The 446,830-nt window shown below is 60.0% G+C and carries 423 protein-coding genes, 3 tRNA genes, 3 other RNA genes, 2 pseudogenes and 2 riboswitches (1 of these 433 running past the window's edge); of the genes and pseudogenes, 241 read left to right on the top strand and 190 right to left on the bottom strand.

Going from position 1 to position 446,830, the window contains the following annotated elements; genetic code table 11:
• Positions 1-4,131: carbohydrate-binding domain-containing protein (locus tag RIB87_RS15195; protein WP_350148206.1), on the bottom strand; the 4,131-nt coding region annotated here is incomplete at its 3' end.
• A gap of 284 nt (positions 4,132-4,415) precedes the next feature.
• Here RIB87_RS15195 and RIB87_RS15190 point away from each other — a divergent pair.
• Genes RIB87_RS15190 through RIB87_RS15180 form a run of 3 tightly spaced genes read left to right on the top strand, consistent with a single transcriptional unit; the run spans position 4,416 to position 9,746 of the window.
• Positions 4,416-6,260 carry a peptidase domain-containing ABC transporter gene (locus RIB87_RS15190; RefSeq protein WP_350148204.1) on the top strand — a complete coding sequence of 615 codons (1,845 nt, stop codon included), beginning with the start codon at positions 4,416-4,418 and terminating at the stop codon, positions 6,258-6,260.
• Positions 6,257-8,401, top strand: coding sequence for a peptidase domain-containing ABC transporter (locus RIB87_RS15185; RefSeq protein ID WP_350148202.1), 2,145 nt, complete (start codon positions 6,257-6,259; stop codon positions 8,399-8,401). Before RIB87_RS15190 ends, RIB87_RS15185 begins: the two co-directional genes overlap by 4 nt.
• 1 nt (position 8,402) lies before the next feature.
• Complete coding sequence (locus tag RIB87_RS15180; RefSeq protein WP_350148200.1) at positions 8,403-9,746, top strand: HlyD family type I secretion periplasmic adaptor subunit; 1,344 nt, start codon at positions 8,403-8,405, stop codon at positions 9,744-9,746.
• A 79-nt stretch (positions 9,747-9,825) separates the two neighbouring features.
• Here the strand turns inward: RIB87_RS15180 and RIB87_RS15175 are convergent, their stop codons facing one another.
• Complete coding sequence (locus RIB87_RS15175; protein WP_350148198.1) at positions 9,826-10,281, bottom strand: BLUF domain-containing protein; 456 nt, start codon at positions 10,279-10,281, stop codon at positions 9,826-9,828.
• A gap of 235 nt (positions 10,282-10,516) precedes the next feature.
• Here RIB87_RS15175 and RIB87_RS15170 point away from each other — a divergent pair, with 235 nt between their 5' ends.
• Complete coding sequence (locus tag RIB87_RS15170) at positions 10,517-10,843, top strand: hypothetical protein (RefSeq protein ID WP_350148196.1); 327 nt, start codon at positions 10,517-10,519, stop codon at positions 10,841-10,843.
• Between the two features lie 13 nt (positions 10,844-10,856).
• Here the strand turns inward: RIB87_RS15170 and RIB87_RS15165 are convergent, their stop codons facing one another.
• Entirely contained in the window at positions 10,857-11,540 is a 684-nt protein-coding gene (locus RIB87_RS15165) for a nitroreductase (RefSeq protein WP_350148194.1), read from the bottom strand.
• Positions 11,541-11,649: 109 nt separating this feature from the next.
• On the opposite strand from RIB87_RS15165, the gene RIB87_RS15160 reads away from it, so the two are divergent.
• Complete coding sequence (locus tag RIB87_RS15160; protein ID WP_350148192.1) at positions 11,650-12,762, top strand: hypothetical protein; 1,113 nt, start codon at positions 11,650-11,652, stop codon at positions 12,760-12,762.
• On the opposite strand, the gene RIB87_RS15155 is transcribed toward RIB87_RS15160, so the two are convergent.
• The gene (locus RIB87_RS15155; RefSeq protein ID WP_350148189.1) at positions 12,759-14,225 is read right to left on the bottom strand and encodes a tetratricopeptide repeat protein; all 1,467 of its coding nucleotides are present in this window, start codon (positions 14,223-14,225) and stop codon (positions 12,759-12,761) included. The two genes, RIB87_RS15160 and RIB87_RS15155, sit on opposite strands and share 4 nt — an antisense overlap.
• 68 nt (positions 14,226-14,293) lie before the next feature.
• Entirely contained in the window at positions 14,294-15,526 is a 1,233-nt protein-coding gene (locus RIB87_RS15150) for an acyl-CoA dehydrogenase family protein (RefSeq protein WP_350148187.1), read from the bottom strand.
• 92 nt (positions 15,527-15,618) lie between these two features.
• Here RIB87_RS15150 and RIB87_RS15145 point away from each other — a divergent pair, with 92 nt between their 5' ends.
• On the top strand, positions 15,619-15,759 hold the full coding sequence (locus tag RIB87_RS15145; protein WP_350148185.1) for a DUF2256 domain-containing protein: 141 nt from the start codon (positions 15,619-15,621) through the stop codon (positions 15,757-15,759).
• On the opposite strand, the gene RIB87_RS15140 is transcribed toward RIB87_RS15145, so the two are convergent.
• Complete coding sequence (locus tag RIB87_RS15140) at positions 15,756-17,288, bottom strand: cryptochrome/photolyase family protein (protein WP_350148183.1); 1,533 nt, start codon at positions 17,286-17,288, stop codon at positions 15,756-15,758. The genes RIB87_RS15145 and RIB87_RS15140 overlap by 4 nt on opposite strands.
• 9 nt (positions 17,289-17,297) lie before the next feature.
• Positions 17,298-18,026, bottom strand: coding sequence for an SDR family NAD(P)-dependent oxidoreductase (locus RIB87_RS15135; RefSeq protein ID WP_350148181.1), 729 nt, complete (start codon positions 18,024-18,026; stop codon positions 17,298-17,300).
• Between the two features lie 115 nt (positions 18,027-18,141).
• Here RIB87_RS15135 and RIB87_RS15130 point away from each other — a divergent pair, with 115 nt between their 5' ends.
• Positions 18,142-19,491: an MFS transporter gene (locus RIB87_RS15130; protein WP_350148179.1), complete on the top strand. Its 1,350-nt coding sequence runs from the start codon at positions 18,142-18,144 to the stop codon at positions 19,489-19,491.
• Between the two features lie 15 nt (positions 19,492-19,506).
• On the opposite strand, the gene RIB87_RS15125 is transcribed toward RIB87_RS15130, so the two are convergent.
• A complete protein-coding gene (locus RIB87_RS15125) occupies positions 19,507-20,529 on the bottom strand; it encodes an alpha/beta fold hydrolase (RefSeq protein WP_350148177.1) in 1,023 nt (340 codons plus the stop codon).
• A gap of 237 nt (positions 20,530-20,766) precedes the next feature.
• Between RIB87_RS15125 and ykgO the strand changes: the two genes are divergently transcribed.
• The 5 genes from ykgO (at position 20,767) to RIB87_RS15100 (ending at position 24,350) form a co-directional block, all read left to right on the top strand.
• Entirely contained in the window at positions 20,767-20,892 is a 126-nt protein-coding gene (gene ykgO, locus RIB87_RS15120) for a type B 50S ribosomal protein L36 (protein WP_027842262.1), read from the top strand.
• Between the two features lie 29 nt (positions 20,893-20,921).
• The gene (locus RIB87_RS15115; protein ID WP_350148174.1) at positions 20,922-21,548 is read left to right on the top strand and encodes an HAD family hydrolase; all 627 of its coding nucleotides are present in this window, start codon (positions 20,922-20,924) and stop codon (positions 21,546-21,548) included.
• A 68-nt stretch (positions 21,549-21,616) separates the two neighbouring features.
• Positions 21,617-22,672 (top strand): saccharopine dehydrogenase family protein, encoded by a 1,056-nt coding sequence (locus RIB87_RS15110; protein WP_350148172.1) that lies wholly within the window; start codon positions 21,617-21,619, stop codon positions 22,670-22,672.
• Between the two features lie 49 nt (positions 22,673-22,721).
• Positions 22,722-23,309 (top strand): tetratricopeptide repeat protein, encoded by a 588-nt coding sequence (locus RIB87_RS15105; protein ID WP_350148170.1) that lies wholly within the window; start codon positions 22,722-22,724, stop codon positions 23,307-23,309.
• Between the two features lie 48 nt (positions 23,310-23,357).
• On the top strand, positions 23,358-24,350 hold the full coding sequence (locus tag RIB87_RS15100; protein WP_350148168.1) for an alpha/beta fold hydrolase: 993 nt from the start codon (positions 23,358-23,360) through the stop codon (positions 24,348-24,350).
• An 11-nt stretch (positions 24,351-24,361) separates the two neighbouring features.
• Here the strand turns inward: RIB87_RS15100 and pyk are convergent, their stop codons facing one another.
• A complete protein-coding gene (gene pyk, locus RIB87_RS15095; protein ID WP_350148166.1) occupies positions 24,362-25,798 on the bottom strand; it encodes a pyruvate kinase in 1,437 nt (478 codons plus the stop codon).
• A 4-nt stretch (positions 25,799-25,802) separates the two neighbouring features.
• A complete protein-coding gene (locus RIB87_RS15090) occupies positions 25,803-26,312 on the bottom strand; it encodes a DUF1036 domain-containing protein (RefSeq protein WP_350148164.1) in 510 nt (169 codons plus the stop codon).
• 120 nt (positions 26,313-26,432) lie between these two features.
• Between RIB87_RS15090 and RIB87_RS15085 the strand changes: the two genes are divergently transcribed.
• The 4 genes from RIB87_RS15085 (at position 26,433) to RIB87_RS15070 (ending at position 29,057) form a co-directional block, all read left to right on the top strand.
• Complete coding sequence (locus tag RIB87_RS15085) at positions 26,433-27,269, top strand: N-formylglutamate amidohydrolase (RefSeq protein ID WP_350148162.1); 837 nt, start codon at positions 26,433-26,435, stop codon at positions 27,267-27,269.
• Positions 27,266-28,405 (top strand): carboxylate-amine ligase, encoded by a 1,140-nt coding sequence (locus RIB87_RS15080; protein ID WP_350148160.1) that lies wholly within the window; start codon positions 27,266-27,268, stop codon positions 28,403-28,405. The genes RIB87_RS15085 and RIB87_RS15080 overlap by 4 nt, the downstream gene beginning before the upstream one ends.
• A gap of 15 nt (positions 28,406-28,420) precedes the next feature.
• The gene (locus RIB87_RS15075; RefSeq protein WP_350148158.1) at positions 28,421-28,714 is read left to right on the top strand and encodes a DUF1244 domain-containing protein; all 294 of its coding nucleotides are present in this window, start codon (positions 28,421-28,423) and stop codon (positions 28,712-28,714) included.
• A gap of 91 nt (positions 28,715-28,805) precedes the next feature.
• Positions 28,806-29,057 (top strand): DUF2312 domain-containing protein, encoded by a 252-nt coding sequence (locus RIB87_RS15070; RefSeq protein WP_350148156.1) that lies wholly within the window; start codon positions 28,806-28,808, stop codon positions 29,055-29,057.
• Between the two features lie 36 nt (positions 29,058-29,093).
• Here the strand turns inward: RIB87_RS15070 and RIB87_RS15065 are convergent, their stop codons facing one another.
• A complete protein-coding gene (locus RIB87_RS15065; protein ID WP_350148154.1) occupies positions 29,094-30,620 on the bottom strand; it encodes a sigma-54-dependent transcriptional regulator in 1,527 nt (508 codons plus the stop codon).
• Between the two features lie 448 nt (positions 30,621-31,068).
• Here RIB87_RS15065 and RIB87_RS15060 point away from each other — a divergent pair, with 448 nt between their 5' ends.
• The 8 genes from RIB87_RS15060 to RIB87_RS15025 all read left to right on the top strand — a co-directional run bounded on the left by RIB87_RS15060 (position 31,069) and on the right by RIB87_RS15025 (position 39,153).
• Positions 31,069-31,941 (top strand): OmpA family protein, encoded by an 873-nt coding sequence (locus RIB87_RS15060; protein ID WP_350148152.1) that lies wholly within the window; start codon positions 31,069-31,071, stop codon positions 31,939-31,941.
• Positions 31,942-32,114: 173 nt separating this feature from the next.
• Positions 32,115-34,007 (top strand): M3 family oligoendopeptidase, encoded by a 1,893-nt coding sequence (locus tag RIB87_RS15055; RefSeq protein ID WP_350148150.1) that lies wholly within the window; start codon positions 32,115-32,117, stop codon positions 34,005-34,007.
• Between the two features lie 4 nt (positions 34,008-34,011).
• The gene (locus tag RIB87_RS15050) at positions 34,012-35,391 is read left to right on the top strand and encodes an ABC1 kinase family protein (RefSeq protein ID WP_350148148.1); all 1,380 of its coding nucleotides are present in this window, start codon (positions 34,012-34,014) and stop codon (positions 35,389-35,391) included.
• Between the two features lie 52 nt (positions 35,392-35,443).
• Positions 35,444-35,938, top strand: a complete 495-nt coding sequence (locus tag RIB87_RS15045; RefSeq protein WP_350148146.1) for a hotdog domain-containing protein — start codon at positions 35,444-35,446, stop codon at positions 35,936-35,938.
• Between the two features lie 79 nt (positions 35,939-36,017).
• Positions 36,018-36,179, top strand: a complete 162-nt coding sequence (locus tag RIB87_RS15040; RefSeq protein WP_350148144.1) for an aa3-type cytochrome c oxidase subunit IV — start codon at positions 36,018-36,020, stop codon at positions 36,177-36,179.
• A gap of 99 nt (positions 36,180-36,278) precedes the next feature.
• Positions 36,279-37,418, top strand: a complete 1,140-nt coding sequence (locus tag RIB87_RS15035; protein ID WP_350148142.1) for a Re/Si-specific NAD(P)(+) transhydrogenase subunit alpha — start codon at positions 36,279-36,281, stop codon at positions 37,416-37,418.
• Positions 37,334-37,732: an NAD(P) transhydrogenase subunit alpha part 2 gene (locus tag RIB87_RS15030; RefSeq protein WP_502943271.1), complete on the top strand. Its 399-nt coding sequence runs from the start codon at positions 37,334-37,336 to the stop codon at positions 37,730-37,732. The genes RIB87_RS15035 and RIB87_RS15030 overlap by 85 nt, the downstream gene beginning before the upstream one ends.
• A 14-nt stretch (positions 37,733-37,746) precedes the next feature.
• Positions 37,747-39,153, top strand: coding sequence for an NAD(P)(+) transhydrogenase (Re/Si-specific) subunit beta (locus RIB87_RS15025; protein ID WP_350148139.1), 1,407 nt, complete (start codon positions 37,747-37,749; stop codon positions 39,151-39,153).
• Between the two features lie 153 nt (positions 39,154-39,306).
• Here the strand turns inward: RIB87_RS15025 and rpsU are convergent, their stop codons facing one another.
• Entirely contained in the window at positions 39,307-39,540 is a 234-nt protein-coding gene (gene rpsU / locus RIB87_RS15020) for a 30S ribosomal protein S21 (RefSeq protein WP_350148137.1), read from the bottom strand.
• Between the two features lie 276 nt (positions 39,541-39,816).
• On the opposite strand from rpsU, the gene def reads away from it, so the two are divergent.
• A complete protein-coding gene (gene def, locus RIB87_RS15015) occupies positions 39,817-40,428 on the top strand; it encodes a peptide deformylase (RefSeq protein WP_350148135.1) in 612 nt (203 codons plus the stop codon).
• 13 nt (positions 40,429-40,441) lie between these two features.
• The gene (locus tag RIB87_RS15010) at positions 40,442-41,155 is read left to right on the top strand and encodes a COQ9 family protein (protein ID WP_350148133.1); all 714 of its coding nucleotides are present in this window, start codon (positions 40,442-40,444) and stop codon (positions 41,153-41,155) included.
• Positions 41,156-41,166: 11 nt separating this feature from the next.
• Here RIB87_RS15010 and RIB87_RS15005 read toward each other — a convergent pair whose 3' ends face one another.
• Together RIB87_RS15005 and purE are read right to left on the bottom strand one after the other, a co-directional pair.
• Positions 41,167-42,249 carry a 5-(carboxyamino)imidazole ribonucleotide synthase gene (locus tag RIB87_RS15005; protein WP_350148131.1) on the bottom strand — a complete coding sequence of 361 codons (1,083 nt, stop codon included), beginning with the start codon at positions 42,247-42,249 and terminating at the stop codon, positions 41,167-41,169.
• Positions 42,242-42,703: a 5-(carboxyamino)imidazole ribonucleotide mutase gene (gene purE / locus RIB87_RS15000; protein ID WP_350148236.1), complete on the bottom strand. Its 462-nt coding sequence runs from the start codon at positions 42,701-42,703 to the stop codon at positions 42,242-42,244. The genes RIB87_RS15005 and purE overlap by 8 nt, the downstream gene beginning before the upstream one ends.
• A 231-nt stretch (positions 42,704-42,934) precedes the next feature.
• On the opposite strand from purE, the gene RIB87_RS14995 reads away from it, so the two are divergent.
• Entirely contained in the window at positions 42,935-43,744 is an 810-nt protein-coding gene (locus RIB87_RS14995; RefSeq protein ID WP_350148129.1) for a GGDEF domain-containing protein, read from the top strand.
• Positions 43,745-43,757: 13 nt separating this feature from the next.
• On the opposite strand, the gene RIB87_RS14990 is transcribed toward RIB87_RS14995, so the two are convergent.
• The gene (locus RIB87_RS14990) at positions 43,758-43,973 is read right to left on the bottom strand and encodes a YdcH family protein (protein WP_350148127.1); all 216 of its coding nucleotides are present in this window, start codon (positions 43,971-43,973) and stop codon (positions 43,758-43,760) included.
• Between the two features lie 190 nt (positions 43,974-44,163).
• On the opposite strand from RIB87_RS14990, the gene RIB87_RS14985 reads away from it, so the two are divergent.
• The 3 genes from RIB87_RS14985 (at position 44,164) to RIB87_RS14975 (ending at position 46,174) form a co-directional block, all read left to right on the top strand.
• Positions 44,164-44,346 (top strand): YdcH family protein, encoded by a 183-nt coding sequence (locus RIB87_RS14985; RefSeq protein WP_350148125.1) that lies wholly within the window; start codon positions 44,164-44,166, stop codon positions 44,344-44,346.
• Positions 44,347-44,503: 157 nt separating this feature from the next.
• Positions 44,504-45,649 carry an Acg family FMN-binding oxidoreductase gene (locus tag RIB87_RS14980; RefSeq protein ID WP_350148123.1) on the top strand — a complete coding sequence of 382 codons (1,146 nt, stop codon included), beginning with the start codon at positions 44,504-44,506 and terminating at the stop codon, positions 45,647-45,649.
• A gap of 21 nt (positions 45,650-45,670) precedes the next feature.
• The gene (locus RIB87_RS14975) at positions 45,671-46,174 is read left to right on the top strand and encodes a MarR family winged helix-turn-helix transcriptional regulator (protein ID WP_350148120.1); all 504 of its coding nucleotides are present in this window, start codon (positions 45,671-45,673) and stop codon (positions 46,172-46,174) included.
• Here RIB87_RS14975 and RIB87_RS14970 read toward each other — a convergent pair.
• The gene (locus tag RIB87_RS14970; protein ID WP_350148118.1) at positions 46,158-46,913 is read right to left on the bottom strand and encodes a sulfite exporter TauE/SafE family protein; all 756 of its coding nucleotides are present in this window, start codon (positions 46,911-46,913) and stop codon (positions 46,158-46,160) included. The genes RIB87_RS14975 and RIB87_RS14970 overlap by 17 nt on opposite strands.
• 147 nt (positions 46,914-47,060) lie before the next feature.
• Here RIB87_RS14970 and RIB87_RS14965 point away from each other — a divergent pair, with 147 nt between their 5' ends.
• On the top strand, positions 47,061-48,980 hold the full coding sequence (locus tag RIB87_RS14965; RefSeq protein WP_350148116.1) for a propionyl-CoA synthetase: 1,920 nt from the start codon (positions 47,061-47,063) through the stop codon (positions 48,978-48,980).
• Positions 48,980-49,765, top strand: coding sequence for an SDR family NAD(P)-dependent oxidoreductase (locus tag RIB87_RS14960; protein WP_350148114.1), 786 nt, complete (start codon positions 48,980-48,982; stop codon positions 49,763-49,765). Before RIB87_RS14965 ends, RIB87_RS14960 begins: the two co-directional genes overlap by 1 nt.
• 69 nt (positions 49,766-49,834) lie before the next feature.
• On the opposite strand, the gene RIB87_RS14955 is transcribed toward RIB87_RS14960, so the two are convergent.
• The gene (locus RIB87_RS14955; RefSeq protein WP_502943270.1) at positions 49,835-50,617 is read right to left on the bottom strand and encodes a DUF1013 domain-containing protein; all 783 of its coding nucleotides are present in this window, start codon (positions 50,615-50,617) and stop codon (positions 49,835-49,837) included.
• 173 nt (positions 50,618-50,790) lie between these two features.
• Positions 50,791-51,792: an NAD(P)H-quinone oxidoreductase gene (locus RIB87_RS14950; RefSeq protein ID WP_350148110.1), complete on the bottom strand. Its 1,002-nt coding sequence runs from the start codon at positions 51,790-51,792 to the stop codon at positions 50,791-50,793.
• 109 nt (positions 51,793-51,901) lie between these two features.
• On the opposite strand from RIB87_RS14950, the gene RIB87_RS14945 reads away from it, so the two are divergent.
• The gene (locus RIB87_RS14945) at positions 51,902-52,090 is read left to right on the top strand and encodes a DUF1192 domain-containing protein (protein WP_350148108.1); all 189 of its coding nucleotides are present in this window, start codon (positions 51,902-51,904) and stop codon (positions 52,088-52,090) included.
• A 350-nt stretch (positions 52,091-52,440) separates the two neighbouring features.
• On the top strand, positions 52,441-52,983 hold the full coding sequence (rcdA, locus tag RIB87_RS14940; RefSeq protein ID WP_350148106.1) for a protease adaptor protein RcdA: 543 nt from the start codon (positions 52,441-52,443) through the stop codon (positions 52,981-52,983).
• A gap of 188 nt (positions 52,984-53,171) precedes the next feature.
• Here the strand turns inward: rcdA and rpmE are convergent, their stop codons facing one another.
• Entirely contained in the window at positions 53,172-53,390 is a 219-nt protein-coding gene (rpmE, locus tag RIB87_RS14935; protein ID WP_350148104.1) for a 50S ribosomal protein L31, read from the bottom strand.
• 227 nt (positions 53,391-53,617) lie between these two features.
• Here rpmE and RIB87_RS14930 point away from each other — a divergent pair, with 227 nt between their 5' ends.
• The 3 genes from RIB87_RS14930 to RIB87_RS14920 all read left to right on the top strand — a co-directional run bounded on the left by RIB87_RS14930 (position 53,618) and on the right by RIB87_RS14920 (position 57,846).
• Positions 53,618-55,552 (top strand): ABC transporter transmembrane domain-containing protein, encoded by a 1,935-nt coding sequence (locus tag RIB87_RS14930; RefSeq protein WP_350148102.1) that lies wholly within the window; start codon positions 53,618-53,620, stop codon positions 55,550-55,552.
• Positions 55,549-56,676, top strand: a complete 1,128-nt coding sequence (locus tag RIB87_RS14925) for an SMP-30/gluconolactonase/LRE family protein (protein WP_350148099.1) — start codon at positions 55,549-55,551, stop codon at positions 56,674-56,676. Before RIB87_RS14930 ends, RIB87_RS14925 begins: the two co-directional genes overlap by 4 nt.
• 129 nt (positions 56,677-56,805) lie before the next feature.
• Complete coding sequence (locus RIB87_RS14920; protein ID WP_350148097.1) at positions 56,806-57,846, top strand: hypothetical protein; 1,041 nt, start codon at positions 56,806-56,808, stop codon at positions 57,844-57,846.
• 5 nt (positions 57,847-57,851) lie between these two features.
• On the opposite strand, the gene RIB87_RS14915 is transcribed toward RIB87_RS14920, so the two are convergent.
• The 11 genes from RIB87_RS14915 to tkt form a co-directional block, all read right to left on the bottom strand.
• Entirely contained in the window at positions 57,852-58,868 is a 1,017-nt protein-coding gene (locus RIB87_RS14915) for a peptidoglycan -binding protein (protein WP_350148095.1), read from the bottom strand.
• A gap of 3 nt (positions 58,869-58,871) precedes the next feature.
• Entirely contained in the window at positions 58,872-59,852 is a 981-nt protein-coding gene (locus RIB87_RS14910; RefSeq protein ID WP_350148093.1) for a flagellar motor protein MotA, read from the bottom strand.
• A gap of 136 nt (positions 59,853-59,988) precedes the next feature.
• A complete protein-coding gene (locus RIB87_RS14905) occupies positions 59,989-60,903 on the bottom strand; it encodes an OmpA family protein (RefSeq protein WP_350148091.1) in 915 nt (304 codons plus the stop codon).
• Positions 60,904-60,997: 94 nt separating this feature from the next.
• Positions 60,998-61,801 (bottom strand): inositol monophosphatase family protein, encoded by an 804-nt coding sequence (locus RIB87_RS14900; protein WP_350148089.1) that lies wholly within the window; start codon positions 61,799-61,801, stop codon positions 60,998-61,000.
• 14 nt (positions 61,802-61,815) lie between these two features.
• Entirely contained in the window at positions 61,816-62,379 is a 564-nt protein-coding gene (gene efp, locus RIB87_RS14895; protein ID WP_350148234.1) for an elongation factor P, read from the bottom strand.
• Between the two features lie 103 nt (positions 62,380-62,482).
• Entirely contained in the window at positions 62,483-63,592 is a 1,110-nt protein-coding gene (locus RIB87_RS14890) for an SEL1-like repeat protein (RefSeq protein WP_350148087.1), read from the bottom strand.
• Positions 63,585-64,247 carry a thiamine phosphate synthase gene (gene thiE / locus RIB87_RS14885; protein ID WP_350148085.1) on the bottom strand — a complete coding sequence of 221 codons (663 nt, stop codon included), beginning with the start codon at positions 64,245-64,247 and terminating at the stop codon, positions 63,585-63,587. The genes RIB87_RS14890 and thiE overlap by 8 nt, the downstream gene beginning before the upstream one ends.
• 13 nt (positions 64,248-64,260) lie before the next feature.
• On the bottom strand, positions 64,261-65,295 hold the full coding sequence (locus RIB87_RS14880) for a class I fructose-bisphosphate aldolase (RefSeq protein WP_350148083.1): 1,035 nt from the start codon (positions 65,293-65,295) through the stop codon (positions 64,261-64,263).
• 38 nt (positions 65,296-65,333) lie between these two features.
• Positions 65,334-66,560: a phosphoglycerate kinase gene (locus tag RIB87_RS14875; RefSeq protein ID WP_350148081.1), complete on the bottom strand. Its 1,227-nt coding sequence runs from the start codon at positions 66,558-66,560 to the stop codon at positions 65,334-65,336.
• Between the two features lie 32 nt (positions 66,561-66,592).
• The gene (gap, locus tag RIB87_RS14870; protein WP_350148079.1) at positions 66,593-67,603 is read right to left on the bottom strand and encodes a type I glyceraldehyde-3-phosphate dehydrogenase; all 1,011 of its coding nucleotides are present in this window, start codon (positions 67,601-67,603) and stop codon (positions 66,593-66,595) included.
• Between the two features lie 183 nt (positions 67,604-67,786).
• Positions 67,787-69,826, bottom strand: a complete 2,040-nt coding sequence (gene tkt, locus RIB87_RS14865; protein ID WP_502943265.1) for a transketolase — start codon at positions 69,824-69,826, stop codon at positions 67,787-67,789.
• Positions 69,827-70,199: 373 nt separating this feature from the next.
• Between tkt and RIB87_RS14860 the strand changes: the two genes are divergently transcribed.
• The 22 genes from RIB87_RS14860 to RIB87_RS14755 all read left to right on the top strand — a co-directional run bounded on the left by RIB87_RS14860 (position 70,200) and on the right by RIB87_RS14755 (position 89,286).
• Positions 70,200-70,463 (top strand): DUF4164 family protein, encoded by a 264-nt coding sequence (locus RIB87_RS14860; RefSeq protein ID WP_350148076.1) that lies wholly within the window; start codon positions 70,200-70,202, stop codon positions 70,461-70,463.
• A gap of 23 nt (positions 70,464-70,486) precedes the next feature.
• The gene (locus tag RIB87_RS14855; protein ID WP_350148074.1) at positions 70,487-70,846 is read left to right on the top strand and encodes a cell division protein ZapA; all 360 of its coding nucleotides are present in this window, start codon (positions 70,487-70,489) and stop codon (positions 70,844-70,846) included.
• Positions 70,847-70,883: 37 nt separating this feature from the next.
• Positions 70,884-71,041, top strand: a non-coding RNA gene (gene ssrS / locus RIB87_RS14850) — 6S RNA.
• Positions 71,042-71,059: 18 nt separating this feature from the next.
• Positions 71,060-71,659, top strand: coding sequence for a 5-formyltetrahydrofolate cyclo-ligase (locus tag RIB87_RS14845; protein WP_350148072.1), 600 nt, complete (start codon positions 71,060-71,062; stop codon positions 71,657-71,659).
• 7 nt (positions 71,660-71,666) lie between these two features.
• Positions 71,667-72,479, top strand: a complete 813-nt coding sequence (locus RIB87_RS14840; protein WP_350148070.1) for a TIGR00282 family metallophosphoesterase — start codon at positions 71,667-71,669, stop codon at positions 72,477-72,479.
• 74 nt (positions 72,480-72,553) lie between these two features.
• Positions 72,554-73,300, top strand: a complete 747-nt coding sequence (locus tag RIB87_RS14835) for a YebC/PmpR family DNA-binding transcriptional regulator (RefSeq protein ID WP_350148068.1) — start codon at positions 72,554-72,556, stop codon at positions 73,298-73,300.
• Positions 73,301-73,334: 34 nt separating this feature from the next.
• The gene (ruvC, locus tag RIB87_RS14830; RefSeq protein ID WP_350148066.1) at positions 73,335-73,868 is read left to right on the top strand and encodes a crossover junction endodeoxyribonuclease RuvC; all 534 of its coding nucleotides are present in this window, start codon (positions 73,335-73,337) and stop codon (positions 73,866-73,868) included.
• Complete coding sequence (gene ruvA / locus RIB87_RS14825) at positions 73,865-74,488, top strand: Holliday junction branch migration protein RuvA (protein WP_350148064.1); 624 nt, start codon at positions 73,865-73,867, stop codon at positions 74,486-74,488. Before ruvC ends, ruvA begins: the two co-directional genes overlap by 4 nt.
• A gap of 159 nt (positions 74,489-74,647) precedes the next feature.
• Positions 74,648-75,682 carry a Holliday junction branch migration DNA helicase RuvB gene (gene ruvB / locus RIB87_RS14820; protein WP_350148062.1) on the top strand — a complete coding sequence of 345 codons (1,035 nt, stop codon included), beginning with the start codon at positions 74,648-74,650 and terminating at the stop codon, positions 75,680-75,682.
• Complete coding sequence (gene ybgC, locus RIB87_RS14815) at positions 75,675-76,127, top strand: tol-pal system-associated acyl-CoA thioesterase (RefSeq protein WP_350148059.1); 453 nt, start codon at positions 75,675-75,677, stop codon at positions 76,125-76,127. Before ruvB ends, ybgC begins: the two co-directional genes overlap by 8 nt.
• A gap of 190 nt (positions 76,128-76,317) precedes the next feature.
• On the top strand, positions 76,318-77,040 hold the full coding sequence (gene tolQ / locus RIB87_RS14810; protein ID WP_350148057.1) for a protein TolQ: 723 nt from the start codon (positions 76,318-76,320) through the stop codon (positions 77,038-77,040).
• A gap of 2 nt (positions 77,041-77,042) precedes the next feature.
• Positions 77,043-77,543: a protein TolR gene (tolR, locus tag RIB87_RS14805; protein WP_350148055.1), complete on the top strand. Its 501-nt coding sequence runs from the start codon at positions 77,043-77,045 to the stop codon at positions 77,541-77,543.
• A 9-nt stretch (positions 77,544-77,552) separates the two neighbouring features.
• The gene (tolA, locus tag RIB87_RS14800; RefSeq protein WP_350148053.1) at positions 77,553-78,413 is read left to right on the top strand and encodes a cell envelope integrity protein TolA; all 861 of its coding nucleotides are present in this window, start codon (positions 77,553-77,555) and stop codon (positions 78,411-78,413) included.
• A gap of 26 nt (positions 78,414-78,439) precedes the next feature.
• Entirely contained in the window at positions 78,440-79,771 is a 1,332-nt protein-coding gene (gene tolB / locus RIB87_RS14795; protein ID WP_350148051.1) for a Tol-Pal system beta propeller repeat protein TolB, read from the top strand.
• A gap of 296 nt (positions 79,772-80,067) precedes the next feature.
• Positions 80,068-80,604 (top strand): peptidoglycan-associated lipoprotein Pal, encoded by a 537-nt coding sequence (gene pal / locus RIB87_RS14790; RefSeq protein ID WP_350148230.1) that lies wholly within the window; start codon positions 80,068-80,070, stop codon positions 80,602-80,604.
• 148 nt (positions 80,605-80,752) lie between these two features.
• On the top strand, positions 80,753-81,805 hold the full coding sequence (gene ybgF / locus RIB87_RS14785) for a tol-pal system protein YbgF (RefSeq protein ID WP_350148049.1): 1,053 nt from the start codon (positions 80,753-80,755) through the stop codon (positions 81,803-81,805).
• 5 nt (positions 81,806-81,810) lie between these two features.
• Entirely contained in the window at positions 81,811-83,112 is a 1,302-nt protein-coding gene (tilS, locus tag RIB87_RS14780; protein WP_350148047.1) for a tRNA lysidine(34) synthetase TilS, read from the top strand.
• Positions 83,113-83,302: 190 nt separating this feature from the next.
• Positions 83,303-85,231, top strand: coding sequence for an ATP-dependent zinc metalloprotease FtsH (ftsH, locus tag RIB87_RS14775; RefSeq protein WP_350148045.1), 1,929 nt, complete (start codon positions 83,303-83,305; stop codon positions 85,229-85,231).
• Between the two features lie 133 nt (positions 85,232-85,364).
• Positions 85,365-86,177, top strand: a complete 813-nt coding sequence (gene folP, locus RIB87_RS14770; protein ID WP_350148043.1) for a dihydropteroate synthase — start codon at positions 85,365-85,367, stop codon at positions 86,175-86,177.
• A gap of 105 nt (positions 86,178-86,282) precedes the next feature.
• Positions 86,283-87,629: a phosphoglucosamine mutase gene (glmM, locus tag RIB87_RS14765; RefSeq protein WP_350148040.1), complete on the top strand. Its 1,347-nt coding sequence runs from the start codon at positions 86,283-86,285 to the stop codon at positions 87,627-87,629.
• An 8-nt stretch (positions 87,630-87,637) separates the two neighbouring features.
• Positions 87,638-88,450 (top strand): bifunctional hydroxymethylpyrimidine kinase/phosphomethylpyrimidine kinase, encoded by an 813-nt coding sequence (gene thiD / locus RIB87_RS14760; protein WP_350148038.1) that lies wholly within the window; start codon positions 87,638-87,640, stop codon positions 88,448-88,450.
• Between the two features lie 29 nt (positions 88,451-88,479).
• Entirely contained in the window at positions 88,480-89,286 is an 807-nt protein-coding gene (locus tag RIB87_RS14755) for a PhzF family phenazine biosynthesis protein (RefSeq protein WP_350148036.1), read from the top strand.
• On the opposite strand, the gene RIB87_RS14750 is transcribed toward RIB87_RS14755, so the two are convergent.
• From RIB87_RS14750 to RIB87_RS14735, 4 genes are all read right to left on the bottom strand, one after another.
• On the bottom strand, positions 89,283-90,182 hold the full coding sequence (locus RIB87_RS14750) for a DMT family transporter (RefSeq protein ID WP_350148034.1): 900 nt from the start codon (positions 90,180-90,182) through the stop codon (positions 89,283-89,285). The genes RIB87_RS14755 and RIB87_RS14750 overlap by 4 nt on opposite strands.
• A 95-nt stretch (positions 90,183-90,277) precedes the next feature.
• Positions 90,278-91,834, bottom strand: coding sequence for a sulfatase family protein (locus tag RIB87_RS14745; protein ID WP_350148032.1), 1,557 nt, complete (start codon positions 91,832-91,834; stop codon positions 90,278-90,280).
• A 13-nt stretch (positions 91,835-91,847) separates the two neighbouring features.
• Positions 91,848-92,756: an oxidoreductase gene (locus RIB87_RS14740; protein ID WP_350148030.1), complete on the bottom strand. Its 909-nt coding sequence runs from the start codon at positions 92,754-92,756 to the stop codon at positions 91,848-91,850.
• 196 nt (positions 92,757-92,952) lie between these two features.
• Positions 92,953-93,447 carry a DUF892 family protein gene (locus tag RIB87_RS14735; RefSeq protein ID WP_350148028.1) on the bottom strand — a complete coding sequence of 165 codons (495 nt, stop codon included), beginning with the start codon at positions 93,445-93,447 and terminating at the stop codon, positions 92,953-92,955.
• A 207-nt stretch (positions 93,448-93,654) separates the two neighbouring features.
• Here RIB87_RS14735 and RIB87_RS14730 point away from each other — a divergent pair, with 207 nt between their 5' ends.
• Positions 93,655-94,830, top strand: a complete 1,176-nt coding sequence (locus tag RIB87_RS14730) for a phosphoserine transaminase (protein ID WP_350148026.1) — start codon at positions 93,655-93,657, stop codon at positions 94,828-94,830.
• A gap of 12 nt (positions 94,831-94,842) precedes the next feature.
• Here RIB87_RS14730 and RIB87_RS14725 read toward each other — a convergent pair whose 3' ends face one another.
• Positions 94,843-94,989: a hypothetical protein gene (locus RIB87_RS14725; RefSeq protein WP_350148024.1), complete on the bottom strand. Its 147-nt coding sequence runs from the start codon at positions 94,987-94,989 to the stop codon at positions 94,843-94,845.
• A gap of 24 nt (positions 94,990-95,013) precedes the next feature.
• Between RIB87_RS14725 and serA the strand changes: the two genes are divergently transcribed.
• Together serA and RIB87_RS14715 are read left to right on the top strand one after the other, a co-directional pair.
• The gene (gene serA / locus RIB87_RS14720; RefSeq protein ID WP_350148022.1) at positions 95,014-96,591 is read left to right on the top strand and encodes a phosphoglycerate dehydrogenase; all 1,578 of its coding nucleotides are present in this window, start codon (positions 95,014-95,016) and stop codon (positions 96,589-96,591) included.
• Between the two features lie 120 nt (positions 96,592-96,711).
• On the top strand, positions 96,712-98,004 hold the full coding sequence (locus RIB87_RS14715; RefSeq protein WP_350148020.1) for an adenylosuccinate synthase: 1,293 nt from the start codon (positions 96,712-96,714) through the stop codon (positions 98,002-98,004).
• A gap of 124 nt (positions 98,005-98,128) precedes the next feature.
• Here RIB87_RS14715 and RIB87_RS14710 read toward each other — a convergent pair whose 3' ends face one another.
• Positions 98,129-98,413, bottom strand: coding sequence for a GIY-YIG nuclease family protein (locus RIB87_RS14710; protein ID WP_350148018.1), 285 nt, complete (start codon positions 98,411-98,413; stop codon positions 98,129-98,131).
• Positions 98,414-98,512: 99 nt separating this feature from the next.
• Positions 98,513-99,598, bottom strand: coding sequence for an SPASM domain-containing protein (locus tag RIB87_RS14705; RefSeq protein WP_350148016.1), 1,086 nt, complete (start codon positions 99,596-99,598; stop codon positions 98,513-98,515).
• Positions 99,599-99,816: 218 nt separating this feature from the next.
• On the opposite strand from RIB87_RS14705, the gene RIB87_RS14700 reads away from it, so the two are divergent.
• From RIB87_RS14700 to RIB87_RS14670, 7 genes are all read left to right on the top strand, one after another.
• Positions 99,817-100,653: a class I SAM-dependent methyltransferase gene (locus RIB87_RS14700; RefSeq protein ID WP_350148014.1), complete on the top strand. Its 837-nt coding sequence runs from the start codon at positions 99,817-99,819 to the stop codon at positions 100,651-100,653.
• 209 nt (positions 100,654-100,862) lie between these two features.
• Positions 100,863-100,973: riboswitch (TPP riboswitch) on the top strand.
• 80 nt (positions 100,974-101,053) lie between these two features.
• A complete protein-coding gene (locus tag RIB87_RS14695; RefSeq protein WP_350148012.1) occupies positions 101,054-101,446 on the top strand; it encodes a hypothetical protein in 393 nt (130 codons plus the stop codon).
• Between the two features lie 12 nt (positions 101,447-101,458).
• Complete coding sequence (gene thiC / locus RIB87_RS14690; RefSeq protein WP_350148010.1) at positions 101,459-103,339, top strand: phosphomethylpyrimidine synthase ThiC; 1,881 nt, start codon at positions 101,459-101,461, stop codon at positions 103,337-103,339.
• Between the two features lie 6 nt (positions 103,340-103,345).
• Positions 103,346-104,908 carry an RNA-directed DNA polymerase gene (locus tag RIB87_RS14685; RefSeq protein WP_350148008.1) on the top strand — a complete coding sequence of 521 codons (1,563 nt, stop codon included), beginning with the start codon at positions 103,346-103,348 and terminating at the stop codon, positions 104,906-104,908.
• 381 nt (positions 104,909-105,289) lie between these two features.
• Positions 105,290-105,856, top strand: coding sequence for an O-methyltransferase (locus RIB87_RS14680; protein ID WP_350148005.1), 567 nt, complete (start codon positions 105,290-105,292; stop codon positions 105,854-105,856).
• Positions 105,857-105,927: 71 nt separating this feature from the next.
• Positions 105,928-106,581, top strand: coding sequence for a peptide-methionine (S)-S-oxide reductase MsrA (msrA, locus tag RIB87_RS14675; protein ID WP_350148003.1), 654 nt, complete (start codon positions 105,928-105,930; stop codon positions 106,579-106,581).
• Between the two features lie 232 nt (positions 106,582-106,813).
• Positions 106,814-107,560, top strand: coding sequence for a DUF6134 family protein (locus RIB87_RS14670; protein WP_350148001.1), 747 nt, complete (start codon positions 106,814-106,816; stop codon positions 107,558-107,560).
• A gap of 54 nt (positions 107,561-107,614) precedes the next feature.
• On the opposite strand, the gene rpoH is transcribed toward RIB87_RS14670, so the two are convergent.
• Together rpoH and RIB87_RS14660 are read right to left on the bottom strand one after the other, a co-directional pair.
• On the bottom strand, positions 107,615-108,529 hold the full coding sequence (gene rpoH, locus RIB87_RS14665) for an RNA polymerase sigma factor RpoH (protein WP_350147999.1): 915 nt from the start codon (positions 108,527-108,529) through the stop codon (positions 107,615-107,617).
• A 162-nt stretch (positions 108,530-108,691) separates the two neighbouring features.
• A complete protein-coding gene (locus RIB87_RS14660) occupies positions 108,692-109,690 on the bottom strand; it encodes an RluA family pseudouridine synthase (protein ID WP_502943269.1) in 999 nt (332 codons plus the stop codon).
• Positions 109,691-109,802: 112 nt separating this feature from the next.
• On the opposite strand from RIB87_RS14660, the gene RIB87_RS14655 reads away from it, so the two are divergent.
• Entirely contained in the window at positions 109,803-110,213 is a 411-nt protein-coding gene (locus RIB87_RS14655) for a hypothetical protein (protein ID WP_350147995.1), read from the top strand.
• A gap of 9 nt (positions 110,214-110,222) precedes the next feature.
• Here the strand turns inward: RIB87_RS14655 and RIB87_RS14650 are convergent, their stop codons facing one another.
• The gene (locus tag RIB87_RS14650) at positions 110,223-110,978 is read right to left on the bottom strand and encodes a cation:proton antiporter (RefSeq protein ID WP_350147993.1); all 756 of its coding nucleotides are present in this window, start codon (positions 110,976-110,978) and stop codon (positions 110,223-110,225) included.
• Positions 110,979-111,178: 200 nt separating this feature from the next.
• Between RIB87_RS14650 and RIB87_RS14645 the strand changes: the two genes are divergently transcribed.
• Both RIB87_RS14645 and RIB87_RS14640 read left to right on the top strand, forming a co-directional pair.
• Positions 111,179-111,541, top strand: coding sequence for a hypothetical protein (locus RIB87_RS14645; protein ID WP_350147991.1), 363 nt, complete (start codon positions 111,179-111,181; stop codon positions 111,539-111,541).
• Positions 111,542-111,699: 158 nt separating this feature from the next.
• On the top strand, positions 111,700-111,939 hold the full coding sequence (locus RIB87_RS14640; protein ID WP_350147989.1) for a hypothetical protein: 240 nt from the start codon (positions 111,700-111,702) through the stop codon (positions 111,937-111,939).
• A gap of 157 nt (positions 111,940-112,096) precedes the next feature.
• Here the strand turns inward: RIB87_RS14640 and RIB87_RS14635 are convergent, their stop codons facing one another.
• Positions 112,097-112,681, bottom strand: coding sequence for a DUF1134 domain-containing protein (locus RIB87_RS14635; protein ID WP_350147987.1), 585 nt, complete (start codon positions 112,679-112,681; stop codon positions 112,097-112,099).
• A 42-nt stretch (positions 112,682-112,723) separates the two neighbouring features.
• The gene (locus tag RIB87_RS14630; RefSeq protein ID WP_350147985.1) at positions 112,724-113,251 is read right to left on the bottom strand and encodes a Rap1a/Tai family immunity protein; all 528 of its coding nucleotides are present in this window, start codon (positions 113,249-113,251) and stop codon (positions 112,724-112,726) included.
• A 148-nt stretch (positions 113,252-113,399) separates the two neighbouring features.
• Between RIB87_RS14630 and RIB87_RS14625 the strand changes: the two genes are divergently transcribed.
• From RIB87_RS14625 to RIB87_RS14610, 4 genes are all read left to right on the top strand, one after another.
• Complete coding sequence (locus tag RIB87_RS14625; protein ID WP_350147982.1) at positions 113,400-116,015, top strand: intermembrane phospholipid transport protein YdbH family protein; 2,616 nt, start codon at positions 113,400-113,402, stop codon at positions 116,013-116,015.
• Positions 116,016-116,097: 82 nt separating this feature from the next.
• A complete protein-coding gene (locus tag RIB87_RS14620; protein ID WP_350147980.1) occupies positions 116,098-116,331 on the top strand; it encodes a YnbE family lipoprotein in 234 nt (77 codons plus the stop codon).
• A gap of 32 nt (positions 116,332-116,363) precedes the next feature.
• The gene (locus RIB87_RS14615) at positions 116,364-116,747 is read left to right on the top strand and encodes a YdbL family probable chaperone protein (protein ID WP_350147978.1); all 384 of its coding nucleotides are present in this window, start codon (positions 116,364-116,366) and stop codon (positions 116,745-116,747) included.
• 504 nt (positions 116,748-117,251) lie between these two features.
• On the top strand, positions 117,252-118,064 hold the full coding sequence (locus RIB87_RS14610) for a Crp/Fnr family transcriptional regulator (protein WP_350147976.1): 813 nt from the start codon (positions 117,252-117,254) through the stop codon (positions 118,062-118,064).
• A 6-nt stretch (positions 118,065-118,070) separates the two neighbouring features.
• Here the strand turns inward: RIB87_RS14610 and cysQ are convergent, their stop codons facing one another.
• Complete coding sequence (gene cysQ, locus RIB87_RS14605) at positions 118,071-118,868, bottom strand: 3'(2'),5'-bisphosphate nucleotidase CysQ (RefSeq protein ID WP_350147974.1); 798 nt, start codon at positions 118,866-118,868, stop codon at positions 118,071-118,073.
• Positions 118,869-119,012: 144 nt separating this feature from the next.
• On the opposite strand from cysQ, the gene RIB87_RS14600 reads away from it, so the two are divergent.
• The 6 genes from RIB87_RS14600 to RIB87_RS14575 all read left to right on the top strand — a co-directional run bounded on the left by RIB87_RS14600 (position 119,013) and on the right by RIB87_RS14575 (position 125,624).
• Positions 119,013-119,690: a histidine phosphotransferase family protein gene (locus RIB87_RS14600; RefSeq protein ID WP_350147972.1), complete on the top strand. Its 678-nt coding sequence runs from the start codon at positions 119,013-119,015 to the stop codon at positions 119,688-119,690.
• A gap of 165 nt (positions 119,691-119,855) precedes the next feature.
• Positions 119,856-122,585 (top strand): hybrid sensor histidine kinase/response regulator, encoded by a 2,730-nt coding sequence (locus tag RIB87_RS14595; protein ID WP_350147970.1) that lies wholly within the window; start codon positions 119,856-119,858, stop codon positions 122,583-122,585.
• 20 nt (positions 122,586-122,605) lie between these two features.
• The gene (locus tag RIB87_RS14590; protein WP_350147967.1) at positions 122,606-123,064 is read left to right on the top strand and encodes a chemotaxis protein CheW; all 459 of its coding nucleotides are present in this window, start codon (positions 122,606-122,608) and stop codon (positions 123,062-123,064) included.
• Positions 123,065-123,148: 84 nt separating this feature from the next.
• On the top strand, positions 123,149-123,514 hold the full coding sequence (locus tag RIB87_RS14585; protein ID WP_350147965.1) for a response regulator: 366 nt from the start codon (positions 123,149-123,151) through the stop codon (positions 123,512-123,514).
• 5 nt (positions 123,515-123,519) lie between these two features.
• On the top strand, positions 123,520-124,710 hold the full coding sequence (locus RIB87_RS14580; RefSeq protein WP_502943264.1) for a protein-glutamate methylesterase/protein-glutamine glutaminase: 1,191 nt from the start codon (positions 123,520-123,522) through the stop codon (positions 124,708-124,710).
• Complete coding sequence (locus RIB87_RS14575) at positions 124,707-125,624, top strand: CheR family methyltransferase (RefSeq protein WP_350147963.1); 918 nt, start codon at positions 124,707-124,709, stop codon at positions 125,622-125,624. The genes RIB87_RS14580 and RIB87_RS14575 overlap by 4 nt, the downstream gene beginning before the upstream one ends.
• 81 nt (positions 125,625-125,705) lie before the next feature.
• Here RIB87_RS14575 and ctrA read toward each other — a convergent pair whose 3' ends face one another.
• Positions 125,706-126,419 (bottom strand): response regulator transcription factor CtrA, encoded by a 714-nt coding sequence (gene ctrA / locus RIB87_RS14570; protein WP_350147961.1) that lies wholly within the window; start codon positions 126,417-126,419, stop codon positions 125,706-125,708.
• Positions 126,420-126,917: 498 nt separating this feature from the next.
• Between ctrA and fliI the strand changes: the two genes are divergently transcribed.
• Both fliI and fliJ read left to right on the top strand, forming a co-directional pair.
• Positions 126,918-128,282: a flagellar protein export ATPase FliI gene (gene fliI / locus RIB87_RS14565; protein ID WP_350147959.1), complete on the top strand. Its 1,365-nt coding sequence runs from the start codon at positions 126,918-126,920 to the stop codon at positions 128,280-128,282.
• Between the two features lie 10 nt (positions 128,283-128,292).
• Positions 128,293-128,715, top strand: a complete 423-nt coding sequence (gene fliJ / locus RIB87_RS14560) for a flagellar export protein FliJ (RefSeq protein WP_350147957.1) — start codon at positions 128,293-128,295, stop codon at positions 128,713-128,715.
• Positions 128,716-128,858: 143 nt separating this feature from the next.
• Here the strand turns inward: fliJ and RIB87_RS14555 are convergent, their stop codons facing one another.
• The 13 genes from RIB87_RS14555 to RIB87_RS14495 form a co-directional block, all read right to left on the bottom strand.
• Complete coding sequence (locus RIB87_RS14555; RefSeq protein WP_350147955.1) at positions 128,859-129,185, bottom strand: hypothetical protein; 327 nt, start codon at positions 129,183-129,185, stop codon at positions 128,859-128,861.
• A gap of 184 nt (positions 129,186-129,369) precedes the next feature.
• The gene (locus RIB87_RS14550) at positions 129,370-130,179 is read right to left on the bottom strand and encodes a nucleotide-binding protein (protein WP_350147953.1); all 810 of its coding nucleotides are present in this window, start codon (positions 130,177-130,179) and stop codon (positions 129,370-129,372) included.
• Positions 130,176-131,309 carry a flagellar biosynthesis protein FlhF gene (locus tag RIB87_RS14545; RefSeq protein ID WP_350147951.1) on the bottom strand — a complete coding sequence of 378 codons (1,134 nt, stop codon included), beginning with the start codon at positions 131,307-131,309 and terminating at the stop codon, positions 130,176-130,178. The genes RIB87_RS14550 and RIB87_RS14545 overlap by 4 nt, the downstream gene beginning before the upstream one ends.
• A 15-nt stretch (positions 131,310-131,324) precedes the next feature.
• Positions 131,325-133,448, bottom strand: a complete 2,124-nt coding sequence (gene flhA / locus RIB87_RS14540) for a flagellar biosynthesis protein FlhA (RefSeq protein WP_350147949.1) — start codon at positions 133,446-133,448, stop codon at positions 131,325-131,327.
• 59 nt (positions 133,449-133,507) lie between these two features.
• Positions 133,508-134,881: a sigma-54-dependent transcriptional regulator FlbD gene (gene flbD / locus RIB87_RS14535; RefSeq protein ID WP_350147947.1), complete on the bottom strand. Its 1,374-nt coding sequence runs from the start codon at positions 134,879-134,881 to the stop codon at positions 133,508-133,510.
• A 12-nt stretch (positions 134,882-134,893) separates the two neighbouring features.
• A complete protein-coding gene (locus RIB87_RS14530) occupies positions 134,894-135,667 on the bottom strand; it encodes a motility protein A (RefSeq protein ID WP_350147945.1) in 774 nt (257 codons plus the stop codon).
• Positions 135,668-135,694: 27 nt separating this feature from the next.
• On the bottom strand, positions 135,695-136,066 hold the full coding sequence (gene fliN / locus RIB87_RS14525) for a flagellar motor switch protein FliN (protein ID WP_350147943.1): 372 nt from the start codon (positions 136,064-136,066) through the stop codon (positions 135,695-135,697).
• A gap of 39 nt (positions 136,067-136,105) precedes the next feature.
• Positions 136,106-136,795: a FliH/SctL family protein gene (locus RIB87_RS14520; RefSeq protein ID WP_350147941.1), complete on the bottom strand. Its 690-nt coding sequence runs from the start codon at positions 136,793-136,795 to the stop codon at positions 136,106-136,108.
• Positions 136,796-136,828: 33 nt separating this feature from the next.
• Positions 136,829-137,857 (bottom strand): flagellar motor switch protein FliG, encoded by a 1,029-nt coding sequence (gene fliG / locus RIB87_RS14515; protein WP_350147939.1) that lies wholly within the window; start codon positions 137,855-137,857, stop codon positions 136,829-136,831.
• A 26-nt stretch (positions 137,858-137,883) separates the two neighbouring features.
• Positions 137,884-139,620 carry a flagellar basal-body MS-ring/collar protein FliF gene (gene fliF, locus RIB87_RS14510; protein WP_350147937.1) on the bottom strand — a complete coding sequence of 579 codons (1,737 nt, stop codon included), beginning with the start codon at positions 139,618-139,620 and terminating at the stop codon, positions 137,884-137,886.
• Positions 139,621-139,963: 343 nt separating this feature from the next.
• Positions 139,964-140,242 carry a CtrA inhibitor SciP gene (sciP, locus tag RIB87_RS14505; protein WP_350147935.1) on the bottom strand — a complete coding sequence of 93 codons (279 nt, stop codon included), beginning with the start codon at positions 140,240-140,242 and terminating at the stop codon, positions 139,964-139,966.
• A 144-nt stretch (positions 140,243-140,386) separates the two neighbouring features.
• The gene (locus RIB87_RS14500; protein WP_350147933.1) at positions 140,387-141,061 is read right to left on the bottom strand and encodes a flagellar hook assembly protein FlgD; all 675 of its coding nucleotides are present in this window, start codon (positions 141,059-141,061) and stop codon (positions 140,387-140,389) included.
• Positions 141,062-141,089: 28 nt separating this feature from the next.
• Complete coding sequence (locus tag RIB87_RS14495) at positions 141,090-142,697, bottom strand: flagellar hook-length control protein FliK (RefSeq protein ID WP_350147931.1); 1,608 nt, start codon at positions 142,695-142,697, stop codon at positions 141,090-141,092.
• Positions 142,698-142,948: 251 nt separating this feature from the next.
• On the opposite strand from RIB87_RS14495, the gene mnmA reads away from it, so the two are divergent.
• The 4 genes from mnmA to RIB87_RS14475 all read left to right on the top strand — a co-directional run bounded on the left by mnmA (position 142,949) and on the right by RIB87_RS14475 (position 146,374).
• The gene (gene mnmA, locus RIB87_RS14490; RefSeq protein WP_350147929.1) at positions 142,949-144,124 is read left to right on the top strand and encodes a tRNA 2-thiouridine(34) synthase MnmA; all 1,176 of its coding nucleotides are present in this window, start codon (positions 142,949-142,951) and stop codon (positions 144,122-144,124) included.
• Positions 144,125-144,213: 89 nt separating this feature from the next.
• The gene (locus RIB87_RS14485) at positions 144,214-144,876 is read left to right on the top strand and encodes a class I SAM-dependent methyltransferase (RefSeq protein ID WP_350147927.1); all 663 of its coding nucleotides are present in this window, start codon (positions 144,214-144,216) and stop codon (positions 144,874-144,876) included.
• A 118-nt stretch (positions 144,877-144,994) separates the two neighbouring features.
• Positions 144,995-145,071, top strand: a tRNA-Met gene (locus RIB87_RS14480).
• 82 nt (positions 145,072-145,153) lie between these two features.
• Entirely contained in the window at positions 145,154-146,374 is a 1,221-nt protein-coding gene (locus RIB87_RS14475) for an acyl-CoA dehydrogenase family protein (protein ID WP_350147925.1), read from the top strand.
• Between the two features lie 123 nt (positions 146,375-146,497).
• On the opposite strand, the gene RIB87_RS14470 is transcribed toward RIB87_RS14475, so the two are convergent.
• Both RIB87_RS14470 and RIB87_RS14465 read right to left on the bottom strand, forming a co-directional pair.
• On the bottom strand, positions 146,498-147,937 hold the full coding sequence (locus RIB87_RS14470) for an MBL fold metallo-hydrolase RNA specificity domain-containing protein (RefSeq protein WP_350147923.1): 1,440 nt from the start codon (positions 147,935-147,937) through the stop codon (positions 146,498-146,500).
• Entirely contained in the window at positions 147,934-148,788 is an 855-nt protein-coding gene (locus RIB87_RS14465; RefSeq protein ID WP_350147921.1) for an LOG family protein, read from the bottom strand. Before RIB87_RS14465 ends, RIB87_RS14470 begins: the two co-directional genes overlap by 4 nt.
• A 128-nt stretch (positions 148,789-148,916) precedes the next feature.
• Between RIB87_RS14465 and RIB87_RS14460 the strand changes: the two genes are divergently transcribed.
• Complete coding sequence (locus RIB87_RS14460) at positions 148,917-149,876, top strand: sterol desaturase family protein (protein ID WP_350147919.1); 960 nt, start codon at positions 148,917-148,919, stop codon at positions 149,874-149,876.
• Here the strand turns inward: RIB87_RS14460 and RIB87_RS14455 are convergent.
• A complete protein-coding gene (locus tag RIB87_RS14455; protein ID WP_350147917.1) occupies positions 149,873-150,457 on the bottom strand; it encodes a TetR/AcrR family transcriptional regulator in 585 nt (194 codons plus the stop codon). The two genes, RIB87_RS14460 and RIB87_RS14455, sit on opposite strands and share 4 nt — an antisense overlap.
• Positions 150,458-150,570: 113 nt before the next feature.
• On the opposite strand from RIB87_RS14455, the gene RIB87_RS14450 reads away from it, so the two are divergent.
• Positions 150,571-151,476, top strand: a complete 906-nt coding sequence (locus tag RIB87_RS14450) for a sterol desaturase family protein (RefSeq protein ID WP_350147915.1) — start codon at positions 150,571-150,573, stop codon at positions 151,474-151,476.
• Between the two features lie 19 nt (positions 151,477-151,495).
• On the opposite strand, the gene RIB87_RS14445 is transcribed toward RIB87_RS14450, so the two are convergent.
• The 4 genes from RIB87_RS14445 to RIB87_RS14430 all read right to left on the bottom strand — a co-directional run bounded on the left by RIB87_RS14445 (position 151,496) and on the right by RIB87_RS14430 (position 154,807).
• Positions 151,496-152,170 carry a pseudouridine synthase gene (locus RIB87_RS14445; protein WP_350147913.1) on the bottom strand — a complete coding sequence of 225 codons (675 nt, stop codon included), beginning with the start codon at positions 152,168-152,170 and terminating at the stop codon, positions 151,496-151,498.
• 48 nt (positions 152,171-152,218) lie between these two features.
• Positions 152,219-152,692 (bottom strand): PAS domain-containing protein, encoded by a 474-nt coding sequence (locus tag RIB87_RS14440; protein ID WP_350147911.1) that lies wholly within the window; start codon positions 152,690-152,692, stop codon positions 152,219-152,221.
• A 170-nt stretch (positions 152,693-152,862) separates the two neighbouring features.
• Positions 152,863-153,327 carry a flavodoxin family protein gene (locus RIB87_RS14435; protein WP_350147909.1) on the bottom strand — a complete coding sequence of 155 codons (465 nt, stop codon included), beginning with the start codon at positions 153,325-153,327 and terminating at the stop codon, positions 152,863-152,865.
• A 265-nt stretch (positions 153,328-153,592) separates the two neighbouring features.
• On the bottom strand, positions 153,593-154,807 hold the full coding sequence (locus tag RIB87_RS14430; RefSeq protein ID WP_350147907.1) for an acetyl-CoA C-acyltransferase: 1,215 nt from the start codon (positions 154,805-154,807) through the stop codon (positions 153,593-153,595).
• A gap of 117 nt (positions 154,808-154,924) precedes the next feature.
• Here RIB87_RS14430 and RIB87_RS14425 point away from each other — a divergent pair, with 117 nt between their 5' ends.
• Together RIB87_RS14425 and bfr are read left to right on the top strand one after the other, a co-directional pair.
• Entirely contained in the window at positions 154,925-155,845 is a 921-nt protein-coding gene (locus tag RIB87_RS14425) for an alpha/beta fold hydrolase (protein WP_350147905.1), read from the top strand.
• Positions 155,846-155,951: 106 nt separating this feature from the next.
• Positions 155,952-156,437, top strand: coding sequence for a bacterioferritin (gene bfr, locus RIB87_RS14420; RefSeq protein WP_350147903.1), 486 nt, complete (start codon positions 155,952-155,954; stop codon positions 156,435-156,437).
• Positions 156,438-156,551: 114 nt separating this feature from the next.
• On the opposite strand, the gene RIB87_RS14415 is transcribed toward bfr, so the two are convergent.
• The 3 genes from RIB87_RS14415 to RIB87_RS14405 form a co-directional block, all read right to left on the bottom strand.
• On the bottom strand, positions 156,552-156,758 hold the full coding sequence (locus RIB87_RS14415) for a (2Fe-2S)-binding protein (protein ID WP_350147901.1): 207 nt from the start codon (positions 156,756-156,758) through the stop codon (positions 156,552-156,554).
• 271 nt (positions 156,759-157,029) lie between these two features.
• A complete protein-coding gene (locus tag RIB87_RS14410) occupies positions 157,030-157,257 on the bottom strand; it encodes an AMP nucleosidase (protein WP_350147899.1) in 228 nt (75 codons plus the stop codon).
• A 99-nt stretch (positions 157,258-157,356) separates the two neighbouring features.
• Positions 157,357-157,998 carry a TetR/AcrR family transcriptional regulator gene (locus RIB87_RS14405; RefSeq protein ID WP_350147897.1) on the bottom strand — a complete coding sequence of 214 codons (642 nt, stop codon included), beginning with the start codon at positions 157,996-157,998 and terminating at the stop codon, positions 157,357-157,359.
• On the opposite strand from RIB87_RS14405, the gene RIB87_RS14400 reads away from it, so the two are divergent.
• From RIB87_RS14400 to RIB87_RS14390, 3 genes are read left to right on the top strand one after another with little or no spacing between them, the layout of a single operon-like run.
• Entirely contained in the window at positions 157,997-158,239 is a 243-nt protein-coding gene (locus RIB87_RS14400) for a hypothetical protein (RefSeq protein WP_350147895.1), read from the top strand. The two genes, RIB87_RS14405 and RIB87_RS14400, sit on opposite strands and share 2 nt — an antisense overlap.
• Positions 158,232-159,614: a flavin monoamine oxidase family protein gene (locus RIB87_RS14395; RefSeq protein ID WP_350147893.1), complete on the top strand. Its 1,383-nt coding sequence runs from the start codon at positions 158,232-158,234 to the stop codon at positions 159,612-159,614. The genes RIB87_RS14400 and RIB87_RS14395 overlap by 8 nt, the downstream gene beginning before the upstream one ends.
• 2 nt (positions 159,615-159,616) lie before the next feature.
• Positions 159,617-161,065 (top strand): flavin monoamine oxidase family protein, encoded by a 1,449-nt coding sequence (locus RIB87_RS14390; RefSeq protein WP_350147891.1) that lies wholly within the window; start codon positions 159,617-159,619, stop codon positions 161,063-161,065.
• Positions 161,066-161,198: 133 nt separating this feature from the next.
• Here the strand turns inward: RIB87_RS14390 and RIB87_RS14385 are convergent, their stop codons facing one another.
• Positions 161,199-161,720 (bottom strand): hypothetical protein, encoded by a 522-nt coding sequence (locus tag RIB87_RS14385; RefSeq protein ID WP_350147889.1) that lies wholly within the window; start codon positions 161,718-161,720, stop codon positions 161,199-161,201.
• 232 nt (positions 161,721-161,952) lie between these two features.
• Here RIB87_RS14385 and RIB87_RS14380 point away from each other — a divergent pair, with 232 nt between their 5' ends.
• On the top strand, positions 161,953-163,323 hold the full coding sequence (locus RIB87_RS14380) for an MFS transporter (protein WP_350147887.1): 1,371 nt from the start codon (positions 161,953-161,955) through the stop codon (positions 163,321-163,323).
• Positions 163,324-163,441: 118 nt separating this feature from the next.
• Here RIB87_RS14380 and rraA read toward each other — a convergent pair whose 3' ends face one another.
• Positions 163,442-163,936: a ribonuclease E activity regulator RraA gene (gene rraA / locus RIB87_RS14375; RefSeq protein ID WP_350147885.1), complete on the bottom strand. Its 495-nt coding sequence runs from the start codon at positions 163,934-163,936 to the stop codon at positions 163,442-163,444.
• A gap of 187 nt (positions 163,937-164,123) precedes the next feature.
• On the opposite strand from rraA, the gene RIB87_RS14370 reads away from it, so the two are divergent.
• Positions 164,124-165,650 carry a flavin-containing monooxygenase gene (locus RIB87_RS14370; RefSeq protein WP_350147883.1) on the top strand — a complete coding sequence of 509 codons (1,527 nt, stop codon included), beginning with the start codon at positions 164,124-164,126 and terminating at the stop codon, positions 165,648-165,650.
• A 122-nt stretch (positions 165,651-165,772) separates the two neighbouring features.
• Here RIB87_RS14370 and RIB87_RS14365 read toward each other — a convergent pair whose 3' ends face one another.
• Positions 165,773-166,420, bottom strand: a complete 648-nt coding sequence (locus RIB87_RS14365; RefSeq protein ID WP_350147881.1) for a DUF2799 domain-containing protein — start codon at positions 166,418-166,420, stop codon at positions 165,773-165,775.
• A 697-nt stretch (positions 166,421-167,117) separates the two neighbouring features.
• Between RIB87_RS14365 and RIB87_RS14360 the strand changes: the two genes are divergently transcribed.
• Positions 167,118-167,582, top strand: coding sequence for a GFA family protein (locus RIB87_RS14360; protein ID WP_350147879.1), 465 nt, complete (start codon positions 167,118-167,120; stop codon positions 167,580-167,582).
• Positions 167,583-167,592: 10 nt separating this feature from the next.
• Here the strand turns inward: RIB87_RS14360 and RIB87_RS14355 are convergent, their stop codons facing one another.
• The gene (locus RIB87_RS14355) at positions 167,593-168,714 is read right to left on the bottom strand and encodes a serine hydrolase domain-containing protein (RefSeq protein WP_350147877.1); all 1,122 of its coding nucleotides are present in this window, start codon (positions 168,712-168,714) and stop codon (positions 167,593-167,595) included.
• Between the two features lie 130 nt (positions 168,715-168,844).
• On the bottom strand, positions 168,845-170,128 hold the full coding sequence (aceA, locus tag RIB87_RS14350) for an isocitrate lyase (RefSeq protein ID WP_350147875.1): 1,284 nt from the start codon (positions 170,126-170,128) through the stop codon (positions 168,845-168,847).
• A 205-nt stretch (positions 170,129-170,333) separates the two neighbouring features.
• Here aceA and RIB87_RS14345 point away from each other — a divergent pair, with 205 nt between their 5' ends.
• Positions 170,334-171,860: a helix-turn-helix domain-containing protein gene (locus RIB87_RS14345; protein WP_350147873.1), complete on the top strand. Its 1,527-nt coding sequence runs from the start codon at positions 170,334-170,336 to the stop codon at positions 171,858-171,860.
• A gap of 201 nt (positions 171,861-172,061) precedes the next feature.
• On the opposite strand, the gene RIB87_RS14340 is transcribed toward RIB87_RS14345, so the two are convergent.
• The 9 genes from RIB87_RS14340 to RIB87_RS14300 all read right to left on the bottom strand — a co-directional run bounded on the left by RIB87_RS14340 (position 172,062) and on the right by RIB87_RS14300 (position 181,410).
• Positions 172,062-173,201 carry an acyl-CoA dehydrogenase family protein gene (locus tag RIB87_RS14340; protein ID WP_350147871.1) on the bottom strand — a complete coding sequence of 380 codons (1,140 nt, stop codon included), beginning with the start codon at positions 173,199-173,201 and terminating at the stop codon, positions 172,062-172,064.
• 52 nt (positions 173,202-173,253) lie between these two features.
• The gene (locus RIB87_RS14335) at positions 173,254-174,450 is read right to left on the bottom strand and encodes an acyl-CoA dehydrogenase family protein (RefSeq protein ID WP_350147869.1); all 1,197 of its coding nucleotides are present in this window, start codon (positions 174,448-174,450) and stop codon (positions 173,254-173,256) included.
• A 132-nt stretch (positions 174,451-174,582) separates the two neighbouring features.
• Positions 174,583-175,422 carry an EamA family transporter gene (locus RIB87_RS14330; RefSeq protein ID WP_350147867.1) on the bottom strand — a complete coding sequence of 280 codons (840 nt, stop codon included), beginning with the start codon at positions 175,420-175,422 and terminating at the stop codon, positions 174,583-174,585.
• A gap of 64 nt (positions 175,423-175,486) precedes the next feature.
• Complete coding sequence (locus tag RIB87_RS14325; RefSeq protein ID WP_350147865.1) at positions 175,487-176,563, bottom strand: NAD(P)-dependent oxidoreductase; 1,077 nt, start codon at positions 176,561-176,563, stop codon at positions 175,487-175,489.
• On the bottom strand, positions 176,553-178,184 hold the full coding sequence (locus tag RIB87_RS14320) for an acyl-CoA synthetase (RefSeq protein ID WP_350147863.1): 1,632 nt from the start codon (positions 178,182-178,184) through the stop codon (positions 176,553-176,555). The genes RIB87_RS14325 and RIB87_RS14320 overlap by 11 nt, the downstream gene beginning before the upstream one ends.
• A 101-nt stretch (positions 178,185-178,285) precedes the next feature.
• Complete coding sequence (locus tag RIB87_RS14315) at positions 178,286-179,272, bottom strand: trypsin-like serine peptidase (RefSeq protein ID WP_350147861.1); 987 nt, start codon at positions 179,270-179,272, stop codon at positions 178,286-178,288.
• 94 nt (positions 179,273-179,366) lie between these two features.
• On the bottom strand, positions 179,367-179,882 hold the full coding sequence (locus tag RIB87_RS14310; RefSeq protein ID WP_350147859.1) for a hypothetical protein: 516 nt from the start codon (positions 179,880-179,882) through the stop codon (positions 179,367-179,369).
• Entirely contained in the window at positions 179,879-180,526 is a 648-nt protein-coding gene (locus RIB87_RS14305; RefSeq protein ID WP_350147857.1) for a response regulator, read from the bottom strand. The genes RIB87_RS14310 and RIB87_RS14305 overlap by 4 nt, the downstream gene beginning before the upstream one ends.
• A gap of 146 nt (positions 180,527-180,672) precedes the next feature.
• Positions 180,673-181,410: a flagellin family protein gene (locus RIB87_RS14300; RefSeq protein ID WP_350147855.1), complete on the bottom strand. Its 738-nt coding sequence runs from the start codon at positions 181,408-181,410 to the stop codon at positions 180,673-180,675.
• A 114-nt stretch (positions 181,411-181,524) separates the two neighbouring features.
• Here RIB87_RS14300 and RIB87_RS14295 point away from each other — a divergent pair, with 114 nt between their 5' ends.
• Positions 181,525-182,031: an NUDIX domain-containing protein gene (locus tag RIB87_RS14295; protein ID WP_350147853.1), complete on the top strand. Its 507-nt coding sequence runs from the start codon at positions 181,525-181,527 to the stop codon at positions 182,029-182,031.
• Between the two features lie 9 nt (positions 182,032-182,040).
• Here RIB87_RS14295 and RIB87_RS14290 read toward each other — a convergent pair whose 3' ends face one another.
• Complete coding sequence (locus RIB87_RS14290) at positions 182,041-183,483, bottom strand: amidase (protein ID WP_350147851.1); 1,443 nt, start codon at positions 183,481-183,483, stop codon at positions 182,041-182,043.
• 197 nt (positions 183,484-183,680) lie between these two features.
• Between RIB87_RS14290 and RIB87_RS14285 the strand changes: the two genes are divergently transcribed.
• The 3 genes from RIB87_RS14285 (at position 183,681) to RIB87_RS14275 (ending at position 185,897) form a co-directional block, all read left to right on the top strand.
• Positions 183,681-184,664 carry a calcium/sodium antiporter gene (locus tag RIB87_RS14285; RefSeq protein WP_350147849.1) on the top strand — a complete coding sequence of 328 codons (984 nt, stop codon included), beginning with the start codon at positions 183,681-183,683 and terminating at the stop codon, positions 184,662-184,664.
• Positions 184,665-184,962: 298 nt separating this feature from the next.
• Positions 184,963-185,211, top strand: coding sequence for a hypothetical protein (locus RIB87_RS14280; protein ID WP_350147847.1), 249 nt, complete (start codon positions 184,963-184,965; stop codon positions 185,209-185,211).
• Positions 185,212-185,492: 281 nt separating this feature from the next.
• A complete protein-coding gene (locus tag RIB87_RS14275; RefSeq protein ID WP_350147845.1) occupies positions 185,493-185,897 on the top strand; it encodes a hypothetical protein in 405 nt (134 codons plus the stop codon).
• Between the two features lie 84 nt (positions 185,898-185,981).
• Here RIB87_RS14275 and RIB87_RS14270 read toward each other — a convergent pair whose 3' ends face one another.
• Positions 185,982-186,893, bottom strand: a complete 912-nt coding sequence (locus RIB87_RS14270; protein ID WP_350147843.1) for an SDR family NAD(P)-dependent oxidoreductase — start codon at positions 186,891-186,893, stop codon at positions 185,982-185,984.
• 323 nt (positions 186,894-187,216) lie between these two features.
• On the opposite strand from RIB87_RS14270, the gene RIB87_RS14265 reads away from it, so the two are divergent.
• Positions 187,217-187,780 (top strand): GNAT family N-acetyltransferase, encoded by a 564-nt coding sequence (locus tag RIB87_RS14265; RefSeq protein ID WP_350147841.1) that lies wholly within the window; start codon positions 187,217-187,219, stop codon positions 187,778-187,780.
• Between the two features lie 34 nt (positions 187,781-187,814).
• On the opposite strand, the gene RIB87_RS14260 is transcribed toward RIB87_RS14265, so the two are convergent.
• The 4 genes from RIB87_RS14260 to RIB87_RS14245 are packed head-to-tail and all read right to left on the bottom strand — an operon-like array spanning position 187,815 to position 194,710.
• Positions 187,815-189,899 carry a hypothetical protein gene (locus tag RIB87_RS14260; protein ID WP_350148226.1) on the bottom strand — a complete coding sequence of 695 codons (2,085 nt, stop codon included), beginning with the start codon at positions 189,897-189,899 and terminating at the stop codon, positions 187,815-187,817.
• On the bottom strand, positions 189,899-192,724 hold the full coding sequence (locus RIB87_RS14255) for a DUF4159 domain-containing protein (RefSeq protein WP_350147839.1): 2,826 nt from the start codon (positions 192,722-192,724) through the stop codon (positions 189,899-189,901). Before RIB87_RS14255 ends, RIB87_RS14260 begins: the two co-directional genes overlap by 1 nt.
• Positions 192,725-192,731: 7 nt before the next feature.
• Positions 192,732-193,691 carry a DUF58 domain-containing protein gene (locus RIB87_RS14250; RefSeq protein WP_350147837.1) on the bottom strand — a complete coding sequence of 320 codons (960 nt, stop codon included), beginning with the start codon at positions 193,689-193,691 and terminating at the stop codon, positions 192,732-192,734.
• 20 nt (positions 193,692-193,711) lie between these two features.
• On the bottom strand, positions 193,712-194,710 hold the full coding sequence (locus RIB87_RS14245; protein WP_350147835.1) for an AAA family ATPase: 999 nt from the start codon (positions 194,708-194,710) through the stop codon (positions 193,712-193,714).
• Positions 194,711-194,821: 111 nt separating this feature from the next.
• Between RIB87_RS14245 and RIB87_RS14240 the strand changes: the two genes are divergently transcribed.
• The 4 genes from RIB87_RS14240 to RIB87_RS14225 all read left to right on the top strand — a co-directional run bounded on the left by RIB87_RS14240 (position 194,822) and on the right by RIB87_RS14225 (position 197,716).
• On the top strand, positions 194,822-195,442 hold the full coding sequence (locus RIB87_RS14240) for a DUF1285 domain-containing protein (RefSeq protein ID WP_350147833.1): 621 nt from the start codon (positions 194,822-194,824) through the stop codon (positions 195,440-195,442).
• A 9-nt stretch (positions 195,443-195,451) separates the two neighbouring features.
• The gene (locus tag RIB87_RS14235; RefSeq protein ID WP_350147831.1) at positions 195,452-196,090 is read left to right on the top strand and encodes a CoA pyrophosphatase; all 639 of its coding nucleotides are present in this window, start codon (positions 195,452-195,454) and stop codon (positions 196,088-196,090) included.
• Positions 196,091-196,156: 66 nt separating this feature from the next.
• Entirely contained in the window at positions 196,157-196,426 is a 270-nt protein-coding gene (locus RIB87_RS14230; protein ID WP_350147829.1) for a DUF6111 family protein, read from the top strand.
• A gap of 42 nt (positions 196,427-196,468) precedes the next feature.
• Positions 196,469-197,716 (top strand): CCA tRNA nucleotidyltransferase, encoded by a 1,248-nt coding sequence (locus tag RIB87_RS14225; protein WP_350147827.1) that lies wholly within the window; start codon positions 196,469-196,471, stop codon positions 197,714-197,716.
• Here RIB87_RS14225 and RIB87_RS14220 read toward each other — a convergent pair.
• Positions 197,713-198,141 (bottom strand): hypothetical protein, encoded by a 429-nt coding sequence (locus RIB87_RS14220; RefSeq protein WP_350147825.1) that lies wholly within the window; start codon positions 198,139-198,141, stop codon positions 197,713-197,715. The genes RIB87_RS14225 and RIB87_RS14220 overlap by 4 nt on opposite strands.
• Before the next feature lie 478 nt (positions 198,142-198,619).
• Here RIB87_RS14220 and RIB87_RS14215 point away from each other — a divergent pair, with 478 nt between their 5' ends.
• Positions 198,620-198,802 carry a hypothetical protein gene (locus tag RIB87_RS14215; RefSeq protein WP_350147823.1) on the top strand — a complete coding sequence of 61 codons (183 nt, stop codon included), beginning with the start codon at positions 198,620-198,622 and terminating at the stop codon, positions 198,800-198,802.
• Positions 198,803-199,018: 216 nt separating this feature from the next.
• Here the strand turns inward: RIB87_RS14215 and hemF are convergent, their stop codons facing one another.
• Both hemF and RIB87_RS14205 read right to left on the bottom strand, forming a co-directional pair.
• Positions 199,019-199,927, bottom strand: coding sequence for an oxygen-dependent coproporphyrinogen oxidase (gene hemF, locus RIB87_RS14210; RefSeq protein ID WP_502943262.1), 909 nt, complete (start codon positions 199,925-199,927; stop codon positions 199,019-199,021).
• Positions 199,928-199,953: 26 nt separating this feature from the next.
• Complete coding sequence (locus tag RIB87_RS14205; protein WP_350147819.1) at positions 199,954-200,421, bottom strand: tRNA (cytidine(34)-2'-O)-methyltransferase; 468 nt, start codon at positions 200,419-200,421, stop codon at positions 199,954-199,956.
• A gap of 362 nt (positions 200,422-200,783) precedes the next feature.
• Here RIB87_RS14205 and petA point away from each other — a divergent pair, with 362 nt between their 5' ends.
• The 6 genes from petA (at position 200,784) to RIB87_RS14175 (ending at position 205,471) form a co-directional block, all read left to right on the top strand.
• Positions 200,784-201,362: a ubiquinol-cytochrome c reductase iron-sulfur subunit gene (gene petA, locus RIB87_RS14200; RefSeq protein WP_350147817.1), complete on the top strand. Its 579-nt coding sequence runs from the start codon at positions 200,784-200,786 to the stop codon at positions 201,360-201,362.
• Between the two features lie 29 nt (positions 201,363-201,391).
• Positions 201,392-202,714: a cytochrome b gene (locus tag RIB87_RS14195; protein WP_350147815.1), complete on the top strand. Its 1,323-nt coding sequence runs from the start codon at positions 201,392-201,394 to the stop codon at positions 202,712-202,714.
• An 18-nt stretch (positions 202,715-202,732) separates the two neighbouring features.
• Positions 202,733-203,536, top strand: coding sequence for a cytochrome c1 (locus RIB87_RS14190; protein ID WP_350147813.1), 804 nt, complete (start codon positions 202,733-202,735; stop codon positions 203,534-203,536).
• 90 nt (positions 203,537-203,626) lie between these two features.
• Positions 203,627-204,502 carry an S-methyl-5'-thioadenosine phosphorylase gene (locus tag RIB87_RS14185; protein WP_350147811.1) on the top strand — a complete coding sequence of 292 codons (876 nt, stop codon included), beginning with the start codon at positions 203,627-203,629 and terminating at the stop codon, positions 204,500-204,502.
• Positions 204,503-204,526: 24 nt separating this feature from the next.
• On the top strand, positions 204,527-205,054 hold the full coding sequence (locus RIB87_RS14180; RefSeq protein WP_350147809.1) for an adenine phosphoribosyltransferase: 528 nt from the start codon (positions 204,527-204,529) through the stop codon (positions 205,052-205,054).
• Entirely contained in the window at positions 205,055-205,471 is a 417-nt protein-coding gene (locus RIB87_RS14175) for an HIT domain-containing protein (RefSeq protein ID WP_350147806.1), read from the top strand.
• Here RIB87_RS14175 and RIB87_RS14170 read toward each other — a convergent pair.
• The 6 genes from RIB87_RS14170 to RIB87_RS14145 form a co-directional block, all read right to left on the bottom strand.
• Entirely contained in the window at positions 205,457-206,143 is a 687-nt protein-coding gene (locus RIB87_RS14170; RefSeq protein WP_350147804.1) for a dienelactone hydrolase family protein, read from the bottom strand. The genes RIB87_RS14175 and RIB87_RS14170 overlap by 15 nt on opposite strands.
• Before the next feature lie 45 nt (positions 206,144-206,188).
• Positions 206,189-206,671 carry a MaoC family dehydratase gene (locus RIB87_RS14165; protein ID WP_350147802.1) on the bottom strand — a complete coding sequence of 161 codons (483 nt, stop codon included), beginning with the start codon at positions 206,669-206,671 and terminating at the stop codon, positions 206,189-206,191.
• A 3-nt stretch (positions 206,672-206,674) separates the two neighbouring features.
• Entirely contained in the window at positions 206,675-207,148 is a 474-nt protein-coding gene (locus RIB87_RS14160; protein ID WP_350147800.1) for a MaoC family dehydratase, read from the bottom strand.
• 26 nt (positions 207,149-207,174) lie between these two features.
• Positions 207,175-208,272: a redox-regulated ATPase YchF gene (ychF, locus tag RIB87_RS14155; protein ID WP_350147797.1), complete on the bottom strand. Its 1,098-nt coding sequence runs from the start codon at positions 208,270-208,272 to the stop codon at positions 207,175-207,177.
• A complete protein-coding gene (pth, locus tag RIB87_RS14150; protein ID WP_350147795.1) occupies positions 208,272-208,934 on the bottom strand; it encodes an aminoacyl-tRNA hydrolase in 663 nt (220 codons plus the stop codon). The genes ychF and pth overlap by 1 nt, the downstream gene beginning before the upstream one ends.
• An 82-nt stretch (positions 208,935-209,016) precedes the next feature.
• Positions 209,017-209,688, bottom strand: coding sequence for a 50S ribosomal protein L25/general stress protein Ctc (locus tag RIB87_RS14145; protein WP_350147793.1), 672 nt, complete (start codon positions 209,686-209,688; stop codon positions 209,017-209,019).
• 170 nt (positions 209,689-209,858) lie between these two features.
• Here RIB87_RS14145 and RIB87_RS14140 point away from each other — a divergent pair, with 170 nt between their 5' ends.
• Positions 209,859-210,317, top strand: coding sequence for a hypothetical protein (locus RIB87_RS14140; RefSeq protein ID WP_350147791.1), 459 nt, complete (start codon positions 209,859-209,861; stop codon positions 210,315-210,317).
• Between the two features lie 49 nt (positions 210,318-210,366).
• On the opposite strand, the gene RIB87_RS14135 is transcribed toward RIB87_RS14140, so the two are convergent.
• On the bottom strand, positions 210,367-210,807 hold the full coding sequence (locus RIB87_RS14135) for an ABA4-like family protein (protein WP_350147789.1): 441 nt from the start codon (positions 210,805-210,807) through the stop codon (positions 210,367-210,369).
• Positions 210,808-210,892: 85 nt separating this feature from the next.
• On the opposite strand from RIB87_RS14135, the gene RIB87_RS14130 reads away from it, so the two are divergent.
• Complete coding sequence (locus tag RIB87_RS14130; RefSeq protein WP_350147787.1) at positions 210,893-211,339, top strand: MarR family winged helix-turn-helix transcriptional regulator; 447 nt, start codon at positions 210,893-210,895, stop codon at positions 211,337-211,339.
• Between the two features lie 42 nt (positions 211,340-211,381).
• Here RIB87_RS14130 and RIB87_RS14125 read toward each other — a convergent pair whose 3' ends face one another.
• The 5 genes from RIB87_RS14125 to lgt all read right to left on the bottom strand — a co-directional run bounded on the left by RIB87_RS14125 (position 211,382) and on the right by lgt (position 216,279).
• Positions 211,382-212,314 (bottom strand): ribose-phosphate pyrophosphokinase, encoded by a 933-nt coding sequence (locus tag RIB87_RS14125; RefSeq protein ID WP_350147785.1) that lies wholly within the window; start codon positions 212,312-212,314, stop codon positions 211,382-211,384.
• A gap of 106 nt (positions 212,315-212,420) precedes the next feature.
• A complete protein-coding gene (locus tag RIB87_RS14120; protein WP_350147783.1) occupies positions 212,421-213,443 on the bottom strand; it encodes a hypothetical protein in 1,023 nt (340 codons plus the stop codon).
• A 66-nt stretch (positions 213,444-213,509) separates the two neighbouring features.
• Entirely contained in the window at positions 213,510-214,286 is a 777-nt protein-coding gene (gene pgeF, locus RIB87_RS14115; protein ID WP_350147781.1) for a peptidoglycan editing factor PgeF, read from the bottom strand.
• A 5-nt stretch (positions 214,287-214,291) separates the two neighbouring features.
• The gene (locus RIB87_RS14110; RefSeq protein ID WP_350147779.1) at positions 214,292-215,383 is read right to left on the bottom strand and encodes a class I SAM-dependent methyltransferase; all 1,092 of its coding nucleotides are present in this window, start codon (positions 215,381-215,383) and stop codon (positions 214,292-214,294) included.
• Positions 215,384-215,385: 2 nt separating this feature from the next.
• Positions 215,386-216,279 carry a prolipoprotein diacylglyceryl transferase gene (gene lgt / locus RIB87_RS14105; protein ID WP_350147777.1) on the bottom strand — a complete coding sequence of 298 codons (894 nt, stop codon included), beginning with the start codon at positions 216,277-216,279 and terminating at the stop codon, positions 215,386-215,388.
• A 183-nt stretch (positions 216,280-216,462) separates the two neighbouring features.
• Between lgt and RIB87_RS14100 the strand changes: the two genes are divergently transcribed.
• The 4 genes from RIB87_RS14100 (at position 216,463) to RIB87_RS14085 (ending at position 219,088) form a co-directional block, all read left to right on the top strand.
• A complete protein-coding gene (locus RIB87_RS14100; protein ID WP_350147775.1) occupies positions 216,463-216,732 on the top strand; it encodes an accessory factor UbiK family protein in 270 nt (89 codons plus the stop codon).
• Between the two features lie 270 nt (positions 216,733-217,002).
• Entirely contained in the window at positions 217,003-217,503 is a 501-nt protein-coding gene (locus RIB87_RS14095) for a type III secretion system chaperone family protein (protein WP_350147773.1), read from the top strand.
• Between the two features lie 22 nt (positions 217,504-217,525).
• The gene (gene proC, locus RIB87_RS14090; protein WP_350147771.1) at positions 217,526-218,344 is read left to right on the top strand and encodes a pyrroline-5-carboxylate reductase; all 819 of its coding nucleotides are present in this window, start codon (positions 217,526-217,528) and stop codon (positions 218,342-218,344) included.
• Positions 218,345-218,353: 9 nt separating this feature from the next.
• A complete protein-coding gene (locus RIB87_RS14085) occupies positions 218,354-219,088 on the top strand; it encodes a TetR/AcrR family transcriptional regulator (RefSeq protein ID WP_350147769.1) in 735 nt (244 codons plus the stop codon).
• A 12-nt stretch (positions 219,089-219,100) separates the two neighbouring features.
• Here the strand turns inward: RIB87_RS14085 and RIB87_RS14080 are convergent, their stop codons facing one another.
• The 3 genes from RIB87_RS14080 to RIB87_RS14070 all read right to left on the bottom strand — a co-directional run bounded on the left by RIB87_RS14080 (position 219,101) and on the right by RIB87_RS14070 (position 221,801).
• Positions 219,101-220,486, bottom strand: a complete 1,386-nt coding sequence (locus tag RIB87_RS14080; protein WP_350147767.1) for an ATP-binding protein — start codon at positions 220,484-220,486, stop codon at positions 219,101-219,103.
• Between the two features lie 81 nt (positions 220,487-220,567).
• Complete coding sequence (locus RIB87_RS14075) at positions 220,568-221,269, bottom strand: response regulator (RefSeq protein WP_350147765.1); 702 nt, start codon at positions 221,267-221,269, stop codon at positions 220,568-220,570.
• Positions 221,262-221,801, bottom strand: coding sequence for a MarR family winged helix-turn-helix transcriptional regulator (locus RIB87_RS14070; protein ID WP_350147763.1), 540 nt, complete (start codon positions 221,799-221,801; stop codon positions 221,262-221,264). Before RIB87_RS14070 ends, RIB87_RS14075 begins: the two co-directional genes overlap by 8 nt.
• A gap of 216 nt (positions 221,802-222,017) precedes the next feature.
• Here RIB87_RS14070 and RIB87_RS14065 point away from each other — a divergent pair, with 216 nt between their 5' ends.
• On the top strand, positions 222,018-222,911 hold the full coding sequence (locus RIB87_RS14065; protein WP_350147761.1) for a branched-chain amino acid aminotransferase: 894 nt from the start codon (positions 222,018-222,020) through the stop codon (positions 222,909-222,911).
• Here the strand turns inward: RIB87_RS14065 and RIB87_RS14060 are convergent.
• The 7 genes from RIB87_RS14060 to RIB87_RS14030 all read right to left on the bottom strand — a co-directional run bounded on the left by RIB87_RS14060 (position 222,908) and on the right by RIB87_RS14030 (position 228,655).
• Complete coding sequence (locus RIB87_RS14060) at positions 222,908-223,360, bottom strand: molybdenum cofactor biosynthesis protein MoaE (protein ID WP_350147759.1); 453 nt, start codon at positions 223,358-223,360, stop codon at positions 222,908-222,910. The genes RIB87_RS14065 and RIB87_RS14060 overlap by 4 nt on opposite strands.
• Positions 223,361-223,367: 7 nt before the next feature.
• Positions 223,368-223,625 (bottom strand): molybdopterin converting factor subunit 1, encoded by a 258-nt coding sequence (gene moaD, locus RIB87_RS14055; RefSeq protein ID WP_350147757.1) that lies wholly within the window; start codon positions 223,623-223,625, stop codon positions 223,368-223,370.
• The gene (gene pgsA, locus RIB87_RS14050) at positions 223,622-224,224 is read right to left on the bottom strand and encodes a CDP-diacylglycerol--glycerol-3-phosphate 3-phosphatidyltransferase (protein ID WP_350147755.1); all 603 of its coding nucleotides are present in this window, start codon (positions 224,222-224,224) and stop codon (positions 223,622-223,624) included. Before pgsA ends, moaD begins: the two co-directional genes overlap by 4 nt.
• Positions 224,225-224,297: 73 nt before the next feature.
• Entirely contained in the window at positions 224,298-226,199 is a 1,902-nt protein-coding gene (gene uvrC, locus RIB87_RS14045) for an excinuclease ABC subunit UvrC (protein ID WP_350147753.1), read from the bottom strand.
• A gap of 320 nt (positions 226,200-226,519) precedes the next feature.
• Entirely contained in the window at positions 226,520-226,945 is a 426-nt protein-coding gene (gene folB, locus RIB87_RS14040; protein ID WP_350147751.1) for a dihydroneopterin aldolase, read from the bottom strand.
• A 7-nt stretch (positions 226,946-226,952) separates the two neighbouring features.
• A complete protein-coding gene (locus RIB87_RS14035; RefSeq protein ID WP_350147749.1) occupies positions 226,953-227,714 on the bottom strand; it encodes an SDR family oxidoreductase in 762 nt (253 codons plus the stop codon).
• The gene (locus RIB87_RS14030; RefSeq protein ID WP_350147747.1) at positions 227,714-228,655 is read right to left on the bottom strand and encodes a calcium/sodium antiporter; all 942 of its coding nucleotides are present in this window, start codon (positions 228,653-228,655) and stop codon (positions 227,714-227,716) included. Before RIB87_RS14030 ends, RIB87_RS14035 begins: the two co-directional genes overlap by 1 nt.
• A 310-nt stretch (positions 228,656-228,965) precedes the next feature.
• Between RIB87_RS14030 and RIB87_RS14025 the strand changes: the two genes are divergently transcribed.
• From RIB87_RS14025 to RIB87_RS14015, 3 genes are all read left to right on the top strand, one after another.
• Complete coding sequence (locus RIB87_RS14025; protein ID WP_350147744.1) at positions 228,966-230,819, top strand: monovalent cation:proton antiporter-2 (CPA2) family protein; 1,854 nt, start codon at positions 228,966-228,968, stop codon at positions 230,817-230,819.
• Between the two features lie 893 nt (positions 230,820-231,712).
• Positions 231,713-231,913: an AAA family ATPase gene (locus tag RIB87_RS14020; RefSeq protein WP_350147742.1), complete on the top strand. Its 201-nt coding sequence runs from the start codon at positions 231,713-231,715 to the stop codon at positions 231,911-231,913.
• A gap of 30 nt (positions 231,914-231,943) precedes the next feature.
• On the top strand, positions 231,944-232,819 hold the full coding sequence (locus RIB87_RS14015) for an IS1595 family transposase (RefSeq protein WP_350147740.1): 876 nt from the start codon (positions 231,944-231,946) through the stop codon (positions 232,817-232,819).
• Positions 232,820-233,013: 194 nt separating this feature from the next.
• Here RIB87_RS14015 and RIB87_RS14010 read toward each other — a convergent pair whose 3' ends face one another.
• Both RIB87_RS14010 and RIB87_RS14005 read right to left on the bottom strand, forming a co-directional pair.
• Positions 233,014-233,571 carry an ATP-dependent Clp protease proteolytic subunit gene (locus RIB87_RS14010; protein ID WP_350147738.1) on the bottom strand — a complete coding sequence of 186 codons (558 nt, stop codon included), beginning with the start codon at positions 233,569-233,571 and terminating at the stop codon, positions 233,014-233,016.
• Between the two features lie 244 nt (positions 233,572-233,815).
• Positions 233,816-234,622, bottom strand: coding sequence for a hypothetical protein (locus RIB87_RS14005; RefSeq protein ID WP_350147736.1), 807 nt, complete (start codon positions 234,620-234,622; stop codon positions 233,816-233,818).
• Positions 234,623-234,707: 85 nt separating this feature from the next.
• Here RIB87_RS14005 and RIB87_RS14000 point away from each other — a divergent pair, with 85 nt between their 5' ends.
• Positions 234,708-236,366 (top strand): OLD family protein, encoded by a 1,659-nt coding sequence (locus RIB87_RS14000; protein ID WP_350147734.1) that lies wholly within the window; start codon positions 234,708-234,710, stop codon positions 236,364-236,366.
• Positions 236,367-236,754: 388 nt separating this feature from the next.
• Here the strand turns inward: RIB87_RS14000 and uvrB are convergent, their stop codons facing one another.
• The 4 genes from uvrB to RIB87_RS13980 form a co-directional block, all read right to left on the bottom strand.
• The gene (gene uvrB, locus RIB87_RS13995) at positions 236,755-239,130 is read right to left on the bottom strand and encodes an excinuclease ABC subunit UvrB (RefSeq protein WP_350147732.1); all 2,376 of its coding nucleotides are present in this window, start codon (positions 239,128-239,130) and stop codon (positions 236,755-236,757) included.
• 66 nt (positions 239,131-239,196) lie between these two features.
• Positions 239,197-240,399, bottom strand: a complete 1,203-nt coding sequence (locus RIB87_RS13990; RefSeq protein WP_350147730.1) for a mechanosensitive ion channel family protein — start codon at positions 240,397-240,399, stop codon at positions 239,197-239,199.
• A 54-nt stretch (positions 240,400-240,453) separates the two neighbouring features.
• Positions 240,454-240,591, bottom strand: coding sequence for a hypothetical protein (locus RIB87_RS13985; RefSeq protein WP_350147728.1), 138 nt, complete (start codon positions 240,589-240,591; stop codon positions 240,454-240,456).
• A 92-nt stretch (positions 240,592-240,683) separates the two neighbouring features.
• Positions 240,684-240,860: a hypothetical protein gene (locus RIB87_RS13980; RefSeq protein ID WP_350147726.1), complete on the bottom strand. Its 177-nt coding sequence runs from the start codon at positions 240,858-240,860 to the stop codon at positions 240,684-240,686.
• A 276-nt stretch (positions 240,861-241,136) separates the two neighbouring features.
• On the opposite strand from RIB87_RS13980, the gene RIB87_RS13975 reads away from it, so the two are divergent.
• The 5 genes from RIB87_RS13975 to RIB87_RS13955 are packed head-to-tail and all read left to right on the top strand — an operon-like array spanning position 241,137 to position 244,769.
• Positions 241,137-241,442 (top strand): putative quinol monooxygenase, encoded by a 306-nt coding sequence (locus RIB87_RS13975; protein WP_350147723.1) that lies wholly within the window; start codon positions 241,137-241,139, stop codon positions 241,440-241,442.
• 23 nt (positions 241,443-241,465) lie between these two features.
• Positions 241,466-242,347, top strand: coding sequence for an endonuclease/exonuclease/phosphatase family protein (locus RIB87_RS13970; protein ID WP_350147721.1), 882 nt, complete (start codon positions 241,466-241,468; stop codon positions 242,345-242,347).
• Positions 242,348-242,369: 22 nt separating this feature from the next.
• Positions 242,370-243,320: an SMP-30/gluconolactonase/LRE family protein gene (locus tag RIB87_RS13965; protein WP_350147719.1), complete on the top strand. Its 951-nt coding sequence runs from the start codon at positions 242,370-242,372 to the stop codon at positions 243,318-243,320.
• 10 nt (positions 243,321-243,330) lie between these two features.
• Positions 243,331-243,972: a carboxymuconolactone decarboxylase family protein gene (locus RIB87_RS13960; protein WP_350147717.1), complete on the top strand. Its 642-nt coding sequence runs from the start codon at positions 243,331-243,333 to the stop codon at positions 243,970-243,972.
• Positions 243,973-243,983: 11 nt separating this feature from the next.
• Positions 243,984-244,769, top strand: coding sequence for a methyltransferase domain-containing protein (locus RIB87_RS13955; protein WP_350147715.1), 786 nt, complete (start codon positions 243,984-243,986; stop codon positions 244,767-244,769).
• A 156-nt stretch (positions 244,770-244,925) separates the two neighbouring features.
• Here RIB87_RS13955 and RIB87_RS13950 read toward each other — a convergent pair whose 3' ends face one another.
• The 3 genes from RIB87_RS13950 to pdxR form a co-directional block, all read right to left on the bottom strand.
• The gene (locus RIB87_RS13950) at positions 244,926-245,561 is read right to left on the bottom strand and encodes a class GN sortase (protein WP_350147713.1); all 636 of its coding nucleotides are present in this window, start codon (positions 245,559-245,561) and stop codon (positions 244,926-244,928) included.
• Complete coding sequence (locus RIB87_RS13945; RefSeq protein ID WP_350147711.1) at positions 245,558-247,852, bottom strand: marine proteobacterial sortase target protein; 2,295 nt, start codon at positions 247,850-247,852, stop codon at positions 245,558-245,560. Before RIB87_RS13945 ends, RIB87_RS13950 begins: the two co-directional genes overlap by 4 nt.
• A gap of 174 nt (positions 247,853-248,026) precedes the next feature.
• Positions 248,027-249,508 (bottom strand): MocR-like pyridoxine biosynthesis transcription factor PdxR, encoded by a 1,482-nt coding sequence (pdxR, locus tag RIB87_RS13940; RefSeq protein ID WP_350147708.1) that lies wholly within the window; start codon positions 249,506-249,508, stop codon positions 248,027-248,029.
• Between the two features lie 100 nt (positions 249,509-249,608).
• Here pdxR and RIB87_RS13935 point away from each other — a divergent pair, with 100 nt between their 5' ends.
• The 5 genes from RIB87_RS13935 (at position 249,609) to RIB87_RS13915 (ending at position 254,475) form a co-directional block, all read left to right on the top strand.
• A complete protein-coding gene (locus RIB87_RS13935; protein WP_350147706.1) occupies positions 249,609-250,292 on the top strand; it encodes a pyridoxamine 5'-phosphate oxidase family protein in 684 nt (227 codons plus the stop codon).
• A gap of 109 nt (positions 250,293-250,401) precedes the next feature.
• Positions 250,402-251,616: a pyridoxal phosphate-dependent aminotransferase gene (locus tag RIB87_RS13930; protein WP_350147704.1), complete on the top strand. Its 1,215-nt coding sequence runs from the start codon at positions 250,402-250,404 to the stop codon at positions 251,614-251,616.
• Between the two features lie 247 nt (positions 251,617-251,863).
• Complete coding sequence (locus RIB87_RS13925; RefSeq protein WP_350147702.1) at positions 251,864-252,619, top strand: hypothetical protein; 756 nt, start codon at positions 251,864-251,866, stop codon at positions 252,617-252,619.
• A 27-nt stretch (positions 252,620-252,646) separates the two neighbouring features.
• Positions 252,647-253,891 carry a zinc metallochaperone GTPase ZigA gene (zigA, locus tag RIB87_RS13920; RefSeq protein WP_350147700.1) on the top strand — a complete coding sequence of 415 codons (1,245 nt, stop codon included), beginning with the start codon at positions 252,647-252,649 and terminating at the stop codon, positions 253,889-253,891.
• Positions 253,891-254,475, top strand: coding sequence for a DUF1826 domain-containing protein (locus tag RIB87_RS13915; protein ID WP_350147698.1), 585 nt, complete (start codon positions 253,891-253,893; stop codon positions 254,473-254,475). Before zigA ends, RIB87_RS13915 begins: the two co-directional genes overlap by 1 nt.
• A 20-nt stretch (positions 254,476-254,495) precedes the next feature.
• On the opposite strand, the gene RIB87_RS13910 is transcribed toward RIB87_RS13915, so the two are convergent.
• Positions 254,496-255,329, bottom strand: a complete 834-nt coding sequence (locus RIB87_RS13910; protein ID WP_350147696.1) for a M48 family metallopeptidase — start codon at positions 255,327-255,329, stop codon at positions 254,496-254,498.
• Positions 255,330-255,604: 275 nt separating this feature from the next.
• Between RIB87_RS13910 and msrP the strand changes: the two genes are divergently transcribed.
• Positions 255,605-256,606 (top strand): protein-methionine-sulfoxide reductase catalytic subunit MsrP, encoded by a 1,002-nt coding sequence (gene msrP / locus RIB87_RS13905; protein ID WP_350147694.1) that lies wholly within the window; start codon positions 255,605-255,607, stop codon positions 256,604-256,606.
• A 113-nt stretch (positions 256,607-256,719) separates the two neighbouring features.
• Positions 256,720-258,003: a multidrug effflux MFS transporter gene (locus RIB87_RS13900; protein ID WP_350147692.1), complete on the top strand. Its 1,284-nt coding sequence runs from the start codon at positions 256,720-256,722 to the stop codon at positions 258,001-258,003.
• Here RIB87_RS13900 and RIB87_RS13895 read toward each other — a convergent pair.
• Positions 258,000-258,404: a GFA family protein gene (locus RIB87_RS13895; RefSeq protein ID WP_350148224.1), complete on the bottom strand. Its 405-nt coding sequence runs from the start codon at positions 258,402-258,404 to the stop codon at positions 258,000-258,002. The genes RIB87_RS13900 and RIB87_RS13895 overlap by 4 nt on opposite strands.
• 422 nt (positions 258,405-258,826) lie before the next feature.
• Entirely contained in the window at positions 258,827-259,720 is an 894-nt protein-coding gene (locus RIB87_RS13890; RefSeq protein WP_350147689.1) for a LysR family transcriptional regulator, read from the bottom strand.
• Positions 259,721-259,967: 247 nt separating this feature from the next.
• Between RIB87_RS13890 and RIB87_RS13885 the strand changes: the two genes are divergently transcribed.
• A complete protein-coding gene (locus tag RIB87_RS13885; RefSeq protein ID WP_350147687.1) occupies positions 259,968-260,627 on the top strand; it encodes an HAD family hydrolase in 660 nt (219 codons plus the stop codon).
• A 9-nt stretch (positions 260,628-260,636) separates the two neighbouring features.
• Here RIB87_RS13885 and trxB read toward each other — a convergent pair whose 3' ends face one another.
• Both trxB and RIB87_RS13875 read right to left on the bottom strand, forming a co-directional pair.
• A complete protein-coding gene (gene trxB, locus RIB87_RS13880; protein WP_350147684.1) occupies positions 260,637-261,626 on the bottom strand; it encodes a thioredoxin-disulfide reductase in 990 nt (329 codons plus the stop codon).
• Positions 261,627-261,978: 352 nt separating this feature from the next.
• On the bottom strand, positions 261,979-262,941 hold the full coding sequence (locus tag RIB87_RS13875; protein ID WP_350147682.1) for a mitochondrial fission ELM1 family protein: 963 nt from the start codon (positions 262,939-262,941) through the stop codon (positions 261,979-261,981).
• 213 nt (positions 262,942-263,154) lie between these two features.
• On the opposite strand from RIB87_RS13875, the gene RIB87_RS13870 reads away from it, so the two are divergent.
• Complete coding sequence (locus tag RIB87_RS13870; RefSeq protein WP_350147680.1) at positions 263,155-263,646, top strand: Lrp/AsnC family transcriptional regulator; 492 nt, start codon at positions 263,155-263,157, stop codon at positions 263,644-263,646.
• Positions 263,647-263,738: 92 nt separating this feature from the next.
• Here the strand turns inward: RIB87_RS13870 and greA are convergent, their stop codons facing one another.
• Complete coding sequence (gene greA / locus RIB87_RS13865; RefSeq protein ID WP_350147678.1) at positions 263,739-264,212, bottom strand: transcription elongation factor GreA; 474 nt, start codon at positions 264,210-264,212, stop codon at positions 263,739-263,741.
• 313 nt (positions 264,213-264,525) lie between these two features.
• Positions 264,526-267,780: a carbamoyl-phosphate synthase large subunit gene (gene carB, locus RIB87_RS13860; RefSeq protein WP_350147676.1), complete on the bottom strand. Its 3,255-nt coding sequence runs from the start codon at positions 267,778-267,780 to the stop codon at positions 264,526-264,528.
• A 33-nt stretch (positions 267,781-267,813) separates the two neighbouring features.
• Between carB and RIB87_RS13855 the strand changes: the two genes are divergently transcribed.
• A complete protein-coding gene (locus RIB87_RS13855) occupies positions 267,814-268,104 on the top strand; it encodes a putative endonuclease domain-containing protein (protein WP_350147674.1) in 291 nt (96 codons plus the stop codon).
• A gap of 11 nt (positions 268,105-268,115) precedes the next feature.
• Here RIB87_RS13855 and carA read toward each other — a convergent pair whose 3' ends face one another.
• Positions 268,116-269,333, bottom strand: coding sequence for a glutamine-hydrolyzing carbamoyl-phosphate synthase small subunit (gene carA, locus RIB87_RS13850; RefSeq protein WP_350148222.1), 1,218 nt, complete (start codon positions 269,331-269,333; stop codon positions 268,116-268,118).
• A 373-nt stretch (positions 269,334-269,706) separates the two neighbouring features.
• Between carA and RIB87_RS13845 the strand changes: the two genes are divergently transcribed.
• From RIB87_RS13845 to rpoD, 3 genes are all read left to right on the top strand, one after another.
• Positions 269,707-270,156 (top strand): GatB/YqeY domain-containing protein, encoded by a 450-nt coding sequence (locus tag RIB87_RS13845; RefSeq protein ID WP_350147672.1) that lies wholly within the window; start codon positions 269,707-269,709, stop codon positions 270,154-270,156.
• Between the two features lie 54 nt (positions 270,157-270,210).
• Positions 270,211-272,088, top strand: coding sequence for a DNA primase (gene dnaG, locus RIB87_RS13840; RefSeq protein ID WP_350147670.1), 1,878 nt, complete (start codon positions 270,211-270,213; stop codon positions 272,086-272,088).
• Between the two features lie 279 nt (positions 272,089-272,367).
• The gene (gene rpoD, locus RIB87_RS13835) at positions 272,368-274,416 is read left to right on the top strand and encodes an RNA polymerase sigma factor RpoD (RefSeq protein WP_350147668.1); all 2,049 of its coding nucleotides are present in this window, start codon (positions 272,368-272,370) and stop codon (positions 274,414-274,416) included.
• 80 nt (positions 274,417-274,496) lie between these two features.
• Here the strand turns inward: rpoD and RIB87_RS13830 are convergent, their stop codons facing one another.
• From RIB87_RS13830 to RIB87_RS13820, 3 genes are read right to left on the bottom strand one after another with little or no spacing between them, the layout of a single operon-like run.
• Complete coding sequence (locus RIB87_RS13830) at positions 274,497-275,831, bottom strand: magnesium transporter (protein ID WP_350147666.1); 1,335 nt, start codon at positions 275,829-275,831, stop codon at positions 274,497-274,499.
• On the bottom strand, positions 275,828-276,709 hold the full coding sequence (locus RIB87_RS13825) for a magnesium transporter MgtE N-terminal domain-containing protein (protein WP_350147664.1): 882 nt from the start codon (positions 276,707-276,709) through the stop codon (positions 275,828-275,830). Before RIB87_RS13825 ends, RIB87_RS13830 begins: the two co-directional genes overlap by 4 nt.
• Positions 276,706-277,617: a mechanosensitive ion channel family protein gene (locus RIB87_RS13820; RefSeq protein ID WP_350147662.1), complete on the bottom strand. Its 912-nt coding sequence runs from the start codon at positions 277,615-277,617 to the stop codon at positions 276,706-276,708. The genes RIB87_RS13825 and RIB87_RS13820 overlap by 4 nt, the downstream gene beginning before the upstream one ends.
• A gap of 267 nt (positions 277,618-277,884) precedes the next feature.
• Between RIB87_RS13820 and panD the strand changes: the two genes are divergently transcribed.
• Positions 277,885-278,241 (top strand): aspartate 1-decarboxylase, encoded by a 357-nt coding sequence (gene panD, locus RIB87_RS13815; protein ID WP_350147660.1) that lies wholly within the window; start codon positions 277,885-277,887, stop codon positions 278,239-278,241.
• Positions 278,242-278,267: 26 nt separating this feature from the next.
• Positions 278,268-278,741: a hypothetical protein gene (locus tag RIB87_RS13810; RefSeq protein WP_350147658.1), complete on the top strand. Its 474-nt coding sequence runs from the start codon at positions 278,268-278,270 to the stop codon at positions 278,739-278,741.
• A 3-nt stretch (positions 278,742-278,744) separates the two neighbouring features.
• Here the strand turns inward: RIB87_RS13810 and RIB87_RS13805 are convergent, their stop codons facing one another.
• On the bottom strand, positions 278,745-279,491 hold the full coding sequence (locus RIB87_RS13805; protein ID WP_350147656.1) for an SIMPL domain-containing protein: 747 nt from the start codon (positions 279,489-279,491) through the stop codon (positions 278,745-278,747).
• Positions 279,492-279,682: 191 nt separating this feature from the next.
• Between RIB87_RS13805 and RIB87_RS13800 the strand changes: the two genes are divergently transcribed.
• A tRNA-Ile gene (locus tag RIB87_RS13800) sits at positions 279,683-279,759 on the top strand.
• A 25-nt stretch (positions 279,760-279,784) separates the two neighbouring features.
• On the top strand, positions 279,785-280,855 hold the full coding sequence (locus RIB87_RS13795) for a TIGR00341 family protein (RefSeq protein WP_350147654.1): 1,071 nt from the start codon (positions 279,785-279,787) through the stop codon (positions 280,853-280,855).
• On the opposite strand, the gene RIB87_RS13790 is transcribed toward RIB87_RS13795, so the two are convergent.
• Together RIB87_RS13790 and RIB87_RS13785 are read right to left on the bottom strand one after the other, a co-directional pair.
• Positions 280,841-282,163: a tetratricopeptide repeat protein gene (locus RIB87_RS13790; RefSeq protein WP_350147652.1), complete on the bottom strand. Its 1,323-nt coding sequence runs from the start codon at positions 282,161-282,163 to the stop codon at positions 280,841-280,843. The genes RIB87_RS13795 and RIB87_RS13790 overlap by 15 nt on opposite strands.
• 22 nt (positions 282,164-282,185) lie before the next feature.
• Positions 282,186-282,368 carry a PLDc N-terminal domain-containing protein gene (locus tag RIB87_RS13785; RefSeq protein ID WP_350147650.1) on the bottom strand — a complete coding sequence of 61 codons (183 nt, stop codon included), beginning with the start codon at positions 282,366-282,368 and terminating at the stop codon, positions 282,186-282,188.
• Between the two features lie 79 nt (positions 282,369-282,447).
• On the opposite strand from RIB87_RS13785, the gene RIB87_RS13780 reads away from it, so the two are divergent.
• Both RIB87_RS13780 and ettA read left to right on the top strand, forming a co-directional pair.
• Positions 282,448-283,341 (top strand): alpha/beta hydrolase, encoded by an 894-nt coding sequence (locus RIB87_RS13780; protein ID WP_350147648.1) that lies wholly within the window; start codon positions 282,448-282,450, stop codon positions 283,339-283,341.
• 150 nt (positions 283,342-283,491) lie between these two features.
• A complete protein-coding gene (ettA, locus tag RIB87_RS13775; RefSeq protein WP_350147646.1) occupies positions 283,492-285,150 on the top strand; it encodes an energy-dependent translational throttle protein EttA in 1,659 nt (552 codons plus the stop codon).
• 64 nt (positions 285,151-285,214) lie between these two features.
• Here the strand turns inward: ettA and RIB87_RS13770 are convergent, their stop codons facing one another.
• Both RIB87_RS13770 and RIB87_RS13765 read right to left on the bottom strand, forming a co-directional pair.
• Positions 285,215-285,982 carry an MlaC/ttg2D family ABC transporter substrate-binding protein gene (locus RIB87_RS13770; protein ID WP_350147644.1) on the bottom strand — a complete coding sequence of 256 codons (768 nt, stop codon included), beginning with the start codon at positions 285,980-285,982 and terminating at the stop codon, positions 285,215-285,217.
• Positions 285,983-286,138: 156 nt separating this feature from the next.
• Positions 286,139-287,032, bottom strand: a complete 894-nt coding sequence (locus RIB87_RS13765) for an MlaA family lipoprotein (protein ID WP_350147642.1) — start codon at positions 287,030-287,032, stop codon at positions 286,139-286,141.
• A 515-nt stretch (positions 287,033-287,547) separates the two neighbouring features.
• Between RIB87_RS13765 and RIB87_RS13760 the strand changes: the two genes are divergently transcribed.
• Entirely contained in the window at positions 287,548-288,555 is a 1,008-nt protein-coding gene (locus RIB87_RS13760) for an ArsR/SmtB family transcription factor (RefSeq protein ID WP_350147640.1), read from the top strand.
• The gene (gene metF / locus RIB87_RS13755; protein WP_350147638.1) at positions 288,555-289,469 is read left to right on the top strand and encodes a methylenetetrahydrofolate reductase [NAD(P)H]; all 915 of its coding nucleotides are present in this window, start codon (positions 288,555-288,557) and stop codon (positions 289,467-289,469) included. The genes RIB87_RS13760 and metF overlap by 1 nt, the downstream gene beginning before the upstream one ends.
• Positions 289,470-289,765: 296 nt before the next feature.
• Here the strand turns inward: metF and RIB87_RS13750 are convergent, their stop codons facing one another.
• Both RIB87_RS13750 and RIB87_RS13745 read right to left on the bottom strand, forming a co-directional pair.
• The gene (locus RIB87_RS13750; RefSeq protein ID WP_350147636.1) at positions 289,766-290,341 is read right to left on the bottom strand and encodes an EF-hand domain-containing protein; all 576 of its coding nucleotides are present in this window, start codon (positions 290,339-290,341) and stop codon (positions 289,766-289,768) included.
• Between the two features lie 78 nt (positions 290,342-290,419).
• Entirely contained in the window at positions 290,420-294,040 is a 3,621-nt protein-coding gene (locus RIB87_RS13745) for a hydantoinase B/oxoprolinase family protein (RefSeq protein WP_350147634.1), read from the bottom strand.
• Positions 294,041-294,123: 83 nt separating this feature from the next.
• On the opposite strand from RIB87_RS13745, the gene RIB87_RS13740 reads away from it, so the two are divergent.
• From RIB87_RS13740 to RIB87_RS13725, 4 genes are all read left to right on the top strand, one after another.
• Positions 294,124-294,798, top strand: coding sequence for a TerB family tellurite resistance protein (locus RIB87_RS13740; protein WP_350147632.1), 675 nt, complete (start codon positions 294,124-294,126; stop codon positions 294,796-294,798).
• Positions 294,799-294,880: 82 nt separating this feature from the next.
• Positions 294,881-295,774: a DMT family transporter gene (locus RIB87_RS13735; RefSeq protein ID WP_350147630.1), complete on the top strand. Its 894-nt coding sequence runs from the start codon at positions 294,881-294,883 to the stop codon at positions 295,772-295,774.
• A 1-nt stretch (position 295,775) separates the two neighbouring features.
• Positions 295,776-296,654, top strand: coding sequence for a DMT family transporter (locus tag RIB87_RS13730; protein WP_350147628.1), 879 nt, complete (start codon positions 295,776-295,778; stop codon positions 296,652-296,654).
• A 30-nt stretch (positions 296,655-296,684) separates the two neighbouring features.
• Entirely contained in the window at positions 296,685-297,422 is a 738-nt protein-coding gene (locus RIB87_RS13725) for a peptidoglycan recognition protein family protein (protein ID WP_350147626.1), read from the top strand.
• Between the two features lie 12 nt (positions 297,423-297,434).
• Here RIB87_RS13725 and RIB87_RS13720 read toward each other — a convergent pair whose 3' ends face one another.
• Positions 297,435-298,397: a quinone oxidoreductase family protein gene (locus tag RIB87_RS13720; protein ID WP_350147624.1), complete on the bottom strand. Its 963-nt coding sequence runs from the start codon at positions 298,395-298,397 to the stop codon at positions 297,435-297,437.
• A gap of 115 nt (positions 298,398-298,512) precedes the next feature.
• On the opposite strand from RIB87_RS13720, the gene rnpB reads away from it, so the two are divergent.
• The 21 genes and pseudogenes from rnpB (at position 298,513) to ligA (ending at position 324,575) form a co-directional block, all read left to right on the top strand.
• An RNA gene (gene rnpB / locus RIB87_RS13715) (RNase P RNA component class A) lies at positions 298,513-298,897 on the top strand.
• Positions 298,898-299,213: 316 nt separating this feature from the next.
• The gene (locus RIB87_RS13710; protein ID WP_350147622.1) at positions 299,214-299,753 is read left to right on the top strand and encodes a division/cell wall cluster transcriptional repressor MraZ; all 540 of its coding nucleotides are present in this window, start codon (positions 299,214-299,216) and stop codon (positions 299,751-299,753) included.
• On the top strand, positions 299,750-300,811 hold the full coding sequence (gene rsmH / locus RIB87_RS13705) for a 16S rRNA (cytosine(1402)-N(4))-methyltransferase RsmH (RefSeq protein ID WP_350147620.1): 1,062 nt from the start codon (positions 299,750-299,752) through the stop codon (positions 300,809-300,811). Before RIB87_RS13710 ends, rsmH begins: the two co-directional genes overlap by 4 nt.
• Positions 300,808-301,164: a cell division protein FtsL gene (gene ftsL / locus RIB87_RS13700; protein ID WP_350147618.1), complete on the top strand. Its 357-nt coding sequence runs from the start codon at positions 300,808-300,810 to the stop codon at positions 301,162-301,164. The genes rsmH and ftsL overlap by 4 nt, the downstream gene beginning before the upstream one ends.
• Before the next feature lie 9 nt (positions 301,165-301,173).
• Positions 301,174-302,997, top strand: a complete 1,824-nt coding sequence (locus RIB87_RS13695; RefSeq protein WP_350147615.1) for a peptidoglycan D,D-transpeptidase FtsI family protein — start codon at positions 301,174-301,176, stop codon at positions 302,995-302,997.
• A 4-nt stretch (positions 302,998-303,001) separates the two neighbouring features.
• Positions 303,002-304,468 carry a UDP-N-acetylmuramoyl-L-alanyl-D-glutamate--2,6-diaminopimelate ligase gene (locus tag RIB87_RS13690; RefSeq protein ID WP_350147613.1) on the top strand — a complete coding sequence of 489 codons (1,467 nt, stop codon included), beginning with the start codon at positions 303,002-303,004 and terminating at the stop codon, positions 304,466-304,468.
• Between the two features lies 1 nt (position 304,469).
• Positions 304,470-305,918 carry a UDP-N-acetylmuramoylalanyl-D-glutamyl-2,6-diaminopimelate--D-alanyl-D-alanine ligase gene (locus RIB87_RS13685; RefSeq protein ID WP_350147611.1) on the top strand — a complete coding sequence of 483 codons (1,449 nt, stop codon included), beginning with the start codon at positions 304,470-304,472 and terminating at the stop codon, positions 305,916-305,918.
• Positions 305,918-307,006 carry a phospho-N-acetylmuramoyl-pentapeptide-transferase gene (gene mraY, locus RIB87_RS13680; protein ID WP_350147609.1) on the top strand — a complete coding sequence of 363 codons (1,089 nt, stop codon included), beginning with the start codon at positions 305,918-305,920 and terminating at the stop codon, positions 307,004-307,006. Before RIB87_RS13685 ends, mraY begins: the two co-directional genes overlap by 1 nt.
• A 25-nt stretch (positions 307,007-307,031) precedes the next feature.
• Positions 307,032-308,477, top strand: a complete 1,446-nt coding sequence (gene murD, locus RIB87_RS13675; protein WP_350147607.1) for a UDP-N-acetylmuramoyl-L-alanine--D-glutamate ligase — start codon at positions 307,032-307,034, stop codon at positions 308,475-308,477.
• Positions 308,474-309,655 (top strand): putative lipid II flippase FtsW, encoded by a 1,182-nt coding sequence (gene ftsW, locus RIB87_RS13670; RefSeq protein WP_350147604.1) that lies wholly within the window; start codon positions 308,474-308,476, stop codon positions 309,653-309,655. The genes murD and ftsW overlap by 4 nt, the downstream gene beginning before the upstream one ends.
• Positions 309,652-310,758 (top strand): undecaprenyldiphospho-muramoylpentapeptide beta-N-acetylglucosaminyltransferase, encoded by a 1,107-nt coding sequence (murG, locus tag RIB87_RS13665; RefSeq protein WP_350147602.1) that lies wholly within the window; start codon positions 309,652-309,654, stop codon positions 310,756-310,758. The genes ftsW and murG overlap by 4 nt, the downstream gene beginning before the upstream one ends.
• Positions 310,759-310,886: 128 nt before the next feature.
• Positions 310,887-312,242: a UDP-N-acetylmuramate--L-alanine ligase gene (murC, locus tag RIB87_RS13660; protein ID WP_350148220.1), complete on the top strand. Its 1,356-nt coding sequence runs from the start codon at positions 310,887-310,889 to the stop codon at positions 312,240-312,242.
• Positions 312,242-313,180 (top strand): UDP-N-acetylmuramate dehydrogenase, encoded by a 939-nt coding sequence (murB, locus tag RIB87_RS13655; protein WP_350147600.1) that lies wholly within the window; start codon positions 312,242-312,244, stop codon positions 313,178-313,180. Before murC ends, murB begins: the two co-directional genes overlap by 1 nt.
• Positions 313,177-314,097, top strand: a complete 921-nt coding sequence (locus RIB87_RS13650) for a D-alanine--D-alanine ligase (RefSeq protein ID WP_350147597.1) — start codon at positions 313,177-313,179, stop codon at positions 314,095-314,097. Before murB ends, RIB87_RS13650 begins: the two co-directional genes overlap by 4 nt.
• Positions 314,085-315,077, top strand: coding sequence for a cell division protein FtsQ/DivIB (locus RIB87_RS13645; protein ID WP_350147595.1), 993 nt, complete (start codon positions 314,085-314,087; stop codon positions 315,075-315,077). The genes RIB87_RS13650 and RIB87_RS13645 overlap by 13 nt, the downstream gene beginning before the upstream one ends.
• Positions 315,074-316,441, top strand: coding sequence for a cell division protein FtsA (gene ftsA / locus RIB87_RS13640; protein WP_350147593.1), 1,368 nt, complete (start codon positions 315,074-315,076; stop codon positions 316,439-316,441). The genes RIB87_RS13645 and ftsA overlap by 4 nt, the downstream gene beginning before the upstream one ends.
• A gap of 215 nt (positions 316,442-316,656) precedes the next feature.
• A pseudogene (gene ftsZ, locus RIB87_RS15520) lies at positions 316,657-317,620 on the top strand (cell division protein FtsZ); the annotation flags it as partial.
• 1,141 nt (positions 317,621-318,761) lie between these two features.
• The gene (gene lpxC / locus RIB87_RS13630; RefSeq protein WP_350147589.1) at positions 318,762-319,727 is read left to right on the top strand and encodes a UDP-3-O-acyl-N-acetylglucosamine deacetylase; all 966 of its coding nucleotides are present in this window, start codon (positions 318,762-318,764) and stop codon (positions 319,725-319,727) included.
• Between the two features lie 160 nt (positions 319,728-319,887).
• Positions 319,888-320,748, top strand: coding sequence for an outer membrane protein assembly factor BamD (locus RIB87_RS13625; RefSeq protein ID WP_350147587.1), 861 nt, complete (start codon positions 319,888-319,890; stop codon positions 320,746-320,748).
• Between the two features lie 21 nt (positions 320,749-320,769).
• Positions 320,770-322,449 carry a DNA repair protein RecN gene (recN, locus tag RIB87_RS13620; RefSeq protein WP_350147585.1) on the top strand — a complete coding sequence of 560 codons (1,680 nt, stop codon included), beginning with the start codon at positions 320,770-320,772 and terminating at the stop codon, positions 322,447-322,449.
• Complete coding sequence (gene ligA / locus RIB87_RS13615) at positions 322,446-324,575, top strand: NAD-dependent DNA ligase LigA (protein ID WP_350147583.1); 2,130 nt, start codon at positions 322,446-322,448, stop codon at positions 324,573-324,575. Before recN ends, ligA begins: the two co-directional genes overlap by 4 nt.
• Here the strand turns inward: ligA and RIB87_RS13610 are convergent.
• From RIB87_RS13610 to RIB87_RS13585, 6 genes are all read right to left on the bottom strand, one after another.
• Positions 324,572-326,419: an aminopeptidase P family protein gene (locus RIB87_RS13610; protein ID WP_350147580.1), complete on the bottom strand. Its 1,848-nt coding sequence runs from the start codon at positions 326,417-326,419 to the stop codon at positions 324,572-324,574. The two genes, ligA and RIB87_RS13610, sit on opposite strands and share 4 nt — an antisense overlap.
• 41 nt (positions 326,420-326,460) lie before the next feature.
• On the bottom strand, positions 326,461-327,357 hold the full coding sequence (locus tag RIB87_RS13605; protein ID WP_350147577.1) for a 50S ribosomal protein L11 methyltransferase: 897 nt from the start codon (positions 327,355-327,357) through the stop codon (positions 326,461-326,463).
• A 2-nt stretch (positions 327,358-327,359) separates the two neighbouring features.
• Positions 327,360-329,690 (bottom strand): ATP-dependent helicase, encoded by a 2,331-nt coding sequence (locus RIB87_RS13600; protein WP_350147575.1) that lies wholly within the window; start codon positions 329,688-329,690, stop codon positions 327,360-327,362.
• A 43-nt stretch (positions 329,691-329,733) separates the two neighbouring features.
• On the bottom strand, positions 329,734-331,362 hold the full coding sequence (locus RIB87_RS13595; RefSeq protein ID WP_350147573.1) for a chloride channel protein: 1,629 nt from the start codon (positions 331,360-331,362) through the stop codon (positions 329,734-329,736).
• A gap of 72 nt (positions 331,363-331,434) precedes the next feature.
• Positions 331,435-331,953: a pentapeptide repeat-containing protein gene (locus tag RIB87_RS13590; protein ID WP_350147571.1), complete on the bottom strand. Its 519-nt coding sequence runs from the start codon at positions 331,951-331,953 to the stop codon at positions 331,435-331,437.
• Between the two features lie 29 nt (positions 331,954-331,982).
• Positions 331,983-332,480, bottom strand: coding sequence for a thioesterase family protein (locus RIB87_RS13585; RefSeq protein ID WP_350147569.1), 498 nt, complete (start codon positions 332,478-332,480; stop codon positions 331,983-331,985).
• A gap of 195 nt (positions 332,481-332,675) precedes the next feature.
• On the opposite strand from RIB87_RS13585, the gene RIB87_RS13580 reads away from it, so the two are divergent.
• Entirely contained in the window at positions 332,676-334,076 is a 1,401-nt protein-coding gene (locus tag RIB87_RS13580) for an FAD-binding oxidoreductase (RefSeq protein ID WP_350148218.1), read from the top strand.
• Here the strand turns inward: RIB87_RS13580 and RIB87_RS13575 are convergent.
• Complete coding sequence (locus RIB87_RS13575; protein WP_350147567.1) at positions 334,073-334,339, bottom strand: DUF4169 family protein; 267 nt, start codon at positions 334,337-334,339, stop codon at positions 334,073-334,075. The genes RIB87_RS13580 and RIB87_RS13575 overlap by 4 nt on opposite strands.
• A gap of 126 nt (positions 334,340-334,465) precedes the next feature.
• Here RIB87_RS13575 and RIB87_RS13570 point away from each other — a divergent pair, with 126 nt between their 5' ends.
• On the top strand, positions 334,466-337,960 hold the full coding sequence (locus tag RIB87_RS13570) for an AsmA family protein (protein WP_350147565.1): 3,495 nt from the start codon (positions 334,466-334,468) through the stop codon (positions 337,958-337,960).
• A gap of 2 nt (positions 337,961-337,962) precedes the next feature.
• On the opposite strand, the gene RIB87_RS13565 is transcribed toward RIB87_RS13570, so the two are convergent.
• The 5 genes from RIB87_RS13565 to RIB87_RS13545 all read right to left on the bottom strand — a co-directional run bounded on the left by RIB87_RS13565 (position 337,963) and on the right by RIB87_RS13545 (position 341,987).
• Positions 337,963-338,208, bottom strand: coding sequence for a ribbon-helix-helix domain-containing protein (locus tag RIB87_RS13565; RefSeq protein WP_350147563.1), 246 nt, complete (start codon positions 338,206-338,208; stop codon positions 337,963-337,965).
• Between the two features lie 24 nt (positions 338,209-338,232).
• Positions 338,233-339,627 (bottom strand): class II fumarate hydratase, encoded by a 1,395-nt coding sequence (gene fumC, locus RIB87_RS13560; RefSeq protein ID WP_350147561.1) that lies wholly within the window; start codon positions 339,625-339,627, stop codon positions 338,233-338,235.
• A gap of 78 nt (positions 339,628-339,705) precedes the next feature.
• Positions 339,706-340,200, bottom strand: coding sequence for an SspB family protein (locus tag RIB87_RS13555; protein WP_350147559.1), 495 nt, complete (start codon positions 340,198-340,200; stop codon positions 339,706-339,708).
• A 191-nt stretch (positions 340,201-340,391) separates the two neighbouring features.
• Positions 340,392-340,768, bottom strand: a transfer-messenger RNA (tmRNA) gene (gene ssrA, locus RIB87_RS13550).
• Between the two features lie 43 nt (positions 340,769-340,811).
• Positions 340,812-341,987 carry a dipeptidase gene (locus tag RIB87_RS13545; protein ID WP_350147557.1) on the bottom strand — a complete coding sequence of 392 codons (1,176 nt, stop codon included), beginning with the start codon at positions 341,985-341,987 and terminating at the stop codon, positions 340,812-340,814.
• 155 nt (positions 341,988-342,142) lie between these two features.
• Here RIB87_RS13545 and RIB87_RS13540 point away from each other — a divergent pair, with 155 nt between their 5' ends.
• From RIB87_RS13540 to RIB87_RS13525, 4 genes are all read left to right on the top strand, one after another.
• On the top strand, positions 342,143-342,937 hold the full coding sequence (locus RIB87_RS13540; RefSeq protein ID WP_350147555.1) for a thymidylate synthase: 795 nt from the start codon (positions 342,143-342,145) through the stop codon (positions 342,935-342,937).
• 34 nt (positions 342,938-342,971) lie between these two features.
• Complete coding sequence (locus RIB87_RS13535) at positions 342,972-343,487, top strand: dihydrofolate reductase (protein ID WP_350147553.1); 516 nt, start codon at positions 342,972-342,974, stop codon at positions 343,485-343,487.
• Between the two features lie 32 nt (positions 343,488-343,519).
• Positions 343,520-344,437 (top strand): SMP-30/gluconolactonase/LRE family protein, encoded by a 918-nt coding sequence (locus RIB87_RS13530; RefSeq protein WP_350147551.1) that lies wholly within the window; start codon positions 343,520-343,522, stop codon positions 344,435-344,437.
• Positions 344,438-344,573: 136 nt separating this feature from the next.
• On the top strand, positions 344,574-344,924 hold the full coding sequence (locus tag RIB87_RS13525; protein WP_350147549.1) for a hypothetical protein: 351 nt from the start codon (positions 344,574-344,576) through the stop codon (positions 344,922-344,924).
• A 68-nt stretch (positions 344,925-344,992) separates the two neighbouring features.
• Here RIB87_RS13525 and RIB87_RS13520 read toward each other — a convergent pair whose 3' ends face one another.
• Positions 344,993-346,123: an Mrp/NBP35 family ATP-binding protein gene (locus RIB87_RS13520; protein ID WP_350147547.1), complete on the bottom strand. Its 1,131-nt coding sequence runs from the start codon at positions 346,121-346,123 to the stop codon at positions 344,993-344,995.
• Between the two features lie 286 nt (positions 346,124-346,409).
• Between RIB87_RS13520 and hflK the strand changes: the two genes are divergently transcribed.
• From hflK to RIB87_RS13500, 4 genes are all read left to right on the top strand, one after another.
• Complete coding sequence (gene hflK / locus RIB87_RS13515) at positions 346,410-347,552, top strand: FtsH protease activity modulator HflK (RefSeq protein ID WP_350147545.1); 1,143 nt, start codon at positions 346,410-346,412, stop codon at positions 347,550-347,552.
• Positions 347,552-348,661 carry a protease modulator HflC gene (hflC, locus tag RIB87_RS13510; RefSeq protein ID WP_350147543.1) on the top strand — a complete coding sequence of 370 codons (1,110 nt, stop codon included), beginning with the start codon at positions 347,552-347,554 and terminating at the stop codon, positions 348,659-348,661. The genes hflK and hflC overlap by 1 nt, the downstream gene beginning before the upstream one ends.
• 28 nt (positions 348,662-348,689) lie before the next feature.
• A complete protein-coding gene (locus RIB87_RS13505; RefSeq protein WP_350147540.1) occupies positions 348,690-348,875 on the top strand; it encodes a DUF2065 domain-containing protein in 186 nt (61 codons plus the stop codon).
• Between the two features lie 197 nt (positions 348,876-349,072).
• Complete coding sequence (locus RIB87_RS13500) at positions 349,073-350,527, top strand: DegQ family serine endoprotease (protein WP_502943268.1); 1,455 nt, start codon at positions 349,073-349,075, stop codon at positions 350,525-350,527.
• 58 nt (positions 350,528-350,585) lie between these two features.
• Here the strand turns inward: RIB87_RS13500 and serB are convergent, their stop codons facing one another.
• Positions 350,586-351,485, bottom strand: coding sequence for a phosphoserine phosphatase SerB (gene serB, locus RIB87_RS13495; protein ID WP_350147538.1), 900 nt, complete (start codon positions 351,483-351,485; stop codon positions 350,586-350,588).
• Between the two features lie 33 nt (positions 351,486-351,518).
• On the opposite strand from serB, the gene miaA reads away from it, so the two are divergent.
• The 5 genes from miaA (at position 351,519) to RIB87_RS13470 (ending at position 356,787) form a co-directional block, all read left to right on the top strand.
• Complete coding sequence (miaA, locus tag RIB87_RS13490) at positions 351,519-352,466, top strand: tRNA (adenosine(37)-N6)-dimethylallyltransferase MiaA (RefSeq protein WP_350147536.1); 948 nt, start codon at positions 351,519-351,521, stop codon at positions 352,464-352,466.
• Positions 352,467-352,590: 124 nt separating this feature from the next.
• Positions 352,591-354,354 carry an acetolactate synthase 3 large subunit gene (locus RIB87_RS13485; RefSeq protein WP_350147534.1) on the top strand — a complete coding sequence of 588 codons (1,764 nt, stop codon included), beginning with the start codon at positions 352,591-352,593 and terminating at the stop codon, positions 354,352-354,354.
• A 98-nt stretch (positions 354,355-354,452) separates the two neighbouring features.
• Positions 354,453-354,965, top strand: coding sequence for an acetolactate synthase small subunit (gene ilvN / locus RIB87_RS13480; protein WP_350147531.1), 513 nt, complete (start codon positions 354,453-354,455; stop codon positions 354,963-354,965).
• Between the two features lie 60 nt (positions 354,966-355,025).
• Complete coding sequence (ilvC, locus tag RIB87_RS13475) at positions 355,026-356,045, top strand: ketol-acid reductoisomerase (RefSeq protein WP_350147529.1); 1,020 nt, start codon at positions 355,026-355,028, stop codon at positions 356,043-356,045.
• A 52-nt stretch (positions 356,046-356,097) separates the two neighbouring features.
• Positions 356,098-356,787: an aspartate/glutamate racemase family protein gene (locus RIB87_RS13470; protein WP_350147527.1), complete on the top strand. Its 690-nt coding sequence runs from the start codon at positions 356,098-356,100 to the stop codon at positions 356,785-356,787.
• Here the strand turns inward: RIB87_RS13470 and RIB87_RS13465 are convergent.
• Entirely contained in the window at positions 356,771-357,223 is a 453-nt protein-coding gene (locus RIB87_RS13465) for a MerR family transcriptional regulator (protein ID WP_350147525.1), read from the bottom strand. The genes RIB87_RS13470 and RIB87_RS13465 overlap by 17 nt on opposite strands.
• A gap of 104 nt (positions 357,224-357,327) precedes the next feature.
• Here RIB87_RS13465 and RIB87_RS13460 point away from each other — a divergent pair, with 104 nt between their 5' ends.
• Positions 357,328-357,960 carry a cation efflux transmembrane domain-containing protein gene (locus RIB87_RS13460; protein ID WP_350147523.1) on the top strand — a complete coding sequence of 211 codons (633 nt, stop codon included), beginning with the start codon at positions 357,328-357,330 and terminating at the stop codon, positions 357,958-357,960.
• Between the two features lie 118 nt (positions 357,961-358,078).
• On the opposite strand, the gene RIB87_RS13455 is transcribed toward RIB87_RS13460, so the two are convergent.
• Positions 358,079-358,846 (bottom strand): esterase/lipase family protein, encoded by a 768-nt coding sequence (locus RIB87_RS13455; RefSeq protein WP_350147521.1) that lies wholly within the window; start codon positions 358,844-358,846, stop codon positions 358,079-358,081.
• Positions 358,847-358,945: 99 nt separating this feature from the next.
• Here RIB87_RS13455 and RIB87_RS13450 point away from each other — a divergent pair, with 99 nt between their 5' ends.
• From RIB87_RS13450 to rodA, 10 genes are all read left to right on the top strand, one after another.
• Positions 358,946-359,917 (top strand): oxidoreductase, encoded by a 972-nt coding sequence (locus RIB87_RS13450; RefSeq protein WP_350147519.1) that lies wholly within the window; start codon positions 358,946-358,948, stop codon positions 359,915-359,917.
• Positions 359,918-359,948: 31 nt separating this feature from the next.
• The gene (gene purT / locus RIB87_RS13445; RefSeq protein WP_350147517.1) at positions 359,949-361,145 is read left to right on the top strand and encodes a formate-dependent phosphoribosylglycinamide formyltransferase; all 1,197 of its coding nucleotides are present in this window, start codon (positions 359,949-359,951) and stop codon (positions 361,143-361,145) included.
• A gap of 100 nt (positions 361,146-361,245) precedes the next feature.
• On the top strand, positions 361,246-362,253 hold the full coding sequence (locus RIB87_RS13440; protein ID WP_350147515.1) for a LysR family transcriptional regulator: 1,008 nt from the start codon (positions 361,246-361,248) through the stop codon (positions 362,251-362,253).
• Between the two features lie 238 nt (positions 362,254-362,491).
• Positions 362,492-362,626 (top strand): hypothetical protein, encoded by a 135-nt coding sequence (locus RIB87_RS13435; protein WP_350147513.1) that lies wholly within the window; start codon positions 362,492-362,494, stop codon positions 362,624-362,626.
• Positions 362,627-362,752: 126 nt separating this feature from the next.
• Positions 362,753-364,339: a 2-isopropylmalate synthase gene (locus RIB87_RS13430; protein ID WP_350147511.1), complete on the top strand. Its 1,587-nt coding sequence runs from the start codon at positions 362,753-362,755 to the stop codon at positions 364,337-364,339.
• A gap of 129 nt (positions 364,340-364,468) precedes the next feature.
• Complete coding sequence (locus tag RIB87_RS13425; protein WP_502943261.1) at positions 364,469-365,488, top strand: rod shape-determining protein; 1,020 nt, start codon at positions 364,469-364,471, stop codon at positions 365,486-365,488.
• A gap of 159 nt (positions 365,489-365,647) precedes the next feature.
• Entirely contained in the window at positions 365,648-366,694 is a 1,047-nt protein-coding gene (mreC, locus tag RIB87_RS13420; protein WP_350147507.1) for a rod shape-determining protein MreC, read from the top strand.
• 2 nt (positions 366,695-366,696) lie between these two features.
• Positions 366,697-367,206 carry a rod shape-determining protein MreD gene (mreD, locus tag RIB87_RS13415; protein ID WP_350147505.1) on the top strand — a complete coding sequence of 170 codons (510 nt, stop codon included), beginning with the start codon at positions 366,697-366,699 and terminating at the stop codon, positions 367,204-367,206.
• Between the two features lie 10 nt (positions 367,207-367,216).
• Positions 367,217-369,127: a penicillin-binding protein 2 gene (gene mrdA, locus RIB87_RS13410; protein ID WP_350147503.1), complete on the top strand. Its 1,911-nt coding sequence runs from the start codon at positions 367,217-367,219 to the stop codon at positions 369,125-369,127.
• Positions 369,127-370,275, top strand: a complete 1,149-nt coding sequence (gene rodA, locus RIB87_RS13405; RefSeq protein WP_350147501.1) for a rod shape-determining protein RodA — start codon at positions 369,127-369,129, stop codon at positions 370,273-370,275. The genes mrdA and rodA overlap by 1 nt, the downstream gene beginning before the upstream one ends.
• Before the next feature lie 30 nt (positions 370,276-370,305).
• Here the strand turns inward: rodA and RIB87_RS13400 are convergent, their stop codons facing one another.
• The 3 genes from RIB87_RS13400 to RIB87_RS13390 form a co-directional block, all read right to left on the bottom strand.
• Positions 370,306-371,403 carry a hypothetical protein gene (locus tag RIB87_RS13400; protein WP_350147499.1) on the bottom strand — a complete coding sequence of 366 codons (1,098 nt, stop codon included), beginning with the start codon at positions 371,401-371,403 and terminating at the stop codon, positions 370,306-370,308.
• Positions 371,404-371,471: 68 nt separating this feature from the next.
• A complete protein-coding gene (locus RIB87_RS13395) occupies positions 371,472-371,876 on the bottom strand; it encodes a DUF2177 family protein (RefSeq protein WP_350147497.1) in 405 nt (134 codons plus the stop codon).
• Between the two features lie 55 nt (positions 371,877-371,931).
• Complete coding sequence (locus RIB87_RS13390; protein ID WP_350147495.1) at positions 371,932-372,228, bottom strand: DUF7218 family protein; 297 nt, start codon at positions 372,226-372,228, stop codon at positions 371,932-371,934.
• 235 nt (positions 372,229-372,463) lie between these two features.
• Here RIB87_RS13390 and RIB87_RS13385 point away from each other — a divergent pair.
• Positions 372,464-372,539: transfer RNA gene (locus tag RIB87_RS13385), tRNA-Lys, on the top strand.
• Between the two features lie 183 nt (positions 372,540-372,722).
• Here the strand turns inward: RIB87_RS13385 and RIB87_RS13380 are convergent.
• Complete coding sequence (locus RIB87_RS13380) at positions 372,723-373,646, bottom strand: TIGR01777 family oxidoreductase (RefSeq protein WP_350147493.1); 924 nt, start codon at positions 373,644-373,646, stop codon at positions 372,723-372,725.
• Positions 373,647-373,739: 93 nt separating this feature from the next.
• Between RIB87_RS13380 and RIB87_RS13375 the strand changes: the two genes are divergently transcribed.
• Positions 373,740-374,348 carry a TetR/AcrR family transcriptional regulator gene (locus RIB87_RS13375; protein ID WP_350147491.1) on the top strand — a complete coding sequence of 203 codons (609 nt, stop codon included), beginning with the start codon at positions 373,740-373,742 and terminating at the stop codon, positions 374,346-374,348.
• Between the two features lie 84 nt (positions 374,349-374,432).
• The gene (locus tag RIB87_RS13370) at positions 374,433-374,813 is read left to right on the top strand and encodes a DUF4345 family protein (RefSeq protein ID WP_350147488.1); all 381 of its coding nucleotides are present in this window, start codon (positions 374,433-374,435) and stop codon (positions 374,811-374,813) included.
• A 392-nt stretch (positions 374,814-375,205) separates the two neighbouring features.
• On the opposite strand, the gene RIB87_RS13365 is transcribed toward RIB87_RS13370, so the two are convergent.
• From RIB87_RS13365 to RIB87_RS13345, 5 genes are all read right to left on the bottom strand, one after another.
• Positions 375,206-375,847 (bottom strand): recombinase zinc ribbon domain-containing protein, encoded by a 642-nt coding sequence (locus tag RIB87_RS13365; RefSeq protein ID WP_350147486.1) that lies wholly within the window; start codon positions 375,845-375,847, stop codon positions 375,206-375,208.
• 426 nt (positions 375,848-376,273) lie between these two features.
• Positions 376,274-379,516, bottom strand: a complete 3,243-nt coding sequence (locus tag RIB87_RS13360) for an efflux RND transporter permease subunit (RefSeq protein WP_350147484.1) — start codon at positions 379,514-379,516, stop codon at positions 376,274-376,276.
• Positions 379,516-380,667, bottom strand: coding sequence for an efflux RND transporter periplasmic adaptor subunit (locus RIB87_RS13355; RefSeq protein WP_350147482.1), 1,152 nt, complete (start codon positions 380,665-380,667; stop codon positions 379,516-379,518). Before RIB87_RS13355 ends, RIB87_RS13360 begins: the two co-directional genes overlap by 1 nt.
• A 35-nt stretch (positions 380,668-380,702) precedes the next feature.
• The gene (locus RIB87_RS13350; RefSeq protein ID WP_350147480.1) at positions 380,703-382,148 is read right to left on the bottom strand and encodes an efflux transporter outer membrane subunit; all 1,446 of its coding nucleotides are present in this window, start codon (positions 382,146-382,148) and stop codon (positions 380,703-380,705) included.
• Between the two features lie 3 nt (positions 382,149-382,151).
• Positions 382,152-382,643, bottom strand: coding sequence for a GbsR/MarR family transcriptional regulator (locus tag RIB87_RS13345; RefSeq protein WP_350147478.1), 492 nt, complete (start codon positions 382,641-382,643; stop codon positions 382,152-382,154).
• Between the two features lie 349 nt (positions 382,644-382,992).
• Here RIB87_RS13345 and RIB87_RS13340 point away from each other — a divergent pair, with 349 nt between their 5' ends.
• The gene (locus tag RIB87_RS13340; protein WP_350147476.1) at positions 382,993-383,235 is read left to right on the top strand and encodes a type II toxin-antitoxin system ParD family antitoxin; all 243 of its coding nucleotides are present in this window, start codon (positions 382,993-382,995) and stop codon (positions 383,233-383,235) included.
• A 9-nt stretch (positions 383,236-383,244) separates the two neighbouring features.
• On the top strand, positions 383,245-383,538 hold the full coding sequence (locus RIB87_RS13335; protein ID WP_350147474.1) for a type II toxin-antitoxin system RelE/ParE family toxin: 294 nt from the start codon (positions 383,245-383,247) through the stop codon (positions 383,536-383,538).
• 172 nt (positions 383,539-383,710) lie between these two features.
• Here RIB87_RS13335 and RIB87_RS13330 read toward each other — a convergent pair whose 3' ends face one another.
• A complete protein-coding gene (locus tag RIB87_RS13330) occupies positions 383,711-384,001 on the bottom strand; it encodes a hypothetical protein (RefSeq protein WP_350147472.1) in 291 nt (96 codons plus the stop codon).
• A 456-nt stretch (positions 384,002-384,457) separates the two neighbouring features.
• Here RIB87_RS13330 and RIB87_RS13325 point away from each other — a divergent pair, with 456 nt between their 5' ends.
• The 4 genes from RIB87_RS13325 (at position 384,458) to eutC (ending at position 389,472) form a co-directional block, all read left to right on the top strand.
• Complete coding sequence (locus tag RIB87_RS13325) at positions 384,458-386,236, top strand: cation:proton antiporter (RefSeq protein ID WP_350147470.1); 1,779 nt, start codon at positions 384,458-384,460, stop codon at positions 386,234-386,236.
• Positions 386,229-387,269, top strand: a complete 1,041-nt coding sequence (locus tag RIB87_RS13320; protein WP_350147468.1) for a universal stress protein — start codon at positions 386,229-386,231, stop codon at positions 387,267-387,269. Before RIB87_RS13325 ends, RIB87_RS13320 begins: the two co-directional genes overlap by 8 nt.
• 68 nt (positions 387,270-387,337) lie before the next feature.
• Positions 387,338-388,735: an ethanolamine ammonia-lyase subunit EutB gene (locus tag RIB87_RS13315; protein ID WP_350147467.1), complete on the top strand. Its 1,398-nt coding sequence runs from the start codon at positions 387,338-387,340 to the stop codon at positions 388,733-388,735.
• On the top strand, positions 388,732-389,472 hold the full coding sequence (eutC, locus tag RIB87_RS13310; protein ID WP_350147466.1) for an ethanolamine ammonia-lyase subunit EutC: 741 nt from the start codon (positions 388,732-388,734) through the stop codon (positions 389,470-389,472). Before RIB87_RS13315 ends, eutC begins: the two co-directional genes overlap by 4 nt.
• On the opposite strand, the gene RIB87_RS13305 is transcribed toward eutC, so the two are convergent.
• Entirely contained in the window at positions 389,469-390,764 is a 1,296-nt protein-coding gene (locus tag RIB87_RS13305) for a cytochrome P450 (RefSeq protein WP_350147464.1), read from the bottom strand. The two genes, eutC and RIB87_RS13305, sit on opposite strands and share 4 nt — an antisense overlap.
• Before the next feature lie 193 nt (positions 390,765-390,957).
• Positions 390,958-391,168, top strand: a riboswitch (cobalamin riboswitch).
• Positions 391,169-391,336: 168 nt separating this feature from the next.
• Here RIB87_RS13305 and RIB87_RS13300 point away from each other — a divergent pair.
• From RIB87_RS13300 to RIB87_RS13270, 7 genes and pseudogenes are all read left to right on the top strand, one after another.
• Entirely contained in the window at positions 391,337-393,400 is a 2,064-nt protein-coding gene (locus tag RIB87_RS13300; protein WP_350147462.1) for a TonB-dependent receptor, read from the top strand.
• A gap of 40 nt (positions 393,401-393,440) precedes the next feature.
• On the top strand, positions 393,441-394,232 hold the full coding sequence (locus tag RIB87_RS13295; protein ID WP_350147460.1) for an ABC transporter substrate-binding protein: 792 nt from the start codon (positions 393,441-393,443) through the stop codon (positions 394,230-394,232).
• On the top strand, positions 394,229-395,221 hold the full coding sequence (locus tag RIB87_RS13290; RefSeq protein ID WP_350147458.1) for a FecCD family ABC transporter permease: 993 nt from the start codon (positions 394,229-394,231) through the stop codon (positions 395,219-395,221). The genes RIB87_RS13295 and RIB87_RS13290 overlap by 4 nt, the downstream gene beginning before the upstream one ends.
• Positions 395,218-396,006 (top strand): ABC transporter ATP-binding protein, encoded by a 789-nt coding sequence (locus RIB87_RS13285; RefSeq protein ID WP_350147456.1) that lies wholly within the window; start codon positions 395,218-395,220, stop codon positions 396,004-396,006. Before RIB87_RS13290 ends, RIB87_RS13285 begins: the two co-directional genes overlap by 4 nt.
• 13 nt (positions 396,007-396,019) lie before the next feature.
• On the top strand, positions 396,020-396,589 hold the full coding sequence (locus RIB87_RS13280; RefSeq protein ID WP_350147454.1) for a cob(I)yrinic acid a,c-diamide adenosyltransferase: 570 nt from the start codon (positions 396,020-396,022) through the stop codon (positions 396,587-396,589).
• Between the two features lie 90 nt (positions 396,590-396,679).
• A pseudogene (metH, locus tag RIB87_RS13275) lies at positions 396,680-400,428 on the top strand (methionine synthase).
• 9 nt (positions 400,429-400,437) lie between these two features.
• Entirely contained in the window at positions 400,438-401,418 is a 981-nt protein-coding gene (locus RIB87_RS13270; protein WP_350147452.1) for a threonine ammonia-lyase, read from the top strand.
• A 9-nt stretch (positions 401,419-401,427) separates the two neighbouring features.
• On the opposite strand, the gene RIB87_RS13265 is transcribed toward RIB87_RS13270, so the two are convergent.
• Entirely contained in the window at positions 401,428-401,976 is a 549-nt protein-coding gene (locus tag RIB87_RS13265; protein ID WP_350147450.1) for a protein phosphatase CheZ, read from the bottom strand.
• A 78-nt stretch (positions 401,977-402,054) separates the two neighbouring features.
• Here RIB87_RS13265 and RIB87_RS13260 point away from each other — a divergent pair, with 78 nt between their 5' ends.
• Positions 402,055-402,669 carry a class I SAM-dependent methyltransferase gene (locus tag RIB87_RS13260; protein ID WP_350147448.1) on the top strand — a complete coding sequence of 205 codons (615 nt, stop codon included), beginning with the start codon at positions 402,055-402,057 and terminating at the stop codon, positions 402,667-402,669.
• On the opposite strand, the gene RIB87_RS13255 is transcribed toward RIB87_RS13260, so the two are convergent.
• From RIB87_RS13255 to RIB87_RS13210, 10 genes are all read right to left on the bottom strand, one after another.
• Positions 402,622-403,755 carry a glucosidase family protein gene (locus RIB87_RS13255; RefSeq protein WP_350147446.1) on the bottom strand — a complete coding sequence of 378 codons (1,134 nt, stop codon included), beginning with the start codon at positions 403,753-403,755 and terminating at the stop codon, positions 402,622-402,624. The genes RIB87_RS13260 and RIB87_RS13255 overlap by 48 nt on opposite strands.
• On the bottom strand, positions 403,752-404,474 hold the full coding sequence (locus RIB87_RS13250; protein ID WP_350147444.1) for a class I SAM-dependent methyltransferase: 723 nt from the start codon (positions 404,472-404,474) through the stop codon (positions 403,752-403,754). Before RIB87_RS13250 ends, RIB87_RS13255 begins: the two co-directional genes overlap by 4 nt.
• The gene (locus RIB87_RS13245) at positions 404,446-405,783 is read right to left on the bottom strand and encodes a glycosyltransferase family 4 protein (protein WP_350147442.1); all 1,338 of its coding nucleotides are present in this window, start codon (positions 405,781-405,783) and stop codon (positions 404,446-404,448) included. Before RIB87_RS13245 ends, RIB87_RS13250 begins: the two co-directional genes overlap by 29 nt.
• Positions 405,784-405,981: 198 nt before the next feature.
• Positions 405,982-406,359 carry a hypothetical protein gene (locus RIB87_RS13240; protein ID WP_350147440.1) on the bottom strand — a complete coding sequence of 126 codons (378 nt, stop codon included), beginning with the start codon at positions 406,357-406,359 and terminating at the stop codon, positions 405,982-405,984.
• 31 nt (positions 406,360-406,390) lie between these two features.
• The gene (locus tag RIB87_RS13235; RefSeq protein ID WP_350147438.1) at positions 406,391-406,795 is read right to left on the bottom strand and encodes a nuclear transport factor 2 family protein; all 405 of its coding nucleotides are present in this window, start codon (positions 406,793-406,795) and stop codon (positions 406,391-406,393) included.
• Positions 406,792-407,772: an alpha/beta fold hydrolase gene (locus tag RIB87_RS13230; RefSeq protein ID WP_350147436.1), complete on the bottom strand. Its 981-nt coding sequence runs from the start codon at positions 407,770-407,772 to the stop codon at positions 406,792-406,794. The genes RIB87_RS13235 and RIB87_RS13230 overlap by 4 nt, the downstream gene beginning before the upstream one ends.
• Positions 407,773-407,798: 26 nt before the next feature.
• A complete protein-coding gene (locus RIB87_RS13225; protein ID WP_350147434.1) occupies positions 407,799-409,307 on the bottom strand; it encodes an FAD-dependent oxidoreductase in 1,509 nt (502 codons plus the stop codon).
• Positions 409,308-409,555: 248 nt separating this feature from the next.
• Positions 409,556-409,924 (bottom strand): hypothetical protein, encoded by a 369-nt coding sequence (locus tag RIB87_RS13220; protein WP_350147432.1) that lies wholly within the window; start codon positions 409,922-409,924, stop codon positions 409,556-409,558.
• A 697-nt stretch (positions 409,925-410,621) separates the two neighbouring features.
• Complete coding sequence (locus tag RIB87_RS13215) at positions 410,622-412,382, bottom strand: class I adenylate-forming enzyme family protein (protein WP_350147430.1); 1,761 nt, start codon at positions 412,380-412,382, stop codon at positions 410,622-410,624.
• A gap of 123 nt (positions 412,383-412,505) precedes the next feature.
• Positions 412,506-412,877, bottom strand: coding sequence for a DUF423 domain-containing protein (locus tag RIB87_RS13210; RefSeq protein ID WP_350147427.1), 372 nt, complete (start codon positions 412,875-412,877; stop codon positions 412,506-412,508).
• A 100-nt stretch (positions 412,878-412,977) separates the two neighbouring features.
• Between RIB87_RS13210 and RIB87_RS13205 the strand changes: the two genes are divergently transcribed.
• Genes RIB87_RS13205 through RIB87_RS13195 form a run of 3 tightly spaced genes read left to right on the top strand, consistent with a single transcriptional unit; the run spans position 412,978 to position 415,606 of the window.
• Positions 412,978-414,093: an Rv3169 family protein gene (locus RIB87_RS13205; protein WP_350147425.1), complete on the top strand. Its 1,116-nt coding sequence runs from the start codon at positions 412,978-412,980 to the stop codon at positions 414,091-414,093.
• Positions 414,090-415,163 carry a phosphotransferase family protein gene (locus tag RIB87_RS13200; protein WP_350147423.1) on the top strand — a complete coding sequence of 358 codons (1,074 nt, stop codon included), beginning with the start codon at positions 414,090-414,092 and terminating at the stop codon, positions 415,161-415,163. Before RIB87_RS13205 ends, RIB87_RS13200 begins: the two co-directional genes overlap by 4 nt.
• On the top strand, positions 415,163-415,606 hold the full coding sequence (locus tag RIB87_RS13195) for a hypothetical protein (RefSeq protein ID WP_350147421.1): 444 nt from the start codon (positions 415,163-415,165) through the stop codon (positions 415,604-415,606). The genes RIB87_RS13200 and RIB87_RS13195 overlap by 1 nt, the downstream gene beginning before the upstream one ends.
• 319 nt (positions 415,607-415,925) lie before the next feature.
• Here the strand turns inward: RIB87_RS13195 and RIB87_RS13190 are convergent, their stop codons facing one another.
• A complete protein-coding gene (locus RIB87_RS13190; RefSeq protein WP_350147419.1) occupies positions 415,926-417,488 on the bottom strand; it encodes a sulfatase in 1,563 nt (520 codons plus the stop codon).
• Between the two features lie 26 nt (positions 417,489-417,514).
• Between RIB87_RS13190 and RIB87_RS13185 the strand changes: the two genes are divergently transcribed.
• Together RIB87_RS13185 and RIB87_RS13180 are read left to right on the top strand one after the other, a co-directional pair.
• On the top strand, positions 417,515-418,705 hold the full coding sequence (locus RIB87_RS13185; protein ID WP_350147417.1) for an MFS transporter: 1,191 nt from the start codon (positions 417,515-417,517) through the stop codon (positions 418,703-418,705).
• On the top strand, positions 418,698-419,579 hold the full coding sequence (locus RIB87_RS13180; protein ID WP_350147415.1) for a TauD/TfdA dioxygenase family protein: 882 nt from the start codon (positions 418,698-418,700) through the stop codon (positions 419,577-419,579). The genes RIB87_RS13185 and RIB87_RS13180 overlap by 8 nt, the downstream gene beginning before the upstream one ends.
• A gap of 12 nt (positions 419,580-419,591) precedes the next feature.
• Here RIB87_RS13180 and RIB87_RS13175 read toward each other — a convergent pair whose 3' ends face one another.
• Positions 419,592-420,986 carry a dicarboxylate/amino acid:cation symporter gene (locus RIB87_RS13175; RefSeq protein WP_350147412.1) on the bottom strand — a complete coding sequence of 465 codons (1,395 nt, stop codon included), beginning with the start codon at positions 420,984-420,986 and terminating at the stop codon, positions 419,592-419,594.
• 111 nt (positions 420,987-421,097) lie between these two features.
• Between RIB87_RS13175 and RIB87_RS13170 the strand changes: the two genes are divergently transcribed.
• Positions 421,098-422,111 carry a zinc-dependent alcohol dehydrogenase family protein gene (locus RIB87_RS13170; protein ID WP_350147410.1) on the top strand — a complete coding sequence of 338 codons (1,014 nt, stop codon included), beginning with the start codon at positions 421,098-421,100 and terminating at the stop codon, positions 422,109-422,111.
• Positions 422,112-422,127: 16 nt separating this feature from the next.
• On the opposite strand, the gene RIB87_RS13165 is transcribed toward RIB87_RS13170, so the two are convergent.
• Together RIB87_RS13165 and RIB87_RS13160 are read right to left on the bottom strand one after the other, a co-directional pair.
• Entirely contained in the window at positions 422,128-424,467 is a 2,340-nt protein-coding gene (locus tag RIB87_RS13165; RefSeq protein WP_350147408.1) for a CHASE2 domain-containing protein, read from the bottom strand.
• Positions 424,468-424,717: 250 nt separating this feature from the next.
• Entirely contained in the window at positions 424,718-425,188 is a 471-nt protein-coding gene (locus RIB87_RS13160) for a c-type cytochrome (protein ID WP_350147406.1), read from the bottom strand.
• 193 nt (positions 425,189-425,381) lie between these two features.
• Here RIB87_RS13160 and RIB87_RS13155 point away from each other — a divergent pair, with 193 nt between their 5' ends.
• The 4 genes from RIB87_RS13155 to RIB87_RS13140 are packed head-to-tail and all read left to right on the top strand — an operon-like array spanning position 425,382 to position 428,899.
• Positions 425,382-426,536: an ABC transporter permease gene (locus tag RIB87_RS13155; protein ID WP_350147404.1), complete on the top strand. Its 1,155-nt coding sequence runs from the start codon at positions 425,382-425,384 to the stop codon at positions 426,534-426,536.
• Between the two features lie 4 nt (positions 426,537-426,540).
• Positions 426,541-427,332, top strand: a complete 792-nt coding sequence (locus RIB87_RS13150; RefSeq protein ID WP_350147402.1) for an ABC transporter ATP-binding protein — start codon at positions 426,541-426,543, stop codon at positions 427,330-427,332.
• 32 nt (positions 427,333-427,364) lie between these two features.
• Positions 427,365-428,255 carry an MlaD family protein gene (locus RIB87_RS13145; protein WP_350147400.1) on the top strand — a complete coding sequence of 297 codons (891 nt, stop codon included), beginning with the start codon at positions 427,365-427,367 and terminating at the stop codon, positions 428,253-428,255.
• Positions 428,255-428,899 carry an ABC-type transport auxiliary lipoprotein family protein gene (locus tag RIB87_RS13140; RefSeq protein ID WP_350147398.1) on the top strand — a complete coding sequence of 215 codons (645 nt, stop codon included), beginning with the start codon at positions 428,255-428,257 and terminating at the stop codon, positions 428,897-428,899. The genes RIB87_RS13145 and RIB87_RS13140 overlap by 1 nt, the downstream gene beginning before the upstream one ends.
• On the opposite strand, the gene RIB87_RS13135 is transcribed toward RIB87_RS13140, so the two are convergent.
• A complete protein-coding gene (locus RIB87_RS13135; protein WP_350147396.1) occupies positions 428,896-431,028 on the bottom strand; it encodes a coiled-coil domain-containing protein in 2,133 nt (710 codons plus the stop codon). The two genes, RIB87_RS13140 and RIB87_RS13135, sit on opposite strands and share 4 nt — an antisense overlap.
• Before the next feature lie 212 nt (positions 431,029-431,240).
• Between RIB87_RS13135 and RIB87_RS13130 the strand changes: the two genes are divergently transcribed.
• The 9 genes from RIB87_RS13130 (at position 431,241) to RIB87_RS13090 (ending at position 439,776) form a co-directional block, all read left to right on the top strand.
• Positions 431,241-431,951 carry an NnrU family protein gene (locus tag RIB87_RS13130; protein WP_350147394.1) on the top strand — a complete coding sequence of 237 codons (711 nt, stop codon included), beginning with the start codon at positions 431,241-431,243 and terminating at the stop codon, positions 431,949-431,951.
• Positions 431,952-432,065: 114 nt separating this feature from the next.
• On the top strand, positions 432,066-432,467 hold the full coding sequence (locus RIB87_RS13125) for an Hpt domain-containing protein (RefSeq protein ID WP_350147392.1): 402 nt from the start codon (positions 432,066-432,068) through the stop codon (positions 432,465-432,467).
• 253 nt (positions 432,468-432,720) lie between these two features.
• On the top strand, positions 432,721-433,836 hold the full coding sequence (locus tag RIB87_RS13120) for an NAD-dependent epimerase/dehydratase family protein (protein WP_350147390.1): 1,116 nt from the start codon (positions 432,721-432,723) through the stop codon (positions 433,834-433,836).
• A gap of 15 nt (positions 433,837-433,851) precedes the next feature.
• Entirely contained in the window at positions 433,852-435,072 is a 1,221-nt protein-coding gene (locus tag RIB87_RS13115; protein ID WP_350147388.1) for a LegC family aminotransferase, read from the top strand.
• On the top strand, positions 435,065-436,291 hold the full coding sequence (gene neuC, locus RIB87_RS13110; RefSeq protein ID WP_350147385.1) for a UDP-N-acetylglucosamine 2-epimerase: 1,227 nt from the start codon (positions 435,065-435,067) through the stop codon (positions 436,289-436,291). The genes RIB87_RS13115 and neuC overlap by 8 nt, the downstream gene beginning before the upstream one ends.
• Positions 436,288-437,364: an N-acetylneuraminate synthase gene (neuB, locus tag RIB87_RS13105; protein WP_350147383.1), complete on the top strand. Its 1,077-nt coding sequence runs from the start codon at positions 436,288-436,290 to the stop codon at positions 437,362-437,364. The genes neuC and neuB overlap by 4 nt, the downstream gene beginning before the upstream one ends.
• Positions 437,361-438,017, top strand: coding sequence for a NeuD/PglB/VioB family sugar acetyltransferase (locus tag RIB87_RS13100; protein ID WP_350147381.1), 657 nt, complete (start codon positions 437,361-437,363; stop codon positions 438,015-438,017). Before neuB ends, RIB87_RS13100 begins: the two co-directional genes overlap by 4 nt.
• Positions 438,014-439,090: a nucleotidyltransferase family protein gene (locus RIB87_RS13095; RefSeq protein ID WP_350147379.1), complete on the top strand. Its 1,077-nt coding sequence runs from the start codon at positions 438,014-438,016 to the stop codon at positions 439,088-439,090. The genes RIB87_RS13100 and RIB87_RS13095 overlap by 4 nt, the downstream gene beginning before the upstream one ends.
• Entirely contained in the window at positions 439,090-439,776 is a 687-nt protein-coding gene (locus tag RIB87_RS13090; RefSeq protein WP_350147377.1) for an acylneuraminate cytidylyltransferase family protein, read from the top strand. The genes RIB87_RS13095 and RIB87_RS13090 overlap by 1 nt, the downstream gene beginning before the upstream one ends.
• Here RIB87_RS13090 and RIB87_RS13085 read toward each other — a convergent pair.
• The 7 genes from RIB87_RS13085 to RIB87_RS13055 form a co-directional block, all read right to left on the bottom strand.
• The gene (locus RIB87_RS13085) at positions 439,773-440,744 is read right to left on the bottom strand and encodes a polysaccharide deacetylase family protein (protein ID WP_350147375.1); all 972 of its coding nucleotides are present in this window, start codon (positions 440,742-440,744) and stop codon (positions 439,773-439,775) included. The two genes, RIB87_RS13090 and RIB87_RS13085, sit on opposite strands and share 4 nt — an antisense overlap.
• A 3-nt stretch (positions 440,745-440,747) precedes the next feature.
• A complete protein-coding gene (locus tag RIB87_RS13080) occupies positions 440,748-441,440 on the bottom strand; it encodes a class I SAM-dependent methyltransferase (protein WP_350147373.1) in 693 nt (230 codons plus the stop codon).
• Positions 441,441-441,454: 14 nt separating this feature from the next.
• A complete protein-coding gene (locus tag RIB87_RS13075; RefSeq protein ID WP_350147370.1) occupies positions 441,455-442,552 on the bottom strand; it encodes a hypothetical protein in 1,098 nt (365 codons plus the stop codon).
• Positions 442,549-442,947 (bottom strand): VOC family protein, encoded by a 399-nt coding sequence (locus RIB87_RS13070; protein WP_350147368.1) that lies wholly within the window; start codon positions 442,945-442,947, stop codon positions 442,549-442,551. The genes RIB87_RS13075 and RIB87_RS13070 overlap by 4 nt, the downstream gene beginning before the upstream one ends.
• Complete coding sequence (locus RIB87_RS13065; protein WP_350147366.1) at positions 442,944-444,638, bottom strand: HAD-IIIC family phosphatase; 1,695 nt, start codon at positions 444,636-444,638, stop codon at positions 442,944-442,946. The genes RIB87_RS13070 and RIB87_RS13065 overlap by 4 nt, the downstream gene beginning before the upstream one ends.
• A 43-nt stretch (positions 444,639-444,681) precedes the next feature.
• A complete protein-coding gene (locus RIB87_RS13060; RefSeq protein ID WP_350147364.1) occupies positions 444,682-444,972 on the bottom strand; it encodes a hypothetical protein in 291 nt (96 codons plus the stop codon).
• A gap of 94 nt (positions 444,973-445,066) precedes the next feature.
• Complete coding sequence (locus RIB87_RS13055; protein ID WP_350147362.1) at positions 445,067-445,423, bottom strand: chorismate mutase; 357 nt, start codon at positions 445,421-445,423, stop codon at positions 445,067-445,069.
• A 331-nt stretch (positions 445,424-445,754) separates the two neighbouring features.
• Here RIB87_RS13055 and RIB87_RS13050 point away from each other — a divergent pair, with 331 nt between their 5' ends.
• Positions 445,755-446,555 (top strand): ferredoxin--NADP reductase, encoded by an 801-nt coding sequence (locus tag RIB87_RS13050; RefSeq protein ID WP_350147360.1) that lies wholly within the window; start codon positions 445,755-445,757, stop codon positions 446,553-446,555.
• A gap of 29 nt (positions 446,556-446,584) precedes the next feature.
• Positions 446,585-446,830, top strand: the beginning of a protein-coding gene (locus RIB87_RS13045; protein WP_350147358.1) for a hypothetical protein. The gene runs 498 nt beyond the window's last position; only the first 246 of its 744 coding nucleotides appear in the window; it begins with the start codon at positions 446,585-446,587; its stop codon lies off the right edge, out of view.

Genomic DNA, 446,830 nt, shown 5'->3' with positions numbered 1-446,830 from the left:
ATCGTTCTCGGCCACGGTCGTGCCATCAAGGCCAATGTCGGTGGCCACTTCGTTTGCATCGCCAACCGCGATGTCGAAGCTCTCGGTACGTGCAAGGCCGCCCGCATCGGTTGCGGTTACGTCAACGGAGATCGAGTCCGCCGTTTCGTGATCCAGCGCCACGCCGTCCTTGAGTTTGAGCTGGCCGTCCACAACCTCGAAGCGGTCGTCTGACACGGTGTATGTGTGTGTGTCGCCCGCGTCCGGATCAACGACGCTGATGGTGCCGACAACGGCTCCGGCATCGTTTTCCACAACAGGTGTACCGTCGAGCACGATGTCGGTTGGGCCTTCGTTGACGTCGAGCACACTCAGCGTCAGGTTTTCCGTGTGGCTCAGGCCGCCCTGATCCGTCACGGATACATCAATGCTGACGGTGGCAGCGTCCTCGTGATTGAGACTGATGCCGTCCTTGAGTTTGAGTTGGCCGCTCACCACTTCAAACCTGTCATCAGACACTGCATAGGTGTGGCTATCGCCTGCATCAGGGTCCACGACTGACAGCGTGGCAATCACAGCGCCGGCCGCGTTTTCACCAATCTCGAATGGCACAGCGCGCAGCGACACATCGTCGATCAATCCGCCATAGCTGTCGTTGTCGCCCGCAGGCTCACGGAACTCCAGACGATCCGTGTCGCCGGTGCCCACAACCTTGAGGCCTGCATCCTGCCAGCTTGTCTGATCTGTCGAAAAGCTGCCTACTTTCTCGCCGTTCCAGAAAACCTCAACCGTTTCGCTGCGTCCTGTGCGGCTCATGACGCTCATGTCCAGCTCATAGACCTGGCCGGGGTTCGTCGAAATATCCTGGAAAATCGAGTTAACGCCGCGGTCTGAATCAAGCTCGATATACTGATCGCCTTCAGCAGCCGCGCGTCCGAACAGGTTGTCCCAAAGCTCAACATTGCCGTCGGACTGCCAGCCGGGGGTGACTGTTTCGGCGTCGCCCATTGTCCAGCGGCCAGTGGCCAGGGTGCCTTCCTCAAAGCTGCCGTTGACCAGCAGGTTTTCAGTATTCACAACCATGCCGATGTCGTTAGGCGCCTCGTTGACGTCACGCACTGCGATGTCGAAGGTTTCGGTGCGGGCCAGACCGCCTGCGTCAGTTGCGGTTACCTCAATGGAGATAGAGTCGGCTGTTTCATGGTCCAGCGCCACGCCGTCTTTGAGTTTCAGTTGGCCATCAACGACCTCGAAGCGATCGTCGGATACCGCATATGTGTGGGTGTCACCTGCGTCAGGGTCCGTGGTTGTCAGTGTGCCGACGACAGCGCCGGGTGCATTTTCCATGACCATCGGCTGGTCAACCGCAACCGGGTCGCCACCGAATGTCGCACCCTCAAATATGCTTGTTGTATCAAACTGCAGCGTGCCGCCCCACGGCATACGCTCCGCGCCAAGGCTGGAGTCATAAGACCCGCCTGCGCCCTGATAGTTGACGTCACTGCTTTCTGCTTCAATGCGATGACCATCAACCTCAATGTAATCAACAATCAGGTTGCGGTCGCCAACACCTGCGCGATAGGCATCATTGGGGAAACGGACTTCGACAAGACCAAGCCCGCCTTCGGGAACAGGAACGTTGATCGAGACGTTCTGCCAGACCACCTGATCATTATCCACGTCGCCGTTGCCGCCCAGCGTTGTGTATGTGCCATCCGTCTCGGTGTCGCGTGCCCAGCTTACGGTGCCCTCGCCAACAACCTGGCCATCGACAAGAATCTGGTAGTTCGGGTCACCTCTAAAGGCTTCACCACCAAGACGAACTGTCAATTCTGCCGTATCTCCAAAATGCGGCGCGGGCGTCAGGGTGATGTCGTTAGGCGCCTCGTTGACGTCGCTGACTGCAATATCAAAGGTCTCTGTGCGTGCGAGGCCGCCCGCGTCAGTTGCTGTCACATCAACGGAAATTGCCTCTTCGGCTTCGTGATCCAGCGCCACTCCGTCCTTCAGTTTCAACTGGCCATCCACGACCTCGAAACGATCGTCGGATACGGCGTAGGTGTGGGTGTCACCCTCATCCGGGTCAACAACGCTCAGTGTACCAACGACAGCGCCGGGTGCGTTCTCGGCGATGGTTGTGTTGTCCAGCGCAATGTCGGTGACAACTTCATTGATGTCGCCAACCGCTATGTTGAACGTTTCGGTGCGCGACAGCCCGCCGGCATCTGTTGTGGTCACGTCAATGGCAAGTGACGGTTCGGCTTCATGGTCCAGCGCCACGCCATCTTTCAGTTTCAACTGACCATCCACAACCTCGAAGCGATCATCTGACACCGCATAGGTGTGGGTGTCGCCTTCATCGGGGTCGGTTGTCTGCAATGTGCCGACAACGGCACCGGCTTCATTTTCATCAACGCCAAGAGCAGAGTCCTGAAAGCTGGCCGAGAGGACCGCCTCAATGCCATCAGGACCATGATCGTCCGGGTTGATGATCGTGACAGTGTTGGCACCTTCAATCAGATCCGGTGCGGTTATGCTGCCGTTGACCAGTTCCAGTGGCTCCAGCACGCTCGAAGACGGGCTGCGTGTTGCAAAAAACTCGACGCCGTTTTCACTGATAACCGCCTGAATACGCGGGCCGCCATCTTCTGTCGGTACCCATGGGCGCGAGATGGGGGTGCCATCGGCAAACTGCAGGAAACTCTGCGTGCCGGGGTCATAGACATTTGACTGCAACTGGATGGTGTTGCCTGTCAGCGACTGGCCATTGACCACGAGCTCAAACGAATTGTCGATGCGGGCAAAGTCAACGGTGATCGCTGCGCCGGTGTCTGACGGGAGGGTAACAACAGACGTGCCTGCGCCGCCGCCATTGCCCGTGGAGATGTTTTCGTTGGTGACGGCGGCATTCTGTGTGCTGACGACAGTGTCGCCGGTCAGCTCGATGTCAATCGGCGCTTCGTTGATGTCTGCGACGGTGACGGTGAATGTCTCGGTGTAATCCAGGCCACCCGCATCCGTTGTGGTCACGTCGATTGAAACGGTGTCTTCGGCTTCGTGGTCCAGCGCCACGCCGTCCTTGAGTTTCAGCTGACCATCCACGACCTCGAAACGGTCGTCCGATACCGCATAGGTATGGGTGTCGCCGTTGTCCTGGTCGGTTGTGCTCAGCGTGCCGACGGTGGCGCCACTTGCGTTTTCCGCAATGGTTGACCCGTCAAGCGTAATGTCCGTGGCCACTTCGTTGACGTCACGGATTTCGAGCGTCACCGTTTCAAAATAGGTGTTTCCCGCGCTGTCACGCACAACAAGCTGCAGATCAACGGAAGCAAGTGTTTCGTGGTCAAGGTCAGCACCTTCCTTCACCAGCACGGCATTGCCGACAATCTCGAAGAGGTCGGAGCCGCCCGCAATTTCGTAGGTGAAGACTTCTCCTGAGTCAGGATCTATGGCGCTGAGCACCGCCACCACAGTGCCGGGTGCTGCATTTTCCACCACACCTGCATTATCAAGCAGAATGTCCGTTGGCGGACGGTTGATTGTTTCTTCGGTTGGTTCCGGTGTAAGCGACGGATTAGTGCCCGTGCGCTGCGCTGTAGCGTACTGCGCTGTAGCGGGTGCGGGCGTGTTTGTTGTGTCATCGTCGCCGGCAGCAAGGCGGGCGATACGGTCTGTCAGGGCCTGCAGGGTAGAGATGCCGGTGTCGAGGGTGGCATCAAGCGTTGTGTCATTCAGCGAAGCGGATGCGCCGGGTGTGGCGTTCACAGAAGCGGGCGCATCGGAGGCTGACGGTACAAAGCTCTGTTCCGCGCCGTTGCTTGAGGCAGCAATGCCTGACAGGCCCGCGCCAGGCGTGGTGCCGTCAACAGCGCCACTATCAGCAGGCGCGCCGAGGTTCTGCTGATAGGTGCCCGGATCAACCGGCTGGCGTGTGCCTGTATGCAGGTTGGGGTTCGCGGGGTCGCTTTCGCCCTGCAAAATATCAAGACTGCCGTAATCGCGCGCGCGCTCCGCTGCGTCGTCGCGCCCGGGAGCATTGCCGCTGTCGAGCCTGAACGCTTCGCTCGCTGCACCGTCCTTACCGGCACCTGCTGCAGCCTTGTTGGCATCGCTTGGTGTGGGTGTGCCCTGGGGCTCCTGACCGTCGGCCATACTCGAACTCCTGTTCCAACTCTCAGCCGCCCTGATGGTTCTGGGGTGGCGGTAGGCGCGGGCACAACTGTCCCGCAGTGTTGAAACGAGTTTGAACTAAGACCCCTTAAGTCTTGCTTTAAGGACTTGGTAAAGAGGCTGCACCCAGATGTTCGCGCAATGCGTGTATTAACTCCGTTCTTTCAACCTTTTCCCTGCGTTTTTCCGCAAAAATCCGCGATCACTAAAATTGTAATTAACTAAGTCGCAAATCTTCGGGTTTACCAATTCAGGCTTGAGAGTTGGTGGAACCTGGATTTTTCCCTGAAATGCTTGTGGCGACTGCAAAGAACTTGACCGCCGGTGGGCGCGCGCTGGCCAGCAAGTTGGGCTGGCAATCGCAGGCGGATGTTACGTCCGCCAATGGCGTGTCGCCGCCGCAGCTCAGCCGCGCTGTGTGGACTGCTTCTCTCGCAATCAATTTTCTCGCGCTTGGCCTGCCGATGGTCATCTTGCAGGTCTATGACCGCATTCTGCCCAACGAAGCCTTGGGCACGTTTTCGTTGCTGCTTATGGGTTTGGCAGTTGTGCTGGTGCTGGACGCCACGCTGAAGATCGCCCGTGCCCATGTAGTGGGGTGGGCTGCAGCACAATTCGAACACCGCACATCAACAGAGTTTGTCGGGCGGTTCTTGTATGCAAGTCCGTCAGACATTGAGCGCACGCCGCCAGGGGTGCATCTGGACCGATTGCAGGCCATTGATACGCTACGTGAGTTTTATGGTGGGCAGTCGCGGCTTTTGCTGGTGGATCTGCCATTCCTGTTTATTTTCCTTGGGCTGATCTTTGTGATCGGCGGGCTGGTGGTGCTGGTGCCGCTGGCGATGATCGGCGTTCTGGCAGTTGTCTCGCTGGTTGCCGGCAATGCCCTGAAAGAACGGCTGGCCCAGCGCGCCCAACTTGATGACCGGCGCTACAGTTTCATTATTGAAGCACTTGCGGGCATTCAGACCATCAAGAGCATGGCGATGGAACCGCAGATGCAGCGTCGCTACGAGCGGCTGCAGGCCACGGGTGCCGCCTCGGCGTATAAATCCATTGTGCTGGGAAATGCGGTTCAGACCATTGGCGGCATCATTTCCAATATGACAATGATCCTTATCGTGTCCGTTGGTGCGCTGCTGGTCATCGGCGGCAGCATGTCTGTTGGTGGGCTTGCCGCCTGCACGTTGCTGGGCGGCCGTGCGCTGCAACCGCTGCTGCGCGGCATGAGCGTGTGGACACAGATGCAAAGCCTTGATGTGGCGCGTGCGCAGGTGGCCGACCTTCAGGATATGGATCTGGCGCCGGTGCGCGAACCGCAGCGCCTTGAAGACCTTCAGGGGGGAATATCGTTCCGTGATGTCACCTTCAGCTACACGCCGGACGACAAACCGCTGCTGGACAAGTTCAGCCTGATTGTGAAGCCCGGCGAAATGCTGGCGCTTACGGGGCCGGAAGGCGACGGCAAGTCAACGCTGCTGAAACTCATCATGGGTGAGCTTCAGCCACAGGCCGGCCGGGTGATGATTGATGGCCATGATGCGGCGGGTGAGTCGCGTGATGATCTGGCGCTCGACATCGCCTATGTGCCGCCGACGGCGACTCTTTTCAAAGGTACGATCCTTGAGAACCTGACCATGTTCCACGGTGGCGATGCAATTGACCGTGCGCGTGAAGCGGCGCGGATGATAGGCCTTGAAGACGACATTCACCGTTTGCCGCAGGGTTATGACACGCAAGTCAGCCAGGGCATTTCTGATGAATTGCCCGGCGGCATGATGCAGCGGATCATCATTGCCCGCTCGCTGGCGCGCGACGCGAAAGTGCTGCTGTTTGATGAAGCCAATGCGGGCCTTGACCGCAAGGCCGACACGCAGCTCATGGCAGCGATTGAAGAGCTCAAAGGCAAAATTACCATCATCGCCGTCAGCCACCGCCCGTCGCTCATCCGGCAGGCGGACAGGGTCATTACCATTCACAAGGGACGGGCACGGCTCAATCATTCGTTTGCGCCTGCCAAACCTGAGACACCTGTTGTTCCGGATACGCAGCAGCATGAAGAAACGGCACCGGCGGCTGAGGCCGTGCTGGCGGGAGGTGCTGCATGAGTGCGCAGACAGCAACATCAGCACGGCTTGAAGATTATCTGCATGGCGGCGGCCTTTCAGGTTTCCAGCCGACATCTGCCACCGGCGCGTGCCTTGTGCCGCTGCTCAATGCCCTGGGCTGGCGCGGCGAGGCGCGGCATCTGGCGGAGGCATTGCCGCATTTCGCAGACTCGCTTGATCTGTCAGACCTGCGCATGGTTTTGGCAAATCTGCATTACGTGACAGTGCCTGAGCGCACTGTGCTGGCTGATTTGCGCCCTGATCTGCTTCCGTGCCTGTTTGCACAGGACGGCAAGACGGCGGGTCTCGTGCTGGAGCGCGACGGTGACACGCTGACGGTGCTTGATGGTGTTGTCGGCGATGTGGTCAAGGTCAAAGCCGGTCAGACAATCGGCACTGCCTATTACATCCGCAAATCAGATGAGACACTGCGCGAGCAGGAACGCGCCTCGCAGGGCAACTGGCTTGGCAGCGTCATTGGCAAGTTCAAGGGCGTGATCTGGCAGGCGCTGGCGCTGACTTTTGTCATCAATATGTTTGCCGTCATCGTGCCGCTGTTCATCATGGGCGTGTACGACAAGGTGGTGGCCACGCGGTCAGCGGAAACGTTGGCGTATTTTCTGGGTGGTGTGCTGCTTGCCGTGATGGCGGACGGCGCATTGCGGCTGGTGCGCGGCCAAATGCTGGCCTATGTGGGCGCGCGGCTTGATATGCTGATCGGCGCTGCCGCCTTTCAAAAGCTGCTGCATATGCCGGTGAGCATGACCGAGCGGGCACCCATCGGGTCACAGATTGCGCGTCTCAAGCAGTTTGAGACGGTGCGTGAAGTGTTTACCGGGCCATTGGCGGCTGCAGCGCTTGATCTGCCGTTTCTGATTTTCTTTCTGGCGACGATCTTTTTGATCGGCGGTGTCATCGGGTTCGTGCCGGTGGCGCTCATCATCGGCTTCACCATTCTGGGTCTGGTGACATGGCCCATCAGCAAGGCGCGTGTCGCTCGGCTTGGTGAAGCGCGCACGCAGCGGCAGGCGTTTTTGATTGAGGCCATTGAGAATCAGCGCGTTGTGCGACAGTCCGGCAACGGGCTGCACTGGCGCACACGGTTTCGCGAGATGTCAGCAGACAGTGCGGCTGCCCATCATTCAGTGTCGCATCTGGGTGTGGTCGTTCAGACCATCAGCCAATCCATGATGATGGCAGCGGGCGTTGCCACCCTGGCCGTTGGTACGCTGATGGTGATGGAAGGCATGATGACCATCGGCGCGCTGATTGCCACCATGGCGCTGGTGTGGCGCTTGCTGGCACCTATTCAGGCAGCGTTCCTGGGGCTCAACCGTATTGAGCAGGTCAAGCAGTCGCTTGCGCAGGTCAATCAGTTGATGAAGCTTCAGGTAGAGCGCACGCCGGGGCAGCTCACATCATTTTACCGCACCTTCAAGGGCCACATTGCCTTTAGCCGGGTGAGCTTTCGCTACACCCCGCGCGCGGAGCCAGCGCTGGTGGGGGTCGATTTCGTGGCCAGGCCCGGCGAGATGATCGCCATCACCGGGTCAAGTGGGTCCGGCAAATCGACCATCCTCAAAATATGTTCGGCGTTGTACATGCCGCAGGCAGGGGCTGTGAGTATTGACGGCAACGACCTGCGTCAGCTCGACAAGGGCGACCTGCGCCAGTCAATCGGCTATGTGGCGCAACGCACGTCGCTGTTTCACGGCACGCTGGCGCAGAACATGCGGCTGGCGCACCCCACAGCGAGCGTTGATGCCATCAATACCGCATTGGCCGAAGCCGGCCTGTCAGATTTTGTGGCGTCATTGCCTGAAGGGCTTGAGACGCGGATGACCGATCACTTCCAGCGCCGCATGGCTGACGGCATGAAGCAGCGATTTGCGCTGGCACGCGCCTACGTCAAGAACGCGCCGATCTATTTGATGGACGAGCCAGCCAATAATCTGGACGACGAAGGGGATGATTTGCTGCGCGCCAAGCTGGCGCAGCTCAAGGGAAAATCAACAGTCTTAATGGTTACTCAACGCCCGTCCCATATGAAGATGGCAGACCGCGTGGTTGTCATCGATCAGGGCCGGGTGTCGCTTGACGGGCCGCCTGATGAGGTGCTCGCGGAATTGTTTGGGGGCTAACGTGAAACTGGGTCTGCACAAGTTCAAACGCCGCATGTTGGGCACGCCGGACGAAAAACTTTTGGCGTTGCCGCTGGCATTGGAAGAAGGCAAGGCACCACGCGTCGCCAGTCTCATCATGATGGTGGTGAGCGTGTTTGTCGGCCTCGCCGTTGTCTGGGCATCGCTCACGACCGTGCGCGAGCTTGCGGTTGCCGCAGGGCAGGTTGAGCCTGCGGGCTCCGTGCTGACGGTCAAACATCTTGAAGGCGGCATCGTCGGCGATATTCTGGTCAGCAACGGTGAGTTGGTCGAAGCTGGTGAAGCGCTGGTGCAGTTTCAGCCCGCCCTCGCCGGCGCTGATCTTGATCAGGCGCGCGCGCGCGCGGCATCATTGGCGCTAACAGCCCAGCGCCAACAGGCATTTGTCAACGAGACCGACCCGCAATTTGAGATAGATGCAGCATTTCGTCATCTGGCAGATGAGCAGATGGATGCGTGGCGCCAGCAGACAGCATCGCGTGATGAGCAACGCTCTGTTGCCCTTGCGCGCATTGCTCAGCGCGATGCGGAATTGTCGTCCCTTGAGCGGCGCGTCGCAAACCTGCAAACCCAGGTTGATATTCTGACCGAACAACTGGAGATGCGCCGCGGCCTGCTTGAAAAAGGCCTGGTGTCGCGCATTGCCTTTCTTGAAAGCCAGCGCGCTGTCGAGCAGACGCGCGGCGAACTGATTACGACGCAAGGTCGCGTGGCGGAAGTGACGCAGGCCAGGCTGGAAGCTGAACGCAGTCTCGCGGAAACCAATGCGCGCCTTGTGGACGAGGCAACACGGGACCGCGGCCGCGCTCTGGGTGAACTTGAAGAAGTGCGCAACCAGATTGCCAAAGCTGAAGACCGTGTGCGCCGCCTTGCCGTGCGTGCGCCGGTGCGCGGTCTGGTCAAAGGGCTGACTGTCAGCTCTGTTGGCGATGTTGTACGCCCTGGTGATCCGGTCCTTGAGATCGTGCCGCTGGATGATGAGTTGGTGGCGCAGGTTGAGGTGGACCCCAAGGACATTGGCCACGTGCACCTGGGCGCGCGGGCGCATGTGCGCATCACAACGTATGATCCGGCCCGTTTTGGCGTGCTGGAAGGCAGCGTGCAGAAAATATCTGCATCAACGTTTGAAAACGAACGCGGCGAACACTTTTATCATGCGACGATCTCGCTGGATAAAAACTATGTTGGCACTGAACTGGCCAAGCATCTGGTGTTGCCGGGCATGGTCGTGAATGCAGAGATTGTGACCGGCTCCAAGTCCATCGTCCGGTATCTGCTCAAGCCGGTGTTCCGCTCGCTGGACACAGCGTTCTCCGAACGCTAGACAGCGGCCTTTATTCTTCTGCTCAATTAAGGAATGCGAGGGTCGCACGGTGCAGCGCTTCCCAGGCGGCTCATCAGGTTCACGCGAAGCTGAACTCTTTGAACCCTGCCAGGAAGTTGCGCGTGAGAATGGCTATCTCGCGATTGGTGGCATTGTCTGTGCTGCCGTTCTGGGTATCACCGCTGTTGCGGGCAAGGTCGCGCAACGACACGACGAGACTGCGGTGGCCGTTGTTCAGCTTCTCCGGTGCGGCGTGGCCCATGCACCAGTTGCCGAAGGCACGGCCTTCTTCTTCGCGGGTGATAAGGCGAATGAGGCTGTGATGTCTTGGGTCATTGGCCAGCCGCGCGTAGCATGTTTCGACATTGTCGGCGGGGCCTTCAAGCACCTGAAAAAAGTTTCCATCGTGATACATCAGCATCCCGGTCAGCCCGAACGCGAGATTATTACGCCTCGACACGCGGAGAATCTGCGCAACATCAGCTTCGCTGACCCCGCGCGTGGCAGAGCTCAAATAGGCTGTTCGGCAGATCATGAACGTGTTCCTTTGGGATGCCTACCCAGGCGCGTATATTGTCCAAAGCTAACGCATGAAGTGTAAAAATTGGGTTGCGATGCCTCTTTCTGCGTCTGTTGCCCAATAGAGCGCCACCCTCGCCTTGATAAGCCGGAAGCATCATTTCTTAACCACGATCTGTGCCAAAGCGGGACGCGAATTGCCGGGGTGTTATGATGAAGGCTGGTTCGTTCGGCGATTTTGGAGCAAGACGATGCGACGCGGTCTTCAGTCTGTCGGTGTTGTGTTGATTTTGGCGGCCATGAGCGTGGCGCACGCACATGCGGGGGACGCCGGGTCATTAAACGGCACCATGGCCTTGAGCGCGCTGACGGGGGGTGTCGGCAACACGCAGGGCACGCACTGCTGCGGGCAGGGTGGTTTTGTTGTGGTGATCGGTGGCACTGGTCCTGCTGACGCCGATGGCGCTATCGGCCTGCGTCAGGCGCGTGATCGGTCGTTTGGCCAGAGCTTCGGCGGAGCGGTGACAGACCGCAGTTTCCGTTTTCGGGCCAACAGCGTTCAGCGATCCGGTTTCTAGTCACAGTCTTTTGTTACCCGCCGTGAAATGTCACAAAATCTGACACTGTCTCACGCTCGGAGATAAGCGCATTCACCGGTTGCGTATCATCTGCATAGCCCAGCGACATGCCACAGACTATGTACTGCGTGTCAGGAATGTTCAGCAGCGGCTTGGTCACTGTCCAGAAGTTATTCCACGCGCCCTGTGCGCAGGTATCAAGACCGCGGGCGCGCGCCGCGAGCATGATGGTTTGCACCATGATGCCGATATCCACCCAGCTTGAATATTCAAGATCCTTGTCGATGGTGAATATCAGACCGACCGGCGCATCAAAAAACGAGTAGTTACGGCCCCATTGCGCCCAGTTTGCTTGCTTGTCGCCCTTGGGTATTTCAAGCAGGCCATACATTGCCTTGCCCAGTGTTCGCATACGGCTGGTATAGGGTTCCTTGCGCTTGGTGGCGCGGGGAAACTCTGAAAATGCATCCGGCGCGCCGCCTGCTGCGTTATGCTTTTCGCGGTGCTGCAACACGGCATCCACAAGCTTGTTGCGCATCTCACCCATCACCACATGCACATGCCACGGCTGAATGTTGGTGCCGCTCGGCGCACGGCGGGCGATCTCCATGAGGTCATCAAGCACTTCACGCGGGACCGGGTCCGGCTTGAAGGCGCGGATCGAACGGCGGGTGCGGATGGCGTCATCGACATGCATATGAGAGGCTCGCTGCTAACAAAGTAAAAGTGGCTTGATGCGCGGCAGTGTTGGTTGCCCGGCGCTGCGGTGCAAGCTCGTTGGGCTGAATAATTGGGGGAAGCAGCTTATGGCACGAACAGCGTTGCCCAGAAGCCTTGATTATTTCTGGGAAGGTCGGCTTGTCCGCTTTTTGGGAGTGCCGCCCTGGGGTGCTGCCGTAATCGTTACGCTGGTGGTGGCCGCAACCTATTTTGTGCCCGGCTATGGGCTTGGGCTGTTGCCTATCGAACTTGAATTGCGCGACTCAAACATTCCGCTGGACCCTTACAGCTATGCGGCGATCATCACGTCAATGCTTGCAGGGTTCACGGTGTTCGCGCTGCCGTTCGGGCACATCCGGCACCAGGAAAATATCGTGCTGCTTGAACCGGTTATCCCCTCGCTTGACCGTGCGGGTCTGCGCCAGCTTTACGATACTCAAACCCAGGGCAATGCCCGTCGCCGCACGGTCGTTATCGCCATTGGCTGGGGTCTTGGGCTGCTGTTTCCCCTGCTCACGGTGCCCGGTGCATTGACGCTGCTTACAGGGCTCGATGATTTGTGGGAAACAAATCTGCCGCCTGCAGCCTATGTGGCGGCTGGTTGGTTTCTGATTGTTGTTCCGGTGCTGATCTCCAGCCTGGCCAAGGCATCTTACCTCATGGTGTCGGACGTGCGGCAGGTGCTGGCGGATGTCGAGCGGCGGATTGTCGTCGGCCCGCTTGACGCGGATGCTCTGCGTCCGCTTGCCAGTGCCGGGCTGCATACCTCCTTTGTGTGGATGATCGGTGCTGCACTGGGCGGGTTTTTTGTCATCAACGCCAATATCCCGCCTTATGCCATCTGGGTAATGATCGGCGGCATCGCACTGCTTGGCGGGCTGGCGGCGGTTGCCCCGGCACGGGCGGGGCGGCGTATTCTGCGGCGCGCAAAGAGTGCTGCGCTGGCGGATGTGCGGGCAGCGATTGCGCGTCAGCACAGAGACGTGCTTGACCCCGCCAAACCTGATAACGCTGATGACGATACAGGGCTGATGAAGCTCGGTGCGCTGCTGGCCTATGAGCAGCGTCTTGAGACCGCCCGCGAAACGCCGATTGATATGCCGGCCATTGCACAATTTACGCTCTATCTGGCAATCCCCGTTGGCTCCTGGCTGGGCGGTGCATTCGTGGAACGAATGGTGGATGCAGCCCTGGGCTAGGAGGGTGTGTTTTGGGGCATGTCGGTATCTTCCGGGGCGTCAAAGAAATGATCCATCGCCCGTTTGAGTTCCGTACGCCGGTCCTCATCCTTGACCAGTTGGTCAACCAGATCATCGAAGCTGGTGCGCGTCACGTGTGTTGGCAATGACGCGCGCAGGGCTTTAGCAGCCTCGTCCGCCTCAGCGGTGTTTCCCAGCAGTGCGTGGGCAATCAGCAGTGCAATACGGCCCATCATCGTGCCGCGCCGCTCAAGCGCTGTTTTGGCAAACTCCAGCGCGCGCGCAGGTGAACCCAGAATGACGTTGGCGAGGGCAAGGTGAGATTGCCAGTGATAGGCCTGCGGTTCGCGCGGCGACAGGCGCAGGGCGCGTTCAATCAGCGAAATGGCTTCCTGCGTTCGACCTGAATACATCAACGAGACGCCGAGACTGCCCAGTGCCGGTGCATATTCCGGGTTCAGATCAAGTGCTTTTTCATAGGCGCGCTGTGCATCTTCACTGAGGCGGTAGTTGGACAGTGCCGCGCCGACCAAATGGCGGATTGCCGCATCGTTGGGGTCAAGGTCAATGGCGCGTTTGCTGTGATCAAGCGACTTTCGGTGGGTTTCGTGCGTGCGCGCTTCTTCTTCGCTGCCCAGCGGAAATGACAGCGAATAAGCGTGAGCCAGCACCGCGTGAGCCAAGGCAAAATCGGGAGCTTCTTTAATAACGTTCTCAAGCCGGGCAATGACATCCGCAGCAACGTTTTGGTTGGACAGGTCGTTCTGCAGATCAAGCCAGGCTGAGTTGACGCGCGCCCATGTGTCGAGGCCAACAGGGTTATCGCGGGCACGGGCTGCTTCAGCACGGCGCAGCTCAGGCACCAGAGTGGCAACAATTTCTGAGGTCACAACGTCATCGAGATCAAAGATGTCGTCGATGGCCACGTCAAAGCGCTGCGACCATGTGGTGGCGCCGGTGGTGGCATCAATGAGTTGAGCGCTGACCCGCACCCGACCGTCGCGGGGACGCACGGTTCCTTCCAGCACATACCGCACGCCGAGTTCGCGTGCGACATCGCGCACGTCCACGCTGCGGCCCTTGTAGGAGAAGCACGAGTTGCGGGCGATCACGAATAGCTGCCGGTTGGCGGAAAGCCCGGCGATGATTTCCGTCGTCAGCCCATCTGCGGCGGCCTCGTTAGAGGGATCGTTTGATGTGTTTTCAAACGGCAGAACGGCAATCGAGGGCTTGTCGGTAACAGGCCGCGGATTTGTGCCTGCAGTCGCGCTGCTAGGTGATGCGCCGGAGGTGGGTCTGCCAGACGATTGCGCACCGGTTTGCGGATTGTTTTGCGGGCTACGATTCTGCTTCAGCCAGTGGCGCCCCAGCGTTGCGGCAACAGTGCCGATAACAATGAGCGCTGCCACGGCGGACAGGGCCGATTCATAGGTATTCAGCCACTCAACAATTCCGTCGATCATGCAGATGCTCTCGCAAGTGTCTCAGCGCGGTTGTCTCAGTACGGTGCAGGCCGCGCCTTGCCGCGACCCTACAGCCCCAGCACAGCCTTTGCCATGATGTTGCGCTGGATCTCGTTTGACCCGGCATAAATGGAGCCTGCCCGGTCGTTGAGATATTTGGGCACGGCAGTTACCCAGCGCTCAGGGCCAACCGGCGGCAGATTGCCTTCACGCGCAGGCGCTGACGGCACCGGTCCGCCGGGTGCTGTATATTGCGGCTGAAACACCTGGCCGTAGGCACCGGCTGCTTCAATCGCCAGTTCGGTCAGCCGCTGGCTCACTTCAGTGCCGCGCGTCTTGAGCATGGATGATTCAGCGCCGGGAGGGTCTCCGGCAGCCAGCGCTGACAAGATGCGATGTTCTGTGAACTCGAGGGTCGAGATTTCAACTTCGGCATCGGCCAGTTTGGTGGCGAAATCGGCGTCATCAATCAGACGCCGTCCGGTGCCTTCGTTTTCTTCCATCGCCCCGGCACGGATTTTTTGCAGCCGGGCATACAGCCCCGGCGCGTAGGCATTGCCGCGCTCGAACTGAAGCAGGTATTTGGCGACGGTCCAGCCTTTGTGCACCTCGCCCACCACATTTTCCTTGGGCACTTTCACGTTATCGAAAAACACCTGATTCTGGATGTGCTCGCCGGTGAGCATGATGAGCGGATCAACGCTGACGCCGGGCTGGTCCATGTCGATCAGCACAAATGTGATGCCTTCCTGGGGCTTGGTGGAGCCATCGGTGCGCACAAGACAGAAAATGCGGTTGGCGTAGTTGGCGTGAGTGGTCCAGATTTTGGAGCCGGAGCACACAAAGTGATCGCCCTTGTCCTCGGCCTTCATTTGAAGTGAAGCGAGGTCCGAACCTGATCCGGGTTCGGAATATCCCTGACACCAAAAATCATCGCCGGACAAAATGCGCGGCAGATAAAAATCCTTCTGCGCCTGCGTCCCGTGGCCAATGAGCGCCGGGCCGATCATGCCGACACCCATGGGAGACAGCGATGGCGCGCCCGCCTTGGAAAATTCGCTGGCAAAAATATAAAGCCGCATCAAGTCCCAGCCGGTACCGCCATATTCTTTGGGCCACGACGGCACAAGCCAACCTTTGGCGTGGAGAATTTTGTGCCACCGCATGGTCACGTCGTAATCAGCATAGACACTAGTGCCCAGCCGCCCGGCGCGCTTCAGGTCTTCATCCAGATTGTCTTTGAGGAATTGCCGTACGTCGTCACGAAAAGCGTCATGCTCTTTGGTAAGCGCGAGGTCCATAGTGTTTGCTCCTGAATATTTTTCAGGTGCAGTGTAGCGTTGAAATCCTACGGCGTCTTGTCCGCGACGAAGTCTGCGCCAGATCGAGCAATATGAAAAAGAGCGAACTTCCCACCAAAACTTGCGCGACCTGCGGGCGGCCGTTTAGTTGGCGCAAAAAGTGGGCGCGGGTGTGGGATGAGGTTAAGTACTGCTCGCAACGCTGCCGCACTAACAAGAACACGACGCACTAAAGAGCATCGAGGTTGTCCAGCAGGTTTTTGGCGCGCGTGCGGGTTGCCCTGCGTTTGTCGTCGGCCATGCGGTCCAGTGATTTGAGCATCAGGCCCATGCGGGAGTTTTTGGCGAACTGGGTTTTGTGGCGGTCAAGAAAATCCCAGTACAGCGCGTTGAACGGGCAGGCGGTATCGCCGGTCTGCTCATTCACATCATAAGCGCAGTCTTTGCAATGGTCAGACATGCGGTTGATGTATTTGCCACTGGCCGCATAGGGCTTGGAGCCGACAATGCCGCCATCTGCCCACAGCGCCATGCCGTGGGTGTTGGGAAGTTCCACCCATTCGTAGGCATCGGCATACACACGCATGTACCAGTCATTGACATCGTCAGGGGCAAGCCCTGCCAGCAGCGCAAAATTGCCGGTGACCATGAGGCGCTGAATGTGATGGGCATAGGCGTGGTCGCGGGTCTGGCCGATGGCGTGGGCCATGCAGGTCATTTTGGTGTCGCCGGTCCAGTAAAAATCCGGCAACGGACGCTGCGCCTGCAACTGGTTGCGGGTTTTGTAGCGCGGCATCTGGTGCCAGTAGAGGCCGCGCACATATTCGCGCCAGCCGATGATCTGGCGGATGAACCCTTCCACCGCGTTCAACGGGGCGTCGCCTGCGTGATACGCGTTTTGCGCGGCGGCGCATACAGCATAAGCGTCGAGCAGTCCAAGGTTCAGATAGGCCGAGATGACGCTGTGAAACAGGAATGGATCACGGTCGGTCATGGCATCCTGATAGGTGCCGAACTGCGGCAAGGCGTGGATGATGAAACGCCCGAAGGCATGTTCCGCCTGCTCGCGCGTGACGGCAAAGGTGAACGGTTCAAGCGTGCCGAAGTGATCGCCAAATTGCTCTTCAACAAGAGCAAGGACACCCTGCGTAATGTCGTCGGGCGTAAACTGCGAGGGACCGGGAAAATCAAGACCCGGATCAATGGAGCTGCGATTGTCCTTGTCGAAGTTCCATTGGCCGCCTTCGGGTTTGCCCTCATCCGTCATCAGCAGGCCGGTGCTGCGGCGCATCTCGCGGTAGAAATATTCCATCCGCAATTCCTTGCGGCCTTGCGCCCATGTATTGAACGTGTCGAGCGAGGCCAGAAACCTGTCATCCTCGCGTTGTTCTACCTTGACGTTCAGATCATCAGCCCAGGTTTTGATGTCCTGCGCTAACCGGTATTCCCCCGGCTGTGTCACCACCACGGTGTCTGCGGTGTGATGCTGGATGGCGCGTTTCGTCTCGCCTTTAAGGGAGCCGGTATTGTCGGCATCATCAAGCTGCACATAGGCCACGTCAAAACCGTCGCTGCGCAGATCGTTAGCGAAGTGCCGCATGGCCGAAAGCACCAGCGCGATTTTCTTTTTGTGATGCTTCACATAGGTGCACTCGTCCACCACTTCGGCCATGAGAATGACGTCGGTATCCTTGTTGGCGTCGGCCAGTGACGAGATGCCGGGGCTGAGCTGGTCACCGAGGATGAGGCGAAGGGTTGTCACGGCGCCGGGCTAGCCTTTGGTGCGCAAATGACTGCGCCCGCCATCCACGCGCATCACCTGTCCGGTGATCCACGGGGCGTGATCGGATAACAGGAAAGCCGCGAGTGCTGCCGCATCATCGGCCTCCCCCAGACGCGGGATCGGGTGAAGCTTGGCAATGCCCTGCGCCATGGCATCTGACGAGGTAATGGCTGAGGCCATTTTTGTGGTCATCAGGCTGGGGGCAACAATGTTGACGCGGACGTCAGGTGCCAGGTCTGCCGCCAGCGCGCGGCCCAATCCTTCAACGGCACCCTTTGCCGCCGAGACGATGGCGTGATTTGTAAACCCCTGCTCAACGGCAATGGTTGAGAACAGAACCACTGAGCCATTTGCCTGCTTCAGTGCGGGCGCTGCGTGCTGCACGGCCATGGCCGCGGCAATGGCGTTGAGATGAAACGCTTTTGCAAGGTCATCGACGGTGACACGGCGCAGCGGCTTCAGATCAATGGAGCCGACACAAAAGGCGAGGCCGGCCAGACCCTCATCCGTGGCGGCGGCATCAACGATACGTGCAATGTCATCCGTATTGGTGACATCGCCTGCCAGGCTTTGCGCGCCGTGTGTGTTGGCGAGTGTGGCAAGGGCGTCGCTATCGCGGCCTGAGAGGAACAACGGCTGGTCGCGGGCAGCGAGCATTCCCGCCAGAGACGACCCGACGCCGCCGGTGGCACCAAATATCAGCACGGGTTTGGGCATGGGTGGAGTATCCTTTTTCACCATCAGGTATCCGGTCCATTTATTGTTTCATGGACCGGTCGTTACCCGGTGAGCTATGTAGGCATCCCCGTTCGGCAAGGCTTGGTGACGTATAATGTCTCCCGATGACGACCGCCCGACTGGCCAGCTTGGCCCGTCCCTGACGCCTGTCCCGCCTCCCCGCAAGGTCAGGAACGACGCTGCCATTGCGCAGACAACGCCGGAAGAACGCAAACGCGCGTTCGGCATTCTGTTTTTCTGCCTGCTGTGTCTGGGTATGGGGCAGTCGTTGTTTTTTGCCGTGCTGCCGCCGGTGGCGCGTGATCTGGGCCTGACCGAAGTGCAGGTGGGCGCGATCTTCTCTTTGTCTGCGCTGTTGTGGGTGGTCACCAGCCCTTTTTGGGGACGCACCAGTGATGTGTGGGGGCGCAAGTCCATCATGCTCATCGGGCTGTGTGGCTTTGGCACCTCTACCATCGGCTTTGCTGTGTTTATCTGGATGGGCATGGAGGGGATGATCGGGCTGTCGCTGCTGTTTCCGCTGCTGGTGGGCGTGCGGGCGATCTTCGGCGCTTTCGGCTCCGGCACCATGCCCGCCAGTCAGGCCTATGTGGCCGACCGCACGACACGCGCCGAACGCGCCTCCGGCGTTGCCACCATTGGTGCAGCGTTTGGCATGGGCACGGTAATCGGCCCCGGCGTTGCGGCGGCGCTGATTGTGTTCGGGCTGCTGGCACCGTTTTTTGTGGTCGGCACGCTGGCGTTTTTAAGCGCGCTGGCGATCTGGATTTTGCTGCCGGAGCGCACCCGCCCCCGCGAGCGACAGGACAAGAAACACCGGCTCAAAATGCTGGACAAGCGTGTGTGGCCGTTCTTGACGGTGGGCGTGTTGATGGCGATGGGGCAATCCATCGTGGTGCAGGTGTCAGCGTTTTATTTTCAGGACACGCTCAAGCTCAGCGTGGCGGATGCAGCCCAGCTTGTAGGCATCGGCATGATGGCGATGGCCATGTCCACGCTGTTTGCACAACTCGTGCTGATCCAGCGTATGAACCTCTCGGTACAAACCATGCTGCGGGGCGGCACGGTCATCATGATTATTGCGTTCGGGCTGATGATTGCCGGCGGCAATTACGCAACGCTTGTGATGGCACTGGTGGCGTCGGGGCTGGGCTTCGGGCTGTTGCGTCCCGGCCTGTCGGCAGCCGCATCGCTTACCGTAGAGCCGGACGAGCAGGGATCTATCGCGGGCTTCATTGGCTCAACCGCCGCTATCGGCCATGTGCTGAACCCGTTCATCGCGTTGCCGCTGTATCAGATCATGCCGCAGGCACCGTTCATTCTTGCTGCCTGTCTGATGGTGGTCATGGGCATCTTCATCATGCTCCACCCGCTCGTCTCAACAGTGAAGGCGGGCTACGAGGACGAGGACGACCATGACGGCGACATTGTGCCGAAGGGCTAACCGAAAGCCTAAAGGTTAGCCGAGCCGCTCCGCTTCCCAGGCCGTAACCAGGCCCTGAATGGCCATGGTGAAGGCGTGGGGCTGGTCGAGCATCACATGGTGGCGGGCTTCGGGAATGGCGAATACGGGGGTTGTCGGGCCGCCGATTTTTTTGTGGTAGTCCATGACTTCCGCCTGACCGTTCCACGACAAGCCGCCCATCACGGCCGCCTTGCGGCAGGTCATGTCGGCAAAGCGCTCATTCAGGTCATCGCCCAGCACAAGCCCGTAAAAGATTTTCGGGTCGAACTTCCATGTCCAGCCGGTGCCGTCAGCGGTGCGTCCCAGATGATCCGGCTCCGGCGTGGCTTCGCGCAGGCTTTCTTTGGCAATGAAATCAAAAATAAAGCGGTTGGCCAGCGGCTGGTCCGGGGCGAGGCGAAACCGTCCCAAGGCTGTTTCATAGTCCGGGTAGATGCGCGTCGGGCGTGGCGGCGGATTGTCCTTGAACCATTCTTCGTGTTCGCCGGGCGGGCGGACGCCGAAATCCACCTGAATGAACCCGCCCAGTTCGTCGCCATAGGTGGAAGCGGCAATCAGCGATACAAAGCCGCCGAATGAATGACCGACAATGTACCCCGGTGCCATGTTGGCATCGCGCACCACCGAGATGATTTCTTCGGCATAGCTGTCGCGGGTGTAGCGGTCTGGCCGCCAGGCGCTTTCGCCCATGCCGCCCAAATCCATCGAGGCGACCTGAAACCTGTCGGTCAGGTAGGGCGCGATGTGCGCAAACCACTGGGCGTGCGCGCCGTTGCCATGCACAAACACAATGCCGGGCTTGGGGGCTTCATCCGGCTTGGGGGCACCCCACAGCAGATAGTGAATGGCGATGCCACCCACCATTACGTGACGGCTCTCATGGGGGGCGGCCAGCGCGCGGGTGAACCACAGCGGCGGGTCTTTGATTTCCACCAGTGGTTCTTCCAGCGGCGCGTTTTCGGGTGGGCCGTCCTGTTTGCCCTTGTGGGCGTGCCGGGGGCGTTCTTCATAGGTCATGGGGGCGGGAGACTCATTTGGTGACTGGGCGTCATTTTCGTATGCAGCTTTAGCCGATAGGGCGGGCGGCTGACTAGGTACTGTATTGGTGGGGCACATAAGCGGTGCTCGCGGTTGACTTGGGCGCAAGTGCTGCTATTTTCCGCCACCAATTGGCCGGGGCTGTCCCCGGCTTTTTCTTGTTTTTCCCCGGTTTGCCGCATTTTGTCGGCGCCTAGTTACAAGCGATCCGCACCGATGAAAGTCCGTAATTCGCTCAAGTCGCTGGCAAAGCGCGACAAAAACTGCCGTATCGTGCGCCGCAAGGGCCGCCTTTATGTCATCAACAAGGTCAACCCGCGCTTCAAGGCGCGCCAGGGCTGACGCGCGGGCGCCCTCGGGTGAACATTCCCATGTCCGGCCAGCGCGCTCCCACAAAAGTTGTTTTTGATCTCGGTGGCGTTCTGATCGACTGGGATCCCCGGCGGATTTTTCAGCAGTATTTTGCCACCCGTGGCGTCATGGAGGAGTTCATGACGCAGGTGTTCTGGCGTGTGCATCATGAGTGCCACGACACGAATGCGCCGTTTGCTGAAACAATTGCGCCTCACAAGCAGGCCTACCCGGAATATGCCGCCGCGTTTGATGCCATGGCACAGCACTGGCAGCAGGCGCTGATCGGGCCCATTCCTGAGACGGTTGCTGTGCTGAACGATCTGGCCGCACGCGGTGTAACCTTGTATGCGCTGACCAACTGGCCGGCGCAGACATGGCCTCCAACGCATCCAAATCCGGACGACTACGGGTTTCTGGCGCATTTCAAAGACATTGTGGTGTCGGGTCAGGTGCAACTGCGCAAGCCGGATGACGCTATTTATGCGCTCGCCATGCAACAGTTCGGGCTGGCCCCGGGCGAGGCTGTGTTCATTGATGATCTGGCGGTGAACGCTGATGCCGCCACCCGCGCTGGCATGGTGGGGCATCAGTTTCTGTCGGCTGCGCACCTGCGCTCCCGCCTGGTAGGCTTGGGACTGCTATAGGTCTTGTTCTGGCAGGCTCCTGCCATCACGATCACCCGTCTGATAATTCTGAAAAAGGCTCAAAGCATATGTCCGGCACATTCATGATCTATGGCGCAACCGGATATACCGGCAAGCTCACCGCGCGCATGGCGGCGCAAAAAGGTCTCAAGCCTATTCTCGCCGGGCGCAGTGCCGCGAAGCTGCAGGCGGTGGCCGAGCCGCTGGGTCTGGAATGGGCGGCGCTGTCGCTTGACCGGCCCAAGGCACTGGACAAGGCGCTGGCGGATGTGGACGCCGTGCTGCACATCGCCGGGCCGTTTTCGGCAACGTCCAAACCGATGCTGGATGCCTGCCTGCGCACCAAAACCCACTATCTGGACATCACCGGCGAAATTGATGTGTTTGAAGCCTGTGCCGCCCGCGACGCCGAGGCGCGCAAGGCGGGCATCATGGTGCTGCCGGGCGTAGGCTTTGATGTTGTGCCCAGCGACTGTCTGGCAGCGCACATGAAGCGGCGGATGCCCGAAGCACAACGCCTTGAGATGGGCATTGCGGGGATGAGCAATCTGTCGCACGGCACAGCCAAGACCATGGTGGAAAGCATTTCCACCGGCACCCGTGTGCGGCGCGGCGGCGCCATTGTGGCGCTGTCCAAGCCGCCGCGGCGGACGATGGATTTTGGTTCTGGTGAGAGCAAAGCCATCGGCGTTGGCTGGGGCGATGTATCCACCGCCTATCACTCAACCGGCATTCCCGACATCACGGTCTATTTTGAGGCCAGCAAGGATATGGAGCGGATGGCCGGGCTTGGCTCGGCGGCACGCTGGATCATGGGCACGGGGCCGGTTCAGCGATTCCTGAAAAAGCAGGTTGAACGGCTGCCGGAAGGGCCGACAGACGAGCAGCGCGCATCCTCCCACGCCATCCTGATTGGGGAAGCCACCGATGGCGCGGGCAACGTTGTGCGCACGCGGCTGGATACGCCGGAAGGCTATACGCTGACCGCGCATTCCGGGCTGGCGATTGCGCTGCGGGCGGCAAACGGTGATTTTGAGGCCGGGTTCCAGACGCCCTCCAACGCCTATGGCGCAGACCTGATCTTGGATTTCGATGGCGTCACTCGCGCGGATTTGAATGCCTGATGTGGTCTGCGTCCTCGCCAACGGCATGGTCGGGGCCATATAAAGGTCCATGACCTTTTCAGCCGCCTTATCGCCCGCCCGGCTTCTCACCCTGCTGCTTGTTGCGGCAGGCATCGCGCTTGGCGCGTCCGGGGCCTCAGCCCAACAGTCCGATGCAACCCCTGATCTGGATCGGCTGTTTGAGGAACTGGCGCAAGCCGACGATGCGGCGCAGGCCGCCGCCATCGAAGACATGATCTGGCGGGCATGGGCGCGCTCAGGCAGTGATACGGTTGACCTCATCATGGCGCGCGGGCTGGAGGCGCTCAACGCGCAGGACTATGCCGTGGCGCTTGATATGTTTTCCACCGCCATTGAGCTTGATCCCGATTATGCGGAAAGCTGGAACAAGCGCGCGACACTCTATTACGTCATCAATGATTATGACGCGGCCATTGCCGACGTGACGCAGGTGCTGGCCCGCGAGCCGCGCCATTGGGCAGCGCTGATGGGGCTCGCCGTCATGTTTGATGATCTGGACCGAAAGGAACCAGCCCTTGGCGCCTACCGCGCGGCGCTTGAAATCAATCCGCAGCTTGAAGACGCAGCCGAGGCTATAGAGCGCCTGTCGGTTGAGGTTGAAGGCCGCGGCATTTAACGCACACACATTTCACCCGCAATACACGGAAACAACATGGGACGCATCATGGGTTGGGCACTTGGCATCTTCGTTGCGCTGTCGGCGGCGCTTTATGCCTACACACTGTGGTTTGGCGCACGCGTTGAGGCGGCGCATCCCCCGCTTGGCGACTTTGTGGAAGTGGCCGGCGCAAAGCTGCACTACGTTGACCGCGGTGAGGGCGTGCCGGTGGTTCTGGTGCATGGAGCAAGCGGCAATCTGCTCGACTTTGCAACTTCCATCATGGATGAGATTGCCAAAGACCATCGGGTGATTGCGTTTGACCGGCCCGGCCATGGCTGGAGTGAACGGCCTGACATTGATGACGTGCATGACCCTGCCGTGCAGGCGCGGCTCATCAATGAGGCGCTGACCAAGCTAGGTGTTGGCAAGCATGTGCTGCTGGGCCACTCATGGGGCGGTGCAGTGGCCATGGCATATGCGCTGAACCACCCGGATGACTTGCTCGGTGTCATTCCGCTGGCGGGCGCGACTTTTCCGTGGCAGGGCGGCGTTGCGTGGTATCACGGCATTGTTCAAACGCCGGTTGTCGGTGGATATTTCCTCCGGACCCTGATGGTTCCCGCCGGGCAGCAGTTGAGCGGGCCAGGTGTCATCGGCAATTTTTATCCCGATACAGCGCCTGAAAATTATGCGGAAACGATCGGCCTCAATCTGCTGTTTCGGCCCGGTAATTTTCGCAACAACAGCGTGGATGTGAGTAACCTCAAGACCGCGCTGATTGAACAGTCGAAGCGCTATCCTGAAATTAGAGTGCCAACCATCATCATCCATGGCGGCGGCGACAGGTCGGTCGGGTTCACCATCCACTCAGAGCCCCTGCATGCCGCGATTGATGGCTCAGAGCTCATTCGTCTGCGCGGCACGGGGCATATGCCCCATTACGCCAACCCGGATTTTGTGCTGGACGCGATTGCCCGACTGGCACGAGGCGAGACACCACGCGCGGGGCTGACCATTGTGGAAAAAGATCAGGCGTTTGCTGCCAGAAGCAACTAGTCGGCCCGAACCTAGTTTGGGTGATTGGCGGCGCTGTCCGCCACAAAGGCAACGCGTAGCATGTTGGTTGCGCCCGGCGTGCCCAGCGGAACACCGGCCATGATGACAATGCGGTCTCCCACGCGCGCCATGCCTTCGCGGAAGGCAAGGCGTCCGGCACGGTCCACCATGTCATCAAGGTTTGCGGCGTCATCTGTCAGGACGCAGTTGAGGCCCCACACAAGTGATAGCCGCCTGGCGGTAGGCAGGTGAGGCGTCAGCACCATCACCGGCACGCGGCTGCGCTCGCGCGCGGCGCGCAGGCCGGTTGAGCCTGATGTCGTGTAGCAAACAATGGCGGCTGCGTTCAGCGTTTCTGCCACGGTGCGCGCGGCATTGCTGAGGGCATCAGGCCCCGTTGGTTCGGGCTCAGAGCGTTGCGCGTTGATGATCTGCGCATAGTTTGGATCGGTCTCAATCGATTCAGCGATGCGGTTCATCACGGCTACGGCTTCCACCGGGTATTTGCCGGCAGCTGATTCTGCCGACAGCATGACAGCATCTGCGCCTTCAAACACGGCAGTTGCGACGTCTGATACTTCGGCGCGGGTCGGCACCGGATTTTCAATCATGCTTTCAAGCATCTGCGTGGCCACCACCACCGGCTTGCCGGCGCGGCGGGCGGCGCGGGTGAGGCGCTTTTGCAGGCCAGGCACGGTTTCAACAGGGCACTCAACGCCCAGGTCACCGCGCGCCACCATCAATCCATCCGCAATATCCAAAATGGCATCGAGGTCGTCGATGGCTGAAGGCTTTTCCATCTTCGCCATGACGGCGGCACGGCCACGGGCAATTTTCTTGGCTTCCGCCACATCCTGCGCTGACTGCACGAAGGACAGCGCGATCCAGTCCACGTTCAGGTTCAGCGCGGCCTCAAGGTCTGAGCGGTCCTTGGTGGTCAGTGCAGGGATGGGCAGGCGCGCGTCAGGAATGTTGACGCCCTTGCGCGACGTTAGGTGACCGCCCGCCATGACCGTGGTTGTCAGTTTGCTATCTGACACGTCCTCCACCCGCAGGCGGATTTTGCCGTCGTCCAGCAGCAGCGAGTGGCCGGGTTCGGCAACCTCGAAAATCTCCTTGTGCGGTAATGGCGCGCGTTTGTCCGTACCCGGCGCATCGTCCATATCCAGAATGAATGTGGTGCCATTTGTCAGGTCAGCGCCGTCGCCGGCCATTTTGCCGATGCGCAGTTTCGGGCCTTGCAGGTCCACCAGAATGGCAATCGGGCGACCGGTCTGGCGCTCCAGTTCGCGGATCATCTCCACGCGGCGCTTGAGGTCTGCATGGTCTGAGTGGCTCATGTTGAGGCGGAAGGCGTCTGCGCCTGCCTCATGCAGGGCGAGCGCGGCGGCCAGATCGTCGGATGACGGTCCAAGGGTCGCAAGAATGCGGACATTGCGGTGGCGCACGGGGTTACTGCGCCCCGCCCGTCAGTCCGCCGGTGTGTCCGCCAGTGAGAAGGCCCAAGGTCTGCTGGGGGTCGGGCCGACGCGTGGCTTCGGTGAAGCGCACGGTCCAGTCCGGTGATCCGGCGGTGTCCACTTCCATGAAGCCTGCGGTGTGGTGCCCGCGCGCTTCACAGTCCTGACGACCTGAAATGGTGAACTCGCCCGGCGCAACGCACAGTGTGGACTGGCCGGACCAGCCGCCGCCCGCGTCAAAATCAATGGCGAACACATAGTAGTAGCGCGCGTTCAGGTCGCTTTCGATGACCGGGGCACATTGGCGACCATCAAGATGCCACCAGCCTTCCGACACCCATTCATCCTGAGTGAAATAGCCCAGCGCCACGCCGATGCGGCTGGACGACTCATTGCACACATCAAGCCCCGCAGACGCGGTTGCGGGCATTGCCAATAATCCCAACGCTGCAATGGCAACGGTCAGAGTGAGGCGGTGCGTAAGTTTGAAGAGGCGTTTCATGGGTACAGGCTATCACTCCAGACAGAGCATGTCAGTTGCCGGTATGTAATGTTTTTGCGTGCGCAGTGGCTGGGTCGGCTGTCAATCACAGACGGGCTGCGTATAGTCGGCGGTATGTCTTTGACTCCTACTCCCATCGAGTTACCGAGGGCTCCCGGCGACGGAGGGTTTCAGCCCTTTGAGCTTGTTAATGCTGAGTGCGCAGCGACAGCGCCGCTGGTGGTGCTGTGCGACCATGCCTCCAACGCGTTGCCGGACGCCTATGGCACGCTGGGCCTGCCGTCCATTGATCTTGAGCGGCATATCGGCTGGGACATTGGCGCGGCAGACGTAACCCGGCGGCTTGCACACCTGATGGGCGTGCCTGCGGTCCTTTCGGGTTTCTCGCGGTTGCTGATTGACCCCAATCGCGGAGCAGATGATCCCACACTGGTGATGAAACTGTCTGACGGCGCAGTCATCCCCGGCAATCGCCAGGCAGATGCCGCTGAAATCGCGCATCGACGGGCCAACTATTGGCAGCCCTACCAAGATGCAGCCGCGTCGATGATTGAGGCGGCGATGGCGGGCGGGCAGGTGCCGGTCATTGTTTCAATCCACAGTTTTACACCGGTCTGGCGGGGTGCCATGCGGCCCTGGCAGTGCGGCGTTTTATGGGACCGCGATCCCCGGTTACCGCACCTGCTGCTGGCGGGCCTGCGCAGTGATAGTGGGCTGGTGGTGGGAGACAACGAGCCCTATTCGGGTCGGCTGCACGGCGACACGATGTATCGCAACGGCACGTCGCGCGGGCTGGCAAACGCGCTCGTCGAAATCCGGCAGGATCTGATCGATACCCATCATGGTGCGCAAGAATGGGCGGAGCGGCTGGCACAGATTCTGGGAGACGCGATCAAAAAGCATCCGGAACTGGCGATGGTGAAGCATTTTGCATCGTACACGGAGGATGGCGCATGAAACGTCCGGCACTTACCCTTGGGGTTGAGGAAGAGTATCTGCTGGTCAACCGGCAGACGCGCGACCTTGTGTCCGAACCGCCGACCGACCTGATGCCGAAACTGTCGGAGGCAATCGGCGCGCAGGTGTCGCCGGAGTTTCTTAAAAGTCAGGTCGAAATTGGCACTGGTGTGTGTGCAACACCTGCAGATGTGCGAGCCGACCTCGCACGCCTTCGCTCCGCTGTTGCCGAGGTGGCAAACGAATATGGCTATGCACCAATCGCCGCGAGCACTCACCCGTTTGCCAAATGGTCTGAGCAGCACCACACCGAAAAAGCGCGCTACGACCAGATCGCCAGGGATCTGGCGGGCACCGTGCGGCGGCTGCTGATATGCGGTATGCACATTCACGCGGGCATCGAGGATGATGATCTGCGCGTCGATATGATGAATCAGGTCAGCTACTTCCTGCCACATATTCTGGCGCTGTCGGCCTCCTCACCCTACTGGCAGGGCGAAGATACGGGCATGGCATCCTACCGGCTGACGGTTTTTGACGCGTTGCCGCGCACCGGGGTGCCGGATTCGTTTGAGAGTTGGCCGGAATATCAGCGGGTGGTGGAACGGCTGATAGAGGTGGGCGCCATTGAAGACGCCAGCAAAATCTGGTGGGACATTCGCCCCTCGGTGCGCTGGCCAACCCTTGAGGCGCGCGTGGCAGACGTCTGTACACGGATGGATGACGCGGTGGCATTGGCAGCGCTCTATCAGTGTTTGCTGTCGATGCTGTTTACGCTGCGCGAAAAGAACCAGCGCTGGCGGGTCTATCCGCGCATTCTGATTGAGGAAAACCGTTGGCGTGCGCAACGCTATGGCGTGACCGGCGATCTGGCTGATTTTGGTCAGGGAAAAATGATGCCGTTTGGCACGCTGGCGGATGAGCTTGTGGGCCTGCTTCAGGAAGAAGCCCGCCAGCTTGGCTGCACGCAGGAATTGCTGCACGTGGCCACCATTGCGCGGCGCGGCACCAGCGCGCAGGCGCAGCGTGTGGCCTATCGCGCCGCGCGCGACGACGGTGCCAGCCACACGGATGCGCTATGCGCGGTGGTGGATTTCCTCGTCGAAGAAACCATGTATGGCATCAAAGACAGTTAGCCGGGAGAAAACGCGATGACCACCCAAACAGAACTTGAAGCGGCTGCGTTCCGCCGCCTTGTGGCGCATCTGCGCGAGCGCACGGATGTTCAGAACATTGATCTGATGAACCTTGCGGGCTTTTGCCGCAACTGCCTGTCGCGCTGGTATGGCGAGGAAGCCGCTGCGAAGGGTATCGACCTGTCGAAGGATGCCGCCCGCGAAATTGTCTATGGAATGCCGTATGACGACTGGAAGGCAAAGTATCAGACAGACGCATCGGCGGATCAAAAGGCGGCATTTGATACTGCGTCCAAGGACCACGGTTAGGCGCGCAAGATAGGTGGTTGCCGAAACAGCGCGGGGCTGGGTACTGTCCGCGCCCTTCGACCCACACTCATTTCCCAAGAGGCACAGTTTCATGGCGCAGACCGGCGGCGTAGCCCGCGATCAACTCAAATCCATTGTTGAACGCATTGAGCGGCTTGAGGAAGAAAAAGCAGCGCTCGCCGGCGACATCCGCGAGGTATATGCCGAGGCCAAGGGCAACGGCTTCGACGTGAAGGCGCTGCGGCGCGTTGTGCGCGAGCGCAAGCTGGACCGGGCCGAGTTTCAGGAGCAGGAAGCAATCATTGACCTTTACCGCTCAGCGCTTGGCCTGGCTGCGGAGTAGGGTTCTACAGATTTGTAGTCGGTGACGACTGCCGCCCTACGCCCGCACCTCAATGCCCAGGTCACGCACCTTGCGGTACAGCGTTGAGCGACCGATGCCAAGGCGGCGGGCGACTTCCGACATGTGGCCCTCATACTTGTCGATGGCGAGGCGGATCATGTCGGCTTCCATCTCTTCAAGTTTCTTGAGATTGCCGGTTTCATCCAGCACCGAGACATCACCGGGGATTGTTTCGTGCAGCACGGATTGGTCGGGCCGCGTACCAAACTGGGGGGCTGCCGGCTGTGCCATCGCTGGCTGGGCAGTGCCGCCCTGAACAGTTCCGCCCAGAACCGCAGGCTGAATGTCCGGCAGGCGGGGCTTTGGCCGCGCCTGGGCACCGGCGAGGCTGGCAATCTGCGGGAAGTCCTCAAAGGTCAGCATGTCGCCGTCGCACAGAACCACCGCGCGGAACACCGCGTTTTCAAGCTGACGCACATTGCCGGGCCACGCAAAACCTTCCAGCAATGCGCGGGCGTCTGCATCCAGACCGCGAATGGGCTTGCCTTCTTCGGCGGCAAAGCGGGCGGCAAAATGGTCTGTCAGCGGCACAATGTCTTCGCGGCGCTCGCGCAGCGGCGGCACTGATACGGGGAAGACGTTGAGGCGGTAATACAGGTCTTCGCGGAAGATACCGTCCTGCACGGCCTGGATAAGGTCGCGATTGGTGGCCGAGATCAGGCGAATGTCCACTTTGACAGGCTTTTTGGCCCCGACCGGGTCCACTTCGCCTTCCTGCAGGGCGCGCAGCAGCTTTACCTGCATGTCGAGGGGCAGTTCGCCGATCTCGTCCAGAAACAGAGTGCCGCCATGGGCCTCCTGAAACTTGCCTGCGTGTTTGTCGGTCGCGCCGGTAAACGCGCCTTTTTCGTGGCCAAAAAGAATCGATTCGACCAGATTCTCCGGAATCGCACCGCAGTTGACCGTTACAAACGGGCGTCCGGCGCGGTCGCTGGAGCCCTGAATGGCACGGGCGATCATTTCCTTGCCGACGCCCGACTCGCCTTCAATGAGAATCGGAATGTTGGACTGGGCGGCACGCTCGCCGATTTTGCCGACCTTCTGCATGGCCGGGCTTTCGGCAATCAGGTCGCCAAATGTGAGCTGGCCGGTTGAATGTTTCTTGAGGCGCGTAATTTCCTTGCCCAAAGCCTCGAGTTTAAGGGCGTTGGCAATGGAAACCTGCAGCCGTTCCGGGCTTGCGGGCTTAACCACAAAGTCGCGGGCACCTGCCTGCATGGCCTTAACCACCGTATCAATGCCGCCATGGCCGGTGAGCACGATAAAGGGCAGTTCAGGACGGGTCGGGTGGATGCGCTCCATCACCGCCCAGCCGTCGGTCTGGGGCATCACGAGGTCCAGAACCACAAGGTCAACTTCATGGCCGCGCGCGCCTTCGAGAGCGCAAATGGCTTCGTTGCCGCCGTTTGCTGTCATGACGCGGTGTCCGTCGCGCTCCACAACGGCTGAAATCAGCCGCATCTGAGCCGGGTCGTCATCAACAATGAGAATCGTCTTGGCCATGTCGGCTCCCCGAAACGCGCTGCCCTTGCGCGGCAAGGGCATCAAACTGGATGGGCAGCGACCGGAAGGGAGAATCGGCGCGGGTCTGCCGCAACTCGAACCCCAACCCAGACCCTGACGGTGCTGTCCTGAAGCGGCATCATTGACCCAAGTCAGTTAAGGAGGGTTTTAGACAGGGGGTAACAACCGGGCCGGTCTTGGGTTAAGTGTGTTCTGACCCCTGAAAAGGCGGCCTATGGTTAACAAAAACCTGCCGTTTTTCGGGGTGTTGCGTAAACGTGACTCCTGTTGCTCAACGGGCATTCTATTTGGGAAAATGGTTGCCCGGCCCTAGGGGTTTGTGCGATGAACATGGCGGATACGCGGACTAGGTAGTTCCCGGGCGGGTCCCGGCCACCCGTCGTTTTCGGGGGGTGCGAATGCAAATTTCGAATGACTGGAGAGTGGGATGAACACGCTATCCCGGATTATTGCGGTGGGGGCATTTTTTGGTCTTGCAGGCTGCGGCCTGGGGGGGACTTTCCACGTGGAAAGCTTCCTTGATCAGGAAATTGCTGGAGATGATTTCTACTCGTGCCTCGCGGCCGAGTATCAGGATCGTGCGACGTCAGAAGTCTATGTGGACTGTGAATGGCGTCACTCGGTTCTTTTTGCCGAAAAAGGTCGTGCAGCGCTTGCTGGCGGTCCGGTTGCGCCGTTTGATCCGGCCAGCCTTCCTTTCGGTCGTAAGGTTCTCGATTCAGAACTGGGCGAACTTCAGGAGGCCCGTGGCCGCCTGATCGCAGCGCTGGACAATGGCGGTCGTGATGACCGTGGTTGCGCTTGCGCCAAGGCACAGCGGTACTATGACGGCTGGGTCGAGCAGGCCTCTGACAACGAACTTGGTGTTGATGGTTCCTTCTTCGGTGGCGCAGGCGGTCCGGTTCAGCCGGAGCGTGTGGCTTCTGAAAAGGTCGCTTTCTATGAAGCCCTCACCGAGTGCGAAGCTGCTGCAGCAGATCAGGACTTTGTGATCTACTTCGGCTTCGACAAGTTCAACCTCACGTCGGCTGCCATGGCAGTGATCGACGAAGTGGCGAGCTTCACGAAAGAGTTCAACAACCCGACTGTTAACGTTGTGGGTCACACCGATACCTCTGGTTCGGCTGCTTACAACCAGGGTCTGTCTCAGCGCCGCGCCAATGCTGTTGGTAACGCACTGGCAGCACAGGGCGTCACTGTCGGCACTGTTGGTGCCCGCGGTGAGAGCGAGCCTGCTGTACCGACAGGTGACGGCATCCGCGAGCCTCTTAACCGCCGTGCGGTTATCGAGGTCCGCTAGTCGCGGCTCTTGAAGCTCGGCGGGTTTGATCCCGCCGCACAAAAGACAAGAAGGGCCTGGCTTAATCGCCAGGCCCTTTTTCTTTGGTTTTTGCGCGGGCACGGCCAATATCTAGGGGTGTGCCGATAACGTGCCCCTGTCGCCGGTTTCGCGGCGTGTTTGTGAGTTTTCTGATGACTGCCTTTTTACGTCTTCCCCGTCCCGCTCTGCCCGATGGCTCGTTGTCATCTGCTGCGGATACCGATGCCGATTTGCCGACCTGGGATCTCAGCGACCTGTATTCAGCGCAGTCCGCTGACGAAAAAGACGGCGGGTTTGCCGGTCGTGCGGCGGCTCTTGCAGACATAGAAGCTGCACGGGCGCAGGCAGAGGCATTTGCCGCGAGCTATGAGGGCAGGGTCGCAGACAGCCTTTCACATGACGGCGACGTTGAGGCAGGTGCACGCCTGCTGGCGCGCGCGATGGCTGACTACGAAGCGTTGGACGAGCGGATGGGCCGAATTGCATCGTTTGCCGGTCTCATCTATGCGACCGATACCAGCAAACCTGCCTACGCCAAGTTTTATGGTGATGTGCAGGAGAAGCTGACAGCGATCAGCAGTCGTATCCTGTTTTTCACGCTCGATCTCAACAGACTTGAGGACGATGCGCTGGAGGCCGCCTATGGCACCAGCGAAGCACTGGCGCGCTATCGACCGTGGCTTGTTAATGCGCGGGCATGGCGACCGTACCAGTTGAATGATGACCTGGAAAAACTGCTGCTGGAAAAGCGTGTAACGGGTGCGGCCGCCTGGAACCGGCTGTTTGATGAAACCATGGCCGGGCTGCGCTTCGACATCGACGGCAAACCCCTGGCCATTGAGCCCGCGCTCAACCTTCTGGCCGATGCCGACCCTGAGCGGCGCGCCACCGGCGCGCGGGCGCTTGCGACGACCTTTGAAAAATCCATCAGCACGTTCACCCTCATTACAAATACGCTGGCCAAGGACAAGGAAACCGAAGACCGTTGGCGCGGTTACACAGACGTGGCGCAGGCCCGTCACCTGTCCAATCAGGTTGAGCCTGAAGTAGTGAACGCGCTGGCGGCAGCGGTCGAGCAGAAGTTTGCCGACGTGTCGCACCGCTACTATGGCCTCAAGGCGCGGATGCTCGGCGTTGAAACGCTCAACTACTGGGACCGCAACGCGCCATTGCCTGACGCGGATACGTCAAAGCTGAATTGGGATACGGCGCGCGACACGGTGCTGAAGGCCTATCGTGGTTTCTCGCCGGATCTTGCGGCCATCGGCGAAAAGTTTTTCGGCACCGGGTGGATTGATGCGCAGATCAGGCCGGGCAAGGCACCGGGCGCTTTTGCGCACCCCACCGTGCCGAGCGCACACCCGTATTTGCTGCTCAACTATCAAGGCAAGCTGCGCGACGTGATGACCCTTGCCCATGAGTTAGGGCACGGCGTGCATCAGGTGCTTGCCGCACCGCAGGGCCAGTTGTTGTCACAGACCCCCCTGACGCTCGCAGAAACGGCGTCTGTCTTCGGCGAGATGCTGACATTCCGTGCGCTACTGGCGGATGCGCCGGATAAAACCGCACATCGCGCCATGCTGGCCTCAAAAGTCGAGGATATGATCAACACGGTGGTGCGGCAGACGGCGTTTTACATGTTTGAACGCGAGGTGCATCTGTCGCGCCGCGAGGGCGAGCTCACGTCAGACGACATTGGCCGCATCTGGATGGACGTGCAGGCAAAGAGCCTTGGCCCCGCCGTCACGCTGAACGAGGGCTACGAAAATTTCTGGTGTTATATCCCGCACTTCATTCATTCGCCATTCTATGTGTACGCCTATGCATTCGGCGATTGTCTGGTGAACTCGCTGTACCGGGTTTATCAGGATGGGCACCCTGACTTTGCCAGCGCTTATCTCAATATGCTGCGCGCGGGTGGCACGAAACATCACTCCGAATTGCTGGCACCATTCGGGCTGGATGCGCGCGACCCGGCGTTTTGGGCGGGGGGTCTTGCAGTCATCGAAGGCCTGATTGATGAGCTGGAAGGTCTGGTAGCGTAAACCCATGGATGATGACCTTCCTCCAGGTGCCGCCCCGTCAGAAGAAAACCGCCTGTCGGGCCGCGCCAAACGCTACGCCAAAGTCGGCGGCGGTGTGGGCGGCATTGCCGCGCGCATGGCCGGGGCACGTCTGCTGGGCCGCGACATAGACGATGCCGCCATGGCCGCAGAACTGCGCAACGCGCTGGGCGGCATGAAAGGCCCGATCATGAAGGTGGCGCAGATGCTCGCCACCATTCCTGATGCTATTCCCGAAGACTATGCGGTGGAGCTTGCGCAGTTGCAGGCCAACGCCCCGCCCATGGGGTGGCCGTTCGTCAAGCGTCGCATGGCGTCTGAGCTTGGCCGTGACTGGCAAAAGAGGTTTTCATCGTTTGAGCGTGACGCTGCTGCTGCGGCCTCGCTGGGTCAGGTCCACCGGGCAACAACGCTCGACGGGCAGTCGATTGCCTGCAAGCTGCAATACCCCGATATGCAGTCAGCTGTGGAGGCTGACCTCACCCAGCTTGACATGGTGTTTGCCATACAGCGTCGCATTGACGGGGTGATCGATACCCGCCAGATGGCCAGGGAAATTGGCGCGCGTCTGCGTGAGGAACTGGACTACACCCTGGAAGCCCGGCACATCGCGCTGTATCAACAGATGTTGGCCGATGACGCCACGGTTCGCGTGCCCGATGTGGTTGGCGAGCTTTCGACCAAGCGTCTGCTGGCCATGACGTGGCTGGATGGCGCGCCGCTGCTGGCCTCGCGCGATGCGCCGCTTGAAACCCGAAACGCCATTGCTACCGCCATGTTCAGGGCGTGGTGGCACCCGTTCAGCCACTACGGTGTGATTCACGGCGACCCGCATCTTGGCAATTACACGGTGCGTGATGATGATGGAATCAATCTTCTGGATTATGGCTGTATCAGAAAGTTTCCGCCGTCCTTCGTGACCGGCGTTGTGGAGCTGTATCAGGGCCTCAAGACAAATGACCGCGACCGTGTGCGGGCGGCTTACGAAAGCTGGGGCTTCAAGAAGCTCAATGATGAACTGGTGGATGTGCTCAATATCTGGGCGGGCTTCATCTATGGGCCGCTGCTTGATGACCGTGTGCGGACGATTGCCGACGGCATTTCACCGGGGAAATATGGCCGCGAAGAAGCGGCCAGGGTACATGCGGCCCTCAAGAAACACGGGCCGGTGACGCCACCGCGCGAGTTCGTGTTCATGGACCGTGCGGCTATCGGCCTGGGTGGAGTGTTTTTGCATCTTGCTGCGGAACTGAACTTTCATGATCTGTTCAACGCCGAGATTGACGCCTTCGACCACGATGTGTTGGCGGCGCGCCAGCACGCAGCGCTTGAGGCCAACGGGCTGTCGCTGGGCCAGGACGCCTGACTCTGACACCTGGCCCTTTGCAAGCGCACACAATCCGACTATTGATCCCGCCATGTCGAATGAACCCGTGAATGAGCCTGAAGAGGGCGTGCCGGATGGTTTTGTCATCGCCAAATGGCGCGGCGGCTTTGGCAATCAGGTGGGGCCGATCTATCAGCGCTTCAGCGATGACGGCACCTGGGCGCGCGGCTTTTTGGTGGGTGCGCGGCACACCAACGGTTTTGACAACTGCCACGGCGGGATGCTCATGGCATTCGCCGACATGGCATTCGGATCGGCGGTTACCTACGAAATGCATCGCTTCTGGGTCACGGTGAGGCTGGTCACGGATTTTGTATCAGGGGCAAATCTGGGCGAGTTTGTGCAGGGCAATGCAGTGGTTACCGGCCATACAGACGATTTTGTGTCGGTGCGCGGGGCTATCTGGGTGGGGGGCAACCGGCCTGACGGGCCAGACAGCCGCGCCGTCATGACCGGGACCGGGCTGTTCAAGGTGCTTGGCGAACGTCCCGGCACATCGCCACTTCTCGATATGCGACGCAGCTAAGGTCGCTGCTTGCCGTCATGCCGGTCCAGCGCCTATAGTCCGCGTCAACTTTACGACTTTGCCAAGGGAGATGGGGCGCATGTCTGACGCCAAAAACGAAGCGCTTGATGCCGATGCATGGGGCAAGGAAATGGAGGCCGAGGAGCATCTGGGCACTTGGGACGGCTTCGTCGCCGCGACCAAATGGGGCACCATTGCTGTTGTGGCCATCCTCGTGCTGATGGGTATTTTTCTGGTCTAGCCAACGCTGACCCCATCATTGTCGGTCACCCATCGCACACTCACGACATCCAAGGCTCACCAACAAACAGGGCCCATTCTACCAGGGGGCGGAGAACGCATGAAGCTTGCTATCCCAAAGGAGCAACGCGACAACGAAACGCGCGTTGCGGCCTCACCGGAGACGGTGAAAAAACTTACAGCACTTGGCTTTGACGTGGTTGTGGAGGCGGGCGCGGGCCTGGCCTCTTCTGTGTCTGATGCCCAGTTTCAAGAGGCCGGCGCAACCATCGCAGCGGATGCGGCAGCAGCGCTCGGCGATGCCGACATTGTGTTCAAAGTGCGCGGACCGGACGCGGGCGAAATCGCCAAAATGAAGCGCGGTGCCATTCTGGCCGCCATGCTGAACCCGATGCAGAGCAAAGACACGAATGATGCGCTGGCGGCAGCCGGCATCACGTCCTTCGCTATGGAGCTGATGCCGCGTATCACCCGGGCGCAGTCCATGGATGTTTTGTCGTCGCAGTCAAACCTTGCAGGCTACAAGGCGGTGATTGACGCCGCTGAACTGTTCACCCGCGCTTTTCCCATGATGATGACAGCGGCAGGCACTGTTGCGCCCGCGCGCGTATTTGTGATGGGGGCCGGCGTTGCGGGCCTGCAGGCTATCGCCACCGCCAAGCGTCTGGGTGCCATTGTATCCGCCACTGATGTGCGCGCTGCGGCGGCCGAGCAGGTGCAAAGTCTGGGCGGCAAGTTCGTGATGGTGGAGCCGGACGAGGGCGACACCGGCGAAACCGCTGCGGGCTATGCCAAGGAAATGAGCGAGGACTACAAGAAGCGTCAGGCAGCCCTTGTGGCCGAGACCATTGCCAAGCAGGACATTGTGATTACGACAGCGCTCATTCCCGGCCGTCCGGCACCTGTGCTTGTGACCGAGGAAATGGTGCACAGCATGAAGCCGGGGTCGATCATTGTTGATCTTGCGGTCGAAGCAGGCGGCAACTGCCCGCTATCGAAGCCCGGCGAGATTGTTGAGGTCAACGGCGTCAAGATCATGGGGCACCGCAATGTGCCGGGTCGTGTGGCAGATGATGCGTCAGCGCTGTACGCCAAAAACCTGCTCAATTTTATTACGCCGCTCGTTGACAAGGAAACGGGCGCGCTCACCATCGACTGGGAAGACGAAATCATCACCGGCACGCTGATCTCGAAAGATGGCAAGGTGGTGCACCCGGCGCTTACAGGAGGAGCCGCCTGATGGAAGCTGCAATTGATCCCTTCATCTTCCGGCTGGCGATTTTCGTTCTCGCGATTTTCGTTGGCTACTACGTGGTGTGGAGCGTTACGCCCGCACTGCACACGCCTTTGATGTCAGTCACCAATGCGGTGTCGTCGGTGATCATCGTCGGCGCGCTCATCGCGGTGGCAGTGGATGTAACGGCAACCGAAACAGCGGGTTTCTCGCGCTGGCTTGGCATTGCCGGTGTTGTGTTGGCGAGCGTCAATATTTTTGGCGGCTTTCTCGTCACCCAGCGCATGCTTGCCATGTACAAGAAAAAAGAAAAGAAATAGGGGGCTGCTGAAACATGTCTGCCAATCTCGCAGCACTCGCCTATCTCGTTTCGGGCGTGCTTTTCATCATGGCGCTTCGTGGGCTCTCCAGCCCTGAAACGTCCCGTCAGGGCAACCTTTACGGCATGGTCGGCATGGCCATTGCCATTGCCACCACGCTTGTGCGTCAGGACATCTCCAGCAGCGAAGTGTGGATGTATATCATCGGCGCTGTGGTGCTGGGCGGCGGTATTGGCGCGATCATTGCCAACCGCATTGCGATGACCGCTATGCCGCAGCTTGTTGCCGCATTCCACTCTTTGGTGGGTATGGCTGCGGTGCTGGTGGCCTGGGCGGCCTACATGTCGCCTGAGGCATTTGGCATCGGCGTCACCGGCAATATCAAGATTGTCAGCCTGATTGAAATGGGGCTTGGGGTGGCGATCGGCGCCATCACGTTCTCCGGCTCGATCATTGCCTTCGCCAAATTGCAGGGCACCATGTCCGGTGCGCCGATCATTCTGCCTGCGCGCCATCTCATCAACATTGCGCTTGCCGGGGCCATTGTCGGCGGCGTGATCTACGTTTGCCTTGATCCTGCCAACCAGACCGTGGGGGCGTTCGCGTTCATTACCCTGCTGTCGTTCATCATTGGCTTCCTGCTCATCATCCCCATCGGCGGTGCTGACATGCCGGTGGTGGTGTCGATGCTTAACTCGTATTCGGGGTGGGCAGCGGCGGCGTTGGGCTTCACGCTGGAAAACACGGCGCTGATTATTACCGGCGCGCTGGTGGGCTCGTCCGGTGCCATCCTGTCCTACATCATGTGTAAGGGCATGAACCGCTCGTTTATATCGGTGATTCTGGGCGGCTTTGGCGGCGAAACGGCGGCTGCGGGCGGTGCGGTTGAAACCCGGCCCGTCAAGCAGGGCTCAGCAGATGATGCGGCCTTCATCATGAAGAACGCAGGCTCCGTCATCATTGTTCCGGGCTACGGCATGGCAGTGGCGCAGGCCCAACATGCGCTGCGTGAAATGGCGGACGTGCTCAAGGCTGAAGGCGTGGACGTCAAATACGCCATTCACCCGGTGGCGGGCCGTATGCCCGGCCACATGAACGTGCTGCTCGCGGAAGCCAACGTTCCTTATGATGAAGTGTTTGAGCTTGAAGATATCAACTCCGAGTTTGCCCAGGCAGACGTGGCGTTTGTCATCGGCGCAAATGACGTGACCAACCCCTCCGCCAAGACAGACCCGGCCAGCCCGATTTTCGGTATGCCGGTGCTGGATGTGGAAAAGGCGGCCACGGTGCTGTTTATCAAGCGCGGCATGGGGTCAGGCTACGCGGGCGTGGAAAACGAACTGTTCTTCCGCGATAACACCATGATGCTGTTCTCTGACGCCAAGAAGATGGTGGAAGAGATCGTGAAAGGCATGAAGTAAGCCTCACGCGCGTTACGCTGACAAATAAAAGGCCGGAGCGGTTGCTCCGGCCTTTTTTTGTTTTTCCCGCCGATGCGTGGAGAAGGGGCAGGCACCCAACAAAAAACGCCCCCGGAAAACCGGAGGCGTTGATTGTATATGCAGCGCTGAGATCTAGCGCTTGCGGGCCTTCTTGGGTGCTGCAAGGCCACCTTCACGCTGAGCGCGCTTGCGGGCCAGCTTGCGGGCGCGGCGGATGGCTTCTGCCTTCTCGCGGGCGCGCTTTTCAGACGGCTTTTCGTAGTAGTTCCGCAGTTTCATTTCACGGAACACGCCTTCACGCTGAAGTTTTTTCTTCAGCGCACGCAGCGCTTGATCAACATTGTTATCGCGAACCAGAACTTGCACGCACTCAGCTCCCTTCGAGCTAAAAATCTGCCGCAGCGCACCGCCTGTGTGGGCGCAAACCGGCGAAAACAATCAAGGATTTGACGGGACCGGAACCAGCAGCGGCGCATCTCGCAAGGGGATGCAGGCACGCGAACAGATGTTCCGGATATGCCGTCAGTCATTCCAGAGGGGCGGTAAGTACCAAAAACATGAGGGTCTGTCCACCACCCAGCATATACGATGTGCCAAATTGCAGGGCTTTTCGAGAGGCTGTAGCAGGGCCATATATCAGACATGACCATTCGAAAGATCGCCCGTATGGGCCACCCGGTGCTGTTGCGCGCAGCGGAGCCGGTAAAAGAACCAAAATCCGCCGAAATCCGCAGCCTGGTGGCGGATATGGTGGAAACCATGATCGACGCCAATGGCGCAGGCCTTGCCGCACCGCAGGTGCACGAGCCGCTGCGGATTGTGGTGTTTCAGGCACCCCCGGAACGCGGACCCGAAGATATGGAGGCGGACGAGGCGTTTGACCACACAGCGCCGCTGACCGTGCTCATCAACCCCAGAATCGATGTTCTGGACAATGAGCGCGCCTATGGCTGGGAAGGCTGCCTGTCGGTTCCAGGGATGCGTGGTCTGGTTCCCCGGCCGACCCGTATCAAGTATTCAGGTGTTGGTCTGGACGGTGAAGCAATTGAGCGTGAGGCGCGTGGATTCCATGCCCGCGTGGTATGCCATGAGTGTGATCATCTGGATGGCATTCTCTATCCCCAGCGGATGGATGACCTGAAGGACCTGATTTTTGAAACAGAAGTGCGCCACTGGGGACGCGACCAGCCGTCTTCACATCGGGCGCACCAAAAAGAAGACCAGACGGATCTCCCCAAAGAGGAGACCGCATAAGGAGGCGGCAGAGATGACACTGAAATCCGCGCGGACACCCTCCGCAGCGCAACAAAAGGCACGCAAGGCCATGACCGCTGATCAGCACTACGAAAAAACCCGCAAGCAGATACTGGCAGCAGCCCTGCCGGACGTGCCATTCGACGGGTGGACCGGCAAGAGTATGCGCAACGCCGCAAAAAAGGCCGGCATTGAAGCAGGGCTTGCGCGGCTTGCGTTCCCCGGCGGCACCACTGACCTGGTGCTGTATTTTACAGCCGAAGGCGACGGGCGCATGGCGCGCAAGCTGAAACGCTCAGACCTTGACGCAATGAAGGTCCGTGAGCGGATTACATTTGCGGTGCGCACGCGCCTTGAGATTGACGAAAAGAATCGCGAGGCGTTGCGCCGGGCAACCGCTTATCTGGCGCTACCCACGTCAGGCACAGCAGGTGTGCGGGCACTGTATGGCACGGTGGACGCCATCTGGCGCGCGGCAGGTGATACGTCCACGGATTATAATTTTTATACCAAGCGGCTGATATTATCAGGCGTCTATTCAAGCACGCTTGCGGTGTGGTTTGGCGACGACACCGAGGGGTTTGAAAAAACCTGGGAGTTTCTTGATCGCCGCATTGCCGATGTAATGCAGATCGAGAAGGTCAAAGGCCGTGCTGAAAAAATCATATCTTCGCTCCCCTCACCCCTGGGGCTGGTATCAAGGCTGCGCTACCCGCTAGGGCGCTAGTCACGCGCTAGTCACCTGCGCGGCGACAGCCGGGTGACATGGCCCATCTTGCGGCCGGGGCGTGCGTCGCCCTTGCCGTAGAGGTGCAGGCCGTTTCCCGGTATTGCCGCCAGCCGGTGCCAATCATTCACATCGTCACCGATGAGATTGGTCATCTCGGCATCTGAGTGACGGTGAGGTGAACCCAGCGGCCAGCCTGCGACGGCGCGCATGTGCTGTTCAAACTGGCTGATGACACAGGCTTCGATCGTCCAGTGACCAGAGTTGTGTACGCGCGGGGCAAACTCATTGACCACAAGGTCATTGCTGCCCGGCCGCACGAACATCTCGACGCCCATGACGCCCACATAGTCGAGTTCCGCCACCACTTGCTCGGCAAGGGCGCGGGCGCGCGCCTCAACCGACGCCGCGAAGCCTGATGGCACGGCTGAAACTGACAGAATGTGATTGGCGTGCGCGTTGCGGGCCGGGTCGTAGGCAGCAACCGTGCCGTCGGTGGCGCGTGCGACAATGACTGATATTTCAGCCTCGAAATCGACAAAGCCTTCAAGGATGCTCGGCTGCGATGCGACCGCGTTCCATGCAGCCTGCGCGTCGCCGGGCGCATTGATGCGTGCCTGCCCCTTGCCGTCATAGCCAAGGCGGCGGGTTTTCAGAATGGCTGGGCAGCCGATGGTGGCAATCGCCTGTTCAAGGTCTTGCAGGTTTGCAACGTCGGCAAATGGCGCGGTGTCTATTCCAAGGCCGCGCAGGAAGTTTTTTTCTGTCAGGCGATCCTGTGACACACCAAGAGCTTTTGCTCCGGGGCGCACGGGAACATCCTGCGCAAGCAGTGTGGCGGTTGCCATGGGCACGTTTTCAAACTCATACGTCACAACATCCACGGCGGCGGCAAAGGCGGCCAGTGCGTCTTCGTCCTCGTAGCCTGCAAAGGTGGCAGCATCAGCAACCTGTGCTGCCGTGCAATCTGTATCCGGACAATAGATGTGTGTCTTCAGGCCAAGCCGGGCGGCTGCCATCGCGAGCATTCGACCAAGCTGGCCTCCACCCAAAATGCCGATCGTGCTGCCGGGAGCAAGAGGTGTGTCAGGCATCTTCCGGCGTCTCGTCAACGCTCAATGTCTGCGCCGCGCGGTAGGCATCAAGCCGGGCGGCCAGAGCATCATCGGTGGTCGCCAGAATGGCAGCAGCCAGAAGGCCTGCGTTTTTTGCGCCTGCCTTGCCGATGGCCAATGTGCCCACGGGCACACCGCCGGGCATCTGCACGATGGACAGCAGCGAATCCTGGCCCTTGAGAGCGGCACTTTCCACCGGCACACCCAGCACCGGCAGCGGCGTCATGGCGGCGGCCATGCCCGGCAGGTGGGCCGCACCGCCGGCACCGGCAATGATAACACGCAGGCCGCGTGATTTTGCGGAGGTTGCATAGTCATAAAGCCGCTGCGGGGTGCGATGCGCAGACACGACTTTTGCCTCGTACGGCACGCCCAGCGCGTCCAGCGCCTGCGCGGTGTGTGTCATGGTCGGCCAGTCAGACCGGCTGCCCATGATAATGCCAACAAGAGGCGTGTCGCTTGCGCTCACAGCGGGTGCTTTCAAAAAACAAGGCCGGGACGTCCTTTTGAACGAACCCCCGGCGCGCAAAGCAGGGGAGTATAGGCACGGCCCGGCACTTGGCAAGCATTGGAGACATGTCCCGGTGCTGCCACATATTGGGTTAGGCAGGAAAATGTCCTAAATGAATTGTTAACGCTGATGAGATACGAAAAAAGGGCGTAAATGGGCTGGTTTCAGGAAACCAGACCCGGCACAGCAGGTATCGGCAGGGCAGAAGCACCCATGAAAGTTGACGGAACACGGCGGCCCGGAGCCGTCTCGTCGGTGCGGGGCACAACGGGTGCGGCAAAATCTTCTGCCCCGTCAGGTGCCGGGGCAGCAAGTGCGCCGCGGCACATTTCCGATACCGCCTCGATCATGGGCATTCCCGAGGCTGAACTAACGCCCAAAGTGCGTGACGCACTGATGACCCTGATGTCGGAAGTGGATGCACTGCGCCGCGAGCTGACCACCATGAAGGGTCGGCTGGATGCGGTGCAGGAGGAGGCTGACACCGATTCGCTGGTGCCGGTGCTCAACCGGCGGGCGTTCGTGCGCGAACTTTCCCGAATGATCTCGTTTTCGCAGCGCTATAACCAGCCTGCCAGCCTCGTGTTCATTGATCTCAACAATTTCAAACAGGTGAATGACAAATACGGCCATGCCGCTGGCGACGCTGTGCTTGAATATGTGGCGTCAGCGCTGGTGGAGCATGTGCGCGAATCCGACATTGTAGGACGGTTGGGCGGTGACGAGTTTGCTGTCATCCTGGCGCAGGCCACGGAGCGCGATGCAACCGACAAGGCTGAAAGTCTGATGCATCTGATTGCCGACAAACCGCTGGAAATCATGGGTCATCGCATTGCGGTGAGCGTGTCGCCCGGCGCTGTGGCGTTCAAGGCGGGCGAGGATGCGGCAGCCGCGTTGGCGCGCGCGGACGAAGCTATGTATGCCGCCAAACGACGCCGCACCGAAGACGCCCCCAAAGGCTAAGGCCCGTGCCGTGTTAAGCGATAATGTCGGGGACCAACTGGTCTTGCAGAAAGCTGATCTCGTCGCGCAGGGCGAGCTTCATTTTTTTCAGACGGCGGATGCGCAGTGCGTCCGCTGCGCTGGCTGCTTCCAGTGCATCAATGGCGGCATCCATGTCGCGGTGTTGCTGGCGTAGCTGCACAAGCTTTGCGCGGATGGCGGCCGTTTCCTCGTCGTCGTACTGGTCCATGCCGCCCCAAAACTCGATTCCCGCGCCCAACGTTTAAGGCCGTGCGCTGCCGTTGCCTTCTAGCGTGCAGGCGGTGCGGGCTGCAAGCAGTTGTGACGGGCCGGATGGTCGATGACGATTTTGCTTAACAGCGCGGCAAAACCCAGTCAGACTCGGTGGTCCCGAAGACAGCAAATGGGAGGCCCGATATATGTCACTGGCAATGCACCTCACTGAGCTTCACGAGCGGCACCGGTTATTGGAAAAGCAGATCGAGCAGGAAATGCACAGCCCCGCGAGCGACGATCTGACCATTTCCGACCTCAAAAAGCGCAAATTGCGCCTGAAAGAGGAGATAGAGCGGATTTCCGGCGAGCTTGAACACGCCGCCTGACGCGCCTTAGCGTCAGGTCCACAGACATTTTGCGAATATGCCAAGCGCCAGACAGAACGTCTGGCGCTTTTCGCATTGTCGGGCCGACGTGCCGCCGTCCTTGATTTAATTCGATATCATATTATATGATACGATATCGAATTAGAGGGAGGCACTCATGGCCAAATCACGCCGTCAGTTTTTGCGAATCGCAGGCTCATCTGCTGTCATTCTGGCGGCAGGGGCCACGGGCTTTGCCGTTACCCGCACCCCCACAAAGGCGCTGGCACCCTGGCATGAGGCCGGTCATGGCTATTCCGACGCCCGAAAGCGGGCACTGTCCTACGCGATTCTGGCACCCAACCCCCACAACCAGCAGCCCTGGCTGGTGTCGCTTGAGGGCGACGACACGTTCACATTGTCATACGACCTTGAACAGATGCTGCCCGCCACCGATCCGTTCAACCGGCAGATCGTGATCGGTCTGGGGTGCTTTCTGGAACTGATGCGAATGGCCGCTGCCAGCGATGGATACCGCGCTGACGTTGCGCTGTTTCCCCAGGGTGAGCCTGAACCTGTGCTGGACGGTCGGCCTATTGCGCAGGTGACGCTGGTGAAGGATGCAGGCGTTGCTGCCTCACCGCTGTTTGCACAGGTGTTGGCACGGCGCTCCAACAAAGAACCTTATGATACGTCCCGGCCGGTTGCTGCCGCCGACATGCAGGCTATTGCAGGCGTAGCCGGAGCCGATGTGCTGACCGGGGCCATCAGCGATGATGCCATGATTGAAACGCTACGCGATCTCACATGGCGGGCGCATCTCATTGAGGTTGAAACGCCGGCTACCTACATGGAAAGCGTGGATGTGATGCGCTTTGGCAAGGCAGAGATCGAAGCCAACCCGGACGGCATTGATCTGGGCGGGGCATTTCTGGAAACGCTGGGGCTGGCAGGCGTGATGACGCGCGAAACCCTGTCGGACATGACCTCCATAGCCTATGACCAGGGCCTTGATATGTATCGGGGGCTTATGAGTTCAGCCATGGGATATGTGTATCTGGCCACGGCGCGCAACACGCGGCTGGATCAGGTGGCCAGCGGGCGCGACTGGCTGCGCATGAATCTCAAAGCGACCGAACTTGGCATTGCGATGCAGCCGCTCAGCCAGGCATTGCAGGAATATGTTGAGATGGACGCGCTGTATGCAGAAGTGCATGAGGTGCTTGGTCACGCAGACAACCGGCTGCAGATGCTGGCACGTGTGGGGTATGGTCCTGACTTGCCACCAAGTCCACGGTGGCCGATTACGGCAAAAATTGTCTGAGGCGGAAAGGCCGGTGAGCGTATGGATGCAGATCAGCCAGACACGGCGCAATCGCTCAACGACCCGACGCTGTTTGTTTTTTTCAACGAGATTGGCATCATAGATCAGCTTGCGCGGTCAGCTTTTGAGCGTGTGCTGCCCAAAGGGCTGACCGTGCCGCAATTCTCGGTGCTCAATCATTTTGTACGGCTGGGCGGACCCAGGACACCCGCACAACTGGCCAGTGCGTTTCAGGTCAGCCGCGCGACCATGACCAATACGCTCAAGCGTCTTGAGCAGTCTGCGTTGATTGCCGTCGCGCGCGACCCCAATGACGGGCGATCAAAGCAGATCACGATCACACAGCAAGGGCGCGATGCGCGCGAGCAGTCTATTGCCGCGCTGGCCCCGTTGTTAACAGACTTTGCCGAGCGGCTGGATCTGGCTGATGTGGCGAGCATTATTCCCGCATTGCAGACCGTCCGCATCGAGTTGGACAACAGCCGCGACGTGGCTGACAGAATTGCAGCTAGCCAAGCAGACTGACGGCAGCATCATACACTAGTTTCAGGCCCACCAGCGTTACGCCGACATAGCACAGCTTGTAGAACGGCTCTTCGGGGATGAGGTGATGCAGGCGCACGCCCAGCAAGATGCCGATGGGGGCCAACGGCATGAGCACGAGTGCGGTCAGCAGGTTGGTGGTGTCGAACTGGCCAAGGGCGATGTAGGGCGGCACCTTGATGAGATTGACCGCCCAGAAAAAGACGACGCTGGTGCCTACATACAGCGTTTTGTCGAGGCGCTGGGGCAACATGTACACCTGAAAGGGCGGGCCGCCGGCGTGCGCCACAAAACTGGTGAAGCCTGCGATGGCTCCCCAAAAGCCGCCCTTGCGGACTGAGCGCTCCGGTGTGCCTTTGCGTTTTTGCCCGGTCCAGAAGTCAGCGGCAAAGGCCAGGGCGACGAGGCCGACAATCAGCGCCACATGGTCCTCGCGCACGCTTGAGGCGGTCATCCAGCCTATGAAAATGCCGATTGCAGCGGCGGGGATCAGGATTTTGAGGTTCGGCAGGTCAAAGTTGCGGCGGTAGGCCCACAGGCCCACAACGTCCATGACCAGCAGGATCGGCAGCAAAATGGCGGCCGCCTGAATCGGCGAGATGACCAGCGCCATCAGCGGTACACCCAGAATGCCAAAGCCCGCCGCGAACCCACCCTTGGAAATGCCGACAATCAGCACAGCGGGAATGGCAGCGGCATAAAACCAGGGATCTTCAATCATCTGGGGTGTTCCGGGCAGGGTGATGAGGCAGGCTTGCAAGATATGTCCGCACGGTGGGACATTGTGCTTTCGCACTGGCAGGCCGCTATAGGCCAAACCCCCGCAAAGCGCAAAAGATGCGCGGCAGACAGGACACCGGAACACGGCATGAGTGACTACGCGGCAGCCTATGACGACTGGAAGCGCGACCCTGAAGGCTTTTGGGAAAAAGCCGCGCGGGCGCTGGAGTGGGACGCGCCATGGACGCGCGTGCTGGACACGTCGCAGCAGCCAAACGGCATCTGGTTTTCAGGCGCGACATGCAACACGGCGTATAACTGTCTGGACCGTCATGTGGAGGCAGGGCGCGGTGAACAGGCGGCGCTGATCTACGACAGCCCGGTCACGGACACCCAAAAAACCTATTCGTATGCGCAGCTTCTGGATGAGGTGGCGACGCTGGCGGCGGTGCTGGCTGACATGGGGCTTGAGGCGGGCGACCGGGCGATCATCTATATGCCGATGATCCCGCAAGCCGCCATTGCCATGCTGGCCTGCGCGCGGCTTGGTGCTGTGCATTCGGTGGTGTTCGGCGGGTTTGCGGCCCATGAACTTGCCACCCGTATTGATGATGCCAAACCCAAGGTCATTCTGCTGGCATCTTGCGGAATCGAGCCGGGACGGGTGGTGGCCTACAAGCCACTGGTGGACGGCGCTATCGAGCAGGCGGTGCATAAGCCCGACGCGTGTTTGGTGCTGCAACGGCCGATGGAAGAAGCGACGCTTGTTGCAGGGCGCGATCATGACTGGGCAGCGCTGGTGGCCGATGCAAAATCGCAGGGCAAACGCGCTGGCTGTGTGTCGGTTGCAGCCACAGACCCGCTGTACATTCTTTATACATCCGGCACGACCGGGCAGCCCAAGGGTGTGGTGCGCGACAATGGCGGGCACATGGTGGCGCTCACCTGGAGCATGAGCGCGATTTACGGCATGTCGCCGGGGGATGTGTTCTGGGCGGCGTCTGATGTGGGCTGGGTCGTGGGACACTCCTACATTGTGTACGGACCGCTGCTGGCGGGCTGCACAAGCGTTTTGTATGAAGGCAAGCCCGTGGGTACGCCGGACGCGGGCGCGTTCTGGCGGGTCATCAGCGAGCACAAGGTGAAGGCGCTGTTTACCGCGCCCACAGCCTTCCGCGCCATCAAGCAGCAGGATCCTGACGGCGCGCTGATTGCCGACTACGACCTGTCGAACTTCAGGATGCTGTTTCTGGCAGGTGAGAGAGCTGACCCGCCGACGGTGCAATGGGCCGAGCAGAAACTCGGCGTGCCGGTGATCGACCACTGGTGGCAGACGGAAACCGGCTGGTCGATTGCCGCCAACCCTGCCGGGCTGGGGCTGTTGCCGGTCAAGCATGGCTCGCCCACGGTGGCAATGCCGGGCTATGACGTGCGGGTGCTGGATGATGCGGGCCACGAGGTGCCGACGGGCACAACGGGCGCGATCACCATCAAACTGCCGCTGCCGCCTGGCTGCCTGCCGACGCTATGGCAGAACGACGAGCGTTTTCGTGCGGCGTATCTGGAGGAGTTTCCCGGCTATTACAAAACCGCTGATGCGGGGTACACGGATGATGACGGCTATCTGTTCATCATGGCCCGTACCGATGACATCATCAACGTGGCAGGCCACAGGCTATCAACCGGTGGCATGGAGGAAGTGCTGGCAGCGCACCCTGATGTTTCGGAATGTGCTGTCATTGGTGTCGCGGATGACCTGAAGGGGCAGTTGCCTTTGGGGTTTGTGGTGTTGAAGGCGGGGTGCAAAACCGATGCGGCTGACATTGAGCGCGGCTGCGTTGCTCTTGTGCGGCAGGAGATAGGGCCTGTGGCGGCATTCAAGTCGGTGATTGTGGTCAAGCGGTTGCCCAAAACACGCTCCGGTAAAATCCTGCGCGGGACCATGAGCAAAATATGCGACGCTGAGGAGTGGCGAATGCCCGCGACCATTGATGACCCGGCAATTCTGGATGAAATCACGCAGGCCGTGACAGCGCGCGGCTATGCCAAAACAAAGGCTGCTTCATAATGGATCTTGGAGACAAGGTTGCCATCGTCACAGGGGCGGCGCGCGGTATTGGGTATGCGTGCGCCACGCGGTTTGCCAAAGAGGGTGCGCGGGTGATGCTCGCCGACATCGACGAGGTCGCGGGCGCGGAAGCTGCATCGGTCATTCGCGACAGTGGCGGTGACGCGCAGTTTGTCGCGTGTGATGTGTCGGAGCGGCTGGACGTACACAATCTGGTGGCTGCGACGCTGGAGGCGCATGACCGTGTGGATGTGCTCATCAACAATGCTGCCGTTGTGCATGAGGCTGATTTTCTGGACGTCACCGAGGATGATTTTGAGCGCGTGCTGAAAGTGAACCTCACCGGCGCATTCATCACGGCGCAGTCTGTGGCCCGTGAAATGAAACGGCAGTTTGAAGAAGACCATCGCAGCGGCGCGATCATCAACATGTCGTCGGTCAACGCGCAGGTGGCGATCCCCAATCAGGTGCCGTATGTGGTGGCGAAGGGTGGCATCAACCAGCTCACGCGGGTGATGGCGGTGGGGCTTGCGCGCTATGGCATCCGCGTCAACGCGATTGCGCCGGGCTCCATTGCCACGGGTATGCTCAAGTCAGTGAGTGCGGATGCCGCCGGGCGCAAGCGGTTGTTGTCGCGCACGCCCATCGGGCGCGTTGGTGAACCGGATGAAGTGGCGGGTGTTGCGGTTTTTCTCGCGTCAGACGATGCCAGCTACATTACGGGCGAATGCATCCATGCCGACGGCGGCCGCCTGGCCCTCAACCTTACGGTTGAGGGCACTTAGGTGAGCACAGTCAGGTGAGCGAGGTCAGGTGAGCGCAGTCAGATGGGTGGGGCGTAAGTGCCGGTTACGTCAGGACGAGGCGTTTTCGTCGTCTTCGTTTTCGCTCACGGATGAGCCGCCGAGGCTTGAGAACACCGATTCAACGTCCGGGCGGGCGCCGTCGCGGGCATCTTCTTCGGGCTTCGCGTCCTCGCGGGCCAGCACCTGACCAAAATCAGTCGGTGGGGTTTTGCCCGCTGCAGCGTCAGCCAGTGCCTGCGTGGCGGGGGCCAGAGTGCCCATATCTTCCACGGACTTACCGGCTTTTTTGGCTTCGCGCTCACGCTTGCGGGCGGCTTTTTGCACGGCGGCATCAAGTTCCATCTGCGACGACAGGCCGAGTGTGACCGGGTCCACCGGGTTGATGTTGGACATGTTCCAGTGTGATCGGTCGCGGATCGACTGAATGGTGGGCTTGGTGGTGCCCACCAGCTTGCCGATCTGGCCGTCGGTAAGCTCGGGGTGATAGCGCAGCAGCCACGCAATCGCGTCCGGGCGCTCCTGACGGCGCGACAGGGGGGTGTAACGCGGGCCCTTGCGCTTGGTCTTGGGTTCGGGAATGTCGTGCTTGGACTTCGAGATTTGCAACTCGTAGCTGGCGTCTTCCTCACCCTTCCTGATTTCATCACGGCTGATCTGGCCGGCTGTGACCGGGTCCTGGCCCTTGATGCCCATGGCTACGTCGCCATCGGCAATACCTTTCACTTCCAGCGGGTGCAGGCCGCAGAAATTGGCGATCTGGTCGAAGGTCAGCGCGGTGTTGTCCACCAGCCAGACGGCGGTTGCCTTGGGCATAAGAGGTGCGGTCATCAGATCAAATGTCTTTCGTGGTTGGCGCGGATGAGGCGATGTGCGGACCAGCTCGCGAATATGCTAAAGCGCCGCGCCGTATCTTCGCGATACGGCCCCTGTTCATCCAAGTGGTTGAAGGGATTGATGGTGTTATACGCTTCCAGGGGCGCTGATGAAAGGAAAATGAGGCCAGGTCACGGCGTCAGCAGGATTTTGCCCACATGGCCTGAGCTTTCCATCAGTTCATGGGCCTTTGCCGCCTCAGCAAGCGGGAATGTGGCATCCACTACGGGGTTTACCCGGCCTGCCTCCACCAGCGGCCACACATGCATCCGCACTTCGGCGGTGAGCCTCGCTTTTTCGCCGATGTCGCGGGCGCGCAGGGTGGAGCCTCGCAGGGTCAGGCGTTTGAGCATGACGGGAAGCAGATCCACCTCCACCCGCGACCCGGCCATATAGGCAATGTTGACGATGCGGCCCATGCGGGCGGCGGCGTCGATGTTGCGGGCAACATAGTCACCCCCCACCATGTCCAGAATGACATCCGCACCCTTGCCGTCAGTCACATCTTTCACCACCGCGACAAAATCCTCGTCGCGGTAGTTGATGGCGCGGTGCGCGCCCAGGTCCTCGCAGGCTTTGCATTTGGCGGCGCTGCCCGCTGTTGCCAGCACTTTGACACCAAGGGTTGAAGCAAGCTGAATGGCTGTCGTGCCGATGCCTGACGAGCCACCATGGACGAGCAACGTTTCGCCGGGGCGCAACTGGCCGTCCTCAAACACGTTGGTCCACACGGTCATGGTGGTTTCGGGAAGGGCTGCAGCATCTGTCAGCGACACATTGGCAGGTTTTGGCAACACGCTGCCTTCATGCACCACTGCATATTCCGCATAGCCGCCGCCGGCCATCAGCGCGCACACTTCGTCGCCTTCCGCCCACAGCGTAACGCCGGGGCCGATGGCTGCAACGGTGCCGGAGACTTCAAGGCCCGGCAGGTCGGAGGCGCCGGGCGGGGCAGGATAAAACCCCATGCGCTGCACGCAGTCGCCGCGATTGACTCCCGCTGCGGCGACCCTGATGAGCACTTCACCATGGGCCGGGTGCGGAGTCGGGCGCTCAACGGCTTTGAGCACATCGGGTCCGCCGTATTCGGAAATCTCGATCGCCTGCATTTTTGCGGGAAGGGTGGTTGTCATGTGTGGGGCCTTGTCAGGGGGAGGCATGGGGCACAGAATTACGCAAAGTGGCAAGCGCGGCGCATCTGTTCAAGCCGCGTGATGCGACAAGACCATTTGGGGAGCCGCCATGAGTGACGAAGATATTCCGCCACCGCCGATTTTGAGCCTCACCAAAGCGGACATTGAAAATCTTTCGGTGCCGGAGCTTGAAGAACGTGTGGATGCCCTGGCCGCAGAGATTGAGCGGGTGAAAGCGGTGATTGCGCAAAAGCAGGACAGCAAGTCGGCGGCAGAAGCAGTTTTCGGCAATTCCTGAGACAGGACCGGGTGCCCCAGTTCGGCACGCAACAGCGTTAACGCGCGTTAACCATTTGTTAGCACCCGCGCGCGTATTTTGATTGTGCGTAATCCGGTTGACCGGGTTTTGGGGTGGCTGCCGCCATTCCCATTTGACGCCTCCCTGTTGAAACTCAAGAGCCGCGCGCAACCGCGGCTCTTTTTTTATGCGGTTTTTGCCAGTTTGCGGCGGGTGGCGTAGGCTTTCCGCCTGATGTCGGCTCTCGTTGGGGCGGGCTGGCACCGATTTTGTACCCATGACGTCGAATGGCACGCGAAACACCTTCTGTGTGCTGCAATGGGTTCAGAACGGAACAGGTGGGGCTTTTTATGGGCACGGTTGACGGCACATTTGCCGAAATGGAAACGATCGGCAGTGTTCGCACTTTCGCTGAAACAGCGCAGTTCGGGCAGATGTTCAAGGATGGGATGGGGCTGGTTGAAGAGGCTGCGTCTTATCTGGATGGCGATGGTCGTGACCATTCCAAGACATTGAGCCGCAAGGGTGCGCTGGCGTACGCGGCTGAAAGTATGCGTCTGACGACGCGTCTCATGCAGGTGGCGTCGTGGCTGCTGGTGCAGCGCGCGGTTGCCCGCAACGAAATGTCGCTGGATGAAGCGCGCAGCCAGCGCTACCGGCTTGGCGCAAAAGAGCTGTGTTATGCGCGGCCTATCGAAGGTGCTGAAGAGTTGCCTGAAAATCTGGCCGACATGATTTCGCGCTCGCGCAAGCTGTATGCCCGCGTTGATCGCCTCGACAAGATGATGCATGGCGACGCGTCGGAAAGCGAACCCAAGACAGCGGTTGCGCGCCAGCTTTCAAAGATTGAAAGCGTGTTCCGGCAGATGCGGGCAGAAGACCAGGTGCACTAGCTGCTTCACGCTGACTGCGCTTTACGCTGAATGTGCTTCGCGCTGAATGTGCTTCGCGCAACGCTCCGGCGGGGCGGGCAAGTATGCCCGGCGCCCGCTTGGGCGCTTGGGCTTCTTTGCCAATAGAGCATGAAAAAGGCCGGTGTGTTTGCACCGGCCTTTTTGTTTCGTGGTCTGGGCTGAGCGGCCTAGACGAAACCTTTGTATTTGTCCTTGAAGCGCGACAGACGACCACCGCGGTCGAGCAGGCGCTGTTCACCGCCGGTCCATGCCGGGTGCGTGGTGGGGTCGATGTCCAGCGTCAGCCGGTCGCCCTCTTTGCCGTAGGTCGAACGGGTCTGATATTCAGTGCCGTCGGTCATTACCACGGTAATCATGTGGTAGTCCGGGTGGATGTCTGCCTTCATGGCCTCGTTTCTTTCGCTTTGTCTCGTTCACGTTTCCGCGCCGCAGCGCGCCCTTTGCAGGGCACCGGTCGCAGGTGATCCGGAAGTCGCGCGGTATAGCCTCTGCGGGGGGGATTGGCAAGGGCGCAGATACGTTTTAAGGCGGCGCCTGCGGTCTAACGCCGCCTTGCCCGCCACAGCCTGAGAGCCCACCTTGGCGGGGTGGTCGCCGGGGCAGCATCTTTGCTATGACCCGCGTCTGCCATTTGCCTGCAAACACCTCCACAAAGGCTGATTTTTTGAGCGAAACTGCTGCACTACCCGTTTTGGACCCTGATCGCAGGCCGCGTGGCCGCGCGCTGGGGCCACTTGTCAGTCTGCTGCCGCTGGTAACGCAGTATCCGTGGCAATTGCTGGGTGCGCTGGGCGCATTGGTGGCAGCGACGCTGGCCACGCTGGCGGTGCCTATCGGTGTGCGCGGCATGGTGGATGAGGGGTTTTCGGTTGAAAACGCGCAGTCCATCGACCAGCACTTTGCCGTTTTGATGGCGCTTGCTGCGGCCCTCGCTGTGGCCAGTGCCACCCGGTACTATTTCGTCACGCGGCTTGGCGAGCGGGTGACGGCGGACCTGCGCTCAAAGGTATTTGCCAATCTGCTGAGCCTGTCGCCGCAGTTTTATGAAACCGTGCGCACCGGCGAGATTTTGTCACGACTGACGGCGGACACCACGCTGGTTCGGGTTGTGCTCACTTCCAGCATGTCAGTGGCACTGCGCAATTTCTTTTTGTTTTTCGGTGCTGCCTTCATGGCGGTGCTCACCGCGCCGGGGCTGAGCGCAATGGTGCTGTTTGCCCTGCCGGTCATCGCCCTGCCGCTGATCGGTTTTGGTCGTCTTATTCGCGGGCTGTCTCGCACCACGCAGGACAGGCTGGCAGATACGGGGGCGTTTGCGTCCGAAGCGTTGCAGGCCATCAAGGTTGTCCAGTCATTCAACCATGAGCAGCAGGACCGCGCGCGGTATTCGGGCGTTGTGGAACGCGCCTTTGAGGCTGCGCGGCGGCACGTGACGGCGCGCGCCTTCATGACGGCTGTCATCATCACACTCGCCTTCGCCAGCATTGTCGGCGTGCTGTGGATGGGCGCGCAGGCAGTGATTGCCGGTGAGATGAGCGGCGGGATGCTCACCCAGTTCATCATTTATGCGGTGCTGTGCGCGAGCAGCCTTGCCGCCCTTTCGGAAGTGTGGGGCGAGTTTCAGATGGCGGCAGGTGCGGCGGAACGGCTGTCCGAATTACTGACAGCGCGTTCAGACATTGCCGTGCCAACGCACCCGTTGTCTTTGCCCGAACCAGCGCAGGGGCGTGTGACGTTTGATGATGTGTCGTTCCGCTATCCGCTTCGCCCGGAAGCTGCTGCACTTGAGCATGTGTCGCTTGATGTGCGACCAGGGGAAACCGTGGCGCTTGTGGGGCCATCGGGCGCAGGCAAGAGCACGGTGTTTCAGTTGCTGTTGCGGTTTTATGATCCGCAGTCCGGCTCTATCAAGATCGACGGTGTTGACCTCAAGGCGGCGGACCCCGAGGTGTTTCGCAGGCGCATTGCCTTTGTGCCCCAGGAAACCGTGGTGTTTGGCACCAGCGTGCGCGACAACATTGCCTATGGGCGTGCTGATGCAACGGATGCCGACATTCGCGCGGCTGCTGAGGCAGCACATGCGCATGAGTTTATTGCGTCCATGCCGGATGGCTACGACACTGAGCTTGGCGAGCGTGGTGTTACGCTCTCCGGCGGGCAGCGGCAGCGGCTGGTGATTGCCCGGGCGTTGCTGCGCGACGCACCGATTTTGCTGCTGGATGAAGCCACCAGCGCACTTGATGCTGAAAGCGAGGCGCTGGTGCAAAAGGCGCTGGACCGGCTGATGGACGGGCGCACGGTACTGGTGATTGCGCACCGGCTTGCGACAGTCAAAAAGGCGGATCGTATTGTGGTGTTCGACAAGGGCGGTATTGTTGCCCAGGGCACCCACGCAGAACTTGTGACTCAGGGCGGACTGTATGCGCGGCTGGCGCGGTTGCAGTTTGATATGACGGATGCGGACGAAACCGCAAAGACTGCTAAAGCAGAGAATGCGCGCGGCGCACGGCTGCATGTTGTTGAAGGTGGGGCGGGAGAAAAGCCATGAACCGGGGTCTGAAAATCACGCTCATCATCATGGCGGTGGTCATGGTGGTGGCCAGCGCATTTTATGTGCGCACCATGAACCGGATGGGCGAATTCACGTCCATTGCCCGCAAGTTTGACGGCGAGAGCTGCACGCGTGTGCAGGGTGTGCCGGGACCAGAGGATGTAGCAATCGACCGCTCGCGCGGTACGGCCTACATTTCAGCCTATGACCGGCGGCTGGCGATGAGTGATGACCCCGGTGCAGCGGGCGTGCGGGGCGGCATCTATGTCATGGACCTTGATGTTGAGGACGCCAGGCTTTTCATGCGGCCGATCACGCCGAACATGCCTGAGCAGTTTCGCCCACACGGTATTTCGCTGTTTACCGCCGATGATGGGTCGCGCACGCTGATGGTGGTCAATCACCCCGGCGGCGACCGGCACACAGTCGAGATTTTTGATCTGAGTGCGGACGATGTGCTGACGCACCGGCGCACCGTCGAGGATGCGCTTATCGTGTCACCCAACGATGTGGCGGCGGTATCGCCTGACACCTTTTACGTCACCAACGATCATGACCGGCCCGGCATGGACGGGCGCATGATGGCGGCCATTCTTGCCTCACCGATCACGACGGTAGTCTTTCACGACGGTGTGACATCGCGCGTGGTGGTGGATGAGCTGGCCTTGGCCAACGGCATTGCCACCTCGCAGGACATGAGCAAGGTCTATGTGAGTGAGTTGCTGGCGCGGACCCTGCGGATTTATGCGCGCGACCCGCAAAGCAATGCGCTGACGCCGATTGATGTGGCATTTTTGGGAACCGGCGTGGACAACATTGATGTGGCCGAAGACGGGTCGCTGTGGATCGGGGCGCATCCCCAGCTTGCGACCTTTGCCGAACATGCAAGTGATCCGGCCAGTCTCAGTCCCAGTCAGGTCATTGTAGTGCGCCCGTTTGAGGGCGGCGGCGGCGAGGCGTCCACGGCCTATCTGGACCGGGGGGCTGAGCTGTCCGCGTCGTCCGTTGGTGCGACCTACAAGGACATGCTGGTTATTGGCGCTGTGTTTGATCCGGCCGTGCTGGTGTGCCGCATGGGCGACGGTATGACAGCGCCGAGCGCCGCAGCATTGCAGGACTGAACGCTGCGGGCTGCGTGACCGTACGGACCCCATGCTGACAATAGCTGTGCCTTTGTTGTAGGCTCTGCGGCAAAGCCACGCCTGCGGACATATTGTCCGGCGTGTGCCAGAGGTGGGGGGCCTTACATCATGCGTTGGTTTTTTCTGTTGCTGCTTTTGGTTGTGGTCGCGGGTGTGGCGCGGCTTGCCTATGTGATGGTGCCTGCGTCTGGTGTTTTTCTGACGCTTGAGCAGACCCTGGTTGAAAACTGCACACGGGTTGATGTTGCGCCGGGTACGGAAGATGTCACCATCCACCCGCAAACACGCATCGCCTATGTGTCTGCTGCTGATCGGCGTGACCCGATGCAACCTGCAGGGGGCATTTATGCGTTCAGCATTGAGGCAGCACCTACGCCAAGTCTGGTGTCGGCAGATGCGCCGGATGATTTCCGGCCGCATGGCATCAGCCTGTGGACCGGCGATGACGGCGCGCAGCGGTTGTTTGCCATCAACCATCCCAAGGCGGGCGGACATACCGTAGAGATTTTTGATGTGGGTGCCGGCGGCGTGCTGGCTTACGTCAAGACCGTCGCGTTTGATGAAATGTATTCACCCAATGATCTTGTGGCGGTTGGGCCTGAACAGTTTTACGCGTCCAACGACCGCGGGTTTGTCGGCGGCGTTCTGGGCACGCTTGAAGCCTATCTGGCTTTGCCGTTGTCCAATGCTGTGTATTGGGACGGCGAGCAGGGAAGCGTTGTTGCCAGTGGGCTTGCATTTGCCAATGGCGTGAACAAAAGCCCTGATGGCGGCACTATTTACATTGCCCAGTTTCTGGGCCGCAGCGTTGGCGTGTATGACCGCGATATTGAGACGGGTGCGCTCACGCATGTGAACGACCTGCCGCTTGAGACCGGCGTGGACAACATAGAAGTGACGCCTGACGGCACGCTGTATATTGGCGGCAACCCCAGGGTGCTGGATTTTCTGGCCCACGCGGAAGACCCCAATGCCATAGCCGCGTCGCAGGTGGTGCGGCTTGACCCGCAAACCGGCGAAACGCGGGACGTGTTCGTGGCAACTGACGGCACGCTGTCAGGCTCAAGTGTCGGGGCTGTTCTGGACAACACGCTGATTGTCGGCGCCGTGTTTGAAGGCCATGTGCTGGTGTGCCCGCTGGATAGCTAAGCGCGCTAGCGTTCCGTCAGCTTGAACTCGATGCGGCGGTTGCGGCGCAGGTCTTCTGCGGTTGCGCCTGCGGCCAGCGGCTGAAACTCGCCAAAGCCTGCGGCGAGCAGGCGATTGGGCGGCACGCCCTGCGCTGTGAGATAGCGCACCACGGAGATGGCGCGGCCGGCGGACAGGTGCCAGTTGGAGGGAAACTCCGGCGTGGAGATGGGTTGCGAATCCGAGTGTCCGTCAATGCGCAGCACCCAGTTGATATCGTCGGGCACGTCGCCTGCTATTTCGCGGATAGCAGTGGCCATTTTGTCGAGTTCGGTCTGGCCTGCGGGGTTGAGGTCGGCGGAGCCTGATTCAAAAAACACTTCCGATTGGAACACAAAGCGGTCACCGACAATCTGAATGTCGTCGCGGTCGCCAAGTGCTGTGCGCAGGCGGCCAAAAAACTCTGATCGGGCGCGGGCAAGCTCCTGCACTTTTTGCGCAAGCGCCGAGTTGAGGCGGCGACCAAGGTCTGCAATCTGCGCCTGACTGTCCTTGTCCTTTGCCTCGGCAGCTTCAAGGGCTGCTTCAAGGCTGGCAAGCTGCTGGCGCAGCGCGGCCAGTTGCTGGTTGAACAGCTCGACCTGTGCCTGTGCCTCGGCCGTCAGTTGTTCCTGTTCGGTGAGTTGTGTGCGCAGGGCCTGATTTTCCTCGCCGCCGGATTGCGCGTCCGCCAGTAGTCGTGCAAGGCGCGTGCGTTCTTCTTCGGCGTCTGCAAGGGATGCGCTCAGACCGGCCAGCGTGCTTTCAAGGTCTGCGGTGCGCGACTGTTCCAGCGCCAGCAGATCCGTCAACTGGCTGATCTGGGCGCGCATGTTGTCCAGCACCGTGTCTTTGCCGGTGATCGCCTGGCTTAGATAAAACTGCGCCAGCATGAAGATCGACAGCAGAAAGATGATGACCAGCAACAGCGTGGCCATGGCATCCACGAAGCCGGGCCAGTAGTCGGCCTGGCCCTGCCGTATGCGGCGGGAGGCAAGCGCCATGGGTCAGCTCCTGTCGCGGGCTGCGAGTTTGGCAATCTGCTCAAGGACCGGCTTGAGGTCAGCCTGATTGCTGGCCACCTGATTGAGCAACTGGCTCTCCGCGCGTATCTGGTCGGAGAGAATTGTCAGCCGTTCCGTGAGCGCCATGAGCGATGCGGTGGTGGCTGAGCGTTCGCCCGACGAGCCGCCCATGTCGCGGCGCAGATCATCCAGCCGTTTTGCCAGTTCGCTCAGCAACGGATTGTCGGTGTCGGCGGAGGCGTCCAGCCGGGTGACGGTGGAGAGCCATTCTTCAAGTTCGTTGTAAAAGCGGTTTTGCGCCTGACTGGCCTGCAGGTCCAAAAACCCGACAATCAGCGAGCCGCCCAGACCCAGAAGCGACGATGAAAATGCCGTGCCCATGCCCGTCAATGGCGCTTCAAGTCCGGTGCGCAGGTCTTCAAACACATCCTCCCCGGTGCCGCCTGCGGGCGACAGTGTGCGGATGGTGTCGGCGATGGAGGACACGGTTTCAAGCAGGCCCCAGAAGGTGCCCAGAAGGCCGAGGAATATCAGCAGGCCGATCATGTAGCGGGAGATATCGCGGGCTTCATCGAGGCGTGAGGCGATCGAATCAAGGATTGAGCGCATGGCGGGCGGTGATATGGCGACGCGGCCCTTGCGCTCGCCCAGCAACGTGGCCATGGGGGCCAGCAGGCGCGGCGGTGGCGGCAGCGTCAGACCGGGGTCAGCGCGGCGGAACGCATTGACCCAGCGGATTTCAGGGCCAAGCACCAGCACCTGCCGAAATGTGTAAAGCACACCCAGCAGCAGCACGCCTGCAATCAGGCCGTTGAGCACCACGTTGGCAAAGAACGCCTGCGCAAGCTGTGGCCACAGCACCACCAGCACCAGACCCACGATGACCAGAAAGGTGAGCATTCGCGAGATGTGGCGGCTGGGCTGGGTGAGGCTCAGGGTGTCAGTTGTTGCGGCTCGTGCCATCGGGGCGTCTCCTCAGCGCGGGCAGGGGCGGACGGGGCGGGTAGGGCAGAAGGGCAAAATCCTGGCGGCGCAATAGGGCTAAACTGTGGACCTGTGCAGTATGCCAGAACCAGATGAGGACAGGGTTAAGCTGACCCTAGCTGCCGGAATAGGCGACGTCCACGCGGTCCGCGGCACCTGTATCGGTCACGCCGCCCAGTGCGCGCACGTCGATGCGGCGGCTGTCGATGCCAAGGTCAATGAGGTAGGCGCGCACCGCAAGGCCGCGCTTGAGCGACAGGCGGCGGGCATCGCTGGTTTTGTCGCCCGGCGTACCGCCATAGGCCTTGAGCTCGATGCGGCGCGGATCGTAGCGCAGGCTCTCGGCGATGCCATCAAGCTGACCACGTGCGGGGCCAATAATGGCGGCGGCCTCCGGGTCAAAAACGACGCTGAGGATGGCAGGTTCAGGCTCGGCCAGTGTCGGCGCCGCGGGGTCGGTCAGGGCTGCGACCTGCGTTTCGACGGGGTCAGGTTCTGGTGCCGCCGCGGCCTCCTCAATAACCGGCACGGGGACTGGTGCGGGTTGTTGTGCTGGTTCTGCCGCGGGCGCGGGCGCCGGTTCTGCTGGTTCGCGCGGCGGCGGTGGCGCTGCAGCTTCAACGGGCTTGGGCTTGGATGCTGGTTCTGCCTCAACCACAACGGCAGGAACCGGAGCAGGATCACGAGCAGGATCAGTGGCAGGATCAGTGGCAGGCAGTGCGGGCTGTGGGTCCGGTGCGGCGGCAACCGGCGTACTGGTGGCCGGTGGGGTGGGCCGTGGCGTCGGTGCGGGCACGTTGGGGTAGCGCAGTTGCGGCACCTGCCGGGTGGCGGTGCTGGCACCGGGATATTTGAGGATCAGGCGCGGCTCGCTGGATGTTGCCCCTGATCCGGGGCGCAGGCCCAGCGCATCAAGGTTGACTTCCACATCATTGGCCAGCGTCTGGGCGCTCGCCACCGTCGGCAGGCATATGAGGGCTGCGGCGACGGCCAAGGGGGCAACGAATGCCAGTTTGCGATGCTTGGTCATGCCGGGTGCAACGTCCGCGCTTGGGAAAAGTTAACCAGGAAAAAAGACTACAAAAGGGGTTAGCCGCTTGTGCGCTGTACGTAAAGCCTTGGCGCTAGTCAGCGCGGGCAGCTTTTTTCAGCATGTCCTGCAATTGTGGCAGCAAATCCGCGTTGGCAGCAATGACGCCTTTGCCTTCGAGCAGGCGGTCGCCGCCGGACATGTCGGTCACAAAGCCACCTGCTTCGCGCACCATTACAATGCCTGCTGCTACATCCCAGGGCTGAAGCCCGTGTTCCCAATAGCCATCGAAACGCCCTGCGGCGACCCAGGCGAGATCCAGCGAGGCGGCGCCAAAACGGCGGATGCCAGCGACTTGCGGCATGATGTGGCTGAGTTCTTTTGCAAAGGTTTCATGCGGTCCGATGCCCAGAAACGGAATGCCGGTCGCAAACACGGCATCGCTCAGCTTTGAGCGCGCCGCAACGCGCAAACGACGGTCGTTGAGATAGGCACCCTGGCCCTTTTCGGCGACAAACAGATCATCCGTCACCGGATTATAAATAACGCCGTTGACCAGTTGTCCGTCGCGCTCAAGGGCGATGGAAATGGCGAAATGCGGCATCCCGTGCAGGAAGTTGGTGGTGCCGTCGAGGGGGTCAATGATCCAGCGGTGGCTTTTGTCGGGGCCTTCGACGGTGCCGGATTCTTCCATGACAAAACCGTAGCCAGGGCGGGCGGCAGCCAGTTCCTCGTGGATGATTTTTTCTGCTCGCAGGTCGGCGGCGGTTACAAAGTCACCGGGGCCCTTGCGCGATACCTGAAGGTTTTCAACCTCGCCGAAGTCGCGGGCAAGTTTTCGGGCCGCCTTGCGGGCAGCGCCAACCATCACATTGATAACCGGGGACTTGAGAGCCATTGTGTCGGACCAGCCTAGTCAGCGCGCTTGATGTAGGTGATCTCGGTGGTGTCCACCACAATGCGCTCACCAACCGTCACGAAGGGTGGCACCATGGTGCGGACGCCGTTTTCAAGCACGGCGGGCTTGTAGGATGAGGCTGCCGTCTGGCCCTTGATGGTAGGCTCGGTGTCGGTGATTTCGAGTATCACCTGTTCGGGCAGGTTGATGCCGATGGGCTTTTCTTCCCACAGCTCCAGCGTCACGGCCATGCCCTCCTGAAGGAACGCGGCGCGGTCGCCGACGAACTCACGGGCCAGCTCAATCTGCTCGTAGGTTTCGGTGTCCATGAAGGTCAGCATGTCGCCCGATTCAAACAGAAACTGAAAATCCTTGGTGTCCACGCGCACTTTCTCGACGGACTCTGACGAACGAAAGCGCTCGTTGAGCTTGGTGTTGTCGATCAGGTTTTTGAGTTCCACCTGCGCATAGGCCCCACCCTTGCCCGGCTTCACGCTTTGCACTTTTACCGCAGCCCACAGGCCGCCCTTGTGCTCAATGACATTGCCGGGGCGGATTTCGTTTCCGTTGATCTTCATAGGTGTGCGCTTTCGCAGGGTTTGTGTGTGTGCGGAGCCTGACATGCACCAGCCGTGCCCTATACGCAAGGGCCAGACGCAAGGGCAACCGGGCTATGGATAATTATTGGCTGGCGCGTTGCTCAAGCCATGTGGCTGCGCGGGCGTCGCCGAGGCTGCGTTGGTCGGCCTCAAGGAACTTGTCGAAGCGGGCATCAAGTTCGGCGTCTTCAAAGCCTGCGCGGGTAGCCAGCGAATGCCATTTCCAGGCTTCCGCCAGGTCTGCGTCCACGCCACGGCCCATCACATAGAGGCGGGCGAGGCGGTTTTGCGCGATCAGATGGCCCTGCTCGGCGGCTCTTGCGTAGAGATCTGCAGCCTTGGCTGCATCCTGCGGCACGCCAAGGCCCTGATAGGTAAGGTAGGCCAGACCGGCCTGTGCGTCGGCAATGCCTGCTTGCGCGGCGGCCGCAAACCAGCGCGCGGCACTTTCGTTGTCCACCGGCTGGTCCAGGCCCTGTGCTGCGGCAAGGCCCAGATTGTATTGCGCGTCGGGGTGGCCCTGCGCTGCTGCCTGCTCGAACCAGGGTCTGGCGGCGGCGTAGTCCGGCGTGCCGCCTGACAGCAAGCCAGCTGCGTGGAGCGCACCCAGATTGAACTGGGCGATGGGGTTGCCTGCCTGTGCAGCTTCGCGGAACCAGCGTGCGGCTTCAACGCGGTTGGGCACCGTGCCGATGCCTTGTGTGTAGCGCAGGCCGGTTTCGATTTGTGCCGGGACGGAGCCTGCCGTGGCGGCTACCAGATAAAGCCGGGTGGCTTCTGCTGTGCGGGCATCGCTATCTGTCGGGTCCATGCCCGGCGGGGTGAGGGTGCCGTCTGCGGTGACGGCGGCCAGCGCGTAGGCGCCTGACGGGTCACCATTGGAGGCTGCTGCGCGCAACCAGCGCCCGGCCTGTGGCAGATCCACGCCAATGCCGTCACCGCCTTCAAGGTATATCTGACCAAGAAGGGCCTGCGCGGCGGGGTCGCCTGCTTCGGCGGCAGGACGCAAAAAGGCTGCGGCGCGGGACACGTTGTTTTGTTTGATCGCCTCCACCGCCTGCGCCACTTCGGGTGATACGGTTTTGACAGACGGGTCTGTGCCCTGCGCAAATGATGCAGGCACGGCGGCGAATGCGAGGCTTGCAGCAAGTGTAAGGCTGGCAAGACGTGGACGGGTACGAAAACTAGGCATCGGTTTCCAATAGGTTGAGCGGCGTTGCAGCAATCACGTCGTTGAGTGCTGCAACAGCGCCTCCCGGCCCCCCGGCCTTGTCGGGATGCGACCATACGCCGGACGAGACCGCAAGAAAATCCGCGCCCGCCGCCACCAGCGGGGCCGCGTTTTGCGGCGTGATGCCGCCAATGGCAACGCAGGGCACTTCAAACAACCGCTGCCACCATGACAGGATTTCAGGCCGGGCGCGGGTGCTGGCTTGTTTTGTCGTGGTGTCAAAAAACGCGCCAAACGCCACATAGTCCGCGCCCTGTTCACCGGCCTGCATGGCAAGGTGGCGGCTGTCATGGCAGGTGACGCCGATGATCGCGTCCGGCCCCAGCAGCGTGCGGGCGTCGTCATACGACATATCCTGCTGGCCTATATGCACGCCGTCGGCCCCGACCTTGAGGGCAATATCGGGTCGGTCATTGATCAATACCGCCACGTTGTAGTGGTGGGCGATGGGGATGAGGGCGTTGGCGGCCTCGATGATGGTCTGATCGTCCACATCCTTGAGGCGAAGCTGCACGCACGCCACATCGCCGCCTTTGAGGGCTTGCTCGAACACGCGCGAAAACGCCGCCACGTCGTCGAGACGCGGCGGCGTGATGAGATAGACCCGGCAGGGCATGCGGTGCGGTGCTTTAGGCAGCCTCTTGCTCCACCTGATCGGTCCAGTTGCCGGTGGCCGCCAGCGAGTTCATGCGGGCGCGGTGCAGGAACGCCGCCTGACCGGCAGACCAGTTGTTGTTGTCGCCGCCCCATGCCTTTTGCGGCGCAGCCTGCAATGCACGGCCATAGGAGAACGACAGATTCCAGGGCAGGTCGTAGGCTGCGTTCATGGCATTGAGGTGCGCGGTGGCGTCTGTGTCGGACTGGCCGCCGGACAGGAACACGATGCCGGGCACCGCCGATGGCACGCACTCCTTGAGCAGCTTCACGGTCTTTTCCGCGACCTCTGCGACGCTGGCCTGCTTTGTGCATTTCTTGCCGGCAATCGCCATATTGGGCTTCAGCACGGTGCCTTCGAGGTCAACGCCTGCAAAGTAAAGCTGCTGAAACAGCTCCTTGAGCGCCCATTTGGTGACGTTGTAGCAGGTGTCGATGTCGTGATCGCCGTCCATCAGCACTTCGGGTTCAACAATGGGCACAATGCCCTGCTCCTGCGCCAGCGCTGCATAGCGGGCCAGCGCATGGGCGTTGGCGTGAATGCAGTTGTGCGACGGCATGGAACGGTTGCCGCCCTCGCCAATTTCAATGACAGCGCGCCACTTGGAAAAACGGGCACCCAGGTCGTGATATTCGGCAAAGCGCTCACGCAGGCCGTCGAGACCTTCCGTCACTTTTTCACTTGAATTGAGGGCCAGCGGCTTTGCGCCTGCGTCCACCTTGATGCCGGGGATCGAGCCCGCGGCCTTGATGATGTCCACCAGCGGGGTGCCGTCCTGGGCGGTCTGGCGAATGGTTTCGTCAAACAGAATGACACCGGAAATGTACTCGCGCATGGCTTCGTCGGTGCGAAACAGCATTTCGCGGTAATCGCGGCGCGTGGTTTGGGTTGATTCCGTATTGATCGCGTCAAAGCGCTTCTTGATGGTGCCGGAGCTTTCGTCGGCGGCCAGAATGCCTTTGCCGCGTGCGACCATGCGCTGGGCAATGTCGTGAAGTGTTTCGGTCATTTGATATCCCCAATACGAAAAAATCGGTCGAGTATGGTTCAGGCGGCTTTTGCCGTTGTGCCGAGTGCCGCAACGCCGGGCAGGGTTTTTCCTTCAAGCCATTCAAGGAAAGCACCGCCTGCGGTGGACACATAGGAAAAATCGTCGGCAGCGCCTGCGTTGTTGAGAGCGGCAACCGTATCGCCCCCGCCTGCGACGGAATTGAGCTGGCCCATTTTCGTCAGCATCGCCACGTGGCGGGCGGCGGCGTTGGTGCCGTTATCGAACGGCGCAATTTCAAACGCGCCCAGCGGGCCATTCCAGACAACCGTTTTGGCGGCTTCAAAGCGCGCGGCCAGATCAGCGATGGTGTCGGAGCCGACGTCGAGAATCATGTGGCCGTCGGGCACCGCATTGGCAGGCACGGTTTTGCATGGGGCCATGGCCTTGAACTCCCGCGCCACCACAACGTCGCGCGGCAGAAGCACTTCGCAGCCTGCGGCTTTGGCTTTGGCCAGAATGTCGCGCGCGGTGTCGCCAAGGTCGTGCTCGCACAGGGAGGCTTTGACGTCGATGCCTTGTGCCGCCAAAAACGTGTTGGCCATGCCGCCGCCGATGACGAGATAATCCACGCGCTCAACAAGATTACCCAGCAGGTCCAGCTTGGTGGAAATCTTGGCACCGCCGACGATGGCCACCACCGGCTTTTCGGGCTTTGCAAGCGCCCCTTCAAGGGCTGTGAGTTCGGCTTCCATGGCGCGGCCTGCATAGGCGGGCAGGCGGTGGGCAAGAGCTTCCGTCGAGGCATGGGCACGATGTGCGGATGAGAAAGCATCGTTGACGTAGATGTCGCCCAAAGCTGCCAGCGCATCCGCGAAGGCGGCATCGTTTTTGGTTTCGCCCTTGTGGAAGCGGGTGTTTTCCAGCAGCACGATGCTGCCGGGTTTTGCCGAGGCAATCACGGATGATGCAGCGTCACCGATGCAGTCGTCGGCAAACGCAACATCAAGGCCGGTTTCATCAGCCACGGCTTTGGCAACGGGCTTGAGTGAAAACGCGGGATTGCGCTCGCCTTTGGGGCGACCAAAGTGCGACAGCAGGACAACAATGGCCCCCTTGCCGGTCAGCTCGCGGATGGTGGGGACGATGCGCTCAATGCGGGTTGCATCGCCTACCACGCCATCGTTCAGCGGAACGTTCAGGTCAGCGCGCATCAGTACGCGTTTGCCCGACACATCAGCGCCCGCAAAAAGGTCGTCCAGGGTCTTGAACGATTTTTTACTCATCAGGCGCTCCTGTGATTTGTCCTGTGAGGCGATTAGCGCAGCTTTGACATGGCGACGGCTGTGTCAGCCATGCGGTTGGCAAAGCCCCATTCGTTGTCATACCAGGACAGCACGCGCGCCATCTTGCCCTCGATGACCTGGGTCTGGGTCAGGTCAAAGGTGGAGGATGCCGGGGTATGGTTGAAATCCATCGACACCAGCGGGCGGTCGTTGACCGCGAGAATGCCCTTGAGCGGCTTGGTACGTGCAGCCGCCTTCATGGCGTCGTTGATGGCCTCAACGGACAGCGCCTTTTTGGCGGTGAACACAAGATCAATCATCGAGACATTGGGTGTGGGCACGCGCACTGCCGTGCCATCCAGCTTGCCGGCGAGCTTTGGCAGCACAAGGCCAACGGCTTTTGCCGCGCCTGTTGATGTGGGAATGATATTGGCTGCGGCCGCGCGGGCGCGGTGCAGGTCTGAGTGCAGTGTGTCCAGGGTCGGCTGGTCGCCGGTGTAGGCGTGAACCGTGGTCATGTAGCCGCGCTCAATGCCGAATGTGTCGTCCAGCACCTTGGCGACGGGGGCCAGGCAGTTGGTGGTGCACGAGGCGTTGGACACAACCGTATGCGACTTTTTCAGCGCCTCATTGTTGACGCCGTAAACCACCGTAAGGTCTGCGCCTGACGCGGGAGCTGACACCAGCACGCGTTTGGCACCGGCCCTGAGATGGGCGGAGGCTTTTTCCTTCGAGGCAAAGATGCCGGTGCATTCAAGGGCGATGTCAACGCCCAGTTCGCCCCACGGCAGGTCTGCCGGGTTGCGCTCGGCGGTGACTTTGATCTTGTGGCCGTCAACGGTGATCGAGTCTTTGGTGTTGGAGACCTTGGCAGGGAACCGGCCATGCACGGTGTCATATTGCAGCAGGTGCGCATTGGCTTCGGCCGAGCCCAGATCGTTGATGGCCACAACCTGAATGTCCTTGCGGCCGGATTCGATGATGCCGCGCAATGCCAGACGGCCAATGCGTCCAAACCCGTTGATTGCCACTTTCACAGCCATGTCTCATCACCCTTTTGAAATGCGTCTGTCGCCCAAAGCGCCGCGCTGAAAAAGCATGTGCGGCCCGCGTTTGGCGTGGGTATAGCGAAACCTGATTGGGGATGGAAGGCGGCCAAACAGGGAATCCGCCCTGCATTTGTGTGCGGGGTGACTTTTTAAGGCTCAAATACGCAGCAAGTGCACCTAGAGCCGCTCGCGAACTGCCTGTGCCACAGCATCAGACGTAATGCCGAACTGCTCATACAGCGTCTTGTAGGGGCCGCTGGCACCAAAGCCGGTCATGCCGACAAAGCCGCCTTTGATACCAACATATTTGGTCCAGCCCATCTCGACGCCTGCTTCGATGGCAATGCGCACGGTCTTGCGGCGCAGAACGTCGTCGCGATAGCCCTCCGGCTGCTCATCGAACAGTTCCTGGCAGGGCATGGACACAACGCGTGTGGGAATACCCTCTGCCTGCAATGTCTTGCGGGCGGCAATGGCAATGCCGATTTCAGAGCCGGTGGCAATCAACGTGGCCTTTGCCTCGCCGTCGGCGGGCACAAGTTCGTAGCCGCCCCTGGCCGACAGGTTTTCGTCGGTGTGTTTGGTGCGGGCGGTTACAAGGTTCTGACGGGTGAGCGCAATGATGCTGGGGCGGTCGGTGGCCTTGAGGGCCAGTTCCCACGCTTCGGCGGTTTCGATGGCATCCGCCGGGCGGAAGACATTGACGTTGGGCATGGCGCGCAGGGCGGCCAGATGCTCCACCGGCTGGTGGGTGGGTCCGTCTTCGCCCAGACCAATCGAATCATGGCTGAACACGTAAATTGCACGGCGCTGCATCAACGCGGCGAGGCGAATGGACGGACGGCAATAATCAGAGAACACCAAAAACGTGCCGCCATAGGGAATAAGGCCCTTGTGCAGCGCCATGCCGTTCATGGCAGCGGCCATGCCGTGTTCGCGGATGCCGTAATGGATATAGCTGCCGGCAAAATCATCCGCCGTCACAGGTTTTTGTGATTTGGCGCGGGTGTTGTTCGAGCCGGTCAGGTCAGCTGAGCCGCCGACAAGCTCAGGCACGACGTCTGCAAGTGTGTTCAATACGTTTTCAGATGCCTTGCGGGTGGCGACTTCTTTTTTCTCGTCGCTGAACTGGCGTTTGAGTTTGTTGATCTCAGCGTGCAGCGCATTGGGCGGTGAGCCCATCTGGGTGCGTTCAAACTCGGCGCGGGTGGCTTCGGGTGTGTCTTCAAGGCGCTTTTGCCATGCGGCCCTATCCTTGGCGGCCCGCAGGCCTGCCACGCGCCAGCCGTCCAGCACGCTGGCAGGAATCTCGAACGGTGCACTGGTCCAGCCAAGTGCCTTGCGGGTGCCGGCAATTTCGTCGTCGCCCAGCGGTGCGCCGTGCGATCCGGCGGTGCCTTCCTTGGTGGGAGCGCCAAAGCCGATTTTGGTCCGGCAGGCAATCATGGAGGGTTTGTTGGTGGTTTTGGCATGGGCGATGGCTGAGGCAATCGCGGCGGGGTCGTGACCGTCAATGCGGGTTGCGTCCCAGCCCGCCGCTTCAAAGCGGGCAATCTGGTCGCCGGATTCTGACAGATCGAGCGAGCCATCAATGGTGATGCCGTTGTCGTCGAACAGCACAATGAGGCGGGACAACTTCAGGTGACCCGCCAGCGAAATCGCTTCGTGGCTGATCCCTTCCATCAGGTCGCCGTCGGACGCGATCACGTAGGTGTAATGATCCACAAGATCATCGCCGTAGCGGGCATTGAGCATACGTTCAGCCAGCGCCATGCCGACGGAGGATGAAATGCCCTGCCCCAGCGGGCCGGTGGTCATTTCAACGCCCGGTGTATGGTCCACTTCCGGGTGGCCCGGCGTCAGAGAGCCGATCTGACGGAAGTTCCTGATCTGGTCGATGGTCATGTCTTCGTAGCCCAGAAGGTGCAGCAGGGCATATTGCAGCATCGAGCCATGACCGGCGGAGAGCACGAACCGGTCGCGGTCAGCCCAGGTGGGGTCCTGCGGGCAGAACTTCATGAACTTCGTGAACAGCACGGTGGCAACGTCCGCCATGCCCATGGGCATTCCGGGGTGGCCGGAATTGGCGGCCTGCACGGCATCCATGGCCAGCGCGCGGATGGCGTTGGCCATCATGGCGTGCTCTGTGCCTGCGGCGGGGTATGCTGCTGCGGTGTCCGCGTCAGTTGATGCGGCGGCGCTGTTTGCTGGTGTCATGGGTTGGTTGCCTTTAGTGCCGCGTCCGCCCTGTCAGCGGGTGTCGCGGCTGCCTCTTGGTTAAGTAGCTGAAACGCGGTCGTGCGCCGCTCACGGTTGTTATGGCTGGCTCGCGCCGCCGGATATTCATTTGGGCCGATTCGGGGTCGCGGTGTGAGAAAAACCTCCACAACTAAAAAATCCCGGCCTGTCGATTTCGGGCGGGAGAATGACGACGTGCCCTTGCAACGTCAACACGCCCGTGGCACGCGGGTGTAGGCAATTTTGCGGGCGTTGACCGGTGCTTGGTGCGATGCCTACTTTATGTCACGAACCTGTTGCATATTCGCCGCGGCAGTCCGGTCGCCAATCCGAATGAAAGTAATCACACCATATGAGCAAGCTTGAGTCAGCAATGGAGCGGTTTTCAGCCGCGCTCGACCAGCTTGAGGCGGGTATTAACCGGCGCGGCATCAAATCGCAGAATGCCTCAACGGCTGAACGGGAGTTGAGCGCGCTGCGCGATGACAGGTCGCGGCTGGCCAATGAGCTGGACAAGGTGAAAGCCCATGCGCGCCAGCTTGATGAAACGGCGGGCGACGTATCGCAACGGCTGGATGAGGCCATTGCCGGCATACGTGCCGTGCTGGAGCCATAGAAAGGCCGAGTGAAGGAACGCCGATGGCACAGGTCACCGTCAAGATAAACGGACGCACATACACACTCGCCTGTGATGATGGCGAGGAAGAGCATCTGGAAGGGCTGGCCGCTTATCTGGACAAGCATGTGACCAACCTTGCGCAGGGTGTGGGGCAGGTGGGCGACCAGCGGCTGATGCTGATGGCGGGGCTTCTGGTTGCCGATGAACTGTCCGAGGCGTTGGGCGAGGTCAAAACCCTGAAAGATGAGGTTGCTTCGCTCAAGGATGCGCGGGCGGGCGTGGCGTCCAAGAGTCAGGACGCTGAAAATCAGGTGGCTGAAGTGCTGGAAGCGGCCGCCCGCCGCCTTGAAGATATTGCCGGGCGGCTTGAGGCACCCTAGGTTCATCACCATCTGTGCTTGACTACTACGACATATGAAGGGGCTGCCTGGTGCGCCAGGAGCCACACTGCTCGGGGCCTTACGGTCTCCTAGGGAGCTGTCCCTGTCTGGGCTCGAGGGCCCTAACATCACGGCGCCCACCTACATCTGTAGGTTCCCGGGGATTTCTGCTCCAGCGGCCAAGGCGGCTCCGCTTCATCCGGTCTCTTTCACATGACAACGCCCACGCCTTTCGGGGCATCCAAATCAAAGGTGCGCGCGCAGGCTGCGCAGACGCGGCGCAAAGCGGCACTGCGGCTGGGCGATGCGGCTGGCGCGATGATCGCGCAGCGGCTGCTGGCAGGCGTGCCGGTGCGCAATCACGAAACGGTGGCAGGCTATTGGCCGATCCGCAGTGAGGCAGACCCGTTGCCCGCCATGCTGGCGCTGGCGCTGCGGGGGCACACGCTGGCTTTGCCGCAGGTTACGGGTGGTGGTCAGCCGTTGGCCTTTCGCCGGTGGGAGCCTGGCGCGCCGCTGGTGCCGGGTGCCTTTGGCATTCCCGAACCTTCGCTAAGCGCTGCTTTGGTGACACCCACGCTGGTGCTGGTGCCGGGGTTGTTGTTTGACCGCACCGGCGGGCGGCTTGGCTATGGTGGCGGGTTTTATGACCGCACCATTGAGGCGTTACGCATTGGCGCAAATGTGACCGTTGTCGGCATTGGCTATGACGCCCAGCTTGGTGACGCCCTTGACCGGGAACCACATGACGCGCCAATGAACTGGATTGTGACGGAGCGGCGCGTGGTCCGCGCCGCGACCAGGGTTAAGTGAGCAAAACATGCGGTTGTTGTTTTTAGGTGATGTCGTGGGCCGGTCTGGGCGTGACGCTGTTGTGGCGGCGCTGCCTGATCTGCGGGCTGACCTTGATCTGGATTTCGTGGTGGTCAACGGCGAGAACGCCGCAGGCGGCTTTGGCATCACCGAGAAGATCACCACTGAACTGCTGGATGCAGGCGCGGATGTTATTTCCGGCGGCAATCATTCTTGGGATCAGCGTGAGGCGCTGGTGTTCATTGAACGCGAGCACCGTTTGCTGCGGCCTGCCAACTTTCCCGCTGGGACACCGGGGCGCGGTGCCGGGCTGTTTGAAGCGCGTGGCGGGCGACGTGTGCTGCTGGTGAATGTGATGGGGCGAGTGTTCATGGATCCGCTGGATGACCCGTTCGCTGCCGTGGAACGAGAACTGACCGCAGCGCCCATGGGCGATGTGGCGGATGCGGTGATCGTGGATATTCACGCCGAGGCCACGTCTGAAAAAATGGCCATGGGGCATTTTTGCGACGGGCGGGCGTCGCTCGTTGTGGGCACCCACAGCCACATTCCAACAGCAGACGCGCAGGTGCTGCCTGGCGGCACCGCCTACCAGACGGATGCTGGCATGTGCGGCGACTATGACAGCGTGATTGGTATGCAGAAGGAAGAGCCGCTCAACCGGTTTACCCGCAAGATCTCCAGCGGGCGGTTTGCGCCTGCCGAGGGGGAGGCGACGGTCTGTGGCGTGTTCGTGGAAACGGATGACGCGAGCGGGCTGGCAAGCCGCGTCGAGCCGGTACGGCTGGGCGGGCGGCTGAAGCAAAGCATGATCGGCTAGCCATCACCGGGCACAATTCTCTATAAAGCCCGAAATCACCTCGTCGCAGTCGATAATCCGGAGCGCTTGAGCTTATGGCCGGCCACTCACAATTCAAGAATATCATGCACCGCAAGGGTGCACAGGACGCCAAACGCTCGAAGGTATTTGCCAAACTGGCGCGTGAAATAACCGTGGCCGCAAAGCTCGGCCTGCCGGACCCTGCCATGAACCCGCGCCTGCGCGGCGCCATTCAGGCGGCGCGGGCGGAAAACATGCCCAAGGACAATATCGACCGCGCCATCAAGAAGAGCCAGGCGGGCGACGACGATAACTACGAAAATGTCCGCTATGAGGGGTTTGGTCCCGGCGGTATCGGCATCATCGTTGAGGCGCTGACCGACAACCGCAACCGCTCGGCCAGTGAAATCCGCTCGGCGTTTTCAAAAAACGGCGGCAATCTGGGCGAAACAGGCTCGGTGTCGTTCATGTTCGATCAGGTGGGGCGTATCGAATATCCGGCTGATGCGGCCGACGCCGAGGCGATGTTTGAAGCGGCTATTGAGGCGGGGGCTGACGATGTCACGTCTGGCGAAGATGGCCACGAAATAATCACCGCTGCCGACAGCCTCAATGAAGTGGCGACGGCACTGGAAGAAAAGCTGGGCGAACCGCGCAAATCCGCGCTTATCTGGAAGCCGCAGAACCTGATTGAAGTGGACGGCGACGCCGCCTCGACGCTGCTCAAATTGCTGGATGCGCTGGACGACAATGATGATGTCCAGCAAACCTATGCAAACTTCGAGCTATCCGATTCGGTTCTGGAAAGCCTGACGGCCTAGGCGCGTTCATGTGCCGGACCTGAGGGCAGGGCGCATGACACTTTCAACAGCTACCCACACCCGCAGACTGCTGGGGCTCGATCCGGGGCTTACAGCAACCGGCTGGGGCATTGTGGATGTCACAGGCTCGCGGCTGGTGCATGTGGCCAACGGCACGGTCACGTCGAAGGCGTCTCATGCCCTGTCGGACCGTCTGGCCGCTATTCACACGGGGCTCGTTACAATCATCGCTGACCACGCACCGCACGAAGCGGCCATTGAAAGTGTTTTTGTCAGCCGCGACGGGCAGGCGACACTGAAACTGGGTCAGGCGCGCGGTGTTGCCATTCTGGCGGCGGCGCAGGCCGGACTAAGTGTGGCAGAGTATGCCCCCAATCATATCAAGAAATCAGTTGTTGGCGCGGGGCACGCGGACAAGCGGCAGATGCTGGCCATGGTGACAATGCTGCTGCCGACATGTGATCCGCATTCGGAGCATTCGGTGGATGCGCTGGCAGTGGCGATCACCCATGCGCATGGTTCTGCCGGTGCGGCACGCATTGAAGCAGCGCTGGAGGGCGGCGCATGATCGGCAAGCTCAAAGGCGTTGTGGATGAAACCGGCCTCGACTGGGCGCTGATTGATGTGGGCGGCGTCTGCTACCACGCATCATGCTCTGCCAATACGTTGCGGCAGATTGGCGGGCCGGGCGATGCCGCCGTGCTTTTTATTGAAACCTATGTGCGCGAAGACCAGTTGCGGTTGTTTGGTTTTGCAACCGAGGCTGAGCGCGAATGGTTCAGGCTATTGCTCAGTGTACAGAGGGTTGGCGCCAAGGCGGCGCTGGCCATCCTGTCGGTGCTGGATGCAGCAGCGCTTGCCCGCGCGATTGCGTTCAAGGATGCCAAGGCGATTGCGACGGCCCAGGGTGTCGGCCCCAAGGTGGGTGAGCGCATTGTCGCGGAGCTGAAAGACAAGGTGCCTGCGTCGCTTGCTGTGGCTGGTAAGGATACGGATGCAGGCGCTGGCACTGCTCAGTCCGGTGCGGCACCACACAGAGCTGAAGCAGACGCCATCTCGGCGCTGGTCAATCTGGGCTATGCTCAGGCACAGGCGGCGCAGGCGGTATCGCGGGCGGCGGCGAAGTCGGATGATGAGCAAACCGCCGAACAACTTATTCGCGTAGGACTAAAGGAACTGGCCGGGTGAAAAACCAAAGCACAGTCACCCTCCCCTTGAGGGGGAGGGTCCGGCGCGGCAGCGGCGGGGGTGGGGTGACAGCGCTGATGCTTTCTTTGGCGCGACGTCACACCCCCCACCCCCAACCCCTCCCCGCGAGGGGGAGGGGAGTAAAGTCTGGAACGTTCAATGTCTGATCGCGTGGTTCATGCAGATTTCAGCGCAGAAGATGAAGCGGATCAGGGCATCCGGCCAACTGCGCTGGATGCGTTTGTTGGGCAGGTGCGCGCCAAGGAGAATCTGAGCGTCTTCATTCAGGCGGCGCGGTCGCGCAATGAAGCGATGGATCACGTGCTGTTGTCGGGTCCGCCGGGGCTTGGCAAGACCACCATGGCGCAGATCGTATCACGCGAGTTGGGTGTCAATTTCAGGTCCACGTCGGGACCGGTGATTGCGAAGGCGGGTGATCTGGCGGCGCTGCTGACAAACCTTGAGCCGCGCGATGTGCTGTTCATCGATGAAATCCACCGGCTGTCGCCTGCGGTTGAGGAAATACTCTATCCGGCGATGGAAGACTTTGAGCTTGATCTCATCATCGGAGAAGGGCCTGCGGCACGTTCGGTGAAAATTGATCTGGCACCGTTCACACTGGTTGGGGCCACTACGCGATCCGGCCTGCTGACCACGCCACTGCGCGACCGGTTTGGCATTCCGGTACGGCTTGAGTTTTATTCCGACGCAGAGCTTGAACAGATTGTGCAGCGCGCGGCTGTCATTCTGGGTGCGCCGCTTACGGCAGATGGCGCGGGCGAGATCGCCCGGCGGTCGCGCGGCACGCCGCGCGTGGCGGGGCGGCTTTTGCGCCGCGTGCGCGATTTTGCATCTGTGGCCGGGGCGGCGGAAATTGATGCCGGAGTGGCTGACCGGGCGCTGGACCGGCTGGAGGTGGACGGGCGCGGGCTGGACAGTCTGGATCATCGTTATCTGCGCACGATCGCGCTCAAGTTTGGGGGCGGGCCTGTGGGGGTGGAGACCATTGCCGCTGCGCTGTCTGAAGCGCGCGATGCGATTGAGGAAATGATCGAGCCGTATTTGATCCAGCAGGGGTTTGTGCAACGCACGCCGCGCGGGCGGCTGCTGACGGGGGCGTCGTTTGAGCACCTGGGATTGACGATCCCTGCATCGTTTGAAGGCGTGCAGACACGGCTTTTTGAAGATGAGTGACGCGCTTGGACCTGCGGGCACGCTCCACGCTGACGGCACGCATGTGATGCCGCTGCGGGTCTATTACGAAGATACGGATGCGTCGGGCATTGTGTATCACGCCAACTATCTGCGCTTCATTGAGCGCGGGCGCACGGACGTTTTGCGCTGTGCGGGGCTGGATCATCGCCGCATGATGGACGCGGACGATTCGACCGCCTTTGCGGTGCGTCAGATGACGATCAGGTTCATGGCGCCCGCGCGGCTGGATGATGCTTTGGAGGTCCGCACGGTGTTTAGCCAGGTCAAAGGCGCGCGCATTGTGGCATCCCAGTCTGTTTGGCGGGGTGAAACGCAGCTTTTTGCCGCCGACGTGGAAGTGGCAGTGCTGGACGAGAAGGGCCGCGCCCGGCGGATACCGGCATTTGTGCGCGAGGCGCTTGCCCCTTATGTTGGTGCTTCGTAACACCCCTGACGCAACCCCGGTTCCGGCACATCATTTCTCGCGGTCTCCCGCCCATAGTTTCGACACAAAAACACCGATAACAGTCGCGCTGGCAGCAAGCCTGTCATCAAGCGTGTCTATCTGGTGTTTGGCGATTGCCGCAGCTTCCCGCCGGGCTGCCATGCTCTTTAGGACTTAGGACATTTCGACGATGGAGCCTGATCTCATCACCAACGCGGCAGCACATGCAGCCAACACGGATTTTTCGTTGTTCAGTCTGTTCCTGCGCGCCGATATCGTTGTGAAGGCCGTGATGATCGGCCTTATTCTTGCGTCCGTTTGGACGTGGGCGATCATATTTGAAAAGTGGGGCCGGTTCCGCTCGGTCAACAAGAAGGCTGAAAAGTTCGAGCAGGTGTTCTGGTCGGGCCAGTCACTGGAAGACATTTATCAGAACATGGGCCACCGGCCCGACCACCCCATGTCCACGCTGTTTGTGGCGGCCATGCGCGAGTGGCGGCGGTCGGCGGAAATCGGCACACGGGCGATATTTGGTTTGCAGGAGCGCATCGACCGGGTGATGACAGTCTCCATCGCGCGTGAAACAGCACGACTTGAGCGCGGGCTTTTGTTTCTGGCAACGGTGGGTGCAACCGCCCCGTTTATTGGTCTGTTCGGCACGGTGTGGGGCATCATGAATGCGTTTCAGGCCATTGCCGTAACGCGCGATACCAACCTGGCCGTTGTGGCTCCGGGCATTGCCGAAGCGCTGTTTGCCACCGGCCTTGGCCTGCTGGCGGCTATCCCTGCGGTGATTGCCTACAACGCGTTTTCAACGTCGCTTAACCGCTATGCCACCCGGCTGGACGGATTTGCGGATGAGTTTTCAGCAATCCTGTCGCGGCAGATTGATGAAACCCGCGAGGGCAACTAGCCATGGGCGCTGGTTCAATGAAAACCGAAAGCTCCGGAGGCGGCGGGTCGCGTCGTCGCGGGCGGCGCACCCGCGCGCCGATGAGCGAAATCAACGTTACGCCGTTCGTGGATGTGATGCTGGTGCTGCTGATTGTGTTCATGGTGGCAGCCCCGCTGCTGACCGTCGGTGTACCGATTGATCTGCCGGAAACAAGTTCCAAGCCGCTCAAGGGTGACGACGAACCGTTGACCGTGACGGTGAATGCGGACGGGCAGATCTTTTTGCAGGAAACACCCGTCGAGGTGACCGAGCTGTCGGCGCGTCTGCTGGCCATTGCGCAGGGCGGCTACGAAGAGCGCGTGTATGTGCGTGGCGACCGCACAGTTGATTATGGCGCCATCATGAATGTGATGGGCACGTTGTCGGCGGCGGGCTTCAGGCGCATCGGTATGGTGACGGAACAAGGCGGGCCTGATGCCAGCCCGTCAGGTGCTGGCCGCTCACCGGCGAGCGAAAGGTAACTGCCTGATATGCGCGGCGGTGTCCTCTTCTCCGTCCTGCTGCACCTGGCAATCGTTGTGGTTGCCGTGGTGGGCCTTCCCGCGCCGAAACTTGAGCAACTTGAGATAGCCCAGCCGTTGCCGATCGAGATCATCGAGATCGACGAATATACCCGCATCACCCGCGCGCCGGAACCTGAAGCAGAGCCTGCGCCGCCCGCGCCGGAGCCGGAGCCGGAGCCGCAGGAGGCACCTGAGCCTGAGCCCCAGCCCGTGGCCGAGCCGACACCGCCCGCTGACCCAACGCCCCCACCTCCCACACCGGAGCCTGAACCCGCGCCGACACCGGAGCCTGATCCAGAGCCTGAGCCGGAAGAAATTGTGAATGTGGCACCACCCACGCCGCCCGCTCCCAAGGTGCGGCCGACACCCCCGGCGCCGCGTCAGCCTGAGCGTCCGGCGTTTGACCCTGGTCGCATTGCAGCGTTGCTCGACAAGATGCCGGAGGAGCGCAAACCCCAGCCGACACCTGCGCCCAGCCCGCAGGTGCCGGATCAATCGCGGGTTGGCGCACAGACGTCCCTGAGCATTTCGGAAGTTGATGCACTTCGGCAACAGATCAGCGCGTGTTGGTCTCCGCCTGTGGGTGCCACAAATGCGGCGGATTTGATTGTTTCACTCAACATATGGCTAAACCCGGACGGGTCGCTGGCCCGTGCGCCTGAAATTGCGCGTGGCGGGTTTGCGCTCTCATCCTTTCAGCGTGCTGCACAGGATGCGGCATTGCGGGCGGTACGCAGGTGCGCGCCATACCGGATGCCGGTGAACAAATATGCGTCGTGGCGCGAAATCGAAGTCCGGTTTGATCCAAGCCAGATGTTCGGGCGCTAGGGAAACGAAGGTCGGGAGAGATATTTATGTGCCGCAGTAAGACTAAACATCTGTTTGGCTGGCCTTCGCTTGTCGCCGTTCTGGCGATTCTTTTGCCTGCCGTTGCGCAGGCGCAACTGCGCATCGACATTACCCAGGGCACGATTGAGCCGTTACCGCTGGCGGTGACGGATTTTGTCGGCAGCGATGAGGCGGCCGCCCAGACCGGCGACCAGATGGCCGGGGTCATTCGCAAGAATCTTGAGCGCTCCGGTTTGTTCCGTACCCTGAGCGAAGCGGCCTTCATCGAAAAAATCACTGACCCCAATACCGCGCCGCGGTTTGGCGACTGGCGCATTATTGACGCGCAGGCGCTGCTGACGGGCTCCCTCACGCAACAGCCAGACGGGCGATTGCGGGTTGAGTTTCGCCTGTGGGACGTGTTCGCCGAGGAGCAACTGATCGGCCTTCAGTATTTCACCCAGCCGGACAACTGGCGGCGGGTGTCTCACATTATTTCAGATGCCATTTATGAGCGGCTGACGGGTGAGACCGGGTATTTTGATACCCGCGTGGTCTTTGTGTCGGAGACCGGCACCAAGGGTCAGCGTGTCAAGCGGCTGGCGCTGATGGATCAGGACGGGCATAACCCGCGCTTTTTGACCAACGGGTCGTCGCTGGTGCTGACGCCGCGCTTCTCGCCCACCAATCAGGAGATCACGTATCTGTCGTATGCAGGCGGCAGTCCGCGGGTTTATCTGTTCAACATCGAAACCCAGCAGCAGGAAGTGGTTGGTGAGTTTCCGGGCATGACATTCGCGCCGCGGTTTTCGCCGGACGGTGACAAGGTCATCATGAGCCTGCAGCGCGGCGGCAATGCCAATATTTTTCAGCTTGATCTGCGCACCCGCGCCACCCAGCGGCTGACCAATTCTCCGTCGATTGATACCTCGCCCAGCTATGGCCCGGCGGGCCGCGAGATTGCATTTGAGAGTGATCGCGGCGGCACCCAGCAGATTTATGTGATGAACGCCGACGGCTCCGGCGTGCGCCGTATCAGCTTTGGCGAGGGCCGGTACTCAACGCCGGTGTGGTCGCCGCGCGGCGACATGATTGCGTTTACCAAACAATATAAAGGCCGCTTTTTGATTGGGGTCATGCGTCCCGACGGTACCGGCGAGCGCATTTTGACCGAGGGCTATCACAACGAAGGCCCCACATGGGCACCCAACGGTCGGGTTTTGATGTTTTTCCGCGAAACGCCGGGCGAGCGTGGCGGGCCGTCTTTGTGGTCGGTCGATCTGACCGGCTACAACGAACGGCAGGTGCCAACGCCGGGGTTTGGCTCTGATCCCGCGTGGTCTCCCTTGATTCGCTAGGGAGCTTGCGCATAGCATGAACGGCTAAAGGGATCGGGAGAAATGACGCAGCGCCTCCAAGGGCTTAAACAGTACCTTGAGGCATTTGTCATGTTTGGCGGCCAGAATGCGCATAATGTGTGCATTGGCCAGCAACCGGGATCCCGCGCGCGGGGCGACGGGCATATCGAGGTTGAAACGTCCCGCTGGTGGCGGGGTGTTTCAGGGGTGCAACTTTTGAGCGGCCGCATTTGTGGGGTCCGCTTTTGTCAGGAGACTAAATCACTATGACCACAGCATTGGTCCGTTCACGGACAATGACTTCTTTCGGTACGGGGACTTTTTCCGGTACAGGCGGTCGCGCGTTGAAGATGGCGCTCGCCGGCTTTGCGGCTCTTCTGCTGGCTGCATGTAGCTCCGACCCTGAACAGCCGGTGGTGCAGACCACAACACAGCCGACGGCGGCGCCGTCGGGTCCGACACCGGGCACGCAGCAGGATCTTGTGGTCAATGTGGGGGACCGCGTGTTTTTCGACACCGACCAGTCTTCCCTGCGGGCTGACGCACGGGCGACGCTGCAGCGTCAGGCTGCGTGGATGAACCAGTACCCGGATGTGCGCGTGAACCTCGAAGGCCACGCGGATGAGCGCGGTACGCGCGAATACAACCTGGCACTGGGTGCGCGTCGTGCAAACTCCGCCAAGGATTATCTGGTGAGCCTGGGTGTTGCGCCGTCGCGCATCCAGACCATTTCGTTCGGCAAGGAACGCCCCGTGGCGCTTTGCTCTGACGAAAGCTGCTGGGCGCAGAACCGCCGGGCCGTCACCATTGTGACCCAGGGCGCAGGCTCTTAAGCGCTCAGAAGCGTCATACGGCAAATACGAGGAGGGCGCGCATCCCAAACGGGTGTGCGCCCTTTTTGTGTTCTGAGGCGGCAAGCTGTTGCGCAACGCCTCAATTTAGCCAACCTTGTCAGATGATTTGCGGCTTATGAGAACCCCCATGGTCAACATTCGTATTGCCCTGTTCGTGCTGTCAGCCCTTGTGGTTGGCGCTGGTGTTATCGCGCCTGTTGCGGGGACGCCCGCCAGCGCGCAACAGTCGGTAACCGACCCGCGTGCACTGTATGACCGGCTGTTGCGCCTTGAGCGTGATCTGCAGGATGTGCAGCGAAGTGTGTATCAGGGGGGCGCGCCTGCTAACCTTGGCGCTGGGCCTGGCTCTGCGGCTGGGGCTGGCGCTGAGATGGAAGCCACGCAGGCGGCGCGGCTGTCGCTGCGGCTGGACCAGATCGAAGCTTCATTGCGCGACATGACCGGGCAGGTTGAACGGCTGCAGTTCGAGCTGCGGCAGGCCAACCAGAAGCTGGATAATTTTGCCGCCGACACTGACTACCGGCTGCGCGAACTTGAAGGCACCGGGGGCGGTGAACGCCCGACAGCCTCACAGGGTCAGCCTGGGTCTTTAGCCAGTGCGCAAGCAGCCGGGGCCAGTGCGCAAGCAGCCGGAGCAAGTGCGCAAGTGACAGGCGAGCGTCCGCTCTCCGAGGCGCAGCAGGCCACTATCGGCACGCTTGGGTCGATGTCGGCCGGGGTTGCACAGCCTTCGGCACCGGTCCTGACACCGCCGCGCCAGATTGCGTCCGCCGCCACCACGGGCCTTCCCGAAGGGGGGCCGGATGCGGCCTACAGCTACGCCATGAGCTTTTTGCGGCAGGGTGACTATGGGGCCGCCGAAGTTGCATTCTCGCAGTTTCTGGAAAGCTATGGCGACACCAGCCTGGCGGGCAATGCGCAGTACTGGCTGGGCGAGACATACTATGTGCGCGAGCAGTATCAGGATGCAGCGCGCGCATTTCTGGTAGGCTATCAGACCTATGCGTCCAGCCCGAAGGCACCTGACAGTCTGCTGAAGCTCGGCATCACGCTGGCAGCGCTTGGGCAGACGCAGGATGCGTGCCTGACGCTTTCAGAAGTGCCACGCACATTTCCCGGTGCACCGCAAAGCGTCAAGCTGCGTGCCGAACAGGAGCGTGACCGCGCCGGTTGCGTCTAGCGCCGTTGCCTGAGACTGACATTCCCTTTGATGATCTGATGGCGCCGTTCGGGCTGTCGCCCGATGTGCCGCTGGCTGTGGCTGTTTCGGGTGGTCCTGACTCGATGGCGCTGCTGTTGCTCGCGGCTGACGAGGCACGCCGGTCCGGCCGGTCGCTTCATGCCCTGACCGTGGATCACGGGTTGCGGGCTGAGGCCGGCACCGAGGCACTGCAGGTGGGCGGGTGGGCCAGGGCCCTTGGCGTAGCGCACACTGTATTGACCCATTCAGGTGATACCCCGCGCGCCAGTGTGCAGGCGGCAGCGCGCAGCATTCGGTATCGGCTGATGGCGGAGTGGTGCGCCACCCACAACATGGCGGCGCTGCTGGTGGCGCATACCCGCGAAGACCAGGCGGAGACGTTTTTGCTCCGGCTGGCGCGCGGCAGCGGCGTGGATGGCTTGTCGGCGATGGCGGCGGATACGCGCCGCAACGACATGCGCATTTTGCGGCCCCTTCTGGACGTGCCGCGTGATGCGTTGCACGCGGTTCTGGCGACTGCGGGGCAGGCCTATATCACTGATCCGTCCAATGCTGACGCGCGCCATGCCCGTGTGCGGATGCGCGCTCTTGCCCCTGTGCTTGAAGCTGAGGGGCTGACGGCGCAGCGGCTGGCTGACACGGCGGCGCGCATGATGACTGCGCGTGAGGCGCTGGACGGCTGGACCTCAGCGCATCTGGCGCGGGCGGTCACGTTCCACAAGTGCGGTTATGGCACCGCTGATCTTGCCGCGCTGCTGGACGCGCCTGATGAAATCAGGCTGCGGGCAGCGTCCAAACTCATCATGGCGATTACCGGCAATGCCTATCCGCCCCGCCTGCACCACACCAGGGCACTGGTGGTGCGGCTGGGCGATGCCTCTTTCAACGGTGCCACCCTTGGCGGGGCCCGCCTCGTTAGGCGCGGCGACACGCTGATGGTGTTTCGGGAGGCGCGTGCGATCGCCCCTGCGGTCCGCAGGGCGCGTCATTTGCCTTTGCTGTGGGATGGCAGGTTTGAAGTCGGAACTCACGACATGGCACCAAACAAGGCACCGGTGGCTGACGTTACAATCGCGCCGCTTGGTCAGAAGGGTTGGCGATGGATGCGGGATGTGGCACCTGATACGGCCTTGCCTGCCGCTGCTGCGGCCTGCCTGCCGGCGGTGTTTGACGGCGGCACCTTGCTGGAGGTTCCGTCACTTGGCCTGACAGCGGGGGGGGATGTCGCCAGTCTGACCGCCCGCTTTGTCGGGCCGCAGCGCGTGGGGCTGGCAGCGGCGGTTTGACGCCCTGCCATACCCGCGATCACGGCTAAATCACTGGCGGTGAAGGCCTGCTTAAGCATGATTGGAATTGTTCCAGGGACTGGTAATTCTTTCTTGGACGCCTATGTTTCAGTATGCTGACACCTAGCCAGAAAACTGTCGTGTTTCTCCCGTTTTTGGGGCAAATACGCGCGTAAGGACCATTATCCCCGTGAATAATTTCCGCAACTTCGCTCTTTGGGTCATCATAGCGCTGCTGCTGGTGGCGCTGTTCAACCTGTTTCAGGCTCCATCTCAGCAAGGGGCCAGCACCGATATCACCTTCTCTGAACTGCTTGCAGAAGCGGATGCGGGGGCGATCGCGGATGTGACCATTCAGGGCGAAAAGATCACCGGCAATTTCTCGGACGGGCGTGAGTTCGTCACCTATTCCCCACCCAACGCCAACGTGACCGAGCGGTTGTATGAGCGCGGCGTGCAGATTTCAGCGCGCCCCACAAGCTCCGACTCGCCGACGCTGCTGAGCGTGCTGGTGTCGTGGTTCCCGATGCTGCTGCTGATTGCTGTGTGGATTTTCTTCATGCGGCAGATGCAGGGCGGTGGCGGCAAGGCCATGGGCTTTGGCAAATCCAAAGCCAAGCTGCTGACCGAGCGGCATGGTCGCGTGACGTTTGACGATGTCGCGGGCGTGGACGAAGCCAAGGATGACCTGCAGGAAATTGTCGAGTTTCTGCAGGACCCGCAGAAGTTTCAGCGGCTGGGCGGGCGCATTCCCAAGGGTGCGCTTCTCGTTGGTCCTCCGGGCACTGGTAAAACGCTCATTGCGCGTGCTGTGGCGGGCGAGGCCAATGTGCCGTTCTTCACAATTTCGGGTTCTGATTTTGTGGAAATGTTTGTGGGCGTTGGCGCCAGCCGCGTGCGCGACATGTTCGAGCAGGCCAAGAAGAACGCACCGTGCATCATCTTCATTGACGAAATTGACGCTGTGGGTCGCCACCGTGGGGCAGGCCTTGGCGGCGGCAACGATGAGCGCGAGCAGACCCTCAACCAGTTGCTGGTTGAGATGGACGGCTTTGAAGCCAATGAAGGCATCATCCTGATTGCCGCCACCAACCGTCCTGATGTGCTGGACCCGGCGCTGCTGCGTCCGGGCCGTTTTGACCGTCAGGTGGTTGTGCCCAATCCGGACATTGTCGGCCGCGAAAAGATTCTCAAGGTGCATATGCGCAAGGTGCCGCTGGCACCGGACGTCAACCCGCGCACCATTGCCCGCGGCACACCGGGTTTCTCAGGCGCTGACCTCGCCAACCTGGTGAACGAGGCCGCCTTGCTGGCGGCACGCCGTGCCAAGCGGCTGGTCACGATGGGTGAGTTTGAAGACGCCAAGGACAAGGTCATGATGGGTGCCGAGCGGCGCACCATGGTGATGTCGGACGACGAGAAAAAGCTGACGGCCTATCACGAAGGGGGTCATGCGCTGGTGGCGCTCAACGTGCCGTCCACCGACCCGATCCACAAGGCAACCATCATTCCGCGCGGGCGGGCGTTGGGCATGGTCATGCAGTTGCCTGAAGGCGACAAGTTGTCCATGAGCCGCGAGGAAATGATGTCGCGCATGGCGATTTTGATGGGTGGCCGCGTGGCGGAAGAACTTGTGTTTGGTCACAACGCCGTGACGGCGGGCGCAGGTTCTGACATTGAGCAGGCAACGAAGCTTGCTAAAAACATGGTCACGCGCTGGGGCATGTCCGATGCGCTGGGGCCGCTGGCCTTTGGTGAAAACCAGGAAGAAGTGTTTCTGGGTCACTCGGTGGCGCGCAACCAGAATGTGTCTGAGGATACGGCCCGGCAGATTGACGCCGAAGTGGCGCGCCTGGTGAAAAAAGGTCACGAGGAAGCAACGCGCATTCTGACTGAAAAGCGTGATGACCTTGAGATCATCGGTCAGGGCCTGCTTGAGTACGAAACGCTCTCCGGCGACGAAATCAAGGCGCTGCTCAAAGGCACCAAGCCTGAACGCAACACGGATGATGACATGACCCCTGAGCCGGGTGCGACATCATCAGTCCCCTCTGCGGGCCGCAAGCCCACAGGCGATACGGGTAGCGTGCCGCCAGGTGCCGAGCCGCAGGGCACGTAAGCGACGCGCACTATGAACCAGAAGGTCCGGACGCAAATGGCGTCCGGGCCTTTTTTGTTTGCGTGTCATGTCTGACGTGGCATGACAGGCTCTCCCGCTTGACCGAAGAGTTGGTTGGCGGCAAGTGAGTGTCATGATGCACGCACCCACCCTGTTTGGCATTCTCAACATCACGGCGGACTCGTTCTCCGATGGTGGCAAATATCTCGCGCCTGATGACGCGCTGCGCCACGCCCACGCGCTTGTGGCCAACGGGGCGGATGTGGTTGATGTGGGGGCTGCCTCAAGTCATCCGGATGCGGAGGATGTGGGTGCGGCGGGAGAGATTGCACGGCTGGCACGTGTCGTGCCACCGCTTGTGGCGGCGGGTGTGCCACTGTCCGTTGATACCTTTGAGCCTGATGTGCAGCTTTGGGCGCTGGGGCAGGGCGTTGCCTATCTCAATGATATTCAGGGTTTTCCGCATACGGATATTTATCCGGCGCTGGCCAGTGCATCGGCAAAGCTTGTCGTGATGCATGGGGTTCACGGGCGCGGGCGGGCGAGAAGACTCGACGTGCCTGCGGATGAGATATGGCCGCGCATTTTCAGCTTTTTCGATGACCGCATTGCAGCGCTTGAGGCTGCCGGCATCGCACGCGAGCGGCTGGTGCTGGACCCGGGCATGGGGTTTTTTCTGGGTACGGACCCTGAGGTGTCGCTCACGGTTTTACGCGGTGTGGGTCAGCTTGAGGGGCGCTACGGGCTGCCGGTATTGATTTCTGTGTCGCGGAAAAGTTTTTTGCGGGCCATGACCGGGCGCGATGTGGCCAACATTGCACCAGCCACACTGGCGGCTGAGATGTTTGCGGTATCCGCCGGTGCCCGTTATATCCGCACCCATGCGCCGGGTTCCTTGCGGGATGCCCTGGCGGTTTCACGCGCTTTACGGCTATTTTCGCCGTAACACGCTGAAAACAAACGTTAACCTTGTGCTCAACGGGTTTGGGTATAGTGCGCGCCAGATGAGCCGGAACACGATAATCCGGCCGGGGTATGCGGGGGACAGTTCATGTCACGCAAATATTTTGGAACCGACGGCATTCGCGGTCGGGCAAACCTTGAACCGATGACGGCGGCGACCGCGCTCAGGGTGGGCATGGCGGCGGGCCGGGTGTTTACGCGCGGTGACCATCGTCACCGGGTGGTGATCGGCAAGGATACGCGCCTGTCGGGCTACATGATTGAAAACGCGCTGGTGGCGGGCTTTACGTCGGTCGGCATGGATGTGTTCCAATTCGGCCCGTTGCCGACGCCTGCTGTTGCCATGCTCACGCGCTCGCTGCGTGCTGATCTGGGTGTGATGATTTCAGCTTCGCACAACAGTTTTGGCGATAACGGCATCAAGCTGTTTGGCCCGGACGGCTTCAAGCTGTCTGATGAGGTAGAGCATCAGATTGAGCACCACATGGATAACGGGCTGGTGGAAGGCCTCGCGGTGCCCTCAGGTATTGGCCGGGCAAAGCGCATTGACGATGCGCAGGCACGCTACATCGAGTTTGCCAAGCGTACGTTCCCGCGCCACCTGAGCCTTGAGGGCATTCGTATTGTTGTCGATTGCGCCAATGGGGCGGCCTACAAGGTGGCCCCGGCGGCGTTGTGGGAACTGGGCGCTGAAGTGTTTTCCGTCGGCGTTGACCCCAACGGCACCAACATCAATGAAGGCTGCGGGTCCACGTCTGTTGGCATGATGGCCGGCAAAGTGCGTGAGCTGCGCGCCGACATCGGCATTGCGCTGGATGGCGATGCGGACCGTGTGATTATCGTTGATGAACACGGCGAGACCGTGGATGGCGATCAGGTGATGGCGGCCATTGCGCAATCCTGGGCTGACAAGCAGATGCTGCAGGGCGGCGGCATCGTCGCCACGGTGATGAGCAATCTGGGGCTTGAGCGTTATCTGGCGGGCAAGGGCATGACGCTGGCCCGCACGCAGGTGGGCGACCGCTATGTGGTGGAACACATGCGCGCGAATGGGTTTAACCTGGGCGGCGAACAGTCGGGGCACGTGGTCTTGTCTGACTTTGCCACCACGGGCGACGGGCTGATTGCAGCGCTTCAGGTGCTGGCGGTGCTGGCGGAAACCCGCAAGCCACTGAGCGAAATCTGCCATCTGTTTGATCCGCTGCCGCAACTCTTGCGCAATGTGCGGTTCCGCGACGGGGCACCGCTTGAAGATAATCAGGTGATTGACGCTATTGAGACAGGCACTTCCGCGCTGGGCAATCATGGTCGTCTCGTGATCCGCAAATCAGGCACCGAGCCGCTTATTCGCGTGATGGCGGAAGGTGACGACGAGGCGCTGGTGAAGCGCGTGGTCAATGATATTTGCACGGTGATCGAAAGCCGTGCCGGGTGAACGGTGAGATGTCCGCAGGTGGTATCGCCCGTGTGCTGATTATTGCCGGCTCTGATTCCAGCGGCGGCGCGGGCATTCAGGCTGACATCAAAACCGTGACGGCGCTGGGTGGCTATGCGGCCACCGCGGTGACGGCCATCACGGTTCAGGATACCACCGGCGTTCACGGGGTGCATGGTCTTCCCGCTGATCTTGTGCGACGGCAGATGGATGCTGTGATGGCCGACATCGGGGCGGATGCGCTCAAGACCGGCATGTTGCACTCCGCCGAAATCATTGCGGCTGTTGCTGACGCCATCAGTGCTTACGAAGACGTGCCGCCGCTGGTGGTGGACCCGGTGATGGTGGCAACATCCGGCGACCGGCTGCTGGAGCGTGACGCCGAGGCGGCGATGATCGGCAAGCTGCTGCCGCTGGCGTTCATGGCTACCCCCAACATTCACGAAGCCGCCGTGCTGGCCAACATGCCGGTGAAAACGGCGGGTGACATGCGCGAGGCGGCGCAGGCGTTGCTGGCATCCGGCCCGGACTGTGTTCTGGTGACGGGCGGTGATCTGGGCGGCGATGTGGTGGTTGACGTGCTGGCCACGCCGATGGAAATCCGCACTTTTACGAGCCCGCGTATTGCGACGACCTCCACTCATGGCACCGGCTGCACACTGGCGAGTGCCATTGCCACGTTTCTGGCGCAGGGCAGGGATGTGGGCGAGGCGGTGGAAGATGCCCGCGATTATGTGCATATGGCGATGACACATGCGCCGGGTCTGGGCGCAGGTGCCGGGCCGCTGGACCATGGGTGGGTTTTGCGCGACCGGGATTGACGTTTACCGCCCGCATAAGGTCTGCCGCCATGGTGCTTCCGCTTTATCAGGTTGATGCGTTTGCCTCCAAACCGTTTGAGGGCAACCCCGCTGCCGTTGTGCCGCTTGAAGCATGGCTGAGCGACGAGCAGATGCTGGCGATTGCGGCTGAAAACAATCTGGCCGAGACGGCGTTTTTGGTGGCCGAGGGTGACGGCTTTCGTCTGCGCTGGTTTACACCGACAGTCGAGGTGGATTTATGCGGGCACGCAACGCTTGCAACGGCGCATGTGCTGTTCACGCATCTGGCCTTTGCGGGCGACACGATTATTTTCCACACCCGCTCCGGCGAACTGACCGTTGCACGCGGTGAGACGGGTCGGCTGATAATGAACTTTCCTGCTCGTCCGGTGAAGCCGATGGCAGACCCCAAGGTGCTGGGGCCAATACTGGGCGTTGCGCCGCGCATGGTGCTGACCGGTGCCAATATGATTGCGGTGTTTGACAGTGCAGCTGATGTCGCGCGTCTTACGCCAGCCTTTGTACCACTGGCTGAATACCTCAAGCCCCGCAACCAGGTGCTGATTGCAACAGCAGCCGGTGATGATGGCTCCGGCTTTGATTTTGTCACCCGCGTTTTTGCGCCCGCCCACGGCATTGACGAGGACCATGTGACGGGTTCCGCCTATTGCGATGCCACACCGTTCTGGGCGCGTAAGCTGAAGAAAGACACACTTGTTGCGCGGCAGATATCGCCACGCGGCGGCACGGTGTGGTGCGCACTTGAAGGTGATCGTGTTGTTGTTGAGGGAACGTGTGCTGATTATCTCAAAGGCGAGATCGTGATTGCTGATTAGGCGCGCCGTGCCTTTGTTTCGGCAATCAAGATGCCTGCCATGATGAGTACAAGGCCACCCAGTGCCCACAGGCCTGGGCGTTCTGCCAATACGATCATGCCTGCCAGCAATGCTACCGGCGGTACCAGAAAATTGGTCATCGACATGAAGGTGGGGCCTGCTTCCTCGATCAGACGAAAGTAGATGACCGTTGCCAGCCCGCTGGCGAAAATGCCGATGCCCAGTACGCCTGTCACGGCCCACCAGCCGGGAAAGGTTGTGGGTGGCGGCGTCACGCTCCAGGCGAGCGGCAGAACAATGACAAAGGCCAAAGCATTGGTGACGGCGGCGCGCATCCAAATGTCCATGGCCGGGGATTTGCGCGCGATGATGGCATTTGCGGCAAACAGCAGGGCGCCGAGCAGGATGGCGAACTGGGCCAGTATCTCGATCCGGCTGTCTCCGATGGTTAGCAGCACTTCGGGGCCGACAATGAGGGCGACGCCAAGCAGACCGATGGTAAAGCCGAACGAGCGGCGGGGTGTCATACGTTCACCGGCCACAAACACATGCGCCATGGCGAGCGTCATCAGCGGCATGGTGGTGACAAGAATGGACGTAAGGCCGGACTCCACATGCTGCTGCCCCCAGCTTATGGCATAGAACGGCGCGACATTGCCGACGATGGCAAGCGCAATGAGCCACGGCCACAGGCCGCGGGCAATGTGCGTGCTGCGGGTGAAATACAGCGCCAGCGGAATGAGCATGGCTGCGGCCACAAGCTGGCGCAGCACCACCACCCATTCAGGCGCAATGCCATCCAGCGCCATTGCCGTGAATGTATAGCCGGAGGCCCAGCACCCGGTGAGCAGGCACAGGTCCAGCCACGCGCGCGGGCTGCGGACGGGGGCACTCACGGGGCTGCACGCCTATGTGCTTTGTCGGGGCCAGGAGCTTGCATGGACAGCATGTCGCGCGGGCGGGCGGACATGTCAATTTGCGAATATGCAGGTCACGCAGGCGCGATCTGTTTGCGGCGTTCGGCCGGCTCATCCGGCCACTGGTCATGCATCTGCGCCGTCAGGTCTGACCGAATGGCGGCATAGGCCGGGTCATCCCACCTGTTGACGGTTTGAAGGGGGTCGTCCTTGAGGTCGTAAAGTTCGCCTTCGGTACCCTCATAAATTGACCCGGGCAGATAGGCCGTCAGCACGTGATCGCGCGTGGTGATGGTGCGCAGGGACAAAGAGAGTGTGCGTTTTTCCGGATCGCTGGAATTGCGGTGCATACTGTCCCAGCCTGTCAAAACGCTGTCACGGTTTTGCGCTGCAGCTTCGTCGGCGGTGCGCGGCAGGGGGGTGCCTTCCATCCACGTGGGCACCTGCAGTCCGGCGATATCGCAGAAGGTAGGGGCAAGGTCGATGTGGGCCACCGGGTCTGCCAGCGTTTGCGGGGTTACGTCGGCATCTGGTGCCGGACGCCACACGAATGGCAGGCGCATGAGGGCATCCACGTGGAATGCGCCCTTGAACATCAGGCCGAAGTCGCCCTGCAACTCGCCGTGATCGGTGGTGAAGAAAATATCCGTGCGCCCGTCCCAGCCGCGCGCGGCAATACGGTCAAACACGCGGCCGCAGGCGTCATCGATCAGTTCGTTTTCGATGTGGTTCATGGCGTTGATTTCGCGCACCTGGTCGTCGGTCAGGTCGGCAGGGCGGAAGTTTGGTGGGAACTCGAAGTTTGTGCGCAGGGAGCCATCCCACGCGCCTTTCCAGTGGCGCGGTTTGCGCTCCAGAAGCTCTTGGCGTTTTTCAGGCGTTGCGGCATAGAGTTCCGGCAGATCAAGGTCACGCCAGTTGACGCGGCCAATCTCTGATGCCGGTGGATCCCACGGGTGATGGGGGTCAGGGAAACTCATCCAGATGAACCAGTCTTCGTCCGTATCCAGAGTATCAAGAAATGCGATTACCCGGTCCGCCACCCAGTCGGTGTGATACAGCTCGCGGGGCATGTCGTTGTGCCAGCACTGGATGGCTCCGGTATCGCCGCCGCCTGCGTGGTTCTGCTGACCCTGGGGCGTCACCATGGGGTAGAAGCCGCTGATCTTGTCCTTGTGCTGGCCCATCATCAGCTGGTCGTAGTGGAAGTTGCCGGTCATGAAATGGTTGGCAAGTTCCATACGCTCAAAGCCTCTGTGGGGGCCGGTCTCGCCCTTTTTGGCCATGTCGTTTTCATAAAAGCCCGGCGGTGAGAGCCACGGCTCAAAGTGCGCCTTGCCGATGAGGGCCGTGCGGTAGCCCGCATTGCCAAGTTCGCGCGCCACGGAGGGTGCGTCTTCAGGCAGGGGCACGCCGTTCGTCCACACGCCGTGGGTTGCAGGGTATTGACCGGTAACGATGCTGGCGCGCGCGGGCATACAGGTCACACACTGGTTGTGGGCGCGGGCATAGTTGATGCCGGATGTCGCCAGCGCATCGATGTGTGGTGTGCGGGCTACCTTGCCGCCGTTGCAGCCCAGTGCGTCATGGCGCATCTGGTCTGTTGTGATGAGCAGAATGTTGCGGCCCACGGGGTATGCCCTCTTAAGCGGTGCGGGCCTGCAGCGCGAAGCTTTGCCCGGTCAGTTCTTCAGAAATCTCCCACAGCCGCCGCGCCACGCGCTTGTCGTGGGAGCGACCGTTGGACTTTACTTTAACGGGTGCGCCACGCATTTCCATGATGCCGTTTGGCCCCCAATAGCTGCCTGACTCAGCGTCGGGGTCTGTTGCGGCGCGCAGCGTGGGCAGGGCACCGGCTTTCTGGCTTTGCGCAAAAATGGCGTTGGCGATGGTGCCTGCTGTCATGGTGCGCTGCAGGTTGGTGGACGAGTAACCGGGGTGGGCGGCTGTGGCGCGGGTGGTGTGGCCTGCGTCCTTGAGATTGCGATCCAGCTCATAGGTGAAATACAGGTTGGCGATCTTGCTTTGGCCGTAGGCGGGCCACGGCTTGTAGCCCTTCTCCCAGTTGAGATCATCGAAGTTGATGCGCCCGCCGCGATGCGCCTGGCTGGCCACGGACACGACGCGGCCTTCGGGCGAGGCGTTGATCAGATCTATGAGTTGGGCGGTCAGCGCGAAGTGGCCCAGATGGTTGCAGCCGAACTGGAGCTCAAAGCCGTCCTCGGTCTTGCCGTAGGGCGGCACCATGACGCCTGCATTGTTGATGAGGATGTCGAGCGTGCCCTGCTTCTTGCGGTAGGCCTTTGCGAAGGCGGCCACGGATTTGAGGCTGGCCAGGTCAAGCGACCCTGTCTCGACCGTGGCGTTCTTGTGAGCTTTGAGGATTTGCGCCTGCGCCGCTTTGGCTTTGTCAGCATTGCGGCAGGCGAGTGTCACATGCGCGCCTTTGGCGGCCAGCACCTTCGCGGCCTCAAACCCGATGCCGCTGTTTGAGCCGGTGACAATGATGTGTTTTCCCGTTTGATCAGGGACGTTGTTTGCATTCCAGCCCATAATGGCCTCCCGGCTTCAAGTGTCCGCTTGCAGTTAAGCACGCCAAAAACTGACCGCAAGTCATTATTGGGATTTTTAGGGTTGCGTCATTGTGCAGAACGCAAAGCGCCCCATCGTGGCGCAGAACGCAGAACGCAGAACGCAGAGCGCCCGCAGCGGGTGCTGCGGGCGCAAACTGCGTTTGAGGGCGTAGTGCCTATGCGGCCTTCTTGTTGATGCCACCGGTTGCAATGTCTGTCATCGTCCGGTCGCCCTCGTACGTTTCAGCAAGACATTTGTCGATGGTCTTGGCTTCTGCATCCAGATCAAGACGCTTGGCGAAGGCCAGGACGCAGCCGTAGCCTGCAAGTGCGTAGTGCACCATGCGCTGATACTGGGTGATGATGACGGCATCGCGCACGTCGTCATCCGTGAAGGTTGCATCCAACGCGTGCGCGTGGGCCTCCTTCACCAGGCCTTCCATGCCCTTGCAGTATTCACCGTTGGGTGTCTCGCCATGACCGGTGATGATCACGTCAAGGGCCGACATGCCGTTTTCAATGCCGATGACGCCAGCCTCAAGTGCCTTTTGCAGATCTGCGTTGGTGGCTGCGGCAGCGAGTCTTTGTGTCGCAAGCCGCGCCTGCTTGTTGGCGCTGTAGAGATCCTGAAGCTGATCGATATACACGTCTTTCAAATTGGCGAATGCCATTTGAACTCCTTTCGGTTCTTAGTGAGCCGACCTGCATCATGACTCATCTGACGGATGATTCCAAGGTTGCGGCCCTAAGCTATTGAAAAATATATGGTTTCTGAACCATGAAGTGTCATTTGACGTTTGGTGCATAAGCGCCTATCAACGGCGCGGGCCACGCTTCCCCAACGAAGCGCGACCCTCTGCGAGGAGGGAGTAAAAACCATGGCAGACGACACATCTAACCGCGCGACTACTCCGGACAACCGTCCGGCGAACCCCAACTTTTCATCCGGGCCCTGCGCCAAGCGCCCCGGCTGGTCTCTTTCAAAACTTGAAGACGCGTGCCTTGGCCGCTCGCACCGCTCGAAACCGGGCAAGGCGAAGCTGGCGCAGGCGATTGACCTGACGCGCGTCGTACTCGGCATTCCCGACAGCTACCACATCGGCATTGTGCCGGCGTCTGATACGGGCGCTGTTGAAATGGCCATGTGGTCGCTCTTGGGCGAGCGCCCGGTGGACATGCTGGCATGGGAGAGTTTTGGCTCCGGCTGGGTGACGGATGTCATCAAGCAGTTGAAGCTGGACAATGCCCGCAAGATTGAAGCGGACTATGGTGAGCTTCCTGATCTTTCAACGGTGAACCCCGCCCATGACGTGGTGTTTACGTGGAACGGCACAACGTCCGGCGTGCGTGTGCCCAATGCGGACTGGATCGCGGCAGACCGTGAAGGGTTGACCATCTGCGACGCCACGTCTGCGGCCTTTGCGCAGGATCTGGACTGGGCGAAGCTCGATGTTGTCACGTATTCTTGGCAAAAGGTTCTGGGCGGCGAAGCAGCTCATGGGATGCTGATCCTGAGCCCGCGCGCTGTGCAGCGGCTTGAAAGCTATTCGCCACCGTGGCCGATGCCGAAGATTTTCCGCCTCACCAAAGGCGGCAAGCTCATTGACGGTATTTTCAAGGGCGAGACCATCAACACGCCGTCCATGCTGTGCGTCGAGGATTACATCGATGCGCTGCAATGGGCTGACTCGATTGGCCGCCTGCGGGGCCTGATGGCGCGGGCGGATGCAAACCTGGCGGTGCTCACCGAGTGGGTGGAGCGCACGCCGTGGGTGGATTTCCTGTGCAGGGATGTCGCCAACCGTTCCAATACATCCGTATGCCTCACACTTGTTGACCCGGCGCTGGATGCCGAGCAGCAGGCGGTGGTGTCCAAGAAGCTGGCAAGCCTGCTGGATGCGGAAGGGGTGGCATACGACATTGGTGCCTACCGCGATGCGCCAGCCGGGCTTCGTATCTGGGCCGGTGCCACCATTGAGCTGTCCGACATGCAGGCGCTGCTGCCTTGGCTCGACTGGGCCTATGCCCAGGCGACCCGGGCTGAGGCTGCATGACCGCAAATCCGTCTATGTGCTTCCCCGTGGCCTGACCACGGGGTCCAGCGCCACACGCAACGTCATTTCCGTGTTGCTCTGGATGCCGCGATCAGGCGGCGGCAAGGCATGTGAGGGAACAGCTTTCAGCCACCAGCCACCCAAACCAAACTGCGACATTCAGTACTCCTAAGGACGCATCCAATGCCCAAAGTACTTATCTCCGACAAACTGTCTCCCGCCGCTGTGGAGATTTTCAAGAACCGTGGTCTCGACGTTGATTTCAAGCCCGGCCTCGACAAGGACGAACTGCTGTCGATCATCGGCCAGTATGACGGCCTTGCCATTCGCTCCAACACCAAGGTAACGGCAGACGTGCTGGCCAAAGCCGACAACCTCAAGGTTGTGGGCCGTGCGGGCATCGGCGTGGACAATGTGGACATTCCCGCCGCCACCGCCAAAGGCGTCATCGTGATGAACACACCGTTTGGCAACTCGATCACCACGGCGGAACACGCCATTGCCATGATGATGGCGCTGGCGCGTGACATTCCCCAGGCCAATGCATCAACGCACGCCGGCAAGTGGGAAAAGAGCAAATTCATGGGCGTGGAGCTGACGGCCAAGACGCTGGGCGTCATCGGCTGCGGCAATATCGGTTCCATCGTGTGTGACCGGGCGCTGGGTCTGCGGATGAAAGTCATCGGCTTTGACCCGTTCCTGACACCGGAACGCGCAGCCGACATGGGCATCGAAAAAGTCGAGCTGGATGAGTTGTTCAAGCGTGCGGACGTCATCACGCTGCACACGCCGATGACGGATTCAACGCGCGGCATCATCAATGCGGCGGCCTTCGCCAAAATGAAAGACGGCGTGCGCATTGTGAACTGCGCGCGTGGCGGGCTGATAGTGGAAGCCGACCTCAAGGCGGCGCTTGAAAGCGGCAAGGTAGCCGGGGCAGCACTCGACGTGTTTGAGGAAGAACCCGCCAAGGAAAACCCGCTGTTCGGCATGGACAAGCTGATTGCGACGCCGCATCTGGGCGCGTCCACGTCAGAGGCGCAGGAAAATGTGGCGCTGCAGGTGGCCGAGCAGATGGCGGACTATCTGCTGGATGGTGCGATCACCAACGCCATCAACGTGCCGTCAGTGTCTGCGGAAGACGCACAGAAGCTGGGGCCGTGGATCACGCTGTGTGAGCAGCTTGGTCTGTTCGCCGGCCAGTTGACGGAAACCGGCATTCAGGAAATTGCGATTGATTTTGTTGGTGACGCTGCCGAGCTCAACACAAAGCCGTTGGTGAACTCGCTGCTGATGGGGCTGATGAAGCCCATTCTCACTGACGTCAACATGGTGTCGGCGCCAGCCATCGTGAAAGACCGCGGCATCAAGGTGTCGGAGAGCAAGAAGAGCCAGCATGGGGCCTATGAAGGCTACATCATGCTGTCGGTCAAAACCGAACGGCAGACGCGCAGCGTTGGCGGCACGGTGTTTGGCGACGGCAGCCCGCGTATCATTCAGGTCAAGGGCATCGGCATGGAAGCAGCGCTGTCGCATGACATGCTGTATGTCACCAATGACGACAAGCCCGGTTTCATCGGTGCGCTCGGCACGGTGCTGGGGGATGCGGACATCAACATCGCCTCGTTCAACCTGGGCCGGGTCAGCCAGGGCAGTGACGCGATTGCGCTGATCGATGTTGACCAGCCGGTGCCTGCGGATGTTCTGAAAAAAGTCATGGCACTGCCGCACGTGAAGCAGGCCAAGGCGCTGAAGTTCTAGAACGACGCCTTCCTCTCACCCTTTCACGGGGTGGGGGGCGGCGGCGTTGGTATCTGCTTGGGCTTGCGCGCCCACCCGGCTATAGTCCCGCCGCTTCCCGAACATGTGAGGATTCCAAAGATGGCGAATGTAGCAGTCGTCGGCTCCCAGTGGGGTGACGAGGGCAAGGGCAAGATCGTGGACTGGCTGTCCGAGCGCGCCGATGTGGTTGTGCGCTTTCAGGGCGGCCATAATGCAGGCCACACGCTCGTCATTGATGGCAAGGTGTTCAAGCTGTCGCTGCTGCCGTCGGGCATTGTGCGGCCCAACAAGCTGTCGATTCTTGGCAACGGCGTGGTGCTGGACCCGTGGGCGTTTGCCAAAGAGGCGGACCAGATTGCCGGGCAGGGCGTGGCCGTGACGCCGGACAATCTGATGATTGCCGAGAACGCGACACTTATTCTGCCGGTGCATCGTGAACTGGACGAGATGCGCGAAAGCTCCAACTCCGGCACAAAGATCGGCACCACCAAGCGCGGCATCGGTCCGGCCTACGAGGATAAAGTGGCGAGGCGCGGTCTGAGGGTGATTGACCTTGCGGATTTTTCAACCCTCGACGCCAAGGTGGAAAACCTGCTGGTGCATCATAATGCGCTGCGGCGGGGCAACAATCTGGACGAATTGACTGCCGAGCCGATCGTCAGTGCCCTGAAGGAAATCGCGCCGCGCATTCTGCCGTTCGCCAAGCCCGTATGGCTGGTGCTGGACGAGGCCAAGAAGGCAGGCAAGCGCATTTTGTTTGAAGGCGCGCAGGGCACGCTGCTGGACATTGACCACGGCACCTATCCGTTCGTGACCTCCTCCAATACCATTGCCGGACAGGCCGCAGGCGGCGCGGGCGTTGGTCCCGGCGCCATCGGCTATGTGCTGGGCATCACCAAGGCGTACACCACGCGGGTGGGCGAAGGCCCGTTCCCCACCGAGCAGGACAATGCCGTGGGCCAGAAACTGGGTGAACGCGGCCACGAGTTCGGCACGGTCACAGGCCGCAAGCGCCGCTGCGGCTGGTTTGATGCGGTGCTGGTGCGCCAGGCCATCAAGACCGGCGGCATCGAAGGCATTGCACTGACAAAGCTCGATGTTCTGGACGGCTTTGACGAGCTCAAGGTGTGCACCGGCTACCGGCTGGACGGCAAAAAGCTGGACCACCTGCCAGCCGATGCGCCCAGTCAGGCGCGCGTCGAGTGCGAATACGTAACGCTCGATGGCTGGCAAGACAGTACGCAGGGTGCCCGGTCGTGGGCCGACCTGCCGGCACAGGCAATCAAGTATGTGCGGCTGGTCGAAGAGTTGATCGAGGCGCCGGTCGCGCTGCTGTCAACGTCGCCTGAGCGGGAAGACACAATTCTGGTACATGATCCGTTTGCGGATTGATGCAGGCTGAGTGTGTGCTGAGCTGCGAGTAGGCCCCGGATCAAGTCCGGGGCAGCGTGGTTTTCTGGTTGACCGCTACCCCGGACTTGATCCGGGGTCCACTCGCTTTGAACCTTGAAAAAGCTCACACAAGCTCATCAAAAAGATCCTGCCAATCCGGATTTATCTTTTCAATTAGTTCAATCTTCCACGCGCGTTGCCAGTTCTTCAATTGGTGCTCGCGGTAGCGGGCGGAGTCGCGGTCTTCTGTCGCCTCGAAATATACCAGCCGTTTCAACCCGTATTCTTTAGTGAACCCATCAACCAATCCGTTGCGATGTTGGTGTGCACGTTTTGGAAGATCATCGGTCTGGCCGATATACAGCGTGCCGTGCTTGCGGTTGGTCATGATGTAAACGAAAAATGCCATGATCGACGGTATCGTGAGTGGACCCCGGATCAAGTCCGGGGTGGTGGTTGTGTAGTGACCGTATCCCCGGACTTTATCCGGGGTCCACTCGCAGAACAGTTACTCTGCCGCCACCAGCGGCCCTGACACAACGCCGATTGCCCGCAACCGTTCCTGCCTGATGTCCTCGATCACCGGCGCCAGCACTTCCTCGTGGAACTTGTCGCAGCCGATGCACAGGTTGCGGTAGGCGTTGCCTTTGGGGTCTGTGGTCTTCGACTTTTCATAGAACGTCGCCGTGTCCCAGCCATGCGCCAGACCCATGCGCTCCGGGTGGCCCATGTTGATGGCCTCAAACGCCGGGTGGCCGACGAGGCTATCCAGAATGTCGGTCAGTTTTTCCTCGGTGACGTTGCCGATGGGGGCCTTGGTCTTGAGGCAGCAGGGGAAGACGTCGCCCTGCGGATCAATGGACACTTCCGAGCCTGAATATCTGTGGTTCAGGAAGTTGAGGCCGCCGGACCAGGCGTTGCAGAAATTGTCCTTGATGGTGGCGCGGCTGAGGCCGTTTTCCCATGCGCGCCCGCGCGGCCAGATCTTGCCGATCCATTGGTCTTCTGTTGCACCAAAAAACAGATAGGTCGGCCCGTCGTTCTTCTGCCACTCACCAAAACCGCTGCGGGTTGAATGCTCCGCATACCCCGTTTTGGCGAACATCTCGTGCAGTTTTTTTATCAGCGGCTTGCGCTTGTCGCCTTCCATGCCGACGTGAAAATCATCCATGCCGGAAATGGCAATCATCCGAATGCCGCGCTCGCGCAGCTCTTCGAGGATTTTTTCAGTCACCAGATCGCCCGTGGTCTGGATTGAAATGTCAACGCCGCCCTTGTTGCGGTATTTGGCGTTGAGGGCGTCGAGCACCGGATACAGCACCCGCTCACGCACCGGGTCCACCAGCACTTCGCCGCCGGCCATGATGATGCGGCCGCGTTTCTCCGCGTAGCCGGCCGGGCTATCGTCAGGCGACGCCAGGTCCAGATACGTCATCCGGTCGGGCAGATTGGCGATGATCTTCGGGAAGGCCTCTTCCGACTCTCGCACAACCGCTTCCAGCGCATCGCGCACATAGGGGCGAAAGCGCGTTTCGTAGCAGTGGGTGCATTTGCGGTGGCAGGCCCAGTTCAAGACCCAGTAAACCGATTCCATTCACATATCGCCAAGGCTTGTTTGCTTTGATGCGCAGGATGCGTGGGGTTATTGGAGTGCGTCAAATAACAGATTGGTGAGGCTATTTGCCTTCGCAATGGTAGGTTGGTGTTGCTTTGTTGGTATCCTTTATTATCGTCAAATGTGCGACTTCAGCGATATGGTTTAGTTTAATTCTCCGCAACGCACGCCGGTGTCCTGGATGACACGGACAATAAATGAGGATCCAGTTTTTGCCCTATCATGACTTTATAGGCGGCTCTTTAGACAACGCGACCTCCACCCACTACTCGGATCAATGGTCATCAGAGCGAGGCATGGGTAAATTTATGCTGACGACAACGGCCGTCGATTCGACAATGCAGTTTGTATTGGGATGGCGTCGTCTATTTGATGAGATCAGCGGGGAAGCGATGAAGCGCCCCGTGAGCGTATATGATGCCGCTTGCGGGTATGGGGGGATTTTACACGCTCTTGCTGCTCCTTTCGGGAGCGGGAGCGGGAGCGGAAAACTTACCTACGTTGGAGCTGATATTCGGGAAGGGCTACAGGAGATAGAGCTTCCAACTGGTGTAGATGCAGAGTCGATTGTCTTCGCGAGGCACGATATTTCTGAACCATTGCCACTCGATATGCGTTTTGACTATGTCGTTTGTCGCAATGCAATTCACCATACACCCGACCCGCGAAAAACATTTGCGTCCCTGTGCCATGTTTTAAGACCCGGTGGGACCATCGCCATATCTGCCTACAGTAAAAAGGCCATCATGCGGGAAGTGTTGGATGACGCGTTGCGTTCCATGATTACTGAGATGTCTAACGACGAAGCATTAAAGGTTGCAGCCGAGTTTTCCGAACTTGGCAAGGCTCTCAGAGCGATCAAGGAAGAAGTGCATATCCCTCGTGATTTGACGTTTCTCGGCATAGAGGCTGGCAGCCACGACGTGCAAACTTTGATATACAATCATGTCGTCAAGTGTTGGCATAACGAAGCATTTGGCGATGAGAGAAGCGATATTGTGAATTTCGATTGGTATCATCCCCCATATGCTTAACGGTACAGCTTGAATGAGCTGACAGGTTGGTTCGATGAGAATGGGCTAAGCGTCACCCACACTGACTCGCATCCCTCTCAACACTACGTTGAAGGTGTTTTGCGCACTTAAGTTGACGCTATGTTGGGCGGTAGTCTGAATGGCTCGGATTAAGATGACCTACCGGGTGGCTTGACCTTCCGTCGAACCAAAAGAATGTGTAGTTTCATTTGAGTTCCAAGGGGTGTCCCTACTGTTTGTAGGGGCTGAGATGGCTGCAGCTGAACCCTTTGAACCTGATCCGGGTCATGCCGGCGAAGGGACTGGGACGTGGCGTATCTCCAGGACATGACTGCCCTCATGGGCGTCACGCTGCGTTTGGCCTTTCATATGGGCGGGCTGTATGTGAGGAGGCTGCGCGATGTTGTTCTGGCGTATCTGGGCCATTTTACTGGGGTCATCGCTGATGATCGGCGAGCTGATCCGCTCGTGGGGGCAGGGTCGGCATCCGTTGTTTGTGCTGGATGATTTTTTCATCGGCGTGCCGCTGGTGGTGACCGCGCTGCTGCTGGCCTCACCCACACTCAAAACCATGCTGGCAAGGCGCTGCATGTTCTCCGCGTCGTTCGCGGCCGCAGCGGGCATGTTGTACGGATCGTTCTTCGGCAAGCTGGTTGATGCCTCCAACGCGGCTGCGGCCACCACCAACATTGAAATCGGATTTTTGACCGCGCTCATCGGCGCGGCATTTGTGTCATCTCTCATCGGGCTTGTGGGCAGCGTTGTTGCCAAAGACCCGCGTGTGCAAGCGTAAGGACCACGTGTCATGAACATTCACTCCACCCCCAATGCTCCGACTACGGACGATGTGACGACGGGGCCGTTGCCGGCCTCCACCAAAGTGTATGTGTCGCCGGACGGGCACCCGGATGTGCGTGTGCCCCTGCGCGAGATCGAGCTTGAACCAACCGCCATGGAACCACCGGTGCGGGTGTATGACACGTCGGGCGTCTATTCAGACCCTGATGTTGCCATCAACATTGAAGCCGGTCTGCCGCGCACGCGCACGGCGTGGTCGCTGGCGCTGGGCGGTGTGGCTGAATATGATGGCCGCGAGGTGAAACCCGAAGACAACGGCAATGTATCAGAGGGCGCGTTGGCGCGGGCGTTTCCGGTGGTCAACAAGCCACTCAAGGGCGACGGCTCTCAGCCGCTGACGCAGTATCAGTGTGCGAAGGCGGGCATCATCACCAAGGAAATGGAATATGTGGCGCTGCGCGAAAATATCGGCCGCAAGAAGGCGCTGGAAGATGCGGCGCGCGATGTAGCGCAGGGCGAGAGTTTTGGCGCGGACATTCCTGAGTTCATCACGGCTGAGTTCGTGCGCTCGGAGATTGCGCGCGGGCGGGCGATCATTCCCGCCAACATCAACCACCCGGAGCTTGAGCCGATGATTATCGGCCGCAACTTCGCGGTGAAGATCAACGCCAATATCGGCAACTCGGCGGTGACGAGTTCGGTGGCGGAAGAAGTGGACAAGATGGTGTGGTCGATCCGCTGGGGCGCGGACACCGTCATGGACCTGTCCACGGGCCGCAACATTCACAACACCCGCGACTGGATCATCCGCAATGCGCCGGTGCCGATTGGGACCGTGCCCATCTATCAGGCGCTGGAGAAGGTCAACGGTGTGGCCGAAGACCTGACATGGGAGGTCTATCGCGACACACTCATTGAGCAGGCAGAGCAGGGGGTGGATTACTTCACCATTCATGCGGGCGTGCGGCTGGCCTATATCCACCTCACCGCCAAGCGCGTGACCGGCATTGTGTCGCGCGGTGGCTCCATCATGGCCAAGTGGTGCCTGCATCACCACAAGGAGAGCTTTCTCTACGACCATTTCGACGAGATTTGCGACATCATGGCCAAGTACGACGTGTCGTTCTCGCTGGGCGACGGGTTGCGCCCCGGCTCCATTGCGGATGCCAATGACGAGGCGCAGTTTGCCGAGCTTGAAACGCTGGGCGAACTCACACAGATCGCCTGGGCCAAGGGTTGCCAGGTGATGATCGAAGGGCCGGGCCACGTGCCCATGCACAAGATCAAGGTCAACATGGACAAGCAGCTGCGTGAATGCGGCGAGGCGCCATTCTATACGCTTGGCCCGCTCACCACTGACATTGCGCCGGGCTATGACCACATCACGTCGGGCATTGGCGCGGCGATGATCGGCTGGTTCGGGTGTGCGATGCTTTGCTATGTGACGCCGAAGGAACATCTGGGCCTGCCGGACCGTGATGATGTGAAGGAAGGCGTCATCACCTACAAGATTGCCGCTCACGCCGCAGACTTGGCCAAGGGGCACCCCGGTGCGCAGTTGCGCGATGATGCGCTGTCACGGGCCCGCTTCGAGTTCCGCTGGCTGGACCAGTTCAACCTGTCGCTGGACCCTGAACGTGCGCGCGAGTTCCACGACCAGACATTGCCCAAGGAAGCCCACAAGGTGGCGCATTTCTGCTCCATGTGCGGCCCCAAGTTCTGCTCCATGAAAATCAGCCAGGACGTGCGCGACTACGCGGCCGAAAAGGAAGCGGCTGAGGGCATGGAAAAAATGGCTGAAACTTTTCGGAATACCGGCGGCGAGATTTATCAGGATGCGGAGAAACTGGAAGCGGTGAAAGAGTCGAATGAGGCGCTGAAGGGGTAGCAATCATTGTTCTATCTGACAGAGGACGAACTAACTCTAGGAAAACAAGCCGTGCTTTTCCACGGCGTGGGAAGCTTCTTCCCGCCGCCCCCCGAATTGCGGATTGTTGAAGATGATTGGGATGCGGTCGTCGATCACATCCAAAAGTTAGATCTCGACACTTACAAACCGAATCCGGTTCTGAATTCTTACGTTGCTAAAGACTCAAAGGTCATTCGTCCTATTGAGCTCTTGCATATACAGGACGTCCTTATTCTCGTCACCTTGTGTAGATTGCTCAGAGACTCTGTAGTAGCAGCTCGCCTGCCTACTAGTAGCAAAAAGTCTTTCTCTTACCGAGCAGGCTCACGAAGGGAGGCGCTATACGAGACTTCAGGTGCTTTTGAGAAGTACCGAACTCAGACTGCCAAGAGGCTGCGTCTGAAAAAGGCTAGATATGTAGCCACCATAGATATCGCAGACTTTTTCTCGAATGTGTATCAGCATCGGCTTGAAAACAGCCTACAAGCTGCTGCCAAGACCACGCGTGAGGTTGACGCAGTGCGTGTACTTGCGAAACTACTTTCCAACTTCAGCGGTAACAATAGTTATGGCATTCCGACGGGTCCGTACGCTTGTAGAGTGCTTGCGGAAGCGCTCTTGATCGATGTCGATGGTGCACTTGAGCAGAAAGGTGTCGATTTTGTTCGTTGGATGGACGACTTCACAGTGTTCACCAAAACCCACGGCCAAGCGGTGGAGGTCATCCAGTACCTTTCCAAATGGCTTCGCGAACATCATGGTCTAACCCTTAACCTAAAAAAGACGGAGGTGTACGAGAAAGACAAGTTTGTGAATGACGTCTGGAAGACTTATGACGAAGAGCACAAGCACTTTAGAGACTTGGTCCGTCGCATGCAGGCTGAAAGCCTATACGACACGGATGAGGCAGACCCTGACGATGATGGTGATGAAGAAGACGAAGTGACACCGGAGGATGTTGCAAGCGTATTCGACCTAGCATTGCGCATTGAAGATGAGCCGAAATATGGCCTCACCCGGCACATTCTCGAGAGAGTTGTGTTTCGCGAGGACTTCGATTCCGATGTCCGTCGCCAGATCATTGATAAGGCGATTGCCAATGTGGACAGGCTGTTTCCGGTGCTCGATGCGATCTGTAAGGCGCTGGCGCGATCCACAGAATTTACAAAAACTGAGGTCAAAAAGTTCTGCAGCTCCATACTTGCAGACCTTTCAAAGAAGACAATTTTTGTTCCCGGCCACTCACTATTCTGGATTGTCTGGTTGATTGGTGAAGCTGGTCTAACAAAACTTTCCGCAAAACTACTGACAATTTATCAGAGTACTGATGACCTGGTTGTTCGTCGTGAGTGTCTGATCGCGATGTCGAAGGTGTCCAGCCGAGCTGATGTTCTTCATGTGAAAGATAGCTATGACGAGCTTTCCCAGTCTGTTCGCATTGCTCTCGTAATGGCGACTTCGCGAATGGCGAAAGACGAGAGGTCGCACTGGAAGAAATCCAAGGTGATCTCTGATGTGTATGAAAAAGCGGCCTTTAAATTCGATTAGCAAATTCCTGCTTGCGAAAAACTGCAAATCACCTCAGCCTTGTACGTGGTTTTAACGTATTGAAAGGAGGTGATCCAATGTCGAGTGTCACGCAGCGGGGCTACGGGTCCTTGTCGGTAGCGGGTCTAATTGGGGCAACCTTCGAGGTGGTCTGCTAACCGGTCAGTGCTTTTGGCTCTAGGGGTTTTGACCCCGCTGAAGTCACGGGAAAGGGTCGTATCCGGCAGAGCGCCGGTGCGGCCCTTTCTTCTTTTTCGGCGTTTGTTTTTAGGCTGTCACCCCACCCCGGCCCTCCCCATCAAGGGGAGGGGGAAGCAGGGGGCGGCGACACAGCAAAAATTCCCCCTCCCCCTTGTGGGGAGGGTTGGGGTGGGGGTGAGAATGGAAACGGGCTACCCAACGACACTTTCTGAAATTGAAACCCGCGCCACGGCGTTGGACTTCGACATGAACTCCGGCGTTCCTGTCGGGCAGTTGCTGGCATCGCTTGCGGCGGCGAAGCCCGGCGGACAGTTTCTGGAGCTTGGTACCGGGTGCGGGCTGGGGGCGGCTTGGCTGTTGGCGGGTATGGATGCAGAGGCGCGGCTTGTCAGCGTTGATACGGATGAGGCCCCGCAGGCTATCGCCCGTGAGGTGCTGGGCAGCGACGCCCGTGTGTCATTTCTTCTTGAAGATGGCGGGGCGGTGCTGGAGGGCATGGCGCTTGCGTCGCTCGACCTGATTTTTGCCGATGCTTGGCCGGGCAAGTTTTCGCATCTGGATGAGGCGCTGGGGGCGCTTGCACCCGGTGGCATCTATGTGGTGGATGATCTGCTGCCGCAGCCCAACTGGCCCGACGGGCATCAGGCCAATGTGGATGCGTATCTTGCTGATTTGCGGGCGCGTCACGGCTTTGTGTTCACGCAAATGGACTGGGCGACCGGTGTTGTGCTGATGGTGCGGCGCTAGCGGGCTGGTCCGCAGGGGGGCGAGCCCCTACATTAGTCGTAACGATATTTTGCCAGCAGGAGGTACACGCGATGTTTGGGCGCAAAAAGGCTGAGATGGTTGCCGCGGACGCAGCGCTGCCGGGCCGTGATTTTGAGCTTCCCACCGCTGACACCCACTTTGTGAATGGTGCAGCGCTCAAGGGTCCATATGCGCAAGGCTTGCAGCAAGTGCAGTTCGGGCTTGGCTGCTTCTGGGGCGCTGAGCGCAAGTTCTGGGAGCTGGACGGTGTGCATGTCACTGCCGTTGGCTATGCGGGCGGCTATACGCCCAACGCCACCTATGAGGAAGTATGCTCCGGGCAGACCGGGCACACGGAAGTTGTGCTGGTGGTGTTTGACCCGGCCAGGGTCTCGTTTGACACATTGCTGAAAACATTCTGGGAATCCCATGACCCGACGCAGGGTATGCGGCAGGGCGGTGATGTCGGCACGCAGTATCGCTCGGCTATTTATACGTACACGGATGATCAGCTTGAGGCGGCGCAGGCATCAAAGGCGTTATATGAACGCGCCCTTGGAGCACGCGGGTTTGGCGCTGTGACGACGGAGATACGCTCAGCACCGGCGTTTTATTTTGCCGAGGATTATCACCAGCAGTATCTGGCGAAGAACCCCAATGGCTATTGCGGGCTTGGCGGCACGGGCGTGACGTGCCCGATCGGCACGGGTGTGGCGGCTGAGTAGCATCGCCCTTTGGTTGTTGCACTGCGCGGCACACCCCTCATGCCTTTCTGCGGCTTGACCGCGGAATCCAGGGTGGTTTTTGAGGGAAGTGCATTTAGCTCTGGGCCCCGCGGTCAAGCCGCGGGGAAGCACTGAGTGAGGGCCGTCGGTATGGCTTGTGAGGCTGGCCGATCCGGTTTGTGCGCTGGTGCGTAAACAGCCTTGAGTGTCAGCAAATCAAGTGAGGTCAGTGATGCGGCGTGCTGTTCTGGTGGCGATTGCTTCCGCCATGTCGTCTGCGTTCAGTGCGGTGCCCGCGGCGGCGGTATCCATCGGCGATGTGCGTGCGCTTTACGGCGACCGCATGGAGTTCGGGGTTTATCGCAACGGATCGCCTGTCGGGCAGCATTACGTGCAGTTCGAGGCGGCTGATGAGGGCCTGCGCGTCACCACGTCCACAAGTCTTGCGGTGTCAGCCCTGTTCATCACGGTGTACAGGTTTGACTATGAGTCGGATGCTGTGTGGCGCGACGGCGCGTTGATGTCGCTGACAGCGCGGACCAATGACGCAGGCTCGGTTATTGAGATTGATGCTGAGGCGAATAACGGCGTCCTCTTTGTTCGTGGGCCCAATGGCACCGATCAGACGCCGGTAGGCATCTATCCGACCAACCACTGGAATGCCGGTGTCATCGGCGCGACGCAGGTGCTGGATACGTTCACCGGACGTATCGCCGGGGTCGAGCTTGCGCCGCTTGGCGTGGAGCAGGTTGAGACCGCACACGGCACCATCGACGCCACGCGCTACCAGTATTCCGGCGCGATTGACAACGAGGTCTGGTACGACGATCAGGGGCGCTGGGTGAAGATGCAGTTCAGGGGCACGGATGGTTCGACCATCGAACTGCGATGCCGGGCCTGCAAGGGCGTGGATGTGGCGGACGCTGATGTGGCGGGCGCTGATGTGGACACCGCATCACGTCCGGGGGTGCGGAAATAAAAAGGCCGGGCGCTGCAATGCGGACCGGCCTTTTTCGTTTGCTGTGCGGAGTGCTTAGCTCGCGTATTCCTCGGCCCGCTCACGGGTTGCGCGGACTTCGTCCTTGTGGGCGGCCTGCATGGCTTTTTGAAGCTTTTCAAAGGCGCGCACTTCAATCTGGCGGACACGTTCGCGGCTGATGCCGTATTCCTGGCTGAGGTCTTCCAGCGTTGAGGGCTCATCCTTGAGACGGCGCTCGGTGAGGATGTGCATTTCACGCTCGTTGAGGGTCTGCATGGCGGCGCTCAGCATTTCGCGGCGGCGGCCCAGCTCCTGGCTTTCGGAGAGCACTTCCTCGGCGGTTTCGCTGTCGTCCACCAGCCAGTCCTGCCACTCGCCGCCGTCCGCATCAGCGCGCATGGGGGCGTTCAGCGACTGGTCGCCGCCATTGGACATGCGGCGGTTCATGTTGATGACGTCCTGCTCCGGCACGCCCAGCTTGGTCGCAATGGATGTGACGTGCTCAGGGCGCAGATCGCCGTCTTCCAGCGCATCAATTTTGCTTTTGGTTTTGCGCAGGTTGAAGAACAGCTTCTTCTGTGCGGCGGTGGTGCCGATTTTCACCAGGCTCCACGACCGCAAAATGTATTCCTGAATGGCCGCGCGCACCCACCACATGGCGTAGGTGGAAAGCCTGAAGCCTTTTTCAGGGTCAAAGCGCTTGACGGCCTGCATCAGGCCCACATTGCCTTCGGAAATCACTTCGGCAATCGGCAGGCCATAGCCGCGATAGCCCATGGCGATCTTGGCGACCAGACGCAGGTGGCTGGTCACCAGCTTGTGGGCGGCGTCGGGGTCTTCGTGCTCGGCGTAGCGTTTGCCGAGCATGTATTCCTCTTCCGGCTCCAGCATCGGGAACTTGCGGATTTCCTGCAGGTAGCGCGTCAGGCTGCCGTCAGGCGTCAGAGTTGGAATGGATTTGGTCGCCATGTCGAAAACTCCCCTCCGGACCCCGCAAGAATGGGAGCGGGCCCTGATTGAGGCTCAATACCCTAAACATTTTTTGGTTCAATGTTTTACGCAGGGTCGCCCTCAAGCCACCTGAATATAGGGCATTGACCGTGAATCTTGAAGGGGTTGTTCACAGATATTTTATAATGCTTCTAAAGAGGCCAGCAATTCCGCCATATCGGGTGGCAAAGGTGCCTCGAAAACCATCTTTTCTGCGGTTTTTGGGTGCCTGAACCCCAGAAGATATGCATGTAGCGCCTGCCGGTCGAAGCTTTGGGCAACGGATTTGGCGGGTTCGGGCAGGCCATTGGCCATGGTCATGTGGCTGCGGCCGTACACCGGATCGCCGATTACCGGAATGCCTTCCTTGGTGAGATGCACCCTGATCTGGTGCGTGCGTCCGGTCTCAAGACGGCATTCAACCAGCGCGGCAACGGGCTTGCCGCCCGGCTCGAAGCGCTTTTTGACCTCAAGGTGGGTAACAGCTCGCCGCCCGCGATTGGGGCCGGTGCTTTTGTCGGCGGCAGCCTGCGCGACGATGGCCATTTTCTTGCGGTCATTGGGGTGGCGGCCCAGTGGCGCATCAATGGTGAACTTGCGGCGGCGCGGATGCCCCCAAACCAGTGCCCAGTAGGCGCGCTCAAGGGCACCGTCAGCGCCGTGGGAGGCAAATTGCGCGGCCAGTGCCTGATGGGCCGCGTCGTTCTTGGCGGCCACCATCACGCCGGATGTTTCCTTGTCCAGCCGATGCACAATGCCGGGCCGGGCGACGCCGCCGACGCCTGACAGTGAGCCTGCGCAATGATGCAGCAGGGCGTTCACCAGCGTGCCGTCCTCGTTGCCGGCGGCGGGGTGCACCACCATGCCGGCGGGTTTGTTGATGACGATCAGGTCATCGTCTTCATACAGAACATCGAGGTGAATGTTTTGTGGTTGCGGCGTTGCTGCCCTGGCGGGCGGAAGGGTTACATCAAAGGCCGTGCTGGGTTTGATGCGGGCAGAGGCATCGCTGAACGGCGTGCTGCTTTGTGCCGTGTTCGGATCATCAACGAGCCGGACGCATCCCTCGGCGATCAGCGCCTGAAGGCGGGCGCGGGATAAGTCCGGCAACGCAAGAGCCAGCAGCTTGTCCACCCGCATGGCGGGCACGTCGTCAGGCAGGGTCACGCGCAGGGTTGTTGCGTCACCGCTGGCCTCCAGCGTCTCAACGCGATATGGGAAGGCAGGATCAGCGGGCGAAGGATGATCGGTCATGGCGGCTCAACACGAAAACGACGCAACAGGCGGGACGGCAGAAGAGCAGGAAATTGATGCAGCGACCGCGCGCACCCAGCGTGTGTTGCTTGTCACGGTCATTGTGCTCGGCATTCTCCTGATAATCGGCTTTGCCATTGTGGTGGCGACCATTGCCTCACGGATAGCATCTTCGGGTGATGAAGCCCAAGTGTCAGCGCCGGTGCCAGCCTCAGTCGCTGTCACGATGACCGGCGACTTTGAAGTGCCGGTGCCGCAAGGCTATCAGATCCGCTCGGTCACGGGTGATGAGCGGCGGCTTGTCATTCATCTGGGCAACACGAATGGCCTGCCGGAGCGGATCATGGTGGTGAATACCCGCGACGGGCGCGTTGTCAGTTCGCTGGTGCTGACGCCGCTGGTGCCCTAGGCAAACGCGCTAGGCTGATACACCGTTGCGCAGGGCACGGATGCGATCTGACAGGGTGGTTTCGCGCGGCAGGTCCGGCATTGCCGGAGTTTCACGCGCCGCTTGAGCCGGTGCCGGTGTTTCAGCGTCGTCTTGCTCATCCTGCGTTTGGACAACGGCCGGTGCAGACTGCTCTGCGACCGGTTCATGTTGAACCGCTGACGGCGCTTCATGTGTCGGTTCAGGTTCGTATCCGGGTTCAGGCTCATAGTTTGGATCAGGCTCAGGGGCCATTTGGTGGCTGACAGCCTGTGCCGTTGCGGGCTGTTGATCGTCTGGTGCGTGCGAGGGCGCGGCAATCTCGTGGTGGGCGCGGTCAAGCATATCCGCGCGGTCACTCAGGGAGCGCACGCTTTGCGCCAACTCCTGAAACAGCCGCTGGCTTTCGGCAAGCTGGGCGTCGCGGGCGGCAATATCCTGCTCAAGCCGGGCACGGGTTTGTTCGAGGTTGCTGACACGGTTTGAGGCTTCGGCGGAGATGCTTTCGCGCGAGGCTTCCAGTTGTGCAATTTCGGCGCGAAGGGCGCTTTCCCGCTCGGCGATTTTGCCTTCGTAGCGCTTGGAGACGTGTTGGCTGGCCTCCGAGAAGGCCGTCGAGTGCACATCCTGCTGCACCCGCTGGGTGGTGATACGTGCCGCGCGTGACCACAGCAGGGGGGCCAGGGCCAGTGAGATGAGTGCCATTATCAGGACACCCAGCAAAATGAGCATGAATGCTTCAAGCATGCCGTTTCATTAAACCCCAACTTGCCCCGGGATCTGCAGACCGCCTATCAGACAGTCGTACGCGCAGATTTGCCGCCCGGGCCCAAAAAAATGAGCACGTCCCCATGCCCGGACGTTGCCGACCGGGATGCTCTCACAAAGATTGCCAAAAACGCGCGAAACTTGCCACCTTGATGGCAAAACACCGTTAAGCTCACCGCATGAACGATGCGCGCGAGCCACATGATTTGAACACATCCGCCTCTGCCCAGCCGCAAATGGCTGTGGCGCAGAGCGCCCCTTTGGCTGATGTTGAGCCGCTGGACGGGGCGTCATCGGTGATGGGTGACGATGACTGGACACCCGCCTGGTATGAAGATGGCGGGCGTAAAACCGCTTTGGGCGCGTGGGCGGGCACGACTGTGGTTGCCTATGGGGCGATGCAGGTCACCGGATATTTTGCCGACTGGCCCTTCGTTGCGCTGGTTGCCGGGGCACTGGGCTATTTTGCCGTACGCGGCGTTGCGGTGGTGCTGGGTGAGGTGGCGAGGCGCGCTGATGGCAACGGTCGAGATACCGACTGAGTTTCTGCCTGCGTCCGGAGCCTGGTTTCTGAACACACCATGAATATCGCGTGTCGCTGCGAAAAACATATGTTGAGCAGTGAGGCTCGTGCTGCTTGCGCTTGCCTTTCGGCGGTAGCACAGTTGTTTTTTACAGTTTCATGAATGGGGGATTCCACATGATACGCGACATGCATCTTGGTCTGGCTGTTGCCGCCGCTTTCGGGCTGGCAATGGGCGTTTCTTCTTTCCCGACAGCAGCGCTTGCCGAGGACGTCTATTACGAAGAAGAGATTGTTATCGAGGAGACCTACGAGGAGACCTACGAGGAGGTTTACGAAGAAACCTACGAGGAAGAGGTCATCGAAGAGGTCTATGAAGAAGAGACCATCATCGAGGAAACCTACGAAGAGTATTAAGCCGACATCGGCCTGGGCCTTGTAAGTTCTGCTGCGCGTATCCAAACCGGCAGGGTGACACGGGGTCTGAAGATACAAAAAGGGCGCGGCTCCCGGCGGAGCAGCGCCCTTTTTCATTTGGCTGTTTCATTGGCTGTCGGTTATCTGTCCGGCTCGCCTAGAAAGGCAGAATGCGCCGTTCGCGGGTGTAGCTGAGATAACCGACATTTGCACCGGCGCGCAGCCCTGCGCCCGCGCGCATGGGTGCCAGAATGGTGTCACCGGCCTGCTGGTAATTCACACCCACGCCGCCCACCACATAGAGCGAGCCTTCCACACCGGGAAAGCGGCGGTAAATGTCGTCCATGGCGGGCAGGTTATAAACCAGCGTGAACACCTTGGAGGCATTGCCGCCAATGTCCCAGCCGATGGACGGTCCCTGCCAGTACACTTTTTGTACGCGGCCGGGTTTCATGTGCAGGCTGCCGCTGCCATAGCGCAGCCCCACGCCAATGGCACCCGCACCTTCCTCGCCCACGATATAGGCGTTGGGGCGGCCATGGTCTGAAAACACCCGGTCAACCGCGCGGGCCATGTCTTCGGAGACATCACCGAAGAAGCCCTTGGCAGCGTTCAGCACCTCATCGCGGGAGTAGGTGTCGTCGGCGGCTTGCGCAGACGGTACCGCCAGAAATGCAAACGCCAGAAGTGCCAGCCCCATCAGCCTTGCAGCAGGGGTGGTGCTTATGATGCGTGAGACCATTCGAGGTTCCTTTGCGTTTGGGGTTATCAGATGTGCCGGGCGTTATTCCGACGCCGGCAAACCGAACAGGTCTGACGGCGTGGACGGGTCTTCAACCACAGCCGGTGCCTGCGCGGGGGCGGACGGCATGGCCGTGGCGTCGTCGAGCCCATCCGGGCAGGGGAAGCCACGCTCAATGATGGCGGCAATCACCGAGAACGCGGGCGTTGCTTCGATGTCGGGCTGCTCTTTGCGCAGCACGATCAGGCGCTCGGCAATGGCGGAGAGTTTGGGTTGGGCGTCAACGTCAATGCAAAAGCGGCCCTGCGGCATGGCTTCGGGCGGGGCCATCAGCACGTGCAGGGCACCGGCCACATAGCCGACGCAAAAAGCCGCCTGTTCAGGGTCATCGCTGTCGCAATAGGTATCCACCAGTTCCTTGGTTGACACCCATTGGGCGTTGGCGGGTTGAGGCAGGAGGGCTGCGACCGCAAAAAGGAACGCTGCGGCGTACAGGGCCACAGGTGTTGATACGGATGCTGAAAGGCGGGACAACATCGGCGTGTGGCGCGAAGGTGAAAAGCGGTTCATCTTTATTCTCTTCCTGGGTTCTTGTCGTCAGCGTTGGGTATCGTGCCAGCCCGCGCCAGTCCATACGCGACGCATTGGCAGGGTAAATGCCATACTGATGTGACTATATACAGGGTCGGGCATCAATAAGGCAGGCTTGCAGGTTTTCATGAGCACGGCAGACCAGACAGCATCCGACCCATCGCCACGCGGGCCCCGCAGGCGGTGGCTTCGGCTGCTTGCGGTGTTGGTGATCAGTGTCGGCGCGATGATAGCTGCCGCGCTTGCGTTTCTGCCGCAGATTGCCCGGCCTTTGGTGCTTGCCACGGTAGAGCGGCTTGAACTGGGCGACGTGGATTTTGCATCCCTCGATATAGGTTGGCGATCAACATCACTCAGCAAGGTGACGGCAGGGGTTGGGGTTGGGGCTGCTGCCGATCTCACGGTTGAGACCCTGACGCTGACTTACACACCGCTTGATCTGCTGCACGGGCATATCTCGACTGTGAGCGTGGATGGCGGGTTGGTGCGCGGTACCATAACGGACAACCGTCTTGATCTGGGAGTTGTGAGCCAGTGGATCGAACGGTTCAGCCCGACGCCGTCTGATCCGCCGTCTGATGCGTTACCTGCCGGGCCGCCGCCGGTGGAGTCTATTGCTCTGCGCAACAGTCAGGTTGTGCTCGACACACCACGCGGCCCGGTCGAGATGGATGTCAGCGGCGGGGTTTTTCTGGGCACCGGGCAAACCTCCCTGGACCTGCAGATGGCCTTGCGCAGTGCGATGGCTGACCTGGAGGCTGATGTGGCACTGGCCGGGAATGCTGATGGCTGGGCGGGTGATATACGCACCGCCACAGGTGTTGTGCGCACGCCGGACGGCGACATTGATGTGACTGCATCGGGCCGGGCGACACTGGGTGCTGATGACACCAGTGGCGACATGGCGCTGATGTTTGATGGTGCCGTACTGCGCGGTGATGTGCAGATCACTGTCGCGCGCAACGGCGGTGTTTGGAGCGGCACATTTGCAAGTGACACGCTGGCCTCAGCGCATCCCGCGCTGCGCGGCGCGGTCAGTGCGCGGCAGATGCAGGCAACAGCGCAGATGACCCTGGACGGTGCTGTATCAGGCACGGTGACTGCTGATATCACCTATGCCGCAGATGGGCAGGCAGGCGGGCAGGCAGATGGGCAGGCGGGGCTGCCGGTGTCTGCGATCAGCACATCGGTGCCCGTGCGTTTTGACTATCAGCCGGAGCGCGGCGTGCTGGCTGTTCACCTGACTGCCTGTATGCCTGTGTCCGTGACCCCTGCAGCGGGTGCCGGGTGGCAGGTTGGGGATACGCGGCTTTGCGCGGCGGGCGACCGGGCGCTTGTAACGGCGATGGTTGGTGATGCCTCTGCCGGCATTGACGTCGTGTCGCGGTTCACCATGCCGGCCACGAAGCTCGGTGTTGCAGGTCTTGTTGACGGAACCGCACCCGCCATTGACGCGACGGTGACGGGTTCCACCGTGCAGGCCCCGCGCGTTGCGCTGACGCTTCGCGGTGGCGACCTGTTGCTGCGCGAACAAAGCATTGCTGTGTCTGATATTGCCGGGCGGTTGTCTTACGTCGCGGGCCAGACGGGTCAGGTGGCGCGGCTTGATGTCGGGTCGGCCCTGATACGTGATCTTGCAGCCGCGCAACGCTTCGCGCCCGTGACGGCGCGCGCAGATCTGTCGGTTGATGTGCTGGGCGAAGACACGCCGCTTGAAGGCGTGGTGTCAGGCCCGTTCAGTGTCGCCACCCCCAAGGGCGTGCCACTGGCCAGCGGCACGGTGCGGCATGAACTGGCGACCGGCAAGGGCAAGGCTGATTTTGCGACGGGGACGCAGGTGTTTGCTGAAAAAGGCCTGCAACCGCAGGCATTGGCGCCGATGCTGCGTGGTGTCGTGGCGGTGGTCAGCGGCACGGCATCTGCGCAGGGCACGCTCAACTGGACGCGCGCGGGCATTGCGGCATCGTCCGCGCAGGTAACCATGGCGCAACTTGGTTTTCAGGCCCCTGTCGCGCGCTTTGACGGCGTGTCGGGCACGCTGGCGTTTTCAAGTCTGGTGCCGGTGCGTACCGACGGGCCGCAGAAAATCATTCTTGGTGTGATCGATCCGGGCCTTCCCCTTGAGGGGGGTGAGGCCATGGTGGAGGTGCGCGGCGGCGGCGAGGTGGTGATTGAAAACGCCAACTGGCCGTTTGCGGGCGGGCAGCTTGTGCTCACATCGGGTGCGCTTAACACGCAGGAAGATATTCAGTATGCAGAGCTTTCAGCCCTGCAGTTGGACCTGGCACAACTCCTGACGCTGATTGACCTTGAGGGTCTGTCGGGCGCTGGCGTGCTGGAGGGGGCTGTGCCCATCGAGATACGCGATGCCAGCGTTTATGTGGTCAATGCGCAGCTTGCTGCCCAACCGGGAGGCGTCATCCGCTATGTCAGCGCAACGGCGGATGCGGCAGGGCAGGTTGCGGAAGGCGCCAATATCGCGTTTCAGGCACTGGAGAACTTTCAGTTTGAAGTGCTGAGTGTTGATCTGGACGGGCCGGTGGACGGTGATCTGACCGCGCGCATTGTGCTCAAGGGTGCCAATCCTGAGCTGCTTGAGGGCTATCCGGTGCACCTCACCATCACCACACAAGGGGCGTTCATGGATTTGCTGCGCCGTGGTACGGTGGGGTTCCGGGCGCTTGATGTTGTGACCGGCAAGGAAGATCTGGGTGGCATTGACGTTGAGCGGGTGGACCCGTGAAATGCCCATTCATGCAGCGTTCAGCCGTGGTTCGGTTGAATGCGTCACAACAGGATATAGGCAAGATAGATCGGGATCTGCGATGACGACGACAGCTACGGGATTTTCAGGGCGTATGTGGCCCCGGCGTGTGGCAAGCACGGTGCTTGTGTGCGCATGTGCGCTTGGTGCTGTGGCGTGTACGCCGACAATAAAAGTGCAGGCCCCTGACAAACCCATCGAGATCAACCTCAATGTGAAGATCGAACAGGAAATACGCATCAAGGTTGATCGCGAGCTTGACGATCTGTTCGCCAACAACCCGGACCTTTTCTAATGCCGGACATGTCTTTCTCAAGGATCAGGACCATGAGCACCGCACAGGCTTCACCCAGCATTCCCGCCCGACAGCACGGTTTTGGCCGTACTGTGATTATGGGAGTGGCTGCCCTTGTGGCGCTGGTCTTCATGGCGCTTACGCCTGCTTATGCGCTGACGCTGGACGAGGCCAAGGCGCAGGGTTTGATCGGTGAAATGTCCACCGGGTATGTGGGCTATCCGTCGGCCCCTTCCCCAGCGGTTCAGCAGCTTGGGGACGGCGTCAATCTGGGTCGCAAGGCCAGCTACAGTTCCATTGCCGCCCAGCAGGGCACGACCCTGAGCGTGGTTGAGCAGCTTGCCGGGCAGAAGCTCGTCGGTCAGGCGCCCGCCGGCCAGTATGTGAATGCCGGCTCCGGCTGGCAGCGCAAGTAGCGTCCCGGACTGATACAGGTCTGACCCGTTTTTGGGTGGCCTGATGGTCTGAACACGGTCTCGTACAAACACTGCGCGCGTGCGGGTGCACGGCAAGCGCCCTTGGTTTTGCACCGTATTTTCGGCGTTTCTTCCCGTTTGACATTTGATCAGCCTGCCCGGCACGGGCGTTGCAGCTTGCTGTGCTGTTGCAACGCATCGGGACATGGTGGCGATGCAGCGCGAGGGCTTGGAGACAAGCGCCCCTGCTTCTTTGGACAGGCGGTGATGTTTCTTCCTCACACTGAATGTCCGCAGGCGGGCGGCGTTTCCTTGTATGGAATGCCTGCTGGCGGTCAGGCCGGCGCGGCCCCTGAACTGTCGGGGGGCTTATTCGGGGGCTGCAGCCGGCCACATGTTTGGATACTTCCCACACCTGCATAGCTACGTCTGACAGTGCGTCAATTCCCGCGCTTGTGGATGGTGACCCACAGGTTTACCGTTTGATATATATCAAACGAGGCCTTGATCGATATCGCACTGGCGCGGAACCTGGGGGAACAGATGCAGGATTTTGGCGTAAACAACGGCATGATGGACAACAGCACCCATGATGCCCTTTCACCGGCTCTGCCGCGTGACAGCTCCAGCCCGTGCGTCAACTGCGATGTGCGGATGCAGGCCATCTGCGCTGTGCTCAACGATGACGAGCTGGGGGCGCTGGCGAAGCTGACCCATTCTGAGTCCCACGATGTGGGTGAGACGCTTTTTTTTGAAGGCGACAGAGCCGGTGAGTGTTTCATTGTGCAAAAGGGCGCGCTCAAGCTCTACAAGCTGCTGCCGGACGGGCGCCGTCAGATCACCGGGTTTTTGTTCAAGGGTGATTTTCTGGGCCTCAGCCACGGCGAGGAATACATCTACACCGCCGAAGTGCTTGAGCAGGTGGAAACATGTTCGCTCAAGTCTGACCGGATGCAGCACCTGGTTGAGCAGTTTCCCAAACTGTCCAACCGCATGTTGAACCTGGCAACGCTTGAACTGTCGGTGGCGCAGGAACAAATGCTTCTGCTGGGCCGCAAGACGGCGCAGGAGCGTATTGCAACGTTTTTACTTTGGCTCTCCAACCGGGCCGCAGAACGTGGCGAGGACGCCAACCCGGTGCGCGTGCCGATGAGCCGCAGCGACATGGGTGACTATCTGGGCCTCACGGTTGAGACCGTCAGTCGCTCGATCACCAAACTCAAGACGAGCGGCATCATCACCCTGAAGGAAGGCAACCGGGTGCAGATCAATGACCGCGAGTTGCTGGATGCGATTGCCACTGGCGATGGCCACTAATCATACTCAGTAGGCTGACGGGTCGCCCTTGGCGATAAAGTAGGGGTTTGCCAATCCGTCGGCACTTTTGCCATACAGCAACGGCGTGCCATCCAGCCGTGTGACGGTGCCGCCCGCCGCACTCAGCACGGCGTGGCCTGCGGCGGTGTCCCACTCCATGGTGCGGCCATGGCGGGGATAAATGTCAGCGTCGCCGCGCGCGACCACGCAGAACTTCAGCGATGAGCCTGCGGTGACAATGTCGTTGACGTTGTAGTGGTTCAGGAACTCTTCGGTCTTGTGGTCGCGGTGGCTGCGGCTGGCGATGGCGGTGAGGCCTGCGTCCGGCATGGCGCGGGTTGTGATGCGGCGCGGTGTCCCGGCCTTGTCCGGCGCGTGGGCATCCACACGGGTTTCATGTGCGCCCGCGCCGAGTGCCCCTGCATAGAGAAGTGCTTGGGCCGGGGCATAGACCACGCCAGCAGTGGCGACGCCCATTTCAATCAGCGCAATGTTTACGGTGAACTCGCCGTTGCGCTTGATGTATTCGCGGGTGCCGTCCAGCGGGTCCACCAGAAAAAAACGGTCGCCAAACTCAGGAATGTGACCGGCAGCAGCGGCCTCCTCGGAGACAACGGGAATGTCGGGGAAGGACGTTGCAAGGCGCGCCAGAATAATGTCTTCGGCGGCCTGGTCGGCTTGCGTCACCGGTGACTTGTCGTCTTTTTCCGTTACCGCGATGGGGCGCTCATACAACGTCATGATGCGCGCGCCCGCGTCTATCGAAATGGCGGTCAGGGTGTCGAGGAGGGCTGTGTCGGACACGGACAATACTTTCGGCAAATTTTTTGTTGCGGCAGGAGCGTGGCCCTCTTTTGCACGAATGCCCGGTGAAGTGTATCAAAAATTAGCTGAAGTGATTCGGCATGGAGGCCGCAGGATGCGCAAAACAGCGGGAGACGACACGCCATGACCAGTAACGATGTGAAGCCGGATGATCTGGAGTTTGCAGCGCTTTTGTGTTCGCGGGTGTGTCATGACGTCATCAGCCCGGTGGGCGCGATCGTCAACGGCCTTGAAGTGCTGGAGGAAGAAGACGACGACGAGATGCGCGAGCACGCGCTGCTGCTGATCGCCAAGAGCGCGCTTCAGGCGTCTGCCAAGCTGCAGTTTGCGAGGCTGGCATTTGGGGCATCCGGCTCTGCGGGCGCAGAAATTGAAATTGATGATGCGCGCCGCGCCGCTGAAGGTCTGATGGCGGGCGGGCGGATTACGCTGGCGTGGGACGTCAAGCCCGGCGCGCTGCATAAAACCCGCATGAAGCTGCTGATGAACCTGGTGCAGTTTGCAACCGGCGCCATTCCGCGCGGCGGCGAACTGAAAATCATCGTCGAAAACGGCAATGACGGCATGGTACTGGTGGCCACCGGCGACCGGGCACGGGTGCCTGAGCACAGCGACCTGGCCAGCGGTATGTCGCTTGATGCGATGCCTGACAGCCGGGCAGTGCAGCCTTATCTGATTGGTCTGTTGTGCAGGGCGCTGCACGCGTCGCTTGCAGTAAGCCAGCCGATGGAAGACGGCCCGGTGACATTTGCGCTCACCTACGGGCCTGATGCTGAAAACATCACCGGCATGATCGGCTAGACAGCCAGTTTGTGGCGCGTGCGGGGTGTGTTCGCACTTTATGGTTGTGTTCGCACGCTGATTGCACGCAGTTTCATCTGATTTTAAGGATTTGCGCCAAAACTCCGGCAGGATGAAGCGGGACATGAGTGTGGTCCCGCCCGACTTTTGCCGGGGTGGGAACTGATGGACGATCTTCTGCGCGAGTTTCTGACGGAAACTTTTGAAAGCCTGGATGTGGTGGATGTCGAACTGGTGAAGTTCGAGCAGGATCCCAACAACGCGGCCATTCTCTCCAACATTTTTCGGCTTGTGCACACCATCAAGGGCACGTGCGGCTTTTTGGGGCTGCCGCGCCTTGAAGCGTTGGCCCATGCCGCTGAAACGCTGATGGGCAAATACCGCGACGGCGCTGAAGTGACCGGCGACGGGGTGACGCTGATCTTGCACACGCTCGACCGGATCAAAATCATTTTGGGTGAGCTTGAGGCGACCGAAGCTGAGCCGGTAGGTGATGACTCCGATCTGATCGAGCAGCTTGAAGCCTGTTCGCTGGTTGCAGAAGCCGGGCCGACGCAGGCGGATGCCAATGCCGCCGAGGCTCCTGTTGAGGCCCCGATTGAGGCCCCGATTGAGGTTGCGCCGCTTGCGCGTGAATTGAAGCCTGGCGAAGTATCGCTCGAAGATCTGGAGCGCGCCTTTCAGGAGGCCGAAGGACCGGACGATTTTGTGGCGGCTGTTGCCGAGGTCGAAGCGCCTGCGGCACCTGCTCCCAAGCCTGCCTCTACACCTGCTGCTGTTGCCAAATCCGAAGAAGCGGCACCGCGTGAATCGGCTGTGGCCAACCAGTCCATCCGCGTCAACGTGGATACGCTTGAAGAGCTGATGACAATGGTTTCCGAACTGGTGCTGACGCGCAACCAGTTGCTGGAGATGGTGCGGCGGCTGGACGATTCAGAGTTCAAGGTGCCGTTGCAGCGGCTGTCCAATGTCACCGCCGAACTTCAGGAAGCGGTGATGAAAACGCGGATGCAGCCGATCGGGAATGCCTGGCAGAAGCTGCCGCGCATCATCCGTGATCTGTCCAATGACCTTGGCAAGAAGATCGAGCTTAACATGGTGGGAGCCGACACCGAGCTTGACCGCCAGGTGCTGGACCTCATCAAGGATCCGCTCACCCACATGGTGCGCAACTCGGCCGATCACGGGCTGGAAATGCCTGAGGCACGGTTGGCGGCTGGCAAACCTGAAACCGGCACCATCAATCTGCGCGCCTTCCATGAAGGCGGGCACATCATCATTGAGATTTCCGACGACGGCCACGGTCTTAACACCGCGCGCATTCGCGAAAAGGTGATTGAAAACGGGTTGGCGACGGCCGCCGAGCTGGACGAAAAGACCGACCAGCAAATCCACAAATATATTTTTGCCGCCGGGTTCTCCACGGCCGCCGCCGTCACCAATGTGTCGGGTCGCGGTGTGGGCATGGATGTGGTGCGCACCAACATCGAGCTTATCGGCGGGCACATTGATTTGCTGTCGGTGGCGGGCAAAGGCACAACCTTCACCATCAAGATTCCGCTGACCCTGGCCATTGTGTCGTCGCTGATTGTTGAATCGGGTGCCCAGAAATTTGCCATTCCGCAGCTTGCGGTGGTCGAGCTTGTGCGGGCCAAGGCGGACAGTGACGCGCGCATTGAAAAGATCAACGATACGCCGGTGCTGCGCCTGCGCAGCAAGCTGCTGCCGCTGGTTTATCTTGATGAGCTTTTGCTGCTCGACAAGCGCCGCAAGCCGGACGCGGAAGGCAATCTGCCACCGTCAACGGCCCAGCGGCCCGAAGCCTTCGTCATCGTTTCGCAGGTGGGCAGTGCGCAGTTCGGCATTGTGGTGGATACGGTTTTTGATACCGAGGAAATTGTCGTCAAGCCGTCCGGCTCCATGCTGCGCGACATCACCATGTTTTCCGGCAACACCATTCTGGGTGACGGCAGCGTCATCATGATCATTGATCCCAACGGCATTGCCCAGTGCGTCAGCCGCGAGGTGGCGGCCCAGCTTGAGGATGTTGCGGAAACGGACGCGCTTAATCTGGATGGCGAGCAAACGTCGCTGCTTATTTTCCGCGCCGGCGGTGGCGAGCCAAAGGCCGTGCCGCTGTCGCTGGTGACGCGACTTGAAGAAGTGACGATTGATGACATTGAAATGTCTGACCACAAGCCGGTGGTGCAGTATCGCGGCAAGCTGATGCCGCTGCAAAAAGTGTCGCCGGACCAGCAGATGAAAGCGTCTGGCCGCCAACCGATCCTGGTGTTCACCGACGAGGGCCGCTCCATGGGGCTGCTGGTTGACGAAATCGTGGATGTCATCGATGCGCGGCTGGACATGGACATTACGTCTGACACGCCGGGTATGCTGGGCAGCGCCATTGTGCGCGAGAAAGCGACCGAGATTATTGATGTCGGCCATTTTCTGACGCTGGCCTTCGAGGACTGGTTTGCCCGTGCCGACAATGTGCGCGGCGAGGCTGCAAAGGCCAAGCGCGTGCTGCTGGTGGATGACAGCCCGTTCTTCCGCAACATGCTGGCACCGTTGCTGAATGCCGCGGGCTACAAGGTAACCACGGCGCAAGACCCGCATGATGCATTCCGCCTGCGCGATGCGGGCGCGCGCTTTGATGTGATTGTCAGCGACATTGAAATGCCGGGTATGGACGGCTTTGACTTTGCCCAGGCGGTGAAGGGCGATGCGGCATGGGGTGCCACGCCGATTGTCGCCATGTCGTCACGCACCTCGCGCGAGGACATTGCGCGCGGTCATGCGGTGGGCTTTACGGATTATGTGGCCAAAACAGACCGCGACGGCCTGATCGATGTTCTGCGCGCCACGCTTCAAAGTGAAGGGGCAGCAGCATGACCAAGACAACGGATACCTAAGTGGCTCATCTCGACGGCAGCCTGATCGACTACATCACGGTGTATGTGGGCAAACAGTTGTTCGGCATTCCCGTCACTGTGGTGCAGGACGTGTTTGAAGTGCAGGGGCTTACAACTGTGCCGCTATCGGCCGCGGAGGTGCGCGGCGTGCTCAACCTGCGTGGCCGCATCGTGACGGCGATTGATATGCGCATACGGCTGGGACTTGCCGAACCTGCAAGCGATGCCTCGCGCATGGCGGTGGGTATCGAGGAGCGTAGCGAGGCGTATGGCCTGATGGTGGACAGTGTTGGAGAAGTCTTAAGCCTTCGCGCGCAGGATGTGGAACGCAGCCCGGCCAATCTCGACCCGCGCTGGCAGCAGGTCTCCAGTGGTGTTCACCGCCTGGAAAACGACCTGATGGTGGTGCTCGACGTGGCGCGGGCGCTTGATCTGCAGGCGGCATCCGCAGCGGCATAGCTGCGGAAGGAGCCTGCAAACCGTTTGTGAGTTCTCGGCCCGCCCGTTGTTTCGTGCGTGGCCCAGTAAAAGGCAGTGAGACCCATGAAGACATGTCTTGTGGTGGACGACAGCCGTGTCATCCGCAAAGTGGCGCGCCGCATTCTTGAGGAAATGAACTTCAACATCGAGGAAGCCGCCGATGGCGCTGCTGCCCTTGAGGTGTGCGACGCGCGGATGCCCGAAGCGGTGTTGCTGGACTGGAACATGCCGGTGATGAACGGCCTTGAGTTCTTGCTGGCGCTGCGCAAGCGCGACGGCGGGGCCAAACCCGTTGTGGTTTTCTGCTCCACTGAAAACGACATGGAGCATATCAGCGAAGCCATGGGCGCGGGTGCCAACGAATACATCATGAAGCCGTTTGACCGCGACATCATGCAGGCGAAATTTGCTGAAGCGGGGCTTATCTGACGCTGATGGATCACGCGCTCTCACCAGTTTCTGCACAGTCAGCCGCGCACTCCACGGGCGCGCCTGCGGTTGCACGTATGCCTGTGCGGGCAGGTGCTGCACCAGCAGTTCAGGTGATGGTGGTGGACGACAGTGCCGTCATTCGCGGTCTGGTGAAGCGGTGGATCGACGAAACCGACGGGCTTGAGGTTGCGGGCTCATGCTCCAACGGCAGGCAGGCAGTGGAGACGGCGGCGAAGATCAGGCCGCATGTGGTCATTCTGGACATTGAAATGCCGGTTATGGACGGGCTTGAGGCGCTGCCCGGCATACTGGCGGCGTCGCCTGAAACAAAGATCATCATGGCGTCCACGCTGACACTTCGTAACGCGGACATTTCGCTGAAGGCAATGACACTGGGCGCGGCTGACTATGTGCCCAAGCCTGACAGTGCGCGCGGCATTGCCGGGTCTGATGTTTTTAGGCGTGAACTGATCGACAAGGTAAGCGCGCTGGGGCGGGCCGTGCTCAAACGGGCACAGCGGGGGATTGTGCCGCACGCGGCGGCAACAGCAGGCGCGGGCGCGGCCATTGGCAAAGCGGCCATTGAACTTCGCAAACCATCCAGCGTACCGCCGCGCATTCTGGCGGTCGGCTCGTCCACCGGCGGGCCGCAGGCGCTGTTTGCGGTGTTTGAGAAAATCGGGCCGTCGCTTGGTGGCGTGCCGGTTGTGATTACCCAGCACATGCCTGCATCGTTCACAAAGATTCTGGCGGACAAGCTGGGCAGGTTGTCCGGGCTCGTGGCACATGAAGGCATTGACGGCGAACGCCTGATGGCGGGCCACATTTATGTTGCACCCGGCGACTTTCACATGCGCGTTGTGCGTGACGGACCGGGCGTGGCGATTGCGCTTGACCAAAGCGCGCCCGTTCATTTTTGCCGTCCGGCCGTTGACCCGCTGTTTGAAAGCGTGGCGACGGTGTTTGGCGCTGCAAGTCTTGGCGTGGTGCTGACGGGCATGGGGCATGACGGGCGCGACGGCGGCCGCGTGATCGCCGACAAGGGCGGCACGCTGTATGCGCAGGACGAAAATACAAGTGTGGTCTGGGGTATGCCGGGGGCGTGTGCCCAGGCGGGCATATGTGCGGGCGTTTATCCGCTGGATCAGATCAGTTCGGCGATCATTCGCCAGTTTGCCGGGAGAGCCAGATGACGCCGGAAGAGTTTGAGTTTTTGGCGGGCCTGGTGCGCAAGCGCTCCGGCCTGGTGTTGGCCGCCGACAAAACCTATCTGCTGGAAAGCCGGTTGATGCCGGTTGCCCGCAAGGCGGAACTTGGCGGCATTTCAGAGCTGGTGACAGCATTGAAACCCGGCGCGAACGAGAAGCTGGCGGCGGACGTGACCGAAGCCATGACCACCAATGAGTCGTTTTTCTTTCGCGACAAGACGCCGTTCAATCTGTTCACGGATACAATTCTGCCGCACATGCTGAAAACCCGCGCCACCCAGCGGCGTTTGCGCATCTGGAGTGCGGCGGCCTCTACCGGCCAGGAGATTTATTCTCTGGCGATGCTCATCAACGATACGGCTGCTGCGCGCGGCTGGACCTTTGACATGCTGGGTACGGATTTGTCCGGCGAGGTGCTGGAGCGCGCCAGAAAAGGCATGTACTCGCAGTTTGAAGTGCAGCGCGGCCTGCCCATTCAGTTGCTGATGAAATATTTCAAGCAGCACGGTGAGAGCTGGCAGATTGATGCCGCCATCCGCACCATGGTTCGGTTCAAGGAAAACAACCTGCTGGACCCGTTTGTCGGCATGGGCCGGTTCGACATCATCTATTGCCGCAACGTTCTTATTTACTTCGACCAGCCGACCAAAAAACAGGTGCTGGAGCGCATCGCCGAGCTGATGCCCGAAGACGGGTGCTTGCTGCTGGGTGCGGCTGAAACCGTTGTGGGTATTACGGATGCCTTCAAGCCGGTGCCCGGAGCGCGCGGTCTTTATGCCCGCAACCCTGCCTTGCTGGTGGATAGTGTGAAAGCCCCGGCGGCACCGGGTGTGCGGCCAGCTATGACAGCATCGGCCACAACGGTGCCCAACCAGGCACCGGTATTCCGCACTGCCTAGCGGCAACCAATCATCGAACACGAAAAAGGGCGTTGCCGAAGCAACGCCCTTTTTGTTGGAATGATCTGTCCCGATCGTGTGCTAGGCGGTCGCGGCTTCGGCTTCCGTTACTTCTTCTTCCACCGGGTCACGCAGCACATAGCCACGGCCCCACACGGTTTCGATGTAGTGGTCTCCGCCGGTTGCTGCGGCAAGTTTCTTGCGCAGCTTGCAGATGAACACGTCGATGATCTTGAGTTCCGGCTCGTCCATCCCGCCATACAGGTGGTTGAGGAACATTTCCTTGGTGAGCGTTGTGCCCTTGCGCAGCGAGAGCAACTCCAGCATCTGGTATTCCTTGCCGGTGAGGTGCACGCGCTGGTTTTCGACTTCCACAGTCTTGGTGTCGAGGTTCACTGTCAGGCGGCCGGTGCGGATGATCGACTGGCTGTGACCCTTGGAGCGGCGCACCACGGCGTGAATGCGGGCGACCAATTCGTCCTTGTGGAACGGTTTGGTCATGTAGTCGTCAGCGCCAAAGCCAAGGCCGCGGACTTTATTCTCGATGCCGGCCATGCCGGAGAGAATGAGGATCGGTGTGCCGATCTTGCCCAGGCGAAGTGTCTTGAGCACTTCATAGCCCGACATGTCCGGCAGGTTCAGATCCAGCAGAATGATGTCGTAATCATAGAGCTTGCCGAGGTCGATGCCCTCTTCGCCCAGATCGGTGGTGTAGATGTTGAAGCCTTCCGACTTGAGCATGAGTTCAATGCTCTGGGCGGTTGCGCTGTCGTCCTCGATGAGAAGAACCCGCATGTTCTTGCTCCCCCTTCAAAACGGCGGCGGGCTTAACGCCCGCATGTGCCAGATCGGCCCGGCAATCCAAGTGATTCGCCGCAACCCCAGTTAATCCCTGTTTGGAGGCTACGGGCAAATGGTTAACGAACCTTAACGGCGGGGCATTTTTTTAACGTCTATTGCGAAAGCCTTGCGGGGATGCCCGAAAAACGAGGGTTTCTGAGTCATTTCGCCGCAAGTTTTTAAATGGTGATGCGCACGAATTGAACGCTATCCCCCGAAAAAAACACCGCGTCACCCCGGACTTGATCCGGGGTCCAGAGCCACTGCCTCTGCGCCCGTTGCGCTGGATTGCGTGATCAAGCCACGCAAAGACATGCTTGAGGAAATACGTCCCAACGTGATTTTTTATCGTAACCCCTCAATAGGGTTTACCGGGTCTTAAGCGCCTTGCCCCCACACTTAGCGCTTACTCGGCAGGTCTGCTGTCGAAACCTGTTTTGGTCGTGGGGTCCAATGAAGCCGCTGCTTGCAGAAATCGAGCGTCTGTCGCCTGTCGAGCAATATGGCCGCGTAGCTGCTGTGCGCGGGCTGATGGTGGAGCTTGAAGGGCCGCTCACGGCGTTGAGCCTGGGCAGCCGCGTGGTTGTGCCTGGCGCGCGCGATGAATCCGTGCCCTGCGAGGTTGTCGGCTTTCGGGATGACCGTGCGCTGGCGATGCCGTTTGCGGCGATCGAAGGCCTGCGCATGGGCGCACCGGCCCGCTTTGATGGCGCTGACCCGATTGTGCATCCGTCAACTGCATGGCTTGGTCGCGTGGTGAATGCCATGGGCGAGCCGATTGATGGCAAGGGCCCGATTGCAGGGGGGGCGGCTCCCTATTCGTTGCGCGGCAGACCCATCCCGGCGCATGACCGCGCCCGTGTGGGTGAACGTATTGACCTTGGCGTGCGCGCGCTCAATGCGTTTGCCACCACGTGCCGCGGTCAACGCATGGGTATTTTTGCGGGCTCCGGTGTCGGCAAATCCGTGTTGCTCTCTATGCTGGCGCGCTACTCGTCGGCAGATGTGGCGGTGATCGGCCTGATTGGTGAACGTGGCCGCGAGGTTCAGGAGTTCATTGAAGACGATCTGGGCGAGGAAGGTCTTGCCCGCAGCGTGGTGGTTGTGGCGACGTCTGACGAAAGCGCGTTGATGCGACGGCAGGCGGCCTATCTGACCATGACGTTGTCAGAATATTTCCGCGATCATGGCGCGGATGCGCTGTGCCTGATGGACAGCCTCACACGCTTTGCCACAGCCCAGCGCGAGATCGGCCTGTCAGGCGGTGAACCGCCCACCACACGGGGTTATACGCCAACCGTATTTTCAGAACTGCCGCGCCTGCTTGAGCGGGCGGGGCCTGGGCGGGTTGGCTCAGGCTCCATCACCGGGCTGTTCACGGTTCTGGTGGAGGGCGACGACCATAATGAGCCTGTAGCGGATGCCGTGCGCTCAATACTTGACGGTCACATTGTGATGGAGCGCGCCATTGCCGAGCGCGGTCGCTATCCCGCTATCAACGTATTGAAATCCGTGTCGCGGACGATGCCTGACTGTCAGCAGGCGGATGAGTTTGAACTGGTGAAGCGCGCGCGGGCTTTGATGTCGGCGCATACCGACATGGAAGAACTGATCCGCATTGGCGCCTATCGCCACGGGGCGGACGCGACGGTGGATGAAGCCATTCGTCTGACGCCGGCCTTTGAAGCGTTCCTGTCGCAGCAGAAAAATGATCACACACCGCTGGAAGAGGGGTTCCGGCATCTCGCAACCATACTCGGACCGATGGAGGCCCAGGAGGGCGACCAGGGTGCGGGTGACGACCAGCCGATGATTTAGGGGGCAGAAAATGAAATCCCGCACGTCATTGATCCGCGTTCAGCGGTTTCAGGTTCAGGAAATACAGCGCCGGGTCGCTGACCTTGAGCAGATGCTTGACGACTTCCGCCGTGAGGAGGAAGAGCTTGAAAAGCGTGTGCGCTATGAGCAGCAAAAGGCCGGTATTTCGGACGAGGCGCATTACGCCTATCCGACCTATGCCAAATATGCATCCATGCGGCGCGATAATCTGGCGCAAAGCATTTCAGAGCTGTCGCGGCAGGTGGATGCCGAGCGTGACAAGCTGGCGGATGCGTTTGAAGAGCTGAAAAAAGTCGAGCTGGTGGAGGAAACCGCCCGCACCCGCGCCAAGGCTGAAACCCGCCGTCGCGAACAGGCCGAGCTTGATGAAATGGCACTCACCGCGCACAGCCGGGCTGCGGATATTCGCTAGACGTCTGGTCTCTTCCCACACGCCGTCACCCCGGACCTGATCCGCAGTCCGCAGCCATATGCTCCTGTACGGTGTGTCAAAAACGAAAAAGGCCGCATACGGAACCCATCCGTATGCGGCCTTTTTGTGGTCCGTATGCAGCGTCAGCCGCGGATCAACATGCGCTTGAGAATGTAAAACACAGTGATGATGACAATGTAGCCGACAAACAGTGTCGCCACATATTGCCACCAGCTTGCGTCCGCAAGCGGCGGCAGTTTGATTTCGGCACCCTGAACGACAGGCATGACCGTATCGACAATCACGTGAATAAGCGTGGCACCGAAAGCAACAACCAGAATGCGTTTGTATTCACGCAGCACGAAGGCTGCGAGGATACCGATGATGATCCCCTGAATCGCATTTACCTGGTTGAAACCCGCAGCAAAAAAATCCAGCACGGGCTGGGCGTATTGCATTACTTGTTCCATTAAAGACCCCCCTTCAGGTCTGCGTCTTTACGACTGTTCCTCATCATGGCCCGGTTCTTTTGCAACTGTGTGACCGGGTCCAGCGTGAACGTGCGAAAGATTACGCGCATCTGGCCGATTTGCACAGAACTCACGGTGTTGCGGTGCAAAACGAAGTGAACACGCCCGGAAATCTGCGGCTTTTTCAGTGTGCGAGGTCTGAGGCGATTTTTGCAATCGCTGAGCCGGCCGCCGCATTGGGGCTGCGGGTCAGGAGGGGCGTTTGATGGCGGATCGCATCGCGCACGGCGGTATCGCGCGGAATGATGCCTGCAAGCGCTGGTGTCAGGCCGAGAAAATTGCCGCAGGCGCGTGACAGGGTTTCGTAGGTTTTGCGTCCTGCTTCGGTGGTCTGCGCCATGTTCACGACGACGCGGATATCTGTCGAGGCGGCGTCAGCGTTCATGGATGCGACCTTGATGAAGGCATAGGCGTCGGTGATGGACGTGGGTTCGTCGGTGACAACCACCAGCGTTGGCCCTTCGATGGCGGCAAACAGCGTGACGGCAGGGTCAATGCCGGCGGCAAGATCAACGACCACCCGATCATAATGTGCGGCAATGAGCGTGACACCCTGACGGATCTGCGCCAGTTGGGTTTTGGCAAGGGCACCGAGTGTGCCGGAGCCTGAACTGCCTGCAATCACGTCAAACGCGCCACGCGCACGCGTATCGCCGATGCGCGTGATTGCTGCGTCAAACGCCACGTCGCCCGCAATGATGTCGGTGAGATCATGGGCGGGAGCAATGCCGAGCTGAATATCCACATTGGCAAGGCCGAGGTCGCAATCCACCAGCAGCGCCTTTTCGCCTGCGAACGCGAAGCTGTGCGCCAAGGTGGACGAAATCATGGTCTTGCCGACACCGCCCTTGCCGGATGCGACAGTGATGATTTTGCGCGGCCGGGTGATGGTACCGGGCTGGGGGGCACTGATCTGGGTGTCGCTCATGGTCATGCTGGGGTCGGCTCCGTAAACGACGGGGTGTGTTCCGGTGATGATGGGCGGTGCGGCATGAGATGCGGCACGGGTGGACTGGTAGTGGATTTGGCAATCATCATGGTCGCCAGCGTGTGGGGTGTTGCGGCGGCAAGGCCACCGGCGAGATAGGGCTTGATGCCGAACTCGGCAGCCGCAAGGCGGGACGCAGCAAGGGCTGCGAGCACACCGCCCAGTCGCGGTGTCGCGTCGGTGCGGGTGATGATGACGCGGCGGCAGCCAAGGCGGGCAAAAAACTGTGCGGCGTCGGCCATGTCTTCGGTGTCGCCCCCTGCGGCGATGACGCCGACGGGTTCAACCGGCATGGTTGTGCCCGGTGCGCCTGCGGTACGGGCGGCACGGGCCGCCTGCACGAGGCGGGCTGTGTGGTCCAGCTCGGCGCGGTCGTGCAGGTTGGTGGCGGGCGTATCAATGATGCAGGGGCGGCTGCGGCCAAGTTCGGCGCGGGTGTCCAGCATTAAAGCCAGTTCATCCGCGCCGCGCACCGATGCAACATCCTGATTGAGCACATCCGCGTAGGCCTGCGACTGGGCCAGCGCGCCGGAGCGCACAGCGTCGGCGGTTATAAAATCAACCTGCTGGCCCGCCAGCACGGCGCGGGCGGCAAGTTTGGCAGCCGTCACGGTTTTGCCCGCACCCGGTGTGCCGATGAGCATGATGGAGCCTGCGAGTTTATCACCAACGGGCTGAAAGCCGATGGCGATGTCGATGGCGTGGGCCAGTGCGTAGCGTGCGTCGTTGCCCTGATGTGCGGTTGCGGCCCGCACAATGCGGTCATGCAGGGCGTCGGGAACGCGGTGGTCGGCCAGAATGGTGTCAATGTCGCTGATGTCGAAGGTGGCAGCTGCGTCAACCGTTGGTGCGCCGGCGGCCTCGGCCTGCATACGGGCGCGCAGGCGATCTTCAAGTCTTTCGCGGACCGGGTTTGTGTCCGGCGCAGGTGCGCGACGCTCGACGGCGGCCGTGACTTCTACGCCGCCGGACGCCAGTTCCTCGCTCGACACAATAATGGCGGTGTCGCCCATTTCGGCGCGGACAAGCGCCATGGCATCACGCATGGAGGGGGCTTTGAAACGGCGGAGGCGCATGGGCTGTTTGTCCGCCTAGACCTGGGCCAGCGTCTTGAGACGCGCCTGCGGGTGGATTTCGGCCTGGCTCATCACCACGCTTTGCGGCCGCACGCGCTCAACAACCGAGCGCACATAGGGGCGGTTGGCGGGGCTGGTGAGCAGCACCGGCACGTCGCCCCCTGCACCGGCCTGATCGTAGGCGGCACGCAGGGCCTGAATGAACTTCTGCAACTCGCTGGGCGGCATCGCCAGTTGCTTGTCGTCGCCATTGCCAATCAGCGAGTTGGTGAAGGCATCTTCCCACTGCGGTGACAGGGCGATGAGCGGCAGGTAGCCTGCGTAACTCTGGTTGGCGTGACAAATCTGGCGGGCAAGGCGGGTGCGTACATGCTCGACAATCTGCGTCACGCTCTGGGTGTATCCGGTGGCTTCGCCGACGGCTTCCAGAATGGTGGCGAGGTCGCGGATTGATACGCGCTCGGTCAGGAGCTGTTGCAATACGCGCTGGATGGTTGTGACGGACACGCGATCGGGCACCAGGTCGTCCACCAGCTTGTGGTTGTCGCCGCCGATCTCGTCCAGCAGTTTTTGTACTTCTGCGTAGGACAGAAGCTCGGCCATGTTGGCCTTGATGATTTCGGTCAGGTGCGTGGTCAGCACGGTGGCGGGGTCCACAACCGTCAGCCCCCGGAACGAGGCTTCCTCGCGCTGGGTATGATCCACCCATGTGGCGGGCAGGCCAAATGTCGGCTCGGTGGTGTGTTCGCCGGGCAGATCGACAGGGCCGCCCTGGGGGTCCATCACCATCAACTGGTTGGGGTAGAGCGTGCCCGCACCTGCATCCACTTCCTTGACGCGCAACACGTAGGACGTGGACTCAAGCTGCATGTTGTCGAGAATGCGCAGCGACGGCATGACGAAGCCCATGTCCTGCGCAATCTGGCGGCGCAGGGCCTTTACCTGCTCGGTCAGGGTATGTCCTTCGCCGTCGCCTTCCAGCAGCGGCAGCAGGCCAAAGCCAAGCTCAAGGCGCAATTCGTCCATGGCAAGCGCTGTTGAAATGGGTTCTTCAACTTCGGGCACGGCCTGTTCTGCGGCAACGGCAGCGCTGGCCTCGTCGGCGGCCTTTTGTTCGCGGCCTTTGACAAGGAACCAGGCGGCACTGCCGGTAAGGGCTGCGAGCGCCAGAAACGGCACCATGGGAATACCCGGCAGCATGGCCATCACAACCATGACGCCCGACGACATGCCCAGCGCCTGCGGATACCCGGAAAGCTGGCCGAACAGTGCTTCGTCGGCCGCACCGTCCACACCGGCCTTTGACACCAGCAGGCCCGCGGCCATGGACACGATCAGGGCAGGGATCTGGCTGACGAGGCCGTCACCAACGGTGAGCAGCGTGTAGGTGGTGGAGGCGTCCGCGAATGACATATCCATCTGCGCCACGCCAACAATGACGCCGGCGATGACGTTGATGAAGGTAATGAGCAGGCCGGCAATGGCGTCGCCGCGCACAAACTTGGAGGCACCATCCATGGAGCCGTAAAACGCGCTTTCGCTTTCAAGCTCCTTGCGGCGGGCGCGAGCGGTGTCTTCATCGATGAGACCGGCTGACAAATCAGCGTCAATCGCCATTTGCTTGCCGGGCATGGCATCGAGTGAGAAGCGGGCCGCAACTTCGGCGATACGGCCTGACCCCTTGGTGATGACGACGAAGTTCACGATCACCAGAATGGCAAACACGATGATGCCAATGACGAAATTGCCCTGCATCACGAAGTTGCCGAAGGCCTCAATCACAGCGCCTGCCGCGTCCGTGCCTTCGTGGCCGTTAGAGAGAATGAGGCGGGTGGACGCAAGGTTCAGTGCCAGCCGCAGCATGGTGGCGATCAGCAGCACCGTGGGGAACGACGAAAACTCCAGCGGCTTTTTGATGAACAGCGCCGTCATCATCACCAGCACCGAGAAGGTGATGGAGATAGCCAGCGCAAAGTCCAGCATCCATGACGGCATCGGCAGGATGAGGACCACGATGATGGTCAGCACGCCCAGGGCCAGCGCCAGTTCGGAGCGTGCGCCTATGGCTGCGCCGATGCTGCCGAGGCTGAGGCCTGCAAAAAGGCTGCCTGTTGCTGGTGTTTGTGTCGTTTCAGACATGGCGCGGCTGCGCTCCGACTCTTAGGCGGGTTAACGAACGGGTGGTGTTGACCGGCGTCTTATCCGGCTGCGCGAGCTTCGCCGGGGGCTGCAACGGCAACGCCCTGCTGAGTGTAAAGATTGAGCTTGTTCCTCAGGGTACGGATGGAAATACCCAGAATGTTGGCCGCGTGAGTGCGGTTGCCAAGACAATGGTCCAGTGTATTGAGAATGAGGTCGCGCTCCATGTCGGCCACGGTCATGCCCACAAGGTTGCGGCTCACGGTTTCAGCCACCTGGGCCGCGCGCGAAGCCGGGTCGCTTGATGAGCGGGCGATGGTGTCGTCAATGCGCGACCCGTCCGGCAGACGAATGGCTTCGACGTCAATTTCGTCGCCATTGGCCAGCAGCACCGCGCGGTGGAGCGTGTTTTCAAGTTCGCGCACATTGCCCTGCCAGTGCTGGCGGGTGAGGTGGTTTTTGGCATTCTCCGACAACGGCCGGGCGGGCACGCCGTTGGCATCCGCATAGCGCTTCACGAAGTGCTCTGCGAGTTCCAGAATGTCTGCCGGGCGTTCGCGCAGGGCGGGAATGTTGAGGGTCACAACGTTGAGGCGATACAGCAGGTCTTCGCGGAAGGTGCCGTTGCGCACCTCCAAGGCCAGGTCACGGTTGGACGTGGCCAGAATGCGGATATTCACTTTAACGGGCCTGTTGCCGCCTACGCGGTCAATCTCGCGTTCCTGAATGGCGCGCAGCAGTTTGGCCTGCAGGCGCACATCCATTTCGGAAATCTCGTCCAGCAGCAACGTGCCTCCGTCGGCTTCCTCGAACTTGCCGATGCGCCGCGACACGGCACCTGTAAAGGCGCCCTTTTCGTGGCCGAACAGCTCTGACTCCAGAAGGTTTTCGGGGATGGCGGCGCAGTTGACCGAGATAAACGGCTTGTCCTTGCGCAGGGAATGGCGGTGGACGTAGCGGGCCATGATTTCCTTGCCGACGCCCGATTCGCCGGTGATCAGCACGGAGGCTTCGGACGGGGCGATCTGGTCGGCCAGGCGGATGACATTGTTCATCATCGCGTCTTTGTAGATCAGCGCGTGGCTGTCATCGGCAACGGCTTCCAGCACGGCGGCGATGAGTTTGGCGTCGGGCGGCAGGGGCACATACTCTTTGGCACCGGCGCGGATGGCATTGACGGCGGCGCGCGCGTCAGATCCCAGACCACAGGCGACGATGGGCAGGGCAATACGCTCGGCCTGAAGCTGCGCCACCATCCAGCCGATGTCGTTTGAGACTTCGACCATCAAAAGATCCGCGCCCTGGCCGGCGCGCAACGCGGCCATGGCCTGTTCGCCGGTGTCCACCTGGGCCACCTTGGCGCCGGTCTCCATGGCCATTTTGGTGGCGGTGGTGAGCTGGCCGTTGAGGCTGCCGACAATAAGCAAACGCATGAGAACTGCTCCTTAGCGGGAATACTGAACACGCTCTGCCGGTGGCAGCAGGGCGTTGAGGGTGTGTTCGACCTGACGGGGATGATCGTTGCGGCCGATGGCGGCCGCACCGGCGGCATAGATCGCGAGCATGTCGCGCTCGTCGCCGTTGATGCGGTCGAGTTTCGCGGCGAGCGGACCAAGCACCATGGTGCCCAGCACTGCGCCGTAGAAAGTTGTGAGAAGAGCCACGGCCATTGCGGGGCCGATGGCTGACGGGTCGTCCAGCGCTCCCAGCATCTGGACGAGGCCGACAAGGGTGCCGATCAGGCCCATGGCAGGCGCAATGTCAGCGGCGCGGCGCAGCACTTCAGCGCTTTGGGCGCGCCTGTGTGCGGTTGCAAAGCGTTCATCTTCCAGCATCCGCTCCACTTCGGCGACATCCACACCGTCCACCAGCATACCAAGCGCACGGGCGAGAAACGGGTCGCGGCGAAGCTGCGGCAGCAGGCGCTCAACACCCAACATGCCGTCCTTGCGGGTGCGTTCGGCGATTTTAAGCATACGGTCGGCGGCAGATCTGCGGTCGAGGCGCGGGGCGGCAAGCGCGGCCCATGTTTCGCGCGCGGCAATGCCGACCTCTACGGGCGAAAACGAGATCATGGTCACAGCCAGCGTGCCGCCGAGCACAATCAGTGCGGCGCGCATGTCGAGAAATGCCGTTGCATTGCCCTCCATGGTGAGCGCTGCCACCAGCAGGCCGAAGCTGGCGGTAAGGGCGAAAATGGCTGTGAGTGAGGTGCGCATGAGCGTGTGTTCCACTAAACGGGCGGGTTACGCCGCGTTTCCGCCTTTGATGATTTCGGTCATGGTGACGCCCAGGCGTTCATCCACCACCACCACTTCGCCACGGGCGACCAGGCGGTTGTTGACATAGATGTCGATGGCCTCACCCACCTTGCGGTCAAGCTCCACCACGGCACCGCGACCCAGCTTGAGAAGCTGGCTCACTTCCATGTGGGTCTTGCCCAGAATGGCAGACACGTTGACGGGCACATCGAACACCGCCTCAAGATCTGCGGCATAGCGTTCGGGTTCCTCGTCGCCATTGTCGGCGTCGTCGCTGGCGGATGCCTCGGCGGGTACCGGCAGGTCGGCTGCGGGTTCCCTCAGGTCGTCAAGGTGCATCTCGGTTTCGTCGGCCATTGTGGTGTCTCCTTTGTATGCTTGCTGCTTTGGGCCTGGTTACTTGCCCAGCAGGGCAAAAAAATCAGCCTGGTCGGTGCCATCGTCTGATGGGGCGCTCAGGTAAGTGCGGACAATCTCTTCAATGCTTTGGTCAAGCGCAGGCGTGTCGCGGGTAATGGCACCCCTGGCCCATTCAATGCGCACGTCGCCCGGCGCAATGGCTTCGTCAGTGCGCAGGGCAAGCTGGCCTTCGAAGCCCTGATCGCGGGTCATTTCATTGATGCGGTCTTCAAGCATGGTGAGTTGTTCAGGCGTAACCGTCACAACCACGCGTGGTTCGTCGCGCAACAAAGCGAGGGCGTCCGTCACCACGGCCTCGATTTCCGCAACGGGAGCCTGCTTCATAAGGGTCGGCATGAGTTTGCGGGCGATGGTGAGGGCAATGTCGGCGGCCTCGGCGCGCATCTGTGCACGGTCTTCGTGCAGGCTTTGCATCAGCGCGGAAAGCTGCTCGCCCACGCGCTGTGCGCCTGCGGCGATCTGTCGGGAAACTTCAGCTTCTTCGCTGGTGCGGGCCTGGTCCTCGCCCATGCGGAAGGCCTCCGCCTTGAGGGCTTCGACTTCTGCCTCGGTCCATTTGGTTTTCTTGCGTTCGCGGCGGGGCTGAATGACAGCGCCGCGCGAAAATTCGCGGTCAAACTCAAACTTGGCGGCTGCTACGCCTGTGATGATTGCCGGGTGGGACATGATATATGTGCCTGTCGTTCATCCGTAACCGGACTAATAGATAAGCTCGTCCTCCGCGTTGCCGTCCGCCATCATGATCTCGCCCTTGTTGGCAAGGTCCTTGGCGATGTTGACCATCATCATTTGTGCTTCGTCCACATCCTTGAGGCGGACGGGGCCCATCATTTCCATGTCTTCGCGCAGCATCTTGGCGGAGCGCTCCGTCATGTTGGACAGGAACAGATCGCGCAGCGTGTCGGAGGAGCCCTTGAGGCCCAATGCCAGCTTGTCTTTTTCGACGGCGCGCAGAAGCGTCTGCACGGAGCCGGGGTCGAGCTTGGCCAGATCTTCGAAGGTGAACATCAGTGCCTTGATGCGTTCGGCCGCATCGCGGTTGCGTTCCTCAAGGGAGGTCATGAAGCGGTTTTCTGTCTGGCGATCGAAGTTGTTGAAGATTTCAGCCATGGCTTCGTGGCTGTCGCGGCGGTTGGTGCGGGCAAGGTTGGACATGAACTCCTGACGCAGGGTGTGTTCCACCTTGTCGAGAATGTCCTTTTGCACGCTTTCCATACGCAACATACGGTTGACGACTTCCATGGCGAAGTCTTCGGGCAGGGCGCCCAGCACGTTTGCGGCGTGGTCGGCGCGGATTTTGGAAAGCACGACGGCAACCGTCTGCGGGTATTCGTTTTTCAGATAGTTGGCGAGAACCACCTCGTTCACGTTGCCCAGCTTGTCCCACATGGTGCGCCCGGCGGGGCCGCGGATTTCGTCCATCACCAGGTTCACGCGTTCTTCGGGCAGGAAACGCGACAGCAGGCGTTCGGTTGAATCGAACGAGCCGACAAGAGCGCCGGTGGACGACATCTTGGACACGAAATCGAGCAGCAGTTTTTCAACCAGCTCTGAATCAACAGTGCCCAGGTTCGACATGGCTGCCGACAGTTCGCGGATTTCGTCGTCGTCAAACATTTCCCAAAGGTGCGCGCCGTGCTCTTCGCCAAGGGCGAGCAGCATGACGGCTGCTTTTTCGGGGCCGAGCAGCTTGCCGGGATCTGTCTTTGCTTTGGTGCTTACGACCATGGGACTAACTTTCAGCTTTTATCGTCTTAGGCGGTTTCGTGGAGCCAGGTGCGCAGGATGGACAACGACTCTTCGGGATGGTTCTGCACAATCTCGCCGACCTTGCGCACGGAGCTTTCGCGCACCTGGCCTTCAATCTGCGCGATGTCGATCATCGAGCCGCTCTTGTCCTGCATCATCATGGCGGCCTGTTGCTCAGGCGTGGGGGCTGCAAGCGCAATGGGGTTGCCGTCAGGGCCTTTGATGACCGCCTGACCGTCCTTTTCAGCCTGCGCCAGCATCTTTTCCATGCCGGGGCCCGTGAGCTGCGGGGCGCCGCTGGCACCGCCTGTAATTGCGGCGCGTCCGGCCTGCTTCACACCCGCGCCACCGCCGGTCAGCATGTTGATGAGCGGGCGGGCGACCAGGAAAATGCCCAGCAGCGTCACCACAAGCAGCGCGCCGAGTTCGGCAAGGCGCATGGTGTCGAGGCTGGCCATCAGGCCCGTTTGGGCCGCATCATCAACAAGCGGTTCAATGCCGGTGTCGCTGATCGGCAGGTTCACGACTTCCACACGGTCGCCGCGGGTTTCATCAAAACCGATGGCGGAGCGCACAAGGCGACCGATCAGATCAAGTTCCTGTGCCGTGCGCTCTGCGTAAATCTGCGAGCCGTCGGCGGCGGTTTCATAGACACCATCCACCAACACCGCGACGGAGAGGCGCTTGACCGAGCCTGCTTCCACAACTTCCGTGGTGGTGGTGCGGGAAATCTCGTAGTTGACGGTTTCCTCAATGCGCGCGTTGCTTTCGTTAGAGGTGGCATCGTCGCCGTTGCCGCCCTGGCCGATGGCATCCGGCAACTGGTTGCCGACGGTGACGCCTGCCTGACCGGCTGCGTCTCGTTCAACGGCTGAGGAGGACTCTTCAACGGTCTGCGTTGAGCGCACCACCTGGCCTTCGGGGTCGAAGGTTTCAGAGTTGCGGGTGATGCGGTTGAAATCGAGTTCGGCGGCAACCTGGATGCGGGCCCGGTTGGTGCCCACAACGCTGGTCACGATGTCTGCGACCTGGCGGCGCAGGCGGGTTTCATATTCGCGCTGGCGCTCGTCCATGGAGGATGAGCCGCCGACTGCACCATCGGATCCGCCGGCAATCATCGCGCCGGTTTCATCAATGATCGAGACATTGCCGGGCACAAGCCCTTCAACGGCGGAGGCCACAAGAAACTGAATGCCGCGTGCCTGGCTGCGGCCAAGGCCGCCACGGGCACGCACCACGATGGAGGCTGTGGGCTCCTGCCGCTCGCGGCTGAACAGTTCGCGTTCCGGCATGACCAGATGCACGCGGGCTGCCTGAATACTGTCGAGCGCGCGAATGGTGCGGGCAAGCTCGCCTTCAAGAGCGCGCAGATGGTTCATGTTCTGCACGAAACTGGTGGTGCCAAGGGCACTGGCTTCGTCGAAAATCTCGTAACCGACTGAGCCGCCTGAAGGCAGGCCCGCTTCAGCCATGTTCATGCGCAGGCGCAGGGCATCGGCCTTGGGCACCATGATGGTGGTGCCGTCGCCGCGCAATTCAAACGGCACGCCCATGGCCTCGAGCTTGGAGACAATTTCGGCGCTGTCGCTCACAGGCAGGCCGCTATAGAGCAGCGCCATCGAGGGCTGTGACACGCGCATCATGATGAAGGCAAAGAACACGACCAGCGCGATGGTTACACCGCCAAGCGCGAGAAGCCGAGAGGGACCAAGCCCCTTGAAAAACCCCAATGTGCCGTTCACGGCGCACCCCCAAGTCGGGAACTGCGCGATAGGTCCGGCTCATCCTGGGCCTGGTGGATCATCGCGCCGGATAGAAGGACCGGGTCACGTGACACCGCCCGTGTCCTGGGGCGCCTGTTTGTCCGTGTCCGGTGTAATCCAGCTAGGCAAGAATTACCGGCGAGCGCTAAACAACGTCTTAACGCTGAAACAAATCCCGGCAATTTTTGCCCACCGGCGCAAATAAAGTGCGTTCGCCAGAACGAAAAACGCCGCAGAGCACGAATGCTCTGCGGCGCCACGGCGCACAAGTACGCTAGTCGATTGGACTATCTTGGGGGCCGATCCGAATGTGGGCCTCTATCTAGTGTTCGCGGTACTGCTGCACACGCGTTGCGCGCAGGCCCGGCAGGCCGTGACGCTCAATGGAGCGCTGCCAGCTCAAAAACTCTTCGACGGTCAGCGTGTAGCGGTCGCAGGCCTGCTCAAGAGACAGAAGCCCGCCACGCACGGCGGCAACCACCTCAGCCTTGCGGCGGATGACCCAGCGTTTTGTTTCCGGCGGCGGGAGATCGGCAATCGTCAGCGGGCTGCCATCCGGCCCGATTACGTAGCTTACCCGCGATTGATACTGCATGCCCATCTCAAGCACTTCCTGAATACAAACTACGACACGTCCTGTGTGACGCTAAGAGTACGGGCGCGGCGTTTAAGGAAGGGATAAACGCCATGGTGAATGCGCGGTTAAGTTTTGTCCGGCCTGTGTGTCGGTATGGGGCAGGTGTCATCACACGTTGTTTTCAGGATTGCGCACGGTAATGACATCCGACAGTTGAATGCCGGAACCATTGACGGTGAGCACAGGCGTGTTGTTGTCAAACTCGACGGCGGTCACGATGCCGGACTGCTTCATGGTCACGGGCACTTCTTCACCCGACGCATTGGTGGCGATGACGCGAAGATTGTAGGAGCCGTCGCTCAACTGGCGGCCGCCGGCATCCTTGCCATCCCACTGGAAGGTGCCGTTGCCGCTGAGGTTGGACGCCGTATCGGAGTGGACCAGACGACCGGCAATGTCGGTTACAAAGAACTGCACTTCTTCGGCGGCCGCCGACAGCTCGTAGCCCCATTGGGCGTTGCCGTCGGTCAGAATGGCGGTCTGGCTTTCCGCCACCACTTCCTTGCCGATATAGCCAACAGCATCGGTTGCGAAGTTGGCGAAGGTGAGGTTCAGGAGCTGCTCAAGGTTCTTGTTGGTGGCAATGGACTGTTCAACGCCTGAGAACTGCACAAGCTGGTTGGTGAACTCACTGCTGTCGAGCGGCTCCAGCGGGTCCTGATTTTTGAGCTGCGTGGTGAGCAGTGTCAGGAAGGTATCGAAGTCTCCGCTTAGCTTTGAGGACGACGTGGCAGCCGCTCCCTGGGAGGCTTGTGAGGCGGCAATTGCATCAAGTGTGGACATGAGGTGTTCCTGCTGAAATGCGGTTGCGCTAGATGCGGATGTCAACGCCGGTGCCTGAGCCCGCGCGTAATGAATAGATGTGCTGGATGGCGGCAAGGTCGGCAGTCTGGTCGTCCTCGCCGGGTTTGCCGGTTGATGCGTCGTCGGCGCTGTTGCGGTTCATGGCAAAGCCGCCCTCACTGTCGTCGCGCAGGGAATAGCCAAGGCTGCCGCTATCCAGATCAAGGCCTGCATCGCTTAATGCTTTTTCAAGCGCGCGGGCATCGCGCTGGAGCATGTCGAGCGTTTCGGGTTTTTCGACCGTCAGGTGGGCCTGCACGCGGCCTTCGGCGGTCACTTCCATGCGCACGTCGATGCGGCCCAGATTGGCCGGATCAAGACGGATGTCGAAGCGGTTTGTGCCGTTATTGAGATTGCGCGCCATGGTGACGGCAATGTCGCGGGCCGGCGTCTGCGGCTGGGCCGGGGTGCCGGGCTGGGCGGACGCTACCATGATGGCGCGAATGGTTGTGGTGGACTGTTGCGCTGTAGCGTCTGCGGCGACAGGTGTTGAGTTTGCGGGCGCATCAGCGGCCAGCCGCATGTCCTGCGTGCCAGTGCCAGTGCCGGGGCGGGCAAGGGCTGCCTGCATGGCAATTTCAGAGGCGGCAGAGCGCACGGGCTGTGGCAGTACCGGTTTGTCGGCTGCGGGCGGCGCGTCAGCGTCGGCGGTTGTAGATGTGTTAGGGCGTGCCGCATCGGGCTTGGTCGCGCTGCCTGCGTCAGACATGGCGTCTGCTGCTGCGTGGCCAAGACCGCGTTTGCCGTTGGCTGCCGCTGCCTTGGCGGCAAGGGCGGCTTCGGCCTCAACGGGTGCATCAGTGACTTCGACGGCCGCGGCTTTGGTTGCCGTTGCAGCGGCTGCAGCCTGTGCCGTTTCGCCGGTGCCGGTTTTTGGCGTTGCGGCATCAACCGGCGCAGCCGATGGGTTTGCTGCATTCTGCGCCTTTTGTGCGGTTCCAGTCTCAGCGGCGTTGGTGCCATTGGTGTTGGTGTTAGTGGCTTTAGTCTGGCCGATGGATGCGGCGGCAGCCTGTGCCTGCTCACCCGTAGGTGTTGTCTGCGAACCTGCTGCGTGCGTCTCAGCGTTTTCGGCGGCACCGTTTGCAGCCAGACCGGCTGCATCCGTTTCAGCGTCAGATGTGTCCGCTTCGCTGAACTGGGCTTCAGATGTGGCGGCATCAGCCACACTGCTGGTTTCGGTTGAGGCATCCGCCAGGGTGGATGCCGCATCAGCATCATCCGCATCGTCGGCAGCAGTATCTTGTGCCTGTGCGGTTTCATCGCCGGTTGCCTGCTCGGCATCCGCGCCACGGGTGTCATCATCCGCTTTGTCAGCACGCGCAACCTCTTCACGAGCCTCTGCACGGGCATCTTCGGCGCGGGCATCTGCGAGGCGTGCCTCGTCGGCGTTGCGCTGCTCCATACGTTGCTCGTGGGCGCGCTCCTCAGCGCGGGCCTGCTCCATGCGGGTCGTGCGCAATTCTTCGACAAAGCGGGCATCGTCCTGTGCGCTGCGGATGTCGTTTGCCTTGAACGACGTGCCGGTGTCGGCTTTGCGGGCCTGGGCGGCGAGAAGTGTGTCTGTCGTGCTCATTTTGCGGTTTTTGTCCCGTGTTCGGTTTTTCCTGCGATCCCGGCAAAGCAGCGGGGACAGGCACATTGCGTCGGCGTTCTATGAGCAAGGCCGGGGCCAGACGGGCTGAGCGGGAAAAAATGGCTCAAAATGTGGGTTTTTTGCATGCTCCTTCGGGCGGCACTGGCTTGTTTTGCACGCTCTGCCCGGCAAAAAATGCCGGTGACCGGTTGGACTTGCCGGGGCGCGTCACACCGCTATAGTCCCGCGCCATGACCTATGTTGCTGCCCCTGTTGCGCCTGAAATCACCCTGCCGCCGGTTGCCGCCGGCAAGGCCCCTGCGGACACGCGCGTGGTGGTTGCCATGTCGGGCGGTGTTGATAGTTCTGTGGCGGCCGCGCTGTATGCGCAGGCGGGCTATGACGTGGTGGGCATCACGCTGCAGCTTTACGACCACGGCGCTGCCATTAAAAAGAAAGGCGCGTGCTGTGCGGGGCAGGACATTCATGATGCACGCCGGGTGGCGGAGCGTCTGGATGTGCCGCATTACGTGCTGGACTACGAAAGCCGCTTCAAGGATTCGGTGATGACGGATTTTGCCGACGCCTATGCGCGCGGCGAAACGCCCATTCCGTGTGTGCGCTGCAATGAGCGCGTCAAGTTTCGCGACCTGCTGGCGACCGCCCGTGACCTGGGGGCGGATGCGCTGGCCACCGGGCACTATGTGCAGCGGTTTGACGGTGCGCATGGGCCTGAACTGCACCGCGCGGTGGATGCGGGGCGCGACCAGAGCTATTTCATGTTCACCACGACGCCTGAGCAGCTCGATTTTCTGCGGTTTCCGCTGGGCGGCCTGCCGAAGGATGAAACCCGCGCGATTGCACAGCGGCTGGGGCTGGCGGTGGCTGCCAAGCCCGACAGTCAGGACATCTGCTTTGTGCCCGACGGCAAATATGCCGACATTGTTGAACGATTGCGCCCCGAAGCCGCAGAGCCGGGCCACATTGTGCATATGGATGGCCGCGTGCTGGGCGACCACAAGGGCATCATTCGCTATACCATCGGCCAGCGGCGTGGCCTTGGCATCAGCGATACGGATGCGGGCGGTGAAAATGCCGAACCACTTTTTGTGGTGCGTCTGGACCCGGAGCATAAGCGCGTCATTGTCGGGCCGCGTTCGGCGCTCGGCGTCACCCGTGTTGACCTGACAGATGTGAACTGGCTTGGGGATGGGGCGCTTGGCGCGTCTGCAGTGCCGGTCAATGTGAAAGTGCGCTCAACCGGCAAGCTGCTTGCGGCGCGCGTGGCGGTATCTGACACCGGGGCAACCGTGGTGCTGGATCAGCCCGAAGAAGGTGTATCGCCGGGGCAGGCCTGCGTCTTTTATGACCAGCACAATGGGTCACGGGTGCTGGGCGGCGGCTGGATACGTCGCACGGGCAACTGAAAACCTTTTGAGTGCGTGCCGGTTTTGATCTGCCGCAAATAGCAACCGCCCCTCTTTAAATTGCCACGCTTCGCGGTTATCTGACAAAGATGACAGGCAGAACGGACTCCCTCGACGAGAATGCCGTGCGGCGCGCCTATGCGCGCTGGGCACGGTTTTATGATGCGGTTATTGGCCCGGTTACGGATGTGGGGCGCGCGGCTGCCGTGGCCGCTGTCAATTCAGTTGCGCGTCGGCACACGGGCGATGTGCCCCTCAAGGTGATTGAGGTGGGTGTCGGGTCCGGGTTGTCGCTGCCCGGCTATGACCGCCACATGCGCATTACCGGCATTGATCTGTCGGCTGACATGCTGGCATTGGCCCGCAAGCGCGTGGACGACCGGGCGTTGGGCCATGTGGCGGCACTTGAAGAAATGGATGCGGGCGCGCTTACCTATGACACCGCTGTGTTTGATGTGTCGGTTGCGATGTATGTGATGTCGGTCGCGCCGAACCCTGACGCGGTGCTGGATGAACTGGCGCGGGTGACAAAACCCGGCGGCGACGTTGTGATCGTCAATCACTTTGCCAGGTCAGACGGGTGGGTGTTGTGGTTCGAGCGCAAGCTGGAGCGCGTGGCAGCGCTCATTGGCTGGCACCCGGCGTTTGGTCGCGAGCAGGTGTTGAACCACCGTGACCTGGATCTGGTTGAAGAACGCGCGCTGGGCCTGCTGCGCATCTTCACGCTGATGCGGTTCAGGCGGCGCGCTTGACACCGCCCAAGCGGCCCGTCTATATGCCCGTCTCTCCGGCGTTTTTGTCGCGGATTTCCGGCCAAAACCGGTCTTCCATGCTGCCCTTCAAAAAGGGCTGCCGTGCCGGATGCCAAGTGGCGGAGTAGCTCAGCTGGTTAGAGCAGCGGAATCATAATCCGCGTGTCGGGAGTTCAAGTCTCTCCTCCGCTACCATTTCCCCTTGTCTTTTTGTGGTGCACTGGTTCAGTCAGTGGCGTTGCACAAGACATCTGCTCCTTCAGACCTGAGGCCTCCTATGTACACCTACAGCGAAACGTCGCTTGTTCTGCAGGACAAGCTGCGCGCGTTCATGGACGCGCATGTCTATCCCAATGAACACGCCTATGCGCAGGCGCTGGCGGCGGCGCCCAACCGTTTTGCGCCGCTGCCGCTGATGGATGACCTGAAGGCCAAGGCGCGCGCAGAAGGGTTGTGGAACCTGTTTGTGCCGCCGGAGTTTGCTCAGTATTCGGAGCATGGGGGCATCAGCAATTTTGACTATGCGCCGCTTGCGGAAATCATGGGGCGTGTGATCTGGGCACCTGAAGTCTTCAACTGCAATGCGCCGGACACCGGCAACATGGAAGTCTTCATGAAGTATGCAACGTCGGCGCAGCAGGAGACATGGCTGACGCCGCTGCTCGCCGGTGAAATCCGGTCGTCCTACGCGATGACGGAGCCTGACGTTGCCTCAAGTGATGCGACAAACATCCAGTTTTCCATCCAGCGCGAGGGCGACGAGTGGGTGCTCAACGGTCGCAAGTGGTTCATCACCAATGCCATGTATGAGCGGACGAAAATCCTGATCGTCATGGGCAAGTCAGACCCGGACAACGCAAACCGACACAAGCAGCAAACCCAGGTGCTTGTGCCCAAGGATACGCCGGGCATCACACTCATCCGCCCGCTGACGACCCTTGGCTATGACGATGCGCCGCTGGGTCATGCAGAGATTGTGTTTGAAAATGTGCGTGTGCCTGCCGAGAACGTTTTGCTGGGTGAAGGGCGTGGATTTGAAATTGCGCAGGGCCGGCTTGGGCCGGGGCGCATGCATCACTGCATGCGGCTGATCGGTGCCGGCCAGCGCTCGCTGGAGCTGGCGTGCCACCGGGTGCTCAACCGGGAGACGTTTGGCCGACCGTTGGCCAAGCATCAATCGGTGCGTGAGGAGATTGCGAAGTCGTTTTCAGAAATCGAGATGGCACGCCTGCTGGTGCACCGCACGGCGCAATCGATGGACGAAAAAGGCGCGCAGGAAAGCCGCGACTTGATTGCAGCCACCAAGACACAGGTGCCGATCATGATGCAGACGGTGATTGACCGCTGCATGCAGATGCATGGCGCAGGGGGGCTGACCGAAGATTACCCCATGGCCGAGCATTACAACTACGCGCGCTGGTGCCGTCAGGCGGATGGTCCGGACCAGGTGCATCTGATGACCCTTGGCAAGATGGTGATCGAGCGCTTCGGCCTTTGACGGGCGGTGCGTCAGGGTGCAGTGCGTCTGAAAGGAAAATTTCGCCGGTGTCATAGCTCACGCCGGTTGTTTTCATCAGTCGTGCCTCAATGTCCGCATCCCGGCAGTTGCTGCTGACACGCGCTAGGGTGGTGGAAGCACATATTTTTCGTGGCGCTCGGGGAGTTCGACCTGCCACCCAAGCGTGCTGGTAATCTTCTCGGCAAGTGCGGCCGACGCTGTGGGTTCGCCGTGCATGATGAAGGTTGTGGCGGGCGCTTTTTTGAAGCCGCCAAGCCATGACAGCACGGCGGCCTGATCGGCATGGGCGGAAAAGCCGCCCAGCGTGTGGACGCTTGCGCGCACCGTCACATCGTCGCCGAAAATCCGCACCCGGCGCGCCCCATCCACCAGCCGCCGACCCAAAGTGCCTTCTGCCTGAAAGCCGGTGATGATAACGGCGTTGCGCGGCTCTGACAGGCCGTGACGCAGGTGATGCTTGATGCGGCCCGCGGTACACATGCCGCTGGCGGCAATGATAACGGCACCGCTGCGGATGGCGTTGATGGCACGCGATTCATCGACGCTGCCGGTGAAGGTGATGTTGGGCACGCCCGACCCGTTTTTCTGCCAGGCAACAAGGTTGCGGGATTGGGCGTCAAACAGCTCCAGATGCTGCATGGTCAGGCGGGTGACGGCGGTGGCCATGGGCGAATCGACAAAAACATTCAGCCCCGAAAACCGACCCTCACGCGACAGATGGTTGAAGTAATACAGCAGCTCCTGCGTGCGTCCGACGGCGAAGGCGGGGATGATGATGTTGCCGTGCAGATCATGCAGGGTGTGATTGACCACCGACACCAGTTCCTCAATCGTATCGGCAAGGTTCTTGTGCCGGCGGTCGCCATAGGTTGATTCAACGAACAAAACGTCCGCCTGCTCAATGATGGCCGGGTCACACAGAATGGGGCGGTTCGGCTGGCCGAGGTCGCCGGAGAACACCAGCTTGCGTTCGTGTGCGCGCTCGTGCCTGTGTTCTGTGAGCCAGACCTCAATGATGGCGGACCCCAGAATGTGGCCGGCATCGCGCAGTTGAAAGCGCACGGCGTCATGCGCCTGCGTCATGGTTTCGTAGTCAAGCCCGCGCACGTGTTCCAGCACGGCCTCCACGTCCTGCATAGTATAAATCGGCTCGGTGTCGGCGCGCTTTTTTTTCGTGCCGTCGTGATTTTTTTTGGCGCGGCGGTGGCGCATGGCTCGTTCAGCGTCTGATTGCTGAATATGCGCGCTGTCGCGCAGCATGATCTCCAGAAGTTCAGCGGTGGCGTGGCTGGTATAGACGGGGCCACGGAAGCCTGACTTCCACAGCTTGGGCAGCAGTCCGCTATGGTCCATGTGCGCGTGTGTCAGCAGAACAAAATCCACCGTACGCGGATCAAAAGCAAAAGCCGCACGGTTTTTGCCGTCAGCGCCGCGGCCACCCTGAAACATGCCGCAATCAACCAGAAAGCGAACACCCTCCGCATCGATCAGCGTGCATGAGCCGGTGACTTCCTGAGCGGCGCCGGTGAAGGTTACCTTCATTCGTGCGCTCCTGAAGCACCGTCATGCGCGTAAAACGCCGCAATGATGTCCACCGCCTCGCGGGCACTATCGACGATGCTGAACTGCTTTATGTGGTCTGCATCCAGAAAGTCGTCCTCGACCAGAAAGTTGAAATCGACAACGCGGTTCCAGTAGTCCGCGCCGATGAGGATTACCGGAATTGGAGCGATCTTGCGGGTCTGGATCAGCGTCAGCACTTCAAACAGTTCGTCCAGCGTGCCGTAGCCGCCGGGAAACGCCACAAGGGCGCGGGCGCGCAGCAGGAAGTGCATTTTGCGCAGGGCAAAATAGCGGAACTGGAAACACAGCTCGCGGCTGGCATAGGGGTTGGGGTGTTGTTCATGGGGCAAAGTGATGTTGAGGCCGATGCTGGGTGCGCCTGCATCATGCGCGCCCTTGTTGGCGGCTTCCATGATGCCCGGCCCGCCACCTGTGGTGATGACGAAATGATGGCCGTCGCCGTTTTGCAGCTCGCTTGTCACAAGCTTTGAAAACTCTTCCGCCTGCGCATAGTAACGGGCGTAGGTCACCTGTTTGCGGGCGCGGGCGAGGGTTGATGCGGCGTCAGGGGCGTCGGGCGTATCGCGGGCGTGCTGCTGGGCGCGGGCAAGGGCTGCGGCTGCTACATCCGGTGAGGCAATGCGGGCGCTGCCGAACACGGGAATGGTTGAGAGGATGGCCGCCTGGCGCAAATAGAGTTCCGGTTTGAGAAACTCCAGTTGCAGGCGAACGTGGCGCAAATCGTCAGACGCCAGAAAATCCAGGTCGCGTGACGCCAGGTTATAGGCATGGCTCACCGGATGCTGGCCTGGGGTGTCGTCATTTACCATCGGGTGTGTCCCGGATTATGGGCAGGTGTGCTAAGCTGCCACAAGACGCGATTTGCGGGTGCCCGGCAAGTCATGTGCGTGAGGCCGGGCGTTATCCGCAAGCCACGATAAGCAGGAAACTGAGTGTAATGAGTGTGGACCAAAAGACAGGCGCAGCGCCGCGGATGGAAACGCCCGCGATGATGCGGCTGAAGAGTGTTATCACCTGGACATCATGGCCGGCGCTGATGACGCTGTGTATCGCCATTACCGCCTATGGCATGGCCAATGATGCGCCGATTCTGGGCTTCAATGGGGCGTATATTCTGCTGGGTGTGTCGCTGCTGCTGCTTGAGCGCTGGATGACCCATGAACCGCTGTGGCTTGAGAATGACGGGCAGACATTTGCCAACATCGCGCACACGCTGCTGAACAAGGGCTTGGTGCAGGCGGCGGCTGCCGTCACCACATTGTTTGTGGTGGTGCAAGCAGTTGACCCGCAACCCGGTGCGCTGTGGCCGACGGACTGGCCGATGTGGGCGCAGGTCATTCTGGGGCTGGTCATTGCCGAGTTCGGGTTTTACTGGGCGCATCGGCTGGCCCACGAAGTGCCGTGGCTGTGGCCGTTTCATTCGGTGCATCATTCGGTGACGCGGCTGTGGGTCATCAACACCGGGCGGTTTCATTTTGTTGATACGTTCCTGAGCATTGCGCTCAGCCAGCCCTTGTTGTTTCTGGCCGGAGCGCCGGTTGAGATTTTCATGTGGGTGGGGGGCATTACCGCGTTCAGCGGGCTTTTGACGCACACAAACGTCGTAATGAAAAACGGCTATCTGAACTACATCTTCAACACGCCGGAGCTGCACCGCTGGCATCACTCGAAAATTGTCAGCGAGGGCAATTCCAACTATGGCGAAGTGCTGATGATTTATGACGTGCTGTTTGGCACCTGGCTGCTGCCGGATCGGCGGCCGCCTGCTGATATCGGCATCCGTGAGGAAATGCCGGCGGCTTTCAGCGGACAGCTGGCGCAACCGTTCCGTGTGCTCAAGGCCATGCGCCAGGCGAGGGCGGTGGCGATTTCCAGCAGCGACCGGGGCGGCGACTAGGCGTCCGCACGCATCATGTTGTCCACATAGCGATGCACGGCGCGTTTGGCATTTTGCCTGTTGCGCTGTGTCGGGTTGATGGCGGCTGTGAGGCCCAACCCGTCAAGCAGGCCCATCAGCGTGTGCGCATGATGTTCGGCATCGGCATTTGGTGCTACCGCGTTGATGAGCGGTTTCATCGCGCTGATCCATGCTGTGTGACGGGCATCGTTTTCGCGGGCCAGTTGGCGCGTTGAGGCGGCGGCACTCCAAAAGGCGATCCACACCTTGAACTCAAGCAGCCGCGTTGCGTCCAGCGGCAAACCTTCTTCGAGGCATTTCATCAGCTTGTCGCGGGCAGACAGGTCGCTCTTGATGATCTGTGCCGTGCGGTCGCCGGCTGCGTCATTGACGGCGCGCAGGGCTGCAAGCACCAGCGCTTCACGGTCGGCGAAATAGTGAGTGATGCGGCCGGTGGTACAGCCAGCCGCGTCGGCGACCCTGCGCATGGTCACGCCTTCAAGGCCCTGTGTGGCAATCACCTGCCAGCTTGCTTCCACAAGTTCGGCCCGGCGCGCATCATGATCGACGATTTTTGGCATCGGGAAACCTAACCCGAAACGACACTTTACAAAACATCTGTTTTGTAATAGTTTTTGCATAACAAACGTTTTGCATAAAGGTTTGGCCGATTGTCGGTCAGGAGGGAACGGCGATGCTTGAGTTTCTCAACGGGCTTCTGGCAATCCGCGATGTGGACCAGATATGGCTGCTGATCGGCTTTATCGGCATCGAGGTTGGCCTCGTGTGGATTTTGCGCAAGGGCTATTACGCGGCCACCGACACCTTGTGTTCCGTCACGCTGGGGCTGGCCTATGCGGCGTCCATTGCGCTGGCGGCGGCCACGGTACTGGCGATTTTTTACTGGATCCATCAGTTTGCCGTAACCGACATAGACTGGACAGGCAGCGTTGTTGCCATTCTTGGCGCCTATGTGATCGTTGATTTTCTGTTCTACTGGTATCACCGCACCATCCATGAAGTGCGGCTGGGGTGGGCGGCGCACGTCAACCACCACTCAAGCCAGTTCATGAATGCGGGCACGGCCTTGCGCTCTTCGTTTGTAGAAGCATGGATCGAGCCGATTTTTCTTATTCCCGCTGTGCTGCTGGGCATGGACCCGGTGATGGTGATCGCGCTGATTTCGCTCAATCATCTTTATCAATACTGGCTGCATACCCGGCTCATTCCCAAGCTCGGGCCGTTCGAGTGGATCATGAACACGCCGTCGCATCACCGGGTGCATCATGCATCCAACATTCGGTACTGCGACAAGAACTACGCAGGCACGTTCATCATCTGGGACAGGCTGTTTGGAACATTCGAAGTCGAGCGCGAAGATGAGCCGTGCGTGTTCGGCATCCGCCATCAGCTTGAAACGCGCAACCCCATCAAAGTGACATTCCATGAATGGGTGGCGATCTGGCGCGACGTGCGCAAGGCAGGCAGCGTGCGCGCCGCCCTTGGCCATATGTTCATGGCTCCGGGCTGGTCACCCGACGGTGACGGCGAAACGACGCGCGCCATGCAGGCCAAGGCACGTGCGGAGGGGCTGATTTAGGCAATCGGAACGGCAGCCATCAAAATGGCACCGGCGCAAAAAACGTCATGGGTGTGCCGCCGTCCGGGTGGCGCAGGGTCAGGGCCAGGGCATGGAGCTGCAGGCGGTCTGCCATGGCCAGCACGCGATCATCCGCATAGAAATTATCGCCCAGAATTGTGTGACCGAGTTCGCGCATGTGGACGCGCAACTGGTGTGAGCGGCCGGTTTCAGGGCGCAGCATTACGCGGGTGATGCCGTTCTCGCGCGCAAGCACCTGCCAGTGGGTGATCGCCGGGCGGCCTTGCGCCTGATCGACGTGTTGCATGGGGCGGTTGGCGGGGTCTGTGGTCAGCGGCAGGTCAACCGTGCCGCTGTCGCCGGTTACGTGACCCACAACGCGCGCAACATAGAGCTTGGTGACGCGGCGCGATTCAAACTGTCGGCTGATGTGGCGCTGCGCCCGGTGGTGGCGACCCATGACGAAAACGCCGGACGTATCCTTGTCGAGCCGGTGGATGAGTTTCGCGCCTGGCCACTTCTCCTCGGCGCGCGCCACCAGACAGTCTTCCAGGCCGGGGCGGTTGCCTGCAACGCTGAGCAGGCCGCATTGCTTGTTGAGGACGATAAGCGTGTCGTCTGCGTGCAGTACATCGAGCCACGGCTCTTGCGGTGGCGTGTAGTCAAAAGGGCGGGGTGCATTTTCGCGGCTCATCGTCCATGCGTTTAGCCTATGCGGACCGATGCAGCCAGTGCGGCGGCGTCACACGCTGAGGTGCTCACCTTCAAAGAAGAGGCCGCCCAAAATCCAGCGCGTCTTGTCGTCTGAGCCCAACATGGGGACGTGGACGATCTCCATTTCGAGAAACTCCCGGTCAATGCCTTCAAAAATACCGCGCGTGATGCTCAGGCGTTCACCGTTTACAACGGCGCGGTACACGGCGGCGTTGTGCTCCACCTGATCGGATGCATAGGCTTGTGAGATGCAAAGGCCGGTTGCATCCGCGCCAAAGCGGGTCACCAGATGCTGTCCCATCAACCTGAAACGCCAGTCAGTCGCCGGCGCGTTGGCAGGTTCCAGAATGAACATGTTTGGCAGGATGCTTAAAATCTCGCGGGCAGGCATATCGCGGCGCCGGGGCAGAGTGCCGTTTGCCAGTTGGTGTTCGTAATAGGCGAGCAGCAGCTTACCGTCGGGGTGCTCAGGTTTTTGGAAGTGTGTCACATCAATCCGCATGCGCCGGTCCTCCGCGACAATATCGTCGGGAGTGCGAATTGCACCGGGGCGAGATGGGTTTGAACGCGGATTGGGGAGCATGGGGTACTACGCAACTATTAACCGCTTTAAGGTAGCAACCGGTGGTTAACGAAGCGTTCGGCTATGGAAAACAGGAACTTGATGAGGCGCTAGAAAACCCCCGCCTCAAGACCTGCGGCCAGGGTCATGCCCACTTCTTCGGCCTGCGCCACAAACCTATCATCCCAGTCGCCCTTGCAGATCAGCGGGTCTGTTACCTGTTTCCAGCGCAGGCCGGTGAGGATGGTATCGAGCGCGCGCTTTGTGCCGGTGCCGTCGTGACCGGCGCGGATAACGATGGCGCAGGGCAATCCCTGTTTTTCCTCCAGCACGGGATAGTAGGTGCGGTCGAAAAAATCCTTCATGGCACCGGACATATAGGCAAGGTTTTCGGTGGTCATGAGGATGATGCCGTCGGCTGTGCGCACCACGTCAGGGCCGGTGTCGAACGGGGAGCGGGTGTCCACCCTGACGCCCGCAATGTCGGCATGGGTTGCGCCTGCCACAATCGCATCGCGCAATCGCTGCGTATTGGGTGAGGGGGCGTGTGCGACGATGAGCAGGTGTTTTGTCATAAGGGTCTCGTAGCCGCTCTGTTTTCTTTTTCCCGCACAATGATTGCGTCACGCGGCGCAGCTTGGGTTGCGAGCGTCTTAGTGTGGCGCTCCGGGGCCCGCGGTCAAGCCGCGCGGAGGCATGGTTTGTGGAGGGGGTGGGCTGGGTGCTGGTATCCGGTTATGTGCACCTCACCAAAACCACACTTTGCATTTACGCGGCTTGATCGCGGAACCCAGGGGCTACGAGCGCGGCTTTCCCGTCGCGCTGTGGTGATGATCAGTCTTATTCCGCGCGCTCAAAAATGGCCGCTATGCCCTGGCCGATGCCGATGCACATGGAGACCAGCGCGTATTTCTTGTCCCGCGCTTCAAGGGCACGGATGGCGGTGAGGGCAAGGCGGGCACCGGATGCGCCCAGCGGGTGGCCAATGGCGATGGCACCGCCATTGGGGTTTACCCGTGGATCATCAAACGCCACGTCCATTTGTTTGAGGCACCCCAGCACCTGAGCGGCAAAGGCCTCGTTGAGTTCCAGAACGTCCATGTCCTTGAGCGACAGGCCTGCGCGGGCAAGTGCCTTTTTGGAGGCGTCCACCGGGCCAAGACCCATGACGCGCGGTTCAACGCCTGCAATGGCGGCGGACACAAGCCGCGCGCGCGGCGTCAGGCCCATTGCTCGGCCGGTGGTTTCGTTGCCCACCACAAGGGCCGCCGCTCCATCGTTGATGCCCGAAGCGTTGGCCGCCGTGACAACCCCGCTGTCGCCATGAATGGGGCGCAGGCCGGAAATGCCTTCAACGGTTGTGCCGGGGCGCGGACCTTCGTCGGTGTTGCAGATTTCGGGCGGGGCCTTGCGCTTGGTGGCGGGCACTTCAAGGTCCATGATTTCGTCAGTGAAGAAACCATTGGCCAGGGCGGCTTCATATTTTTGGTGGGAGGCGGCGGCGAATGTATCGGACTGTTCGCGGGTGATGCCCAGTCGCTCGGCAATGTTTTCGGCCGTCTGGGGCATGGTGTCGTTGCCGATGCGCTGCAACAGGTCGCGGTTGGGGAAGCGCCAGCCGATGGTTGAATCTTCAAGCTGCTGGCCGCGATCAAACGGGCTGGTGGCTTTGGACATCACCAGCGGCGCACGGCTCATGCTCTCAACGCCACCTGCAATGAACATGTCGCCTTCGCCGCATCTCACCGCGCGGCCCGCATCCATGACGGCGGCAAGGCCTGAACCGCACAGGCGGTTGACGGTGAGGCCGCCGGTTTTTTCAGGCAGGCCCGCAATCAGCGAGGCATTGCGCGCGATGTTGCGGCTGTCTTCGCCTGCCTGGTTGGTATCCCCCAAAATGACGTCTTCCACCGCGTCGCCATCAAGGCCGGTGCGCTTGAGTACGTCGCGGATCGGGGCTGCCGCCAGTTCATCCACCCGCAGGCGCGACATGGCACCGCCGTGGCGGCCAAAGGGGGTGCGGACACCATCGAAGATGACGGGTGTGGCTGACATGGGTGTGCCTCCGGCTGATATGCTTTATTCTGGATCAAAGGCTTAAGCTGCGCGGCGTATCGGTGCAAGGTTCCACCGACCTGACGCCAACAACACAAGCAGGGAAGATTTACAATCATGGACTTTATCCGCACGCCCGACAGTCACTTCGAAAACATGCCGGACTGGCCCTATGCGCCGCATTATCTGGAGTGGGAGGGCTTGCGGGTTCACCATATTGACGAAGGCCCGAAGGGTGCGCCGGTGGCGCTGCTGCTGCATGGCGAACCAACCTGGTGTTATCTGTCGCGCAAAATGATTCAGCCGCTGCTGGACCTGGGGTTTAGGGTTGTCGCGCCTGATCTTGCGGGGTTCGGGCGCTCCGACAAGCCGGTGGATGACAGTTGGTATGTGATCGAGCGCCATTGCGAGCGGCTGCGGCACCTGATCGAAACGCTGGACCTCACGGATATCACGTTGTTTGTGCAGGACTGGGGCGGACCGACGGGGCTGCGGCAGGCGGTGGATATGCCGGAGCGGTTTTCGCGGATCGTCATCATGAATACGTGGTTGCACCACGAAGGCTATGAGTATTCCGACGGCATCAGGTTCTGGCGGGACTCGGCGTGCAATCCGATCTGGCTCAACGCGATGGACGGGTATTTTCCGTGTGGGGGCATTGTGGCGTTGTCAGCGCGGCGGCCTGATGCGGATCGGGCCGCCATCAAGGCAGCCTATGAAGCGCCGTACATGGATGGTGGTGCCAGCCGGGCAGGCGCGCGGCGGTTCCCGTGGTGCATTCCCAACTGGCAATACGAAGAAGGCAACGGCAAGGATCAGGAGCGCTGTTTTGAGGCGCTCAAGACACCTGGAAAGCCGGTGCATGTGATCTTTGGCGATGCAGATGGTGTGTTTACACCGGAATGGGGCAAGCAGTGGGCGTCGCTCATTGAAGGTGCCACCTTCGACACCATCCCCAATGCGGGCCACTTCGTGCAGGAGGATGCTGGCGACGAAGTGATCGGGGTTTTTGCCAGACGTGCCGGCCTGAAACCGTAGGCTTCTTGTGCGAGCGGGGCTGTGTATGTGTCGTTTCTAACGTGCTATTCAGTGCCATTGCGTGTCACGCAGGAAAATGCCGTTAGCGAATAAGGAAAGCATTACGATGAAGGGCGACAAGGTTATCATCGACCACCTCAACAGGATTCTGAAAAACGAACTGACGGCGATCAATCAGTATTTTCTTCATTCGCGGATGCTGGGCGACTGGGGGCTGAGCAAACTCGAAAAGCACGAGTATGACGCCTCCATCGATGAGATGAAGCACGCGGATCAGATCATCAAGCGCATCCTGTTTCTGGAAGGCCTGCCAAACCTGCAGGATCTGGGTCAACTGCGCATCGGTGAAAATGTTGAGGAGGTGCTGGCCGCCGATCTTGCTGTTGAGGCGGAAGCCGTGGTGGACCTCAAGGCCGCGATTGTGGACTGCGAAGCCACGCGCGACTATGTGAGCCGTGATCTGTTTGTGGCCATTCTCGAAAGCGAAGAAGAGCACGTGGACTGGCTGGAAACCCAGCAGGGCCTTATCGAGAAGATGGGCTTGCAGAACTACGTGCAGCTACATACCGAGTCAGTCGGTCCAGAAGGCTAGGCCGCGTTTCGGCGACATCTGTTTGAGATGATGAAGGCGCGTCGCCGGGCACCCGGCGGCGCGTTTTTGTGTGCATGTTTCGCTCAAGCTGGGCGCGCCACGCATACATGGCGGTTAATCCGCAGCGCTCTTGAAAGCGGCGTGCGATGCCGTGCGGGCGGCGTGCACCTGCTCGACAATCCGGTCTGCGGTCTCCAGGCACCCGCCGCAGTTTGGTCCGTTGCCTAAAGCCTCATAGGCCTCGCAGGCGGTGCGTGCGCCGTTGCGGGCGGCTTCGGCGATCTGGCTGTCGCGGTAGGCATTGCAGCTACACACAAACATCGGGCGAGTATCTCCACTAACAATGACAAGACAAAACCAAGGCTTGGATGCGTCTCATTCGCATTTCGTGGATACTATTTACTGCGAGGCATTCGCAATTGCAAGAAATACCTTCACGCATGGTGAACATGTCGCAGGTTTGCCCGCCTTGCCGGGGCAACGGTCACCGGGCAACGGTTATCGGCGAGGTCACCGGGGCAGGGTCACCGGGGCAAGATCAGTGAAAGCGGGTTTGGATTTGTTGGCGGGTGTTGTCGTGACAGCCGGTGCCTTATTCGTCCGCCGATCCTTTGACGAAGGTGGCGGCGTAATACATATCGCCGTCGAACAGAATGTCCGGGTCGCCGAGGCCGTCGGTGACCTGAAACTGGCGCGCGGTGATGCCGCCGTCCAGCCGGTAGCCTTTTTCTGACATATGCCGACGGTGAAACTCCATCGCGGCGGGCGTGAACTCCTTGGCCAGCACGGTGATGCGGTCGGGCAGTTTTTCGTCGGACATCGGGTCAGCAACCTTCTTTGAGAATCCGGTTTAACGTAACGCGAGTATGGAGAAATGCCCGGCCAATGTCGATGGGATGGTGCCGGCTGGTCGCGGGGTTCACGCTTTTTGCAGACCCCTGATCAGCGTCGTTGCCATGTCGTCGGCAAGCGCACCGCTGCGACCCCAGTCCAGCTCCGGGATGGTAATGAGGCTCAAGGCAGTGCCCAGCACGCCGGTAAGCAGCAGATGGCTGATGCGGTCAGCGTCCGTGAGGGCCATGCGCCCGGTATCAATGGCGGCCCGAGCGGCCTTTACCAGAATGGCTGCCGTCTCCAGGCTGACCGGGCTGTGGGCAAAATAGGCGTCGCCGGGGCGCTGCGGGCGGTCTTCGATCAGGAAGATCGCCCGAAAATCGTCGGGACGCTCAAGCCAGAAGGTCATCATGGTGCGGGTCAGTGTCTCAAGCCGCTTTACCGGGTCGCGTCTAGCTTTGGCGGCCCTGGTCATGTCGTCAGCCAGGTCGCGGAAAATCTCCTCCCACAGCACATGCAACACGGCGCGCTTGCTGGGAAAATATGCATACAGCGCAGCGGGCGCACAGCCGGCATCAGTCGCCAGCCTGCGCATCGACACCCCCTCATAGCCGTCAGCGGCAAACAGCCTGCGGGCGCTTGCCATGATGCGGCCACGCATTTCGCGGGTGTCTGCAGTGGAGCGTCTGGGGCGGCCCCGTGTGGCGGGAGATGCGGTGCCGGGCATGGAAAACGGTTTTACCTTGATTAAAATAAACGCGTTCACTAAAATAACACATGTGGCGGGATTGGCAACAGCCGACGCCTATGAGCGGTCGGGTTTGCGCCGCCGGGTTTGCGCCGTCGGGATTTTTATCGTGCGATTGTTTTTGAGACAGGAGACGACAAGCATGAGCGACCACAAGGGGTCCTGTGACGCGGGCGCAATGAGTGAGGGCGCGCATCTTGAAGGTGCGCCCAATGAATGAAGGCGCGCTCGACAAGACAGTTGATGTAGCCGTTGTTGGCGCGGGCATGGCCGGGATCAAGGCGGCGCTTGAGCTTGAGGCGCGGGGGTTTTCAGGCTGTCTGCTTGAAGCGCGCGACCGGGTGGGCGGTCGCCTGAAGCCGGGTCATGTGGCGGGCCACAAAATTGACAAGGGCGGCCAGTGGGTGGGTCCGCAGCAAAAGCTGCTGCTGGCCGAAGCGGCTGCCTATGGGGTTGAAAAATACAATCAGCATACTGCCGGTAGATCGGTGATGCATTTTAACGGCGTGTCGAAGATATCCACCGGCGAGATGCCGCGTCTGCCGCTGGTGTCGCTGCTTGAGTTGCAGCGCGTTGTCTCGCGGCTGGACGCGTTGGCATTCACCTTGCCACCCGACACGCCGTGGACGGCGCGTAACGCTGAGACACTTGATAGCCAGACATTTGAAAGCTGGATCCGCGCCAACGTTTGGACGCACGCGGCGCGGGAGTTTTTGCGCGTTGCCACCCGCTCAGTGTTTTGTTGTGAACCCAAGCATGTGTCGTTGCTGTTCGTGCTCGACTATGTGCGCGGCGGTGAGGGACTGGATGTGTTGCTGGGCGTATCAGGTGGTGCACAGGAAGCAAAGTTTCGCGGCGGCGCGCATCAGATTACCGAAAAAATGGCGCTAAGGCTTGCAGCGCCGATTGTATATGACGCGCCGGTGCGGTCCATCCTGCAGCACGATGATGGCGTGGCAGTAACAACGGATCGCGGCGTCGTGCGCGCGGCACGTGTTGTGGTGGCAACGCCGCCTGCGCTTGCCAGCCGCATAGACTACGCCAATGCGCTGCCTGCGCGGCGCGACCACCTGATGCAGCGTATGCCCATGGGCACGGTCATCAAGGTGCATATTGCCTATGAGACGCCGTTCTGGCGCGACCAGGGTCTGTCGGGGATGGCGGTGAGCGATACGCTGGCGTGCAATGTGCTGTTTGATCAAAGCCCGGAGGATTTGTCGTGCGGTATTCTTGTCGGCTTCTTTGATGCGGATGCGGCGGCCGAGTTTTCCAGCCAGGGTGACAATGCGCGCCGCTCAGCGGTGATCGAGGCGGCCACTGCGTTCTTTGGGGCGCAGGCCGGGGCACCCATAGATTATGTGGATAACGACTGGCTGGCTGAGGAGTGGAGCAGGGGCTGCTATGTGGCACATATGGCGCCGGGGGTATTGACCACATTCGGGTCAGCGCTGCGCGAGGCATGCGGGCGTATTCACTGGGCAGGCACTGAAACCGCAACCCAGTGGCAGGGCTACATGGAAGGTGCGCTGCAATCCGCCATTCGTGTTGCTGAAGAAATTGCCGCGCACCACGATGTGCGTATGGCAGGAGAATAACCATGTGGTTGCCGACACGGCGGCAGGTGTTGGGGCAGGTGTTGGGGCAGGCTACTGCCGCAGCCTCGCTGCTTGCGCCGGGCTTGCGAGGTGCTGCGGCAGCATCCCCCCTGCCTGCCAAAACCGGAGACACCGGGATGCTTGACGTGATTGTTGTGGGGGCTGGTCTTGCGGGACTGACGGCAGCGCGGCGGCTGCGCGACCATGGCCTGTCGGTGCGTGTGCTTGAAGCCCGCTCACAGCCGGGGGGGCGTGTCAGGTCCGCGACGCTTGAAACCGGAACCGTGATTGACGTCGGGGCGCAGTTTATCAGCGATGACCAGACATATATCACCGCGCTTGCAGAGGAGGCAGGAGTTGAAAAACATGCTTCACACATGCCTGGTGACACTCTTTTTACCGGCGAAGACCCCGCCCGACGGGTGGGTGGGGATGCACTGCCGATGTCGTTTTTTGCACAGATATTGACCGGCCTCAGCTATTGGCGGTTCGGGTCCGCGCTGGGCGGGATTGATGGCTCACAGATCGGTGCCCTTGATGCCATGAGTGGTGCGGATTTTATGGCTTCCAAAACAATCGGTACGCAGGCGCAACAGTATCTTGCAGGTCTGTTCAGCGATGGCATGTGCCTGCCGCTGACCGATGTTTCAGCCTACGAGCTTTTTGAGCAAGCCCGCAGCGTGGGTGGACTTGCGGCATATGAAAATGCCGAACAGTGGACCATCAGCAGGGGGTCGGCTGGGCTTGTTGACTATCTGGCGGGCCACATCGGCGATGCGCTGGTGCTGGATACGCCGGTGCGGGCAATTGCTCAGTATAAGGATTATGTGCGCGTTGAAAGCGCCCGTGGTGAGCATGTGGCCCGTCGGGTGGTGCTGGCGGTGCCGCCGCAGCTTTTGCCATCGCTTGCCATTACCCCCGCGCTGCCGGCAGCCCGACAGCAGGCGTTGCAGGGCTTTCGGGAGGGCAGGGTCATCAAGACGGTTGTCGAGTTTGACCGGCCCTGGTGGCGGGAGCAGGGATATTCCGGCACCACGGTTGAGCCCGGCGGTGTATTTTCAGCGGTGGTTGATGGGACGCCGCCGGACATACGTTCAGGCCTCCTGGTGGCTTTCAGCACGAGCGACGGGCGGGATATTCTGGCGGGCGTGGGCAATGAGACTGCCCGGATCGCGCATTTTGTCGGGTGGCTTGCGGATGTGTACGGACATGACATTCCAGCCCCTTTGGGCGGGCGGTCTTTTGACTGGAACGAGGAGCCATATTCACGCGGCGGATATGCCAGCCGTCGTGGCATTGGCGGATGGAGCGGTGCGCCCGATCTTTTTGCGCCATTGGGGCACATCCATTTTGCCGGCACTGAAACCGCCGACGTGTGGCGCTCCTATATGGATGGGGCGGTGCAGTCCGGTGAACGGGCGGCTCATGCCATCGCGGCTGAGTTGGCCTGACCCCGAAGGCCTGCCGGGTGTCATGTCCGGAGCCAGCAGCGCGCGGCAAGGGAAAAGCCAGCAGCGCGCGGCAAGGGAAAAGCCAGCGGCGCGCGGCAAGGGAAAAGCCAGCGGCGGCCAATTGTCCTGAGGCTTACGCGTAGGGGCAGCGGCGTTCAACGTAGAGCTGCGCGCGGCCCATTTCGCGGGCGAGTTTGAGGGCGGCGTCTGCGGCCAGGCGGGCGGTGGCGGGCGGCAGCCAGTTTTCCAGTGCGCGTTCGCCGCCGATTACCGCGTCGTTCTGAAATGCCGCAACGACGCCCAGCAGTGCTTGTTCATCCCGGCCCAGGCGTGATGTGTGGCTGGCAATGTCGAGGTGACGACAGGCCCCGTGGCGGGCCATCAGCATAAGCTCATCAAAGGCCGGTGCTGCATCGCGGCAGCGGGCAAGGGCGAATGCCTGGCCAATCATGTGTGCCGGGTGTGCCGGGTTTGTGGGGTGTGCCGGGCCTGGCGGACTGGTCTGCGCGGTGGCTGCATCCTGCCACCACACGCGTGCCGCCCACACCAGCAGGCGCGGGGCGAAACTCAGGTCTGCCAGATGTTCGCTGACATTTTCAGCCGGCTGCTGTGTGGCGGCGGTTGAGGCGGGTTCGGCATCACTGATATGGCGCATGGGCAAGCCTTGTTGCGAATGGAAAAGGTGCTTTCTAATAACCGTTATTAAGAAGCATTCGCAACAAGAAAGTTTGGGTTTTCAGGTTTCTGACGGTTTTTTGCGTGGGGTATGGGTCGCGGGCGCTGCTAAGGTTGCCCTTCGGGTGGTGCGGGTAATGGCACCTGCCGCAAAAAACACAAGAGCGTTCGGGTGTTTCCTGCGTTCACAAAAACTCAGGGACAAACTGCTCATGCCTAAGACCACCGCCGCATCTCCGTCCGGCCCGCTTTCGGTTTCGGTGCGTGCGGGCTATGGCATCGGCGATTTTGCGGTCAATCTGTTTTTTCAGTCCGCGCTGCTGTTCCTGCTGTTTTTCTATACGGATGTGGCAGGCATTGCGGCGGCCACGGCGGCGTCGATTTTTCTGGTGGCGCGCGTTGTGGATGCGGTGACGGACCCGATCATGGGCGTGATCGCAGACCGCACGCGCACCCGCTGGGGGCGGTTTCGGCCCTGGCTCATTATCGGCGGGCCACTGCTGGCGCTGGCGGGCGTTGCCACTTTCACGGTGCCTGATTTTTCCGACACCGGGCGGGTGATCTATGCCTACGCCACATACATTGCGTTTGGCATTGCCTACACGATTGTGAGCATTCCGTATTCGTCGCTGACGTCGGCGCTGACTGAAAACGCGCATGAGCGTACCGTGCTGTCCACCTACCGGATGGCGTTTGCCATGCTTGGCGGGTTGCTGGTGGCCGCCGCCACGTTGCCACTGGTTGAGATGTTCGGCGGTGGGGCTGCGGGTTTTCAGGGCACGGTTGCCGTCTATGGCGTGCTGGCCTGTGTGTTGCTGGCCATTACGTTTGCCACCACCCGCGAACGCGCGTTTGCGCATGAAGAGGTGCCGGGTCTGTCGCAGACGCTGAGTGCGCTCAAGGCGGGTGGCTGGCCGCTGGCGCTGCTGATCTTTGCATTCTGGATGGGCATGATGGCGTTCACGGTGCGCTCGGCGGCCATCATCTATTACTTCACTTACAATGTGGCGCGCGAAGACCTGGTGCCATTGTTCATGGTCAGCGTTGCGGCCTTCAACTTCATTGGCATTGTGCTGGTGCCTGCGGTGGCCAAACGGTTGGGCAAGCGGCGCACCTATTTGTGGGGGGCGTTTGGTGGCTGCCTCACGGGCATCGCGCTTTATCTGACGCCGTTTGATCAGATTGCGCTGATATTCATCATCTCGTGGCTCGGCTCCATCATGTTTGCTGCGCCCACCGTCATGGGCTGGTCGATGCTGCCGGACGCTGTGGACTACGCCGAGTACCGCAGCCATGTGCGCGCCGACGGGGCGATTTATGCCGCCGCCAGCTTTTTCCAGAAAATGGCTATGGCGGTTGGCGGTGCGGGGGCAGCGCTCATTCTGGCGGCCACCGGCTATGTGCCCAACGTGCCGCAAACGCCTGACGCGCTATGGGGCATCTTGTTCATGGTGGCGCTTGGCCCGGTATTGTTGTTTGTGGCCGGTGCCGTGGCCATGCTGTTTTATCCGCTTACGGATGAAAAGTTCTCGGAGGTGGCTACCGCGCTGGCTGAGCAACGTGCGGCGCGGGGAGATGCGTGATTCACCCCATGCCTGTGCCGGTGCCCCGGACTTGATCCGGGGCCTACTCGCGGTGGCTATGCATGGGCGCTATGAGAGTGGACCCCGGATCAAGTCCGGGGTTGCGGGTGGTGTGTGCTTAAAGCTCTTTGTCTGCCACCACCACGCCGTCGCGGTCGGCGTATAGCCAGTCGCCGGGTTTGATGGTGTGGCCTGCAAACGTCACGGGCACGTCGTAGGTGCCGCCATCTGCCTTGACGGACTTTTTCGGGTGCGTGCCCAGCGCCTTCATGCCGATCTTGAAGGTTTCGATTTCGGCCCAGTCGCGGATGAAGCCATAGACCACAACACCGGCCCAGCCGTTTTTCTCGGCCAGTTCGGCAAGGTTGCCGCCAAACAGGGCGCAACGCTCTGAGCCGCCGCCGTCCACCACCAGCACCTGTCCGTTGCCGGGGCTTTCCACAGCCTGACGCACCTTGGCGTTGTCCTCAAAGCATTTGAGCGTTTTGACCGGGCCGTGAAACGCCTCGACGCCGCCGAAATCCGCGAAAATGGCATCCAGCACGCGCACGGCATCTCCGTGGTCGTCGCTGATGTCGGTGGTTGCCGGGCTTTTGCCAGCGCTTTTGGCCATGGGAGCGCTCCTTGAACGATGAGTGTCGGCGTTTTCTAGCACGACATGTGCGAATGCGGGAACGGGGCTATGCGACAGCCAAAACTGCGTTATCCTAGGGGCACTTACGCAACTGAATATGTTTGCCGACCCGGCCCGTTTCATGAGGCTTCGGGCGGCACCAGGGAAACAGACCGGGGAGAAAATCATGGCAGCGGTTCATGATATGGCGGCCTATCGCAACACGGCAGCGGCCAATGCAGCGCCGATGCATGTGGCGATTATCGGTGCCGGCGTGGCGGGCATCTGTCAGGCCATCAAGCTGCAGGAGGCGGGCATCGCCTTCACGATTTATGAAAAGGCCAATGACATTGGCGGCACCTGGCGCGACAACACCTATCCGGGGTGTTCGTGCGATGTGCCGCTGCACCTGTATCAGTATTCATTCGAGATGAGCGCTGACTGGCGCAACAAGTTTGCCGACCATGCGCAGATCAAGGCGTATCTGGACAAGGTGGTGGCCAAGTACGGTCTGCGCCCGTTCATCAAACTCAACTGCCCGGTGGAACGTGCCTCGTTTGATGAAAAGGCCGGCCTTTGGCGGCTGGTTGTTGGCAGCGGCGAAACCGTGGATGCCAACATTGTGGTGGCAGGCACCGGCCAGCTCAACCGGCCGCAGATGCCTGATATTCCCGGTACGGACGACTTTAAGGGCGATGCATGGCATTCCGCCCGCTGGAACCATGATGTGGACATTACCGGCAAGCGCATCGCGGTGATCGGCAACGGGGCAAGCGCCATTCAGTTTGTGCCGGAGATTGCCAAACGCGCGGGCAACGTCAGCATTTTTCAGCGTTCGGCAAGCTGGGTGCTGCCGCGCCCTGAGCGGGTATTTTATGAGTGGGAGAAGAAACTCTATCGCGCATTCCCGTGGCTGATGTGGGTTCAGCGCAGCCGCATGTGGCTCAACGGCGAGCAGTTGCTGCTGAGTTTTCGCTACATGGGCTGGGCGCTGCGCAAGGGGCACGTCAAAGAAGCTGAAGAGCATGTGCCCGACGCTGAAAAACGCGCCAAGCTGCTGCCGGACTATGACCCCGGCTGCAAGCGGGTGCTTTTTTCCAACGACTGGTGGCCCGCGATGGGCCGCGCCAATGTGCATATCGAGACCACCGGCATTGAGCGGGTGACCGAGAACGGTATTCGCACTGTTGATGGAAATGAACACATGGTTGACGCCATTGTGTATGGCACCGGCTTCGACACCACGCATTTTCTGGGGCCGGTGGATGTCACCGGGCTGGATGGCCGGTCGCTGCGTGACGACTGGAAGGATGGCGCGGACGCGCATCTGGGCATCGGTGTGTCGGGCTATCCCAATTTCTATTTGCTGTACGGGCCAAACACCAATCTTGGCCACAACTCGATCATCTACATGATTGAGTGCCAGACGGCCTATGTGACGCAGATTGCGCAAAAAATGCGTGACGAAAATCTGGCTTATGTGGACGTGAAGCCCGAAGCGCAGGCTGAGTGGGACAGGGGTGTTCAGGCGGACAACGCCGCCTCTGTTTTCGCGTCCGGCTGCACCAGCTGGTACAAGACCGCGGATGGCCGCATCACCAACAACTGGCCCAACTCGACGCTGACCTATTACAGGCGCACGCGCCGAGTGAACTGGGATGACTACGTGGCCGTGGCGCGGGAGGCGGCGGCGGTGTCTGCCGCAGCAGAATAGAGCGTCACCCCGGACTTGATCCGGGGTCCACTCTCGACTGCTGCGGTGTAAAGCGTCCGCGAGTAGGCCCCGGATCAAGTCCGGGGATACGGTGGGGGCGTGATGCCAAGTGTGCCGTTCAGTTAAAAGCCCGGTTCCATCACCACAAACTCAAGCCGGGCTTTGTAGGTGTCCAGCTCGCGTTCGTGGGTGCGCAGGTCTGAGCGGAAGCGGCGCAGGTCGTCGCGGATCCGGCGGCGTTCCGTGCGGTTGTCTTCCAGTTCGATCACAATAGTGTTGCGGCGCTCCGGGGTCGGGTTTTGAAACGCCAGTTCGTTTTCAAGGTCGGCTGAGTATCGCTCCAGGTCTTCGATTGCCCGTTCGGCGCGCACCATGGCGTTGCGGCTTTCGTTTACCGCGCGGCGGCGCTCGAACAGGCCAAAACCTGCGGCGTGATTGTCGTTGAAGATCACCGCCATGTCGGCGGGGCAAATGGGGGCGGGGGCTGTGCCTGCGACGCCCAGGCGAAACGCATTTTCCGGGTCGCAATACACCCGCGCCCCTTCTGAATGGCCCATTTCATACAGTGTTTGATCAGGCGTAATGCCGTGCTCTGTGCAGGCGTCAAAGTGCTGAGCCAGCCGGTCGGGCGTGTGGCCGCTGACGGCGTCCTGATAGCCAAGCTGCTGCCAGTTGGCGGTGGTGCATTGTTCTGCCGTAAGCGTGGCGCAGGCAGAAAGTGCAAATGCGCCAAGCGACACGGCCATGACGGCAAAAAAACAACGGCGCATTTTGTCTATCCACGAATGAGCGGCTTGTGTGTTGAGTGTTGCGCAGGCGTGGGGCCGTCGCAAGCCGCAGGGTTCCGCGGCCTTTTTGCAGCCGGCGATGCAGCAGCGACTCGCTGGTTGCCAGGTTATCCACGGTGCTGCCGCGCGGGCTTAAACTTGTGTCACCTCGCCGCTGAAGGGCAAACCGGGCCGTCCGGTCTTGAGCGGTGAGGGCGGATGCCCGGAAGCGGGCGCTGGATGTCTCCTTGGGAACGTGGAGACGAAGGCGCCAGGCGCGATGTGCAAGTAACGGGTGCGCATCGCATGGGCGGTAGATGGTTCGGCCCCGGTCACGCCCTGAAAAAGCTGGCCCCGTATTCAACCGTGCGGTTCCAAAGTGCGGGATGCGGACGCATGGGGTCGCAGCAAAGCCTGGCACGCAACACGTGCCATGTGCCGCTGGATCGACCATCGCCGAAGCCTGTCCGTGTGTGGAGCGTCTTGTTGCCTGCCACCTGACTGACGTTTGAATTCACGCCTTTCATGCCCGGCGGGCACAAGGCGCTCCCACGCCCCTTCTTTGGGGGCAACGACTGTACCCACCGATGCGGCGTGCTTCGCAAGCGGAGACTTTTTGCTGTGCGGTTCTTACCTGCTACGTAGTTGGTGCAGGTGCGACCAGCCCACAAACTGGACGCGACAAACCGGAGGAACTGCGATGTCAGATTTCAGGCTGGAAGGCGGCTGCCAGTGTGGTGCCGTACGTTATGTGCTCACTGCTCCTCCCATCATGGCCTATGCCTGCCATTGTAAGCAGTGTCAGCGTATCTGCGGGAGCGCGTTTGCTGTTGCCTGCGCCGTTCTGCAGGACACCATGGAGATCACGCGCGGTGAGCTGGCGCGTGTTGACTGGACGGTGGAGAGCGGCGTGCATCGCTATGGAGAGTTCTGCGTTGACTGCGGCACGCGCATTCGCCATGGCAGCGTGCCGGATCAGGGTATCTATTCGCTGCGCGGCGGCACGCTGGACAACAAGGACTGGACGTACCCGGTGGCGCATATCTGGCAAAGCAGCAAGACCGACTGGATCAAGCTGCCCGACGACGCGCTTACCTATGATGGTCAGCCTACGGATTATACGCCCATTATTGTAGCGTACCGTACGCGGATGGGTCTGGAGTGAGCACTGACGCCTAGACGCAGGCGAAGACTGCCGCAACCAGCCCCATGGAGCGCGGGTCGCCGACGACGGCGGCACCCATCCTGTTCATGACGTAGCCGATGGCAATGCCTGCTTCGGGGTCAAGGCAGCCGAACGAACCGCCCCAGCCCGTGTGGCCAAATGCCTGATCGTTGGGGCCGTACATTTCAAAGCCGTTCATGGCCATGCCGGAGCCCCAGCGTACCGGCACACCAAGAATGAGGTCTTCGTTTTGGATGCGGGTGGTGCGCAGGGCGTCCATGGTGGCGCGGCTGATGATGGCTTTGCCGTCGGGCGCGGTTGCGTCGTCCAGCAGGGCATAGAGTTTGGCGAGGGCGGAGGCGCTGCCAAACCCACCGGCGGCGGGCAGTTCGGCGGCGCGCCAGGCGCGGTCGTTGGGGGCCAGTTGGCCGATGGCCGGGTTAGCAAATGTGAGGTTCTGGATTTCGGTGGTGCCGGACAGCGGCTGCATGTCGGTCGCTTCGCTCAGTGGGGCGACGCGCGGTTCTTCGCTTATGGGCAGGCCGATGAAAAAGTCGATGCCGTGGGGCGTGCCCAGTTCGTCGCGCAGGAACTTGCCGATGGTTTTGCCGGTGATGCGCTTCACCAGTTCGGCCGCCAGATAGCCATAGGTAAAGGCGTGGTAGCCGGAGCGCGTTGTCGGCTCCCACAAAGGCTCCTGCGCGGCGAGGCGTTGCGCCATCAGGTCGTGATCGTAGCAGTCTTCGAGGGTGGTGGGTTCGCGCAGGCCCGACAGGCCCGCCTGGTGCGACAGCATCTGCGCAACCGTGATGCCGCCCTTGCCGTGCGCGGCAAACTCCGGCCAGTGGGTTGCAACCGTGTCGTCATAGGAAAGCAGGCCACGATCGACAAGCAGCGCAATGCAGATGGCGGACACGCCCTTGGTGGTGGACCAGACATTGGCCAGCGTGTTGTGCGCCCACGGCGTGGCGCCGGTTTCGTCAGCGTCGCCTGCCCACAGGTCAACCACGGTTTTGCCCTTGTGGATGACACAGAAGGAGGCGCCGATTTCGAGGTCGTTTTGGAAGTTGTCCGCAAACTGGTCGCGGGCGCGCTCAAAGGCGGGCGCGCAGGTGCCGTGGATGGTTGTCATGGAAGGCTCCCCTAAGGTTTTTGATTTCTATTTGTCGCGAAGGCTAGGGGGCCGGGCGGCGAGGGTCAAAAAGAAAAGGCCGCGAGCAGTGCTGCCCGCGGCCTTTGATGGTGGTGTCAGTTCAAGACGCTTACTTCTTGAACTGGGCTGCTTCCGTCGAGTCGCCAAGAGCCGTTGTGGAGCTTTCGCCGCCGCCTGCTGCAATGGAGACCATGTCGAAGTAGCCGGTGCCGACTTCGCGCTGGTGACGGGTAGCTGTGTAGCCATCCTTTTCAGAGGCGAACTCAGCCTGCTGCAGCTCGGAGTAGGCACCCATGCCGCGATCGCGGTAGCCGGATGCGAGCTGGAACATGCCGTGGTTGAGCTGGTGGAAGCCTGCCAGCGTCACGAACTGGTACTTGTAGCCCATGGCCGCGATTTCCTGCTGGAAGGTCTCGATAGTTGCCTTGTCGAGGTTGGCTTCCCAGTTGAAGGAAGGCGAGCAGTTATAGGCCAGAAGCTGGTCGGGATATTCCTTGCGGATGGCTTCGGCGAAGCGGCGCGCATCATCAAGGTTCGGCTTGGAGGTTTCCCACCACAGAAGGTCAGCATACGGAGCAAATGCCAGGCCACGCTTGATGCAGTGGTCAACGCCCATGCCTTCCTTGATGCGGAAGAAGCCTTCAGGTGTACGGCCTGCGTCAAAGTCGATGAACTCGTGATCGCGTTCGTCGATGTCAGACGTAATCAGGTTCGCAGACTCAGCATCCGTGCGGGCCATGATGAGGGTCGGAACGCCCATCACGTCTGCGCCGAGGCGGGCTGCGTTGAGGTTACGCTCGTGCGCCTTTGTCGGGATCAGCACTTTGCCGCCCAGGTGGCCGCACTTCTTTTCAGACGCCAGCTGATCTTCGTAGTGAACGCCCGCAGCGCCTGCTTCAATGTAGGCCTTCATGATTTCAAAGCAGTTGAGCGGGCCGCCGAAGCCTGCTTCCGCGTCTGCGACGATCGGCAGGAACCAGTCGCGCTTTGCACCGCCTTCGGAATGTTCAATCTCGTCAGCGCGCTTGAGCGTGCGGTTGATCTTGCGGGCAAGCTCGGGGCCGGAGTTGGCCGGGTACAGCGACTGGTCCGGGTAAGTTGTGCCGGCGGTGTTGTTGTCTGCGGCAACCTGCCAACCGGACAGGTAAATGGCCTTGAGGCCTGCGCGGGCCATTTGCATGGCCTGGTTGCCGGACAGGGCACCCAGCGAATGCACGCGCTCTTCGGTGTGGATCAGGTCCCACAGCTTGTTGGCACCGCGTGTGGCGAGTGTGTATTCGATCGGGAACGAGCCGCGCAGCTTCTCAACGTCTTCGACGCTGTAGTTGCGCTTGACGTTTTCAAAGCGGCCCTTGGGGGCAGACGGAATGAGGTCGTAGAAGGTCTTGCTCATAAGACGGATCCTTCGTTCTTCTTCGGGTTTTGCACGGGCACGCCCGGCTTTCGGGCAACACCAGCACGGTGTGGATTTCGTGCGCACATAAATGACAAAGGGCGGTCAGGAGTCCACAAGCTGAGGCAAACATTCGGGTGAACGTGTTGACAGATGTGTGGGAGTAGTTTGTAAATCTGTTAAGTTTGTAAAGTATGAGGCCGCTATGGTAACAAAATCCACATCAGACGCCGTATCGGCGCGCCTGGGCGACAAAAAGGCTGGCGAACCCTCACGAAAGCGTCCGCAAAAGGTCTTTGCTGGCCCCCGCGTGCGGCGGATTCGGCGCGAGCAGGGGCTCACTCAGGCGGCGATGGCTGAACAGCTTGGCATTTCGGCGAGCTATCTCAACCTAGTGGAGCGCAATCAGCGGCCTGTAAGCGCGCAGTTGCTGTTAAAGCTGGCGGACGGGTTTGACCTGGATATCCGTGAGCTTTCCGGCGACGACGAGGCGCGTGCATTTGCCGAACTCAACGAGGTTTTTGCCGACCCGCTGTTTCAAAATGCCGGGCTGTCACGGCAGGACGTGCAGGATGTGGCCGCGGCCAGCCCCAGCGTGGCGGATGCCATCACGTCACTTTATCAGGCGTATCGCGAGCAGCTTGCGGGCAAGGGTCTTGGCCTTGGCCCGGTGGCCCCTGCCGACATTATTGCGGATCGCGACAAGAGCGATCATCTGGACCTGATGAAGTTTCCGGTGGAGGAAGTGCGCGACTACATCCATGCCAACCGCAACCATTTTGGTGAGTTGGATGATGCGGCGGAGGCGCTTTACGACTACCGCAACTTTGCGCAGGACGAACTGTATATCGGGTTACGGCGGCACCTCGACGAGGCGCATGGGCTGAGTGTCAAGGTGATGCCGGTTGATGTGCTGGGTGCGACGGTGCGCCGGTATGACCGGCACGGGCGGCGCATCCTGTTGTCCGAGGTTCTGGATGCGCCGGCGCGGACGTTTCAGTTAGCCTATCAGATTGCCTATCTGGAGCAGGCGGACCTGATTGAACGGATGGTCAAGGCGTCGTCGCTCAAGGGTGAGGAGACGCTGCGGCTGGCACGCATCAGCCTTGCCAACTATTTTGCGGCGGCCCTGATCATGCCCTACACGCGGTTTCATTCTGCGGCTGAAGACAGCGGCTATGACATTGAACTGCTGGCCCGGCGCTTTGGCACGTCGTTCGAGCAGACATGCCATCGGCTCACCACGTTGCAGCGCGCGGGGGAGCGGGGCATTCCGTTTTTTCTCATTCGTGTGGACAGCGCCGGCAATGTGTCGAAGCGGTTTGCAGCGGCCGGTTTTCATTTCTCGCGCTATGGCGGCACATGTCCGCGGTGGAACCTGCATGATGCGTTTCGCACGCCGGGCAAGATCATCACGCAGATTGTTCAGTTGCCGGACGATACAACGTATTTCTCCATCGCCCGCACAGTGCGGCGGCCCGGCGCGGGGGTGTTGGCGCCTGAACAGGAACTGGCGGTGGGGCTGGGGTGCGAAATCAGCGAGGCGTCGCGGCTCAAATATGCGCGGGCGTATGATGTGACGGCGGCGGAAGCTGTGACGCCGATAGGCGTGAACTGCCGCCTGTGCGAGCGGCCAGACTGTGCCGAGCGCGCGTTCCCGCCGATCAACCGCAAACTCATTGTGGATGAGCACGCACGCGGGTTGTCGAGCTTTACGTTTCAGAATGTGTGAGGCGATGCGGTGCTTTCTCTACCCGTCCATCTGCCTCCCCGCGGCTTGACCGCGGGGTCCAGTGCCGCGCGGAAAAAGCCTGCGCACATTGCCCTGCCTCCCCGCGGTCAAGCCGCGGGGAGGCAGTGGGGCTTTTGCAGGATCGTGGATTCCTGGATCCTCCGGTTGAGCCGAAGGATGGAAGGCTATCAGGCCTTCGGCCTAATAGCCTTCCAGCTCGGCATAGCGCTGGCTGTGGAAGCTGACATTGCCAAAGGTGGCGTCTGCCACGCGGGCGCGCTTGAGGAAGAAGCCGATTTCGTATTCGTCCGTCACGCCGATGCCGCCATGCATCTGCACGGCTTCTGACGACACTTCGTTGAACACGGCCCCGACGCGCGATTTGGCAAGCGACGCTGCCTGGGCCACGTCGTTGCGGCGCTCGTCAATGGCCTGCAGCGCATCCGCCACGACAGACTTGCACAGCTCAAGCTCGCAGAACATTTTGGCGGCGCGGTGTTTGAGGCCCTGAAACGAGCCGATGACAACGCCGAACTGTTTGCGCTCCTTGAGGTAGTCCAGCGTGCGCTCATAGGCTTCAAGTGCGCCGCCGAGCATCTCAGCAGAGAGGCCGATGCGGGCACGGTCGAGGGCTTCGTCGAGAATGGCAAAGCCGCCATCCACATTGCCGAGCACGTTGTCGTGGCTGACCTTCACGCCGTCGAGCTTCACTTCGGCGGCGTTGCGGCTATCCACCATCGAATGGCGGGTGCGGGTGAGACCTGCAGCATCGCCATCAACAATGAACAGCGTGGTGCCGGTCTTGTCGCCGGGTGTTGAGTGGGTGCGGGCGGCGACAATCAGCTTGCCTGCCACGTGGCCGTCCAGCACGAACGACTTGGTGCCGTTGAGGACATAGCTGTCGCCGTCCTTGCCGGCAGTGGCGGCGATGTTGGCGGGGGCGTGATGCGCGCCTTCATCCATCGCCATGGCCATGACGAGACTGCCATCGGCGATTTTTGGAAGCAGCTCTTTTTTCTGGGCTTCCGAACCGCCAATCAGCAGCGCGGAGGCACACAGCAGCGATGTTGACACAAGCGGTGATGCGGTGAGCGACCGGCCAGCTTCTTCGAGCACGAGGCCAAGACCGCGATAGCCAAAGCCTGCCCCGCCATATTCTTCGGGGATGATGATGCCGGCAAAACCCATTTCGGCCATTTGCGACCACAGCTTGGTGTCATAGCCGTTGGCGTCGTTGCTGTCGCGCAGGCGGCGCAGTTCCGTAACGGGTGATTTTTCAGCAATGAACCCTTTGGCGCTGTCACGCAGGATTTGCTGTTCTTCGTTGAGGACGAAGCTCATGGGGTGCTCCCTTGAAAAATGTGTTCGCGCTTATAAAAACTCCGGGCCCGGACTAATCCGGCAGACCCAGCACGCGTTTGGCAATAATGTTGAGCTGCACTTCAGAGGTGCCGCCTTCAATGGAATTGGCTTTTGACCGCAGCCAGGCGCGGGTGTTGCCGATTTCATCAGCCGAATAGGTGTCGTCCGGCTCCCAGCCGAGCATTTTAGTGCCCATGGTTTCGATCAGCAGCTCATATTTGCGCTTGTTGAGTTCGGTACCAAAGAACTTGAACACCGACGAGGTGGCGCTCACATCGTTGGCGGCCTTGGCTTCCTCCTGCACGCGGCGCATGGTCAGCGCGAAGGCTTTGGAGTCCATGTTGTGCTTGGTGATGTGCTCGCGGACGACAGGGTCTGCAACTTTGCCGTTGTCGTCACCCAGATATTCTTTCGCCGCACCGGCAAGGGTCTGTCCGGTAGCGCCTGACAGCGCACCGCCAAGGCCCATGCCTGAGATCATTGCGCGTTCGTGCTGCAGCAGGCGCTTGGCGATGGTCCAGCCCTTGTTGAGTTCGCCGACCAGTTGATCGGCAGGCACCTTCACGTCGTCAAAGAATGTTTCGCAGAACGGTGAATAGCCGGAAATGAGCTTGATGGGTTTGGTGGATACACCCGGTGAGGCCATGTCGAACAGCAGGAATGAAATACCGTCATGCTTCACGGTCTTGTCGGTGCGCACGAGGCAGAAAATCCAGTCGGCCTTGTCGGCGTAGGAGGTCCACACCTTCTGGCCGTTCACTGTGTAGGTGTCGCCATCCAGCACGGCGCTGGTCTGCAGACCGGCAAGGTCTGAGCCGGCGCCTGGTTCCGAGTAGCCCTGACACCAGCGGATTTCACCGCGCACGATCGGCGGAATGAACTTTTGCTTCTGCTGTTCGGAGGCGAATTCAAGCAGTGCCGGGCCAAGCATCCAGATGCCGAAGGAGTTAAGCGCCGGGCGCGCCTTGATGCGGCGCAGCTCCTGCTGCAGCACCATGTTTTCTTCTTTTGAAAGGCCGCCGCCGCCATAGGCTGCGGGCCATGTGGGGGCGGTCCAGCCTTTTGCACCCATGGCATCCAGCCACTTCTTGGAGTCCGGGTTGGGGTAGGTTGCGTTGCGGCCACCCCACACCACTTCTTCTTCCGGCATGGGGGTGCGCATGGAAGGGGGGCAGTTTTCTTCAAGCCAGGCTTGAACGTCTTTGCGGAAGGCTTCGAGGTCGGCCATGGGGTCTCTCCCGGACTGTTGCAGCGTGTGTCTGATTTTCTGTCAGGGAATATAAAGGGCTGACGCCACAAGGCGAGTCCTGAATCCGCAATCGGTTTTGCCGCCTGGAATGGCTGCGGAGGCCGCCGCGTGCTAGCCGATCACCAGCAATGCGATGCCGAGCGTTACCAGGGCTGCGGCCGCGATACGCCTGCCAGCGAAGGGTTCCTTCAGCAAAATAGCGCCTGCAAGGGCTGCGAATATGGCGCTGGTTTCGCGCGCGGCGGTGACGGTTGCCAGCGGCAGAAGCGTCATTGCCCACAGAACAATCAGATAGGAGAAGGCGCTGCCGAAGCCGAGCAACAGGGCAATCCGCGCGGTGCGGCTTGAAGCATAGGCCACCACATGCCGCCTGCGATAAACAAGGGCGAAGGCTACGAACGGCGCGCAGGACAGCAGTTCAAGCCATGCGGCATAGCCCAGAATGGTGCCTGACGCGCGCACGCCAATGCCGCCAAGCAGGGAGTATGTGGCAATTGAGAGCCCGGTGATGAGGGCGAAACCGATGGCATGCAGGTTCTGGCGGAAGGCACCTGTGCCCGCCACAATGATGCCGATGGCAATGATGATGACGCCCGCAAGACCAAGTGCTGTGGGTGTTTCTGCAATGGTGAGATAGGCCGCAAGGGCCACCAGCAGCGGCGCCGACCCTCTGGCGATGGGGTAAACCTGACTGAGGTCGCCACGATTGTAGGAGGCAATCAGGCAGCCGAAATAGACCATGTGCGCAGCGGCGCTGGCGATGAGATAGGGCCATGCGGCAGCGTCCGGCAGCGGCACAAACGGGATCAGCACCAACGCAAAAATAATGCCGGACACGCGCATGGCGGCCATATCCAGCACGCGATCTGTTCCGGCCTTGAGGGCCGTGTTCCAGGTGGCGTGCATGACGGCGGTCAGCAGCAGGATGAAGATGACTGTTGTGTCGGTCATGGGGCGGCGACGCTACACCGGGCGACCGGGATACCCACTACGTCATTTGCGCAAGGCTGGTGCCCTAGGCTGCAAAACCCGTGCCGCGCACCATCACGCGGTCAGGGGTTTCACCGCGCGCCAGCTTGTCGAGGTTGGCGGCAATGGAGATCATGCGGCGGTAATCGGCGTTGCGCGAATGGGCGGAGCAGTGCGGGGTGACAATGACGTTTCCAAGCTGCGTAAAGGGAAACGCCGAGGGCGAAGGGTCCGCCGGTGTTTCACCGGGTGCAAGGCCGCGTGCCGGGTAGCGATACCAGGTGTCGATGACCGCACCGGCAATCTGTTTTGATTTGAGGGCGTGATAGAACGGCTCCTCCTGTATGACTTCGCCGCGCGCGACATTGATGATAACGGCGCTGCCTTTCATTGTGGCCAGTTCGTCGGCACCGATCATGCCGCGCGTCGACTCATTGAGGTCGCAGGCCAGCACTACGTAGTCGCTTTGTGTCAGAAGCGTGTTGAGGGCATTTGGGTCATCAGCCGTTGCGCCCAGCCAATCCAGTTCAGGCGGGCACGTTGCAGCAGACCGTTTGAGACCCATGGTCCGCATACTGAAGGCTTTGGCGCGTCTGGCGGTTTCCTCACCGATGCCGCCATAGCCGATGATGCCGACGGTCTTGTTCCAGAGTTCGCCGTGGAACGAGCCGGGATCTTTTGATGAACCGGAGAACTGCCAGCTTCCGGAGCGGAAGTCCGGGTCCATGATGCGCAGGCGGATTTCCCATTCCAGCATCGCCCCCAGCGTGTATTCCGCCATGGTGATTTCGTGGCCGCTACAGCCCGCGGCGATTGCCTGCGGTGGCAGCAATTCGGCAGACAACCAGTCTGTGCCGGCAAAGGGGATTTGCAGCATACGCAGCGCGGGGCTGGCTTTCAGACCCTTGAAGAACGCGCCAACGAACAAAGTGTCAACGCCGGGCACGACCACATCAGCGTGCGCCAGCAGGGCTTCAAGCGCCGGTTCGCCGTCCGCGTGGTCCCACGTTTTAATGTCCCAGTCGGTTGTCAGGTGCTGCTCAATGAGGTCGCGGCCCTCACCGGGTTTTGACGATGCCAATGAGCCGGTGAGGGCGAGGACGGGGCGTTGGTTAGCTGGCAATGCCCAGCTCCTGTTTTGCAAAGCTGGTGGCGCCCTTGTAGTCCGCCTTGCCGTTGGGCGCGCGGAACGCGTTTGCCGCCACAAGCACGCGTTTGGGGGCTTTGTAGTGCGCCAGGCTGTTTTTCACGTGGGCAATCAGCGCGGCTTCGTCGGCTGACTGTCCGGTTGCCAGCGTAATGATGCCGGTGATGGCCTGTCCCCATTTTTCATCGGGCAGACCAACCACAAGGGCATCGTCCACCGCCGGGTGGGTCTTGAGGGCTTCTTCCACTTCTTCCGGGTACACTTTTTCGCCGCCGGTGTTGATGCATACGGAGCCGCGGCCCAGCAGCGTGAGCGTGCCGTCTTCTTCCACGGTGCAGAAGTCGCCGGGGATCGAGTAGCGCACACCGTTGATGGTGCGGAAGGTCTTGGCGGTTTTTTCCTCGTCCTTGTAGTAGCCAAGCGGAATGGGCTGGGCGACGGCGATAACGCCTGATTTGCCGGAGCCTGGGGCTACTTCCTCATCGTTTTCGTCAAACACCTTGCAACGTTCGCCGATCTGGAACTTGGCGGTTTTCACTTCGCCGTCGGCGGTGAAAATGGATGAGCCAAAGCCGATGCCTTCGGATGAGCCGAAGCTGTCTGCCAGCATGGCTTGCGGCATGTGTTTTATCATCTCGCGTTTCACTTCGAGCGACCACATGACGCCGGACGAAATGATGCTGATGAGTGATGACAGATCATATGTACCGGGTTTTTCTTCCAGTGCCTTCAGCATGGGTTTGGCGAAGGTGTCGCCAACAATGGCGATCTGTTCGACTTTGTAATCGTTGACGGCCTTCCAGATGGCGTGGGCATCAAGGTGCTCATTGTCCAGCGTCACGATGCAGCCGCCGTTCATCATATTGCCGATGGCGGTGAACAGGCCGGTGCCGTGCATCATCGGGCAGGCGGGAATGAACGGACCTGCGCCGGTGCCGGTTTCCTTGATGGCAGCTTTTATTTCATCCAGCGTCTCAGGCACGGGGCCCAGTGCGCGCAGGGCATACAACTGGGCTTCACGCAGATCGTCGGCAGGCCACATAACGCCTTTGGGCATACCGGTGGTGCCGCCGGTGTACAAAAACAACTGGTCGTCGCCGGAGCGTTCAATGCCAAGCGCCCCGCCATTGCCGATCTGGGTCAGATCTTCGTAGCGCTGCGCAAAATCGTTTGCGGGTGTGCCGGATGTGACCTCAAGGAACGTGCCGACCTTGCCAAGGCGCGGTTTTAGCGCGGCGATGTTGGCGGCAAACTCATCGCCATACACAATTGTTTGGGCGTCGGAATTATCAAAAATGTAGTGCAGCTCGTCGGGCTGGTAGCGGTAGTTGACGTTGACGTGGGTCAGCCGCGCCTTGAAGCAGGCTGCCAGCAGCTCGGCGTATTCGGCGCGGTTGCGCATATAAAACGCCACCTTGTCGCCGGGCTTTGCGCCGCGCTCAATGAGCTGGCGGGCAAGGTTGTTGGTGCGCGCATCAAACTCCGCCCAAGTAGTGATGGCGGGGGTGCCGTCCTTGGCAATGTGAATGAGCGCGGGCTTGTCGCCGGGCAGCACGGGGGCAATGGTGTCGAGGATGTCACCGAAGTTCCAGGCCATGTTGAAGTCTCCCTGATAATCTTTTGGTCTTTTCGGGAGCTACTATAGCGCTGCAATCTGCGGCGTCATCCGTGATTTGCGCAGAGGCTCGCTGCGTTGCCTCAGCAGATTGAGGTTGCCTGCGCTGTGGGCACCAACGCGATTTCGACCGCGAGAGCGAGGATGTCAGACGTGGTGTCAGCGGTGCCGGTACATGAGCCGGGCAGAACAGAAAATGCCATTGTTTCGACATCAGGTGTGCTGATGACCGGCGGCGGTGACGCCGCCAGACGGTCGAGGGTGGCCCTGAACTCGCCATCAAACCGGATGGCTGTGTTGGCGAACATGCGCGGGTGATATTCATCGCCCACCTTGTGGACAATGCCGTTAAGCTCTGTTGCGTTGATGCCAACAATCTGCCGCGTACCCTCGTGGATGAGCACCAGCGGGCCGCCGGACCAGCCGGGAATCATGTCGCAGTTGTGGTTGAACTCGCCATCTGAAAAATAGCCGTGGTGCCAGTGCAGCTTGGGCACCGGCGCACAATTTTCAGAGATCAGCATTTGCGGGCGTTCGCCGTTCTTGCCGACCAGCGCATAGCGCGCACCTTGTTGCTCCAGCGGTTCAAGGTCGTCGCCGGTGATGGTGGCAAGCGGCAATGATCCGTAGGCGTCGGATATGCGGCCCTTCACAACAGCAATCGCCCAGTCATGATGCCAGGCGCGGCCAGGGTTGAGGGTGCCCAGCGCCACATGCACCACGGGCGTTGCATCGGCTTCATGTCCGCCGGGCAAGAAGGCGCAGGTTGTCTGCATCTGATTGTGGCGACCGCTGAATGTGTGGGCGACGGTTGCCACAAGCTCAAAATCCCGGTCGGGTGCGAGGGAGGGGTGAGAGACGATAGTGCCGACCGGCAGACGGGTTGAGTTGGCACACGCAAACTGGCCGACGGCTGAAAAACCGTCCTCCGCCGTCAGCGGACGACGGTCGTCGGTGTCAAAAACGTTGGCGAAAGAGGGGGGCGGAAGAAGTGTCAGCGCGGCAAGCGTGCCGATGGCCAGCGCAACCGCAGCACCTGTCTTGTTCGTCTTGACGCACACCGGGTGCATTTCGACCTCACGACTTTTCCGATGGCGAAGTCTGACACCACCCCGGCTCCTGCGCAATGCGCAATGCGCAAGCATTGCTGCCCCTGACCCATGCTCAGGAGATGTTTTTGAATGATTTGAGCGGTCGGGAGAACTCCTGACGGGTGGCCTCAAGTTCCTTGTTGCGCAGGTCGCGCAGGCTTTCGATCAGATAGGTGCCGATGGTGTCTGCGGCGGTGTCTTCGTTCAGTGCCCGTTTGAGGGAACTGACATGCAGCCAGATGATATTGGCGCGCGGCATCAGGCGCGCCTGTTGCAGTTCTTCAATATAGGCACATAGCGCGTTGGCGATGCCGCCGGGAATAAACAGCCCGACCGTGCCGCACACGCCGCGCAGTTCGTGCGCTGTTTCAAACACGGTCTGTATCTGGTCCGGCGTGATGTCACTCAGGCCGTCTGTGAGGCGGTACAGGTCCTGGGCACGGGCGTGCACATCGGCGGCTACTTCCGGCGCGATGTTCTGAATGGCGGCGTTCGCCTTTTTTTCGAGGGCGGGGGGTATTGTGGATGGCAGATTGCGCCCGAAGAGTCTTTTCAGCCTGCCGTCGGCTTTGAAAAATATCGGCTTCATTGTGTGGCTCCCCAGGTTATGGATGCGTCGTCGTTGGAGGTGCGCAATGTCAGGCCCTGTGCTCTGTTCTGAATAAGGCTGAGGGAACTGCGCTGTTGGGTTTTGGGTTTGCCGTTTGCGTGCGCCTGAGCGCGTGTTGGGGGCCCCACTATCTTGTCGCTTTCGCGTCGGAAGGGGCCTGAATAATTGGCGTTGCTGCGGCGTCGGCGGTTGGGGCCGAAGTAGTTGTTGCTGCGCACGTAGGGCCGCGGTTTGGAAATGACCTGGGTGATGCGCGAATACAGCCCCGCAGGCGTCACCGGCTTAGCCAGATATTCGTTCACCCCCACGTCGCGTGCGCGTTCCACACAGGCGCGGTTGTGATAGCCCGTTACCATGATGATCGGTACCAGTGGGTCCGGACTATCGGCGGCGGTGCGCACCAGATGCACGAAGTCGAAGCCGTCCAGCGGCTGCATGGCCGCGTCGGTGATGATGATGTCGGGCGGAAAGTCGCGCATCAGTTCAAAGGCTTCCGAGCCGTCGGCGGCCATCTGAATCTGTTCAAACTCCATGGCGCGCAGAATGGCGCTGTAGAGATTGCGCATGAACAGGTTGTCCTCGACAACGAGGAGGTGGATGCGCCTGAAATTGAGATCTGCCATAGATGTCGGTCCCCCCTCCGGAGCGACGGGTGTGCTCGTTTTCGGTTGAGAGAGTGTGCCGAGTACACGTTAAAAGTGTATTAGTGGGCGGTATTTTTTCGACTTTTACGGGTTTTCGGTTGTGTGTGGCGCGGGCTTTTGGTTGTTCAGGGCACTGAAAGATCGCGAATACGAGCCGCCAGGAGTGCGGCTTCAACCTCAAACCGGGCGGCAAGTGCCGCCGTCATCTGCATGGCGGCATCCACACTGGCACCAATGGACAGGCGTTCAGCGTGGGTGGCAAAGGCCTGTTCGGGCGGCGGCAGGGCGAGGCCGCGGTCTGTGCATGTCACATTGGCGCCGGTGATGGCGGCGCGCGATCGACCGGTACCGTCGAGGGGAACTTCCAGTATGCCGCCCAGACCGTCCAGCAGGTTGATGCGTCCTGCATAGGCCGTGCTGGCGATGCGGTCTATGTCGTCGCGCAGTTCGTCGTAGCGCTCCGCCAGCAAGGCGCGGGCACCGTTGGGTGTATCGTCATCAGAGGGGGCGACCGGCTGGTGTGAGCCGTCATCTGCACCGGATGCGTCTGACGCGACAGTCACCAGTTCGCGGGCGTCGCGCAGTCGGTTCGAAATCGCGTCAAGCGACAGGACTGCTGCTTCCAGTGTTTCGATTGCGGATATGGCGGCAGCCAGATGCGGAGCCACAGGTCTGCCTTCAGCGATGTTGCCTTTCTCCTTCAACCGGGCCAGCGCCTCGCGGCCTTTGGCCAGCGCACACAGACGCGCAGCCTTGCGCCGCCGATGGGCCGCCCTGGGGTTGGTGATCTCCTGCACGGCTTCAAAAACGGCCTGCGCGAACGCAGGAACAAGAAGGGCCGGTGATTTGCTAATGGCGTTCATGCAAGGCAGGTTACGCGCATCGCTCTAAGGGGCGGCTAAACCGGCGTTTTGCATTCGAACAAATTGTCCGGCTTTTTTGATTTGGTTTTCAGAGCAGGCAGGAGCGTGCGTGCGGTGACATCGGTGTTGGCCCATCCTTTGGTAAAGCCTGTGGCGCACCGGGTTCTGCAATTTGGATACCGCGTGCGGCGGCTTTATTCGGCAGTGTTCAGGCCGGTCACGCTGGGGGTGCGCGCGCTGGTGCTGAATGACGAGGGCCATGTGCTGTTGATCCGCCACACCTATGCGCCGGGGTGGTTCATGCCCGGTGGCGGTGTGGGGCGTGACGAGACGCTGGAAGCAGCAGCCGCGCGCGAGCTGTATGAGGAAGCAGGCATTCGTGTCACCGGCGACCTTACGCTGGTAGGAGCGTATGCCAACTTTTTGCAGCTCAAGTCAGACCATGTGCTGGTGTATGCCGTGAGCGCGTGGGAAGACGCTGGCCCCGCGCCGCATCTGGGTGTCGAGATTGCCGAGATGGGTTTTTTTGCCCCCGATGCGTTGCCCGCAGGCACAACGCCAGGCACGCGGCTGCGGCTTGAGGAGTTTTTCAAGCAGCGCCGTCCGACCACGTACTGGTAGTGTTCGCGTTTAGCTGCCTGCGTGTACGGGCGGGCGTTTGTCAGCCCAGGGCTGTGCCTGCTCAAGCTGACCGGCAAGCTGAAACAATGTCGCTTCATCACCAAACGCGCCGGTAAACATCATGCCGACGGGCAGGCCGGTGTCAGTCCAGTGCAGGGGAACCGACATGGAGGGCTGGCCGGTCATGTTGAACAGGCCCGCGTAGGGCATGTAGCGGGCGTTGATATCGAGATACGCCGCAATGTCATCGCTGTTCATGTTGACGGTGCCAAGTGGCACCGGCGGCAGTGCCAGCGTTGGCGACAGGAGCACGTCATAGGTGTCTGTCATAAAGTCAGCGACCTTGCGGCCGAACTGGTGAATGAGGAGACTGCCGCGCGCGTAGTCGGGCCCTGAGAGGGCGCGGCCGTTTTCAGCGATGGCCCAGGTGATGTGTTCCACGTCCTGCTGCGACACCGGGCGGCCCAGCGCTGCGCTGCGCTGATCCAGCGCCAGCGCCGTGCTGCTGGCAATGAGGCCCACCTGCGCGAGCGCCATTTCGCCTGCATCTATTTGCGGTGCGTCTTCCACCACAGTGTGGCCAAGCTGCTCAAGCAACTTCGCGGTGGCGTCGAGGCCTGCCTGAACATCTGCGTCAGCGCGGTTGCCGTTGGGACCGGTTGCCGTCATGGCAATGCGCAGGGCGCGCGGTGTTGTTGTGACTTCCTGCAGAAAAGGCCGGGCTGGGGCAGGGCAGTGATACGGGTCGCCGGGGGCGGGGCCGCAGGTGGCGTCCAGCAACGCTGCGTTGTCGCGCACGGTACGGCTGACGGCATGGCTGATGGACATGCCGCCCCAGCCTTCGCCCCGGTCCGGCCCCATGGGGGTGCGGGCACGGGTGGGCTTCATGCCGAACAGGCCGCAGGCAGCTGCGGGAATGCGGATTGAGCCACCGCCGTCAGAGGCATTGGCGATGGGCAGCACACCGGCCGCCACAGCGGCGGCCGCACCACCTGATGACCCGCCGGGGGAATGCTCCGTGTTCCACGGGTTTCGGGTGGGGCCAAACAGGCGTGGCTCGGTGGTGCCCGCAAGGCCGAACTCAGGGGTGTTTGTCTTGCCGAAAATCACCATGCCGGCTTTGCGATAGCGCTCGGTCAGGGTCGAATCATGGTCGGCCATGTTGTCCCTGAAGGCGGCAGACCCAAAGGTGGTGATGGTGCCTTTCATCAGCAGATGCAGGTCTTTGAGCAAAAACGGAACGCCCTTGAACGGGCCGTCCGGCAAACCTGCATCAATCGACGCGCGGGCTTCGTCATAGTGCTTGAGGGTGACGGCATTGAGGGTGCCGTTCACGGCTTCCAGCCGGTTGATGGCTTCATCCAGCAGCTCGCCGGGGGTCACATCGCCCTTGGCCACCAGGTGGGCCAGGCCAAGTGCGTCATACTGATCGTAGTCTTTGAAACCTGACATGCTGCGGGCCTTCCCTCAATGGTGATGCTCTTGTTTTCAGGCATCTTAGAATGAGGATGTGGCATGTGTCATATGCCTATGCTATCGCGCCTTATGAAGTTCACGGGCTGCACGGTGCTTTAACGCCCTGAGTGGCATGTTAGTGTGGCGCAATCCGGGGTGTCCGGTGAAACCGCAATGAAGCACGAAAGTCGGCAATGAGTTATCTGTTGGTTCTGGGCGGCCTGGTATTGCTGGCTGGTGGGGGTGAGGCGCTTATTCGCGGTGCTGTGGCGCTGGCGGAGCGGTTGTCCATCTCGCCGGTGTTTGTCGGTCTGACCGTTGTGGCGATCGGCACCTCGACGCCGGAGCTTACGGTGGCCATCAACGCGGCGATGGCCGGCACTCCCGACATTGCCATTGGCAGTGTCATCGGCTCCAACATCTCAAACATTTTGCTGGTGCTCGCGGTAACGGCGCTCATCCAGCCCATCACGTGTGATCCGCGCATGGTGTTCCGCGACGGCATGTTTGTGCTGGCGGTCAGCTTTGCGGTTGCCATGGTGGCGCTCACGGGCATCATTACGGTGACGCAGGGCGTGGCGATGCTGGTGCTGCTGATCCTGTATCTGACCTACAGCTATTGGTCTGAGGTTATACGCAACGCTCCCTCCTCAGAGCGGCGGGTGGCGGAGGTGGCTGAATACAAGGGCATTCCGCCGACGTTTCTTGCCGCCATTCCGGCTATTCTTGTCGGGCTCGTGGGCGTCATTCTGGGGGCGGATTTTCTGGTGCAGGGGGCTTCAGACATCGCGCGCAGTGCCGGTGTGTCTGAGGCGGTGATCGGCCTGTCGCTGGTGGCGGTCGGCACATCCTTGCCGGAGCTTGCCGTATCAGGACTTGCCGCGTTGCGGGGGCAGGCAGGTGTTGCCGTCGGCAATATCATCGGCTCCAACATATCCAATCTGCTGCTTATTCTGGGCGTCACCGCCGCCATGGGCAGCGCGCCGGTGGCCGACCAGATTGCGCGGTATGACGTGTGGGTGATGGTTGCCGCCACGGCCATCATGGTGCCGGTGATGATGAGCGGGCGGCGGATTTCGCGGGCCGAAGGCGCGGCGTTCCTGCTGGCCTATGGGCTGTATATTGCGTCGATCTATACCGGCGTGCCGCAGTGGGTGATGAGCGTTCTGTACACCTGATTTTTCCTGCGGAAGAACGTTCGCAAGCCATGTTACGCCGCAATTTTGCCTTGAATCGGGTAAAATATGACACTTCGGTGAGAGTGATGTGACAATGCTGATCTGCACCGATCCGTGCCGAGCGCGCACGAGCATGAGGGTACCGGACCGCAGGTTTACCTGTCCGGAAAAACCTTCAAGCGTGATAGCGGGGGCTACCTTTTTTTAAATCCGACTTCTGCCTGATTTCTGGCAGCGCGGAATATCGCGGGATCTTTTGGCATGAACTGCCCAAAATCCTGCGCACATGGAGACTGATATGGGTTTTGATCTGAAGAATGCCGCGCTGTCTGGTGCTGCTGTGCTTGCCCTTGGCCTTGCATTTGGTGCGCCCGCTTACGCGGAAGACGCCGTTGTTGAAGAAGTTGTTGCTGAAGAAGTTATGGCTGACGAAACTGTTGCCGAAGAAGCCGCCGTCGAAGACGCTGCTTCTGAAGAAGCAGTTGAGGAAGATGTGACTGTTGAAGAAACAACAGAAGAAGTTGTTGAAGAAGCCGTAGCCGAGTAACTGCGTCTGCGCTTTCGTCGCCTGGCGACAAAGACCCCGCCACGCAAACGCGTGGCGGGGTTTTCTTTTGCCTGATTTACGCCGGTATGTCGCCAGGCAGTATCCCGGCTATCGATCCTTCGGCGGCCTTGACCGTGATTGCATCCACGTCGCTGACTGCCTGAATATCGTCATGATCCTTTGCCATCCAAACTCTGCAGAAAGAGGCTGGCAGGATAATGCTGCTGGCAAAGAGAAAATAATCAGTGGCCCCGTTTGTCCGGTGCCAGAGAGGATTTCAAATGGCTCGATTTGCGACGATTATGTCTGACGCAGCTATGCGCGGGGCGGTGATTGTGACGGCTGCCGTACTTTGTCTGCCCGGGGTTTCCATGGCCGACAGCGGCGCGCAGGACGATAGTCCTGCTCCTTATGTACTGCCGCAGGATGAAGATGCCTTGCGTGCGCTTGAGCAGGCCCAACGGCGCATCGTCAATACGGCGCAGCGCCAATGTACCCAGTCGCTGGGTGGTATCAACCGTAGCGACAACGATCCGTGCATCATCAGCGCCGTCGAGGTGGGCGTTGACGTATCAAACGATCCGGCACTTGCCGCGTTCCACAAGTCCTTGCCCATGTCTGTGCGCTACGATGGAGATCGGCCGCAGGATGTCTGGCGCGCGGGTCTGGTTGAAGACTCTGAATAATGCGTTCGGGACTGCCGCAATGGATTAGGGGCGGCGCTTTTGGCGCCGCCCCTTTGCCGTGACATGCAGTTTTGACTGCTTGGCCTAGATCGGTTCCCAGGTAAACACGCTGCCGGTGTTGCCGAGGTCAAGCATGTCCTGCTTCATGGCGGGGAAGCCATGACTGAGCAGTGTCTCCGGCGACCAGCCTTCAAGGCGGGTCATGCCACGCAGCGGGCGCGGCTGGCTCATCAGGAATATTTCATTGCCGCGGGCGACAAAAATCTGTCCTGACACATCGCTGGGTGCCGACAGGCCGATGGCGAGCTGGGCCACCTGGTCGGCGCGCATGGCGTTTTTCATGCGGTCCACGCGCTGGGCGGAGGCTTCGTCCTTTACCGGGATCGTTGCAATCATCCGGGTCCAGGCGAACGGCGCAATGATGTTGGAGCGCACGTTCTTCATGGCGCCTTCCATCGCGATGATGCGTGACAGCCCGGCGACGCCCATTTTGGCGGCCGCGTAATTGGCCTGACCGATGTTGCCGATGATGCCGCTGGTGGAGGTGAACAGCACATAGGCACCGTCTTCCTGCTCACGGAAGTGATTTATGGATGCGCGGGCCACGTTGTAGGCGCCATTGAGATGCACATTGATGACGGCGTCCCAGTCTTCGTCGTCCATCTTGTGGAACATCTTGTCGCGCAGAATGCCGGCGGGGTTGATGACCACGTTGAGGCCGCCGAACTCGTCCATGGCCTGCTGCACCATGTGATCAGCGCCCTTGCGGTCGCTCACGCTGTCGGAGTTGGCAACGGCTTCGCCGCCCGCAGCCTTGATCTCGTCGGCCACTTCCTGAGCCGGGCTGGCGTCGCCCGCATCGCCACCGGCGACACTGCCACCCAGATCGTTGATGACGACTTTCGCGCCTTCGCGTGCCGCCAGCACGGCGCATTCCTTGCCGATGCCGCGCGCAGCGCCGGTGACCAGAACCACTTTTCCGTCAAGAACACCCATCTGACGATTTCCTCCTGTTGCGTTTGTTGTCGTGGTGACTTTGGCGGGCAAACTAGCCCGATGAGGCGCTTAGGTCCAACAGGCTTTACGTCATGTGGCGCTGCGTGATATTCCAAATTTTCCTGAGATTTGAAGAGGGCGCGAGGCCTGTGTTCACCCTGAGCTGCCAGCGACGACGACCCATGCCGCGCTTTTTCAAGCGCGCAACGGGTCTCGTGCATCCTGCAGCCGCCGCGTAACACCGGCACAGGCGGCCAGCAGGGCAACAGACGCGGATTTCGTTTTGCTTGCCCTTATGCCGGGTGCTCAGGATACTTTGTCTTATGACTTCAACCTCAACTGACGCTGTGCCTTATGTGCTGCGGGCCCAGACGTCGGGCCATGACCATGCCGTTGAAACCCTGCTTGACCTGGCCTTCGGACCGGGGCGGCTGGCAAAGGCCTCTTATCGACTGCGTGAAGGCGTTGAGCCGCTTGATGACCTGTCATTCGTGGCTGAGTACACCACGCCGGGACACGACCATCTGGCGGGCAGCATCCGTTACTGGCCGATTTCAATTGGTCCGAATGCGGATGATGTTATGACCCCTGCGTTGCTGCTTGGGCCGCTGGCGGTGTCGCCTGATCTGCAGGGCAAAGGCGCGGGCATGGCGTTGATGCGTATAAGCCTGGATGCGGCGAAAGCGGCGGGGCATCGGCTGGTCGTGCTTGTGGGCGACCTGCCGTATTACCAGCGCGCGGGCTTCAGCACGGTGCCCATCGGCAGCATTTCCATGCCGCAGCCGTTTGATCCGTCGCGGTTGCTGTGGCGTGAACTTGTGCCGGGTGCTTCCAATGGTGTGGCTGGAGAGATGGTGCGGCCGACGGGTGCAGAGGCTGTGGCCTAGCCGTCGAGTGGCCGGTGCGTCAGCGGCCTGTGCGTCAGCGGCCTTCACGCCGCCATGCCAGCATGAAAGCGCCCAGCGCGAACAGTAATGCGAGTTCGGGGCGGATCAGGGTGTGTTCGCTGACAGCGCGCACGGCATATTCACTTTTGGCATTGAGGCCAATCCAGCTTGCCCCGGATGCGTCGCGTCCAGGGCGGATACGGCGAATGTCGGGTGTGTCGGCGGCTGACATGTAGCGGATGCCACCGCCTGTTTCGTCTGCGAGAGTAGCGACATGTGCGTCTGTCACGCGCACATCGGCAAACTCCTTGGGGTTGAGGGGGCCTGCGGCGGTGATGGTTTTTTTCTCGCCATCGTCCAGCCGATACAGACCCATCTGGTTGATGTCCATGCGCGCTGTGAAGCGGCCGGGGCCATCGGCGGCCAGTTCAAGCTGCTGTGTTGTGCCATCGGGGGCGGTTACGGTGACGGGGGGTGCTTCCTCGGCCATGGTCTGGCGGGTCACCGTCAGTGTGCCGCCCGTTGCTGTGGCCCGTAGTTTTTCTTCTTCAAGGTCCGGCTCTTTCATCAGCCAGTGGGCGAGGCGGCGCAGCATTTCAGCCTGTGGGCCGCCGCCCTCAAAGCCGCGCGTCCAAAGCCAGGCATGGTCCGACAGCAGTTGCGCCACGCGACCTTCGCCCACCCGGTCCAGCACCATCAATGGCCGGTTGCCGGGGCCTTCCATCAATGCGTCGCCTGACGCCTGTTCGGTATCAATCAGGCGGAACCAGCGGCCCCAGTTGGGCGGTGACTGGTCCGCACCGGGCAGCCCGGATGTGACCGGGTGGCGCTGACCCAGCGGCGTCACCGTGGGGTAATAACCCTGCGCAAACACGTCACCCGTGGGTGCTGCGGGCAGCACGCCAGCCAGCGGCGTGCGGAAGATTGAAAACGGCGAGGCAAAGTCAGGCCCCACGGCCATCAAGAGCGCGCCGCCATCGTCCACATAATTGGCGACATTTTGGAGGTAGGCGATGGGCAGCACGCCGCGCCGCCGGTAGCGGTCGAATATCACCAGATCAAACTCTTTGAGTTTGACCGAAAACAGCTCGCGGGTAGGAAAGGCGATCAGCGACAATTCGTTGATCGGTGTGCCGTCCTGTTTTTCGGGCGGGCGCAAAATAGTGAAATGCACCAGATCAACGGCAGGGTCGGCCTTCAGCAGGTTACGCCATGTGCGTTCGCCTGCATGGGGTTCGCCGGACACCAGCAACACCCGCAGCCGATCGCGGATGCCGTTGGCGACTACAACGGCGCGGTTGTTTTCGAGTGTGAGTTCGGCGGGGCCGGGGGCGGCTTCAATCTCAATGACATTTTCGCCGCCGTGTTCAAGCTCAAGGGTAATGCTCTGGGTGCTGCCAGTGGTGACAGAGAGTGTTGGCAGGGCTTCGCCATCAATGCTGACCGTAATGCCTGCAATGGCCACGCTGTCGCCCGCGCCCACATCATCAACGCGCAGCTTGAGGGTCATCTCTTCACCCACAATGGCAAAGCGCGGGGCTTCCTCGATTGTGAGGATGCGGTCTGCTTCGTCGTTGCTGCCGGTGAGCAGCGCATGAAAGGGTGCACCTGAATCAGCGATGGCGCGGGGCGCGCTATCGTGAATCTGCCCGTCGGTAATGGCAATGATGCCGGCCAGCCGTTCCGGCGGCACATCGGCGATGGCATCCTCGATCGCCGAGAAAAGCTGTGTGCCGCCCGCAGTGTCTGATGATGTGCTGCCAAGCGTGTCGGTGATATCGACGATGCGCAGGTCGAGGCCGTTTTCGGCGGTGATCTTTTCGCGCAGGGCGGCGGCAACCGTGTCGGTGAGTTCGGCCCGGTTGTTGAGAGTGTTGGACTGTGACCGGTCAATGGCGATGACGGCCACATCCGTGACCGGGTCTCGTTCCTCGCGCAGCGCGGATGGGTTGAGCAGGGCGACCAGTACGGCGGCACAGGCGGCCAGTCGCCACCATGTGCCAGCACCGCGTCGCCACACACTGAGTGCCGTAAGGGAGATGACCAGCAAAATGCCGACCACCAGAAGCCAGTCGGCGACCAGGGGAGAGAATGTGAGTTGCCAGCCGGACGTGGGCATCACTGGCCGAGCCTTTCAAGCAAGGCAGGTACGTGTACCTGGTCTGCCTTGTAGTTGCCGGTAAGCGCATACATCACGAGGTTGACGCCAAAGCGCCGCGCCATTTCGCGCTGGCGCTCACCGCCGGGCACGGGCTGCGCCATGGGCAGGCCGCGTGCATCAATGGCCCATGCCGCGGCAAAGTCATTGGAGCCGATCAGCAGCGGCGTCACGCCGTCCTGATTGAGCGTGCCGGGACTTGCAATGTCGTCGCCGCGCGCTTCCACCCACAGGTCGCCGCCCGCCCAGCGACCGGGAAACGTGCGCAGCAGATAAAACGCCTTGGTCAGCACATGGCCTTCGCCCACGGGTTCAAGCGGGGGCACATCAAGGTTGCCGAGCAGGGCACGCAGGGCGTCATTGCCAGGCGATGACCCAACAGCACTGACGCGCTGGTGATCCATTGTGTCGAACAAAATAGTGCCGCCGCGCTTCATGTAGGCATCAACGCGGGCCAGCGCCTCGGACGAGAGGGCCTGCTGGGTGGGCAGGATGGGCCAATAGAGCATGGGGTAAAACGCCAGTTCGTCGCGCTCGACATTCACGCCCAGCGGTTCTGCAGGTTCTATGGCGGTGCGGGCGCGCAGCACCTGGCTGAGGCCTGACAGTCCGGCGCGGCTCATTTCGTCCACGGCATTATCGCCGGTCAGCACATAAGCAAGGCGTGTGTCGAGGGTGGCAAGCAGGGCAATGTCGTCGCCGGGCAATTGCTCCTGCGCCATTGCCGTGCTGGTCCATGGCATGAGGGTGCTTGCAAGAAGCATATGGCCAAGAAGAACAGGGCCAAGAAGCACGGCAGCAGTGCCTGGGATGCGCCAGGTCTGTGGCAGCCGGATGCGTCCCGACAGCACGAGGGCAATCAGACCATCAACCACCAACAGGGCCAATGCGAGCATCAGCAACAGTGGCTTGAGCGCGCGTTCGCCGGTGCCTGCATAGGCGCTGGTAGCGTCAGCAAAGGATGTGTCGAGCGGGGCCAATGACTGGCCCGGTGCAATAACATTCAGGGCACGGAAGGCATCTGCTGCGCCATACAGGCCGGGCGGATGCGCGGGCGACGGGCGCAGGTCATCAATCCGTGTCGGCGACACTGGTTGCGCGAGAGCAGGCGGGGCCACAAGGCGACCCGCACCGTCAAGGGCGCGCCACGGAGCGAGCAGCCGCGTCGGGGCCTCGCCGTCTTGCGCGCCGGTGCCACGGCTCAGGTCCAGCAGACGGCGCAGCATCTCCACATAGAGACCGGAGATGGGCAGGTTCGACCAGTCGGTGTCGGCGGAGACATGGAACAGGATGATCCATCCATCGCCGCGTTGGGCGGCCGTCACCAGCGGTGTGCCGTCGGTGAGCCTTGCCCATGTATTTTGCGCCAGCGTACCGGAGGGGTCAGCCAGCACCTGTCGGTTGATTTCAACGTCGGGGGGAATATCGAGACCTGCGAAGGGGCTGGTTTCATCAAACGGGGCCAGTCCCTGCGGTGCCGCCCAGGTGAGTGCACCACCAAGGGCGCGCCCCCCGCCCCGCAATGTGACGGGCATCAGATCATCCGTGTTCGCGGCAAGACGTGGGCCTGCAAAGCGCACCAGCGTGCCGCCGGCCTCCACCCACTCCGCCACGCGCTGGGCGTCATCTCCCACAAGCTGGCCCACGTCAGCGGTGATCAGCATGGACAACGGGCGCGACAGCAGATTTTCAATTTGTGAAGTGTCGTCTGCTTGCAGGTGAGATGTGCGCGCCTCGCGCAGTTCGGCAAACGGGCTGGTGGCGCGGCGCAGGTAATAAAGGTCAGAGAGAAGCGGCTGCGCGTCCTCGCTGCTGCCTCCCGACACAAGCCCGACGGTGCGGCGCTGCCAGCGATCGTCCAGCATGGTGACGGCCCCGGCTGAGGGTTCGCCCGCGATCACCAGTTGTGTGACGGCGTTGCGTAGTTCCAGCGGCATGTCGAGCGTGATGGTTGTTGTGGTTTTGCCGTCTGAAAATGCAAACGGCACTTCGGTCAGAATGCGTCCGGCGTCGCCCATGGCGCGGACCAGCCCCTCGCGGGTGCCTGACGGGGAGGCACGCAAAAGGGTGGCCTCAAATGACTGACCAAGCTGTGAGGGTGGACGCAGGGCAAGGGCGGTTTCGTCAGCGGCGGGGCTGATGACCGTTACGTCGCCGTGGCGGGCAAGCTCTGCGGCAAGGGCGGCATCGCCTGCTCCGGCCAGCCCGTCGGTTAGCCACACCACCTGCCATGCACCCGCGTCACGCAGGGCTGATGCATTGAGCCGTTGTGCGGCTGCCGCATAGTCAACATCAAGCGGGCTGGGGGTGATGGCGGCTGCCAGTGCTGTGGCATCATCTGCGGTCAGAATATCGAGGGTATCGGCGCGTGTGGTTTGGGCGGTTTGCAGCAGTGCCACAGTGCGGCCTGACCGGCGGGCACCAGCCAGCATACTGTCAAGGGTTGCCTGCCGTTGCGCCCAGCGCGGGGCAGCGGCCCAGTTGTCATCGACCACCAGCAATAACGGGCCGGAGCCTTGCGGTTGGGCACTGGGGTTGGTGACCGGTTCTGCGAACGCAAACACCAGCAGGGCGGCAGCGGTGAGCCGCAGGGTGATGAGCCACCAGGGCGTTTGTGCGGGGGTTTCTTCTTCGTCGGTCAGGCCCTTGAGCAGGCGGATTGCGGGAAAGCGTACGCGGTTTGGTGCCGGTGGCGTGACGCGCAGCAACCACCAGATAACCGGCAGGGCGGTGAGGCCAAGAAGGGCCAGCGGAGCGGCAAAGCCGAGTGATCCCAAAGTCAGCATGGCCGCATTACCCCGCGCTCGTTGCGGCTTGCGGAATCGGTGCGCCGGAAAGGGCTGCGTGCAACGCCAGTACGGCGGTTTGGGGTGGGCGGTCGGTGCGGTGGGTGGTGAATGTCCAGCCGAAGCGGCGGGCACCGGCGCGCAGGCTGGCGCGGTGCGCTTCAAGCCTGGCGTGATAGGCGCCACGCACGGTTTCGGTGCGCCCGAAGGTAAGACGCTGATCTTCCTCCACGCCCTCAAACTCCGTGCGGCCTGAAAATGGCAGGTCTTCTTCGGCAGGGTCCAGCACCTGCAACAGGTGTCCGCGTACGCCTGCGGTGGCGTGGCTTTGAATGCGGGCGGCAATGTCGGCGGGGTCTGACAAAAAGTCGCTGACCATCACCGCACGCGAGAAGCGTGGCAGGGCGGCGTCGGGAATGTCGCTTGCGCTGCTCGCGCTGCCTGACCCGTAGTGATGGGCCAGTCGTCGCAATGCTGTGCGCCCGGTCGCAGGCGGCAATGGTTCTCCCAGCGCGCCGATGCGCTCGCCTGCGCGCACAAGAAGTGTGGCGACGGCAAGGGTAATGACGGTGGCGCGGTCCTGTTTGGTGGGGGTGCGTTTGCCTGAGGTGTAGGCCATCGACGCGGACGCATCGCGCCACAGCCACACGGTTTCGGCCGCCTCCCATTCGTGCTCGCGCACATACAGCTTGTCGGAGCGGGCGGACTGCCGCCAGTCCACAAGGTGGGCACTGTCGGTTTGTTCGTAGCGGCGAAACTGCCAGAAGGTTTCACCGGGTCCGGTGCGGCGGCGTCCGTGCATACCGGGCGCAACGGTGGCGGCAATACGCTCGGCTTCCACAAGCAGCGGCGGCAGGGCGTCGGCCAGTTCCTCCGCTTCGCGGCGCTGGGGGGTGCGGCCATAGACCGAGCCGTCGCGGCCTGCCTGCGCCGGGGTCTCGTGATCTGGCCTGGTGTGGCGGGCCATGCGTGGTGTTCCCCCGCCGCCTAGCGGAATGGCCGGCAGAGCCGGTCAATGACGCCGGACACGGTTGTGCCTTCGGCGCGGGCGGCAAATGACAATGCCATGCGGTGGCGCAAGATCGGGTCTGCGAGTTCCACCACATCGTCAACGCTGGGGGCGTAGCGGCCATCCATCAGGGCGCGGGCGCGCACGGCCAGCATCAGCGCCTGGCTGGCGCGCGGACCGGGGCCCCAGGCTACAGTGTTGCGCACTTCTTCAAGCTCGGTTTCTTCGGGGCGGGCGCTGCGCACAAGCTGCAAAATGGCATCCACCACGCTTTCGCCCACCGGCATACGCCTTACAAGACGCTGGGCGGCTTCCACATCGTCGTCGCGCATCACAGCCACGGCGGTGGCTTCCGCGTCGCCGGTTGTTTCCAGCAACATGCGGCGTTCAGCGTCGAGGTCCGGGTAGTTGACGTCGATCTGCATCAGGAAACGGTCAAGCTGGGCTTCGGGCAGGGGGTAGGTGCCTTCCTGCTCCAGCGGGTTTTGGGTGGCGAGCACATGAAACGGGCGCGGCAGTTCATGGCGCTGGCCGGCCACGGTCACGTGCCGCTCCTGCATGGCCTGCAACAAGGCTGACTGGGTGCGCGGGCTGGCGCGGTTGATTTCGTCGGCCATCAGCAACTGGCAAAACACCGGACCCTGAATGAAGCGGAACGCGCGGCGGCCGTTGTCGGCTTCCTCCAGCACTTCGGAGCCCACAATGTCGCCGGGCATCAGGTCGGGTGTGAACTGGATGCGGCGGTCGAACAGGCCCAGCACAATGCCGGTGGTATGGACGAGGCGGGTCTTGGCGAGGCCGGGTACGCCCACCAGCAGGCCGTGGCCGCCTGCCAGAATGGTGATGAGCACCCGCTCAACCACCTGTTCCTGGCCAAACACCAGACGGCCAATGCCTTCTTTTACACGGGCGATCTGCTCGCCGGTGTGTTCAACCGCGCGGATTACATCGTCGTTTGCTTCACTCAGTGAGGTCATGGCCCTACATATACTCTGACAGCGATCTCCGGCGAGCCGGGAACAAGTGGGGACGAGCGTTGTCAAAAACGCCTGTGTTCAGATTATGACCCTAGCCCAAAAGCGAGTGCGATGACCCAGACGAATGACGCCAAAGACGATGAATCCGTTGAAAAAGCCGTGATGGGGCTGAAGGAAGCTGAGTTGGCAGCGCGCGCGGGCCTGCCGCCGGTGGAAAAGTGGCACCCGGAGCGCAAACACACCATTGATATGCGAATCGCCCGCGACGGTTCCTGGCACTATCAGGGGTCTGAAATTACACGGCGCAAGCTGGTGAAACTGTTTGCGTCCATCCTGCGGCGTGAAGACGACGGCTCGTATCATCTGGTGACACCCGCCGAGCAGGCGCAAATCCATGTGGAAGATGTGCCCTTTGTGGTGGTGGCGCTTGAGGCTGCGGGCGATGGCGAGGCACGCACGCTTGCATTCACAACATCTGTTGGTGATGTGGCGGTAGCAGGGCCTGACCATGCCATCCGCTTCGAGATTGATGACAAGACAGGTGAGCCTGCGCCCTATATGCATATACGCGGTGAGGGTAGGCGGGCGCTCGACGCGCGCATCAACCGCGCCGTCTATTATGAACTGGTGGAGCTGGGCGCGGAACACACGGTGGATGGTGAGGCGTGGTTCGGGGTCTGGAGCGGTGGTGTGTTTTTCAGAATGCAGCGCATGTCGGAAGTAACGGGGTAAAGACACGTGGTGCCGTCTTCAGATTTTCGCGCAAAGCTGACTGCGGGCCTTCGGGCCTCAGCGCCGGTGCTGAGCGAGACAGATGCCAGTCTTAACGGCGATTTCCGGCTCAATGATCGCGATGACATTGATGAGAGCAAGGCCATAAAGGAAGCTGCCGTGCTGGTCCCTCTGATTGAGCGGCCTGACGGCATTCATGTGTTGCTGACCGAGCGCGCGGGCGACCTGTCCAGCCATGCGGGGCAGGTGGCGTTTCCCGGCGGGCGCATTGACCCGGAAGATGCGGATGCAGTGGATGCCGCCTTGCGCGAGGCCGAGGAGGAAGTGGGCCTTGATCGCAGCTTTGTGGAGGTGGCGGGTTTTCTGGACCCCTATGAGACAGGCACGCGGTTTCGCGTGGTGCCGGTTGTAGGGTTTGTGACGCCGGGCTTCACACTGACCCTCAACCCTGCCGAAGTGGACGAGGTGTTTGAAGTGCCGCTGGCGTTTTTGATGAACCCGGACAATCACGAACGGCATTCAGCCCGCTGGCAGGGCAAGAAGCGCACGTTTTTTGCCATGCCCTATGATGGGCATTACATCTGGGGCGCAACGGCGGGCATGATTGTCAATTTGTATGAACGCAGTTTTGCCCCTGCATCTGTATGAGACCCTGCATCCGCAAGAGAGTGGTGCGGGCAATCTGCATCAAGAGGTTTAGGTGAGGATTTTTTCATGCTGCGCGTTGTGTTGATACAGCTTGCCTTGTTCGCTACGCCGTTTGTGGTGTGGGCGTTTTACGTTGTCGTGATGAAACGCAAACAACTGTCGTCCGGCGGTGTGTTTCGTGATGCGCCAATTGCGGGGCTGGTGTTGGCGGGTACGGCCCTTGTGGCTGTGGCGCTCATCTATATGGCCGTATTTACCGGCGACCCGGCAGGCGAGGGCACGTATGTTCCGCCGCGCTTTGAAGACGGGCAGATTATTCCGGGCCGCGTTGAATAGCGCGCCTCAATAAAAAAGAACCACGACGGGAGTGACTTCAACATGTCAGCTCAGATTCCCTCTATTGAACATCAGATATGGCTGCGCGAAGACGACACGCAAAATGTGATGGCGGCGCTCAATGCTGGTGACGCGACGGCGCGTTTTGTTGGCGGCTGTGTGCGCAACGCATTGCTGCGGATGGATGTGCACGACGTTGACATTGCCACCAGTGATGACCCGGCTGCCGCAACGGCCAAGCTCGAAGCCGCAGGCTTTAAGGTTGTGCCGGTTGGCATTGACCACGGCACCGTGATGGCCGTGGGCGCAAACCGCTCCTTTGAAGTGACAACGCTGCGGGTGGATGTGGCAACCGATGGCCGCCATGCGGATGTTGCGTTTACCGGCGACTGGCAGGCCGATGCCGAGCGCCGCGACTTCACCATGAACGCGCTGTATGCGGATGCGGATGGCACTGTGCATGATCCGCTGGGCGGCTATGACGACCTCAAGGCGGGGCGGGTGCGGTTTATTGGCGACGCTGCCGCGCGCATTGAAGAAGACTATCTGCGGATTTTGCGTTTCTTCCGGTTTCACGCAGGCTACGGCAAGGGTGATCTGGATGCGGAGGGTCTTGCGGCCTGCGCTGCGGGCCGCCAGGGCCTTGCAAGACTTTCAGCCGAGCGGGTACGTGCTGAACTGATGAAGCTGCTGGGTGCCGACGGCGCAATGCCGGTGCTGCGGGCCATGGCGGCGGCGGGCATTCTGAGCGACGTGCTGCCCGAAGCCGCGCGGCTCGACAGGTTCGAACGCGTTCTCGACATTGAAACGACACAGCTTTTTTCGAGCGACCCGGTGTTGCGCCTTGGTGCCTTGCTGGCGGACGCAGATGCCGCGCACAGCGTTGCAGCGCGCCTGAAATTGTCCAAGTCGGATGCCGCGCGCATCGTCGCCATGCACACCGACACCACAAAAATTGTTTGCTACCTGTCCATGCGCGAGGTGCGCCGGGCGCTCTACAGCATGGGCCTTGAGTTGTTCAAGGACCGGGTAATGCTGGGCTGGGCGGACGATGGCAAGACCACCAACGCCTTCCAGTGGCGCGCGCTGCTGGCAATGGCCGATAGCTGGGACCGTCCTGAACTGCCGCTCACCGGCTCAATGATAAAAGCCGCCGGCGTACCCGAAGGCCCCGACGTGGGCCGGGTGCGCGCCGAGGTGGAGGAATGGTGGATCGACTCCGACTTTACGGAAGATGAGTTTTCCATCATCGAGCGCCTCAAGGCGGTGGTGCAGGCGACGGTGTATTAGGCGCGCCGGGAGCCATATTGCGCGCGTACCCACGGGGCGATTGCAAACCAGATGATGAGCAGCGGAAAAACGGTGCCGCGCGCCATGTCGAAGGCGGCCAGATAGTCGCTCACTGATTGGCCGCGTATGCCCAGTGCAAAAACAGTTTCTATGACAATAAGGACGGCTGCGGCCAGCAGGCCGGTTGCAAGGGGTGCGGGCGAAAGTTTGCGCAGCACGTAGCCTGCGGCAAGCCATGTGACGATTGCCATCACCGGGGCTTCGGCAAGTTGTGCCCATACGGGGCCGATGAGTGGCTTTAGTGCCAGTTCGCGGACAACGCCAAAGATGAACCCTGCGGACCATGCGAGGGCCACATACAGTGCTGCGGCCAGTACTGCGGCCTTAAGGGTTGTTGATGGTCGTGATGTGTTTTTTCGGTCCATGGGTGTGTTCCGTCAGCAGTGCTCAAAAACCGGGCGATGCGTCAATGCGCTGAAATTATAGTCAAAGCCGCAATTTTGTTGCGCTGCACTTTTGGGCATTCTTATCTGTTTGAATAATGCTTGTGCAGTTTGAATGTGAGCAGGACAGAAAGGCCAATAAAAGTTGTCTGTGCTTGCGTTTTTCTGTTGCCAACATGGTTAATCTCTCCAACATAGAAGGTGCGGAATTGTAAAGGTCACCTTTCGAGCCGCCGCATCGGGCATGCGTCAAAAGCTCAAAGCGGCCAGCCGGATTTTTTCGGGGACGCCGATTTGTAGCAACCGTGGCGTGACGTTCAGCGTTCCCAACTGGCAAGGGTTTGCAAGAAGGGCCGATGCAAAAACCGACCGCCATCCAGTTTCGCAATCCAGGCGGACCGTTCATGCGGTTTTTGCGCTGTGTGCGCCGTTTCCGCCCTGCGACTTGGGAGTAAGAACTATGTCTGAGAAAGAAATCTATCGCGGCACAGAAGTGAAAAAGGGCAACAAGGATGTTGAGGCCCACCACGAGTACAAGGAAGGCGAGAAGGTCAACTATCGCGGTTCCTCGTACAAGGCACATCACGAAGATGCCAAGCACGGACGCGACATGAAATATCGCGGCACCGACTACAAGGACTAAGGTCCGACGGTTTAAAAATGTCCGGTATGCTGCGCTGACCTGTCCACACTGATTTTCAAGCAGGACATAAAAACGGCAGCGCGTTCTCCTCGCCGGACTGCGGCTCATCCACCTTCCCCGAAGACGGGATGCAGCCCCATAAAAGGGGACAGTCCGTTACCCCCGGACTGTCCCCTTTGTTTTTTGGGTGTGCTGTCTGCGGTGTGCGGACAGCCGCTACGGCCACTTCACTTCGGGCGGCATGGACGACAGGATTGAGGTTACGTTGCCGCCGGTTTTGAGGCCGAAGGTTGTGCCGCGGTCATACAGCAGGTTGAACTCCACGTAGCGGCCGCGACGGATCAACTGTTCCTCGCGCTCTTCATCCGTCCACGGATCATTCATGCGCTTGCGCACCAGTGCAGGATATGTGTCGCGGAAGGCGCGGCCGACATCCTGGGTGAAGGCAAAGTCTGCATCCCAGTCGCCGGTGTTGTGGCGGTCATAGAATATGCCGCCGATGCCGCGCGGTTCGTCGCGGTGGGGCAGGTAGAAGTATTCGTCGCACCATTTTTTGAAACGCTCGTGATAATCGGCACCGTGCGGGTCGCAGGCTGCTTTCATGGCGGCGTGGAACTCGATCGAGTCCTCAAACTCCTGGGTGCGGTAACGGTTCAGCACGGGGGTCAGGTCTGCGCCACCGCCGAACCATCCCTTGGTGGTGACAACGTGGCGGGTGTTCATGTGGACAGCGGGCACGTGCGGGTTCCACATATGGGCGATCAGCGAAATGCCGCCGGCCCAAAAGCGCGGGTCTTCTTCAGCGCCGGGGATCTGTTTGCGAAACTCCTCGGAGAACTCGCCATAGACCGTTGAGATATGGACGCCGACTTTCTCAAACACGCGGCCTTTCATGACCGACATTTCGCCGCCGCCCTTATCTTCGTTCTTGTCTCCGCGTTGCCAGGGCGTGCGCTCGAAGCGGCCCGCGGGCATGTCGGCGTTGGTGCCGGTCAAGTCGTTTTCCAGCGCTTCAAAGCTTGCGCAGATTTCGTCGCGCAACTGGCGAAACCAGTCGGCGGCGCGGGTCTTGTTGGCTTCGCTTACATAGGTGTCGGCAGTAACGGCGGGATCACTCACAGGCATACTCCGGTTGGCGCAGATATCGCGGTTTATTGTGGGTCGCCGGGAAAGCTCCCGGTCTGACGCAGCGCCTCGGCAAGTACCATGGCGGCGGCGACGGCAACATTGAGCGAGCGCAATTGCGGGTGCGGCATCATGGGAATGACGACACGCAGGTCTGCCGCCTCATGCACATGGTCGGGAACGCCAGCGCTTTCGCGTCCCACCATCAACATATCGGTGGAGTGATATTGCGCGCGGTGATGGGCCACATCGCCTTTGGTGGTCAGCAGAACAATCCGCCCGTCTGCCCTGGTGCTGCAAAACGCCTCGTATGAAGCGTGGACGGTCAGGTCCAGATGGTCGAGATAGTCCATGCCGGCGCGTTTGAACCGCCGGTCTGACAGAGTGAAGCCGCAGGGCTCAATGATATCGACGCCCACGTTCAGGCAGGCGGCAAGGCGCATCATCGTGCCGGTGTTCTGGGGAATATCTGGCTCAAAGAGCGCAAGGCGCATGGAGTGACTCGGTGTTGTTTGGCGCGGGATGGCAAATTAGAGATGGTGGGCGTGCCCACAGCCAATGGCCAGGGCGCGGCGTCACTGCGGGAGCGCATCTGCGCGCCCCGACATATGCTCGATATATCAGTGACTTAGGGGCAAAAGCTTGCGGCATCGTGCCACATAACCCTGCAGGGGTGGACAATTTAGCTTAGCCGGTGGCAAAAGAACGGCGCGGTGCAGGGGCTTTTTCAGGGCCCGTGGGGACTTTCACAGCTCTTTAGACTCAAAGCGCCGTTTTTCGTTGCTGGCCTACCCAGCCGCATGGCCCCATCATGGGGCTTTCGGTGTCAAGACCATAAGTCCGGAGGACACATCCGTTGGCAGACGCGAACACCCAACCCGGCGCAGGCGGCGAAGAGCCGACCCGGCGTGACTTTTTGTATGTGGCCACCGGCTCATTTGCAGCCGTCGGTGCCACATTTGCCGTATGGCCGCTGGTCGCGCAGATGAACCCGGACGCTTCCACCCGCGCATTGGCGTCCACTGAGGTGGACATTTCCAATGTCGTCGAGGGGCAGGGCATTACCATCATGTGGCGTGGCAAGCCGGTGTTCATTCGTCACCGTACCGCTGCCGAGATTGAAGAAGCGCGCGCGGTTCCGGTGGATCAACTGCCGGACCCGCTGGCACGCAACGCCAATATCGCGCCTGATGCGGGTGCCGAAGACATCAACCGCGCGGCATCTGATACCGAAAAGTGGCTGGTGGTTGTGGGTGTGTGTACGCATCTTGGTTGCGTACCGCTGGCCAACCAGGGTGACTTCGGGGGCTGGTTCTGTCCCTGCCACGGCTCGCACTACGATATTGCAGGCCGCATCCGTCGGGGTCCGGCACCGGAGAACCTTCCGGTTCCGCAACTCGAGTTCCTGTCCGATACGCGCATTCGCATCGGTTAATCCGCAAAGCACGCTGACACGAGGCATACATGGCTCACGAATCTACCTATCAGCCGTCAAACGGCTTTGCGCGCTGGATGGACGACCGGCTTCCGCTGATGCGGCTGGCGCATGACTCATTCATCGATTTCCCGACGCCGAAGAACCTGAACTACTGGTACACGTTCGGCGGCATTCTGACGTTTTGCCTTGCGGTACAGATCCTCACCGGCGTGATCCTGGCCATGCACTACACAGCGCATGTGGATATGGCGTTTGCCAGCGTCGAGAAGATCATGCGCGACGTGAATTACGGCTGGCTGTTGCGCTATGTGCACTCCAACGGCGCGTCGATGTTCTTTCTGGCTGTGTATCTGCACATGTTCCGCGGGCTGTATTACGGCTCGTATAAAGCGCCGCGCGAAGTGCTGTGGATTTTGGGCGTCATCATCTATCTGCTGATGATGGCCACCGCCTTCCTTGGCTATCTGCTGCCATGGGGCCAGATGAGCCTGTGGGGTGCCAATGTGATTACCAGCCTGTTCGGCGCTATCCCGCTTGTGGGTGAGGCTTTGCAGACCTGGATTGTGGGTGGCTTTGCAATTGATAACGCAACGCTCAACCGCTTCTATTCACTGCACTACCTGTTCCCGTTCATGATTGCCGGCGTCGTGCTGCTGCACGTCTGGGCGCTGCATGTGCCGGGCAACAACAACCCGACGGGTGTTGAGGTCAAGGACAAGCAGGATACCGTGCCGTTCCACCCGTATTACACAATGAAGGATGCGTTTGCGCTTACGGTGTTCGCCATCCTGTTTGCGTATTTTGTGTTCTACGACCCCAACGTGCTTGGCCACGCGGTCAACTATGTGGAAGCCAACCCGCTGGTGACGCCGTCTCACATTGTGCCTGAGTGGTATCTGCTGCCGTTCTACGCAATCCTGCGCGCCATCACCTTCGACATTGGGCCGATCTCCGCCAAACTGGGTGGCGTAATTGCCATGTTCGGGTCCATCGCGGTGCTGTTCTTCCTGCCCTGGCTGGATACCTCCAAGGTCAAGTCGGCGCGCTATCGGCCGCTGTACAAGCAGTTCTTCTGGATCTTTGTTGTGGTTTGCCTGATTCTGGGCTGGCTCGGCGCGCAGCCTGCTGAAGGCGGCTATGTGCTGGCAGCACAGATTTTGACCGCGTATTACTTCGCGCACTTCCTGGTCATTCTGCCGGTGCTGGGCCTTGTGGAAACGCCAAAGCCCATTCCGGCCAGTATTTCAGACGCGGTGCTGTCGCATAAACCCATCACTGACGACGGGCCGGGCGGCTCTGGTGGCGCAACGCCGGCGGGGGCCACTGCTGCACCCGACCGCAACGCTTAGGTGAAGAGAGGAAACAAGATGCACCATTCTTCATTTAAGAAGTCTGTTCTTGGGATTGTCGGCACACTTGCCATGGCCGGTGGCCTGGCGCTTGCCTCAGTTGCGCCTGCCAACGCGGCGGGTGAATACAAGGCGCCGCGCGATATTTCGTGGAGCTGGGAAGGCCCGTTCGGCACTTTTGATCGTGCAGCCCTCCAGCGCGGCTTTCAGGTGTACAAAGAGGTTTGTTCGGCGTGTCACGGCCTCAAGTTTTTGAAATACCGCAACCTTGGCGATGAGGGTGGTCCGGGTTTTTCCGAAGCTGAAGTGAAAGCGATTGCTGCTCAGTATCAGGTGATGGACGGCCCGAACGAAGACGGCGACATGTTCGAGCGTCCTGCGCAACCCAAAGACACGTTCAAATATCCGTTTGAAAACGAGCAGCTTGGTCGTTTGGCCAACAACGGCGCGTACCCGCCCGACCTCACTTTGATGACCAAGGCGCGCGACGGTGGTGCGGACTACCTGTACTCGTTGCTGGTCGGCTACGAGGATGCGCCTGCTGACATGACCATGCAGCCGGGCATGAACTACAACCCGTACTTCTCCGGCAAGCAGATTGCTATGGCACAACCGATCTATCCGGATTCGGTTTCCTATGCAGATGGCACCGAAGCCACCGTTGAGCAGATGGCCAAGGACGTGACGACGTTCCTGCACTGGGCGGCGGAACCAAAGCTTGAAGCCCGCAAGAGCACCGGCTTTGTGGTCGTACTGTTCCTGGTCATTCTGGCCGGGCTGCTGTACTTCACCCAGCGCAAGATCTGGTCAGACCAGCACTAGCCTCGCTGCGAAGAGACACGTTACACATAAGGCCGTCCGTTCATGCGGGCGGCCTTTTGCATGTGAGGCCGGATAACAGGGGTCAAGTGTATGGATACAGTGTTGGGCATCATCGGCGGGTCAGGTGTGTATGACCATCCGGGCCTCAGGAACGCGCGCTGGACGGTGATTGAAAGCCCGTGGGGTGAGCCCTCTGATGCACTCAACATCGGCGAGCTTGAAGGCCAGCGCGTTGTGTTTTTGCCGCGTCACGGGCGTGGGCATCGGCTGGCACCGTCGGGCATCAACTATCGCGCCAATATTGATGTGATGAAGCGGTCTGGTGTGACCGACATCATTTCAATTTCCGCCTGCGGATCATTCCGTGAAACCCTGCCGCCCGGCGCGTTCGTGCTGGTAGATCAGTTTATTGATCGCACGTTTGCGCGCGAAAAATCGTTCTTTGGCAACGGCCTGGTGGCGCATGTGTCGATGGCGCATCCCGTTGCGTCGCGCCTGCAGGACCACGCGCAGGCCGCCGCTGAGGCGGCGGGCATAAACGTTACACGCGGCGGCACGTATTTGTGCATGGAAGGCCCGCAGTTTTCATCGCTGGCGGAGAGCAACCTGTATCGCCAGTGGGGCTGCGATGTCATCGGTATGACCAACATGCCCGAAGCCAAGCTCGCCCGTGAGGCCGAGATACCCTATGCGACGGTGGCGATGGTCACGGATTTTGATTGCTGGCATCCCGACCACGACGCGGTGGAAGTTACCGACATTCTGGAAGTCATGCACGCCAATGCGGCAAATGCTGTGAACCTCGTCACGCATCTGGCGCGCGATTTTCCGCGCACCCGCGACCTGTGCCCGTCGGGCGTAGATACCACCCTTGATACAGCGCTGATTACTGCACCTGAGGCGCGCGACCCGGCACTTGTGGCCAAACTCGACGCTGTGGCGGGCCGTGTGCTCAACTCCAACTGAACAACGCATCCTGAAGGGCTCCCCATGGACATCAAAGACCTGATCCGTACCATTCCTGACTACCCCAAGCCGGGCATCATGTTTCGTGACATCACGACGTTGTTGAATGATGCGTGCGGCTTTCGCACGACGATTGACCGGCTGGTGCAGTTGCATGTGGTCAACAAGGTGGATGTGGTGGCAGGCATTGAAGCGCGCGGCTTCATTCTGGGTGGGGCCGTCGCGCATCAGCTTGGCAAGCCGTTCGTGCCGATCCGCAAGAAAGGCAAGCTGCCGGGCGAAACCATCGGTGTGGAATATGCGCTTGAATACGGCACCGACACTGTCGAGATGCATATTGATGCCGTCACAAAAGGCCAGCGCGTGCTGGTGGTGGATGATCTGATTGCCACCGGCGGCACGGCGGAAGCTGCGATCAAGCTCATTCGCCAGGCGGGCGGTGAAGTGATTGCGGCCAGCTTCGTGATCGACCTGCCTGAGCTTGGCGGCTGCAGGAAGCTGAATGAGATAGGCGTTGAAACCCAGACCCTGTGTGCCTTTGAAGGTCACTAGGTGAGCGGTTTCATACTTGATCGGCGTCTTGAAGCGGAGACCATCCTTGCGGTGTCGTTGCCGCTCTGCGACGTGCTGCTGCGGGATGACGCGCGCACGCTGTGGGTCATTGCTGTGCCGCGGCGGGCGGGACTTGAAGAAGTGCATGATCTGGGTGCGGAGGATCAGGCACAGCTCATGATCGAAATCGCCCGGATATCAAAAGCGGTGGCGCAGATTGCACAACCGACCAAGGTCAACACCGGCATGCTTGGCAACATTGTACGGCAGCTTCATGTGCATGTCGTGGCACGCACTGAAGGCGATTTTGCATGGCCCGGCCCTGTGTGGGGCGTTGGGGAGCGTGTGGTGATGGAGGCTGATGCGCGCGCCAATATGCTCACGCAGGTGCAGGCAGCGCTGTCAGAAGCCGGCTGACTCAAACAGTTCCAGTGTGCGGTCGCGGGCTTCCAGCGTGGCGTCTTCGTCGTAGTTGGCGCGACGATCAGAATTGAAACCATGGTCGGCATCATAGACATAGACGCGGACTTGCGGGTGCGCGGCCTCGATCTCACGCACCCACTCCATGGGAATGGTTTGGTCGCGTTCGCCGAAATGCAAAATGGTTTCGCATTGGGGCTCTTCTTCCACGTGATCGATGACGTGGCGGCCGTAATAGCCCGCCGCAGACGTCAGCCCCTTGCACCGACATGCGGCGATCCATGCAACGGAGCCGCCATAGCAGTAGCCGGTAATGTGAACGCGCCGGTTGCCGTTGATGCGCAGCCAGTCAATGGCGGCCTGAATGTCGCCTTGTGTGTGGGTGAAGCCTGCTGCATCACGCAGCCTGAGGGAGCGGGCGATGTCCTCGTCTGAGTAGGTTGCTTCAAATCCCGGCTCCTCGCGGTCGTAGAGCGATGGGGCCAGCACCTGATAACCGTCGCGGGCGAAGCCATCACACAGATCGCGGATGTGATCGGTAACGCCGAATATTTCCTGCGCCAGAACAAGGCCACCCTTGCGCTCGCCGGACGGTTTGACGTGATAAGCGGCGATGGTCGCGCCGTCGCTTGCGCTTTTGAGCGTAATCATCTCGCCCTTGTGAGGCATCAAAGTCTCCAACATGGTGCCCGCGACGCCGTGTGGCGGGCCGAGTTAGCCGGGAAGCGGACCGCCGGGGTCACGGCGGGGCATCAGCCCCTGTCCGATGAAATGGAACACCATTTTGCCGCTCTGATTAAAGCCTTCATTCTTGTGGCGCACGATGCCCCATTCGGGCCGTGACTTGAGAGCAACCAGTTCCACGCATTCAGCGGTGTAGGTGATGGTGTCGCCCGCCCGCACCGGGTTTGGCCAGCGCATGTCGAAGAAGCCGGGCGAGGGGCCGCCCTGGGGGCTGTCATCCCCGGCAGCGCGCGGCTGGCCCAAGCGGGTGCCGACCATCAGTTTCATCCAGGTGGCGCTGGTGTGCCAGCCGGACGCGATAAGCCCGCCATAGGGGCCGTCTTTGGCGGCCACAGGATCAACGTGAAAAGGCTGCGGGTCGTATTTTCTGGCGAAGCGGATGATTTCGTCTTCGCTGAAGGTGTAGGAGCCAAGCTCCATGCGGGCACCGATCTTGAAGTCTTCAAACCACATGATCTATGCCTCCGCCTTGTGCGGTGTGCGGCACTCGAACATGGCCCAGCCTTCCATGGTCATTTTGAGGTCGTTGTGCTGGTTGAACATTTCCCAGCCAAAGCGCACCAGACCCATGCCGGGGCGTGATTTCGAGCGGCGGGTCTCGAGGGTGCGGCGTTTCATTGAAAGGATGTCGCCTGCATAGACCGGCTTGCGCCAGCGCACTTCTTCCACGCCCGGCGCGCCCATTGAGGCTGTCTTGTGCAGGTAGCCGTCCCACATGATGCGCATGGCAATTGAGCAGTTGTGCCAGCCCGATGTTGCCAGGCCGCCCAGAAGGGATGTCTTGGCAATTTCCTCGTTGAGATGAAATGGCTGCGGATCAAACTCCGACGCAAACTCGATCATCTCGTCCTTGCGCACTTCATAGGCGCCAAAGGTGGCTTCTTCGCCAACGGGAAAATCTTCCCAGTAAAGTTCAGGCTTGTTTGTCATGTGATCCTAGTTTCCCCGTCGCGTGCCTAGTTTGCAAATCTGAAATGCAGCACGTCGCCGTCCTGGACTATGTATTCCTTGCCCTCAAGGCGCATCTTGCCTGCTTCGCGGGCCGGTGTCTCGCCCCCCAGCGACACGTAGTCGTCGTAGCCGATGGTTTCAGCGCGGATGAAGCCTTTTTCAAAATCCGTATGAATGACGGCCGCTGCCTTGGGCGCGCGTGTGCCTTTGCGGATTGTCCATGCACGAGCTTCCTTGGGGCCTGCGGTAAAATAGGTCACCAGACCCAGCAGCCCGTAGCCCGCCTGAATGAGGCGGTTGAGGCCTGGCTCTTCAAGGCCAAGCGTTTCAAGATATTCAGAGGCCTCTTCGTCATCGAGTTGCGCCAGTTCCGCTTCGATCTTGGCGGAGATGACAACAAATGCTGCGCCTTCGGCTTCAGCCCGTGTTGCAACCTGTTCAGAAAAACTGTTGCCGGTGGCGGCTGAGCCTTCATCCACATTGCAGACATACAGAACGGGCTTTGATGTCAGCAGTTGCAGGCTGCGCCAGTCGGCGCGCTCCTCGTCGGTGATGGCGGCCATGCGGGCGGGCTTGCCGTCGCGCAGCAGCACCAGTGCTTTTTCCATCAGGGCCAGCTGTGCCTTGGCTTCCTTCTCGCCGGATTTTGCTTTTTTCTCCAGCGGCGCCATGCGGCGTTCGAGGCTTTCAAGGTCGGAAAGCATAAGTTCCGTTTCCACAACCTCAGCGTCGTTGAGCGGGTCAATGCGGCCTTCAACGTGGGTGATGTCGTCGTCTTCAAAGCAGCGCAATACATAGGCCACTGCGTCCACTTCGCGGATGTTGGCCAGGAACTGGTTGCCAAGACCCTCGCCCTGGCTGGCGCCTTTGACGAGGCCGGCAATGTCCACGAAGGTGAGCCGGGCGGGGATCACTTCCTTGGAGGTGGCGATGTCGGCGAGCTTCATCAGGCGCGGTTCGGGTACGGCCACTTCGCCCACATTGGGCTCAATGGTGCAAAATGGATAGTTCGCCGCCTGCGCCGCTGCTGTTTTGGTCAGCGCGTTGAAGAGCGTTGATTTGCCTACATTGGGAAGGCCGACAATGCCGCATTTGAAACCCATCAGGCGTTCTCTCCATCATCTTTTGGTTTGGCAGGCTGTTGAGGTTTTTGTCCAAACCCGCTTTCTTGTTTGGTCGGTTTCGTGCCGAAACCCCGGTCCTGCAAATACAGCGCAACCTTGTTCATGAACTCGGAATCGCGCTGCTGCGCAAGATGCACAACTGCATCGCTGACCGCCTCAATCACGGCCTCTACCCAGGGGCGCTCGGCTTTGGCAAAATCCTTGAGCACGTAGCCGGGCACCTTGTTTTTGTCGCCGGGGTGGCCCACGCCCAGCCGCACGCGCATGAAATCCTTGCCGAAATGTGCCGCGATCGAGCGAATGCCGTTATGGCCTGCGGCCCCGCCGCCCGCCTTGACGCGCACTTTCATGGGGGCGAGGTCAATTTCGTCATAGATCACATACACGTCGTTTGGGCCAAGCTTGTAGAAGTTGGCGGCCTGCGACACCGAAATGCCGCTGTCATTCATGTAGGTCTGGGGTTTGAGCAGCAGCACTTTTTCAGTGCCCAGCCGGCCTTCACTTACGGCCCCCTGAAACCCGGCCCGCCAGGGGCCAAAGCCATGGTCGCGGGCAATCGCATCCACGGCCATGAAGCCGATATTATGGCGGTGGTTTTCGTACTTGGGTCCGGGGTTGCCGAGCCCTGCGATGAGCAGCATGTGCGGCGTCCTGGGCGTGGTGGGCATGACGGGCTGCAGACGGTGTTGTTGTCTGCAGCCCGGTCAGACCGTATGGCGACCTTTAGTCGTCGCTTTTCTCTTCGGCGTCGTCACCGCCATCGTCGCCGCCATGTTCCGTTTCAGGATCATCGGGGGCCTCGGGCGCGTCGTCTTCCACCGGTGCCAGCGTGGGTGCTGCAATGGTGGCGATGGTGAAGTCGCGGTCGGTGATGGTGGGCTTGGCACCGTCGGGCAGGGTTACCTCGGAGATGTGAATCGCATCACCGATTTCCTTGCCGGTGAGATCAACCACAATCTCGTCGGGCAGGTTGGTTGCAAGGCAGAGCAGCTCTACTTCGTGGCGCACCACGTTGAGAATGCCCTTGTCTTTCTCGATGCCCGGTGCCTCTTCTTCATTGATGAAGGTCACGGGAATCATCACGTTGATCTTGGCACCCTTGCCAAGACGCAGGAAATCCACGTGGATCACCCAGTCGCGGACCGGGTCAAGCTGCACGTCACGCGCAATCACGCGGGTGGTTTCGCCCGCGACGTCGAGGTCGAGCAGCGTGGACATGAAATGTCCGGTGTCCCACAGCTTGGTCACGTCACGTGACTCAACATTGATGAGAGTTGGTTCTTTCTTGTCGCCGTAAATGACTGCAGGAACTTTGTTCTCACGCCTTGCAGCCCGTGCGGCCCCCTTGCCGGCACGGTCGCGGCGCTCTGCGGTCAACGCCATGGTCTTGGCCATTGGTCGTCTCCTGATAAATGAGCGTCAAAATAAAAGGACGGCGCACGGCCCAAAACGCGGACCAGCCGTCCTCCCCCAATCGCCTCGTCCCCTCCAGGGGTGCGGAAAAGGCTTTGGTGGCGGGGTTTTAGGGGAAAACTGGGGGGTGCGCAAGCGGGGCAGTGGGGGGCATGACCTTGCAGGTAATTTCGTCGGGCGGGCAGTTGGGTCAGGAACGGGCAGACGAACAGATCCTGAGGGTTTCTGCCATGCCTTACGCTATTTCAATTGGGTTTTTGATCCTTGCCGTCCTGCATGCCTCCCCGGCGCTTTTGGCATTGAGACCAGAGCTGATGGCCTCGCTTTACGGCCCTGCTGCAGCCTCAAGCGGGTTGGGCATTTTGCTGCATCACCGGGCAATGATGTTCATGCTGGTGGTGTTGGCCTGTATTGCTGCTGCGTTCATGCCACAGATACGCAGCGCTGGTGTGGTGCTGACCGGCTGGAGCATGATCGGGTTCTTAGTCGCATATTGGCTTGGCGGCAGCCCGGCAGGGGCGTTACATCGCATCGCGCTTGCTGATCTTGCCTGTGTTCCCGTGCTGCTGTTCTTGGTGTGGGCAGTGTTTTTCCGCACTTCGTCAATCTGAGTTGCGTGGCTGAGTCTTGTTTGCCTGAGCGTCGCGTCCTGCGGCGGATTTATGCTGCCGCGTTTTCCGGCTGGCCGCCTTTTCTGGCAACAGCACGAATGGCACAGAAAAGCAGAAACCCTGCCGGTCCAAACATAAACGTTGCCGGGAGACACGGCAGGACCATCCAGAACATGATATTTTCGTCACGGGCCGTTCGGCAGATCCAGGCTCCGACGAACAAATCGAAGGCGAGAAAATGAATCCACCCTGCCATGAGCGCTCCAGGGTTGGTGAAAAGCTGCTTTACCTCGGCAAAACTGCTGAAGCCGCCGCCGTTCTCTGACGGGACAAACAGCAAGAACGCGACGTAGGTGGCGGCCAGTACTAACGGAACAATGAGACCTGCTATCCGGTCCGACCATACGGGAATCAGGGGCGAGATGAGCAGCGTGAGCCAGCCAACCATGGCAAGCAGCCCCACCGCTGAGAACACCATTTCAAAATCCATATCCCAATCCTCCGCGCGATAAACAGGTGGCAGAAAATATGGCGCATAATACTTGCATATGCAAGTATATCGGATACAATTTGCCATGGACACTATTTGCACCATCAATGCGTTGCGACTTCTGCAGTCAGCGGATGAGATAAAAGAGCGGCTGTCTGGCGAGTTCGCGGCTGTGCATGGGTTGTCGGTAAACGAGTTTTTCCTGCTGATGCACCTCAGCCGCGCGCCGGCACACCGTCTTTCCCGCGTGGAGCTTGCCAAGCGGATGCATGTAAGCGCATCCACCGTGACGCGCATGGTAGCTCCGATGGAAAAACTGGGGATGGTCGATCGTGAGGCAGATACGCGGGATGCCCGACTGGCATTCGTCGTGCTCAACCGGACGGGTCGAAAAAAGCTCGCCGAGGCGCAGCAGACCTTTGCCAAGCAGGCTGGATATGTTTTTCAGGATCGCTGGGACGACGCCGAACTGAAACAGTTATCTGAGTTGCTGTATCGCCTGGTTGTGGGTAGCACGAGCAACCTGACCTGAAACCGCACTGCGCCGAATTCGCTGTTTCGTTTGTGTCTGGCGTTAATCAAACAGGCTCGACACCGAGCGTTCTTCGGCGATGCGGTGCATGGCTTCGCCGATCAGGGGGGCGATGCTTACGACGCGGATGTTGTGGCTGACGCGGATCGCTTCGGTGGCCTGGATGGTGTCGGTGATGACCAGGTTCTTGAGCTTGGATGACGACACGCGGGCGACGGCACCGCCTGACAGCACGCCGTGGGTGACGTAGGCCGACACTTCCTTGGCGCCTTTTTCAAGCAGGGCGTTGGCGGCGTTGCACAGGGTGCCCGCGCTATCCACGATGTCGTCCATCAGGATGCAGGAGCGGCCTGAAACATCGCCGATGATGTTCATCACTTCGCTTTCGCCGGCGCGCTCGCGGCGCTTGTCCACGATGGCGAGGTCGGCATCAATGCGCTTGGCCAGCGCGCGGGCGCGGACCACGCCGCCCACATCCGGAGACACCACCATCAGCGGTTCGCCGTTGAGGTTTTCTTTTATGTCCTTGGTGAGCACCGGCAGGGCAAACAGGTTGTCGGTCGGGATATCAAAGAAGCCCTGTATCTGGCCCGCGTGCAGGTCAACCGTCAGCACGCGGTCTGCGCCCGCATTGGTGATGAGGTTGGACACCAACTTGGCAGAGATGGGTGTGCGCGGGCCGGGCTTTCGGTCCTGGCGGGCGTAGCCAAAGTAAGGCACGACGGCTGTGATGCGGCGCGCGCTGGCGCGCTTCAACGCATCAATGCAGATCAGCAGTTCCATCAGGTGGTCGTTGGCGGGGAACGATGTGGACTGGATGACGAACGCATCCTCGCCGCGCACGTTTTCCTGGATTTCCACAAACACTTCCATGTCCGCAAAGCGGCGGACGATGGCCTTCGTGAGCGGCACATTGAGATAGGCGGCGATGGCTTCGCTCAGCGCCCTGTTGGAGTTGCCGGCCAGAAGCTTCATACGGTTCCGCATCCCGCGTGTGTGCGGGCCCCCCTATTAGGCAACAAATCTTGGAATGGAATCCAAGATGACAGTTCAATGACGCCCTGTCAGCGGGCGCGTTGTATCAATTCGCATCCGGCGGTGTAAACCCGCGAAGCTCGTTTAGGGCCGCTGTTGTGGCTCTTGTGTCGCGGTCGGGCGACACCAGCGCATAAACGGCGCGCGCGGCGTCGCTCGCGGCTTCCACGCCGGCTGATTCCCAAGTGGTTTCCAACTCGCCTGCACCAAACATGCGTTCCTGCACGATGGAGCCGACGGGTGCCCCGCCCGCGCGCGTGACATCCCACTGGAGTGTCACCATGTTGCCGCCGGTTGAGGATGGGCGCACCACCATGGAGCCGGTCACCAGCATGATGCCGGGTTCAGGGGCCGCCACCAGATTGGCACCCTTGGTTTGCAGGGCCGCGCGCAGTGCCGGGCCAAGCACGGGGGTGGAGGTGCGCGGTTCGCCTGCGACCTCGCGCAGATGCAGGGTTAGCGGGCCCTCGAGTTTTATCGGGGTGGGTTGCGTTGGCGCATTCGCGGGTGTCGGCGCGGGTGTCTGCGCGGGGGACGTAAGCGCGGCGGTTGTTATGCGGTCTGCATCTGTGGCCGGAAACAACCCTGCCTGGCGCCCGTAAAAGCCCGCAAGCTGGTCAGCTGCTTTCATGGCGACCTGCGACAGTGCGGCATTGCCCGCGGTGCTCCATGCCGCTTCAGGTGTGCGGGTGGGCACAAGCTGGGTATCAATGAAACGGTGATGGCGGATGCCGTCAGCGTCTGTCAGGTCCCAGGCAAACGCGATGACCGTTCCGTCCGCGGTTTGCCGGGCGGAGGCGGTGCCTTCCAGAACATAGTCAAAGCCTGCCGCCTGATTGTCGCGCGCCAGCGGCAGGCCGCGTGCTGCGGCGGCGTTTGTGATGGTTTGCGTCAGCCGCTCGCTGGCTTCAATAGGCACACCGATGACCGGAGCAACCGCAAGGCCGGGGCGGGCAATTTCAAGGGGTGTTGCGTCCATCGGCATTGATGCCTGATCGCCCCACGGCGCGCAGCTTGCTACCGCGATAAGCAGAGCGAAGGCGACGACGGGTTTGGCGGCGTGGATCATTGAATATACGACGAATCAGCTTTGCGGTTATAGGGCGAGTATAGGCGATCCGGGGTGCGCGAGCGCTCAGGCAAGCCGAATGGCCGAAATCTGCCGCCCATAGTCTTTTTCGCCTTTGTGGGTGGTGCGGCGATAGCTGAAAAAGCGGGTGTCGTCGGCGTAGGTGCATTCGGCCAGGCCACAGGGGGCATGAACACCTGCGGCGCGCAGCCGGTGCAGCACATAGCCTTCAAGGTCAAACCGCCAGTGGTTATCGCGGGTGGACGGGATAAAAAACTCTGCGTTGTCGGCGTCGTGGTCCAGCACCTGGGTGCGCACGTCGTCGCCCACTTCATAGTTGCGCTGGCTGATGGCGGGGCCGACAGCCGCCTGAATGTCATCACGGTTGGCACCCAGACTTTCCATCTGCGCAAGGGTTGCTTCCACAATGCCACTGACTGCGCCGCGCCAGCCTGCGTGAGCGGCGCCGATCACGCGGGCTTTGGGGTCTGCAAACAAAACCGGCGCACAATCCGCGGTGAGAATGCCAAGTGCCAGGCCACGTGTTGCGGTGGCCATGCCGTCTGCTTGCGGACGGGCATCGGGTGCAAACGGCGCTGCGACACTGACGGCGGTTGCGGAATGGACCTGATAGAGCGACAGCAGGTTTTCTTCCGCCACGCCCAGAGACACCGCCACGCGCGCGCGGTTTACCTCAACGGCCGTGGGGTCGTCGTTAGAACCGGGGCCGCAGTTGAGACCTTTGTAGATGCCTGTCGAGACGCCGCCGACACGGGTGTAAAAACCGTGCTGAATACCCGGCAGGGCTGCAAGTGGCGGGGCCTTGAGGGGGCGGGTAGGCATGAGACTTAAAATCCTGCTGGAAATCCTGCTGGCATGAGGCCGGGGCTTGTGATTGCCATCACCTTGAAGAGCGTCCCCATTGCGTCGGCTGCGGTCAAGCGTGTTGCTGCGGCGTTGATGGCATCGGCGTTTTGCGCGGATGCGTTTTGGGCCAGCGCTGCGGCACGTTGGGCGATGCCCAGCGCCAACAGAAAATCGCCCTGGGTGGTGGGGCGGTGCACGATGGTTGCTGGCCGGGCTGCGCCTGCCAGAGTCTCAAAATCAACATGGGCGGTGATGTCGGCTTGGCCCGGTGTTTCAAGCACCGGCACGAAGGCACCATTGCGCATTGCCTGAAGTGTGTCGCCCACAGCGCTTTTGGTGTGGCCGTAGTCAATGATGAGAGCGGCGCCGGTGTGTGCGTTGATGCGTTGCGCAAGGCGTTGCGCAATGGCGGCTCCTGCCGGACAGGTTTCAAGAATGCTGCCGGGATCAGCGTTCAGGGCGTCTGGCGGCAGCGCGATGCTGGGCAGCAAAGATGCTCCGGGCACAAACACCAGCCTATTGTTGTGCTCGGCCACACAGCGTTCACGCCAGCCGTCGTCTGTCGCCACAAACTGGCGGATGGGCAGCGCATCAAAAAACTCGTTGGCGATCACGATCAGCGGGCCGTCCGGCAGGGCGTCTATGCTGGTGTGCCAGCTTGGGGGTGCAAAGCCTTTTGCCTGCGCAATGGGGGCAACGGTGCGTTGTTGTGTGTCGCGCAGCACCGGGCTGGTCTCGATCATGGCGATGTGGGTAGCGCCCGCAAAACCCGGCTGCGCTGAGGCTGCGCGCAGGGCATCTGCCATCAGGGTGCCGCGTCCGGGGCCAAGCTCAACAAGGTGGACTGTGTCGGGTCTGCCAAGCTGCGCCCAGATGTCGGCAGCCCACGCGCCGATGAGTTCGCCAAACATCTGGCTGATTTCGGGCGACGTTGTGAAATCCGTGCCCAGCGGGTCGCGGGTTATGTAGTAGCCATGCTGCGGATGGCCGAGCGCCAGTGCCATGAAACGCGACACGGGCATACGCCCTGTCTCGCGAATTTCCTTGGCGATGATGCGCGCCAGTTCCGTCATTGTTATTTTGCAGCGCCCATTTTTGTGGAAGTGCCAAGGGGCGGCTCACTGCGGGCGCGCCAGATGAACCAGATGCCGGCAACGATCATCGGCAGTGACAATGTCATGCCCATGGTCAGCCAGTTGCCCACGAGGTAGCCAAGCTGCGCGTCCGGCTCGCGGAAGTTCTCCGTGAAAAAGCGTGCACAGCCATAGCCGGTGAGGAACACGCCCATGGTGAGGCCGGGGCGGGTAAGGGTCTTGAAGCGATAGACCACCACCAGCATGATGATGAACAACAACAGACCATCAAGCGAGGCCTGATAGAGCTGGCTTGGGTGCCGGGCGATCTGCAACCCGTCGCGCGGAAATACCATGGCCCAGGGCACGTCAGCGGCGCGGCCCCATAGTTCGCCATTGATGAAGTTGGCGAGGCGGCCGAAAAAATAGCCAAGCGGGGCGACTGTGGCGATCAGGTCGCCCAGCGAAAACATGTTGATGCCGCGCGAGCGGGCAAACAGGATTATGGCAACAATAACGCCCGCCAGCCCGCCATGAAACGCCATGCCGCCCTGCCAGACATACAAAATCTCAATCGGGTTCGAGAGGTAATGGGGCAGGTTGTAGAACAGCACAAAGCCAAGCCGGCCGCCCAGAATGATGCCGACTGTCGCCCAGATCAGAAAATCGTCAATATGGTCACGGGTAAGGGGTGCGGTGGGTCTGGCGTGCTTTCGCTTTGAAGCGGCCACCGGGTAGGGGTAGCCCTCCCACAGGGCGGGGGTCGAGACCATGCGCAGCGCCAGCCGCCAGCCGCCTATGATGCCGGCGATGTAGGCCAGTGCGTACCAGCGGATGACCAGCGGGCCGATTTCAAACAGCACCGGGTCAAACTGCGGATAGGTGATCTCGTACATGGGCAATGCCTTTTGGCGGCGGTCGGGGCGGATTTTCAGGTTGCTTACACCGGGTGCTTACATATGTCAGGAAACGGGCAAACGCGAAACACGCGATGGCGTGCGGGCCTTTTGCCTCACTTGCCCCCGCCGGGTGCGCTGCGCGATAGTACCGCTCGCCGCACAGGCGCAGGAGAACAAGCCATGACGCAATACGAAAACCGCCTTCTTGATGACATCGCCAAGCTGATGACCAGTGCTGCGGGTGCCGCACAGGGTATGCGCAGCGAGGTGGAAACGCTGATTCGGGCGCAGGCGGAGCGTATGGTGGCTGACCTTGATCTGGTGCCGCGTGATGAGTTTGACGCCATGAAGGACATGGCGATTGCCGCACGCACCGACGCTGAAGGCCTCAAGGCCCGGCTTGAGGCTCTGGAAGCCAGGCTTGCAAAGCTGGAAAAGTCCGGCTCCTGAGCGTTTCAGCACGTCTTGCTATTTCTGTCAGGCCATTCCTGTCGCGCAAGATTCATGGATCGGGCCTTGCGCCGACTCACGCTGACAGGCACGGTGTGATTTGTGTGTCGCTTTGCTTTGGCCACAATATATGCCGCAAAGGCATATATGTTGGGGTTGCGCGCGACATGCAGATGAGTGTCACCACTACATAGTGGGGGCGGGTGATGCCGGTTGGCTGACCAAGACTGCCAACGGGCATTCGGCCCCCGCCACAAGGGAAGGCCTGCCATGTCTGTATCCGTCGCTGATGCCGCCACCCTGCCTGACAACCCCATTGATGTTCTTGAGACCATTGCGACTGCGCAAAACTGGCCGTTTGACCGGTCTGCTGAGGATGAGTTGTCGCTTGCCGTCACAGGGGCATGGTGCGACTACGATCTGTCATTTACCTGGCGTGATGATCTGCATGGGCTGCATCTGGCCTGCGCGTTTGATCTGAAGATCAACACGGCGAAACTGGGTGATGTTCATGCGCTGCTGGCGCGCATCAACGAGCAGTTGTGGCTTGGCCATTTCGACATCTGGAAAGACGAAGGCGTGGTGCTGTTTCGCCACGGGCTGTTGCTGGGGGCGGGCGATGCGTCACCTGAGCAGTGCGAAATGCTGCTGTCGCTTGCAGTGGAAGCATGTGAGCGCTACTACCCGGCTTTCCAGTTTGTTTTGTGGGCCGGGCAATCGGCTGATGATGCGATGACCGCCTGCATGTTTGAAACACAAGGGACGGCCTGACACACAGGGCTGCGAACATCACATGGCTTCATCTCTCGTGCTGCCCGGTACGCTGGTGCTTTTGGGTGCCGGGAAAATGGGTGGTGCCTTGTTGCGCGGATGGCTTGAGGCGGGGGCGGACGCATCACGCATAGCCGTCATAGACCCCCAGCCGTCTAACGACATGAAAGCACTTGCCGGTGATCACGCGATTGCTCTGCATACGGATGGGTCGGCTCTAAGCGACGTTGCTGTCATGGTGCTTGCGGTCAAGCCGCAGATCATGTCACAGGCGGCAAAAACGCTTGTACCCATTGCACAAGATCGTCCGCTTGTTGTGTCTGTGGCTGCTGGCAAATCTGTTGCAGACCTGACCGCCCTGCTTGGCGATGTGCCTATTGTCCGCGCAATGCCGAATACGCCTGCGTCTGTCGGACGCGGGATCTCTGGTGCTTTTGCCGGGAGTGGTGTTTCGGCAGGTCAGCGGGCCTTGGCCACACAGTTGCTTGAAGCTGTGGGCGAGGTTGTGTGGCTTGACGATGAAGCCCTGATGGATGCGGTCACAGCGCTCTCAGGCAGCGGTCCGGCTTATGTGTTCTGGCTGACAGAATGCATGGCGGCGGCAGGCCGCGAGCTTGGTTTGCCGGATGCGGTGGCGGCAACACTGGCGCGGGCCACGGTGGCGGGTGCAGGTGAGTTGATGCATCAGGCCAGGGACACGCCCTCGACACTGCGTGAAAATGTGACATCGCCCGGCGGCACTACGGCGGCGGCGCTTGATGTGCTGATGGCGGATGACGGTTTGGGCGCATTGTTGAGGAAAGCCATGACGGCAGCGAGAGACCGGGCGCGCGAACTTTAGGCGTGTCACATGTCGCAGGCTGGTTTGTGGAACCTTAAGGCGTCATCGCCTATGGTTGTGCTTATGAATGCATCCAGTGATACCAAACCCCGAACGAAGCTGAAAAAGGGCAGTAAGGCCCGCCAGCGCGCCCGCATGGTTGAGGCAGCGCTTGCGCTTGCGCAATCCAATGGCTGGCGTGACCTGTCGATGGCAGAAATTGCCGCTGCCGCGGGTGTGCCGCTGGTGGAGGCGCTGAAGGTTACGCCGTCCAAGACGGCAATCATCCGTGCGTTTTCGCAGCATATCGACGCTCAGGTTCTCAACGAAATTGATGACGAGGCGAGTGATGAGCCTGCGCGTGACCGGCTCTTTGACGTGCTGATGAGCCGGTATGACGCGCTATGGCCGCACCGTCCGGCGTTGCGCGCCATCCTGCGGGATTTGCCCGGTGACCCCGGCGCGCTTTTGTCGGCGATGTCGCCGGCGCTTGAAAGCGTGCAGTGGATGCTCGAAGCCGCTGATCTGGATACCAGCGGCGTGCGCGGCGCGCTGCGGGTGCGGGCTGTTGCGGTGGTTTATGCTGCCAATCTGCGTGTCTGGCTCAACGAGGAAAGTCAGGACATGACCAAGACCATGGCTGATCTTGACCGGCGGTTGCGCCGTGGTGAGGCGCTGATGGAACAGGCGACCGGCATTTCAGAGAATGTATCCGGCCTGCTGCGCAGTTCGTTTGAGGCGCTGGCTGGCCTGGGCCAGCGTTAGGGACCACGCGTTTCAGATTGGCAACTGAATAAGCGCGCGCAGGCCGCCCAGCGGGCTTTCAAGCAACAGAATGTCACCACCATGGCCGCGCGCCACATCTCGGGCGATGGCAAGGCCAAGGCCTGAGCCGGAGCGGTTCTGGTTGCGCGCCGGGTCCAGCCTGTGGAACGGGCGGAACGCATCTTCCATCTGGTCGGGTGGGATGCCGGGGCCGTCGTCATCGACGGTAATTGTAACCGTTGAACCATGTACCTGGGCTGCAAGCCGCACGTGGGTTGCGTGGCCGGTAGCATTTTCCACCAGGTTGGTGATGCAGCGTTTGAGCGCTGCGGGCCGCACGCGCAGGTCAATCGGGCCATCCATGTCGAGGGCAATATCTGTCCCCTTGCGGGCGGCGTTGACGCGGATGTCTTCGAGGAAGGCCTCAAGGTCAATCATCGAGGCCGCTTCGCCGCCCTGGCCACGGGCAAAGGACAGATACTCATCGAGCAGCCGCTCCATGTCGGTGACGTCCTGACGCAGCTCTTCGATTTCCGGGCTGTCGCCCATCATGGCGAGTTGCAGCTTGAAGCGGGTGAGGGGGGTTTTGAGATCGTGGCTGACGCCTGCCAGCATGGCGGTGCGTTGCTGTATCTGCCGGGCCAGGCGGTCGCGCATGAGGATGAGCGCCTGCGCGGCGCGCCGCACTTCGGTGGCACCGGATGGTTTGAAGTCCGGCATGTCGCGGCCAAGGCCGAAAGCTTCTGCGGCATGGGCCAGCCGCTGGATGGGGCGCACCTGACCACGCAGGAACAGCACCGCCACCAGCAGCAAAATCAGTGACGTGCCGACCATCCATGAAATAAAGATGTGGCTGTTGGTTGCCGACACGCGGCTGCGCAAAAACAGTGCCCGCACAACACCGCCGGTATCCTGAATGCGCACATCGACATATTTTTCATAGGTCACCGTGTCCACCCAGATCGGGCGGTCTATGCGACTGCCGAGTTCGGCGACCAGCGTGTCGTGGAGGATGGGAAACAGGCCGGGATTCACTTCCGGCGGCAGGCGTTCGCCGGGCCAGATAGCAATCTGTATTTCAAGATTGCGGCCGATCATGTCGCTGAAGGCTTCATAGTCGCGCTCGTCGTCAATGCGATCATACAGCGTCATCACGAGGCCCATATCGTTGGCGGCCATATAGGCCAGTCCGCGCGTTACTTTCTCCCAGTGGCGGTCCAAAAACACAAACGCGGCGACTATCTGCAGCAGCAGGATGGGGGCGATCACAATGATGAGCGAGCGAGCGAAGAGGCCGTGCGGCGTCCAGCCCCGCAGCAGACCTGACGGGTCAATCGCGGCCAACATTCTGCGTAAGGGCTTGCGAGCGGGCGGGCGGGGTATGGTGGTGTCGGCCATGACGATTACTCCTGCGCACAACGTCTTGAACAGTCTAGTGCATTGCCTGCCAAATCATAAATCTGTGTCTGGCGGTTGCAGCTAATCGCAAATGAACATGTAGCCCTCGCCCCTGATGGTGCGCAGGTAGCGCGGGTCTTTGGGGTTTGGCTCTATCTTGCGCCGCAGGCGGTTGATCTGCACATCCACCGCGCGGTCCGAAATGTCCGGGTCGCCGCCGGTCAGTTCCTCGCGCGGCAAGGCACGCCCGGCTGCGCGGGCAAACAGCGTCATCAGGTCCGTTTCACGGGTGGTGAGGCGTACCGGTGTGTCGTTGCGGGTCAGGATGCCGCGCTCTATATCAAAAGTAAGATCACCGAACGTCACCTGCTTTTTGGGTTGCGGGCGGGTGTTGGCGCGTTTGAGGATTGTGCGGATGCGCAGCAGCAGTTCGCGGGGCTCAAATGGTTTTGGCAGATAATCATCGGCCCCGGCCTCCAGCCCCTCAATGCGGTTTTCAGCCTCGGTGCGCGCTGTCAGCATCAGCACCGGCACGTCAGAAGTAACACGCAGCCGGGTGGCGAAGGTAACGCCGCTCTCCCCGGGCATCATGACGTCAAGCACGATGAGGTCGAAGGCCAGCCCCTCAAGCCGACTGCGGGCCTGGGCTGCATCCTGCGCCGTCGTCACGCGAAAGCCATTGTCGGCAAGATATTTTTTCAGCAGTTCGCGGATGCGGCGATCGTCATCCACCACAAGCAGATGTGGCGCATCGTCGGCAAGTCGTATTTGCCTGTCAGTCATCGGCGGTGTCGCGGGCGGCATTCAGGTGATCGGTACCGGGATGAAGTTCGTTGCGGCTGGTACGATCCAGCAGGGCGTCCATTACCTGACGCCATGCCGCTACAGCTTCCGGGCCTGCCTGCCTGAAGGCGCGTTGCAACCGCACCCGCTGGGGAGCCTGTAGTCGTTGCCAAAGCGCCTGGCCTTTGTCGGTCAGGTGCAGGTGCCGCTCGCGGCGGTCCTGTGCGCCGGTGCGCTGCTCGACGTGCCCGTCTTCCACAAGCTGGCGCAGCACGCGGGCGAGGCTTTGCTTGGTAATGCGCAGGATCGCCAGAAGGTTCTGCACTGTGATGCCGGGGTTGCGGCCGACAAAGTGCAGCACCCGGTGATGGGCGCGGCCAAACTTCTGGCCTTCCAGAATCGCGTCCGGGTCGCTGACAAAATCCCGATAGGCGAAAAACAGCAGTTCCATGGCCTCGATCAGGTGACCATCCTGCTCCAGCCCGCTGTCGGGTCGCGTGGGGGGTTCATCGGATAAAATTATGTCAGCCATATTGACTTATATGGGTTCGATTGTTACTTGAGGGGCCATTGAAACGACAGGATCATTCTTGCAGCGCAGCATTTGCCCTTTTTTGAGGCGCGAATCGCGTTAAACCGGATCATTCCGTCGTCATACTATGCCCGACCATAGGACATTGCGCCCATGCCGGGTGCTCACAAATACCCGCAAAATATGACGCGGACCCAGACTTGAGGGAGCGGCCCGATGGCCACAATACCTTTTGATGATCGCGATGGCTCCATCTGGATGAATGGCGGGCTGCGTCCGTGGCGTGACGCCAACATTCATGTTCTCAGTCATGCGCTGCACTATGCAAGCTGCGTGTTCGAGGGGGAGCGGGTGTATGCGGGCGAGATTTTCAAACTGCGCGAACACACTGAGCGGCTGATCGAGTCGGCACGTATTCTGGGTTTCAGGATTCCCTACACGGCGGATGAAATTGACGCCGCGTGCAAGGAAACGGTTGCCGCCCAGGGCTTCAAGGACGGGTATGTGCGTCCGGTAGCGTGGCGCGGCAGCGAAATGATGGGGGTCTCGGCGCAGGCCACAAAGATAAATCTGGCGATCGCTGTATGGGAATGGCCGTCTTACTTTGACCCGGAAGAACGCCTCAAGGGCATTCGGCTGGACATGGCGGAGTATCGCCGCCCCGCACCCGACACGGCACCCTGCAAAAGCAAGGCTGCGGGCCTCTACATGATTTGCACTATCTCCAAACATGCGGCCGAAAACAAAGGCTACGCGGACGCAATGATGCTGGACTATCGCGGCTATGTCGCCGAGGCCACCGGCGCAAACATGTTTTTTGTGAAGGACGGCGCACTGCACACGCCAATGCCTGATTGTTTTCTGGATGGCATCACCCGGCGCACGGTCATTGATCTGGCGAAGGCGCGCGGCATCGAGATCATCGAGCGGCATATCAAGCCTGAAGAAATGTCAGACTTTGAGCAGTGCTTTATCACAGGCACCGCTGCGGAAGTGACGCCGGTATCAGAAATTGGTCCGTACACGTTCACACCCGGCGAGATAACCAAAACGCTGATGAACGACTATATGGCGCTGGTGAACCGCACCGGGTCTGTCGCGGCGGCCTAGCTGCGCCAGCGGTTGGCTGCGTCGTCGTCGCGGTCTTTGGCATCCACCCATTGGTCTCCTGACCGTGTGTGTTCCTTCTTCCAGAAGGGGGCGTTGGTCTTGAGAAAATCCATCACGAAGTTGGCGGCGTCAAAAGCCGGTTGGCGGGAAGGTGCGGTGGCGATCACCAGCACAATCGGGTCACCCGGCCTGAGCGTGCCAAAGCGGTGGATTATCTGCATGTCGGTAACCGCAAAGCGCGCGCGGGCGTCAGCCTCAATACGCTCAAGTTCCGCCTGAGCCATGGCGGGATAGTGTTCCAGCGTCATGGCGGACAGTGTGTCGCCACCGGATATGTCGCGGACCTGCCCGACAAACGTCACGCTGGCACCAATGTCCGCACGACCCGTGACATGTGTGTTGAGTTCGGCACCGGCATCAAATGGTTCGCTTTGAATGCGGACAGACATTGTGTGCCTACCCGCCGGTAACGGGCGGGAAAAACGCCACTTCGTCGCCGGGCTTTACGGGTGTCTGCGGTGTTGCCTGAACCTGATTGACGGCGATCCTGATTTTCTGATTGTCAAAGGCTGTGCGCTTTTGCTCGTCGCCTTCCGCGAGGTGAGCCAGCAGTCTGGCGGCTGTATCAACGGCAGGGGGAAGCGTGATGGTCTCCTCCGCAATGCCCACCGCTTCACGCAGCCGCGCAAAATAAAGGACAGTGATGGTGCTCATTTTCCGTCAGCCGCAATGACGTGGCGCATCCCGGCGCGGAAATAATCGTAGCCGGTGTATAGCGTCAGCAGGGCTGCCAGCCACAGGGCGGTGATGCCCACTTCGCTGGTAAACCAGAACAGTTCCCGACCTTCCGGCCCGCACAGCAAAAAGCTGATGGCGGTCATCTGCAGGGCGGTTTTCCATTTGGCGAGTTGTGTGACCGGTACGCTGACCTGAAGTTGCGCCAGATATTCACGCAGGCCCGACACCAGTATTTCACGCGACAAAATGATCACGGCGGCAAACAGGCTGATGCCGGCAATGGTTTCGTCAGCCGCGAGCAGCAACAATGCAGCCGCCACCAGCAGTTTGTCGGCGATCGGGTCCAGCATGGCGCCAAGGCTTGATTGCTGTTGCCATGCGCGGGCGATGTAGCCATCGACGAAATCCGTCACGCTGGCGACCACAAAAATGCCCACCGCAATCCAGCGGCCAATGTCGCCGGAAATAAAAAACGTGGCGACCAGTACCGGCACAAGTGCAATACGCGCATAGGTGAGCTGGTTGGGCAGGTTCCATGCCGGTGAGATCGGACGTGAGGAGTTGGAGCTGGACATGGTTTGATCATATACGACGCGGCGCGGCGCGGGGAGAGCCTATGCGCAACGCTGCTGCCCGAAATGCGCGCCGCTATTTCGCCCCTTCGTGAAAGTGGTCATAGATGGTGCGGGCCACAGCCTTTGAAATGCCGGTAACAGATTCAAGGTCAGAAAGACCGGCAGCAGCCACAGCGCGGGCGGACCCGAAGTGATTGAGCAGCGCCCGCTTGCGCTTGGGGCCGATGGAGGCCACCCCGTCCAGCATGGATTTTCCAATTGCCTTCTTGCGTCGCGCCCGATGGGTGCCAATGGCAAAGCGGTGCGCCTCGTCACGCAGGCGTTGCAGATAATAGAGAACCGGGCTTTTGGCCTCCATCATGAAGGGCGCGCGGCCGGTCATGAAAAACCGTTCGCGCCCCGCATCACGCTCCGGGCCTTTGGCAATGCCAACAAGAGTTACCCGGTCGATGCCGAGCTCGTCGAACACTGATTGGACGACGGAGAGTTGGCCGGCACCACCATCAATGAGCACCAGATCGGGCCAATCGGGATCAGGATCACGCGCCGTATCATCCTGCGCATTGTCTATCGCGGCCTGATCCTTCACCAGCCGGGCAAAGCGGCGGGTCAAAACCTCGCGCATCATGGCGTAATCGTCTCCCGGCTCAGTATCCGGGTTTTTGATATTGAACTTGCGGTACTGGTTTTTGCGAAAACCCTCAGGCCCCGCCACAATCATGCCACCCACCGCGTTGGTGCCGGAGATGTGGCTGTTGTCGTACACCTCAATGCGTTGGGGTGGTGTGTCCATACCAAACGCATCAGCAAGGCCTGCCAGCAGTTTTGTCTGGGTCGATGATTCAGCCATACGGCGGGCCAGTGCCTCGCGTGCGTTGTCGTAGGCGTATTGCACCAGCTCACGCTTCTCGCCACGACGGGGCCTGCCGACGGCGACTTTGCGCCCGCGTTTGATGGTCAGGGCCTGCGCGAGCAGGTCGGCGTTTTCCACGGTTTCGTTGAGCAGCACCAGCCGGGGCGCGGGGCGCTCTTCATAGAACTGCGCCAGAAACCCGTCGAGGATTTCAGCGGTTTCCATGTCCTTGTCATGCTTGGGGAAGTAGGCGCGGTTGCCCCAGTTCTGTCCGGCTCTGAAAAAGAACACCTGTACGCAGGTCTGGCCGCCCTCGCCGTGAATGGCAAAGACGTCTGCCTCCTCGACGGTTTGCGGATTGATGCCCTGATGCGCCTGAATGTGGCTCAGGGCGCGCAAACGGTCGCGGTAGATGGCTGCCTTCTCAAAGTCGAGATCAGCCGATGCCTGTTCCATCTGCTGTGCCATGCGCTCACGGATCTTGCGGCTTTTGCCGGAGAGGAACGCGTCTGCCTCGCCGACGAGGGCTGCGTAGTCGCTCTCGTTGATCTCACCGGTGCACGGGGCTGAGCATCGTTTGATCTGGTACAGCAGACACGGGCGGCTGCGGCCTTCATACACCGTGTCGGAACACGATCGCAGCAAGAATGCCTTTTGCAGGGCATTGAGCGTGCGGTTGACGGCACCGGCGGAGGCGAACGGCCCGAAGTAATCCCCCTTGCGGACGTGTGCGCCGCGGTGCTTGAGGATCTGCGGCACCGGATGGTCGCGGGCGATGAGGATGTAGGGAAATGATTTGTCGTCGCGCAGTTGCACGTTGTAGCGCGGGCGAAGCTGCTTGATGAGATTGGCCTCCAGCAGCAGCGCCTGGGTTTCGCTTTCCGTCACCACAAACTCCATCGCAGTGGTGGAGGCGATCATCCGTGCGATGCGATTGGTATGGCCGAGAAGCCGGGAATAGCTGGTGACGCGTTTCTTGAGGCTGCGCGCCTTGCCCACATACAGCACGTCACCGTCCGCCCCAAACATCCGATAGACGCCCGGCGCGTTGGGCAGCCGGGTCACATAGTCGGCAATCAGGTCAGCGCCGGTGAGCGGGGGGGTGTCGGGGGTGGTCGTCATGGGGTCAATATGTACCTGATAGACAGCCTGCCGGGCAAAAACGGGTTTGCTCTGGGCTAAAAAGGTCACCTGTGCATGTGGATAAGTCTGTTGAAAACCCAGGGGGTGAAAGTTGCGCGCTTTCGCAATGGACAAGCGTGCAGGCGGCACCTCCGGGCGCGTGGTCGCTAACCCTCTGATTTTTAAATGAGAATTGGCGCAAGTGTGGGGTCAACTATGCCTGCGGCCCGGTGCATTTGAGGGGCAGCCGCCTAAAATGCACACCGTGCGCATGTGCAAAACATGCGTACTATTGAGGCAGGGTGAGTATTTGAGCAGGCTCAGGATTGGGGCAGGGGCCGCAGCCGCTCTATCTCAATGCCCACGCTATGAGCTTCGGCAATGGCGTCCAGTTTCTCAATCCGCACCCGGGCGGCGAGCACGCGCTCGTCGGTGAAGCAGTCTTCTGCCACGGCTTCGGCCAGGGTTTCCACCAGTCGCACATGGCCCGCATCCACCAGCGCCTTGATGTTGTTCACCACGCGCTCGTAGCACACCACATTGGCCAGGCTGTCGTTGAGGCTCTCGTCGCCCTCGGTGACGGTCAGGTCCACGTTGACGATGATCGGCTGGGCACGGCCTTCCTCGTGGCGGTGGACGCCGATATGGGCATCAAGACGCAGGTCGCGGACGAACACGTGGCGGGTGAGCCGTGCGGCATCGGCGATACGCAGGGGTGTGACATTTCCAGTCTGCTGCTTGGTCATTCAGCGCTTACTCCTTGCCGGTGGCGTCCGGCGTCTGCCAGGCGAGATGCTGTCCGCCATCCAGAGCCAGCATTTGGCCAGTCAGCGACGGCGTTTCAACAATAAAGCGCACCGTACGCCGGAACTCTGCCATGTCGGGACCGCGTGACAGCGGCACCGCGCGCACCTGTGCTTCAAAATCGTCCGGGTTCTGCCGGTCGTTGCGAAGGGCCGGGCCAGGGCCAATGCCGTTGACGCGGATGTTGGGTGCCAGTGCCTGTGCCAGTGTCTGTGTTACCGTCCACAGCGCCGCCTTTGATGCGGTGTACGACATAAACCGCGGGGTGAGCCGCCATACGCGCTGGTCAATGATGTTTATGATGTTGCCCAAAGCGTCATCGGGAAGCTGTGCGGCAAAGGCCTGCGACAGCAGCAGCGGTGCACGCAGATTGATGGCCATATGCGCGTCGAAACGTTCAGGCGTCACCGTGTGCGCGGTATCTTCTTCAAACAGCGAAGCGTTGTTGATGAGCAGACCCAGCGGGCCAAGGGCCGTTGTTGCCTCGCGTATGAGGCTCTCAAGTGCACCGGCGTCGGTCAGGTCGGCCTGCAGTGCCACAGCCTTGCCGCCCTGTGCCTCAATATCGGCGGCCAGCGCCGCCGCTGCATCTGCTGACGATCCGTAGTGAATGGCAACCGCCCAGCCATCGGCGGCCAATCCTTCAACCAGCGCCCGGCCAATGCGTTTGGCACCGCCGGTCACCAGTGCTGTTTTTGGCGACGGATTCATCAGATCTGAAACACAGCGAACAGATATGCGACATAAAAACCGGTGAAGATGACACCGGCCAGCCGGGTGATGGTGGCGCGCATGAATGCGAACGGCACCACCAGCAGGGCGGCGGCCAGCATCACCCACAGGTCAAAGCGCATGAAGGTTTCGGGCACCGGCAGGTCCACCACCATGGCGGTGATGCCGCCGATGGCCAGAATGTTAAACAGGTTTGAGCCGATGACATTGCCAACGGCCACGTCAGCCTGTCGGCGGAAGGCTGCAACCACCGTTGTGGCAAGTTCAGGCAGTGATGTGCCGATGGAAATGATGGTGAGGCCGATGGCAGCTTCCGAAACGCCGAAGCGACGGGCAATCTCCGTTGCGCCGTCCACAACAAGCTCAGCCCCCAGCGGCAGGCCCGCTAGGCCGATGAGCAGGAAGGCGCAGATGGCCCAGACGCGTTCTGGCAACCCGGTGATCTCGTCCAGGTCGCTGTCAAAATCCGTGTCCGGCGATTTGCGGGCGCGAAGGCCGGAATAGGCGAGGAACGCCAGCACCAGCATGAACAGGATCAACCCGTCCCAGAACACCAGCGTGCCGGTGAGACACAGCCCGACAAACAGCAGGGTGGAGCCGACCATCATGGAGGTGTTGCGGCGGATCGACGCCTGATTGCACACGGTGGGATAAATTATGGCAGGAATGCCAAGCACCATCAGCACGTTGGCAATGTTGGACCCCACAATGTTGCCCAGCGAAATGCCCGGCGCGCCTTCAAGGGCCGCCCTGAGCGACACCATGAGTTCGGGCGCTGAGGTGCCAAACGCCACCACCGTCAGCCCGATGATGAGCGGGTGAACACCAAACCGCCCTGCCAGGGCTACCGCACCGCGCACCAGAAGGTCGCCGCAGAACAGCAGAATGATCAGGCCACCGGCGAGGGCAAGGTACATCATGAACGCAAATGCCGATCCGCCGGATTGGCTGGCTCACAGCCGGTGCGGGCTGCAAGCGTGTGAGGTGTATTGCCGGTCACGGAAAAAATCATCCTGCCCCATCTGCGACCTGACGCGGAGGCAAAGGTGCCCGCGATTTGAGCAGCAAGCTGATGCCGCACATATTTGGCCGGAAATATTTTCTTTTTGTTGCCCGAACATCGCTCCCCGGCGTATCCGCGCTGATATCCTCTGATATATATGGGCTGGGCGCGCGTTGCAAAGACACTCATTAAATCTGCGCTCAGGTGATCGACGGGGCTGAACGAGCGTGGAACCGGATACCATTGTGGAAGTTGCGCGCCAGGCTGCCGAAATGGCGTCCGGCGCCGCCGGTGTGGGGCACGATGACCACGCCGCCGGGCACGCCACGGTTCCCTATATCCGTGAAATCATTGTTTTCCTTGTTGCCAGCGTGCTGGTGGTGCCGCTGTTCAAGTGGTTCAGGGCCAGCCCGGTGCTGGGCTATCTGTTTATCGGCGCGATCATCGGTCCGTTCGGCTTTGCGGTAATCGACGACGTTGAGGGCGTCGCGGCCATGGCCGAGCTGGGCGTGGTGTTTCTGCTGTTCATGATCGGCCTTGAGTTGTCCGTCGAGCGATTGAAAGCCATGCGCACCATGGTGTTCGGCCTTGGCTTTGCGCAGGTTGTTGTGTCGGGCGCTGTGATTGGTGCCGCCGCCCTGTGGTGGGGCAACACGGTGCAGGCGTCGATCATCATCGGGCTGTGTCTGGCGCTGTCGTCCACCGCCGTCATCATGCAGTTGCTGATGGAGCGCGGCGAGTTTTCCTCGCGCATGGGGCGGGCGTCGTTTGCGGTGCTGCTGGCGCAAGACCTTGCCGTGGTGCCGCTGCTGATGCTGGTGACAATCTTTGCCGCCGGCGAAAACGGCCATGTGGCGGAGCTGGTGGGCATGGCGCTGCTGCGGGCTGTTGTCGCGGTGCTGCTCATCATCTTTGTCGGCCGCTGGCTGGTGCGGCATCTCTACCGCATGGTGACATGGACGCAGAGCCCGGAACTGTTCATGGCGCTGACGCTGCTGGCTGTGCTGGGCACGGCGTGGTTCACGGGCGTTGCCGGGCTGTCGATGGCGCTGGGGGCGTTTCTCGCCGGGCTGCTGCTGTCTGAAACCGAGTTCCGCCATCAGGTTGAAACCGACATCGAGCCGTTCAAGGGCCTGCTGCTGGGGCTGTTCTTCATCTCCATCGGCATGAGCATAGATTTTGGCGTGCTGGCGGAAGAATGGTTCAACGTCATCATCGGTGTGACCGGACTGATCATTCTCAAGGCGATCATCCTCATCGGGCTGGCACGGGCGTTCCGCCTGCCGTGGACAACATCGCTGCGCACCGGGCTGTTGCTGTCGGCGGGCGGCGAGTTTGCGTTTGTCGGCGTCACGGCCGCGATGGGTTCGGACATCATTTCCGATCCGATCGGGCAATACATGCTGATTGTCGCCGCCGTCTCCATGGCCACCACGCCGTTTTTGGCAGACCTTGGTGCGTTCCTCAAAAAACGCATCGACGACCGTATCGGCGCTGACCCCATTCAGGCCACCGAAGATGAGGCGCGCGGCCTTGAGGGCCATGTCATCATTGCGGGCTATGGCCGCGTTGGTCAGACCGTGGCGCGGATGCTGGGTGACCTCAAGCACCCCTATATGGCGCTCGACCTCAACGTGCCGCGCACCCGCGAGTGCCGCGCCAAGGGGGAGCCTGTATATTACGGTGATGCCTCCAAGCCCGATGTGCTTGAGCGTATCGGCGCGGACCATGCAGGTGCCGTGGTGGTTACGCTCGACAATTTTGCGGCTGCCTCGCGCGCCGTCGAGGCCATTCGCAACCGGTGGCCGGGCATTCCCATTTTTGTGCGCGCCTGGGATATGACGCATTCGGACGAACTCTTTAAACTTGGCGCCACCGGCGTGGTGCCCGAAACGCTGGAAAGCTCGCTCCAGCTTGCCGGCCAGGTGCTGCAAAGCCTCGGCACGCCTCGTGAAGCTGTGGGCGACATCATCACCCGCATCCGCGAAAAGGATTATGCAGGCCTCGAAGCGCCGGGCTCAGACGACGTCCAGCCCCTGCCGATTGATAAAGACACCCGCGAAAAGGCCGCGGCAGAGTAAGCGTTCCGCTTTCCTCTCCTCCCCCGCATCCCCGGACCTGATCCGGGGTCCACGCGCACCCCCGCGTGCCGCAGCGCTCATTCGCTCACCCCCACCCGGCGCCGCGCGCCGACCTCCCCACAAGGGGGAGGTAAAGTTTTCCGCATCCCCATTGCCACACGTGTCGCCCCCTGATTTTCCCCCCACAGTCCCCCTCCCCTTGATGGGGAGGGCCGGGGTGGGGTGACACCCGTTCACCCGGCACAAACACCAAAAGCCCCGCGCAGACTTTTCCGCGCGAAGGCAGCAGGACGTGCCGGGGCGACAATCCGTATGACGTCGAACAGGACCGCCTTCCGGCACGTCCCGCACGGCATCGCTTCGGCGACCCTGATTTCCCGTCTTCCCTCAAGACGCCTGCGCCGTCATTACGCGCGCGCTGCATCTCCGGTGACCCGGCGTCGTGTGCGCTGGTTTCCGGCCCATGCCGCAGGCAGAACCATCACGCCCCGCAGGTCAGGGCCTTTAACCCGTCACATCCCTGCGGTCACCAGTCACCCACTCAGATCCACCGCCTGGCCGGAGAAGCCCGTTACGCCTCCCTCTCCTCCCCCGCATCCCCGGACTTGATCCGGGGTCCACTCGCATCCGCCGCCGAACGCAAACAACCAGCCCCTTCCAGGCGCCGCCCTCCCGCCCAGAGCCCGGCCGGTCCGGGATGCCCTCAGGCAGAAGGTGCGACAAGGATAAGGGGGGTGTGGGGGAGGGGGGATAAGGTTTTTTGGGAATGTGGAGAGGAGTTGCCGCACTAGGAAAGTGACAACTTCGGAGCCTTTGTATTGACGATTAGCTAGTTCTCCACAATCATAACTGTCGGGATTCCAGCAATGAAATTAAGATGAAGGGTCTAGAAAATGAGGCTCATAAAAGAAATTGAAATTGCTTACTTCCGTTCCCTCTACAAAGAGCGCATTCGCCATGTTGAGGATATGAATATTTTTTTTGGGCGTAACGACTCTGGTAAATCAAATGTTGTCCGTGCTCTGAATCTATTTTTTAATGGAGAGACGAACCCAAATTATAAGGGGTTTATCCCCTTGAAGCAAGTAAGATGAGCACCTATATTGAAGTCATCGGAGGAAACGATGGCTTCTCAACTCACAGTTCGCGACTTCTTCAAACGCTTCCCGGATGACGAGGCTTGCCTCACGCACATCATGCAGGTGCGTTACGGCTTAAAGCATGATTGCAGGGCTTGCGGCGTTGAGGCGACGTTCCACCGTATGAGCAACCGCCGGGCCTATGCGTGCTCCCACTGTGGCGATCACCTGTACCCGACCGCTGGCACCATTTTTGAGAACACGCGGACACCGCTGCAACTCTGGTTCTATGCGATCTACCTGTTTGTAACGACACGCCACGGCGTATCCGGTAAGGAACTGGAGCGGTCGCTTGGCGTGACCTACAAGACGGCTTGGCGCATGGGCCAGCAAATCCGCGATCTCATGACGAAGGCGGATCAGTTCGACATGCTGCAAGGCCATGTGGAACTTGACGAGGCTTATGTTGGCGGTCACCGCCCCGGCAAGCGTGGTCGCGGCGCGGCTGGCAAGACGATTGTGATGGGCCTTAAAGAGCGGAATGGCCGGATCAAGGCTGAAGTGATACCGAACGTTAAAATGCCGACGCTTCGCGGCGTGGTGCTGCGGAATGTTGAGGAAGGCGCTACCGTCTCAACCGATGAACTCATGTCCTACGGCTTACTGGAAGGCGACGGCTATAAGCACGGCGCTGTGAAGCACGGCGCTAAGGAGTGGGCCTATTACGACTACCGGCATGATGCCCTGCACCACACCAACAGCGTCGAGTCGTTCTGGCGTCTGTTTAAGAAGTCGGTTGCCGGTACGCATATCCATGTGTCTCAGAAGTACATGGGCCGGTACCTTGGCGAGTTCACTTTCCGCGCGAACCATCGGGAGATGGAGAACGCGATGTTTGATCTTCTGATAGGGGCTGTTTGATGAGCCGGTCTAAAGCTGCGTCCACTGCTGCCCGGTTTGTTGGGCCTACGCCGCGGGCTTCCTCTTGCTTAACGAAAGCATCCAGTTGGCCGGATTGGATAGCTTGTCTTAACGACAATTTTTGTTTGTTCATTTTCAACACCTATCGGCTATAAAGGGCTAATCGCATGGAGGGTCATGTGGACCGATTGAAATTAAATCTGAATGATCTGGTGCCCCTTTGGGAGCGTGAATTCCTGCACCGCATGAACGAGTCCGAACTTGAGCGCTTCAGACGGCGTGATGTGAACGTCCCTGAAACGTCTGGCTTGCAAGAGGTCGTCGGGGAGCGTCGTGCGCTCGCGCAGGATGTCTTCCGTGCGACTGTCATCAGCCAAAGTCGATTGAAGTGAGTGTTGTAGTCGTTCTGCTGACATGCCTTCGGCAGATGCGTTTATGACTGTCGGGTGGATCATGAACATGGCGTGTTGTGAACAGTATCGTTTTGCCGCGCCACAAAATACGGCAACGGCTATGGAGCACACGCTTCCCATATTGTGAGCGACAACCCGCAACGGCAGCGACTTCATGTGGTTGTAGAGGTAGATGCCGTCCGCGACGAAGCCGCCCATTGAACTGAAACAAAGGTGAACTTCGTCATAGTTGTCATTGTGCGCCTGGTTAAGCGCAGCGGCAATACGGGTTACCCCATTCGGCTCTATGTGGCCGGTGAAGCCAAAGTAGGCCACTTTTGTTCCGGCCAAGTCGGGCATGGTGCCTCCTTATTTCTGGACACGGATTCACGTGTTTGGTAGCAAAGAGGCACCCATCGCAGCTTTTGCCGCAATGGGTGCCGAAGGTTAGCCCTCTAACAAGAGGATGCGATCATAAGGGGATGCGCCCCCGAATGACCGCAGGGGATACCAAAGCATCCGCCTGACCTCCTTCCCGGCATCTTCACTGCCGGGTGTGCCTGCGCCTCGCAGGGTTTGCCGCTTCACCATGAAGCGGCTTGTTTCAAGCGGCGGACGATGGTGAGACATCGTTCGCCGTTTCTTTTGCTTCAATCTCGATCCGGCCCTTTTGTTTGGACATCAGCTTGAAAATGCCTGCCGCTGTGCGGAGCCATTCCGCCTGTTCCTCAATGGTCCAGTCAGCAAATCCGTCTGTGGTTGGGAGTGCATCCAAAAGACCCTCAATAAAGGGATGGTATTTACCGTCTCCGCCGCCGTTTCCACCACCATCGCCCGGGGGAGGAGGTGGCGGTGGTGTTTCGCCACGCGGCTGTTGAGGGGCCACTGCGGGCTTGATGAATCGCCCGCTGGACTGGTCAATAAAATGAGCCCTTTCGGCGGATTTCTGGAAAACCTGCCGAGCCCTCTCTCGCTGCTTTGTAGGCACGCCAAGTTCAACCATCTGGCGCTCTATAGCGGCAGCGGGGGGCAATGCGTACCCGTTGTTTTTCTGGAACATCGCTTCGTAGAGCGGCACATTTAGAAACGCTTCAACGCGAGCCGCACCGGCCCCTTGCTCATCGACCACATTCCGCCCTAGGTCAGTTATCTCGACGGACCCGCGGGATGTTTCAACAAAGCCATATATGCGGGCGGCAGAAACGCGCGAGCGGAATGTGCCTCCGTTGGAGGACATATCTAGCCATCCCGCAAGCTGTGTGGGCTCTGCCGTGCCACCGCCTTTTGCATAGAGGACGGACGCGAGCTCTTCAGCCGCCTCCATATCCGAGTACGGAAACTCTATCTGTGAGCGCTCCCGCTTTTGAGGCGGCGTTGCGGCGATGTCTGCGGTCTCGGTTGTGTCGTCCATATGAAGTCTCCATGCACCCAAGGGTGGGCGGCACGAACACCATACAGGCCTTTGTCTGCGAAGCAACAACTATTTCCGCGTTATCGTGACCGCAGCAACAAGAGCGCTTTGTTCCACTTGCTTCAAGGGGATAAACCCCAATTATAATCTTGATTTTGATGTCGATTTTTCAAATTTGAGGCTAAAGCAATCAGAAAAAAGCGAAGATATAAGAAAGTTTATATACGTGAAGGTTTTTTTTGAGACTCCTCCTTCATATCGGGCGAGCCTTGGAAAAGAGTTTTGGGTTAAGAGGCAGTGGACAGATTTTCGCACTAATAACTTTAATCAAGAAGTTTCCTCAGAACATAGAAAATCAAACAGATATACCTCTATAACTAGAATTTTAAATAGAATAAAATTTACATATATACCGGCTGTCAAAGATAGGCAAATATTCTCAAATCTTCTCAATGATGTATACAAAATACTTGTTGAAGATGAGGGATTTGGAGCTTCTTTGAGTACATTTTCATCTGATATACAGAAAAGAACGGAAGCTCTTTCGGGTTCTCTTTCTAGTTTGTTTAAATTTGATAGTGTAATTGCTGCACCTACAGATTTATCTAATCTTTTTAAATCACTTGATTTTGAAACGGGAAAGGAAAATGATAATTCTAAGTACTCACTAATACTGCAGCGTGGTGATGGGATACAGGCGCGCCATATACCGGAGATACTTAAATTTATTTCCGAGAATGATAGTAACAAATTCCATATTTGGGGATTTGAGGAGCCAGAAAATTCACTAGAGCACAGCGCTGCATCTAAAGAAGCAGCTCGCTTTCTTGTTGCTTCTAAATCTAATGTAATACAGTCATTTCTTACTAGTCATAGCCCATCTTTTTACTCATTGAGTGGAGGTGGTGTTGCAAAATATTTTGTGAAGCAAGTGAGTGATATAGAAGAAAAATCTATATCTAAGATTGGGGAAAAATCTGAAGAAATAGATAGCTTAAGACTTATGGGAGATGATTTTTATCTACCAATAATTTCCAAAGTTGTAGATAGAGTGGAAAAAGAAAGATTTCATTTAAAGGAAGAAAGAGAATTACTACTTGAAAGACTTCGGTTGATAGAAAAACCCATATTTTTTGTAGAAGGTGAGGGGGATGCAAAAATACTCTCTGCTGCGTGGTCTTCGCTCACTAAGGATGTATGTCCATTTAAGTTTGAACCATCTTTGGGTACCCCCAAAATGAAGGCTTTGGCAGCCGAGGGGCTGACTCTTGAAGCACTTGGCAACAACCGAAAAGTTTTTGCACTTGTGGATTATGATGGTGCAGGGCGGACTGTTATGCCGAAAAAGGTCAGCGGGACGGGTTGGCGGAAGCATGTAAATGGGGTGTTCTGGCGCCATCTGGCTCCACCCGATGAATTGATTGCTGCGCTTGATAAAGCTGGTTTACAGCAAGACTATACGTCTTGTGTTTTGGAAGACATGTTTCCGGCATCCTTGAGATTGGAGGCCCAAAATCTCGGTTTTTATAGCTTGGGAGAACTCCGTCCAGACTATTCCAGACCGGAATGCAAGATCATGAGTGCAATTTCCACCATGGACAGTGATCCTGAGACTGGCGTGTATCAATTGAGACCAGAGTCGAAAGACGAATTTAGTGATTGGGTTGAGAAAAGAATGAAGGAGCAACCTGACCTTGCCCAGCCTTTTGCTGACCTCCTGTTTGAGGCTCGAGCCTGCCTGTAGGTCTGGGCAGCGTTGAGACCGGGTTTTGGAAGTTTTGCACTGAAAGCACTGTCCACGCTTTCGCCTCGCGGGTTTTCCGGCAACCTGCCCAATTTGTTTTGGCGACAGATCTGCAATTGCTTATTTGTTCGTCGATCTCAAAGCGTCACGCACTGACACCGCTGTTGAGTCACAGTGGCAAGGATTGCGGCAAGGAGCGAGAGCCGTTAGTCAGATCGCCTTTTGCCGAAGAGGCCCGCGTGCGATTGATTTAAAACCTGCTGACTACCGCTGCCCACGCTTCTGCCGCGGCTTCGGCCTCTCCGGCCCACCCTGTGACCGCCGCAGCTCGTCCTGCCGCACCATCGGGTCGTCGGCGATGGCCAGCTCGTTCGTCGCTCTCGAAGCGTCACCGGCGCTTTGAGCCCCGTCCGCGCTTGGGGCGCGGGCGTGACCGCTCTTCACCCTGCGCTCGCTTCAACTCATCCTGCCGCACCATCGGGTCGTTGGCGATGGCCATCTCTGTTTCCTGAAGCTTTTTCAGCTCATCACGCAGCCTTGCCGCTTCCTCGAATTCGAGGTCGGCGGCGGCGTCTTTCATGCGGCGTTCTAGGTCTTCCATGTGGGCCTTGAGGTTGTGGCCGGCCAGGAGGACGGTCTCGCCATCCTTGCCCGTCGCGCCTTCGACGCGCACATGGTCGCGTTCGTACATGCTGTCGAGCACGTCTGAAATATTGGCTTTCACGCTTTGCGGGGTGATGCCGTGGTCTTTGTTGTATTTCATCTGCTTTTTGCGGCGGCGGTCGGTTTCGGCCAGGGCGCGTTCCAGTGAGCCCGTCATGTTGTCCGCATACAGAATAACCCGGCCGTCCACGTTGCGGGCGGCGCGGCCGATGGTTTGCACCAGCGAGGTCTCTGACCGCAGGAAGCCTTCCTTGTCGGCGTCGAGAATGGCGACCAGGGCGCATTCGGGAATGTCGAGGCCTTCGCGCAGCAAATTGATGCCCACCAGCACATCAAACGTGCCAAGGCGCAGGTCGCGGATGATCTCGATGCGTTCCAGCGTGTCGATGTCCGAGTGCATGTAGCGCACGCGCACGCCCTGCTCGTGCATGTATTCGGTCAGGTCTTCCGCCATGCGCTTGGTCAGCACGGTGACCAGCGAGCGGTAGCCCTGCGCGGCGACGTCCTTCACCTCGGCGATCAAATCTTCCACCTGGGTTTCGACGGGGCGGATTTCCGTCACCGGGTCGATGAGGCCGGTGGGGCGGATCACCTGCTCGGTGAAGACGCCGCCGGTCTGGTCCAGCTCCCATTGCGCCGGGGTGGCGGAGACGAACACCGTCTGCGGCCGCATGGCGTCCCATTCCTCAAAGCGCATGGGGCGGTTGTCAACGCAGGACGGCAGGCGGAAGCCATATTCCGCCAGGGTGGATTTGCGGCGGTAGTCGCCCCTGAACATGCCGCCGATCTGCGGCACGGTCTGGTGGCTTTCATCCACAAACACCAGCGCGTTGTCGGGCACATACTCAAACAAAGTGGGCGGCGGCTCGCCGGGCTTGCGGCCGGTCAGCCAGCGCGAATAGTTCTCGATGCCGGCGCATGAGCCCGTGGCCTGCATCATCTCCAGGTCAAACTGGGTGCGCTGCTCGATGCGCTGTGCTTCCAGCAGCTTGCCCTGGGCTGTGAGTTCCGCCAGCCGGGCCTTGAGCTCGTTCTTGATGCCCTCGATAGCGCGGGTGAGGGTGGGGCGCGGGGTCACGTAGTGGGAGTTGGCATAGACCTTCACGTAATCCAGCTTGGCGGACTTCTGGCCGGTGAGCGGGTCGAACTCGGTGATCTCTTCAATCTCGTCGCCAAACAGCGACACGCGCCATGCGCGGTCTTCATAGTGGGCCGGGAAGATTTCCACCGTGTCGCCGCGTACCCTAAACGTGCCGCGCTGAAACGCCGTGTCGTTGCGCTTGTACTGGATGGCCACGAGGTCGGCGAGGATCTGGTTGCGGTCGATGCGCTGACCTTTCTTGAGGTCGAACGTCATCGACGTATAGGTCTCGACCGAGCCGATGCCGTAGATGCACGACACGGATGCAACGATGATGACGTCGTCGCGCTCCAGCAGCGCGCGGGTGGCCGAGTGGCGCATCCGGTCAATCTGTTCGTTTACGGAGCTTTCCTTCTCGATGAAGGTATCCGTGCGCGGAATATACGCCTCCGGCATGTAGTAGTCGTAGTAGGAGACGAAATACTCGACCGCATTGTCCGGGAAAAAATTCTTGAACTCGCTGTAGAGCTGGGCGGCCAGCGTCTTGTTGTGGGCCAGCACCACGGCGGGGCGCTGGGTCGCCTCAATGACTTTGGCCATGGTGTAGGTCTTGCCGGAGCCGGTGACGCCGAGCAGCACCTGGTCACGCTCATTGTTCTCGACGCCCTCCACCAGTTCCCTGATGGCCTGGGGTTGGTCGCCGGCGGGCTCGTAGTCTGATTGCACCCTGAAACGGACATTGGGCAGCAGCTTTTCGGGCCGGTCAGGCCGGTGCGCCTCAAACGGCACGTCGGGCAGATATTTAAGCCCCGCGCCGGAGCCATCCAGCTTGAACGCCTCCTTGGGGTCCACCTCCGCCGCCGGCACAAACGAGCCACCCGGCGCCTCGGCAAGCCCTGGCCCATGATCCGGCACCTGATCTGCAGGCAGCGGATACGCATCATCCTTCAGCGGAACTTTATTGTCCCGCGTGGCAGATTTAGGCGCGGCCTTGGTGCGTTTTTTGGAGGGACTCGACATGAGAACGAATATGGTACGGCTGCGTTGGGATTGCGAGTCCCTCTTGGGCACCTGAGATTTTCTGGCTTAGCCAGTAGTGCCGTCTGTTTTATCCGACGCGCCGCCAACGCCTTCCACAAACACCGTCTGGGTCGGGTAGGCGAACTCTATGCCTTCGTCCTCAAACTTTTTGTGGATGGCGAGATAGATTTTTTCCTGGATGGCCATGTATTCGTTGTAGTCGGCGCTGGTGACGAACCACACGGTTTCGACCATCAGGGCGAAGTCGCCGAAGCCTGAGAAGTTGGTGCGGTCGAGGCGGGCGCCGTCCTGGGCGTCGATGATTTGCTTTATCATGTCGGGGATAGCGTTCAGCTTGTCGTGGCTGGTCTGATAGACGACGCCGAGTTTGAACACGATGCGGCGTTGCCACATGCGCTTGTAGTTGTGGATGCGGCTGGTCAGCAGGTCGGTGTTCGCAACGATCAACTGTTCGCCGCCCAATGAGCGAATGCGGGTTGTCTTGAGGCCAATCTTCTCGACAGTGCCCATGTGTTCGTCTGACAGGATGATGAAATCGCCGCGCACGAATGGTTTGTCCAGAACGAGGGCGAGGGAGCCGAACAGGTCGCCCAGCACATTTTGCGCGGCAAGGCCGATGGCGATGCCGCCGATGCCAAGGCCCGCCACCAGAGCGGTGACGTTAACGCCCAGATTGTCGAGGATCAGCAGCAGCACCACTGACCAGACAATGATCCGCCCGATCAGGCGGGCAATGGACAGTCCGGTGGTGGCCTGCGGATCATCCTCGCCGTGGCGCGACGCGTAGCGATCAATAAAGCCGTTGAGCAGCACGCCGGCCCACGCGCCCATCTGCATGAAGAATACAACCAGCACGACGATGCGCAGGCCCGGCAGCACACCGTCGGGCAAGGTGAGCGTCGCAGCGCCTGCCAGCACGGCGACAAGCAGCAGATAAAGCGACCAGGTGCGGCCGACGACTTTGGCGGCAATCGCGCGGCGGGAGTGGGGCTGGTCGCCCGTGCGGCGCGACAATATGAACTGCAGGCCGTATTTGGCGCCGACCAGCAAGGCAAAAACGCCAACGCCAATGACGGCGGCAACCAGGTAATCCGCAAGGGTGTTTTGTTCGATGGTGGCGCGCAGGGTGTCGCCCACAGCGCTCAGCCACGCAGCGTCGTCGGGAAGCAGGGCTTCGGCAACGTCGTCAAGTTGGGTGAATTCACTCACGGATGTGCGCAGCCCCAAAGCGGCGGTGTTGTTCCACATGCCATATCGTCTGGTTCAGCGTTGAAGGCAGGGGTCATCAGGTCAGGGCGCGCACTATGGCGTTGGCGTCAAACCGAACACCAGTGCTAGCACAACGACGGCTGCAATGATGGAAATGCCCAGCACGTAGCGGACTTTCTGGCCGGATTTTGCCTGGCGCGCTTCTTCTTTTGTGAGTTTCGGGGCGTTCATGGTTTGCTCCTTCTCAAAATTCGCAACAGGTTATGTACATGTAGCACATTTGCTGCGCTTCAAGGCGAGCCTCGAAAGTCGGGCTGGTGCGGCTAGGTAATTACCAGCAGCGCGATGCCGATGCCGAGCATGGCAATGCCGCCGACGATGTGCATTTTGCACGCGCGGCTTTCAGACTTTTTTGCCGTATGGGAGCCGGAGCCGGACAGGCCTGACGGGCGGGCATCGTTCGCTGATGACGGTGTCTGGCTGGTATCGGCTACACTCACGTTTCACTCTCCTGGCGTCTTTTGTGTGCCATCTGTTTTGCGGTGGCACTTAGCGTATTTGTCGCACACAGTACGTAGGGCATCAATGGCCGTATTCAAGCCGATTCGGGTTTGAAAACGGTAAGTTAGCTGTCCTGAGATAATCTTAAGGTGAACGCTGCGTTAACCTGGCGACCATATGGGTCGCGTCGGGTGCGATCCGGCGCTAGGCTTGCCTTCACACACGGCCCGGCACTTCGACCGCGCCATCACACGGCGATCGCAGGGGGTGGGCAGATGCTTATTGTTGCAGGCACGGCGACGTTTCATTCAGTGGCGGACATGGAAACTGTGCTGGGGGCAGGGCAGGCGATGATTGCAGCCTCGCTCGCAGAAGCGGGCTGTCAGGATTACACCTATGCGCGCGATGTGACCGATGACAAAACCATGCGTATATTCGAGTTGTGGGACGATCAGGCGGCGCTGGATGCACATTTTCAGGAGCCGCATATGGGGGCGTTCAATGCGGCGCTTGGCAAGGTAAAGATCGCGTCGATTTCAGTGAAAATCTATGATGTGTCCGGCGTGCGTGACCTGATTTAGTTGGGGGGGGCAGGCTCCGCATCATGCGTGTTGTCACTTACAACATTCAGTTTTCACGCGGCCGCGATGGCGTGACCGATCTGCGGCGCATTGCCGATACGGTGCGCGAGGCTGACATCATCGGCCTGCAGGAAGTCGAACGCTTCTGGCAGCGCAGCGGTGAGGCGGATCAACCGGCGGAGCTGATGGCTTTGCTGCCGACGTATCACGCGGTGTTCGGCTGCTACTACGATGTGGATGCCAGCAGCGTGGCGCCCGATGGCACGGTTGCCAATCGCCGTCGTCAGTTCGGCAATATGCTGCTCAGCCGGTGGCCCATTCAATGGGTGCGGCAACATCCGTTGCCCAAGACGCATTACCACGACGCGTTCAACATGCATCAGGGCGCGCTGGAGGCGGTGATTGTGCCTGAGGGGCACGCGCCCGTGCGCGTGATCGTGTTGCATCTTGCGTATATCTCAATGGAGAAGGGCGATGCCGAGCGTTGTGCGCAGCTTGACCATGTGCTTGAGGTGCTGAACCGGCGTGAGCACGAAGGGGCCGCGTGGTCCGGGCCAAACGACATTGCCGGGGATGACTGGTCGCAGGGGCTGTCCGCGCCGGACAATCCCGCAAGTGCACTGATCATGGGTGACTTCAATATGGTGCCGGGCTCCGCGCCCTATGTGCGGATGATCACGGCGCAGGCGGGCGACCACACCATCGTAGATAGCTGGAAAGCCGCAGGATACCGCGCACGCGATGGATTTACGTATCCGCTGGATGAGGCTCGCTACGGGCGACCGGGCATCAAGCTCGATTATATTTTTCTGACCGATGATCTGGCGCAAGGCGTTGAGCGCGCGTGGATTGATAATGATGCACCCGGCTCAGACCATCAGCCATACTGGATAGAAATCGCATAACAACAACACGGAGAGTTGAATCATGCCACTGGCAGTGATTGAGACGAGCGCCATGCAGAAGGTCGGTGTAGGGCTGACGCGATGCGAAGATGTGGTGGTGAGCAAGGATGGTCGGGTGTGGGCGTCTGACCAGGCGTCGGCCTGCGCGGAGGTATTGCCCGGTGGCGGCATTCGCGGTGTAGGCAAGGCAGGCGGTGCGCCCAACGGCATCAACATGGATGCGCAAGGTCGTATCATCATCGCCAATTTTGGGGTGTATGAGGGCGAAGCAGGGCCATTGCAGCGGCTGGATGTTGAGACCGGCAAAATAGAAGTGCTGGCGAGCGAAGTGGATGGTGTGACGCTGACCGCGTGCAACTATCCGATTGTGGCGCGTGACGGCACGATTTACTGCACACACTCGACGTCAGCCGAGCAGTGGCCGCAGGCGCTGGACGGGCGCGCCGACGGATTTGTGTTTCGCGTCACGCCGGATGGTGTGGTCGAGAAACTGGCTGATGGTCTGAAGTTCGCCAATGGCTGCTGTCTGGATGAAGACGACGCCTATTTGTATGTGAACCAGACCAGCGGCGGCAACGTGGTGCGCTATCCACTTCTGGCTGACGGGCGGCTTGGGCCGCGCGAGGATTATGGTCCGATGCTGGGCATCATTCCGTCAGGCGAAACCGACCCCGGCAATCTGCCGTCGCCTGAAGACATGGCAAATTGGGCGTACACGGACGGAAACGGTTTTGACGTTGAAGGCAATTTGTGGGTGACACTTCCCGCCGCCAACAAGGTGGTGGCGATCACGCCCAAGCGTGAAGTGTTTACCGTTGCACACGACCTGACGGGCGAAATCATGGATCATCCCACCAACGTTACCTGGGGTGGGGCGGACATGAGGGATGTCTATTTCGGCTCCTTGCGGACAAACTATGTCGTGAAGGCGCGCAGCCCCGTTGCGGGCATGAAACTCATTCACCAGCGATAGGAAAAACGCGATGCCTCGGTTGAAGCAGGCCGGCCGCGAGGCCGGCAACGACTACGCCAACATGATTTTTGATCTGCTGTTTGGTGACCGTGACCCGATCAGGGAACCGGGCACGGCCACCGGCACGCCAGGCAACTGGTGGACGGTGTTCAACATCGTGCCGGATGCCTTTGCGCACACGACGGATGGCTTCCGATTTTACCGCGACGAGGCGCGCGTCATTGATCCAAAGCTGCGCGAACTGGGGCAGACGCGGGCAGGTTATGTGGTGGGGTCGCAGTTCGTTTTTTCGCAACACTGCAAGGCCAGCCGAGATGTGGGTCTGACAGAAGCGCAGATTGAGGCCATTCCGGCGTGGAGCGTGGCGGATTGTTTCAGCCCGATTGAGCGCGCCGTGCTGGCCTATACGGATGCGCTGGTGCTGCAGCGCGGGCGGGTGCCTGACGAGGTTTTTGCCGCGCTCAAGGCGCATCTGTCGGACGAGGAAATCCTCGAGCTTACCTACATCACCTGCACTTACATGATGCACGCCATCATGAGCCGTGCGTTACGGCTTGAATATGATGATGTGGACGACCGCATTGTGGAAATCGCCGCGCCCGAAGGCAGCGACAATGACGTGATGTCGATGGTGGATACAGATAAAGACTAGCGGAGAAACCCATGTCCGACATGATCGAGTTTGACGACCGGGCGGCAAAGGCCGTTGAGGCGATGTATCTGACGCCGGACGTCGTGATGCAGCGCAGCCATGTGATGGCAGCCATGGGCCTGCGGCCTGGTATGCATGCGCTTGATATTGGCGTTGGGCCGGGGCTGCTGGCCTATGACATGGGCAAGGCTGTGACCAAGACCGGCAAGGTGACGGGCATCGATATGTCGCGGCCTATGGTTGAGATGTCGGCCGGGCGCTGCGCTGACATGCCGTGGTGCACGTTTGAGCATGGCGAAGCGGAGCAGATACCGCTGGCGAATGACAGTGTGGATGTGGCGGTGTCAACGCAGGTCTATGAATACGTTTCCGACATGGGCGCGGCACTGCATGAGGCAAAGCGCGTGCTCAAGCCCGGCGGGCGACTTGTGGTGCTGGATACCGATTGGGATTCCATCGTCTGGCACTCGTCCAACCGTGAACGCATGGAGCGCGTGCTGAAAGCATGGGATGCGCATCTTGCGGACCCGCATCTGCCGCGCAAGCTGCCGCACATGCTGGATACCGCAGGCTTTACGGTGACACGGCGCGAACTCATTCCCATGTTCAACCCGGACTGGAACCCGCACAGCTATTCAGCAGGCATCATGAAGGGCATTCAGGGGTTTGTGTCCGGGCGCGACGGCATCAGCGAGGATGAGGCGCGCGCATGGGCGGATGACCTGCGCCAGCTTGGTGAGGACGGGCGCTATTTCTTTTCGCTCAACCGGTATTTGTTTGTGGCGGTGGCAGGTTAGGTAGGGGCACCGGCGGCGGCTGTTGGGGCCGCCGCCGGGCTTTCGCTTTTGGCGCGGTAAGCGGAGCGGGTGTCTGAGGGCGGGTCCCGGTGGGGGCAGCCTTCACCTTGCGAAGGGGATCCGGGAAAGGATCAGGCTGCCTGCCGGTATTGGTCCTCAGCGCTCCATCCGCACCTCCGGCGAAAGCAGTGCGAGGCGGGGCGACTTTGCCTCCGCCTCGGTTTTGGTTGTCATCACCACGTAGCGTAAAGGGCCTGGCGTGCGGGCGTTGAACGGGTAGCAGGTGACAAGCGCCAGTTGCTTGCCCGGTGCTATGGGGTCAATGCCGGACTGGTCCCACGGGACGATTTTTGTGCCGGTCACTTCAAAGGCATGTGTTGAGCCATCTGCATTTGTGACGGTGATTGTCTCGCCCGCCTCCACATGTTCGAGAAACGCAAAATGCGTATCACGGTGCGCAGCAATGATGGAGACGCCGTTGTCGCCGGGGCGAGGTGTTCCCGCCAGGTGTCCCGGGCCCCAAGCCATGGCTTCACCGCTGGCCCCCGCAAGCACGATGGCGCTTTTGCCATGGGCGGGTGCGGAGACTTTTGCAACCGGCCATGTGTCTGCCCAGCTCCATGGCTTGGCGGGTTCGCCCGTCGCAATGGTTTGGGCGAAGGCACGTTCCAGCAACACCTGACCGACCATCGCCTTGGCATCAATGTAGAGACTACCCGCGATGGTGGCTATCCCGCTCAGCAGCAGTGCGCCTGCAGCAAGGCCGATCAGTGTTTTGCGCGTGATCTTCATGCCTCCTCACGGCGATAGAGCACGAGGAGCATGAGACCCATCAACAGCGTTGCCAGTCCCATCATCATCAGCAGCGGACCGGGGGTTGCGCCCTCCGGCAGCGGCACGCCAGCCGCGTTGACGGCAGGGGTGGGCGGTGCAGCGGCAACTTTCAGCACCTGCCATGCAGGGTCAGGGGCCATCATGGCACTGGTGGGCATGGCGGCAGGTGCTGCGCCGAAGACTTTTTCAAAATCCCAGCCGTCGGGCAGATTCACCGGCATGTCGCGGGTCACAAGCTGTTCGCCGTCAGGACGTGACGGGGTGACATCAACAGCCACAAGGCTCGTCAGCCGGCTGACCAGATGGTGGTCGAGGGCAACTTCCAGAATGTCGCGGTCAATCTTCTCCCAGTCGCCACCGGAATACCTGAAGCCTTCAAGGCTTGAGATTTTGCGCCGGGCCCACAGCTTGGAGATGCCGTCGCCTGCCTCAGCCTTGGCCAGAGGCAGGCGCACCAGCCACGGGTCACCTGCGAATGTGCCACCCACTTCCAGCATTTCGCCGGGCTTGGGGGCGCGGGCAAGGCGCGCGGTCATCACAATGGGTTCGCCCTTATAAAGATCAGGCAACGGGTTGGGCCATGCCTCGTTCAGCACGCGCGCGGGCCAGTCCATTTCAAGACCGGTAATGACCGGGGTTTCGAGCTTCTCAAAGAGCTGCGCCATGCGCGGCACAATCTGGTCGGCTGAGCCAATGTGGGTGAAGGCACCCCGACCGACTTCCGCTGCGCGCGTCATGAAGAAAGAGTTGGGGGCAGAGCCGATGCCAACCGTGAACAGGCGCGACCGGCCAAGGCTCTGCGAAATGGTTTCAAACAACTGGACTTCGTTGCCAATGGCGCCATCGGTGAGGAAAATCACCTGACGCAACCGGCTGGTGTCGCCTGGCGTTGCGTCGTTCAGGGAGGCTTGCAGCGGGGCCAGCATTTCCGTGCCGCCGTCAGCTGAAAGGTTGCCCACGAAAGCGCGAGCGATATCGAGGTTTTCCTTGTCGGCGCGTACGGCACCGGCAAATACCTGATCGAACTCATGGTCAAATCGGATGACGTTGAATGTATCATCCGTATCCAGACGATCCAGCGCCATCAGCAGGCTGGCCTTTGCCTGATCCATGGAGGGGCCGGACATGGAGCCGGAATTATCGATCACGAAAATGACTTCGCGCGGGCCTGCGTCTGGCAGTGACGCGCCGGTGGGCGGCGTCAGCATCATCAGCAGGTAGGGTGTTTTGGTGCCGTCTTCGCTGGTGACAGTCTGGGTGAACAGCGCGGCGTTTGGTCCGGTGCCGTCTTTTGGCTGCCATGTAAGTTCAAAGTCCTTGTCAGCGGGCACCTGACCGTTGGGAGCGTCCAGCGATAAGGTGGCGGTCATGTCATCACGATCAAGCGTCACCTTGTGGTGGTGGCTGTTGATGTCGCCAAGCGCAAAACCAGCATCCAGATTGACGGTCAGCGTCACCGGGTTTGTCTTGCCTTGCGTCTCAGGGTTCAGCACCGGCGGCGCAATGCGGTCGCGGTCCGGCACGGGGTCTGTGACAGATGCAAAGCCGGTTGTCTCGCCATTGGGGCCGGTCTGGAAATCAACCATGTGGACGGTGGGGGCGGGCATGTAGCGCGGCGCAACAACCATGGGGAAGCGGATGGCGTATTCGCCCTGATCTACTGTCACGGTCTGCTGATAGGCGATCTGCACGACGATCATTTCGCCGGGGCCTATGTTGGCAACAGAGTTTGTAAACAGGTTGGGGCGCTCCTGTTCAACAAGGGACGCCTTGATGCCGTCTTCCTTGGCGGCTTCGTAAATCTCGCGGGCTTCGCGCTTTTCCTTGATTTGACCTTCAATGAAGCGGTCGCCAATCTGCATCCGCAAGCTGTCAACGGCTGCATCGTCAGGCAAAGGGAACACGTACTTTCCCTCAACCCAACCGTTGGAGGGGTTGAGAAAGCGCTGGGTGACCGTGCCGCGTGCAATGATGCCGGTGATGTCGAGTTGTACATCTGTGGCCACCAGCGGAGCCTGCACGTATTCACCCGGCGTTTGCGTTTCAAACAGCAGCGCGCCTGAATTCATGTCATTGGGGTGGACGACTGCGAGTTTGGGGGCGGGCGCTGTGATGTCCTGCGCGAAGGCATTGATTGCGCCGCCTGTCAGCAAAAGCAGGCCCAGCAAAACCGCAAGGCCGCGCACAACATATGCCGTGCCCTCCCGGTAGTGATTGACCCGTTGGGATACTGCGTATGTCGTCGTCATGTGGTTGTTCCCCTCTCAAGATCCGCAACCGACGGCTTGACCTTGGTGCCGGTCGCGGTGTGAGGAGCAGTAGGCCACCGCAATGGGGCAACATCGCGCGGCCAATGGGGCGAGCGCAGGGGAATTGTAAGGCAAGTTTGTGGCGAGAGCGGCGCGATGGCGTCGAGTTGGCGGCTATGCCGTGTCCAGCAGCGCTGCCATGTGTCTGGCGGCGGGCGTGATATGTCGTTCCTCAACGGCGGCAAAGCCCAGCAGCAGGCCGGGGCGCTGGTTGTTCTTGTTCAGTGTGTAGCGGCTCAATGAGCCTGCAGCGATGCCGTTTTTGGCCAGCATTGCGGCAATGGCGATGTCGTTGCGTTTGCGCCTGAACAAGGCCGGCATCTGCATGCCTGCCTCACGGACCAGTGGTGTGAGGTGTTTGGCGGTGTGATGCTCCAGCGCAGCCAGTACCTTGAGACGGCGGGCGTCATAAAGTTTGCGCATCCGCCGGGCGTGGGCTTCGTAATGGCCGCCATTGAGAAAGTCTGCCAGTGCCAGTTGCGGCAGTCCGGGCGCGGTGTGGCCGGTGTTGCGGATGGCGGTGTTGAACGCTTCTGCATGGGCTTTGGGCGCAATCAGGTAGCCGATGCGCAGGCTTGGGAAAAACGTTTTTGAAAACGTGCCGATATAGACAACCCGCCTGCCGCCTTCCAGCCCCTGCAACGACGACAGCGGGCGGCCCTGATAGCGGTACTCGCTGTCGTAATCGTCCTCGATGATCCATGCGTCGGTGCTGTCGGCTAGGTCGAGCAGGGCGAGGCGGCGAGCGAGCGACATGGTGACGCCCATGGGGAACTGGTGTGAGGGCGTCACGTAGATGAGGCGCGGACGGGTGCGGGTTTTGCGGGCGGCTTCAAGGTCCATCCCTTCGTCATCCACTGGCACCGGCACAAGCGTGGCGCCTGCACCAATGAAGGCCCCGCGCGCGCCGCCATAGCCGGGGTCTTCGACCCAGACTTTGTCGGCAGGGTCGATGAGCAGGCGGGATGCCAGATCAAGCGCTGCCTGCGCTCCTGCCGTGATGATGATTTGCTCAGGGTCGCACACAACCCCGCGCGCCAGCTTGATGTGGGTGGCGATTGCCTGGCGGAGGGTAGGCAGTCCGCCGGAGTGGCGATAGTCGCCAACAGCAGTCATGTTTTTGGCAGCGCGGGCTGCAAGCCGCGTCCATCCGGCAAAGGGAAACGCATCAAACGCCGGGACGCCGGGTTGAAAGGCGTAGCCAAAGCGGCCGGGCGTAGGCGGCACCGGTCGAATGGCAGTAGCAAGCGCTTTACCCCGTTTTGAAAGAGGCGGCGGAGGGAGGTCTGCCGTGTTGGCCGATGCGCCGGTCGCTAAAAAGGCGTCAGGGTCAATCGTGGCCACACGGGTGCCGGAGCCGACGCGGGCTTCCAGATAGCCTTCGGCAATCAACTGGTCATAGGCATCGGCCACGGTATTGCGGCCAAGGGAAAGTTCCGCTGCGAGGCTTCGCGTTGCGGGAAGGCGTGTGCCTGCGGGCGTTTGCCCCGTGGCAATGGCCGTGCGCAGAGCCTGCGCGAGTTGTGTGTGCAGAGGTGTGGCACTGGTGCGGTCAACAGTGAGGCCGGGCAGCGCGGCAGCAAGCGTGGCGGGCATGATGGGGCCTCCTGATTGGCCCCATAGTTTCTGCATAATTGGCGCTATAAGCCAAGCCAATTTTGGCCAATATTTTTTGCCCAACCAACGGAAGAGACCAATGGCCAAAGATCACACGCAACCGGCTACGGCTGAGACGTATCAAAAGACGACGCGTACCAAAGTACGGATTCATCAGCGTGCGGATTATGCCCGCGCGACGGTGCACAACATTCTGGATGCCGGGTATGTGGTGCATCTGGCATTCGTCCATGACGGCGCGCCGGTGGTCATTCCGACATTCTATGTGCGCGATGGTGAAAGCCTGCTGATCCATGGCAGCCGGAAGACGCGGATGTTCAAGGCATTGGCGCAGGGTATGCCGCTATGCGCCAGCGTCACGCATCTGGATGGGCTGGTGCTGGCGCGGTCGTGGTTTCATCACTCGATGAACTACAGGTCTGTGAGCGTGCATGGGCAGGCTGTGGAAGTGACCGGCGATGCTGAGCGGTTGCAGGCGCTAAGGCTTGTCATGGAGCGTATTGCACCGGGACGTGCAGACGGATCGCGTCCGCCCAATGCGCAGGAAATGAAGGCGACCGTGGTGCTGCGCATTCCGCTGGATGAAGCCGTTGCAAAGGTGCGCACAGGTGGCCCCAACGATGACGAGGCTGACCTTGATCTGCCGTATTGGGCAGGCTGTGTGCCGATCGAAACACGGCATATGGCACCCGTAACGTCGCGCACCATGCGCCAGAAAGTCGCTGTTCCTGATGCCATTGTTGCCCTGGCGTCAACCGGTTGAGGAGGTGGGAAAAGGTGTTGGTTTGACGGTTGCGACGGGTCAGTGGCAGCTATACGGTCTGGCTCATTGTTGATTTGTTGAGCCACCTAAAAAGCGGAAAGACCCTCCCATGGCGCTGCCTGAAAACTTCCTGTCCAAGTCTCTCGCCCGTGTTCAGCCTTCGGCCACCATTGCGGTGACGCAGAAGGCGCGTGACCTCAAGGCGCAGGGGCGTGACGTTATCGGGCTTGGGGCCGGCGAGCCGGATTTTGATACGCCGGACAACATCAAGGCGGCCGCGATCGAGGCGATCAACCGGGGGGAGACAAAGTACACCGCCGTTGACGGCATTCCTGAGCTGAAGGAAGCCATTGCTGCCAAGTTCAAGCGTGAAAACGGGCTGGATTATTCGGCGGACGAGTGTTTTGTCGCGCCGGGCGGCAAGCCGATTATCTACAACGCCATGATGGCGACGCTGAACCCCGGCGATGAGGTGGTGATCCCGACACCTTATTGGGTGAGCTATCCTGACATTGTGCTGCTTGCCGGTGGCGAGCCCAAGTTTGCGCCCACCACCATTGAAACCAGTTTCAAGCTGACCCCCGAAGCGCTGGATGCGGCGATCACGCCCAAGACCAAGTGGCTTATCTTCAACTCGCCATCCAACCCGTCGGGCGCGGCCTACTCGCGCGACGAGCTCAAGAAGCTGACGGACGTGCTGATGAAGCACCCGCATGTGTGGGTGCTGACCGACGATATGTATGAGCATCTGGTGTATGACGAGTTTGAGTTCGTGACGCCGGTGCAGGTTGAGCCTACGCTGCGCGACCGCACGTTGACCATGAATGGTGTGTCCAAGGCCTATTCCATGACCGGGTGGCGCATCGGCTATTGCGCTGCGCCCAAAGAGCTTCTGGCGGCGATGCGCAAGTTGCAGTCGCAGTCAACCTCCAACCCGACCAGCATCAGCCAGTGGGCCGCGGTTGAAGCGCTTAATGGCACGCAGGATTTCATTCCGAAGAATGCAGCCGTGTTCAAGGAGCGGCGCGACCTTGTGGTGTCGATGCTGAACCAGGCGACGGGCCTTGAGTGCCCCACGCCTGAAGGCGCGTTTTATGTCTATCCGTCGTGCCGTGGGTTGATTGGCAAAAAAACAGAAGACGGCACCGTCATCGACAGCGACGAAGCCTTTGCAACCGCGCTGTTGGAGCAGGAAGGCGTGGCTGTGGTGCATGGTGAAGCGTTCGGCCTCTCGCCGTTCTTCCGCATTTCATACGCCACATCGACCGAGGCTCTGGAAGAAGCCTGCACGCGCATTCAGCGGTTTTGTGCCAGCCTCAGATAGGCAAATGCGGGATCAGTCTTCTGGTCAAGCCGAAGGGATGATGCCGACTGCACAACCAATATTGATCTGACCCCCAATCAGCGAAGCCGAGGGCGCCGGCCCATTTTGTACTTGCATATGTTATATTATAACATTACGAGTCCGCTTCTTTGGTCGAACAAGCGTACGAAATGAGGGGCAGATGATGAAGATGGGGACGATAAAGCAGATGGCCGCCGGAGCGGTGCTTGCAGGAGGAATGTTGGCTTTGAGTGCTCCGGCTCACGCCAGCGGCGGCATTTTTGAGGTCATTCATCCCGAAGTTGTTGAAGGGGGCTTCGAGTTTGAATCCCTCAACACACTTTTCACGGAAGACCTGCCGGCGGGTGAAGAGCGTTCCGTTCACGAAATTGCGCTTGGTGTTGGCGTCACTGACTGGTGGAAGACAGTGGCTGCATTCGAGATTGCTAATCCGGAAGACGTAACGGCTGAACTCGAAGCCTTCGAGTGGGAAAACATTTTTATTCTCTGGCAGGGTGGTGAGAGCAGCGATGGCCACGATCACGACCACGATCATGACCATCACGGGCATGGCGGTGGTCCTGTTGTTGGCTTCTACGCAGCGCTTGAAGTGCCGAACAAGGACGGCATCGGAAAAGGCGGACTTGCCCTTGGTCCTATCGCCGAGTTTGGCGTGGGGTCGTTTTCGGTCATCGGCAACCTGTTTGTCGAAATACCCTTTGAAGATGGCAAAGATGCCGGGCTTGGCTATGCGTTGAGTGCAAACACACCGATTGCCGAGAGCTGGAAGGCTGGTGTTGAAGCCCACGGTGATATTGAGGAAGCCTTCGGCAATGCCCCTGACCTCAAGGACCAGACGCACTACTTTGGTCCGGCGGTCTATCACGAAGCCGATCTTGGACGCGGCCGTGTTCTGGAAACGCGCTTTACCGTGCTGCCGGGCCTCACAAGCAATGGCAGCCGTGACCTTGCGCTTTCGTTCAACGCAGAGCTCAAGTTCTAGGCAGATAAGACACGGGAGGTGGCCACCATGACTCTTCAGTCCTCACAGGTTGCGTCAGACAGCCGCCTCCCTGTCACCGTTCTTTCGGGGTTTCTCGGTGCGGGCAAGACGACGCTGCTCAACCACATTCTGAACAATCGCGAGAACCGTCGCGTTGCCGTGATTGTAAACGATATGAGCGAGGTAAATATCGATGCTGATCTCGTGCGGGAGGGCGATGCAGGGCTTAGCCGCACCGATGAAACGCTCGTTGAGATGACAAACGGGTGCATTTGCTGCACGTTGCGCGAAGACCTCCTGCTTGAGGTGCGCCGCCTCGCGCAGGAAGGCAGGTTCGATCATCTGGTCATTGAATCGACCGGCATATCCGAGCCGCTTCCGGTTGCCGCCACATTCGATTTTCGCACTGAGGAGGGGGAGAGCCTCTCTGACATGGCGCGTATTGATACGATGGTGACAGTCGTGGATGCAGCGACCCTGCTGAGTAACTACGCATCACAGGACTTCCTGCGCGATCGAGGCGAGTCTTTGGGCGACGATGATACGCGGTCGCTTGTTGATCTGCTGGTTGACCAGATTGAGTTTGCGGACGTGATCCTTCTCAACAAGGCCGACGCTGCAACACCCCAACAGATGGATGCCGCGAGAAAGATTGTCCGTAGTCTTAATCCGGACGCGGATGTTCTGGAAACGATCGAGTCCAGGGCGCCTCTGGACCGGGTGCTTGATACCGGGCGTTTCGATTTTGAAAAAGCTCAGGAACACCCTCTCTGGTTCAAGGAGCTTTTCGGATTTTCAGAGCACGTCCCGGAGACCGAGGAATATGGCATCTCCAGCTTCGTGTATCGGGCCCGTGCGCCTTTCGACCCAACGAAGTTTCATAACTTCATCAATTCGTCCTGGCCCGGCATCATTCGTACCAAAGGGCATTTCTGGCTTGCGACACGGCCTGAATGGGTTGGTGAGCTGTCTCAGGCCGGTGCGCTGGTTCGCACTGAAGCGCTTGGTTTTTGGTGGACGGCCATCCCCAAGGAACGGTGGCCCGATCACCAGGAATGGCGTGATCACCTGTATCAGAATTGGGATGAGCAGTTCGGTGACAGGCGCCAGGAGATTGTCTTCATCGGTACAGAGTTCGACGAGGCGGCCATCCGCGCGCAGCTGGATGCGTGTTTGGTCCCGCTGTCGGGCAATGGGGGATTGGAAATGTCCCAGTGGGCAAAGATGCCGGATCCGTTCCCTGAGTGGCAGCGCGGTGAGGCGGCTGGGTGATGAACACTGCAGCTGCGCATATAGACGCCGCCAGACTGTATGAGACACCATGGATTAGCCTGCCACGGTCAGCGCGAGTTCCATCTCTGGCGGCTGCGTGGCTTGACACGCTTGATCCCATGCATCTGCCTGATGGCCGTTTTGATGCTGCACCCGGCGATATAGAACTTGGCATTACAGCGCTGCTGGCGGTGGCAAAAACGCCGCCGTCTGGCTGGCAGAGCTGGTTTGCAAAAGACTGCGCGGCGATGGCAGACGGTTTTGCGTACCAAATGGGAGCGCTGCGGTTATGCGTCCGGCTTGATCGGATCGACGACAATGGCTGCTGCCGTATTCACGCTGATGTGGCAACCGCGCGGATGGTGTGTACCTATCGCGGACCATCTACCTGCGTTGTGCCGATCGGTCATGTCAGCACGGCAACCGAAAATCCCGATACCTATGACGGCCCGTTCGTTACGCCAGACCGGTTTGAGGCGGCGGTTTTGCCTGGCACGCTGTCAGCGTCGCCCGCGTTGCACCGGTCTCCGCGAATTGAGGGCACAGGACTGGTCAGGCTGTTGTTGGTTGTGTCGCCCCTATAGGGGCTGTGTGCCTGATGGGGCTAATACCCCATCTGCGCAATCTGCTGCCTGAGAGCCGCGATGCGGGTTGTGGGGTCGGGGTGCGTGGACATGAACTCGGGCGGGCGGCGTCCGCCGCCTTCGTTGGCCATTTTCTGCCATAGGGCAACCGACTGGTGCGGGTTGTAGCCGGCCTTGGTCATGTAGTTGAGACCGATTGAATCTGCCTCCAGTTCATGGCTGCGCGAATAGGGCAGCAGCACGCCGAATTGCAGGCCCAGGCCCAGCGCCGAAATAAGCGGGGCACCGTAGCTTACATCTGAGGCTGCTACAGCAACCTGCGCCGCCGTCATGCCCACCTGGCTGGCAATGCCCTGGCTGTAGCGTTCCGCGCCGTGTCGTGCGCGCACATGGCCAACCTCGTGGCCCATGATGGCTGCAAGCTGGGCATCGTTATCCACGAAGTCCATCATGCCGGTGTAAAAGCCCACCTTGCCGCCGGGCAGTACGAAGGCATTTTTGTCGTCGGACTCAAAGGCTTCGTATTCCCAATTCATATTGTTCATGTTGGCGGCAGTGGTGATTTTGCGGCCGACGCCCCGCAGACGGTTTTTGTATTTCGGGTCGCGGGCGATTTTTTCTTTTTTCTTGAGGTCGCTCCATGCGCGCGCTGACAAGGACGCCATCTGGCCATCGCTCACCAGCATCAGCTGGTTGCGTCCCAGTTGCTCGTTGTAGGCGCAGCCGGTGAAGGCCACGATGGACCCGGCAGCCAGGCCGAGCATGATCTCGCGGCGGTTCATGCGGATGGGTCTGACCGAGGTATCCAGCGTTACCACGGGTGATTTGACGGATTGTATGTCTCGCGTCTGCATGATCGGATATCCCCTTACATCAGCTTTTTCGCGGGTGGGCGCACGCTTACCTGACGGAATTATAGCGCGATCGGGCGCGCTGCGCGATTCGAACCGGAAAGGCCTTGTCCATAAATTGCAGGCGGGTAACCCGGGCTCGCATACCACTGACGCAGGTGTGACTTGCTCTTGGGCAGTGGAAGCCCATCATTGATGCAGGCACACCGACTGCTGACCATGCCCCTTTGCCGACCAAGCCAATCTGCCGACCATGCCCATGAAAGGCCACACCATCCATGTTGATAAAGCGCCCCCGTCCCTGGGAAGTGTCCGAGAACCTCGTCACGCCTGAGCATGTGTTCATGAACCGCCGGGCTTTTTTGCGCGGATCGTCGGCCACCATCGCCTGTGCCGCAGCGCTTGGGCTTGCGGGATGCGGCGAGGCTGCTGAAGCGCCGACCGCCGGGCCAAACAGCGAAGCCGCGCTGACGCAAAAGGCGGCAGAGCTTTTCCCTTATCCCAAGAATACATCCATTCCGATTGACAGGCCCCTTACGGATGAAAGCGTGTCGTCCACCTACAACAACTTTTACGAGTTCGGATCGCACAAACGTATTGCCAGTGCCGCAGAAGCGCTGGTGTCGCGGCCGTGGCGTATCGAGATTGCGGGCGAGGTGGATACACCCATCGAGATTGATATTGATGAGCTGATTGCGCAGATGCCGCTTGAAGAGCGCATCTACCGGCTGCGCTGTGTTGAGGCTTGGTCGATGACAGTGCCCTGGTCGGGCTTTCCGCTGGCAGCGCTTGTTGACTTCGCCAAACCCAAATCATCGGCGCGCTATTTGAAGATGCAAACCTTCATGGACCCGGATGTGGCGTCAGGCCAGCGGCAGCGCTGGTACCCGTGGCCCTACACCGAAGGCCTCACCATGGCAGAAGCGCGCAACGAATTGGCGTTCATGGCAACCGGCGTTTATGGCAAGCCCCTTGGTGAGCAGTTTGGGGCGCCCATCAGGCTGGCTGTGCCTTGGAAATACGGCTTCAAGTCCATCAAGTCTGTGGTGCGGTTCGAGTTTACCGGCACCAAGCCGGTGAGTTTCTGGGAAGAGATTGCGCCCAAGGAATATGGCTTTTGGGCAAACGTGAACCCCGAAGTGCCGCATCCGCGCTGGAGCCAGGCAACCGAGGAAGTGCTGGGCACTGGTCGCCGCGTGCCGACACTATTGTTCAACGGGTATGAAGAGCAGGTGGCGTCGATGTACAAGGGTCTGGAAGCGCAAAACCTCTATAGGTGAGCCGCGTCGGTTCGGCTGTGAGAGCCTGCCATGCAGGTTTGGGCTTGCGGTGGCCGCTTTGAAACACGACTGTGTGCGCCGGTTATTTCTGACCGCGCCTCAAGGCCTTCCCCATGTCACTTCCTCCTGCACCTGCTCCCGGTTCAAGCCCCGCGCTCGCGATGCCGCGCTGGGAACTGGTGGCGATGGTGGCAGCGCTGATGGCGCTCAATGCGCTGGCCATTGATGTGTTCATTCCCGCTTTGCAGGAAATTGGCGAAGCGCTGAGCGTTGAGGATGAAAACCGCCGTCAGTTCGTGATCTCGGCCTACATCATGGGCTTTGGCATTGCGCAGCTTTTTTACGGCACGATCTCCGATAGGTTTGGCCGACGCCCGGTGTTGATGTTCGGACTTGGTGTGTATGTGGCCGCGTCTGCGGTGGCGGTCTATTCGCCAAACTTTGAAACCCTGCTGGCAGTGCGGTTCGTGCAGGGCATCGGCACGGCGGCTACCCGCGTCATTGCTGTGTCCGTCGTGCGCGACACCTTTGGCGGGGCGCGCATGGCGTCCGTCATGTCGCTGGTGATGATGGTATTCATGGCGATACCGTTGATTGCACCCAATGTGGGCCAGGTCATCATTTTGTTTGGCAACTGGCAGTCGGTGTTCTGGGTCACCGGCATTCTGGGTGTTGTCATGGCGGTGTGGAGTTACATCCGTCTGCCAGAAACGCTGCACCCTGAATACCGTATGCCGCTGACCTTTGTGCGGGTGTCCGCAGCGTTCAGGGTGGTGGTCACGACGCGGGCCTCTTTCGGGTATGCGTTGTCCACGGCGCTCACATTCGGCGTGCTGTTTGCCTTTATCAATCAGGCGGAACAGTTGTTCACGCAGACATTCAGCCTGGGTGATTATTTTACGCTCGCATTCAGCGGCATTGCGGTTTTCATGGCGGGCACCAGCTTCATGAACTCACGCCTGGTGGAGCGTATGGGTATGCGGCGTCTGTCGCATACAGCGCTGTTGTGCTTCACGGGATTGATTTTACTGGCTCTGGTGTTGTCGCTGGTCATGGGGGCGAGCCTGCCGTTCTGGTTGTTTTGCATCTTGATGGCGACGATCTTTGCCTGCTTCGGCTTCATCGGTACCAACTTCAATGCCCTGGCCATGGACCCGCTGGGCCACGTGGCGGGCACTGCATCCTCCGTACTCGGATTTTTGCAGACCTTCGTGGGTGGTATCATGGGAGCCACCATTGGCTACATGTATGACGGCACAGTGGTGCCGCTGTTTGCGGGCTATTTGATGTTGGCGCTTGGTGCCATTGCCTGCGTGGCCATGGCCGAGGGCGGGCGCTTGTTTGGTGCCGATGATGATCTGTCGGTTGCCCCGCCCGTGCCGCAGGATGCGGACTAGCCTGGCATTTTTTCAAAAGCCGGTATTGCCGGGTCCAGCGCCACCCACGGGGCTTTCTCACTGACATAGACGTTGGAGATGGGGGTGAAGGCACCTGCATTGTCCAGCGTTGCAGCAAACAGGTTGAGCAGTGCTGTGTTTCCGGCAGACTGCGCGTGGACGCGGGTGCCACACAGCGCGCATAGGGCTGTGGTCACGGTATGGCCGCTCTCAGAAGTGCGTGTGAACTCGATGCGGCTGCCCGAGACACTCACACTGTTCAACGGCACGGACAGTGCGGACACATACGGTGCGCCGCTGCCTGCCTGGCATGCGCGGCAGTGGCAGTTGCAACTCCACACTGGCTGTGAGGTGCAGACATACCGCACTGCGCCACATATGCAGCCCCCCTCAAACGGCATTTCGAATGTTTGTCCTGTCATCAAGTACCCTTAGAGCATTTCGAATGCCGGTATCAGAGCCCTACCGTGTGGCGATGAAAAGACTCTTGGAAAAGAAAAAGGCCGGGTTCGCGTTACGCAGCGAACCCGGCCTTGTCCTTAGGCGGCAGGCTTTTAGGGGGGTGCCTTGCCGCCGGCGCGTGCGGGGCCTCAAGGGGAGGAGTGGCCCGGCTCGCAGCCTCGATGCAACGTCTTGGGGAGAGGACGCATCGAAGGAGCGCGGCTCTTGCAAACCGCTGATGGCGCAGAAATAGGCTTTTGCTGCACTGCATTCAAGCATTCTGCCTTCAAACCAACCATGCACTGAGTGCATAGCTTGATTTGGCCTGAATAACCGTCGGTAGGGTATTGAAAATGCTGCGTTTTTCGGCAAATGCGGAGTGCTAGTACGTCCACTCGCGGGCTTTTTCCAACAGGAAGTCGCGCATCACGGTGATCCGTTTGGTATCCCGCAGTTCGGCCGGATAAACAAAATAGGTGTCGAAATGCGGCACTTCCACATCCGGCAGCACCCGCACCACGTCGGGGTGATGGCGAATGATGTAGTCGGGCAGGGAGCCGATGCCAAAGCCTGATTCCACGGCCTTGAGCACGCCATAGATATTGTTGACCCGGAAATACGGCTCGCGCGCACGACCGTCCTGCAGACCTGCCGTCTGCAACCAGTTGACGTCCTGCAGGGCAAGCGGTGCGGCGTCGCCATAGACCACGATGTCGTGATTATCGATGTCGGCCAGCGACTTGGGTTCACCGCCCTTGCGGGCCAGATAATCCCTGGTGGCATACAGATGATAATGCACGCGGAACAACTTGCGCTGCACCAGATCCTGCTGCACCGGCGGGTGGAAGCGCACGGCCACGTCGGCTTCACGCATGGACAGGTCGAGCTCGCGGTCATCCACAATAAGATGCAGGTTGATTTTCGGGTACCTGTCAGTGAACTCCTTGAGGCGCGGCACCAGCCAGTTGGCGCCAAAGCCGACCGTCGTGGTCAGCTTGAGGTCGCCGGATGGTTCGCCCTTGGTTTCACGCAGACGGCTCTCAGTGTCGGCCAGCCGGGTAAACACCTCGCGGGTGGTGCCATACAGCACTTCGCCGGTTTCGGTGAGCAGAAGGCCGCGGGCGTGGCGATGAAACAATGTGAGGCCCAATGACTCCTCAAGGGCCGAGATCTGCCGGCTGACGGCAGACTGGCTCAGGCTGAGCTGCTCACTGGCATGGGTGAAGCTGCCCGCCTCGGCGGCCGCATGAAATATGCGCAGCTTGTCCCAGTCCATCGTCCAACGCCCCCAGACCCTAAGTCTTGTCGTCTGCTTTTCCCGCGGTTCATGCGCGGGTGATGGCTCTATATCCGATGCACAGCGATTCGGCGCAAGGGAAACCGGTGGCATTTATCACAGGCGCATCTATGCACGAAGACGCACGGATGCGCCTGAAATGCTTGGAAACGGCAAGTGACCGCGACCGGGCTGGCGATAATTTACCCAAGCGCTTAAACCGCTGGGCATGATGAACAAACCCGTTTTGACCCCTCCCGACCTGGTGATTTTCGATTGCGATGGCGTGCTCGTTGATAGCGAGACTGTCTCCAACGAACTGCTGGCAATCGCCGTTACCGCGCTCGGCTGGCCCACAACAACAGCCCAGAGCCACCAGCGGTTTCGGGGCCGGTCGATGCGCTCCACAGTTGAAATAATTGAAGCTGAGACCGGTATTTCTGTCCCGGATGGTTGGGCGCTGGAGACGCGGGCGCAGATCAGGCAGGCGGTGATTGAAACGGTGACGGCTATCACCGGCATTCACACGGTGGTTGAACGCGTGTCTGCTGCAGGTGTGTCGCGCTGCGTGGGGTCGTCCAGCCCGCCTGATTATCTGCAACAGGTGCTGGCACGCACCCTGCTGGACCATCATTTCGGGGCGGATGTGTTCAGCGCCACCATGGTGGCAAACGGCAAGCCAGCGCCGGATCTGTTCCTGTTTGCCGCGTCACAGATGGGCCACACGCCTGAACGCGCCGTGGTGATTGAAGACACGGTTCCCGGTGTTGAGGCAGGAATAGCTGCGGGTATGCGGGTCATCGGCTATGCAGGGGACGCGCATACGGATGCAGATGCGCTGGCAACGGCGGGCGCTGTGGTCGTCCGTGATACGGCCGAAGTACCCTTGCTGATCGGGCTTGGGTAGCGGACGAGGTTATTCGGCGGCTACCACCTTTTTGGGGTGCGCGGCTTCAAGACCTGCCAGATATTTTTCAGCCTCAAGTGCTGCCATGCAGCCCATGCCGGCCGCCGTGACAGCCTGCCGGTAGGTTTCGTCTGACACATCGCCGGCCGCATAGACGCCGGGAATATTGGTGGCGGTCGAGTCCGGGGCGGTGATGATGTAGCCCGTGTCTTTCATCTCGACCTGCCCCCTAAATAGCTCGGTCGCAGGCTTATGGCCGATGGCGATGAAAATACCGTCAGCTTCAACCTCTTTGGTGTCACCTGTCCGGGTGTCCTTCAGGCGAATGTGCGTGACGCCCTGCACCCCACCCTTGCCCAGAATCTCGTCCACTTCGTGGTTCCACTCGACGGAGATTTTCTCGTGGTTGAACAGGCGCTCCTGCAGGATGCGTTCGGCGCGCAGTTCGTCGCGCCGGTGCACCAGTGTCACGTGCTCGGCGAAGTTGGTGAGGAACAGGGCTTCTTCCACGGCGGTGTTGCCGCCGCCAACCACCACAACCTTTTTACCGCGGTAGAAAAATCCGTCGCAGGTGGCGCAGGCGGAGACCCCGAAACCCTGAAACTTTTCCTCTGACGGCAGCCCCAGCCACTGGGCCTGGGCGCCGGTGGCGATAATGATGGCGTCCGCCGTATAGACCGTGCCGCCGTCGCCCACGGCCCTGAACGGGCGTGCGGCGAGGTCAACAGACATGATCGTGTCGTCGATCATTTCCGTGCCCACGTGTTTTGCCTGACCTTCCATTTGCTCCATCAGCCAGGGGCCCTGAATGACGTCGGCAAAGCCAGGGTAGTTTTCCACTTCAGTGGTGATGGTGAGTTGGCCACCGGGTTGCAAACCGCGAACCATAACCGGCTCAAGCATGGCGCGTGCTGCATAAATGGCGGCGGTATAGCCCGCAGGGCCAGCGCCGATAATGAGGACTTTTGCATGTTTCGTTGCGGTCTGGGTCTCGGCCATGGGAGCGGACCTTTCGGGGCTGTCAGCGGACGGCAAGGGCGGTTTGCCTACGATTTTGCGAGTCAGGTTTCGAAGCCAGATCATAGCAATTTTGGCCAGTTCTTTCCTAGATGGGCATCCGGACATCAGCTTGCCAGTCACACCTCACAGCACCGTGACAGCAGCCTGTGGATAACTTTGAAATCTGAATCAATAGAATCGCTTGCGGGGGTTTCCTCCAGAGCTGATTTTCCGGTGACGTACACGTATTGTCCGCAAGCGGCAGGTCTGTGTACGGACTTGTGGATAACCTGAAAATCAGAGTCCGGAGAGTCAGTTGGCGGAGGGATTTAATCCGGGTACTGAATCGGCCTCATGCAGGAAGGTCCGGCAGCGCAAAGTGCCTTTCAGCCATCATTGTCCGGAGTCTTTGCGCGGCGCGTTGCGTTTCCGCCAGGGGAGTGTAGGACCAATGCTCGAAGGGCAATGCGAGCCGCCGGGTGATGTGGGCATCCCGCAGCGCTTTGTGAAACTGATCGAACTTTTGTGAGCCACCATCGAGGCCCGCCACATAAACAGGCTTGCCGGTGGCGGCGGCTTCGGCTGCCATGTTGACGCTGTCCTCGGTCACCACAATGGCGTCAGCCAGGGCGTACATGCCCCAGATCGGGCTGTCGCCAACGCCGTCCCACAGCCAGGCATTCAGCCGCCGGGCATGGGCTGTGATGAGGGCATGATTGGCCGCGCCGGTGCGTCGTGAGGTTGTGATTGCGAGCCGCGCATCGTTGGCCGTCTGCATCTGTTCGAGGGTGCTGAACATCGCGTCGATGTTTTGCGCGGTCATTGTGTAGCGACTGCTTGAGCCGCCAATGGCAATGGCTATCAGCGGTGAGCCGAGCGGTGCAAATGTGGGCCGCCATTGCTCTGCGGCCTTCGCCAGCCGCCATGGCAGTGCCAGGTTGGGGGAGCCTGCGATGGGAAATATGTTGGCGGCTTCATCCATGCGGTCATGTTCAGGAGGCACCACGAGGTCGAACAGATGGGCTGGCACGCGGGGATTTTGACATTGCGCCACAAAGGTTCTGCCGCGGGATGCATTCCTGAGATGGATTGCCAGCGGCACTGACTGGCGGCCACAGGCGATCGCCAGGTCTGGCCATGGCCCGTTCAACATTTTCCGGTTTTCGGCTGACAGCGCCGCAGCGATGCCCAACGGTTGGTGCCAAAGCGGCCATGCCCGTTCTGGAAGCCACCGCCACGGCGCTTTGGCCTCCACCCGGAACGCCACCGGGGCAAAACCGGCAGCTTCTGCCAGCGCGATGCATTGATTTTCCATGCCTCGTGCGCCGCTGCTGATTGCCCAGGCGGTGGGGCGGCTGCGGGAGGCAGTATCCGGATTACCGATTTGCGTCGGGGAATGGGACATAATCGTTCGCTGGTGCGCAATTATATTGCGTGAGCGGCCTCGGCTGGGGTAAATACGTGGCACGAGATCGCCGGAGTGGCGCGACTCGCCTCACCCACTCTTCTAGCAGGGGCCGACGCTTTCATGCAGCGTGTAAAACTCGACGCCATTGACCGCAAGATTCTAGACGAGCTTCAGGCTGACGGCCGCATGACCAATGTGGAACTGTCCAAGCGCGTCGGCATCTCGGCACCGCCATGTCTGCGGCGGGTGCGGGCGCTTGAGGAAGCGGGCCTGATTGAAGGCTATCACGCCCAGCTTTCAGAGCGTGATCTGGGCTTTGACGTCACGGTGTTTGCCATGGTGGGTCTGCACAGCCAGGCGGAAGCTGATTTGCGGGCCTTCGAGGAGCGTGTCAATGCGTGGCCGCTGGTGCGCGAGTGCCACATGCTCAACGGCGAGATTGATTTCATTCTGAAATGCGTTGCGCCGGACCTTGCCAGCTTCCAGAGCTTTTTGACCGAAAGCCTCACGCCTGCGCCCAACGTGTCGCATGTGCGTACGTCGCTCACGATCCGCCGTTCAAAATATAAGCCCGGTGTACCCGTGAACATGATGGAGCCGATTGGGGCCTAGCAGCACCGGACCGGACGCCGGACGGTGAGTCTGCCTCGCGGGGTGTTATGTGGCTGTACTTTTCAGTACGGCCAGAGCGGGGCAAGAACCTTCTACTTAAACGTGACCTTCAAAATCTCGTAGCTTTTGCCGCCGCCGGGCGTTGCCACTTCCACACTGTCGCCGGCCTGCTTGCCGATGAGGGCACGGGCGATGGGCGAGGAGATGGAGATCTTGCCGTCCTTCACGTTGGCTTCGTTGTCGCCGACAATCTGGTAGGTCACTTCCTCGTCAGTATCCTCGTCAACGATCTTGACCGTAGCGCCAAACGTCACGTTCTTGCCGGACAGCTTGGACACGTCGATAACCTCGGCACGGGCGATGGCGTCTTCGAGTTCGGCCACGCGTGCTTCGTTGAGGCCCTGTTGCTCTTTGGCAGCGTGGTACTCAGCGTTCTCCGACAGGTCGCCGTGTTTGCGCGCTTCTGAAATTGCCTGAATGATCTGCGGGCGTTCCACAGACTTCAGGTGTTTCAGTTCCTTCTCCATGGCCGCATGTCCCGCGGCGGTCATGGGAACCTTGTCCATAGTGTTCATCCATTCACATATCACTGCGAACCCGCTGCAGGGCGCACCGGCGAATTCCGGTGGCATCTGCGTCAGGTTCAGCGTCCGCCCCCCTTCCCGGAGAGACATGACGCTTCGCACTAGCTTGCGAAAAGACCGCTTGGAGCCGGCCCGTGCGCTGCGCCTGCTTTTGGCTGCGCGCGCCCGGCGGGAGGCCCCAGTGGCCGAAAAAATAAAGACGCCGGAGCTTGGCCCCGGCGAGGGCAGGTACTTCAAGACAAAACGGCGGTCACGTCAATATCTGTGAACGCCCAAATAGTTAACACCGGCGACGTCACTTGGCCGCGGGCATGTAGCTTTGCAGCGACGCCACGTGCAATTCGTCGCCGCGCATGGCGGCAATTGCGCGGGTGGCGGCCAGCGCACCGGAAAGTGTTGTGTAATAGGGCACTTTGTTTTGCAGGGCAGCGCGGCGCAGAGAGGCAGAATCGGTCAGGGCCTGTGCGCCTTCGGTGGTGTTGAACACAAGCTGCACGTCGCCGTTGGTAATGGCGTCCACAATATGCGGGCGGCCTTCCAGCACCTTGTTGACGCGGGTGACGGCCACGCCGTTTTCTTCGAGGAACCGCGCCGTGCCGCCGGTGGCCAGCAGCTTGAACCCCATGTCGCACAGCTCGCGTGCGGGGGACACAATCCGGTCCTTGTCGCTGTCCTTCACCGACACGAATGCCGTGCCACTGGTGGGCACTTTGGTGCCGCCGCCAAGCTGGCTTTTTGCGAACGCGACGCCAAAGCTCTTGTCGAGGCCCATCACTTCGCCGGTGGAACGCATTTCCGGTCCCAGAATGGTGTCCACGCCGGGGAAGCGGGCAAACGGGAATACGGCTTCCTTGACCGCGATATGATCGTATGTGCGCTTGTGCAGGTCAAAACTTGCAAGGCTCTCGCCCGCCATGATGCGCGCGGCAATGCCTGCAATGGGCGCACCCAGCACCTTGGCCACAAACGGTACGGTGCGGCTGGCACGCGGATTTACTTCCAGCACATAGATGTCGCCGTCCTTGACCGCGAACTGCACGTTCATAAGGCCGATGACACCCAGCGCCAGCGCCATGGCAGCGGTCTGCTTTTCAATCTCGGCAATAATTTCCGGCGACAGAGAGAACGGCGGCATGGAGCAGGCACTGTCGCCGGAATGCACACCGGCTTCCTCAATGTGTTCCAGAATGCCTGCAACGAACACGTCCTTGCCATCGCACAAGGCGTCCACATCCACTTCGGTGGCGTCACGAAGGTAACTGTCGATAAGCACGGGGCTTGTGCCTGACACCACCACGGCTTCCTTCATGTAACGCTCAAGGTCTGTAGTGGTGTGGACAATTTCCATGGCGCGTCCGCCCAGCACGTAGGACGGGCGGATCACAACCGGATAGCCGATGGTTTCGGCAATCACGCGCGCTTCTTCAGCCGAACGGGCAATCCCGTTGCGGGGCTGGCGCAGATTGAGGTCGTCCAGCAGCGCCTTGAAGCGGTCGCGGTCTTCGGCAAGGTCAATGGCGTCCGGCGGTGTGCCGAGAATGGGGATGTTGGCATCTTCCAGCGCCTGCGCCAGCTTCAGCGGCGTCTGCCCGCCGAACTGCACAATAACGCCCGCCAGCGTGCCCGCCTGTTGCTCGACGGTGATCAGCTCAATCACGTCTTCGGTGGTCAGCGGCTCGAAATACAGCCGGTCTGACGTGTCATAGTCAGTGGAAACCGTTTCCGGGTTGCAGTTGACCATGATGCTTTCATAGCCCGCGTCTGCCAGCGAGAACGCGGCATGGCAGCAACAATAGTCAAACTCGATACCCTGGCCGATGCGGTTTGGCCCGCCCCCCAGGATGATGGCCTTTTTGGCAGTGGTCGCACCGGCTTCGCATTCAGGCGAGCCGGAGGGGCCGGACACTTCGTAGGTGGAATACATGTATGGCGTCTTGGCGGCAAACTCAGCCGCGCAGGTGTCAACGCGCTTGTAAACAGGCCGCACCCCCATGGCGCGGCGGGTGGCGGACACCTCGGCTTCTGTTTTGCCAGCCAGCTTCGCCAGCCGCGCGTCTGAAAAGCCCTTGCTCTTCAGCATACGGAATGTTTTGTCGGACGTCGGCAGCCCGTGCTCAATCACGCGGGCTTCGGTGTTCACCAGATCGCGGATCTGGTCGAGGAACCACGGGTCAATTTTGCACAGCGAATGGATTTCGTCGTTTGTCAGGCCGTGGCGCATGGCCTGCGCCACCGTCAGCACCCGGTTGGGGGTCGGCTGACCAAGGGCCGCACGCATGGCGTTCTTGTCGTCGCCTTCGCCAAGGCCGGGCACGTCGATTTCGGTCAGACCGTCAAAGTCAGTTTCCAGTGAGCGCAGAGCCTTCTGAAAACTTTCCTGAAACGTGCGGCCAATAGCCATGGCCTCACCGACTGATTTCATGGCGGTGGTCAGGTGCGGTTTGGCGCCGGGGAACTTTTCAAACGCAAAGCGCGGGATTTTTGTGACGACATAATCAATCGTCGGTTCAAACGAGGCAGGCGTTGCGCCGGTAATGTCGTTGTCCAGCTCATCCAGCGTGTAGCCAACCGCCAGCCGCGCCGCCACCTTGGCGATGGGAAAGCCCGTTGCCTTTGAGGCGAGTGCTGACGAGCGCGACACGCGCGGGTTCATCTCGATGACGACAAGGCGGCCGTCCTTGGGGTTCACCGCAAACTGCACGTTGGAGCCGCCCGTCTCCACGCCGATCTCGCGCAGACACGCAATGGAGGCGTTGCGCATGATCTGGAACTCTTTGTCGGTCAGCGTCAGCGCCGGGGCCACGGTAATGCTGTCGCCGGTGTGGATGCCCATCGGGTCGATGTTCTCAATCGAACACACGATGATGGCGTTGTCGTCCTTGTCGCGGACGACCTCCATTTCAAACTCTTTCCAGCCCAGCACGGATTCCTCAATCAGCACTTCGGTGACGGGAGACGCATCCAGCCCGTAGGCCACCATCTGTGTGAACTCTTCCTTGTTGTAGGCAATGCCGCCGCCGGTGCCGCCCATGGTGAAGGACGGGCGGATGATGGTTGGCAGGCCGACCTGCTCCAGTCCCTCAAGGGCTTCTTCCAGCGTGTGGGCAATGTGCGAGCGCGGGCTTTCCAGGCCGATCTTGTCCATTGCCTCGCGGAATAACTGCCGGTCTTCGGCTTTTTCAATGGCCGCCTGGTTGGCGCCGATCAGCTCAATGCCGAGTTCGTCCAGTACGCCGGAGTCTGCCAGCGCCAGCGCTGTGTTGAGCGCGGTCTGGCCGCCCATGGTGGGCAGAATGGCGTCAGGCTTTTCAACGCGCAAAATCTTTTCGACGATGTCCGGCGTGATCGGCTCAATATAGGTGGCGTCGGCAAGCTCCGGGTCCGTCATAATGGTGGCAGGGTTCGAGTTCACCAGAATAATCCGGTAGCCCTCTTCCTTCAGCGCCTTGCAGGCCTGCGTGCCCGAATAATCAAACTCGCACGCCTGACCGATAATGATCGGCCCGGCGCCGATAATCAGGATGCTCTCAATGTCGGTACGTTTGGGCATGGTTTAACGGGCTTTGCGAACTAGATTTGAAATATGACTGACGAACACATACTCGCCCGCCGCATGTTGGCGGACATGTTCAGCTACTACCGCCTTGAGCCGCATTGCTTTGCGGAAGGCGCAGTTGCTGGCTGTGTTGATGCTGACTTCGCCAGCGCCGAACTCCGCCTTGCCATCCTGCTCGACGCCGCCCCCGATGATCCGCGTACAGACAGCCTGATCGACACCGGCTGGCGCGTCCTGTCGCTGTCGGGCGCACAGGTCCGCAACGACCCCGGCTCGATCCGGCAGACCCTGCTCGATACGGCGCAGGCTTTGGCATAGAGGCGAAAGCGTCACTTGCCCTTTGCCTCCGCCATGCGGTCTGCGAAGCGGGCGAACAGGTAGTGGCTGTCTTGGGGGCCAGGGGAGGCTTCGGGGTGGTGCTGGACGGAGAATACACGGCCGCCGAAGGCTTCAAGGCCGGCGTTTGAGCCGTCGAACAGCGAGCGGTGGGTTTCCGTCACGGTGTCGGGCAGGGAGGCTGCGTCCACGGCAAAGCCGTGGTTCATTGACGTGATTTCGACTTTGCCAGTGGTAAAATCTTTTACCGGGTGATTGGCCCCGTGGTGGCCCTGATGCATTTTCCGGGTGGTGCCGCCCAGCGCCCGGCCCAGCAACTGGTGGCCAAGGCAGATGCCGAAAATGGGCTTGCCGCTATCCACCAGTTTCTTGATTTCGGGAAGGGCGTAGTCGGCGGTTGCGGCGGGGTCGCCGGGGCCGTTGGCCAGAAAAATACCGTCCGGGTTCAGTGCCAGAATATCATCGGCGGTTGAGGTGGCGGGCACGACCGTTACCGCGCATCCCTGGTCTGCCAGCAGGCGCAGGATGTTGCGTTTGGCGCCGAAGTCCAGCGCCACAACATGGTGTTTGGCGCTGGCAAGGTGCCCATAGGTTTTGCCCCACACCCAGCTTGTTTCGTCCCAGTCATATTGCTGGGATGTTGTGACCTTGCCCGCCAGTTCCATGCCCTCAAGGCCGGGAAAGCTCCTGGCCTGTTGGGTGAGAGCGGGAATGTCGAATACGCCGTCCGGCGCGTGGGCAATCACGCCGTTGGGCATACCGTTTTCGCGGATCAGATTGGTGAGCGCGCGGGTGTCAAGACCTGATATGCCAATGATGCCGCGCTGCTTGAGCCAGGCGTCCAGATGCTGCGTCGAACGGTAGTTGGCAGGCTCGGTGATGTCGGCCTTGAGAATGCAGCCGATGACGCCAGCTTCGGCATTGTCGTTGGAGGTTTCCATATCCTCGGCATTGGTGCCGACATTGCCGATATGGGGGAACGTGAACGTAATGATCTGCCCCGCGTAGGAGGGGTCTGTCAGCACTTCCTGATAGCCGGTGATGGCAGTGTTGAAACACACTTCGCCCGGCGCTGCCCCCGTTGCGCCCACGCCATGGCCTTCAAACACCGTGCCGTCTGCCAGCACAACGCGGGCCGTCGTTGGGGTGTCTTCGTGTTCCCAGCCTTGGGTGTGCTCGCCGGGCGTGCCCGCGGCCTCGACTCCCCCCATCCCGGTTACGGGCGGGCGGGCGTCGGGTGTGGGCTCAGCCATGAGGAAGGCTCCCTTGAGGGCAAAAAAGGCCGCGAATCTGAATGAAGCGCGCGGCAGTGATAACAGGGTTTTGCGGTTGGGGACTTGAAAAAGGCTCAACTATGCGCAAATTGGCGCGGAAAATAGCGGCGGCACGGCCCCGCGTCAACCCGTGAAATGGGCTGATAAACGTATTAAAAACAATAGCTTAGAATGCCTTGTGGCGCTGCGCCGCTGGGCGGATGCTATTTGCCTTTGAGGGCTTTCATGCCCACATCGTGTTTGCGGTTCCGCTTATGTGACTTTGAGTGGGATCGCGGCTGATGCCTGCAAACAGAAAGACACGGCACCGATGCGCGACACATTCAATGCGGCCATGAAAGATGCTCTCAAGGCAGGCGACAAGCGCCGTCTGGCGACGTTGCGGTTGATTACGGCTGCCGTCAAAGACCGCGACATCAATGCCCGCAGCGAGGGCAAGGATGCGGTGAGCGATGCCGAAATCCTCCAGATCCTCGCCAAGATGATGAAGCAGCGCCGCGAATCAGCGGACATGTACGAAGAGGCCGGACGTCTTGAGCTCGCCACGCAGGAGCGTGAGGAACTGGCCATTATTGAAGGATTCTTGCCCCGCCAGCTTGGCGATGATGCAGTGAATGCCGCCTGCAGGCAGGTCATTGCCGACCTCGGTGCCGAGGGCCTCAAGGACATGGGCAAATGCATGGGCGTACTGAAGGAAAAATATGCGGGCCAGATGGATTTTGCCCAGGCCAGCAAGGCGGTGAAGGACTTGTTGAGCTAGGCGGACCACTCAGCCCCTCGACTCCGCCCGCCTGTCCGCCGCATCATTGCCGCCATGCGCTATTCAGACCAACTGCTGGACGAAATCCGCGCGCGTATCCGCGTGTCGGAGGTGGTTGGGCGCAAGGTGGGGCTCAAGCGCAAGGGGCGTGAGTTTGCCGGGCTGTCGCCGTTCAACAAGGAAAAGACGCCGAGCTTTTTTGTGAACGATGAAAAGCAGTTTTATCACTGCTTTTCGTCGGGCAAGCATGGCGACATTTTTGGCTGGCTGATCGAGACCGAAGGCTTGTCGTTTCCCGAAGCCGTTGAGCGGCTGGCAGGGGAGGCGGGAGTTGAGTTGCCCAAGGCCACACCGCAGGACATGGAACGCGAGCAAAAGCGCGCGGGCCTGATCGACGTCATGGAAATGGCGGATGCGTTTTTCAGGGATCAGCTCAAAGGTGGCCAGGCGGCGCAAGCGCGGGCCTATATTGAGCGTCGCGGGTTAAACGCTGCGACCATAGCCGAGTTCGGCATGGGTTATGCGCCCGCAGACCGGCAGGCCCTTCGCGGGCACCTGCAGGCGCGCAACATTACAGATGCGCAGATGGCGGAAGCCGGGCTGGTCATTCATAGTGAAGGCATTGGCGAGCCCTATGACCGGTTCCGTGATCGCATCATGTTTCCCATTGGTGACGCACGCGGGCGCACTATTGCGTTTGGTGGCCGGGCGCTTTCAGCAGATGTACCTGCAAAGTATCTGAATAGTCCGGACACGCCGCTTTTTCATAAGGGCTCGATTGTTTACAATTTTGCCCGCGCGCGTAAGCCTGCGTTTGATGCGCAGGCGGTGCTGGTGGCCGAAGGCTACATGGATGTTATCGCATTGGCGCAGGCGGGGCTGACCCATGCAGTGGCACCATTGGGCACGGCGCTGACGGAAGATCAGATTTCCCTGTTGTGGCGGCTTGCGCCTGAGCCTGTGTTGTGTTTCGACGGGGATCGCGCCGGGCAGGCGGCGGCATACCGTGCGGCTGAACGGGCGCTGCCGGTGCTCAAGCCCGGCCACTCGGTGCGGTTTGCGTTTTTGCCCGACGGCAAAGACCCGGATGATCTCATCAAGACGCAGGGCGCTGATGCCATGCGGGATGTCATCGCGCAGGCGCGGCCGCTTTATAAAGTGGTGTGGGAAAAGGAAGTGACCGGGCGGCGGATTGATACGCCGGAGCGACGGGCCGAGTTTCAGCGCACCATCCGGGCGCTACCGCGGCAAATCCGCGACGAGGCGGTGCGTGAACATTACGCGCAGATGTTTGAAGAGCAATTGCAGGCATATCTTGGCGGCGCGCAGGGCGCTTTGCGGCGCGGGAACGATCGGGCGGCGGCCCGCAAAAACGGATCTGTCGGCGCCCGGACGCGTCGTTCAGCCTTTGGTGCCACGCCGTCGCTGATGCGTAGTTCGTTGGGGCGCGGCTCTGCGCCTGCCGCCAGCCGGGCGCAGGAACTTTTGGTGCTGACTGTGCTCAATCATCCCTGGCTGGTGGCAGACCATGCGGAGACGCTTGCGGGGATCAGTATTGCAGACCCGTCGCTTGACAGTTTGCTTAATGAAATCATAGATGTAGCGGCGCGAGGGGACCATCACGAGACTGTGCTTGAAAGGGCAGCGCTGCACACCCACTTGGAAACTCACGGGTTGAGCCATGTGGCGCATCGGCTATTGTCTGATACGGCATTGAAAACAGTCACTTTTTCGCGTGGCGATGCGGATCCTGCGGTTGTCGCGGAAGGCTTTGAGGCTACGTTGAAGGAGTGTGCGGCGGGCGGCTATGCAGCCGATCTGGCCCGCGCCGAGGCTGAGTTCGAGGTGGACCCAAGCGAGGAGAACAGCGCGCGACTGCTGGAGATCAAGCGATTGATGCTTCAACAGCAGTCGCACGACAGGGCGGGGTGACCCATTTTAGGGGGCATCCTGCGCGACAGGAGATTTGACGCGGGCACGCGCGATCGACCGGGAGTGGGGCAAAAGCGACCCCAACCGGCACGCTGATTGCTCGCGGTTTGTTGTCGGGGTTGCCAGGTGTTTTGGCGGCGTCGGCATTTTTTGAATTGGGCGCTTGGCCCGGCCTCCTTTCTGGCAGGCCGTGTCGGGCGTTCGGCATAACATGACCTTCCCGGTAGTGGCGGCACTCGGTGCCTCATATCGGGACGCGTTTAGGAGCGGCACGACCCCATGGCGAGCAAAGCGGCGGCAGCAGCAGAAACCGAAACAGAAGCAATGTCAGACGGAGCGGACAGCCCGCTCCTCGATATGTCTGACGCGGCCGTTAAAAAGATGATCAAGGCCGCCAAGGCGCGCGGCGTGGTCACCTATGACGAACTCAATAAAGTGATGCCGTCTGAGGAAGTGTCGTCGGAGCAGATCGAAGATACGCTGTCGATGCTCTCGGAGATGGGCATCACGGTTGTTGAAAACGAAGACACCGAAGACGGCGACGACGACGATGATGACGACGGCGCGCCTGCTGAAACCGGCACTGCTGTTGAGACAACCGCCAAGAAAACAACGGCGGTTGCTGCGGGCACACGCACAACCTCGTCCCTTGAACGTACGGACGACCCGGTGCGGATGTATCTGCGCGAGATGGGCTCTGTGGAGTTGCTGTCGCGCGAAGGCGAAATTGCCATCGCCAAGCGCATCGAGGCTGGCCGCGAGACGATGATTGCGGGCCTGTGCGAAAGCCCGTTGACCTTTCAGGCCATCATCATGTGGCGCGATGAGTTGAACGAGGCAAAGGTTCTGCTGCGCGACATCATCGACCTTGATGCGACTTTTGCAGGGCCGGACGCCAAAAAGACCGTGCCGCCCGGATCGCCTGGCATTCCCGGTGATCCGTCGGCCCCCGGCGCGCCTGCGATCAAGGACAACACGGACGCCCGCAAGCTGGATGAAAACGGCAATGCCACCGTTGCGCCGGACGATGATGATGATGAAGACGAGGACGAAGGGGCCAACCTGTCGCTTGCGGCCATGGAAGCCGAGCTTCGTCCGCAGGTCATGGATATTTTTGACGGCATTGCCAAGGACTACAAGAAACTGCGCCGTTTGCAGGACCAGCTTGTGGAAGCGCGCCTTGCCAACAGTGATCTGTCCACCGCGCAGATCAAGCGGCTGGGCAAGCTGACCGCTGAAATTGTTGAGCAGGTGAAGAGCCTGCAGCTCAACAATGCGCGTATTGAATCTCTGGTTGAGCAGCTTTACGCCATCAACAAGCGTCTGGTGAGCCTTGAAGGCCAGTTGATGCGACTTGCTGAAAGCCATGGTGTGCCGCGCGGTGAGTTCCTCAAGCAGTATTTTGAAAACGAGCTTGATCCCAACTGGTCGCGCCGTGTGGGCCGCCTCAAGGGCAAGGGCTGGAAAGACTTCGTCGGTGAGGAGCGCGACAGCGTCAAGGACATCCGCACGGAAATCCAGGGTCTGGCGCAGGAAACTGGTGTGGAAATCACCGAGTTCCGCCGCATCGTCAACACCGTGCAGAAAGGCGAGCGCGAAGCTGCCATCGCCAAGAAGGAGATGGTGGAAGCCAACCTTCGTTTGGTGATTTCCATCGCCAAGAAATACACCAACCGCGGCCTGCAGTTCCTCGACCTTATTCAGGAAGGCAATATCGGCCTGATGAAGGCGGTGGACAAGTTTGAGTATCGTCGCGGCTATAAGTTCTCGACCTATGCCACGTGGTGGATTCGTCAGGCGATCACGCGCTCGATCGCCGACCAGGCCCGCACCATCCGTATTCCGGTGCACATGATCGAGACGATCAACAAGCTGGTGCGCACGTCGCGCCAGATGCTGCACGAAATCGGCCGTGAGCCGACGCCGGAAGAGCTGGCCGAAAAGCTCTCCATGCCGCTTGAAAAAGTGCGCAAGGTTCTGAAGATCGCCAAAGAGCCAATCTCGCTTGAAACGCCCATCGGCGACGAGGAAGACAGCCATCTGGGTGACTTCATCGAGGACAAGAACGCCGTCCTGCCGATTGACGCAGCGATCCAGTCCAACCTGCGCGAAACCACAACGCGGGTGCTGGCGTCTCTCACACCACGCGAGGAACGCGTGCTGCGTATGCGCTTTGGCATCGGCATGAACACCGACCACACGCTGGAGGAAGTAGGGCAACAGTTCTCAGTGACCCGTGAACGCATCCGCCAGATCGAGGCCAAGGCGCTGCGCAAACTCAAGCACCCAAGCCGGTCGCGGAAACTGCGGTCGTTCCTGGATAACTAGGGCGGGTTTGGTTTCAGATATCAAAAGCCCCGGAGGTGATGGTCACCTCCGGGGCTTTTGCGTTTATGGCGCAGCGGTTTTTACAAAAACGCCATCAGCAGTGTCGCAATCCCCAAAAACGAGAAGAACCCCGCTATGTCCGTCACCGTTGTGAGGATGATGCTGGAGGCGGTGGCAGGGTCCTGACCAAGGCGCGTCAGCACGATGGGCACGACGGCACCGGCGAGGCCTGCCATCACCATTGCCATCACCATTGATGACATGATGACGGCGACAAGGCCCAGTGATCCGCTCCACAGGTAAACGCCAATGCCGCAGGTGGCAGCCACCGCAAGGCCGTTGACGAAACCGGCGACGGCTTCCTTGGTCATCACGCGCTTCCATTGGCGCAGGGAGATTTCGCGCAAGGCGAGGCCGCGCATGGTGACGGCGAGGGCCTGCGCGCCGGTGTTGCCGGATTGGCCTGCGACCACCGGCAGCAGCACGGCGAGAGCTGTGAAGGCGGCGATGGTTTCTTCAAAAATGCCGACAACGGCCGCCGCCATGAAGGCGGTCAGCAGGTTGATCTGTAACCATGGCAGGCGTTTGCGCACGGCAAACAGCGGCGGCGACAAGGCCCGCTCGTCGGCACTGGCGCCCACCATGGTCTGCAGGTCGGCGGTGGCGTCTTCAGCTACGGCCTGCACCAGCTTGTCGTGATACAGCATGCCGATAACGCGACCGTCAAAATCGGTCACCGGCAGGTCGGCGGCGTGGGTTTTATCCACCACGTCAGCCACCTGATCGCGCGGCATCAGGGCATCGACACTGGCAACAACGGGTATGGCAATATCGTGCAGAGGTTCGGACGGGCGCGAGACGGCGAGATCCTGAACCGTGACGCGGGCGGTCAGGCGGTTGGCATCATCCACCAGAAATACACTGCGGGTGGTGCGCAGGCGTTTCTGGCGGATTGTTTCCAGCGCCTGTTCAACAGTGTCGGTCTGGCGGAAGACGGCAAAATGCGTATCCATCATGTGCCCGGCTGAGTCAGTGGGATACGACATTGTGCGTTCAAGGTCGGCGCGAATGTCTTCGTTGAGCCCGGCAAACAGCGCCATGCGGTCATCTTCGGTCAGTTGGCCTGCAATGGTGGCGGCCTCGCCGGGGGGCATTTCGCTGAGCAGGCCATGCTGAACATCAGGCTCAAGCGCCAGCAGCAGATCGGCGGCATGGTGCGGGGTCAGGTAACCAAAGACATGCATCAGAACGTCTGCGTTCTGACCATTGAGGCTGGTCGCGGCCTCGATGGTCTCAAGGGCTTCAAGCTCATGGGCCGCCTCTGCGGGGAAATCCAGCAGATAGCGCTTGGTGAGCTGGCTGATGGCATGGCTTGCGTCATGGCTGGTATGATGGCCTGAATATGTGGTTCTCATTGGCGGCCTCCTGCCACCGGGTCGCGGGTGAGGTGTGGTCGTCCGGGGGATGGTGCGGGTACCGCATCCGGCAACAGTGTTCCGGTCAGGCCTTCCAGGGTTGCGAGATACGCGCCTACGAGCCCTGCAAGCATGGGGTCACTGGTGGCTGATTGTGGCGTTGCGCCGGTGAGGCTTGCCATTGACCGGATCAGGTCGCGGTGGCTGAACCCGCCAATGAGCTCTCCTGAGCGGGCGGTGACGGCCAGCACATCGTGGGTGGCCCAGCGTTTGTCGAGCGCCGCACTGGCAACCGGCAGCGTAGCTGGCAGGGTGGCGGCGGGGGCAAGTTTGAGGTCTGCCACCAGCGTGTCGCGCGGGGCGCGCACCAGATCAAGCAAATGCAGTTCGCCCAGAACGTGGCGATGGTCGTCCACCACATAAATGGCCTGCGGAGCGCGGGCGCGGCTTGTTTTGAGAATATCAAGACATTCCGCCACCTTGCGGGCGCGGGCAAACGCAGGCTGCGACCCGTCGGTCCAGGCACCGACGGAGTTTGGCGCAAGTTGAAGGGCATGGCTTATTTGACGGGCGCGGCTCGCGGGCAGGGCTGACAGCAGGGTTGCGCGCGGGGCAGGCGCTACGAGCCGCAACAAACGTACGGCGTTTTGAAATGGAATGGCGCGCAGGATTGCAGCCGCGTGATCCGTCGTCATATCAGCCAGCGAGGCGGCGGCAACGGACACTGGCATTGCAGCCAAAATGGGTGCGGCGCGGGTTGCGCTCAGGCCATCAAAGAATGTGGTGATGTCGTCGAGGGGCAAACGTTCAAGTACGCGAGCGGCGGCTGTCGGGTGACGGTTTGCAAACTGAAACGCAATGGCGGGATTTACACTCATGCGCCTGTGCTCTTGCTTGTGCTGCTGCCAGTGTTCCTCGTGCCTGACGAGACGGCGCTGTCTGGTTGCTCCTGTATTGGTTTGGGCGGCAGCAGCAATGTGCTGGTGGCGCTGTAACGCTGGCCGGGAATGGTCATGGTTCCGGCATCGGTATCCAGCACCACTGCGGAAGGAGTGAACTCCAGTATTTCCCCTTCGGTGCTGTCCAGCCGCACGGTCTGCCCGGGCACAAACCGGCTTCGCATCTGCTGAATGCCGATGAGATTGGCCACCAGGTCGCGGGCACCAAGGGCGAACGCAACGGCGAAGCTCACCAGCACTGACCCCAGGGCAATGGCCGTGATGATGGTGAGGAAGGTAACGTCAACGCCAATTTGCGCGACACCGATGATGACGCTGGCCGCCAGCACTGTTGCCTGCACTACCACACCCACGAAGCGGGCTTGTGCCAGACCCGCAGCGACAAGCGGTGCGGTTACGGCATCGCGCGCGACACCTGACAGGATGTAACCCACGAGCAGCACCACGCCTGCCGCCAATGCGCGCGGCATGAAGGCAACAATCTGGTCGAGCCAGGCAGAGAGGATGGGCAATGCGGCCGCCTCAGCGGCAGCCGTAATAAAAAGCAGCAGCACGGCCCAAAATCCGATCTGACCAACAATCGTGACCGCCTGGGACGACGGCGACAGTCTGCGGCTGACAGGGGCAGGGGCGATGCGCCCCAGCGCCGAGGCGACAGCACCTGTACCACGCACCAGCACCAGCCGGGTAATGCGCGCGGTCAGCCAGCCGATGAGGAGTAACAGCAAGGCACCCGCGAGCTGCGGTACATAGGCAAAGACTTGCGTGAGTACATCCCGCGTGGCGGTTTCAAGCGCTTCTGCCCAGGCAAATATGCCGTTCTGCATCCGGTATCCTTTGAAGGTCGGCGGTTTGAGAGAGCCTACCGTTGCGCGATTCACGACCTGGCGCAATCTGTGGCCATGCAGGTGCGGGTTGCAAAATATGCACATGGCCGGTGTCGTCAGGAGAGAAGGGACGCCCCGATCACCGGCAATCAAGGCAACGATGATTGCCTCATGGCGGCCAGCGTTTGGCTGGACTTGCAGTCAGGCGGGATGTACAACCCGCAGCGTTATTTCGCATGTGCGAGATAAAACGCCGGGAGTTCCCCCATGCTGCTGACCATGCTTAAGGCCAAACTGCACCGTGCCACGGTAACGGGCGCTGACCTGCACTACGAAGGTTCAATCGCCATCGACCGTGATCTTATGGATATGGCCGGGCTGCTGCCTAACGAGCAGGTGGACATTTACAACATCGACAATGGCGAGCGGTTCACGACCTACATCATTGAAGGCGCGCGGGGCAGCAAGGTGATTGCGCTCAACGGGGCTGCCGCACGCAAGGTATGTGTTGGCGACAAGGTGATTATTGCAGCTTATGCGCAGGTGGAGGCTGAAGAGGCCCGCAACTATTCGCCATCTGTTGTGTTGCTTGGCGACGGCAATGAGGTTCAGACTGCGGCCTGACGTTTGATGTAGCCGGAGGCCGCTTGATGACCCGACTTTGCAGTGTGTTCACTGTTGTTTGCGTGCTGCTGGGCATGTCTTTGGCCGGCGCGGCGGTGGCTGAGGATGTACCGCTTCCCCAGCCTGCCTACGCAGCGGCTTACGCCCCTGAATCAGCTTTTGAATCCTGCCGGGCTGAACGCGCCGCGGAGGCTGTGTCGTGCGCACTTGCTGCCTGCGTCAAAAGCAGCGGTTACCCCGAAGACTGTTATCTGCTGGCTGCCTGCGATGGGGGAGGCTGGGCGGGTGTCATGGGCGTGCTGGTCACCGAAATACACTTCACAACCGTGACCTGTGGCGCGCCCACGCGCGAGGCTCTGTTAGCAGAACTCAAAGCCCGGTGCGCAGGATACCTGCCTTACATGCAGGAGTGCTGGGTGTCCGAGTTGATCCCTCTGAACGACGCTGCTGCCGAGGCGGTTGAAATCAGTTGGACGTCTGAAACGGTTTTGGCTGAGTGACGTTTACTCAAGCTCAATGACGATGTTCACGTTGGCCCGGATTTCTTGTGTGCCGGCAGCGACGGGGACGGATGATCCTGATTCATCCATTGCCATGGAGCGCATCATCATCGGCTGAGGACGGAACGAGCCGTTTTCGCTGATGGTCAAAACCGGACCGAGGTCAGCGCCTGCTGTATTGGCCAGAATGGTGGCGCGGCGAACGGCATCTTCAACGGCGGCGCGACGGGCTTCGTCCATCAGAGGTTGCGGGTTGTCGATGTAAAATGACACGCCGTTGACGTTGTTGGCACCTGATGTGACAACGCTGTCGAGCACAGCGCCGACTTTCGTCAGGTCACGGATGATGACACTCACATTGTTTGATGCGCGATAGCCTGTGATGACGGGGTTATCCTGCGTGCCGTCTGGTTTGCGGGCAGGGCGGGAATAAACAGGGTTCACCGAAAAGCCCGACGTACGGATGTCGTCTTCCACAATGCCCGCAGCTTTGATGGCATCAAACACCCCGTTCATTTTTTCGGTGTTGGCACTCAGTGCCTCTCGCGCGGTTTTGGCTTCTGCCACAACACCGGCGTTTATGCTGGCGGTATCAGGCTTTGCCGAAACACTGCCTTCGCCCTCAACAGTGATAGTGCGTTTTTGCTCAGACGCTGCCTGCGCATTAGCCGCAGGGACCGCAAGGACCAGGACTGCCAGTGCTGCCGACAGGGCGGGAAGGGCAATGAGGCGGTGGCGTGCAGTTGGCATGGTTGAGTATCCTTGATGTTTTTTCCGGCGCGGTCGGGTGCCCGCTGAACTGTGAAAACCACTGTCGTGTCCGATATGGGCAACAATGCGGCTGAAAATTATACACCTCATGACCGTTTCGCGGCCATGCCATGATCTGCTATAGGCGCTGGATGTCCGGCGTGGTCAATTCGACCCCATCCGGCAAGGTGGGGCCGGTAGCTCAGCTGGTTAGAGCGGTCCGCTCATAACGGATTGGTCGCAGGTTCAAGTCCTGCCCGGCCCACCAATTTTCCTCAAGGAGGATTTAACCCGTGGCACTGCAGCTTGTTGAAGTGACTTCTGACCACGGGCATGTGGACACGCTGGTTGCCCTTGGCGAGCAGCAGGGCGCACTTGATGTGTATGCTGATGAGCGTGGCGAGATGGACCGCTGCCTTGTGCGCTTTGTGATTTCCACCAAGCGAGTACAGGGGCTGCTGGATGCCATTCAGGCTGCCATTGGTGCGCAAGAGAACTGGCGGGCAGTTGTGCTGCCGATACAGGCCAGTGTTCCGGGGCCGGGGCCGTCGGTTAAATCGGTCTCAGACGACGAGCCGCGCAAGTTTTCGTTCGGATCGATCACGGTCAGCCGCGAGGCCATTTGGAATGAAATCAACAAGGGCGCGCGGCTTGATCTCAACTTCATCATTTTGTCGGTGCTTTCCACTATTACGGCAGCCATTGGTCTGTTAACGGACAATGTGGCTGTGGTCATCGGTGCCATGGTGATTGCGCCATTGCTTGGGCCAAACCTGGCCTTTGCATTCGGCACGGCACTTGGCGACCGGACGTTGATGGCGCGGGCGTTGGGCACAAATGTGTTGGGCGTTTCTATCGCGCTGGCGCTTTCATACGTGATTGGTGCGTTGTGGACCGGGCCGCTGGATGCGCCCGAACTCACCAGCCGCACGGTTGTGGGCTTTGAGAGTATTGCGCTGGCATTGGCTGCGGGCGCAGCGGCCGTGCTGTCGCTCACCACGGGCCTTTCTGCAACGCTCGTTGGGGTGATGGTGGCTGTGGCGCTGCTCCCGCCTGCCGCCACGCTTGGCATCATGCTGGGGGCGGGGAACTACTATGCAGCGGGCAGTGCAGCGCTGTTGTTGGGCGTCAACATTGTGTGCGTCAATCTGGTGGCGCAGCTGGTGTTTGTGGTGAAGGGCATCGGCCCGCGCACATGGGCACAAAAACGGGCGTCTCGCCCGGCACGCTACATCAACGCAGTGAGTTGGTTTGTACTGCTCGTTGCACTCATGGCGGGCATTTGGTGGGCGCGGCAAAGCGGTGGCGTTGCGCCAGATCAGGGGTTTGAAGCGCCCTCGACGCAGGTGCTATCGGGCGAGTGAACGCGCAGCGCGCAGCCATGCTGTATTAACCGGGCTGCGTGGCTTTTGCGCCAGGCGCTCGTTGGCAAGTGCCTCGGCCACGCTGCGCATGTTGCCGCGCAGTGCTGCGTGCATCAACGTCCAGTCAATGACATCGCGTTGGGCGTGGCTTCCACCAAAGCCATTGGCGATGAAGCGGGAACTGTGCAGGTTTGCGACCGCTGTATCGTAGTCACCGGTCCAAAAGGCCCGAAAGCCCTCTATCAGGGGTGCACCATGGGTCAGCCACCATTGGCCAGCTTCTGTCGCTTCCGTAGAATTGGCGCGGTAGGTGACCAGCAGCGCATCCACATCAGTGATGCGTCCGGCTCCCAGATAGGCCATGGCGGCGTGCAGATCATTGAAGGCATAAAGCTGGCTGTCGGCGTGCGCTTGCCAGCCATCGGCGATTTCAGCCCACCGGTTGCCGGTATCGACCCCCAAAAGCTCAAGCCTCCACAGCAGCGCGGATGCGTCCACCAGATCAACCGCAACGTGGCTTGGTTCACCGCGCACCTTGTCGTCATAGAGGGCGAGTGCCTGATGATGTTGTTCAAGATCGAGGTGAAACAGCGCCCGATGCCACCAGTTGTGGGTCTGGAAGAAGTTTCCGTCGGCCGCCCAATGCGGTTCGCGGGCAATCATCCAGCCGATGCCGTCCTCGGCGCGGCCCTGCATCTCCATGACGTGGGCCACAGCGTGGTGCGCCCAGCAATCTGCCGCATCAAGATGAATGGCGGTGCGCCCGGCATCTTCGGCACGGGTATAGTCGCCCGATTCTTCAAGGCCGAAAGCGTGCATGCCCATCACGAAGGAGCGGCCCGGCATGTCGTCGGGCCAGTGTGGAAGCGCACGGGCCGGGCGGTCACGCAGGTCACGTGCATTGGCTCTGAAAAAGTCAATCAGGTGGCCTGACTGGAGCGCCACAATATCATGAGGCCAGCGCATGGAGTGGTGGTCCAGCGCCACGGCTGCGCGGGTCCAGTTTCCATCCAGCACGTGGGCAATGGCATTGGCGTGACTTGCCTCGCGGTCGTTTAATTTCAGGTGCCGTGCGGTTGCCAGAATGTGCTTGGCAGCAGCGGTTGCCGCGGGCTCTGTTGCTGTTGCAAACATGTGTGCCTTGAAGAGATGCGCCATGGCAAAGTCGGGCGCATCTGCGATGGCTGCTTCAATGCGTGCGATGGGGTCGCCGGCATACCGGTTGAACTCATCGATAGCGGCAACGAACAGGCGGGAAGCCTCAGCTGTTGCGTTGGGGAGGGCATGGCCCTGAGCATCAGTGTGCATTTTGGGGGTATGTTCAGGGGTGTCAGCCGCGCGGCCCGAAAATGAGCCAGGCTAAGAGTCCGATCACCGGCAGGAACAACAGCACGACAATCCAGATGGCTTTGCTCAGCGCACCGGCCCCGGACTGGGCAACTTTGATGATGGCCCACAGAATAATGATGAACCAGATAAGGCCGAAAAGCCCCGTAATTTCCAGGCCGAACATGGCGTGCTCCTTTTGGTTTGCGGGAAGGCCCGCTAGTCTTGTCGCAACAACACCTAACACCACACATGGGGAGAAGGCTATGACAGGCAACCCGGCAGATGCCCGCAGACAGGATATTTCATTCGTCAGCGAGGGGGATGTGTGCCGGGGCTGGCTTTATCTGCCCGACGGGGTTGACCAGCCGCCGCTGGTCATAATGGCGCACGGGTTTTCCGCCGAGCGCACGTTTGGGTTGCCGGCCTTTGCTGAAAGGTTTGCCGCTGAAGGTATGGCGGTTTTGCTGTTTGATTATCGCAATTTTGGTGACAGTGATGGTTCGCCGCGCTTTTTGGTGGATCCGCAGCGGCATGTGGCTGACTGGCGCGCAGCCATCACGTATGCGCGCACACTGCCAAACGTGGATACGACACGCCTTGCCCTTTGGGGGTCGTCGTTCTCCGGCGGGCATGTCATTACCATTGCCGCCGCTGATCCGTCGATCAGTGCCATTGTCGCGCAGGTGCCGTATGTCGGCGGCCTGGAGGTAAAACTGTCGGTACTCAATACGCTCAAAGCAGCGGGCAGCATACTAGCCGACAAGGTGGCGTCGTTGTTTGGCGGGGCAGTAACGGTGCCCATCGTCGGGCCTGCGGGCAGTTTTGCGTGCATGGCCTCCGATGAGGCCATGCAGTTTCTTGATATTGTTGATGAGGCATCGCAGTGGAACAATCAGGTGCCGGCGCGGGCGCTGACAACCCTCGCAGCCTACCAGCCGCGCGATGTGGCGGGGCGGGTGGCATGTCCTGCCCTGGTGCTGGTAGGCGCGCGTGATGAAACCACGCCGCCGGAACTGGCGCGGGAGGCCGCAGCCTTGATGCCGCGGGCCGAAGTGGCGTCATTTGAAGCGGGGCATTTTGAGGTTTATCTGCCGCCCCTGTTTGAGGATGTGGTGGCACGTGAGGCGGCATTCCTGAGGACGCATCTTGCCGCCTGACTTTTTTAGCATGCGGCCTGCGCCATAGGCTTTGCGGCGCTGGCGGGTTTCCGATAGAACTCGGCCCCTGACATTCACCCCCTAATCAACGCGGAGTGTCGGCGTTTGCGCGCATCCGCGCTGTTCGCCGCGCGACGGAGGCAATGGAATATGGCGTCCTATCAGTATGTCTATGTGATGGATGGGCTTTCAAAGACCTATCCCGGCGGCAAGCAGGTGCTCGACAATGTGCGGCTTTCGTTTCTGCCCGGTGCCAAGATCGGCGTTGTGGGTCTGAATGGTGCCGGTAAATCGACGTTGCTGCGCATCATGGCGGGAACTGACAAAGAGTTTCAGGGCGATGCATGGGCGGCGGCCGGGGCAAAGGTTGGCTATCTGCAACAAGAGCCACACCTAAACGAGACCAAAAACGTCCGCGATAATGTGATGGAAGGGGTTGCCGAGCTTACCGCCAAGCTTGAGCGTTACAACGAGCTGGCGATGAACTATTCGGACGAAACCGCCGACGAGATGTCGCGCCTTCAGGATGAAATCGACGCAAAAGACCTGTGGGACCTGGACAGTCAGGTTGAAATGGCGATGGATGCGCTGCGCTGTCCTGAGCCGGACGCCGACGTTACCAAATTGTCGGGTGGTGAGCGCCGTCGGGTGGCGCTGTGCAAGCTGCTGCTGGAAAAGCCGGATCTGTTGCTTCTCGATGAGCCGACCAACCATCTGGATGCTGAATCCGTTGCTTGGCTGGAAAACTATCTCAAGGAGTATGCAGGCACGGTGGTGCTGGTCACTCATGATCGCTATTTCCTCGACAACATCACCGGCTGGATTCTGGAAATCGATCGAGGCAGCGGCATTCCCTATGAAGGCAATTATTCGTCGTGGCTTGAGCAGAAGCAGAAGCGGCTGGCACAGGAAGCCCGTGAGGATGTGGCCCGCCAGCGCACGCTGGCTCGTGAAGTGGAGTGGGTGCGCTCCAGCCCCAAGGCACGTCAGGCCAAGTCCAAAGCACGTATTCAGGCCTATGACGAACTCCTCAACGCGGACAGCCGTGACATGGAGAAGAAAGGGCAGATTGTTATTCCCGCAGGGCCACGGCTTGGCGGCAATGTAATTGAGGCGGACGGGCTGACCAAGGCCTTTGGTGACCGCCTGTTGATTGATGACCTGTCGTTCACACTGCCGCCGGGCGGCATCGTCGGCATCATCGGCCCTAACGGGGCGGGCAAGACTACACTGTTCCGTATGCTGACGGGTCAGGAAACACCAGACGCGGGTTCTCTCAAGATCGGTGACACAGTGGTGATGGGCTATGTGGACCAGAGCCGCGATTCACTGGATGCTGACAAGACCGTTTGGGAAGAAGTGTCAGACGGACTGGACATTGTGAAACTGGGCGAGCGCGAAATGAACTCGCGCGCCTATGTGAGTGCGTTCAACTTCAAGGGCACGGATCAACAGCGCAAGGTGGGGTTGCTGTCAGGCGGGGAGCGCAACCGGGTGCATCTGTCGAAGATGCTCAAGTCCGGGGCCAACCTGCTGTTGCTCGATGAGCCGACCAACGATCTTGATGTGGATACGTTGCGTGCGCTGGAAGATGCACTGGCGAACTTCGCCGGGTGCGCTGTGGTCATCAGCCATGACCGCTGGTTCCTTGACCGTATTGCCACGCACATTCTGGCGTTTGAAGGTGACAGCCATGTGGAATGGTTTGAAGGCAACTACGAGGACTACGAAGAAGACCGCAAACGCCGCCTTGGCGAGAAAGCGGCGGTGCCGACGCGCATCAAGTACAAGCGGTTTGCCCGCGCCTGATGCCGGATGGCCGGCCGGACACAAGCGAGCCGGGACAGAAGCCTTCACAGCCTTTCAGACTTGACTAGCTGGCGTCGTCTGCGTCCTGGGTTACGTCTTCTGTGGCCGTTGTTTGCGGTACTGGTTCGGTTGTCGTGGTTTGTGTGTTCTGCCCAGCCCGGGTACCGGCTTGTTTTCGTAAGTGGTCAAGCAGCGCCTCGAAACTGCCGCCATTGTTGCGGATCTGCGAGGAAAACGCGCCTCGTTGCTCCTGTGCCATCCAGATGCCGGCAACGTTCACGTCAAAAACCCGAAAAGACCCGTCCTTGTCGCGGATGAGCCACCACTCCACACGCAGCGGCTCATTGCCCTCTGCGAAAGTGATCTTGCTGTCGACAATGACCTCGCGGCCTTTGTTGCCTTTTTCCACGCTGTCCAGAACCAAAAACTGCTGATCTGAATAGCCGGTCAGACGGCCCAGATAGACTTTGACAATGAACTCACCCAGCAGGTCGAAGTAAGTTTCCTTTTGCTCCGGCGTAGGCAGGCGCGCGTACTGACCCAGTGCAAACAGACCAACGCGGCGAATGTCGAGCGCGCTCAGCAGCAGGGTGCGGAACTTGTCTTCGGTCTGGGCGGCATCAAGCTCTTTGTCGCTCAGAATGGCGATTGCGGCTTCGCCCAGATCCTTGACGTAAGCCTTGGAGGCATCGTCTGCCTGTGCGTGGGTCACGGACAGGCCAATCATCAGTGCCGCGAGGGCGAAAAGCGATGTCAGCTTGCTGCTAAACAACCGCAGCGCGAGCGCAGTGCTGTCGTGAGCAGTGTGGCGGATAATAGCCGTTGTAGACATGGGAACGCATCCTCACAAAAATCATTAGCCGCATGACAACTAGACATTTGTTATGTGAACCGCTGATGAAGGTACTCGTTTATCGTGAGACCTTGCCAGTGCACATCAAGCGCACATCATTGGCAATACGCCGTGACAAGCACAACTGTTACCCGTTCAAATGCCCGTGTTTTGACCGCTTGCAGGTGACGGCTGTGTCTCGATTGCGTCATTGGCTGGTGTCTCTGCATCAAACTCATAGTCGTAGTCGATGTCGGAGATGTCCGGCAGGCGATTTGGGTCAATGGTGCCGTTAGCAATTTCGTTGTTGCGGCTCTGGCGGTACAGGCTGCGCAGGGCTGCATAATAGTCAACGGATGTGCGTTCGATCTCGTCCAGCGTGCCCAGGTTACGGGCGCGCAGGTCAAGGCCATTAATAGCGAACCGCGCTGTGGGGATGATGCTGTCGCTGTTCCAGAATACATAGGTCAGCGGGTCAAATGCCTGATCGACAACAAAGCCTGCGAGGTCGCGGGGCGGGGCAGGCCCCAGCAGCGGCAGATACACATAGGGGCCTTCGCCGGTGCCCCATACAGCCAGTGTCTGGCCGAAATCTTCGCCGTGGCGCGCATAGCCCCAGTCTGTTGCGGGATCCAGCAGGCCGCCGACGCCGGCTGTGCTGTTGATGCCAAAGCGTGTGATCGTTGTGCCCGCGCGGTCCCATTCTCCCTGCAGCACGTCGTTCACGAGAATTACCGGCGTGCGCAGATTGTCGAGGAAGTGGCGGATGGAATCTTTTGCAACGCGCGGCAATACGGCGTCGTAGCCCTGCGCGGCTGGCTTCAGGATGAGACCGTCAAGCAGTTGGTCATTGACCGCGAAGAAGTAGCGGTTCAGCGGCTCGATGGGATCGTTGGCTTCCTGATATGCGGCAACAGCTGGCTGGTCGCCCGGATCAGGGCGTGTCGCACATGCACCAAGGGTCAGGGCAATTGCCACAACAACAACCAGACTGGTGCCGGACATGCCAGCCTGCGAAATATCTTTGGTGTTTGCCGCTTTCGTATTCACGCCGATCCGCCTCCACAGTGCACGGCATATTTGGACATCCGTGCGTTTCGCGCAATTTTGCCGCAAGCCCGATTACGCAAAGATGTACGCCGCGCCGATTTGCGGGGAAAACCCGTTTTTTTGACGCTGGCGTCGCCACTTCAGGGAAATACAGCGGTCAGGCGCACATGAAGTTGGGGATTGTGCGCCCCGCTGCCTTTCCTGCCGGTCTGCCGTCCGACGTGTGGCAACTCTGGCTTGCAGAAAACTCCTGCGATTCTTTGCTATCACAGCCTTCGCGGCATCGCCATAAACGAAATCGGGAGATGTTTTGCCGTCTTTGATTTGTGGCGCAAATGTCGCGTTCGGTGAGGCCGAAAAGCCTCAGGGCGGGCTTACCGGCTTGTTTTTATGCAGATGCTCGTTTTGGAGGCCAACTTTTGCTCTCTGGCGGAATACTCGATTTGGACATGCACATATCTTTATATTAGGCTGGCCGCTCCGATGGATCACTTTGAGCACCTACGGGAACCATGATGGAATCGCTATTGCAGGTATTGAGGGCGGCGGGGGAAACCACGCGCCTGCGGCTGCTTGCGACGCTTGGGGAAAGCGAATTGTCGGTTTCAGAAATTACTCACGTGCTGCGCCAGAGCCAGCCCAGGGTCAGCCGACATCTCAAACTGCTGACTGATGCGGGCCTCATCACCCGCTTCAGGGAAGGCAGTTGGGTATTTTACCGGCTTGAAACGCGCGGACCTTATGGCGAGCTTGCGCACAAGCTGCTCGAGCTTCTGCCAGCAGATGACCCGGTCGTCATGCGTGACCGCGAGCGGCTTGCAGACGTGCGGGCCGAGCGGGCGCAACAGGCAGCGGAATACTTCAAGGCCAATGCTGCTGAGTGGAGCGAAGTGCGGGCTCTTTATGTGCCTGAGCAGCAGGTGGAGGAAGCTGTCACCTCGATGATGGAAGCTGAGCGCGTACCGGTATTGATCGACCTTGGCACCGGCACCGCGCAGATGCTTGAGCTGTTGTCGGGCATTGCTGAAACCGCCATTGGCTACGACATTAGCCACGACATGCTGAACGTTGCGCGCGCCAACCTTGAGCGCAAGGGGCTGACGCACTGCCATGTGCGCTACGGCGATATTTTGTTGTTGCCGGAGCCTGCTGGTTCGGCAGATGTGGTGGTGATCCACCAGGTGTTGCATTTTCTGGATGATCCGCGCGCGGCGGTCGTTGAAGCCGCACGTTTGCTCAAGCCAGGTGGTCGCTTGCTGATTGTTGATTTCGCGCCCCATGAGGTCGAGTCATTGCGCGAAAGCCACGCCCACCGTCGTCTTGGGTTTCCCCGCACAGAAATGGCTGATTTTGTCAGCGATGCGGGGCTGGATATGTCGGCGGTGCGCGACCTGCCACCCGGGCAAGGCGACAGCGCCCAACTCACAGTTTCGATCTGGCTTGCTGCAAAGCCGCATGACGCACAGCGCAACCGGTCACACCTCAACCAGAAACAAGCCGATGTACAAAAGGAGAGCGTTTGATGGCCACGGGTAATGGCGATACGCAGGCGGGGCCGAAGACCGCAACAGCTTCTGGAATCGAAGTCTCGTTCGAGTTCTTTCCACCCAAAACCGAAAAGATGGAAGAGACGCTGTGGCAGTCGGTCAAAAGGCTGGAGCCGCTGCATCCGCGCTTTGTGTCGGTGACCTATGGCGCAGGCGGGTCAACGCGCGAGCGGACGCACGCAACGGTCAAGCGCATTGTGGACGAGACATCGCTCAAACCGGCAGCGCATCTCACTTGCGTTGAGGCAACCCGCGAGGAGATCGATGATGTCATTCGTGAGTATTGGGAAGCAGGTGTGCGCCACATTGTGGCGCTGCGCGGCGACCCGCCTTCCGGCATCGGTGAAAAATACGTGCCGTTTGACGGCGGATATGCAAATGCAGCCGAGCTTGCGGCTGGCATCTCCAAAATTGCGCCGTTTGAGATATCGGTTGGTTGCTACCCCGAAAAGCACCCTGAGAGCGCCAGCTATGACGCCGACCTTGATCTGCTGAAAGCAAAGATCGACGGCGGAGCCACGCGCGCCATCAGTCAGTTCTTTGTCGAGCCGGATGTGTTCCTGCGGTATGTGGATCGTGCGCGCAGTGCGGGCATCGAGATACCGATCGTGCCGGGCATCATGCCGGTGGGCAATGTGGCGGGCTATCTGCGCATGTCCGAGGCGACAGGAGCAGGCGTGCCGGACTGGTTTCGCGAGCGGTTTGAGGGTCTGGATGATGATCCTGAAACGCGTCGGCTTGTGGCGCTTGCGGTTGCCGCAGAGCAGGTTCAAAAGCTGGCCGACCAGGGAATGCGGCAGTTCCACATCTATACGCTGAACCGCGCGGAAACTGCGGTTGCGTTGTGTCACATACTGGGAGTGCGCCCTAACAAGCCGCTGGCAGCCTGAGGGTAAAAACCCCCAGGGGTGCCCGGCAGCTTGTCGCTGCTCTTGTTGGCGTTTCCTGTGATGGTTTTGAGGTCTAGATCAGTCCGAAAATCACGGCACCCACGAATGCAAAACTTGCACAGGTGAAAAGCCATATCGCTGTTTGGCCGGACGTGGTCTTTGAAGCGCGTGCAGTCATTAGGGCCTCCCGCATCTGCTCCTTGGGGACTCACAGCGTGTCAGCACAGTGTGCGTTTGGGAAGCGGTAATCGTCGCTGCGTTGCACCGTTACTGTGCAGGTGCGAAGGCAGCTTGCGCTATGTTGCCGGGCGTCCACCGCCGGGCCTTCCGCCACCATCAGGCCTCCCACCGCCGGGTGCGCCGCCACCTGCGATACGGCCCGCGCCCTGGCGACCCACGGGCATGTTGAGTTCGGTTAGTAACTCTGTGCGGGACAGGTGTCCGTTATTGTTGCTGTCGAAGCCGGCAAAGACTGTTTGCAAACCTTCGCCCAACTCATTCGGGTCGATAGAAAGTGACCCGTTCGTGTCGAAGCGGGCGAGGCCGGGTACCGGATAGCGCGTGCCTAGCGTGGCTTCTGCCCATATCGAAAACTCAATGCTGCTGATTGTGCCGCTTTTATCGGCATCCATCGCGGCAAACAGGGCGGGTATCGCTGCAGCCAGTTCGTCTGTGTCGGTGGCAAGGTCGTGGTTGGTATCCATGTCCACAAACATCAGTGCTGTGGGTTTGGCTACCAGAGCACCATGCTGCATTTCAGGGTCGCCTGATTGTTGAGGTCCGGCATTTTGCGGGCCCCGCGGGCCTCCGCAGGCGGCCAGAGCCAAAGCGGCGGCAAGTGCCAAAAGGGTGTTGGAGTTGAGTGCCGACATTACCGGTGGTCCCCCGACTTAGTGAATTGAGTGGGATTTAACGCGGGCGCTGGTCCAAATCCGTCGCTGGCTTGGCAGCTAAAGTTTACCGAACCCGCCGCCACCGGGTGTGCTGATAATGATGGTGTCGCCCGCATTCATCGTTGTCTGGTCGCAGGCCGTGAGTTTTTCAGTGTTTCCTGCCGCCCGTTCAACGGCGTTTTCACCTGTCGACCCTGCTTTGCCACCGGACAGCCCAAAGGGCGCGGTCGTTCGGCGTTGCGACAGGATGGAGACGGACATCGGCTCACGAAAAGTGATTTCGCGTATAACGCCGTCGCCGCCGGTGTGTGCGCCTGCACCACCAGAACCTGAGCGGATATCGAACCGGCGCAATATAACGGGGTATCTGCTTTCAAGCACTTCAGGGTCGGTGAGGCGGGAGTTCGTCATGTGCGTTTGTACAGCGCTTGCGCCATTGAAGGTCGCGCCAGCGCCGGAGCCTCCGGCGATCGTTTCGTAATACTGGTAGGTGTCATTGCCAAAGGTGAGGTTGTTCATGGTGCCTTGGGCGGCGGCCATGACGCCCAGTGCACCGAACAAGGCGTCGGTGATGGCCTGACTGGTTTCCACATTGCCTGCCACAACGGCAGCGGGATAGTGCGGCTTAAGGAATGAGCCGTCAGGAATAATCAGGTTGATGGGAGCAAGGCAGCCTGCATTGAGCGGAATGTCATCGTCCACAAGACAGCGGAAGACATACAAAACAGCGGCCCGCGTGACCGCATCAGGCGCATTGAAGTTTGAGGGCAGTTGGGCGCTGGTGCCGGTGAAATCGATGGTCGCGGTGCGCGCCGCCGCGTCAATGTCTATGGCCAGTCTTATGACAGCGCCGTTGTCCATCGTCAGTTCAAACGTGCCCGGTTTGAGCGTTGTGATGACGCGGCGTACGGCCTCTTCGGCGTTGTCCTGAACGTGACGCATATAAGCGTGCACGGCGTCCAGCCCATAAAGTGTGACCATGCGGGCCAGTTCCTGAGCGCCTTTTTCACAGGCGGCAATCTGCGCGCGCAGGTCAGCGATGTTCTGGTCAGGGTTGCGCGCAGGGTGGGTGCCTTCGGTCAGGCGCGCGCGTATGGCGGTGTTGCGAAATGTGCCTGCGTCCACCAGTTTCTCGCCTTCAAACAACACGCCTTCGTCATCCACGCTGCGGGAGTTTGAGGGCATGGACCCGGGGGCAATGCCGCCGATGTCTGCGTGGTGTCCACGGGCGGCTGTGAAGAACAGACGCTGCGTACCCTCATTGTTGAACACGGGTTTGATAACGGTGATATCCGGCAGATGCGTGCCGCCATTGTAGGGGGCGTTGAGCACAAACACGTCGCCGGGGTGCATGTCGGGATGTTGGGTGATGATGCTTTCAACGCTTGCCCCCATAGACCCCAGATGCACGGGGATATGCGGCGCGTTGGCAACCAGATGACCGTCGCTGTCAAAAATCGCACAGGAGAAGTCCAGCCGCTCCTTGATGTTTACCGAGTGGGCGGTTTTCTCCAGCGTGAAACCCATCTGCTCGGCAACCGACATGAACAGGTTGTTGAATACTTCCAGCATCACCGGGTCTGCGGTTGTGCCGATAGCAGTACTGCGGACGCGGGTTTCGGCGCGGGTCAGAATCACGGTGTTGTCGGCGGCAACATCTGCGCGCCAGCCCGGCTCTATGACAATGGTCTGATGTGGCTCAATCAGAATGGCCGGGCCGGTTATGCAGGCACCGGGTTGTGCTTCATCACGCATAACCACCGGCACGTCATGCCATGCGCCTCGCATGAACGCCTTCTTAGTTGTATGCGCGCGGGCCGGATATGCCGCTTGCGCAGATATCGCCGGCGGTGCCTGCGGACGAGGCTCGCTGCCGATGGCTTCCTGGGCTGCGGCTTCCACAATGATGGTCTGGCCGGGCGATGAAAACCCAAACCGCTGGCGGTGTGCTTCGTGGAACGCTGCTTCAATATCAACGGCTGGTCCAAAAGGCACTTCAAGGGCTGTGTCAGTGCCTGCGTACCGGACGTGCACGGTAGGTTCCAGCCGTATGTGGTCCTGGCCCACGCCCTGAGCCAGCACCTCTGCCTTTGCGGCAGCACCAAGGTCATGCAGCAGAGCTGTCAGTGCCTCAAACCCCTGTGCGTCCAGCGGCTGGTTCAGGGCGTGCGCGCGGGTGGCGCGAATATCGGCAAGGCCCATGCCGTAGGCCGACAGCAGGCCCGACATCGGGTGGATCAGGCAGGTGGTCATGCCCAACGCATCGGCCACGAGGCAGGCGTGCTGACCTCCGGCACCGCCAAAGCTCGTCAGGGCATAGCGGGTTACGTCGTAGCCCCGCTGAACCGATATTTTTTTGATCGCCTGCGCCATGTTCTCGATAGCGATCGTCAAAAACCCCTCGGCGATCTGTTCAGGGCTTTGGCCGCCCTTCGTGGCAGCGTTGATTTCGTCAGCGAGGGTACCGAACTTGTGAGCAACCGCATCAGCATCGAGGGGCTGGTCGCCGTTCGGCCCGAAGATTTCGGGAAAATACGCCGGGCTTAGTTTGCCGGTCATCACGTTCGCGTCGGTTACGGTCAGCGGGCCGCCACGCCTGTAGGCGGTGGGGCCGGGGTCAGCACCCGCGCTGTCAGGCCCCACGCGCATTCGGCTGCCATCGAAGGTCAACAAAGAGCCGCCACCTGCGGCCACCGTATGAATGCGCATCATTGGTGCGCGCATACGTACACCTGCCACTTCGGTTTCGTAGGCGCGCTCGAACGTGCCGTCGTAGTGACACACATCCGTTGAGGTGCCACCCATATCGAAGCCGATGATGTTGATATGCCCAGCCATGCGGCTGGTCTCGACCGCACCGACAACACCGCCCGCCGGCCCTGACAGGATGGCATCCTTGCCCTGAAATAGATCGGCATCGGTCAGCCCGCCGGAGGACTGCATGAACATCAGTCGTGTGTTGGTTGTGTCGCGGTCAAGGGCCTGCGCGACGCGGTCAACGTAACGGCGCAGGATCGGCGACAGATAGGCGTCCACCACTGTTGTGTCGCCGCGGCTTACAAACTTCATCAGCGGGCTGGTGGAGTGGCTTGCAGATATTTGGGTAAAGCCAATGTGGCGGGCGATCTGCACAAGGCGCTCTTCGTGCTGTGCATAACGGTAGCCGTGCATGAGGCAGATGGCGACGGCGCGGATGCCGCCTTGAAACACAGCCTGCAGCGCGGTGCGCGCGGCGTTTTCGTCAAGCGGCGTCAGCACCTGGCCTTCGGCAGCGATGCGCTCGGTCACTTCGATGACGTGGCTGTAAAGCAGTTCAGGAAGACTGATGGCCAGCTTGAAGATATCTGGCCGCGCCTGATACCCGATGCGCAGAGCGTCCTTGAAGCCTTGGGTGGTCACAAACAGCGTGGGTTCGCCCTTGCGCTCCAGCAGTGCGTTGGTGGCAACAGTCGTGCCCATCTTGATGGCGCCAATCCTGTCGGCAGGGAGCGCCGTGCCAGGTGCGGTTTTCAGGAACCGCGCGATGGCTTCAAGGGCCGCATCGTCATAGACGCCGGGATTTTCAGACAACAGTTTGGCGGTGTGCAAAACGCCATCGGGGTCGCGTGCCACGACATCCGTGAAGGTGCCGCCACGGTCGATCCAGAAGTCCCACCTGGTGTGTGCGTCGTGTGTCATTGTTTGCCGTGATACCGGATTTGCGGGCGCAGCGACACCGGGTGCTGTTTCGTGCCCGCCCAACACACCCTATAAGATGGGGCATGACACTCTGGGATCGCATCACCGGCACGGCGCAGACTGTGCTCGACACGCTTAAAAGCGCTGTTGGGTCCGGCGAGGGCGGCCCTGGCATCGCCTTCACGATCGCCGTTATAGCGCTGTCGGCCAAAATGGCGAAGGCGGACGGTGTGGTGACGCCTGACGAGGTGGAAGCTTTCTCGCAGGTATTTGCGGTAGACCCGCAAGATGCAGCCCATGTCTCGCGCGTTTTCAACATGGCGCGGCGCGATGTCGCGGGGTTTGACAGCTACGCACGGCAGATTGCCCAGATGTTCGAGGACAATCCAGGTGTGCTCGAGGACCTGATGGACGGGTTGTTTCATATCGCCCGCGCGGACGGTGTGGTGCATGAAGATGAGCTGATATTCCTGCGTGATGTCGCCGGCATTTTCGGCTTTTCAGACTTCGAGTTTGCCCGCATCCGTGCCACCAACACCGGCGAGGCTGTGGTGGACCCTTATCTGGTGCTGGGCGTTACGCCGGATGCGTCTGATGCGGACCTCAAAAGGGCGTATCGCCGGGCGGTTTCGGAAAATCATCCTGACAGGCTGATGGCGCGTGGCGTGCCGCCTGAGTTCGTGGCGCTTGCAAACGACAAGCTGGCCACAATCAATATGGCGTGGGGAGAGTTGAAGAAACTGCGGTCAATTACCTGACGGTTTGTTGCCTGCACACACCAGTGATGCGAAAACTCCGGCTCGCTTTGGCGGGCAACCGCATGGTACAGCGCTTGGCATCATGACCCCGCCGCATCTCGCTCTCATTCTGATCGTCTGTCTTGTCTGGGGCTTCAACTTTGTTGTGGCCAAGGTAGCTGTTGTCGAGATTTCACCGATGATGCTGGCGGGCAGCCGGTTCGCGCTGCTCACGGTGGTGCTGATCCCGTTCCTTAAAGTCGTGCCGGGTCAGATGTGGCGGATAGCAGCGGTGGCCGTCACCATGGGCGGCGCGCATTTTGCGCTGATGTTTGCGGCGCTTGATATTTCAGACAATGTGTCGGTCATCGCCATCGGTGTGCAGCTCAACGTACCGTTCGCGACGCTGCTGTCGGTGTTCGTGCTGCGCGAACAGGTGGGGTGGAGGCGCTGGCTGGGCATGGGCATCGCGTTTGGTGGTGTCATGCTCATCAGCTTCGACCCTGCGGTGTTTACAGCGCTCGAAGGCATGGCGCTGGTCATTATTGCAGCCTTCATGGCAGCGCTTGGCATGATCTTCATGCGGCAGATGGTGGGCGTTGGCGTGTTCACGTTGCAGGCGTGGATCGCAATTTTGTCATGGCCGCCGCTGTTTTTGCTCACCGCCCTTTTTGAACCACACGAGTTTGCCCGCACACTGGATGCAAGCTGGCTGGCGTGGAGTGCCGTTTTGTACACTGCCGCAGGTGCCAGCCTGCTGGGCCATGTGGGGATGTATTACCTGCTGCAACGCTACGAAGTGTCGCTGATCTCGCCGATCACGCTGCTGGCCCCGGTCATCGGCGTGTTCTTCGGCGTCACGTTGTGGGGCGACGAATTGTCGTGGCGCATGATTGTAGGTGGGCTGATGACGCTTGGCGGGGTGCTGGCCATTGCGCTGCGCAAGCCGCCACCTGCTGATCCCAAAGCGCTCGCTGTAAAAGCGGCGGCAGGCTGACATGACCACGCCGCATCTTGCCTTCATGGTTCTCATCAACCTTATCTGGGGGTTTGCGCTTGTCGCGGGCAAGGGCTCGCTTGAGCATTTCCCGCCGTTTCTGTTTATGGCGCTGCGCTTTGGCATGGTGGCGCTGGTGCTGCTGCCGTTCCTTGCCATTCATTGGGGACGGATGCGTGAGGTTTTGCTCATAGCATTGTGTGCCGGCCCCATCGGCTTTGGTTTTTTCTTTGCCGGTCTTGCCATTGCAGATGCCTCTGTTGTGGCAATTGCGGGGCAACTTGGGGTGCCGATCGCGACCATTTTCTCAGTCATGTTTCTGGGCGAAAAAGTGCGCTGGCGGCGCTGGCTTGGCATCACGCTGGCGTTTTTGGGCATCATGGTCATCAGCTTTGATCCGCGGGTGTTCGGCTTCATTGAAGGGCTGATCTTTATTCTGTGTTCGGCCATCGTGGGCTCGTTCGGCACCATCCTGCAGCGGCGACTCAAGGGCGTGGGCACGTTTGAATTGCAGGCGTGGATTGCCGTCGTTGCGTTCCCCTGTTCGCTGCTGGCTACATATTTGTTTGAAGCTGGAGATCCTGTGGCGCTGATGGAAAGCGCCAACTGGATTGAGTGGGGCGGCATTGTATATGTGGCCTTCGCCTCCAGTCTTGTGGGCCATGCGGGCATTTATTGGCTGCTGCAACGCTATGAAGTGTCACAAACCGCTCCCTACACGCTGCTTGCACCGCTGTTTACGGTTATCTTCGGCGTTTGGCTGTTGGGTGATATGCTCACCTGGCGCATGGTGGCCGGTGGTTCCATCACACTTGTTGGCGTGCTGATTATCTCCATGCGCGAAAAAGAGTTCACCGAACGTCTGCCCCGCGGTGCCTGATTATCAACCCTGAGGAAGCCGGATCACGTCATGAATATCGCGGGTCGCTGGTCGCCCAATTTTGATGCCCGCGCCAACAACTGCGCCCCCAACATGGTGGTATTGCATTACACCGGCATGGAGACAGCACAGGCGGCACTTGAGCGATTGCAGGATCCCGAGGCCAAGGTCTCGGCGCACTATCTCATTGATGAAGCAGGCCGCACTTTTGCACTGGTGCCGGAGCCTGAGCGGGCATGGCACGCCGGCGTTGCATGTTGGGGCGGCGAGACGGATGTCAATTCGCTGTCCATTGGCATTGAGCTTGCCAATACCGGCCACGAGTTTGGCTATCCGGATTTTCCCGATGCGCAAATAGCATCGCTTCTTGAGTTGATGGCTGAGATTTTCAGCCGCTGGCCGATCTCGCCCGCGCGCGTGGTTGGGCACTCCGATGTGGCGCCAATGCGCAAATCAGATCCTGGCGAAAAGTTTCCCTGGAAACGCCTGGCCGACGCGGGCTTTGCCATCTGGGTTGAGCCTGCACCGCTGGTCGCGGGGCCGACGCTTGGCCCAGGGGACACGGGTGATGCCGTCAAAGACCTGCAAGCGGCGTTGATGGTTGCGGGGTACGACATTGAGGCTGATGGCGTTTATGACGACAAGACGCGTGCTGCGGTTACCGCGTTCCAGCGCCGCCAGCGACCACAAAGCGTTGACGGGATTGCTGACAGATCAACCCTCCAAACGCTTGTTCGTTTTCTGGCGGCGCTAAAGTCCGTGCGTTGAATACTCGTCCGTTTACGGAATAAGAAGAACACGGCCGAAGGCGTTGCGGTCTTCTATGTGAGCGTGTGCTGCGGCAGCGTCTTTAAGGGCGTATTCGCTGTCAATCACCACTTTAAGCTCACCCTTGGCGACGGCTGCCAGATGACCTGCCACCAGATTGTACATGCGGTCTGTGAAAATCTCGGCACCCTGAAACACGCCGGTAATCGTGCGGTTGCCTTCGCGCAGGGTTGACAGGTCAAACTTGATGAATTCGCGACCTGCGTCGCCCACAGTCGAGACACGTCCGCGGTAGCCCAAGGCATAAATGCTTTGTTGAAGGGTGGGGCCGCCGACCGGGTCCACGACAACATCCACGCCCCTGCCGCCGGTGAGCTTTTTACTCTCTTCCACCAGGTCCTGCTCGACATAGTTGATGCCATGGTCAAGGCCGAACGCCTTGAGGCGCTCCAGCTTGGCCTCACTGGATGCGGTCGCGATCACGGTTGCCCCGGCACGCTTGGCAAGCTGGATGGCGGCAATGCCGACAGCACTTGCGCCGGCCTGAATGAGCGCCGTCTCTCCGGCTTTCAGTCTGCCGAACTCAAACAGACAGTCATCGGCGGTGCCAAACGGGATTGGCACGGCGGCGGCGTGCTTCATGTCCATGCCGGAGGGGATTTTCCAAGCGGTCTGCGGCAGGGTCAGGCGCTGCTCGGCGTGGCTGCCATGGAAGTTGATGCACACCACCTGGTCGCCTGGTGCAAAACCGCTGACATTTTTGCCAACCTCCAACACCACACCGGCAGACTGATAACCGACGATGTGCGGTTCTGCGGCAAGGTCCCCGCGCAGCCGGTTCAGCGTGTCGCCGCCTTCGATGGAAATGACTTTGTTTTCCACAAGAATGCCGTCGTCAAATATCCGGGGGTCAGGCACATCTTCATACTGAAGGACGGAAGGCGGACCGTTTTTGTAATAGACAGCGGCTTTCATGGCGGCGTTTCCCTGTTTTCAATTATCTGCTCGTGCCCAAAGTGGGGGCTTATGTTCAGTCTGCCAAGGCGGCGGCTTGACCAAATGCTGTCTCGTCGGGCTTATATCTTTTGCGTCAGATGGCCGGATGGCCGCTGTCTCCCCTTGGGGAGATGGAGGAAAGTCCGGGCTCCACGGAAGCACGGTGCCGGATAACGTCCGGCGGGGGCGACCTCAGGGAAAGTGCCACAGAAAGCAAACCGCCGTTCTTTTCTGCCTCGGCAGGGCGGGCGGTAAGGGTGAAAGGGTGCGGTAAGAGCGCACCGCGCGGCTGGTAACAGGCGCGGCACGGTAAACCCCACCGGGAGCAAAACCGAATAGGGACGACATATGGCCTGTTTCCGGGCCGTCGTCCGGGTTGGTTGCATGAGGCGTCCGGCAACGGGCGCCCCAGATGAATGGTCATCCATTGCCCTGTCATGGGGTGAGGACAGAACCCGGCTTACAGGCCATCTGGCGCGTATTTACCCCAGAAGTGAAATTGGATCGCAGGGCGTACGCCTGGCGCGCGAGGGGTGGAGTGCTGCTTTGTTCCTGTAACGTTCTTGTTTTGCTTTACGGAGTGTTAAACTCTTTAGATAACAATGCCTTAACACGTTAACACTTTGCGCCCCGTAAGCCGCAGAACGCCTCAAGCAGAGGCTCCAATTCGTTGACGCCCATATAATCCCATGTTATCCCATGATGTCCCGTATTTGGCCGTAGCTTGGCTGCCGGGGCGGGCCGCGCGCCTCTCGCTTTAGGAGGTGTTGCGGGCGGATAGGGGAGTTTTTGCCGGTGCCGGGCGATTTTTCGGGCATTCAGGCAAAATATCAGGGGGCCAAGGCAGTGGCGCTGTTCGTTTCGACCTATGAGAACAAGGTCGATAAAAAGGGCCGGGTTTCGGTGCCTGCGGCATTCCGCAAGGCGCTGGAAGGCGAGGCCTTTGACGGCATCTATTGTTTTTTGTCCCTCAACAAGCCGTGCATTCAAAGCGGCGGGCAGAGCTATATTGAAATGCTGCAGTCGGCGATTGAGCAGGAGTTTGATCCGCTCTCCGACGAGCAGGATGATTTCGCCACTACATTGTTGTCAGGCTCAACGCCGCTGGCGCTGGATGGCGACGGGCGTGTGACGCTGACCAAAAACCTGATCGACCTTGGCAGATTTGGCGACAGCGTGCTGTTTGCCGGCATGGGCGGCTTTTTTGAGATCTGGGAGCCCAAGGCGTTTGCCGCTCACCAAGCGCAGGCGCGCACGCGTACGGCGGCTAAACGCACACTGCTGGTGCGTCCGCGCAAGCCCGCGTCCGCTGCTGGTGAGGGGGCAGGTGAATGACTGACACGTCCGTATCGCCCCAACCGCATACACCGGTGATGCTCGCTGAGGTGCTTGATGCATTGGCGCCGCGTGACCGGGGCATTTATGTGGACGGCACGTTCGGCAATGGCGGCTACACGCGCGGCATTCTGGCTGCAGCGGATGCGCGTGTTGTCGGTATTGATCGTGACCCCAATGCGGTTGCCGCCAGCCAGGCGCTGCAGGATGAAATGCCGGGCCGCGTCATGGTCGTGATGGGATGCTTTGGCAACATGGATACGCTGGTGCCGCCAGCACTTGCTGAGTGGGGCGCGTTGGTGCCGGACGGCATTGCGCTGGATCTGGGTGTGTCCTCAATGCAGCTTGATCAGGCTGAGCGCGGGTTTTCATTCAGGCACGACGGGCCGCTTGACATGCGCATGGATGCAGGCGCGGGCGATGCGCCAAGTGCCGCCGATGTGGTGAACAGCTACGAACCGCGTGATCTTGCGCAGATTTTCAGGGTGCTGGGCGAGGAGCGTCATGCAAAGCGTGTCGCGCAAGCTATTGTGCGCCGCCGCGATGAGACGCCCTTTGTCCGCACCGCTGATCTGGCTGACACGGTGGCGCGTGCCATTGGCGGCAAGCCGCAGCGCATTCACCCGGCAACGCGGGTGTTTCAGGCGCTGCGCATGTATGTGAACGATGAGTTGGGAGAGCTGGCACGCGGGCTGATTGCGGCTGAAAAGCTGCTGGCGGAAGGCGGGCGGCTGGCTGTTGTCTCGTTTCATTCGCTGGAAGACCGCGTTGTGAAGCGGTTTTTTGCATCCCGGTCCGGTGCGGTTTCCAATCCGTCCCGGCATCTACCCGAAGCCCAGTCAGGGCCTGCACCTTCGTTCAGGCTGATTACCCGCAAGGCACGCGAGCCCGGTGAGGTGGAAATCAACACAAATCCGCGCGCTCGTTCTGCCAGGCTGCGCGCTGTTGAACGTACATCAGCACCCGTTCATGCGGTGGACGCCAGTGAGGCGGGCATGGCGGCCCTTGGTCTGCCGCGCATGATGGCCGGAGCATTGGGCGCGGGAGGTGCTGCATGATGCGTATCCTCAATACCGCGGTTGTTCTGGTGACACTCGCCGTGGCGTTCGCGCTCTATCATGTCAAGTACGAGACGCAGGCTGAGCAGCGTGACATTCGCAACCTGACGGCAGAGTTGGCAACCGAGCATGACGCCATTCAGGTCTTGCAGGCCGAGTGGAGTCTGCTCAACCAGCCCGAACGGCTGGAAGGCCTGGTCGAGCGGCACACCGACCTTCAACCGCTCGCCCCGGCGCAAATTGTAACCCTGGCTGACCTTCCCGCACGCCCCAAGGCATTGCCGGGACTTGAGGCTGACCCTTCCCTCGGCGGCTACGCGGGCACGGTTGCCCCAGGCCCCGGTATTCAATAGGGCGCGCGCATGAGCAATTCATCAGGGTACGGAGATTGGGTCACGATTGACATTGACGCGCCGGAGCAGATGCATTCGCGCGGTCATGGTCAGTCATTGCCCGGCTCTGCTGCCGGGGAGGCCACACCTCAAGGGTTTGACGTTGTAGAGCTTGAGTTTACCGGCACCCGTGCGCAGGCCGTTGAAAACGGACGCAACCGCATGGCGATGATGGCGGCATGTTTTCTTGCAGCGTTTTGCATTCTGGGGTTCCGGGTGCTGGAGCTGACGCTCGCAGACGATTTACAAATGCAGGCAGGCGCTGAACCTGTTGCCGCTGCTGACGGTGAGTTGGTTCACGCGGGCCCTGTGCATCGTGTGATGATTACGGATCGCAACGGTGAGGTGCTGGCAACGGATGTGTCGGTGCCGTCGCTCTATGTGGACGCGCGTAAAGTCATCGAGCCCAATGCAACGGCAGACGCACTGCTTTCGGTTCTGCCTGATCTTGATCGCGACCGTTTGATTGCAAGGCTTACGAGCGATCGTGCGTTTCAATGGATTTCCCGCAAGCTTGGGCCGCGTCAGCAGGCGCTGGTTCATGCGCTTGGTCTGCCTGGCATTGGTTTCAAACACGAGCCCCAGCGGGTTTATCCCAAAGGCCATTCAGCGGCCCATGTGCTTGGCTATGTGGACACAGACAACCGCGGCATTGCGGGCATAGAGCGCGGCCTTGATACATTGCTTGCGGGCGATGGTAGTTCACCTGGCAGCGGGCGTCCGGTGCAACTTGCACTCGACATGCGGGTTCAGCACGCGGTTGAGGAAGAGCTTGCGAAGGCCATGGCGACATTCAGCGCACGCAGTGCTGCGGGTGTTGTGCTGGATGTTCATACCGGCGAAGTGCGTGCGCTGGTGTCGCTGCCTGATTATGATCCCAATGCGCCGATGGATGCCGACGACGATGCCCGCTTCAACAGGGCAACGCGTGCGATCTATGAAATGGGTTCCACGTTCAAAGTGTTCACGGCTGCCATTGCCATGGACGCGGGTGTCGCCTCCATGGCGTCGCGCTACGATGCCCGCAAGCCGCTGAAGGTCGGCGGCCATACTATTCATGACTTCCACGCCGAGGATCGTATTCTGACGATGGCGGAAGTTGTCATGCATTCATCCAATATCGGTTCAGCCAGCATGGCGCTTGATATTGGCGTCGAGCGTCATCGCAGCTATCTCGACAGGCTTGGCTTGTTGACGCGGCCGGAGCTTGAATTGCCGGAAGTTGCGCAACCTTTATTGCCGCCGCGGTGGAAAGAAATTGAGACCATGACAATCTCCTTTGGTCATGGTCTGGCGGTGTCTCCGCTTCAGCTTGCAGCGGCCGGTGCGGCGCTTGGCAATGGAGGCTATCGGGTGTCGCCCACTCTGCTGGCTTTGCGTGACCGTGAGCCCGAGCGTACGCAGGTGTTGTCCGGCCAAACTGCGAGTGATGTTCTGGGGTTGATGCGGCGCGTGGTTGGCGAAGGCACTGGCGGGCAGGCTGATGTGCCAGGTTATGACGTGGCGGGTAAAACCGGCACCGCAGAGAAGCCGGGTCGCGGCGGCTACAAAAAAAATAAGCTGATAACGTCGTTTCTGGGGCTGTTCCCGGCGCGCGCGCCGCAGTATCTGGTGCTCGTGCTGCTAGATGAACCCAATGCCACCAAACAGACATATGGCTATGCGACTGCAGGCTGGAACGCGGCCCCCACTGCCGGGCAGGTGATCCGCCGTGTTGCGCCGATACTTGGGGTGCGGCCGGTACCGTCGCAGCTTCCAGGACCGGCGATTGTCGAAGCCGGGCTGGTGAGGTAGCGCGATGGATCTTGCAAATCTACTGGGCGAACGCGTGTCGATCCCGCAAGGTGCGGGCACGCTTGATATTACGGGCCTGACCGAAGATAGCCGCCGGGTTAAGCCGGGCTTTTTGTTCGCCGCCTTTGCCGGCACGCACGATGATGGTGCGCGCTTTATTCCGGATGCGTGCGCGCGCGGGGCAATTGCCATTCTGTGTGCGCCGGGCACGCGACCACCCCAAACGCACCCCAACATTGCTCTGATTACGGACAAGAACCCCCGTCGGCGGTTTGCGCTGGCGGCGGCGAAGTTTTATCACGCCCAGCCGCGCATCGCAGTGGCTGTGACGGGTACCAACGGCAAAACATCTGTGGCCTCGTTCGTGCGCCAGATATGGCAGCGGCTGGATGTGCGTGCAGCTTCTATCGGCACGCTTGGCATCATCACCGAGCACGAAACGCGCGCGCTGGGCCACACAACACCGGATGTCGTGACGCTGCACAGCGCCCTGGGTGATCTTGCGGCGATGGGCATTGATGCGGTTGCGATCGAGACCTCAAGTCATGGCCTGGCGCAGCACCGGGTGGATGGTGTTGAGCTTGCGGCAGCAGCGTTCACCAATATCAGCCGCGATCACATGGATTATCACCCCACATTTGAGGACTACGCCTACGCCAAGATGCGGCTGTTTGGCGAAGTGTTGCCGCCGGGCGGAACGGCAGTGCTTAACGCTGACGCGCCGTTGTCCAAGGAAATTGCCGCGGTGTGCTGGGCGCGTGCGCAAAAGGTATTGTCGGTCGGGTATTCAGGTGAGTTTTTGAAACTTGAAGCGCTTGAGCCATCTGCCCATGGCCAGCGGCTGACGGTGCGCCACGCAGACACAACGCACCAGATTTCACTGCCGCTGGTCGGTGCGTTTCAGGCGTCAAACGCCTTGGTGGCGGCAGGGCTTGTGATCGCCGGTGGGGCTGATGTTCACCGGACGCTGGCAGCGCTTGGCGCTCTGGAGGGCGCTGCGGGGCGTCTTGAAATGATGGGGACGTCTGCATCGGGCGCTGTGGCTTATGTTGATTATGCGCATACGCCGGATGCCCTGGAGACCGCCCTTGCCGCTCTGCGCCCACATACGACCGGGCGGCTGGTGGTTGTATTTGGCTGCGGCGGCGACCGCGATGCGGGCAAGCGTCCGCAAATGGGCGAGATTGCGGTCCGATTGGCGGACAAAGCGATTGTCACGGATGATAATCCGCGTACGGAGGATGCATTTGCCATTCGTGCAGCCATACTGGCCGGTGCGGCGGGTGCGCTGGAAATTGGTGACCGCGCATCGGCGATTCATGCGGGCCTTGAGGGGCTTGGCGCGGGCGACCTGTTGCTTGTCGCGGGAAAGGGCCATGAAACAGGCCAGATTATTGGTGATGAGGTTCACCCGTTTGATGACCGCGCATATGTGAAGGCTGCGCTTAATGATGCAGCGGGGGGTGCTTAGCATGGCCACTCCCATACCTTTGTGGCGGTCTGCCGATGCTGTGGTGGCCATGAATGCTACAGCGACGGGTGCCGCCGACTGGCAGGCGCATGGTGTGTCCATTGATACGCGCACCTTACAGCCGGGCGACATGTTTTTTGCACTTGAGGGAGATGGTGCGGATGGTCACGACTATGTAGCGCAGGCTCTCAAGAAGGGTGCTGCGTGCGTTGTGGTATCGCGTGCGATTGCCGACCTTGCGGATACCTCATCGGTTTTGATGGTTGATAACACGTTGCGTGCTCTTGAGCGGTTGGGCATTGCCGCGCGCGCGCGCAGCGACGCGCGCATCTGTGCCGTGACTGGGTCTGTTGGCAAGACCGGCACCAAGGAAGGACTGCGCCATATTCTCGAAGGGCAGGGCATAACCCATGCATCCGCTGCGTCCTACAACAATCACATTGGCGTACCGCTGACGCTGGCACGAATGCCTGCTGATGCTCAGTTTGGTGTTTTTGAAATAGGCATGAACCACGCAAACGAGATTGCGCCGTTAACGCGCATGGTTCAGCCGGAAGCCGCAATCGTTACCACCGTAGAAGCCGTTCATATCGAGAACTTCAACGCGGTTGAAGATATTGCCGATGCCAAGGGCGAAATATTTGAGGGCCTGCAGGCGGGTGGCACGGCTATTCTCAACCGCGACAATGTGCATTTTGAGCGGTTGAAGGCGCGGGCTGGCCTTTGCGGAGCGGGCAACATTGTGGGCTTTGGGCATAGTGAACTGGCGGATGCCCGCATCGAACGTATGTCGCTTCGGGCAGATGCGTCGTATGTCACCGCGACCATTTGCGGGCATGACATCACCTACAAGCTGGGCGTGCCGGGCGAGCACATCGTGATGAACTCGCTGGCGATGCTGGCCTGTGTCAACGCCCTTGGTGCTGATCTGGCGCTGGCTGGTCTGGCATTGGCAGGTCTGGAGCCGCCCGCAGGTCGGGGCAGCCGAATTGAGATCGCGCTTGGTGGCGGTTCATTCCTGATGATTGATGAAAGCTACAACGCGAACCCCACTTCAATGGCTGCGGTGATGCAGGCGCTGGGCAATACACCGCCCGGCCCGCATGGCAGGCGTATTGCTGTTGTCGGTGACATGCTGGAGCTGGGCGATCATGCCCGCGCGGGACATGCGGGTCTGAAAGAGCCGATCCTTGCAGCAGACGTTGACCTTGTTTTTGCCTGCGGGCCGCTGATGGAAAACCTCTGGGATGCCTTGCCGCAGCGGGTGCGCGGTGCTTATGCCGATACCTCCGCCGAACTTGCCCCGCGTGTTGTGGAAGAAATTGCACCCGGCGATGTGGTGATGGTCAAAGGCTCACTGGGCAGCCGAATGGCCCAGGTTGTGACTGCACTCAAAAACATGGGCACGCCCGTGACTGTCACACCACAAGAAGAACAGGAGCCTGTCTGATGCTTCACTTTCTCTTTGCCGACATGGCCGATCAGGTGTCGCTGTTCAATGTGTTTCGCTACATCACGTTCCGCACCGGCGGCGCGACGCTGACGGCGCTGCTCGTGGCTTTTGTCCTTGGGCCGTCGTTCATTCGCTGGCTCAAGAGAAAGCAGAAAGAAGGTCAGCCCATTCGCGAGGATGGCCCGCAGAGCCACATTGTTGCAAAGGCGGGCACACCCACCATGGGTGGCGGTCTTATTCTGATCTCGATTGTTGTGGCCACGCTGCTGTGGGCTGATCTTACCAACGGCTATGTGTGGGTTGTTCTGGGTGTGACGGTCGGCTTTGGTCTGGTTGGCTTTGCTGATGACTATCGCAAGGTTACACGGGCAAGCCATGACGGCATTTCCGGGCGGATGCGCCTTGGCATCGAGTTTGTGATCGCCTTCATTGCCATCTGGTTCCTGATGCAGTTGTCATCGCCGCAAATGAGCGGTGCTTTAGCTGTGCCTGTGTTCAAGGATGTGCTGCTGCAGCTTGGCCTCTTTTACATTGTGTTCGGCGGGCTGGTGATTGTAGGCGCGTCCAACGCCGTCAACCTGACGGATGGTCTGGATGGGCTGGCGATTGTGCCGGTAATGATTGCGGCAGCGAGCTTCGGGCTGATTGCGTATCTCATCGGCAATGCAGTTTTTGCGGACTATCTGCAGATACATTTCATCCTCGGTACGGGTGAGTTGGCGATTATCTGCGGTGCCATTCTGGGTGCCGGACTTGGGTTCCTGTGGTTCAACGCTCCGCCTGCCATGGTGTTCATGGGGGATACGGGGTCGCTGGCGCTGGGCGGGGCGATCGGGGCTATGGCGGTGGCAACCAAGCACGAACTGGTGCTGGTGATCATCGGCGGGCTGTTTGTTGTCGAGGCGCTGTCGGTCATCGTGCAGGTAGCGTCTTTCAAGCTGACCGGCAAACGCGTGTTCAAGATGGCGCCTATCCATCATCATTTCGAGCAGCTTGGCTGGGCTGAACCCACCATCGTTATCCGGTTTTGGATCATCGCCATCATTCTGGCGATGATTGGTCTGTCCACCCTCAAGCTGCGCTAGCAAAGGCTGCTTTGAAGCACACATCATGATTCCTGTTCCCGGTTTCCAGTCTCAGCGCGTTGCAATGTTCGGCCTTGGCCGTACAGGGCTTGGTGTTGCGCGTGCGCTGGAGGCAGGCGGTGCTGAAGTGCTGGGCTGGGACGATGGGGAAGCGCGCCGCACGGAAGCGGCAAGCGCAGGCGTTGTTCTTCATGATCTGTACAGCGTTGACTGGAGTAGCGTTGCAGCTTTGGTTGTAAGCCCCGGCGTGCCGCTGACGCATCCGGCCCCGCATCCGGTTGTGCTCGCTGCCCAGGCGGCGGGTGTTCCCGTCATGGGCGATATGGAGCTGTTTCAGCGCGCGCTGGATGCATCGGAGACGCGTGCCCGGATGATTGCAATCACGGGCACCAACGGCAAATCCACGACCACGGCGCTGATCGGCCATCTCATTCGGCAGGCCGGGGGGGATGCGCAGGTCGGAGGCAATATCGGCCGCGCTGTTCTTGATCTTGATCCGCCTACGGATCAGACAATCTACGTTATCGAAGTCTCGTCCTATCAACTTGACCTGACTACGAGCTTTCGTCCCGATGTGGCCGTCCTGCTCAACATCACGCCGGACCACTTGGACCGGCATGGTAGCTTTGAAAACTATGTGAAGGTGAAAGACCGCATCTTTGCCAACCAGACGGCGCGGGGCTATGCGGTGTTCGGCATTGACAGCGAACCTGTGGCGCGGCTGTGTACTGCACGATGCGGGCAGCAGGCACAGGCGGGTTCAAGTGAGGGCGGACCCAAGGTTATTCCGGTTTCCACCCGCAAGGCGCTGGGCCGTGGTGTCTATGTGCTGGCGGGCAAAATATATCATTCGCGCTCCAGCCGTGTTGAAGAAGTGGCTGACCTTTCTGGCATCACAACGCTTCAGGGAACACATAACTGGGAAAATGCGGCGGCTGCTTTCGCGGCTGTCCGGGTTATCGGGTTTGACGTTGGGAAGATTGCCAATGGCCTGCAACGCTTTCCGGGCCTCGCACACCGCATGGAGCAGGTGGCGCAAGCCGGTGGCGTTCGGTTTATAAACGACAGCAAGGCAACGAATGCGGATGCAGCCGCGCGCGCTCTTTCCACCTATGACACCATCTACTGGATAGCCGGTGGCGTCGCGAAGGTTGGGGGCATTGAGCCGCTGGCGGAGTATTTTCCCAAAATCGCCAAGGCTTATCTGATAGGCGATGCAGCGGAAGGGTTTGCCCGCACGCTTGAGGGTAATGTGGATGTGGACATGTCCGGCACGCTTGACCATGCGGTTGAGCGTGCAGCCCGCGATGCGACCGCTGCCGGCGGTGGTGTTGTTTTGTTGTCGCCGGCCTGCGCCTCGTTTGATCAGTTCACGGATTTTGAAGCGCGCGGAGATGCCTTCCGGGCGGCCGTGCGTGCTTTGCAAAACATGGACGCCGCATCGCAGCGCGGGGGAGGGGCAGCCGCATGATCACGCTCGCCCGCACTGACCGCAGCGCTGTTGGCCAATGGTGGTGGACGGTAGACCGCTGGACGCTTGGAGCGCTGGTGCTTTTGCTTGGGCTGGGCACGGTTATGTCGCTGGCTGCAAGTCCTGCTGTTGCCACGAGGCTTGGCCTTGACCCGTATCATTTCTTCTATCGCCATCTGGTGTATCTGGGTCCGGCGCTATTGCTGATGTTTGGTGTATCGCTGCTCAGTCCGCGCGGTGTGCGGCGGTTGGCCTGCCTGATGCTGGCGAGCTCATTCGGACTGATGGTGCTGACATTATTTTTTGGGCCTGAAATAAAAGGGGCTACCCGCTGGCTGCATGTCGGGTCGTTGTCGATCCAGCCGTCGGAGTTCGTGAAAGCGGGCTTTGTTGTTGTCTGCGCGTGGATGTTTGCCGAAGGCGGCACCAGAACCTCAGCTATTCCCGGCAACACGATTGCGGCTGCCTTGTGGATGGCGATGGTTGGCGTGCTGATTTTGCAGCCTGATTTTGGTCAGGCGCTGCTGATGACCGGCGCTTGGGTGGCTCTGTTTTTTCTGGCGGGCATTCCCTGGTTCTGGATAGTGCTGCTGGCAGGCCTGTCGGCTGTAGGGGCCTATGGTGCCTATGTCATGATGCCCCATGTGGCCAGTCGTATTGATCGCTTCCTCGACCCCGCATCCGGCGACACCTATCAGGTTGATACAGCACTTGATGCGTTCTCACGCGGCGGCTTTTTGGGTATGGGGCCAGGTGAGGGCACGGTGAAGCGCGTGCTGCCTGATGCGCATACGGACTATATTTATGCGGTTGCCGCAGAAGAGTTCGGCGCGCTGGTCTGTCTGCTTGTGCTGATGATTTTTGGTTTTGTGGTGTTGCGTGCGTTTGCCCGTGTCATGGGTGAGAGCGACAGGTTTGTGCAGCTTGCAGCGTGTGGGCTGGCGGTGCTGTTTGGCATTCAGTCGATCATCAATCTGGGCGTCAATCTCAATCTGCTGCCAGCCAAAGGCATGACGCTGCCATTCATTTCCTACGGCGGCTCATCGTTAATGGCTCTGGCAATAGCCATGGGAATGTTGCTGGCACTGACCCGCAAGAGAGTGAGCGGGCAGGTGGGCTATGCGGTGCGCAAGGCCCCTGTGGTGCGGGTGCCGCTGCTGGCGGGAGAGGTGACATGACCGGTCCCGTTGTCATTGCAGCCGGGGGCACCGGCGGGCACTTGTTTCCGGGCCAGGCGCTGGCGCAGGAGCTTGGGCGTCGTGGCATTCGCGTGGCGGTCATCACGGATGAGCGCGTTGCGGGTGTTGATCTGCGCTTTCCCGACACGGAGGTGTTTGCTGTCCCTTCCGCAACGCCGTCCGGCGGCGGTGTTCTGGGCATGGCCCGTGCCGCCTTACCGATCCTGTTGGGTATTCTGGCCGCGCGCAAAGTGCTGGTGGGGCTGGATGCGCGTCTTGTGGTTGGCTTTGGTGGCTACCCGACATTGCCGCCGCTTGTTGCAGCCTTGCTGCGCAAAATCCCGACTGTTATTCATGAGCAAAATGCCGTGCTGGGGCGCGTCAACCGCTTGATGGCGCCGCGGGTCACGGGCATTGCATCGACGTTTGAAGCGCCGAAATATCTTGCTGCTTCTGATGTGCCGCGCATGACGGTAACCGGCAATCCGGTGCGCGACCAGATTGTTGCTGTCGCGGACCGTCCGTATGTCCCCAGCACTAAAGATGCGCCGTTCAACCTGCTGGTGTTTGGCGGCAGTCAGGGTGCGCGCGTGATGAGCGATGTGGCACCACTTGCACTTGCCCAGCTTCCGCCAGATGCGCGGGCCAGGTTGCGCGTGGTGCAGCAGGCGCGGCCCGAAGATGTGAGTCGGGTCGAGGCGGTTTATCATCAGGCCGGTATCAGTGTCGATGTTGCGCCGTTCTTTGAGGATATGCATGAACGTATTGCAAATGCACACTTGGTTGTCGCGCGGGCGGGAGCATCAACCGTCACCGAGCTTGCCGTTGTCGGACGCCCCGCAATTCTGGTGCCGCTGCCCCACGCGATTGACCAGGATCAGTTGGCGAACGCGCACGTGTTGAGCGAAGCAGGCGGCGGTTGGCTGATACCGCAGCCGGAGTTCACGCCGGATGCCCTCACGGCGAAACTTGTATCGCTGATGGCTGATCCGCAAACACTTGCTGAGGCAGCCGCGGCAGCAAAAAAAGTAGCGCGCCGCGATGCGGCAGCGCGTCTGGCAGACATGGTAGAGGCACTTGCCTTGGAAAGTGACATCGGGTGAGTACGACAGACATCAACGCCCCATATTCCGGCGCCCCAAATCCCGGCGCACCAGATCCCGGTGCAACTGGCAGCGATCTGGCACGGAGCTTCGGCATTATTCATTTTGCCGGTATTGGCGGCATTGGCATGAGCGGAATTGCCGAGGTGATGCACAATCTTGGCTACCGGGTGCAGGGCTCTGATCTTGCAGATAACGCCAACGTCAAACGGCTGCGTGATCTTGGTATTCATGTGTTTATCGGCCAGCGCGCTGAGAACCTTGAAGGCGCTGCGTGCATTGTCATTTCATCGGCGGTGAAGGACGACAACGCCGAAGTGGTAGCTGCCCGCGAGGCCAAGCTGCCGGTTGTGCGGCGGGCGGATATGCTGGCAGAGCTGATGCGGCTTAAAAGCTGCGTCGCCATTGCGGGCACCCACGGTAAAACCACCACAACGTCGCTTGTTTCGGCATTGCTGGATACGGCGGGGTTTGACCCTACCGTCATCAACGGCGGCATCATCAATGCGCACGGCACCAATGCCTATCTGGGGCAGGGTGAGTGGATGGTGGTGGAGGCGGATGAGTCTGACGGCACGTTCATCAAGTTGCCGTCCACGGTGGCGGTCGTGACCAATATCGACCCTGAACATCTCGATCACTATGGGGACTTTGACACGTTGCGCGAGGCGTTTCGGTCTTTTGTGGAGCAGGTGCCGTTTTACGGGTTTGCAGTGTTGTGCATCGACCATCCCGAAGTGCAGGCGCTGCTGGGGCGTGTGCGTGACAGGCGGGTGGTGACCTATGGCACCAGCCCGCAAGCTGACGTGCGTGTTACAAACCTTGATTTTGTCGAGGGACGATCTGTTTTTTCAGTTGAATTGAGCGACCGGGTTAAGGGCGACAGTCGGCGTATTGATGGTTTGGCCCTGCCAATGCCAGGTAAGCACAATGTCCTGAACTCCGCTGCCGCCATTACCGTGGCGCGAGAGATGGGTGTGCCCGATGACAAGATCATTGCCGGGCTGGCGCGGTTTGGCGGTGTCAAGCGGCGCTTTACGCTGACGGGCACGTGGAACGGTGTGTCGATCTATGACGACTACGGCCATCACCCGGTAGAAATATCGGCTGTGCTGGCTGCCGCGCGGTCGGCTGCAAAAGGTCGCATCATCGCCGTTGTGCAACCACATCGCTATACGCGCCTGCGTGACTTATTTGAGGGGTTCTGTTCGTGCTTCAACGATGCGGACCAGGTGCTGGTAGCGGACGTCTATCCGGCCGGGGAGAAGCCTATTGAAGGTTTCTCGGCTTTGTCATTGACACAAGGCCTGATCGATCACGGCCACAAAAATGCCAGTACGCTTTCGTCGCCGGATGACCTTGCGGGTCTCATTGCCGGCACGGCGCAAGATGGCGACATGGTTGTGTTTTTGGGGGCGGGCAACATTACCCAGTGGGCCAACGAACTTCCCGCGCAACTCGACGGGCTTGGGGGACGCGCGTAATGCAGGCTGCGGCCACATCCCCGCTGATCGACCGACTGCCCGTCGTGCGTGGCTCCTACAAGGAGAACGCTGCAATGGCACCGCTTACATGGTTTCGCGTGGGCGGACCAGCAGACGTTTTATTTGTGCCCAGGGATGCGGATGATCTTGCGACTTTTCTCGCAGGCTGCCCGGCGGACGTGCCGGTTTTAGTAGTGGGCGTGGGGTCAAACCTGCTGGTGCGCGACGGTGGTATTGCCGGGGTCGTGATCCGGCTTGGCTCAGGCTTCACAGCAATTGAGCAGGTTGGCGATACACAGATGCGTGCCGGCTGTGCCGTGCCTGACGTCATGCTTTCCAAAGCAGCGCTTGATGCGGGGCTGTCGGGTCTTGAGTTTTATCGCGGCATTCCCGGTGCGCTTGGTGGCGCGCTGCGGATGAATGCGGGTGCATATGGCCGCGAAACGAAAGATGTGTTGGTCGAGGCGCAGGCGGTAACGCGTGCGGGCGACCGCGTGATCCTCAGCAATGCCGATTTCGGATATTCGTATCGTCACAGCAATGTGTCCGATGATCTGATTTTTGTGTCGGCGCTGTTTCAGGCGGGACCCGGTGAGCGGGATGAAATTGAAGCGCGCATGAATGACATCACGTCATCGCGTGAGGATAGCCAGCCGATTAAAAGTCGTACCGGCGGTTCCACCTTCAAGAATCCCGGCGGCACTGATCCTAATGGTCCCAAGGCATGGAAGCTGATTGATGCTGCGGGCTGCCGTGGTCGGGTCCGTGGCGGGGCGCAGGTCTCTGAGCAGCATTGCAATTTTCTGATCAATACCGGCAACGCGACAGCAACAGACCTTGAAGGGTTGGGCGAAGAGGTTCGCGCGCAGGTGAAAATGACAAGCGGCATTGATTTGCAATGGGAAATCAAGCGCGTTGGCCGGGAGGCGGGGGCATGAGCCGGGCTGATACACATGTTGCCGTGCTGATGGGCGGCTGGTCGGCAGAGCGCGAGGTGTCGCTTTCATCGGGCAGAGGGTGTTCGGCCGCTCTGCGTGAAGCAGGGTTTCGCGTTACGGATGTGGATGCGGGCCATGATCTGGCGCAGGTGCTGGCACGGCTCGCCCCTGACGTGGCATTCAATGCACTGCACGGGCCATGGGGCGAAGACGGCTGCGTGCAGGGGCTGCTGGAAGTACTGGGGCTGCCGTACACGCATTCTGGTGTGTTGGCGTCTGCGCTTGCCATTGACAAGCAGCGTGCCAAGCATTTGCTGGCCAACACGGGTATGCCTGTTGCCGAGGGGCGTATTATTTCACGCGAGGAGGCTGCCAGCGGTCACGCGATGACCGTGCCATATGTCATCAAGCCGCTGGATCAGGGCTCGTCCATCGGCGTTTTTATTGTGCGTGAGGGTGACAACCGTCCGCCTGCAGAATTGTCTGATCCCACATGGTCACTTGGTGATGAAATGCTGGTTGAGGCGTTTGTGAAGGGCCGTGAGTTTACCTGCGCCGTGATCGATGACCGCGCGTGGGAGGTTATCGAGATACGGCCGCGCACAGCGTTTTATGACTATGAAGCGAAATATGCCGACGGCGGCTCTGAGCATCTGTTGCCTGCACCGATTGATACCGTGCTGAAACAGCGTATTCAGGAGTTGTCGCTTATGGCACATCGCGGGCTTGGATGCAGGGGCGTGTCGCGCTCGGACTTTATCTTTGACGAAGCGCGGGGTGAGCCGGTGTTTCTGGAAATCAATACACAGCCGGGCATGACGCCCACATCGCTGGTGCCAGAAATTGCCGCGCATGGCGGCATGGCATTCCCGCAGCTTGTGTCATGGATGGTGGAGGACGCGTCATGCCGCCGGTAAAATCAACGCAAAAATCCCGCAGCGACAAGTCAGGCACCCGCAAGGCACCCGCCGGGCGTGCGCGGTCTGCCGCTCCGGCGCGGCGCGACCGTGCCTTCAAGTCGCCAAGTCGGGGGCAAAGAGCGTTTGGCCGCCGCGGGCAGGCACCCACGGGGATTGCCGCGCGTCTGGCAGCTATTTTTAATGCAGGGCGGTTGTTTGCGGTTACAGCACTCGTGTTGCTGGCCGCGACGCTTGGCTATGGGCTTTATGCGGGGGGGCATGTTGCGAACTTTGCAGCCGGTACGGTTACGCAAGCAAAGTCGCTGGCGGCAGGCCTTGGACTGAGGGTGGATGAGGTAACTGTTGAAGGGCGCACGCGCACGCAGGCGAGTGACGTACTGACGGCGCTGGGCGTGACGCGCGGACAGTTTATTTTCGATCTTGATCTTGATGCCGCCCGCGTTCGGCTTGAACGACTGGAATGGGTGGATCGGGCGACAGTCTCGCGCCATCTGCCAAACACTGTGCATGTCCATCTGGTGGAGCGCGCGCCGTTTGCCGTATGGCAACGTGGCGGACGATTGTCGCTGGTGGATCAGTCCGGTGCGCTGATTACAGATCGGAATCTTGAGGCGTTTGCGCATCTGCCCCTGGTGGTTGGCCATGGGGCACATCGCAACGCATCCGCCTTGATGAAAGAGCTTATGGCGCGGCCTGCTCTGGCTGCGCGGGTACAGGCCGCAGTTCGGGTATCTGACCGGCGCTGGAACCTGAAACTGCAAAACGGCATTGAGGTTCGGCTGCCAGCGCGTGGCATTTCGGACTCACTTCAGAAATTGGCGCGTCTGGATACTGAAAATGGCGTACTTTCGCGCAACATCCGGGCCGTAGATCTACGCGTTCCGGGAAGAATCACTATACTGATTGATTCGGATTCAGCAGCGCAAAGGCGCGCTGCATTTCTTGCGCGTTCGGTAGAGGGGGGGCGCGACGCATGAATGTAATCACGCTTCCTGCGAACGTGAAGCCGGGCACAAAACAGCCCGGCAAATTACGCGGCAAATCTCCGGTGCGCAGTTCAGGCCGCATGACGCAAAAGGGCGGCGTTGTTGCAGCGCTCGATATCGGCTCGTCGAAAATCACCTGTTTCATTGCACGTGTGGAAACGGGCGAAGATGCATCATCGGCACCTGCCGTGCGTGTCATCGGCATTGGTCAGAAGATTTCGCGCGGCGTGCGCGCGGGTGCCATCATCGACATGGATCTGGCAGAGGAAGCAATCCGCGCTGCGGTCGATCAGGCTGAACGTATGGCTGGCCTGATGGTGCGTGACGTACTGGTGACAACCTCTGCGGGTGGTCCGCGAAGTCATCGCCTGTCAGTGCGTGTCGCCATCGGTGGGCAGGAAGTAAGCGCAGACGACCTGACGCGCGTTCTCAGGCATGGCCAGTCCCATTGCCTGACCGACGAACAAGCGGTGATGCACGCCATTCCCGTGGGATACACCATTGATGGCAGCCCGCGTATCAACGACCCGATCGGCATGTTTGGTGACCGGCTGGGCGTTGACATGCATGTGGTGTCCGCAGCCCCCGGCCCGCTGCGCAACCTGCTGGTGTGCGTTGAGCGGTGTCATCTGGAACCAGTGGGTGTTGTCTGCGCGCCTTATGCCAGCGGGCTTTCATCGCTGGTGGAAGACGAAATAGATCTGGGTGTTGTCTGCATTGATCTGGGCGGAGGCACGACCTCTATCTCGGCATTTGTTGAGGGCAGCTTGTTGCACGTTGATGTGTTGCCGATCGGCGGCCAGCACGTGACCAACGACATTGCGCGTGGTCTATCGACGCCGCTGGCACACGCTGAACGCATGAAGACACTTTACGGGTCGGCGCTTGCAAGCCCGTCTGACGAGCGCGAGATGATTGACGTGCCGCAGGTGGGTGAGGATGCGGGCGATGCTGCCAATCACATTCCGCGCTCCATGCTGACCGGCATCATTCAGCCGCGCGTTGAAGAGACGCTTGAACTGGTGCGTGACCGGCTGATGGCGTCAGGCATCAGCGGAATGGTGGGGCGGCGCGTTGTGCTGACCGGGGGTGCCAGCCAGTTGACAGGCCTGCGGGACATCGCTGCGCGGGTTCTGGACAAACAGGTACGCCTTGGCCGCCCGTTACGTGTATCGGGACTTGCTGAAGCAACCGGCGGCCCTGCCTTTGCCGCGTGCGCAGGCTTGTTGCTTTATGCGCGCGGACACCAGGCGGAACTTGCCACACCTCAGACACTCGAAGACGACGTTGCCTTTGGCGACGGCAACCATGGCCGCTTCGCACGTATTGGGAGGTGGCTGAAGGAGAACTTTTAGACCGCAAGTATCATGAAAAAAATGCATGAGATCGCACCAACGGCAGGCGGGCGGGCTCAAATGCAGATATGATGATTTTGAAACGAATCACTTGAAGCTGACAAACAGATCAGTAGTGAACTACCTAAAATGGCATCGGGAAAAACCGGGCCAACTCAACAGTGAGGCCGAGCGGAAACAAAAGCGCATTTAGCGCATCCAATGGAGGCCCTCCAATGACGATCAATCTCTCGGTTCCTGAACAGACCGAACTGAAACCACGTATCACTGTCTTTGGCGTCGGCGGCGCCGGAGGTAACGGTGTCAACAACATGATCGAGTCCGGCCTTCAAGGCGTGGACTTTGTTGTTGCCAATACTGACGCGCAGTCGCTGTCGCAGTCGCTGGCGGACCGTCGCATCCAGATGGGTGCTGCGATCACTCAGGGCCTGGGAGCAGGCTCGCGTCCGCAGGTTGGCGAAGCTGCCGCAGAAGAAGCGCTGGATGAAATCACCCAGCATCTGACCGGTTGCCACATGGCGTTCATCACGGCTGGTATGGGCGGCGGCACCGGCACGGGTGGTGCGCCTGTGATTGCGCGGGCAGCGCGTGAGATGGGCATTCTCACGGTCGGCGTTGTCACCAAGCCATTTCAGTTCGAAGGTGCGCGACGTATGCGTATCGCCGACGAAGGCATTGAAGAACTTCAGCGTTACGTGGATACGCTGATTGTCATTCCCAATCAGAACCTTTTCCGTGTCGCCAACGAGAAAACCACGTTTGCTGATGCATTCGGCATGGCGGACGAAGTGCTGCATTCAGGCGTTGCAGGCATCACCGACCTGATGGTGCGCCCCGGCCTTATCAATCTTGACTTTGCTGACGTGCGCACGGTCATGAACGAGATGGGCAAAGCGATGATGGGGACGGGGGAAGCCTCTGGCGAAACCCGCGCCATTGAAGCGGCGGAAGCGGCAATCTCCAATCCATTGCTGGACGAAGTGTCAATGAAGGGCGCGCGCGGCGTGCTCATCAATATCACCGGCGGCAGTGACATGACGCTCTACGAAGTTGACGAAGCGGCCAACCGCATCCGTGAGGAAGTGGACCCGGAAGCCAATATCATTGTGGGCTCTACATTCGATACAGCTCTTGAAGGTTCCATGCGGGTTTCTGTTGTTGCAACGGGCATCGACGCGGAAGCAGCCGCTGAACAGCCGCCGGTGAAGCAGCGTGTGGAAGAACCTGTGCGCGGCTTCCGCCTCAAGAGCCAACCGGAAGTGGATGCGGAAGCAGCCGCTGCGGTGGCACTGCAGCCCAGGCGCACCGAAACACAATCACGCGATGCAGCTTACATGTCATCACTGCCACCGCTTGATGCGAGTATTAACCTTGCCGAATACGAAGCCGAGGTGATTATTCACAAGCCACAGGGTCGGCCTGAAGCGGCATCAGTTGATGCGCAGATGGCTGATAATGTGCAGACGGATGATGACCACACAGTGTCTGAGTCCGCACCACGTGGGGCTGTTGTTTCGCGCGAACGCGGTGCAGCTTATATTGCACCTGAGGCCAAGCGCCTGGCTGCCAAGCCGCGCAAAAAAGCTCCGGGATTTTTTGAGCGGATCACTGGTGGTGCGCTTGGCGGGGGGCGTGATGCGGCATCCGCTGACCGTGGCGCAGCGACGCCACTGCGTTCTGCAGGTGGGACGGCCAGTCGGCAGCCTGCAACTCGCATTGAACCGCGTGTTGCCCAGCGTCCGGTTGAACAGCGTTCTGGCGGGGAACGTCCGGGGATACAGTCCGGCGGTCAGCAGGACGGTCACTATGGCTCTCATCCAATAGATGGAGCACCGCAGCGTGCAGCATCTGGTGGTCACCAGAATGCCGCTCCGGTGCGCGAACTTGCACCGGACCCCGTTGAGGAAGAACAGCTTGAGATTCCTGCTTTCCTGAGGCGTCAGGCTAACTAGGGTCATCCGACAAGGGCCCCGGGGCCTTGTAAACACCCGTTCCGATCAAAGCGGGCCTCGCCGGAGATTGCGGCGAGGCCCGTTTCGTTTCAGGACGCGAAGGGTGTGAATCGGCGCTTGGAGCAATTGACCAAGCACTGCCTGAAACATGTTTAATTTCAACAACATAATTTGTAACACAGCGAAACACCGTGTGATTTGTTGCGCTGCACAGTGGTTGCTACAACCTGCGCGCATAATTGCGCCCGCTATATGCGTGAGGCTGCATGTGCCCGGTTTGGGAACCGGCAAGTCTGTTTTGAGGGGGTAACTGCGTCGTGAGTCTGCAAGACCTGTTTACGCAAGATAAAAAAGCCGCGAAAGCCAGCATGGCCAAGAGCAAACCGCAGCAAACATTGAAGACCAGTATCAGCTGCGCCGGTGTTGGCCTTCATACGGGCTCAATGGTCAATATGACGCTTCATCCCGCTGCCCCCAATACAGGCGTTGTTTTTCGCCGCACTGACCTTGATGCCGCCCAGGGCGGCGGGGTGGATATTCCCGCCCGCGCTGATGCGGTGGGTGATACCCAGCTTGGCACCACCATTTGCGCACCGGGGCCTTTTGCCACCGCAACTGTTTCCACAATTGAGCATGTGATGGCGGCCCTTTCAGGGTGCAGCGTGGATAACGTGATTATTGACGTTGACGCCCCCGAAGTGCCTGTCATGGATGGCTCGTCGGTTCCATTTGTGCGCCTCATCGAGTGCGCCGGTGTTGAGCAGCAGGGCGCTCCGCGCCGTTATATTCGCATTTTGCGTCCCGTCGAGATCGTGAGCGACGAGAAACGCGCGGTGCTTGAGCCGCACGACGGCTTTGCCGTTCATTTCGAGATTGATTTTCCTTCGCCCGCCATCGGTCGTCAGGAAATGACAGTCGAGCTTGGTGAGCCGAGTTTCAAAAAAGACATTGCGGCTGCCCGCACATTCGGTTTCGTCAAAGACGTTGAGATGTTGCGCAGCATGGGCCTTGCCCGTGGCGCCTCGCTTGAAAACACCGTGGCCATTGATGACGATGCTGTGGTGAATGATGACGGGCTGCGCTTCAAGGACGAGTTTGTGCGCCACAAGGTTCTGGACGCAGTTGGCGACCTTTACCTCGCCGGCGCACCGATTATTGGTCGGTATCGCGGTGTGCGGTCTGGTCATGCGCTCAATAATGAACTGGTACGCAAGCTGTTTGCCACGCCGGAAGCCTTTGAGATCACCACACAGGCACCGTCTGTTGAGCTTCGCGGGGCGCGCCGGGCGGGTGGTGCGCCATCGGTAGCAGCGGTTGCGGCAGCGCCAGCCTAGGTTTTTCGTCCATTTTCAGCATTTGTGTGTTTTCGGCAGCATCCACCCGCTATGCATTGCGGGGGGCGGGGCGTCTCGTTTATTGTCTGACCCTGCGCACGGGACTATTGCTGACTCGCTGCGTTGCCACGTCTCAGACAGACCAGCCACCGGAAACACCATGCATTTAGGCTATATCATTGCGCAGCCATTTCACCTCGTGGCACTTAGCGGGCGCCTGGTGCGCGGTTTGGCAGTGGCCGTAGCCTTCGTGCTGGTCGGCTGCTCCGGGGGTGACAGCGATGATCTTGCATATGTGGAGCGACCGGTAAACGAGCTCTACAACGAGGCGCTGGATGAGCTGGAAGACGGCAATTACCGCGCGGCGGCTCCCTTGTTTGATGAGGTGGAGCGCCAGCACCCATATTCCATTTGGGCGCGACGGGCGATTTTGATGGCAGCATTCTCGCACTATCAGGTCAACGAATATGACAGTGCTGTCATCTCTGCGCAGCGCTTTATTGCCTTGCATCCCGGTAACCCCAATGTCGGGTATGCCTATTATCTGGTTGCGCTGTCGTTCTACGAGCAGATTACAGATGTAGCGCGTGACCAACGCACCACGGAGCGTGCGTTGCGGTCGCTTGAAGAAGTGGTGCGGCGTTTTCCTGACAGTGAATATGCGCGCGATGCTCGTTTGAAGGTTGACCTCACCTACGATCATCTGGCCGGCAAGGAAATGCATATCGGCAGGTGGTATCTCAACCGCCAGCAATATGTGGCGGCGGTCAACCGGTTCCGCACGGTCATCGTGAACTATCAGACAACCACACACACGGCTGAAGCCCTGCACCGTCTTTCGGAGGCCTATATGGCGCTGGGTGTTCAGCATGAGGCGCAAACAGCGGCTGCGGTGCTGGGCTATAACTATCCCGGCAGCGACTGGTATCGGTATTCTTATGCGTTGCTTGCAAATGACGGGTTGCAGCCTCTGGAAGATGAAGCCTCGTGGATCAGCCGTGCGTGGAACAGCGTTTTTTAACGCCAAGCGAGAGTACCGGGCATGCTGACGGCGCTTGCCATTCGCGACATCGTTCTGATTGAGAGCCTTGACCTCAAGCTGCACGGAGGGCTGTCTGGCCTGACGGGTGAAACCGGGGCAGGCAAATCGATTTTACTGGATGCGCTGGGGCTTGCCACGGGCGGGCGTGCTGATGCCGGTTTGGTGCGCGGCAAGGCAACACAGGGCACCGCGACGGCCATTTTCGATATTCCAGCCGGCCATGCGGCCCGTACCTTATTGGATGAGGCGGGCATCCAGCATGAGGGCGACCTTATTTTGCGGCGCGTGCAAGGTGCAGACGGTCGCACCCGTGCGTTTGTCAACGACCAGCCTGTTTCCATTGCACTGCTGCGCCAGCTTGGTGACACGCTGGTGGAAGTTCATGGCCAGCACGAAACCCATGGTCTGCTTGACCCTGCCACCCATCGCGGCCTGTTGGATGCGTTTGGCGGGTTTGAGGGCGATGTGCGTGAACTCGTTCGGCTTCATGCAGCCTGGCGCGAGGCGCAGGCAGACCTGAAACGCCTTACCGATGAGATTGCCCGTGCACAGGCTGACGCTGACTATTTGCGTATTGCAGTTGGCGAACTCAATGAACTGGCACCCGAGCCCGGCGAGGACCAGACCCTCGCGCAGGAACGCACGCTGATGATGAGCGCTGAAAAAATTTCCGCTGATCTGAATGAGGCGCTGGAAACGCTGGAAACTGATGGTGGCGTTGAAAGTCGTCTCTCCAGCGCATTACGACGTCTTGATGTACATCGTGAAAACGCAGCCGGACGACTTGATGCCGCAGTATCCGCGCTTGACCGCGCTGTGGTTGAGGCAGCCGAGGCGCGCGATCAGGTCAGCGCGGCGCTTGATACGCTGGAGTTTGATCCCGATCGCCTTGAGTATGTGGAAAAACGTCTGTTTGCCCTGCGTGCGGCAGCCCGCAAGCATAGTTGCAACGTGGACGATCTGCCCCGTATTGCTGCGGCACTTGCCGCACGGTTAGGTGAGATTGATGGTGGTGAGGGTCTGTTGGCGGCGGCCGCGAAAGCGACTGAAAAAGCGCGCGATCTGTATGTCGCCAAAGCCAAAACGTTGTCATCTGCCCGCGCGGCAGCCGCTAAACGCCTCGACAAGGCGGTAGGTGTAGAACTTCCGCCCCTCAAGCTCGACAAGGCGCGGTTTCGCACCGAGATTGATGTATCACCCTTTGACGAAGGCGGGCCGGAGGGCATCGACAAGGTGCGTTTTGAAGTGGCAACCAACCCTGGTGCGCCTTTTGCGCAACTGGCAAAAATCGCATCCGGTGGTGAATTGGCCCGCTTCATGCTGGCACTCAAGGTGTCGCTTGCGGCACGCGGTGGCGCACCGGTGCTGGTATTTGATGAGGTGGACGCCGGTGTTGGCGGCGCTGTAGCACAGGCTGTGGGTGAGCGCTTGGCGGCACTGGCGCAAAGTGTGCAGGTGCTGGTGGTGACGCACAGCCCGCAGGTGGCAGCGCGCGCTGACCATCATTTGAAAATCGAAAAGCGGCTGGTGGGAAAGGCAAAGTCAGACATGCCCGCAACCCATGTAACCATGCTTGATGCGCAACAGCGTCGTGAAGAGATTGCGCGGATGCTCGCCGGGGCCATCGTCACTGACCAGGCTCGTGCCGCCGCTGATCAACTCATCGGGGCAGCCTCGTGAGCAGGGCGAAAGCCACCGGCGACGACTTTTCAGCGGTTGATGTCTGGGACCTGAGCCAGGAGCAGGCAGGTGTTGAACTGGCCCGGCTTGCTGCTGAGATTGCCAAGCATGACGAGGCATATCACCAAAAAGATAGGCCGGTCATAAGCGACGCAGACTATGACCGTCTGCGCAAACGCAACACGCAAATTGAAGTGCGGTTTCCCGAGCTTGTGCGTCCCGACTCTCCGTCAGGCAAAGTGGGGGCAGCGCCATCTGAAAAGTTTGAGAAGGTGCGTCATGCCGTGCCTATGTTGTCGCTCGGCAACGCTTTCAACGATGAAGATGTCGCCGACTTTGTGCAACGGGTTACAAAGTTTCTGGGGCTGGATGCCGACGGCAAGCTGGCTTTTACGGCCGAACCCAAGATCGACGGGCTGTCTGCAAGCCTGCGCTACGAACGCGGCGAGCTGGTGATGGCGGCGACGCGGGGTGACGGGGCCGAAGGGGAAAATGTCACCCGCAATGTGCAGACCATTGCCGATATACCCAGCCGCCTTAAAGGCACAGCGGCACCTGATGTTTTTGAAGTGCGCGGCGAAATCTATATGAGCCACTCAGATTTCGCGGCGCTCAACGAAAAGCAGATGGCGGCGGGGAAGGACGCATTCGCAAATCCACGCAATGCGGCCGCCGGGTCATTGCGGCAACTGGACCCGACTATTACGGCATCACGGCCACTGCGGTTTTTTGCCTATGCGTGGGGCGAGGTGTCGGCGTTGCCTGCCACCACACAGCATGAGGCTGTGTTGGCACTTGGTGGCTATGGTTTTCCCATCAACCCGCTGCTTAAACGCTGCACGAGCGTTGAGGAACTGATCGGGCATTACCATCACATCGAGGAGCAGCGGGCATCACTTGGCTATGACATTGATGGTGTCGTGTACAAGGTTGATGATCTCGACTACCAGCGACGGCTTGGTTTTGTATCGCGCAGCCCGCGCTGGGCCATTGCCCACAAGTTTCCCGCGGAACAGGCGATCACGCTCCTCAGGGATATTGAGATACAGGTCGGGCGCACGGGCGCGCTTACACCAGTAGCAAAGCTTGAACCGGTAACGGTGGGCGGTGTGGTTGTATCCAATGCCACGCTGCACAACGAGGACGAGATAGCACGCAAGGATGTGCGCATCGGTGACACGGTTCTGGTGCAGCGGGCAGGTGATGTCATTCCGCAGGTCGTGCGTGTTCTGACGGAAAAGCGCTCCGGCACCGAAAAAAAGTTTGTGCCGCTGCAAAAATGTCCTGTGTGCGGCAGCCATGCGGTGCGCGACGTGAACGACAAAACCGGCAAGGCAGATGTTGTGCGTCGCTGTACCGGCGGGCTCATGTGCGAGGCGCAGATTGTGCAGCGGCTCAAACATTTTGTGGCACGTAAGGCGCTGGATATAGACGGGCTGGGTGCAAAGCAGGTGGATGCATTTCATGCGCTGGGGTGGCTACATGAGCCTGCCGATATTTTCAGGCTTGCCGAGAAGGCTGATGACCTCAAGGCGATGGAGGGGTGGGGCGATACATCTGTCGCCAACCTTGTGGAAGCGATTGACGCCCGCCGCAGACCCGAACTTGGCCGATTGATCTACGGCCTTGGCATCCGTCACGTGGGTGAAACAACGGGCCGATTGCTGGCGCGCAGCTATGGCAGCTTTGATGCGTTTCAAGATGCCATGATGGCGGCCTGCGAAGGTGATGCAAGTGACGCCTATCGCGAGCTTGTGGCGATCGACGGCATTGGCACAACTGCCGCTGACGCGCTGGTCGAGTTTTTTCGTGAGCCGCACAATCGCGACATTATTTCGGCCTTGCTTGAGCAGGTGACGCTGCAGGATGCTGAGGTAATTGATGCATCCGGCTCCCCGATTGCGGGCAAGACGCTGGTGTTCACCGGCACGCTGGAAAAAATGACGCGCGCTGAGGCCAAGGCGCGAGCAGAGGCGATGGGTGCCAAGGTGGCAGGGTCCATCTCTGCCCGGACGGACCTGTTGATTGCCGGGCCGGGCGCAGGGTCAAAGCTCAAAAAGGCTGAAAGTCTTGGTATCGAGGTGATTGATGAAGACGCCTGGGTGGAGATAGCTGCTTCGGGCTAAAGCGCCCTGGTGGCCTGTTCAAGCCAGGCCTGGTCTTCTGGCGGCAGCAGCGGGGCAAGTTCCGTGAGCACGCGGGCATGATAAGTGTTGAGCCATGCGCGTTCTGTTGCATCCATCAGTGTGGGATCAATCAGTGTACGGTCAATGGGCGCAAGGGTCAGTGTCTCGAATGCCATCATCGGGCGTTCGCCGCCGTCAATATCAGTGGGCGGGGTGACTGCGACAAGGTTCTCAATGCGGATGCCGTAACATCCGGTTTTGTAGAAGCCGGGTTCGTTGGAAATCACCATGCCAGGGTCAAGCGACACATTGTGAGGCAGTTTTGAAATCCGCTGCGGGCCTTCGTGGACCGACAGGTAGCTGCCGACGCCGTGGCCGGTACCGTGATCGAAATCAAGGCCCGCCTGCCACAGGGCATTGCGGGCCAGCACGTCAAGCTGTGACCCGGACGTGCCCTTGGGAAAACGCGCCATGGCAAGGCCAATGTGGCCCTTGAGAACGCGGGTAAAGCGGTCACGGACATCCTTCAGATCGTTGGTTTGGGCAGGTTCACCGATGGCAACGGTGCGGGTGATATCGGTTGTTCCGTCCAGGTACTGCGCGCCTGAATCCACCAAATAAATGTCGCCAGGGCCCAGAGTGCGGTTGGTTGCTTGCGTTACACGGTAATGCACAATTGCGCCGTTGGGGCCTGAACCGGAGATAGTGTCGAACGACAGATCCTTGAGTGCACCCGTTTCGGCACGGAATGCTTCAAGCGCCTGCGCTGCCGAAATCTCGCTTTGGGTGCCACTTGTTGCTTCGCGGGAGAGCCACGCCAGAAAGCGGGTTACAGCAGCGCCATCGCGGCGGTGCGCGGTACGCATCCCTTCGATTTCTATATCGTTCTTGCGGGCCTTGGGCAGCAGGCACGGGTCGTCGCCAGGCTTGATGATTGCACCCGCACTGTCCAGCCGTTGTTTGATCCAGTCTGCGGCGCTTGTAATGTCGAGCCGGATTTCCCTCTTTGCGGCCCCCAACTCGTCCAGCGCCTCCTTCAGGCGGCCGGGCGCATGTAGCGTTACTTTGTTGCCGAGGTGTTTGCGGGTTTCGCTGGATAGCTTGCGCTCATCAATGAACAGTTCCGCGTGGCCTTTGGCGTGCATGAGGGCGAATGCCAGCGGCAGGGGCGTGTGGGATACGTCCTGCCCGCGAATGTTGAACAGCCAGGCGATAGAGTCTGGCTGGGTGAGTATTGCGGCGTCCACGTCATCAGCTTCCAGCTTCTCAGCGATGCGTGCCAGCTTTTCCTCGTGGTCTTCGCCTGCATAGCTGAGCGGATGGGGCACGACTGCGCCAACAGGTATGCCTGGCTGGTTTTCCCAGATGGCATCAACCGGGTTGTCGGTGCACGGAACAAGTTCGGCACCTGCTTTGGTGCAGGCGGTGCGCAGACGGTCAGCGGCAGCCGCCGTGTGAAGCCACGGGTCAAAGCCAAGGCGTGCGCCATGGGTCAGGTTTTCCCCGATCCAGCGGGTGGCGGGTTCATCTACCAGATGTTGCGGCTCAAATACATTCATGTCCACCTGATCGCGGACCTGAAGGGTGTAGCGCCCGTCAATGAAAATCGCGGCTTTGTCTTTCAGCACGATGGCCATGCCGGCCGAGCCGCCAAAGCCGGTGAGCCATTTCAGGCGCTCGGCGCGGGCAGGCACGTATTCGCCCTGATGTTCGTCGGCGCGCGGAATGATGAAGCCGTCCAGCCCGTGGCGTGCCAGTTCGGCGCGCAAAAGAGCCACGCGCGGCGCGCCCACGGTGGGGTCGGGATTGTCTGAAAAAATCTGATAACCGATTGCCTGATCCATACCCTCTATTTAGGGACTCAAACGCTCCTAGCCAAGCAGGTTCAGCGGTGCAGAAGCAGGGTCATCCAATCGCCCAGGGGATATCGGGTGCCGATGACAAATCCCTGCCCGCGATAGGCGGCTTCCACTGCGCGCGACTGATGGCGCAGCAGGCCGGACAGCACAACGCTGCTGCCGAGGCGGGTATTGTGGCGGACGGACGGGGCAAGGTTGATGAGCGGCCCGGCCAGAACATTGGCGAGCACCAGTCCATAGGGCGCGCGCGCACGAATGGACGGGTGGTCAAAGCCGGTCGCAATTACAGCACGCATCAACGGGCCAACCTTGTTGGCGCGCGCGGCTTTATTGGCGAACTCAACTGATGGGGGGTCAATGTCCCCGCCAATGACCGGCCGCCCTGTGGCGCGGGCATAGGCGATGGAGAGAATGCCGGTGCCGCACCCAAGATCGAAAACAGGGCCGGTGATGCCCTGCTTCAGCAGATCATCGAGTGCCATCAGGCAGCCCATGGTGGTGGGGTGCTGGCCGGTGCCAAATGCTTCGCCCGCTTCAATGAGCAGGGAGTGCGTTCCTCCGGCGGCCGGAGCATCATGGCTGCCATGAATATGGAAGCGACCGGCATGGACGGGCTTGAGGTCTTCAAGGCCGCGCTTGACCCAGTCGTCGTGTTGCAGGGGCGCCAGTGCATAGCCGGGGAGATGCCCCAGCGCGTTTTGCAGCGTTGAGTCGATTGCAGCGCGTTGCGGCTCACCGGCAAACAGCAATGTGAGCGAGTTACGATTGCCAAGCTCCTCAAACACGGAGACGGACAGCACATCGGGATGGCTTTCGGCAAACCAGTCCGAGGCCGTGGCGGCATCCTGTGGAGTGAGGTTGATAACGGCCTGCCACAGATTGGGATCGGGTGTGGCGGTGTCATACACGGGTGCGGCAGGCATGGTCAGGGGCGCTCCACAAAACTGGCGATCACTTTTTTAGTACCGGCTTTTTCAAATGCGACTGTGAGCTTGGTACCTTCGATGTCCTGAATGCAGCCATAACCGAACTTTTGATGGAAAATACGTTCGCCGCGTTCAAAGCCTTCCGCGTCCGGTGCGGACGTGGCGATGAGGGTGGCCTGTGCGTCGATCATGGGTGCGCGGCGGGGAGGCGTGGCGTGCTGGCCTGAGCGCGACTGCGCCCGTTGCCAGCCGGGGCTTGAATATTCGCTTGCCGTAAAGCCGCCTTCATCAAAGCGCGACGGGCCGTAGGAATAAGTGTCGCCCTGGCTTTCCACTTCGACGTTTGCTTCGGGCAGTTCATCAATGAAGCGCGACGGCAGCGAGTTTTGCCACAGATTATGAATGCGGCGGTTGGCGGCGAAGGATATTTTCGCACGTTGTTTGGCGCGGGTGATGCCCACATAGGCAAGGCGGCGCTCTTCTTCGAGTCCTGCAAGGCCACTTTCATCAAGGGCGCGCTGGTGGGGAAACAAGCCTTCTTCCCAGCCCGGCAAGAACACAGTTTCGAACTCCAGGCCCTTGGCAGCGTGGAGGGTCATCAGATTGATCTTGTCATCAGCCTCCTGATCTTCGCGGTCCATGACCAGCGACACATGTTCCAGGTAACCTGCCATGTTTTCGAATTGCTCCATGGAGCGGACAAGTTCCTTGAGGTTGTCGAGGCGGCCGGGAGCATCCGCTGATTTGTCGTTCTGCCACATCTCGGTATAGCCGGATTCATCCAAGATCTGTTCGGCAAGCTCCGTATGCGGAAGAGCGGGCAACAGCCGCCGCCACCGCTCAATGTCTTCGACGAATGTTGTAAGGGCGCGGCGTGCCTGTGGCTTGAGTTCTTCTGAGTCAATGAGCGGACGTGCGGCGCGCCACAATGATGTGCCCTGAGCACGGGCAGCCTGATGTAATGTCTGAATCGCCACATTGCCAAGACCGCGCTTTGGCTTGTTGACGATGCGCTCGAATGCCAGATCATCGTCCGGCTGGGCGACAAGGCGGAAATAGGCGTTAGCGTCACGGATTTCGAGGCGCTCATAAAAGCGCGGGCCGCCAATCACGCGGTAGGGCAGGCCTAGATTGATGAAGCGGTCTTCAAACTCGCGCATCTGAAATGATGCGCGGACCAAAATGGCCATTTCGTTGAGCAGGTGGTCTTTGCGCTGAAACTGCTCGATGTCTTCGCCGATGGTGCGGGCTTCTTCCTCACCGTCCCACACGCCGCGCACGGTAAGTTTTTCGCCGTCGTTTGTGTCGGTCCACAGGGTTTTGCCAAGGCGGCCCTGATTAGCGGTGATGAGGCCGGAAGCTGCCTGCAGAATATGCGGGGTCGAGCGGTAGTTTTGTTCCAGACGAATGACCTTGGCACCGGGGAAGTCTTTTTCGAACTTCAGGATGTTGTCCACTTCGGCCCCGCGCCAGCCATAAATCGACTGATCGTCGTCGCCAACACAGCAGATATTTTTGTGGCCGCGCGCAAGCAGCCGCAGCCACAGATACTGGGCAACGTTGGTGTCCTGATATTCGTCCACCAGAATGTAGGCGAAGCGGCGCTGATAATCCTCCAGCACTTCCGGGTTGGACTGGAAGATACGCAGGTTTTCAACCAGCAGGTCGCCGAAATCCACCGCATTGAGGGTTTTGAGGCGGGCCTGATAGGCGGCATACAGCTCGGCGCCCTTGCCGTTGGCAAACGCTGAACCTTCGCCTTTGGGCACCTGGTCGGGGGCAAGGGCGCGGTTCTTCCAGCCGTCAATGAGGCTTGCTAGCTGACGGGCAGGCCAGCGTTTTTCGTCGATATCGGCGGCCTTGATGACCTGCTTCATCAGCCGCACCTGATCGTCCGCGTCCAGAATGGTGAAATCAGACCGCAGGCCGGCAAGCTCTGCATGGCGGCGAAGGATTTTGGCACCCAGCGCGTGGAACGTGCCGAGCCACTGCATACCCTCCACAACGCCGCCAATGAGTGCGCCAATACGCTGCTTCATTTCGCGCGCGGCCTTGTTTGTGAAGGTCACGGCAAGTATCTGACCGGGCCATGCGCGCTTGGTGTTGAGCACGTGGGCGAGGCGGGTGGTGAGTACGCGGGTTTTGCCGGTGCCGGCACCTGCCAGTACCAGAACGGGGCCGTCGAGGGCCTCCACGGCCTCACGCTGCGGGCCGTTCAGGCTTTGCAGATAGGGCGCAGGCGCGGCGGCGGCGGCGGCCCTTTGGGAAATGGACGGGCCGCGCGCTGTTTCCTCTTCAGGAATGTCGCCAAGGTCAAATGGATCGGTCATAAGAATCGGGAACTTAGCATGAACACGTGTGCTGGCGAGCCGTCTATTCGTGTTCTTCGCGGGATGCCTCGACGAGGGCCTGATTGTAGGCCTTGAGCGCATCTGTGTGGCTGACAGTTCCAACAACCTGGCTTTCCTCGGCGGGTTGAACCACCGGCAGGGATGGTGCCGCGGTCTGCGCAAACATGTTGAGGGCGCGCTCCAGCGTATCGTCGGTGAAAAGGCGCTCGTCGTCTGCGTCCAGCTCCTGGAGGGGTGTTGTCTCGTCCGGGGTTACGTTTTGCATGAATGTGCGCACCCTGACGTAGTGCAGTATCTGCCAGCGCGGTCCGCCATATAGCCGCAGGCCACGCCGTTCGAGTTGCCACTGGAAAAAACTCTTGCCCAGCACGCTTTGGGTCAGCGCTGCTGAAACAGAGATGGCCACCATGAGGGCGACGGTCATTTCATAGCCGCCGGTCAACTCGAAGGCGATGAGCAGGGTTGAAAGCGGTGCGCCAAGTACGGCACCTGCGACTGCGCCCATGCCGACGATGGCGTAAACCGCGTGGGTTGAAAATGCCAGATCAGGGACTGCAAGAGATATGAGCAGGCCGAAGGCACCGCCAGTCATGGCACCCAGATAAAGCGCTGGTGAGAACACACCGCCGCCAAAGCGGCTGGCGAGCGTGATGGCTGTTGCAACAATCTTGAGCACAATCAGCGTGAGCAGAAGCATCAGCCCGAACTGACCCTGCAGGGCAGCGTCCGTTGCACCATAGCCCACGCCCATAACCTGCGGAAACCAGATGCCGATCAGACCGACGAGCAAACCGCCAAGCACGGGGCGCAGCCAAAGCGGCATGGTGATGCGGCGTGCCAAATCATCCGTGTACATGGCTGTTGTCATGAATGCGATGGAGACGCCAGCGCAGACAACCCCCAGCAGCGCAAATGCCGGGAAGTCGAACAGGCTGGCAATCATGTAGTCGGGAATGACAAATGTCGGCGATGCACCGATGTGAAAGCGGGCGAGCAGCGCGCCGGTGACGCTTGCAATAACAATCGGGCCGGACGCGCGCAGGGCGTAATGGCCAAGCACGACTTCAAGCGCAAACAGGACGCCCGCTATTGGTGCGTTGAATGAGGCGGCCACGGCAGATGCGGCACCGGCTGCCAGCAGGGTGCGCATATGTGTCGGCCCAAAGCCAAGTCGTGACGCGAGAAACGAACCAAGCGTTGCACCAAGATGGACGGCGGGACCTTCGCGGCCTGCACTTGCGCCGCCGCCCAGCGAGACGATGGCGATGAAGGCGCTACCCAGCCCTTTGCGCAGGGGCATTCGCCCCTGACCCATGGCGCGGGCTTCAATGACATCCGCCACTCCTTCGGCGCGGTTGCCGGGCTGCACATAGGTGATCCAAAGTCCTACAATCAGTCCGGCAGTGGTGGGGCCGGCAACAATCAGCCAGGCGGGCACATCTGCAAGAAAGCGAAACAGATTTTCTTCGGTTTCACCTATCCATAAAAACTGAACGCCGCCGATGGCCAGCCTGAATGCGATGGCGGCATAGCCTGCAATCGCACCAACCACGAGGGCCGCCAGCCAGACACGCGGCACCTGCGAGGTGGTGGCCTGTCTGAAGGTGTTCGCCAGTTTCGTCCGGCGGCGTGGTGTCGACGTGTCGCTCATTCAGCCCGCTTCCCCTGTTCCCTAGGGATAGACTGGTTGAGGCGCGCGGGAAAGGGGCGGTGATGAACCTGGCTATTTACATTGGCCGATGGAGTTTGGTCCGCACACATAGCTGCCGTTGGTCCAGGTGGCTCCTGTGAGATCAGCGTCCAGAATGTCGGTGTTGCCGAGGCGTGCTCCGGTCAGGTCTGCGCCGCGCAGATTGGCTTTGAAAAAACGGGTGCGGCGCAGGTCTGCGTCGGTGAAGTTTGCACCTGCAAGGTTGGCGCGTGTGAAATCGGCTTCGCGCAGGTCGGCGCCAACGAAGCTTGCCTGCTGGGCCTGTGCGCGCATGAACTTGGCGCGGCGGGCATCAACCTCATCAAGGGTTGCTGCAACCAGTGTGGCACGGATGAGCCGTGCCTCGCGCAGTTTAGCGCCGGTCAGGTCCACACGCGCCAGCGGCTTGTCTTCAAGGTAGCAACGGTGCCAGTTGACGCCGGGCAGTGCCGGGCTTTGACAGTCTGCACCAATCTGCTGGGCGGTTGCCGGAGTGGGTGTGGTTGCGAAAACAACCAAAGCTGCGGCGATACTGAATACAAGGTGAATCACGCGGGCGAGGCTCCTGCCTGAGGCGTTGACTATTTGCGGGGGATGCCGATCACACGGCCTACCTGTGGTGCGACGGGCAGCGCATCGTGGGCGTGTTTCATCGCAGCCAGTTCACTGAGGGCCCAATCGGGCATGGGGGCAGAGCGGCGGGTCTCCATGCTTACATGAATGCCGATCTGCTCCATGGTGGCGGCCAGATAATTTTTTTCAGCGTGATACATTTCCATGAACAGGTGAATGCGCTTGGCATCGAAATCAAGCAGTTGGCATGTCACGCGAATGGGGTCATGCAGGGCGAGTTCCTGCGCGTAGGTAACATGAATCTCGGCGGTGAAGACCGATGCCTTCTCGCGCACCACATAGTCTTCGCTGATGCCCACGTCCAAAAACATCGCGTCCACGGCCTTGTCGAACACCAGGTTGTAAAACGCCATGTTCATGTGGCCGTTGTAGTCGATCCAGTCCTCCACCACCTTCATTGGAGGTGCGATGAGGGGGGCTGCATATGTCTTCCTGGTCTGCGCCATGGGCTATTCGCCTTGATTGGTATCACTCAAGTGCTGTCGGTGAGGATCATAAGCATGTTGCGGCCGATCCCAAACTTTTCGGGTGAGGGGAGGCTCATCCTGAAAATGTGCGGTGCGCTGTGAACGTCAAGTGAATGGTGCGGGTGCCGTTTCCGGGGTAATATTTTTTCAGATGTGCAGGGAAGATGCAGCGTGATGCAACGACAGGATACAGATACCAACGCTGTGATGTCACACGTGATTGATGCGCTTTCACCCCATTTTGGCGACCGGCTGGTGACCTCGTGGGCAATGCGCGAGCAGCACGGCCATGATGAAAGCTGGCACGCGGGGGCCGCGCCTGATGCCGTGGTTTTCCCGCACTCCACCGATGAAGTGTCGCTGATTGTTTCTGAGTGCGCGCGCCATAAAGTGGCCGTCATTCCCTTTGGTGCAGGCACCTCGCTTGAGGGGCATGTCGCGGCGGTGCGCGGTGGTGTGACGATTGATATGTCGCAGATGGCAGATGTTGTGCGGGTCAGTGCGGAAGATCTGGATTGCACGGTTCAGGCGGGAATCACGCGCAAAACCCTCAATGCTCATTTGCGCGATACGGGCCTTTTTATGCCGGTTGATCCGGGTGCGGACGCAACCGTTGGCGGTATGGTGTCGACGCGCGCCAGCGGCACCAATGCGGTGCGCTACGGTACAGTCCGCGAAAATGTGCTTGGGCTCACTGTTGTGTTGGCCGATGGCTCGGTGGTGCGTACCGGCGGGCGGGCGCGAAAGTCTGCGTCAGGTTATGATCTGACGCATCTGCTTACCGGGGCCGAAGGCACGCTTGGTGTCATCACCGAAATCACTCTGCGTCTGCATGGCATACCGGAAGAAACGGGTGCTGCGACATGCAGCTTTGCATCCGTTGATGATGCCGTTGCAACCGTCATTCAGACCATCCAGTCAGGCATTCCCGTGGCGCGTATTGAGTTGCTGGACGATGTAATGGTGCGCGCATGTAACGCCTATTCGCAGCTTGGTCTGCCAGAGCAGCCGATGCTGTTTTTGGAGTTTCACGGTTCAGCGGCGGGTGTGCGCGAACAGGCGCAGCGCGTGGCTGACCTGGCACAGGCCAATGGTGGCGGTGATTTTGAATGGGCGACGCGGGCAGAAGACCGCACGCGTCTATGGGAGGCACGGCACAGCGCGTATTACGCGGCACTTGCACTTTCACCTGGCAGAAAAGGCTTTACCACCGACGTGTGTGTGCCTGTGTCGCAGCTTGCCGGTGTTATTAGCCAGACAAGAGCCGATGTGGAGGAGGCACACCTGATTGCACCGCTGGTGGGGCATGTGGGTGATGGCAACTTTCACCTCATTTTGCTGGTTGATCCTGATGACGGTGCAGAGGTTGACACAGCGCAGGCTTTGCATGCGCGGCTGGTGATGCGGGCGTTGGCGGCGGGCGGCACCTGCACGGGCGAACACGGCATTGGCATTGGCAAGAAACATTTTTTGGCTCTTGAGCACGGCGATGCCGTGGACATGATGCGGGCAATCAAGAAGGCGCTTGATCCGGATGGCATCATGAACCCTGGCAAGATGCTGCCGGACGTCTAGGTTTCAGGTTTGTCGGCGTCACCCGCGGTGGTGTTGCGCTTCGCACCATCAACCAGTTTCACAATCCGCTGCGTATCGGCACGGTCAGCCTGCTTTTCTGATTTGGTACGACCGTATCTTGCGCGGTTGGCAGCAGCGTGTGCCGCTTTTTCGGCGCGAGCCTGTTGTTTGCGCAGGTGGCGCGGTTTCGCGGGGGCGCCGGTTCGTGATGGACGGCGTGCGAAAGGGACCACTTTTGACGTTTCGTCATCTTTTTGGGTCATGGCTTTTGGATCATTGTGCAATGTGCCGTAATGTCTGAACATAGCCGAACAGCGCGCAAAAGTTGACGATTCAGCGCTCTCAGCCACCATACGTCACTATTACGCCCGCGGGCAGGGAGCATTACTTTGCGGTCAATCTGGTCCTACGCAGGCCTGGCGCTTGCCCTACTGGTTGCGGCGGCCCTCATCGTGCCCGGCTTTTTGGACTGGAGCCGGTATGCAGGGTTGATTGAAGCGCAGGCGGAAGCTGTGACCGGGCGCGACGTGAACATCGCCGGCGATGTTCGCATTTCACTTCTGCCCACGCCAAAGCTGACGCTTGGCAAACTGACGCTTGCAAATGTGGAAGGCGCCAGTACACCGCACATGCTGGAGATTGCCAGCATGACGGCTGAGCTTTCTTTGGGGTCGCTGTTTCGCGGTGACCTTGAGGTTAGTCGTCTGACGGTTGACGCGCCGCGGTTGCGGCTTGAGGAAACCGCTGAAGGCCGCAGCAACTGGCAGTTTCGCAATGGCAGCACCGGTCAGGAAAACTCCCAGGGCGATACAGTCGCTGATCCATTGCAGGGAATGCCGCCGGTCACTATCGGTGAAATTGAAATCACCAAAGGGTGGATCGGATTTAGCAATCTGGGTTTGGGAACTCATTACACCATAGATGCGATCAATGCGCTTTTGGGTGCTGACGGGCTTGCGGGACCTTACCGCTCAAAGGGCAGCGCGAGCATCGGCGGACACGCGGCATCCTTCACGGCAACGCTCGGGGAAGTTTCGTCCGAGAAAGCCTATCCGGCGAATGTCGCTTTCACATTTGAAAATGCTGAGCTGGCCTTTCGCGGTATCGTAACAGGACGCGGCGGGGATGTTCGTTTTGATGGAGCCATCAGTGCTGCGGCCGCTGCCGATCTCACCCCTGAGCTTGGCGCGTTGACCGCCGGGCAACCGGTGTCGTTGACCGCCGGCCTTGTTGCAGCGCCGGATGGCCTTACGCTGCGAGACATTGAAGCGGAAGCCGGGGCTGTGAAGATGTCCGGCAATGTTGCAGCAACCTCCGGTTCTCAATTTATTGTCACGGCGGCGCTGGCTGTAAATCGTATCGACCTTACTGGCTTTGAGACAGCCGGAATTGCGCTGGATCGTGAAGCGGTGGTGCAGGCGGTCAGCAGCCTGATCGCCGGTGCGCCAAATGGTAGCTACGACCTTGTGGCCGAGCAGGTGCGGCTTCCTGCGACGGGCTTGCCGACGGGGGGCGGGTTTGCGGTGCTTACGGATGTCAATCTGATTACCACTGTGGCAGACGGTGCCGTCTCGGTTACCGCGCTGGATGCAACGCTTGCCGGGGACACACACACCCAGATAACCGGCGCGTTGGCTTTGGGCAATGAAGGGCCCTATTTTTCGGGAGATGTTGCGCTCACCAGCAAAGATCCCAAGGAGTTTGCTGCATGGCTTGGCAGCGGCAGTGTCCCCCCGGTGCTTGGTGCGATGCCGCTTGAAACGCTTGACGGTCGTGGCGGTGTGTTTTTGACACCTGAGCGTCTTGGACTCGACCGGCTGGTGCTGATGATTGATGGCGGTCGTGCGGCCGGGCAGGTTTCAACAACCTTTGACGACCGGCCTAAGGTCAAAGTGTCTTTGGACATGGAGCGTATCGCGCTGGCTGAAGGCGCGATTCCATTTCTGGATACATTCGTGCCGGGACGCTCCACTGATCTGGGGTTTGACGGAGACGTCGTTTTGAACATTGCATCGCTCGATTTGGGAGCGCTGCATGTTGAAGACTTTCGGCTTGATCTCACAGCCCTGGATGACGCGCTGACGGTGCGCGAGTTGTTGTTCAGGAGCGCGCGCGGGGCAAGTGCTACGCTCAAGGGTGCCTCGACCTCTGCGGAAGGTGAGTATCAGGCAACGCTGACAGCTCCCGATGTCGGGTCACTGGAAGGTCTGTTGCCGCTGCCCCAACATTCGCTGGAGGGACTGGCACCCCTTTCCCTGAGTGCCAATGCGGCCTGGCCTTCTTCATCGGGCGAGGAGGCATCACGCGCCCAGACGGTTGCCGTTTCCATGATCGGCCGTATTGATACGGTACGGTTTGAAAGCGAGGCGTTGCTGACGCCTGGTGCAGATGGCATGTCGGACGCCGCCTACAATGGCACGGCTCTGCTGGAGGCAGATGCCTGGCAGGGTATTGTGCAGGCGTTGGCGGCGCTGGCAGGCGTTCGCGGCGAGACACCTGCGAATGATGCGGCGTTTGATGTAGCGCAGGGTGACGTGCCGTCGCTGACACTTGCCGTGCAGGGACAGATGGGTGCACCGGTGGCGGTTGCCGCAGAAGCCGCGCTGACTGTGCTGACCGCCAGTGTTGCGGGTACGCTCGACCTTACCGGCAATGCATTGGCCTATGAATTTGATATCACGGCCGACGCCAGCGACCCGGTCGCGGTGGCACAGGTGGCGGGCTACACGCTTGCAGGCATCGATCATGCACAGGTGCGTGGGGACATTGCCTTTGAAGCAGAAAATTATGCGGTGCAGTCGGCCTCGCTCATGATGAGAGCTGGTAGCAGCAGCATAGATGCTGACGTGTCAGGCACCCTGTTTACAGGTGGTCTCGTGCCTCAGGGTGCGATCTCCGTGGTGTCCCGCGCGCTGGATGCGGGGCTTGTGGCTGGCATTGTACGCGGCGACTTTACAAGCTCAGCACCGCCCGTCGCAGACGATGTCCCGGCTGATGGCATTACAGACAGTTGGAGTACGCAGCTTCTCAAAACTGATTGGCTTACCGGTGCGGCTCTTGACCTTACCTTCTCCGGCGGCGGGGTCGTTGTTGGTGATATCTTGTTTGATCAGGTTGATGCCAAAGGCCGACTTGAAGCAGGCACGCTGACAGTCAGCGATGCAACAGGGCGGGCGTTCGGTGGTCAGGTGCGTGCCTCTGGCACACTTGCGGCACAAGATGGTCTGACGCTGGAAACAAGCATCGCGGCAAACGGCTTTGATCTGGGCGAGGTAAGTGGCGTGCTGGGCTATGCCGGCTTTGCGTCCGGTACCGGCGGGTTCGATCTGTCGTTATCTGGCAAGGGGCTAAGTGCGCTGGCGTTGGTCTCTTCGTTGAAGGGCGAGGGCGGTTTTGAAGCGCGCGATGGTGCATTTGCCGGGATTGATCTGGCTGCCCTGTCGCAAGGTATTGAACTGCTTGAGCGCGTAGAAGACTTTGCCGATCTGGCCGACGCCACGCTTAACCGCGGGACAACGCCGTTCACGTCGCTGCAAGGCCGTCTTGCCATGACGGCAGGTGTTTTGCGGGCACCTGATATTCAGGTGGAAACCACCCATGCAAAAGGCACAACAGCGGCGTTCGCAGATGTGGGGCGGTATGCGCTGGACGTTGAGACGTCGTTTGACCTTTTGGAGCCTGAAGCCGCGCCGCCGGTGCAGATTGTGTTTTCCGGCGATATGTCTGCAATGGATCGCACTGTAAAATCCGCCGATCTTGAGGCGTATGTCGGGCGCATGTTGATCGCGCGGGACATTGATGCTTTGGGCGGCGATAGCGCGGAAGAATTGCGCGTTATTCTTGATCTGCCAAATGCAGCGGACGAGCCAACGGCAACTCCGTGAGGCTATCGGTCGGTCGTGTCACATGCTGTGGCATCCTTGAAGTGCCGCAGAATATGCACACGCACTTCGCTGGAAAGCCCTCGCGGATCTGCGCGGTTGCGGGTTTCGTCAATTTTGCGCACCAACTCATTCACAGAAATCTTCCGTGTACACGCCATTTCCTTGAGCGCTGACCAGAACTCCGGCTCAAGTGTGATGGATGTACGGTGGCCTGCAATGGTCACAGACCGTTTGATGTCGCCGGGCATGGTTTGCTTCCGCGTTACGGTCGTCTAGGCAGACGGTCCGATCATGTTTTCCGGCCGCACCACTTCATCAAACTCGGCTTCGGTGACAAAGCCAAGGCCCACGGCCTCCTCGCGCAGCGTCGTTCCATTCTTGTGGGCGGTCTTGGCGACCTTGGTGGCATTGTCATAGCCGATCTTGGGAGCGAGTGCCGTTACCAGCATAAGTGACCTGTTCATAAGGTCGGTGATGTTGTCGCGGCGCGGCTCGATACCGACCACGCAGTTATCCGTGAAGCTGACGGAGGCATCTGCCAACAGTCGGATGGACTGCAACACCGAATAGGCGATAACGGGCTTATAGACGTTCAGCTCGAAGTGGCCCTGACTGCCGGCAATGGTGGTGGTGGTGTGGTTGCCCATCACCTGCGTGCACACCATGGTCAGCGCTTCACACTGAGTGGGGTTCACTTTGCCGGGCATGATGGACGAACCGGGTTCGTTTTCCGGCAGTGACAGTTCGCCAAGGCCGGAGCGCGGGCCTGAACCCAGGAAGCGAATGTCGTTGGCGATCTTGAACAGGCTCACGGACACAGTGTTGAGCGCACCGGACAGTTCAACCATGGCATCGTGGGTGCCCAGCGCCTCAAACTTGTTGGGAGCAGTTTCAAAAGGCAGTTTGGTGAGTGTCGCCACTTCTTCTGCAAACTTTTCTGCAAAGCCCACCTTGGCGTTAAGGCCGGTGCCAACTGCCGTACCGCCCTGGGCGAGTTGCATGATGGCGGGCAATGACTGTGCGACGCGGCGAATGCTGTTATCGATGGCAGCGACGTAACCCGAAAACTCCTGACCCAGCGTCAGCGGTGTCGCATCCTGGGTATGGGTGCGACCGATCTTGATGATGTCGGCCCATTCCTTTGCCTTTTCGTTGAGTGCATTGCGCAGTTTTTGCAGGGCGGGAATAAGCGTGTGATGGGCTTCCTCGCCTGCTGCAATGTGCATGGCAGTGGGAAATGTGTCATTGGACGACTGGGACCTGTTGACGTGATCGTTGGGGTGCACGGGCTCTTTTGAGCCGATTTCGCCACCAAGCATTTCAATGGCGCGGTTGGCGATCACCTCGTTGGCATTCATGTTGGACTGTGTGCCGGAGCCGGTCTGCCAGACGACCAGCGGGAAATTGTCGTCGAGTTTTCCTTCTGCCACTTCCAGCCCGGCCGCAGCAATTGCGTTGCCGGTTTTTGCGTCGATGTTATCCAGCGCAATGTTGGCGAGAGCTGCGGAGCGTTTGACGATACCCAAAGCGCGGACCAGCGGCTTTGGCATTGTCTCGGTGCCGATCTTGAAGTTGCCCAGAGAGCGTTGGGTCTGCGCGCCCCAGTATTTGTCGGCAGGGACTTCGAGGGGGCCGAAGCTGTCGGTCTCGGTGCGCGTCTTTGTCATGGGCCTGTGCTCGCGTGGCTGATGTTGAGAAACGGCCAGCGGTTTAGCACGGGGCAGGGCCTGATACCAACGCAGATGCTACTTTTTGCGGAATGCATCCAGGCTGACGACTTCACCCGGCGTGTCGTCAGGTTTTTCAATAGCATCAGCCTCGTCAGCCTCAGGGGCGGCAGTGTCCGCTTGGGCCGTTGCGGTGTCAGAGCCGGCCGGGTCGCTTGCGAGGGCTGAAAACTGCAGGCCGAACTGAACGCTGGGGTCGAAGAAGGCCGACACCGCCTTGAACGGTACGACGAGTTCACGCGGCACGCCACCAAAGGCAAGTTTGACGCTGAACTGCTCCGGCGTGATTTCCAGATCCCAGTACTGGTGTTGCAGTACGATGGTCATCTCTTCGGGAAACTCTGCCTTGAGCTGGTCGCTCATGGAAACGCCCGGCGTGTTGGTCCGGAAGGTGATGAAAAAGTGGTGGTCGCCAGGCAGGCCTTCGTCACGCGCAATCACCAGCACATCATGTACAACGCGCCGCAGCGCTTCGCGGGCGAGAACGTCATAGGGAATTGTGTCGCTTGGCACGGGGGCGGGCTCCTGCAGGGTTGCTGGATGCAATGAACGTCTTTATCGCCAATACGGGTGGCTCCGTCAAAGTGTGGTCGGGGTCAAAGTGTGGTCGGGGTTCAGTCACCCGTTCATTCTCATCCCGATCAAGTCAGGCATGACGTGTATTTGAGTGCGGGAGGACATGTAGGGGAGGGCGGAATGGATAAAGTGAGGGCTTCTGTTGCCAGGTGCCCTCGGACCCCGCTCAACGGCGCGAACCGTTAAGACTTAATTTGAAGCGGTCGCACTGCGTTAAGCAGCGAGACGAGCTTCCGCATAGTTGTCGTTTGCAACTACTAAGATGGCCCGATAACGGCGGAACCATGCCGAGCAAAAGCACTGCCTTTACGCCCTCGTCGATCCTAGTTCGCCCCCACAGAAGCCCGCCGTTTGCATAGGGTGCAAATCACGGCGGGTTTGTGGTGGAGGCGCCGGGTACTGCCCCCGGGTCCGATAGGTTTATTTCGCAGACCATTTATCGCCATAGCCAAGTGCGACTTGGCACACCCCCAATATAGGCACATAGGAGGGTTTATTAAAGGTGGATGATGCCTGGTATTTAGGCCTCAGGCATTGCCCAGTCAGTCTCAGGCGTCGCCGGGTGGCAGATTGGCGCGCAAAAACCGGATCAGATTGCCGCCCATGACTTTGGCGATTGTGGGTTCGTCCAGCCCCGCGTCAAGCAACGCATCGGTGATGACCACCAGCTTTGATGTATCGAATGCCACCTGCGTGGCCCCGTCATAGTCCGAGCCAAGGGCCACATGGTCTGCCCCCAGCAGATTGACGGCATAGACGATGCTGGCGGCAATGCCCGCCGGGCTGATGTCGCAGATCGCTCCTTCCCAGTAGCCAATTCCGATAAGGCCGCCTTGCGCGGCGATGCGTTGCATCAGGGGGTCTGACAGGTTGCGCACGCTGTCGCACGCGCCGCGCACGCCGGTGTGCGACACCACTATGGGGCGTGTTGCCATATCCAGCACGTCAGCCACAGCGTTGGGGGAGGAGTGGGCAACATCAACGATGATATTGCGCGCTTGTGCTGCCGCCACCACCTCACGGCCAAACGTAGTCAGGCCTTCGCCAGTGACACCGTGCAGCGAGCCGCCAAGTTCGTTGTCGAAGAAATGATGCAGGCCAATCATGCGGTAGCCCGCTTCATACAGCGCATCTATGTTGGCGATACGGCCTTCCAGCGGATGGCCACCTTCGGTGGCAAGCAATCCGCCAACGGTCTTTTGTGCCGCAGAACGCGAGGCCAGCAATGCGTCAATGTCTGACCGGGTACGGATGATTTTTATCATGTCGGGGGAACGGTTTGCGGCGATGTGCAATTTTCCCGCCTGATAGAGCGCGCGCTCCAGAAGGCTGCTCCAGGTGGCAAACGGCCAGGCCTGAGCCATGGCGGCCAGGGTTATCTGGTCGCTGTCGGCGGTGTTGGCATCGTAGTTCTGGCCGTCAGGTACTTTGGTGACAACTGCAAAAACCTGAAGCGCCACATTGCCGTCGGCCAGCCGGGGCACATCCACATGGCCGCGGTCGGCACGGTCCAGAATGTTTCGGCTCCACAGCAGCGTGTCGGCGTGCAGGTCAGCGACAATCAGACGTTCGTGCAGACGGGCCGCAGGTTCGCTGACCTGAAATGGCCCCATCGCTGCAACGCGGTTGATCGGACGCTCAAGGGCGCCGGGCACGACGTACCAGGCAATGGCGTAATACAGTGCGATAACGACACCGAGCGTGCCGATGATCCATCTTAGCATTTTCCCCCCGTTATTCCGTCCATTGGCGCCCGCCGTATGACGCCTGCGGCTTGGATATAGTCGCGTGCATCGGGGCAATCTGCAAATGGGTTCCCGGAGTCAAGCCGGGCAGAAACCTGTTCCGCCTGACAAAGACTCACGATAGTGTTCCCACCATGCAGCAATATCACGAGCTTATGGAACGGGTTCTGGCGGAAGGCACCCGGAAGGGTGACCGAACGGGCACGGGCACGCTTTCCGTGTTCGGGCACCAGATGCGGTTTGATCTGGCGGAGGGGTTTCCCCTTGTTACCACCAAGAAACTGCACCTCAAATCCATTGTGCATGAGCTGTTGTGGTTCATCGCGGGTGATACCAATACGCGCTATTTGAAGGCCAATGGCGTCAGTATCTGGGACGAGTGGGCGGACGAGGCGGGTGAACTTGGCCCCGTGTACGGCAAGCAGTGGCGTTCATGGGATATGCCCGAAGGCGGCACGGTGGACCAGCTTAAATGGCTGGTTGATGAAATCCGCACCAACCCTAATTCGCGCCGTCTGATCGTGTCGGCCTGGAACCCTGCTGACCTCGACAAGATGGCTTTGGCCCCGTGCCACTGTTTGTTTCAGTTCTATGTGGCCGACGGCAAACTCTCGTGTCAGCTCTATCAGCGCTCGGCCGATATTTTTTTGGGCGTGCCGTTCAACATTGCGTCCTATGCGTTGCTGACGCTGATGATCGCGCAGGTCACGGGGCTTGAGCCGGGCGATTTTGTGCACACATTTGGCGACGCGCATTTGTATTCCAACCATCTGGAGCAGGCGCGTGAGCAACTGTCGCGCGCGGCGTTTGCGCTGCCCAGAATGGTGCTCAATCCGGACGTGCAGTCACTGTTTGACTTCACCTATGACGACTTCACCCTTGAGGGCTATCAGGCTCACCCGCATATCAAGGCACCCGTCGCTGTATGACGGACTGACCACAGATCATCAACGGAGACTGTGAGTGCGTATCTCGCTTGTTGTGGCTGTTGCTGAGAATGGTGTGATTGGCGCTGATAACGGTTTGCCGTGGCGGCTCAAAGGCGAGATGCGCCATTTCAAGGCCACCACCATGGGCAAGCCGGTGATCATGGGTCGCAAGACTTTTGAATCAATCGGCAAGCCGTTGCCGGGACGCACCAACATTGTGCTTACGCGCAGCGGCGGTTCAGTACCAGACGGGGTTGTGCTGGTGCAGTCGCTTGCCGAAGCGTTTGACGCGGCGCGCACCACCGGCACAGACGAAGCCTGTGTCATTGGCGGTGCCGATATTTACACGCAGGCGCTGCCCTTTGCGCACACCCTGCATTTTACCCGCGTGCACATGCATGCGCGCGGCGACACGCTGTTTCCGGATTTTGATATCAACGAGTGGCACGAAGTGTCTGCGCGGCGTGTTGAGGCCAGTGCCGAAGACACGGCGGCCTACACCCTTATGCAACTGGACCGGAAAACCGAGCCGCGTTCCCAAACGCCATAAACCAAAAAGCCATCCAAACAGGAGAAACACCCATGACTGATTTTACGGAAGTTGCTTCCGGCCTGCGCTTTCCCGAAGGGCCGATTGCCATGGATGACGGCTCAATCATTCTGGTGGAAATCGCGCGCGGCACGCTTACCCGCGTGGCCGCTGATGGCACCGTATCGGTCATTGCCGAACTCGGCGGCGGGCCGAACGGTGCTGCCATTGGTCCTGATGGTGCAGTTTATGTCTGCAACAATGGCGGCTTTGCCTGGCACGAGCAGGATGGGATGCTGATCCCCGGAGACAAGCCGGACGACTATTCAGGCGGGCGCATTGAGCGTGTGGACCTTTCAACCGGAAAAGTCGATGTTCTGTACACGGAATGTAACGGCATTCCGCTCAACGGACCAAACGATATTGTGTTCGATAAGCAAGGCGGCTTCTGGTTTACCGACCTTGGCAAGAACTATGGCCGGGTGATGGATCGTGGCGCGCTTTATTATGCCAAGCCCGACGGCTCTTCCATCACGCAGCAGGCGTTTCCGCTCAATACACCCAATGGCGTGGGTCTGTCTGCTGACGAGAAGACAGTGTATTTCGCCGACACGGTTTCGGGTCGGCTTTGGTTTCTGGAGATTGAAAGCCCTGGCGTTGCCAAGGCACCCGACGGGCCTATTGCGGCCAATCCGCTCTACACCGCGCCGGGCCTGCAATACTATGACAGTCTGGCGCTGGATGCGGACGGCAATGTCTGCGTTGCGACGATCTTCAATGGCGGCATTACCAGTGTCTCACCGGACGGGCAGACCGTGGCCCACACACCGCTGCCTGATCTGCTGGTGACCAATATCTGTTTTGGTGGGCGTGATCTCAAAACCGCGTTCATCACGCTGTCGGGCACGGGAAAGCTGGTAAAAATGGACTGGCCGGTGGCGGGTCTGCCGCTCAACTTCCTCAACACGTAGGCTGCTCTGCAAGAGCTTTTGTAGGGAACCCCTTGCGCCGACCGGGATATGTGGCAATTATCCTGCTGCGTTAACCATGCATGTAAGCTGGGTGCCAATAAAAACCGACGATTGTTCCTTTAGGGAGGACATTTTCATGAGACTTATATTTGCAACATTTGCGGCCATTGCCATGATGACCGGAGCCGCGCTGGCGGACCCGATGGCATCCTTCTATGAAAATACTGTCAATGTAACCGGAGCTGATGGCTCGGAACGCTCTGTGCTTATCAATGCGGACGGCACCTACACACAGGTGGCCGGCGACGAGAGCATGGATGGCACCTGGGAAATGAGCGACGACGGACAGGCGTGTTTTGCGTCCGAGGCAACGGCTGAAACCGGGCCTTACTGCGTTGAAGCCGTTGAGCGCGCCGTCGGTGACAACTGGGAAATGACGGCTCCCGACGGTTCAACCGAAACAGCATCGCTGGCCGAAGGCCGCTAAGGCACGGACTGACACTCACTGAGCAAAGGCGGCCATGGGTTTTTCCATGGTCGCCTTTTTGTTGTGCGTTAGTCCATCACAACAATGCGTGGGGCGGGCTTTTGCCCTGTGTTTTCCAGGGATGCAATCAGCCCGGCGGCAATCTGCTTGAAGATGTTTGCAGTGGCACCCTCCGGGTCTGTGCCCGCTGCAGGGCGTCCGTCATCACCACCTTCACGGATGGAGGGGATGAGCGGCACCTCGCCCAAGAACGGTACGCCGAGTTTTTCAGCGGTGCGTCGTGCGCCGCCCTCACCGAAAATATGATTGCGGGAACCGTCGGGCATTTCCAGCCAGGCCATATTTTCAACCACACCCAAAATCGGCACGCGGGTTTTTTCAAACATGCCGACCGCCTTGCGCGCGTCAATCAGCGCGATTTCCTGTGGCGTTGAAACAATGACCGCGCCGGTGAGCGGTACACGCTGCGCCATTGTTAGCTGCGCGTCGCCGGTGCCCGGCGGCATATCCACGATCAGCACATCGATGGGTGCCCATTCCACCTCCACCAGCATTTGCGACAGGGCAGATTGCACCATGGGGCCGCGCCAGATCATTGGCGTGTCCTCGTCCACAATCAGACCGATGGACATGGCCTTGATGCCGTAAGCCTCCAGCGGGATCAGTTTTTTGGCTGCATTGGCTTCGGGCTTGCGGTTGAGGCCCATCATGCGCGGGATCGACGGGCCATAGACATCTGCGTCGAGCAGGCCAACCCGCAGGCCAAGCGCATGAAGACCAAGCGCCAGATTGACCGCGAGGGTTGATTTACCGACGCCGCCCTTGCCGCTGGCGACTGCAATGATGGCACCGACGCCTGGAATATCCAGCGGTCCGGTTTTGGTTCCGCGCTGTTGGGGTGTTGCGGGCTCACGTTTTTGTGGTGCGGCTTGCTGGGGTGCTTCGTTATGGGCAGTCAGCACGGCTGTGACGGACAGCACGCCGGGGATCTGTTTCACGGCATTTGCCGCAGCTTCGCGCACCGGCTCCATCTGCGTGCTTTGTGCCGGGTCAATTTCCAGCGCAAACCCCACATTGCCGTCCCGGATTACCAGGCCCTGAATACGCCCGGCATCAACAATGCTCTTGCCGTCAGGGGTCTGAACGGACGCCAAAGCAGCGAGAATCTGGTTCTTGGTCAGGTCTGAGGAAGGGCTCATCGGGTGGGCGTGTCCTTATTGGGTGTGTCTTGGAACTTGGGAGTGTCTCAGAAACAGCGATCATGCGGATGCCCTGATCGCGGCTTCACCCCATTCACACTGGGGCTTTTGCGGCCTTGTATCGTCGATTTATTTCGGTTCGCGTTGCAGCGAGCGGTTTGCCTATCATATAAGCCGGTACAGATGTTTTGTTGCGGCTTCACCTGGTTTTTAGTCAACCTGGTGTCAACACCGCGCAGGTATGCGGGCAAACCGCGTGCCGATGTTCACTTGATGAGGAAAATGTATGCCCTGGGATGACAAAAGCGGCGGTGGCGGACCCTGGGGGCAGGGGCCGTCTGGCGGCGGACGCGGAAATGGTGCTGGTGGTCCCGGCGGCCAGGGCGGGCAGGGGCCTGACCTGGAAGAAATCCTGCGGCGCGGTCAGGAGAGATTCCGGCAGTCGTTCCCCGGCGGCTCAGGCGGTGGTCTGGGCGCGCGCGGCCTTCTGGTGGGTCTTGCCATTTTGGTGCTGGTCTGGCTCGCATCTGGTTTTTACCGCGTGCAGCCTGACGAACAGGGCGTGGTGCTGCGGTTTGGTGAATACATCAAAACGACGCAGCCCGGCCTGAACTATCGGATGCCTTACCCGATTGAGGCAGCCTATACGCCCAAGGTCACGCGCGTGAATCGCGTTGATGTGGGAATGCGTACCGGCGAAGATACGCGCTCCGTCCGTCAGGGCGCGGTGCGCGATGTGCCCGAAGAAAGTCTGATGCTGACGGGTGATGAAAACATCATCGACATCGATTTTTCGGTGTTCTGGGTCATCAAGGATGCGGGCGATTATCTGTTCAACATCCAAAACCCGGTCGGAACGGTAAAGGCTGTTGCCGAAAGCTCGATGCGTGAAGTTGTTGGCGAATCAAACATCCAACCTTTGCTCACCGAAGGCCGTCAGGCTGCCGAAACGAAGGTGACGGACCTGATGCAGAACCTGCTGGACGAGTATGGTGCCGGTATCCGCATCACGCAGGTTCAGATTCAGGGGTCAAACCCGCCCAGCGCCGTGATTGACGCATTCCGCGATGTACAGGCAGCGCGTGCCGATGCTGAGCGGTCACGCAACGAAGCTGAATCCTACTCCAACCGCGTGCTGCCCGAAGCGCGTGGTGCAGCCGAACGCATTGAGCAGGAAGCAGCCGCCTACCGCGACCAGACGGTTGAAGAAGCCGAAGGTCAGGCACGGCGTTTCCTGTCGATTTACGGTGAGTATGCCCAGGCACCTGAGGTGACGCGTCAGCGTATGTATCTGGAAACCATGGAGCGTGTGCTCAACAACATGAACAAGGTTCTGATTGATAGCGACGGGGGGTCAGGCGTTGTGCCTTATCTGCCGTTGCCTGAAGTTGAGCGCCGCCGCAACAATGCTACGCAGGAGACAAACTAATGGGCCGCACTACTCTTATTGGCCTGGCGGTCGCGCTTGTTGTTGCCGGTATCGTTCTGTTCAATGCGCTGTTCACGGTGCACCAGACCCAGCAGGCACTTGTGCTTCAGTTTGGTGAGCCGCGTCAGGTGGTTCAGGATGCAGGGCTGCATTTCAAGGTTCCGTTCGTGCAGAACGTCATCACCATCGACAAGCGCATTCTTGATCTGGATATTCAGCCAGAAGAAGTGATTGCCTCTGACCAAAAGCGGTTGGTGGTGGATGCGTTTGCGCGTTTCCGCATCACGGATCCGCTGGTGTTTTTCCAAACCGTTGGCAACGAGGCTGTGGCACGGTCGCGGCTGGGCACCATTTTGCAGTCAAGCCTGCGGCGTGTACTGGGTGAGGAAAGCTTTGAAGCGGTTGTGCGTGATGACCGCTCTGAACTGATGACCCGCATCAAGGATTCAATGAACGGTGAAGCTTCGCAGTTCGGCATTGACGTGGTGGATGTGCGCATCCGCCGTGCTGATCTTCCTGAGGCCAACAGTCAGGCAATTTTCCGCCGGATGCAGACCGAACGTGAGCGTGAAGCGGCTGAGTTCCGCGCCCAGGGTCAGGAAGTGGCGCAGCGTATTCGCGCCAATGCCGACCGTGAGGTGACGGTAACGGTTGCGGAATCAACCCGTAACGCTGAGATCATCCGCGGTGAGGGCGATGCCTGCCGTAACCGTATCTTTGCGTCGGCGTTCGGCATTGATCCTAACTTCTTTGCGTTCTACCGCTCCATGCAGTCTTACGAGCAGGCGATGGCTGCGGGTGAAACAACGGCTGTGCTCTCGCCTGACAGTGAGTTCTTCCGGTATTTCACCAATCCCAACGCTATCCCAAATGCGAGTGCGCCTGTTGGGCGCTCCGCTGCACAGGCGGCTGATCTGATGGGTCAGCTGGTAGGCGATGCAACTTTGCGCGGTATTCTGTGTGCAGAGCTTGAGCTGCTCGAAGCATCCGAGACGGGTGGGCCAAGTGTTCCGGCAATTGACCCTGATCTTGCTTTGGACCCGATGCCGGTGTTGGAGCTGCCTGACCCTGCTGAGGCAGGCGGCGTTGAAACGGCACCTGCTGAATAGTGCTGCTTGAAAACCGAGTGCAGATTTAGTGACTGATCTGCTGGTAGCCATAGGCCTGGTCCTCGTCATAGAGGGCCTGGCCTATGCTGCTTTTCCCAATGCCATTCGGCGTATGCTGGCGATGGTTGAGCAAACGCCTGACGCCTCTTTGCGCATGGGCGGATTGGTGGCGGCGGTCACCGGGCTGGTAATCGTGTGGCTGGTCCGCAGCTAACCTCACGAAACCGTAATCTGCCGACGCGCTTTGCGCCTCGTTTTGCCCACATTTGAACCGGATAAGCGTTTTATCGCAGCTCCTACACGGGGCTGCATGCGCTCTTGCCGACTGCCGTTCGTGGTTAACGCCAATGAAACGCGAGGTGGTTTAGGTGGAGACCACGTAAACACCAAGGAGACGATACTCCCGTGACCATTCACACCACATTTTCAGCGCTTCGCTCTGCTTCACTGGCGGTTGGCGCAATTGCACTCGGGGCCGTGGCCCTGTCATGGACCCCGGCGGATGCACGCGGGGCGCCGGAAAGTTTTGCAGACCTTGCGGAGAAACTGACACCTGCGGTGGTCAACATTTCAACCGCGCAGACAGTGTCCGGTGGCAGCGGTGTTCCGCTCCCGGAGTTTCCTCCCGGGTCGCCTTTCGAGGAGTATTTTGAAGAGTTTCTTGAGCGCCATGGCGGCGAGCAGCAGTCGCGCCGTGTGCAGTCGCTTGGCTCCGGCTTTGTGATCGACCCCAACGGCCTGGTCGTCACCAACAATCACGTTGTGGAGGACGCTGACGAAGTGACGGTCACATTCTCTGACGGTGAAACTCTGGATGCCGAGATTTTGGGCCGTGACCCCAAAACCGATCTGGCGCTGCTTCAGGTGAAAGCTGACCGTCAGCTTCCTTTCGTGCGCTTTGGCGATTCAGACGCACTACGCGTTGGTGATTGGGTGATGGCTATCGGCAACCCGTTTGGTCTTGGCGGTACGGTAACGGCAGGCATCGTGTCTGCGCGCGACCGCGACATCAACGCAGGCCCGTATGATGCCTTCATTCAGACAGATGCCTCGATCAACCGAGGCAACTCCGGTGGTCCGCTGTTCAACATGGCCGGTGAAGTGATGGGTGTGAACACGGCCATTATCTCGCCGACGGGTGGCTCAATTGGTATTGGTTTTTCCATTCCCGCAACAACGGCTACCAGCGTCATTGACCAGCTCAAGGAGTTTGGTGAAACGCGGCGCGGCTGGCTGGGTGTCCGCATCCAGACGGTGACAGAGGATCTGGCTGAAGGTCTTGGCCTTGACGACACCAAGGGTGCGCTTGTGGCCGGCATTCAGGACGGCGGCCCGGCAGTTGGCAGCGGCATTGAGGCAGGTGACGTCATTATCAGCTTTGATGGCCAGCCCGTAGACAAGATGCGTGATCTTCCGCGCATTGTGGCTGATACCGAAGTTGGTAAAGCGGTTGATGTGGTGGTGCTGCGCGATGGCAAGCAGGAAACCTACCAGGTGACCCTTGGACGTCTTGAAGAAGCCGAGGGCGTTGCGGAAGCGCCGGCTGAAACCCGCATACCGGACGAGAACGAGACGCTTGGGCTGTCGCTTTCCTCCCTCAACGATATGCTGCGCTCGCAGTACGACATTGCTGAGGGTGTGGATGGCGTTCTGGTTGTTGCTGTTGTGCCGGGCAGTCAGGCCGCTGAAAAGCGGGTGCGTGCCGGTGACGTAATCGTCAAGGTAGCACAGGAGAATGTGACTGACCCGAACGACGTGGAGCAGCAGGTGGCGCGGGCAAAGTCTGAAGGGCTCAAGTCGGTGCTGCTGCAGATCAGCCGCGGCGGTGACACCAGCTTCGTTGCACTGCGGGTTGAAGGCAGCTAGGCCTTTTCGCGATCAACAAACAAAGCCCCGCATCATTTTGGTGCGGGGCTTTTTTGTGTCAGTCCGCCTTGGCAAACTCATCGCGTGCAAAGCCCTGGATGTAGAGCAGTGATGTGAGGTCGGTGTGGTCGAGCCTTGCCGGGGCGGCCTGCGCCACCACCGGCTTTGCATGATAGGCAACGCCAAGACCTGCAGCTTCAATCATCGCCAGATCGTTGGCACCGTCGCCCACCGCCATGGTGCTGTCGAGGGTGAGGCTGTGGTCTGCCGCCAGCGCCTTGAGGGTCTCAAGTTTGGCGGCACGGCCCAGAATGGGGTCGCTCACTTCGCCCGTAAGATGGCCATCTTTAACCTGCAAAATGTTGGCGCGGTTGGTATCAAAGCCCGCCGCAACCGCCACGCGGGAGGTAAAGAACGTGAACCCGCCTGAGACCAACGCACAATAGGCACCGGACAGCCGCATGGTGGCGGTCACGGTCTTGATGCCGGGAGACAGCGTGATGCGCGTATTGAACACCTGCTCCATTTTGCCTTCCGGCAAACCTGCCAGGAGCTTTACGCGCTCGCGCAGGGCAGGTTCAAAGGCCAGTTCGCCGCGCATGGCACGTTCGGTAATGTCAGCCACATGGGGGCCGATGCCTGCTTCTTCGGCCAGTTCGTCGATGCATTCCTGTTGGATGACGGTTGAGTCCATGTCGGCCAGCAACAAGGCTTTGCGGCGGTGGGCGGTGCCCTGCGCAATGACATCCAGCGGAAGGCCGTCAAGTGCTGCGCGCGCAGCCGCTTCAATGGCGTGCAACTCCGCAGGGTCTATGTCCACCAGCAGGTCGCAGGCGATGTTCCGGGCAAGCCAGTCCGGCGCGCCGGCTTCGGGCACGGCGCGGCGTACCGCGTCCAGATCAGCGTCAGACAGGTTGCGTGTCTGTGGATTTGCAATAAGGGTCAGGACGGACCGCATGACAAAATCTCTTCCGGCTGTTTTGGACGTGGAATGACTGATACCAAAAATCGCGTGCTGCTTATTGCAGGGCCAACGGCAAGCGGCAAGTCGGCGCTGGCGATGGAAATCGCAAAGTCGCATGGCGGTGAAATCATCAATGCCGACTCGATGCAGGTCTATTCGGATTTGCATGTGCTGACGGCGAGGCCCGGTGCTGAGGACACCACTGCCGTGCCGCATCATCTGTATGGAGTGATGGATGCGGCACAGGCGTGTTCGGCAGCGCATTGGGCGCTGCTGGCGGTTGATGCAGTGCAGGGCGTATGGGCGCGGGGCCGTCTGCCGATTCTTGTTGGCGGCACCGGGCTTTATTTTCGGGCGCTGACGGATGGGCTTTCGGCCATCCCCGATATTCCAGGCATCAACCGCGAGGCGGCGAGGGTATTTGTAGAGGAGTTGGGGCCGCAGCAGGCGCATGCATATTTGGCGGAGCGTGACCCCAAAACGGCTGCCGGTCTCAGACCCACGGACCCGCAGCGTATTGCGCGCGCGCTTGAAGTGCTGGCGGCCACCGGGCGCGGACTGGCGGACTGGCAGGACATCGCAACGACGCCGGTGTTGGACGCCGACTTTGTGAAGGTGGTGTTGACGCCTGACCGGGCCTGGCTCAAGGAGCGGGCAAACCGGCGGTTTGACCTGATGATGCAGCACGGTGCCCTGGGAGAAGTTGAGCGGCTGATGCAGCGGGATCTGGATGCTGACCTTCCGGCCATGAAAGCCGTGGGGGTTCCCCCGCTGATCGCGCATTTACGCGGAGAGTTGTCGCGTGACGCCGCCGTGGAGCAGGCCAAGGGGCAGACCCGACGCTACATCAAACGGCAGCTCACCTGGGCCAGAACCCAGATGATGGCCCATGAAATTGCGTGGAAAGATGTTGTCGCGCAAGAAATGGAAAGACAATATCAAGAAATAATACCTTTACTTGCTTCCAACGGTTGACGCAGCGCACAATCAGTCCTAGTGTCCGCCGCGCTTCGAGGTGGGGTTTGCCCTGTTTCGGAGCCTTTTTGTTGGATTTGCTCCCGCCATGCGGGTTTGGGAGCCGAGTGAAGGAAACAGTGTCATGGCCTCGCGCGAGATGAGCGGTGCGGAAATGGTTGTCAAAGCCATGGAGGACCACGGCGTGGACACGCTGTTTGGGTATCCCGGCGGCGCTGTGCTTCCCATCTATGACGCGCTGTTTGACCGTGAAAGCATCAAGCATGTTCTGGTGCGCCATGAGCAGGGGGCTGTTCATGCGGCGGAGGGCTACGCCCGCTCATCCGGCAAGCCCGGCGTTGTGCTGGTGACGTCTGGTCCCGGAGCTACGAATGCTGTGACCGGCCTGACGGATGCGCTGATGGATTCCATTCCGCTGGTCTGCATCACCGGGCAGGTGCCGACGCATCTGATCGGCAATGACGCATTTCAGGAAGCCGATACGGTTGGCATCACACGGCCGTGCACCAAGCACAACTGGCTGGTTCAGTCGGTTGATGATCTGCCGCGCATTCTGCATGAGGCGTTTTACGTTGCCACCAGCGGCAGGCCCGGCCCGGTTGTCGTCGATATTCCCAAGGACATTCAGTTTCAGTTGGGCATGTACACGGGTCCCAGCACCCAGAGCCATCGTACCTATCGGCCGCAGCTCAAGGGCAATATGGATCGCATCAAGGAAGCGATTGATCTGATCGCGTCCGCGAAGAAACCGCTGTTTTATACCGGCGGCGGCGTCATCAATTCAGGGCCGGAAGCCAGCCAGCTTCTACGCGAGTTCGTGCGCATCACGGGTTTTCCCATTACCTCGACCCTGATGGGGCTGGGGGCCTATCCCGCCAGTGACAAGCAGTGGCTGGGAATGCTGGGAATGCACGGCACGTATGAAGCCAACTGGGCGATGCATGATTGCGACGTGATGATAAATCTCGGCGCACGGTTTGATGACCGCGTGACGGGCGTGCTCGACAAGTTTGCGCCGGGTTCCAAAAAAATCCACGTTGATATTGACCCCTCATCCATCAACAAGAATGTGCGTGTTGACGTTCCCATTATTGGTGACGTGGCCCATGTGCTCGAAGACATGCTGCGCCTGTGGAAAGCCAAGTCAGCAAAGCAGGATAAGAAGGCGCTTGATGCCTGGTGGAAGCAGATTGACACCTGGCGCGACCGCAAGTCGCTGTCGTTCGTCAACTCCGATACCATCATCAAGCCGCAACATGCGGTGCAACGCCTGTGGGAACTCACCAAGGGACCGAACACCTACATCACCACCGAGGTAGGTCAGCACCAGATGTGGGCCGCGCAGCACTTCCATTTTGATGAGCCCAACCGCTGGATGACATCCGGTGGGCTTGGCACCATGGGCTATGGTCTGCCCGCTGCCATCGGCGTGCAGATGGCGCACCCTGATGCGCTGGTGATTGATATTGCCGGTGAAGCCTCCATCCAGATGTGTATGCAGGAAATGTCCACGGCCATTCAGTATGATCTGCCGGTCAAGATATTCATCCTCAACAACGAATATATGGGCATGGTGCGCCAGTGGCAGCAGTTGCTGCACGGGGCGCGCTATTCGCACTCCTATTCAGAAGCCCTGCCTGATTTTGTGAAGCTGGCGGAAGCCTATGGCGGCGTTGGCATTCGGGCGGAAGATCCTGCTGAGCTTGACGACAAGATCCGCGAGATGATCACGGTCAAGCGGCCGGTTCTGTTTGATTGCGTTGTGGACAAGACCGAAAACTGCTTCCCGATGATCCCGTCGGGCGCGGCCCATAACGACATGATTTTGGCGGATGAGGAAAAAGACCCCACGGACGCTATTTCCGAAGAGGGCAAAATACTCGTATAACCCGCCCGCGCGTTGAAAGCTGGCCAGTCGGGGTCACACCCCGGTTGGCTGCTTTTTGTGCCCGAACCCGCCTTTTTCTTGAGAAACTGATATCCGCCATGCCGCCTAAAGCTGCCGTTGAACGCCATACCATTGCTGTGCTCGTGGATAACGAGGCGGGCGTTCTGGCGCGCGTCATCGGCCTGTTTTCAGGACGCGGCTACAACATTGAAAGCCTGACGGTTGCCGAGGTGGACGAGAACGCCCACACCTCGCGCATTACCATCGTCACCAATGGCACGCCCATGGTGGTGGAGCAGATCAAGGCGCAGCTTGACCGGCTGGTGCCGGTTCACAAGGTGGTGGATCTCACCGTTGATACGGTCTCCATCGAGCGCGAAATGGCTTTGGTAAAAGTCTCCGGCACCGGCGAGAAGCGCGTCGAGGCGCTGCGCCTGTCAGATGCATTTCGCGCCAGTGTCATCGACACCACGCATTCATCATTCGTTTTCGAGATCACCGGCTCACCGGAAAAAATCAACGCCTTCGTCAATCTCATGCGCCCGCTGGGCCTTGTCGATGTCAGCCGCACCGGCGTCGTCGCCATCGCCCGCGGTGCGGAACAGATGTAATTCACATGCCGCATTCACGGCAGCCACGCACACCCGATCGCATATAAGGAATACAGAAAGATGCGCGTTTATTACGACCGCGATGCAGACGTTAATCTCATCAAGGGCAAGAAAGTTGCCATCATCGGCTATGGCTCACAGGGTCATGCCCATACGCTGAACCTGAAAGAGTCGGGTGTTGGCGAGGTGGCGGTTGCGCTGCGCGCCGGGTCTGCCACCGCCAAAAAGGTGGAAGGCGAGGGCCTCAAGGTGATGACCGTTGCGGACGCGGCCAAGTGGGCCGACGTGCTGATGATGCTGACGCCGGACGAGCTTCAGGGCGACATCTACAAGGATGATCTGGCCAACAACATGAAACCCGGCGCAGCGCTGCTGTTTGCCCACGGCCTCAACATCCACTTCAACCTGATCGAGCCGCGTGCGGACATTGACGTCTTGATGGTGGCGCCCAAAGGCCCTGGCCACACGGTGCGCGGTGAATATCTGCGTGGCGGCGGTGTGCCGTGCCTGATTGCTATCCATCAGGATGCGTCGGGCAACGCGCATGACCTTGGCCTCTCTTATGCGTCCGCCATTGGCGGCGGCAAGGCGGGCATCATCGAGACCACGTTCCAGGAAGAATGCGAAACCGATCTTTTCGGTGAGCAGGTTGTGCTGTGCGGCGGCCTTGTGGAACTGATCCGCGCCGGCTTTGAAACGCTGGTGGAAGGCGGCTACGCGCCGGAGATGGCGTATTTCGAATGTCTGCACGAAGTGAAGCTGATCGTGGACCTGATTTATGAAGGCGGCATCGCCAACATGAACTACTCGATCTCCAATACCGCCGAGTACGGCGAATATGTTACCGGGCCACGCATCGTAACGCCGGAAACCAAGGCGGAGATGAAGCGTGTGCTGGATGACATTCAGTCAGGCAAGTTCACCCGCGACTGGATGCTGGAAAACAAGGTCGGCCAGACCTCGTTCAAGGCAACCCGCGCCCGCAATGCCGCTCACCCGATCGAGGAAGTGGGCGCGCGCCTGCGTGGCATGATGCCGTGGATCACCGAAAAAGCTCTGGTGGACAAGGCCAAGAACTAGGGCAAAATCCCCCTATAGGATTGGATGAGCCACCCCGTGCCGGAGTGTCGTGATGCGCCGTGCTCTTGTTCTGACGCTGCTGCATACGTCGCCCCGGCACGTGGAGGTTTTTGAACGCCTGTTTGCTCGCCTGAGGACGCAGGACGTTTATAGCGACCTGCCGGAAATCCGGCTGTCGCATGTGGTGCGCGAAGACCTGTTGCAGCGGGCCATTTCAGCGGGCGTGCTGCCGGAAGACACCCATGCCCGCGCCGTGCGCATTCTTTATGAAGCCACTGCGGGTTCTGACGCTGTGCTGTGTACCTGCTCAACGCTTGGTCCGGCGGCAGATGAAGCGGCAACCAAAGCCGCCAAACCACTGTTGCGCGTTGACCGGCCGATGGCTGCACAAGCCGCCCAGACCGGGCGATCCATCGCGGTTTTGGCCACCCTCAAATGCACGCTGGCGCCGACTGTTAATCTGATTGCGGATGAAGTGGCCCGCATCTCGGCGCGCGCTGACATTGCACCGGTCCTTGTGGAAGGGGCGTGGGATGCCTTCGAGGCGGGCGATGCCACCCGAGCCAACAGCCTTATCAGCGATCACATCACGCTTGCCGGGCAGGCCGGTGCCAACGTGATCGTTCTGGCGCAGGCCTCCATGGTGGATGCGCTTACCAACACCGATGTGTCAGTCCCCGTGCTCACCAGCCCGGCAAGCGGCCTTGCTGCCGTGCTGGACGCGATCAAGGAACGAGTTTAGGGGCAGCGGCTGGTTGGTGGTCGGAGGTGGCGCAGAAGGCGTGATCGGCGGCGGCGAGTACCTCGATGATACGGCAGTCCGCGGTGGTGCCGTGGGCGCATTGGGCGATCATGCGGATGAGTTCTGTTTTCAGTGTTTCAAGACGGGCGATGCGGCTTTCGACTTCGGCGAGGCGTGTGCGGGCGATCTTGTCGGCGTCGGCGCACGATGCATCGGGGTCGTCTGACAAAGCCAGCAGTGTGCGTATGGCGTCGAGGGGAAAACCCAGTTCGCGGGCGTGGCGGATGAAGCCAAGGCGGTCTGCGTGGGTTTGCGTATAAAGCCGCTGGTTGCCCGCAGAGCGCTCGGCTTTTGGCATCAGTCCGATATCTTCGTAGTAGCGAACGGTCTGCACTTTGACGCCGGTTTGTACGGCCAGCTTGCCGATGGTGAACATTTTTTGCGTCCCCTTTTTGCGCCCCACTGCATTTTGCCCTTGAAGCTCTAGTCGCTGTAGCTCCTATGTTGCGTGTCATTGGTAAGGAATCAAGGACACAGATCATGAGCGCTGGATGCAACGAGACCCAAGATTTTGATGGCGCAACGCCGCAATACCGCCGCGCATTGTGGATGGTGATTGCCATCAACGGGGTGATGTTCTTTGTGGAAGCCACTGCTGGCTTTGCCGGGCAGTCTATGGCGCTCAAGGCAGATGCGCTGGACTTCGCAGGCGATACGGCGACCTATGCACTGTCGTTGCTGGTGATCGGCATGGCCATTCACTGGCGTGCGCGTGCTGCCATGGTGAAGGCGGCATCGCTGCTGGCCATGGGTCTGGGCGTTATGGGGTACACGGCCTACAGCGCAGTATTTTTGAACGACCCCAGCGCGCCGATCATGGGCAGTGTTGCGATGGTGGCCCTGGCTGCCAACGTGATGAGCGCCTTCATCCTCATGAAATTTCGCGACGGTGATGCCAATGTGCGCTCTGTGTGGCTGTGCAGCCGAAACGACGCGATTGGCAACGTTGCGGTGATTGGCGCAGCGGGGGCCGTTGCGGTGACGCAAACGCCCTGGCCTGATCTGGCGGTGGCTGCGCTGATGGCAGCGCTGTTTACCAGTTCAGCGGTATCGATTTTTAAGCAGGCCCGAGCTGAGTTGCGTGGCATGGCTGCCATGCCCACAGGCGATTGATGCCGGTTACAGGTAGTGTATTGTTGATGTGTTACCGGCCCTAGCGCGCGAGCCACGCCACCAATGATGGCCGGGACAGAAGCCCGTGTGTCCGCGCGCCGGGCTTCACTTTTTCCGCTTAGCCACGCTCACGGTAGAGAATGGATTTGACGCCGTTCTTCCGGAACGGTTGCCATTTGCCTTCGGGCTGGGCCAGGCGATCGGCTATGGCATAGAGCGCCAGCGCGTTGACGCCGATGCCGATATGGGTGGCGGGCACTTCGATATTTTCAGTATGCGGATGCGCGTCCTCGCGGCAGGTCTGCCAGGGCACCACGCCGTCGTGGCGGGTGTAGATGGCCGTGCAGGGCACCGGCGGCGGGGTGCGCAGGCGCTCGGCCAGTGCTTCGTCCACGTAGGTGTTGTCCATACGCATACCGGCGGCAAAAGGGCTTGCCAGCGTAATGACCTGGCGAACAAGGCGCGGAGAGCGGCGGGCAAGCTCGCGCGCATAAATGCCGCCCAGCGACCAGCCGATGATGGAGACACGCCGCCCGACACGGCCTTCAATTTCCTCAAGCCTGGCCATCATGCCGGCACGCAGTTCAGCGTTGGGGCCAAGGTTGCGGCCCAGCCGCCATGGATGAACCGAGTAGCCAAGCTCGCGCAGGAAGCGGCGCATGATCGCCATCGAACTATCAGACGCCATCAGCCCCGGCAGGGTCAGCACGGGCTGGCCGTCGCCGCGCGGGCTGAGGCTCATGAGGGCGGGAAGCGATGCGGGCAGCGCGCCAAGCTCAAGGATAGCCCGGCCTTCGCCGAGAACGTCGCGAAGCCGCATGGTTTTGGGCAGGGCCGGAATACGTTGCACGGGATGCGTCCGTTTTATGATTTCTGTGGTGGCCATCGGCAGCCGATCCAGACTAACATAACAAAAATGACCGAGGGTCATGTGGGATGTCGTCCCACCATCGACTCCATCAATCATAGCAGGGAGTGCAGACCAATGGCGCGAGAATTTGGTATGCGGTCAACCGCCGCGGACGTGGTGGCGGGGATCGATCTGTCAGGCAGGGTGGCGATCGTGACGGGGGCATCATCGGGTTTGGGCGTTGAGACCGCGCGGGCACTGGCGGGTGCCGGGGCACATGTGATCATTCCCGGCCGCAGTCCCGACAAGCTGCAAGCCGCCGTGGCGGACATCCAGAAAACCACTGGCAACACGCATGTGGAAACCGGCACGCTTGATCTGGGCGATCTGGACAGTGTGCGTGCCTTTGCGGACGGGTTTGTGGCCACCGGCAAGCCGCTGCACATTCTCATCAACAATGCGGGCATCATGGCGACGCCACATCGCACAACGGCGCAGGGCTTTGAAAGCCAGTTTGGCACCAACCATCTGGGGCATTTCGTGCTGACCGGTCGGTTGTTGCCGGCGCTGGAAAAGGGAGCGGCGGACGGCGGCGCGCGGGTGGTGGCGCTTTCATCGACCGGGCACCGCATATGTGATGTTGATCTCGACGATCCCAATTTTGAAAAGACTGACTATGAAAAATGGACCGCCTATGGCCGCGCCAAGACGGCCAATGCGCTGTTTGCGCTGGAGCTCGATGCGCGGGTGAAGGCGAAGGGCATTCGCGCGTTTTCTGTTCATCCCGGCGGTATCATGACAGGGCTTCAGCGCGATATGGACCCCGAAGAGTTCAAGGTGCTGGGCTGGGTCAATGAAGAAGGCAAGGTTCACCCTGGTTTCAAGAACGTCGAGCAGGGCGCTGCCACCGCCACCTGGTGTGCCACTGCCCCCGAGCTTGACGGCGAGGGCGGTTATTACTGTGAGGATTGTCACAAGTCGGAGCAGGTGACGCCTGAGCGGATGGCTGAAATCCGCGGCGGCGTGCTGCCGCACGCGCAGAACCCAAAAACGGCGGCGGCGCTTTGGATTAAATCGGAAGAAATGGTAGGAGAACGCTTCGCCTGACAGTTTTCATCCGCCCGCCAAAGAGGCCCCCATGCGTATCGGCACACCGCTTACCCCGTCTGCCACACGCGTGATGCTGCTGGGGGCGGGCGAGCTTGGCAAGGAAGTGGTGATTGAGCTTCAGCGCTTCGGGGCTGAGGTGATTGCGGTGGACCGCTATGCCAACGCACCCGCCATGCAGGTGGCGCATCGCAGCCACGTTGTGGATATGACGAAGGCGGAGGAAATCCGCCGGGTTGTCATGGCTGAGCGGCCGCATTTGATTGTGCCGGAAATTGAGGCAATCGCGACCGACGAACTGGCGGTGATTGCGCGGCAGGGGGTGGCGGATGTCATTCCCACGCCCGAAGCTGTTCAACTCACCATGAATCGTGAAGGCATAAGGCGCCTGGCAGCCGAAGAACTGAGCCTCCCCACGTCGCCCTACGCATTTGCCACAACCGAGCGTGAGCTAGCCAGGGCAGCAGCCGAGATCGGCTTTCCCGTATTCGTCAAGCCTGTCATGTCGTCGTCCGGCAAGGGACAGAGTTTTGTTCAGTCTGCGGAGGAAGTTACGCCTGCCTGGGCCTATGCGTTGCAAGCCGGGCGGGTGGAAGAGGCGCGGGTGATTGTTGAGGGGCGTATCGACTTTGACTATGAAATTACGTTGCTGACGGTGAGGGCGCTGAATGAGCGCGGCGAAATCGAGACGTCATTTTGCGCGCCGATCGGTCATCGTCAGGAGCACGGTGATTATGTGGAAAGCTGGCAGCCGCAGCCAATGCCGGAAAAGGCGCTGGCCTCAGCACAGCAGATTGCAGCGAAAGTCGCGTCACGGCTTGGCGGGCGAGGGGTTTTCGGCGTCGAACTCTTTGTGAAGGGCGACGACGTGTGGTTTTCCGAAGTGAGCCCGCGCCCGCACGACACCGGGCTGGTTACGCTTGGCTCGCAGCGACAAAGCGAGTTTGCGTTGCACGCGCGGGCCATTTTGGGGCTGCCGGTATCCACCGGGCTTACCCAACCTGCCGCAAGTGCGGTGATTTACGGTGGCATGGCGGCAAAGGGCATTGTGTTTGATGGTCTGGACCATGCTTTGCGCGTGCCGGAAAGCCAGATACGGCTGTTCGGCAAGCCTGAGGCCTTCGTTCGGCGGCGCATGGGCGTTGCTGTCGCGTCTGCCAAAGACACCCAAACCGCCCGCGATAGAGCGCTGGAAGCGGCGTCACGGGTAAAACCCAGGCAGGCCTAGTGTTGCGGTATTGCATAATCGCAATTTAATAACCGCAAAAATGCGATGCGTCATAAGCGGTATTTGCGTAGGCTAGCATATGCTTTTGCAGGAGGGCGCTATGTCTGCCGGCTTGAACTGGGATGATCTGAGATTTTTCCTCGCTGTTGCGGAGGCGGGCAGTCTTTCTGCCGCGTCGTCTCTGCTCAAGGTCAATACCACCACCGTGCTGCGTCGTGTGGCCTCGCTTGAGGAGGCACTGGGTGCACGGTTGTTCGACCGGTCGCGGTCGGGGTACCGGCTGACACCGCGCGGTGAAAGGTTGCTGACCCAGCTTGCGCCGGTAGATCAACGCCTGTCGGCACTGGAACGCGATTTTGTGGCGGATGACAGCGAGGCGGACGGGGTTGTAAGGGTTGCTGCGGGCGATGTGTTTGCTTCCGCTGTGCTTGGTCCGCAGTTGCCTACATTCCGCGATGCGCATCCTGAGTTGCGACTTGAGATCATTGCAGACCCCAGTCTGACCGGACCGGCACCTTCCGCAGGCGCGCCTGCGGGGTCCATGAAGGACGTGGATGTGGCGGTACGTTTTGCGCGGCCTACGCAAGGAAATGTGATTGTGCGCAAAATCGGCGACATGGCTTACGGACTGTACGCAAGTCGGGCCTACACCGCAGTGCGCGGTGCCCCCAAAGAGCCAGGGCGGCTTGCGGGCCATCGGGTGATCGGCTTTGGATTGTCTGAAAGCCCTTTGGGGCCTGTGTGGTGGATGAGCCGGGCTGAGCAGGGGGCCAGCGTCGTCGTGCGGTCCAATGCGGTGAGCGTGCGGGCTGAAGCGGCGCGCCAGGGGCTTGGACTGACGGCCCTGCCGTGCATCGCGGGCGATGCGGACCCGTTATTGATGCGCATTGGCGCGGCTGACGAGGTGGGTGCACTGGAGCTTTGGCTGGTGACTCACAACGATACTGCACATGTGGGCCGGGTGCGCGACGCAATGGATTTCGTCGTGTCATGCGCCAAAGCTGCCAAGCTGTCGCTGCTTGGATCAGGGGATGACGGGGAGGGTGACGCGGCCTCCAGGGACAGCGCCGGACAGCGCCGTGAGCCTCAAACGTCTGTCGAGGCTTGAAAAGGCCATAAAAACGCAGAGATTAAGTCTTGCTGGCGCTTGCGCCCCGCGCTGCGAATGGCCTAAAAACCAATAGCGAACCGAGCGGGACGTAACGGTTGGTTACCTTTCGTTAACCCACCAAGTCCTAGCTTTGTATAGTGGTTTTGGCTTTCGTGGATTTTTCGGGCGCAGTTTTGTGGCGGTCGGGAAATGAGTGTCGCGAAACCCGGCGGACAAAAGACGGAAAGACGCGCAGATGAGCATTGCTCGCGCTGACATCGTTGGCACCAAACTGACGGCAGAAGCTGCGGCTTCCGGCGGCGGTTTTGCACGTCTGCACTTTCCTACCACAAACCGGCTCGGCACACGCCTTCTCCTTACCAGCCCCTGAGCGCTGGCGGTCCTTTGCATATTTCAACGCAGGCAAGGACGGGCATTCAGGGGACGAAGCGAGATCTTCGAACCGCATGGCAATACCGACCAGCCATGCATTGGAACCTGAGAAGGACGAAACAAGATGATACCCGATAGCAAATCAAAACGCGGTGTACAGGCAGCCCCAAGCGCCGACCGTGTTCTCATTTTTGATACCACGTTGCGTGACGGCGAACAGTCGCCGGGGGCCAGCATGAACCTGGATGAAAAAATCCAGGTAGCAGAAACACTCGAAGCAATGGGCGTCGACATTATCGAAGCCGGCTTCCCGATTGCCTCCAACGGCGACTTTGAAGCGGTGTCGGAAATTGCCCGTCGCATCAAGGACAGCGTGATCTGCGGTCTGTCGCGCGCCGGTGCGAAAGACATTGAGCGGGCGGGTGAAGCGCTGCGCAACGCCCAGCGCGGGCGCATTCATACGTTTATTTCCACCAGCCCCGTGCATATGAAGCACAAGCTGCAAATGACACCGGAGCAGGTGCTGGATGCGGTTGTGGCCAGCGTGTCACTGGCGCGCAATCTGGTGGACAATGTGGAGTGGTCCGCAGAGGATGCGACGCGCACGGAGCATGATTTTTTGTGCAAATGCGTGGAAGCAGCCATCAAGGCGGGTGCTACCACCATCAACATTCCTGATACGGTGGGCTACACGGTGCCGACGGAGTATGCGGGCATTTTCACGATGCTGCGTGAGCGTGTGCCCAATGCCGACAAAGCCGTGTTCTCCACTCATTGCCATAACGACCTGGGGCTGGCTGTTGCCAATTCACTGGCGGGTGTTGGTGCTGGTGCGCGGCAGGTTGAATGTACCATCAACGGGTTGGGTGAGCGGGCAGGCAATGCGGCGCTCGAAGAAATTGTTATGGCTTTGCGCACCCGTGGCGATGCCATGCCTTATGATACCGGCATCAAATCAGAAATGATTGCGCGGGCGTCCAAGGTTGTGTCCAGCGTCACGTCGTTTCCGGTGCAGTACAACAAGGCGATTGTCGGCCAGAATGCGTTTGCGCATGAGAGCGGCATCCATCAGGACGGGATGCTGAAAAACACCGAGACCTACGAGATCATGACGCCTGAGAGTGTGGGCATCTCCAAGTCGTCGCTGGTGTTGGGCAAGCTGTCAGGTCGTCATGCCTTCAAGGACAAGCTGCAGACGCTGGGCTATCAGCTGGGTGACAACCAGTTGCAGGATGCGTTCAAGCGCTTCAAGGATCTGGCCGACAAGAAAAAGCACGTGTTTGATGAGGACATTGTGGCGCTCGTTGATGATGAGGTTGCTGCCGGCAACGAAAACATCAAGGTGCTGAAGCTCGCCGTTGTGGCGGGTACGGAAGGCCCGCAAGAAGCAACGCTGACGCTGGAAGTGGATGGCGAAACGCGCTCCACCAAAGCGACCGGCGATGGTCCGGTGGATGCAATCTTCAATGCCATCAAGATGCTGGTTCCGTATGACGCGCATTTGCTGCTTTATCAGGTACATGCCGTTACCGGGGGCACCGATGCGCAGGCGGAGGTGTCGGTCCGGCTTGAGGAAGACGGCAAGTCCGTTACGGGTCGCGGGGCGGATACGGATACGCTGGTCGCAAGTGCGCGGGCTTATGTGAGTGCGCTCAACCGGCTGCAGACAAAGCGCCTGAAAACAGCGCCGGAGGCCATGGTCGCGCCATAAAGCGCGGGCAGATACACAGGCGGCGGTGCCATATGCACCGCCGCTCTTGATTCCATCAGGTGCGCCATTTCCGGCACGCCCCCAAAGAACAAAGGACTGCGAAAAAGAATGCTTGGAGGCTTGTTGGGAATGCTCTCGGCCGATATGGCCATCGACCTGGGGACCGCGAATACGCTGGTCTATGTGAAGGGGCGCGGCATTGTGCTCAACGAACCTTCTGTGGTCGCCATCATCAACAAAGGCGGCAAGAAACAGGTTCTGGCCGTTGGTGAAGAAGCCAAGATGATGCTGGGCCGCACGCCCGGCAACATTGAAGCCATCCGGCCGATGCGCGATGGGGTGATTGCCGACTTTGAAATCGCTGAGGAAATGATCAAGCACTTCATTCGCAAGGTGCATAACCGCCGGTCGTTCGCCAATCCGCAGATCATTGTGTGTGTGCCTTCGGGCTCCACAGCCGTTGAGCGGCGCGCCATTCAGGAATCCGCGCTGTCAGCCGGTGCGCGCCGGGTGTACCTCATCGAGGAGCCGATGGCGGCTGCCATTGGTGCCGGGCTGCCGGTGACGGAACCTACAGGCTCCATGGTGGTGGACATTGGTGGCGGCACCACGGAAGTGGCCGTGCTCTCACTGGGCGGCATCGTCTATTCGCGCTCGGTGCGTGTGGGTGGCGACAAGATGGATGAAGCCATCATCGGCTATATCCGCAGGCATCATAATCTGCTGGTTGGCGAAAGCTCGGCGGAGCGCATCAAGAAGGAAGTTGGCTCTGCGGCAATTCCCGATGACGGCGCGGGCATGACCATTGAAATCAAGGGTCGCGACCTGATGAACGGTGTGCCCAAGGAAATCACTATTTCTCAACGGCAGATTGCTGAAAGTCTGGCGGAGCCTGTGGGTGCCATTGTGGAAGCCGTCAAGGTGGCGCTTGAAGCCACGCCGCCAGAATTGGCTGCCGACATTGTGGACAAGGGCATTGTGCTGACCGGTGGCGGCGCACTGCTGGCAAATCTGGATCAGGTGTTGCGCGAGGAAACAGGTCTGCCGGTTTCCATCGCTGATGAGCCTTTGTCCTGCGTGGCCATGGGCACCGGTCTGGCGCTGGAGCATATCCGTACCATGCGGCATGTGCTGTCGTCTGTTTATTAAAGTTAGGCCGCCAGACCTGCATATTGCCGGTTGGCGTTAATAATGCTGTTATCCCAAGGCATTAGCTTAACTGCTGAATTAAGCGTGGGGGCGCTTTAACGGGGAAATTGGCGATGGGCTGCGCGGGCGCATAAGCCCGCCGCCCAAGAGGCAGGTGCAGTGAGGGAACCGACCAACAGGGTCAAGTTACCGTTTCGGGTGTCGTCGCACCGGTTGTCGCTGGTGCTCGCGCTTACCTTTGCTTCGGTATTATTGGTCGGGCGGGCTGAGAGCTACCTCGTGGACCAGACCCGCCAGGTGATAACCGACCTGTCTGCGCCGCTGCTTGAGGTGACTTCGCGCCCGGTGGCGGCTGTACGTAACTTCATCGCCTCAACAGATGAATACGCCTATGTGTTTGAAGAAAACGCCCGCCTGCGCGCTGAGAACGAAGAACTGAAAGTCTGGCGCGAGCAGGCGCGGGCTCTGGAACGCCGCGTGGCGCGCTTTGAAGCGTTGCTGGATGTCGCGGTTGAGCCAAGCATTGAATATGCCACCGGCAACATCATTGGCGACAGCGGCGGGCCGTTTGTACATGCCTTTATTGTCAATGTTCCGGCTGCGGACGGTGTGGAGCCGGGGCAGGCGGTGGTTGACGACGAGGGACTGATAGGCCGTGTTGTCAGCACCGGGGCCACAGCCTCGCGGGTGCTGCTGCTGACCGACCTTAACAGCCGCGTGCCGGTGCGTGTTGAGCCTTCCGGCTACCGGGCCATTGCGGTGGGTGATAATAGCCGGTTTCCGCGCATTGATTTTTTGCCGCCTGAAGCAGCGTTGTCGCCGGGCGACCGGATTGTGACGTCCGGGCATGGCGGGTTGATGCCGCCGGGCCTGCCGGTTGGCATTGTGGTGCTGGCAAGCGATGGCAGCCCGCGCCTGCAAACCAACTCGGAGTTTGACCGCACCAGCGCCGTAAGGGTTCTCAAATATGAATTCCCGACGCGTGTTGTAGCGGACACGGATGAAGAGGCGGCCGCCGAAGACGCTGCCAGAGAAACAATTGGAGAGGACGTGGCACCGAAACTGCCCGGTGACGAACCAGCGGCTGCCGATCAGCTGGTTGAGCGGGCAGGCGAGCCGGGGGCGGCTGCAGGCACCGATGCGGCGCGCGCCGGGCCGCCTGCTATCGGGAATGCTGCCGTCGATTCAGCTCCGCAAGGGGAATAGCCATGCGGGATGTATCGCAGGTATTCTGGATTGCGGTGCCGGTAGGGCTGTCGCTTATCGGTATATTCTTGTCGCTTGTGCCGGTCGGTATAGGCACGGGCGGAACGATTGCGCCTGTGTTTACGCTGGTGGTGGCCTATTTCTTTGCTGTCCACCGGCCTGAATTCTTCCCACCATGGGCGGTGTTCTTTGTCGGCTTGTTGCAGGACATTGTGTCAGGCGGTCCTATTGGTCTGTACACGGTTATGTTGCTTGCAGCTTACGGGCTTACGCACACGCAACGGCTGATGCTTGTTGGCCGGGGGTTTTCTACCCTGTGGCTTGGCTTTGCTGTTATCTGCGCCATTTCGGCTGTGGTGCTCTGGTTTGGCGCGTCCGTGCATTACGGGTTTGCAGTCAATCCGCTGCCACTGGCAATGCAGGCGGCGATCACCGCTCTTGTTTATCCGCCGGTGTCTTTTGTTCTCACCAGGGTCAACCGTCAACTGACGGCGCTGGCCCCGGCGGCATGAGGGATACCTGATGGCGCTTGATGATCGTGATGCCGACAAGCAAAAACTGTTCAGCCGCCGGGCGGCCATTCTGGGCGGTGGGCAACTTGCGTTGTTCGCCGTGCTGGCGGGCCGGATGTATTACCTGCAGGTGATCGAGAGCCAGCAGTATGAGATTTTGGCTGAGGAGAACCGCGTCAATGTCCGGCTGCTGCCGCCGTTGCGTGGCGAGGTGGTGGACAGGTTTGGCAAGAAACTGGCCACCAACCGGCAAAACTTCCGTGTCGTGCTTATTCCGGAGCAAACCGACGATGTGGAGGCAACTCTCGACAAGCTGTCCGACATTATTCCGATCACGGAGCGAACGCGCAAACGCATCCTGAAGGATGTAAGCCAGAAACGTGGTTTTGTTCCGCTGACGGTTGCGGAAAACCTGGAGTGGGAAGACTTCGCCGAGATCAATATCCATACGCCGGACCTGCCTGGTCTACAGCCTGAAGTGGGTGACACACGGCATTATCCGTATGGAGAGGATCTGGCGCATGTGGTGGGCTATGTGGCGGCTGTGTCTGATAGCGACCTTGAAGGAGCGAACGACCCGTTGCTGCAATTGCCGGGTTTTCGCGTCGGGCGGTCAGGTGTTGAGCGACTGCTTGAATCCGAACTTCGCGGGCGCGCGGGCAACAGCCGCGTCGAAGTAAATGCGTTTGGCCGTGTCATTCGCGAGTTGGCTAAAGTGCCCGGTACGCCCGGCGACGAAGTGGTGCTGACCCTCGACATGGATATTCAGCGTTTTGCCACCGAGCGTGTGCGCGGCGAGAGCGCGTCTGTGGTGGTCATGGATGTGCATTCCGGCGAGCTTGTCGCCATCGTGTCTGCGCCGGGGTTTGATCCCAACCTGTTCAATGTGGGGCTGAGCCAGGCGGAGTGGGATGGGCTGACCAACAACGAACTGAACCCACTGGTCAACAAGACGCTGGCGGGTCAGTACCCGCCGGGTTCGACTTACAAAATGATTGTAGCACTGGCCGCTCTTGAAGCGGGTGCCATGACCCCGCAGCGGCTCGTTAACTGCGGCGGCAAGGTGACGCTGGGCAGCCATGATTTTCATTGCTGGAAGCGTGGCGGGCATGGCCCGGTGAATATGGTCCAGGCCATTCAACAATCCTGCAACGTGTATTTTTATGAACTGAGCAAGCGTGTCGGGATAGACAAAATTGAGGAGATGTCACGACGCTTCGGCCTTGGCGATCAGGTGGCAATGGATATGGCGGGTGAAAAACCCGGCCTCGTGCCGTCACGCGGCTGGAAGCGCGCCACCACCGGCATTCCCTGGCAGCAGGGCGAAACGCTGAACGCCGCCATCGGCCAGGGCTATCTGCTGACCACGCCGGTGCAGCTTGCCACCATGTCAGCGCGGTTTGCCAATGGGGGCAAGGCTGTGCGCCCGTGGCTTGTGCGGTCGGTCGGCGGTCGCGCGCGCCCGGCTCCGCAGGCGGTGCCAATGGGCATTGCACCTGAAAACATGGAGGTCATTCAACGGGGCATGGATGCTGTGGTGAACATTCCCGGCGGCACTGCGTTTCGCTCGCGTCTGCCGCTGGAGGGCCTTGCCATGGCGGGTAAAACCGGCACCGCTCTGGTGCGCCGTATCTCGCGTGAGGAGCGCGCACGCGGTGTAACGCAGAACGAGGATCTTCCCTGGCGGTTTCGCGACCATGCGCTGTTTGTGGGGTACGGCCCTGTTGCCAACCCGCGCTACGCCATCAGCGTGATCGTCGATCATGGGGGCGGTGGCAGCGCGGCGGCAGCGCCTGTAGCCAAGGACGTCATGACCCGCGTCCTGACCCGTGACCCGATGGCGCTTGCCGCCTATGAGCAATCCGTACACGGACGAGATGTGACTGATTTGGGCGATGGCGTGGCGAAGGGGCGGGGCTGATGGTTCTCGAAGCCATATCGCGTTCAGGCCGGCTGAGCCTGATTGATAAGCTGTATGAAATAAACTGGGGCTTTTTGCTGCTGGTTACCGCCATCGCATCATTTGGTTTTGCCATGTTGTACTCGGCTGCAGACGGTAGCTTTGATCCATGGGCGTCACGGCAGATGGTGCGGTTTGGCCTTGGCATGGGCATTTTACTGGTGTTCGCCCTGGTGGATCCGAGGCTGTGGCTGCAGCTTGCCTATCCCGCATATGGCTTTGCACTTGTGCTGCTGATTGCTGTTGAGGTTGCGGGCACCACGGGCATGGGCGCAACACGCTGGATCAACCTGGGCTTCATTCAGCTTCAGCCGTCGGAACTTATGAAAATCACGCTCGCGCTGGCCCTTGCGCGCTACTACCACATGCTTGAGCAGGACAGGGTATCGCATCCGCTTTATATGCTGCCTGCGCTTGCATTCATCGCCTTGCCGGTGGCGCTGGTTTTACGTCAGCCTGATCTTGGTACAGCGCTGCTGCTGTCCGTTGTTGGCGTTTCGGTCATATTTATGGCGGGCCTGTCGTGGCGCTATATTGTAGCGGCGGGCGCTGCGGTCATGGTCGCCATACCCATCGGCTGGCAATACTTTCTGCTGCCGTATCAGCGCGAGCGGGTGTTTACGTTCCTGGATCCGTCGCGTGACCCTTTAGGTGCGGGGTATCATACAACGCAGGCCAAGATTGCCCTTGGCTCCGGCGGGGTGTGGGGCAAGGGCTTTATGGAAGGCACCCAGAGCCACCTGAACTTTCTGCCCGAAAAGCAGACCGATTTTATTTTTGTGATGCTGTCAGAAGAACTCGGCCTGATGGGCGGAATGACGCTGATGGCGCTTTATGCAGCGCTGCTGGGCTTCATCATGATGGTGGCCATGGGTGCGCGAAACCAGTTCGGCCGGTTGCTGGTGGCAGCGCTCGGCGTCAACTTTTTCCTCTATGTGTTCATCAACGTGGCCATGGTGATGGGGCTTATCCCTGTGGTGGGTGTGCCCTTGCCGCTGGTTTCATATGGTGGCTCGGCCATGCTCGTGATCCTCGCGGGCTTTGGCCTGCTGATGAGCATCTACGTGCATCGCAATCAGGAGCTGCCGCGCGGCGGGGGCATTCTTTAGCAGCACTCCTCCGGTACCGACACGTCCGGGCTATACTGCCCAGCGCGCGGTACCTGATACCTGCTGGCCGCTACCGTTAACCTGAAAATCCAGGGTTGCGCCCGTTGTCAGTGCCGAGCGGGCTACCTCGTCCAGCGCGGACACGTTTGGCACGTCGTGCCACATGCGTATTTTGGTGTGCTCATCGGCGTTGTCTAAATCCAGTCCGCAGGCATGAAGATCGATGGATAGTGTTGCAACGCGGCCCTGTTTAGCTGCCGCACTGAGCCCAGATGGCGTTTCGAGATCTTTTCCGCCCCGGTTTGACCGGCCCTCGGGGGGGTGTTCCTCAACATGTGGCAGTTCCTGAACGGAATGTGCGAGGTTCTTGTCTTCCAGCGCCTCGCCCGCACCATGCATCTGCTGCGTTTGAAGTCGCTTGAAATGCTGTGCGCAACGGCCCGTGCGCCTGGGATCGCCCGCAAGAACAACATGATCCGTATTCGGTGGAACAGCGGCTTCTACGGCCTTTGCGAAGCTTCGATAAAAGTCGTCTTCTGCCTTTTCTTCTTCCTCATCACTGCCGGTGCCAAGCGCGTGAAAGGCGGTGCCTGTATCTCCGGCAGAAATGCCGCCGCGTGCGATTGAATGGAACATCACGTTTGATTGCTCGTCGCGGATTTTGGCCACCCGTTCGTATGTCATGTGGTCAAGGCTCGAAGTGTGATCGTCCACCTCGCTACCGTTGACCACCACGAGCCGTGGTGTGTCGCGATCAATAATGGCAACCCAGCGTGCCCGCGTGCTGCTGTTGTCAGCAAGGGCGGGCAGCATCAATGCGCTACCGCGGGTTTTGAGTATCGGTAACGGACGATGGGTCAAGTGCATGATCTTGACTTCATCCGCTGCTGCAAACAGGGCGAGGCCAAGGCCGTGAAAATCCGATAGTTCAAGGCGTGAAAGTTCTTCGATCAGTTTAGGGGCGTCCGGCGCACTTTCTTCCAGAGTTGCCACTGCATTTTTTTTCAAAATACGCCACTTCTCCAAACCCTGAGCGATAGGCGGGCGGGGCAAGTAGAGGCTCGTCACGTCCTCGCCGAGAGCGCTGAGGTCGTCAAAAATCATTGATACGGTGGGCGTGTTTACCATGATGCTCTCCTTTAAAGCTGTGTCAAAGTAAGTGCTGCGGTATGTGCTGCGCCAGGCCGGGGGCGGTGCTAAGACCGGATCGCTGCTGTGATGAGATACGCAATGCTTGCGCTTGTTGCGGTCAATACAGTGCCCCAGGTGACATCTACGAATGACATTGCAACAGGCCAGCCCTTAATGGTGGCCAAATTGGTCGCGTCATAGGTGCCATAGGCCAGGAAGCCAAGGCACGCGCCCAAAGCGGCGGCCACTTGCCAGCTTCCCGCGTTTTGCGCAGGCAGCACCGCGAACAGAACAATGCCGGCGGCGTATATCGCGTAAAACAGGCCCGCTACCACAAAATTGGGCGTATCGCGCATAAGGTCGCCCAACTCGCGTGCGTAATAGTCGCGCGCTACATGGCCAAGCCAGACATAATCCAGCACCAAGAAGACAACGGCGGTGATAAAATAAACGGGAAGATATTGTGTCATGTGATGTAAGCCCCTTTTGCCTACGCCGGTGCCGGGCTCACAGCCCGGCGACACCTCAGCGGGCGCGCAGTGCGTTTATCAACTCCTTCTTGGTCATGGATGAACGACCTTCAATGCCAAGCTCTTTGGCCCGGTCATACAGATCACTTTTCGTCCATTGGTCGTAGGGCGGCTGTAAGCCACCTTTACGTGAGGGATCCTGGCGATTGCTTTTTCTGGCACTTGCCTTCGCATTGGCAATGCGGGCAGCCTTTTCCTTGCTGGCACCGTCATCGCGCAAGCTTTCATACGTTTTTTTGTCTTTTACTGACGGGCCTGGTCCGTCGGTATTGTTAATGTTTTGGCCTGCCAATGGTTTTCTCCTCGTCCGGTTCCCTCCTTTTCCTGAAGCAAGGATACCTCACAGGACTGTTTGAGTGTACCGCTGGCACCAAAAAACCCGCAGGGTGGGGTCTTGAGGTGATGCTATTGCCGGTTGCCCCCGCATACGGTGTTTGCTATTACCCGGCCTCATTCATGCAGCCGATGGTGTGCATTATCGGTATTTGGCTTAGGTACCGACGCACAATAAACGCGTCTGACTGAATGGGCGCATAGCTCAGTTGGTAGAGCAGCTGACTCTTAATCAGCGGGTCCAAGGTTCGAGTCCTTGTGCGCCCACCAAGAAAACCGCAACACAAACAACATCTTAGCAGTTTCCTTCGTGGAACGTAGCGGGTACGTGTCAAACTGCCTGTCAGACTAGGTGTCAAACGTTCTTATTTTCCTGGCGTCATCAGGGGCTCGTCAAATGCCTGCTAGGTGGTGAGTATGCTTCAAGTTGTTATTCACAACTCCGCAAATTGGTCATCTTGCGACCGCGTCACTCAGGTAGGCATTGATCGTTTCATGTTTAAACTGAAACCCTGAATCCAATAGCTTTTTCGGAAATACGTGCTGACCCTTAACGATCAACTCGTCGCCCATTTGTCCCATTGTGGCGCGGATGATAAGTGCGGGGGTTGGAAAGAAGCTTGGCTTCCTGAGGGCTTTGCCAAGTGCTTTTGCAAACTCGGCATTGGTGCACGCGCCGGGTGAGGTGCAATTGATTGGCCCTGTGATATGTCTGTTCGCCAATAAGAAGTTGATCGCTCGCGCTTCATCTTCGAGGCTTATCCAAGACATCATCTGACGCCCTGAACCGATCTTGCCGCCAACGAACATCTTGAATGGCTTCATGATCTGCGGAAGCGGACCTTCCGATGCATCAAAGACGACGCCAGTCCTCAGAAGTGCAACAGAATTGCCCGTGTTCTCGGCCAGCAACGCTGTTTCCTCCCAAACATCAATCAGGGACTGCAAGAAAGCGATACCTTTGCGGGCGTCGGTGTTATCTTCCGTAAATCGGATGAAGGGTTCAGTATAAAACCCGTAGGCGCTGACCGCAGACGCATTGATCAGATGAATGTCAGAGTTCCTGGCGCACAGATCGACGCAGATTTCTGTGGCTCCAATCCGACTGTCACACATCTCTTGTTTATAAGCGTTGGTCCATTTCTGTTCCGACACGCCCGACCCGGCAAGGTTGACTATGGCGGAGTAGTTTTTGGCTTCGCTTTCCTTAAAGCCATCCCAGTTCATATGGTCGATCGCATCTGGAAAGATGGCACGCAATTTCTTCACCGAGCGCCCAATAACGGCGATCTCATACAGGCTTTTGTCTACGATATCGTAGAGCGTTCGGCCCACCAATCCCGTCGCCCCGATGATGGCAATTCGCTCTTTTGACATCCCATATTCCCGTCTGTTTTCTGTCGTGGTTTAATTTCGGACAGTATGTTATAAAAATCGGAAACACAATAACGGACAGACGTGTATTTTATTATGACGATTCAAACTGCGGCAAAAAAAAGAGGCCGTCCCAAGACCTTTGATCGTGAGCATGTGCTGAACGTTTCAATGATGGCGTTTTGGCAGGACGGTCCGGCAGCTGTTTCGTTGAACGACGTATGCAAGCGCGCTGAGGTTTCCAGGCCGAGCCTTTATCGTGAATTTGGTGGTGAAGACGGGCTGCTAGCGGCGAGCTTGCAGAAGTACTTCGAGACCGCTTTCGTACCGATTTTCAAAGTCCTTGAAAGCAACGACCCCTTCCAAAAGACATTGGAAGACTTTGCATCGAAGATGACCAATGAACGGGTAGAGAGGGGTATTCCCGAAGGCTGTCTGCTCGTGAAAATTCGGAGCGCGGTTGACCACATCGGTCAAGACACTGCGAAGGTGATCGAGAGGGTTCATGCTTGGAAGTTGAATGCATATGTCAGTTGGCTAGATCGCTGCAAAGAAAATGGCTCTCTAACCAGCGATACCAACGTTCAACTGTTGGCAGCCTATATCGACGCACAGATGAATTTGACAATGATGAGGGATGCAAGAGGCGATGATCGCGTCCTGTCACGAGATATTCTTAGACTAGCCCTGGGCCAAATAGCCTGACGCGGTGAAATGACCCCCTTTTTTCCCCAACTGTGATTAGAATCTGGCCCTAGCAGAAGGACTGACAAGGTGAAGAGAACATGGTTGTCCGAAGGGCAGATGCTATTGTTTATACGGGTGCTTCTCGTTCTGTACGGCCTCATCGCAGGTGCAACGGGCGTCAGCGCTTTTTTGGAACCTTATGATGGCATTACGGATCCGTTCGAGGACAATTCTCACAGATTTATTGCTGCGATCTGGGCTTCAACAGCGCTGGGATTTTTCTACGTAGCGTGGCGGCCGTCCGAAACCGCCTTGTTCCGGTTTCTGCTGTCAGCGCTATTCATTGGAGGTGTGGTCCGGGCGGGGGCGCTGGTTCACTATTCCCCTGATCTGGCTATCGTCGCCGTGATCCTCTTGGAACTCATTCCAACGCCCCTCATGTGGGCGATGCAATCAAGGCTGACGAAATCAGGACGGATATAATGGTTCTGGCATAAGTTCCTTAGGTCGGCTGATTGACCTGTTCGCACTGAACGTAGTTATGGTGCACGAAATCCCGGCCTATTCGAATGGGGTGTTGTCAGCGCAGTTCGGATCTCTATTTTTTTTGAAACACACCCGCATTGCATTCCGAACGAGCAGCTATCTCTTTGATATCTCTATAGCCTCTGTGCCCGTTTCATTCGGAATAGGCCTCGGTTTTCAACAAATCAGGCGCACTCTTAATCAGCGGGTCCAAGGTTCGAATCCTTGTGCGCCCACCACTTCACCTTTAGACCCTGCAAGTGACCGCAAAAGCCTGAAGGGGCTTGCGATTGCGGCGGTTCGATACCCTTCATTTTTCGCGTAGCTGACCCTTGCAGGAAACATCAGTCTCAGGAGCAGTTTTTGGTGCTCCAAAACTCCTGAATGCCATATTTACAAGGGTTTGAGAGGAACGGGCAGGCTGTTCGATAAAGCTGCTCAAACCCTGCCTGCTGGGGCACCGGATTTTTGGCTTTTTCAAGCAGCAATCGCCGCTCACCTTTCAGCTTTACAATCTGCTTTTCATAGACATTCACAAGCTTGGGATCATCGGCATCCATAAGCCGCTGCATGACGGCCTCGCTCTTTTGAGCAAGGGCTTGCGCTTTGCTTTTGGCATCAAGGGCGCTGGACGCATGGCGCTTATGCTGTGCATCCCAGAGGCGCGAGAGCATCTTGCGCGCCATCCCCAAAAGCTCCGGCACGGGCGTCAACTCCACCAGCAAGGCGCGGAAGTCACCTTCCATGGCTTCTTTGCGCACAGATTTTCGATGCTCGGAGCAACCTTTGGTCTGACAAATGTAATAGGGGTACCTGGCGGTGCGACCCTTCGACCAGCCAGCCGTCATCGGGCGGTCGCATGCAGCGCAGTTCACAAAGCCGCGAAGTGGAAAATCCTGATTGATGTTCTGCCGTTGCTTGGCAGCGGCGAACGCTTGATTTTTGGACAGGCTGTCGTCGCCGGATGTGCCGCAGTTATCGCTGAAGAACAACCTGTGTCTTTTTAGTTTGGTTCCGGGAGGTATCTATCGAACCTGGAGAATATAATTTGGCCAGCCGTGGAAACTGCGGTCATTGCAAAGGACAAAGCGAGTTACGGTTATTCGCCGGTTGCCGTTAATACGGGGTTTCAAGCGGCCGATTTGGTTGCACACGAAACCTATCAATTTCTTGTTGGTCGCAGGCTAGACACTGACATTGAGCCGAGTGCCCATTTAAAGCGACTGTTTGAGGGTGCTCACGACGCAAAAATGGCATGGGTCGGAAGACAACAAATCAGCGAGATGGTTCGGAAAATGCGGCTGACCCGACACCCTCCGGTCAGGACACTCGCGTCGAGACACCCACGACAATTTCATTGAGACCAACCATGCGCCGATTGGATGCGCGCCAGCTTGCTGAACCTCGCCCGGATACAATCAGTCCAATGAGACTACCGCTGCTGAGTCCTTGCCTGTCAAAAGCAGGTACAATGCGGGCACGATGACCATTGCCAGGATCGTTGATGCAACAAGGCCGAAAATGATGGCCAGGCACAAGGGGCGGTACATCGGGCTGCCGATCGCCAGGGGAATGAGGCCGACGACAGTGGTGATGGACGTTGTCAGGATGGGACGCATGCGTTCAGCAGCGCCTCTGGCGGCTGATTCAGCAACTGAAAAACCCTCCCGCAGTCTGCGGTTCATCGTATCGATCATGATGATGCCGTTATTCGCGACAATGCCGATCAGCGAGATCACGCCGACCATGGCAAAGAACGAAAACGGAATGTCGAATACGAAAAAACCCAGAAACGTTCCGATCAGTGCCAACGGCATTGTGGTCAGCAGGATGAAGGCTTGTGGGAAAGAACCGAACACGATCACCAGAACGCCAAACACCATGATGATCGCAACCACCAGCATGACGCCTGCCGACGCAAATGTCTCAGCGGTCTCTTCAGACTCACCGCCAAACGTAAACTTATAACCAGCAGGCCAATCGTTCTGCATGGCTTCCAGTTTGGGCGTGATCTCCGCGACAATTTCCGTTACCGGGCGGCCATCGGTCTTGGACAAAACGGACAAGGCACGCTGGCCGTCTTTATGCACAACGGAAACCGGTGCCTCGGAGGATACCGGCGTCAGCAGCGATGCAAGTGAGACGGTCTCTCCGGACGATGTAAAGGCGCGGATCATTGAGAGCTCCTGAAGACGGCGCGGACCGCCGCCTTCGCCGCCACGGCTCTGCCAATCCATGCCCATCAAGATATCCAGATCATCTGTTGGACCAAGCGTTGCGAAGCTGCCGATCTTGTCATTGCTGAGCCCGAAGCGGATTTGCGCAGCAAGGTCGCTATGCGAGATGCCGTAAAAACTCAACGCTTCCCGGTTGGGCGTCAAGGCAATTTCCGCTTTGACGCTACCAAGATTGTCGCGCACATCCGCCGTACCCGCTGTGGCTTTCAAGAGGGCCTGCACCTGCGCTGACAGCGCCTGCAACTGATCCATATCCGGACCCGATAGGGAAATTGACATGGGATCACCCGAACCTGGGCCGGAGGATTCTGAAACCACCAGCAACTTGGCACCGGGTACGTTGGCATCAAGATAGCCGGATATTTCCTGGCGCAACTCTGAGGCCAGTTCAAAGCTCTTTTTTGAGCGATCTTCCACGTCAACAAAAATGGCGGAGAACCCGATGAAGTTGTCGGCCTCGGAGGGCTGCAGGGATGCTTCAATCGAACCACCGGCGAGCGGGCTGTTGCGCCCGACCAACTTCACGATGCTTTCGAAATAAGGTTTTTGCCGCAACAACTCGCCAACGGCATTGGCCACTTCCTGAGAGGATTCAATACTGGTTGCGGGCGGAAGCTCGACATTGATGCCGAGATTGACGCCATCGGTTTCCGGATACATCACAACCGAAACCTGCCCCAAAGCCATGATCGACAGTACGAACAGTGCAAAGGCACCGCCGACGTAACCGCCCGCGCTTTTCTTGCTGGCCAGCGGTCCCCTCAAACTCCATGCGTTTAGCCAAGCCGATGCCGACGCCATCAACCGGTCCGAGGTTGTTTCCTTGTTTTTACTGCTGCTGTTGGCCACCCGCGCCATGAGATAGCGCGATAGTGGAACGCTGGCGATGAGTGCAACGATAAAGGCAACGGATAAACAGGCAATTGTCGTTACCGGCAGTACACGGATGAACTTGCCCGACACACCCCCAATCGCCATGAGCGGCGCAAGCGCCAGAACCGTTGTCAACTGCCCTGCAAACGCGGGCACCCCGTAGCGTCCAACCGTGGCCAGCGCGGCTTGTCCAAATGTCTTGTTGTTGGTGTAAATCTCTTCGTGCAGTCCCTCCATCATCAAAATGAATACATCGACCACGAGGCCAAGCGCCAGCACCATGCCGATAATCACGATTTCATTGAGCGAGTAACCAAGCATCCAGATTACGATCATCGCGCCAGCGAATGAGACCGGGATTGATATCCCAGCGATCAGCCCTTCGCGCCAGGTCAGGATGAGGAACAAGATGAGGAAAACGGCGATCATCGCCTGTAGCGCATTTATGAACACGCCCGACAGGGAGTCCCATATCTGTTCTGATTCATCCTGCGTGATTTCGTAGTGCACCTCTTGCGGCCAAATCGTGGATTGCTTGATCTCATTGAGCTCAATTTTGATACGGTCGAGCAGCTTCACGGTGTCAGTGCCGGGTGATTTCTTGATGCCCAGATCAATGGATGCCCCGAATGGCGAGCCCACCTTGCTATAGAAGGCACGGCTTGTTTCGGGCTCCAGTGCGCGCTTCACGGTGGCAATCTCACTCAGGCGTACGGGTCTTTCCTGCACACCTTCGCCAAGCCGTGTGACTGGCAATTCCATCAGATCGGCAACGCTGCGAAATTGCCCTTCGAGACGCACAACCGCGCCAAAATCCTCGTTTTCGATTTCACCGAAAGGCTGCTCGAGATTGGCGCGCGAAATGGCATCGCGCACCTGCACGGGCGACACGCCCAGCCCCAACAAGCGCGCGGGATCAAGAAGTATCTGAATGACCTCATCGCGGGCACCGCTCAATGTCACTTCGCTGACGCCGTTTATGGTCTCAAGGCGCTTTTGCAATTCCTCCCCAAGCTCGGAAAGCGTGCCCGCGCTCGCCTCACCGTACAGCGCCACGGTCATGATGGGGCGGTCATCGACAGACACTTGCGAAATCGTCGGCGTTTCAACATCTGACGGCAGCTGCGAGTCTGCATCCGATACTTTGGAGCGCAGCAAGGTCATCGATTCCTGCGGGTCGGCATTCGCCTCGAACTCAACTGCGATGATCGAGAATGAATCAAAAGATGCGCTGGTAAGGGACTTGAGACCCTTCAGGCTTGTCAGTTCGTCCTCAATCTCCTGTGTGACTTGCTCCTCAATGGTCTGAGGGTCCGCACCCGGCCACGACGTGGTGATTGTCGCGCGCGGAATATCAAGGTCCGGATAGGCTTCCTTGACCATTGAGAGATAGGCCATGTAACCGCCTGCAACGAGCAGGGTCACCAGCAAGGTCGCAAACGTGGTTTTCAGGAAAAAGAACCGCGCGAGAGGGTGCGCATTTCTGACCTCAGGCGTTTCTTCCACCGGCCTGCTGCCAGCCTGGGATGCTGCGTCTGTGCGAGCACTCATTACAATTTTCCCGCATTTGTCACCGGTGAACCAATCACCTCGACGCGATCACCATCGGCTAGAACGGAGCGGCCTTCGGTTACAACCCGGTCGCCCACACTCAAACCTGCGAGAACCTGGACAAACTCGCCGCCGGACAAGCCCGTGCGGATCAGGCGTTTTGCAACCGTTGACGTCTTGTCGTCCCAGATAAATACAAATGGCTGACCGTCTTTGTAGCGCAGCGCATCTATGGGTACCGCGACCACATTTTCAGCCGGCACACCGGCAATCCATACCGTTACGAACTCGCCGTCCTGCATGATCTCAGCGCCTTGCTCGGTTCGCACACGCGCGGCATAAGTGCGGGTTTCCGGATCGATCGACGGGCTGACCGCATAAACTGTTCCAGCGGCCTGCCGCTCGTTGAGAGGGGCTGAGCGTTCGGTATCATCTGGCCTGCCGCCATAGCCGCTTTGCTCAACAATGGTGGCAGCCCCAACCCTGACCTGCTCAAAGGTGTAGGACGGCAGGCTAATGCGAACCTCGAAGGTTCCCGGATTGATGATGACAACCGGAACGGTGTTCAGCGCCGCGCCTTCAGAGGTCGAGTTGACCTGTTGCGGCGAAAAGTAAAACCCCTGCTCGATATTCAGGCGGGCGACTACGCCGTCAATCGGCGAGACGATCCGAGATTCGTCGGCAACGATAACGGCGTTCTGATATTGAACTTGCGCTTGTTCAAGTTCGGCCTTGGCTTCATCGAATTCCTGCTGCGATGCAGAACGCTTCTGCAAGAGAATTTTGAAGCGGTCGAAGGTCTTCTGGGCGAGATCAAGGGCAGCTTTTGCCTCTCGCACCGCCGCATGGCTAATGTTGTCTGGTGTGGCTGTAGTGTCTTTGCCGCGCAGGTTTTTTTCCTGATAGGCAATCAGTTGCCCCTTGTTGACAACATCCCCTTCCTTAAGATTGGGATCGACATAGGCGATGCGCCCCGCACTTTCAAAACTCAAAAATTCCCGGTCGACAGCGCGCGCCGTGCCTTCTCCGAATATCCATGGCCGAATATCGCCAAGCTGAATTTCGGCGATGCGGACACTTGCTTTGGCCGGTGCTGTGTTTTGGCTTGCAGCCGGTTCTTCGTTTCCACACGCCGAGAGCATGAAAAGCATCACCCCTGCGGCGCAGATATTCGTGATGATGGTCTTTATGATCGATTGCTTTCTGTAAGGGTGACAGGACGCGGCTCGCTAAACCCGCCGCCAAGCGCGAGATGAAGGTCAATCCGGTTATCAAGCCGTGCGCGGCGCGCAGCGATCCAGGCCGAGCGCGCATCAAGGGCACGCTGCTGGCTTTCCAGCACCACAAGAAACGGGTCGGTACCTTCGCTGTATCTATCAAGCGCGATGCGGGTGGATTCTTCTGCTGCTTGCGCTGCAAGACGCAGCGCCTCTTCACGCGCCGCAATTTGAGCATCCGCCGCCAGGGCAGCTTCAACTTCTGACAGGGCGCGCAACACGGTTTCTGCGTAGGCTTCATATGCCTCACGCGCCTGAGCCTCACTCAGCTTTACCTGCGCCCGCAAACGCCCGCCCTGAAAGATCGGCTGCACCAGCTGACCGGCGATTGACCAGACTGAGAAATTACCGCTCAGAAGGTCTCCAAGGTCTGAGGATGTTGTGCCGTAGGAGCCTGTCAGGCTGATATTTGGCAACAGGGCGCGGCGCGCTGCTACCGTGCGATAGTCGGCGCCTTGCAGTCGTGCCATAGCGGCCTGAATGTCCGGACGGCGTTCCAGCAATGTGGCGGGCAAACCCGCAGGTGGGGCAGGTGGCGCAGCTGGCAGGCTTTCAGCAGTGGATACAATACCGTCCGGATAGTCTCTTACCAAAATGTCGAGTTGCCGTGTGACACGCTCGCCAGTTTCTCTTCGCTGAGCCAGACCGGCAGTCGCCGATTGCAGGTTCGCAAATGACAGCAATTTATCGTTGGGCGCGCCAATGCCCGCATCCGACCGGTCTGCGGTCTGGCGCGCGGTTTCCTCAAACGCAACAACCGTGCGGCTCGACAGGTCAATTTGTTCGCGCGCCTCAATGACCGTGAAATAGGCCTTGGTAATTTGTGCTGCAATTGATTGACGGGCGGCGCGTAGATCATTTTCACTGGCGACAAAATCTGATCGTGCGGCTTCCTGCTGAGCGCTTAGCCTGCCCCAGATATCAATTTCCCAACTGGTGTTAAGGGAGAGGCCATATGTCTTGTTTGTTGGCCCCGTCGGGCTTGCCTTTTGTCTTGATCCGGAAAAATCAGCGTTGATTTGCGGGTAAAGATTAGCCCCCGCAATACGCGCTTGTGCAAGTGCTGCATCCATTCGCGCCGCCGCCTGAGTGACAGTTGGGTTGAGCGCATCGGCTTTCGTTATAAGCGCGTTCAAAACCGGATCGTCAAAACGCTGCCACCATGCATCGACAATCGGCTGCCCGCTTGCATTCTCTGCAGCCCAGGTGTCGGAAACGCTTTGCGCAAACTCTGTCGGCTCCTGAGGCGTTCCGGCGCAGGCGGTTAACAGTGCCACAACACAAAGTGTTCCCAGAAGACGGGGAAAACTTACGCGCAAGACTTTTGTGTCGAGCATCTGATGTGTGAACCTCATGCGCTAACCGCCCATCCGTTTGCGTGGCCTGTTTTTTGCGGCGCTCTTCTTTTTGCTGGTTGCCTCAAGGTCTTTGATGCTCGTCTCGAAGCCGCCCACCAGCGCTTCATAGAAAAGCGCCAGCTCATGAAGCTGGTGTTTGGCTTCCGGCCGATCAATCGCTGCCTGTGCCCCGCGCACGATGTCCATCTTCTCGCGCTGGCGTTTGACGCTCGATTTGAGCAGGGAGAAGTACGGTTCCTGCCGCATAGCAAAATAATCCTGCCGCTCACCTGGCACAGTTCTGCGCTCCAGAATGTCGAGGTTTTCAAGGATGCGCGCATTGGTGCTGACGCTGCCCCGGCTGATCTTCAACGTCTCCGCAATCTCCGAAAAACTCAAAACGTCGCCAACGATCACAAACAGACCCCACAAACGTCCCGCGATACGAGGAATACCGTCGGCTTGAGCCATGAAGCCCATGCGCTCAATCAGATCGATTTCTGGGTCGGTCAATTCAATCGCCACTCGCTTCTCCCTTCATCTGAAGACGATACATTTAATACATTCTGTATGTTTAGTATATACTAAACATTTGAAACAAGCAGTATGGAATTTTTTGGCCGTCAGTCCGGCAACGCTCGTAGGCGGGATGGTGCTTTCGTGCCGCCAGTGATTCCACAGGATGAACCGGGTTGAGGGCGTCCGGGTGAGTATCGAGACAGGCTGTGAGCAAGTTCATGCGTTCTGGAACTACTGACGCGTATATCCAAAAACATACCCGCAAATACCCATTCGCAAGCTTTGAAAAATTGACAATCTTTGTCAATTTGTGTCATCGTGGAATGAGATGAGGAGGTTCGTTATGGCGACGATGAATGTATCGCTTCCCGATCCCATGAAGGAATGGGTCGAAGCGCAGGCCGGAGAAGGCCGATACAGCAATGCGAGCGATTATGTCCGCGACCTGATCCGCAAGGATCAGGAGCAGCAGGGTAAAATCGCCCATATGCAGGTTCTTGTGACACAGGCGCTTGAAAGCGGCACCAGCAAGAAATCCATGAGCGGTATTTTGAGCGAGGCACGCAAACGTGCCAAGCGCTCATAGCGGTAGGCGATGGCCTACAAGCTCACCCAAAAAGCCGAAGACGATATTATTGCCGTTTATCTGGAGGGGTATGCGCTGTTTGGCGAGGCGCAGGCCGATACCTATCACGCTGCGCTGGAGCAGGTTTTTAGGTTCCTCTCTGACAACCCAAGAGCAGCCCGTGAGCGCACCGAGATCAATCCGCCAGTGCGGTGCCATCCCCACGGCGCGCATATCATTATCTATCTCATTGAGGAATCAGGTGACGTGCTGATCCTGCGGGTTCGTCACGCCCGCGAGGACTGGGATACCGACCCGGTCTAAGCCCTTAGCGGTGATATTACTGGAAATGATTCCGGTTCGGCGTGGCGCGGCATTTGTTTCGCAGTCGGGCAAGGTGATCCGCATGAGTCTGGGGACGCGCGGCACGATCCCATTAAGTTTTGAGTGACGCGGCTTTTGCACCGCCGTGTTGAGAGCCTTTGAGGATCATGGGTCAATCCTCCTTGATCCCAAGTGCACGCATCAGCGCAGCCTTGGCCAGAAGGGCAAGCGTACCCGCCAACTCCGAGCGACCAAGGGCTGCCAACATCTTGGCCGCAACAGCCTGATCCATTTTCGGGCTACGGCTCATGCGGGACTTGGCAACCGCGCTACCCCTTGGCAGCTTGTGCCGTGCATACGCGCTGACCGTTAGACTCCCCGCCGCTACTTTCAGTGCTGCATGTTCGTCTGGCGTCATGCGCACGGACAGCACGTAAGAAGGGGAGCGGGGTTTTGAAGTCATGGCCAATCGGGCAAGCACAAGCAGCGACACATCCGGTGCGGCGGGTTACGCACCAGATTGCGGCATCTCTAGGTTGGAGTTGGGGGAAAGGGGAGCGCTACACACGCTCAAGGCGACGGGTCAGGTGGGTCAAAAAACGTGTCATGACCCAGATCATGCGCCTCTAGCTGAGCGTTCCAGTCTGCTAAGGTATTAAAAAAGCTGGTTCGATGTTTGGTCGTCTAGCTCCACCAAGATTTTCCCGTGCCACAAACTGCCGACGATATGGGAATGATCGCCGTCGGCAAGACTGTTTAGTGCGTTGGCTGTGGGGGAATGATATGTTCGTGGCGTGTTTATCCGGACGCAGGGCAGGCTGGTGGTGTGAGAAAGTCATGCCACGGCTCGGGGGAGTGGAATGCCGTCCATATCCGGAAGGAGAGCGTGCGTTGACCGCGCTGCGTTCTGCGGGCTTTGATGGTTGATATTGTTTCGGGCTACGTCTTCTACGAGATAGCTGCGCTGCTTGTGCTTGCTGCCGCCATTGGCTTTGTCGGTCTGCTGCTAAGGCAGCCGTTGATTGTGAGTTTCATTGCGGTCGGTGTGCTGGCGGGGCCGTCAGTGCTCGATGTGGCGCAGTCTGACGAATATATCGACCTGCTGGCAGAGCTTGGCATTGCCATTTTGTTGTTTCTGGTCGGGCTCAAGCTTGATCTGAAACTTGTCCGCACGCTTGGTGCCGTGGCGCTTACCACCGGGTTGGGCCAGGTGGTGTTTACGTCGGCATTCGGATTCCTGATTGCGCTGGCACTTGGGTTTGACTGGGTGACTGCGGTTTATATCGGCGTCGCGCTCACGTTCTCGTCCACCATCATCATCGTCAAACTCCTGTCGGACAAAAAAGAGATTGACGCGCTGCACGGGCGCATCGCGCTCGGCTTCCTGATTGTGCAGGACCTGGTTGTCGTGATGGCGATGATTGTTTTGTCAGCGGTTGCGCAGGGACAGGCTGCGGGCGGGGCAAGCGGCACAACGGCGGGGTCCGGTGCGCAGGCGGTTGCCATGGTGTTTGTCTATGGCGTGGCGCTGGTGGGGGCGGTGCTGGTGTTTATCCGCTATATTGCGACACCGCTGATTGGTCGCATGGCGCGCTCGCCTGAATTGCTGATTGCTTTTGCAATCGGCTGGGCGGCGCTGCTGGCAGCCGTAGGGCACTATCTGGGCTTTGGTAAGGAACTGGGCGGACTGCTGGCCGGCGTGTCGCTTGCCTCGACGCCGTTTCGTGAGGCCATTGCCGCGCGGCTGGCTGCGTTGCGTGATTTTTTGCTGCTGTTCTTTTTTATCTCGCTGGGTGCTGCGCTCGACCTGTCCATTCTGGGCGAAAATGCCTGGGCGGCGATCGTGTTCTCGTTGTTTGTGCTGATCGGCAACCCGCTTATCGTGCTGGCCATCATGGGGGCCATGGGCTACCGCGCACGCACGGGCTTTCTTGCCGGGCTGACGGTGGCGCAGATTTCAGAGTTCTCGCTCATCTTCATGGCAATGGGGTTGTCGCTCGGCCATGTCACACAGGGCGGGCTGGGGCTGGTCACGCTGGTCGGTCTCATCACGATTGCGGCGTCCACCTACATGATCACCTATTCTCACTGGCTGTATGAGAGGGTGGCACCCTTTTTGGGTGTTTTTGAACGCAAAGGTACGCCACGGGAAACCGAAGCGGCCACTGACAACAGCGTTGCCGGGCCACAGGTTCTGGTGTTTGGGTTGGGCCGCTATGGGGGCGCCATTGCCCAGCGCCTGCAGAACAGTGGCCAGCGGGTGTTAGGGGTGGATTTCAACCCGGTGGCCGTGAAGCTGTGGCGCGAGCAGGGTCTTGATGTGGTGTATGGCGATGCTACGGACCCGGAGTTTCTGGCACACCTGCCGCTTAAACATGCAACTCACGCAGTGGCCTCCATGCCGGAGCATACCGCCTCATTTGCAACGGGCGATCCGCGCGCCTTGCTGGCGGGGGGGCTGCGTGCGGCAGGCTTTGCCGGACAGATTGCGGCGGTGTGCCATCACGCGGCCGACCGTGCAGAGCTTGAGGCTGCTGGTGCTACACTGTTGCTGGAGCCGTTTCAGGATGCGGCTGACCGCGCCGTCGAACTGATTTTGGGAGAGGCTTCGGTGGAGCGGATTGATGTGATGGACCCTCTGGAGCAGGAAAATATGCCCGTGGCCAGGCATTCGGTGGAGGCGATACGCAATGATTGAGACGCAGCCGATGAACCATCAGGTGGGCTTTAAAAAGCTTCTCGTTGTCTGCAGTGGCTCTGTGGATGATCGCAAGGCGCTGCGCCGGGCCGCTGTTTTGGCGGATGAGGGCGGTGCAGAAGTTGAAATCTTTTCTGTGGTTGGACCCCAACCGGGAGCTGATTTTGTCAGCACGCTGGGTGGGGCCTCGCAGGACCGCCTCGACGCTCTGCGTCGGGAAGATCGCAGCACGGCAATCACAGAACATCTGCAAGAGACCGGGCTGTCAGCGGATACCTCCATAACGGTTGTAACAGGCAAACCGTTTTTGGAGATTGTGCGTCACGTCATGGCGTCAGAGTGTGATCTTGTGGTGAAGGCTGCCGTTCACTTTGGCGCACTGCATCAGCAGATTTTTGGCAGCGAAGACCTGCACCTGCTGCGTAAATGCCCGGTGCCTGTCTGGATTGTACGCGATGCTCATGTCAGTGATGCGGGGCCGATACCGCAAGCCATGCCGGAAAAACCACTGGTGATTGCTGCGGTGGATTTTGACCTTGATGCTGATGATGATGCGTCTGCCGTGTCATCTGAGGAAGCACTGAATCAACACATTGTTGGTGCAGCCCTTGAGATTGCGAGAGTGCACGGGGCGGGCCTTACATTGATCCATGCCTGGGAGGCTCCTGCAGAGGGTCTGCTGCAACGCGCTGCACCCGGCATATCAACAGATGAAGTGACCGCATATGTGCACAGTGTGGAGCGGCGGCATCGCGCAGCGCTGGACGTGCTGGCAGGCCAGGTCCGCAGCGCAGGCGCTGCGGCAGGTGTACCCGTGTCCGGCATATTGCTGCGGGGTGATCCTGACGAGATCATTCCCGCGCATGTTAATGAAGCTGGGCCATTGGCGCTGGTGATGGGCACTGTAGGGCGCTCCGGCATTTACGGCGTCATTATAGGCAATACAGCCGAAGATATTCTGACGGCGATCGACGGGTCAGTGCTTGCTGTAAAGCCACCGGATTTTCATACGCCGCTGCACTTCGAGGACTGACCGGCTATTTCAATCCGGCTGCGGCCAATTGTATAGTTGTGGCTCCTCTGTTCACGGGGCGCATGGGCTTGGCCTACCGGCATACACTCAATTCAACAACATACAGGTTCGATGACCTGTGCATGTTGCTGGCAAAAGCAAGCCCGTTGAGGTCCGGGGACGTGCTGGCGGGGCTTTCGGCTGCCAGCGGCGAGGAGCGGGCGGCAGCATGTTATGCGCTGGCCGATGTGCCGCTGCGGCAGTTCTTGACGCAAGCCGTCGTTCCCTATGAGACGGATGATGTCACACGCCTGATTATGGACACACATGACGCGGCTGCGTTTGCAGCTATCAGCGGGCTGACAGTTGGCGGGCTGCGCGACTGGCTGCTGAGCGATGAGGCAACTGCAAAGACGCTGGCCGGTCTCGCACCCGGGCTTACGCCGGAAATGGCGGCGGCTGTCTGCAAGCTGATGCGCAATCAGGATCTGGTGGCCGTGGCGCGCAAGTGCCGCGTGGTGACTGCCTTTCGCTCTACGCTTGGGCTTGAGGGGCGGCTCGGCGTGCGGCTCCAGCCCAACCACCCGACCGATGACCCCAGGGGGATTGCCGCCTCGATTCTGGATGGGCTGATGTATGGCTGCGGCGACGCGCTGATCGGCATCAACCCTGCGACGGACAGCGTCGATGCGATGGTGCAGCTATTGCACCTGATCGATGACATACGCGTGCGTTTTTCAATTCCCACCCAGTCATGCGTGCTGGCGCACGTAACGAATGCGATCGAGGCTATGCGGGCCGGTGCGCCTGTGGATCTGGTGTTCCAGTCTGTCGCCGGTACGCAGAAGGCCAATGAGAGTTTCGGCATTACGCTGGCACTGCTGGCAGAGGCCCGCGAAATGGCACTGGCACTGGGTCGCGCCACCATGGGCAGCAATGTCATGTATTTTGAGACAGGGCAGGGGGCGGCGCTGTCAGCCGACGCGCATCATGGTGTGGACCAGCAAACCGTTGAGGCACGGGCCTATGCGGTGGCCCGGCATTTTGATCCGTTTCTGGTTAATACGGTGGTGGGCTTTATCGGTCCGGAATATCTGTATGACGGCAAGCAGATCCTGCGCGCCGGGCTGGAGGATCACTTTTGCGGCAAGCTGCTGGGCGTGCCGATGGGGGTGGATGTTTGTTACACCAACCACGCCGAAGCGGATCAGGATGATATGGACGCGCTCCTGACAATGCTTGGTGTTGCTGGTTGTACGTTCGTCATGGGTGTTCCGGGTGCGGACGATATCATGCTGAGTTATCAATCAACGTCATTTCATGACGCGCTGTATGTGCGTGATGTGCTTGGTCTCAGGCCCGCTCCTGAATTCGAGGCATGGTTGCAGCAGATGCGCATAATGGATGGTGAAGGGCGCGTTCGCCCGCAGGTATCGGGCGGAACGGGTGCGGGCCGGCTTATCGGGTATGACGGAGCACCATCATGACGGCCCGCGATCCGTGGGGCTTTCTGCAGGCCCATACGGATGCCCGCATCGCGCTTGGTCGTTCGGGCAACGGGCTGCCTACGCGTGAAGTGCTGGCGTTTCGTATGGCACATGCGCAGGCGCGTGATGCGGTTTATACGCCGCTTGATGCAAAGCTGTTGCGCGGACAGATTTCAGCGGCGGGTGTTTCGCTGCCGGTTATCGAGGTGTCATCACAGGCACCGGACCGGACGACATTCTTGCAGCGGCCTGATCTTGGTCGCCTTCTCACCGACGAGGCCAAATTGGCCACACGGGAAATGTGTGACGTGGTTTTTGTGCTGGCGGACGGGCTATCGGCAAGGGCGCTGCACGAAAATGCCGTGCCCACGCTTGCTGCGACGCTGATAGCGCTTGAGGGGTGGCGTGTCGGGCCGGTTGTGCTGGCGCGGCAGGGGCGGGTGGCGCTCGCAGACCCGATCGGTGAACGTGTAAACGCGCTGCTCAGCGTCATCCTGATTGGCGAAAGGCCGGGGCTTTCCGCGGCGGACAGCCTGGGTGCCTATCTTACCTATGCGCCGCGCACGGGTCGTCAGAACGCTGACCGCAACTGCATATCCAACATTCGCGCAGGCGGTATGTCGCCTGCGACCGCCGGGCACAAGATAGCCTATCTGCTTTCGCGCGCCCGCGCGATATCCGGCACGGGTGTGATGCTCAAGGACATGTCAGCCCAAACCGGCCAGATCGCGCCCTAGCTCATCTTGAAGCGGATAGGCACTGATTTTGGGCCGCAGACAAAATTGGCGAGCATACGCGTAGGCGTGCCGGCAATCTCCACGTGATCGAGGCGCGGCAGGAGTTCTTCCCACAGGGCCCGCATTTCCATGCGGGCCAGATGTTGGCCAAGACAGATATGTGCCCCATGACCAAAGGCGATGTGGCGGTTGGGCTGCCGGTTGACCTTGAACTCGAACGGGTCATCGAACATGTCCTCGTCGCGGTTGCCGGACGGGTAGCACAGCATCATCCAGTCGCCCTTGGAGATCTTTTGGCCCGACAGTTCGGTGTCCTGTGTGGCGGATCGCATGAAGTGCTTCACGGGAGTGACCCAGCGGATGGATTCTTCCACCATCATGGGAATGAGCTTCGGGTCTTCCTTTACTTTGCGCAGTTCTTCGGGGCGTTCGGCAAGCGCCCACATGGCACCTGCTGTTGTCGAAGATGTGGTGTCATGACCGGCGGTAGCGACAATGATGTAGTAGCTCATGGCTTCCAGCACGCCCAGGGGTTCACCATCAATCTTGCCGTTGGCGATAACGCTGGCAATGTCAGCGCGAGGGTTCTTGCGGCGGTCCTCGGTGACAGCGGAAAAGTATTCGATGAACTCGGCAACCGTACCGGACAGCGCTGCCAGTGCCTCCTTGGGGTCGCCTCGTTCCTTGCCGGTGCGGTTAAGCTCCGGGTCAGCCGCACCAAACAGCTCCTGTGTCAGTTTCAGCATCTTGGGTTCGTCTGATGAGGGAACACCCAGAAGTTCCATGATGACGTGCAGCGGATAGAGGAACGCTACATCCTTGGCGAAGTCGCATACGCCATCATTGGCGCGGCCGACTTCTTCCATGTGATCCACAAAACTTTTGGCGATCTTGCGGACCTGCACTTCCAGCGCTTTCAGTTCCTGCGGCATGAAGTTGTCGGCGGTGATGCGGCGGTAATTCTTGTGGTCCGGGTTGTCCATCTGCACCAGCGAGCGGACCAGATGCGGTGAGCCACCCATCATTTCACGCACGGCGGTGTCGGTGTTGATATCCACCAGTGTGGTGGCCTTGTCGCCATTGTGGAAAATGTCGTTCTGGCGTTCGACCTGCATGATGTCCTTGTGCTTGGTGACGACCCAGAAGGGCTCAAAGCCGGGAGGCTGCGCGACGCCCAGCGGCATCTCAGCGCGCAGTTTTGCGAAAGCCTGATCCACCCGGTCGCCATCCGCATAAGCATAGGGGTCCACGATGGCAATCGCGGTCTCTTCGGAAATATTGGGGTCGATCATTGGGGACGTCTCCTCGCGGTGGGTTTTCTTTTGTCGGCGGATGATGGCGGGCGCGGGGTGTGACTTCAACCATTTGCACGTTGATTTTGCGGCTGTTTTTCGTGTTTGGATCTAATCCTTGTGATTGCCGCAACGTCACGCTGGTGTTGCGTGCATAACTGACCTGCCTTGCGCTGTGGCGAAGCGGCGGCGTAGAAAGAAGACGACCATCGGTTCGCTGGAAACAGCGATGAAAAGGGAATGCGGTGCGGGCTCGCAATCGAGTCCTAATCCGTAGCTGCCCTCGCAACTGTGAGCGGTGAATGCTCCGGCCATTATGTCACTGGTGCTGCAAGGCACCGGGAAGGCGGCCGTAAGCGTGACGACCCGCAAGCCAGGAGACCTGCCGGTGCGAGCATCGCCTTAAGGCGTCGTGCGATGGGCGCGATCCTTGCGGGAATCCCCGCTTTGGCGACTGCGTTTTTGTAAACGTGGCGCCGGGGCGGGATGGCATGGATTTTCCAAATACCTCTCTCCAAGAGCCGCCGCGCGTGGGCGCACGCCGCCGCGCGGATTTTGAAGGGATACGGGTCATGCGACTCTTTGATCTATTAAGGGCAGGCGATTTCTTGAGAGCCGGTCTGGTGCCTGCTGCATTTGCATGTCTGGTTGTGATTGTGCCGCACGCGGCACCGGCACAAGAGGACGTCCAGGTGGCAGGCGCGTTTGAGCTGCCACCTGTTGTCAGCAGCGCCAGCCGCCTCGCAGCAGGGTTGTCGTCCTCCTCAGTGACGGTGGTGGACAGTGACGCGATTGCGCGCCACCCCGGCAAGACGCTGCCGGAGATTCTGGAGACGGAGGCGGGGCTACACACGCGCGACTTTTTCGGCAACGGCACGTCGTCTTTCAGCACCGTTGATATTCGTGGGTTTGGCGAACAGGCCACGCAGAACACGCTGGTTTTGGTGGACGGTCGGCGGATCAACGATCTTGATCTTTCAGGTGTTCAGTTCACGCTGGTGCCGCGCAATGCCATTGCGCGCATTGAAGTTCTTCGCGGGGCTGCTGCTGCCGTGCTGTACGGCGAAGGTGCTGTTGGTGGTGCCATCAATATCGTCACCCGCGGCGGTGTACCTGAGGCGGGTGTGCAGGCGTCGGTTGGGGCGGGCAGCTTTGGCTATCGACGGGCGCAGGGCATGTTCGCGTTCGGAGGTACGCCCGCACATGTGGCGCTGTCAGCCGACGTGACGCAAAGCGATGGCTATCGGCGCAACAACAAGCTGATGCGGCATGTCTATGCTGCCAACGTGACCATCGATACCGGCTGCACAAGCTGGCGGGCCGGGGCCTCCTACAACACCGAACGAGTTGGGTTGCCCGGCGGACGTCTTGTGGACTCCAGCATCGGCCTTGACCGTGTGAACAATGATCCCAAGGGAACCGCGAACCCGAATGACGTTGCCGAAGAGCGCGGGGTGCGTTTTGAGGCGGGTGGACAAACGCAGCTTGCGGACGGCATCACGCTGATTGTCGATACCGCGTATCGGCGCAGTGTCACGTCGAGTGATTTTTTCAGCCAGTTCACCCGCGATGACCGTGCCCTTGGGACGGCCACGTTCACACCGCGCATAACCTATTCAGGCGCTGCAGGCGGTCATGCGGTCAATCTTATTGCGGGCGTTGACGTGACGCATACAACGGCGGATGTGGAGCGACGCTTTATCGGATTTGCAGGCGGGGCTGATTTTGATGGCCGGCAGACATCCGTTGCGGTGTACGCGCAGGGCGATGTGGGGCTGACGGAGGCATTGGTACTGGACGCAGGTGTGCGGCTGGTACGCACAACGGCCAGGCTGGAATCGCCGCAAAATGCTGCTGCCCGCAGCAACGAAAGCGATTTCGACATATCGGCAAACCTGGGTCTTGCCTATGATGTGAGCGAAGCCGTGACCGTTTTCGCACGTGGCGGGCGGGCTGTGCGGGTTCCCACGATTGACGAACGGGTCGGCACCCGCGTTGACCCGCTGACGTTCCTGCCGGTGACCTTTGCACTGGATACTCAAACGTCGTGGGATGCTGAAGTGGGCACCACGGTGGCTATTGGGCCGGTGGATGCAAGGCTCTCGGTCTTTCAGATGACAGTAAATGACCAGATTGCGTTTACGCCGGATACAATTGCCGTGTTTGGCTTCAACACCAACCTCGACAAGACACGTCGTCGCGGTATTGAGTTTGAAGCTGCCGCTGATCTGGGTGCAGGTTTTCGTATCAAGCCACAGGTCAACTGGACAGAAGCTGTGTTCACCAAGGGGCAGTTTGACGGAAACGATGTACCCGCTGTGCCAAACCTGACAGGCGGTGTCGGTCTTGACTGGACCGCCGATGCCGTATGGGTCGGGGTCAATTGGCGCTATGTGAGCGAGCAGCGAATGCTGAATGATCAAGGCGCGACGTTTCCGAAAATCCCATCCTATTCGCTGGTGGATGTTTCCGCCGGTGGGACGCTGGGGCCGGTAACGCTCAAGGGCGAACTGCGTAACGCATTTGACCAGGAGTACTATGCGGTTGCGGTGGCGTCGGACACCAACCCCACCCGGTATTCGGCATTTCCGCTGCCAGGGCGGGCCTTTTATGTGGAGGCATCGGTTGCGTTCTAGCGCTATCGGACGACGCACGAGCCGGCTGGCTGGTGCAGTAATGTTTCTGGCCGGGGCGGCATTTGCCGCCCCGGCTTTTGCTGCTGAGGACGCTGTTCCGCAGCGTATTGTTTCCATCAATCTGTGTACGGATCAGATATTGTTGTCTCTTGGTCTGGGTGCCCGGCTGGTGGCCGTGTCTGATCTTGCGGACGATCAAGACATCTCGTCCATGTGGCAGGCAGCACAGATAGTGCCGACAACGCCCGCAGCGCTGGAAAGTGTTGTTTCTCTCTCGCCGGATATGGTTTTTGCCGGTGCGTTCGGGCACGCCCGGCTTACGGCACAGCTTGAGAAACTGGGTATCCGCGTCGTACGCATTGCCGACGCGGCACGGCTTGCGGACATTGCGCAGACATATACCGAGGTTGCAGCCTATGCGGGGGCAGCGGAGACTGCCAAAAACATTGCGGCGCGGCTTGAGGCGCTTCTTGCCAAACCGTCAGCGCCTCGCACCATGAGTGCGCTGCTGGTGTCGCCCGGCATGTTGGTGCACGGGCCGCAGATGCTGGGTGGTGCGGTTCTGGCCCATGCCGGTTACGTCAATATGCAGGGGGCTTATGGCGATACTACGTACGTGACACTTGAGCAGTTGGTGACCGCTCCACCTGCCAGACTGTTTATCGCCGAGCAGGTGGATGCCGCACCGTCGCGGTCAGGCCGTCTGTTTGCGCATCCAGCGCTATCGGGGGCTGTGGATGTTGAGCGCGTGCCGCCGTCAGCGCTTTTGTGCGGGTCGATTGAAACAGTGCGGCTGGCAGCGCAACTGGCGCAGGAGGTGTCGGCACAATGACCCGTCCCCTGCTGTTTTTGGTGTTGCTCACACTTCTGGCTGTGTTCAGCGTTTTGTCGCTGGCGGTAGGGCCTGCCGGTGTCGTATGGCCACTGAGTTCGTGGTGGGAGAATGCAGGCCATCAGGGTACGGATGGTATTGTGTTCTGGGACTTGCGGATGCCGCGCACGCTTGTGGCCATTCTGGCCGGAGCTGTGTTGGGGCTTTGCGGCGCGGCATTGCAGGGACTATTGCGCAACCCGCTGGCTGACCCTGCGCTGCTGGGCATATCGGGCGCAGGGGCGCTGGGAGGTGTTGGCGCGCTTTACTTCGGCATTGCTTCGTTGAGCATTGTCGCCATGCCGCTGGCGGGGCTTGGTGCAGCCGCATTTGCAATGGCTGCATTGTTGCTGCTCGCAGGTCGACAGCCGCCACCCGCAACGCTGATTTTGGCCGGGCTTGCCATCAACGCGTTGGTGGGGGCGCTCACCTGGCTGGCACTGGCGTTGGCTCCAAGCCCGTTTGCAGCGGCTGAAGCCCTGACCTGGATCATGGGTACGCTCGATGCAGCGTCAATGCAGGACGCTGCAATGATTGCGCCCTTCGCAGCGCTGTGTGCGGTGCTGCTGTTGCCTCTGGCCAAGGGGCTTGACGCGCTCGCGCTGGGGGAGGATGCGGCGGCATCACTTGGGGTTATGCCATCCCGCATCAGGCTGATGGCGGTGGCGGGAGTGGCGCTTGGCACCGGGGCTGTTGGTGCCATGGTGGGCGCGCTTGCGTTTGTGGGGCTTGTGGTTCCCCACGCGTTACGACCTCTCGCGGGTGCGCGGCCCGGCGCGTTGCTGTTGCCGTCCATAATCGGGGGAGCTGTGTTGACGCTGGCTGCTGACGTTGTTCTGCGCACAGGCTTCAGCGATGTGCGGTTGCAGCTTGGAGTGCTGACGTCCTTGTTGGGTGCGCCGGTGTTCCTGTGGCTCGTCATGCGATCACGGTTTGGAGGGCGGGCATGATGTTGCGGGCGCTCGACATTTCTGTGGCCTTTGGAAAAAGGGTTGTTCTCAAAAAGGCGTCGCTTGCTGTTTCATCGGGAGAGGTTGTTGGCGTCATAGGGGCCAACGGTGCGGGCAAGTCAACGGTGTTGCGGGTGCTTGCGGGGGTGCAGGTAGCTGATGCGGGGCGCGTGGCGATCGGGCGCAACCTGCTGACTGGGATGGACGCGCAGGCGCGCGCGGGGCATGTGGGGTATCTGCCCCAGCGTCCTTTGGTTGACTGGCCATTGAGCGTTGCAGAGGTTGCCGCTCTTGGACGGTTGCCGCATCTGCCGTGGTGGCAAGGGGCTGAAGCGGGGATGGGAGATGCGCCGGTGCGCCAGGCACTTGCGGCCTGCGACCTTGAAGATATGTCAGACAGGCGGGTGGATACGCTGTCGGGTGGTGAGTTCGCGCGTGCCATGTTGGCGCGGCTGCTTGCCGGACAGCATGACGTGTTGATTGCCGACGAACCGATCGCTGATCTTGACCCGCCACACCGGGTGGATGTGATGCGTATTCTGGCGGGCGAGGCAGCGCGTGGTGCGGGGGTTGTGGTCGCGCTGCATGATCTGTCGTTGGCCGACAGGTTTTGCGACCGGGTGATTGTGCTGAGTGGCGGGCATGTGTTTGCTCAGGGTGCGCCACGGTCTATTCTTGATGCGGGTGTTTTAACACGCACTTTTGGTGCGCCATGCACCGTGGCTCGCAGTGACGGGCATCTGGCGGTTATGTTTGATGGCTCGCCAGCCCACCACTCGATTTAGCAGGAATAGACTCATGGTCAGGCTTACCTCAATCACAACCAAGGGCGGCGACGGCGGCCAAACCAGCCTGGCGGACGGCACCCGCGTTGCAAAGTTTGACCCGCGCATTGTCGCTCAGGGCAGTGTGGACGAACTCAATGCCAGTGTTGGTGTTGCATTGCTCCATCTGGCCGGTGAGGAAAAAAATGTTCTGACCCGTATTCAAAACGACCTGTTCGATCTGGGTGCCGACATCACCATTCCTGAAACTGCCAAGGCGGACACTTCCTTGCGGGTGACACAGAAAATGATTGATCTGCTGGAAGCGGATATTGAGCAGGTGAACCAAACGTTGGAGCCCTTGAGTTCTTTCGTGTTGCCCGGCGGCACGCCTTCATCGGCGCATTTGCATGTTGCGCGCACCATTGCCCGGCGGGCCGAGCGGGATGTGTGGGCGCTGGCGGATGCAACAGCGATCAACGCGCTGATCGGCACCTATCTCAACCGGCTGAGTGATCTGTTGTTTGTGATGGGGCGCGCCGCCAATGACGGCGGTAAGGCAGATGTCTTATGGGTGCCTGGCGGCAGCCGACAGGCGGGTTGAAATCATATAAAGAAACCTTTATGTCGTTATGTCGGTGAAGCTGCCAACTCGCAGTTTTCCGGCATTTTTGGCCTGAAGGACCCTGGTTTCATGACTCGCGATGATCGCCTGACCGCCCTCCATGACGCGCTGACCAAGCGTATTTTGGTGCTCGACGGGGCTATGGGCACCATGATTCAGCGGCACAAGTTCTCTGAAGAGGATTATCGCGGTACGCGTTTTGCCGATTGGGCCAAGCCGCTGCAGGGCAACAACGACCTGCTGGTGCTGACCCAGCCCGACGCCATTCGCGACATTCACACCGCCTATCTTGAAGCCGGGGCTGATTTCGCCGAGACCAACACATTTTCTTCCACCACCATCGCGCAGGCGGATTACGGGATGGAGGATCTGGCGTATGAAATGAATGTGGCTGCCGCCGCGCTGGCGCGCGAAGCGTGTGATGCGCTGGCAACGCCGGAGCGTCCGTGCTTTGTGGCGGGGGCGCTTGGGCCAACCAACCGCACGGCCTCACTGTCACCGGATGTGAATGACCCCGGCGCGCGCAATGTGACGTATGACGAGCTGCGGGTTGCCTACAAGGAAGCGACCAAGGGGTTGATCGACGGCGGTACGGATGTGCTTCTGGTGGAAACCATCTTTGACACGCTCAACGCCAAGGCGGCGCTGTTTGCAATCGACGAAGTGTTTGAAGAGCTTGGTTTCAAACTGCCCGTGATGATTTCAGGCACGATTACGGACAGGTCGGGCCGTACATTGTCCGGCCAGACGTCGGAAGCGTTCTGGTATTCAGTGCGTCATTCCCGGCCGATGTCGATTGGGCTCAACTGCGCTCTGGGGGCTGATTTGATGCGGCCCTATGTGGCTGAACTGTCGCGCGTTGCCGATGTGCCTGTCAGCGTATATCCCAATGCGGGCCTGCCCAACGAGTTTGGCGAATATGATGAGACACCCGAACAGATGGCCGAGGCGCTTGGTCGGTGGGCGGACGATGGCCTGTTCAACATCGTAGGCGGATGCTGTGGCACAACGCCGGATCATATTCGTGCGATAGCGCAAGCAGTTGATGGCAAAGCGCCGCGTACGATTCCGACCATTGAAAAACGCATTCGCCTGTCGGGTCTTGAACCCTTCACGGCACCTGCCATTGCACTGGATGCTGCTGAATGACTGACAATACGCAGGCGTCAGGCGGCGCGTTCATTAATATTGGCGAGCGCACCAACGTTACCGGATCAATCAAGTTCAAGAAGCTGATTATCGACGGCGATTTTGATGCAGCGCTTGATGTGGCGCGTGACCAGGTTGAGGGCGGGGCGCAGGTCATCGACATCAACATGGACGAGGCCATGCTGGACTCCAAGGCCGCGATGGTGCGGTTTTTGAATCTGGTGGCGTCTGAGCCCGACATTGCACGGGTTCCGGTGATGATTGACTCGTCCAAATGGGACATCATCGAGGCTGGTCTCAAATGCACGCAGGGCAAGGCGATCGTCAATTCGATCTCGCTCAAGGAAGGGCCTGAGGCTTTCATTGAGCACGCCAAAAAGATCCGCCGCTACGGCGCTGCCGCCGTGGTGATGGCGTTTGATGAGGATGGTCAGGCGGACGTTGCCGACCGCAAGTTTGAAATCTGCAAGCGCTCTTATGATGTGCTGGTCAATGAAGTTGGCTTCCCGCCGGAAGACATCATTTTTGACCCCAATATCTTTGCGGTCGCGACCGGCATTGAAGAACACAACAACTATGCGGTTGAGTTTTTTGAGGCGACGAAGCGCATTCGGGCGGAGTTGCCCTACTGCCATGTGTCGGGCGGGCTTTCGAACGTGTCGTTTTCGTTTCGCGGTAACAATGCGGTGCGTGAAGCCATGCACGCGGTGTTTTTGTATCACGCCATTCCGGCGGGCATGGACATGGGCATCGTCAACCCGGCATCACTGACGGTGTATGACGAAATCCCCGAAGAACTGCGCGAGCATGTGGAGGATGTGATCCTCAATCGCCGCGAGGATGCAACTGACCGGCTGCTTGAGATTGCTGACAAATACAAAGGTGGAGGCGCAACGGCAAAGGTCAAGGATCTGAGCTGGCGCGAGCAGCCTGTTGCGGCACGCCTGAGCCATGCGCTGGTGAACGGCATAGCTGATTATGTGGTCGAGGACACGGAAGAAGCACGGCTTGAGGCCGAGCGGCCGCTGCATGTCATTGAAGGGCCGTTGATGGACGGCATGAATGTGGTGGGCGATCTTTTCGGTGCCGGCAAGATGTTTCTGCCGCAGGTTGTGAAGTCTGCGCGCGTTATGAAAAAAGCCGTTGCCCATCTCATTCCGTTTATCGAAGCGGAAAAGACAGTGGAAGAGGCGGCGCAGGCCAAGGGCAAAATCCTGATGGCAACGGTGAAGGGTGATGTGCATGACATCGGCAAAAACATCGTTGGCGTTGTTCTTCAGTGCAACAACTACGATGTGGTTGATCTGGGTGTGATGGTACCTGCTGAAAAGATTCTGGAAGAAGCCATCAAGGAGAAGGTGGACATTATCGGACTTTCCGGGCTCATCACGCCCTCGCTGGACGAGATGTGTTACGTCGCCGCTGAAATGAAGCGCCAGGGTTTTACAATTCCGCTGCTTATTGGCGGGGCAACAACCTCAAAGGTGCACACCGCCGTCAAGATTGCGCCCAACTATGACAACCCGGTGATTTATGTGACTGACGCCAGCCGGGCTGTAGGTGTTGCATCCAACCTGCTGTCAGACACAGCGCGTGATGCCTATACCGCCGAGATTGCTGCGGACTACAGGCAGATGGCTGAAACACATGCAGCCAAGCGTGACACAGCGGTGAAATTGCCGATTGCCAAGGCGCGTGCCAACAAGGTTCCGATTGCGTGGGAGGGCTATGAGCCACCCAAGCCATCGTTCCTGGGGCTCAGGACTTTTGATGATTATGATCTGGGCGAGCTTGTGAGCCGCATCGACTGGACGCCGTTCTTCCGCACCTGGGATCTGGCGGGCGCGTATCCGCAGATCCTCGACGACAAGGTAGTGGGCGAAGCCGCGACGAGTCTGTTTGCGGATGCGCAGGCGATGCTGCAGCAGATTGTCGGTGAAAAGTGGTTCAAGCCGCGTGGCGTTATCGGCTTCTGGCCTGCCAATGCGGTGGGCGACGACATTGAGCTTTATGACGCCGAGGGGCGCGATGGCCCCAAAGCCGTTGTGCATACGCTGCGCCAGCAGATGGAGCGCAAGGGTAAGGGGGCGGACCGGCCCAACTACGCGCTGGCTGATTTCATTGCACCCAAGGACACGGGGCTGGCAGATTATCTCGGTGGCTTTGCGGTGACTACGGGTGACGAAGTGGAGCAGCGGGCGAAAGCCTTTGAGGCAGATCAGGATGACTATTCATCCATCATGGTGAAGGCTCTCGGCGACCGACTTGCGGAAGCCTTCGCGGAGCGGATGCATGAGCGTGTGCGCAAGGAGTTCTGGGGCTATGACCCGGACGAAGAGCTGAGCAACGAAGCACTGGTTTCGGAAGCCTATCGCGGCATCCGCCCGGCACCGGGTTATCCCGCGTGCCCTGACCACACCGAGAAGCGCACGCTGTTCGATATGCTTGAGGCTGAAAAAAATACAGGTCTGGAGCTGACGGAGAGTTTTGCCATGTTCCCGGCAGCCGCCGTGTCAGGCTATTACTTTTCTCATCCGCAGGCGGAGTATTTTGGTGTTGGCCGCATCCACAAGGATCAGGTGGAAGACTATGCCAAACGCAAGGGTATGGAGCTTCGGCAGATCGAGCGCTGGTTGCAGCCCAACCTGTCCTACGACTTTACCGGCTGAGAAAGACGCGTGAGCGCTGTACCCCCTTCTCTTATTGAGGATGCGGCGCACCGCCTGGAAGGCCATGCGGTTGAAACGCCGCTTCTCCACAGCCCGGCGTTGGATGCACTGACTGGCGGACGGATATTTCTCAAGGCTGAGAACCTTCAGCGGATCGGCGCGTTCAAGTTTCGCGGGGCCCATACGTGTTTGTCGCGCTTAACGGACGATGTGCGTGCGCGCGGTGTCGTGGCGTGGTCGAGCGGCAATCATGCGCAGGGGGTTGCGGCTGCGGCGCAGCATTTTGGTGTACCTGCAACCATTGTGATGCCGCATGATGCGCCTGCGACAAAGCGCGATGCGACACTTGCTTTGGGCGCGCAGATTGTGGGCTATGACCGCGCGACGCAGGACCGGCAGGCGATTGCCCGGACCATCGCTGATGAAACCGGACGCATGTCTGTGCCACCTTATGACCATGCGGATGTGATTTCGGGGCAGGGCACCGTCGGACTTGAAGTGCTGGCGCAGCTTCGCACCGTGGGTGAAACACCGGAGCAAATCATCATACCGTGTGGCGGTGGCGGGCTTACGGCGGGCATTGCAACGGCCATCAAGCAGTCACTGCCGCAGGCCGATATATTTGTCGCGGAACCCGACGGCTATGACGACACCCGTCGCTCCCTTGAGTCTGGCGAGCGCGTCCGGCTGGACGGCCTTGGGCACACCATATGTGATGCATTGCTGGCGCCAATGCCCGGCGAGCTTACCTTTGAGATCAATTCAAGGCTGGTGACGCAGGGCTTTACAGTGAGCGATGCAGATGTCGCGAAGGCCATGCGGTTTGCCTTTCACAGGCTTAAGCTTGTGGTGGAACCCGGTGGGGCAATCGCCCTTGCGGCATTGCTGAACGGGGCGCTTGATAGCGCAGGCAAAACCACGGTTGCGATTTTGAGCGGCGGCAATGTGGATTCAGCGCTGTTTGCTGATGTGCTTGAGGAAAAAATCTAGCCGGCAGCCTTACGCAAACATGGCGTCCACTGCTTCCTGATCCACGCCTTCACCGGCGGCGGCAGGGCCGTTAAGCAGATGCGCATCGGGGTCGCTGTTCTTTTTGGTGCTCTGGATTACGCTGCTGTCCAGCAGGTCAGCCGTGCGTTGTTCGAGTTCCTTGAGCACGGCCACAACCTTGCTTATGCGCTGACCGGTGATGTCCTGAAACGAGCACGCGGTAAAAATCTCGGCAGTCAGTTCGCCGATCTTTTCGCTTTGCGCCATGGCTTTTGGGCTGCCGTTATCCAGTGCTGCAACGTCGGCGGCCACCGTATCCATGTGTTCGGCGGCTTCCAGAATGGCGGACGTGGCGTTTTCGGTCGCCTCCACAATGGCATCCAGTTCGCCGGTGGCTTCATCTACGCGGGCACCCGTTGAATGCGGGTCACGCAGAGCCGCGATTTCCGCGCGGGTCGCGGCGATGCTAGAGTTCATGGCTTCAAGCTGGCCACGAATCTTCTGCAATTCGGCTTCTGCCGCGTTGCTTTGCTGCGGCATCGGGCGTGTGTCTGGCATATGCTTGCCCCGGTCGTTGATACACTTATGGCGTGTATCATTGGCTATTTTAGTTTCTGAATAGTTGAGAACAAAGCAATGGACCTGCCGATCAATATTGAGGCTGTAAAAGGCTTTCTGGCACCCGAAGAAGGCCGTGCCCTGCATGATGCGGCGCGGGATACAGCGGCGCTTGGACCTGCGCTTGAAATTGGCAGTTACTGCGGAAAATCAACGGTTTATCTGGGGCTAGGCGCGCGTGCCGGGGGTGGTCAGGTGCTGGCGGTGGACCATCACCGCGGTTCTGAGGAGAACCAGCCTGGCGCGATGTTCCATGACCCGGATCTGGCGGATGGCCATGGCGGGATAGATACGCTTCCGCATTTTCGCAAGACGATGCGGGACGCGGGGCTGGAGGATGTTGTCATTCCGGTGGCGGCGTCAGCGCGGGTGTTTGCGCGCGTATGGGCTCAGCCGTTGGGGATGGTGTTCATTGATGGCGGGCACACACTTGAAGCCGCGCTGGTGGACTATCGCGCTTATGCACCGAAGGTCGCACCGGGTGGCATTCTGGCAATTCATGATGTGCATCCGGACCCTGAAACGGGCGGGCGGCCGCCTTACGAGGTTTATGAACTTGCGCTCGCGTCGGGGCTGTTTCGCGGGCTAGCGCTTGTGGACACGCTGGCGCTGCTGCGGCGCCTCGACGTCTGATACATCAGGAAGCGTGTGCTCGATGAGGACGTTTGCAGCTTTGGTTGTTTGCGTTACAGCGTCTGCGGCCAGAATGACGGCCCCCGCAGTCCACGCCGGACGCTCGGCGGGCCATGGCTTGCCGACATCGGTCTGGATACCCATCCAGTATGCGCCGTCCTCGTCGCGGTGGTTGTGCTGCCAGGCCAGCATTTGTTCTGCCCGCTCTCGCTCGCCGGCACCTAACAGCGCGAGGCACAACTCGGCTGACTCAGCAACCGTCACCCAAGGTTCGTGCACCACGCAGCGGCACCCCATGCCTTCCTGCACGAACTCATCCCACCGCGAGGCGAGCTTGGCGCGCGCCGCAGCTCCCGTCAGTGCGCCGCCAAGCACGGGGTAGTACCAGTCCATGGAAAAATGACTCTTGGGTTCCCAGGTGCGGTCGAAGCGGTGCGGCTTGTTGCGCAGGGCGTCGCCCAAGGCGTCTCGCGATGCGATCCAGGTGCGTGCCAGGTTTTCCTCACCTAGTGCTGCGGCTATGTGGGCTGCGTGCTCAAGGCTTTTGTGAATGGAAGACGACGCGGTGATGAGGGCGTCGTCGGGCGCATCGGTATTGCGGGAGGCCCAGCGGATGTCGCCATGTTCAGACTGGTGACTGGTGACAAAGTCGAAGGCGGCTTTGATGGTTGGCCAGAAGTGGCGCAAAAAATCCATGTCATCGGTCAGCACATAGTGGTGCCAGATACCGGTGGCGAAGTAGGCGGCAGAGTTGGTGTCGCGCTCGTATTTTTTTTCCTCCTGCTGCTCGCCTGTATAGCGCTGCTCGTCTTCATCCAGTGGCACGGCGGAGCCCATCTCCATCCACCACGAGCCTTCATCCAACTGCGTATCAGCAAGGTGCTGGTAGGCGCGCACGGCTTCGTCGCGGTGTCCCATTACATCAAGTGCCATGGCAGCTTCGATGTGGTTCCACGGGTCAAACACGCCGCCGTCGTACCAGGGAATAGAGCCGTCAGGCCGTTGCAGTTCGAGGATGCGGGCAACCGCACCGTCAAACAGGCCGTCTGGAATGGGAGTACCCTTTGTGAGCCGTGGCGTTGTCACGCTGTGGTTCCCTTGCGGAAGTACATCACGACACTCTTGCCCATCAGCGGGTCTGCGATCTTTTCAAGCAGGCGTGTCAGCCATGGACGCTTGACAATGTCCCACGCCAAAAAGCGGTGGTAGGTGCGGACAAAAACGTTTTTGTCGTCGTGCACGCCGACAGCGCATCTGAGCCACCAGTAAGGCGAATGCAGGCCGTGAGCCCAGTGGCGCTTGAGGAATGACAGGCCCTGTGCTTCAACCGCACCGCGCAACTGGCTTTCACGAAAAATGCGGACATGACCACCGGGGGTGTTGTGATAATCTTCGGATAGCGCCCAGCAAATGCGTTCTGGCCAATAGCGGGGCACGGATACGCCAAACGTGCCGCCGGGCTTGAGCACGCGGTTTATTTCCTGAACGGCACCCAGATAATCAGGGATGTGTTCCAGCACTTCCGAGCAGATGATCTTGTCGAAGGTATTGTCCGCAAACGGAAGTTTCAGTGCGTTGCCGACGGAAAACCCAAAGCTGCGGGCGCTTGAGGGATCAAGGTCGGGAAAATCCAAAAAGCCCTTGCGGGCCTTTTGAACATCGTCGAACAGCAGATCCACGCCAACGGCCTGAATGGTGTCGCGCGCGAAATAAACGGCGTGCATGTGGCGGCCCTCGCCGCAGCCAAGGTCCAGCACACGATCACCGTCGCGCAGATCAAGCCTCTCGAAGTTGACCGTTCGCACGACCGATAGTCTCCAGATAAATCTTTTCCAGGTTTTCCGCCGTGCGGCTCCATTGAAACTCGTTGAGGATGCGCGCGCGTCCGTCGGCGCCCACCTTGTCGCGCAGGGCCTTGTTGTCCAGCAGGGTGGAAATGGCTTTTGCCAGGGCTTCCGGGTTGGAGTTCGGCACCACCACGGCAGCATCGCCGGCCACTTCCGGCAGCGACCCGCCATCAGTGGCGATGACCGGCGCGCCGCAGGCCATGGCCTCGCCACACGGAAAGCCAAAACCTTCGTACACGGAGGGTGAAATGGCGATTGTGGCTTCCGCATACATGCGCGCAATGTCTTCGTCGGTGAGCCCGCCGGATACGAATTTCACTTTGTGCTTGATACCCCGGCGCTCAAGTTCTTTTGACGTGTTGCCTTCGCGCAGAGAGCCGATGACCACGAGTTCGAGGTCCGGATACTGCGGCAGCAACTGGTCGTAGGCGCGAATAAGGTAGATCAGGCCCTTGAGGGGCACGTCTGCGCTGGCGCAGGCGATCAGGCGATTGGACTTCCGCTCGATTTCCGGCATCGGCCGCCATTGCTCTGTGTCTATGCCGTGATAGCAAAGCTGCAGGCGTTTGGGGTCGAGGCCGAAGTCCTCTGATACATCCCGCAGGGTGGACTTTGACACCACGATCAGGTCTTCAAGCTGGCGTGCGACTTTGATCTGCATACTGAGGAATGAGTACCAGCGCCATTTCAGGAAGGCGTAAAATGGATTGGGCGCGTGTTTGATGTCGATGCGACGATCGCGGGTGATGGGATGGTGGATGGTGCCCAGCACCGGCATTCCCATGTCACGCATTTTGAGGAGGCCCCAGCAAAGGGTCTGGTTGTCGTGCACAATGTCGTAGTCGTTGACGCGACCCTCAGCCCATGTGGCCATGCGCTCGCCGAATGTATAGGGCTCCGGGAAGCCGCCTGAGTTGTGCCACCACCATTCCTTCACATCCAGCCAGTCGCGAATCTTGTCTGACGCGATGGCCTTGATGGGGTGGGGGTCGGCATACAGGTCCAGCGACGGCAGCTTTACCAATCGGCAGCGCGGGTCCAGCACCGGGTAGGGCTGGCCCGATACCACGTCAATCTCGTGACCGCGGTCAGCCAGCGCCTTGGTGATAAGGCGCATATAGACGCCCTGACCCCCGGTGGTGGGGTTGGAACGGTAGCTGGGCATCAGCATACGAAGGGGGCGGTCGATGCCGGGGCGCGCGCGACTGTCAACAGGCTCGCGGGGCTCAAAATCCGGCATGTCAGCGCGCGTCAGCGCCTGGCTCATGTAGCCTTACTCCTCGCCGACACAGTGCGTGCCGGTGTAATAATTGGCGGGAAACCCCACAAAAAAGAAAACATGCCTGAAAAATGGCACCGTGAGAGCGAACATGAATCCGCTACGGGCCCAAGCATGTTGTGGCGGGATCATAACGGTGTGCAGCGCACACGCCAAGGGAGCTTACAAAATAGTCAGGAGGGGTGTTTACGCGGCTTGATCGCCGAGGAAATAGCGCACCAGATCAACGTAATCAAACACCAGCGACACAAGGATTGTGACAGACACCAGCCACAGATACCGCCCACCCCAGCTTGCGCTGTCAAAGTGGCTGCGGCGGCGCCACAGATAGACCAGCAACGGCGTCCACAGCACGATGTGCGACAGGCCCAGAATGCGGGTATAGCCGTAGGTTTCATAAAGGAAACCCATCAAAAACAGATTGGCGATCCATGCCGCCAGCACCCAGCGGGCCTCAACGCGATGAATGACAAACAGGATAGCCGCCGTGTTGAGGGCGATCATCCAGTAAACCCAGGACTGTAAAAGTGGCCCTTCGCGGGCGATGTCCTGCATCATGTCCATGGGTGTCGCTCTCCTGTTGTGTGGCGCCGGTTTAATTTATGGCGTCCGGCTTTTTATCGTCCTGCCCGGCAGGTGGCTCATTGGCCGGGCCGGCCTGATGGTGAATCAGCCGCCAGGACGTGCCGTCATGGCGGAAGATGTTTGTGGCAATCAGGTAATCCTGCCCGATGTGTTCATAGCAAATCACAATTCCGATGTCGCCATGCAGGGCCGCGTCGGCGGCTTCCGGCTGGATGGCCGGCGGGGCGGGGCCTTCAAAGATGCCCTGAAATGACGACATGACTTCTTCAAAGCCGCGCAGGGGTGCCCAGCCAGGGTGCAAACACAATATTGTGTCGTCGTGCGCCCAAAGCTGCGCCATTGCCTGAATGTCACGGTCCGCGAACGCGCGATAAAACGCATCGTTGGCAAACAGCAGGGAGGCACGATCGCTCATTCACTGAACCGGCGGGTGAGCCAGTCGATGATGAGGGCATTCAACTCGTCTGGTTTTTCTGCCTGGGTCCAGTGACCACAATCGGCAATCACGTGCTTTTCAAGGTCAGGGCAAAACTCTTCCATGCCGTCGGCCAGTTCAGGGCGCAGCACCACGTCGTTGGCGGCTGAGATCATCAGGCAGGGCACATCCACCCGCTGGGGCAGATCTGTCGAGCGCTCCCAGTTGCGGGTGAAATTGCGGTACCAGTTGAGGCCGCCTGTGAAGCCTGTGCGTGTGAAGGCTTCTTCATAATATGCGGCTTCTTCGGGTGTCAGCAGTGCGCCGCCGCCCCACTCGCTTTCAGGTATCTCAAACAGTTTGGCGAGGGCGAGATTTTTTGCAGCGTCCGGCGCGGCATTGTCAAAATCTTCCAGTGTGACGGCGCTCTTGCGGTACCAGAATCTGAGTGACTTGGCGATGTCGTCACCAAAAAGCCTGTCGGCCGCGCCGGGTTTCTGGAAATAGACGATGTACATGTCTTCGCCCATGGTCAAGCGCATGGCCTCGATGGGGTCAATCGGGCTGCGCGGCATGAACGGGGTGTTGACACCGATCACGCCGGCCACGCGGGACGGGTGGTGCAGGGGCATTTGCCACACAACAAAACCGCCCCAGTCGTGGCCACAGAAAATCGCCTTGTCGATGCCAAGACTGTCGAGCATGGCGACCATGTCGCCAGTCAAGTGTTCCATGTCGTAGGCTTCGATTTCGGCCGGGATTTTGCCAGTACTGGCATCCACCGTGCGGCCATAGCCGCGCTGGTCGGCGGCGATGGCGCGGAAGCCTGCGCCAGCAATCGCGGGCATCTGGTGACGCCACGAGTATGCCAGTTCGGGGAAGCCATGACACATGACGACGGGCATTCCACTGCCCTGCTCATACACGGCCAGTTTCAGGCCGTTGGCTTCTACCAGTGTTGGGTCGGGAAACGACATGGGGGGTTACCTTGTTATGGTCAGTGTCAGGCCTGCGCGGGCGTAGCGCTCAAAAGCGTGTGCATACCGGCGCGGTCCGGCCCCATTTTGGGTGGATACAGATGCGCCTTGGTGAACTTTGGCCGCACCCACATCAGCAGTACACGCATGATGTTGGCGGGGCGTTGGAGCCAGTCCATGGGCGGCTCAAGCATATGAAAACCCTTCATTGCTTCACGCAGCAACGGCAGGCTGCCGCGCACGGCGGGGGTGACTGCGTCTTCGGCAAAACTCTCCATCATGCGGCTTTTGAAGCTACGCTTTGATGTTTCGCGCACGCCACGTTCTGCGCGCCGCATGGAGGCCAGGTCCTGCTTCACCATGTTGTCGTAGTAGGGGCGGATGTCGGCTTCCAGCGCTGTTGCGTAGAGGCCGGGGCGGGCGGTTGCATCGTTGGTTGTGCGCACGGTTGCGGCAAGCGCGTGGGCTTCCACGAAGGCGCACGAACAGCCGCGGCCATAGAGCGGGTTGGTGCGGATTGCAGCGTCACCAACGGCGAAGAAGCCGAGCACTTTTGCGTGGCGTGTGCCGTCCGTGTCGTCGGTAAAGTTACGCCAGCGGCTTTCAAGTTGGCCCATGCCCAAGACCTTGCTGGCTGGCACGGCGCGGTCAGGCGACACCCAGTCGGCAATGCCGGGCAGGGCGAGACATGCTTTGTCGAACGTATCCGGGTTGACCAGTGCCATACGCAGGCCGGTTTCTATTTCAGGTACCGCAAGCGTTATGGAAAAGCAGCCGTTGTCGGCGGGAAATACACCGTATTTTATGTAGCCAAGGTCACCCGCGCCGGGAACCGTGCCGCGATCAGGCTCTGTGCAGCCGGGCTTCAGGCGGTAGTGGCGGGTAAAATAGAGAATGCCGCAAGGGGCTTTGTCCTCGTCGGTGTGGATGCCGTTTGCAGCCAGCCATTTGGGGGTTTGCGAGGTGCGGCCCATGGCATCAATCACAATGTCGGCGCTGCGGGGTGCGAGAGGCTGTGTGTCTGTTTCAGACATCACACCGGTGACAGTTGGTGGCGTAGTCGTGGTATCCACGGTCAGCCCGCGAATGCGGGTTTGTGTTTCGATGGTCACGTTGGGCTGGGCGGCCGTGTAGTTGCGAATGATGAACTCAAGCGTTGTGCGGCGTGACGTCAGGATGGTGAGGTCGTTGTCGGCGGGGTCGGGCACATACGCATTGCGCAGGGTGGCGGGCAGGCCATCGGCGAAGGTGAGTTCGCGGCAGCCAGCATCCAGCAGTTGCTGCAACAGGGCCGGGTAGTGGTCACGGAGCATCTGATAGAGCACTGCCAGGAACGCGTGGCTGTGGCGCACGTGGCCTACGCCCTTACGGACCCAGTGCTCAAAGGCTTCATCTGGTGTGGCTGCGGGCGGCGCGGCGTCGCGGTCAAGGATTGTGACGTGGTGACCGTCGCGGGCAAACGCCAGTGCTGCGGCGAGGCCTGAAATGCCTGCACCCAGAATGAGGATGGTTTGGGGAGTGGGGGAGGGTGTCACGCGGATACTGTCCTGACGGGCAATGATGTTCGCGTGAAATGTAACGCTGCTGCCAGCTGAGACCAAGCAGAACCGGCGCATGTGAAGGGCTGCGCGCAGGGCCCACAAGCAGAGGCCACAAGCAGAGGCCGGAACAGGGACAGGGCCACAAAAGGAAAAACCGGCGCGGTCCCAAAGGACCACGCCGGCTTGTCCAGTGCTTCGTCAGCCTATCTGGACTTGGCGCTTAGGGGCGCCAAGAGATCCTTTCAGCCGCGCTTCTTTGCAGTTGTCTTGCGCTTAGGAGCAGCTTTCTTCTTGGCAGCAGCCTTGCGCTTAGGAGCAGCTTTCTTCTTGGCAACAGCCTTCTTCTTGGCGGCGGGCCGCTTCTTAGCGGTTGCCTTCTTCTTGGCAGCAGCCTTGCGCTTAGGAGCGGCTTTCTTCTTGGCAACAGCCTTCTTCTTGGCGGTTGCCTTTTTCTTTGCAGCAGGCCGCTTTTTGGCGGTTGCTTTTTTCTTGGCGGCTACTTTGCGCTTCGGCGCAGCTTTGCGCTTGGCAGCAACTTTCCGCTTCGGTGCCGCTTTCTTCTTAGCGGCGGTTTTCTTCTTGGTAGCAGCTTTCTTCTTTGCAGCAGCCATTAGTCCTCTCCCAATCTATGTCGTGTCACACCGGGTGGTGTTCCAAGTGGTGGCGTCGTGCCGGTAGGTCCGACCATCAGTCCGGCAAATGGCCGACAACTTCCAAACGAAAGACGCAAGTCGGCGTGAGCTCTAACGCACAAGGACGGTTACGTTCTTGTGGTTAACAGAGTGTTATGCCTATTCGGCAGTTCGCAAGGCCTTACAAGCATTGTTGCGGCTGTGTTTGTGGTTTGATGCTGCGCGCGATGTTTTACTGCGCATGACACCGCGCGAGACTTTGCGTTGGTTTTGTCAAGCAAACTAATGTCGCGGAGCTAAATGTCCGTGTGCAGATTAAATCATCAAACCCTACGGAAACACTGGGTTTTTTGAGTTATCGGCGGGGTGTCCGTCGAGAGATGCACGGGCGCGTGGCGTAAGCACAACAGTGCTAACCCACGCGTGACGTTACGGTATTTGGAGGGGGCAAAGGTGTGTTGCGTCAATGCATCACTAGCGCGGGATGTGAAAAAAATCATGCAAACATTTTTGTGGGGTGCGGGTGTTTTTTGCATTTTCGTGTGCATTGATTCGTTTTGACGGCATGAAAAAACGGCGCTGCAGATTTTTGCAGCGCCGTTTGGGTTTTAGTTTGTTGTTCGTTTCGCGCCTGTTGTTCAGGTCGCAGTTCAAGTCACAGATCAGGTTGGGCGGGTTATGCGATGCCCCATTCTTCACGCAACTGTCGCTTGAGGATTTTGCCGTTGGCATTGCGTGGCAGTGGCTCGGTGCGCAGTTCGATCTTGATCGGCACCTTGAACGCTGCAATGTGCTGACGCGCAAACGCCTGCAGCTCGGCCTCGGTGACGCTGGAGCCAGGTATCACCTGAACAACCGCACCCACTTCTTCGCCCAGCACCTTGTGCGGAATGCCGATGACGGCGGCGTCCATGACATCGGCATGGCTGTAGAGTGTGTCTTCCACTTCCACGCAATACACATTTTCGCCGCCACGAATGAGCATGTCCTTGGCACGGTCCAGAATGTAGATGAAACCTTCGTCATCAATGCGTGCCAGGTCGCCTGAGCGCAGCCAGCCGTCAATGAAGGTTTCAGCGGTGGCTTCGGGCTTGTTCCAGTATTCCTTCACAACGTTGGGACCATAAATCCACAACTCGCCAACCTCGCCGGTTGGCAATGTGTTGCCTTGTTCGTCCACCACCTTCACGTCGCATACGGGAATGGCGGGGCCGCAGCTTTCAGGCTTGGCCATGTATTCAAGGCCAGCGTTCTGGCTAGACGCAGCGGATGTTTCCGTCAGGCCGTAGCCATTGGCGGCAGATGATGTGGGAAACAGCTTCTTGATTTTCTCCACCAGCTCCGGGGCCGCCGGCGCGCCGCCATAGCCAATCGATTCAATGCTTGATGTGTCGTACTGATTGAACTCCGGGTGTTCAACGACCTGCCACACCATGGCTGGCACGCCGCCGAACGAGTTGATCTTTTCGCGCTGGATCAGTTCAAGCGCCCGTGTCGGATCCCACTTGAACATCATCACCAGCTTGTTACCCGCGTTCAGCGTGCCGCACAGGATGGCGTGCAGGCCGGTCGCGTGAAACAAAGGCACCGAAATCAACATGCACTTTTTGGGCATGTTGGCGATGTCGGGCAGTGGCTGGTTGTAGCGCAGCAACTGGCGCACAGGCGCAATACCAAGACCCACGACGTTGCCGCATATGTTGCGTTGTGTGCCAAGCGCGCCCTTTGGGCGACCCGTAGTACCGGACGTATACATAATAGTGGCATCGTCTTCGGGCTCAAGTTCCACCACCGGCGGTTCCTGGTCGGGAAGGGATGCATAGTCCGCGTGCGGGCACAGGACGTCTGCAAAATGTTCGATCTTTGTGTCGCCGCCCGGCAGGTTTGCGGGCGCGCGCGCGGCTATGACGGACTTGATGCCAAGGCGCTTTGCGAACGGGGCAATGGCCAGTGCGCGCTCATGGTCAGCGAACACCAGCGACGTGCCTGAATCTTCCAGGCCATATTCCAGTTCCTCAGCGGTCCACCACGAGTTGAGCGGTACCATGATGGCGCCGATAGTGGCCCCTGCGAAAAACGCGATGGGCCATTCAGGGAAGTTGCGCATGGCAATTGCCACGCGGTCGCCTTTTTGAACGCCATAGTCGTTCTTGAGGGTGTGGGCGAGGGCGGACGCGGCCTTGTGAAACTCACGATATGTGAGGCGGTCATCCTCAAACACCACGAACTCGTTGTCGCCGTGCTCCTTTGCCATGGCAAACAGTTCGCGCAGGCTGGGCTTGGCGGCATTCCAGACGCGCATCTTGCGCCCGCGAATGGTGGCTTCACCCATTTCAAAGGGGGTGCCGGGCGAGGTCATCAGGGCGTGCGCATCGGCGACGCTCATAACGGGCTTCGATGGAATCTGTGGTGCAGGCGTTGCGGCGGCTTCACTCATGCCGGGATCTCCCTGAAAATACACTGGTTTTCAGCACTTTTTGTCCGCTTTGGTGCGGTGTGGCTGATTTTGCGCGGGACCATACAGGATGGATTGATGGGAGTCATGCCGCAGTGCAAGACCCTATCGGGCCAGCGTAACTGCGGCCCACACAAGGGCTGCCCAGCCGATGAGAAATGCCAGGCCGCCCAGAGGTGTTACCAGCACCAGCGCGCGGCTTTCTGTAAGCCCGTAGAAGTACAGCGACCCTGAAAACAGGATGATGCCGATGAAGAAGGCCCATCCGGCGAGTGTGATTCCGCTGTGCGTGCTGAGGCTTGCAAGCCAGGCAACGGCTATGAGCGCGAGCGCGTGATACATGTGATATTGCGCGCCGGTTTCAAAAGCCGCCAATGCGCGCTCACCGACGCGGCCCTGCAACCCGTGAGCCCCGAAGGCCCCTGCGGCAACGGCGATGAATCCGTTCAGGGCGGCAAGCGTAAGCCAGAGTTTCATGGGGCGTATCCTTTGTTGAGTCTGCGCATTCGCTTGACCCGCCGGGCGCGGGCGGTTCTCATTCGCGTCAAATACAAACACAAGACTACAGGGAGTGGCCATGCTTACGAAGGCCGATGATTATCCGATCCATCAGGCGCCGGTGCCGGTTGCGTATGCAACGACCGACCGCAATTTTTATGACCGCTATTTCTTCAACGGCTATCCGCAGGATGCTGCGGAGGTAAATGGCGATGGGCACTTTGCATGTGCGTTCGGGGTCTATCCCGGTCACAACATCATGGATGCGTCGTTCAGTGTGATTGTGGATGGGGTGCAGAAGAACCTGCATGCTTCCAAGGTCATGCACATGGAGCGGCTGGATACGCAGGTCGGGCCGATCCGCGTTGAGATTGTTGAGCCGTTGCAGGTGTTGCGGGTTGTTGTCGAAGACAATGCGCATGGCATTACAGCGGAGCTGACGTTCACGGGCCGCACGCAGGCTCTGGAAGAGCCGCGTTTCATTTATCGGTCCGGTCCGCGCACGGTGATGGACTACACGCGGCTGACGCAAAACGGCGAGTGGGAAGGGTGGATTGAGGTTCAGGGCAAACGTTTTGACGTAACGCGCCCGCGCTATCGCGGCACGCGCGACCGCTCATGGGGCATCAGGCCTGTGGGCGCTGCTGACAGTCAGCCTGTTGCGCCGCCGCCGGAGCCTCAGTTTTACTGGCTGTGGTGTCCGCTCAATTTTGATGACCACATTTCGCTCTATCACCTGAACTCAGACCGCAAGGGCCATGCGTGGAACACCAATGGTGTTGTGTGTCCCGTCGGGGGTGAACCAACCGAGTATCCGCGGTGTTCGTCGGATGTCGCGTTCAAGCCCGGTACGCGCCATGCAGCAGGGGCAACGATCACGCTCAACGGTGAGGATGGCAATACGACCATTACGCTGGACCCGCAGTACACGTTTTACATGCAGGGGTTGGGCTATGTCGGCTCCACCTGGCCACACGGGGCTTACAAAGGCGAACTTGAGGTGGGCTATGACGAGATTGTGCTGGCGGACGCACCGGCGCTGTCGTTCGAGCATCTGCACATTCAGGCATTTTCATCTGCCACCCTCACCACGCCTGACGGCATGGTGCACAAAGGGCAGGGTGTGTTTGAGCAGCTTATTATCGGTGCGCATGACCCGTCAGGCTTTGCAGACATGCTGGACGGTGCCAAATGAGCGAAGCGCAACCGCTGGAACCCGCCCTTGCAGACCTCGCTGGGAAGTTTGCTGATTACCTTGAAGCGCATATGCCGGATGTGACCACGGCCGATGTGGAAGCCATGGAGCGTATTCACGGCGGGGCGTCGCGCGAAACATTTCGTGTCAAAGTGCACCTGCGAATGGACCCGACAAAGCCCGGCGAGCATCGCGGGCTGATATTGCGCCGCGACCCGACGGGCAGCCTCATCGATACGGACCGCGACGTTGAGTTCAACGCCTACCGCGCGTTTCAGAACACAAGTGTGCCGGTGCCCGAAGCGCTGTTTTTGGAGATGGACGAAAAGTGGCTTGAGCGGCCGTTCTTCGTGATGTCGGAAATCCCGACGGGTGCGGCGGCATCGCCTTTCGCGGAAAATCCATATGGCGACCTGGCACCAAGACTGGGGGAACAGTTCTGGCGGCATCTGGGCACTATTTCAGCAGCGGACCCCAAGGCCAACGGTCTGGCGAAAACCATGGAGGTTCCAGCGCTGGATGCGTGCTGGAAAAAGGAGCTTGATTACTGGGAAGGCGTGATTGACGCGGACCAGCTTGAGCCGCACCCGATTGCGCGCGCGGCCATTCGCAAGCTGCGCCGTTCGCCGCCGCCGCCTGCGCAAAAGCTCGGCGTGGTGCACGGGGATTATCGCATCGGCAATTTCATGAGTGATGATGCGGGCGACATTACCGCCATCCTGGATTGGGAAATGTGCCATCTGGGCGACCCGCTTGAAGACCTTGCCTGGGCGCTTGATCCTTTGTGGGCAGCGTCCGGGGCTGATACGCCGGCGTCGCTTATTCCGCGTGCGGAGGGTATTGCGCTGTGGGAAAAAACGTCCGGCCTCAAGGCTGACCCAAAGGCACTGGCGTGGTGGGAACTGTTTTCCAACGTCAAGGGATTGGGTATCTGGATTTCGTCCAGCCACGAATATGCCACCGGCGACAACAAAGATCCGGTACTGGCTTTTTCAGGTTTGTTCTGCACGGCGCGGCACAACGAAATTGTTGCGGCGCGGTTGCTGCGTGAGTTTGAGGAGGCAGTCTGATGCGGCCTGAAGCGAATGACCTGTTGATGGGCGGGTTCGGCTCGATGCTGTTTGATATCGCGCCTAATCTCAACGCCACGTATTCAACCGGCAGTGCGTCGGTGCTGGGCCTGCTGATGTATTGCGCCGCGATTGAATATGAACGCGGGGCGGAAGTGCGGGCGAAAGAGAACGATATGTTCCGCACGATTTTTCGCGACGCGACCGGGCATCTGTCGGGTGACGTGCAAAACCGCGTGAGTGCCGCCGGGCAGGGTGTGGACGAGGTGCTGACGATCAGCGCCTTGAATGCCAGCAATGATGCGCTGCGTGAATTGCTGATTGAGCTGCACGCGTATGTGGAAGAGATGTCTGAGGCATGGGCACGTGATGTTGAGCACGCGATTTTGAAGGCGCTGAATGAGAGCGCGAAAATGCGGGCGATTGCGCTACCAGCGCTTTGAGGTTTTTCCCCTACCGCGTTTGTCACCCCGTGACTTGATCGCAGGGCCCATAGCCGCACGCGAACACTGTGGTTAGATGCTCTGGATGCCGCTATCAAGTCGCGGCATGCCGTCGTTAGGGGGGGGGTGAGCGCGACCGGGTTTTGTGATGCCACCTCAGTATGGATCCTCCGGTCAAGCCGGAGGATGGCATTAAAAAATGGAGAACCGACCATTCCCCGGTCAAGCCAGAGGATGGCGTTAAAAATAGAAAACCGACCATCCTCCGGCTTGACCGGAGGATCCATGAGGCGCGTACCTGTTGTGACTGGGGCCCGTGTTATGCCAGCCCCAGCCGCTGATACTGCTCGCGTGGTGCTTCCACATCGTCGAGCGCATGGCGCAACAGGTCGCGGTATGTCTTGGCGTCGCTGCTGTCGGCGCGGTCCGGCTCCTCGCCGGGAGGAGCTGACAACTCATACAGGTGGTCGCCGGTGAACTTGCGGCCGGCCCAGTAGGGCAGCATGTCGCCGGGCTGGAACGGCTGGCGGATGACGGGCACGGTTGAACCGGGCATTTTGGCCAGCGTTGCGCGGTCATCGGGCATCGGGAAAATGTCCCGCGTCATAATCTCCGTGCCGTCGGGGCCGTTGACGTGAATCGGCATGGTTGACCAGCGGTTGGAATACATCGCCAGCGGTGCGTTTTCATCTGCGGGTGCACGGGCAAACAGATGCGTGCCATCGGTGACCTGCACCTCGCGGCCCCACACGCCGGTCAGCACATAGTCGCGCACGGATGTTTCGCGACCTGTCAGCAGCGGCATCAGCGAGCGGCCATGGGTGCGCTGGCGCACCTCCAGATCATACACATCAGCCAGCGTCGCAAAGATATCGACGCTGGTTGTCAGCGCGTCGTGCTCGCCGGGGGTGATGCCGGGGCCTGCGATCATCAGCGGGATGTGTCCCAGCGCTTTTTGCACTGGCGTGCCGGGCTTGCCCCAGATGTCGCCTTCGCCAAGGTAATGGCCGTGGTCAGTGGTCAGAATGACGAGCGTATCGTCGAGGCGGCCTGTCTCTTCCAGCGTTGTCATCACCTGACCAAACCAGTGGTCAATCATTGAGAGCTTGGCACCGTATTGCGCGCGGATCTGCCTGCCTTCGCGGGCGGTTATCATGCCTTTTTCAACGGCGCCCACTGCATAGGGTGGCCAGATCAGCGCGTCACCTTCCCAGTCCTCGTCATACATTCTGGACCAGCGGTCGGGCGTATCAAACGGCTCATGCGGGTCGAACTCATCGACGAACAAAAAGAAACTGTCGTGGTGGGGGGCATGGTCGCGCAGCCAGGCCGATGTGGCCTGCATGGTGCGGGGGCCGGGGAAATCTTCTTCGCCGGAAAAATATCCGCGTGAGTTGTCGTAGGGCATGTCGCGCGGATAGAAGTGTGGCGTTCCCTGCCAGCTTGGGTCGGGCCTGGTTTTCCACGGGTCGCTTTCGTGGCCGCGCAAATAATCCCACGCCTTGAAATCGGTGTGATAGTTCTCGCCCCCCGTTTCAAACAGATGCGGGTGGTCGGCAACCAGCATGGTAGTGACGCCCCTGCGCCGCATGGCGTAGGTGATGGCGTCTTCCCACAGTTCGATGGAGCCCCACGGGCGCCAGAGAAAATCCATTGCGCCAACCAGAATGTCGTGTCGCGCGGGCATACAGGGCAGGGAGCCGGTGAAATGGCGGTTGAAGCGCAACGAGCGCGCGGCGAACGCATCAAAGTTGGGGGTGGTGAACTCGGTGCCGCCGTAGCTGCCCAGCATGTGCCGGTTCAGGCTATCGAACAGCAGCACGATCACATTCTTGATGTTTCTGGTTTCCACCCACACGCCCCTGATTTGCGTTTTTGTCATCCAAGCGTAGCAGCCCGGAGTGGCACATGACCATTGCAGAACGCTTTAGCCTGTCGCTGGAAACCCGCTATGCGTTTGCCTATGCGGCCATCTTTTTGGGCATGGGGACGTTCCTTCCGTATTTTCCCGTGTGGCTCGAAGCGCGCGGGCTTACGGCCTATCAAATTGGCCTGCTGTTCGGGCTGTCGGGCGTGGTGCGCGTTTTCACCATGCCGGTCATTGCCTATGTGGCTGACAAAGCCGGTGCGCCGGTGCGCATGTTGCGGGTACTGACCGCAATCACGCTTGTGGCCAACATTGCCTATCTGGCGACCGGCAGCTTCTGGCCCATTCTGGCGGTGATGATGGTGATGACTGTCGCCGGGCCGCCGATTATGCCGATTACGGATGCGCTGGCGATGCGCCATAGCGAGGCAGGAAAACTGGTCTATGGCCGCGCGCGGGCGTGGGGGTCTGTGGCTTTCATCGTTGCCAATCTGGGTGTTGGTGCAGCGCTTGGGGCGCTGGGGCCGCAGCTTGTGGTGGGCGTCATCATCTTTGCGGGCGTGCTCAATGTGGCGGCCTATTTTTTGCTAGCTGATACACGTGATAGCGACACCGTGATTGGTGGCGTGGGGCGCGTGGACCTTGCCAGCGTCGCAAGGCTTGTGCGCTCGCCGGTGTTTCTGGCGTTTGCGCTGGCGGCGGCTTTCGCGCAGGCAACCCATGCCGTTTATTATGTTTTCGGCACGCTGCACTGGCAGGCGCAAGGCATCAGCGATGGCGTCATTGGCGCGTTGTGGGCGTGGGCGGTGATGGTGGAGGTGGTGCTGCTGTGGAAGGCGGCCCCGCTGGTGAAGCGGTTTTCGCCTGCCATGCTGATCGGCATTGGCGGGGCGGCGGGCGTGGTTCGGTGGACGATCATGGGTTTTGACCCGGCGTTCTGGTCGCTGCCGTTGTTGCAGTGTCTGCACGCGCTGACCTTCGGCATGGCACATCTGGGTATCATGCAGTTTCTGGTGCGCGCGGTGCCGCCGCAACTGGCCTCAACCGCTCAAAGCACGTATTCAGCGCTGGCGGGCGGCGTTGTCATGGCGGGTGCTACTATTGGCGCGGGTGTGCTGTATGAAGCGGCGGGCGGCATGGCCTATCTTGCGATGAGTGCCCTTGCTGTGCTTGCTTGCGGCGCGGCCTGTGTGGGCCATCTGATTTGGAATGGAGAGCGGATCAATGGGTGATCCAGCAACGGTTGCTGAAAGCGGTTTTGATGTGGTGCCAACGGGGGCGGCCATCGGCGCTGAAATTGTCGGGCTTGATTTGCGCGCGCTTGATGACGCGACATTCGCGGCATTGCGGCAGGCGTGGCTCAAGCACCAGGTGCTGCTGTTTCGTGGCCAAACCATGAGCGACGATGATCTGGTGGCGTTTGCGCAGCGCTTCGGCCCGCTCGATCGTGCTCCGGCCAGTGAATATGATGCATCCGGCAGCCAGGAAAAATCGCGGCCTGACATCTGGATCATTTCCAACGTGCTGGAAGACGGCAAACCCATTGGGGCGCTGGGCGCGGATGAAGCCGAATGGCACACCGACATGTCGTATGTGGATGCGCCGCCGATGGCGAGCGTGCTGTACTCGCTGGAGATACCGCCCACCGGCGGCGACACGAGTTTTGCCAATATGGTGGCAGCGCTTGAGGCATTGCCCGCTGATCTGCGGGCGCAGATTGAGGGCAAAACGCTCAATCATGATTCAAGCTACACAAGCACCGGGCAGTTGCGCAAAGGCGCTGACCCGGTGACGGACGTGACACAGGCACCCGGCGCACGGCACCCGATGATCCGTACCCACCCTGAAAGCGGTGTGCAGTCGCTGTATCTGGGCCGCCGCCGTAACGGCTGGGTTGTAGGCATGGATGTGGCGCAAAGCGAGGCTTTGCTTGATGCGCTGTGGGCGCATTGCGCGAGCCCGCGCTTTGCCTGGACGCATCAGTGGCGCACCGGCGACCTGCTGATCTGGGACAACCGTAGTGCCAATCATAGGCGGGATGCATTTGATGCGTCGGCCCGGCGCGTGATGCATCGTTGTCAGATCAAGGGTGATGTGCCGCGATAGGCAACAGCCTTCTCACGGTATTTGAGTGGTTTCATCCTTCACCGGCGATGATGGTGCTTCTTGCGAAGGCAGCGTGTGGCCGACCCAGCGATCCATCACCACACAGGCCACAAGGTCGCCCGCGACGTTTACCGATGTGCGTGCCATGTCCAGAATACGGTCCACACCCAGAATGAGCACAATGCCGGCTTCAGGAACGCCGATGCCTGACAGGATGGACGCCAGCACGACAATGCCGACACCCGGAGTGCCCGGTGCGCCGATGGAGGCACCCACTGCGGTGACGACAATAAGTGTGATTGCGGCAATGCCGATATCAATGCCAAACACCTGCGCCAGAAACAGCGCGGCGGCGGCCTGGTAGAGCGCTGTGCCGCCCATGTTGATGGTGGCTCCCAGCGGCACCACAAAACGGGCGATGGCTGCGCGGACTTTCAGTCCCTCTTCGGCAGTGCGCAGCGACACGGGCATGACGGCAGCGGAGGAGGATGTGGAAAAGCCCAGCAGCATGGCTTCGCGGATCTGTGCCAAGAACCACACGGGGCTTTTGCGGCCGATCATCACCACGAGTGCCAGATAGACGAGCATCAGCAGCACAAGGCCCGCGAGCACGGTCAGCACATAGGCCCCGGTGCCGATGAGCGCACCGATGCCGACTTCTGCAATGACCTGCGCCAGCAGTCCGAATACGGCGATGGGGGCAAACTGCATGGCCCATTTTACAATCACCATGCAGGCGGCCTGAATGGACCCCATCAATTCAAGGAACGGGCGCGATTGGGTGCTTGGCAGATTGACCATGGCGATGCCAAGGATCGCGGCTGCAATGACGATCTGCAGCATGTCGCCGCCGGTCATGGTGGCAAACGGGTTGGAGGGAATGAGTTGCACAAGCAGGTCTGCTACCTGCGGATCGGTGCTTTCGCCAGGCAGTTGCGGGTTGGCGACCGGCACAGGCACCTGATCCGTATTCGCCACGCTTTCCTTCAGCATGGCACCATCGAGATAACTGCCGGGATTGATGATGGTGGCGACAAGCAAGCCAAGCAACGCGGCGATGACGGTCGTCACCACGAAATAGGCGACGACGCGGCTGCCAAGCCGTTGCAACTGTTCGCCGCTGCCGCCTGCCGCTATGCCTCGGATTACCGATGCTGCGATCAGCGGCACCACAACAAACTTGATGATCGCCAGAAACAGATTGCCGGGCAGGGCAAGCCAACTGCCGATCCTTTCAGACAAGCCAACGGATACAAGATTCACGTCAGCACTCAGCAGTATGCCCGTGCCAATGCCCAGTGCCATGCCGATGAGCACCTGCAGCCACAGGCGGCGGCTGATGAGCGTCTGAAGCTGGTCTGTCAGCCGGATCAGGGAACGGGACGGGGCGGTGCGTTGAGACGGCATTTATAAGTTCCTGTTGGCGGTTGCCTGCGTTTGACATGCTCTGCATGGCACGGCAGAACGCTGATGACCCTAATTTACAGATGCATCAAATCAAAAACAGGAGCAGGCACCATGCGTGCGATGGAAATACGCGGATCGTTCGGTCTTGAAAATCTGGCTCTGGCAAAGCGGGACGTTCCAAAGGCCGGGCCGGGGCAGATTGTCGTGAAGATGAAGGCGGCATGTCTCAACTATCGTGACCTGGCCACCGTCATGGGCATGGGTGGGCAACACGCGCTGCCGCTGGTGCCACTGTCGGACGGTGTGGGCGACGTTGTGGATGCGGGCGAGGGCGTGACGCGGGTTGCGACCGGCGACCGGGTGTGTCCGCTGTTCTTCCAGACATGGATGTCCGGCGGGCCGACCCTTGAAGGGTTGATGCAGCCGCTGGGCGGGCCGCTTGATGGTTGCGCACAGGAATATTTGCTGTTGTCGCAGGACGGCGTGGTGAAAGTGCCCGCGTACATGAGTGACATGGAAGCCGCGATGTTGCCGTGCGCGGCGTTGACCGCGTGGCGGGCACTGATCGTCGAGGGCAATCTCAAGGCCGGTGACACGGTGCTGGTGCAGGGCACCGGCGGGGTGTCGATGTTTGCGTTGCAGTTTGCCAAGGCTGCGGGAGCATCCGTCATTGCCACATCGTCGTCGGATGAAAAGCTGGAGCGCGCCAAGGCGCTGGGGGCGGATCATCTCATCAACTACAAAAAAACGACTGACTGGGGCCGGGCTGCGCGCGCTGCCACCGGCGGGCACGGCGTGGACCACGTGGTGGAAGTGGGCGGTGCTGAAACGCTTACCCAGTCGCTGGCAGCCATTCGCGTGGGTGGTCACATTGCTATCATCGGGCTGTTGTCGGGCATGGTGAAGGACATGAATGTGGCAACGGTATTTTCACAGAATGCACGCATTCATGGCATTACCGTGGGCAGTCGCGCGCAGTTTGAGGACATGCTCAAGGCGATGGCGCTGCATGAGATTCATCCGGTGATCGACACAACGTTCCCGCTGGAAGAGTTGCAGGCCGGGTTGGCCCACATGGCTGCCGGGGCACATTTCGGCAAGATCGGGATTGAAATCGCCAGCTAGCTAGGATGGTGGTTGGTCAGACCGGAGCATCGCCAAGTTCGGCGGGCTCCGGTTTGCCGATGGCTACGCGTGATTTTGCCGGCGACAACAGGTCGGCAATTTCGTGCACGCCTTTCCAGTCGTCGGCAGGGGGGGTGATCTGGTGGCGGGCGATACGCTCTTCATACAAATCGTAGAGCGTGGGGATGGCGCCTGAGAGCTGGCGGCACTGGGCGATGACGGCCCGGGCTGCTGGCCAGTCGCGGGCGGCATAGGACTTGAACAGGGCGGCATGGGCTTCTTCCAACGCCTTGAACTTCGGGTTGGCGCGCATGATCGGGTCTCCCAGCAGCGCATAGACGCGCCACGGATCAAGACGGCCATCGAGGCGCAACTGGTCAATTTCCAGCAGCGCGAACCTGCCCTTTACTTCGTCGCGGGCAACCGCACCAACAATAATGGCGGGGCCGTAGCGGCGTGACAGGCGTTGCAGCACCTGCGCTTCGTTGACGGCACCCCCTATGGCGGAAAAGTCATAGACATGCTCCGCACCCAGATTGCCCACCACAGCGTCACCACGTTCGATGCCGATGCTCATGGAAACCGGGATGAAGGGCCGGTGCGCGCGCCGGGCTTCGCGTTCAAGCGACCTGTTTACCGGTTCGATCTCTGCCACCATGCGCAACGCCGCCTGGCAGGCCTGCACGGTGTGGTCATCGCGTTCAACGGGGGCATTCCATAGTGCGTTCATGCCGCCGCCAACAAAGCGATCCACCATGCCATCATGGCGCAGCACGCATTTGCTCATGGGCTCGTGAATGTGATTTACCAGCTTTGCGAGTGATGCTGCGTCGCCGCCAAAGGTTTCGGCCACGCGATGGAACGCCCGCACGTCTGACGACAGAGCCGTCACGACGCTGGTGCGGCCTGCAGGCGCGGCGGCTGACGGATTGCGTGCCAGCGCACTCACCTGCTTTGGTGGCAGCCGGTCCGCGAACTGTGCGCGGATGAACTTGTCGGTCATGTTGCGGCGCATCAGGTTCATGGTGGAGCCGATGAGGAACGCCAGCAGCAGACCGATGACCGGAAGTGCAGGGTCCACCAGCCAAAGTTGCGATGTAAACGCAAACCAGCCGCCCCATATGGCCCCGGCAATCGCAACGATGCCGAATAGTGCCGCCCACACGGTGCCGAACACGATGAGCAGCATCAACACGATGACGCCGGTGATGAGCAGATAGACCTGCTCGGCAGGCTGCGCCCAGTCGGGCCGCCACAAATAGTGGCCAAGCAGCATCTGCTCCATGGCCTGCGCGTGTGCTTCAACGCGGGGGATGTCGCCAAGCGGACTCGTGACGAAAGCTTCCGAGCCGCGCACGGTGGCAGTAACAAACACGATGGCATTCGAGAGGCGCGCGGCATCCGGATGACGGCCGAGAACTTTCCACGCGGGCAGGCTGCGGTTGGGGGCGGCATCTGTGTAATGCAGCCACAAGCCGCCGTCGGCATCGGTGGGAAACTCCTTGGAGCCCACCACAATGCGTTGCAGGCCCGGGCGGCGGCCAAAACTCAGCTCCGCGTCGGGCTGCGCCACGAAGGCAAGCACGCCGCGGGCGTTTTCAGCCACGCGCACGGCTTCCAACGCGAGGCCTGGAACAATGGTGGTTGAAACCCGTTCAAGCAGCGGTACCTGGCGGATGATGTCGTCGTTGCCGGGGCCTGACGACAGTGTATCCGCGCCGTTGCCTGCGGCTGCGTCTTCCAGCGATTTAAGGCTGGGGCTCATGCCTGCCCGTGCGGGGATGTAATCTGCCAGCGGGCCACCGCGCGAGGTAACGGGCGCCTTGGCCACCGGAATAAGGGCGTTTTGTCTATCGGTCAGGGAAAATGACGTCACGACAGGGCCGCGTGCGATGGCGGCGGCCAGCACTGCGTCATGGTCGGGCAGGTCTGTGGCAGCCTCCTGCAGTCGCAATATCTGCTCGATGTCGAGGTCCGGGTTCACCAGCCATTCCTGCACGGCTTCGCCGGGGGAGGTGGCATCGGGCCACTCAAATGGCATTTCAAACACAATGGCGCGGGCGCCACGGTCCAGTATTTCGTCAATCAGGGTTGCAAAGCGGGTGCGCGGCCATGGCCATGGTCCAAGGCGTTCCAGACTGGCGCGGTCCACATCCACATACACGACACCCGTGCCGGTGGTGACGGCCGGATCACGGTAGGGGCGTGGACTCAATGACTGGTAGGTATCAAAGACCGCCATGCGTGTGCTGGTGGCCAGCGATGCAGGGTCGTACTGCATGAGCACGAGCCAGCCGGCAAGCGCGAGGCTTGCCAACGCCGCCGCGAGGCGCCGCAATAGCTGTATCGTTTTCATGCGTACCCCTGCATGTCCCCGTTACGGGCCGGATGTGGCCCACGACTGGTAAAAGCCACAGATTACGGGGTGTTCTGACCTTTAAGCGTGCTCAGGAGAGCAGCCAAAACAGGCTCAATCATGGCAGCATAGTGCCGCCGGATTGGTGCGTTCCCCGCATATTCCACGCGTACTCCATGCGTACTCCACGTGTTCTGCGGTTTTTACCGGAAACAAGCCTAGGGGGCGGAGGTTAAGATGCAGCTACCGGCTATTCGGCAGGCATCGAGGCATCCTCAGCAACCGGGGCACCATAGGTGGCCATATAGGCAATGACGTCGGCGCGGTCACTGTCCTTGGGCAGACCCGCAAACGACATGATGCCCTTGGGGATCACGTCCTTGGGCTTCTTGAGGTACGCATCAAGGGTCGCTTCATCCCAGATGCGGCCTTCGGCCTTGAGCTCCAGCAGGTTGGCTGAAAAAGTGTAGCCTTCCAGGTGGCCGAATGGCGCGCCGACAATGCCATAAAGGTTCGGCCCCATACGGTTTGGCCCGCCTTCGTCAAGGGTGTGGCAGGCTTTGCAGCGGTTGAATACGCGCTTGCCCTTGGCCGGATCGCCAACAATCAGGGTTGCTTCGGGGGCATCCTGCGCATGTGCCGACGGGATGGCGAAAAGGGTAGCGGCCATGACTGCTACAGCCGCAGCGGCAAGTGTGGAGGTGAGCGTGATACGGAACATTGTGCGTGCCTTCCTTTGGGCGTCTCTGCAGACACCTGAAACGTAAGTTGCATTGATTTTAGGGCGCGTGCCCTGGCGCGCCCATGCGTTGCGTTGACGCGCCGGGGCCGCGTCAGGAGCAGTGGGCCAGGGCCTTGATTGCGTGCCGCCCCCAATATCGGGCACACTGGCGCGGTATTTTCCGGGGGACTTTGTGGACAACGCAGCTGCGCAGTTTGAAACGCAGGAAACGGCGGATGGCGGGCGCATTGTGCTCTCCGGCCCGTGGACCGTGCGCCATATAGGCCCGCAGGATGCCCCCTTACGGGCCATTGCCGGGGCCGTGGCGTCAACGCCGCGCGAGTTGCAGGGGCGGGTCGTCATTGATCTGGCGGGTGTTACCCAGCTTGATACGGCGGGGGCGTGGCTGGTTCACCGTACACAGCGTGATCTGTCAGAGGCGGGCTCTACTGTTGAGATTGTGTCGGCACGGCAGACCTATGACGAGCTGATCGAGCTGGCGCGGGCCAGCGACCAACCCTGCGAGATCGAGCCGTCCAACACGCCCATCCTTGTTGAAATCGCCGATCGCATGGGCCGTTCGGTGATGTCGCTGGTGTCTGAGGCGTTGGCACTGCTCAACATGATCGGCGTGGTGCTGACGGTCATCGGCCGCATACTCGTGCGCCCCCGGACATTGCGGATGACATCCGTGGTCAGTCACATGGAACAGGTGGGGCTTAATGCCGTGCCCATTGTGGCGCTGCTGACATTCCTCATTGGTGCGGTTCTGGCGCAACAGGGAGCCTCACAGTTACGGCTGTTCGGCGCGGAGGTGTTTACGGTCAACCTTGTGTCGATCTCCATATTGCGTGAACTGGGTGTGCTGATTACTGCCATCATTGTGGCGGGTCGCTCGGGCAGTGCGTTTGCCGCTGAAATAGGCTCCATGAAAGTGCGTGAGGAAATTGACGCCATGCGCACGCTGGGGCTGGACCCGATTGCGGTGCTGGTGGCGCCGCGGGTGATTGCGCTGGTATTGATGCTGCCGGTTTTGACTTTTGTCGCCGACATCATGGGTCTTTTGGGTGGTGGCATTGTGGCGTGGTCGCTGCTTGATATCTCCCCGCAGATTTATCTGCAGCGCGTGGATATTGCGGTTGATGCCAACACGTTTTTTGTCGGTCTTATCAAGGCACCTTTTCTGGCGCTGGCCATTGCCGTTATCGGCTGCCTTGAGGGCTTGCGGGTAACAGGCAGTGCTGAATCCGTGGGTCAGCGCACAACGTCTGCGGTGGTCAAGGCCATTTTCACGGTGATTGTGCTGGATGCGCTGTTCGCCATGTTCTTTACGGCGGTCGGGTACTAGGTGCATGAGCGGAACCGTTGAAAACATCATTCAGGTGCGTAACCTCAAGAGCCAGTTCGGGGCGCAGGTTATTCACGACGCACTGTCGCTGGATGTGCATCGCGGTGAGGTGATCGGCGTTGTTGGCGGGTCGGGCACCGGCAAATCGGTTTTGCTGCGCACGATTGTGGGGCTCAAGCGGCCGGATGCGGGCACGGTGCGGGTATTCAACCAGGATGTGAGTTCGCTCGAAGGTGATGCGCGCAAGGCGGTTGAGCAGCGCTGGGGGGTCGCGTTTCAGGATGGTGCGCTGTTTTCAGCGCTCACCGTGGCGCAGAATGTTCAGGTGCCGATGCGCGAACATCTGGACCTGCCGCAGCAGCTCATGGATGAACTGGCAGCGGAGAAGATCGCCATGGTTGGTCTGCCGCCTGAGGCCGGCCCCAAGTTTCCCAGCGAGTTGTCAGGTGGAATGCGCAAGCGTGCGGCGTTGGCGCGGGCTTTGGCGCTGGACCCGGAGATTGTGTTTCTGGATGAGCCGACAGCGGGCCTCGACCCGATTGGTGCTGCGGACTACGATCTGCTGATCAAGCAGCTCAAGGAGGCCTTGGGGTTGACTGTATTCATGGTGACCCACGATCTGGACAGTCTTTACGCTATTTGTGACCGGGTGGCGGTGCTGGCGGAACGCCGTGTTATGGTAGTTGGCCCTATAAGTGAAGTCTCCACGCATTCCAATGCCTGGATACAGGAGTATTTTCAGGGGCCAAGGTCACGGGCTGCCGCAGGTGCGGTTGCGCGCGCCTCGGCAAATTGACTTGTCGGCGCAAAGGCAGGAGATGAACTGACGTGGAAACGCGGGCAAACTATGTACTGATAGGCGCTTTTGCAGCAGCGACAGTGCTGGCCGCGTTTCTGTTCCTGATCTGGCTGACGGGCTTTGAGGGTGAGGGCGAGCTTACCGCCTATGACGTGATTTTTGATGGCTCGGTTGCCGGTCTCTCTGAAGGCGGCGATGTGCGCTACAACGGCATCAAGGTGGGTGAGGTCACTCAAATTGCACTGGGAGCCGACCCGCGCCTTGTCCGTACACGGATTTCTGTTGATCGCCGTACACCCGTGAAGGTGGACAGCGAGGCGCGGCTGGAGTTTCAGGGCATTACCGGCGTGGCCTTTATTGAAATCACGGGTGGTTCACCTTCAAGCCGTAATCTTGAGGCAGTCGGTGACGAGGATGTGCCAATTATTGTGGCGGACCGTTCAGCCGTGCAGCAGCTCATAACGTCGGCACCTGCGTTGCTGACGGCGGCGAATGATCTGTTGGTGCGCGTGGACCGTTTGCTGGGCGAAAACGAAGGCCAGCTTTCTGCTACCGTGCGGGACGTTGAAACCGTATCGGGTACGGTTGCGTCCAACTATGAAGAGATTGACGCAATTATCAAAAACCTGGCTGTGGCCTCCGAGCAGATTGCGCAGATCACCGAGCGCATGAACGGTGCCGTGGGACAGATACAGGGCGCAGCAACATCATATGGCGCGCTGGCGGAAGATGCTCGCGCATTGGTGGCGGTGACACGACCTGCAGCCGAGCAGTGGGCAAACAGCAGCGTGCCTGAAATGGACCGGCTGTTGCGGGATACGCGGCGGATGATCGGGTCGGTGGACCGGCTGGTCGTGGAACTTGAACGAAACCCGACCGAGTTTCTGCTCGGCGAAGACCCTGCGGAGTATGGAAATTGATGAACGGTGGGTCTTTTGTGCGGCTGGTGTGTGCTGGTGCTCTGGCTTTGGTGGTGTCTGGCTGTGCCAGCGTTCTGGGGGGCAACACGCCTACGACGCTGTATGGGCTTACGGCGCCTGACGACTACGCCATGGCATTTGAAACCCCGTCCTGGCAGATGACGGTTGAGGAGCCGCTGGCGGAGCGGGCGCTGGATACGGATCGGATTGCGATCTATACGGGGCCGCACGCGCTGCAGTATTTCCCCGGTGCGCGCTGGACAGATCGTGCGCCACGTATCGTGCAGGATCTGATCGTCGAGAGTTTTGAACATGCGGGGCTGCATCTGTCAGCCGGGCGGCAGACGGCGGGCGTGCGTCCTACCGTAGCGCTCATCAGCGATCTGCGGGCGTTTGAAGCGGTGGTTGCCGGGGCGGGCGGCGAAAATGTCCAGCCGGTGACCCGTGTGCAGCTAAGCGCCCGTGTCGTGTCGCTTGAAGGCAGGACCATCCTTGCGGGCCGCACATTTGAGGCACAACAGGTGGCGGCAAGTGATGACGTGGCGGATGTGGTGACGGCACTCAACGCGGCGACCCAGCAGGTCATCCGCGAATTGGTTATCTGGTCCGCGACAACAAGCTCGAAGGGTTTGCCTGCCAGCTAGGCGATGCGACCAGTGGCCTCAGCGAGCAGGGCATAGACCTTGCCGATATCTGACGACATATAGGTTTCCGCCAGCAGGCCGTCCGGGTTTTGTGTTGCGGCCTCGGTGAGCAGATTTTCAAACTGCGACATGTAGCGTTCAGCATCGGCGCGGAACTCGGCGTTGTTCTGGTAGCGGTCCGCAATGAGGCTGTGTGGCTGCTTGCCGCGCAAGCCGGCCAGCCTGCGGCTAAACACATTGCGCTCGCCGGCACGGTACCGCTTCCACAGGTCAACGGGCGGGTTCTCCTCCAGCGCCCGGTCAATATCAATCGATAAGGACTGCAATGTCTCGATGATGTGATGTGCGGCGCGGGGCATGTTGATGTCGCGGCCTTCGCGGGCGCGTGCTGCCGAGAGCACGTCTCCCAGCCTCCACTGGCGACCATCAGGTGATGCATCGGCCCGTGCGGGTTCACCGGGCTGCAATGGACCGGGGGATGCGGGCTGGCCTGCGGCGTCTGCCGGGGGCCACGCACCGGAGGCGGGGTCGGGGGCCATACGGTCGAGTGCGTCGGCCACTGACTCGGCAATTGCGGCAATAGCGCTGATCTGTTCGGTCATGACGGCGCGCAGGCGATCTGCCTGGGTGCCTGCGTCCTGCGGCAATCTCTCAAGCCGCGCACCCAGTTCGTCGGTCGCGCCCTTCATGTCCTGTGCGGCTGATTGTGCGGCAGCGCCAATGTTGCTCAGCAGAGCCTTGAGGCGTTCGCCGCTGGCGTCCACATTCTTGGTGGAAAAATCTATGGCCTGCGCCAGATGCCCGGTTGCATCGGCGACGCGGGCCTGCATGTCGGCGGTGCGGGTATCCATCAGGCCGGTGGTCTGTTCGATCTGGCTGGCGGCTTCGCGCGCAGCCTGGGTCAGCCGTTCAGCTTCACGGGTGACGCGCGGTCCAAGCCCCATTGCTTTTGCATCTGCGGCGTCCAGCGCCTCGTTGAGCACGGTGGCGTGACCTGCGACGGCGGTTTCAATGGTGGTGGCGCGCTCACGCAGGTCGGCGGCCAGGGCGTCCAGCGTTTCGCGTTGCTCGGCGAAGGCGCGCACGGCGCGTTCGTTGTCGTCAGCCATGGTTTTGGTGGTACGATTCAGCGCCTCGCCCTGATCGGCAAAGCGGGTGGCCAGTTCACCGGCACGGGCGATTGCGGTTTCCGCAGTTGCGTCCAGCCTGTCGGCCTGGGCTTCCACATTTTCGCGCACCGCCTTGGCGGAGCGGGCCACCGCTTCGAGTGTCTTGGACAGATAGTCGCTGGCGCGGCCGATGCCCGCCTGTGCTTCGCCCATCTGGTCGGCGGCGCGGCCTGTCACTGTGGAAACGAGCTCCACCTGCGCGCGGGTGGCTTCAACAATGTGCGCGGATTCCTGCTCCAGCGCGCGGCCCACATCGCCCAGCGCCTTGCGTTCGCTGCCCACAAGGTCACGCAGGGTGCGGGCACGCATTTCAGCGCGGGCGCTGGCGGCTTCAAGGCCGTTGAGTTCGCCGGTCAGTGATTTGCGAAGGTCAGCGGCGCGGGCTTCCGCCTGCTTGAGTGCGTGGTCCATGCGGCGCATTTCCTGCGACACAGCGCGGCCCACGCTGGCGGTGGCGGAGGCTGCAGCGTCACTGGGCGTGAGCAGCATGCGGGTGGCTTCTGCCATGTGGTCAGCGCTTGCCCGCATCTGCGTGCCCCACCACATGACAAAGGCAAATCCCCAGATGATGGCGAGCGGGGCAAACAGTGCTGATGCCAGCGCTGCAAAGCCGAGCGGCGGCAGGGTCATCAGTCCGGCGGGGCCGTAGTAGCCAATGGCGTAGGCGAACATGATGCCCGTCCAGAATGCGCTGGCGATCGCCGCGATATACAGCGGTGTTGGCGTCGGCCTGCGTGGCCCGCGCAGGCGCGGTGCGGGACGGGGCCTCGCAGTTGCTTCACCGGCCTGCCCGGCAGGGATACCGGCCTGTCCGGCAGGCACTATGGGGCGCTCGAACAGATCCTCATCGCGCTCGCGTTCGGCGTCCGGTGCCGCGGCTGGACCGGCTGTGCCATCAGGCATGGCCGAGGCAATGTCAGAGCGGTTGGCGGGGTGGCGCTTTACAGTTTGGTCCGGCAATGGGCCGATCCTTTGCATATAAACGGAAGGGTCAAGATCGTATGGGCATTAACCATTTGTTTACTGTAACTTGTGCGGGTGCACGCTGCCAACAAGAGAAGCGGCGGCGACGGGTTGTCTGCCGGGGGCAGGTTTTCTGCCGGGCGCAGGCAGTGCGGCTTTGAGGAGACAACAACGGGAGGGCTGCCCTTTTGGGGCGGACAGGGGCCGATATGATTGCTGATCCGACATATAATCTCATACTTGCAGCGGCGTGCTTTTTGGGCATTCACATCTTCATTTCAGGCACGCGCCTGCGCGATGTGTTTGTGAATGCGATCGGCGAGAAGGCCTTCGCGGGCGTGTTCTCGTTGCTGTCGCTTGCCGCCATTGTATGGCTGGCGATGGCGTATAACCGCGCCAGCGATGAAACCTTCACGCTGCTGTGGACCGCTGAGCCCTGGTGGCAACACGTGGCCATGACGGTCATTCTGCTGGCCAGCATTCTGGTTGTGGTGGGCATCACAACCAAAAGCCCGACGGCCGCAGGGGCCGGTGAGCTTGTGGATGATCCGAATGCCGCCCAAGGCATTTTGCGGATTACGCGGCACCCTTTTTTGTGGGGCGTGCAGCTTTGGGCTCTGGCGCATATCGCCATGAACGGTGACCTGTCGTCGCTGATTTTCTTTGGCACGTTCGCCGTGCTGGCGCTCATCGGCCCACCGTCGATTGACGCCAAGCGCAAGCGGGCACTGGGCGAGAGGTGGGAAACCTTTGCAGCGCGTACCTCCAATGTGCCGTTTGGAGCGATCCTCACCGGCCGCAATACCGTGAACCTGCGCGAGATCGGCATCGTGTGGCCACTGGCGGGTGTGGTGCTTTATTTCGGGCTCTTATACGCCCACGAATGGCTGTTCAGTGTCAGTGCGTTACCGGTTCGTTAGGCATAAGGCGCACGGGCGAGGGAGCGTGAGGCGGGCTTAACAATTTTTATGGGGTTTGTTTTCTAGGCTGTGCAGGTTAGCCCTGTGAGATCGGGCACATTGGAAGGAAACACCATGCAGCCCGCTATCGCCCGCTCCCTGCCTCACACCGCGTCCCGTCCCGAACAGGCCGCCGGCCGGCCTATTGATCTGGTGCATCTGTCAAAGTTCACCATGGGACGGCGTGATCTTGAGGCTGAAATACTCGGCCTGTTCCGCCAGCAGCTTGCGGTGAGCCTTGAAAAGCTGGCCGCCGCCGCGCAGGAAAACGGCAACGACAAGGCCTGGGGCGAAGCTGCCCACACGCTTAAGGGGTCTGCTCGTGGGGTTGGGGCCTGGGCGTTGGCGGATGCTACGGCGGACGCTGAGACGCTGACATCAGGTGACGCCCGCCGTGCGGTTATCAGTCAGCTTGATGTGCTGGTGGCGGCGGCAACGGGGTTCATTGATGACCTGCTGGAAGACTGGCAGTCATAGCTGCTTGTCCTTCGCGGACGGCTTTGTTTTTATCTCCCCTCTCGCCCCCTCTCTCCCCGTCAGCCGCTTGCAAACCACGTCAATCGATACGCCAAACGCCGTTGAAAACACTCGTATTTTGATAGTTCGGTGACAGCGGCGTTGAGCCTTCGTTAACCATTCGGGCGCACTGTCTTTCGCACAGACAAATGACAGGCTGCCATGACTGCGCTGATGCGTTGCGGGCGGCCCGAACCCGGTGCGCGAGGCGGCGATGACTTTACAGGACACAAAACTGCCCCATACGGCGGCAACCCGTGCGGTGCCGACCGGCAAAACAGGCGGCCCCGCAAGGGTGTGCGTTGTGGGGGGTGCGGGTTATGTCGGCTCGGTGTTGACGCGGATCTTGCTGGCGCGCGGCTACGGCGTGACGGTGCTTGATACGTTCCTCTATGACCATGCGTTTTCGGTTGAGTGCGTGTATGACGAGCCTGGCTACCGGCTGGTGACAGGCGACCTGCGTGATGCGTCCGTAGTTGCAGACGCCCTGAATGACGCCGACCATGTGGTGCTGCTGGCGTCACTCGTGGGTGACCCGATCTCGAAAAAATATCCGGAATTGACGCGCTCGGTAAATCTGGACGGCAGTCAGGCGCTGTATGATGCGCTGGATGCCTTCGGCATCGAGCGGTTTGTGTTCACGTCCACCTGCTCCAATTACGGCCTGCGCGAAGACAGTTCGTTGGCGGATGAAGGCTCCGAGCTCAACCCGCTTTCGCTATATGCCGAAACCAAGGTCGGGTTTGAACGCTACGTGCTGTCGCGGCTGCATCAGCAGCAGGTGACGCCGACGCTGCTGCGCATTGCAACCGCCTTTGGCATGAGCCCGCGGATGCGCTTTGACCTCACCGTCAACGAGTTTGGCCGCGCCATGGCGCTGGGCCAGCCGCTGGATGTGTATGACAAGGACACATGGCGGCCTTACGCCCATGTGCGCGACATTGCATCCGCCATCATCACCGTGCTTGAAGCGCCTGCCGCCAAGGTTGCCGGCGAAGTGTTCAATGTGGGGTCGGACGCCAACAACTACACCAAGGCGATGCTGGTGGAGGAGTTCGCCCGCCACGTGGATGCGCCGGTGCGCTTTGTCGAAAAAGGGTTTGATGCGCGCAACTACCGCGTATCGTTTTCCAAGATCCGCACCCAGCTTGGTTTTGAGGCGCAGCACTCTGTGGCTGCTTTCGTACCGCAGCTCATCGCTGCCGTGCGCGATGGGCTGTATGGCCGGGTTGAAAATATTGAAGGCTATTACGGCAACTACACGGTGCGTGATGGCGTGCCGGAAACGATTGCCATTACAGAGCAGCGCCGTGAGCCGGTTTCGGCCTAGGGAAAGGTTTGCACCATGAGCCAGGCGAGCGTTTCAGATCGTCTGAGGACTGACGAACCGTCTGATCTGCCTCAGCGCGTGCGTGAGGCAGTGCGCAGCGTACTTGGCGACGGCGCGGGCCCGTTTGCGCTGCATGAACCTGAAATCGGCGACCTTGAAGCACGGTATGTCAATGACTGCGTGGCGTCGGGATGGGTGTCAACAGTCGGCCCTTATGTGGATAAACTTGAAGCCGCGTTGGGCAAGACCTGCGGCGTAAGTCATGTGTTTGCCACGTCATCGGGCACGGCTGCTTTGCATCTGGCGCTTGAAGCACTGGGTGTGGGGGCAGGCGACGAGGTGATTGTGCCGTCATTGTCGTTTGTGGCAACGGCCAATGCCGTTTCCTACACAGGCGCTGTTCCCCATTTTGCAGACGTGGACGAATGGACGCTGGGCCTCGATCCGCGCGCGCTCAAGGTGCACATGGATGATGCCTGTGTGATGCAGGCGGGCGAATGCCGCACCAAGGCGACCGGGCGGCGCGTTGCGGCGATCATCGTCATGCATTCGTTTGGTCATCCTGCTGAAATGGATGCGATTGCCGAGGTGGCCGCACAGTGGAATGTGCCGCTGGTGGAAGATGCCGCCGAAGCGCTTGGCTCGTCTTACGGGGGGAAACCTGCGGGTAGCCTGTCGCGCGTTGCAGCACTTTCGTTCAACGGTAACAAGATTGCGACGGCCGGTGGCGGCGGCGCGGTACTTACCAATGACGCGGCGGTGGCCGCGCGTGTGCGGCATCTGGGCTCCACTGCAAAGCAGCCGCACAAGTGGGAGTATGTCCACGACGAAACCGGCTTCAACTACCGGATGCCAAGCCTCAATGCGGCGCTGCTGCTGGCGCAGGTGGAGCGGCTGCCTGACTTCATCAAGCGCAAACGGCAGCTGGCGGCGCGCTATGCGGCAACATTCTGTTCGGTGTCGGGGGCAGACTTCATGGGCCAGCCACCCGGCGCACGGTCCAACTATTGGCTCAACACCATCAGGCTTGCAGTGAAGGCACGCAAGGAGCGCGACGCGGTGCTGGAGGTGCTGATTGCTGACGGCATTCTGGCGCGTCCCGTATGGGAGCCGTTGCATCATCTGCCGATGTATCAAAAATGTCCGCAGGCTGACCTTCCGGTGACGGAGCGTCTGGCGGTGCAGCTCATCAACCTGCCCTCAAGCCCCAAGTTACAGGCAAAGGTGCATGGCTGATCGCGCCCGACATATTGCACTGGTAACAACCACGCGGGCGGACTGGGGCATCTTAAAGCCGCTGGCCTGCGCGCTGCGTGATGATGCGGGCATCCATCTGTCGATCATTGCAGGTGGTGCGCATCTGTCGGCGGCCCATGGCGCGACGGTGAGCGAAATAGAAACGGCCGGGTTTGAGGTTGCGTTTCGGGTGCCGATGCCACTGAACGATGATACGCCACGTGGGGCAGGCCATGCGCTGGGCACCGCGTGCGCTGGTTTTGCGGATGCGTTCGCCGAACTTGCGCCGGACATGGCTGTTGTATTGGGCGATCGGTTTGAGATTCTGGGGGCTGCAACGGCGGCGCTGATGGCGCGGGTGCCACTGGCGCATCTTCATGGCGGCGAAGCCAGCGAAGGCCAGATCGATGAACAGGTGCGCCACGCGGTCACCAAGATGGCGCATCTGCATTTTCCTGCTGCACAGGCCTATGCGGACCGGATCATCTCCATGGGGGAAGATCCGGCGCGGGTGTTTGCCGTTGGTTCGCTGGCGGTTGAAACCATCCGCAACGAGGCGGTTCTGGAGTGGGCACCGATCGCCCGCGAGCTTGGGATGGATCCCGCGCGCGGTGTGCTGGCGGTGACCTATCATCCGGTCACGCTGGCGGACGATCACGGCGTTGGGCCGGTGCTGGCGCTGGGTGAGGCGCTGGCGCTTTTCCCCGACATGCAACTGGTGATAACCGGCGTGAACGCAGACCCCGGCAGCAGCGCTGTTGCGCAGGGTATGCAGCGGCTGGCGAAGGCGCACGGGACAAATGCACGTGGGCGCGCGGTGCTGGTGCCGTCGCTTGGTCATGCGCGTTATCTGGCGCTGGTGAAGGCGGCAGCGGCCGTAGTTGGCAATTCATCCAGCGGTATCATCGAAGCGCCAGCGCTTGGCACGCCGACGGTCAATATCGGTCCGCGCCAGGATGGTCGGCTGCGGGCACCGTCGGTGATTGATTGCGCGCAGACGCCCAACGCCATTGCCGGCGCGCTGACGCAGGCCCTGTCGCCTGCCATGCAGGCGCACGCGGCGCGATGCGCTACGCCCTATGCGGGCGACAACACATGCGCGCAGATTGTTGATGCGCTCAAGAGCGTGCCGCTGGAAGGCCTTCTCATCAAGCGTATGCATGAGCGTAGTGTTGACGACATGCGCGCCAATGTAAGCGCAGTGGAGCTGGTGCGATGAGCGATCACGTGACAGTCATTGCCGAGGCCGGTGTCAATCACAACGGGTCACTCGACACGGCGCTTGCACTGGTCGCGGCGGCGGCGGATGCGGGTGCCGACATCGTCAAATTTCAAACCTTCAAGGCAGATGCTTTGGCGGCAGCTTCAGCGCCCAAGGCTGTCTATCAGGCGCGCGAAACCGGCTCGGCACAGTCGCAGCTTGAGATGTTGCGGGCGCTTGAGTTGCCTTACGCCCACCATCACGAACTTGCACGGGCCTGCGAAGCTGCGGACATAGAGTTTTTATCAACGGCGTTTGATGCTGAAAGTCTGGCTTTTCTTGTCGGCGAGATGGGCATTGCGCGCATCAAAATACCCTCCGGCGAATTGACGAATGCGCCGCTGGTGCTGGCCGCGGCGCGCAGTGGCCTGCCGGTGATTGTCTCCACGGGCATGGCAACGCTGGGCGATGTGGAGGCAGCACTAGGCGTGATTGCGTTTGGTATGATCGGCGGCAATGAAGCGCCGTCGCGCGCAGCGTTCGAGGCGGCGTATGCCAGCGAACAGGGCCGCGCAGCGCTTGCCGGCAATGTCACGGTTCTGCATTGCACGACGGATTACCCAACACCACCTGACGCGGTCAACATGCGCGCCATGGCGACCATGGGCCGCGCGTTCGGGGTCAGGACCGGCTATTCGGATCATACGGCGGGGCTTGCCGTTCCTGTGCTGGCGGTGGGCCTTGGCGCATCGCTGATTGAAAAGCACTTCACTCTTGATCGCTCAATGCCGGGACCGGATCACACAGCGTCGCTAGAGCCAGATGATCTGGCGCGGATGGTTGCGATGATACGCGAGGCGCAGGCAGCGCTTGGTTCGCCGGTGAAGGCACCGGGATCTGCCGAACGGGCGAACATTGTTGTTGCCCGCAAATCGCTTGTGGCAGCACAACCTATTGGCGCGGGTGATCTGTTCACGGAGCAAAATCTTGGCGTAAAGCGTCCCGGCGACGGACGCACACCAATGGACTTTTGGCGTGTGCTTGGCACATCCGCAACGCGGGCCTATGCCCCTGATGAGGCCGTGGAATGACGCAGACCGCACCTGCAGGCGCTGTGATGCGCGACACAATTCTGATTGGCGGCGGCGGGCACGCCCATGTGGTGGCCGATGTGCTGGCAGCCCTTGGCCGTCCCGTGCGCGGTTTCGTGGCGCCAAGTTGCAAAACCGTTCTGGACGGGGTTGCCTGGCTGGGCAGTGACGCGGTGCTGGACGAGCTTGCGCCAGGCACCGCCGACCTTGCATTGGGCATTGGCTCCACCGGTGACGTATCGCTGCGGCGCGCGCTGTTTGAAACGCTGAAGGGTCGCGGTCATGGCCTGCCGGCACTGGTGCATCCCACGGCCTCCGTGGCGCGCGGTGTGCGGCTTGGTGACGGGGCGCAGGTGATGCTCGGCGCTGCGGTTCAGGCGGGTGTCGTTGTGGGCGTCAACAGCATTATCAATACGGGTGCGGTGGTGGATCATGATTGCCGCATCGGCGACCATGCCCATGTGGCACCGGGCGCTGTGTTGTGTGGCAACGTCACGGTGGGTGACGCGTCGCATGTGGGCGCGGGCGCGCGGGTTATTCAGGGCTTGACTGTTGGCGCAGGTGCGCTGATCGCAGCGGGGGCTGTGGTGTTACATGACGTTGCGCCGGGCGCGCGCGTTGCAGGGGTTCCGGCACGGGAGATGGCACGATGACGCAAGCCAACTGGCGCGATGTGTGTCTGCCGCCGGATACACCGCTCGAAGGCGTGATCCGCCGGATCACCGAAACCGCAAAGCAGATAGCCCTGGTGGCGGATGCCGACGACAGGCTGCTGGGCACCATTACCGACGGTGACATTCGCCGCGGCATTCTGCGTGGGCTGGGGCTTGATGCACCGGCACGCGAGGTGATGAAGGAAAACCCGATCGTGGCCGGGCCGGACCTGAGCCGCGACACCTTGCTGCGCTACATGCGCGACGGGCGGGTGAAGCAGCTTCCCATCGTGGATGACACCGGGCGGCTGGTGGGCCTTGAATTGCTGGATGCCATGCTGAGCCGTCCGCAGTCTGACAACTGGGTGGTGATCATGGCAGGCGGCCTGGGCACGCGGCTTCGTCCGATCACGGAAGATATTCCAAAGCCGCTGGTGCCGGTGGGCGGTCGTCCGGTGCTGGAAACCATTATTGAACAACTGGCGGGCCAGGGCTTCACGCGGATTTTTCTGGCGGTGAATTATCTTGCCGAGCAGGTGCGGGCGCATTTTGGTGATGGTGCACGCTGGGGCGTGGAGATTGACTATCTGGAAGAAGAAACCCGGCTGGGCACAGCGGGGGCGCTGACACTGCTGCCGCAACGGCCGCCTGCGCCATTTCTGGTCATGAACGCGGATCTTGTGACCGACATAGACTTCAGGCGGCTGCTTGGTTTCCACGCCGATGAGACAGCGGATGCCACCATGTGTGTGCGCGAATACAAGTTTCAGGTGCCGTATGGCGTTGTGGAAACGCAGGGCAACCGGATTACGCAGCTTACGGAAAAACCGCAGCACAGCTATTTCGTGAACTCCGGCATTTATGCGCTTGAGCCGGATGTGCTGGATCTGGTGCCGACCGGGCACTTTTATGACATGACCACGCTGTTTGATGATCTCATGGCGCGGCAGGGCCACGGCGTGGTGTTTCCGGTACACGAATACTGGATCGACATTGGCCAGTTTGATGATCTGGAACGGGCGCGGACGGATTTTTCCGGCGTGTTTACCCCCAAGGGCAAGCGGGCGGTCTGATGCATCTGGCGACGGTTCTGGCGCGCGGCGGCTCCAAGGGCGTGCCGGGGAAAAACATTCGGTTGATCGCAGGCAAACCGCTGATTGCCCACACGGTTGAGCACGCGCTGGCAGCAGGCGTGTTTGATGCGGTGGCGGTATCCAGCGACAGTGCCGACATTCTGGCGGCCGGTAAAAAGGCGGGGGCAACGCATCTGGTGGAGCGGCCTGCCGAGATGGCGAGCGATGAAGCGGGCAAGCTGCCTGCGATCAGGCATTGCGTTGCGGCGATTGAACAAGAGCTTGGCTGCGTGTTCGAGACGATTACGGATTTACAACCGACGTCACCGACACGGCACCCTGACGATATTCGTGCGGCGGTGGCCATGCAGAAGCGACTTGGGGTTTCAAACGTAATTTCCGGGACACCGGCGAAGTCGTCGCCGTACTTCAATCTGGTGGAACTACAGGCCGATGGCTCTGTCGCGCTTTCGAAACCGCCTGCGGCAGACGTTGTGCGGCGACAGGATGCACCGCGTTGCTTTGACCTTAACGGGTCAATTTATGTGTGGCGGCGCGACGCGCTGATGGACGGCGACGGACTTTGGTTTGCCGATACACATCTGTATGAGATGCCCGCCGAGCGGTCCGTTGATATTGATACGGAACTTGACTTTGCCTTCGCCGATTTTGTGATGCGCCGTTAGGCCGTCATCGCAAAAGGTGCCGCCTGCGCGCGGGGTGGAAACACATTTGTGTCCAGGCGCGGTATCTGCAACAGGCCTTCAATGCCTGGAACCACGCTGTGCGGACTGGTGGTAAAGGCGGCAGTGCAGCATAGCGCTTCAAGGCAGGCCAGTGTCTCGTTGTTGTAGCCGCCATAGGGGTAGCAGAAGGTAAAGCCGTCGCTTGACGCACCTATGGCCTCAAAAAGACGCAGCGACTTGAAGATATCCGCCCGCTGATCTGCCGCGCTCATGCGGTTGAGCCACACATGGTTGTTGCCGTGGCTGCCGATCATATGACCGGCCTCGTGCATTTCACGTAGCTGGGCGGCGTTGCAGTACAGATCGTCGGCAAAGGTGTGCGCGTCGGTACTTATTGTTGCGCTGAACAGATCATCGGTGAGTGTGGCCCTCAGGTCGTCAGGTAAAGCGTGCTGCAACATGCGCTTCACGTAAATGACGTCTGCTGTGTCGTAGCCAAAATCCTTGTGGTGTTCGGCGCGATACATGTCAGGCGCTGCAAGACCGGGGTGGGCGCGCACGGCATCGTCAATGAGTGCGCCGAGTGCTGCCGGGTCGGCTCCGCCGGCCAGAATGAAATGGATCTTGTTGACGTCCAGCATCTGCCGGTCGAGGGCTGCACACGAAGGCGGAAAGAAGATGCCCTTGTGGCCCCGCGCTTCAAGTTCAGGAAACACATGGTGATAGTGGTCCGCATAGCCGTCATCGAAGGTCAGAACACAAGCCGGGCGTGACTGCGGGCGGGTGCCGCGGATCGCGGTAATCGCATCTCCGGGACGCAATATCTCGTAGGTGGCTTCGAGGTAGTCCAGTTGCGTGCCAAAGTCGGTTACTTCAAGTCCCTTAATACCCGGCCACCGGCTGCCCGCGATGGGGCGCACGAAGTGATACATGATGACATCAAGTTGGGGTGAGGGTGTTTTGGCCATGGGTCAGCGCTTTTGCAGGGTGAGGTGCCAGCGGCTGTGGACATGGCCGGTTTGGGTGTCGGTGCGGTCAACGCGGATGCGGTCCAGCACAGCGAAGTGGTGTGACACCAGCTCATCGATTTTCTGCGACGTGAAAAAGGATTGCAGCGTGTCTTTTTCGTGGTGGGTTTCAATCACTTCCTCGTGGTCACCGCCGCCAATCAGGTCGCAGTAAAACAGCCCCTGGGGGCGCAGCACACGGGCGACCTCGCCAATGCCCTCGCGGGCGATGGCGAAGGGCATGGAGTCAAGCACGCCGTGGCTGACGGCAAAGCCGAAGAACCCGTCGTCAAAGGGAAGCGCGCGAATATCAGCCTGATGGGCGCGCTGGTCAGCGTCGCTCACACCGCGTGACCGCAACCAGTCGCGGGCGGTTTGGACGGCGGTTTGGGACAGGTCAAAGCCGTAGGGCGTAAAGCCGAAATCCAGCGCCATCGCCATGTGGCGGCCAATGCCACAGCCCACATCAAGCATCCGCATACCCTGGGCGTCCGGCTGCTTGTCGTCGAAACTGTCAAAGCCCGTGCGCTTGCGCAGGTGTTTTGAGATGAAACGCACCATTTCCTCGTCGGGGTAGAAAACAAAGTTCTGTTTGTTTTCGTAAGACTGCTCCCAGGCGGGGCGGCGGCTCTCATCTGCTGGCGGGGACAGTGTCATGGCGAATGCTGCTTTCAGGCGGTGAGCGCTGCGGGCGCAGATGCGCTGTGGTGAGATGAAACGGTGTTTGGCCGGTCCTGATCGGCGTCAGCCTTGAACAGACGGACAGGTGCGTTTGGCACGCTGGTTTTTACGGCGAAGCGAATGTCGGTATTTGCCGCATCAAACGGCTCAAAGTAGTTTGGCACCGTCAGGGGGCCATCCGCTGGAACAGGCTGCCATTCAGTAGCATTGAACGCCGATGCGGGGATGCCGTGGACGTAGATGTCAGCGTATTCCGCACCTGTCCGGGTGATCAGGTCTTGCAGCGCATTGCCGGTTGGTGCCAAGGCGGCGTCGGGGCCAAACCAGTCCACGACTCGCAACGCGGTTGCGCCTTTTGCTGTGCATAGACGGGTGACGGCCAGCGCGTGCATAGCGTCATCGGTGCTGATGCCGTACACGGTGTACTCATAGGTCGGGTGGTGCAGATACCGCGCGGCAATGTAGGCGGCGGTCTTTTTGGGTATGGCTGATGCGGCGAGCAGCTTTGTTGCCTGCGGCGTACACAGGTCAGTGTGCGTCAGCGGGCGGGCCACGGCGTTGGCTGGCCGGGCGGTAGCGCTTTTTGCCCGTGCGGCACCGCGCAGCAAATGCTGCTCACGCAGAAATGGATTGATAATCACATATCTGTCGAGCGTGCCGGTGGTGTAGCCAAGCGCCTTGTAAACGGGGGCCACGGCGGCGTTGTTGCCAACTGTGCCGATAAGGGTGTGCGGTTCGTTTTGCTGGAGGAAGCGCACGAGACGCATACCAAGGCCACCGGCCTTGATGGCGGGGTTCACCATCCATGTTGTGAGCCATACGGCATTTGAATCGGTGATGTCTTCGGCATACTGGCGTGTGGTGATAAAGCCCAAAATGGCGTCGGGTTCCGGTTCGCCGGGCCTTTGGGCAACAACAAAGCTGTAGCGATTGTTGGCCGGGTCGGCGTGTTGCCAGTCCATCAATGTGTGGTCGTGGGCCAGCACATGACCTTTGGCCCAGTGCGTATCCAGAAAATGCTGTACCCGGACAATATCACCTGCGGTGCAGAAGCGTATGTCGGGTGGTGTTGTGGCGGGCGTGTTCATTTGGCCGCCTCAATCAGTTCAAACAGGCCGTATTGGCGGCTGAACAGCCAGGCTATGGGGCGTTCGTCGAAGGCTGTGGCGGGCACGGGTCTGGCCAGCCGGTGAAACCCGTGGGCGCGGGCCGCTGTTATGGCGGCTTCGATCTGTGGCACTTCGATGGCAACGTGCACCAGCTTCTGGCCCTTTGCCAGACTGTCGGTCACGGGTGACGTGTCACTGGCGGGCTCAATGAGTTCTATGCATTGCCCGGCGATATCCACGAACGCGACTTTCACCTGCTGGGTTTCGTCATGGGTAATGGCGGCATCGGGGACCAGTGCCGCAATGCTTTGCACGGCCAGGCCCACATGGTGGGCGCGGGCACCGGGGCCAAAAAAGTTGAGCGGCGTCGTCATGCGGCCACCTGTGTATCAAGCGTGATGCTGGCAGGTGCAGGGTAGGGGGTGCTGAGGCTCCACGAGAAAACATCGGGTGCGTCGCGGTCAAAGCCGCTGGCGGCCCAGAACTCCTGACACGGACGATTGCGTTCGGTTGGGGTGAGGTGAGCGGTGAGCGTCTCAGCGCCGGCGCAGGCGGCCCATTGTGCTGCCAGATGCACCATGGCTTGCTCAACGCCGCGCCCCATGACACGGCAACTCAGCAGAAAGTCTGTGATGGTTGCCTTGCTGCCCTCACAGGCAATGCCAACAATGCCTGTCAGGCCATAGTCGCCAAACTTATCGCTCACGCGCACTGTCAGCACGTGATGCCCTGCCTTGGCTGACCATGCCAGCAGGTCGTCGGCGGTCATGCGGCGGGTGGCCATGTTCATCTGGTTGGTCTTGTTGAAAAGCTGTGCGGCGCGGGTGATGTTTGCCGCGTTCAAGGGCGTTGCTTCAATGTGGACGCCAAGCTGGTCCAGCCATTCGTCCTGCGACATGCCCGGTGTTGCGGCGGCGGTGCGTTGGCGCTCGGCGGCGTAAAGCTCTGATCGCACGCGGTCTTCATTGGTCACGGCAACCGTATCGAAGCAGGGCAGTGCATCCAAAGTACCGGCGGCGAGGGTTGGGTCGGTTGGCCAGTCGGGCACCAGAATGCCGGGCAGGGCCTGCGCCACGCGGGCGCGCTCGGCGGGGTTGTCGTCAATGAATATGGCTGCGTCTGCACCCAGTTTCAGCTCGCGAAGCAGTTCTGCGATATTGGTTGCCTTGTCGGTCCAGTTGATGCGCCACCCGGCAAAATCACCTGGCCGTAAAACCATGTCCGGGTGATGGGTGAGGGCGTCGAGAGCCACGGCCTCGTCGTTCTTGGAGGCAATGGCGAGCACAATGCCGCGGCGGGTGAGCGCCTTGAGGCGCTGTTGGAAAGCCAGAAAGGCTTCGCCCTTGAGGCTATGGCCGCCAAGAGCAATGCCGCCCCAACCTGTTTCGCCCACAACGCCGCCCCACAGGGTGTCGTCGAGATCAAGGATGATGAGTTTGCGGCTGCGGCCTGCAAGCGCGTCCATCGCGGCATACACATCGGTGGCCGCATGGTGAAATACTTTTGCGGCGTAGGGCACTTTTGCAGCGGCCCACATTTTGGGGCTCCATGCGGCGTCGCCACCAGAAGCCGAAAGCCAGCGCTCCGTATCGAGAATAAAAGTGTTGGGGATGTCGGCAAGGCACTGCGCAAGTCGCAGGTTCATGGTGGCGAGCAAATGGTGCAGGCCGGTGTGCGGTTTGAAATCCAGCGGCCCGAGGCCGCGCGCGGCACGGGGTGTTGCCCAGCTTGCCACAAACACCGCGCGGTGCGTGCGGGCGGCTGAAGCGATGAGGCCGGCAAACGCATCTACCTCGTCCAATACCTGTTGGGCGTCATAGGGCGCGAATGTTTGTGCCTGTGCGAAGGATGCAACGGCACCGTGGGGCTGGGTCCACACGATCAGTGTATCGGTTTGCGCGGGTGCGTTGTTGCCAACTGTTCTCAGCGCTTCGTGAGGTCGGCCGAAGGGGGTTGTTTTTGCCTCAACCGATGGTCGCGCTGCCATCAGGGTACGGACGAATGTATCGGCGTTAAAATCCGATATCAGCGTGATGGTCGCCGGGTGGGTTGGCGTATCAGTCATGACGTTTGCGCAACCTGTTTGGTGGTGCGCCCATCGCTTGGGGCTAGGCGGCGGATGCCACATAGGCCGCCAGGGTCGCGGGCGTGCTGTAGGGGCCGTCTGGTTCGCCGAGCAGATCCTCGTCCAGAAGCTGCAGGGCTTCTCCGCGCTGGCGGGCGATCACTTCTTCCAGCGCAACAATGAGGTTGATGAGGGCGAGGCTGTCCAGCGGGGACTGGTCGCCGGTGAGGGCGGTTGCCGGCGTCTTGGTCACATGCTGATGCGCGGGCAACTGCATGTTGACCTCGTCAATCGCTTCAAACACGGATGCAAGGGCGTCTTCGACCGACAGCATGGGCTGGCTCCACTGCGAAATATCGAGGAGAATCCTAGGCCCTATTGGTTAATCAGATGTTGATGATGCAGCCGCCCGGCGCGGCTGAGCAGGGCTATTCGGCGGCGGATTTTTCGCTGGCTGCTTTTTCCGCGTCGAACTTTTCATATTCATGCGCAATCGAGCGTTCGATAAGCAGCCGCCAGACGGGTTCTGCCACTTCGGCGGCGAGGCCCTTGATTTTGGCCTCAGCCAGCACCTTGCTCACCACGTCTTCAATCCGGTCGGTATCGCGCACGGTGTCGCGGTTTTGTTTTACGCGGGCCGCTTCCTCGATGTAACGCAGGCGCTCCGCCATCAGATGCACCAGCTCTCGGTCCAGCCGGTCAATTTCGCGGCGGACATCAGCCATTGTTTCGCAATGTTTGGCTTTAGGCTTCTGGGCTGGCTTGGGGGCTGGCGTGTTGGTCATGGACTGCAAACAACTCGGTTGAACAGGGTCTGTCGGTTATATGGCGTCTTGCGGGCTGCGTCGAAAGGGTTTCGTACGCGACAAAGTGACGGGGTGCGAGGGGCGGGGTGTTGAAACTGATAGGAGCACCCCATATACATATTTATTACGGTAAATATTTTTATTCACATAAAGTGACGTGAAAAAGGTATTTGCCTCGTTCCGCGCTTTGACCCGGCCCACCTGTATGGGTTATGTGCAGCGCCACATATATTCGGTTTGAGTGCGGATATATCCGCTTATATCCGCCTGCTTATGCCGTCCCTGATCGCTATGAAGGATCGAAGTGCTCATGTCTGAGGCAGCCGTCAAGGTGAACCCGAACGCGCCCACCGAGGAGGAGGTTCTCTCGGTCCATCATTATACAGACCGGCTGTTCAAGTTCCGCATCACCCGCCCACCGACTTTCCGGTTCCGCTCCGGCGAATTCGTGATGATCGGTCTGCCCGGTCCCAAGGGAAAGCCCATTTTGCGGGCATATTCGGTCGCAAGCCCGTCCTGGGACGATACGCTTGAGTTCTTTTCCATCAAGGTGCCGGATGGTCCGCTGACCTCGATGTTGTGCAACATCAAGCCGGGCGACAAGGTGCTGCTGGGCAAAAAACCCACCGGAACGCTGGTGCACGATGCTCTGCTGCCCGGCAAGCGGCTCTACATGTTTTCCACCGGCACCGGCATCGCGCCGTTCGCCTCCATCATGCGCGATCCTGAAACCTATGAGCGGTTTGAGCAGGTCATTCTCACGCATACCTGCCGCGAAGTCAGCGAGTTGCAATACGGGTTTGAGCTGGCGGACGGTCTGAAAGACGATCCGCTGGTGGGCGATGTGGCTCCGCAAAAGTTTGTGCATTACACAAGCTGCACCCGCGAGGAATATCTGTCTCGCGGTCGGATCACTGACCTTATCACCAGTGGCAAACTTTTTGACGATCTGGGCGTGCCGCCGCTGAACCCTGAAAATGACCGGGTAATGATCTGCGGATCCATGGATATGATTAAAGACACCAAGGAACTGTGCGAAAAAGCGGGGCTGGTCGAAGGTTCCAACGCCAAGCCTGATACCTTCGTGGTTGAACGCGCCTTTGTGGGCTAGGCCCTGATTTTATGTGAGGGCCGACGCTGATGGCCGCGACGGTGCTGTGTGCCAGCGACATGCCGCAAGCCGATGTGCTGACACTTGGCGCACGCCACACCGGGCTGCGTGGTGCTCACGCGGCGGACCGTATGCTGTTTTTGCAGTCGGATGCCTCGGGCACTCAGCCGTTTCCCCAATCAGACCTGGCGCGTGATCTTGGTGCGCTGGCCCATACGGTTGAAGCTGCCGCCGGCACGCGGTCACGGCTTGCCCCGGCGCTTGATGCTGCCCTG

Source organism: Pyruvatibacter sp., from assembly GCF_040219635.1.
In the GTDB taxonomy this organism is placed as follows: domain Bacteria; phylum Pseudomonadota; class Alphaproteobacteria; order CGMCC-115125; family CGMCC-115125; genus Pyruvatibacter.
The sequence above is the reverse complement of the archived record's forward strand: the minus strand, read 5'-3'. Positions and strand labels throughout refer to the sequence as shown.

Coding starts and splice junctions, on each gene's coding strand:
- RIB87_RS13130 (WP_350147394.1), top strand. CDS start 431,241: ATGATTGCTGATCCGACATATAATCTCATACTTGCAGCGGCGTGCTTT.
- RIB87_RS14085 (WP_350147769.1), top strand. CDS start 218,354: ATGTCGCAGGCTGGTTTGTGGAACCTTAAGGCGTCATCGCCTATGGTT.
- RIB87_RS14430 (WP_350147907.1), bottom strand. CDS start 154,807: ATGTCAGCCACACCCGTCATCTTCGATGGTGTCCGCACCCCCTTTGGC.
- greA (WP_350147678.1), bottom strand. CDS start 264,212: ATGGACAAGGTTCCCATGACCGCCGCGGGACATGCGGCCATGGAGAAG.
- RIB87_RS15130 (WP_350148179.1), top strand. CDS start 18,142: ATGTCTCCCGATGACGACCGCCCGACTGGCCAGCTTGGCCCGTCCCTG.
- serA (WP_350148022.1), top strand. CDS start 95,014: ATGCCCAAAGTACTTATCTCCGACAAACTGTCTCCCGCCGCTGTGGAG.
- RIB87_RS14990 (WP_350148127.1), bottom strand. CDS start 43,973: ATGGACCAGTACGACGACGAGGAAACGGCCGCCATCCGCGCAAAGCTT.
- RIB87_RS14270 (WP_350147843.1), bottom strand. CDS start 186,893: ATGGGTGTTCTTGACGGAAAAGTGGTTCTGGTCACCGGCGCTGCGCGC.
- rcdA (WP_350148106.1), top strand. CDS start 52,441: ATGGGCACGGTTGACGGCACATTTGCCGAAATGGAAACGATCGGCAGT.
- RIB87_RS14220 (WP_350147825.1), bottom strand. CDS start 198,141: ATGGACCGAAAAAACACATCACGACCATCAACAACCCTTAAGGCCGCA.
- RIB87_RS14440 (WP_350147911.1), bottom strand. CDS start 152,692: ATGCGGATTGATGTGACACACTTCCAAAAACCTGAGCACCCCGACGGT.
- RIB87_RS13575 (WP_350147567.1), bottom strand. CDS start 334,339: ATGACCCAAAAAGATGACGAAACGTCAAAAGTGGTCCCTTTCGCACGC.
- RIB87_RS14705 (WP_350148016.1), bottom strand. CDS start 99,598: ATGGAATCGGTTTACTGGGTCTTGAACTGGGCCTGCCACCGCAAATGC.
- RIB87_RS14265 (WP_350147841.1), top strand. CDS start 187,217: ATGACTTCAACCTCAACTGACGCTGTGCCTTATGTGCTGCGGGCCCAG.
- RIB87_RS13770 (WP_350147644.1), bottom strand. CDS start 285,982: ATGTCTACAACGGCTATTATCCGCCACACTGCTCACGACAGCACTGCG.
- RIB87_RS13625 (WP_350147587.1), top strand. CDS start 319,888: ATGCATTTAGGCTATATCATTGCGCAGCCATTTCACCTCGTGGCACTT.
- RIB87_RS15080 (WP_350148160.1), top strand. CDS start 27,266: ATGAAACGTCCGGCACTTACCCTTGGGGTTGAGGAAGAGTATCTGCTG.
- RIB87_RS15005 (WP_350148131.1), bottom strand. CDS start 42,249: ATGCCTGACACACCTCTTGCTCCCGGCAGCACGATCGGCATTTTGGGT.
- RIB87_RS13890 (WP_350147689.1), bottom strand. CDS start 259,720: ATGGACTGGGACAAGCTGCGCATATTTCATGCGGCCGCCGAGGCGGGC.
- RIB87_RS14260 (WP_350148226.1), bottom strand. CDS start 189,899: ATGCCCACGTCCGGCTGGCAACTCACATTCTCTCCCCTGGTCGCCGAC.
- RIB87_RS13430 (WP_350147511.1), top strand. CDS start 362,753: ATGATACCCGATAGCAAATCAAAACGCGGTGTACAGGCAGCCCCAAGC.
- RIB87_RS13095 (WP_350147379.1), top strand. CDS start 438,014: ATGACGCAAGCCAACTGGCGCGATGTGTGTCTGCCGCCGGATACACCG.
- tolA (WP_350148053.1), top strand. CDS start 77,553: ATGCGCGGCGGTGTCCTCTTCTCCGTCCTGCTGCACCTGGCAATCGTT.
- aceA (WP_350147875.1), bottom strand. CDS start 170,128: ATGAGCAAGACCTTCTACGACCTCATTCCGTCTGCCCCCAAGGGCCGC.
- RIB87_RS13760 (WP_350147640.1), top strand. CDS start 287,548: ATGGAATCGCTATTGCAGGTATTGAGGGCGGCGGGGGAAACCACGCGC.
- RIB87_RS13065 (WP_350147366.1), bottom strand. CDS start 444,638: ATGACTGATACGCCAACCCACCCGGCGACCATCACGCTGATATCGGAT.
- gap (WP_350148079.1), bottom strand. CDS start 67,603: ATGGCTGTGAAAGTGGCAATCAACGGGTTTGGACGCATTGGCCGTCTG.
- RIB87_RS14475 (WP_350147925.1), top strand. CDS start 145,154: ATGTACACCTACAGCGAAACGTCGCTTGTTCTGCAGGACAAGCTGCGC.
- RIB87_RS14185 (WP_350147811.1), top strand. CDS start 203,627: ATGGATACAGTGTTGGGCATCATCGGCGGGTCAGGTGTGTATGACCAT.
- RIB87_RS13895 (WP_350148224.1), bottom strand. CDS start 258,404: ATGCCGTTTGAGGGGGGCTGCATATGTGGCGCAGTGCGGTATGTCTGC.
- uvrB (WP_350147732.1), bottom strand. CDS start 239,130: ATGTCGAGTCCCTCCAAAAAACGCACCAAGGCCGCGCCTAAATCTGCC.
- RIB87_RS14920 (WP_350148097.1), top strand. CDS start 56,806: ATGCGTTGGTTTTTTCTGTTGCTGCTTTTGGTTGTGGTCGCGGGTGTG.
- RIB87_RS14600 (WP_350147972.1), top strand. CDS start 119,013: ATGACCAGTAACGATGTGAAGCCGGATGATCTGGAGTTTGCAGCGCTT.
- RIB87_RS14915 (WP_350148095.1), bottom strand. CDS start 58,868: ATGGCGCTTGCCTCCCGCCGCATACGGCAGGGCCAGGCCGACTACTGG.
- RIB87_RS14910 (WP_350148093.1), bottom strand. CDS start 59,852: ATGGCACGAGCCGCAACAACTGACACCCTGAGCCTCACCCAGCCCAGC.
- RIB87_RS13220 (WP_350147432.1), bottom strand. CDS start 409,924: ATGGCTGCTGCAAAGAAGAAAGCTGCTACCAAGAAGAAAACCGCCGCT.
- RIB87_RS13360 (WP_350147484.1), bottom strand. CDS start 379,516: ATGAGTGCTCGCACAGACGCAGCATCCCAGGCTGGCAGCAGGCCGGTG.
- RIB87_RS14715 (WP_350148020.1), top strand. CDS start 96,712: ATGGCGAATGTAGCAGTCGTCGGCTCCCAGTGGGGTGACGAGGGCAAG.
- carB (WP_350147676.1), bottom strand. CDS start 267,780: ATGCCCAAACGTACCGACATTGAGAGCATCCTGATTATCGGCGCCGGG.
- RIB87_RS14630 (WP_350147985.1), bottom strand. CDS start 113,251: ATGAACCGCTTTTCACCTTCGCGCCACACGCCGATGTTGTCCCGCCTT.
- fliJ (WP_350147957.1), top strand. CDS start 128,293: ATGAAATCCCGCACGTCATTGATCCGCGTTCAGCGGTTTCAGGTTCAG.
- RIB87_RS13245 (WP_350147442.1), bottom strand. CDS start 405,783: ATGAGCCAGGCGCTGACGCGCGCTGACATGCCGGATTTTGAGCCCCGC.
- RIB87_RS14165 (WP_350147802.1), bottom strand. CDS start 206,671: ATGTGGTTTGAAGACTTCAAGATCGGTGCCCGCATGGAGCTTGGCTCC.
- RIB87_RS13295 (WP_350147460.1), top strand. CDS start 393,441: ATGTTTCTGGCCGGGGCGGCATTTGCCGCCCCGGCTTTTGCTGCTGAG.
- RIB87_RS13165 (WP_350147408.1), bottom strand. CDS start 424,467: ATGAAAACGATACAGCTATTGCGGCGCCTCGCGGCGGCGTTGGCAAGC.
- RIB87_RS14930 (WP_350148102.1), top strand. CDS start 53,618: ATGACCCGCGTCTGCCATTTGCCTGCAAACACCTCCACAAAGGCTGAT.
- RIB87_RS13855 (WP_350147674.1), top strand. CDS start 267,814: ATGACTGACGAACACATACTCGCCCGCCGCATGTTGGCGGACATGTTC.
- RIB87_RS13075 (WP_350147370.1), bottom strand. CDS start 442,552: ATGAACACGCCCGCCACAACACCACCCGACATACGCTTCTGCACCGCA.
- RIB87_RS14960 (WP_350148114.1), top strand. CDS start 48,980: ATGGATCTTGGAGACAAGGTTGCCATCGTCACAGGGGCGGCGCGCGGT.
- RIB87_RS13780 (WP_350147648.1), top strand. CDS start 282,448: ATGACAGGCAACCCGGCAGATGCCCGCAGACAGGATATTTCATTCGTC.
- RIB87_RS13900 (WP_350147692.1), top strand. CDS start 256,720: ATGTCACTTCCTCCTGCACCTGCTCCCGGTTCAAGCCCCGCGCTCGCG.
- RIB87_RS13055 (WP_350147362.1), bottom strand. CDS start 445,423: ATGACCAACACGCCAGCCCCCAAGCCAGCCCAGAAGCCTAAAGCCAAA.
- flbD (WP_350147947.1), bottom strand. CDS start 134,881: ATGCGTTTGCTTATTGTCGGCAGCCTCAACGGCCAGCTCACCACCGCC.
- fliN (WP_350147943.1), bottom strand. CDS start 136,066: ATGGCCGACGAAACCGAGATGCACCTTGACGACCTGAGGGAACCCGCA.
- RIB87_RS13985 (WP_350147728.1), bottom strand. CDS start 240,591: ATGAACGCCCCGAAACTCACAAAAGAAGAAGCGCGCCAGGCAAAATCC.
- RIB87_RS13540 (WP_350147555.1), top strand. CDS start 342,143: ATGCAGCAATATCACGAGCTTATGGAACGGGTTCTGGCGGAAGGCACC.
- RIB87_RS14065 (WP_350147761.1), top strand. CDS start 222,018: ATGGCCACAATACCTTTTGATGATCGCGATGGCTCCATCTGGATGAAT.
- RIB87_RS14400 (WP_350147895.1), top strand. CDS start 157,997: ATGGAAAACGGTTTTACCTTGATTAAAATAAACGCGTTCACTAAAATA.
- thiE (WP_350148085.1), bottom strand. CDS start 64,247: ATGCCCTGCCGGGTCTATCTCATCACGCCGCCGCGTCTCGACGACGTG.
- RIB87_RS14700 (WP_350148014.1), top strand. CDS start 99,817: ATGAGGATCCAGTTTTTGCCCTATCATGACTTTATAGGCGGCTCTTTA.
- RIB87_RS13170 (WP_350147410.1), top strand. CDS start 421,098: ATGCGTGCGATGGAAATACGCGGATCGTTCGGTCTTGAAAATCTGGCT.
- RIB87_RS14130 (WP_350147787.1), top strand. CDS start 210,893: ATGGACACTATTTGCACCATCAATGCGTTGCGACTTCTGCAGTCAGCG.
- RIB87_RS14340 (WP_350147871.1), bottom strand. CDS start 173,201: ATGAGCTTCGTCCTCAACGAAGAACAGCAAATCCTGCGTGACAGCGCC.
- RIB87_RS13325 (WP_350147470.1), top strand. CDS start 384,458: ATGGTTGATATTGTTTCGGGCTACGTCTTCTACGAGATAGCTGCGCTG.
- RIB87_RS14835 (WP_350148068.1), top strand. CDS start 72,554: ATGGCCGGCCACTCACAATTCAAGAATATCATGCACCGCAAGGGTGCA.
- RIB87_RS14470 (WP_350147923.1), bottom strand. CDS start 147,937: ATGAAGGTAACCTTCACCGGCGCCGCTCAGGAAGTCACCGGCTCATGC.
- RIB87_RS14445 (WP_350147913.1), bottom strand. CDS start 152,170: ATGAGCCGCGAAAATGCACCCCGCCCTTTTGACTACACGCCACCGCAA.
- RIB87_RS14230 (WP_350147829.1), top strand. CDS start 196,157: ATGCTGCGCGTTGTGTTGATACAGCTTGCCTTGTTCGCTACGCCGTTT.
- RIB87_RS14355 (WP_350147877.1), bottom strand. CDS start 168,714: ATGACAACCATCCACGGCACCTGCGCGCCCGCCTTTGAGCGCGCCCGC.
- tolR (WP_350148055.1), top strand. CDS start 77,043: ATGGGCGCTGGTTCAATGAAAACCGAAAGCTCCGGAGGCGGCGGGTCG.
- RIB87_RS14450 (WP_350147915.1), top strand. CDS start 150,571: ATGCTTGAGTTTCTCAACGGGCTTCTGGCAATCCGCGATGTGGACCAG.
- RIB87_RS14620 (WP_350147980.1), top strand. CDS start 116,098: ATGACGACGACAGCTACGGGATTTTCAGGGCGTATGTGGCCCCGGCGT.
- RIB87_RS13820 (WP_350147662.1), bottom strand. CDS start 277,617: ATGCAGAACGGCATATTTGCCTGGGCAGAAGCGCTTGAAACCGCCACG.
- RIB87_RS13950 (WP_350147713.1), bottom strand. CDS start 245,561: ATGAAGATCACGCGCAAAACACTGATCGGCCTTGCTGCAGGCGCACTG.
- RIB87_RS13195 (WP_350147421.1), top strand. CDS start 415,163: ATGCGGCCTGAAGCGAATGACCTGTTGATGGGCGGGTTCGGCTCGATG.
- RIB87_RS14585 (WP_350147965.1), top strand. CDS start 123,149: ATGAAGACATGTCTTGTGGTGGACGACAGCCGTGTCATCCGCAAAGTG.
- RIB87_RS13235 (WP_350147438.1), bottom strand. CDS start 406,795: ATGAGCGATCGTGCCTCCCTGCTGTTTGCCAACGATGCGTTTTATCGC.
- RIB87_RS14195 (WP_350147815.1), top strand. CDS start 201,392: ATGGCTCACGAATCTACCTATCAGCCGTCAAACGGCTTTGCGCGCTGG.
- RIB87_RS13300 (WP_350147462.1), top strand. CDS start 391,337: ATGCGACTCTTTGATCTATTAAGGGCAGGCGATTTCTTGAGAGCCGGT.
- RIB87_RS13090 (WP_350147377.1), top strand. CDS start 439,090: ATGCATCTGGCGACGGTTCTGGCGCGCGGCGGCTCCAAGGGCGTGCCG.
- RIB87_RS15160 (WP_350148192.1), top strand. CDS start 11,650: ATGGCACGAACAGCGTTGCCCAGAAGCCTTGATTATTTCTGGGAAGGT.
- RIB87_RS14020 (WP_350147742.1), top strand. CDS start 231,713: ATGAGGCTCATAAAAGAAATTGAAATTGCTTACTTCCGTTCCCTCTAC.
- flhA (WP_350147949.1), bottom strand. CDS start 133,448: ATGTCTGAAACGACACAAACACCAGCAACAGGCAGCCTTTTTGCAGGC.
- carA (WP_350148222.1), bottom strand. CDS start 269,333: ATGGGGGGAGTCGAGGCCGCGGGCACGCCCGGCGAGCACACCCAAGGC.
- RIB87_RS13120 (WP_350147390.1), top strand. CDS start 432,721: ATGACTTTACAGGACACAAAACTGCCCCATACGGCGGCAACCCGTGCG.
- RIB87_RS14360 (WP_350147879.1), top strand. CDS start 167,118: ATGTCAGATTTCAGGCTGGAAGGCGGCTGCCAGTGTGGTGCCGTACGT.
- RIB87_RS13935 (WP_350147706.1), top strand. CDS start 249,609: ATGGCCAAAGATCACACGCAACCGGCTACGGCTGAGACGTATCAAAAG.
- RIB87_RS13730 (WP_350147628.1), top strand. CDS start 295,776: ATGACCACGCCGCATCTTGCCTTCATGGTTCTCATCAACCTTATCTGG.
- RIB87_RS15055 (WP_350148150.1), top strand. CDS start 32,115: ATGACTGCCTTTTTACGTCTTCCCCGTCCCGCTCTGCCCGATGGCTCG.
- RIB87_RS14500 (WP_350147933.1), bottom strand. CDS start 141,061: ATGTCCACACTTGATGCAATTGCCGCCTCACAAGCCTCCCAGGGAGCG.
- RIB87_RS13915 (WP_350147698.1), top strand. CDS start 253,891: ATGAACACTGCAGCTGCGCATATAGACGCCGCCAGACTGTATGAGACA.
- RIB87_RS13605 (WP_350147577.1), bottom strand. CDS start 327,357: ATGCCTGCCGCACCCGTGTATGACACCGCCACACCCGATCCCAATCTG.
- purE (WP_350148236.1), bottom strand. CDS start 42,703: ATGGGCAGCCGGTCTGACTGGCCGACCATGACACACACCGCGCAGGCG.
- neuB (WP_350147383.1), top strand. CDS start 436,288: ATGAGCGATCACGTGACAGTCATTGCCGAGGCCGGTGTCAATCACAAC.
- RIB87_RS13725 (WP_350147626.1), top strand. CDS start 296,685: ATGAATATCGCGGGTCGCTGGTCGCCCAATTTTGATGCCCGCGCCAAC.
- RIB87_RS14030 (WP_350147747.1), bottom strand. CDS start 228,655: ATGATGTACCTTGCCCTCGCCGGTGGCCTGATCATTCTGCTGTTCTGC.
- RIB87_RS15070 (WP_350148156.1), top strand. CDS start 28,806: ATGGCGCAGACCGGCGGCGTAGCCCGCGATCAACTCAAATCCATTGTT.
- fliI (WP_350147959.1), top strand. CDS start 126,918: ATGAAGCCGCTGCTTGCAGAAATCGAGCGTCTGTCGCCTGTCGAGCAA.
- RIB87_RS13580 (WP_350148218.1), top strand. CDS start 332,676: ATGCAACGACAGGATACAGATACCAACGCTGTGATGTCACACGTGATT.
- RIB87_RS13050 (WP_350147360.1), top strand. CDS start 445,755: ATGTCTGAGGCAGCCGTCAAGGTGAACCCGAACGCGCCCACCGAGGAG.
- efp (WP_350148234.1), bottom strand. CDS start 62,379: ATGAAGATCAACGGAAACGAAATCCGCCCCGGCAATGTCATTGAGCAC.
- RIB87_RS14855 (WP_350148074.1), top strand. CDS start 70,487: ATGGCACAGGTCACCGTCAAGATAAACGGACGCACATACACACTCGCC.
- RIB87_RS13285 (WP_350147456.1), top strand. CDS start 395,218: ATGATGTTGCGGGCGCTCGACATTTCTGTGGCCTTTGGAAAAAGGGTT.
- RIB87_RS14075 (WP_350147765.1), bottom strand. CDS start 221,269: ATGACTGACAGGCAAATACGACTTGCCGACGATGCGCCACATCTGCTT.
- sciP (WP_350147935.1), bottom strand. CDS start 140,242: ATGGGCATGCAGTATCAATCGCGGGTAAGCTACGTAATCGGGCCGGAT.
- RIB87_RS14125 (WP_350147785.1), bottom strand. CDS start 212,314: ATGAAGCTTCTGGCCGGCAACTCCAACAGGGCGCTGAGCGAAGCCATC.
- RIB87_RS13175 (WP_350147412.1), bottom strand. CDS start 420,986: ATGCCGTCTCAACGCACCGCCCCGTCCCGTTCCCTGATCCGGCTGACA.
- RIB87_RS13530 (WP_350147551.1), top strand. CDS start 343,520: ATGACTGATTTTACGGAAGTTGCTTCCGGCCTGCGCTTTCCCGAAGGG.
- murG (WP_350147602.1), top strand. CDS start 309,652: ATGACCGGTCCCGTTGTCATTGCAGCCGGGGGCACCGGCGGGCACTTG.
- RIB87_RS14285 (WP_350147849.1), top strand. CDS start 183,681: ATGAGTTATCTGTTGGTTCTGGGCGGCCTGGTATTGCTGGCTGGTGGG.
- RIB87_RS13485 (WP_350147534.1), top strand. CDS start 352,591: ATGGCCTCGCGCGAGATGAGCGGTGCGGAAATGGTTGTCAAAGCCATG.
- RIB87_RS14710 (WP_350148018.1), bottom strand. CDS start 98,413: ATGGCATTTTTCGTTTACATCATGACCAACCGCAAGCACGGCACGCTG.
- RIB87_RS14035 (WP_350147749.1), bottom strand. CDS start 227,714: ATGAATCCGTCGCCAAAAACAGCACTGGTGACCGGCGGTGCCAAACGC.
- RIB87_RS14005 (WP_350147736.1), bottom strand. CDS start 234,622: ATGGACGACACAACCGAGACCGCAGACATCGCCGCAACGCCGCCTCAA.
- lpxC (WP_350147589.1), top strand. CDS start 318,762: ATGGCCAAGAGCAAACCGCAGCAAACATTGAAGACCAGTATCAGCTGC.
- RIB87_RS14135 (WP_350147789.1), bottom strand. CDS start 210,807: ATGGATTTTGAAATGGTGTTCTCAGCGGTGGGGCTGCTTGCCATGGTT.
- RIB87_RS14170 (WP_350147804.1), bottom strand. CDS start 206,143: ATGCCTCACAAGGGCGAGATGATTACGCTCAAAAGCGCAAGCGACGGC.
- RIB87_RS15090 (WP_350148164.1), bottom strand. CDS start 26,312: ATGAAACGCCTCTTCAAACTTACGCACCGCCTCACTCTGACCGTTGCC.
- RIB87_RS15135 (WP_350148181.1), bottom strand. CDS start 18,026: ATGCCCAAACCCGTGCTGATATTTGGTGCCACCGGCGGCGTCGGGTCG.
- RIB87_RS13970 (WP_350147721.1), top strand. CDS start 241,466: ATGCGTGTTGTCACTTACAACATTCAGTTTTCACGCGGCCGCGATGGC.
- RIB87_RS13450 (WP_350147519.1), top strand. CDS start 358,946: ATGGCGCGAGAATTTGGTATGCGGTCAACCGCCGCGGACGTGGTGGCG.
- RIB87_RS14520 (WP_350147941.1), bottom strand. CDS start 136,795: ATGTCCCACCCGGCAATCATCACAGGCGTAGCAGCCGCCAAGTTTGAG.
- ruvA (WP_350148064.1), top strand. CDS start 73,865: ATGATCGGCAAGCTCAAAGGCGTTGTGGATGAAACCGGCCTCGACTGG.
- folB (WP_350147751.1), bottom strand. CDS start 226,945: ATGACCAAGCAGCAGACTGGAAATGTCACACCCCTGCGTATCGCCGAT.
- RIB87_RS13380 (WP_350147493.1), bottom strand. CDS start 373,646: ATGTCAAAAGAGCGAATTGCCATCATCGGGGCGACGGGATTGGTGGGC.
- RIB87_RS14840 (WP_350148070.1), top strand. CDS start 71,667: ATGCGGTTGTTGTTTTTAGGTGATGTCGTGGGCCGGTCTGGGCGTGAC.
- RIB87_RS13600 (WP_350147575.1), bottom strand. CDS start 329,690: ATGACCGATCCATTTGACCTTGGCGACATTCCTGAAGAGGAAACAGCG.
- fumC (WP_350147561.1), bottom strand. CDS start 339,627: ATGACAAAGACGCGCACCGAGACCGACAGCTTCGGCCCCCTCGAAGTC.
- RIB87_RS15175 (WP_350148198.1), bottom strand. CDS start 10,281: ATGATCTGCCGAACAGCCTATTTGAGCTCTGCCACGCGCGGGGTCAGC.
- RIB87_RS14555 (WP_350147955.1), bottom strand. CDS start 129,185: ATGGAACAAGTAATGCAATACGCCCAGCCCGTGCTGGATTTTTTTGCT.
- RIB87_RS14975 (WP_350148120.1), top strand. CDS start 45,671: ATGGATGCAGATCAGCCAGACACGGCGCAATCGCTCAACGACCCGACG.
- RIB87_RS14345 (WP_350147873.1), top strand. CDS start 170,334: ATGGTAACAAAATCCACATCAGACGCCGTATCGGCGCGCCTGGGCGAC.
- RIB87_RS13465 (WP_350147525.1), bottom strand. CDS start 357,223: ATGTTCACCATCGGCAAGCTGGCCGTACAAACCGGCGTCAAAGTGCAG.
- RIB87_RS15035 (WP_350148142.1), top strand. CDS start 36,279: ATGAAGCTTGCTATCCCAAAGGAGCAACGCGACAACGAAACGCGCGTT.
- purT (WP_350147517.1), top strand. CDS start 359,949: ATGCGTATCGGCACACCGCTTACCCCGTCTGCCACACGCGTGATGCTG.
- RIB87_RS13875 (WP_350147682.1), bottom strand. CDS start 262,941: ATGGAAAATCAATGCATCGCGCTGGCAGAAGCTGCCGGTTTTGCCCCG.
- RIB87_RS14275 (WP_350147845.1), top strand. CDS start 185,493: ATGGCTCGATTTGCGACGATTATGTCTGACGCAGCTATGCGCGGGGCG.
- RIB87_RS13125 (WP_350147392.1), top strand. CDS start 432,066: ATGCAGCCCGCTATCGCCCGCTCCCTGCCTCACACCGCGTCCCGTCCC.
- rpoH (WP_350147999.1), bottom strand. CDS start 108,529: ATGGCGACCAAATCCATTCCAACTCTGACGCCTGACGGCAGCCTGACG.
- def (WP_350148135.1), top strand. CDS start 39,817: ATGACCATTCGAAAGATCGCCCGTATGGGCCACCCGGTGCTGTTGCGC.
- RIB87_RS13650 (WP_350147597.1), top strand. CDS start 313,177: ATGAGCCGGGCTGATACACATGTTGCCGTGCTGATGGGCGGCTGGTCG.
- thiC (WP_350148010.1), top strand. CDS start 101,459: ATGAACATTCACTCCACCCCCAATGCTCCGACTACGGACGATGTGACG.
- RIB87_RS15060 (WP_350148152.1), top strand. CDS start 31,069: ATGAACACGCTATCCCGGATTATTGCGGTGGGGGCATTTTTTGGTCTT.
- pal (WP_350148230.1), top strand. CDS start 80,068: ATGACTTCTTTCGGTACGGGGACTTTTTCCGGTACAGGCGGTCGCGCG.
- uvrC (WP_350147753.1), bottom strand. CDS start 226,199: ATGACGACCACCCCCGACACCCCCCCGCTCACCGGCGCTGACCTGATT.
- RIB87_RS13230 (WP_350147436.1), bottom strand. CDS start 407,772: ATGTCGTTTCCCGACCCAACACTGGTAGAAGCCAACGGCCTGAAACTG.
- mraY (WP_350147609.1), top strand. CDS start 305,918: ATGCTTCACTTTCTCTTTGCCGACATGGCCGATCAGGTGTCGCTGTTC.
- RIB87_RS15025 (WP_350148139.1), top strand. CDS start 37,747: ATGTCTGCCAATCTCGCAGCACTCGCCTATCTCGTTTCGGGCGTGCTT.
- RIB87_RS14310 (WP_350147859.1), bottom strand. CDS start 179,882: ATGAAGCCGATATTTTTCAAAGCCGACGGCAGGCTGAAAAGACTCTTC.
- lgt (WP_350147777.1), bottom strand. CDS start 216,279: ATGTACGAGATCACCTATCCGCAGTTTGACCCGGTGCTGTTTGAAATC.
- RIB87_RS14530 (WP_350147945.1), bottom strand. CDS start 135,667: ATGCGCACCTCACTCACAGCCATTTTCGCCCTTACCGCCAGCTTCGGC.
- RIB87_RS14880 (WP_350148083.1), bottom strand. CDS start 65,295: ATGACCGAAACACTTCACGACATTGCCCAGCGCATGGTCGCACGCGGC.
- mrdA (WP_350147503.1), top strand. CDS start 367,217: ATGGCGCTTGATGATCGTGATGCCGACAAGCAAAAACTGTTCAGCCGC.
- RIB87_RS13435 (WP_350147513.1), top strand. CDS start 362,492: ATGAGCATTGCTCGCGCTGACATCGTTGGCACCAAACTGACGGCAGAA.
- RIB87_RS14595 (WP_350147970.1), top strand. CDS start 119,856: ATGGACGATCTTCTGCGCGAGTTTCTGACGGAAACTTTTGAAAGCCTG.
- RIB87_RS13140 (WP_350147398.1), top strand. CDS start 428,255: ATGAACGGTGGGTCTTTTGTGCGGCTGGTGTGTGCTGGTGCTCTGGCT.
- RIB87_RS14890 (WP_350148087.1), bottom strand. CDS start 63,592: ATGCCTAGTTTTCGTACCCGTCCACGTCTTGCCAGCCTTACACTTGCT.
- RIB87_RS14410 (WP_350147899.1), bottom strand. CDS start 157,257: ATGTCCGACGAAAAACTGCCCGACCGCATCACCGTGCTGGCCAAGGAG.
- RIB87_RS14925 (WP_350148099.1), top strand. CDS start 55,549: ATGAACCGGGGTCTGAAAATCACGCTCATCATCATGGCGGTGGTCATG.
- RIB87_RS14995 (WP_350148129.1), top strand. CDS start 42,935: ATGGGCTGGTTTCAGGAAACCAGACCCGGCACAGCAGGTATCGGCAGG.
- rraA (WP_350147885.1), bottom strand. CDS start 163,936: ATGGCCAAAAGCGCTGGCAAAAGCCCGGCAACCACCGACATCAGCGAC.
- RIB87_RS14875 (WP_350148081.1), bottom strand. CDS start 66,560: ATGAGTAAAAAATCGTTCAAGACCCTGGACGACCTTTTTGCGGGCGCT.
- RIB87_RS15150 (WP_350148187.1), bottom strand. CDS start 15,526: ATGGACCTCGCGCTTACCAAAGAGCATGACGCTTTTCGTGACGACGTA.
- RIB87_RS14970 (WP_350148118.1), bottom strand. CDS start 46,913: ATGATTGAAGATCCCTGGTTTTATGCCGCTGCCATTCCCGCTGTGCTG.
- RIB87_RS13180 (WP_350147415.1), top strand. CDS start 418,698: ATGGGTGATCCAGCAACGGTTGCTGAAAGCGGTTTTGATGTGGTGCCA.
- RIB87_RS15110 (WP_350148172.1), top strand. CDS start 21,617: ATGTCCGGCACATTCATGATCTATGGCGCAACCGGATATACCGGCAAG.
- RIB87_RS13595 (WP_350147573.1), bottom strand. CDS start 331,362: ATGAGCGACACGTCGACACCACGCCGCCGGACGAAACTGGCGAACACC.
- RIB87_RS14095 (WP_350147773.1), top strand. CDS start 217,003: ATGTCTGTATCCGTCGCTGATGCCGCCACCCTGCCTGACAACCCCATT.
- RIB87_RS14120 (WP_350147783.1), bottom strand. CDS start 213,443: ATGATCCACGCCGCCAAACCCGTCGTCGCCTTCGCTCTGCTTATCGCG.
- murC (WP_350148220.1), top strand. CDS start 310,887: ATGAGCGGAATTGCCGAGGTGATGCACAATCTTGGCTACCGGGTGCAG.
- RIB87_RS13735 (WP_350147630.1), top strand. CDS start 294,881: ATGACCCCGCCGCATCTCGCTCTCATTCTGATCGTCTGTCTTGTCTGG.
- RIB87_RS13100 (WP_350147381.1), top strand. CDS start 437,361: ATGACGCAGACCGCACCTGCAGGCGCTGTGATGCGCGACACAATTCTG.
- RIB87_RS14060 (WP_350147759.1), bottom strand. CDS start 223,360: ATGTCTGTCCGCATTCAAAGCGAACCATTTGATGCCGGTGCCGAACTC.
- RIB87_RS14255 (WP_350147839.1), bottom strand. CDS start 192,724: ATGCTGACTTTGGGATCACTCGGCTTTGCCGCTCCGCTGGCCCTTCTT.
- RIB87_RS13745 (WP_350147634.1), bottom strand. CDS start 294,040: ATGACACACGACGCACACACCAGGTGGGACTTCTGGATCGACCGTGGC.
- RIB87_RS13690 (WP_350147613.1), top strand. CDS start 303,002: ATGGATCTTGCAAATCTACTGGGCGAACGCGTGTCGATCCCGCAAGGT.
- tkt (WP_502943265.1), bottom strand. CDS start 69,826: ATGACACCAGCAAACAGCGCCGCCGCATCAACTGACGCGGACACCGCA.
- hemF (WP_502943262.1), bottom strand. CDS start 199,927: ATGCCTGTGAGTGATCCCGCCGTTACTGCCGACACCTATGTAAGCGAA.
- RIB87_RS13350 (WP_350147480.1), bottom strand. CDS start 382,148: ATGAGGTTCACACATCAGATGCTCGACACAAAAGTCTTGCGCGTAAGT.
- RIB87_RS13240 (WP_350147440.1), bottom strand. CDS start 406,359: ATGGACATGATGCAGGACATCGCCCGCGAAGGGCCACTTTTACAGTCC.
- RIB87_RS15125 (WP_350148177.1), bottom strand. CDS start 20,529: ATGACCTATGAAGAACGCCCCCGGCACGCCCACAAGGGCAAACAGGAC.
- RIB87_RS13585 (WP_350147569.1), bottom strand. CDS start 332,480: ATGGCGCAGACCAGGAAGACATATGCAGCCCCCCTCATCGCACCTCCA.
- RIB87_RS13115 (WP_350147388.1), top strand. CDS start 433,852: ATGAGCCAGGCGAGCGTTTCAGATCGTCTGAGGACTGACGAACCGTCT.
- RIB87_RS14640 (WP_350147989.1), top strand. CDS start 111,700: ATGATACGCGACATGCATCTTGGTCTGGCTGTTGCCGCCGCTTTCGGG.
- RIB87_RS13525 (WP_350147549.1), top strand. CDS start 344,574: ATGAGACTTATATTTGCAACATTTGCGGCCATTGCCATGATGACCGGA.
- RIB87_RS13205 (WP_350147425.1), top strand. CDS start 412,978: ATGCTTACGAAGGCCGATGATTATCCGATCCATCAGGCGCCGGTGCCG.
- fliG (WP_350147939.1), bottom strand. CDS start 137,857: ATGGTCGTAAGCACCAAAGCAAAGACAGATCCCGGCAAGCTGCTCGGC.
- RIB87_RS13400 (WP_350147499.1), bottom strand. CDS start 371,403: ATGGTAAACACGCCCACCGTATCAATGATTTTTGACGACCTCAGCGCT.
- serB (WP_350147538.1), bottom strand. CDS start 351,485: ATGCGGTCCGTCCTGACCCTTATTGCAAATCCACAGACACGCAACCTG.
- RIB87_RS13395 (WP_350147497.1), bottom strand. CDS start 371,876: ATGACACAATATCTTCCCGTTTATTTTATCACCGCCGTTGTCTTCTTG.
- RIB87_RS13545 (WP_350147557.1), bottom strand. CDS start 341,987: ATGCTAAGATGGATCATCGGCACGCTCGGTGTCGTTATCGCACTGTAT.
- RIB87_RS13335 (WP_350147474.1), top strand. CDS start 383,245: ATGGCCTACAAGCTCACCCAAAAAGCCGAAGACGATATTATTGCCGTT.
- RIB87_RS15185 (WP_350148202.1), top strand. CDS start 6,257: ATGAGTGCGCAGACAGCAACATCAGCACGGCTTGAAGATTATCTGCAT.
- RIB87_RS15115 (WP_350148174.1), top strand. CDS start 20,922: ATGTCCGGCCAGCGCGCTCCCACAAAAGTTGTTTTTGATCTCGGTGGC.
- RIB87_RS13210 (WP_350147427.1), bottom strand. CDS start 412,877: ATGAAACTCTGGCTTACGCTTGCCGCCCTGAACGGATTCATCGCCGTT.
- RIB87_RS14225 (WP_350147827.1), top strand. CDS start 196,469: ATGTCAGCTCAGATTCCCTCTATTGAACATCAGATATGGCTGCGCGAA.
- RIB87_RS14695 (WP_350148012.1), top strand. CDS start 101,054: ATGTTGTTCTGGCGTATCTGGGCCATTTTACTGGGGTCATCGCTGATG.
- ilvN (WP_350147531.1), top strand. CDS start 354,453: ATGCCGCCTAAAGCTGCCGTTGAACGCCATACCATTGCTGTGCTCGTG.
- RIB87_RS13190 (WP_350147419.1), bottom strand. CDS start 417,488: ATGACAAAAACGCAAATCAGGGGCGTGTGGGTGGAAACCAGAAACATC.
- eutC (WP_350147466.1), top strand. CDS start 388,732: ATGACGGCCCGCGATCCGTGGGGCTTTCTGCAGGCCCATACGGATGCC.
- RIB87_RS14625 (WP_350147982.1), top strand. CDS start 113,400: ATGAGCACGGCAGACCAGACAGCATCCGACCCATCGCCACGCGGGCCC.
- RIB87_RS13355 (WP_350147482.1), bottom strand. CDS start 380,667: ATGCTTTTCATGCTCTCGGCGTGTGGAAACGAAGAACCGGCTGCAAGC.
- RIB87_RS13845 (WP_350147672.1), top strand. CDS start 269,707: ATGCGCGACACATTCAATGCGGCCATGAAAGATGCTCTCAAGGCAGGC.
- RIB87_RS14335 (WP_350147869.1), bottom strand. CDS start 174,450: ATGGCCGACCTCGAAGCCTTCCGCAAAGACGTTCAAGCCTGGCTTGAA.
- RIB87_RS13830 (WP_350147666.1), bottom strand. CDS start 275,831: ATGAGAACCACATATTCAGGCCATCATACCAGCCATGACGCAAGCCAT.
- RIB87_RS14645 (WP_350147991.1), top strand. CDS start 111,179: ATGAACGATGCGCGCGAGCCACATGATTTGAACACATCCGCCTCTGCC.
- RIB87_RS15010 (WP_350148133.1), top strand. CDS start 40,442: ATGACACTGAAATCCGCGCGGACACCCTCCGCAGCGCAACAAAAGGCA.
- RIB87_RS13260 (WP_350147448.1), top strand. CDS start 402,055: ATGGACCTGCCGATCAATATTGAGGCTGTAAAAGGCTTTCTGGCACCC.
- murB (WP_350147600.1), top strand. CDS start 312,242: ATGCAGGCTGCGGCCACATCCCCGCTGATCGACCGACTGCCCGTCGTG.
- RIB87_RS14070 (WP_350147763.1), bottom strand. CDS start 221,801: ATGGCTGACATAATTTTATCCGATGAACCCCCCACGCGACCCGACAGC.
- RIB87_RS14180 (WP_350147809.1), top strand. CDS start 204,527: ATGGACATCAAAGACCTGATCCGTACCATTCCTGACTACCCCAAGCCG.
- RIB87_RS14110 (WP_350147779.1), bottom strand. CDS start 215,383: ATGACGGAACTGGCGCGCATCATCGCCAAGGAAATTCGCGAGACAGGG.
- RIB87_RS15105 (WP_350148170.1), top strand. CDS start 22,722: ATGACCTTTTCAGCCGCCTTATCGCCCGCCCGGCTTCTCACCCTGCTG.
- ybgF (WP_350148049.1), top strand. CDS start 80,753: ATGGTCAACATTCGTATTGCCCTGTTCGTGCTGTCAGCCCTTGTGGTT.
- RIB87_RS14305 (WP_350147857.1), bottom strand. CDS start 180,526: ATGGCAGATCTCAATTTCAGGCGCATCCACCTCCTCGTTGTCGAGGAC.
- RIB87_RS13645 (WP_350147595.1), top strand. CDS start 314,085: ATGCCGCCGGTAAAATCAACGCAAAAATCCCGCAGCGACAAGTCAGGC.
- ybgC (WP_350148059.1), top strand. CDS start 75,675: ATGAGTGACGCGCTTGGACCTGCGGGCACGCTCCACGCTGACGGCACG.
- RIB87_RS13870 (WP_350147680.1), top strand. CDS start 263,155: ATGCAGCGTGTAAAACTCGACGCCATTGACCGCAAGATTCTAGACGAG.
- RIB87_RS14550 (WP_350147953.1), bottom strand. CDS start 130,179: ATGACCATGAGCGACACCCAGATCAGTGCCCCCCAGCCCGGTACCATC.
- RIB87_RS14950 (WP_350148110.1), bottom strand. CDS start 51,792: ATGACAACCACCCTTCCCGCAAAAATGCAGGCGATCGAGATTTCCGAA.
- RIB87_RS13975 (WP_350147723.1), top strand. CDS start 241,137: ATGCTTATTGTTGCAGGCACGGCGACGTTTCATTCAGTGGCGGACATG.
- RIB87_RS14900 (WP_350148089.1), bottom strand. CDS start 61,801: ATGGCTCTCAAGTCCCCGGTTATCAATGTGATGGTTGGCGCTGCCCGC.
- RIB87_RS14670 (WP_350148001.1), top strand. CDS start 106,814: ATGCGGCGTGCTGTTCTGGTGGCGATTGCTTCCGCCATGTCGTCTGCG.
- ettA (WP_350147646.1), top strand. CDS start 283,492: ATGGCGTCCTATCAGTATGTCTATGTGATGGATGGGCTTTCAAAGACC.
- RIB87_RS13375 (WP_350147491.1), top strand. CDS start 373,740: ATGACGATTCAAACTGCGGCAAAAAAAAGAGGCCGTCCCAAGACCTTT.
- ftsL (WP_350147618.1), top strand. CDS start 300,808: ATGATGCGTATCCTCAATACCGCGGTTGTTCTGGTGACACTCGCCGTG.
- RIB87_RS14320 (WP_350147863.1), bottom strand. CDS start 178,184: ATGGCCTGGAACTTCGGTGACATCCTCGACACCATTGCCCCCGTGCTG.
- RIB87_RS13720 (WP_350147624.1), bottom strand. CDS start 298,397: ATGAAAGCCGCTGTCTATTACAAAAACGGTCCGCCTTCCGTCCTTCAG.
- RIB87_RS14655 (WP_350147995.1), top strand. CDS start 109,803: ATGGCGGCTCAACACGAAAACGACGCAACAGGCGGGACGGCAGAAGAG.
- ykgO (WP_027842262.1), top strand. CDS start 20,767: ATGAAAGTCCGTAATTCGCTCAAGTCGCTGGCAAAGCGCGACAAAAAC.
- RIB87_RS15050 (WP_350148148.1), top strand. CDS start 34,012: ATGGATGATGACCTTCCTCCAGGTGCCGCCCCGTCAGAAGAAAACCGC.
- RIB87_RS14650 (WP_350147993.1), bottom strand. CDS start 110,978: ATGCTTGAAGCATTCATGCTCATTTTGCTGGGTGTCCTGATAATGGCA.
- RIB87_RS14380 (WP_350147887.1), top strand. CDS start 161,953: ATGCCTAAGACCACCGCCGCATCTCCGTCCGGCCCGCTTTCGGTTTCG.
- RIB87_RS13810 (WP_350147658.1), top strand. CDS start 278,268: ATGACCCGACTTTGCAGTGTGTTCACTGTTGTTTGCGTGCTGCTGGGC.
- hflK (WP_350147545.1), top strand. CDS start 346,410: ATGCCCTGGGATGACAAAAGCGGCGGTGGCGGACCCTGGGGGCAGGGG.
- RIB87_RS14680 (WP_350148005.1), top strand. CDS start 105,290: ATGGAAACGGGCTACCCAACGACACTTTCTGAAATTGAAACCCGCGCC.
- RIB87_RS13070 (WP_350147368.1), bottom strand. CDS start 442,947: ATGACGACGCCGCTCAACTTTTTTGGCCCCGGTGCCCGCGCCCACCAT.
- RIB87_RS14860 (WP_350148076.1), top strand. CDS start 70,200: ATGAGCAAGCTTGAGTCAGCAATGGAGCGGTTTTCAGCCGCGCTCGAC.
- RIB87_RS15170 (WP_350148196.1), top strand. CDS start 10,517: ATGCGACGCGGTCTTCAGTCTGTCGGTGTTGTGTTGATTTTGGCGGCC.
- miaA (WP_350147536.1), top strand. CDS start 351,519: ATGACTGATACCAAAAATCGCGTGCTGCTTATTGCAGGGCCAACGGCA.
- RIB87_RS14370 (WP_350147883.1), top strand. CDS start 164,124: ATGGCAGCGGTTCATGATATGGCGGCCTATCGCAACACGGCAGCGGCC.
- RIB87_RS13150 (WP_350147402.1), top strand. CDS start 426,541: ATGAGCGGAACCGTTGAAAACATCATTCAGGTGCGTAACCTCAAGAGC.
- RIB87_RS13085 (WP_350147375.1), bottom strand. CDS start 440,744: ATGGCCAAAACACCCTCACCCCAACTTGATGTCATCATGTATCACTTC.
- RIB87_RS13280 (WP_350147454.1), top strand. CDS start 396,020: ATGGTCAGGCTTACCTCAATCACAACCAAGGGCGGCGACGGCGGCCAA.
- rpoD (WP_350147668.1), top strand. CDS start 272,368: ATGGCGAGCAAAGCGGCGGCAGCAGCAGAAACCGAAACAGAAGCAATG.
- metF (WP_350147638.1), top strand. CDS start 288,555: ATGGCCACGGGTAATGGCGATACGCAGGCGGGGCCGAAGACCGCAACA.
- RIB87_RS13330 (WP_350147472.1), bottom strand. CDS start 384,001: ATGACTTCAAAACCCCGCTCCCCTTCTTACGTGCTGTCCGTGCGCATG.
- RIB87_RS14545 (WP_350147951.1), bottom strand. CDS start 131,309: ATGCGCCTCCGCCGTTTCAAAGCCCCCTCCATGCGTGATGCCATGGCG.
- RIB87_RS13455 (WP_350147521.1), bottom strand. CDS start 358,846: ATGGCCACCACAGAAATCATAAAACGGACGCATCCCGTGCAACGTATT.
- ilvC (WP_350147529.1), top strand. CDS start 355,026: ATGCGCGTTTATTACGACCGCGATGCAGACGTTAATCTCATCAAGGGC.
- RIB87_RS14980 (WP_350148123.1), top strand. CDS start 44,504: ATGGCCAAATCACGCCGTCAGTTTTTGCGAATCGCAGGCTCATCTGCT.
- RIB87_RS14300 (WP_350147855.1), bottom strand. CDS start 181,410: ATGAACGCCATTAGCAAATCACCGGCCCTTCTTGTTCCTGCGTTCGCG.
- glmM (WP_350148040.1), top strand. CDS start 86,283: ATGTCACGCAAATATTTTGGAACCGACGGCATTCGCGGTCGGGCAAAC.
- RIB87_RS14485 (WP_350147927.1), top strand. CDS start 144,214: ATGACAGGCAGAACGGACTCCCTCGACGAGAATGCCGTGCGGCGCGCC.
- RIB87_RS14145 (WP_350147793.1), bottom strand. CDS start 209,688: ATGGCCAAGACCATGGCGTTGACCGCAGAGCGCCGCGACCGTGCCGGC.
- RIB87_RS14140 (WP_350147791.1), top strand. CDS start 209,859: ATGACCTTGCAGGTAATTTCGTCGGGCGGGCAGTTGGGTCAGGAACGG.
- ftsA (WP_350147593.1), top strand. CDS start 315,074: ATGAATGTAATCACGCTTCCTGCGAACGTGAAGCCGGGCACAAAACAG.
- RIB87_RS13425 (WP_502943261.1), top strand. CDS start 364,469: ATGCTCTCGGCCGATATGGCCATCGACCTGGGGACCGCGAATACGCTG.
- panD (WP_350147660.1), top strand. CDS start 277,885: ATGCTGCTGACCATGCTTAAGGCCAAACTGCACCGTGCCACGGTAACG.
- RIB87_RS14460 (WP_350147919.1), top strand. CDS start 148,917: ATGAGTGTGGACCAAAAGACAGGCGCAGCGCCGCGGATGGAAACGCCC.
- RIB87_RS13960 (WP_350147717.1), top strand. CDS start 243,331: ATGCCTCGGTTGAAGCAGGCCGGCCGCGAGGCCGGCAACGACTACGCC.
- RIB87_RS13565 (WP_350147563.1), bottom strand. CDS start 338,208: ATGCCCGGCGACATCAAACGGTCTGTGACCATTGCAGGCCACCGTACA.
- rsmH (WP_350147620.1), top strand. CDS start 299,750: ATGACTGACACGTCCGTATCGCCCCAACCGCATACACCGGTGATGCTC.
- RIB87_RS13320 (WP_350147468.1), top strand. CDS start 386,229: ATGATTGAGACGCAGCCGATGAACCATCAGGTGGGCTTTAAAAAGCTT.
- RIB87_RS13965 (WP_350147719.1), top strand. CDS start 242,370: ATGCCACTGGCAGTGATTGAGACGAGCGCCATGCAGAAGGTCGGTGTA.
- RIB87_RS14390 (WP_350147891.1), top strand. CDS start 159,617: ATGTGGTTGCCGACACGGCGGCAGGTGTTGGGGCAGGTGTTGGGGCAG.
- RIB87_RS14080 (WP_350147767.1), bottom strand. CDS start 220,486: ATGGCCGACACCACCATACCCCGCCCGCCCGCTCGCAAGCCCTTACGC.
- RIB87_RS15145 (WP_350148185.1), top strand. CDS start 15,619: ATGAAAAAGAGCGAACTTCCCACCAAAACTTGCGCGACCTGCGGGCGG.
- RIB87_RS13825 (WP_350147664.1), bottom strand. CDS start 276,709: ATGAGTGTAAATCCCGCCATTGCGTTTCAGTTTGCAAACCGTCACCCG.
- pgsA (WP_350147755.1), bottom strand. CDS start 224,224: ATGTCCAGCTCCAACTCCTCACGTCCGATCTCACCGGCATGGAACCTG.
- RIB87_RS13200 (WP_350147423.1), top strand. CDS start 414,090: ATGAGCGAAGCGCAACCGCTGGAACCCGCCCTTGCAGACCTCGCTGGG.
- RIB87_RS14190 (WP_350147813.1), top strand. CDS start 202,733: ATGCACCATTCTTCATTTAAGAAGTCTGTTCTTGGGATTGTCGGCACA.
- RIB87_RS13740 (WP_350147632.1), top strand. CDS start 294,124: ATGACACTCTGGGATCGCATCACCGGCACGGCGCAGACTGTGCTCGAC.
- RIB87_RS14730 (WP_350148026.1), top strand. CDS start 93,655: ATGGCAGACGACACATCTAACCGCGCGACTACTCCGGACAACCGTCCG.
- RIB87_RS14735 (WP_350148028.1), bottom strand. CDS start 93,447: ATGGCATTCGCCAATTTGAAAGACGTGTATATCGATCAGCTTCAGGAT.
- RIB87_RS14660 (WP_502943269.1), bottom strand. CDS start 109,690: ATGCGGGTGGACAAGCTGCTGGCTCTTGCGTTGCCGGACTTATCCCGC.
- RIB87_RS13185 (WP_350147417.1), top strand. CDS start 417,515: ATGACCATTGCAGAACGCTTTAGCCTGTCGCTGGAAACCCGCTATGCG.
- proC (WP_350147771.1), top strand. CDS start 217,526: ATGGCTTCATCTCTCGTGCTGCCCGGTACGCTGGTGCTTTTGGGTGCC.
- ctrA (WP_350147961.1), bottom strand. CDS start 126,419: ATGCGGGTTCTTCTCATCGAGGACGACAGCGCAACCGCCCAGAGCATT.
- RIB87_RS14330 (WP_350147867.1), bottom strand. CDS start 175,422: ATGACCGACACAACAGTCATCTTCATCCTGCTGCTGACCGCCGTCATG.
- RIB87_RS14740 (WP_350148030.1), bottom strand. CDS start 92,756: ATGGGCTGGAATGCAAACAACGTCCCTGATCAAACGGGAAAACACATC.
- RIB87_RS14160 (WP_350147800.1), bottom strand. CDS start 207,148: ATGACAAACAAGCCTGAACTTTACTGGGAAGATTTTCCCGTTGGCGAA.
- mreD (WP_350147505.1), top strand. CDS start 366,697: ATGCGGGATGTATCGCAGGTATTCTGGATTGCGGTGCCGGTAGGGCTG.
- RIB87_RS13060 (WP_350147364.1), bottom strand. CDS start 444,972: ATGCTGTCGGTCGAAGACGCCCTTGCATCCGTGTTTGAAGCGATTGAC.
- neuC (WP_350147385.1), top strand. CDS start 435,065: ATGGCTGATCGCGCCCGACATATTGCACTGGTAACAACCACGCGGGCG.
- RIB87_RS14455 (WP_350147917.1), bottom strand. CDS start 150,457: ATGCCAAAAATCGTCGATCATGATGCGCGCCGGGCCGAACTTGTGGAA.
- moaD (WP_350147757.1), bottom strand. CDS start 223,625: ATGAGCACCATCACTGTCCTTTATTTTGCGCGGCTGCGTGAAGCGGTG.
- RIB87_RS14415 (WP_350147901.1), bottom strand. CDS start 156,758: ATGTTTGTGTGTAGCTGCAATGCCTACCGCGACAGCCAGATCGCCGAA.
- RIB87_RS13685 (WP_350147611.1), top strand. CDS start 304,470: ATGGCCACTCCCATACCTTTGTGGCGGTCTGCCGATGCTGTGGTGGCC.
- RIB87_RS14205 (WP_350147819.1), bottom strand. CDS start 200,421: ATGCGCCTTGCGCTCTTTGAGCCAGATATTCCCCAGAACACCGGCACG.
- RIB87_RS13460 (WP_350147523.1), top strand. CDS start 357,328: ATGAGCGCTGGATGCAACGAGACCCAAGATTTTGATGGCGCAACGCCG.
- RIB87_RS13805 (WP_350147656.1), bottom strand. CDS start 279,491: ATGCCAACTGCACGCCACCGCCTCATTGCCCTTCCCGCCCTGTCGGCA.
- RIB87_RS15100 (WP_350148168.1), top strand. CDS start 23,358: ATGGGTTGGGCACTTGGCATCTTCGTTGCGCTGTCGGCGGCGCTTTAT.
- RIB87_RS13520 (WP_350147547.1), bottom strand. CDS start 346,123: ATGAGCCCTTCCTCAGACCTGACCAAGAACCAGATTCTCGCTGCTTTG.
- RIB87_RS14010 (WP_350147738.1), bottom strand. CDS start 233,571: ATGCCCGACTTGGCCGGAACAAAAGTGGCCTACTTTGGCTTCACCGGC.
- RIB87_RS14985 (WP_350148125.1), top strand. CDS start 44,164: ATGTCACTGGCAATGCACCTCACTGAGCTTCACGAGCGGCACCGGTTA.
- RIB87_RS14615 (WP_350147978.1), top strand. CDS start 116,364: ATGAGCACCGCACAGGCTTCACCCAGCATTCCCGCCCGACAGCACGGT.
- RIB87_RS14245 (WP_350147835.1), bottom strand. CDS start 194,710: ATGACCTCACTGAGTGAAGCAAACGACGATGTAATCCGCGCGGTTGAA.
- recN (WP_350147585.1), top strand. CDS start 320,770: ATGCTGACGGCGCTTGCCATTCGCGACATCGTTCTGATTGAGAGCCTT.
- RIB87_RS14435 (WP_350147909.1), bottom strand. CDS start 153,327: ATGACAAAACACCTGCTCATCGTCGCACACGCCCCCTCACCCAATACG.
- RIB87_RS13305 (WP_350147464.1), bottom strand. CDS start 390,764: ATGATCGACCCCAATATTTCCGAAGAGACCGCGATTGCCATCGTGGAC.
- ruvC (WP_350148066.1), top strand. CDS start 73,335: ATGACACTTTCAACAGCTACCCACACCCGCAGACTGCTGGGGCTCGAT.
- RIB87_RS14395 (WP_350147893.1), top strand. CDS start 158,232: ATGAATGAAGGCGCGCTCGACAAGACAGTTGATGTAGCCGTTGTTGGC.
- folP (WP_350148043.1), top strand. CDS start 85,365: ATGATGCACGCACCCACCCTGTTTGGCATTCTCAACATCACGGCGGAC.
- zigA (WP_350147700.1), top strand. CDS start 252,647: ATGACTCTTCAGTCCTCACAGGTTGCGTCAGACAGCCGCCTCCCTGTC.
- RIB87_RS14315 (WP_350147861.1), bottom strand. CDS start 179,272: ATGCACCCGGTGTGCGTCAAGACGAACAAGACAGGTGCTGCGGTTGCG.
- RIB87_RS14405 (WP_350147897.1), bottom strand. CDS start 157,998: ATGCCCGGCACCGCATCTCCCGCCACACGGGGCCGCCCCAGACGCTCC.
- RIB87_RS14100 (WP_350147775.1), top strand. CDS start 216,463: ATGACGCAATACGAAAACCGCCTTCTTGATGACATCGCCAAGCTGATG.
- RIB87_RS13340 (WP_350147476.1), top strand. CDS start 382,993: ATGGCGACGATGAATGTATCGCTTCCCGATCCCATGAAGGAATGGGTC.
- RIB87_RS13695 (WP_350147615.1), top strand. CDS start 301,174: ATGAGCAATTCATCAGGGTACGGAGATTGGGTCACGATTGACATTGAC.
- hflC (WP_350147543.1), top strand. CDS start 347,552: ATGGGCCGCACTACTCTTATTGGCCTGGCGGTCGCGCTTGTTGTTGCC.
- RIB87_RS14945 (WP_350148108.1), top strand. CDS start 51,902: ATGAGTGACGAAGATATTCCGCCACCGCCGATTTTGAGCCTCACCAAA.
- RIB87_RS13790 (WP_350147652.1), bottom strand. CDS start 282,163: ATGCACACTGATGCTCAGGGCCATGCCCTCCCCAACGCAACAGCTGAG.
- rodA (WP_350147501.1), top strand. CDS start 369,127: ATGGTTCTCGAAGCCATATCGCGTTCAGGCCGGCTGAGCCTGATTGAT.
- RIB87_RS14015 (WP_350147740.1), top strand. CDS start 231,944: ATGGCTTCTCAACTCACAGTTCGCGACTTCTTCAAACGCTTCCCGGAT.
- RIB87_RS13945 (WP_350147711.1), bottom strand. CDS start 247,852: ATGACGACGACATACGCAGTATCCCAACGGGTCAATCACTACCGGGAG.
- RIB87_RS14250 (WP_350147837.1), bottom strand. CDS start 193,691: ATGGCCCGCCACACCAGGCCAGATCACGAGACCCCGGCGCAGGCAGGC.
- RIB87_RS13440 (WP_350147515.1), top strand. CDS start 361,246: ATGTCTGCCGGCTTGAACTGGGATGATCTGAGATTTTTCCTCGCTGTT.
- thiD (WP_350148038.1), top strand. CDS start 87,638: ATGTCCGCAGGTGGTATCGCCCGTGTGCTGATTATTGCCGGCTCTGAT.
- ftsW (WP_350147604.1), top strand. CDS start 308,474: ATGATCACGCTCGCCCGCACTGACCGCAGCGCTGTTGGCCAATGGTGG.
- RIB87_RS15065 (WP_350148154.1), bottom strand. CDS start 30,620: ATGGCCAAGACGATTCTCATTGTTGATGACGACCCGGCTCAGATGCGG.
- RIB87_RS14635 (WP_350147987.1), bottom strand. CDS start 112,681: ATGGTCTCACGCATCATAAGCACCACCCCTGCTGCAAGGCTGATGGGG.
- RIB87_RS14575 (WP_350147963.1), top strand. CDS start 124,707: ATGACGCCGGAAGAGTTTGAGTTTTTGGCGGGCCTGGTGCGCAAGCGC.
- RIB87_RS15040 (WP_350148144.1), top strand. CDS start 36,018: ATGTCTGACGCCAAAAACGAAGCGCTTGATGCCGATGCATGGGGCAAG.
- bfr (WP_350147903.1), top strand. CDS start 155,952: ATGAAGGGCGACAAGGTTATCATCGACCACCTCAACAGGATTCTGAAA.
- RIB87_RS14215 (WP_350147823.1), top strand. CDS start 198,620: ATGTCTGAGAAAGAAATCTATCGCGGCACAGAAGTGAAAAAGGGCAAC.
- murD (WP_350147607.1), top strand. CDS start 307,032: ATGATTCCTGTTCCCGGTTTCCAGTCTCAGCGCGTTGCAATGTTCGGC.
- RIB87_RS13610 (WP_350147580.1), bottom strand. CDS start 326,419: ATGGATCAGGCAATCGGTTATCAGATTTTTTCAGACAATCCCGACCCC.
- RIB87_RS15075 (WP_350148158.1), top strand. CDS start 28,421: ATGACCACCCAAACAGAACTTGAAGCGGCTGCGTTCCGCCGCCTTGTG.
- RIB87_RS13930 (WP_350147704.1), top strand. CDS start 250,402: ATGGCGCTGCCTGAAAACTTCCTGTCCAAGTCTCTCGCCCGTGTTCAG.
- RIB87_RS13750 (WP_350147636.1), bottom strand. CDS start 290,341: ATGTCGGCACTCAACTCCAACACCCTTTTGGCACTTGCCGCCGCTTTG.
- RIB87_RS13290 (WP_350147458.1), top strand. CDS start 394,229: ATGACCCGTCCCCTGCTGTTTTTGGTGTTGCTCACACTTCTGGCTGTG.
- pdxR (WP_350147708.1), bottom strand. CDS start 249,508: ATGCCCGCCACGCTTGCTGCCGCGCTGCCCGGCCTCACTGTTGACCGC.
- mnmA (WP_350147929.1), top strand. CDS start 142,949: ATGACCTATGTTGCTGCCCCTGTTGCGCCTGAAATCACCCTGCCGCCG.
- pgeF (WP_350147781.1), bottom strand. CDS start 214,286: ATGCCTACCCGCCCCCTCAAGGCCCCGCCACTTGCAGCCCTGCCGGGT.
- RIB87_RS14280 (WP_350147847.1), top strand. CDS start 184,963: ATGGGTTTTGATCTGAAGAATGCCGCGCTGTCTGGTGCTGCTGTGCTT.
- RIB87_RS14725 (WP_350148024.1), bottom strand. CDS start 94,989: ATGTCGCAGTTTGGTTTGGGTGGCTGGTGGCTGAAAGCTGTTCCCTCA.
- RIB87_RS14965 (WP_350148116.1), top strand. CDS start 47,061: ATGAGTGACTACGCGGCAGCCTATGACGACTGGAAGCGCGACCCTGAA.
- RIB87_RS14465 (WP_350147921.1), bottom strand. CDS start 148,788: ATGGTAAATGACGACACCCCAGGCCAGCATCCGGTGAGCCATGCCTAT.
- RIB87_RS14905 (WP_350148091.1), bottom strand. CDS start 60,903: ATGACCAAGCATCGCAAACTGGCATTCGTTGCCCCCTTGGCCGTCGCC.
- RIB87_RS14240 (WP_350147833.1), top strand. CDS start 194,822: ATGACCCAGACGAATGACGCCAAAGACGATGAATCCGTTGAAAAAGCC.
- tolQ (WP_350148057.1), top strand. CDS start 76,318: ATGGAGCCTGATCTCATCACCAACGCGGCAGCACATGCAGCCAACACG.
- trxB (WP_350147684.1), bottom strand. CDS start 261,626: ATGGCCGAGACCCAGACCGCAACGAAACATGCAAAAGTCCTCATTATC.
- RIB87_RS13990 (WP_350147730.1), bottom strand. CDS start 240,399: ATGTGGAACAACACCGCCGCTTTGGGGCTGCGCACATCCGTGAGTGAA.
- RIB87_RS15165 (WP_350148194.1), bottom strand. CDS start 11,540: ATGCATGTCGATGACGCCATCCGCACCCGCCGTTCGATCCGCGCCTTC.
- RIB87_RS14290 (WP_350147851.1), bottom strand. CDS start 183,483: ATGTCAGGTTTCAAAGACTACGATCAGTATGACGCACTTGGCCTGGCC.
- ruvB (WP_350148062.1), top strand. CDS start 74,648: ATGTCTGATCGCGTGGTTCATGCAGATTTCAGCGCAGAAGATGAAGCG.
- dnaG (WP_350147670.1), top strand. CDS start 270,211: ATGCGCTATTCAGACCAACTGCTGGACGAAATCCGCGCGCGTATCCGC.
- rpmE (WP_350148104.1), bottom strand. CDS start 53,390: ATGAAGGCAGACATCCACCCGGACTACCACATGATTACCGTGGTAATG.
- RIB87_RS13910 (WP_350147696.1), bottom strand. CDS start 255,329: ATGCAGACGCGAGACATACAATCCGTCAAATCACCCGTGGTAACGCTG.
- RIB87_RS13470 (WP_350147527.1), top strand. CDS start 356,098: ATGCGCCGTGCTCTTGTTCTGACGCTGCTGCATACGTCGCCCCGGCAC.
- tolB (WP_350148051.1), top strand. CDS start 78,440: ATGTGCCGCAGTAAGACTAAACATCTGTTTGGCTGGCCTTCGCTTGTC.
- RIB87_RS13215 (WP_350147430.1), bottom strand. CDS start 412,382: ATGAGTGAAGCCGCCGCAACGCCTGCACCACAGATTCCATCGAAGCCC.
- RIB87_RS14385 (WP_350147889.1), bottom strand. CDS start 161,720: ATGCGCCATATCAGTGATGCCGAACCCGCCTCAACCGCCGCCACACAG.
- RIB87_RS13955 (WP_350147715.1), top strand. CDS start 243,984: ATGTCCGACATGATCGAGTTTGACGACCGGGCGGCAAAGGCCGTTGAG.
- RIB87_RS14755 (WP_350148036.1), top strand. CDS start 88,480: ATGGTGCTTCCGCTTTATCAGGTTGATGCGTTTGCCTCCAAACCGTTT.
- RIB87_RS14495 (WP_350147931.1), bottom strand. CDS start 142,697: ATGAGCACGACAGACACACTTCTCGCCGCCCAGGCCCGCAAAGCCGAC.
- RIB87_RS13265 (WP_350147450.1), bottom strand. CDS start 401,976: ATGCCAGACACACGCCCGATGCCGCAGCAAAGCAACGCGGCAGAAGCC.
- pth (WP_350147795.1), bottom strand. CDS start 208,934: ATGCTGCTCATCGCAGGGCTCGGCAACCCCGGACCCAAGTACGAAAAC.
- RIB87_RS14580 (WP_502943264.1), top strand. CDS start 123,520: ATGGATCACGCGCTCTCACCAGTTTCTGCACAGTCAGCCGCGCACTCC.
- msrP (WP_350147694.1), top strand. CDS start 255,605: ATGTTGATAAAGCGCCCCCGTCCCTGGGAAGTGTCCGAGAACCTCGTC.
- RIB87_RS15155 (WP_350148189.1), bottom strand. CDS start 14,225: ATGATCGACGGAATTGTTGAGTGGCTGAATACCTATGAATCGGCCCTG.
- RIB87_RS13160 (WP_350147406.1), bottom strand. CDS start 425,188: ATGTTCCGTATCACGCTCACCTCCACACTTGCCGCTGCGGCTGTAGCA.
- RIB87_RS14365 (WP_350147881.1), bottom strand. CDS start 166,420: ATGCGCCGTTGTTTTTTTGCCGTCATGGCCGTGTCGCTTGGCGCATTT.
- RIB87_RS14845 (WP_350148072.1), top strand. CDS start 71,060: ATGACAACGCCCACGCCTTTCGGGGCATCCAAATCAAAGGTGCGCGCG.
- RIB87_RS13785 (WP_350147650.1), bottom strand. CDS start 282,368: ATGTTCGGCCTGGAAATTACGGGGCTTTTCGGCCTTATCTGGTTCATC.
- RIB87_RS15045 (WP_350148146.1), top strand. CDS start 35,444: ATGTCGAATGAACCCGTGAATGAGCCTGAAGAGGGCGTGCCGGATGGT.
- RIB87_RS13080 (WP_350147373.1), bottom strand. CDS start 441,440: ATGACACTGTCCCCGCCAGCAGATGAGAGCCGCCGCCCCGCCTGGGAG.
- ychF (WP_350147797.1), bottom strand. CDS start 208,272: ATGGGTTTCAAATGCGGCATTGTCGGCCTTCCCAATGTAGGCAAATCA.
- msrA (WP_350148003.1), top strand. CDS start 105,928: ATGTTTGGGCGCAAAAAGGCTGAGATGGTTGCCGCGGACGCAGCGCTG.
- RIB87_RS14425 (WP_350147905.1), top strand. CDS start 154,925: ATGGACTTTATCCGCACGCCCGACAGTCACTTCGAAAACATGCCGGAC.